The sequence below is a fragment of the Croceitalea sp. P059 genome (assembly GCF_031846365.1).
GTDB lineage: Bacteria > Bacteroidota > Bacteroidia > Flavobacteriales > Flavobacteriaceae > Croceitalea > Croceitalea vernalis.
In genome coordinates this window covers 87,672-467,500 of record NZ_JAVRHW010000003.1, presented here as the reverse complement: position 1 = coordinate 467,500, position 379,829 = coordinate 87,672, and the positions used below count along the sequence as shown (strand labels likewise).

At 34.6% G+C, this 379,829-nt stretch carries 342 protein-coding genes, 5 tRNA genes and 1 other RNA gene (2 of these 348 cut by a window edge); 203 read left to right on the top strand and 145 right to left on the bottom strand.

All coding sequences use genetic code 11. The annotated features are described in order from the left end of the window. A protein-coding gene (locus RM542_RS12320) for a T9SS type A sorting domain-containing protein (RefSeq protein ID WP_311386046.1) crosses the window boundary here: on the top strand, positions 1–612 show its final stretch. 1,083 nt of this gene lie to the left of the window's left edge; 612 of the gene's 1,695 nt are visible here — the last part of the coding sequence; the start codon falls outside the window, past its left edge; its stop codon occupies positions 610–612. 4 nt (positions 613–616) lie between these two features. On the opposite strand, the gene RM542_RS12315 is transcribed toward RM542_RS12320, so the two are convergent. The 3 genes from RM542_RS12315 to RM542_RS12305 form a co-directional block, all read right to left on the bottom strand. Continuing rightward, complete coding sequence (locus RM542_RS12315) at positions 617–2,083, bottom strand: glutamate synthase subunit beta (RefSeq protein ID WP_311386045.1); 1,467 nt, start codon at positions 2,081–2,083, stop codon at positions 617–619. Between the two features lie 10 nt (positions 2,084–2,093). Beyond that, on the bottom strand, positions 2,094–6,599 hold the full coding sequence (gltB, locus tag RM542_RS12310; RefSeq protein ID WP_311386044.1) for a glutamate synthase large subunit: 4,506 nt from the start codon (positions 6,597–6,599) through the stop codon (positions 2,094–2,096). A gap of 304 nt (positions 6,600–6,903) precedes the next feature. After that, the gene (locus RM542_RS12305) at positions 6,904–8,046 is read right to left on the bottom strand and encodes an acyl-CoA dehydrogenase (RefSeq protein ID WP_311386043.1); all 1,143 of its coding nucleotides are present in this window, start codon (positions 8,044–8,046) and stop codon (positions 6,904–6,906) included. A 220-nt stretch (positions 8,047–8,266) separates the two neighbouring features. Between RM542_RS12305 and nhaD the strand changes: the two genes are divergently transcribed. The 6 genes from nhaD to RM542_RS12275 all read left to right on the top strand — a co-directional run bounded on the left by nhaD (position 8,267) and on the right by RM542_RS12275 (position 13,169). Continuing rightward, on the top strand, positions 8,267–9,595 hold the full coding sequence (nhaD, locus tag RM542_RS12300; protein ID WP_311386042.1) for a sodium:proton antiporter NhaD: 1,329 nt from the start codon (positions 8,267–8,269) through the stop codon (positions 9,593–9,595). 56 nt (positions 9,596–9,651) lie between these two features. Next, positions 9,652–10,344, top strand: a complete 693-nt coding sequence (locus tag RM542_RS12295; RefSeq protein WP_311386041.1) for a MotA/TolQ/ExbB proton channel family protein — start codon at positions 9,652–9,654, stop codon at positions 10,342–10,344. A 9-nt stretch (positions 10,345–10,353) separates the two neighbouring features. Further along, positions 10,354–10,740: a biopolymer transporter ExbD gene (locus RM542_RS12290; RefSeq protein ID WP_311386040.1), complete on the top strand. Its 387-nt coding sequence runs from the start codon at positions 10,354–10,356 to the stop codon at positions 10,738–10,740. A gap of 165 nt (positions 10,741–10,905) precedes the next feature. After that, positions 10,906–11,808 carry an energy transducer TonB gene (locus RM542_RS12285; RefSeq protein WP_311386039.1) on the top strand — a complete coding sequence of 301 codons (903 nt, stop codon included), beginning with the start codon at positions 10,906–10,908 and terminating at the stop codon, positions 11,806–11,808. Then, positions 11,808–13,019, top strand: a complete 1,212-nt coding sequence (locus RM542_RS12280; RefSeq protein ID WP_311386038.1) for a folylpolyglutamate synthase/dihydrofolate synthase family protein — start codon at positions 11,808–11,810, stop codon at positions 13,017–13,019. Before RM542_RS12285 ends, RM542_RS12280 begins: the two co-directional genes overlap by 1 nt. A 75-nt stretch (positions 13,020–13,094) precedes the next feature. Then, a tRNA-Val gene (locus RM542_RS12275) sits at positions 13,095–13,169 on the top strand. 58 nt (positions 13,170–13,227) lie between these two features. On the opposite strand, the gene RM542_RS12270 is transcribed toward RM542_RS12275, so the two are convergent. The 3 genes from RM542_RS12270 to RM542_RS12260 form a co-directional block, all read right to left on the bottom strand. Continuing rightward, the gene (locus RM542_RS12270; RefSeq protein ID WP_311386037.1) at positions 13,228–16,548 is read right to left on the bottom strand and encodes a VCBS repeat-containing protein; all 3,321 of its coding nucleotides are present in this window, start codon (positions 16,546–16,548) and stop codon (positions 13,228–13,230) included. Between the two features lie 126 nt (positions 16,549–16,674). Continuing rightward, the gene (locus RM542_RS12265) at positions 16,675–18,363 is read right to left on the bottom strand and encodes a RagB/SusD family nutrient uptake outer membrane protein (protein WP_311386036.1); all 1,689 of its coding nucleotides are present in this window, start codon (positions 18,361–18,363) and stop codon (positions 16,675–16,677) included. A gap of 4 nt (positions 18,364–18,367) precedes the next feature. Continuing rightward, entirely contained in the window at positions 18,368–21,526 is a 3,159-nt protein-coding gene (locus RM542_RS12260; protein WP_311386035.1) for a TonB-dependent receptor, read from the bottom strand. 386 nt (positions 21,527–21,912) lie between these two features. Here RM542_RS12260 and RM542_RS12255 point away from each other — a divergent pair, with 386 nt between their 5' ends. From RM542_RS12255 to uxuA, 5 genes are all read left to right on the top strand, one after another. Next, entirely contained in the window at positions 21,913–22,782 is an 870-nt protein-coding gene (locus tag RM542_RS12255; protein WP_311386034.1) for an AraC family transcriptional regulator, read from the top strand. 23 nt (positions 22,783–22,805) lie between these two features. Beyond that, on the top strand, positions 22,806–24,527 hold the full coding sequence (locus tag RM542_RS12250; RefSeq protein ID WP_311386033.1) for a GMC family oxidoreductase: 1,722 nt from the start codon (positions 22,806–22,808) through the stop codon (positions 24,525–24,527). Positions 24,528–24,529: 2 nt separating this feature from the next. After that, positions 24,530–25,243, top strand: coding sequence for a gluconate 2-dehydrogenase subunit 3 family protein (locus RM542_RS12245; protein WP_311386032.1), 714 nt, complete (start codon positions 24,530–24,532; stop codon positions 25,241–25,243). 77 nt (positions 25,244–25,320) lie between these two features. Further along, positions 25,321–26,634 carry a gluconate:H+ symporter gene (locus RM542_RS12240; RefSeq protein WP_311386031.1) on the top strand — a complete coding sequence of 438 codons (1,314 nt, stop codon included), beginning with the start codon at positions 25,321–25,323 and terminating at the stop codon, positions 26,632–26,634. 36 nt (positions 26,635–26,670) lie between these two features. Further along, a complete protein-coding gene (gene uxuA, locus RM542_RS12235) occupies positions 26,671–27,831 on the top strand; it encodes a mannonate dehydratase (RefSeq protein ID WP_311386106.1) in 1,161 nt (386 codons plus the stop codon). Between the two features lie 19 nt (positions 27,832–27,850). Here uxuA and RM542_RS12230 read toward each other — a convergent pair whose 3' ends face one another. Further along, positions 27,851–29,680, bottom strand: a complete 1,830-nt coding sequence (locus tag RM542_RS12230; protein ID WP_311386030.1) for an arylsulfatase — start codon at positions 29,678–29,680, stop codon at positions 27,851–27,853. 135 nt (positions 29,681–29,815) lie between these two features. Here RM542_RS12230 and RM542_RS12225 point away from each other — a divergent pair, with 135 nt between their 5' ends. Together RM542_RS12225 and RM542_RS12220 are read left to right on the top strand one after the other, a co-directional pair. Beyond that, complete coding sequence (locus RM542_RS12225) at positions 29,816–30,226, top strand: 6-carboxytetrahydropterin synthase (protein WP_311386029.1); 411 nt, start codon at positions 29,816–29,818, stop codon at positions 30,224–30,226. 27 nt (positions 30,227–30,253) lie between these two features. Next, positions 30,254–30,328, top strand: a tRNA-Val gene (locus RM542_RS12220). Positions 30,329–30,378: 50 nt separating this feature from the next. On the opposite strand, the gene RM542_RS12215 is transcribed toward RM542_RS12220, so the two are convergent. The 4 genes from RM542_RS12215 to gldJ all read right to left on the bottom strand — a co-directional run bounded on the left by RM542_RS12215 (position 30,379) and on the right by gldJ (position 34,791). Next, complete coding sequence (locus RM542_RS12215) at positions 30,379–31,182, bottom strand: hypothetical protein (protein WP_311386028.1); 804 nt, start codon at positions 31,180–31,182, stop codon at positions 30,379–30,381. Positions 31,183–31,338: 156 nt separating this feature from the next. After that, positions 31,339–31,710 (bottom strand): DUF393 domain-containing protein, encoded by a 372-nt coding sequence (locus RM542_RS12210; protein ID WP_311386027.1) that lies wholly within the window; start codon positions 31,708–31,710, stop codon positions 31,339–31,341. 79 nt (positions 31,711–31,789) lie between these two features. Continuing rightward, positions 31,790–33,064, bottom strand: coding sequence for a UDP-N-acetylmuramoyl-tripeptide--D-alanyl-D-alanine ligase (gene murF / locus RM542_RS12205; protein WP_311386026.1), 1,275 nt, complete (start codon positions 33,062–33,064; stop codon positions 31,790–31,792). Positions 33,065–33,129: 65 nt separating this feature from the next. After that, on the bottom strand, positions 33,130–34,791 hold the full coding sequence (gene gldJ, locus RM542_RS12200; protein WP_311386025.1) for a gliding motility lipoprotein GldJ: 1,662 nt from the start codon (positions 34,789–34,791) through the stop codon (positions 33,130–33,132). Between the two features lie 365 nt (positions 34,792–35,156). On the opposite strand from gldJ, the gene porV reads away from it, so the two are divergent. From porV to RM542_RS12170, 6 genes are all read left to right on the top strand, one after another. Further along, positions 35,157–36,299, top strand: coding sequence for a type IX secretion system outer membrane channel protein PorV (porV, locus tag RM542_RS12195; protein ID WP_311386024.1), 1,143 nt, complete (start codon positions 35,157–35,159; stop codon positions 36,297–36,299). An 83-nt stretch (positions 36,300–36,382) separates the two neighbouring features. Then, positions 36,383–36,871, top strand: coding sequence for a cytidine deaminase (cdd, locus tag RM542_RS12190; RefSeq protein ID WP_311386023.1), 489 nt, complete (start codon positions 36,383–36,385; stop codon positions 36,869–36,871). Positions 36,872–36,952: 81 nt separating this feature from the next. Further along, a complete protein-coding gene (gene pdhA, locus RM542_RS12185) occupies positions 36,953–37,951 on the top strand; it encodes a pyruvate dehydrogenase (acetyl-transferring) E1 component subunit alpha (RefSeq protein ID WP_311386022.1) in 999 nt (332 codons plus the stop codon). Between the two features lie 5 nt (positions 37,952–37,956). Further along, positions 37,957–39,591 carry a 2-oxo acid dehydrogenase subunit E2 gene (locus RM542_RS12180; RefSeq protein ID WP_311386021.1) on the top strand — a complete coding sequence of 545 codons (1,635 nt, stop codon included), beginning with the start codon at positions 37,957–37,959 and terminating at the stop codon, positions 39,589–39,591. Positions 39,592–39,676: 85 nt separating this feature from the next. After that, entirely contained in the window at positions 39,677–40,696 is a 1,020-nt protein-coding gene (locus tag RM542_RS12175; protein WP_311386020.1) for a M28 family peptidase, read from the top strand. Next, on the top strand, positions 40,697–41,377 hold the full coding sequence (locus RM542_RS12170) for an SDR family oxidoreductase (protein WP_311386019.1): 681 nt from the start codon (positions 40,697–40,699) through the stop codon (positions 41,375–41,377). It begins immediately after the preceding gene. On the opposite strand, the gene RM542_RS12165 is transcribed toward RM542_RS12170, so the two are convergent. The 4 genes from RM542_RS12165 to RM542_RS12150 form a co-directional block, all read right to left on the bottom strand. After that, positions 41,374–41,673: a family 16 glycoside hydrolase gene (locus RM542_RS12165; RefSeq protein ID WP_311386018.1), complete on the bottom strand. Its 300-nt coding sequence runs from the start codon at positions 41,671–41,673 to the stop codon at positions 41,374–41,376. The two genes, RM542_RS12170 and RM542_RS12165, sit on opposite strands and share 4 nt — an antisense overlap. 6 nt (positions 41,674–41,679) lie before the next feature. Beyond that, positions 41,680–42,099 (bottom strand): DUF1080 domain-containing protein, encoded by a 420-nt coding sequence (locus RM542_RS12160; RefSeq protein ID WP_311386017.1) that lies wholly within the window; start codon positions 42,097–42,099, stop codon positions 41,680–41,682. A gap of 64 nt (positions 42,100–42,163) precedes the next feature. After that, complete coding sequence (locus tag RM542_RS12155; protein WP_311386016.1) at positions 42,164–42,796, bottom strand: peptidylprolyl isomerase; 633 nt, start codon at positions 42,794–42,796, stop codon at positions 42,164–42,166. An 11-nt stretch (positions 42,797–42,807) separates the two neighbouring features. Further along, positions 42,808–45,186 (bottom strand): glycogen debranching protein, encoded by a 2,379-nt coding sequence (locus RM542_RS12150; protein WP_311386015.1) that lies wholly within the window; start codon positions 45,184–45,186, stop codon positions 42,808–42,810. Positions 45,187–45,252: 66 nt separating this feature from the next. Here RM542_RS12150 and RM542_RS12145 point away from each other — a divergent pair, with 66 nt between their 5' ends. Genes RM542_RS12145 through RM542_RS12135 form a run of 3 tightly spaced genes read left to right on the top strand, consistent with a single transcriptional unit; the run spans position 45,253 to position 48,407 of the window. Further along, positions 45,253–45,858 (top strand): SprT-like domain-containing protein, encoded by a 606-nt coding sequence (locus RM542_RS12145; protein ID WP_311386014.1) that lies wholly within the window; start codon positions 45,253–45,255, stop codon positions 45,856–45,858. An 11-nt stretch (positions 45,859–45,869) separates the two neighbouring features. Continuing rightward, on the top strand, positions 45,870–46,949 hold the full coding sequence (locus RM542_RS12140; protein WP_311386013.1) for a mannose-1-phosphate guanylyltransferase: 1,080 nt from the start codon (positions 45,870–45,872) through the stop codon (positions 46,947–46,949). A 3-nt stretch (positions 46,950–46,952) separates the two neighbouring features. Continuing rightward, positions 46,953–48,407, top strand: a complete 1,455-nt coding sequence (locus RM542_RS12135; protein WP_311386012.1) for a DUF389 domain-containing protein — start codon at positions 46,953–46,955, stop codon at positions 48,405–48,407. Position 48,408: 1 nt separating this feature from the next. Here the strand turns inward: RM542_RS12135 and RM542_RS12130 are convergent, their stop codons facing one another. After that, the gene (locus tag RM542_RS12130) at positions 48,409–49,176 is read right to left on the bottom strand and encodes an ATP-binding cassette domain-containing protein (RefSeq protein WP_311386011.1); all 768 of its coding nucleotides are present in this window, start codon (positions 49,174–49,176) and stop codon (positions 48,409–48,411) included. Continuing rightward, positions 49,173–49,913, bottom strand: a complete 741-nt coding sequence (locus RM542_RS12125) for an ABC transporter permease (protein ID WP_311386010.1) — start codon at positions 49,911–49,913, stop codon at positions 49,173–49,175. The genes RM542_RS12130 and RM542_RS12125 overlap by 4 nt, the downstream gene beginning before the upstream one ends. Positions 49,914–50,025: 112 nt before the next feature. On the opposite strand from RM542_RS12125, the gene pafA reads away from it, so the two are divergent. Next, positions 50,026–51,693 carry an alkaline phosphatase PafA gene (pafA, locus tag RM542_RS12120; RefSeq protein WP_311386009.1) on the top strand — a complete coding sequence of 556 codons (1,668 nt, stop codon included), beginning with the start codon at positions 50,026–50,028 and terminating at the stop codon, positions 51,691–51,693. A 5-nt stretch (positions 51,694–51,698) separates the two neighbouring features. On the opposite strand, the gene RM542_RS12115 is transcribed toward pafA, so the two are convergent. The 4 genes from RM542_RS12115 to gcvP form a co-directional block, all read right to left on the bottom strand. Further along, positions 51,699–52,550 carry a glycosyltransferase gene (locus RM542_RS12115; RefSeq protein WP_311386008.1) on the bottom strand — a complete coding sequence of 284 codons (852 nt, stop codon included), beginning with the start codon at positions 52,548–52,550 and terminating at the stop codon, positions 51,699–51,701. 9 nt (positions 52,551–52,559) lie between these two features. After that, positions 52,560–53,081 carry a methyltransferase gene (locus RM542_RS12110; RefSeq protein WP_311386007.1) on the bottom strand — a complete coding sequence of 174 codons (522 nt, stop codon included), beginning with the start codon at positions 53,079–53,081 and terminating at the stop codon, positions 52,560–52,562. A 151-nt stretch (positions 53,082–53,232) separates the two neighbouring features. Next, the gene (locus tag RM542_RS12105; RefSeq protein WP_311386006.1) at positions 53,233–54,291 is read right to left on the bottom strand and encodes a 3-oxoacyl-ACP synthase III family protein; all 1,059 of its coding nucleotides are present in this window, start codon (positions 54,289–54,291) and stop codon (positions 53,233–53,235) included. A 171-nt stretch (positions 54,292–54,462) separates the two neighbouring features. Continuing rightward, positions 54,463–57,315, bottom strand: a complete 2,853-nt coding sequence (gcvP, locus tag RM542_RS12100) for an aminomethyl-transferring glycine dehydrogenase (protein ID WP_311386005.1) — start codon at positions 57,313–57,315, stop codon at positions 54,463–54,465. A 126-nt stretch (positions 57,316–57,441) separates the two neighbouring features. Here gcvP and RM542_RS12095 point away from each other — a divergent pair, with 126 nt between their 5' ends. Continuing rightward, positions 57,442–58,266, top strand: coding sequence for a hypothetical protein (locus RM542_RS12095; protein WP_311386004.1), 825 nt, complete (start codon positions 57,442–57,444; stop codon positions 58,264–58,266). Here the strand turns inward: RM542_RS12095 and RM542_RS12090 are convergent. The 4 genes from RM542_RS12090 to RM542_RS12075 form a co-directional block, all read right to left on the bottom strand. Beyond that, positions 58,263–58,493: a hypothetical protein gene (locus RM542_RS12090; protein WP_311386003.1), complete on the bottom strand. Its 231-nt coding sequence runs from the start codon at positions 58,491–58,493 to the stop codon at positions 58,263–58,265. The two genes, RM542_RS12095 and RM542_RS12090, sit on opposite strands and share 4 nt — an antisense overlap. A gap of 3 nt (positions 58,494–58,496) precedes the next feature. Continuing rightward, a complete protein-coding gene (locus RM542_RS12085) occupies positions 58,497–59,051 on the bottom strand; it encodes a sigma-70 family RNA polymerase sigma factor (protein ID WP_311386105.1) in 555 nt (184 codons plus the stop codon). 149 nt (positions 59,052–59,200) lie between these two features. Further along, positions 59,201–60,112 (bottom strand): TIGR01777 family oxidoreductase, encoded by a 912-nt coding sequence (locus RM542_RS12080; RefSeq protein ID WP_311386002.1) that lies wholly within the window; start codon positions 60,110–60,112, stop codon positions 59,201–59,203. Between the two features lie 389 nt (positions 60,113–60,501). After that, entirely contained in the window at positions 60,502–61,005 is a 504-nt protein-coding gene (locus RM542_RS12075; RefSeq protein WP_311386001.1) for a MarR family transcriptional regulator, read from the bottom strand. Between the two features lie 240 nt (positions 61,006–61,245). Between RM542_RS12075 and RM542_RS12070 the strand changes: the two genes are divergently transcribed. Further along, positions 61,246–62,388 (top strand): sterol desaturase family protein, encoded by a 1,143-nt coding sequence (locus RM542_RS12070; protein WP_311386000.1) that lies wholly within the window; start codon positions 61,246–61,248, stop codon positions 62,386–62,388. A gap of 15 nt (positions 62,389–62,403) precedes the next feature. Here RM542_RS12070 and RM542_RS12065 read toward each other — a convergent pair whose 3' ends face one another. The 4 genes from RM542_RS12065 to RM542_RS12050 are packed head-to-tail and all read right to left on the bottom strand — an operon-like array spanning position 62,404 to position 66,504. Next, positions 62,404–64,428 (bottom strand): M3 family metallopeptidase, encoded by a 2,025-nt coding sequence (locus RM542_RS12065; protein WP_311385999.1) that lies wholly within the window; start codon positions 64,426–64,428, stop codon positions 62,404–62,406. A gap of 21 nt (positions 64,429–64,449) precedes the next feature. Next, positions 64,450–64,845 (bottom strand): hypothetical protein, encoded by a 396-nt coding sequence (locus RM542_RS12060; RefSeq protein WP_311385998.1) that lies wholly within the window; start codon positions 64,843–64,845, stop codon positions 64,450–64,452. Between the two features lie 12 nt (positions 64,846–64,857). After that, positions 64,858–65,346 (bottom strand): 5-(carboxyamino)imidazole ribonucleotide mutase, encoded by a 489-nt coding sequence (gene purE / locus RM542_RS12055; RefSeq protein WP_311385997.1) that lies wholly within the window; start codon positions 65,344–65,346, stop codon positions 64,858–64,860. Positions 65,347–65,349: 3 nt separating this feature from the next. After that, positions 65,350–66,504 (bottom strand): 5-(carboxyamino)imidazole ribonucleotide synthase, encoded by a 1,155-nt coding sequence (locus RM542_RS12050; RefSeq protein ID WP_311385996.1) that lies wholly within the window; start codon positions 66,502–66,504, stop codon positions 65,350–65,352. A 120-nt stretch (positions 66,505–66,624) separates the two neighbouring features. On the opposite strand from RM542_RS12050, the gene RM542_RS12045 reads away from it, so the two are divergent. The 8 genes from RM542_RS12045 to RM542_RS12010 all read left to right on the top strand — a co-directional run bounded on the left by RM542_RS12045 (position 66,625) and on the right by RM542_RS12010 (position 72,151). Then, a complete protein-coding gene (locus tag RM542_RS12045; RefSeq protein ID WP_311385995.1) occupies positions 66,625–67,734 on the top strand; it encodes an adenylate kinase in 1,110 nt (369 codons plus the stop codon). Positions 67,735–67,744: 10 nt separating this feature from the next. After that, positions 67,745–67,888, top strand: coding sequence for a hypothetical protein (locus RM542_RS12040; RefSeq protein WP_311385994.1), 144 nt, complete (start codon positions 67,745–67,747; stop codon positions 67,886–67,888). 59 nt (positions 67,889–67,947) lie between these two features. Further along, complete coding sequence (obgE, locus tag RM542_RS12035; protein ID WP_311385993.1) at positions 67,948–68,946, top strand: GTPase ObgE; 999 nt, start codon at positions 67,948–67,950, stop codon at positions 68,944–68,946. A 55-nt stretch (positions 68,947–69,001) separates the two neighbouring features. Then, positions 69,002–69,520 (top strand): DUF4136 domain-containing protein, encoded by a 519-nt coding sequence (locus tag RM542_RS12030; RefSeq protein ID WP_311385992.1) that lies wholly within the window; start codon positions 69,002–69,004, stop codon positions 69,518–69,520. A gap of 226 nt (positions 69,521–69,746) precedes the next feature. Then, positions 69,747–69,941, top strand: a complete 195-nt coding sequence (locus RM542_RS12025; protein ID WP_311385991.1) for a hypothetical protein — start codon at positions 69,747–69,749, stop codon at positions 69,939–69,941. Beyond that, positions 69,938–70,231 carry a hypothetical protein gene (locus tag RM542_RS12020; RefSeq protein ID WP_311385990.1) on the top strand — a complete coding sequence of 98 codons (294 nt, stop codon included), beginning with the start codon at positions 69,938–69,940 and terminating at the stop codon, positions 70,229–70,231. Before RM542_RS12025 ends, RM542_RS12020 begins: the two co-directional genes overlap by 4 nt. Positions 70,232–70,367: 136 nt before the next feature. Next, positions 70,368–71,426, top strand: a complete 1,059-nt coding sequence (locus RM542_RS12015; protein WP_311385989.1) for a histidine kinase — start codon at positions 70,368–70,370, stop codon at positions 71,424–71,426. Continuing rightward, the gene (locus tag RM542_RS12010; protein WP_311385988.1) at positions 71,423–72,151 is read left to right on the top strand and encodes a LytTR family DNA-binding domain-containing protein; all 729 of its coding nucleotides are present in this window, start codon (positions 71,423–71,425) and stop codon (positions 72,149–72,151) included. Before RM542_RS12015 ends, RM542_RS12010 begins: the two co-directional genes overlap by 4 nt. Positions 72,152–72,174: 23 nt before the next feature. On the opposite strand, the gene RM542_RS12005 is transcribed toward RM542_RS12010, so the two are convergent. The 4 genes from RM542_RS12005 to RM542_RS11990 all read right to left on the bottom strand — a co-directional run bounded on the left by RM542_RS12005 (position 72,175) and on the right by RM542_RS11990 (position 75,171). Continuing rightward, positions 72,175–73,185 (bottom strand): transglutaminase domain-containing protein, encoded by a 1,011-nt coding sequence (locus tag RM542_RS12005; RefSeq protein ID WP_311385987.1) that lies wholly within the window; start codon positions 73,183–73,185, stop codon positions 72,175–72,177. Beyond that, positions 73,182–73,898, bottom strand: coding sequence for a carboxypeptidase-like regulatory domain-containing protein (locus RM542_RS12000; protein ID WP_311385986.1), 717 nt, complete (start codon positions 73,896–73,898; stop codon positions 73,182–73,184). The genes RM542_RS12005 and RM542_RS12000 overlap by 4 nt, the downstream gene beginning before the upstream one ends. A 110-nt stretch (positions 73,899–74,008) precedes the next feature. Continuing rightward, a complete protein-coding gene (locus tag RM542_RS11995) occupies positions 74,009–74,794 on the bottom strand; it encodes an SDR family oxidoreductase (RefSeq protein WP_311385985.1) in 786 nt (261 codons plus the stop codon). 65 nt (positions 74,795–74,859) lie between these two features. Continuing rightward, positions 74,860–75,171 (bottom strand): cupin domain-containing protein, encoded by a 312-nt coding sequence (locus RM542_RS11990; protein WP_311385984.1) that lies wholly within the window; start codon positions 75,169–75,171, stop codon positions 74,860–74,862. An 80-nt stretch (positions 75,172–75,251) separates the two neighbouring features. Between RM542_RS11990 and murC the strand changes: the two genes are divergently transcribed. Beyond that, a complete protein-coding gene (gene murC / locus RM542_RS11985) occupies positions 75,252–76,610 on the top strand; it encodes a Mur ligase family protein (protein ID WP_311385983.1) in 1,359 nt (452 codons plus the stop codon). A gap of 129 nt (positions 76,611–76,739) precedes the next feature. Further along, a complete protein-coding gene (locus RM542_RS11980) occupies positions 76,740–76,865 on the top strand; it encodes a hypothetical protein (protein ID WP_311385982.1) in 126 nt (41 codons plus the stop codon). A 2-nt stretch (positions 76,866–76,867) separates the two neighbouring features. Here RM542_RS11980 and RM542_RS11975 read toward each other — a convergent pair whose 3' ends face one another. Beyond that, positions 76,868–77,311, bottom strand: coding sequence for a DUF1569 domain-containing protein (locus RM542_RS11975; protein ID WP_311385981.1), 444 nt, complete (start codon positions 77,309–77,311; stop codon positions 76,868–76,870). 84 nt (positions 77,312–77,395) lie between these two features. Between RM542_RS11975 and radC the strand changes: the two genes are divergently transcribed. From radC to RM542_RS11945, 6 genes are read left to right on the top strand one after another with little or no spacing between them, the layout of a single operon-like run. Further along, complete coding sequence (gene radC / locus RM542_RS11970; protein WP_311385980.1) at positions 77,396–78,094, top strand: RadC family protein; 699 nt, start codon at positions 77,396–77,398, stop codon at positions 78,092–78,094. Continuing rightward, entirely contained in the window at positions 78,095–79,390 is a 1,296-nt protein-coding gene (locus tag RM542_RS11965) for a polysaccharide deacetylase family protein (protein ID WP_311385979.1), read from the top strand. It begins immediately after the preceding gene. Further along, positions 79,383–80,072 (top strand): YjjG family noncanonical pyrimidine nucleotidase, encoded by a 690-nt coding sequence (locus tag RM542_RS11960; RefSeq protein WP_311385978.1) that lies wholly within the window; start codon positions 79,383–79,385, stop codon positions 80,070–80,072. Before RM542_RS11965 ends, RM542_RS11960 begins: the two co-directional genes overlap by 8 nt. A 57-nt stretch (positions 80,073–80,129) precedes the next feature. After that, the gene (locus tag RM542_RS11955; RefSeq protein ID WP_311385977.1) at positions 80,130–80,678 is read left to right on the top strand and encodes a hypothetical protein; all 549 of its coding nucleotides are present in this window, start codon (positions 80,130–80,132) and stop codon (positions 80,676–80,678) included. Further along, positions 80,675–82,126, top strand: a complete 1,452-nt coding sequence (locus RM542_RS11950; protein WP_311385976.1) for a DUF5723 family protein — start codon at positions 80,675–80,677, stop codon at positions 82,124–82,126. Before RM542_RS11955 ends, RM542_RS11950 begins: the two co-directional genes overlap by 4 nt. Before the next feature lie 13 nt (positions 82,127–82,139). Further along, on the top strand, positions 82,140–82,967 hold the full coding sequence (locus RM542_RS11945; protein ID WP_311385975.1) for a hypothetical protein: 828 nt from the start codon (positions 82,140–82,142) through the stop codon (positions 82,965–82,967). Here the strand turns inward: RM542_RS11945 and RM542_RS11940 are convergent. Next, positions 82,964–84,241: a replication-associated recombination protein A gene (locus tag RM542_RS11940; protein WP_311385974.1), complete on the bottom strand. Its 1,278-nt coding sequence runs from the start codon at positions 84,239–84,241 to the stop codon at positions 82,964–82,966. The genes RM542_RS11945 and RM542_RS11940 overlap by 4 nt on opposite strands. 81 nt (positions 84,242–84,322) lie before the next feature. Between RM542_RS11940 and RM542_RS11935 the strand changes: the two genes are divergently transcribed. Further along, positions 84,323–85,051 (top strand): rhomboid family intramembrane serine protease, encoded by a 729-nt coding sequence (locus tag RM542_RS11935; protein ID WP_311385973.1) that lies wholly within the window; start codon positions 84,323–84,325, stop codon positions 85,049–85,051. Here the strand turns inward: RM542_RS11935 and rlmB are convergent. The 9 genes from rlmB to RM542_RS11890 form a co-directional block, all read right to left on the bottom strand. After that, the gene (rlmB, locus tag RM542_RS11930; RefSeq protein ID WP_311385972.1) at positions 85,048–85,785 is read right to left on the bottom strand and encodes a 23S rRNA (guanosine(2251)-2'-O)-methyltransferase RlmB; all 738 of its coding nucleotides are present in this window, start codon (positions 85,783–85,785) and stop codon (positions 85,048–85,050) included. The two genes, RM542_RS11935 and rlmB, sit on opposite strands and share 4 nt — an antisense overlap. Before the next feature lie 164 nt (positions 85,786–85,949). After that, positions 85,950–86,684, bottom strand: coding sequence for a hypothetical protein (locus RM542_RS11925; protein ID WP_311385971.1), 735 nt, complete (start codon positions 86,682–86,684; stop codon positions 85,950–85,952). Positions 86,685–86,878: 194 nt separating this feature from the next. Then, the gene (locus RM542_RS11920) at positions 86,879–87,622 is read right to left on the bottom strand and encodes a hypothetical protein (RefSeq protein ID WP_311385970.1); all 744 of its coding nucleotides are present in this window, start codon (positions 87,620–87,622) and stop codon (positions 86,879–86,881) included. A gap of 149 nt (positions 87,623–87,771) precedes the next feature. Continuing rightward, positions 87,772–89,109: an aryl-sulfate sulfotransferase gene (locus RM542_RS11915; RefSeq protein WP_311385969.1), complete on the bottom strand. Its 1,338-nt coding sequence runs from the start codon at positions 89,107–89,109 to the stop codon at positions 87,772–87,774. 45 nt (positions 89,110–89,154) lie between these two features. After that, positions 89,155–92,520, bottom strand: a complete 3,366-nt coding sequence (locus tag RM542_RS11910; protein WP_311385968.1) for a VCBS repeat-containing protein — start codon at positions 92,518–92,520, stop codon at positions 89,155–89,157. Positions 92,521–92,654: 134 nt separating this feature from the next. Beyond that, positions 92,655–93,593, bottom strand: a complete 939-nt coding sequence (locus RM542_RS11905; protein ID WP_311385967.1) for a hypothetical protein — start codon at positions 93,591–93,593, stop codon at positions 92,655–92,657. Between the two features lie 89 nt (positions 93,594–93,682). Beyond that, positions 93,683–94,636 carry a hypothetical protein gene (locus tag RM542_RS11900; protein ID WP_311385966.1) on the bottom strand — a complete coding sequence of 318 codons (954 nt, stop codon included), beginning with the start codon at positions 94,634–94,636 and terminating at the stop codon, positions 93,683–93,685. A gap of 9 nt (positions 94,637–94,645) precedes the next feature. Next, positions 94,646–96,367, bottom strand: coding sequence for a SusD/RagB family nutrient-binding outer membrane lipoprotein (locus RM542_RS11895; protein WP_311385965.1), 1,722 nt, complete (start codon positions 96,365–96,367; stop codon positions 94,646–94,648). Between the two features lie 22 nt (positions 96,368–96,389). Then, positions 96,390–99,632 (bottom strand): SusC/RagA family TonB-linked outer membrane protein, encoded by a 3,243-nt coding sequence (locus tag RM542_RS11890; RefSeq protein ID WP_311385964.1) that lies wholly within the window; start codon positions 99,630–99,632, stop codon positions 96,390–96,392. A 903-nt stretch (positions 99,633–100,535) separates the two neighbouring features. On the opposite strand from RM542_RS11890, the gene rpsL reads away from it, so the two are divergent. From rpsL to ctlX, 38 genes are all read left to right on the top strand, one after another. Continuing rightward, positions 100,536–100,910, top strand: a complete 375-nt coding sequence (rpsL, locus tag RM542_RS11885; protein ID WP_031445118.1) for a 30S ribosomal protein S12 — start codon at positions 100,536–100,538, stop codon at positions 100,908–100,910. 22 nt (positions 100,911–100,932) lie between these two features. Further along, positions 100,933–101,409, top strand: coding sequence for a 30S ribosomal protein S7 (gene rpsG, locus RM542_RS11880; RefSeq protein ID WP_311385963.1), 477 nt, complete (start codon positions 100,933–100,935; stop codon positions 101,407–101,409). Between the two features lie 8 nt (positions 101,410–101,417). Continuing rightward, positions 101,418–103,550 carry an elongation factor G gene (fusA, locus tag RM542_RS11875; protein ID WP_311385962.1) on the top strand — a complete coding sequence of 711 codons (2,133 nt, stop codon included), beginning with the start codon at positions 101,418–101,420 and terminating at the stop codon, positions 103,548–103,550. A gap of 10 nt (positions 103,551–103,560) precedes the next feature. Further along, positions 103,561–103,866 carry a 30S ribosomal protein S10 gene (gene rpsJ / locus RM542_RS11870; protein WP_007094989.1) on the top strand — a complete coding sequence of 102 codons (306 nt, stop codon included), beginning with the start codon at positions 103,561–103,563 and terminating at the stop codon, positions 103,864–103,866. A gap of 152 nt (positions 103,867–104,018) precedes the next feature. Next, positions 104,019–104,636 (top strand): 50S ribosomal protein L3, encoded by a 618-nt coding sequence (gene rplC / locus RM542_RS11865; protein WP_311385961.1) that lies wholly within the window; start codon positions 104,019–104,021, stop codon positions 104,634–104,636. A gap of 4 nt (positions 104,637–104,640) precedes the next feature. Continuing rightward, the gene (gene rplD / locus RM542_RS11860; protein ID WP_311385960.1) at positions 104,641–105,270 is read left to right on the top strand and encodes a 50S ribosomal protein L4; all 630 of its coding nucleotides are present in this window, start codon (positions 104,641–104,643) and stop codon (positions 105,268–105,270) included. Positions 105,271–105,277: 7 nt separating this feature from the next. Continuing rightward, positions 105,278–105,568 carry a 50S ribosomal protein L23 gene (rplW, locus tag RM542_RS11855; protein WP_311385959.1) on the top strand — a complete coding sequence of 97 codons (291 nt, stop codon included), beginning with the start codon at positions 105,278–105,280 and terminating at the stop codon, positions 105,566–105,568. Positions 105,569–105,577: 9 nt separating this feature from the next. Further along, positions 105,578–106,402 carry a 50S ribosomal protein L2 gene (gene rplB, locus RM542_RS11850; protein WP_311385958.1) on the top strand — a complete coding sequence of 275 codons (825 nt, stop codon included), beginning with the start codon at positions 105,578–105,580 and terminating at the stop codon, positions 106,400–106,402. Between the two features lie 11 nt (positions 106,403–106,413). Then, a complete protein-coding gene (rpsS, locus tag RM542_RS11845; protein ID WP_311385957.1) occupies positions 106,414–106,692 on the top strand; it encodes a 30S ribosomal protein S19 in 279 nt (92 codons plus the stop codon). 3 nt (positions 106,693–106,695) lie between these two features. Beyond that, positions 106,696–107,109 carry a 50S ribosomal protein L22 gene (gene rplV, locus RM542_RS11840; RefSeq protein ID WP_311385956.1) on the top strand — a complete coding sequence of 138 codons (414 nt, stop codon included), beginning with the start codon at positions 106,696–106,698 and terminating at the stop codon, positions 107,107–107,109. Between the two features lies 1 nt (position 107,110). Next, positions 107,111–107,827, top strand: coding sequence for a 30S ribosomal protein S3 (gene rpsC, locus RM542_RS11835; RefSeq protein ID WP_311385955.1), 717 nt, complete (start codon positions 107,111–107,113; stop codon positions 107,825–107,827). A gap of 21 nt (positions 107,828–107,848) precedes the next feature. After that, a complete protein-coding gene (gene rplP / locus RM542_RS11830; RefSeq protein WP_311385954.1) occupies positions 107,849–108,271 on the top strand; it encodes a 50S ribosomal protein L16 in 423 nt (140 codons plus the stop codon). A 13-nt stretch (positions 108,272–108,284) separates the two neighbouring features. Next, entirely contained in the window at positions 108,285–108,476 is a 192-nt protein-coding gene (gene rpmC / locus RM542_RS11825) for a 50S ribosomal protein L29 (protein WP_311385953.1), read from the top strand. 13 nt (positions 108,477–108,489) lie between these two features. After that, the gene (gene rpsQ / locus RM542_RS11820; protein WP_311385952.1) at positions 108,490–108,756 is read left to right on the top strand and encodes a 30S ribosomal protein S17; all 267 of its coding nucleotides are present in this window, start codon (positions 108,490–108,492) and stop codon (positions 108,754–108,756) included. 2 nt (positions 108,757–108,758) lie between these two features. Further along, entirely contained in the window at positions 108,759–109,127 is a 369-nt protein-coding gene (gene rplN / locus RM542_RS11815; RefSeq protein WP_311385951.1) for a 50S ribosomal protein L14, read from the top strand. Between the two features lie 12 nt (positions 109,128–109,139). After that, positions 109,140–109,451 carry a 50S ribosomal protein L24 gene (rplX, locus tag RM542_RS11810; RefSeq protein ID WP_311385950.1) on the top strand — a complete coding sequence of 104 codons (312 nt, stop codon included), beginning with the start codon at positions 109,140–109,142 and terminating at the stop codon, positions 109,449–109,451. 2 nt (positions 109,452–109,453) lie between these two features. Beyond that, positions 109,454–110,005 carry a 50S ribosomal protein L5 gene (rplE, locus tag RM542_RS11805; RefSeq protein WP_311385949.1) on the top strand — a complete coding sequence of 184 codons (552 nt, stop codon included), beginning with the start codon at positions 109,454–109,456 and terminating at the stop codon, positions 110,003–110,005. A 1-nt stretch (position 110,006) separates the two neighbouring features. After that, positions 110,007–110,276, top strand: coding sequence for a 30S ribosomal protein S14 (gene rpsN, locus RM542_RS11800; protein WP_185783410.1), 270 nt, complete (start codon positions 110,007–110,009; stop codon positions 110,274–110,276). Positions 110,277–110,298: 22 nt separating this feature from the next. After that, positions 110,299–110,697, top strand: coding sequence for a 30S ribosomal protein S8 (gene rpsH / locus RM542_RS11795; protein WP_311385948.1), 399 nt, complete (start codon positions 110,299–110,301; stop codon positions 110,695–110,697). A 26-nt stretch (positions 110,698–110,723) separates the two neighbouring features. Further along, positions 110,724–111,266, top strand: a complete 543-nt coding sequence (gene rplF / locus RM542_RS11790) for a 50S ribosomal protein L6 (protein ID WP_311385947.1) — start codon at positions 110,724–110,726, stop codon at positions 111,264–111,266. Positions 111,267–111,278: 12 nt separating this feature from the next. After that, a complete protein-coding gene (rplR, locus tag RM542_RS11785; RefSeq protein ID WP_311385946.1) occupies positions 111,279–111,632 on the top strand; it encodes a 50S ribosomal protein L18 in 354 nt (117 codons plus the stop codon). A gap of 5 nt (positions 111,633–111,637) precedes the next feature. Then, positions 111,638–112,162 carry a 30S ribosomal protein S5 gene (gene rpsE, locus RM542_RS11780; RefSeq protein WP_311385945.1) on the top strand — a complete coding sequence of 175 codons (525 nt, stop codon included), beginning with the start codon at positions 111,638–111,640 and terminating at the stop codon, positions 112,160–112,162. A 6-nt stretch (positions 112,163–112,168) separates the two neighbouring features. Then, positions 112,169–112,348 carry a 50S ribosomal protein L30 gene (gene rpmD / locus RM542_RS11775; RefSeq protein WP_311352222.1) on the top strand — a complete coding sequence of 60 codons (180 nt, stop codon included), beginning with the start codon at positions 112,169–112,171 and terminating at the stop codon, positions 112,346–112,348. A gap of 13 nt (positions 112,349–112,361) precedes the next feature. Further along, entirely contained in the window at positions 112,362–112,814 is a 453-nt protein-coding gene (gene rplO, locus RM542_RS11770; RefSeq protein WP_311385944.1) for a 50S ribosomal protein L15, read from the top strand. Positions 112,815–112,826: 12 nt separating this feature from the next. After that, a complete protein-coding gene (gene secY / locus RM542_RS11765; RefSeq protein ID WP_311385943.1) occupies positions 112,827–114,170 on the top strand; it encodes a preprotein translocase subunit SecY in 1,344 nt (447 codons plus the stop codon). Positions 114,171–114,173: 3 nt separating this feature from the next. Continuing rightward, positions 114,174–114,389 (top strand): translation initiation factor IF-1, encoded by a 216-nt coding sequence (gene infA, locus RM542_RS11760; protein ID WP_008613577.1) that lies wholly within the window; start codon positions 114,174–114,176, stop codon positions 114,387–114,389. A 1-nt stretch (position 114,390) separates the two neighbouring features. After that, entirely contained in the window at positions 114,391–114,507 is a 117-nt protein-coding gene (ykgO, locus tag RM542_RS11755; protein ID WP_010519235.1) for a type B 50S ribosomal protein L36, read from the top strand. Between the two features lie 2 nt (positions 114,508–114,509). Continuing rightward, positions 114,510–114,884: a 30S ribosomal protein S13 gene (rpsM, locus tag RM542_RS11750; RefSeq protein ID WP_311385942.1), complete on the top strand. Its 375-nt coding sequence runs from the start codon at positions 114,510–114,512 to the stop codon at positions 114,882–114,884. A gap of 108 nt (positions 114,885–114,992) precedes the next feature. Next, positions 114,993–115,385, top strand: a complete 393-nt coding sequence (gene rpsK, locus RM542_RS11745; RefSeq protein WP_311385941.1) for a 30S ribosomal protein S11 — start codon at positions 114,993–114,995, stop codon at positions 115,383–115,385. A gap of 105 nt (positions 115,386–115,490) precedes the next feature. Beyond that, positions 115,491–116,096: a 30S ribosomal protein S4 gene (gene rpsD, locus RM542_RS11740; RefSeq protein WP_311385940.1), complete on the top strand. Its 606-nt coding sequence runs from the start codon at positions 115,491–115,493 to the stop codon at positions 116,094–116,096. Between the two features lie 19 nt (positions 116,097–116,115). Beyond that, positions 116,116–117,108 (top strand): DNA-directed RNA polymerase subunit alpha, encoded by a 993-nt coding sequence (locus RM542_RS11735; RefSeq protein ID WP_311385939.1) that lies wholly within the window; start codon positions 116,116–116,118, stop codon positions 117,106–117,108. 58 nt (positions 117,109–117,166) lie between these two features. Beyond that, positions 117,167–117,664, top strand: coding sequence for a 50S ribosomal protein L17 (gene rplQ / locus RM542_RS11730; RefSeq protein WP_311385938.1), 498 nt, complete (start codon positions 117,167–117,169; stop codon positions 117,662–117,664). Positions 117,665–117,751: 87 nt separating this feature from the next. Further along, a complete protein-coding gene (carA, locus tag RM542_RS11725; RefSeq protein WP_311385937.1) occupies positions 117,752–118,864 on the top strand; it encodes a glutamine-hydrolyzing carbamoyl-phosphate synthase small subunit in 1,113 nt (370 codons plus the stop codon). Between the two features lie 116 nt (positions 118,865–118,980). Then, positions 118,981–120,273, top strand: coding sequence for a phosphopyruvate hydratase (gene eno, locus RM542_RS11720; RefSeq protein ID WP_311385936.1), 1,293 nt, complete (start codon positions 118,981–118,983; stop codon positions 120,271–120,273). Between the two features lie 103 nt (positions 120,274–120,376). Then, on the top strand, positions 120,377–121,912 hold the full coding sequence (locus RM542_RS11715) for a glycogen/starch synthase (protein ID WP_311385935.1): 1,536 nt from the start codon (positions 120,377–120,379) through the stop codon (positions 121,910–121,912). A gap of 118 nt (positions 121,913–122,030) precedes the next feature. Then, positions 122,031–123,314, top strand: coding sequence for a citrate synthase (locus tag RM542_RS11710; protein WP_311385934.1), 1,284 nt, complete (start codon positions 122,031–122,033; stop codon positions 123,312–123,314). 84 nt (positions 123,315–123,398) lie between these two features. Then, positions 123,399–124,313 carry an arginine deiminase family protein gene (locus RM542_RS11705; RefSeq protein WP_311385933.1) on the top strand — a complete coding sequence of 305 codons (915 nt, stop codon included), beginning with the start codon at positions 123,399–123,401 and terminating at the stop codon, positions 124,311–124,313. Between the two features lie 60 nt (positions 124,314–124,373). Next, on the top strand, positions 124,374–125,306 hold the full coding sequence (ctlX, locus tag RM542_RS11700; RefSeq protein ID WP_311385932.1) for a citrulline utilization hydrolase CtlX: 933 nt from the start codon (positions 124,374–124,376) through the stop codon (positions 125,304–125,306). Here ctlX and RM542_RS11695 read toward each other — a convergent pair. The 4 genes from RM542_RS11695 to RM542_RS11680 all read right to left on the bottom strand — a co-directional run bounded on the left by RM542_RS11695 (position 125,299) and on the right by RM542_RS11680 (position 130,317). Continuing rightward, entirely contained in the window at positions 125,299–126,789 is a 1,491-nt protein-coding gene (locus RM542_RS11695; RefSeq protein WP_311385931.1) for a hypothetical protein, read from the bottom strand. The genes ctlX and RM542_RS11695 overlap by 8 nt on opposite strands. Before the next feature lie 72 nt (positions 126,790–126,861). Continuing rightward, a complete protein-coding gene (locus RM542_RS11690) occupies positions 126,862–128,364 on the bottom strand; it encodes a carboxypeptidase-like regulatory domain-containing protein (RefSeq protein WP_311385930.1) in 1,503 nt (500 codons plus the stop codon). A gap of 106 nt (positions 128,365–128,470) precedes the next feature. Beyond that, entirely contained in the window at positions 128,471–129,895 is a 1,425-nt protein-coding gene (locus tag RM542_RS11685; protein ID WP_311385929.1) for an SDR family oxidoreductase, read from the bottom strand. Beyond that, positions 129,892–130,317, bottom strand: coding sequence for a hypothetical protein (locus RM542_RS11680; RefSeq protein WP_311385928.1), 426 nt, complete (start codon positions 130,315–130,317; stop codon positions 129,892–129,894). Before RM542_RS11680 ends, RM542_RS11685 begins: the two co-directional genes overlap by 4 nt. A 103-nt stretch (positions 130,318–130,420) precedes the next feature. Between RM542_RS11680 and argS the strand changes: the two genes are divergently transcribed. Both argS and RM542_RS11670 read left to right on the top strand, forming a co-directional pair. Next, complete coding sequence (gene argS / locus RM542_RS11675) at positions 130,421–132,199, top strand: arginine--tRNA ligase (protein ID WP_311385927.1); 1,779 nt, start codon at positions 130,421–130,423, stop codon at positions 132,197–132,199. A 101-nt stretch (positions 132,200–132,300) separates the two neighbouring features. Next, positions 132,301–133,005 carry a zinc-dependent peptidase gene (locus RM542_RS11670; protein ID WP_311385926.1) on the top strand — a complete coding sequence of 235 codons (705 nt, stop codon included), beginning with the start codon at positions 132,301–132,303 and terminating at the stop codon, positions 133,003–133,005. 68 nt (positions 133,006–133,073) lie between these two features. On the opposite strand, the gene RM542_RS11665 is transcribed toward RM542_RS11670, so the two are convergent. Further along, positions 133,074–133,820, bottom strand: coding sequence for a bacteriorhodopsin-like (locus RM542_RS11665; RefSeq protein ID WP_311385925.1), 747 nt, complete (start codon positions 133,818–133,820; stop codon positions 133,074–133,076). 170 nt (positions 133,821–133,990) lie between these two features. Here RM542_RS11665 and RM542_RS11660 point away from each other — a divergent pair, with 170 nt between their 5' ends. Beyond that, positions 133,991–134,818: a Brp/Blh family beta-carotene 15,15'-dioxygenase gene (locus RM542_RS11660; RefSeq protein ID WP_311385924.1), complete on the top strand. Its 828-nt coding sequence runs from the start codon at positions 133,991–133,993 to the stop codon at positions 134,816–134,818. On the opposite strand, the gene RM542_RS11655 is transcribed toward RM542_RS11660, so the two are convergent. From RM542_RS11655 to RM542_RS11645, 3 genes are all read right to left on the bottom strand, one after another. Beyond that, positions 134,808–137,369, bottom strand: a complete 2,562-nt coding sequence (locus tag RM542_RS11655; RefSeq protein WP_311385923.1) for a carboxypeptidase-like regulatory domain-containing protein — start codon at positions 137,367–137,369, stop codon at positions 134,808–134,810. The genes RM542_RS11660 and RM542_RS11655 overlap by 11 nt on opposite strands. After that, positions 137,350–138,261 (bottom strand): FecR family protein, encoded by a 912-nt coding sequence (locus RM542_RS11650; protein ID WP_311385922.1) that lies wholly within the window; start codon positions 138,259–138,261, stop codon positions 137,350–137,352. Before RM542_RS11650 ends, RM542_RS11655 begins: the two co-directional genes overlap by 20 nt. 133 nt (positions 138,262–138,394) lie before the next feature. Continuing rightward, positions 138,395–138,895 carry a sigma-70 family RNA polymerase sigma factor gene (locus RM542_RS11645; protein WP_311385921.1) on the bottom strand — a complete coding sequence of 167 codons (501 nt, stop codon included), beginning with the start codon at positions 138,893–138,895 and terminating at the stop codon, positions 138,395–138,397. Positions 138,896–139,013: 118 nt separating this feature from the next. On the opposite strand from RM542_RS11645, the gene RM542_RS11640 reads away from it, so the two are divergent. The 3 genes from RM542_RS11640 to folD all read left to right on the top strand — a co-directional run bounded on the left by RM542_RS11640 (position 139,014) and on the right by folD (position 143,328). Then, entirely contained in the window at positions 139,014–140,786 is a 1,773-nt protein-coding gene (locus tag RM542_RS11640; protein WP_311385920.1) for a hypothetical protein, read from the top strand. 272 nt (positions 140,787–141,058) lie between these two features. Continuing rightward, complete coding sequence (ffh, locus tag RM542_RS11635; protein ID WP_311385919.1) at positions 141,059–142,387, top strand: signal recognition particle protein; 1,329 nt, start codon at positions 141,059–141,061, stop codon at positions 142,385–142,387. Positions 142,388–142,437: 50 nt separating this feature from the next. Next, on the top strand, positions 142,438–143,328 hold the full coding sequence (folD, locus tag RM542_RS11630; RefSeq protein WP_311385918.1) for a bifunctional methylenetetrahydrofolate dehydrogenase/methenyltetrahydrofolate cyclohydrolase FolD: 891 nt from the start codon (positions 142,438–142,440) through the stop codon (positions 143,326–143,328). Here the strand turns inward: folD and RM542_RS11625 are convergent. Then, a complete protein-coding gene (locus tag RM542_RS11625) occupies positions 143,325–143,450 on the bottom strand; it encodes a hypothetical protein (RefSeq protein WP_311385917.1) in 126 nt (41 codons plus the stop codon). The two genes, folD and RM542_RS11625, sit on opposite strands and share 4 nt — an antisense overlap. A 147-nt stretch (positions 143,451–143,597) precedes the next feature. Between RM542_RS11625 and RM542_RS11620 the strand changes: the two genes are divergently transcribed. The 3 genes from RM542_RS11620 (at position 143,598) to RM542_RS11610 (ending at position 145,965) form a co-directional block, all read left to right on the top strand. Beyond that, on the top strand, positions 143,598–145,325 hold the full coding sequence (locus RM542_RS11620; protein WP_311385916.1) for an alpha/beta hydrolase-fold protein: 1,728 nt from the start codon (positions 143,598–143,600) through the stop codon (positions 145,323–145,325). Between the two features lie 7 nt (positions 145,326–145,332). Next, positions 145,333–145,491, top strand: a complete 159-nt coding sequence (locus RM542_RS11615) for a hypothetical protein (protein ID WP_311385915.1) — start codon at positions 145,333–145,335, stop codon at positions 145,489–145,491. A 117-nt stretch (positions 145,492–145,608) separates the two neighbouring features. Further along, positions 145,609–145,965, top strand: a complete 357-nt coding sequence (locus tag RM542_RS11610; protein WP_311386104.1) for a DUF2306 domain-containing protein — start codon at positions 145,609–145,611, stop codon at positions 145,963–145,965. Here the strand turns inward: RM542_RS11610 and RM542_RS11605 are convergent, their stop codons facing one another. Beyond that, positions 145,966–146,382 carry a VOC family protein gene (locus tag RM542_RS11605; protein WP_311385914.1) on the bottom strand — a complete coding sequence of 139 codons (417 nt, stop codon included), beginning with the start codon at positions 146,380–146,382 and terminating at the stop codon, positions 145,966–145,968. Between the two features lie 95 nt (positions 146,383–146,477). Next, the gene (locus RM542_RS11600) at positions 146,478–147,317 is read right to left on the bottom strand and encodes an alpha/beta hydrolase (RefSeq protein ID WP_311385913.1); all 840 of its coding nucleotides are present in this window, start codon (positions 147,315–147,317) and stop codon (positions 146,478–146,480) included. 97 nt (positions 147,318–147,414) lie between these two features. Between RM542_RS11600 and RM542_RS11595 the strand changes: the two genes are divergently transcribed. Next, positions 147,415–147,837, top strand: a complete 423-nt coding sequence (locus RM542_RS11595; RefSeq protein ID WP_311385912.1) for a helix-turn-helix domain-containing protein — start codon at positions 147,415–147,417, stop codon at positions 147,835–147,837. Here the strand turns inward: RM542_RS11595 and RM542_RS11590 are convergent. The 3 genes from RM542_RS11590 to RM542_RS11580 are packed head-to-tail and all read right to left on the bottom strand — an operon-like array spanning position 147,834 to position 150,304. After that, a complete protein-coding gene (locus RM542_RS11590) occupies positions 147,834–148,202 on the bottom strand; it encodes a cupin domain-containing protein (RefSeq protein ID WP_311386103.1) in 369 nt (122 codons plus the stop codon). The genes RM542_RS11595 and RM542_RS11590 overlap by 4 nt on opposite strands. A gap of 13 nt (positions 148,203–148,215) precedes the next feature. Continuing rightward, entirely contained in the window at positions 148,216–148,764 is a 549-nt protein-coding gene (locus RM542_RS11585; RefSeq protein WP_311385911.1) for a hypothetical protein, read from the bottom strand. A gap of 31 nt (positions 148,765–148,795) precedes the next feature. Further along, on the bottom strand, positions 148,796–150,304 hold the full coding sequence (locus RM542_RS11580; RefSeq protein WP_311385910.1) for a helicase HerA-like domain-containing protein: 1,509 nt from the start codon (positions 150,302–150,304) through the stop codon (positions 148,796–148,798). A gap of 79 nt (positions 150,305–150,383) precedes the next feature. On the opposite strand from RM542_RS11580, the gene RM542_RS11575 reads away from it, so the two are divergent. From RM542_RS11575 to RM542_RS11565, 3 genes are all read left to right on the top strand, one after another. Then, positions 150,384–150,836, top strand: a complete 453-nt coding sequence (locus RM542_RS11575) for a Rid family detoxifying hydrolase (RefSeq protein WP_311385909.1) — start codon at positions 150,384–150,386, stop codon at positions 150,834–150,836. An 89-nt stretch (positions 150,837–150,925) separates the two neighbouring features. Continuing rightward, positions 150,926–153,472, top strand: coding sequence for a T9SS type B sorting domain-containing protein (locus RM542_RS11570; RefSeq protein ID WP_311385908.1), 2,547 nt, complete (start codon positions 150,926–150,928; stop codon positions 153,470–153,472). Positions 153,473–153,510: 38 nt separating this feature from the next. Beyond that, a complete protein-coding gene (locus RM542_RS11565) occupies positions 153,511–154,143 on the top strand; it encodes a 7-carboxy-7-deazaguanine synthase QueE (protein ID WP_311385907.1) in 633 nt (210 codons plus the stop codon). Here the strand turns inward: RM542_RS11565 and RM542_RS11560 are convergent. Further along, positions 154,140–155,033 (bottom strand): hypothetical protein, encoded by an 894-nt coding sequence (locus RM542_RS11560; RefSeq protein ID WP_311385906.1) that lies wholly within the window; start codon positions 155,031–155,033, stop codon positions 154,140–154,142. The genes RM542_RS11565 and RM542_RS11560 overlap by 4 nt on opposite strands. A gap of 43 nt (positions 155,034–155,076) precedes the next feature. Then, the gene (locus RM542_RS11555) at positions 155,077–155,787 is read right to left on the bottom strand and encodes a class I SAM-dependent methyltransferase (RefSeq protein WP_311385905.1); all 711 of its coding nucleotides are present in this window, start codon (positions 155,785–155,787) and stop codon (positions 155,077–155,079) included. Positions 155,788–155,839: 52 nt separating this feature from the next. Here RM542_RS11555 and RM542_RS11550 point away from each other — a divergent pair, with 52 nt between their 5' ends. From RM542_RS11550 to RM542_RS11540, 3 genes are all read left to right on the top strand, one after another. After that, on the top strand, positions 155,840–156,337 hold the full coding sequence (locus RM542_RS11550) for a YkgJ family cysteine cluster protein (protein ID WP_311385904.1): 498 nt from the start codon (positions 155,840–155,842) through the stop codon (positions 156,335–156,337). Positions 156,338–156,419: 82 nt separating this feature from the next. Beyond that, positions 156,420–157,253 (top strand): sterol desaturase family protein, encoded by an 834-nt coding sequence (locus tag RM542_RS11545; protein ID WP_311385903.1) that lies wholly within the window; start codon positions 156,420–156,422, stop codon positions 157,251–157,253. Between the two features lie 10 nt (positions 157,254–157,263). Next, positions 157,264–157,428 carry a hypothetical protein gene (locus RM542_RS11540; protein WP_311385902.1) on the top strand — a complete coding sequence of 55 codons (165 nt, stop codon included), beginning with the start codon at positions 157,264–157,266 and terminating at the stop codon, positions 157,426–157,428. Here RM542_RS11540 and RM542_RS11535 read toward each other — a convergent pair. Next, complete coding sequence (locus tag RM542_RS11535; protein WP_311385901.1) at positions 157,418–158,644, bottom strand: DUF1343 domain-containing protein; 1,227 nt, start codon at positions 158,642–158,644, stop codon at positions 157,418–157,420. The two genes, RM542_RS11540 and RM542_RS11535, sit on opposite strands and share 11 nt — an antisense overlap. 3 nt (positions 158,645–158,647) lie before the next feature. Between RM542_RS11535 and RM542_RS11530 the strand changes: the two genes are divergently transcribed. The 3 genes from RM542_RS11530 (at position 158,648) to RM542_RS11520 (ending at position 161,778) form a co-directional block, all read left to right on the top strand. Beyond that, complete coding sequence (locus RM542_RS11530) at positions 158,648–159,889, top strand: FtsX-like permease family protein (protein WP_311385900.1); 1,242 nt, start codon at positions 158,648–158,650, stop codon at positions 159,887–159,889. A 77-nt stretch (positions 159,890–159,966) separates the two neighbouring features. After that, positions 159,967–160,947, top strand: coding sequence for a cysteine synthase family protein (locus RM542_RS11525; protein WP_311385899.1), 981 nt, complete (start codon positions 159,967–159,969; stop codon positions 160,945–160,947). 51 nt (positions 160,948–160,998) lie between these two features. Continuing rightward, entirely contained in the window at positions 160,999–161,778 is a 780-nt protein-coding gene (locus tag RM542_RS11520; RefSeq protein ID WP_311385898.1) for an aldose 1-epimerase, read from the top strand. 362 nt (positions 161,779–162,140) lie between these two features. On the opposite strand, the gene RM542_RS11515 is transcribed toward RM542_RS11520, so the two are convergent. The 4 genes from RM542_RS11515 to ssrA all read right to left on the bottom strand — a co-directional run bounded on the left by RM542_RS11515 (position 162,141) and on the right by ssrA (position 165,874). Continuing rightward, positions 162,141–162,935 (bottom strand): LytTR family DNA-binding domain-containing protein, encoded by a 795-nt coding sequence (locus RM542_RS11515; protein WP_311385897.1) that lies wholly within the window; start codon positions 162,933–162,935, stop codon positions 162,141–162,143. A gap of 58 nt (positions 162,936–162,993) precedes the next feature. Further along, positions 162,994–164,040: a histidine kinase gene (locus RM542_RS11510; RefSeq protein ID WP_311385896.1), complete on the bottom strand. Its 1,047-nt coding sequence runs from the start codon at positions 164,038–164,040 to the stop codon at positions 162,994–162,996. 37 nt (positions 164,041–164,077) lie between these two features. Then, complete coding sequence (locus RM542_RS11505) at positions 164,078–165,436, bottom strand: exonuclease domain-containing protein (protein ID WP_311385895.1); 1,359 nt, start codon at positions 165,434–165,436, stop codon at positions 164,078–164,080. Between the two features lie 39 nt (positions 165,437–165,475). Beyond that, positions 165,476–165,874: a transfer-messenger RNA gene (ssrA, locus tag RM542_RS11500) on the bottom strand. A gap of 124 nt (positions 165,875–165,998) precedes the next feature. Here ssrA and RM542_RS11495 point away from each other — a divergent pair. Both RM542_RS11495 and RM542_RS11490 read left to right on the top strand, forming a co-directional pair. After that, on the top strand, positions 165,999–167,195 hold the full coding sequence (locus RM542_RS11495; RefSeq protein WP_311385894.1) for an NAD(P)-dependent oxidoreductase: 1,197 nt from the start codon (positions 165,999–166,001) through the stop codon (positions 167,193–167,195). Positions 167,196–167,281: 86 nt separating this feature from the next. Next, the gene (locus RM542_RS11490; RefSeq protein WP_311385893.1) at positions 167,282–167,560 is read left to right on the top strand and encodes a hypothetical protein; all 279 of its coding nucleotides are present in this window, start codon (positions 167,282–167,284) and stop codon (positions 167,558–167,560) included. On the opposite strand, the gene RM542_RS11485 is transcribed toward RM542_RS11490, so the two are convergent. Next, on the bottom strand, positions 167,557–168,669 hold the full coding sequence (locus tag RM542_RS11485) for an Sb-PDE family phosphodiesterase (protein WP_311385892.1): 1,113 nt from the start codon (positions 168,667–168,669) through the stop codon (positions 167,557–167,559). The two genes, RM542_RS11490 and RM542_RS11485, sit on opposite strands and share 4 nt — an antisense overlap. Before the next feature lie 113 nt (positions 168,670–168,782). On the opposite strand from RM542_RS11485, the gene RM542_RS11480 reads away from it, so the two are divergent. After that, on the top strand, positions 168,783–169,151 hold the full coding sequence (locus tag RM542_RS11480) for a DUF1801 domain-containing protein (RefSeq protein ID WP_311385891.1): 369 nt from the start codon (positions 168,783–168,785) through the stop codon (positions 169,149–169,151). Positions 169,152–169,154: 3 nt separating this feature from the next. On the opposite strand, the gene RM542_RS11475 is transcribed toward RM542_RS11480, so the two are convergent. Then, positions 169,155–171,110 carry a hypothetical protein gene (locus tag RM542_RS11475; protein ID WP_311385890.1) on the bottom strand — a complete coding sequence of 652 codons (1,956 nt, stop codon included), beginning with the start codon at positions 171,108–171,110 and terminating at the stop codon, positions 169,155–169,157. Positions 171,111–171,128: 18 nt separating this feature from the next. After that, a complete protein-coding gene (gene kdsA / locus RM542_RS11470; RefSeq protein ID WP_311385889.1) occupies positions 171,129–171,947 on the bottom strand; it encodes a 3-deoxy-8-phosphooctulonate synthase in 819 nt (272 codons plus the stop codon). Between the two features lie 71 nt (positions 171,948–172,018). Between kdsA and RM542_RS11465 the strand changes: the two genes are divergently transcribed. From RM542_RS11465 to typA, 3 genes are all read left to right on the top strand, one after another. Next, entirely contained in the window at positions 172,019–172,576 is a 558-nt protein-coding gene (locus tag RM542_RS11465; protein ID WP_311385888.1) for a hypothetical protein, read from the top strand. 79 nt (positions 172,577–172,655) lie between these two features. Next, positions 172,656–173,198 (top strand): DUF3575 domain-containing protein, encoded by a 543-nt coding sequence (locus tag RM542_RS11460; RefSeq protein ID WP_311385887.1) that lies wholly within the window; start codon positions 172,656–172,658, stop codon positions 173,196–173,198. Positions 173,199–173,295: 97 nt separating this feature from the next. Next, entirely contained in the window at positions 173,296–175,095 is a 1,800-nt protein-coding gene (typA, locus tag RM542_RS11455) for a translational GTPase TypA (protein ID WP_311385886.1), read from the top strand. A 50-nt stretch (positions 175,096–175,145) separates the two neighbouring features. Here the strand turns inward: typA and ppgK are convergent, their stop codons facing one another. The 3 genes from ppgK to RM542_RS11440 all read right to left on the bottom strand — a co-directional run bounded on the left by ppgK (position 175,146) and on the right by RM542_RS11440 (position 177,116). Beyond that, positions 175,146–175,904, bottom strand: coding sequence for a polyphosphate--glucose phosphotransferase (ppgK, locus tag RM542_RS11450; RefSeq protein WP_311385885.1), 759 nt, complete (start codon positions 175,902–175,904; stop codon positions 175,146–175,148). Positions 175,905–175,997: 93 nt separating this feature from the next. Next, positions 175,998–176,420, bottom strand: coding sequence for a hypothetical protein (locus RM542_RS11445; RefSeq protein ID WP_311385884.1), 423 nt, complete (start codon positions 176,418–176,420; stop codon positions 175,998–176,000). A 12-nt stretch (positions 176,421–176,432) separates the two neighbouring features. Further along, positions 176,433–177,116 carry an ATP-binding cassette domain-containing protein gene (locus tag RM542_RS11440; protein ID WP_311385883.1) on the bottom strand — a complete coding sequence of 228 codons (684 nt, stop codon included), beginning with the start codon at positions 177,114–177,116 and terminating at the stop codon, positions 176,433–176,435. A 144-nt stretch (positions 177,117–177,260) separates the two neighbouring features. Between RM542_RS11440 and RM542_RS11435 the strand changes: the two genes are divergently transcribed. From RM542_RS11435 to RM542_RS11425, 3 genes are all read left to right on the top strand, one after another. Continuing rightward, positions 177,261–180,284, top strand: a complete 3,024-nt coding sequence (locus RM542_RS11435) for a tetratricopeptide repeat protein (protein ID WP_311385882.1) — start codon at positions 177,261–177,263, stop codon at positions 180,282–180,284. 10 nt (positions 180,285–180,294) lie between these two features. Continuing rightward, positions 180,295–182,043: a TonB-dependent receptor gene (locus RM542_RS11430; RefSeq protein ID WP_311385881.1), complete on the top strand. Its 1,749-nt coding sequence runs from the start codon at positions 180,295–180,297 to the stop codon at positions 182,041–182,043. 123 nt (positions 182,044–182,166) lie between these two features. Then, positions 182,167–183,243 carry an OmpA family protein gene (locus tag RM542_RS11425; RefSeq protein WP_311385880.1) on the top strand — a complete coding sequence of 359 codons (1,077 nt, stop codon included), beginning with the start codon at positions 182,167–182,169 and terminating at the stop codon, positions 183,241–183,243. A 3-nt stretch (positions 183,244–183,246) separates the two neighbouring features. On the opposite strand, the gene RM542_RS11420 is transcribed toward RM542_RS11425, so the two are convergent. After that, on the bottom strand, positions 183,247–183,666 hold the full coding sequence (locus RM542_RS11420) for a carboxypeptidase-like regulatory domain-containing protein (protein WP_311385879.1): 420 nt from the start codon (positions 183,664–183,666) through the stop codon (positions 183,247–183,249). Positions 183,667–183,815: 149 nt separating this feature from the next. On the opposite strand from RM542_RS11420, the gene RM542_RS11415 reads away from it, so the two are divergent. The 3 genes from RM542_RS11415 to RM542_RS11405 are packed head-to-tail and all read left to right on the top strand — an operon-like array spanning position 183,816 to position 187,924. Then, positions 183,816–184,907: an OmpA family protein gene (locus tag RM542_RS11415; protein WP_311385878.1), complete on the top strand. Its 1,092-nt coding sequence runs from the start codon at positions 183,816–183,818 to the stop codon at positions 184,905–184,907. Positions 184,908–184,962: 55 nt separating this feature from the next. Then, complete coding sequence (locus RM542_RS11410; protein WP_311385877.1) at positions 184,963–186,045, top strand: OmpA family protein; 1,083 nt, start codon at positions 184,963–184,965, stop codon at positions 186,043–186,045. Between the two features lie 49 nt (positions 186,046–186,094). Further along, positions 186,095–187,924 (top strand): DUF885 domain-containing protein, encoded by a 1,830-nt coding sequence (locus RM542_RS11405; RefSeq protein ID WP_311385876.1) that lies wholly within the window; start codon positions 186,095–186,097, stop codon positions 187,922–187,924. 84 nt (positions 187,925–188,008) lie between these two features. Here RM542_RS11405 and RM542_RS11400 read toward each other — a convergent pair whose 3' ends face one another. Then, entirely contained in the window at positions 188,009–188,548 is a 540-nt protein-coding gene (locus RM542_RS11400; RefSeq protein ID WP_311385875.1) for a DUF2911 domain-containing protein, read from the bottom strand. 241 nt (positions 188,549–188,789) lie between these two features. Here RM542_RS11400 and asnB point away from each other — a divergent pair, with 241 nt between their 5' ends. The 3 genes from asnB (at position 188,790) to RM542_RS11385 (ending at position 193,826) form a co-directional block, all read left to right on the top strand. Beyond that, positions 188,790–190,460: an asparagine synthase B gene (gene asnB, locus RM542_RS11395; protein WP_311385874.1), complete on the top strand. Its 1,671-nt coding sequence runs from the start codon at positions 188,790–188,792 to the stop codon at positions 190,458–190,460. Positions 190,461–190,790: 330 nt separating this feature from the next. Beyond that, complete coding sequence (gene gyrB, locus RM542_RS11390; protein ID WP_311385873.1) at positions 190,791–192,731, top strand: DNA topoisomerase (ATP-hydrolyzing) subunit B; 1,941 nt, start codon at positions 190,791–190,793, stop codon at positions 192,729–192,731. An 84-nt stretch (positions 192,732–192,815) separates the two neighbouring features. Continuing rightward, entirely contained in the window at positions 192,816–193,826 is a 1,011-nt protein-coding gene (locus RM542_RS11385; RefSeq protein WP_311385872.1) for a DUF6588 family protein, read from the top strand. Positions 193,827–193,903: 77 nt separating this feature from the next. Here RM542_RS11385 and RM542_RS11380 read toward each other — a convergent pair whose 3' ends face one another. Next, on the bottom strand, positions 193,904–194,278 hold the full coding sequence (locus RM542_RS11380) for a lipocalin family protein (RefSeq protein WP_311385871.1): 375 nt from the start codon (positions 194,276–194,278) through the stop codon (positions 193,904–193,906). 236 nt (positions 194,279–194,514) lie between these two features. On the opposite strand from RM542_RS11380, the gene mdh reads away from it, so the two are divergent. From mdh to secDF, 3 genes are all read left to right on the top strand, one after another. Then, positions 194,515–195,441: a malate dehydrogenase gene (gene mdh, locus RM542_RS11375; protein ID WP_311385870.1), complete on the top strand. Its 927-nt coding sequence runs from the start codon at positions 194,515–194,517 to the stop codon at positions 195,439–195,441. Between the two features lie 90 nt (positions 195,442–195,531). Then, a complete protein-coding gene (locus RM542_RS11370; protein WP_311385869.1) occupies positions 195,532–196,167 on the top strand; it encodes a hypothetical protein in 636 nt (211 codons plus the stop codon). Between the two features lie 159 nt (positions 196,168–196,326). Beyond that, on the top strand, positions 196,327–199,296 hold the full coding sequence (gene secDF, locus RM542_RS11365) for a protein translocase subunit SecDF (protein ID WP_311385868.1): 2,970 nt from the start codon (positions 196,327–196,329) through the stop codon (positions 199,294–199,296). A gap of 84 nt (positions 199,297–199,380) precedes the next feature. Here the strand turns inward: secDF and RM542_RS11360 are convergent, their stop codons facing one another. The 9 genes from RM542_RS11360 to folE form a co-directional block, all read right to left on the bottom strand. Further along, positions 199,381–200,856: a pyridoxal-dependent decarboxylase gene (locus RM542_RS11360; protein ID WP_311385867.1), complete on the bottom strand. Its 1,476-nt coding sequence runs from the start codon at positions 200,854–200,856 to the stop codon at positions 199,381–199,383. Next, positions 200,846–201,382: a DinB family protein gene (locus tag RM542_RS11355; RefSeq protein WP_311385866.1), complete on the bottom strand. Its 537-nt coding sequence runs from the start codon at positions 201,380–201,382 to the stop codon at positions 200,846–200,848. The genes RM542_RS11360 and RM542_RS11355 overlap by 11 nt, the downstream gene beginning before the upstream one ends. A gap of 8 nt (positions 201,383–201,390) precedes the next feature. After that, positions 201,391–202,620, bottom strand: coding sequence for an ATP-binding cassette domain-containing protein (locus RM542_RS11350; RefSeq protein WP_311385865.1), 1,230 nt, complete (start codon positions 202,618–202,620; stop codon positions 201,391–201,393). A gap of 25 nt (positions 202,621–202,645) precedes the next feature. Next, entirely contained in the window at positions 202,646–203,179 is a 534-nt protein-coding gene (locus tag RM542_RS11345; protein ID WP_311385864.1) for a GNAT family N-acetyltransferase, read from the bottom strand. Then, entirely contained in the window at positions 203,180–203,668 is a 489-nt protein-coding gene (locus RM542_RS11340) for a DUF192 domain-containing protein (RefSeq protein ID WP_311385863.1), read from the bottom strand. Then, on the bottom strand, positions 203,668–204,609 hold the full coding sequence (gene lgt, locus RM542_RS11335; RefSeq protein WP_311385862.1) for a prolipoprotein diacylglyceryl transferase: 942 nt from the start codon (positions 204,607–204,609) through the stop codon (positions 203,668–203,670). Before lgt ends, RM542_RS11340 begins: the two co-directional genes overlap by 1 nt. 132 nt (positions 204,610–204,741) lie before the next feature. Further along, entirely contained in the window at positions 204,742–204,963 is a 222-nt protein-coding gene (gene yidD, locus RM542_RS11330; RefSeq protein WP_311385861.1) for a membrane protein insertion efficiency factor YidD, read from the bottom strand. A gap of 60 nt (positions 204,964–205,023) precedes the next feature. Then, a complete protein-coding gene (cysS, locus tag RM542_RS11325; protein WP_311385860.1) occupies positions 205,024–206,508 on the bottom strand; it encodes a cysteine--tRNA ligase in 1,485 nt (494 codons plus the stop codon). Beyond that, entirely contained in the window at positions 206,508–207,188 is a 681-nt protein-coding gene (gene folE, locus RM542_RS11320; RefSeq protein ID WP_311385859.1) for a GTP cyclohydrolase I FolE, read from the bottom strand. Before folE ends, cysS begins: the two co-directional genes overlap by 1 nt. 134 nt (positions 207,189–207,322) lie before the next feature. On the opposite strand from folE, the gene RM542_RS11315 reads away from it, so the two are divergent. After that, positions 207,323–209,122, top strand: a complete 1,800-nt coding sequence (locus RM542_RS11315; RefSeq protein ID WP_311385858.1) for a T9SS type B sorting domain-containing protein — start codon at positions 207,323–207,325, stop codon at positions 209,120–209,122. A gap of 105 nt (positions 209,123–209,227) precedes the next feature. Continuing rightward, on the top strand, positions 209,228–210,676 hold the full coding sequence (locus tag RM542_RS11310) for a T9SS type B sorting domain-containing protein (RefSeq protein WP_311385857.1): 1,449 nt from the start codon (positions 209,228–209,230) through the stop codon (positions 210,674–210,676). 44 nt (positions 210,677–210,720) lie between these two features. Here RM542_RS11310 and RM542_RS11305 read toward each other — a convergent pair whose 3' ends face one another. Both RM542_RS11305 and RM542_RS11300 read right to left on the bottom strand, forming a co-directional pair. Continuing rightward, a complete protein-coding gene (locus tag RM542_RS11305; protein WP_311385856.1) occupies positions 210,721–212,223 on the bottom strand; it encodes an outer membrane protein transport protein in 1,503 nt (500 codons plus the stop codon). 35 nt (positions 212,224–212,258) lie between these two features. Next, positions 212,259–213,590, bottom strand: coding sequence for a hypothetical protein (locus RM542_RS11300; protein WP_311385855.1), 1,332 nt, complete (start codon positions 213,588–213,590; stop codon positions 212,259–212,261). 95 nt (positions 213,591–213,685) lie between these two features. Between RM542_RS11300 and proS the strand changes: the two genes are divergently transcribed. From proS to rpsT, 4 genes are all read left to right on the top strand, one after another. Beyond that, entirely contained in the window at positions 213,686–215,161 is a 1,476-nt protein-coding gene (gene proS / locus RM542_RS11295) for a proline--tRNA ligase (protein WP_311385854.1), read from the top strand. A gap of 79 nt (positions 215,162–215,240) precedes the next feature. After that, positions 215,241–215,312 (top strand) — tRNA-Glu (locus RM542_RS11290). A gap of 80 nt (positions 215,313–215,392) precedes the next feature. Then, positions 215,393–215,464 (top strand) — tRNA-Glu (locus tag RM542_RS11285). A gap of 62 nt (positions 215,465–215,526) precedes the next feature. Further along, on the top strand, positions 215,527–215,778 hold the full coding sequence (gene rpsT / locus RM542_RS11280) for a 30S ribosomal protein S20 (protein ID WP_311385853.1): 252 nt from the start codon (positions 215,527–215,529) through the stop codon (positions 215,776–215,778). A gap of 54 nt (positions 215,779–215,832) precedes the next feature. Here rpsT and RM542_RS11275 read toward each other — a convergent pair whose 3' ends face one another. From RM542_RS11275 to rho, 4 genes are all read right to left on the bottom strand, one after another. After that, positions 215,833–217,920 (bottom strand): LruC domain-containing protein, encoded by a 2,088-nt coding sequence (locus RM542_RS11275; protein ID WP_311385852.1) that lies wholly within the window; start codon positions 217,918–217,920, stop codon positions 215,833–215,835. A gap of 1,601 nt (positions 217,921–219,521) precedes the next feature. Further along, positions 219,522–220,112: a hypothetical protein gene (locus RM542_RS11270; protein ID WP_311385851.1), complete on the bottom strand. Its 591-nt coding sequence runs from the start codon at positions 220,110–220,112 to the stop codon at positions 219,522–219,524. Positions 220,113–220,241: 129 nt separating this feature from the next. Beyond that, entirely contained in the window at positions 220,242–221,138 is an 897-nt protein-coding gene (locus RM542_RS11265; RefSeq protein WP_311385850.1) for a hypothetical protein, read from the bottom strand. Between the two features lie 174 nt (positions 221,139–221,312). Continuing rightward, positions 221,313–222,887, bottom strand: a complete 1,575-nt coding sequence (gene rho / locus RM542_RS11260; RefSeq protein ID WP_311385849.1) for a transcription termination factor Rho — start codon at positions 222,885–222,887, stop codon at positions 221,313–221,315. Between the two features lie 188 nt (positions 222,888–223,075). Between rho and RM542_RS11255 the strand changes: the two genes are divergently transcribed. Then, positions 223,076–223,486 carry a DUF4293 domain-containing protein gene (locus tag RM542_RS11255; protein ID WP_311385848.1) on the top strand — a complete coding sequence of 137 codons (411 nt, stop codon included), beginning with the start codon at positions 223,076–223,078 and terminating at the stop codon, positions 223,484–223,486. Positions 223,487–223,567: 81 nt separating this feature from the next. Here RM542_RS11255 and RM542_RS11250 read toward each other — a convergent pair whose 3' ends face one another. Genes RM542_RS11250 through RM542_RS11240 form a run of 3 tightly spaced genes read right to left on the bottom strand, consistent with a single transcriptional unit; the run spans position 223,568 to position 225,905 of the window. Further along, a complete protein-coding gene (locus tag RM542_RS11250; RefSeq protein WP_311385847.1) occupies positions 223,568–224,431 on the bottom strand; it encodes a DUF6503 family protein in 864 nt (287 codons plus the stop codon). Between the two features lie 50 nt (positions 224,432–224,481). After that, on the bottom strand, positions 224,482–225,408 hold the full coding sequence (locus RM542_RS11245) for an MBL fold metallo-hydrolase (RefSeq protein WP_311385846.1): 927 nt from the start codon (positions 225,406–225,408) through the stop codon (positions 224,482–224,484). Between the two features lie 2 nt (positions 225,409–225,410). Further along, positions 225,411–225,905: a metallophosphoesterase family protein gene (locus RM542_RS11240; RefSeq protein ID WP_311385845.1), complete on the bottom strand. Its 495-nt coding sequence runs from the start codon at positions 225,903–225,905 to the stop codon at positions 225,411–225,413. Positions 225,906–225,993: 88 nt separating this feature from the next. On the opposite strand from RM542_RS11240, the gene truA reads away from it, so the two are divergent. Continuing rightward, positions 225,994–226,740, top strand: coding sequence for a tRNA pseudouridine(38-40) synthase TruA (truA, locus tag RM542_RS11235; RefSeq protein WP_311385844.1), 747 nt, complete (start codon positions 225,994–225,996; stop codon positions 226,738–226,740). Next, on the top strand, positions 226,733–228,505 hold the full coding sequence (locus RM542_RS11230; RefSeq protein WP_311385843.1) for an ABC transporter ATP-binding protein: 1,773 nt from the start codon (positions 226,733–226,735) through the stop codon (positions 228,503–228,505). Before truA ends, RM542_RS11230 begins: the two co-directional genes overlap by 8 nt. A 1-nt stretch (position 228,506) precedes the next feature. Here the strand turns inward: RM542_RS11230 and RM542_RS11225 are convergent, their stop codons facing one another. From RM542_RS11225 to folP, 3 genes are read right to left on the bottom strand one after another with little or no spacing between them, the layout of a single operon-like run. Continuing rightward, on the bottom strand, positions 228,507–229,307 hold the full coding sequence (locus tag RM542_RS11225) for a DUF3667 domain-containing protein (protein ID WP_311385842.1): 801 nt from the start codon (positions 229,305–229,307) through the stop codon (positions 228,507–228,509). Next, complete coding sequence (locus RM542_RS11220) at positions 229,307–230,092, bottom strand: diadenylate cyclase (RefSeq protein ID WP_311385841.1); 786 nt, start codon at positions 230,090–230,092, stop codon at positions 229,307–229,309. The genes RM542_RS11225 and RM542_RS11220 overlap by 1 nt, the downstream gene beginning before the upstream one ends. 38 nt (positions 230,093–230,130) lie before the next feature. Further along, on the bottom strand, positions 230,131–230,970 hold the full coding sequence (folP, locus tag RM542_RS11215; RefSeq protein WP_311385840.1) for a dihydropteroate synthase: 840 nt from the start codon (positions 230,968–230,970) through the stop codon (positions 230,131–230,133). A gap of 91 nt (positions 230,971–231,061) precedes the next feature. On the opposite strand from folP, the gene RM542_RS11210 reads away from it, so the two are divergent. The 16 genes from RM542_RS11210 (at position 231,062) to RM542_RS11135 (ending at position 257,752) form a co-directional block, all read left to right on the top strand. After that, on the top strand, positions 231,062–231,604 hold the full coding sequence (locus tag RM542_RS11210; protein ID WP_311385839.1) for a DUF1599 domain-containing protein: 543 nt from the start codon (positions 231,062–231,064) through the stop codon (positions 231,602–231,604). After that, the gene (locus tag RM542_RS11205; RefSeq protein ID WP_311385838.1) at positions 231,601–233,271 is read left to right on the top strand and encodes a BT_3928 family protein; all 1,671 of its coding nucleotides are present in this window, start codon (positions 231,601–231,603) and stop codon (positions 233,269–233,271) included. Before RM542_RS11210 ends, RM542_RS11205 begins: the two co-directional genes overlap by 4 nt. 11 nt (positions 233,272–233,282) lie before the next feature. Beyond that, entirely contained in the window at positions 233,283–234,032 is a 750-nt protein-coding gene (tpiA, locus tag RM542_RS11200; RefSeq protein ID WP_311385837.1) for a triose-phosphate isomerase, read from the top strand. A gap of 18 nt (positions 234,033–234,050) precedes the next feature. Continuing rightward, complete coding sequence (gene prmA, locus RM542_RS11195) at positions 234,051–234,878, top strand: 50S ribosomal protein L11 methyltransferase (RefSeq protein WP_311385836.1); 828 nt, start codon at positions 234,051–234,053, stop codon at positions 234,876–234,878. Positions 234,879–234,897: 19 nt separating this feature from the next. Continuing rightward, complete coding sequence (locus tag RM542_RS11190) at positions 234,898–235,173, top strand: ATP-dependent Clp protease adaptor ClpS (protein ID WP_311386102.1); 276 nt, start codon at positions 234,898–234,900, stop codon at positions 235,171–235,173. A gap of 153 nt (positions 235,174–235,326) precedes the next feature. After that, positions 235,327–238,041 (top strand): LuxR C-terminal-related transcriptional regulator, encoded by a 2,715-nt coding sequence (locus RM542_RS11185; protein ID WP_311385835.1) that lies wholly within the window; start codon positions 235,327–235,329, stop codon positions 238,039–238,041. Between the two features lie 237 nt (positions 238,042–238,278). Continuing rightward, entirely contained in the window at positions 238,279–241,314 is a 3,036-nt protein-coding gene (locus tag RM542_RS11180) for a TonB-dependent receptor (RefSeq protein ID WP_311385834.1), read from the top strand. Between the two features lie 34 nt (positions 241,315–241,348). Continuing rightward, a complete protein-coding gene (locus RM542_RS11175) occupies positions 241,349–242,800 on the top strand; it encodes a RagB/SusD family nutrient uptake outer membrane protein (protein ID WP_311386101.1) in 1,452 nt (483 codons plus the stop codon). A gap of 22 nt (positions 242,801–242,822) precedes the next feature. Further along, positions 242,823–244,901, top strand: coding sequence for a carbohydrate binding domain-containing protein (locus RM542_RS11170; protein WP_311385833.1), 2,079 nt, complete (start codon positions 242,823–242,825; stop codon positions 244,899–244,901). Positions 244,902–245,035: 134 nt separating this feature from the next. Further along, positions 245,036–247,153 carry a glycoside hydrolase family 16 protein gene (locus RM542_RS11165; RefSeq protein WP_311385832.1) on the top strand — a complete coding sequence of 706 codons (2,118 nt, stop codon included), beginning with the start codon at positions 245,036–245,038 and terminating at the stop codon, positions 247,151–247,153. A 141-nt stretch (positions 247,154–247,294) separates the two neighbouring features. Next, on the top strand, positions 247,295–249,607 hold the full coding sequence (locus tag RM542_RS11160) for a carbohydrate binding domain-containing protein (protein ID WP_311385831.1): 2,313 nt from the start codon (positions 247,295–247,297) through the stop codon (positions 249,605–249,607). Between the two features lie 38 nt (positions 249,608–249,645). Beyond that, positions 249,646–253,086: a hypothetical protein gene (locus tag RM542_RS11155; RefSeq protein ID WP_311385830.1), complete on the top strand. Its 3,441-nt coding sequence runs from the start codon at positions 249,646–249,648 to the stop codon at positions 253,084–253,086. 1 nt (position 253,087) lies between these two features. Further along, the gene (locus RM542_RS11150; RefSeq protein ID WP_311385829.1) at positions 253,088–254,098 is read left to right on the top strand and encodes a glycoside hydrolase family 2 TIM barrel-domain containing protein; all 1,011 of its coding nucleotides are present in this window, start codon (positions 253,088–253,090) and stop codon (positions 254,096–254,098) included. Positions 254,099–254,104: 6 nt separating this feature from the next. Then, positions 254,105–255,373: a glycosyl hydrolase family 17 gene (locus RM542_RS11145; protein WP_311385828.1), complete on the top strand. Its 1,269-nt coding sequence runs from the start codon at positions 254,105–254,107 to the stop codon at positions 255,371–255,373. Positions 255,374–255,440: 67 nt separating this feature from the next. Continuing rightward, positions 255,441–256,865 (top strand): MFS transporter, encoded by a 1,425-nt coding sequence (locus tag RM542_RS11140; RefSeq protein ID WP_311385827.1) that lies wholly within the window; start codon positions 255,441–255,443, stop codon positions 256,863–256,865. 275 nt (positions 256,866–257,140) lie between these two features. Next, positions 257,141–257,752: a hypothetical protein gene (locus RM542_RS11135; RefSeq protein WP_311385826.1), complete on the top strand. Its 612-nt coding sequence runs from the start codon at positions 257,141–257,143 to the stop codon at positions 257,750–257,752. A gap of 9 nt (positions 257,753–257,761) precedes the next feature. Here the strand turns inward: RM542_RS11135 and RM542_RS11130 are convergent, their stop codons facing one another. After that, positions 257,762–258,235, bottom strand: a complete 474-nt coding sequence (locus tag RM542_RS11130) for a hypothetical protein (RefSeq protein ID WP_311385825.1) — start codon at positions 258,233–258,235, stop codon at positions 257,762–257,764. Between the two features lie 215 nt (positions 258,236–258,450). Between RM542_RS11130 and RM542_RS11125 the strand changes: the two genes are divergently transcribed. Next, positions 258,451–258,678, top strand: a complete 228-nt coding sequence (locus tag RM542_RS11125) for a hypothetical protein (RefSeq protein ID WP_311385824.1) — start codon at positions 258,451–258,453, stop codon at positions 258,676–258,678. Positions 258,679–258,845: 167 nt separating this feature from the next. On the opposite strand, the gene RM542_RS11120 is transcribed toward RM542_RS11125, so the two are convergent. Continuing rightward, positions 258,846–258,919: transfer RNA gene (locus RM542_RS11120), tRNA-Arg, on the bottom strand. A 64-nt stretch (positions 258,920–258,983) separates the two neighbouring features. Between RM542_RS11120 and RM542_RS11115 the strand changes: the two genes are divergently transcribed. Beyond that, positions 258,984–259,496: an adenine phosphoribosyltransferase gene (locus RM542_RS11115; protein WP_311385823.1), complete on the top strand. Its 513-nt coding sequence runs from the start codon at positions 258,984–258,986 to the stop codon at positions 259,494–259,496. Here the strand turns inward: RM542_RS11115 and RM542_RS11110 are convergent. The 3 genes from RM542_RS11110 to RM542_RS11100 form a co-directional block, all read right to left on the bottom strand. After that, on the bottom strand, positions 259,493–259,642 hold the full coding sequence (locus tag RM542_RS11110) for an SsrA-binding protein (RefSeq protein ID WP_311385822.1): 150 nt from the start codon (positions 259,640–259,642) through the stop codon (positions 259,493–259,495). The genes RM542_RS11115 and RM542_RS11110 overlap by 4 nt on opposite strands. A gap of 587 nt (positions 259,643–260,229) precedes the next feature. Beyond that, positions 260,230–262,479 carry a M56 family metallopeptidase gene (locus tag RM542_RS11105; protein WP_311385821.1) on the bottom strand — a complete coding sequence of 750 codons (2,250 nt, stop codon included), beginning with the start codon at positions 262,477–262,479 and terminating at the stop codon, positions 260,230–260,232. Then, a complete protein-coding gene (locus tag RM542_RS11100) occupies positions 262,479–262,838 on the bottom strand; it encodes a BlaI/MecI/CopY family transcriptional regulator (RefSeq protein WP_311385820.1) in 360 nt (119 codons plus the stop codon). Before RM542_RS11100 ends, RM542_RS11105 begins: the two co-directional genes overlap by 1 nt. 152 nt (positions 262,839–262,990) lie before the next feature. On the opposite strand from RM542_RS11100, the gene RM542_RS11095 reads away from it, so the two are divergent. After that, complete coding sequence (locus RM542_RS11095; RefSeq protein ID WP_311385819.1) at positions 262,991–263,929, top strand: calcium/sodium antiporter; 939 nt, start codon at positions 262,991–262,993, stop codon at positions 263,927–263,929. A gap of 55 nt (positions 263,930–263,984) precedes the next feature. Here the strand turns inward: RM542_RS11095 and RM542_RS11090 are convergent, their stop codons facing one another. Further along, positions 263,985–265,001 carry a glutamine synthetase beta-grasp domain-containing protein gene (locus tag RM542_RS11090; RefSeq protein ID WP_311385818.1) on the bottom strand — a complete coding sequence of 339 codons (1,017 nt, stop codon included), beginning with the start codon at positions 264,999–265,001 and terminating at the stop codon, positions 263,985–263,987. 214 nt (positions 265,002–265,215) lie between these two features. Here RM542_RS11090 and RM542_RS11085 point away from each other — a divergent pair, with 214 nt between their 5' ends. The 13 genes from RM542_RS11085 to pyrF all read left to right on the top strand — a co-directional run bounded on the left by RM542_RS11085 (position 265,216) and on the right by pyrF (position 279,240). Then, the gene (locus RM542_RS11085) at positions 265,216–267,393 is read left to right on the top strand and encodes a glutamine synthetase III (RefSeq protein WP_311386100.1); all 2,178 of its coding nucleotides are present in this window, start codon (positions 265,216–265,218) and stop codon (positions 267,391–267,393) included. Between the two features lie 100 nt (positions 267,394–267,493). Further along, positions 267,494–268,486: a serine/threonine dehydratase gene (locus RM542_RS11080; RefSeq protein WP_311385817.1), complete on the top strand. Its 993-nt coding sequence runs from the start codon at positions 267,494–267,496 to the stop codon at positions 268,484–268,486. Between the two features lie 107 nt (positions 268,487–268,593). Beyond that, positions 268,594–270,984: a penicillin acylase family protein gene (locus RM542_RS11075; RefSeq protein ID WP_311385816.1), complete on the top strand. Its 2,391-nt coding sequence runs from the start codon at positions 268,594–268,596 to the stop codon at positions 270,982–270,984. A 148-nt stretch (positions 270,985–271,132) separates the two neighbouring features. Then, the gene (locus RM542_RS11070; protein ID WP_311385815.1) at positions 271,133–271,507 is read left to right on the top strand and encodes a cupin domain-containing protein; all 375 of its coding nucleotides are present in this window, start codon (positions 271,133–271,135) and stop codon (positions 271,505–271,507) included. 93 nt (positions 271,508–271,600) lie between these two features. Further along, positions 271,601–272,482, top strand: coding sequence for a hypothetical protein (locus RM542_RS11065; RefSeq protein ID WP_311385814.1), 882 nt, complete (start codon positions 271,601–271,603; stop codon positions 272,480–272,482). 109 nt (positions 272,483–272,591) lie between these two features. Further along, entirely contained in the window at positions 272,592–273,770 is a 1,179-nt protein-coding gene (locus tag RM542_RS11060; protein WP_311385813.1) for an AIR synthase related protein, read from the top strand. A gap of 48 nt (positions 273,771–273,818) precedes the next feature. Beyond that, a complete protein-coding gene (locus tag RM542_RS11055; protein ID WP_311385812.1) occupies positions 273,819–274,253 on the top strand; it encodes a Rieske 2Fe-2S domain-containing protein in 435 nt (144 codons plus the stop codon). 14 nt (positions 274,254–274,267) lie between these two features. Continuing rightward, complete coding sequence (locus tag RM542_RS11050) at positions 274,268–274,708, top strand: thioredoxin family protein (protein ID WP_311385811.1); 441 nt, start codon at positions 274,268–274,270, stop codon at positions 274,706–274,708. After that, positions 274,705–275,697: an FAD:protein FMN transferase gene (locus RM542_RS11045; RefSeq protein WP_311385810.1), complete on the top strand. Its 993-nt coding sequence runs from the start codon at positions 274,705–274,707 to the stop codon at positions 275,695–275,697. The genes RM542_RS11050 and RM542_RS11045 overlap by 4 nt, the downstream gene beginning before the upstream one ends. 10 nt (positions 275,698–275,707) lie before the next feature. Further along, positions 275,708–275,917, top strand: a complete 210-nt coding sequence (locus tag RM542_RS11040) for a DUF4266 domain-containing protein (protein WP_311385809.1) — start codon at positions 275,708–275,710, stop codon at positions 275,915–275,917. A 98-nt stretch (positions 275,918–276,015) separates the two neighbouring features. After that, positions 276,016–277,278: a DUF3570 domain-containing protein gene (locus RM542_RS11035; protein ID WP_311385808.1), complete on the top strand. Its 1,263-nt coding sequence runs from the start codon at positions 276,016–276,018 to the stop codon at positions 277,276–277,278. Between the two features lie 64 nt (positions 277,279–277,342). Then, the gene (prfA, locus tag RM542_RS11030) at positions 277,343–278,419 is read left to right on the top strand and encodes a peptide chain release factor 1 (RefSeq protein ID WP_311385807.1); all 1,077 of its coding nucleotides are present in this window, start codon (positions 277,343–277,345) and stop codon (positions 278,417–278,419) included. After that, on the top strand, positions 278,419–279,240 hold the full coding sequence (pyrF, locus tag RM542_RS11025) for an orotidine-5'-phosphate decarboxylase (protein ID WP_311385806.1): 822 nt from the start codon (positions 278,419–278,421) through the stop codon (positions 279,238–279,240). Before prfA ends, pyrF begins: the two co-directional genes overlap by 1 nt. Here the strand turns inward: pyrF and RM542_RS11020 are convergent. Beyond that, a complete protein-coding gene (locus RM542_RS11020) occupies positions 279,232–279,426 on the bottom strand; it encodes a hypothetical protein (RefSeq protein WP_311385805.1) in 195 nt (64 codons plus the stop codon). The genes pyrF and RM542_RS11020 overlap by 9 nt on opposite strands. A gap of 179 nt (positions 279,427–279,605) precedes the next feature. Between RM542_RS11020 and RM542_RS11015 the strand changes: the two genes are divergently transcribed. Further along, the gene (locus RM542_RS11015; RefSeq protein WP_311385804.1) at positions 279,606–280,391 is read left to right on the top strand and encodes an alpha/beta hydrolase; all 786 of its coding nucleotides are present in this window, start codon (positions 279,606–279,608) and stop codon (positions 280,389–280,391) included. A gap of 220 nt (positions 280,392–280,611) precedes the next feature. Here the strand turns inward: RM542_RS11015 and RM542_RS11010 are convergent, their stop codons facing one another. Both RM542_RS11010 and purU read right to left on the bottom strand, forming a co-directional pair. Continuing rightward, on the bottom strand, positions 280,612–281,316 hold the full coding sequence (locus RM542_RS11010) for a DUF4197 domain-containing protein (protein ID WP_311385803.1): 705 nt from the start codon (positions 281,314–281,316) through the stop codon (positions 280,612–280,614). Between the two features lie 43 nt (positions 281,317–281,359). Continuing rightward, complete coding sequence (gene purU, locus RM542_RS11005; protein WP_311385802.1) at positions 281,360–282,208, bottom strand: formyltetrahydrofolate deformylase; 849 nt, start codon at positions 282,206–282,208, stop codon at positions 281,360–281,362. 141 nt (positions 282,209–282,349) lie between these two features. Between purU and RM542_RS11000 the strand changes: the two genes are divergently transcribed. After that, positions 282,350–285,793 (top strand): methylmalonyl-CoA mutase family protein, encoded by a 3,444-nt coding sequence (locus tag RM542_RS11000; protein ID WP_311385801.1) that lies wholly within the window; start codon positions 282,350–282,352, stop codon positions 285,791–285,793. A gap of 31 nt (positions 285,794–285,824) precedes the next feature. On the opposite strand, the gene RM542_RS10995 is transcribed toward RM542_RS11000, so the two are convergent. Then, complete coding sequence (locus tag RM542_RS10995; protein WP_311385800.1) at positions 285,825–286,229, bottom strand: hypothetical protein; 405 nt, start codon at positions 286,227–286,229, stop codon at positions 285,825–285,827. 117 nt (positions 286,230–286,346) lie between these two features. Here RM542_RS10995 and RM542_RS10990 point away from each other — a divergent pair, with 117 nt between their 5' ends. Further along, positions 286,347–286,796, top strand: a complete 450-nt coding sequence (locus RM542_RS10990) for an Lrp/AsnC family transcriptional regulator (protein WP_311385799.1) — start codon at positions 286,347–286,349, stop codon at positions 286,794–286,796. Positions 286,797–286,846: 50 nt separating this feature from the next. Further along, the gene (locus tag RM542_RS10985; protein WP_311385798.1) at positions 286,847–288,265 is read left to right on the top strand and encodes an alpha/beta hydrolase; all 1,419 of its coding nucleotides are present in this window, start codon (positions 286,847–286,849) and stop codon (positions 288,263–288,265) included. Here the strand turns inward: RM542_RS10985 and RM542_RS10980 are convergent. After that, positions 288,252–288,971 carry a DJ-1/PfpI family protein gene (locus RM542_RS10980; protein ID WP_311385797.1) on the bottom strand — a complete coding sequence of 240 codons (720 nt, stop codon included), beginning with the start codon at positions 288,969–288,971 and terminating at the stop codon, positions 288,252–288,254. The genes RM542_RS10985 and RM542_RS10980 overlap by 14 nt on opposite strands. Positions 288,972–289,046: 75 nt before the next feature. Here RM542_RS10980 and RM542_RS10975 point away from each other — a divergent pair, with 75 nt between their 5' ends. Next, a complete protein-coding gene (locus RM542_RS10975; protein ID WP_311385796.1) occupies positions 289,047–289,688 on the top strand; it encodes a DUF1684 domain-containing protein in 642 nt (213 codons plus the stop codon). Positions 289,689–289,739: 51 nt separating this feature from the next. On the opposite strand, the gene RM542_RS10970 is transcribed toward RM542_RS10975, so the two are convergent. The 4 genes from RM542_RS10970 to crcB all read right to left on the bottom strand — a co-directional run bounded on the left by RM542_RS10970 (position 289,740) and on the right by crcB (position 293,129). Continuing rightward, on the bottom strand, positions 289,740–290,777 hold the full coding sequence (locus tag RM542_RS10970; RefSeq protein WP_311385795.1) for an outer membrane beta-barrel protein: 1,038 nt from the start codon (positions 290,775–290,777) through the stop codon (positions 289,740–289,742). A 109-nt stretch (positions 290,778–290,886) separates the two neighbouring features. Then, the gene (locus RM542_RS10965; protein WP_311385794.1) at positions 290,887–292,125 is read right to left on the bottom strand and encodes an ammonium transporter; all 1,239 of its coding nucleotides are present in this window, start codon (positions 292,123–292,125) and stop codon (positions 290,887–290,889) included. 29 nt (positions 292,126–292,154) lie between these two features. Beyond that, positions 292,155–292,493, bottom strand: a complete 339-nt coding sequence (locus tag RM542_RS10960; RefSeq protein WP_311385793.1) for a P-II family nitrogen regulator — start codon at positions 292,491–292,493, stop codon at positions 292,155–292,157. A gap of 264 nt (positions 292,494–292,757) precedes the next feature. Next, the gene (gene crcB / locus RM542_RS10955; RefSeq protein WP_311385792.1) at positions 292,758–293,129 is read right to left on the bottom strand and encodes a fluoride efflux transporter CrcB; all 372 of its coding nucleotides are present in this window, start codon (positions 293,127–293,129) and stop codon (positions 292,758–292,760) included. A gap of 617 nt (positions 293,130–293,746) precedes the next feature. Here crcB and RM542_RS10950 point away from each other — a divergent pair. Beyond that, a complete protein-coding gene (locus RM542_RS10950; RefSeq protein WP_311385791.1) occupies positions 293,747–294,133 on the top strand; it encodes a nucleoside triphosphate pyrophosphohydrolase family protein in 387 nt (128 codons plus the stop codon). A gap of 25 nt (positions 294,134–294,158) precedes the next feature. Here the strand turns inward: RM542_RS10950 and RM542_RS10945 are convergent, their stop codons facing one another. Continuing rightward, the gene (locus tag RM542_RS10945; protein ID WP_311385790.1) at positions 294,159–295,223 is read right to left on the bottom strand and encodes a branched-chain amino acid aminotransferase; all 1,065 of its coding nucleotides are present in this window, start codon (positions 295,221–295,223) and stop codon (positions 294,159–294,161) included. A 107-nt stretch (positions 295,224–295,330) separates the two neighbouring features. On the opposite strand from RM542_RS10945, the gene RM542_RS10940 reads away from it, so the two are divergent. From RM542_RS10940 to RM542_RS10895, 10 genes are all read left to right on the top strand, one after another. Beyond that, positions 295,331–295,801, top strand: a complete 471-nt coding sequence (locus RM542_RS10940; protein ID WP_311385789.1) for a DUF4920 domain-containing protein — start codon at positions 295,331–295,333, stop codon at positions 295,799–295,801. Between the two features lies 1 nt (position 295,802). Next, entirely contained in the window at positions 295,803–296,477 is a 675-nt protein-coding gene (gene mnmD, locus RM542_RS10935) for a tRNA (5-methylaminomethyl-2-thiouridine)(34)-methyltransferase MnmD (protein WP_311385788.1), read from the top strand. 122 nt (positions 296,478–296,599) lie between these two features. Beyond that, entirely contained in the window at positions 296,600–297,559 is a 960-nt protein-coding gene (locus RM542_RS10930; protein ID WP_311385787.1) for a TIGR01777 family oxidoreductase, read from the top strand. A gap of 133 nt (positions 297,560–297,692) precedes the next feature. Beyond that, on the top strand, positions 297,693–298,262 hold the full coding sequence (locus RM542_RS10925; RefSeq protein WP_311385786.1) for a nucleotide exchange factor GrpE: 570 nt from the start codon (positions 297,693–297,695) through the stop codon (positions 298,260–298,262). 39 nt (positions 298,263–298,301) lie between these two features. Next, entirely contained in the window at positions 298,302–299,420 is a 1,119-nt protein-coding gene (gene dnaJ, locus RM542_RS10920; RefSeq protein ID WP_311385785.1) for a molecular chaperone DnaJ, read from the top strand. A 225-nt stretch (positions 299,421–299,645) separates the two neighbouring features. Then, positions 299,646–300,578 carry an ATP-binding cassette domain-containing protein gene (locus RM542_RS10915; RefSeq protein WP_311385784.1) on the top strand — a complete coding sequence of 311 codons (933 nt, stop codon included), beginning with the start codon at positions 299,646–299,648 and terminating at the stop codon, positions 300,576–300,578. Further along, positions 300,575–301,915, top strand: a complete 1,341-nt coding sequence (locus tag RM542_RS10910) for an ABC transporter permease (RefSeq protein WP_311385783.1) — start codon at positions 300,575–300,577, stop codon at positions 301,913–301,915. Before RM542_RS10915 ends, RM542_RS10910 begins: the two co-directional genes overlap by 4 nt. 3 nt (positions 301,916–301,918) lie before the next feature. Next, complete coding sequence (locus tag RM542_RS10905; RefSeq protein WP_311385782.1) at positions 301,919–302,821, top strand: mechanosensitive ion channel domain-containing protein; 903 nt, start codon at positions 301,919–301,921, stop codon at positions 302,819–302,821. Positions 302,822–302,826: 5 nt separating this feature from the next. Then, a complete protein-coding gene (locus RM542_RS10900) occupies positions 302,827–303,708 on the top strand; it encodes a DUF6268 family outer membrane beta-barrel protein (RefSeq protein WP_311385781.1) in 882 nt (293 codons plus the stop codon). A gap of 9 nt (positions 303,709–303,717) precedes the next feature. Further along, positions 303,718–304,881 (top strand): sigma-54 dependent transcriptional regulator, encoded by a 1,164-nt coding sequence (locus RM542_RS10895; RefSeq protein WP_311385780.1) that lies wholly within the window; start codon positions 303,718–303,720, stop codon positions 304,879–304,881. Here the strand turns inward: RM542_RS10895 and RM542_RS10890 are convergent, their stop codons facing one another. Beyond that, complete coding sequence (locus RM542_RS10890; protein WP_311385779.1) at positions 304,882–305,598, bottom strand: hypothetical protein; 717 nt, start codon at positions 305,596–305,598, stop codon at positions 304,882–304,884. It lies immediately after the preceding gene. A gap of 169 nt (positions 305,599–305,767) precedes the next feature. On the opposite strand from RM542_RS10890, the gene RM542_RS10885 reads away from it, so the two are divergent. Then, positions 305,768–306,652 carry a PPK2 family polyphosphate kinase gene (locus RM542_RS10885; protein WP_311385778.1) on the top strand — a complete coding sequence of 295 codons (885 nt, stop codon included), beginning with the start codon at positions 305,768–305,770 and terminating at the stop codon, positions 306,650–306,652. Beyond that, on the top strand, positions 306,649–308,043 hold the full coding sequence (locus RM542_RS10880; protein WP_311385777.1) for a M20/M25/M40 family metallo-hydrolase: 1,395 nt from the start codon (positions 306,649–306,651) through the stop codon (positions 308,041–308,043). Before RM542_RS10885 ends, RM542_RS10880 begins: the two co-directional genes overlap by 4 nt. Here the strand turns inward: RM542_RS10880 and RM542_RS10875 are convergent. Then, positions 308,040–309,146, bottom strand: coding sequence for a polysaccharide lyase family 7 protein (locus RM542_RS10875; RefSeq protein ID WP_311385776.1), 1,107 nt, complete (start codon positions 309,144–309,146; stop codon positions 308,040–308,042). The genes RM542_RS10880 and RM542_RS10875 overlap by 4 nt on opposite strands. 149 nt (positions 309,147–309,295) lie before the next feature. Here RM542_RS10875 and RM542_RS10870 point away from each other — a divergent pair, with 149 nt between their 5' ends. Further along, positions 309,296–310,228 carry a peptidylprolyl isomerase gene (locus RM542_RS10870; protein ID WP_311385775.1) on the top strand — a complete coding sequence of 311 codons (933 nt, stop codon included), beginning with the start codon at positions 309,296–309,298 and terminating at the stop codon, positions 310,226–310,228. A gap of 466 nt (positions 310,229–310,694) precedes the next feature. On the opposite strand, the gene RM542_RS10865 is transcribed toward RM542_RS10870, so the two are convergent. Beyond that, entirely contained in the window at positions 310,695–310,889 is a 195-nt protein-coding gene (locus RM542_RS10865) for a cold-shock protein (RefSeq protein ID WP_311352733.1), read from the bottom strand. Positions 310,890–311,162: 273 nt separating this feature from the next. Here RM542_RS10865 and RM542_RS10860 point away from each other — a divergent pair, with 273 nt between their 5' ends. Beyond that, positions 311,163–311,705: a YfiT family bacillithiol transferase gene (locus RM542_RS10860; protein WP_311385774.1), complete on the top strand. Its 543-nt coding sequence runs from the start codon at positions 311,163–311,165 to the stop codon at positions 311,703–311,705. Here RM542_RS10860 and RM542_RS10855 read toward each other — a convergent pair whose 3' ends face one another. The 4 genes from RM542_RS10855 to RM542_RS10840 all read right to left on the bottom strand — a co-directional run bounded on the left by RM542_RS10855 (position 311,706) and on the right by RM542_RS10840 (position 314,837). Next, on the bottom strand, positions 311,706–312,227 hold the full coding sequence (locus tag RM542_RS10855) for a GNAT family N-acetyltransferase (protein ID WP_311385773.1): 522 nt from the start codon (positions 312,225–312,227) through the stop codon (positions 311,706–311,708). Between the two features lie 8 nt (positions 312,228–312,235). Then, positions 312,236–312,556: a cupin domain-containing protein gene (locus tag RM542_RS10850; RefSeq protein WP_311385772.1), complete on the bottom strand. Its 321-nt coding sequence runs from the start codon at positions 312,554–312,556 to the stop codon at positions 312,236–312,238. A 2-nt stretch (positions 312,557–312,558) separates the two neighbouring features. Beyond that, positions 312,559–313,119 carry a thioredoxin family protein gene (locus RM542_RS10845; protein ID WP_311385771.1) on the bottom strand — a complete coding sequence of 187 codons (561 nt, stop codon included), beginning with the start codon at positions 313,117–313,119 and terminating at the stop codon, positions 312,559–312,561. 65 nt (positions 313,120–313,184) lie between these two features. Next, positions 313,185–314,837 (bottom strand): hypothetical protein, encoded by a 1,653-nt coding sequence (locus RM542_RS10840; RefSeq protein WP_311385770.1) that lies wholly within the window; start codon positions 314,835–314,837, stop codon positions 313,185–313,187. 217 nt (positions 314,838–315,054) lie between these two features. On the opposite strand from RM542_RS10840, the gene RM542_RS10835 reads away from it, so the two are divergent. Next, positions 315,055–315,972, top strand: a complete 918-nt coding sequence (locus RM542_RS10835) for a bile acid:sodium symporter family protein (protein ID WP_311385769.1) — start codon at positions 315,055–315,057, stop codon at positions 315,970–315,972. Then, positions 315,969–317,021, top strand: coding sequence for a 1-acyl-sn-glycerol-3-phosphate acyltransferase (locus tag RM542_RS10830; RefSeq protein WP_311385768.1), 1,053 nt, complete (start codon positions 315,969–315,971; stop codon positions 317,019–317,021). Before RM542_RS10835 ends, RM542_RS10830 begins: the two co-directional genes overlap by 4 nt. A 9-nt stretch (positions 317,022–317,030) precedes the next feature. Here the strand turns inward: RM542_RS10830 and RM542_RS10825 are convergent, their stop codons facing one another. From RM542_RS10825 to RM542_RS10815, 3 genes are all read right to left on the bottom strand, one after another. Beyond that, positions 317,031–319,556, bottom strand: coding sequence for a M14 family zinc carboxypeptidase (locus tag RM542_RS10825; protein ID WP_311385767.1), 2,526 nt, complete (start codon positions 319,554–319,556; stop codon positions 317,031–317,033). 84 nt (positions 319,557–319,640) lie between these two features. Next, a complete protein-coding gene (locus RM542_RS10820) occupies positions 319,641–320,024 on the bottom strand; it encodes a PUR family DNA/RNA-binding protein (RefSeq protein ID WP_311385766.1) in 384 nt (127 codons plus the stop codon). Positions 320,025–320,106: 82 nt separating this feature from the next. Next, complete coding sequence (locus RM542_RS10815) at positions 320,107–321,855, bottom strand: ABC transporter ATP-binding protein (protein ID WP_311385765.1); 1,749 nt, start codon at positions 321,853–321,855, stop codon at positions 320,107–320,109. 168 nt (positions 321,856–322,023) lie between these two features. On the opposite strand from RM542_RS10815, the gene nusB reads away from it, so the two are divergent. The 4 genes from nusB (at position 322,024) to RM542_RS10795 (ending at position 325,240) form a co-directional block, all read left to right on the top strand. Continuing rightward, complete coding sequence (nusB, locus tag RM542_RS10810; RefSeq protein ID WP_311385764.1) at positions 322,024–322,968, top strand: transcription antitermination factor NusB; 945 nt, start codon at positions 322,024–322,026, stop codon at positions 322,966–322,968. A gap of 52 nt (positions 322,969–323,020) precedes the next feature. Continuing rightward, positions 323,021–323,500: a DUF1573 domain-containing protein gene (locus RM542_RS10805; protein ID WP_311385763.1), complete on the top strand. Its 480-nt coding sequence runs from the start codon at positions 323,021–323,023 to the stop codon at positions 323,498–323,500. 9 nt (positions 323,501–323,509) lie between these two features. Then, entirely contained in the window at positions 323,510–323,800 is a 291-nt protein-coding gene (yajC, locus tag RM542_RS10800; protein WP_311385762.1) for a preprotein translocase subunit YajC, read from the top strand. A 93-nt stretch (positions 323,801–323,893) separates the two neighbouring features. Further along, the gene (locus RM542_RS10795; RefSeq protein WP_311385761.1) at positions 323,894–325,240 is read left to right on the top strand and encodes a Gfo/Idh/MocA family oxidoreductase; all 1,347 of its coding nucleotides are present in this window, start codon (positions 323,894–323,896) and stop codon (positions 325,238–325,240) included. A gap of 12 nt (positions 325,241–325,252) precedes the next feature. Here RM542_RS10795 and RM542_RS10790 read toward each other — a convergent pair whose 3' ends face one another. Then, on the bottom strand, positions 325,253–325,855 hold the full coding sequence (locus RM542_RS10790) for a DUF1801 domain-containing protein (protein ID WP_311385760.1): 603 nt from the start codon (positions 325,853–325,855) through the stop codon (positions 325,253–325,255). A 48-nt stretch (positions 325,856–325,903) separates the two neighbouring features. After that, complete coding sequence (gene pepT / locus RM542_RS10785) at positions 325,904–327,130, bottom strand: peptidase T (protein ID WP_311385759.1); 1,227 nt, start codon at positions 327,128–327,130, stop codon at positions 325,904–325,906. Between the two features lie 99 nt (positions 327,131–327,229). Between pepT and RM542_RS10780 the strand changes: the two genes are divergently transcribed. Genes RM542_RS10780 through RM542_RS10770 form a run of 3 tightly spaced genes read left to right on the top strand, consistent with a single transcriptional unit; the run spans position 327,230 to position 329,294 of the window. Then, the gene (locus tag RM542_RS10780) at positions 327,230–327,649 is read left to right on the top strand and encodes a hypothetical protein (protein ID WP_311385758.1); all 420 of its coding nucleotides are present in this window, start codon (positions 327,230–327,232) and stop codon (positions 327,647–327,649) included. Between the two features lie 59 nt (positions 327,650–327,708). Beyond that, positions 327,709–328,749, top strand: a complete 1,041-nt coding sequence (locus tag RM542_RS10775; protein WP_311385757.1) for a quinone-dependent dihydroorotate dehydrogenase — start codon at positions 327,709–327,711, stop codon at positions 328,747–328,749. An 11-nt stretch (positions 328,750–328,760) separates the two neighbouring features. Next, complete coding sequence (locus RM542_RS10770; protein ID WP_311385756.1) at positions 328,761–329,294, top strand: DinB family protein; 534 nt, start codon at positions 328,761–328,763, stop codon at positions 329,292–329,294. Position 329,295: 1 nt separating this feature from the next. Here the strand turns inward: RM542_RS10770 and RM542_RS10765 are convergent, their stop codons facing one another. Further along, positions 329,296–329,724, bottom strand: coding sequence for a Dabb family protein (locus RM542_RS10765; RefSeq protein ID WP_311385755.1), 429 nt, complete (start codon positions 329,722–329,724; stop codon positions 329,296–329,298). A gap of 79 nt (positions 329,725–329,803) precedes the next feature. On the opposite strand from RM542_RS10765, the gene RM542_RS10760 reads away from it, so the two are divergent. Both RM542_RS10760 and RM542_RS10755 read left to right on the top strand, forming a co-directional pair. Further along, on the top strand, positions 329,804–330,430 hold the full coding sequence (locus tag RM542_RS10760; protein WP_311385754.1) for a LysE family translocator: 627 nt from the start codon (positions 329,804–329,806) through the stop codon (positions 330,428–330,430). Positions 330,431–330,445: 15 nt separating this feature from the next. Next, positions 330,446–331,315 carry a hydroxymethylglutaryl-CoA lyase gene (locus tag RM542_RS10755; RefSeq protein WP_311385753.1) on the top strand — a complete coding sequence of 290 codons (870 nt, stop codon included), beginning with the start codon at positions 330,446–330,448 and terminating at the stop codon, positions 331,313–331,315. 58 nt (positions 331,316–331,373) lie between these two features. Here the strand turns inward: RM542_RS10755 and RM542_RS10750 are convergent, their stop codons facing one another. After that, entirely contained in the window at positions 331,374–333,593 is a 2,220-nt protein-coding gene (locus tag RM542_RS10750; RefSeq protein WP_311385752.1) for a TonB-dependent receptor domain-containing protein, read from the bottom strand. A gap of 222 nt (positions 333,594–333,815) precedes the next feature. On the opposite strand from RM542_RS10750, the gene guaB reads away from it, so the two are divergent. Then, on the top strand, positions 333,816–335,288 hold the full coding sequence (guaB, locus tag RM542_RS10745) for an IMP dehydrogenase (RefSeq protein ID WP_311385751.1): 1,473 nt from the start codon (positions 333,816–333,818) through the stop codon (positions 335,286–335,288). An 84-nt stretch (positions 335,289–335,372) separates the two neighbouring features. Beyond that, positions 335,373–336,506, top strand: a complete 1,134-nt coding sequence (locus RM542_RS10740) for a DUF819 family protein (protein ID WP_311385750.1) — start codon at positions 335,373–335,375, stop codon at positions 336,504–336,506. 1 nt (position 336,507) lies between these two features. Here RM542_RS10740 and RM542_RS10735 read toward each other — a convergent pair whose 3' ends face one another. Next, positions 336,508–337,017 carry a DUF255 domain-containing protein gene (locus tag RM542_RS10735; protein WP_311385749.1) on the bottom strand — a complete coding sequence of 170 codons (510 nt, stop codon included), beginning with the start codon at positions 337,015–337,017 and terminating at the stop codon, positions 336,508–336,510. Between the two features lie 60 nt (positions 337,018–337,077). Further along, a complete protein-coding gene (lysA, locus tag RM542_RS10730) occupies positions 337,078–338,319 on the bottom strand; it encodes a diaminopimelate decarboxylase (RefSeq protein ID WP_311385748.1) in 1,242 nt (413 codons plus the stop codon). Between the two features lie 157 nt (positions 338,320–338,476). Here lysA and RM542_RS10725 point away from each other — a divergent pair, with 157 nt between their 5' ends. From RM542_RS10725 to RM542_RS10705, 5 genes are all read left to right on the top strand, one after another. After that, positions 338,477–339,118 (top strand): LON peptidase substrate-binding domain-containing protein, encoded by a 642-nt coding sequence (locus tag RM542_RS10725; protein ID WP_311385747.1) that lies wholly within the window; start codon positions 338,477–338,479, stop codon positions 339,116–339,118. A 97-nt stretch (positions 339,119–339,215) separates the two neighbouring features. Then, positions 339,216–340,409 (top strand): ADP-forming succinate--CoA ligase subunit beta, encoded by a 1,194-nt coding sequence (gene sucC / locus RM542_RS10720; protein ID WP_311385746.1) that lies wholly within the window; start codon positions 339,216–339,218, stop codon positions 340,407–340,409. Positions 340,410–340,838: 429 nt separating this feature from the next. Next, complete coding sequence (locus tag RM542_RS10715) at positions 340,839–341,174, top strand: hypothetical protein (RefSeq protein WP_311385745.1); 336 nt, start codon at positions 340,839–340,841, stop codon at positions 341,172–341,174. A 103-nt stretch (positions 341,175–341,277) separates the two neighbouring features. After that, positions 341,278–341,679 carry a TerB family tellurite resistance protein gene (locus tag RM542_RS10710; RefSeq protein WP_311385744.1) on the top strand — a complete coding sequence of 134 codons (402 nt, stop codon included), beginning with the start codon at positions 341,278–341,280 and terminating at the stop codon, positions 341,677–341,679. 116 nt (positions 341,680–341,795) lie between these two features. After that, entirely contained in the window at positions 341,796–342,221 is a 426-nt protein-coding gene (locus RM542_RS10705) for an Hsp20/alpha crystallin family protein (protein WP_311385743.1), read from the top strand. 91 nt (positions 342,222–342,312) lie between these two features. Here RM542_RS10705 and uvrB read toward each other — a convergent pair whose 3' ends face one another. The 6 genes from uvrB to RM542_RS10675 all read right to left on the bottom strand — a co-directional run bounded on the left by uvrB (position 342,313) and on the right by RM542_RS10675 (position 363,923). Continuing rightward, positions 342,313–344,301: an excinuclease ABC subunit UvrB gene (gene uvrB / locus RM542_RS10700; RefSeq protein ID WP_311385742.1), complete on the bottom strand. Its 1,989-nt coding sequence runs from the start codon at positions 344,299–344,301 to the stop codon at positions 342,313–342,315. Between the two features lie 51 nt (positions 344,302–344,352). Beyond that, positions 344,353–346,080 (bottom strand): T9SS type B sorting domain-containing protein, encoded by a 1,728-nt coding sequence (locus RM542_RS10695; protein WP_311385741.1) that lies wholly within the window; start codon positions 346,078–346,080, stop codon positions 344,353–344,355. Positions 346,081–346,224: 144 nt separating this feature from the next. Continuing rightward, a complete protein-coding gene (locus tag RM542_RS10690) occupies positions 346,225–347,058 on the bottom strand; it encodes an ABC transporter permease (protein ID WP_311385740.1) in 834 nt (277 codons plus the stop codon). Positions 347,059–347,068: 10 nt separating this feature from the next. Beyond that, the gene (locus RM542_RS10685) at positions 347,069–347,965 is read right to left on the bottom strand and encodes an ABC transporter ATP-binding protein (RefSeq protein WP_311385739.1); all 897 of its coding nucleotides are present in this window, start codon (positions 347,963–347,965) and stop codon (positions 347,069–347,071) included. Positions 347,966–348,064: 99 nt separating this feature from the next. Further along, on the bottom strand, positions 348,065–351,187 hold the full coding sequence (locus RM542_RS10680; RefSeq protein WP_311385738.1) for a discoidin domain-containing protein: 3,123 nt from the start codon (positions 351,185–351,187) through the stop codon (positions 348,065–348,067). A gap of 211 nt (positions 351,188–351,398) precedes the next feature. Next, positions 351,399–363,923 carry a T9SS type B sorting domain-containing protein gene (locus tag RM542_RS10675; RefSeq protein ID WP_311385737.1) on the bottom strand — a complete coding sequence of 4,175 codons (12,525 nt, stop codon included), beginning with the start codon at positions 363,921–363,923 and terminating at the stop codon, positions 351,399–351,401. 260 nt (positions 363,924–364,183) lie between these two features. Between RM542_RS10675 and RM542_RS10670 the strand changes: the two genes are divergently transcribed. Continuing rightward, positions 364,184–365,269 (top strand): hypothetical protein, encoded by a 1,086-nt coding sequence (locus RM542_RS10670; RefSeq protein ID WP_311385736.1) that lies wholly within the window; start codon positions 364,184–364,186, stop codon positions 365,267–365,269. A gap of 16 nt (positions 365,270–365,285) precedes the next feature. Here the strand turns inward: RM542_RS10670 and RM542_RS10665 are convergent, their stop codons facing one another. From RM542_RS10665 to RM542_RS10640, 6 genes are read right to left on the bottom strand one after another with little or no spacing between them, the layout of a single operon-like run. Next, positions 365,286–366,344 carry a nucleoid-associated protein gene (locus RM542_RS10665; protein WP_311385735.1) on the bottom strand — a complete coding sequence of 353 codons (1,059 nt, stop codon included), beginning with the start codon at positions 366,342–366,344 and terminating at the stop codon, positions 365,286–365,288. 53 nt (positions 366,345–366,397) lie between these two features. After that, the gene (locus RM542_RS10660; RefSeq protein ID WP_311385734.1) at positions 366,398–366,892 is read right to left on the bottom strand and encodes an IS1096 element passenger TnpR family protein; all 495 of its coding nucleotides are present in this window, start codon (positions 366,890–366,892) and stop codon (positions 366,398–366,400) included. A gap of 27 nt (positions 366,893–366,919) precedes the next feature. Beyond that, the gene (locus RM542_RS10655) at positions 366,920–367,954 is read right to left on the bottom strand and encodes a COX15/CtaA family protein (RefSeq protein WP_311385733.1); all 1,035 of its coding nucleotides are present in this window, start codon (positions 367,952–367,954) and stop codon (positions 366,920–366,922) included. Further along, entirely contained in the window at positions 367,951–369,372 is a 1,422-nt protein-coding gene (locus RM542_RS10650) for an HD domain-containing protein (RefSeq protein WP_311385732.1), read from the bottom strand. The genes RM542_RS10655 and RM542_RS10650 overlap by 4 nt, the downstream gene beginning before the upstream one ends. Positions 369,373–369,400: 28 nt before the next feature. Next, positions 369,401–369,994, bottom strand: coding sequence for a Sua5/YciO/YrdC/YwlC family protein (locus RM542_RS10645; protein ID WP_311385731.1), 594 nt, complete (start codon positions 369,992–369,994; stop codon positions 369,401–369,403). 36 nt (positions 369,995–370,030) lie between these two features. Beyond that, on the bottom strand, positions 370,031–370,930 hold the full coding sequence (locus tag RM542_RS10640; RefSeq protein ID WP_311385730.1) for an ATP-grasp fold amidoligase family protein: 900 nt from the start codon (positions 370,928–370,930) through the stop codon (positions 370,031–370,033). 62 nt (positions 370,931–370,992) lie between these two features. On the opposite strand from RM542_RS10640, the gene RM542_RS10635 reads away from it, so the two are divergent. Then, complete coding sequence (locus RM542_RS10635) at positions 370,993–371,811, top strand: glycosyltransferase family 2 protein (RefSeq protein WP_311385729.1); 819 nt, start codon at positions 370,993–370,995, stop codon at positions 371,809–371,811. On the opposite strand, the gene RM542_RS10630 is transcribed toward RM542_RS10635, so the two are convergent. Further along, a complete protein-coding gene (locus RM542_RS10630) occupies positions 371,793–372,587 on the bottom strand; it encodes a glycosyltransferase family 2 protein (RefSeq protein WP_311385728.1) in 795 nt (264 codons plus the stop codon). The genes RM542_RS10635 and RM542_RS10630 overlap by 19 nt on opposite strands. Before the next feature lie 95 nt (positions 372,588–372,682). Beyond that, positions 372,683–373,498, bottom strand: coding sequence for a 2,3,4,5-tetrahydropyridine-2,6-dicarboxylate N-succinyltransferase (locus RM542_RS10625; protein ID WP_311385727.1), 816 nt, complete (start codon positions 373,496–373,498; stop codon positions 372,683–372,685). A 99-nt stretch (positions 373,499–373,597) separates the two neighbouring features. Here RM542_RS10625 and ruvX point away from each other — a divergent pair, with 99 nt between their 5' ends. Genes ruvX through RM542_RS10605 form a run of 4 tightly spaced genes read left to right on the top strand, consistent with a single transcriptional unit; the run spans position 373,598 to position 375,768 of the window. Next, positions 373,598–374,011, top strand: coding sequence for a Holliday junction resolvase RuvX (ruvX, locus tag RM542_RS10620; RefSeq protein ID WP_311385726.1), 414 nt, complete (start codon positions 373,598–373,600; stop codon positions 374,009–374,011). 1 nt (position 374,012) lies between these two features. Then, entirely contained in the window at positions 374,013–374,693 is a 681-nt protein-coding gene (locus tag RM542_RS10615; RefSeq protein ID WP_311385725.1) for a DUF1919 domain-containing protein, read from the top strand. Between the two features lie 4 nt (positions 374,694–374,697). After that, positions 374,698–375,288: a peptide deformylase gene (gene def, locus RM542_RS10610; RefSeq protein ID WP_311385724.1), complete on the top strand. Its 591-nt coding sequence runs from the start codon at positions 374,698–374,700 to the stop codon at positions 375,286–375,288. 51 nt (positions 375,289–375,339) lie between these two features. Next, entirely contained in the window at positions 375,340–375,768 is a 429-nt protein-coding gene (locus RM542_RS10605) for a DUF5606 domain-containing protein (RefSeq protein WP_311385723.1), read from the top strand. Between the two features lie 36 nt (positions 375,769–375,804). Here RM542_RS10605 and RM542_RS10600 read toward each other — a convergent pair whose 3' ends face one another. The 4 genes from RM542_RS10600 to RM542_RS10585 all read right to left on the bottom strand — a co-directional run. Next, positions 375,805–377,418, bottom strand: coding sequence for a family 20 glycosylhydrolase (locus RM542_RS10600; RefSeq protein ID WP_311385722.1), 1,614 nt, complete (start codon positions 377,416–377,418; stop codon positions 375,805–375,807). 94 nt (positions 377,419–377,512) lie between these two features. Continuing rightward, the gene (locus RM542_RS10595; RefSeq protein ID WP_311385721.1) at positions 377,513–378,157 is read right to left on the bottom strand and encodes a GDSL-type esterase/lipase family protein; all 645 of its coding nucleotides are present in this window, start codon (positions 378,155–378,157) and stop codon (positions 377,513–377,515) included. Then, complete coding sequence (locus RM542_RS10590) at positions 378,154–379,035, bottom strand: alpha/beta hydrolase (RefSeq protein ID WP_311385720.1); 882 nt, start codon at positions 379,033–379,035, stop codon at positions 378,154–378,156. Before RM542_RS10590 ends, RM542_RS10595 begins: the two co-directional genes overlap by 4 nt. A gap of 12 nt (positions 379,036–379,047) precedes the next feature. Further along, positions 379,048–379,829, bottom strand: partial view of a sodium:solute symporter gene (locus RM542_RS10585; protein WP_311385719.1) — the 3' portion only. Its footprint extends 688 nt past the window's final position; the window shows 782 of its 1,470 coding nt (coding positions 689–1,470); the start codon falls outside the window, past its right edge — the gene reads right to left on this strand; the stop codon is at positions 379,048–379,050.

Here is a 379,829-nt window from a genome sequence, read left to right as displayed (position 1 = left end):
AATTTAATTGTTAGTCCAGGTAGTAATTATGAGCTGGGTGAAACATGGAAAAGTAATTCTGAGAATTATTTTGATTTCAATAAGAAAATCACCCGAGATTCAATTCAGAAAAGAATTATAAGCAATTTTACCACAATGAATATTGATGATTTATGCTTAGCTTCAGCAGAGAACTTAGATTTTAGACCAGCTGTAAATAATTCTCCGATTGTCGATAAAGGAAGAGACTTAAGACCATTGGGAATTTATTTGGATCATAATAATGCGCCAAGATTCTTAGGCGGTGGAATGGATATTGGGGCTTTTGAATTTCAAAATGAGGTACTTAATTTTTCTTGTTATACACGTAATGATGATGTTTTTCAAATAGACCCACTTGATTCTGAACAAACGATAGCTTACCCGAATCCAGCGGTCGAAAACATCCAATTTTATAATTCAAATTATAAAATAACTGAACTGACTATTTATAATACCCAAGGAAGTTTGGTGTTCAGTTCTAACTATAGATTTGGCGATGCAATAGACGTTTCAAACTTTCAAAAAGGAACCTATTTAGTTTCTTTGCAATTCGAAAAAGAGACAGAAACAATTATGGTACTTATACGATAATTCGTTAAACTCTAGGTAAATCTCCTTCCCCTTTAAGTGGTAAATTGGATGTACCCATTAGATAAGAGTCTACATGATGAGCGGCTTGTCTACCTTCAGAAATGGCCCAAACAATTAGTGATTGTCCTCGACGTTGATCACCGGCCACAAAAACGCTATCAATATTAGTTTTATAATTTTTTTCTGAAGCTTTTATATTTGTTCGAGCATCTATTTCAAGTCCGAATTGGTCAGCTAAAGTTGTTTCGGAACCGGTAAAACCCATAGCCAATAAAGCGAGTTCACATTTCCATTCTTTCTCTGAATTTGGAACTTCTTTTAATACAGGTCTTTGACCTGGAACCATTTCCCATTCTACTTCAGAAGTTATAAGACCTTTTAATTCTCCTTCTTTATTACCTATAAATCTTTTGGTTGAAATACTGAAATATCTTTCGGCACCTTCTTTATGCGAAGAACTCGTTCTTAAACGCATTGGCCAAAATGGCCAAGGCTGGTTAGTTGGTCGATTCTCTGTTGCCATGGGCATAATTTCAAAATTAGAAACTGATTTGGCACCTTGGCGGATTGATGTTCCTATGCAGTCAGAACCGGTGTCGCCACCACCAATTACGACAACATCTTTATCTGTAGCAAGAATTTCTTCTCCAAGGTCTTTGATACCATCTACCCTTCGATTGTTCTGTGGAAGAAAATCCATGGCTTGAACAACGCCTTTTAATTCTGAACCTTCTATCGGCAAAGGTCTTCTTATAGTTGCTCCTCCGCAAAGAACTACTGCATCAAATTCTATTTTTAAATCATCTGCTTTAATATCAACGCCAACATGAATACCTGTCTTGAATAGAATTCCCTCGTCTTCTAAAACTTTAAGTCTTCGGTCGATAACATTTTTCTCCATTTTAAAATCTGGAATACCATATCTTAAAAGCCCTCCAGGTTTTTCATCTCTTTCAAAAACAGTTACTATATGTCCGGCTCGATTTAATTGTTGAGCCGCCGCTAAGCCTGCAGGGCCAGAGCCTATAATGGCTATTTTTTTATTCGTTCTGTTTAGGGGTGGGTTGGCAATTATCCAATTATTTTTGAATGCGGTTTCAACAATATTTTTTTCAATGTTTTCAATTGAAACAGGATCTTCATTAATACCTAAAACACATGCTTCTTCGCAAGGTGCTGGGCATAATCTTCCAGTAAATTCAGGAAAATTATTAGTCGAGTGTAGGATTTTAGTCGCTTTTTCCCATTTTCCTTGATATACAGCATCATTGAAATCTGGAATAAGATTACCTAATGGGCAACCGCTATGACAGAAAGGTATACCGCAATCCATACATCTTGCACCTTGATTTTTCAGCTCATCTTCTTTCAAAGGTTTAGTGAACTCTTTATAATTTTGAATTCTTTTCTTTACTGGCTTATAGCCTTCGTCCTTTCTTTCAAATTCTAAAAATCCTGTCGTCTTACCCATCCTCCAAAAATTATAAAGTCTCTGTTTTTTCTTTTTCTAGCCTTACCAATGCTTGCCTGTATTCTTCTGGGAAAACCTTAACAAATTTTGGCAAACAAGCTTCCCAGTTCTCCAATATATGTTGCGCTAGAGGACTAATTGTTGCATTGTAATGATTTTCTATTAGTTGACGAAGTTCTTTGATATCGTTATCTTCTTCTACTTTTAGTAGATTTAAAGATTCAGAATTACATTTATTTTTGAAGGTTTTATTCCTATCAAAAACATAGGCAATACCTCCACTCATTCCAGCACCAAAGTTTCTGCCAACTTCTCCGAGAATTACAGCAACGCCTCCCGTCATATATTCACAACCATGATCACCAATACCTTCAACCACAGCTCTTGCACCTGAGTTTCTAACACAGAATCTTTCACCGGCTTTTCCGTTGATATAGGCTTCACCTGATGTCGCCCCATAAAGCGTTACGTTACCTGTTATTACATTTTCTTCAGGTTTTAAAGTCGATTTATAAGGTACTTTTACTATAAGCTTAGCCCCAGAAAGGCCTTTTCCTAAGTAATCATTGGTATTTCCGTTTACAACCATGGTTAAGCCTTTTGTAGCAAAGGCACCAAAACTCTGACCTGCCGAACCAGAAAAATTAAGTTTTAAGGTATTTTCCGGTAAACCCTCGGCACCGTATATCTTGGATATTTCATTACTAATTATTGCACCAACAGCCCTATCAGTATTTTTAATTTCAAAATCCAAGGATGTTTTTTCCTTTCTAAATAATGACGGATGAGCCTTTGCTATAATTTCAAATTCAATTGATTTTTCAATGTTATGAATTTGGTCTTCAGTATTATAAAATTTGGTTCCTTCGGGTACATCAACTTGATATAGAATTGGTGTTAAGTCAATTCCGGCCGACTTATAATGGTCAATTGCTTTTTTTCTATCTAGTTTTTGAACTTGACCAACCATTTCATCAATAGTTCTAAAGCCCAGTTTTGCCATTATCTCGCGTAACTCTTGCGCAACGAAGTACATGTAATTGACTACATGTTCAGGTTTACCTTTGAATTTTTTACGTAATTCTGGGTTTTGAGTAGCAATACCAACAGGGCATGTGTTTAGATGACACACGCGCATCATTATGCAACCTGAAGCTACTAATGGAGCGGTGGCAAAACCAAACTCTTCGGCTCCTAAAAGGCAAGCAACAGCCACATCTCTTCCGGTTTTTAATTGTCCATCACACTCTAAAACAATTCGGTTTCTTAAATCATTTAGTACTAAGGTCTGTTGTGCTTCTGCAATACCTAATTCCCATGGTAGTCCAGCGTGTTTTAAAGAGGTAAGCGGTGAGGCACCAGTGCCGCCATCAAATCCAGAAATGAGAACAACATCTGCCTTTGCCTTGGCCACTCCAGCTGCGACTGTGCCTACACCTACCTCTGATACTAATTTAACATTCACTCTAGCTTCTCGATTTGCAGATTTTAAATCAAAAATTAACTGAGACAAATCTTCAATTGAGTAAATATCATGATGTGGTGGTGGTGAAATTAAACCAACATATGGGGTTGAATTTCTAGTTTTGGCAATATCAGGATTTACTTTAGGGCCAGGTAATTGTCCTCCTTCACCTGGTTTAGCACCCTGCGCCATTTTTATTTGAATCTCTTGGGCATTGGTCAAGTAGTTTGAAGTAACTCCAAAACGACCAGAAGCTACCTGTTTAATTGCACTATTACGCCAATCACCCGATTGATTTTTATAAAACCGTTCTGCATCTTCTCCACCTTCACCAGAGTTGCTTTTACCTCCAATACGGTTCATGGCAATAGCTAAATTCTCATGGGCCTCTTTACTGATACTTCCATAAGACATTGCTCCAGTTTTAAATCTTTTTACTATGGCCGTCCATGGTTCTACTTCTTCCAAAGGAATAGGGTCATAGTTAGAAAATTCGAATAAGCCCCTAATAGTCATTAGATTCTTAGACTGCTCATTAACCAATGATGAGTATTCTTTGTAAGTCGTTTTTTCATTGTTACGAACTGCTTTCTGTAGTTTAGCAACGCTTAATGGATTGAACATGTGTTTTTCTCCATCACGTCTCCATCTATATTCTCCACCCATTTCAAGCTCTAAACTTCCATCAACTTTTTTACGTTTAAAGGCTTTACCATGTCTTTTAGCAATCTCTTTTTCAATCTCGTAAAGACCTATACCTTGAATTCTAGTTGGTGTATTAGGGAAATATTGGTCAACTACTTTGGTGTTAATACCAATACATTCAAATAATTGAGAACCACGATAAGAGTTTAAGGTAGATATCCCAATTTTATTCATCACTTTTAAAATACCTTTTCCTACGGCCTTATTGTAGTTTTTAATGGCATCATCAAAAGTGTATTCTGTGATAGTATTCTCTTGAATTTGTTCGCCTATTATTTCATTCACTAAGTATGGATTAATAGCGCTGGCACCGAATCCAAAAAGCAATGCAAAATGGTGAACTTCTCTAGGCTCAGCCGACTCAACAATAATGCTTAATCGTGATCTTTTTCCGAGCTTTCTCAAACCACTATTCACAAAAGAACACGACAACAAAGCTGGAATAGCAGCCATTTCTAAGCTTACCATACGATCAGAAAGAATAATGATATTAGTTCCTTCATCAACAGCTTTTGAAGCCTGATTCAAAATGGAATTTAAGGCTTCTTCAAGACCGTTATGACCTTTTGATATTTCGTACAATGTTGAAATAGAAGTTACCTTATAATCTGGGCTAACATCATAGTTTTTGATTTTATCTAAATCTTCCTTAGAAATTACCGGGTTTTGAATTTTAAGTTTACGACAATGTTCTTCACTAAACTCAAAAATATTGTGGTCACTACCGAGTGTTAAACTAATATCAGTTATCAATTCTTCACGAATACCGTCAAGGGGCGGGTTAGTGACTTGAGCGAATAACTGCTTAAAATAATTATATATGAGTTGCGGGCGTTCAGAAAGCACTGCTATTGGAGTATCTGCACCCATTGAGCCAATAGGTTCTTTGCCATTTGCTGCCATAGGCATGATAATGGTATTGATATCTTCTTGGGTATAACCAAAAGCAGCTCTTCTTGTCTCTAATGGAAACTCACCATAGAAAACTGGACAGTCATTGTATGGTATCTCCTTTAAATGAACTAGGTTGTTCTTTAACCATTTCTTATAAGGATGTTTGGCAGCAATAGCTTCTTTAACCTCTTCATCATTGATGATTCGACCCTCTTCCATGTTAACCAAAAACATTTTTCCAGGTTCTAATCTCCCGTGGTATTCAATATCTTCAGGCATGATGTCTACAACACCTGTTTCAGAAGACATGATCACATATCCTTTTTTAGTAACTGAGTATCGACTCGGACGTAAACCATTTCTGTCTAAAACGGCACCGATATAATTACCATCAGTAAAAGGAATAGATGCAGGTCCATCCCATGGTTCCATCAAACAAGAATTATATTCGTAAAATGCCCTTTTGGATTCAGACATTTCAGTATTCTTCTCCCATGCTTCAGGAACTAGCATCATCATTACTTCAGGTAACGAACGTCCTGTCATCAATAAAAGTTCAACTACCATATCCATGCTGGCGGAATCAGACTTACCCGGCAGAACTGTTGGAATGATGTTTTTGATTTCATCACCAAACCAATCACTTTTTAAAAGTTCTTCTCTTGAGTGCATTCGTGCAACATTACCTCTTAAAGTATTTATTTCACCATTATGGCACATATATCGGAATGGTTGAGCTAAATCCCAAGTTGGAAATGTATTAGTAGAAAAACGTTGGTGTACTAAAGCAAGCCTAGTGACCACTCTAGGGTCTAATAAATCTTCATAATACCTACTAATATCAGTTGGCACTAATAAGCCTTTAAAAATTATAATTTTTTGTGAAAGACTTGGAATATAAAAGAATTGACTTTGAGATAATTTAGAAATGTTGATTTCATGTTCCGTTACCTTTCTAGCAATAAAAAGTTTTAAGTTAAATTGAAAATCATCTATGGTATCGCCTTTTCCAATGAAAACTTGTTTTACAAAGGGTTCGGTTTCAGCAGCTATACGACCTGGAACCGATTTATTTACAGGTACCTTACGCCATCCTAATAAGGTTAGACCTTGCTTCTCGATATTTTCTTCAAACGTTTTTATGCAGAAATCGCGCTGATTTTCTTTTTGAGGAAGAAAAACATTACCAGTGGCATAATTTCCTGCTTGAGGTAATTCAAATTCACAAGTGTTCTCAAAAAAATCATGCGGAATGTCTATGAGAATACCAGCCCCATCACCAGTTTTACCATCAGAACTTACAGCGCCTCTGTGTTCTAGTTTATCCAAAATCTCAAGGGCCTTATGAATAATATCATTTGACTTTTTTCCTTGAAGACTACAAATGAAGCCTGCTCCACAATTATCATGTTCAAATTCAGGTAAATATAATCCTTGTTTTTCTGGCTTCATCATTATGGTATTTCTTCAAAAATATCATAATTGATAAATTAAATTCACGGTTTTAAAGTAAATTCTGCATAATCATCAAGTACTAGAATTGATTACTAAATATTATTCAAATTCAAAATTAAGAGCATGCTAAATTGCGAAAATGATAATTTGAAAGTAAAAATAAGAGCTAACGCTAAATCGAATCCGTGGCTGAACTGAAATGAGAATAATAGAGAAGTAGAGTACTCTAAATAACCCCGTTGGATTTGTTATAATATAGAATTATTAAAAAGAACCCCCTCTTTTTAGGGGGTGTTGATATTTAATCTTTTAAGATACTTCGAGAAATAACAATTTTTTGAATTTCTGAGGTGCCTTCATAAATCTGAGTAATCTTAGCATCGCGCATTAAACGTTCTACATGATAGTCTTTGACAAAGCCATTACCTCCATGAATTTGAACAGCTTCCACGGCAACTTCCATTGCGGTTTCCGCAGCATATAATTTAGCCATGGCTCCAGACAAATCATAATTTTTATTATTGTCTTTATCCCAAGCTGCTTTATATACCAAATGTCTCGCAGCTTGAATTTTGGTATGCATATCGGCTAGTTTAAAAGCAATAGCTTGATGATTTGCAATTTCAGTTCCAAAAGCCTTACGTTCCTTGGAATATTTTAAAGCTAGTTCATAAGCACCAGCTGCAATGCCAAGTGCCTGCGCGGCAATACCGATTCTTCCTCCGGCTAATGTTTTCATTGCGAATTTGAATCCAAAACCATCATCACCAATTCTATTTTCTTTTGGTACCTTGACATCATTGAAAAGTAATGAATGCGTATCGCTGCTTCTAATACCTAATTTGTTTTCCTTAGGCCCTATTTCAAAACCTTCCATTCCTTTTTCAACAATTATGGCATTGATGCCTTTATGACCTTTTTCGACATCTGTTTGTGCAATAACTAAGTATACTTCCGCCGAGTTTCCGTTGGTAATCCAATTTTTTGTGCCATTAATGATGTAATGGTCTCCTTTGTCAATTGCCGTTGTTTTTTGAGAAGTTGCATCACTACCAGCTTCAGGTTCTGAAAGACAGAAGGCTCCAATAATTTCACCAGAAGCAAGTCTTGTAAGGTATTTTTCTTTCTGATGGTCATTTCCAAAAGTTTCTAACCCCCAACAAACTAGAGAGTTATTTACAGAAGCAATTACAGATGATGAAGCGTCAATTTTAGAAAGCTCTTCCATAACTAAAACATATGATAGGGTATCTAATCCACTCCCTCCATATTTGGAATCCACCATCATTCCAAGAAAACCAAGTTCACCCATTTTTTTCACTTGTTCAGCTGGAAATTTTTGAGCATCATCGCGTTCAATAATTCCTGGTAACAATTCGTTTTGAGCAAAGTCTCTTGCCGCTTCTTGTATCATTAACTGCTCTTCTGAAAGGGTAAAGTCCATAATGCTGAGAATAAGATAAAAAATTTGCTCAAAGATACGTTTTGAGTATGAATTCTTTAAGGTTTTTGGATAAAATACAAGAATTATTTAATAAGTGAAAAATTAGGGCTCACATTGGGAGTTCTTTTTTCCAATTCCTATATTTAACTTATCTTGAAATTGATATATGAAATTTTGATTTTCAAGAAATAATTAACATATCTACAAAACCAACTAATTAATGGAAACTATAGTAATTATTGTCTTTCTGGCTGGATATCTGGCTATTACCTTAGAACACAATCTCAAAATAGATAAATTGATTCCTGCTTTGGCGATGATGGCCATTTTATGGGCTGTAATTGCGCTTACGCATATGGACGTGTTTGAAGTAAATGCAGAACTTAAAAAGTTAGTACCAACTCATATTGATGAAATCCTACTCCATCATTTAGGTAAAACGGCAGAGATTTTAGTTTTTCTTTTGGGAGCAATGACAATAGTTGAAATCATTGACTATTTTGACGGATTTGCCGCCATCAAAGGTTATATAAAGACAAGGAGTAAACGAAAGTTACTTTGGATTTTTTCAATTTTGGCCTTTATTCTTTCGGCTATCATAGACAATTTAACGGCAACAATTGTTTTGATTACCATCTTACAAAAAGTAATTAAAGACCGTGAAACGCGCTTGTGGTTTGCGGGCTTGATAATAATAAATGCTAATGCGGGTGGTGCGTGGTCACCAATTGGTGATGTGACCACTACCATGTTATGGATTGCAGGTAAAGTAGAGGCCGGTTCATTAGTAATGCGTGTATTGGTTCCCTCAATTGTATGTATGATTGTTCCCACAGTTATTGCTAGTCGTTTTAAGGTTTTTAGTGGTGAAGTTGAGATAGATGAAAATGCAGGTGGTTCAAAATCTAAGTACGGTTCTACCATGCTTTATTTAGGGTTAGGAGCAATTGTTTTTGTGCCATTTTTTAAAACAATTACCCATTTACCACCTTACGTAGGTATGATGTTATCTTTAGCAATTGTAGCCACATTTGCCGAAATTTATAGTAATGCAAAATTCAGTATTAGTTCGGCTATTAATGACGAACATCATGAAGCTGCTCATCATAGTCCAGTGCACTCGGCACTTACTAAAATTGAGTTGCCTAGTATCCTTTTCTTTTTAGGAATTCTACTCGCAGTTGCAGCCTTAGAGTCTTTAGGTATTTTATTTAATTATGCCGAAAGTTTAAACGAGGCCATTCCTCAAACAGATATCGTAGTAATGTTATTAGGTATTGGATCTGCGGTCATAGATAACGTGCCTCTGGTTGCGGCAAGTATTGGTATGTTCTCCGAGACAGGTGATAATCCTTTATGGCATTTCATAGCTTATTCCGCAGGAACTGGTGGTAGTATGTTAATTATAGGATCCGCTGCTGGTGTAGTTGCTATGGGGATGGAGAAAATAGATTTTTTCTGGTACTTAAAGAAAATTGCATGGTTGGCCTTCGTTGGTTTCGTTTCTGGAGCAGTAGTCTTTATTGCCATGCGTGATTTTATTTTTTAGATATAATTTTCTAAGGAAATCCCCGTTATAAAGACAATAAAAATTGGGGACCACTTATGATTTTATTTCAAGACCAAATAACTTCTGAAGATTTAGCTGAATCTATATCCGAAGAAAAGACTTTATCCGTAGTAGATTTAATCTTAAACGGAGGTGCTGCAAGTACTATAATTGTCGTTATACTTTTTGTGCTTTTGTTCGTTGCACTTTATATCTATTTTGAAAGAACATTTGCACTAAATTCCGCTTCAAAGATTGATAAAAACTTCATGAATCAAATACGCGACCATGTTATGGGTGGTAAGTTAGATGCTGCAAAATTGTTATGCGCTCAGACGGATTCACCGGTTGCTAGACTCACGGAAAAAGGAGTTTCAAGAATTGGTAAGCCATTAGATGATATCAATACTGCAATTGAAAACGCAGGTACTCTCGAAGTTTATAAATTAGAGAAGAATGTAAATATCCTAGCAACTGTTGCTGGTGCTGCACCGATGATAGGTTTCTTAGGTACTGTTATTGGTATGATTTTAGCTTTCCATCAAATGGCGAGCAGTGGAGGCCAAGCAGAAATGGGTTCATTAGCATCAGGTATTTATACCGCAATGACTACCACAGTAGCGGGCTTGATTGTAGGTATTATTGCTTATATAGGATATAATCATTTGGTCAATAGAACAGATAAGATTGTACATAAAATGGAGGCTAACGCTGTTGAGTTTTTAGATCTTTTAAATGAACCAATCTAGAAAAGATTTATGAAACTTAAAGGAAGAAACAAGGTAAGCCCTGACTTTAGTATGTCGTCAATGACAGATATAGTTTTTCTATTGTTAGTCTTTTTTATGCTGACCTCTAATGCGCCTAACGCATTGGATTTACTACTACCAAAAGCAAAAGGTAAATCAACGAACACACAAAATGTATCGGTAACTATTGACAAGAATTTGAAGTATTATGTCAATAACGAGCAGATTAACGGAGAATACATTGAAATTGAATTAAGAAAAGCACTTGAAGGTCAAGAAAAACCTACAATTATTCTTAGAGCAGAAGAAAGCGTGGCTATTAAAGAAGCTGTAAACGTAATGGATATTGCCAACAGAAATAATTATAAGGTTATTTTGGCAGTTAGACCCAAATAATGCTCATCAAGCGTTGAGTCGGCAATAGTAAATCAATTTTCTTTTTCGTTCACAGTTCTCTTACAAAGATTATTTAGACTTAAGCTAATGATTGATTCTGATTTTTAGAAAATCAGCAGAAATATAACAAATTAGCGATTCGAGATTTTAAAACTAAATTGACAAATGTCCTTTTTAGATACGAGACACAAGAAAAAATCCTTTACACTAACAACATTGTTGTTAAGTGTACTCCTTCTTTTGCTTTTTTATATTGGTCTTACTTATTTAGACCCACCTGAAGAGAGCGGTATTGCTGTGAATTTTGGAACAATGGAATTTGGTAGCGGTGAACAACAGCCACAAGAAAAAATTAAGTCAGAACCTTTAGATATTCCTGAGCCCCCAGCTGAAGCTGAGCAAATTCAAGAAGAAGTTGAAGAAGAAGTTGAAGAAGTTGTTGATGAAGTTGTAAAAGAGCAGCCAACAGAAAAGGTTTTAACCCAAGAGAGCGAAGAATCTATAAGAATAAGACAGCAGAAGGAGGCAAAGAGAAAAGCTGACGCCGAGGCTGCAAAAGTAAAAGCTGAAGCACAAAGAAAAGCACAAGAAAGAAGAGATGCAGAGGAACGCCTAAAAAAAGAGCAAGAAGCAAAAAAGAAGAAATTAGATGCTATGATGGGCGGTATTGGAAAATCTGATGGTACGGCTTCAGGTAGCGAAGGTAATGATGATAAAGCTGGAGATAAAGGACAACCTGATGGAAACCCTTACGCAACAACTTATTATGGGGCTCCTGGCAGTGGAACAGGAACTGGAGGTTATGGTTTAAGTGGGCGTTCTCTGGTTACTAAAGGAAAAGTACAACAAGAATGTAATGAAGACGGTAGGGTTGTGGTTAAAATAATTGTTGATAGAAATGGTAAAGTTATCAAAGCAACACCAGGCGTGAAAGGTACCACAAATAGCGCTCCTTGTTTGCTAGAACCTGCAAGAAAGACGGCTTTTATGCACAAATGGAATTTAGATTCAAACGCTCCTTCTCAACAAATAGGTTTTGTAGTGGTTAATTTTAAACTAGGACAGTAGTGACCTATAAAGAGACTGTAAATTGGATGTTTGCCCAACTTCCAATGTACCAGCAGAAAGGGGTTTCAGCATTGAAAAATAAGTTGGATAATATTGAAAACTTCTCTTTTCAATTAAACAAACCTGAGAAAAAATTTAAAAGTATTCATGTAGCAGGAACTAATGGTAAAGGTTCGAGCTGTCATATGTTAGCTTCTATTTTACAAGAAGCAGGCTATAAGGTTGGTCTTTATACGTCACCTCATTTAAAGGATTTTAGGGAACGGATAAAAATTAATGGACAAAAAATCAGCAAGAAATTTGTTGTAGACTTTATTCAAAACAACGATACCTATTTAAAATACCATCAACTCTCTTTTTTTGAAATGACTGTAGGCATGGCCTTCGATTTTTTTGCAAAAGAAAAAGTTGATATTGCAATTATTGAAGTTGGTTTAGGAGGGCGATTAGATTCTACAAATATTATTACTCCTGAAGTTTCTTTAATCACAAATATAGGTTTGGATCATGTTGATATTTTAGGTGATACTATTGAGAAAATCGCTTTAGAAAAAGCGGGGATTATTAAAAGAAAAGTACCCGTTGTAATAAGTGAAACTCAATCGGAATTGGAGTTGATTTTTAAGCTCATAGCCACTCAATTGAAATCTAGAATTACTTTTGCGGATAAGGAGGAAAAAGTGGTATACCAAACTGATTTACTTGGAAAATACCAGCAAAGAAACATTAGTGGTGTTCTAGCCACATTAAAGAATTTAAGAGGATTTGAAATTGAAGAGGTAGATATACAGAATGGATTAAGAAAGGTTGTACCGAATACAGGTTTGTTAGGTAGGTGGCAAAAAATTCAAGAAGAACCAATGGTCGTGTGTGATACGGCTCATAATAAAGAAGGACTACAATTAGTATTGAAACAAATTTCAAATGAGAAATTTAATACACTACATATTGTCCTTGGGGTTGTTAAGGATAAAGATTTAGGTCAAATATTGCCTCTTTTTCCGGTTGATGCTTGTTATTATTTTGTGAAGCCTAATGTTCCAAGGGGACTATGCGAGAAAAAATTAAAACATGTTGCTGAATCTTTTAAACTAAAAGGAAAATCTTTTGGCTCTGTCAAGAAAGGATACAAAAGCGCAAAAGAAGCGGCTGAAAATGGAGATTTTATATATATCGGAGGTAGTACTTTTGTTGTAGCAGAAGTAGTTTAATTTTTTCTTCGGATTTGTTTTAGGTAAAGAAAAAATGGTGCTATATTTGCACTCCTTAATTGAGAAATCAAATTAGGGCGCTTAGCTCAGTTGGTTCAGAGCACCTCGTTTACACCGAGGGGGTCGGGGGTTCGAATCCCTCAGCGCCCACAAAAAAATCCCGATGCTTTAGTATCGGGATTTTTCTTTTCTAGATAATTCCTTTAGTTTATTCTTTCTTAATTATTTCAACGAATTGCAAGTAATCAGAATTCTTAGCAATCACAAAATACTCTTTGCCTTTTATAGTAATCTTAGACATGTCTTTTACGTCACTTGGAGCGTAGAAGCCACTTTCTAACGCGGTTATTGGTTCAAAACCTCCATTGCCACCACCTTTTAAAAACAAACCATTACTAGCATCATTACGAGGTGTTTCAACTTCTGAGCTGTAGAGATTTCCGACAACCAAAGCATCTAAGTTACCGTCTTTATCAAAGTCTTCAATTTCAATCTGATTGATAGACGACAATTGCGCTAAATTTGGCAGTTTATGTAAAACAAACGTTCCGTTTTTATTCTCCATATAAACACTTGCAAATGATTTCACCTGATAATGCAACGATTCTTCAAGGACGTCTTTCGCGTAAACGTCGTTTAAGGTTGCATTTGAGAAAGACTCGTAGTCTTTAAACTTTTCTTTTATTCCCGGCATTTGTTGAGAGGTACATTCTCTTCCTCTAACCGGAAATTGTTCTCCTTCATTGTAATAACTCAATACAATGTCATTGGTACTATTGTTGTCAAAGTCATTAAAATAAATATCGAAGGTTTCTTTTTCATTGGCTTTGTATTTATAGTTTAATCCTAAATTACCTACCAAATAATCTTTATCCCCATCATTATCAAAATCACCCTCTTCTATACTAAACCACCATCCACGAGAGTCGTTTGTTTTAACTTGTTCAGAAACATTTTTAAAATACCCTCCATCATTTTTCAACACAGTTATTGGCATCCATTCCCCGGTTAGAATTAAATCGGTCCAACCATCATTATCAAAATCAGTCCAAAGGGCATCTGTTACCATCCCCATTTTTTCTAAAAACGGAGCAATTTTATTTGTGGCGTTTACGAATTTTATACCCTTACTAGAGCTTACATTTTCTAATATATAACTATTAGCAGGTGAGGGATAATTACCGGGTACGAGTCTTCCCGCAACAAATAAATCTAAATCTCCATCTTTGTCAAAATCATGACTATGCACTCTAGAGCCACTTGTAATCATTTCAGGTAAGGCTGATTTGGACTTTGAGAATGTTCCACTCCCATTATTAATATATAGTCTATCTTGAAGTTCTTTTGAGTTTGGCGCAAATTCATTACCGCCGCTAACAATATAAATATCATTGTCTCCATCATTTTCTGCATCAAAAATGTGGATACCCATATCCTCGGAAGCACTATCTAATCTAAAAGCGTCGGTGTCAGATTTTTTAAAACCATCTTGAGTTTGTAGATATATGCTTGTAATGTTTTGGGCTGAGCCTCCTATGATTAAATCTTCTTTTTTGTCACCATTTAAATCTCCTGCTGCGATATTAGGCCCAAACATGGAAGTTTGATGAGGTAATAAAATTTCTTCTTGAAAATCATTGTATAGATTCTCAATATGCCTGTGTTCTGCAATTGTCGCTTTATCGTTTACTGTTTTAAATAGCTTATTTACATTCTTTTGATTTAATTCTTGGGTTTTATTTGAATTCGAATAGTCAACTTGGATTAGTTGATTACTGGCTAAATCTTTTAAAATTTGGATTTGTCCATCAGGCCAAACAACTTGAACGGAATCAATTTGAGTAATTTCTCCAAGTCCAAAATGGATTTTTGGTGCGACTGATGACTGAAAACCTCTTGTCAGTGTCATCTCTTGGTATTGTGTTAAATCTTTCGCATAAAGAGTTGTTTTGGTGCCAATTCCAAATTTATTGGTTTTAGTTCCTTTAAAAGACAAGGTGAGGTGATTGTTACTCGTAGCACTTTTGTTTTCAAAAACAGTGGCAAAATCATCAATGTTATTAGTGATTATCTCAAGGTCGCCATCATTATCTAAATCTACATAAATACTGCCGTTAGAAAAGCCTTTATGCTCAATGCCCCATTCAGAATTCATTTTACTAAAAGTGAGGTCTTTATTATTTTTTAAGGCGTAGTTATCTATTTTTTCGGAGGGTATGGCCAATGTTTTTTGTAGTGTACTATCTTTTGGAAGTCCTTTCTTTTCAATTTCCAAAAAGAAGTCTCTGTTGTTAATTTCACGTCTTGTACCGTTTGATATAAATATGTCTTTCCATCCATCATTGTCTAAATCAGCAATTAACGGTCCCCAACTCCAATCTGTTGAAGAAACTCCAGCAATTCTTGAGATATTACTAAAATCAGGTATGGAGTCCAAAAGATTTCCATTATTCAATTGAAGACTATTCTGCATATATTGGTAATTGAACCCAGAATTGACTGTACTCCAAAACAAATCAGGATTCATACTAGCCATGTTAGCTTTAGCTCTTCGGTTAATTTGCGCAGTCATATCAACTTGAAGAATGTCGAGTAATTGATCATTGTTAAAATCTGCTATATCTACGCCCATCCCATAAAAAGAGGTGTTCTTCATAGATAATCGTGAAACTTCAGAAAAAGTCCCGTCTTGATTATTTGAAAAATAATAGTCTGGAGTGCTAAAATCATTGGATACATAGATATCAGGCCATCCATCTTGGTTTAGATCTCCGATGGTTGCACTAAGAGAAAGTCCAAAGGTCTTTATACCTGCTACTTCAGTTACATCTGTAAATGTATTGCCATCATTTCTAAAAAGACGATCAGTTTCAAGTTCTTTAGGAAACTTTTGTTTAAAGGCATAAAAATAGTTTGGGGCATTAAATGGAGTTGGTGGATAATTAGCCACATATAAATCTAAATCTCCATCTAAATCATAATCAAAAAAGGTAGATTGAACGCTATTGCTTGGGTCTGCGATATTATAGTTTTCTGCTTGTTCACTAAAGGTGTTATCTCCATTATTGATGAATAGTTGATTTTCCTTAGGCCCATATTTTCCACCAACTGATACATAAATATCTAAAAACCCATCATTGTTAACATCGTTCATAGTGGTACCTGTATACCATCTTGAATCACCTTGAACACCGGCGGTTTCTGAAATGTCTTCAAACTGTAGATTTCCTTTGTTTAAAAATAGTTTGTTGGGGACCATGTTTCCGGTGAAATATAGGTCAGTCAACCCGTCGTTATTTATGTCTCCTGCAGAAACACCTCCGCCCATATAAACATAGGCATAAGTAAAATAGTTTAAGGAGTCATTTTCTTTGAGATTGTTCGAAAAATCAATGCCAGTTTTTTTATGGTTTAATTTATTAAAAATAACATTTTCAGAACTAAGGATTTTGTCCTTTTCATCACTGCAATTGTTTAGCAACAATAGAATTAATGAGAAAACAAAGAATTGATGAAAGCGTAATTTCATAGCAGGTTTTTGTAGATATAAATTTAAAAAGATGTAAAGTGATAAGCAAAAAAAACAGGGCACTTATGAAATGCCCTGTCCGTTGCAGCTTAACTTAAACTAATAAAACTCAACTAAACTTAATTTTTAAAATCCTGGATTTTGTGTTAGTGCACCACCACTTAAATCAATTGCTGTTAATGGAATTGGTAATAAATCCAAATTCGCACTATAGCTATTTGCTTTTTGACCAAAATTTTCAATGGTTCTTGCTTCACTTTGAACGTAAGCATTTAAGATTTCAACAGTATTGCCCCATCTTCTGAGGTCAAAAACACGATGTCCTTCCATAGCTAACTCTAGTCTTCTTTCAAAGCGAACGGCTTTTCTTGCAGTGTCAGCATCACCGAAAGAAGCATATGGTTCAACTAAGTAATTAGCTGCATTAGCATCGCCAGCTTCGTTTTGAACGTAGGTCATATTTTTAGCTCTATTTCTAACCTCGTTGACGTAATTAAGTGCAGTACCTAGATCACCTGTTTCAACAGCAGCTTCAGCAGCCATAAGTAAAACATCAGCATATCTCATGATATGATAATTAATACCCGAATGTTGTTGCCCCCAAGCACCAGTTCCTTGATTTCCAGATTCACCAGCTTGGTATACATTCTTTTTAGGTAGATAAGGTCCAGAAATATCAGCAAAACTTGCTCTAATCCAGTCTTTACCAACCATTGCACCATAGTTATTATAATCTATTCCTCTACGACCAACAGTATAGTCTAATCTTGGGTCTAATAAACCAGCTTCAGGAGTAAAAGCATCTGCGCTTTCAACTCCATAGTCATTTGCAACATCATTTTGATTAAACGTATCTAATAGTGGTAACCCACCAGCATCAACTTGATATGCATTTACTAAATCTTGAGAAGGTTGGTAAAAACCACAACATGATCCAAAAGGACCAGGGTTTGGAAAGTTTAATGTTCCACCTCTGTTACCATTAAATGATTGACCTGAGTCAGTAGTATATTGAATTGCAAATACTGATTCTGAACTATTATCACCAGCAAGGCTAAAATTGTCAAGAAATTCTGCGTTCAGAGCATAAGGTCCATTATTGATTACATCTTGAAGTAAGCTTAATGCAGCACCCCAATCAGATTGAAACAAATGAGCTTTACCTAAAAAGGCTTTGGCAGTCCAAGAATTAGGTCTACCTATATCAGCTTGAGATGCAGGTAAGTTATCAACTGCATATTGAAAGTCAGCCTCAATTTGTTCCCAAATTGCTCCTGGGTTAGGTTGATTGAATTCTGTGGCTGCAAAATTTTCTTCAGAGATGTAAGGAACATTTCCGAATATTTTTTGAAGTTCAAAATTAAAATGACCTCTTAAAAAACGAGCTTGTGCAAGCTGAGAACTAAAATCACCATCTTCTAAAGAAGCGATTAAAGAAATAACAGCATTTGCTCTATTCACTCCTGCAAATAATCCGTTCCATTTTCCAAAGAAATATGGATTAGCACTAGTCCAATCATAAGTTTCAATTAAAAATAAATCAGCTTGGTCACCATCTGTACTACCTTTATGAGCATCATCAGCAATAACATCAAACCACCAGTTGTCTCCACTTACAGTCCAGTCAGCTGCACCTTGATTATTTCGAATTCCATCCAGCGCTGAATAGGCTCCGACCAATAATAGGTCTACACCTTGTTCATTAGCTAATGCAGCATCACTCAGTGCACCAACCGCAGGTTTGTCTGTAAAATCGTCACTACAGCCAATTATTAAGGCTAATAGTGTAAAACAATAAATAAACTTCTTTTTCATTTTTTTAGAATTTTGTGTTAATACCAACTGTAAATATTTGGGCTAACGGGAAATTGCCAAAATCAACTCCTAAAGACAAGTTGTCATTTGAGATGACTTCAGGATCAAAACCTTCATAACCAGTAATAGTAAATAAGTTCGTACCCTGTACATATAACCTTAAATTGGTCATTCCTAAAGTACTTGCAATATTTTCTGGAAATGTATACCCTATTTGTAGATTCTTCATTCTTAAAAAGGATGCGTCCTCAACGAAATAAGAATTAGGTTGTGTCTCTGCATTTTGAATAGTTTGGCTTAAAGCAGGTAAAGTAGCGTTGGTATTAGAAGGTGTCCAAGAATCTAAGACTCTTGCACTTCTGTTACCATTAAAGAACGTTGGAAAATCAGTAAAGATTTTTTCATAGTTATATACGTCATTACCTTGAGATCCTGAAAAGAACATGCTTATATCAAAACCTTTGTAGTCTGCACTAAGATTAATACCATAAGTAAAGTCTGGATGTGGTGTACCAATAAACGTTCTGTCATTTTCGTCATCAATAACTCCGTCGCCATTTACATCTCTGTAAGTAAATCTACCATTGTCGTCAAAACCAGTTACTTCACGACCGTAGTACTCAGAAATTGCTCTACCTACTTGAGTTCTAGTAACAGCGCCACCTCTTAAGTCAGTTCTACCAACTTGGAAATCACTAATAAGGCTTTTTACCTCATTCTTATATTTAGAAATATTTGCTTGAATACCATAGTTTAAACCATAGTCTGTAGAATGGTTATAACCGATACCTAAATCAAAACCTGTATTTTGAATATCACCAAGATTTACAAGTGGAGCAGTAGCGTCAATAGCTGTTGTACTGATTAAACTATTGTTTCTTGTAATTAAGTCTTTTGTATCAATATCAAATACTTCAAATGAGATGAATGCTTCATTATCAAACAATCCAGCTTCAATACCAAAGTTTGTTGTTTGAGAAGTTTCCCATTTCAAATTAGGATTACCAACCGTAGCTAAAATTGCTCCAGTAGAAATTGTACTTCCATTCAACGAATAATTTGCTAATTGCTCATTCAGTGATGAGATGTTAATAGTTGGGTTATTTGCAGGTAAAGTTTGATTACCTAATTGTCCCCAAGATCCTTTTAACTTCAATCTGCTTACGAAACCGTCTTTTGGAAAGAAATCTTCATCACTAATTAACCAACCAGCACTAAATGATGGGAAGGTTTGACTTTGATTATCTCCAAGGAAACGAGATGACTTATCATTACGCACAGTTACTGTAGCAAAATATTTACCAGCAAAAGAGTAATTTGCTGTTCCGAAGATTGAGAATAAAGAATTCTCTCCGTCAAAGGCAAAATCAACGTTTGGTGTTCCGCTACCATTGTTTAGCAAATAGAAATCTGGTGTCTCAAACAGAAAACCGTTTCTACTGATTTGATTTCCTTTACTACCTTCTTCAACTGCTTCTAAACCAACTAAAACATTTAAGTTATGATCACCAAATATTTTGCTGTAGTTCAAAGTGTTATTCCAAGTCCAGTTAAAGTTTTGAATGCTTTGTTCGAATAATGTATTCGTGCTTAGTGGCTCAATATGTTCAGGATCTAAAGCTTGAAATCTTCTTTGGTTGAATGATTCAACATTTCCACTAAACGTAGTTTTAAATGTTAGACCTTCGTAAATTTCCGCAGCTAAATAGATATCCCCAAAAGCTCTTAAGATTTTATTGTAGTCATCACTCGCTCTAAGTAATTGAGCAACAGGGCTTCTTGTGTTGCTTAAGCCTGGTCCCCCAGTACCTGTGAAATCACCTTCATCATCGTAAACAGGTATAATTGGACTCATTCTCAAGGCATCGTTTACACGACTAGTATTGTTAGCTTGATTAGAAAACGATATGTTCATATGCTCTCCAATAGTCACTTTGTCTCCAATCTTAAACTCAGAATTTAATCTAGTGGTTCCTTGTTTAAAACCAGTAGCTAATTGAATACCTTCTCTGTTCAGATAGTTAGCAGATAAAAAGTATCTACCAGTTTCTCCACCGTTTGAAACTGAAACAGCTACATTTTGTGTAGCTCCGTCTTGGCTTATAGCGTCAATCCAATCAGTTCCTCCAGGAGCAACTGTAGCACCTCTTGGCGCTCTTGTAATAGGGTCATAAGAAACCACTCTACTATAATCAATCAATGAAGATGGTACAACCGCTGTTGCTCCACTACCGTATTGAGGATGAGTTACTGTAGCCCCATCATTTGATAGACTTTGAAAAATCATGTCACCATGTTGCTGAGCATTTAGTAAATCAGGAGTGTTATTAGCTCTTGAAAAACCAGTGTACATATCAAAAGAAACGATTGGCTTTTCTTGATTATAACCACCACCCTTTGTAGTAATAATTACAACCCCGTTGGATGCTCTTGCACCATAAATTGCTGCAGCACCATCTTTTAAAACGTTTATCTGATCAATATCCGCGGGGTTAATACTATTAAGGATATTGGCATTATCCGTTTGAACACCATCAATAATATATAATGGGTTTGTATTGTTGCTAGTACCGAAACCACGTATCACAATTTTCGGAGCCGCACCAGGTGATCCGGTGTTGGTTACTGTCACACCAGTAACTCTACCTTCTAAAGCTTCAGCAGCATTGACTAAAGGTTGTTTAGTTGCTTCTGAAACATCAACAGAGGCAACAGATCCCGTTAAATCCCCTCTTGTTTGTGAAGAATAACCTAAGACAACAACTTCAGAAAGTTGATTAGCATCTTCTGCCATGCTAACATCTATAGTGCTTTGTCCGTTGATTGCAATTTCTTGTGTAGCAAAACCCACATAGCTAAAAACTAAAGTAGCATTAGCATCAGCATCAATAGTGTAGTTACCATCAAAATCAGTTTGTGTTCCATTAGATGTTCCTTGTACAATGACGTTGGCGCCAGGCAGCGGCGCTCCATCTGAATCAGTAACTGTACCGGTCACTGTTGATTGAAAAGCAATTAACTCTTCTAAATTAAAATTGTTTGCCTGAACTGCTTGAGTTCCAAAAGCCATAAATAAAGCTAAAGCTAACCCTTGGGCTGCTTTAAACAATGTCATGGTCTTGGTTCTCCTTGCAAATAGGCCAAGTTCATTTGATTGTTTCATAATCATGAGTTATTAATTAAGTTATGTTAAATAGTTCAGCTCGCTTATCCTGAAATAGGAGTCCACATTGCATAATTGATAAAATTATATAAACTAGTAGCACAAAACTTGTACTATATTATCATTCTCTTATACTATTATTAAATAAAGTAAATTTAGTGTTAAATTAAATTTAAACATCTGAAAATGAGAATATTAAAAATTTATTTAACTATTATCCAAACAAAATCAGTAGCTAATGTTGAATTTTGTGATATTTAATTTGTAGAATCTTTGAATTTTTAACAAACTTTAGGGCTTATTGGTATTATTTATTTTGAGACGTCAAAAATTTTGTTGTTTTTTATGACAAAATAGTATTAATATCAGATTTCAAACGTTTTCGTATGTTAAAAAAATATCAAAGAGAGATTACAGCGCTGTCTCCACAAGACAGTTTTTTGGTTATAGATCGCTTTAGAGACACCTTTGATTATCCTATTCATTTTCATCCTGAACTAGAATTAAATTTCATTCTTGATGGAAAGGGTATGCAACGAACAGTTGGTTTTAATATTGAAGAGGTTGATAACTATGAATTGGTTTTAGTAGGGCCAAATGTATACCATGGGTGGAAAATGGATAAATGTAAGAATAGCGTCCATGAGGTAACGATTCAATTTCATAACGATTTATTTGAAGAAAATTTAACTAGACGTAGTATCATGAAACCTTTTCGTGAAATGATGGAAAAGTCGGTTCATGGTATTTTATTTGATAAAAGTGAGGCAAAAAAAATTGCTCCTCGTATTATGAAGGTTTCAGAACTAGAAGGGATAGAATATTTTTTAGAAATGTTTTCCATTCTTTATGACCTTTCAACAACATCACATCAACGTTTGTTATCGGTTTCACAAACATCAAGAAGTGATTTTGACAATAGCAATAGAGTTAAACTCTTCTACAATTTTATTCAAGAGAATTATGCCAGTAAAATAACACTTGATCAAGTGTCAAGTATGTTGAACATGAGTAAAGTGTCTTTCAATAGGTTTGTAAAGAAAAGTACAGAAAGAACATTTGTAGAATATTTGAATGAAGTAAGGGTTGAAAACGCTTCTCGCATGTTGGCTGAAGAAGAAGATGGAATATCTGAAATTGCCTATAAATGTGGATTTTACAACATTGCCAATTTTAATAGAATATTTAAAAAAACAAAAGGATGTACTCCGAGTCAGTATCGTAAAGAATTTTACAGATTGACTAGGATTCAGTAAATCAATTTTATAAAAATTAGAACATGCAGATAATTGAAGATTCAGAGGAATTTGATGTCATTATTGTAGGCTCCGGAGCCGGAGGTGGAATGGCAACTAAACAATTAGCCGATGCTGGCCTTAATGTGGCAGTAGTGGAGGCTGGCCCTTATTTTGACCCAGCAGATCCTAAAACAATGACTCAAATGAAATGGCCTTACGAGTCACCAAGAAGAGGTGCCGGAACCGACCGGGCTTTTGGAGAATGGGACATGTCATACGGTGATTGGGAAGTGGACGGTGAACCTTATACAGTTGAAGAGGGTACTGAGTTTAAGTGGTGGCGTTCACGCATGTTAGGCGGAAGAACCAATCATTGGGGCCGAATTTCACTTCGTTTTGGTCCGAAAGATTTTAAAGGAAAAACAAGAGATGGATTGGGTGAAGATTGGCCTATAGGCTATGACGATGTTAAACCTTACTACGATAAAGTTGATAAATTAATTGGAGTTTTTGGAACAAATGAGGGCATGGAGAATGACCCAGACGGATTTTTTCTTCCTCCGCCAAAACCAAGACTTCATGAGCTTTTTTACATCAATGGAGCAAAAAAATCAGGCATTCCGGTTATCCCTTCAAGAATGTCTATGTTAACTAAAAGAATCAATAATGATCGTGGAGTCTGTTTTTATTGTGGCCAATGCTCTCGGTCTTGTTCTGTTTATGCAGATTTTTCATCTGGTAGTTGTTTAATTTTTCCCGCTCAAAAGAACGGTGGTAAAGTGAAAATTTACGTAAATGCCATGGTTAGAGAAGTAACAACAAATGAAGAAGGAAAAGCAACTGGTGTTTCATATATTAATAAGGAGGATAGAAAAGAATATAAATTAAAGTCAAAAGTTGTGGTGTTGGCAGCTTCTGCCTGTAGTTCTGCTAGAATATTGTTAAACTCAAAAAGCAAGCAGCATCCTAATGGATTGGGCAATAGTAGCGATTTGGTTGGTAAATATTTACATGATTCTACTGGTGCAAGTGCTGCAGGTTTTATACCAGGTTTAATGAATCGAAAAACATCTTATAACGAAGACGGTGTAGGCGGTATGCATGTATATTCGCCTTGGTGGGGTGATAATTCAAAACTTGATTTCCCTCGTGGTTACCACATTGAAGTCTGGGGTGGAATGGGGCAACCTAATTATGGTTTCGGTTTTAATGTTAATGATTTTAATAAATTCTTTGGTTTGAAAGTTGGAGGTTATGGTGCTAGTTTAAGAGAAGATGTTAAAAAGTATTATGGATCAGTTGTTGGATTTGGTGGTAGAGGTGAAGGTATAGCTCGAAAAGATAATTATTGTGAAATAGACCCTACTACACTTGATGAATATGGTATTCCAGTTCTTAAGTTTAATTATAAATGGTCTGATCTTGAAAAGAAACAAGCTAAGCATATGCAAGATACTTTTGAAGAGTTAATTTATAATATGGGAGGTCATCCTCTAGGTGATAAACCTGGAAAAGAAAGTAATTATGGCTTGCTTGCTCCTGGTCAAATTATCCATGAAGTAGGAACTACGAGGATGGGTGATGATCCAAAAACTTCGGTTACAAATAAGTTTAATCAATTACATGATGTGGACAATGTATTTATTGTAGATGCAGGACCATTTGTATCACAAGCAGATAAAAACTGTACTTGGACTATTTTGGCCTTGTCATGGCGCGCTTCAGATTATATCATTGAACAATTAAAACAACAAAATATTTAATCATGGATAGAAGAAAAAGTATACAAACCATTATCCTTGGTGCTGGTGCTTCCGCACTAGCTTTTCATGGTTGTAAAGCAGATGGTTCTACTTCGGAAGAAGCCTTGGCAAATGTTGATGAAAAATACTTCGGGCGAACACCAAAGGAGTTAGAACGAATTGAAAAATTGAATGCTGAAGAACTTTTTAATGCCCACGAACTAGAAACAGTTGGTGTTTTAAGCACTGTGATTTTGCCACCTCAAGAGCCAAACGGAGGGCCATTAGAAGCAGATGTTCCAGAATTTGTGGAATTTATGGGAAAAGATATTCCAGAATTAAAACCTACTCTTTTAGGAGGTTTGATGTGGTTAGATCATAAATCAAATACGGAGTTTGGTATTGAATTTAAGTTAGCGACCTTAGAACAACAACAGCAGATATGTGATCAAATTTGTTGGCATGACCCTGAAGTGCCATTAGATGAGCAATCGCTTGAAATCCAGTTTTTTGCTTTAATGAGAAACTTAACAGTTTGTGGTTATTATACTTCTAAAGTCGGTATTGCAGATTTAGGATATAAAGGTAATATGCCAAATGTTTGGGATGGCGTACCTCAAGATGTTCTAGACCAACACGGTGTTGCATATGATCCTGAATGGTTAGCAAAATGTGTAGATCAATCCAAGCGTGGTGTAATTGCCGAGTGGGATGATAAAGGTAATCTTTTAACTTAAAGTTATTTTATGAAGAGTGCTCAGCAGTTAAGTACCTCTTATTGACTTTAGAATAGTAACGCATTTAAATTATTTCAATGACCATTTTAGCAGTTGTTTTTTGTGTTTTAGTCCTTATTTTATTGATTACCTGGGGCAAGGTTAATCCATTTTTAGCTTTTTTAATTGTCTCTATTTTGGCTGGTATTCTGCTCGGAATTCCTCTTGGTGATATTTCCCAATCCTTAAAAACAGGAATTGGTGGTATGCTGGGCTCTCTCGCTATAATAATTTGTTTAGGGGCCATGTTCGGTAAAATAATTTCTGATAGTGGTGCTGCTAAAAAGATTTCTGAAGTGTTAATGAAATCTTTTGGTGAAAAATATATTCAATGGGCGCTGCTTATTACTGGTTTCATAGTGGGTATTCCACTTTTCTATAATGTTGGTTTTGTATTATTAGTCCCCTTAATATTTTCAGTAGTTTATCAATATAAACTCCCTGCAGTTTATATTGGTATTCCAATGTTAGCGGCATTATCGGTTACCCATGGTTTTTTGCCACCACACCCATCACCAACTGCTTTAGTTGACCTTTTCGGTGCAAACCTCAGCACTACTTTAATATATGGATTTATCGTTGCAATACCTTGTATGGTGATTGCTGGACCATTTTTCGCGAAAACTCTAAAAGGTATAGAGTCTTACCCACTTGAAACATTTATTCCAAAGGAAATTGCCACTGAAGATTTACCCAGCGGAATTAATTGTTTTGTAACAGCTTTACTCCCGGTTTTCTTATTGGCGGGGTCTTCGGTATTACCTTATCTATCTACCGGTAATGCAACCTTAGATGGTCTTTTTGCCTTCCTAGCAGATCCAATAGCTGTAATGCTTATTTCATTGCTTATTGCAACTTATACCTTAGGTATTCATCAAAAAGTGAAAATGAAAAGCATTATGGATGGCTATACAGATTCCGTGAAAGATGTGGCCATGATTTTATTAATAGTAGCTGGAGCAGGTGCTTTAAAACAGATTTTTATTGACAGCGGTGTAAGCAGTGATATTGCTGATTTATTAGGTGGATGGGACGTCAATCCACTGATTTTAGGTTTTATTATGGCTACAATTATTAGAGTAAGTTTGGGTTCTGCTACAGTTGCTGGGCTTACTACCGCTGGTATTATTGCTCCCTTAATTGCTACAACAGGTGCTAATCCAAATCTTATGGTACTAGCAATTGGCGCAGGTAGTTTAATGTTTTCTCACGTTAACGACGCTGGTTTTTGGATGTATAAAGAGTATTTTAATCTAAGTTTAAAAGATACTTTTAAGTCTTGGACTATAATGGAGACTATCGTTGGTTTGGTCGGAATCGCCATGGTATTATTGTTAGATGCTTTTGTTTAAATATTCTTAATGAGTACAACCAATGAATTTTTTAGGATGGAACAAACCATGAGATGGTATGGTCCAAAGGATTCAGTAAGTTTAAATGATATTAGACAAGCAGGTTGTTCAGGTGTAGTAAGTGCTTTACATCACATACCCAATGGTGAGGTATGGCCCATAAAGGATATTTTACGTCGAAAAAAGAGAATTGAAGATGCCGGGCTTGTTTGGTCAGTTGTAGAGAGTATTCCAGTACATGAAAACATAAAAACCCAATCAGATAATTTTATTGAGTTGATTCAAAACTATAGACAATCGTTAAAAAATTTAGCGATTTGCGAAATTTTCAATGTCACTTATAATTTTATGCCAGTTTTAGACTGGACTAGAACTGATTTAAAATTCAAACTCAAAACAGGTGCTTTAGCATTACGGTTTGATTTGAAAGCGCTTATTGCTTTTGATGTATTTATTTTGAATAGACCTAACGCTAAAAACGATTACTCAAAAGAATTAATTGCTGCAGCTGATTATTACTTTAAAAGTATGTCATTACATGAAAAATATGAATTGCAGCAAAACATCATAGCTGGTTTACCGGGTAGCGAAGAAAGTTTTACTTTAAATCAGTTTCAAGAGCATTTGGATTTATATAAACATATTGATGCTGAACGATTAAGAAGTCACTTGGTATTCTTTTTAAAAGAATTATGCCCGCTAGCTGATAGTTTAGGCTTGAAATTAGCCATACATCCTGATGATCCACCATTCGATATTTTAGGTTTACCACGTGTTGTTAGTTCGCATAAAGATTTAACTTTTTTGTTTGATGAGGTTGCTAACCCGTCAAATGGATTATGCTTTTGCACGGGTTCTTTAGGAGTAAAAAAGGATAATGATTTGATAGCTATTTTAAATAATTTTAAAGATAGAATCAATTTTTTACATCTTAGAAATGTTACTCTGGAAGAAGATGGTAGTTTTTATGAGGCAAATCATTTACAGGGAAGTACTGATATGACAGCTATTGTAAGAACAATAATAGAATTATCTAAAGAACGCCAAGTTAACATTCCTATGCGACCTGATCATGGTCATCAAATTTTGGATGACCTTCTTAAAAACACCAATCCTGGATATTCAGCAATTGGACGTTTAAAAGGATTGGCCGAATTACGAGGGCTAGAAAAAGGTATCATTGCCATGTTGGATTGATCAATATTCTGGAAAAACTCTAATTTATTCTTTTAAAATTCAAAAGACGAAAATCAATAGAATGGTTTCCTGGTATGTTTATCGTCTTTAAAATTAAAGTTCCGGACCCCTTGTCTAATTTTATATTTCCCATTTTGACTTTAGTGAAATCTTTAACATAAGATTCTATTCGCGGTAATCTATCCTTTTCTTTACCAATCAATGGTGGGTCATGGGCTTCGATGATTTTCCGAGTAATCTTTGAAGTCTTAAAAGTGAGCTCTAATTCGGTTCCAACGTCCTCGACTTTACAAGTATAATAAAGGAATACTTCAAAAGTCCCACTTTCTAAAATTTTCACATCCCAAGTTATAGAGTCGTTGATACTGGTCCAATTCGTATAAAAGGAATCATTTGGCCAACGATTACTTCTTTTGATTGTGCCATGAGCAATACCATCTCGTGCCGGTAACTGGGTGAATGGAAAATCTTTCGCTCCAATTGGGAAAAGTCTTTTTTCTTTGGGTTTAATACTTTTACTTATTTCTCCCGGTAACAAATTGGAGCTAGATTCTTCTCTAGCAAAAACTGCAACTTTTACTTCGTTTTCCCAATTGGTTTTTAGGTTAACTAAAGAATCTTTAATAAGCACTAGTTCACTTGAGATATCATTTTTCTGGGCATTGTCAACTTCCATATCGTAAAGCCTATTTTCTTGGTCTAAACGATAACGTTGTGTGCGAATACTTGTATTGCCATTCCAGTGGTTGTATACAACCCTGTCCTTTAAAGGGTATTCGCTATCTAATAAATTCTTGCTAAGATCAATTCCATCTAATTTAATGCTATCTGCCAGAGAAATGTTCGCCAAACTACTTAAGGTTGGTAATAAATCAATTGAGCTCATAATTTGTTGAGAAGAGCTATTTGCCTCAATTTTCTTAGGCCATTTAATAAAGAATGGAGATTTAACACCACCCTCGTCTGTTGACCCTTTTTTACCGCGCATATGGCCATTCCAACGCCATCCGTTAGGCCCGTTATCAGACATAAATATTATGATGGTATTCTCTTGAAGCCCTGATTCTTCTAAATAAGTATTCAATCGCCCCACATTCCAATCAATATTTTCTACCATAGCTAAGGCGGCTTTAGTAAATTGTTCATCTTCTTCTTCTGAGCCTTGGTACTTCTTTACCAGCTGTTTATTTTCAAATTTAGCCCAATATTGATCTGGAGATTGCATCGGGCTATGAGGTGTATTTAGAGGTAGATATAAAAAGAATGGCTCATCTTTATTCTCTGAAATGAAATCTATTCCGTGGTTAACTAAATCATCCACCAAAAAACCTTCGCCTTTGGTTATTTTGCCATTATGCTCCAACATAGGACTAAAATAGTTTCCCCAATGTCCAGAACAAAAACCATAAAAATCATCAAATCCTCTTGAATTTGGATGATAGGGTGGTTGCATACCATTATGCCATTTACCGTAGGCAGCAGTTTGATACCCCGAGTTTTTAAAAATTTCAGCAATTGTTGGTACACCTAAATCCATTCGTTCTCCACCAGCAGATGTTGCATAAACTCCAAGCCTAGGAAAATATTGACCTGTAAGGAGCTCTGCTCTTGTTGGTGAGCATACGGGTTGTACAAAAAAGTTTTTCATAACTGCTCCCTCATATGCAATAGCATCAATATTTGAGGTGCTCAAATTTGTGTTCCCATTAAAACTCAAATCACCCCAGCCTTGGTCGTCAGTCAGAATGATAATAACGTTAGGTTTTACGAATACTTTTTCAGTTTGAGTATTACAAGAGTATAAAACCACCAATAAACCAAAGAAAAAAAGATGTTTATTAGTTTTCATGTATGACTCTGATTTAAAAGTTGGTTTAAAATTACTTGAAGTCTTTTCTAATTTTAAATACTATTTTGTCATTTTCTTGACTAAATTAATTCAGGAGTGAATTTTAAATTAAATTTGCACTTTTATTGATAAAATATGATAGCTACAATTTGTAGAAAGGCACATTTTAATGCTGCACATCGATTACATAACCCTAAATGGAGTGATGAAAAAAACATGGAGGTTTTTGGCAAATGCAACAGCCCTCATTATCATGGCCATAACTTTGATTTAGAGGTTAGAATACGCGGTGAGGTAAATCCAGAAACTGGTTTTGTGATGGATTTAGCTGTTTTGGGTAAATTGATTAAGGAAGAAGTTGAAGATCGTTTTGATCATAAAAACCTTAATGAAGACTGTCCTGAATTTGAAGACATTTTGCCATCAACTGAATATTTTGTCAAAATAATTTATGATATTTTAAAGCCTGAATTGGATGTAAGCCAGTTACTTCAAATTACATTGCATGAAACACAAAAGAATTCAGCAGAATATGGTGATTGGTAACATTTTTACGATATTGCGAAACTTATTGGAGTATTAGCTCAGTTGGTTTAGAGCGCTGCCTTGACAGGGCAGAGGTCACTGGTTCGAATCCAGTATACTCCACTTTAATCCTTCAGGACAAGAATGAATATTTTATTTTTCGGAGGTCCTTTTTAATCACATACTGTTTTTGCACTAAAATTATCCGCTTGCTCTATTGCATCATTATTGGATATATCATCTTTATGCATTAATATTCTATCAATGGCGTGAAAATCTGAACGTGCTGATACTTCCATTAAATAAGTCCCTTCATTCTCGAAAGTAATATAGATATCATGGGCATCGTTATCGGAAGTCCTTGCCTGCCACTTAAATTCATTATTATCTCCGCTACGATATATCTTGAACCACCCATCTTTTGATGAACCATTTGGATTTGGTTGTTTTCCAGAATCATTTGGGTATACGATACTTCCATCATTTTTCTTCCCATAGAAATCATCTGCATCAGGAAATCTTAGCCAAGTATCATTGTGTTCTGTGCCATTATCCCCTTTTCTGTAAGAAGAACTCCAAGTAAATCTATATGTTCCGGCATTGCTAATTCTTATCGGAAATGTAATCATACCAGTGCCTGGATTCCCTAAACTAGGATTACCCTCCCATTGCATATAACCAGTACCAGAAACACCAGAAACATCATTTTTTAAGACCCATCCATCAGGAAATTCATTATCCTCAAATTCGATTGAGACAAGGCCGTTTGCCTCTTCAAACAGAAATCCGATATTTTCAGGACAGTTGCTTCCGTCCTCCGAAGATTCTTCATCACTTCCAGTTTCTACTTCCTCAGCGGAATCATCAGAAGACTCTTCAGAATTTTCTTGGCTTATTTGATTAACGGTTTCTTCATCTATGCTACAAGATTGAAAAGCAATTGAAAATATTAGAATTATACGAATTAGAGTTCTCATATAAGTAGGTTTCTTAGAGAACGCATGGATTTAAAACCATATTGCTAAAAACCTTGTTTTTTCGATAAACGTCGTGAATTACAACTATTGAATGAATTTTGTAATTGAAACCAAAATTTCAAAGATTTGAATTTCGGTAGCAATCCTCAACTTCTGTTAAAACCCTATAGCACATGTTTTTGATTTTCCGAACCATTTTATTCTGTTCTTAGATGCTAAATTGTAAATAGCGTCTCTAATTATTCGAGGAATAAAGGCAAGTAAGGCAGCAACCAATCTACATTCCGGTATTTGAGCAACTATCTTCAAAAAACCATCAGAATGTGTATGTGCTCCAGCCTCGTTAATTAAAATGATCGTAGTTAGTTCCTTTTTTGGAAATCCAAATGTGTGCAAAAGATTTTGACCGTAAGACGACTGAAATGCAACAAAACTGAAACTATCTGTTGGTGCAAATTTTAACAACCATCCTACAACACCATTACATAGACTACATTCCCCATCAAAAATTATAATATTCTCTTTCATGACATTTAAATATGCCCATTAGGTCGGAAAAGGCTAAAATTAATTTCAAGAAAAAATAAGTTTTAGAAAAGTTTAAGATTTAAAGATTTTCTATTATACGTTCCAAAGCCATACCACGAGATCCCTTTATCAGTATAGAGGAAGGCTTTAAGATTATCGTTTTTAAATAATTTTTAAGATCTTCAAAAGACTTAAATTTTTGAAATGAAGTAGCAACGTTAAAAAAATTTTCTCCAATAAGAAAAGTATTTTCAAACCCCATTTTGAGTGCTAAACTCGCAATAGCTTGGTGTTCTTCAGAAGCCGTTTTACCAAGTTCAAACATATCACCTAAAAAAAGAATTTTGTTTTCTGAATGTAGTTCAGAAAAACTTTCCAAGGCGGCTTTCATACTACTAGGGTTAGCATTATAAGCATCAAGAACAATGCGGTGTTCATTTTTTTTGATGAGTTGAGATCTATTGTTTTTTGGCTCATAACCTTCAATCGCCGCTTTGATATCTGTTTTTGAGACATTGAAATATTTGCCAATTAAAATGGCTATAGCGCAATTTGTGAAATTATAGGAGCCAATTAATTGAGTTCTTACAATGATATTCTCGAACTCTAAACTAACTAATGGATTGGCATCTAAAAATTTTATTGGATAGTATTGCTTATTAGTTTCGCTGAAACCAATTTTTTTAATGTAATGTGAAAGTTTTTGCTCTTGAATATTGTCATCAGCATTAAGAAAAACATGTTTTTTATTACTGAGTAAATAATCGTATAATTCGCTTTTACCCTTAATTATACCCTTAAGACCTCCAAATCCTTCTAAATGAGCTTTTCCAAAATTGGTGATATAGCCAAAATCTGGTTGTGCAATAGAGCTCAAAAATTCAATCTCTTTCTGATGATTAGCACCCATTTCAACAATTGCAATTTCAGTATCTTCTTTTATCGTTAAAAGTGTAAGCGGAACACCAATATGATTATTTAAATTACCTTCAGTTGCAATAGTTTTATATTTCTTTGAGAGTACTGAATAAATTAATTCTTTAGTAGTGGTTTTACCATTGCTACCTGTGAGTGATATGATTTTTGCTCTATTTTGACTTCGGTGGTAAGAGGCTAAATTTTGGAGTGTTTTTAAAACATCAGCTACCAAAATGGTTTTGCCTTTTATATGGAATTGTTCTTCATCGATAATTGCATATGCAGCTTCTTTATTCAATGCATCTTTGGCAAATTTATTTCCATTAAAGTTTGGTCCTTTAAGAGCAAAGTAAATACAGTTTTTCTCTATTTTTCGAGTATCTGTGCAGGCATTGGGGTGCTGTAAAAAAATCTTGTGCAATTCGGCTAAATCCATAATCGAAGATAAAAAAAGCCCTTAACAGTTAAGCTAAGGGCTTTTAATTTTATTTAAATAAAACACTATTTCGTTTTCTTATGACGAACTGTTTTGTTCTTTGTTTTTGATTTAGAACCAACTCTAGACATTGCACATCTAAATCCGATATCATCAGTTGCCATATATTGCGGCAAATAACGACGTTGTGCAGGGTCTAACCAGAAAGCTCTATCTCTCCATGACCCTCCTTTGTATACTCGTACTTCATCATTAATTAATGAAGTTCTATAATTAGAAGTATCATATTGACGTAATAATTTTCCTGTTGAGTCACGATCTACTTTGTGCTTTGGAGAATCATACATTTTTCTGTTGTCCGACTCCTCATCACTAAATCTTTGGAAGAATCTTGAAGATCCGGCATCTCCATCACGATAACCTCTGTTATCACTAGAAGAAAAGTTAGTTCTTAAATAGGTTTCTTCTTCGTCAACAGCGACCATTTTAATTTCACCTGGTAAGTTCATTGCAACTACTTTACCATTAGGTAAGGTATCAAAAACGACTGAGTCTCTCAAAATTTGAACCTTGCCATCTTCACCAATTGCTTTCTTCATATAAATATTACCACGGTAGTAATTGAAATCACTGATTTCATCATCCACAATCGGTCTATAAACATCAGCAACCCATTCAGATACGTTACCGGCCATGTCATATAATCCAAAATCATTTGGTTTGTATGATTTTACTTCACCAGTAATATCAGCACCATCATCAGACCAACCTGCGATTCCGCCATAATCTCCTTTTCCTTGTTTGAAGTTGGCCAATTGATCACCACGACCTAAACGTTGTCCGTTTCTAGTGTAGTCGCCTTCCCAAGGGTATTTTTTTCTACCTCTATAGTTATTGTATTCTCTGCTACCAATTAAGGCCTGGGCAGCATATTCCCATTCCGTTTCAGTAGGTAAACGGTATTCTGGTGTTATAATTCCACTGCTTCGTTTAGCAAAATTATTAATAGAATCTTTCTTTTGATTTCCTTGAAGTGAATCAATTTGTCCGCCATATACAGATTCTGGGTTGTTTAAATAAGCTTCTGTACTAAAAGTCCCACCTATTTCACCATTAAGAACCTGGTATTTAGCATCTTTAGCTAAATAACCTTCTCTTTCTAAAGTGGCTTCGTTAACACGGTCAGTTCTCCATTCTGCGTATTGAGTGGCCTGAATCCAATTAACACCGACAACAGGGTATTCTGCATAAGCTGGGTGGCGTAAATAACTATTAGTCATAGTTTCGTTAAAACCTAATCTATTTCTCCATACCAAAGTATCTGGTAAAGCACCTTTATAAATATTCTCATACATAGGATTTTCTGGAGGGTATACAGCCTTCAAATAATCTAAATATTCTAAATACATCACATTAGTAACTTCAGTTTCATCCATGTAAAATGACTGAACATGCTGAGAGGTTGGAGAGTTATTCCAATCATGCATGATGTCATCTTGAACTTGTCCCTTAGTAAAGGTACCACCTTCAATAAAGACAGTTCCTGGAGGTGTTTCTTGTTCTTTGAAACTAGAATTGTACTGAAAACCGCCTTCCTTGGCATTAATTTTCCATCCTGTAGCTCTTGAGACGTTTTTAGAAGAAGATGATGAAGAGTTTTTACAACTCGACATTGTTCCACCTATCACAGCTAAAGAAAGTACAACTTTTAAAAAGTATTTTTTCATAATTAGGACTTGAGTTCAAAACCGATTAAACTTAATATATCGGCACTTTAGTTTTATTTGATTTGAATCACTTTCGGCAATAGAACGAAAAGATGGATACAATATTTTATAAAATGAAAATTTTTATGTCCAAATTTTATTTCCAGTTCTATCTTACCAAATAACGCACGAAAAAGAGATATAGTATGGTGAGTTCATTGCTTTAACAACCTTATGGAATAATTATGTGGTTCTTTTTATCGAAAATTCGGGATTAGGGTATAAGAATTCGATGAAAAGCTCGTTTAAGAGTAATACGTCTAAATTATTTTAGCATTTGTTAACTAATTAAGACCTTCGACCACTTTAAAATTTAAATGAAAAAAATGAAAAAGTTAATTCTTTTGATTGCTTTATGCTTTATCGTTAAAGTATCTGCACAACAAGAACGTACTATTACAACAGCCGTACCCTTTTTGAATATAGCCGCCGATGCCAGAGCTGCTGGTATGGGTGATATGGGTGTTGCTACCTCAGTAGATGCGTTTTCTCAACAATGGAATCCGGCAAAATATGCCTTTGCAACTCAGAAAATGGGTATAGGTGTTAGTTATACACCTTATTTAGAAAGTATCGTTACAGATATTTCGTTGTTAAATGCAAGTATCTACAATAAGTTAAATGACCAAAGTGCTTTCGCTTTTGGAATAAAATATTTTGGTCTTGGTGAAATTGAATTAAGACAAACAATTGATGAAACACCTACAATTGTAAAGCCTAATGAATTTTCTTTAGATGGTTCATATTCTTTAAAGCTAAGCCCTACCTTTTCAATGGCAGTTGGTGGTCGCTTTATAAGTTCGAACTTAAGGTTTCAAGACGGACAACAGGATTCTCAAGCAGCAAATTCTTTTGCAGTTGATGTAGCTGGTTTTTATCGTTCTAGAGAAATTGCTTATAACTCTTTTGATGGACGTTGGAGAGCAGGTTTTAATATTTCTAACCTTGGTGCAAAAATTCAATATGATGAAGGAGGCCAACAAAACTTTTTGCCAACCAATTTAAAGTTTGGTGGTGGGTTTGATTTTATCTTAGACCAAGATAATGTTTTAGGGCTTTACACTGAATTCAACAAGTTACTAGTGCCAACTCCTCGAGATTTTGACGGTGATGGCGATATTGATGCTGAGGATAATGATGAATACAATAATATTAGTTTCTTTAATGGTGTGTTTGAATCTTTTGGTGATGCGCCAGATGGTTTTAGTGAAGAACTTCAAGAAGTTACTTGGTCTTTAGGCGCAGAATATAAATATCAAGATGCTTTTATGTTTAGAGCAGGATATTTTAATGAAAACCCTAATAAAGGTGCAAGACAATTTTTCACTTTAGGAGCAGGTTTTAAATTCAAGTCGGCGCAAGTTGATTTATCGTATTTGTTTTCAACCTCTCAAGTAAGAAATCCTTTAGAGAATACGTTGCGTTTTTCTTTAACATTTAATTTTGGAGAAGAATTTTATAACGATTAATAAGAAATATTTAAATTCCTTTTAAAACCCTGACATTGCGTCGGGGTTTTCTTATTTTAGACCATTACTTAATTGTATTTAATTTGAAAAAGAAAATTGCTTTTGAACTAAGAGTTTTTGAAACGGAGAAGGAGCTTGCAAAAGAAGAAGCCAATCTATTGCAAATGGCGGTTACGGCACGAAATAAAGCTTATGCTCCATATTCAAGATTTCAAGTAGGAGCTGCAATTCTTTTAGGTAATGGTGAAATAGTGTTGGGTAATAATCAAGAGAACTCTTCATATCCATCAGGATTGTGCGCAGAACGTGTTGCAATTTTTTATGCTGGGGCAAATTACCCCAATCAAATTATTAAAAGTATAGCTATTAGTGCAACATCTTTAGACCATGAAGTAAAAGAACCTGCTGGTCCATGCGGTAATTGTCGTCAAGCTATTGCTGAGTATGAGTATAAACAAAAAAGCCCGATTAGCGTGATTATGAGAGGTGAAAGCGGGCAGATTTTTAAATGTAGTGCTATAGCAGACATTTTGCCTTTAGCATTTAATAATTCTTTTTTGAGTGATTCTTAATCCAAATTTTTCTCAAAAAGAGATATATCCCTATTTTTGTTTTTCCCAAAAACAGGGTAATTTTATTTAACATACCTATTGATGAAAAAAGTCACAAAAGAGGTTTACCTTAAGTGGTACGAAGAGATGTTGTTTTGGCGCAAATTTGAAGATAAACTAGCGGCAGTTTACATACAACAAAAAGTTAGAGGTTTTCTGCATTTATATAACGGTCAAGAAGCGGTTTTAGCAGGTTCATTGCACGCAATGGACTTAACTAAAGATAGAATGATTACTGCTTACAGAAACCATGTACAGCCAATCGGTATGGGTGTTGACCCAAAAAGGGTTATGGCAGAACTTTATGGAAAGGTTACGGGTACATCACAAGGTATGGGTGGTTCCATGCATATATTTTCAAAGGAACACCGATTCTATGGAGGTCATGGTATCGTTGGGGGACAAATTCCTTTAGGTGCTGGTATGGCCTTTGCTGATAAATATTTTAAACGTGATAATGTGACCTTGTGCTATATGGGAGATGGTGCTGTAAGACAAGGCTCTTTGCATGAATCTTTTAATCTTGCAATGCTTTGGCAATTACCTGTTGTATTTATCTGTGAGAATAACGGGTATGCTATGGGAACGTCTGTAGCAAGAACGTCATATTCAACTGATATTTATAAATTAGGATTGGGTTATGAAATGCCATGTGCTCAAGTAGATGGTATGGACCCTGTTACTGTTGCCAAGGAAGTTGATAAAGCTGTTGAGCGAGCACGAACAGGTGGTGGTCCAACATTTTTAGAAATGAAGACTTATCGTTATCGTGGTCATTCAATGTCAGATGCTCAGCATTATAGAACTAAGGCTGAAGTTGAAGAATACAAAAAAATTGACCCAATCACGCAGGTAAAAGACGTGATTCTAGAAAAGAAGTATGCTTCTGAAGATGATTTAAAAGCTATTGATAAAAAAGTCAAAAGCTTAGTATTGGAATGTGAAAAATTTGCTGAAGAATCAGAATTTCCGCCAGTACAACAATTATATGATATGGTTTACGAACAAGAAGACTATCCATTTTTAAAACATAAACTCTAAGGTAGATGGCAGAAGTAATCAATATGCCTCGTTTGAGCGATACCATGGAAGAAGGTACCGTTGCAAAATGGCTAAAGCAAGTAGGAGAAAAAGTTGAAGAAGGTGATATTTTAGCCGAGATTGAGACGGATAAAGCGACCATGGAATTTGAGTCTTTTAATGAAGGTACGCTCTTACATATCGGAATCGCAGAGGGTGAAGGTGCTCCGGTTGATACCTTATTAGCAATTATTGGTGAAGAAGGTGAAGACATTTCTGATTTAATCGGAGGAAGTGCAGCCCCAGTTGCTGAAGAAGCGGCGGTTGTTACGGAAACTCCTGCTGTTGAAGCAGAAGCAAGTAATCTTACTGAAATCCCTGAAGGAGTTGAGGTAATCTCAATGCCTCGATTGAGTGATACTATGGAAGAAGGTACTGTTGCTGCTTGGCTTAAAAAAGTTGGTGACGTTGTTGAAGAGGGAGATATTCTTGCTGAAATCGAGACAGATAAGGCAACAATGGAATTTGAATCATTTTATTCTGGCACTCTGTTACATATTGGTATTCAAGAAGGTGAAGGTGCTCCAGTTGATTCTCTTCTAGCGATAATAGGTCCAGAAGGTACTGATGTAAACGCTGTTTTAAGTGCTAGTTCAGGTGGGGCTGTAGCGGTTCCAGCGGAAAACAAAGAAGCAGCCGTTGAAGCTCCAAAATCAGATGTGACTTCTCAAGCAAGTAACACTGTTGTTAGTGATGGTAGTAGAATTTTTGCTTCACCTTTAGCAAAAAGAATTGCTTCAGATAAAGGAATTAATCTTGCTGATATTAAAGGAAGTGGAGATAATGGGAGAATTGTTAAACGAGATGTTGAAAGTTTTCAGCCAAATATCGCTAGTTCTACGTCTGTTCCTGAGTCCAAAACTGAAACAGCTTCGGCTCCAGTAACTGCCATGGCTCCTATTAATTTGCCAGTAGGTGAAGAAGGTTCTGAAGAAGTTAAAAATTCTCAAATGCGTAAGGTAATTGCCAAACGCCTTAGCGAATCAAAATTTGCTGCTCCGCATTATTACTTAACCATTGAGGTTGATATGGATAATGCGAAGGCTTCTCGTGCTCAGATTAATGGATTACCAGATATTAAAGTATCATTTAATGACATGGTTTTAAAGGCTTGTGCGATGGCTTTGAAAAAGCATCCTCAAGTCAATACGACTTGGAATAATGATACTACTCGATACAATCACCATGTTCATATTGGTGTAGCGGTTGCAGTTGATGATGGTTTGGTTGTTCCTGTTTTAAAGTTCACAGACCAAATGAATTTAACTACTATTGGCGGTGCCGTAAGAGATATGGCGGGTCGTGCAAGAAATAAAAAGTTGACTCCTGCTGAAATGGAAGGAAGCACCTTTACTGTTTCTAACTTAGGTATGTTCGGAATTTTGGAGTTTACTTCCATTATAAATCAACCTAATTCAGCTATTTTATCGGTAGGTGCTATAGTTGAAAAGCCTGTCGTTAAAAACGGAGAAATTGTTGTTGGTAATACTATGAAAGTTACACTAGCATGTGATCATAGGACAGTTGATGGTGCCACGGGAGCTCAATTTTTACAAACTTTAAGGGCTTATTTAGAAAACCCAGTTACAATGTTGGCTTAAGTTGATAAGCTAAGTTAATTTACATAGAAAAGCATCCTAATTTTAATGGGATGCTTTTTTTATCTTTAAAAATAAATCAAGAACTATGAAAGGTTTACTTGCAATCGGTATACTAGCTTTAGCCTATACCTGTGGAACTACTCAAATGAAAGAAACTTCGACTGATGCCGCTACGGATATTGTTGGCCCAGAAGGAGTTAAGGCTAAAATCACAAAGGTGGCTTCCTTTGATGATAATAGTTTTACGGATAGTCAAAAAATTGGTGAGATCATGAATTTTTTAGCTTCTGATGAGTTGCAAGGACGAGATTCCGGTAGTGAAGGAATTGCAAAGGCGGCCGTTTATATTGAAAAAGGTTTTGAGGAGAATGGTATAAAATCATACTATTCAACTTATCGTGATACACTATCAAATTTTGATAAAGTCTCTTATAATATTGTTGGTGTTGTAGAAGGTTCTGACCCTATCCTAAAGAACGAGTATATTTTGATTGGAGCACATTATGACCATATTGGAATGATTACACCAGAAAATGGTGATGCAATTGCTAATGGAGCTAATGATAACGCTTCAGGTACAACATCCGTTATGGAATTTGCACGCTATTTTGGAACAACAAATACTAATAAAAGAAGTTTGATTTTTGCTCTTTTTAGTGCAGAAGAAAAAGGATTGTTAGGGTCTAAACATTTGGCTAAAAGAATGAAGAGCGAGAATCTAAATCTATATGCAATGCTGAATTTTGAAATGACCGGAGTCCCATTGCAAGATAAAGATTATCAAGTGTATATTACTGGATATGAAATGTCAAATTTGGCTGCGGTAAGTAATGTTATAGCAAAAGAAAATTTAGTTGGATTTTTACCTACTGCTAAGGAATTTAATTTATTTCAACGCTCCGATAATTACCCTTTTCATAACGAATTTGAAGTGCCTTCACATACCTTTTGCACTTTTGATTTTACAAATTTTGACCATTACCATAAAGTAGGTGATGAGAATGAAATTTTAGATTTTGAACACATGGCCACCATGGTTAATAAAATGATTCCAGTATTAGAGGGAATTGCAAATACTGAAGGTCAAGAAGTTAAGTTGAAATAGATGCCAAAAAATATTATTATTACAGGAACTAGTCGAGGAATTGGTTTTGAGTTAGCAAAATTATTTGCGGACGAAGGTCATAAAGTACTTGCCCTTTCACGAAATCCAAGACCAATTCTAGATTTAAATCATGCTAATATTGCAACATTTGCTTTTGATTTGGGCGAAGCTGATGCTTATAAAAAAGTAACTGAGTTTATTCGTGATTGGGAGACTTTAGATATATTGATTAATAACGCAGGTTGCCTTTTGAATAAACCTTTTTTTGACACAACTTCGGTAGACTTTGAACAGGTTTATCGTGTAAATGTTTTTGGGGTAGCAGAGTTGACAAGAATACTCTTGCCTAAAATGCATAAAGAGTCTCATGTTGTTACAATTAGTTCCATGGGCGGTGTGCAGGGTAGTATGAAATTCCCTGGCCTTTCGGCTTACAGTTCTAGTAAAGCAGCGGTAATTACCTTAACAGAGCTTTGGGCAGAAGAATTTAAGGAAACCGGCCCGTCGTTTAATGTATTAGCCTTAGGTGCCGTGCAAACTGAAATGCTAGCAGAGGCTTTCCCAGGGTACGAAGCACCAATAGGTGCAAAAGAAATGGCTCAATACATACTTAACTTTTCACTTAATGGAAATAAGCTTTATAATGGTAAGTTGCTGCAAGTAAGTAATAGTACCCCCTAATCTATTTGTTTTATGGTTATATCCTTGTACAGAACCTCGTAAGGTGCGCCAGCATGTGTTTGCAGGCAAACACACCCTGTTGTCGGTATATTGCCTTCCTCTGTAAATTTAGCTGTGGAAAAACCATTGATTTTAATTTCAATATTGGGGCCATTCGCTTTAATCATTACTTCGTTCCAGTCTTTTGGTTGAATAATACTTTCAATCAGTTTTTTATCAGCTACCTTATAAAAAATTACTGGAAATATTTCTGGATTTGGATAGCGTGCTATATCAAGTCTATTTTCATCAACCAAACTACCTCAAAGCGGATAAATATCAGTGGTATCCTTGGGTATAAAATCCGAAAATATAGCTAAAGCACTTGCTTCAATATAGCCCACATCAGCTTGATATCCCATTACTTCATTTGAATTAGGTACGCGTTTTGCTCTAAAGCTAATACCTCCATTAATCATAAGATAGTCAGTATTAAATTTTGTCTTTAACTTCAATTCGAAGTTCTCAAAGTGTTTTTTAGTACATAGGTAGTAGCTTTTATCTATAGGTTGTTTTAGACTTCCACCAACTATTGCTTTTTCTTCAACTCTAAAAAAAGTTTCTGACCCTTCCCAACCGTTTAATGAGGAGCCATCAAAAAGATTAACTTCATTAGTTTCATTACAAGAAAAACATAACAAAGCAATTAGACCTGCCTTGAATAAGCTTAAAACATGTCTCATATCATTTTGGTTTTGAGGTTATTAAAGATAAATACAATTATTAAAATTGAACTTTATAACTCTATTAATTAATAAACTCCACTTTATAAATAGTATCGAGATTTGGATACTTTTTTATAAAAGCATTCAAATCTTTATACATCAAATTAAGAGTATCCATGGTAGTATCCGCATAACCATCATACAAAGCTTCCAAAACTTCCATACCGTTAGTCACTTTGCCAAATGTTGGAAAACCAGTCACTTCGTTATAATATAGCGTGTCTAACCGATGGTTGTCTCTTAAATTGATAAACAAATCAGTGCCTCTACTTTCTTTTCCTCCTCGAGAAAAACTCAAAGTGCCTTTGTTGTTCCCTTGTAAAACTGCTTCGTCAGGGATTTTGTGGCTATTCCATGCCTTGTAAATCACGCTGTCATTACTCCCAAATTGCGCTACAAACCCAGGGTTAACACGGTAAAATAAAATAGTGTCGAAGTAACGAGTTTTTACTAATTGGTAAAAGCGGTCAGCTGCTTTAGGTGATAATTTTCGTTCAACTTCAACCGTAAAAATGCCTTTTGAAGTTTTAAACACAGTCTTGAATGTTTCTGGTGCTTCCATTTTTGTCCAGCTCGTTTTGAATTTTGAACTTGAACAGGCTATGATTAAAACAAAAATTGAAATAAGAGATAAACAGTTTCTTAGCTTTTTCATTCATTCAAGAGTTAATAAATTACCGAAATAGTATCGCCTTTACCCTCAACCATCATCGTACCATCTATTGTTTTTATATTACCAATTACTTTAGCTGGTTGCTCGGTATTCGAAAGTTCTAGCTTGATGGTCCATTCTGTATTGGTTTGTTTAACATTAACCGAAGGTTTTCCTTCTATTAATTCATAGTAAACAGAAATTTCGTTATCCCCAATTTTTATGTTTTCTAATGAAGCTTCGTTCCATTTATCAGGCATTTGAGGCCTGATTACAATTTCTTTTTCTGCGGCATTAGGTTGTATACCAAAAAACTGATGCACAATAGGGTAGGCATAGCTATAGATGTTCCATGCCTGTGCCATCATTCCAAAATCAGGTGATACTTCATACATACTGCCAGGTAGTGCATAACTGAACGAACGAGTCATACGTTCCAAATAATCCAAGGCGTGGTTTGGTCTTCCATAATTATTTTCGGCTATGGCAGAAACCCCAGTAGGTAAAGTCATTACAGCACCTGTATAAGTAAAAATGGGTGGTGCTTTATACGTGTTTTCGTTAGCGCCAGCGGATTCGTCTCTGTCAATTCCTGTTACAAAAACCCCAAACGGATTTACATAATCTTTGGCAGTTACTAGAGCTTTTAAAGCTTTTTCTTTGTCCGCAATACCCATTTCCATAGGAGTGTTAACCACCCAATTGTGATGTAAAACAAAAGGTCTTGGTTTATCAGAAGGATTGGCTAAAATAAATTGCTTTGTTTCTTTCATCTCTTTTATCGACCAGGGTTTATCAAGTGTATCTGCTCTGATAATAGCATCTTCGATAAGGTGTAAAGTCTGTTTATCAGTTCCAATAAAATCTGCGTACGAATTAAAATCTTCTGACCAGAAATCTGTATTTATTTTCTCTTTTAGATTTATTGCAATTCCTTTATAGGTATTGGATAAGGCATCTTTTTTTAGAATTTCGGCCATTTTAGCAGCATCAGCAAATGCTTTTTGAGTGTAGACAGCAACATCAATCATTTCACTATCTAGTCCATGAATTTCCATCATTCCAAATCCTTCTGGGAATCCGTTTTTATCTAAATCATTGGCCTCCATAAGCCATCGCAAACCTTTTTCAACAGTTGGAAAATACTTCTCTAAAAATTGCCTGTCACCATTCCATTGGTATATACGCCAAATTAAAGTGGCAAACTGTGGGGTTTCATTAATGTTTCCTGGATTAAAAACCGCCCCATTTGTAGACATTTCATGTATGATTTTTCCGTTCCCATTTAAGGTTTCAGAAACGCTATCTAGCAATATGATAGTGTTATAAACTGCATCTTCTTGCCCTATCGCCATATAACCTTGTAAGGCATACTCACTATCAACACCAAACCACCAAGGATAATCAGGAATACCAGCTGTAATTCCTGTTCCAATTTCAGGAACTGTTCTAATGAGCCAATCACAATTGTATTTAAGCCATTCAAAAGTTTGTTCTAACTTTTTATCAGGAATAGTAAGTTTAGTTTTCTCGGCTAATTTTTGATAACGCTCTTTTTTTTCTCGTAATAAGATCGGCAAGTTTTTTTGAATGTTTTGCAAGGTTGAAATGGCTGCTGCTTCAGAATTGTATGACCCTGTTATTGCAAAGGTTATGGTTTTTGATTCGTAAGGTTTTAAGGTTAAATCAAACCCTAGTAGATTAGAACTGCCTATGCCTTGATAAGAATTGGGACTAAATGCATGTCTATTGGACTTCATAGAAGCATTAAAACAAACATACCAAGGATTATTCTCGTCTTTTATTACCCATCCATCAATAGCATCATTAAAAATAGCAGAATCTTTACTATCAATCATATCGGTGCGTTCGCCTAACCATGTAGGTCTTAAATCAGAATGACCCGTAAAAGAAAGTTGAAAAGCTTGACGCGCGTCACTATCATTATAAATTTCAATTTGTACAGCTAAACCTTCCGTATCGTCAGGTACAAATTGACTTCGCTTTATTTTAAGCCCTTTGTTTTTAAAAGAGAATTCATGTGAATTGGCAAATGGATAGTTTATAAACGACTCAGCTTGGTTTAAAGAAAGAGAATCACCTTCCCAATTAAATTCAATCTCAAATCCATCCATCAATTTTATGGGGTGATTCCAAATACCTCCCATTTCTCCTTTAATATGCCAACCTAGTTCAGGAAAAGAACCATCTTGGTGCCCCACCATATACACTCGGTTGCCAGCGGTCACAAAGGGTGAAGCTAAATATTCAGATTTACCCTTAATTCCATTAACCTTAGTTAGTTCTTTTTCTATGGTAACCTTTGGCTGCTCGCGACAGTTGATGAGCAACATAAACAAAAGAAAAAAGCAAATATTAGAGGCGTATTTCATAGAAAATTAATTGATATATAAATATAGCCAATATCAACAATTGATATAATCCTTTATTTTTGTAGTGTGAGCGATGTATTACAAAAATACCTTCCTGAGAGAGCTGTAGCACCTTGTTTTGGTTTGATAAAAACACATGGGGTAAATCTTAAAATTGTGAATCATCGTGTCACGCGCCATGGTGATTATAGAAGATTACCTAATGGACTACATCAAATTACGGTCAATGCTTCACTAAATAAATACCGTTTTTTGATAACCTTAGTACATGAAATTGCACACCTAGTGGCATTTGAAAAATTTGGTCGCCGCATTAAACCTCATGGATTAGAGTGGAAACGAACCTTTCAACATTTGATGATTCCATTTATTAGACCAGAAATTTTCCCTACGAAATTGTTACCTATAATTGCTCAGCACTTTAAAAACCCTAAAGCAAGTAGTAGTACAGATGCAAAACTATCAATAGCATTAAAAGCTTTTGACGAAACGCAACAGAACGAATATTCTTACGTTTTTGAAATACCATTGGGGAGTAAATTCAGAATTTATAATGGAAAGCTTTTTCAAAAAGGTAAAAAGCGCGTTAAACGTTATGAATGTATAGAACTAACAAGCGGCAAGTTATACTTGTTTCAACCCAATGCCGAAGTAGAATTAATAAGTGATTAAATCAATCAACTATGAATAAGAATTATTATGCCGTTTTAATGGCTGGTGGTGTAGGATCTCGTTTTTGGCCTGTGAGTACAACAGATAACCCAAAACAATTTCATGATATGTTGGGTACTGGTGATACCTTAATTCAAAAAACCTTTTCTCGACTTAATAAATTTATTCCAACAGAGAATATTTTGATTTTGACAAATGAGCGCTATAACGATTTGGTTTTAGAACAATTGCCATTGGTAAAACAAGACCAAGTAGTTTTGGAACCTGCCATGAGAAATACGGCGCCTTGTATTTTATATGCTGCCTTGAAGATTCAAAAAATGAATCCTAACGCAGTAATGATAGTAGCTCCAAGTGATCATTGGATTGAAGATGAGCAAGCCTTTGAGAATGATGTGACCGCATGTTTTGAAAAGTGTGAGAATGAGGATGTACTTTGTACTTTGGGTATTCAACCAGCTTATCCGAACACCGGTTTTGGTTATATCGAGTATGAAAAGCAAGATGCTAATCAAATAAAAAAGGTGGCTCAATTTCGTGAAAAACCAAATTTAGAAACGGCTAAAGACTTTTTAGCCCAAGGAAATTTCTTGTGGAATGCTGGTATTTTCATGTGGAGTGTCTCCACGATTGTGAATGCTTTTAAAAGCTATCAGGCGAAACAATTTGAACTTTTTAATAACGGAATATCTTGTTATAACACCGCTGATGAACAAGAGTTTATAGCAGAGAATTATCCTAAAGCAGAAAACATTTCAATAGATTATGCTATCTTGGAAAACTCTAAATCAATCTTTACGTTGCCAGCGACCTTTGATTGGAACGATTTAGGCACCTGGGGTGCACTTTATGAAAAACTAGATAAAGACCAATCAGAAAATGCTGTTGTAAATGCACAATCACTTTTGATAGACTCTAAAAGTAATATGATTAGTGCGGCAAAAGGTAAAATTGTTGTAGTTGATGGATTGGAAGATTATATAATAGTAGATAAAGATGATGTTTTATTAATTTACCCGAAATCGAAACAGCAAGATATCAAGCAGGTACGTGGCCAAGTAAAAGATGAATTTGGTGATCAGTATGCATAAATTATGAGTGATAATCTATTTGAAGATAAAGAGGCGGCTACAGACGCTACAGGGCAAGAAGTAAAAAAAGACTTTCAAGGGTTATTAGGTAGTGGAAGAAAATTTCTTTTTGAGTTATTAGAAATACGTAGTAACACAGATCCCGTAGCTACTAAAGAATCCATTATTGTTGATATTCCTTTCAAAGGGCATACTTCATGGATTTTAATTTGTTCCATTTTTATAGCTTCCGTTGGTTTAAATGCTAACTCTACAGCTGTCGTTATTGGAGCGATGTTAATTTCCCCACTCATGGGACCTATTTTAGGTATGGGCTTATCATTAGCAATTAATGATATTGACATGCTGAGACGTTCTCTGAAGAATTTTGGGGTTATGGTAGTTTTAAGCGTTCTAACTGCTTTCTTATTCTTTTATTTATTTCCATTACGAGACGAATCTTCTGAGCTGCTGGCTCGAACAGCCCCAGATATTCGAGATGTATTAATTGCATTTTTTGGTGGATTAGCTTTGGTCATTGCACGTGCAAAAAAAGGAACTATTGCCAGTGTTATTTTTGGTGTGGCAATTGCAACTGCTTTAATGCCGCCGCTGTGCACAGTTGGTTTTGGTCTAGCAATAGGAAAACCACTTTACGCTTTAGGAGCGATGTATTTATTCACCATAAATACCATTTTTATTGCTTTAGCAACATTTTTAGTTATTAAATATCTTCGTTTTCCAATGGTGCGTTATGCGAATTCAAAACGAAGAAGGTTTATTGCCAGACTAGCTTCCTTGGTTGGTTTGGCCGTAATGATTCCTGCAGGGATTACTTTTTATAACGTGTTACAAGAATCTTTGTTTAGAAAGCAAGCACAAGAATTTTTGGCTGATACTGTTGAAATTTATGAGTTCAAAGGCAATGGGCGTTATGAAAACGACTTAACTGATGTTCATTTTGATAAAAAAGCAGGTTCTTATTTAGAGTTAGCTATTTTAGGTACTGAAGAAGTTCCTGAGAATATCATCAATATGTGGCGAAATAAAAAGAACACCTTTTCAAGGCTTATGGATACGGAATTAAGAGTCTTGCATGGAGGTCGTGACGATTCAGAACAGAAATTTAACTATGTTAATGAATTGTATGAGTCCAAAAAGGCCGAATTACTAACCAAGGATGAACGAATTCGTGTATTGGAAGAGGAAGTAGCCAACTTAGGTAAATACGCAGAAAGAAGTATTCCGTTTGATGAGATTACTGCGGAGGCAAAGGTCAATTATGAGCACGTTGCCGGAATTGGATTTTCAAACAGAATTCAAACAGATTTTAACAAGCAAGATACTATTTCGCTCTTTGAGGTAAGGTTGAAAGATGGCCTTTCTGAAGAAGTTACTAACACTGAAATGACCAAAATAAGAAGTTGGCTTAAAGTGCGCTTAAAAGATAGTACGATACAAGTGAATAAAGTAGAGTAACTTAATTTCTTTCTTCAATGTACATTTGGCGTACTTTTTTGAATAATTCTGAAGAATACACAAAATCAGTTACTGCTTGATTGTCAGTTTTAAAGATTTCTTTATTGGTCCCTTCCCACTCTTTAAAACCATTCTTTAAGAAAATAATCTTTTCACCAATTTCCATCACCGAATTCATGTCATGGGTGTTAATAACGGTTGTAATATTATATTCATCTGTGATTTCTTGAATTAGATTATCAATGACGATAGCTGTTTTTGGATCTAAACCGGAGTTAGGTTCATCACAAAAAAGATATTTAGGATTCATCACAATTGCTCGTGCGATTGCCACTCTTTTTTGCATTCCACCAGAAATTTCAGAGGGGTATTTTGTATTGGCATCTACCAAGTTTACGCGCTTTAATACTTCATTTACTCTGTCACGCATTTCACTCATATTGCGTTTGGTGAACATATCCATTGGAAACATTACATTTTCTTCAACAGTCATAGAATCAAAGAGTGCGCTACCCTGAAAAACCATACCCATATCCTGTCTTAAATCTCTTTTTTCGCTATTTGATAACTCAGAATATTTTTGACCACTATAACTTATAGTACCATCTTCAGGAACAAAAAGACCTAATAAACATTTTAGGAATACTGTTTTTCCGGAACCACTTTGTCCAATTATTAGATTAGTCTTGCCTTGATCGAAACAAGTGTCAATACCCTTTAAAACATGAGTGTCACCAAAAGATTTATGTACGTTTTCTACTTCTATCATTGTCCAAGCATTAATTGTGTTAATACGTAGTTTAAAATGATAATGACTACACTAGTCCAAACAAAAGCTGTGGTACTTGCCTTACCAACTTCCAATGCTCCACCTTTCATATAAAACCCATGAAAAGAAGGCACAGTTGCAATAACAATGGCAAAAACAAGGGTTTTTACGAAAGCGTAGGTAATATGGAATGGAATAAAATCTAATTGTAATCCTTTAATAAATTCTCCACTTGGTGCATACTCTCCAAACACTGCTGCTACCCAACCACCTAATACACCAACATACATGGCAATTGCAACGGCAAAGGGATACATTAGCATTGCGATAATTTTAGGAAAAACTAAATAATTTAGTGAGTTTACACCCATTACTTCAAGAGCATCAATTTGTTCAGTAACTCTCATGGTACCAATGCTCGATGTGATATAAGACCCCACTTTACCTGCCATAATTATTGAGGTAAATGTTGGTGCAAATTCTAATATTACGGACTGTCTCGTGGCAAAACCAATTAAACTTTTTGGTAAAAAAGGGGAGTTTAAATTGAGGGCTGTTTGTATGGTAACAACACCACCTATGAAAAAGGCAATAAAAATAATAATGCCCATAGAGCCATAAATTAGTTCATCAATTTCTTTCAAAATTAAAGAACGCATAATGCGCCATTTAGTTGGTTTTTTAAAAACCTCCCTAACCATTATAAAATACTTGCCAATTGCAGCTATGTAATTCATTAAAATGAAAATCAACTTGTTCAGTAAAAATAACAATATTGCTGTGTATTTAACCTTGAATTAAATTTTAAAAAATATTAATTGATAGCTTTGTTACATTCAAATTAAGAAGATGAAAAAAAATAATCTAGTTCTTTTAGTGATAGCTGTTGTATTGAGTTTTTCAATAAGTACGGCACAACGAAAAGGAAAAAGTAAAGTTGTTGTGTCAGAATCAGGGCAAAATCCAAAATTGGTTGTTGGTATTGTAGTTGATCAAATGCGTTATGATTATTTGACTCGTTTTTGGAATCAATACGGAGATGGCGGTTTTAAAAGAATGGTTAACCAAGGCTTTAACTGTAAAAACCATCATTTTAATTATGCTCCAACTAGCACAGGACCAGGGCATGCTTCTGTTTATACTGGAGCGAGTCCTTCTTCTCATGGCATTATAGGGAATAATTGGTATGACAAAGTAAATGATAAGGAAGTGTATTGTGCCTCTGATGAGGCCTTCAATACTGTAGGTTCAAGTTCGGATGCTGGTAAAATGTCTCCTCATCGAATGTTAACAACAACGATAACGGACCAATTGCGATTACATACTCAGATGAGAGGTAAAACTATAGCTGTAGCCCTAAAGGATAGGGGAGCGGTATTACCGGGTGGACATACTGCTAATGCTGCTTATTGGTTTGAGGGAGGAACAACTGGAAACTGGATTACAAGTTCTTATTATATGGATGTTTTACCAAATTGGGTTGCGAATTTCAATGCTTCAGATGCCGTTGAAGTATATAAAAAACCTTGGGAAACCTTAAAACCGATTAGTAGTTATATTGAAAGTGGTTCAGATGCGAATACTTATGAAGGGAAATCAAAGGGTGAAACCACGACAACCTTTCCACATGATTTACCAAAGTTTTGGGAAGGTAATGGTAATTTCAATTCTCTACGATCTACTGCTTATGGAAATAGCATTACAACAGATTTTGCTATTGAAACTTTAAATAATGAAAATTTAGGTATGGACTCTGATACTGACTTTTTAGCAATAAGTTATTCGAGTACAGATTATGTAGGGCATAAGTTTGGGGTTAATTCTAAAGAAATAGAAGATACATATTTACGTTTAGATCAAGATTTAGCGAGGTTGTTAAGCACCTTAGATAGTCAAGTAGGTGCTGGTCAATATACTGTTTTTTTAACTGCCGATCATGGCGCTATTCATGTACCATCATTTTTAATAGATCAAAAAATACCCGCGGGTTATTTGAATGGAAAACAACTTAAAGAAGAGTTCAACGAGTTCTTAAAATACAAATATGGAACTACTGATTTAGTTAAAAACATAAGTAACTATCAGGTGTTTTTAGATAGAAAGGTCATCAACAATTTAGATATGGACTTAGATGATGTTCAAGAAGAAATTGCGCTGGAGTTACAAAGTTATGCTGATGTTGATAAAGTTTTTACTGGGTATCAAATGTGGCAGCAAGAGTATACAAGAGGTATTCCTTATGTTTTGCAAAATGGATGGAATCAGAAACGTTCAGGGGACGTACTTTATGTTTTAAAACCTGGATTTATATCATATCCAAAAACAGGTTCAACTCATGGCTCTTCACAAATTTATGATACTCATGTTCCTTTGTTGTTTTATGGGAATGGTATTAAAAAGGGAGGGACGGTTTCAAGAACAGAGATACCTGATATTGCGCCAACTTTGGCCAGTATGTTAGGTGTGGCTTTTCCAAATGGAACAACCGGTAAGCCAATAGTTGAGGTTTTAAAGTAAAATGGTTAAATATTAAATATCTTATTTAATATACCTTTCCATCGAAGTCTACGTATAAACTTACCTTCATTAGAGGTAACAAAACTTTTTTTGCCACTAAACCAAGCTCCCAAGTAACTAACCACTCCTTGTAAATATAGCTTAGGGCTATTAGCTTGCAAGGCCATTTTTAACAATGCGATTTTTGCCAATGGTAAACTATAACGCATTTTAAATAAAGCCTCTCCTTTGGCCTTATAATTCTTGGTGCTATACCCATGACCAGTTGGTCTTAAATGTTTGACCTTTAAGTGCTCATCGGTAAAAGTTTCAAAGCCATGATATTTTGCAAGTAAAGTGTCCACGGTATCCCAGCCCGTTGCAGGTCTTAGTCCTTCAATTTTATTAAAACACGCTTTATGGTACAATTTTATTGGTCCGCGAATATGTGTTTTAGTTGCAATAGTTTCGTAAAACCAGTCTTCCCCCTTTTTTATATATAATAAGCCGGAGCACATGCCCAGTTTCCAATTGCTTTGGAAATGGATTCTCATTTGCTCAAAGTAGTTACTTGGCAGAATTATATCAGCATCAAATTTTCCTATTAAATCATATGACGAGGTATGTTTTAAGCCATAATTAAAGGTGTCAACCACTTTTTTACCTGGAATATGTTCGTCGGTGCTTTTTCTTTGTAAAACTGAAATCCAATCATATTTTTGACTAAATCTGGTTGCTATTTTAAGAGTATCATCAGAAGAATTATCATCAACTATAATAAGCTCTTCAGGAGGTTGCGATTGAGAAACAAATGATACTAAGCAAGTTTGTAAAAACTTTTCTTCGTTATGAGCTGGAATGATAATGCTTATGCGCATAGAACAAATTTAGGCTCTTTCGGCATAAACAAGATAATACCTATTTGTAAAGAAGCGTAATAAAGGTCTAAAGCCTATTTTTTTGGTCGGATTAGTCCATTTAACGGAGTCAACAATTTTCCAACCTGCTTTTTCTAATAACCAATCAAATTGCCAATCTTCAAACTCATGATAATGACGATCCCAAGGGTCTGTTTTGCTTCTATAAGCTGAAGAAAACCATAAACGCATTGGAATACTGGCTACTAATTTATCAGCCTTTATTTCTCTTAAAACGTTAAAAGGTGCAATTAAATGTTCAAAAATTTCAAATGCTGTAACCACTTCAGCGTTCGAATTAGAAACACTTTTAAAATCAATATCTAAATCTTCCCCTGAAGTATTTTCAATATTAAAACCTTCAGTTTTCATGATTTCAGAAAAGGGGTTTTCAACTCCTAAATCTAAAATTTTTACTTCTTTAGAAATATGTTTTTGAAGAAATTCAAGCGTGATTCGATACCTTTTGTGTGGATATTTACCTTCATACATCTTGTAAAAATCTAAATTTCAAATGACAAATTCCATAATTATCATTTAAAAAAGATAAGTCTTGAAATAATGTCACCTTAAGCCGATCATCGGTGGCTTTAAAAGTTACCCTATTGAAGTCATGTATCTACTCACTTAGACGCCTTGTTTTTTAATAGCGATAAACGATAGCATTGATGTTCATTCCTGCACCTACGCTTGCAAATATTATGACATCGTCTTTTTTTAAGCTATGATGTTCTACATTGCCTTTTCGGACGCGATCATAAAGAATTGGAACGGTGGCTACCGAATTGTTCCCCATTTCTTTTATAATCATGGGCATAGTACCTTCAGGCACTTCTTTACCATAAAGTCTATAAAAACGTTTTATTATAGCTTCATCCATTTTCTCATTGGCTTGATGAATAAATATTTTTTTGACTTCATCAATTGAAATACCTGCTTTGTTTAAGCAGTCAGCCATGGCTTGTGGAACATTGGAACAAGCGAACTCATATATTTTGCGACCATGCATTTTAATATATCGGGTATCTGAACAACCATTTTGGTCATTAGTTTTGTCAAAGAAAAGGTAGTAAGCCTCACCATTAGCATGGGTTTGACTTGCGTGTGCTAAAATTTCACCTTTCTTACTATCTGCTTCTAAAATACACGCGCCGGCACCATCAGAATATATCATGCTATCTCGATCATGCGGGTCAATTACTCTTGAAAGGGTTTCACCGCCAATAACCAAACATTTTTTAGCCATTCCACTCTGAATGAAAGCTTTGGCTTGAATAATGCCTTCAATCCAACCAGGGCAGCCAAAAAGCATGTCATAAGCAACACAAGAGGTGTTTTTAATTTGTAGCAGATGTTTCACCCTTGTGGCAAGAGAGGGCAAAGTGTCACCTTGAATTTTACCTTTTTCTACATCACCAAAATTATGTGCAAAAATTATATAATCTAATTCTTCCTTATTAATACCAGCATCAGCAATAGCCTTTTCGGAAGCAAGAAAACCAAGATCAGAAGTTTTTAATTCTGCTTTAGCGTATCTGCGTTCAGCAATGCCCGTAATTGCTTGAAATTTTTCAATAATGACCTCATTGGAGTTGGGTATTTCACTTCCATCTAAGCCTAGAAATTTATGATTAATGAAATCTTCGTTTTTAGTAATAATTTCTGGTAAATAGCTCCCTGTTCCGGTAATTCCTATTTTCATGAGTGGTTAGTAATTCTATGTAATGCACAATATACATTAAAACAACATTAGCTACTATGCATGCATAGTAGTTGTTACGACAGCCAAGACCAAGTAAACGATTTCTGTAAAATTGAAAAGCCCATTATTAATTTAAAATAATGGGCTTATCTCTTTAAAACATTGAGCTAATTAGGCTTCTGCGTATGCTTCAATAGGTGTGCAAGTACATATTAAATTACGGTCTCCAAATGCCTCATCTGTGCGCCTTACTGTTGGCCAAAACTTGTTATCCCCAACAAAATCGAGAGGAAAAGCAGCCTGTTCTCTAGAATAAGGGAAATCCCAGTTATCAGATGTCACCATGGCCAATGTATGTGGTGAATTTTTTAATACGTTATTCGGGTTTTCAATTATAGCGGCATCAATCTCTTTTCTAATGGAAATCATGGCATCACAAAATCTGTCTAACTCTGCTAGACTTTCACTTTCGGTAGGTTCTATCATCATAGTACCTGCAACTGGAAAGGAAACGGTCGGTGCATGAAACCCATAGTCCATAAGTCGTTTGGCAATATCAGTGACTTCAATACCATTTTCTTTAAAAGGTCGGCAATCTATGATCATTTCATGCGCAGCTCTGCCTTGTTCTCCAGTGTAAAGCACATCATACTTGCCATTAAGTCTTTCTTTGATGTAATTAGCACTCAAGATAGCTATCTTAGTGGAATCGGTTACCCCATCAGCACCAAGCATTTTTATATATCCGTAAGAAATTAGACACGCCAAAGCACTGCCCCAAGGAGCGCCAGAAATTGCTGTAATCGCTTTTTCTCCCCCGGTTGGAATAACGGGATTAGAAGGCAAGAAAGGTTTTAATTGTGGAGCTACACAAATTGGACCAACGCCAGGACCACCCCCGCCATGCGGAATGGCGAATGTTTTATGTAGGTTTAGGTGACATACATCGGCTCCAATAGTTGCAGGGTTGGTGAGTCCAACTTGAGCATTCATATTCGCGCCATCCATATAAACTTGGCCTCCATTATCATGAATTAATTTTGTAATATATCTAATAGAAGATTCAAACACCCCGTGGGTAGAAGGGTAAGTAACCATTAGGGCTGCTAAATTTTCAGAGTGTAAATTGACTTTTTCTTCTAAGTCAACCACATCGATATTACCGTGCTCATCAGTTTTTGTTACAACTACTTTCATGCCGGCCATCACAGCTGAAGCTGGATTCGTTCCATGAGCTGAAGCTGGAATAATACAAATATTACGATGTGCTTCATCTCGAGACTCGTGATAAGCTCTGATTGTCATCAAACCTGCATATTCTCCTTGTGCTCCTGAATTTGGCTGTAACGAAGTTCCTGCAAAACCGGTAATCACATTTAATTGTTTTTCAAGTTCTTGAAGCATAAACTGATATCCTTCGGCTTGATTTAGTGGAACAAAGGGGTGAATATTACCCCAATTAGCTAAGCTTAAGGGTAGCATTTCAGAAGCGGCATTCAATTTCATGGTACAGCTACCTAATGAAATCATAGAATGGTTTAGTGCTAAATCTTTTCGCTCCAATTTTTTAATGTAACGCATCAATTCGGTTTCTGAATGATAAGAGTTGAATACCGGTTGCTCTAAAAAGCTTGATTTACGTTGCAGATTAAAAGGGATTGCATCTTTCAAATCCTCGCTTTGTGAATAATCTCCATTTAGCCCCTGAGATTCAATAAAACAAGAAATTAAGGGTTTAATGTCGTTTTCAGAGAATGCTTCGTTTAAAGAAATTGAAACAGTTTGATTATCAATGTAATTTAGGTTGATACCTTTTGATTCAGCTACATTTTTCAAAGTCATGGCATCTCTTACTTTAACTTTTAAAGTGTCGAAGAAACTAGTATTTAATTGCTTATAACCCGAAGTAGTGAGTAATTGCGATACTATTTTTGTATACCTATGTACCTTCTTAGCGATATACTTTAGGCCATCAGGACCATGATAAACAGCATACATGCCAGCCATTACGGCTAATAGTACTTGAGCAGTACAAATATTTGAGGTTGCCTTATCTCGTTTAATATGTTGTTCTCTGGTTTGCAAAGCCATACGCATGGCAGGATTACCATCAGTATCTTTGGTCATCCCAATAATACGCCCAGGAATACTTCGCTTGTATGCTTCTTTCGTTGCGAAAAAAGCCGCATGAGGGCCACCATAGCCCAGTGGAATTCCAAAACGTTGGGTTGTTCCGACCACTACGTCAACACCCCAATCACCAGGTGCAGTTAAAGAAACTAGACTTAAAATATCTGCTGCAACAGCAACTTTAATATCATTCTCTTGCGCTTTTCCTGCAAAAGCCTCATAATCATGAACTTGTCCGTATTTACCAGGGTACTGTAAAATGGCGCCATAAAAATCATTTGAAAATTCAAACTCTTCATGATTACCAATAACTAACTCAATACCAAGAGGTGTCGAACGTGTTTTTAAAAGACTCAATGTCTGAGGTAAAATTTCTTCAGAAACGAAGAATTTTAAGACACCTGCCTTCTTCTGTTGTCTGCTGCGGACATCATACAACATGGTCATTGCTTCAGCGGCAGCGGTACTTTCATCTAAAAGTGAGGCATTTGCGAGTTCCATACCTGTTAAATCACAAATCATGGTTTGATAATTTAATAGGGCCTCTAATCTGCCTTGTGCAATTTCAGCTTGATAAGGGGTATAGGCTGTATACCAGCCTGGATTTTCAAGAATATTTCTTTTGATAACTGAAGGTATCAAGCTTTCATGATAACCTAAGCCAATATAAGATTTGAATACTTTGTTCTTATTCGCAAGATTTTGGATATGATTTAAAAAATCATGTTCACTAATGGCTTCTGGTAAATTCAATTTTTCCTTAAGGCGAATATCATCAGGAATGGTTTGACTAATAAGTTCTTCCAAATCATTTACGCCAACGATTTCGAACATCTTTTTTAAATCTTTTTCGTGAACGCCAATATGGCGCAATGCAAACGCGTCTGTATTCATATTATATCAAAATAAAGACCACAAAATTAGGCATTTATTCTATGAAATTGAGCACTTTTGAAGACCTTGAATGTAAAGTTTTTAACGGGAAATTCACCAAAACTTTGGTTTGTCTAATTTTGTTTAATGAAGCTTTTTAAGCAAGTTTTTAATTTTTATCTAGATGCTAGTATACACGTAGCTTTAGCTGTTGTGTGTCTTTATTTTATTTCGCTTCAACTCTTAAAAGTTTCAACAAATTATGACCTTGTAGGTTTTCTTTTTTTCGGTACTATTGTTTGTTACAATTTTATGAAGTTTGGTGTTGAAGCAAAAAAGTATATAATCGTATCAAATCCTTATCATCGTTTAATTCAAATTTTTAGTTTTTTAGCCTTTAGTTCAGCATTATATTTTTTCTTGCAGTTAGATAATAACCTTTGGTTCAGCATCCTAATTTTAATATTAATAAGCGCCTTATATGCTATTCCTTTTTTGCCACAGACAAAAAATTTGAGGAGTTTAGGAGGGATGAAAGTTTATTTAGTTGCCCTCGTTTGGATGGGCTGCACAGTAATATTGCCTGTGCTAGATGCTAATTTATCACTAACGGGTGAAGTTTTTCTTTTAATAACTCAAAGAGTATTATTGGTTTTAATTTTATTGATTCCTTTTGAAATAAGAGATTTAAAATATGACGAACCAAGCCTTAGAACTTTGCCTCAACGAATTGGTATTTTGAAGACAAAATCCATCGGCTATGTTTTAATCGTGGCCTATTTTTCACTTCAGTTTTTTAAAACGACTGCGCTACAAGCTGAGTGGATAAGTGTTGTTATGTTTAGTTTATTGCTTTTTGCAATAATTAAAATGACCAAAGAAGACCAAAGTAAATTTTTCGCTTCTTTTTGGGTAGAAGTACTGCCTTTGGTTTATTTAATGCTATTGGTATTGGTAAAAGCGGTCTATTAAAACTGTTTTTCCAATTCTTTTTTCATCGTTTTTTTCTCCTCTTCTGAAATCATTTGAAGATTAGCTTTGTCACATAACGTTGTGAACTTGGTGTTTTTTGTTGAAAACTGATTACAGGTTTTACATATAAGAATGTGAAACCGAAGTTTTACAACTTGCCACCAAGACGCTTCTTTATATTGTTTCTTATTGCAAATATCAGCTGCTTTTTCACAGGAAATCATCATAATCTAAAACCAGTTTTGATTCATACACCCCATTAATGCGGTGCGGGCACGATGTATCATTACCCACAAGTTTGACGGATTTATGCCTAATTCATTACAAATATCTTCAGTACTCATGCCTTGAATTGTTTTCATTGTGAAAACTAAAGACTGTTTTTTAGGTAGTTTTGATATGCAATCATGAATTGCCATACCAAGCTCTTGATTCTCAATGGTTTCATCACCACCCAAATTAGAGGGGTCTGCAACTCTTTCTTCTAACCAATCTCCTTCGTCTTCAGAACTGTTTGCATAACTCATACGAACTTCAGCCTTACCTTTTTTAGAATTGATTTTACGATAATGGTCAATCACTTTTCTTTTTAAAATTGCGATTAACCATGTACGTTCTGCAGCATCACCCTTATAATTTTTAGCAGATTTTAAACCAGCGAAAAAAGTTTCTTGTACTAAATCTTTAGCAATTTCTGCATCGCTCACACGTGTAATTGCGTAATTAAAGAGGTAATCCGCATAATTGTCTATCCAAGTATTAGGATCTAATTCATTAAGGGGCATAGTCGTTTTTCGGAATTTCAAAATTACAGGTTTTAAGTTAACTATATTTTGTTTTCGTACAAACGACTTCAAAATATATCACAAGAAGTTCACAGCTAGAAGTTTTGGCCTAATCTTAACGAAATTATTGATATCTATAAATACGTTCATTAGTTGCATATTTCTTCTATGGCGCTAAAAATAGTGTTGTACTTAAATTTAAATCCGGCCTTCAAAAGTTTTGTCGGGATTACATTTCTGCTTTTCAGAATAAGTTCGGTTTCAGTTTGGATTAGTCTTGCTCCAATTTCCAATAAACCTTTTGGTAATGGAATCCCGAATGGAACTCCGAGACTATTTCTTACTGTTTTCATTAATTTAAAATTGTTTGTTGGTTTTGGAGCCACAAGATTAATTACCCCATTAATATCTTCTGTTTGAAGAATAAATTCTATACTTCTAACAAAATCGTCTATATGTATCCAACTTACTTTTTGATTTCCTAAGCCTTGTTTACCCCCAAAACCAAGTTTAGCTAAATTTTTAATAGGAGTAAACGCTCCGCCACCCTTACCAAATACTATACTCGTACGCAGTGCTATTTTTCTTGTTCCTGTTTTAACCGAAGAGAAAAAGGCATTTTCCCAGGCTTTGGCCACTTCAACTGAAAACCCACTACCTATCTCGCCTCCATTCTCGCTCATCTCTATATCCAAAGAATGACGATAGATAGTTGCAGTTGAAGAGTTTAACCATACTTTGGGAGGTTCAATGGAGTTTTGAATGGCTTGATCTAGAACCTTTGTAGAATTAACCCGAGAATTAAGGATTATTTTTTTATTCTTTTGATTATAACGGCAGTCCACAGAACGACCAGTCATGTTTATAAGAACATCACTTCCTTCAATTTCTTGTTGCCAATCATCAATGTTTTCTGCATCCCAATTCAAATATTTAATATTCTTAATCAATCGACTTTTACCTCGTGTAAGAACTGTAATATTGTCAAATTTTGGGCTAAAATATTCAATCAGCGATTTTCCTAGAAAACCGGTTCCACCGGCTATTATTAGTTTCTTCATTATAATATTGTTTTTTTTGGTGAATCAACAATCCATGTGAAATAAGAGGCTATTGACATTGGTAGAATGATATAAATTATAATACCAAAAATGTTATTCATAAAACTTTCAAATATTACAGGTATAAAGAACAGACCTGAGTAAAAAATTACAATTAAATGATAATAGTTAAGATGCTTCCGCTTATCGGAGTAGTTGAAGTCAAACCTCAGAATCAAACTTAATATAAGCTGAATAAAGCCTAGGGCAATTTGAGCAATTAGGCCGAGCCAAATCGTTAAATAAAGCAGTAAAGTAATAATGAAAGCTATAAGGTTTATATAATATATTTTCTTCATAATATTTATTTTAAAAGTTTCAGAAAAAATTGAAACTAATAATTAAAAAAATTAGCTCAACATTTTAAATAATGATTTGGTAAGCCAGTTTTGTTTTTGATTAATTACTTTATTGAGCATAGTGTCCGCTGTTTCGGCCAATTCATGTAATGCCTTGGTTTGTTTAATTAACTCTTGGGTGGCTGCAGTTCCATCATTCGCTATGCTGCTCACTGATTCTAGAGTTTTGATAACTGGTTTAATTTCTCGTCTACTGCGTTCCGTCGCAATGATTCTAGCCAATTCCTGCACATCTTTTTCGGTAGAAAAAAACTCTTTGCGCTCTCCTGCAACCAATTCTTTTTTAACAATACCCCAATCAATAAGTTGTCTCACATTCATACTTGTATTGCCTCGAGAGATTTTTAGCTCCTCCATAATTTCTTCAGTCGTCAGTGCTTTAGTAGAAATAAAAAGAAGCGCTTGAATTTGTGCCATTGCTTTATTAATGCCCCATAAAGTGCCTAAACTACCCCATGTGCTTATAAATTTGTTTTTTGCTTCTTGATATTCCATAACACAAATATAATAATTTATTTCAAACTTTCAATAATTATTGAAAGTTTGAAATGATATGTAGTCAACGGCTTTTCATAATCTTCTTTTGTTTCAGTCGTTATGACTAATCAAGACTAGGTTTACATTAATGAATATCTTTATGATGTTATTTTTAAGCCCGAAATTACTATTCATTTTTTGTGCGAATTTTATTGAAGATTATTTTTAATATAAAAGTTCACCATTTTATACTGGATAATGGAAAACAAACATAAACGAATGCGTATTGGAGAAGGAAAGATAAGTGGTGCACTATCAATATTTTTGGGTGCACTTTCTTTAGGTGGAATTCTTTGTTTTAAATTTCCTGAGCAACTAACCACACCAGAATTTAGAGAGGTTTACACTCCTGAAATTGTTGAAAATTTAATGTTAGGAGGTATTATAGCAACCTTTCTGTTTGCACTGGTAAGCCTACTGCTAGCAAATAATAAAAAGTATGCGGTTGTTGGAGTAGTATTAGGTGCTTTGGCAGTATTACTAGGGGGAATGACCGTAGAGGGTAGGGCGGTAGAAAAAATGAATTGGAGTTTAGGATTAGATTGGCTTATATTGGATTTATTAGTAATGGTATTGATATTTGTGCCAATAGAATTGGTTTTTCCAAAGAATAAGCTTCAATCTAAATTTCATCCAGAATGGCGCACTGACCTTGTTTATTTTGGTATTAGTCATTTAGCAATTCAATTATTTGGCGTGCTAACCAAGAAGCCGGCGGTGGCCTTTTTTGGTTGGATGAATCTTGACGGGGTTCATACTTGGGTAAATGAGTTACCATTTGTAATTGAACTCTTAATTGCTTTAGTGGTCACAGATTTATTTCAATACGCCGCTCACCGTATTTTTCATTCACACTATTTTCTTTGGCGTTTTCATTCCATCCATCATTCGACTGAAAATATGGACTGGCTAGCGGGTTCTCGAACCCATTTTATTGATATCTTTTTTACTCGAAGCATGTCTTATATGCCATTGTACGTTTTAGGTTTTTCAACACTCACTTTCAATGTATATATAGTTTTTATAGCTATCCATGCGGTCTTTATTCATGCAAATACTAGAATCAATTTTGGATTCTTGAAATATATTATCACAACTCCGCAATATCATCATTGGCATCATTGCCAAGAGCCAGAACATTACGGAAATAACTTTGCCGTAGTATTTCCTTTTATAGATAAGATTTTTGGCACCTATTACCTGCCTGGTAATGAATGGCCGAAAGGTACAGGTTTGGTAGATGCCTCTTTTCCTAAAGGGTTTATGAAACAGTTTATTTTTCCTTTTGTGAAAAACCCATTTAAGAATGATTTACTCCCCGAAGAGCGAAGTGACCGATAATTTTTTGTTTTAAAATTAAGCAGTGATTAAGCCTCCCCGTTCAAGAAGGGCGGAAATTTTAGGCTCTGTTCCTCTAAAACGTTTGTAAAGAATCATTGGTTTTTCTGTGCCACCTTTAGATAGTACATGGTATTTAAAGTCTTTAGCAATGACTTTGTTGAAAATACCATGCTCTTTAAAGTATGCAAAAGCATCAGCATCAAGTACTTCTGCCCATTTATAACTGTAGTACCCTGAAGAATATCCTCCCTGAAAAATATGAGCAAAAGCAGTACTCATACAGGTTTGAGGAGTGTCTGGAAATAAATTTGTTCCTTCAAAGGATTCTTTCTCAAAGCTTTTTACATTAGTTATTGGGGTGGGGTCATTGCTATGCCATGCCATATCTAATTTTGCAAAACTAATTTGTCTTAGGGTTGCCATGCCTTCTTGAAAGCTTGCAGAATCTTTTATTTTTTGAATCAAATCCATTGGAATTAACTCGCCCGTGTCATAATGTTTCGCAAAAAGTTCAAGTGTTTCTTTTTCGTAACACCAATTTTCTAATATTTGACTTGGTAGCTCTACGAAATCCCAATAAACAGAGGTACCGGAAAGACTGGGGTATATGGTGTCAGCGAGCATTCCATGTAAACCGTGACCAAACTCATGAAATAAAGTAGTTACCTCATTAAAAGTTAATAATGATGGCTTGGTAGGTGTGGATGGAGTAAAATTGCAAACATTAGAAACATGTGGCCTATATTCTTCACCGTTTTTTCTAAACTGTGATTTAAATGAAGTCATCCACGCTCCACCTCTTTTTCCTGATCTTGGATGAAAATCGGCATAAAACAAAGAGACGAAATTTTGATCTTCGTCATAGACTTCAAAGGTTTTTACTTCCTCGTGATATTTATCTACATTGAAAACTTCTTTAAATTGTAATCCAAAAAGTTTTTCTGCTACCTTGAAAACTCCATCGATAACATTTTCTAACTTAAAGTATGGCTTTAGCAATTCGTCATCTAAACTGAATAGCTTCTGTTTCAATTTTTCAGAATAATAAGAATTATCCCATTTTTCTAATTGGCCAATTCCGTCTAGTTCTTTTGCAAAATCCTCCAATTGCTTAAACTCTTTAATAGCCGCCGGTTTAGCCTTTTCTTGTAGTTCATTTAAAAATGAAATAACCTTTTCGGGCTTTTCAGCCATACGTTCTTCAAGCACAAAATCTGCATGCGTTTTATACCCCAATAAATTGGCACGTTCATGGCGTAATTTTGCAATTGCTAAAACATTCTCTTGATTATCAAGCGAATTACCTTTAAACCCTTTGCTGCCAAAAGCCAATGCAAGCTCTTTTCGTAATTCCCGATTACTCGCATATTTCATAAAAGGAATATAACTTGGATAATCTAAGGTGATTAACCAACCTTCTTTATTTTTTGATTTAGCCAACTGAGACGCGGCTTCTTTTGCGCCGTCAGGCAGTCCATTCAAATCTTCTTGATTGGTCAAATGCATTTCAAATGCGTTGGTTTCCGCCAACAAATTTTCTCCAAAGGTCAATTTTAGTTTGGCCAACTGGGTATCAATTTCCCGCAACCGTTGTTTTTTGTCGTTAGGCAGATTAGCGCCATTACGACTGAAACTCTTGTAGCGTTTATTGAGTAGGGTTTCTTCTTCCGTTGACAAGCCTAGTGCGTCTTTTTGCTCGTAAACTGATTTTATTTTTTTGAATAAACCTTCATTTAGAGTAATGTCATTACTAAACTCTGATAATAATGGAGATACTTCTTGAGCTATTTTTTGAATAGCTTCATTGGTTTCAGCAGAATTTAAATTAAAAAATATACTTGAAACTCTATCGAGTTGATAACCAGAATAATCTAAAGCTGCTATAGTATTTTCAAAAGTTGGAGTATCTGTATTATAGACAATAGCATCAATTTCTTTTTTTGCTAAATCAATTGCATTCGTAATTGCTGGATGAAAATGTTCGTTTTTTATTTTGGAGAAAGGAGCTTGGTCAAAAGGTTCAAGAAGTGGGTTATTCATGTCAATATTTGCTTTAAAATTTTAATTATTGCTCAGTAGTTCTTTCATGGTAATGGCGTCTTGTTCCAGAAACTCAGTACCGTCAAAATAAATATATTTCCATTTTGATTCTGTGGTATCCATATCAATCTTCCAGTGTTCTATTGGGCCAGAAATCTTTACTTTTCTTTTGGTAGTGTTTACTTGCTCTATTTCAAGACTGTCTACAAGCATCATTAACTCGCTATGATACCACATTACATCATCTATAATAACGCCAAAGTCTTCTTCTCCCCATTTGGATATTAAAAGATCAATACTCAGCTCATCAGGAGCAATACTGACCATTGTTGGTTCGGTTAAATGAATTTCTTCAAAATCCGTTTCGGATTCACATGAGAAGATTAAAAAAAGTAAGAAGAAAACAAACTTTCTCATTTGAGTAGTATGTTATTTACTATTAACGGATTTAGCCCCGTCAATAACTTTCTTCTTTAATCCTTCTTTATAGAGAATGATTTTATCTAAAACACATTTATTAGAGCTACCGATAATTTGGGCCGCTAAAATTCCCGCATTTTTTGCTCCGTCAAGTGCAACTGTCGCAACAGGTACACCACCTGGCATTTGTAAAATAGAAAGTACAGAGTCCCAACCATCAATTGAGTTGGAGCTTTTAACAGGCACACCGATAACAGGTAGCGGTGACATTGAAGCTACCATTCCAGGGAGGTGTGCTGCGCCACCAGCACCAGCAATTATGACCGCATAACCGTTGGTATGCGCATTTTTACTAAAGTCAAATAGTTTTTCAGGAGTTCGATGTGCAGAAACAATATCAACATCTACTTCAATATCAAATCCTTTTAAAATATCAATGGCATCTTGCATGACCGGAAGGTCACTTGTGCTTCCCATTACTACCGCTACTTTACTCATATCTTATTTGCTAATAACCTTAATTTTTTCTTTTACCTCTTGTGCTACTTCACGAGCGCGACCCATATCTTCATCTACAATGGTAACATGTCCCATTTTTCGAAAAGGCCTCGTCTGCTTCTTACCGTAAATATGAGGGGTCACACCTTCTAAACCTAAAATCTCTGTTATGTTTTCATAAACCACATCACCGGTATAACCTTCAGCCCCAACTAAGTTAACCATTACTCCAGCAACTTTACTTTCCGTTTTGCCTAAGGGTAAGTCCAAAATAGCTCTAATATGTTGTTCAAATTGATTGGTATAACTAGCTTCAATGCTATAGTGGCCACTATTATGTGGTCTTGGCGCTACTTCGTTTACTAAAATCTGGTCTTCTTGCGTTTGAAAAAGTTCAACGGCAAGTAAGCCAACAAGATTGATATGTTCTGCAACTTTTAAAGCTACCTCTTGTGCTTTTTGAGCAATATGCTCTTCTATTCTAGCCGGACAAATAACATATTCCACTTGGTTAGCCTCAGGGTGAAATTCCATTTCAACCACGGGATACGTTTTAACCTCACCACTAGCGCTTTTAGATACAATTACTGCCAATTCATTTTTGAAGTTGACCATATCTTCAGCAATACATTCTACATTTGGAAGATTTTCCAAATCTTCGATTTTTTTTACCACTTTGACTCCTTGTCCATCATATCCAAATTGAGCTGATTTCCATACAAACGGAAAACTTAATCCGCCGTTGGTTATACTATCTTTGATTTCACTGGTATAGGCGAATCTTGTAAAAGGCGAAGTAGGTATTTCATTATCGGTATAAAACAATTTTTGTGTTGCTTTATTTTGAATAATTCTAAGTGCTCTTGGTTGTGGATATACTTTTATTCCTTCATCTTCAAGTTTTTCAAGAGCATCAATATTTACATTTTCAATCTCAATGGTCAAAACATCAACATCTTTTCCAAAATTGTAGACAGTATCAAAATCCAACAAACTACCAAGTACAAATTTATCACATGCAATTTTACATGGCGCCTCCTCTGAGCTATCCAATACTTTGGTTTGAATATCCCACTTTCTTGTTTCATATAGTAGCATCTTACCTAATTGGCCACCACCTAAAATACCAAGTTTAAAATCTGAAGAAAAATAGTGCATGTGTAATCAACTTGTGATAAAAACAAAAATACACCGAATTCCCAAAAGGGTGAAGGTTTGCTCTAAAAAGCACATTTAAAAAATGCTATCTTTGCCATCTTCATAAAAAACAAGAATACATTGATAAAGCTACATGACAAGCTTTTTAAACCTTATTTAAGTGAGACGCAAATTTTAGAAGCTGTTCAAAAGATGGCTGATAATATTGCTGTTGACTATAAAGACGAAACACCCATTTTTGTGGGAGTCTTAAACGGTTCATTTATGTTTGTGGCAGATTTTTTAAAAGCCTATCAACATCCTTGTGAAGTTTCTTTTGTAAAATTAAGTTCTTATCAAGGCTTAACGTCTACTGGTATTGTTGAAACTTTGTTAGATGTATCTGAAGATATTGAAGGAAGGAGTGTTATTATATTAGAAGATATTATTGACACAGGTCGCACTTTGCAGCAGTTGGTCAATTTGTTTTCAAATACTAATGTCAAAGAGTTTAAAATAGCATCATTATTTCATAAGCCTGAGATCTATAATGGAGAATACCTCATTGATTATGTAGGTCTTGAAATAGCTGATTGTTTTATTGTGGGGTACGGTCTAGATTACAATGAATTAGGCCGAAATTTGAGAGAAGTTTATCAACTAAACCAAACGAATATGATTAACCTAGTGCTTTTTGGAAAGCCCGGAGCCGGTAAAGGAACTCAAGCTAGTTTCTTAAAAGAAAAATATAACTTGAAACACATTTCTACTGGTGATGTTTTTAGATTTAATATTAAAAATAATACCGAACTAGGTAGGCTTGCAAAGTCATATATGGATAAAGGAGACTTAGTGCCTGATGAAGTCACTATAAGTATGTTGAAAGATGAGGTGGAAAAAAATCCAGAAGCAGCTGGATTCATTTTTGATGGTTTTCCAAGAACAACAGCTCAAGCTGAGGCCTTGGATAATTTCTTGGAATCAAAGGATATGAAAATTGATGCTACTATTGCTTTAGAAGCAGAAGATGATATTTTAGTCGCTCGTTTATTAGAAAGAGGTAAAGAAAGTGGACGAAGTGATGACCAAGATGAGTCAAAAATTCGTAATCGGTTTGATGAGTATAATCAAAAAACAGCGCCGCTTAAAGAATTTTACTCAGCGCAAAACAAGTTTCATTCTGTAAATGGAATAGGGGAGATATCAGATATTACTGAACGTTTGGCTAAGGTAATAGACAGTCTAAGGTAAATCTTAAATTATGCCAGAAGAAGTTATATCACCAAAGTATGCGTTTAAAGGTTGTTTTATTACAGGTTGTTCAGCGGTGCTTTTGTTTTTAATTTCCGCAGCAGCATATTTTATTTATCTATTTTATTTTGATGACTCTATACCCACAGGGTAACTAAACACTTTATTCATTTCTACCTAGGATTGAAAATTTAAACCTTGTAAACCTTAAAAATGACGGAAGGCAATTTTGTTGATTATGTAAAAGCTTTTGTTACTTCCGGTAATGGTGGCAAGGGCTCTGTGCATTTACATCGCGAAAAATATATAACCAAAGGAGGCCCTGATGGAGGAGATGGTGGTCGCGGTGGTCATGTTATAATTAGAGGCAATAGCAACCTTTGGACACTTGTAACTTATAAGTTTAAAAAGCATTTTAAAGCTGGTCACGGCGAACATGGCAGTAAAAATAGAAGTACCGGAGCTGATGGCCAAGATGTGTATATGGATGTGCCTTTAGGGACTGTGGTTCGTAATGGTGATACCAATGAAATTCTCTTTGAAATAACCGAAAATGGAGAAGAAAAGATAGTTGCTGAAGGTGGTATGGGTGGTCGCGGTAATTGGCACTTTAAAACATCTACTAATCAAACTCCTCGTTACGCCCAACCTGGTATTGAAGGCCAAGAACATAATATTGTTTTAGAGTTAAAGTTATTAGCAGATGTAGGTTTAGTAGGTTTCCCGAATGCTGGAAAATCAACGTTACTTTCAGTAATTACTTCAGCAAAACCAAAAATAGCTGACTACGAGTTTACTACGCTAAAACCAAACTTAGGTATTGTTGAGTATCGTGATTTTCAAAGTTTTGTAATGGCCGATATTCCTGGTATTATTGAAGGTGCCGCAGAAGGCAAAGGGCTTGGACATTATTTTCTTAGACATATTGAACGTAATGCGACACTATTATTTTTAATTCCTGCAGACAGTAAAGATATTTCTAAAGAATATGAAATACTTTTAGACGAGTTGCGAAGATATAACCCAGAATTAGTTGACAAACAGCGTATTGTGGCTATATCTAAATCAGATATGTTAGATGACGAATTGCAGCAGATGATGAAGGTAGAATTAGATGCAACTTTAAACGCTCCTTACCTTTTTATTTCTTCTGTTGCCCAAAAAGGTATACAAGAATTGAAAGATGTACTCTGGAAACAGTTGAACGAATAGTGTGTCATTTTAACTTTCTTCAAAGCATTTATTCGTAAATTTAAGTTCATTCCTCATGAAGAACTTTTTTTACATAGTTATTGTGGTGCTGCTAATTTCATGCAATTCGGTAAGAGTCAACTATGACTATGATAAGGTTACCGATTTTACTAATTATAGTACCTATAATTATTTTTCAGATATAGAATCAGGTTTGAGTGAGTTAGACGAAAAGCGTTTGGTAAAAGCTTTAGACTCAAGTTTGCAAGTCAAAGGCTTTCTATTGGCTGAGGAGCCAGATTTTTTCATTAATATTCTAAGTTCCGAATATAGAACAGCACCTAGCAACAACGTCGGTATTGGTATTGGCGGTGGTGGTCGGAATGTTGGTGGAGGAGTTTCAGTAGGTATTCCTGTAGGTAGTTCTGGCTGGCAACGAGAAATTCGATTTGATTTTGTAGATAGCCAAAAAGACGCTTTGTTTTGGCAAGCTGTTAGCGAATCTGGCTACAGAGATAATGCTTCACCTAGTGTTCGTGAAGAAAGGCTTAACGCTATAGTTACTAAGGTATTGGCAAAATTTCCGCCACAGTAATTCACGAAATAGTTTAAAATATGATTGGGTATTTACTTTCTACCGTTCGGTAAGCTTAGATTACCGTTGGTCATAAATTACTTTCCGAGACCTAAGCTCACTTATATATTTGCTTCATAATCAATTAAAACAAAAGAATATATAATGATAGCACTAGTCAAATTAATAGTTTCACTTGTATTAAGCATCTTACTTTAAATATCAATCAACCTTAAAACTTTAAAACATGAAAAATTCTGAAAATATTAAACAAGTAGTATTTATAATTGGCTCAATCACTTTATTGGTTGGCACCTTTTTAGCCATAAGCAGTAAAAGCTTAGCTACTAACTTCTTTCCAATATACATTGGGTTAACTTTAATGGGTACTGCAGTAATGCACAAAGAAGAAAATACCAAGACTTTAGAAACAACAATATGAAGAATAATACTAAAATAGCCTACTTATTTATTGGTGCATTACTACTAGTTAGCGCTATTTTTAGTGTAGCATTGTCAAAGCATATCATTCAAATTCTTTTATTAACAATATTGGGAGTAGTTGCTTTTGTTTTCGCTTTTACTAAAAAGGAGAAAATTGAAATGTTTAATGAAGCCAAGTTGATAAAAAAGAACCCTGCACTAATAATTTCTGCAACATTATTAGCTGTGGTTTTTTCAGGTGGTGTTGGGTTTATTTTTGGAAAGTTGCTTTATCAGTTTGTGCATTAAATTTTAGACTGCTTGAATACTATTTTAAAGCAAAATCTAGACAGTAACTTGACCCTTAGCGCCTCCTTTTCATAGAACTTTACTTTTAGTAAACTTATTTATCTTTGATCGCATTAAAATAATACTGTAAGTTAAAATGAATATTACAGATAAGAACAGAAATCTATTTTTCTGGATTTTACAATTTGCTGGATGGGGTTTTTTGAATTCTCTTTCCATCTTTGTTTTGAAAAATGTCAGCTTTGAGTTTTTACTTTATTCTTTTTTAGGAGGTCTGTTCATTGGTGTGTTTTCTACTTCCCTTTTAAGATGGTATTTAAAAAAAAGCATATTTTTTGAGCAATTTGGGTGGAAAGAATTGCTCAAAATTGTTTTGTCTACAATTACAGCTGCAGCTATTTTTGGTGGGTTAAACATTGTTTTTGGGTACGTTTATGTGAAATTAGGACCTTCATTGTCTTCCGATGAGTTGGATTTGATGAAAATTTATGATAGCAAATGGCTAATTGTATTCAGTTCTATATTCAACGTCTTTGCTTGGGTAATTTGTTATTTGGGCATAAAACTTTTATTGAAGTTCAATAGTAATCGTATTGAGAGATTAGAGCTAAATACGAATCTTAAACAGGCACAATTAAATACACTCAAGGGGCAAATAAACCCGCACTTCATGTTTAATAGCCTGAATAATATTCGAGGTTTAATGCTTGAAGATGTGGATAGGTCAAGAGAAATGCTAACAAAGCTTTCCGAGATGCTTAGATATTCTCTAACTAAGAATAATATTAATGCCATAGCCTTAGAAGAGGAATTGGAGATGGTTGATAATTATATAGATCTTTCTAAAATTCAGTTTGAAGACCGTCTTGATTTCGTTAAGGAGGTGCAGAAAGATTGCTTGCAAGTGCAAATTCCCCCAATGCTAATTCAACTATTGGTAGAGAATGCGGCTAAACATGGTATTTCGAAATTAAAAGATGGTGGCAAGATTAGTTTAAAAGTTCATAAGGAAAATAATGAACTACTAATTAAGGTTTCCAATACGGGCAAATTATCTATTTCCAAAGACTCCACGCAATTGGGTTTAAATAATATTCGTCAACGATTGAAATTATTATATGTTAACAAAGCTCAATTTAAGTTGGAAGAAATTTCCAAGGAAGTTGTGGCTACCATTAATATACCTTTACTATGATTAAGGCGGTAATAGTTGAGGATTCAAGATTAGCGCGTAATGAGCTGAAACAACTTTTAAAAGCGCATACGGATATTGAGCTTATTGGAGAAGCTGAGAATGTTGATGCAGGTTTTGAATTAATTCAAAAGGAAAATCCGGATTTACTTTTTTTGGATATTAACATGCCCGAAAAAGATGGATTTGAGTTACTAGAAATGCTTGATGAGGTTCCAATTACCATATTTACAACTGCTTTTGATGAATATGCTATAAAATCATTTGAATACAACGCCTTAGATTACCTTTTAAAACCAATTAATGAAAAACGTTTTGCATTAGCCATTGAAAAGGTTAAAGCTAAATTAGAAGGTAATGAAGTAGAAGAAGGTAATAACACCGTCAAGAGGCTCTCAGAAAACAGTCAGATTTTTATAAAAGATGGCGAAAAGTGCTGGCTCGTTAAAATTGGCTCTATTTCTCATTTTGAAATTGTTGGAAACTACACTAGGGTATTTTTTGAAGATCAAAAGCCTATGCTTTATAAGTCTTTGAATCAGGTAGAAGACAAATTACCAACTGAATCATTTTTTAGGGTCAATAGGCAACAGATTATAAACACAAATTTTATTGGTAATGTGGTGCCTTGGTTTAATGGCAAACTAAAATTGACCATGAAAAATGGCGAAGAGGTTGAGGTTTCTCGAAGACAATCTTATCTATTTAAGGATAAGATGAGTTTTTAATAACTGACTTTCTTTGTATAAATTTATTTAGTAACCTTAATTACATATGTTGCTAAAGGTTTCTTATTCAAATTTAAATGAAGGTCATAAGTGCCTTTAAATTGAAATTGATGTCTGAGCAAATAGCCATTTTTGACGACCTCTACTTCCGGAATAATGGTTTTAGATTTATTTCCATCATTAAGTGTGAACTGAAACATTTCTTTAACTAATTTCTTTTCGCTTTGAACTATCATTTCAAAAGCAGATTCTTTGTTGAGCGAAATCTTCATTTTATTTGGAGTTATCGGGTAAGTGCCAAATTCAAAAGCATCTTTATAAAGCAAGGGTTCTGCTAAAAAATCTTCGAATTTATAATTAGGATTACTGAGTAACCATTTTTTATCAATAGGATAATGATTTCTTTTAAAATATTCTGGTGAGGTTAAAAAATAACCGTTAACGAAGTTCTTTTTAAATACAGGTATGTCCTCATTGATAATAAAAGTACCTGCAGACCATGTAGCATCGCATAAATACCATTTTTGTTGAAGTTGAATTGCGTTCCAAGAGTGATTAGGTGCGCTTTTTATATTTAAATCCGCATTCAAAACCCTGCCAAAACCGTTGACAATTTCACATTGCAAACCGGCTAAATTGGCCATTTCTTTTATGAGATAGGCGTAACCTGTGCATGCAGTTTTCTTATCATTGACCAATCGCCGAAACATTTTTGGTGTGTAAGATTTATTCCAAGCTAAAAATGAAGCGTTACTTTTCTTTATTTTTTTTCTCTTATTTTTTGTTTTTATATAAGAAACGTAGTCATTCTCAATATTTGTGCAAACCCATAAATAAATAGCTCTAAACTTTTCAACATCGGTTTTTAAATCATTGGTTAAATTGTAAGTTAAAAGGGGTAAGTTTTTTAAACTTGCCCCTTCGAGCTTATTAGCTGTATTATCAGCTTTTTCATAATCAATAAGATTAAAATCTTTTTGTTGACCATGAAGCGCTGTTTGAAAAATTAAAAATAGAGTGAGAAGAAATCTCATTTAAAAAGGCCAATAAATTTTTGAAATATATTTTTCTTTGATTTATAGACACCTTCAACTGCTACGTCTCCCATTAAAATAATATCAGTGTCATCAAATTGAATGTTGATTTCAATAAGTTTTTCTTCAGAAGATTCTACTAAATATTCCTTGGTATCAAAACCTATGTAGCTAAATAGAAGAACGTCACCTTCGCTTAGCTTTTGAGGAAATTCAAACTTACCGTCAAAATCTGTTTGTATACCTATATTGCTGCCTTTTAAAACAACGTTGACTCCAGCTAATGGCAAGTTTTGTGCATCTGAAACTTTTCCTTTTACCGTGTATACCCCCTCTAATTTAACTAGTTTTAATGGGCTGACAGAGTCAGTTTCGGTTTGTACTGTTATTGTAGGTAATTTAACTTTATGAGCATGTAAGTTTGTTGTGCCTGCTACACCGAATAATGAAACTGCAACTACTGCAGCCTTACCAAACCATGAAAATCGAGATGGATTCATGACAATTGGTGTATTGATTTGGTGCTGTATAAACCTGCCACAAGTTTTTGTGGTATTCTCGAGTCGTTTCATAATTTCAAAATTTGACATTCTAGTAAAATCAATGACTTCTTTTTGGCAGTTTTCACAATACCCACCGTCATTGGTGGATTTAAAATTATCGAAATTTTCTGAACAAGGTTCTTTTACGGTAATACTTAATTCTGTTTTCATAATACACTGGATTATTATTATGAAGCCAAACTATCTTATTATTTAGGGTTTTAAAACCAAGAATTAGGCAACTATAGATGTGAATGAGTGAAACAACCTTTGAAATTACGTTAAAGTGATTTCAACAATCCACCATCAATAGGGATATTAGTGCCGTTTATATATGCTGCTTTCTCTGAGGCCAAAAAAGTAACTAAAAAACCATATTCCTCAGGTTTACCAATGCGTTTGACAGGTACATTTTGTTCCATGGTACTTCGAATTTCTTTTTCAGAAACCCCTAACTTTTCAGCTTTCTTAGCGTTAAGTTGTGTAATGCGATCGGTATCAAAATATCCTGTTAGAATATTGTTTACGGTTATGCCTTCTTTGGCAACATCAATAGAGAGACCTTTGCCCCATGTAGTTACTGCCGCTCTTATAGTATTTGATAACGCAAGATAGTTCAGAGGCTCTTTAACCGAAACTGAAGCTACATTAATTACACGACCCCATTTTTGTTTGAGCATATGTTTTAAAGCAAATTCGGTAGTAAATACGACGGTTTTAAAGAGCAAATCAAAAGCTGTTTGATAGTCGTCCACTGTTTTTTCAAGAGCTCCTCCAGCTTCTGGACCTTGAGTGTTGTTCACTAAAATATCAACTGTATTTTCTTTAAAAAAATCAAAAATAATGGCTTTGAAGCCTTGGTAATCATTAAAATTGACTACAAGGAATTGATGTTTTTGCCCTTGATCAGTTGGCAGGTTTTCTAAAATAGCAATGATTTTAGATTCATTACGAGACATTAATGTTACGCTAGCACCACTTTCTGCCAACTGTTGTGCAATTGCCTTGCCTATGCCGCCACTACTGCCGCCAATTAGTGCTTTTTTTCCTTTTAATGATATATTCATAAAGTATACTTTATTGTCTTTTTTAAAAGTTCCTCACCCTTGGGGAGTGGATTTAGAGGTGGGGCTTATTTATATTCTTCTCGGACGGGGCTAAAAATATCCATCAATTTACAAGCAGTTATGGCTTTTCCACCGTGAGGTGTATTAGAAGGAATTACAACAACATCACCAGAGTTGTATGTTTTTGTATGGCCATCTAGCGTAAATTCAAAAGTACCTTCAACTACGTGCATTATCTGTTCATGTATATGATGATGTATTGGTACTTCAGCATTAATTTCTACGTCCCAAAATGCCCAGCTCATTTTTTCTGCATGAATCATTTTGGCATGATACCCTGGCATAATTTCTTTTGATGGTATGTCTAATAAATTCATAAAATTTCTTTTTACCAAGATAATAAGAATCACCAAAGAATTTTAAGCCATTACCTATCTTTGAAAGCAATTTGAGAACTATGCAAGTACATTTTATCGCAATTGGCGGTTCCGCTATGCACAACTTGGCTTTAGCCTTAGCACATAAAGGTTATCAAGTCACAGGAAGTGACGATGTTATCTACGAACCTTCCAAAGGAAGGTTACAATTAAAAGGATTATTACCGGAAGAATTTGGTTGGTACCCTGATAAGATTCACAATAGGATAGATGCAATAATTTTAGGAATGCATGCCAAATCCGATAACCCAGAATTACTTAAAGCACAAGAGTTAGGGGTAAAGATTTACTCTTATCCCGAATTTTTATACGAGCAGTCAAAAGATAAAACACGGGTAGTAATTGGAGGCAGCCATGGTAAAACTACAATTACATCTATGATACTTCATGTATTGAATTACCATGATAGAGAAGTAGACTTTATGGTTGGTGCTCAATTAGATGGTTTTGAGCGGATGGTACACTTAACAGAAGAGAATGATTTTATTGTTTTAGAAGGTGATGAATATCTTTCTTCTCCCATTGACCGAAGACCAAAATTTCATTTGTACCAACCAAATATAGCTTTGTTAAGTGGCATTGCATGGGACCATATAAATGTCTTTCCTACTTATGAAAATTACGTAGAACAGTTTAAAATATTTGTGGATAGTATTGTCAAAGGAGGCAGTATCACATATAACGAAGAAGATGAAGAGGTTAAAATTGTAGTTGAAGCCTCTGAAAATAGTATTCGAAAATTACCTTATCATACTCCTAACTATCGTGTAGAAGATGGCACAACCTTGTTGGAAACCTCAGAAGGAGCAATGCCGATTGAAGTATTTGGCAAGCATAATCTTAATAATCTCTCTGGAGCTAAATGGATATGTCAAAATATGGGCGTTGATGAGGATGATTTTTATGAAGCCATCGCCACCTTTAAAGGAGCATCAAAAAGATTAGAAAAAATAGCTGAAAGTAATAATAGCGTTGCTTATAAAGATTTTGCCCATTCACCCAGTAAAGTGAAGGCAACGACGAATGCAGTTAAAGCACAGTACGCAAACAGAAAATTATTGGCTTGCCTAGAGTTACATACCTATAGTAGTTTGAATGTTAATTTCTTGAAAGAATATAATGGTGCCTTGGATGCTGCAGATGAGGCTGTTGTTTTTTATTCTCCAAAAGCCTTAGCCATTAAACAACTAGAAGTAATTACTGAAGAACAAATTGCGGACGCTTTTCAGCGAAAAGACCTAAAGATTTTTACAGACCCTATTGCTTTTAAAAGCTATTTATTTAGTCAAGAATTAACAGATACATCCTTACTACTAATGAGCTCTGGTAATTACGGAGGCTTAGATTTTGGTGAAATAAAAAGTTTGATTTGCTCTTAGTTGTTTGTTTAAGTGCAGATTTGGCAGAACTCAGTTTTTAGGAATAGTTTTTGTTCGACTGAGACTGTGAAAAACTTTAATTTTTATACAAAGCAGTTATTTTTTGTAAGACCTAAACAATTGGCGTCTATGATTCTTGTTGCCATTATGCTTGGTGTTTCTAATAGTATTATCGAGGAAGACCGTAGTGTAAATGATACACGTATTAAAACTGAAATTCTAGAGGATTTTAATAAAGAAGGTAAAATTAACTAAAACTAAACCCCAAACTGCTTTAAATGGTGGTCTAAATGTTTGTATTCTAATTGACCCCATTGTTCTTTTGTGAACTCACCAAAAGACGGATGTGGATACCAATTTTCTCTTAAGTTCAATTTAGCAAATTCATCAACCAGTGTTTTCAATTTGTCAAATTCTGCCTGAAATTCTTTTGGTTTCTTAGCCTTTAATTGTGGCGCAGTTGGTAAATTTTTTCTCCAAGGTTTATCGTTATAAAGTGATTTTTTAAAAAATGTCTTGATAAGCCAATTTCCTTTTGAACTGTTTTCCCTATTTTCAATGGCTAATTTTAAAGGGTATTGACAATGCCAAGCCATCTGGCCAACAGTCATTTTACCCCATTGACGTTCAGAGTTTTCGTTAAGCTTTTCTAATCTTGACTTAATGTCTTGATGGCCTTCATTCGTCAAAAGTGATTTCATGGTACTGATGATTAAATTAATGAGTATAAGGTACAAACTAAATGACCTAAAAGCCAAATCCAAAAATCAAGTTATCTTTATCAAATGCAAGAAAAGCAAGCTTCATTCTCTATAAAAAATTGGGCTGATGATGATAAACCTCGAGAAAAATTAGCTAAGAAAGGGCGTTCTACACTTTCCGATGCCGAATTGATAGCCATTCTTATTAGTTCGGGTAATAGAGAAGAAAGTGCTGTACAACTTTCTAAAAGAATTTTAGCTTCTGTTAATAATAGCTTGAATGACCTTGGTAAATTGTCTATTCCACAATTGATGAAATTTAAGGGCATAGGTGAAGCTAAAGCAATTACAATTGCTGCTGCTTTAGAGATTGGTAGACGAAGACGTATTGATACCGAAGAAGTCATCAATAAAATTACTAGTAGTGCCAATGTTTTTGATTTATTACAACCCATAATAGGGGAGTTGCCTCATGAAGAGTTTTGGATTATTTATCTTAATAATTCGAATATGGTTCTACACAAAGAACAGTTAAGTAAGGGCGGTATAACTGGCACTTTAGTTGATGTGCGATTAGTTTTAAAACAGGCTTTGGAACAAAATGCAGTAGGTTTAATATTAGCCCATAACCATCCTTCGGGTACATTAAAACCAAGTACGGCTGATAAACAAATTACGCATAAATTAAAGGTAGCCGCTGAAGCTATAGATATAAAGGTGTTAGATCATCTAATCATCACTCAAAAGGCTTATTTTAGTTTTGCAGATGAACAAATTCTTTAAATGCTACTAATATACACTCATAAGATTTCAAAGCGATTTGGCTATGTGATGAAACACATCTTCACTCGTATGTTGGGTATTGAGGTGTCATATACCACTAAAGTAGAAGATTTTATAAAGCACTCTGGACCAAAAATTACCTATACCAAACAACCACTTCAAAATGAATTTTTTATTCGTTCTAATGATTTGCTTTTTGAACAAGGTATTAATGATATTCATATCAAAATAAGTGATTGGGATGGAGTTCCTTGTTTTTTTGAAGCTGGAGAAGGTAGTTCTATACCTTTTGATATTTTTTCTGCGAGTTTTTATTTATTGAGCAGATATGAAGAATATCTACCACATGTTAAAGACGATTTAGGGCGTTTTCCACCAAAAATCAGCCTAGCTTTTCAAAAAGAATTTTTAGAACAACCGGTTATCGATCTTTGGGTGAAAAGGTTATTGGAGAATTTAGTAGGGCGTTTTCCTGATTTAATTTTCAAGCCAAATAAGTATAGGTTTACTTCCATTATCAATGTAACCACTTCACATTCTTATGCTCTTAAAGGTTTTTCTAGAAATATAGCTGGTTTTTTTCTTGACTTAAGTAAGTTTAGAATTAGAGCTCTGGCAAAACGAGTTTCTGTTTGGTTGAACTTAAAGAAAGATCCATATGATAATTTTAACGAATTGCTAGAAATTCACAAGAAATTTAGAGTAAGAACTATGTTTTTCTTTCAGTTTGCAGCCTATTCAGCACACGATAAGAATGTATCAGTCCATAGAAATAAATTCAGATATTTGATTAAATCCGTTGCTGATTATAGTATAGTTTCTTTAAGTGCGTCCATGGCTTCTTCAGCGGATAATTCTATTTTAAAAGAGGAAAAAAAACAATTGTCAAACCTAATCAATCGTCCGATACGTTACGCCCGATTACGGTACAATAAAGTTGTTATTCCTCAAACTTATCGCAATTTGGTCGAAGCAGAATTTACTGATGATTACTCGATGGGTTATTCACATCATGCAGGTTTTAGGGCAGGTACTTGTACTCCTTTTTATTTTTATGATATTAATCTTGAAGTACAACAGCCTATTAAAGTACATCCATTTATGGTTTATGATTATACCTTACAGGAATTTAAAAAACCCGAGCAGGTATTTGAGAAATTAGATAAACTTTATCAGCAGATTAAAAGCGTAAATGGTGAATTTACAATGGTGTTTTCTAATGAACTTTTAGGAGGAAAACATAAGATTAATTGGTTGAACTTATATCAAGCCGTGTTAAAGCGTTATTATGTTTAAGGATAAAGTAACCGATATATTTTTTGATTTAGACCATACCCTTTGGGATTTTGAAAAGAACTCCGCACTTACTTTTGAGAAGATTTTTGAACGAAATGGTTTGCAAATAGACTTAGATAAATTTCTTGAGGTCTATGTTCCAATAAACTTGCAATATTGGAAGTTATATCGTGAAGAACGAGTTTCCAAGGCAGAACTAAGATTTCAAAGATTGAGCAAAGCTTTTAAAGGCTTAAATATTGAAGTTGATGACCATTTAATTCATGTGCTTTCAGACGCATATATTGAGCACTTATCTACTTTTAATCATATATTTCCTGGTACTATTGAGGTTTTGGACTATTTAAAACCTAATTATAGGCTTCATATTATTACAAATGGTTTTGAAGAAATTCAGGAAAAGAAAATGAGAAATTCAAATATTCGACATTATTTTGAGGTGATTGTGAATTCTGAAATGGCAGGCGTAAAAAAGCCAAATCCAAAAATATTTGAACTTGCCTTAAGTTTAGCAAAGGTCGAATCAAAAAACTCACTCATGATTGGTGATAGTCTTGAAGCGGATATTATCGGAGCTAAAAACTTGGGTTTTAGCGTGCTCCATTTTAATGCTCACCAGGAGCCGAAGCATCAGATCTGTGAAATGATTGAAGATTTAAACGAAATAAAAAGTTTTTTATAGAGTTATAGTAGGGTAGGTTAGACATTGATTGTTTACTTATAAATGAACTACTATAAAATGAAAAAACTTGTTCATACATTCATATTTGTCAGTGCTGCATTTCTCATGTTCCTTTCATGCGCTGAAGAGCAAAATTTCGACCAATTTGATGATTTGAGTGTTGAACCTACCGTAGCTTCTAGTATATTTTATTTTGAGTCAGACGAGGCCACTATAAATGCTGCAGGTACAGGAGCATTTTATACACAGAATTTCACTTTTGAAGCTTTCAATGAATCATTCATAGCAGAAAATGTATTAGATGGTAATATTACCTATGAGGTGGAAAACACTACAACAAAAGAATTGCAAATAACTGTAGACTTTTTAGATGCTGATGATAATGTACTTGATAGTGAATCATTTGTTATTGAAGCGGCTCCAACGGCCATATTAGAACGCCAAATAACATACGGAGATGGCGGTAGAAGTTTAGATATCCTTAGAAATACTACAAATATTAGAGTTAGCGGTGAGAATCTTGGAGATGCTACAAGTACATCTTCACTTACAGAACCGAAAATAATCTTAAGATCAAGCGCAGAATTTAGGTTAAAACTACGATGAAAAATGTAAGGTTGATTATATTTTCTGTTCTCTTAGGAACGGTAGTATCGCATGCGCAAAACAAGCAATTGCTTTATGATTTTTATGAAATTCCGCAATCTTTAATTTTAAATCCTGGTGTAAAAACACCTTATAAGTGGCATACAGGAATACCTGTTTTGTCTGGATTTTCTATTCAAGCTGGTACGAGTGGTGTTACAGTTGATGACCTCTTTGCTGAAGACGGTATTGATTTTACAACAAAATTCAGAGACCAAGTTATAAATGGATTGAAGTCAAATGATGATTTTGGTTACAGTGGTCAAATAGAAATTTTTAATGTGGGTTTTAGAAGTGTTAAGAAGCCAAGAGATTATTATTCTTTTGGCGCTTATGGTGAGGGTTTTGCTTCAATTTTTTACCCAGAAGATTTAGCGTTGTTGGCCTTTGAAGGAAATGCGACTAATTTGAATAAAAGATTTAATTTTAATGATATCAATCAGCAAGGAGAAGCTGTTAGTGTATTTCATTTTGGATTGAATCGACAAATAAACGAACGTTGGACAATTGGCGCTAGAGCTAAGATTTATTCGAGTGTTTATGAATTCAAGTCAACCAATAATAAAGGTTATTTTGTAACAACTCAAGGTGATGATAATATTTTAAGAAATACGCTCGTTGCTGATGTTACTATGAGAACTTCTGGGGTTCAAGAAATTTTAGATATTATTGATGAGGATACCGTTAACACTCAGGCCGATTTGGCAAGCTTGCTAATATCACGTTCCCTTTTTGGCGGTAATTTGGGATTTGGTTTTGATCTTGGGTTTACTTATAAATTAGGTAAAAACTCTTTCATAACTGCAAGTTTACTTGATGTTGGTTTTATTCATCATAACAAAGACATCAAAAATTACACACTAAATGGTGCTGCATCTAATGAAGGTATAGAAATAAGACTACCTGAAGACTTAACAAATCTTAGTGCCGATATTTGGCAAGATTTGATTGATGATTTTGAACGTTTGATTCCTTTTGAAACCAATAATCAAAGCTATATTTCTTTACGACCAATTAAATTGAATGCCTCATATCGTTATAATTTTGGTCAGTATACTGATAAATCTCAAATATGTGATTGTGAAACGACACCCGTTTCAAAAAAAGAAAATTTTGATTACAAGAATGCCGTAGGAGCTCACTTATTTATGATTAATAGACCACGGGGTCCACAAACTACAATTACAGCATTTTATCAAAAAAGAATAGGAAGAGCATTAGCCATTAAAACAACGTACACAGCTGATAAATATACCTTGTCAAATATTGGTCTCGGCTTGAATTTGCAAGCTGGACCAATAAATTTTTATATTCTTGGTGATAATCTTCTAAGCTATCAGAATATACCGGCAAGTAATTATGCGTCTTTACAGTTCGGATTTAATATCATATCTTGGAACAGTAATTGATTACTGTAATTATATGAAAAAGTTATTTGTATTAGTACTGCTATTTTGCGCTGTTAACTCCATAAATGGGCAGTTAAATGATTATAAATATATAGTTGTACCGGTAAAGTTTAAAGCTTTTAAAAACCCTAATCAATTTCAAACAAGTACACTGATTAAGCATTTTATGACTGTTGAAGGTTTTAATGTTATTTATGATAATGCCCTTCCTTTTGAGCTTCAAGAAAATAGATGCTTGGCGCTTTTTACTGATTTATTGGATGAATCTGGATTATTTAAAACAAAAGTTGCACTAGTTTTAAAGGACTGCAAAGGTGAAGTCATATATAGAACCTTAGATGCTCAAACTAAAATCAAAGAATTAGATAAAGCCTATAAAACTGTAATTACTGAAACATGTGCTTCTTTTCAAGGCCTGAACCATAATTATGAACCTAATAGTGCTGATTCTGAAAAAGAAACTATAGCAGTAAGTTTTAAAAACGATGTTAAAAGTATTGAAGAAAAAGATGCTATTAATGAAGAGAAGCGGTCTTCAGCTCAACCTATAAAGGAAGAAATTGTAGAAAAAGTCATGCAAAAAACAGATGTAGTTAAAGATTCTAACGATGATACAACTGAGAAAATTTATTTGTATGCTGAAGCCTTAGGAAGTGGATATAAACTTAGTGACAAAGACGGGGCAATAAAATATATTTTAGGTGAAACTTCAATTGAGAATGTATTTCTAGTGAATCAAGAAGGTGTAAATGGAGTTGTTGTAAAAAAAGACGAAAAGTGGTATTTAGAATATAAAGGTGCCACAGGAAAAATAGTTGAAGAATTAAATATCAAATTTTAAAATTCGTATTTGTTTTTCCATCTCTTTTTTAGAAATTCCTTCATATTATTTTCTCGAGCATTATTACCTAGTTTGTAGAATGTAGTGCCGGAAATTTCTTCTGGTAAGAACTCTGCTATTTTGAAATTATTTTCGAAGTCATGTGCATAGGCATACCCATCTCCATAGCCTAAATCTTTCATTAATTTTGTCGGTGCATTTCTAATAGGTAAGGGAACGGGTAAATCACCAGTTTCTTTTACTTGTTGTTGTGCCTTATTTATAGCCATATAGCTAGCGTTGCTTTTGGCAGAACAGGCTAAGTAAGTTGCACATTGACTTAAAATAATTCTTGCTTCGGGGTAGCCAATTGTAGTAACCGCTTGAAATGTAGCATTAGCTATAACTAAAGCGGTTGGGTTGGCGTTGCCAATGTCTTCTGAAGCTAGTATCAGCATTCTTCTGGCAATGAACTTTACATCTTCTCCTCCTTCAATCATTCTTGCTAACCAATAAACCGCAGCATTTGGATCACTTCCTCTAATCGATTTGATGAATGCAGAAACAATGTCATAATGCTGTTCCCCAGTTTTATCATATAGCACTGTATTTTTCTGTACTTTTTGCATAACTATTTCATCAGTTATGATGATTTCATCACCACTGTCTGCATTTATAAGTAATTCAAAAATGTTGAGTAGTTTTCTACCATCTCCACCAGAAAGTCTAAGTAAAGCTTCAGTTTCTTTAAGTTGTATTTTTTTTGACTTTAAGAACTGATCTGTATTCATAGCTCTTTGAAGTAATGCCTCTAAATCTTCTTTTGAAAATGAGTTTAAAATATAAACTTGACAACGTGATAATAGAGCAGGAATTACTTCAAAACTTGGGTTTTCTGTGGTAGCACCTATTAAAGTGACCCAACCTTTTTCTACAGCGCCCAGTAAAGAGTCTTGCTGTGATTTACTAAAACGATGAATTTCATCAATAAATAGAATCGGGTTTTTAGTCGTGAAAAGCCCACCACTTTGTTTTGCTTTTTCTATAACTTCTCGAATATCTTTAACACCACTATTAATTGCACTCAAAGTATAAAATGGTCTTTGACTTTCAACCGCAATTATATTAGCCAAAGTAGTTTTTCCTGTACCGGGTGGTCCCCAGAAAATTAAAGATGGAATTACTCCTGTTTCTATTTGATGAGTTAATGAACCGTTTTTACCTACTAGATGATTTTGACTTACATAATCTTCTAAAGTTTTAGGTCTAATTCTTTCTGCTAAAGGTTCATTCATGTTATAAAAGTAAAATAAATACAAAGATGACAATTTAACCGTTTTTATAAATGTGGTAAATTAATTGCTAGAGTAATACTAATGATAGAATCAAATTATTTTAAATTTTCACTAAGCATGCTGTTGGCACCTATGTTTGCGGTACTAGCAATATGGACTGTATTTTGGTTGGAGCTCAGGCTCGGAGTTAATTTTAATGAATATGGTATATATCCAAGAAAACTATTGGGTCTTCAAGGGGTTTTGTTTAGTCCCTTTATACACGGCTCAGTAGAGCATTTATACAACAATACGATTCCACTCGCTATTCTTACCTTAACATTGGTTTATTTTTATCAAAGGAATGCGTTAAAAGTGCTATGCTATGGGATTATTATAACCGGTATTTTAACTTGGTTAATCGGCCGACCTTCATTTCATATAGGAGCAAGTGGTCTTATTTATGTTTTAGTGAGTTTTGTATTTTTTAAAGGCGTTTTTACGAAATACTATCGGTTAATAGCGCTTTCTTTAGCCATAGTATTTATATATGGTAGCATGCTTTGGTATATTTTCCCTATAGAAGAAGGTATCTCATGGGAAGGTCATTTGTCTGGGTTTATTACGGGTTTAATTTTAGCGAAATTTATTAAAACCACTATACCGGAGTCAAAAAAATACAAATGGGAACAAGATGATTTTAATGAAGAAGAAGATGAATTTTTAAAACATTTTGACGAGAACGGTAATTTTGTTGAAAAGATTGAAAATGAAGAAAAGGATACAGTGAAATTAGTATATCATATTAAAAAAACACAAAAAGAAGATTAATTTATCCTTTGTCTTAGAGCTTCATATAAAAATACCCCACAAGCAACTGATACATTCAAAGAACCTATTTCGCCTAATAAAGGGAGTTTAGCACTGGCATTAAGTATTTTTAAAATTGAAGGTGAAATACCCTTCTCTTCTGACCCCATTAATATGGCTAAAGGTGTATTAAAATCAATTTCATAAATGGATTTTTCTGTTTTTTCGGTCGCTCCAACTACTGTAATATCTGACGCTTGTAAATAGAAAATTACATCTTTCAAATGATCAACTTTAGAAATTGGTATATTGAAAGCTGCTCCGGCTGAGGTTTTAACAGTATCTTCTGTAATAGGTGCCGAACCACTTTTTGGAATAATAATAGCGTCAACACCTGTACATTCAGCAGTTCTTATTATTGCACCAAAGTTTCGTACATCAGTAACTTGGTCTAGTAATAATAAAAGCGGCTTTTTCTTTTCTTGTAATATCTTTTCAATTAAGGTTTCAAAATTATGAAAAGCCACTGGTGATATTTGTGCGATAGCACCTTGATGATTGTTATTGGAAAGTCTATTGAGCTTCTCAATGGGTACATATGATACACTTAGTCCACTTTTCCTAATTTTAACTTCAAGCTCTTTATATAAATCTCCTTTTAAGCCTTTTTGTAAGAATAATTTATTGATTGGTTTTTGCGCATCTATTGCTTCTATAATGGCCCTAATTCCATAAATGAGTTGGTTCTTCTTCATAACTGAGCGCAAAGGTAACTAATCAATTAATAGTTATATCATCTTAATTTGAAATCTGAGAATTGATTCATAATACATTAGTTGGAAAGTTTTTTCGAAACAAAAAAAGGACAAGATGAATTAAATATCACCTTGTCCTTTTAAAACTGTTTTTAATATTTGTCTTAGCTATTTAGAAAAGTTAAAATAGCATAAACATCTTGTTCATCTTTTAATTTGATTTTATTTTCTTTTATGAATTGTTTGACCGATTCTCTATTTTCTGAACCAACTACGTTTAAGAATTTTTTAGTGTTCAATTCAATTTCATCAATTCTTTTACCATCTTCAGATTCCAGATAGTATTCCGTAAATGGTGTGAAGCGGGCAGGTGTTCCTTTTACAAAAGAATTTGGTGCTTTCTTTGCATCTTTAAACACAATATTTAGTCTTTTATATAATTTGTACTTACCATCTCTTAAAAGCGTTAAATATCCATTTTGTGTGTTTCCACTTTTATCAATAAAAGTCTTAAAACTCATTGGTTTACCGTCAACCATTAGTTTTATCTTCTTGTCTCTGCCTAATGCTCTTATAGGTTCTTGGTCTAAATTCTGCTGTTTAGTTTCAATCTCTTGATTATGAGCGTTATATCTATAATAAACTTGTCCTATCGCTTCATCACCATAATAGAGTTGGGTAGGCATAAAAGTGTTGGCTTTGTATGGAGAACCTTCAATAGTACTATCTTCATACGATAGTTTTTCTAATTTGTCAGAGATAGCGCCCATGGCATAATTGTAAAGACCATCTGTCTGTGCTCCAACACCTGTTGTGTAGGTCGCAACTTGACCTGAAGTTTGTGCATTGAGGCTAAAAGCAACTAATGCGGCTGTTAAAAATCCAAAAGTTTTTTTCATGATATCGTTTTTGTTTAAGTTATGAAAAATTATTCGGAAAAAAAACTTGAACTGAATTAAATTTTAGTAACCCTATCTGACTTATAGATTTTAAATTGCTTCCCTATTTACTTGTATTTTGAACATATGAAAACTAAAAAACCCATTATCAACAATGTTGATAATGGGTTTTTTATTAAGAGGTAAACTTGATTTTATCCTTTGTTTAAAAAATCTAAGACTTTGATTACGCTAGCTTCGTTATTTATACGGATATTATTTTCCTTTAAATAAGCTTTTAAAGCTTCTTTTTTATCCTCAGGAACTAGTTTTATTAATTTTCTGTTTCTTAACTCCAATTCGTCAATTCTATTGACACCTTCAATGCCTAAATAGTATTCTGTAAATTTTGAAAAACGAGCAGGAATAGCTTTAACAAATGAATTTTGCGCTTTTTGTCCTTCAGTATATTTTACATCTGTTCTGCGATATAAGGCATACTTACCTTCACTCAGTTTGGTTAAATATCCGTTTTGAGTCGTTCCTTTTTTATCTATAAAAGTTATGAAACTCATTGGTAGCCCATTAACTATAATAGAAATTTTCTTGTCTCTACCTAAAGACTTAATGCCTTCACTCTCTAAATTAGTTTGCTTTATTTCAATTTCTTCATTGAAAGCATTATAACGGTAAAACATGTTTCCCATATTTTCATCACCATAATACAGTTGTGTTGGGAGAAAAATCTGATTCGTGTATGGTGAGCCTTGAACATCACCTTCAATAAAAGATAATTTTTTATTAGAATCCTGAATAGACCCAAGAATAGTATTTAATTGTCCAACAGATGCGTTCGCCGAACTACCTGCTGCGCCATAATTAGCAACTTGACCAGCTGTTTGACTTATTCCAATAGTTAGGGATAAACAAAAGATAAAAGTGGTGATTATTCTTTTCATAGTACATATTTTCAAGCGGCAAATTTATTTAAAAATAGTGTTAAAGTATAGCGAAGTATGTTAAGAAAATTCAAAAATTTTACGTGGAAAGACTATCTATTGCTTGATACAAGAAAATTTGGTCCAAATAGGTTTCAATTTGAACACTTTCAGAATTCTAGCTGTAATCGATTAATCGCTTCAGAATCTTTACTAAAATGGTATCCGCGCCAAAAAAAACCAACTTCAGTATAACGCCAAATAATTTCACCAGCTTCAGTAACCTCCCAAAAACCAAAATCACCTTCAGTTATAAGCCTATTGCCATTTGGTAAAATATCTACTCCAGATACTCTACCAGAATAAAGTTCTAAATCTGTAAAACTCCAAATAATTTCTGGTTCATTATTTGAATTAGGAATCAGTTCAAATGTTTCAGGAGTTTTTAATTCATATGCGGTGGATTGTTCTGCTTCAAAGCCATTAGCATATACAAGTATGTTTCCTTTTTTATCACCAGATAAAAGATTAGGATGATGATTTCTGTCAAATAACCTAAGGCCTACATCATTTTTGTAAGCTGATGGATTGCCAAACCTATATACTAAATCTCCACCTTTGTTAAAAGTTCCACCTGAATTTGATTTGGCTTCTTCGCTAGTTGTGCTATGATCAATCACCCAAATTTCGCTATAAAAATTAGCACTGACATAGATCAAATCGTTTTCTGCATCATAGTCAATACCATTTGCATGACTTACATCACCGTCCGGATTTGTAACTTCTTGATAATTGATATCTATTAATTGGGGGTTTAATGATACATCTCCAAAATTCAGTTTGGTGTCATCAAGGTCTTGAATAAGATGATCCCACATATGCCACTCCCATACAATTTCATTGGTTGTCGGGTTTATTTCTAGAACTGCATCATAAATTATTTGAGTACCCGGTGAAAAAGCAATTTCATTCGCTTCTTCAGCAGATTTTTTCTCCCATGATAAAAAAAGAATATTTCCATTAGGAAGCATTTTAGCATCATGATGAGCAATATGGTTCTCATTAGAATATTCATAGCTCCATTCTACCTCTCCATTTTTACGAATCAAAGAAATTAAACCTCCAAATCCACCTAAAGTTAGTAAAGGTGTCTCAGACTCCAGCATGGCTAGTAATCTACCATCATCTAATAGAAACGCGTCGTTACCTAATCTTTTACCGTTTAAGTTCCATTCATGAATTAGGGTAGTGGCCTTGTCCATTAAATAAACTCTATTAGCAGCGGCGTCATTTACAAGTATAAATCCATCAAAGACCTTTTCTCCTGCTAAAACTTCAAGTCCTTCCTTATCAGGAAATTCAATAGTAGTAATTGGTGGAATATCGTCATCTTCCATTTGAACGACCTCAGACTCTGGTTCATCAACGTAATCACTGGTACATGAAATAAGAATTATAGAAAAGAAGGCAATCAAAGAATACCTAAACTTTAGGTTGTATAAATTCATAGCAAATGTATTTATAGAATTTTTTTGGAAGGTAGTAAATCCTTTTTAAAAGGAATAAACTTCAAGCGTGCCATTATTTTGCGAAGCTATTAGAAGCCTAGTTTGATCATTGTCAATTAAAAGAAGGTCTTTAACGTTTCCATTAAATAGTATTCCAGATTTTGATGAAGGCATTGTTACATAGCCATTAGATTTATCTGAGAGCAAAACTAATCCTGAAAAGGCATCCAATCTAGGAGTTTCTACTTCGGTTTCATAAATATTTCCGCCTACTATGGCATCTTCGTACCCATCATTGTTTACATCTTTAAAAACTATGTTCATAATTGGAAATAATTGTGCTTCAATCGGCAACAGAACTTTTTCAAACTTGCCATCTCCTTTATTTAAAAGAAACAAAGATTGAAATTCGTTCACCTCTGCTTCATAGGCAGTATCAAGTTTTTCTCCATAAATATCTAATAAATTTGCGGTTGCAAATTCTGAATAGGTTTCAAATTTTTGTTGAATAAAAGGCATTTGTTGTGAAGAACATTCACGACCTCTAACTGGAACGTATTGACCATTATATTCTTTGCTTAAAACAATATCTGGTGTTCCATTATTATCAAAATCATTAGCAAAAACCTTGAATGGTTTTTTTGCGCTGGCTTTAAACTTAATGTTAAGACCAGCATTACCTAACATATAGTCTGGTAAACCGTCATTGTTTATGTCAGTTTCTTGAATGGTGAACCACCAACCTTTAGTGTCTGTAATGTTGTCAAGTTTGTTGTTAAGACTAAAATAACCTTTGTTATTTTCTAAAATACCGATGCCTGTCCATTCACCAACAGCCATAATATCCATCCAACCGTCAGTATTATAATCGGTCGCAATAAGCTTATTTACCATTCCAAATTTTAAAAGATCCGGAGCTATTTTGTTGGTTACATCTTTTAATTGTCCTTTGTCATTTTCCCATAAAGTTGAAGGAGCAAAATTTGGATAACTCTGGGGTATTATTCTATTTCCAACAAGAATATCCATGTCTCCGTCTTTGTCAAAATCTATAATAGCTACAGATTTGCCACTTTTTGGGTTGGTTTTCAAGGCATCTAGCTTGGCTTTAGTGAAATTTGAATTACCATTATTTATATATAAACGGTCAGCGTATAAAGAGGAATAGTTAGCGAACTCATTGCCACCACTAACGACGAATAAATCTAAGTCATCATCATTATCGAAATCAAAGAAAATAGACTCCATGTCTTCATAGCTTTTATCATCGTTAAAAGCTTTTATTTTTTTATTAGAGAACCTTCCTGAAGTAGTTTGTATATAAAGCTCTCCGCTTTGTCCTGAAGCACCACCAATGTAAATATCTTTTAAACCATCTCCATTAACATCGCCTTTTGACATAAAAGGGCCTTGGGTTGATTGTTTATAGGGTAATAATATCTCTTTTTCAAAATCATCGTAAACGTTTTCTTGGTGTTTAAAGTCTAAACCTGTTTGAGAAATATTTAGAGATTTAAAAGGTTGACTTGCTCCATCCTTTCTTAGTGCTATTAGTTTTGAAGCGTCCTCCTCAAAAAATACTATTTTTTCATTAACTGGAATGTTAAATTTTTTTTCAATTTTTCCACTTGGCCATGTAACAGTTATGGTATCTACTTTTGAATGTTTGCCAAGACCAAAATGTGCTAGATTCTCCTGGGCAGATCTATAGCCCCTTACTCTTCTTATTTCTTGAACTTGAGATTGTCCGGAATAGTATATGTTTACTTGAGCAAAAGATTCTGATAATTCACCTTTCGTTTCTACTTTTAAATAGTTGTTTTTGGTCTTATCTGAAGTTAAGTTTTCATATAAAAAACAATAGTCATCAATATTATTTACGACTAAATCGACATCACCATCATTGTCTAAATCGCCCTGAGCAGTACCATTGCTAAATGAGAAATCTGCTAGTCCCCATTCTTTAGCTACTTCTTTAAAATTAAGGTTGCCCTTATTTTGATATAAGATATTCGGAAGTTTTTCAGAAGGCATAGATTCATATAATTGTTTTTTAACCTCCAGTGGTACATTCCCCTTGTATTGCATTTTAGCTTTGTAGACGTTGTTCTGTAAATCATTATCTAGAGCATACCTTCTATAACCATTGGTTATGAACACATCTTTATGTGAATCAAGATTAAAATCGGACATGAGAACAGACCAACTCCAATCAGTATTAGCCATTGAGGTTGCTTGTGATACGTTAGAAAATTTTAAATCATCAGTTTGTAGCTGTAATGAATTATACATGTATTGATGATGAAACTCTGCCTTGTTAATCAAAAAATCGAACCTATCTGTATTCATTGAGGCCATCAATGTTTTTGATCGAATATGGTCATTAGCTGCCATGTCTAGAACGAAAATATCCTGCTTTAAGTCATTATTTATGTCCGCAATATCCATTCCCATTCCATAAAAAGAGATGTGACGCGTAAACTCTTTTATTCGATTACTAAATGTGCCATTCTTGTTATTTATGAAAAATACATCCGGAATATAATAATCACTAGCAATGTAAAAATCTAGCCAACCGTCATTATTGATGTCCGTTACAGATAAACCAAGACCAAATATTGGACTTTCAATACCAGCTTCTTTAGTGATGTCAATAAATTTGCCATTATCATTTCGGTAAAGATGTGAGCTGTTATAGTATCTTGAATCATCATCTTTATCGGCTAATTTGAATAGGTTTATTGGATCCACACCATATAATTCATTTTCATTCATTACAAGGCAGTCAAGGTCATTATCATTGTCAAAATCAAAAAACACCGATTGTGTGCTGATACCTTGGTCGTCTAAGCCAAATTCTTCTGCTTCTTCTTTAAATGTTTCGTTTTGTTGATTTATAAAAAGAAGATTCTTTCTTTCATTTCTGTTTTTAGGTCCACCCTGAGAAACATAGATATCTAGCCAACCATCGTTGTTGATATCAACAAAAGTGATTCCATTAGACCAGTTTTTTCCCTTATTAATACCTGATTTTTGCGATATGTCTTTAAAAGCCAATTCACCTTTATTGATATACAATTTATTGTCAACCTGATTTCCACAAAAGAAAATATCATTTAAACCGTCGTTGTTTAAATCTGATATTCCTACACCTGCACCGTTATAGAAATAATCATAATTGAAAAGATTTTCCATAGTTGAAACATCTTCTTTAATCGTATTTTTAAAAGCTAAACCGCTTTCTTCTTTAGCTATGGAGTTGAAAATTTTGCTATCCTCTTCAAGGTTGTTTTTAGATATTGTTTTAGAATTGGTTTCAACGCAAGATGTTAGAAATATTGCCGATATGCCAAAAGTTAGAATAGATAAAAAATAAGCATAAAATGATTCTTTGAGTTTCGAACAGAACATCATAAGTTTATTCTAGAATTTATGTAAAAATACTAATAAAGGGTTTTTAGGAGGCTTAAGATGTATTAAGAATATAGTTAAAATAAAAAACCACCTCAAAGAGGTGGTTTTAAAAACTAAAACTGTTTTATGTTTTATTCTTCTACACAGAAATCAATTGCAAGGTCAGTTGCAGCTGTTCCAGAAGAAACAGTAGCTACCGTATTGCCACCTGGTGAAAGTATTTCTGCAGACATTTCGCCCCAAAAATCACCATTCCAACGAAATACCGCTGGTCCTGTTAAGCCATCAGGCACAGTAAAAGTAGCAGTACCTGCACTATCCCCGTCAGTACAATCAAAAGCTTCTGCTTCATATGGTGTACATAGTCCGATTTCAAATACGGTACCATCACTTAAGGTGATAGTTAGGCCAGGTCCACCACCATCGGCAGTAGTTGGTTGCCATCCGTCACCATAAGAATCTTCCATGTTAACTGTCCATACTCCAGGAATTGGAGCTGAAGGAGCACAAACTAAAGTTGATGCATATTCAAAAGGAGAGCTAAAATAAGATCCGGTTATGGTACCAGAGTTATCAGCAGCAGAATAAACTGCGCCATCTGTTCTTACAATTTCAAATCTAATAGTGAAATTATCTCCACCAGCGATTTCTCCTCCTGATAAACCTAAAACGGATTGCATTTCAGTACCAGTAACGCTATAAGAAAATCTTGGTAAACCAAATTCGCCAATAGTGCCATCAGCTAAAGTAAATGACTGTGCTAATACTTCGTCTGAACCAATTGTGGAATTACCAAGTTCAGAAGTATTATCACTATATCCAATATAAACGTCAAGAGAGGATAATAAATTACCGTCTTCTTGATCTTGTACTTCAACTACGGCAGTAAAACCACCACCAGTCAATGTACCAGTAGGCGCATCGTATTGGATTTCGTTTTCAGTAACTTCTATAGTTCTAAGTGTAGAACCTCTAGTTTCAGCTTCAACTATTTGATCAAATACCTTGTCGCTATCTGAACAAGAAATTATAGTAATTGATAAAACTATAAGTGATATTATTTTTTTCATAAAAAATATTTTTCAAAAATTAAAAATATTAATACCCCATCTAATGGTTTAAAGTAACTCCCCAAAATGAATTGGGGAGTCTATATCATTTAAACCTTTGTCAATGTAAAGGAAACAGTAACTGGTCCGCCACAAGTACCCTGCGTATCTTCATCAAAAGTAATGTTAATAACAGAATCGTCAGCAGCGTCATAAGTTAATGTCGCATCAGCATTAGGGCTGTAAATCAAAGGAACACCAGCAGTACATTCTAAAGCTTGATCTTGTTCTGGAATAACTATTTCATCACAAATTAAATCAAACAAGAACGTTCTGTTAAATCCACCAAATTGAGGGTAGTTTACAGTTGCAATTGATCTAGCAGTACCACCAGTAGCTGTAATTTCAACTGGTCCCTCTGTAAATGCTCCACCACTAAATACTCCTGGGTTCGCCATTGTCAAGTCATAAGTTCCAGTGAAAGCACCTTCTGGTATAGGACAAATAACTGTTGGAGTATACAAGAATGGTGAGTTAAAATAAGAACCTGTAATAGTTCCAGAATTATCACCATTTGAATATCTACGACCATCAGAAAGAACCAATTCAAAACGAACTGGAAATTGATCACCACCTGTGATATCAGTTTCATTTCTTCCCACAATTGATAACAATTCAGGTAGTGTAATGGCATAACTGAATCTAGGTAGTCCAAATTCACCTATGGTAAAGGTTGAACTGCTTATAGTTTCAACTAAAGTTTCAGCAACATCAGTTCCAGGTCCAACAGCATCTGTGTTGTCTGAAAATCCAACATATACTTCAACTTCAGAAACTAAAGTTCCTTCTTCTTGATCTTGAATTTCTAATTCAACTGAAAAACTGCCATCTGAAACACCAATTGGTAATTCATTAGAAACTAAGTTTACAGTTCTTAATATAGCACCACGAGTTTCGTTCGCTATAATTTGGTCAAATACTTGGTCACCATCTTCACAGCCGGTTGAAAAAACAACCGCTGCCAAGGCACCAAATCCTAGAAAATATTTAAAATACTTTTTCATTACTATTTTCTAGTTAGCAGGTGGGAACGTTGGACTCGCTGGATTGGTATCCCAGAATACTTGAGTCGTCAAATCACTTCTCTGCGTTAAGTTTGGATTATTTAACACCTCATTTTGTGGTATTAAATATGTTCTTGGGAATGGTCCTGGATCTGGCTCCCAGTTAGGGAATACAGTTGTAGGAAATCCTGTTTTACGATAATAATTGAACCCTTCAAACTCTCCACCATATAAAGTTGTAAAGTATTGCTCAGCAAATATGTTCTCTTTATCATCTCCTGTAGCTGCATTAAAATCTGCAACAATACCATCGATATATGCTGTTACTTCGGCAGCAGTTGGTTCAAAAGATAAATCAGCAGAACCGTCTACAGCACCATAAGTCTGAACTTTAGCGATAGACTTTTCAAGACCAGCTTGCATCGCAGTTGCTTTCTCAGCATCTGTAGCTGCCATTTCACCAATCCAGAAATCAACATAAGAAGAAAGGATGATCGGCTCAATACCAGCTCCACCACCACCTTGTCCAAGACCAACACCTGGAGCTACTAGAACACCTGTAATTGGATCGGTTTCATTAAATTGACTATCGTCAAAACGACCAGCAGCAGGATATACACCTGGAGCCGCTTTTAAGAATCCATCTGGTGGGCCACCTTCATCGTTACCATGACTTCTACCCCAATAACCATTATCTACACTACAATAAACAAAACCAGCGTAATGTGGAGGTGGCGTGAATAATGAACAAGAAATTGTTTCTTCATTTGGAGGAACAGCGTTACCGTCTACATCGATAGCACCTGGAACTCCATTAGCCTGTCTGTAAAAATAGTAACGAATTCTTGGGTCATCGTTTTGTAACATTAAATCCATCAAGTAATTAGATCTATATGGACCAACACCTGTATTTGTATAACCTGCTTCAAAATCAGGATGTCTATCACTTGGCTGTAATTCACTAACACCATATTGAAACTGCAAATCTTCGTCGGCAGAAGCGATATAATTACCTCCAGCAACAATTGCGTCAAAAGCAGCTTTATTATTAGTGTTTTTATATGATCTTAAACGAATTGAGTTAATTGCTTTAATCCAATTGTCTGTATCACCACCATAGAACATGTCAATTGCTCCTTGCGCAGATGGACCTGAAGACAATAAAGCTTCAGCCTCATCCAATAATCCAAAAGCAGCACTGTAAACTTCTTGTCCGCTGTCCAAAATTGGTGCTGGAAACTCCGCAGGGTTACCAGCTTGAGAGAAAGCAGCTCCTCCAATAACATCCACTAATTGAAATAAACTGTGGGCATACATTAGTTTACCTAATGCAATATGAAAAGAGTAGTCAACATCACTTGAAGCGTCTATAGCCTCTAGTGTTTGTAAGTTGGTTAAAATACCAACACTTACTCCAGTACCTGGGATATTAAAACTTGAACTATAAGTTCTCGCCCAAGGTGCATTTAAGGTATTACCTGGTAGACCATTAAAATAATTTCTACCTCCAAAATATTGGATTCGAGTTAAACCTGCTGTATTGTCAGAAAAATCATCCTGATTTGATACATATGCCAACTGAATGGCATTCAGTAGTAAATTAGGATCTGATTGCTCAGGTGACAAGTCGTTTGGACTTACAGTTAAGTCCAAATCTGTCGTTTCACAACCAGTAGTCAAAAGACCAACTGTTGCGAAAATTAATGTGAATTTTTTAAATATTTTCTTCATGATATCTTATTAACAATTTTTATTAAAATGAAGCTCTAACAGTAAATCCATATCTTCTTGCACTTGGACCGTTCAAGAAATCAAATCCTCCACCGTTACCAATACCAACACCTTGAACGTTTGGATCAAAATTTGCACCATCAGGAGTGTTATAAGCATCATACCAAAGGTTGAAACCTTGTAATGTAAAGGTTAAGGCACCAAATGGTGTTTTATCTAAGAACTTAGAAGGTACGCTGTACGCCAAAGAAACTTCTTGTAAACGTACAACAGAGGCATCATAAATTCTGGTCTCTGTTGGACCAAATAACAAGTTGCTAAAGAAGTACGTAGAGTTGTTAATTTGAATATTATTAACACTTCCATCTTCTCTTACACCTGGTAAAACATAAGTACCTAAACGATCTTCTGTTTCAACACTTAAACCTCTACCTAACAAAGTTGCAATTGTACTAGACAGAACATCACCACCTTTAGTGTGGTTAATTTGGAAATTTAAATTCCAGTTTTTGTAACTAATGCTATTTATAAAGTTCATTTGATAATCAGCAATATAATCACCAATTATTGGAACATTACCATCTGCATCTTGTTCAGCCACATTATAAGAGCCTGCACTGTTTACAACAAAATTACCTGCGTCGTCTCTTTGAATCTGAGTACCTACAATAGTACCTAAAGACTCACCTTTGATTGCTGCGTTTGAACCTCTAAATAGTCCACCACCTTCTGCTAAAGAACCAGCGTAGAAAATTGCGTCTTGATCTAACTCAGTTACAATAACATCGTTAGTAAAGAAATTAACTTTAGAATTCCAATTGAAGTTCTCTCCTCTAAAGATGTCAACACCAATTTCAGCTTCCCAACCTTTATTTTCAATCTCACCAATATTACTTTGCGTCAATGTGAAACCAGTAGAAGGAGCTAAGGGTTCTGATACAATTAAATCATTAGTAGTTTTAATGAAATACGTTGCATCTAATGAAATTCTGTTTTTCCAGAATTTAGATTCAATACCTAATTCTATTTCTTCTAAAAGTTCCGGTTTCAAATCAGGATTTGCTTTAAATCCAGACACCTGATTTGTAGTAATTGAAGTTCCACTTAGGCCATCATTAAACACTTGAGTGTCTTGCGAAGTAACACCAACTGTAGGATAAGCTGCAGTTGTGTCAAAGTTAGCAGATGTACCATAACTAGCTCTTAATTTTAAAAAGTTAAGACCATTCTCAGACTTTAACTCAGGAAAAGCATTCGTTGGTAAGAAAGATAAACTAGCACCAGGATAGGTGATATTATTATTTTCACTTTGGAAGTTAGATACCCAGTCTTTACGAGCACTTATATTAAGGAATAAGAAGTCGTCATAATCTAAAGTAGCTTGACCTAAAAGACCAACAATATTTCTCTTTCTAGAGAACTGAATAGGAGTTTGGTTTTCGAAGTTAAAATGTCTTTTAACTCCAAATACTAATTGCCCTGTACTTCCAACACCACTACGGTCATAGAAATCTGAACGAGCCGTTGCACCAGCAGTAAATGATAAACCTAATTTTTCAGAGATGTCATAGTTACCATTAATGGATGCAAAGTGATCCCAAATAGTATTGTTATTATCATAAGTCTGTAAGAATCCAAATACAGCCTCATTAAAACGAACACCACCTTTATTAGAGCTGTTAATATTACGCTCGTTGTAGAAATCTAAACCAGATCTCCAAGTTGCACTTAAATTATCATTGATTTCATAAGTTGCAGATAAATTCCAAAAAGATCGATTTGTAATTTGTCTATACTGAACGTTTTGAGCAGTCCATCGTGGGTTGATGATACTGTTATTCTGTCTGTAATATACACTACTACCATCAATTGGGTTTTCAAAAGGAAGCCCCATTAAATCCACACTTAAAGGAGTAAAGAATACGTTACCATAAATTGATAAACCATCCGTACCATTACCTCTACTTGATGCAATAGGAGGAGTTTTAACATCTGATCTAGCATAGTTCATTGTACCTCTAATAGTAAATTTATTAGACAATTTAGCTACACCACCTATAGACATGTTAAATCTGTTAAATTCATTCCCAGGAGTAAATCCTTCATCGTCATAATAACCTACGTTAGCATTAAATGCAGTGTTACCATCTTCAGAAGAACCTGAAACATTTACGTTAGTATTAATAGTAGCACCCGGTTGAAAAAAGTTTGCAACTGAAGCATATGGTCTCCACTCATATCTTGCACCAGCGAATTCTGGGAAAGCTTGAGGAATACCAGTAGCTGAAGAAGCAGTTGAGTATGGGTGTGCTAATGTACCAGCATCATCAATAGCTGATTGAGCTCCCCATCCTGCAGTTCCACCTCTATCAAAGCTAGGACCCCAGTTACTAAAGAACCAACCAAAAGCTTGGTCAAATCCATTTCCATATTGTTGTTGGTAATCAGGTAATGAAGCAATCTCATTCGAGAAGAATGATTGACTCACTGTAATTTCAGTTTTCTTAGGCCCAGTACTAGCAGAACCAGATTTAGTAGTTACTAAAATTACCCCGTTACGACCTTGCGTACCATAAAGAGTAGCAGCAGAAAGACCTTTAAGTACTTCAATGCTCTCAATATTGTTTGGGTCTAAATCCAAGAATCTTGAACTCCCGGTGTTACCACCAATAAAACTTCCTTGTTGGTTAGTGTCATTACTAAAAGGTACACCGTCAACAATAAATAATGCTTGGTTACTACCACTAAAAGAACTTAAACCTCTAATAACAACATTGGTTGCAGAACCAGCAGCACCACCAGCTGAAGTAATTTGTACCCCAGCAGCTTTACCTGCTAATACTCTAGCAACGTCACCTTCAGCTCTGTCTTGTAGTTGTTCAGTACCTACAGAACTAACAGCATAACCTAGGGCTTTCTTCTCTCTTTTAATACCCTGGGCAGTTACTACTACCTCTTCAAGTGCTTGTGCATCTTCTTCCATTTGCACATTCATTGTAGTACCAGCACCAACAGTTCTTCTAACATCTCTTTGTCCAATATACGTAAACAACAGGCTTTGACCTGCGCTTGCAGTAATTGAATAATTTCCATCAAAATCTGTTTGGGTACCATTGGAAGTACCTTCTACGACAATGTTAACCCCAGGTAAAGGCAGACCGTCAGAGTCTGTTACTACACCCGAAATCGTCTTGTCTTGTGCAAACGATAAGTGCACAACAAACGCCAATAACAGCGTTAAGATTCCATTTAGTTTTGTTCTCATTTTTAAATTATTTGAATTAGCTAAGCGCTAAAATCATAATTTCAAGTTAATAAACCAAATGAATATTAATAAAACTTTAAGAATTGTGATAAAATTTGTGATAAGTAAAATTCGATTCTATTAATTTAATTATACTCAATTTATGTTGTGATATTTTCATATTTCCTTAATCCTAAACAAAACTGTTAAACCTTAAATCGTGATATTGATTCTAGTTTCTTGTTAAAATTTGATTGTTGTTTAAGTGGTGGTTATTTGAAATTGAATAATAGTAAAGAGTAATCTTCATCTAAGTAATTATAGTAATATTTTACATGCATCAATTTGTTCTGGTTAAAGAATTTAAAAAACTAAAAAATTTGATTTTTCTTTTGGTTACTGATTGATTTTGCAAATCAACTTTTTACTTTAAATAAAGTATCAGTCTACTTGTGTTTTGAATAGTCTTTAAACTTAAAATTAGTTCAATAGATTGTTGTTTTGAATACTAAAACTTTTCTTCCTTATATATAAGGTATAATGAAATAAATTTAAACTATGTTGATTTAGTTAGATATTGAATGAATTTGAAGCGAGATGTTTTTAGGTAAGCATAAATTGAAAAAATAAATTTTGGTAGTCATGAATGTTTCTTTGTTTAGGTATGTTGCTTTTTGGGGATAATAGAATCCATGGTAATGAGCTACACTAAGATTTGAAACAAAAATGTATACAAAACATCGTTTTGGTGATAGGTATATAAAACTTGAGTAAATATCAACTATAAGTTAAGTTATTCGTAATCTGCAAAGTAATTCTCAAACTATTTTGAAAATAACTGCAAAGTGATTTGAATTATTCTGAAATATCACTACATTTGCAGCCCCAAAAAATGGGGTTTTTGATTTTATAACAAAGATATTAATGCCAACAATTTCACAATTAGTAAGAAAAGGAAGGGTCACAATTACCAAGAAGAGTAAATCGGCCGCTTTGGATTCTTGTCCGCAAAGAAGGGGAGTTTGTACGCGTGTTTACACTACTACACCTAAAAAGCCTAATTCAGCAATGCGTAAAGTTGCTAGGGTAAGGTTAACAAATGGTAAAGAAGTAAATGCTTACATCCCTGGAGAAGGACATAATCTCCAAGAGCACTCGATAGTATTGGTAAGAGGTGGAAGGGTAAAAGATTTGCCAGGAGTTAGATACCATATTGTTCGTGGAGCACTTGACACCGCTGGTGTTGCAGGTAGAACACAACGTAGGTCTAAATACGGTGCAAAACGCCCTAAAAAGTAATCAAAACTTTTAGTTAGAAGAGATGAGAAAAAGACAGGCAAAGAAAAGACCATTGTTACCAGACCCAAAATTTGGAGATCAATTGGTGACTCGTTTTGTAAACATGATGATGTGGGATGGAAAAAAATCCACAGCATTCAAAGTATTTTATGACGCAATTGATATTGTTGAAGAGAAAAATACTGACGAAGAAAAAACAGCTTTAGAACTTTGGAAAGATGCATTATCAAATGTAATGCCGCACGTTGAAGTAAGAAGTAGAAGGGTGGGTGGAGCAACATTTCAAATTCCAATGCAAATCCGTCCGGATAGAAAAATTTCAACCGCAATGAAATGGTTGATTCTTTATGCAAGAAAAAGAAATGAAAAATCTATGGCGCAAAAATTAGCGGCAGAGGTTTTAGCTGCTGCAAAAGAAGAAGGCGCTGCCGTCAAGAAAAGAGTTGATACTCATAAAATGGCTGAAGCAAACAAAGCATTTTCCCACTTTAGATTTTAGACACCGAAATGGCAAGAGATTTAAAATTCACTAGGAATATAGGTATTGCAGCACATATTGATGCTGGAAAGACAACAACAACAGAAAGAATATTATTCTATACTGGTGTTAGTCATAAGATAGGAGAGGTGCACGATGGTGCAGCAACTATGGACTGGATGGAGCAAGAGCAAGAACGTGGTATTACAATCACATCTGCCGCTACAACTTGTACTTGGAACTTTCCAACAGAAAATGGTAAGCCAACAGCGGATGCTAAAGGTTATCATTTTAACATAATTGATACTCCTGGACACGTTGATTTTACTGTAGAGGTTAATCGTTCACTTCGTGTTTTAGATGGTTTGGTATTCTTATTTAGCGCAGTTGATGGTGTTGAACCTCAATCTGAAACTAACTGGAGACTAGCAGATAATTACAAAGTACCTAGAATAGGTTTTGTGAATAAAATGGATCGCCAAGGATCAAATTTCTTGATGGTTTGTAAGCAAGTTAAAACAATGCTTGGTTCTAATGCAGTGCCGATTGTTTTACCGATTGGTGAGGAAGCTGACTTTAAGGGTATAGTTGATTTGGCTAAGAATAGAGCAATTGTATGGCATGAAGAAGGTTTCGGGTCTACATTTGATGTTATTGATATTCCAGAAGAAATGAAGGCTGAAGTTAAAGAGTACCGAGGTGCTTTAATTGAAGCTGTTGCTGAGTATGATGAAAAGCTTTTAGAAAAATTCTTCGAAGATGAAGATTCCATAACAGAGGAAGAGGTTCACGCTGCATTAAGAGCTGCCGTGATGGATAGAGCAATCATACCGATGATTTGTGGTTCGTCATTTAAAAATAAAGGGGTTCAATTTTTATTGGATGCCGTTTGTAGATATTTACCTTCACCTTTAGATAAAGATGATATCGTAGGTACGGATCCAGATACTGGTGCTGAATTAACTAGAAAGCCAGATGCAAAAGAACCTTTTGCAGCTTTAGCTTTTAAGATTGCTACTGATCCTTTCGTAGGTCGTTTGGCATTCTTCAGAGCTTATTCTGGACGTTTAGATGCTGGTTCGTACATACTGAATAACCGTTCTGGGAAGAAAGAGCGTATCTCTCGTATTTACCAAATGCACTCTAATAAGCAAAACGCTATCGATTTTATTGAAGCTGGAGATATTGGAGCTGCTGTAGGATTTAAGGATATTAAAACTGGAGACACTATGTCATCAGAGAAGCATCCTATTGTTTTAGAAAGTATGGACTTTCCTGACCCAGTAATTGGTATCGCTGTTGAGCCAAAGACAAAAGCCGATGTTGAAAAATTAGGTATGGCTTTAGCTAAGTTGGCGGAAGAGGACCCTACTTTTCAAGTTAAGACTGATGAAGCTTCAGGTCAAACAATAATTTCTGGTATGGGTGAGCTTCACTTAGATATTATTGTTGATCGTTTAAGACGTGAATTTAAGGTAGAGGTAAATCAAGGTGAACCTCAAGTAGAATATAAAGAAGCGCTTACTAAACTAGCCGCTCACAGAGAAACTTATAAAAAGCAATCTGGTGGTCGTGGTAAGTTTGGAGATATTGTGTTTGAAATGAGTCCTGCGGATGAAGATTTCGAAGGAACTGGTCTTCAGTTTGTTGATGAAATTAAGGGAGGGCGTATTCCAAAAGAATTTATTCCTTCAGTTGAGAAAGGTTTTGTTGCGGCAATGTTAAATGGACCGTTAGCTGGATTCGAGATGGATACTATGAAAGTGGTATTAAAAGATGGATCTTTCCACCCTGTGGATTCAGATGCTCTTTCTTTTGAACTAGCTGCTAAAATGGGTTATAAAGCTGCTGGTAAAGCGGCCGGAGCTGTTATTATGGAGCCAATCATGAAGATTGAAGTACTAACTCCAGAAGAAAACATGGGTGATATTGTAGGAGATTTGAACCGTAGAAGGGGAACGATTTCTGATATGAGTGATAGAGCAGGTTCCAAAGTAGTAAAAGGAACAGTTCCGTTATCTCAAATGTTTGGATATGTAACGTCATTAAGGACATTGTCATCTGGTAGAGCGACATCTACTATGGAATTTTCACATTATGCTGAAACTCCATCAAACATTTCTGAAGAAGTTATAAAAGCAGCTAAAGGTGTAACCGCTTAATTTGTAGAAAATGAGTCAAAAAATTAGAATAAAATTAAAGTCTTACGATCACAATTTGGTGGATAAATCTGCTGAGAAAATTGTTAAGACGGTAAAGACGACAGGTGCTGTAGTTACAGGTCCAATTCCATTACCAACGCATAAGAAAATTTTCACTGTTTTGCGTTCACCGCACGTGAACAAGAAATCAAGAGAGCAATTCCAATTAAGTTCTTACAAAAGACTTTTGGATATTTACAGTTCTTCTTCTAAAACAATTGATGCTTTAATGAAATTAGAGTTACCAAGTGGTGTAGAAGTGGAAATAAAAGTGTAAGTTTGCAGGCCCTTAGAAAAAAGGGTTACATGTCCTGAGCTGCGTGCGAAGGAAAAACGGAGAAAGAAAAATATGGGTCAGCCAGTTTTCTAGACCCTTTTTTAATGTCATTAAGTTGACAAATGAGTAAAGTAAATTATTAAATAATAAATATGTCTGGGTTAATAGGAAAGAAAATCGGCATGACCAGCATCTATGATGAAAATGGGAAGAACATTCCATGTACTGTCATTCAAGCTGGACCATGTGTGATTACCCAAGTCAGAACCGAAGAGGTAGACGGGTATAGTGCCCTTCAACTCGGTTTCGATGACAAGGCAGAAAAACGTGCAAACAAGGCTGAGTTAGGTCATGTTAAAAAGGCAGGTGCTTCTCCAAAGAAGAAAGTCGTTGAATTCCGTGATTTTGAAGGTGATTTTAAATTAGGTGACACCGTAGGTGCTGACCTTTTTAAAGAAGGAGAATTTGTTGATGTAGTAGGAACATCCAAAGGTAAAGGTTTTCAAGGTGTTGTTAAAAGACATGGCTTTGCTGGTGTTGGTCAAGCGACACATGGTCAGCATAATAGATTAAGAGCGCCTGGTTCAATTGGTGCGGCCTCATATCCTGCAAGAGTATTTAAGGGTATGAAGATGGCTGGTAGAATGGGTAGTGATAGAGTTACCGTTCAGAACTTGAAGGTATTAAAGGTTGTTGCTGAAAAGAACATTATTGTTGTTAAAGGAGCTATACCTGGTCATAAAAATGCTTACGTAACCATTGAAAAGTAAGGTAATGAAAGTAGCAGTTTTAGATATTAAAGGAAAAGATACAGGTAGAAAGGTAGAACTTTCTAAAGAAGTATTCGGAATAGAGCCAAACGAGCACGCTATTTATTTGGATGTTAAACAATATTTAGCACATCAAAGACAAGGTACTCACAAGGCTAAGGAAAGAGCAGAAATCGCTGGTAGTACCAGAAAGATTAAAAAGCAAAAAGGTACTGGTACAGCTAGGGCTGGTAGTATCAAGTCACCAATTTTTAGAGGCGGTGGTAGAATTTTTGGCCCAAGACCAAAAGATTATACCCAAAAGCTCAACAAAAACGTAAAGCGTTTAGCTCGTAAATCGGCGCTAAGTTTGAAGTCTAGCGATAAGTCCTTATTGGTCGTTGAAGACTTTAATTTTGAAGCTCCAAAAACTAAGGATTTTACAGATATTTTAAAGTCTTTAGGAATAGACGGTAAAAAATCTTTAATCGTCTTGGGTGACTCAAATAATAACGTATATTTGTCGTCGCGAAATTTGAAAGGTTCAGAAGTTGTAAAAAACTCAGAACTAAGCACTTACAAAATTTTAAACGCAAAAAGTTTAGTCTTGTTAGAGAGTGCTATAGAAGGAATTGAATCTAACCTAAGTAAATAAGTACAAGATGAGTGTGTTGATAAAGCCAATCATTACGGAAAAAATGACAGCTGATAGCGAGCTTTTTAATCGTTACGGTTTCTATGTTAACCCAAAGGCTAACAAGCTGCAGATTAAGGAAGCGGTTGAGGCAACTTATGGTGTAACAGTAGAAAAGGTTAGAACTATGAATTACGGTCCAGAACGTCGTACGCGATACACTAAGACCGGTATTCAGCATGGAAAAACGAATAGTCGTAAAAAGGCAATCGTTGATGTAACGGAAGGAGATATCATTGATTTTTACAGTAATCTATAAAGACTAGTAATGTCAGTTAGAAAATTAAAACCAATAACCCCTGGACAGCGTTTTAGAGTAGTAAATGGATTTGACGCCATAACTACTGATAAGCCGGAGAAAAGTTTACTTGCTCCGTTAAAAAAATCAGGTGGTAGAAACAGTCAAGGAAAAATGACCGTAAGCCATAGAGGTGGTGGTCACAAAAGAAGATATCGTATCATCGATTTCAAAAGAGAGAAGCAAGGGGTAACAGCCGAAGTTAAGTCTATTCAGTATGATCCGAATAGAACAGCTTTTATTGCTTTGTTGGAATATAAGGATGGTGAGAAAAGATATATCATTGCTCAGAATGGGTTGCAAGTTGGTCAGCACGTAATTGCTGGCGAAAAAGCTGCTCCTGAGATTGGAAATGCTTTGTTTTTAAGTGATATTCCTTTAGGTACAATCATATCATGTATTGAGTTGCGTCCTGGGCAAGGTGCTGTAATGGCTCGTAGTGCAGGTACTTTCGCTCAGTTGATGGCAAAGGATGGAAAATTTGTAACCATAAAAATGCCGTCTGGTGAAACTAGATTGATATTGTCTAATTGTTTGGCAACAATCGGGGCTGTATCTAATTCAGATCATCAGTTATTAGTATCAGGGAAAGCTGGTAGAAGTAGATGGTTAGGTAGAAGACCAAGAACACGACCTGTGGTAATGAATCCTGTGGATCATCCAATGGGTGGTGGTGAAGGAAAATCTTCTGGTGGACATCCAAGATCTAAAAATGGTATTCCGGCTAAAGGATTTAGAACTCGTTCTAAAACCAAAGACAGTAATAGATATATTATAGAACGTAGAAAGAAATAAAAGAAAAGCACATGGCACGTTCATTAAAAAAGGGACCTTACATTCATCATAGTTTAGAGAAGAAAGTTCAAGTTAATATTGAGTCAGGAAAGAAAACTGTTATCAAAACTTGGTCTAGAGCATCTATGATTTCACCTGATTTTGTAGGTCAAACAATAGCCGTACACAACGGAAGACAATTTGTTCCAGTTTACGTAACTGAAAACATGGTAGGTCACAAATTAGGAGAATTTTCACCAACGCGTTCTTTTAGAGGACATGCTGGTGCAAAAAATAAAGGTAAAAAGTAAGCTATGGGAGTTCGTAAAAAACAGATGGCTGAAAGAATCAAGGCAGAAAAAAAGGAGATGGCTTTTGCTAAACTTAATAACTGCCCAACTTCGCCTCGAAAAATGCGATTAGTTGCTGATTTGGTTAGAGGTAAAAATGTTGAGATGGCTTTAGCTATTTTAAGATTTAATCCAAAAGAGGCATCTAGAAAGTTGGAAAAATTACTTCTTTCTGCAATCGCTAATTGGGAAGCAAAAAACGAAGAAGCAAGTATTGAGGATGCTGATTTGTTTGTAAAAGAAATTCGTGTTGATAGTGGAACAATGTTGAAACGCTTGAGACCGGCACCACAAGGACGTGCACATAGAATTAGAAAACGTTCAAATCATGTAACAATGGTTTTGGGTGCTAACAATAATATAGAAGCTAAAGCATAATATGGGACAAAAAACCAATCCGATAGGAAATCGCTTAGGAATTATCAGAGGATGGGAATCTAACTGGTATGGTGGAAACGATTACGGAGATAAATTAGCAGAGGACGATAAAATTAGAAAGTATGTGCACGCGCGTTTGGCAAAGGCAAGTGTTTCTAGAGTTATCATCGAAAGAACATTGAAGCTTATTACAATTACTATTACTACGGCTAGACCTGGTATTATTATTGGAAAAGGTGGGCAGGAGGTTGATAAATTAAAAGAAGAGTTGAAAAAAATCACCAATAAGGAGGTTCAAATCAACATTCATGAAATCAAAAGGCCTGAAGTAGATGCTCAGTTAGTTGCAGCAAGTGTTGCAAGACAAATTGAGAGTAGAATTTCATACAGAAGAGCTATAAAAATGGCGATTGCAGCAGCGATGCGTATGAATGCGGAGGGTATTAAAATACAGATTTCAGGTCGTCTTAATGGGGCGGAAATGGCACGATCAGAATCTTATAAAGATGGTAGAATTCCACTTTCTACGTTTAGAGCGGATATTGATTATGCGTTGGTAGAAGCTCATACTACTTATGGTAGATTAGGTATTAAGGTTTGGATAATGAAGGGTGAGGTTTATGGTAAGAGAGAATTATCTCCTTTAGTTGGTTTATCAACTGGTAATAAAGGTGGTAAAAATGATGGTGGAAAAAGACAACAACGTCGAAGAAAATAATTAAGGTAAAGAAAAGGTATAATGTTACAGCCTAAAAGAACAAAATTCCGAAAAGCCCAAAAAGGGCGTATGAAAGGGCTTTCTCAAAGAGGGCATCAACTTTCAAATGGAATGTTTGGTATTAAGTCTTTAGACTCGCATTTCATTACGTCTCGTCAAATTGAAGCCGCACGTATTGCTGCGACAAGATATATGAAAAGGCAGGGTCAGTTATGGATAAAGATTTTCCCGGACAAACCTATCACTAAAAAACCTTTAGAGGTAAGAATGGGTAAAGGTAAAGGAGCTCCAGAGTATTGGGTAGCAGTTGTGAAACCAGGACGAATTATGTTCGAAATAGCTGGTGTTCCTCATGATATTGCTAAAGAAGCTTTGCGTTTAGCTGCTCAAAAGTTACCTGTTAAAACAAAATTTATCGTCGCAAGAGATTACGACGCCGCTTAAAAACTGATTACAGATGAAACAAGCAGAGATAAAAGAATTATCGGTTGAAGAGCTTCAGCAAAAACTAGTTGAAACTAAAAAGGAACATGCAGATTTAAAGGTGGCGCATTCAGTTACACCGCTAGAAAATCCGTTGCAGATAAGAAAGACCAGAAGAACGGTGGCGAGATTGGCGACAGAGTTAACTAAAAGGGAATTACAATAACGGGTTCGGCCTTATGGAAGAAACAACAACAAGAAATTTAAGAAAAGAAAGGATTGGCGTAGTAACCAGTAACAAAATGGAGAAATCTATTGTAGTGGCTGAAGTGAAGCGTGTTAAGCATCCGATGTACGGTAAGTTCGTTTTGAAGACAAAGAAGTATGTTGCTCATGATGAAAAGAATGATTGCAACGAAGGTGATACCGTAAAGATAATGGAGACTCGACCACTAAGTAAAACTAAGTGTTGGAGATTAGTTGAAATCCTTGAAAGAGCTAAATAATTATGTTACAACAAGAATCTAGATTAAAGGTTGCGGATAATACAGGTGCTAAAGAGGTGCTTACTATTCGTGTGCTTGGAGGAACAAAAAGAAGATATGCTTCTGTTGGTGATAAGATTGTAGTTACTGTAAAAGAAGCTACACCCAATGGAGGAGTAAAAAAAGGTTCAGTATCTACTGCTGTGGTTGTAAGAACAAAAAAAGAGGTAAGACGTCCTGATGGATCTTACATCCGTTTTGATGACAACGCATGTGTTTTGCTAAACCCAACTGGTGAAATGAGAGGTACAAGAGTTTTCGGACCGGTCGCCAGAGAATTGCGTGACAAGCAATTTATGAAGATTGTATCATTGGCCCCAGAGGTATTGTAATTGTACGAGAAGATGACAAAGTTAAAAATTAAAACAGGAGATACAGTTGTTATAACCGCCGGTGACCATAAAGGTACTGAAGGTAAAGTAATGCGTGTTGATGCTGAAAAGAATAAAGCTATCGTTGAAGGAGCAAATATGGTTTCTAAACATGAGAAGCCAAGTGCGAAAAACCCGCAGGGTGGTATTGTTAAAAAAGAGGCTCCAATTCATATATCTAATCTTTCTTTAGTTGATTCAAAAGGAGTGTCAACAAGAGTAGGTTATGAAATGAGAGAAGGAAAAAAAGTAAGAGTTTCTAAAAAATCTGGAGAAATAATCTAGTTATGAGTTACATTCCAAGATTAAAGCAAGAATATAAGGAACGTGTTGTAAAAGCACTTTCTGAAGAATTTGGATATAAAAATGTCATGCAAGTACCAAAGCTGCAAAAAATTGTAGTAAGCCGAGGGGTAGGTGCTGCAGTTGCTGACAAAAAACTTATCGACCATGCTGTTGATGAACTGACTATGATTACTGGTCAAAAGGCAGTATCAACAATGTCTAGAAAAGATGTTGCGGCATTTAAATTAAGAAAAGGAATGCCAATTGGTGCTAAGGTAACTCTGCGTGGTGAAAGAATGTATGAGTTTTTGGATCGTCTAATAACTAGTGCTTTACCTCGTGTTCGAGATTTTCAAGGTATTAAAGCAACTGGTTTTGATGGAAGAGGGAATTATAGTCTTGGGGTAACTGAGCAAATAATTTTTCCAGAAATTAACATCGATAAGATTAATAGAATCAACGGTATGGATATCACTTTTGTGACTTCTGCCGAAACTGATAAAGAAGCAAAATCGTTATTAACCGAACTGGGAGTTCCCTTTAAAAAGAATTAATATGGCCAAGGAATCAATGAAAGCCCGAGAAAGAAAAAGGGCAAAAACCGTAGCCAAATATGCTGAAAAGCGCAAAGCTTTAAAGGAAGCTGGCGATTACGAAGCTTTACAGAAATTACCAAAAAATGCATCTCCGGTGCGTATGCGTAACCGGTGTAAACTTACGGGTAGACCTCGTGGTTACATGAGAACTTTTGGTATTTCAAGGGTAACTTTTAGAGAGATGGCTAACCAAGGTTTAATACCGGGAGTCAAAAAAGCTAGTTGGTAAACAGAATTAAAGAGTAGTAGAAATGCTTACAGATCCAATATCAGATTATTTAACAAGAATTCGTAATGCTAGTAGAGCAGGTCATAGGGTGGTTGACATTCCTGGATCAAACTTGAAGAAGGAAATGACGAAGATTCTTTTTGACCAAGGTTATATTTTAAGCTACAAGTTTGAAGATGATTCTGTACAAGGGAATATTAAGATAGCCTTGAAATATGACAAGTTCACTAAAGAGCCAGTAATTAAAAAATTACAACGTGTTAGTAAACCAGGTCTTAGAAAGTATACAGGTTCTGAAACCTTACCTAGGGTTTTGAATGGTTTAGGCGTTGCCATTGTTTCAACTTCTCATGGAGTTATGACAAGTAAACAAGCCAAACAAGAGAATGTAGGTGGCGAGGTTTTATGTTACGTTTATTAGAGTCCAATTAAGAAAAGTTTAGATAAATGTCTAGAATAGGTAATAATCCAGTCGCAGTTCCAGAAGGAGTAACGATAGAAGTTAATGATAACCTAGTTACTGTTAAGGGAAAACATGGTGAGCTTACGCAGGAATTTTCCGGTGTTCAAGTAGCTATGGAAGATGGAAGTTTAATGGTAAAGAGACCTTCTGATTCAAAAGAGCATAAGGCAAAACATGGTCTTTATAGATCTTTGTTTTTAAACATGGTCGAAGGTGTGTCTAAAGGATGGACTAAGGAATTAGAATTGGTTGGTGTAGGTTATAGAGCAAGTAATCAAGGACAGAAGCTTGATTTGGCTCTAGGCTTTTCTCATAACATTGTTATAGATATTGCTCCTGAAGTAAAAATTGAAACAATATCTGAGAAAGGAAAAAATCCTATTGTAAAACTTACTTCTCATGACAAGCAATTGGTTGGTCAGGTAGCTGCTAAAATTAGAGCTTTCCGTAAGCCAGAACCATACAAAGGAAAAGGAATCAGGTTTGTTGGAGAACAAATTAGAAGAAAAGCAGGTAAATCAGCTTAATAAGATAGTATTATGATATTGTCAAAATCAGATAGAAAGCTTCGAATTAGAAGGAGAATAAGAAAAGTTTCTTTCGGAACAGCAACTAAACCAAGGTTGTCTGTATTTCGTAGCAACAAGGAAATATATGCTCAGTTGATAGATGATAATAGTGGAAACACATTAGCATCAGCATCTTCAAGGGATAAAAGTGTAGATGCCAAAGGGACTAAAACTGAAATTGCAAACGCTGTAGGTAAAGCAATTGCGGAAAAAGCTAAAAGTGCCGGTATTGAAACAGTTTCTTTTGATAGAGGAGGCAACTTATATCACGGTAGAGTAAAATCGTTGGCAGAAGGTGCCAGAGAAGCGGGACTTAAATTCTAAATCATATGTACCAGAATTATAAAAATGTAGAAATCGTTAAACCAGGTGGTTTAGATTTAAAAGATCGCTTAGTTGGCGTCCAAAGAGTAACCAAAGTAACTAAGGGTGGTAGAGCTTTTGGTTTCTCAGCTATAGTAGTTGTAGGTGACGAAAATGGAGTAGTTGGTCATGGTTTAGGTAAATCAAAGGAAGTTGCTACTGCAATTGCAAAAGCAATTGAAGATGCAAAGAAAAATTTAGTAAGAATACCTTTGAACAAAGCCACTTTACCACATGAACAAAAAGGTAAGTTCGGTGGCGCTAGAGTTTTTATTAAACCAGCCTCACAAGGTACAGGAGTTATTGCAGGTGGAGCAGTGCGTGCAGTGTTAGAAGCAGTTGGAGTACATGACGTACTTTCAAAATCACAGGGTTCTTCTAATCCGCATAATGTTGTAAAAGCAACCTTTGATGCTTTATTACAATTGAGAGATGCTGGTACAGTTGCCAAACAAAGAGGCATTAGTTTAGAAAAAGTATTTAAAGGATAAAGAATAATGGCGAAGATTAAAGTAAAACAATTGAAAAGTGCCATTAAGAGACCTCAGAATCAAAAGAGGACTCTTGAAGCTTTGGGACTAAAGAAAATTGGTCAAGTAGTTGAGCATGAAACTACGCCAAATATTCTTGGAATGATAAAGAAAGTTGAACACTTGGTTTCCACGGAGGAAGCTTAAAGAAATTATAGAAATGGATTTAAGTAATTTAAAACCAGCAGAAGGAGCAGTAAATCGCGATGGAAAACGCCTTGGAAGAGGACAGGGTTCTGGTAAAGGTGGTACTGCAGCAAGAGGACATAAGGGAGCTAAGTCAAGATCCGGTTACTCTAAGAAAATTGGGTTTGAAGGTGGTCAAATGCCTTTACAAAGACGTGTTCCAAAGTTTGGTTTCAAAAATATCAATCGTAAGGAATATCAAGGGGTTAACTTGGATAAGTTACAGAACTTGGTTGATAAAAAAGTAGTAAAAGGAGAAATTACTTTTGATACTTTAGTGGAGAACAGATTGGTAAGACAAAACGAATTGGTTAAGATTTTAGGTGGTGGCGAATTAAAAGCCAAGCTTAAGGTTTCAGCACATAAATTTACTGCAACTGCGAAGTCAGCGATTGAAGCGGCTGGAGGCGAAGCAATAAGTTTATAACAAGAGTATATTATGAAGAAATTTATTGATACCGTATCCAATATTTGGAAAATTGAAGAACTGAGACAGCGTATTTTAATAACGCTTGTTCTATTGTTGGTTTATCGTTTTGGTGCCCAAGTAGTTCTTCCAGGTATTGATACAACGCAATTAGCTAATTTATCAGCTAATGCCGGAGATGGAATTTTAGGAATATTAAATGCTTTTACTGGAGGTGCGTTTGCAAATGCTTCCGTTTTTGCTTTGGGTATTATGCCTTACATCTCTGCATCGATAGTCGTACAGTTAATGAGTATTGCAATACCTTATCTTCAAAAATTAGATAAAGAAGGAGAAAGCGGTAGAAAAACTAAAAACCAGATAACACGTTGGTTAACAATAGCTATTTGTATTGTTCAAGCTCCGGCCTATTTATATGGTTTAGGTGCTTTGGGCGTTCCTGACAGTGCTTTTGTCCTCGGTAAAGGCTTGAATTTTATTGTGCCAGCTGTAATTATTTTAGTAACCGGTTGTGTTTTTGCAATGTGGTTGGGTGAAAAAATTACGGATAAAGGTATTGGTAATGGTATTTCGTTATTAATTATGATTGGTATCATAGCGACTATGCCGCAATCATTTGTTCAAGAGTTTATTTCAAGAACTACAAATAATACAGGAGGTTTAATGTTTATCTTGATTGAGGTAATCATCTGGTTCTTGGTTATTTTAGCTAGTGTACTTTTAGTTATGGCAACAAGACAGATTCCTGTTCAATATGCAAGAAGAACAGCTTCTGGTGGGTATGAAAAAAATGTTATGGGCTCAAGACAGTACATTCCATTAAAATTAAACGCCTCAGGAGTTATGCCAATTATCTTTGCCCAGGCAATCATGTTTGCACCTAGTTTGATAGGTAGAACTTTTAATGATACTGCGATAGGCCAATGGATGGAAGTTCAATTTGCTGATATATTCGGTTTGGCTTATAATATTTTGTTTGCGGTATTGATTATCATATTCACATATTTTTATACGGCGATTACGGTTCCAACCAATAAAATGGCTGATGATTTAAAAAGAAGTGGTGGATTTATTCCAGGTATTAGACCTGGTAAAGAAACAGGTGATTATTTGGATAAAATCATGTCATTGATAACATTTCCGGGGTCAGTATTTTTAGCATTATTAGCTGTACTGCCTGCGATTGTAGTAAAATTGATGGATGTTCAGGCAGGTTGGGCATTGTTTTATGGAGGTACATCACTACTGATTATGGTAGGTGTTGCAATAGATACGGTTCAACAAGTGAACTCATATTTACTGAATAGACATTATGACGGGTTAATGAAATCCGGTAAAAATAGAAAAGTAGCATAATTTATGGCAAAGCAGCCAGCAATAGAACAAGATGGATCAATTATCGAAGCATTGTCAAATGCAATGTTTCGTGTTGAATTAGAAAACGGTCACGTGGTAACTGCCCATATTTCAGGAAAGATGCGTATGCATTACATAAAGCTTCTCCCTGGTGATAAGGTAAAACTTGAAATGAGTCCGTACGATTTGACTAAAGCAAGAATTACATATAGATACTAAGATGAAAGTTAGAGCATCAATAAAGAAAAGAAGTGCTGACTGCAAGATTGTTCGCAGAAAAGGCAGATTATACGTAATCAACAAAAAGAATCCTAGATTTAAACAAAGACAAGGGTAATTATGGCAAGAATTGCAGGGGTAGATATCCCAAAACAAAAGCGAGGTGTAATTTCACTTACCTATATCTTCGGAATTGGTAGAAGTCGTGCTAAAGAAATATTGACAGTTGCCGGTGTTAGTGAAGACACAAAGGTCTCTGATTGGAACGATGATGAAATTGGTAAGATACGAGACGCTGTAGCGTCATATACTATTGAAGGTGAACTTCGTTCAGAAACTCAGTTGAACATTAAGCGATTAATGGATATTGGTTGTTACAGAGGAATTCGTCATAGAACAGGGTTACCATTAAGAGGTCAAAGAACTAAGAATAACTCTAGGACTAGAAAAGGGAAACGTAAGACAGTTGCTAACAAGAAGAAGGCAACTAAATAATAATTAAGATTATAGTATTTAGTCTTTAGACGTTGGAAGGAATCTGTTTGAAATTATAAAGGTTTAGGATTCTAGCGACTATCAACTAACAACTAAACACTAGAAGTTATGGCAAAAGCAAGTACAAAAACGGCAAAAAAGCGTAAAGTAGTAGTTGATTCGAATGGAGAAGCTCATATTACTGCTTCGTTTAATAATATCATCATTTCTTTGACAAATAAAAAAGGAGATGTAATTTCTTGGTCTTCAGCAGGAAAGCTGGGCTTTAGAGGTTCAAAAAAGAATACTCCTTATGCTGCTCAAGTTGCAGCGGAAGATTGTGCAAAAGTTGCGCATGAAGCCGGTCTAAGAAAAGTAAAGGTCTATGTTAAAGGACCAGGTAATGGTCGTGAGTCGGCTATTAGAGCTATTCACAATTCAGGTATTGAGGTAACTGAGATTATCGATGTTACACCAATGCCACATAATGGATGTAGACCTCCAAAAAGAAGAAGAGTATAATTTTAAATAATGGTTCGCCAAAAGGCGAATTTTCACCTGAAGGTGTACTGAAGATTATCGAAGGATAAGCCTTAATTCATAATCACACTTTCATAAACTTAGAAAATGGCAAGATATACAGGACCAAAATCAAAAATCGCTCGTAAGTTCGGCGAAGCAATTTTCGGAGACGATAAAGCCTTTGAAAAAAAGAATTACCCTCCAGGACAACACGGTAATAACCGTCGTAGAGGTAAAAAGTCTGAATATGCTATCCAATTAATGGAGAAGCAAAAGGCGAAATATACTTATGGTATTTTAGAAAAACAGTTTAGAAACTTGTTTGCAGCTGCTAAAAGAAAAGAAGGCGTTGCTGGTGAAGTTCTTTTACAGTTATGTGAATCTCGTCTAGACAATGTGGTATATAGAATGGGTCTTTCTCCAACAAGAAGTGGAGCAAGACAATTAGTTTCTCATAGACACATCACAGTTAATGGTAATTTGGTAAATATTCCATCTTATTCTTTAAAAGCTGGTGACGTAGTAGGTGTGCGTGAGAAATCTAAGTCTGTTCAAGCGATTAACGACTCTATTGCAAATAATAGCAGTGTGTATGAATGGATTACATGGAATAACGAAAAGAAGGAGGGTACTTTTGTTGCCATTCCTGAAAGGTTACAAATTCCTGAGAACATTAAAGAGCAGTTAATCGTCGAGTTATATTCTAAATAAAAACAACACTAATCCAATTATGGCATTACTTAATTTTCAGAAGCCCGATAAAGTTATAATGATAGACTCGACAGATTTCGAGGGAAAATTTGAATTTCGTCCCTTGGAACCTGGCTATGGATTGACTGTTGGGAACGCATTACGTAGAGTACTACTTTCTTCATTAGAAGGTTTTGCAATTACATCGGTTAGAATTGACGGTGTTGAACACGAGTTTTCAGTTATTCCTGGCGTGGTCGAAGACGTTACCGAAATGATACTTAATTTAAAACAAGTTCGTTTCAAAAGACAAATTGATGATGTTGAAAGTGAAACTGTTTCTGTTTCTGTAAGCGGAAAAGAGCAGTTAACTGCAGGTGATTTCCAAAAGTTTATATCAGGATACCAAGTATTAAATCCTGATTTGGTTATTTGTAATATGGATCCTAAAGTTTCGGTAAACCTTGAGGTTATAATCGAAAAAGGTCGAGGTTATGTTCCTGCTGAAGAAAATAAAAAATCAAACGCTCCCATTGGAAGTATTGCAGTTGATTCTGTCTACACGCCAGTAAAGAACGTTAAGTATAGTATTGAGAACTTTAGAGTTGAGCAAAAAACTGATTACGAAAAATTAGTTTTTGAAATCGTTACAGACGGTTCTATTCATCCAAAAGATGCTTTAACCGAAGCGGCTAAAGTTTTAATTCACCACTTTATGTTATTCTCAGATGAGCGTATCACTCTTGAAGCTGATGAAATTGCTCAAACTGAGACTTATGATGAAGAGTCTTTGCACATGAGACAGCTATTGAAAACCAAATTGGTTGATATGGATTTATCAGTACGTGCATTGAATTGTTTGAAAGCTGCTGAAGTAGACACCTTAGGTGATTTGGTTTCTTTCAACAAAAATGATTTGATGAAGTTTAGAAACTTTGGTAAGAAATCATTAACTGAATTGGAAGAATTGGTTATCAACAAAGGACTTCAATTTGGAATGGATTTAGCCAAGTATAAATTAGATAAAGATTAATTAATCATATTTTGCTCCTCGAAAAGCGAGTTTAGTAGCAAGATGATAAAACATTACAATGAGACACGGAAAGAAATTTAATCATTTAGGAAGAACAGCTGCTCATAGAAAGGCGATGTTAGCTAATATGGCATGTTCACTAATTGAGCATAAAAGAATCAATACTACTGTTGCTAAGGCCAAAGCTTTAAAACAGTTTGTTGAACCGTTAATTACAAAATCTAAAGCTGAAAACAATAAAACTGCTGACAAAGGAACTCACAATCGTAGAATCGTTTTTAGTAGTTTAAGAAACAAGCATGCAGTAACTGAACTTTTCGGTGAGGTTGCTGACAAGATTGGAGACAGACCTGGCGGTTACACTAGAATTATCAAGTTAGGAAACAGACTTGGTGATAATGCTGATATGGCGATGATCGAACTAGTTGATTTCAATGAGCTGTATAATGCAGATAAGCCAGCTAAGAAAACAACACGTCGAAGTAGACGAGGTGGGACTAAAAAAGTAGAGACAGCCCCAGTCGCTGAAACTAAGGTTGATGACTCAGAAGAATAGTATGTTAATTACTAGTTGAAAATAGATTGAAGGATACGTTAAAACGTATCCTTTTTTTATGTTTTTTTGTGAAATTTTATTTTGGAAATGAAGTATCAAATAAGAAAGAAGGCACTAGTCCTATTAGAAGATGGAACAATCTTTTATGGTAAGGCCGTTGGAGAAAGAGAAGGATCAGCTTTTGGAGAAGTATGTTTCAATACTGGAATGACCGGGTATCAAGAAATTTTTACAGACCCTTCTTATTATGGTCAATTAATGGTGGCTACCAATGCACATATTGGAAATTATGGCACCAATGCTGAAGAAGTGGAATCTGATTCCATTAAAATAGCTGGTTTGATTGTCAAGAACTTTAGTTATAACTATTCTCGACCAAGTGCAGATTTGAGTCTTCTCGAATTTTTGGAAAATAATAATTTAATTGCAATATCAGATGTTGACACTCGTGCTTTAGTAAGTTATATTAGAGATAATGGGGCAATGAATGCAGTAATATCTACAAGAGTAGACGAAATTGAAGCCTTAAAAACAGAATTGAAGCAAGTGCCAAGTATGAAAGGTTTAGAACTCGCTTCTAAAGTTTCAACCAAAGAACCATACGTATATGGGGATGAAAATGCTGACTTTAAGATTTCGGCTTTAGATATTGGTATAAAAAAGAACATCTTGAGAAATCTCGCAAAACGCGGGGCTTGTATTAAAGTTTTTCCATTTGATGCTACAAAGGCACAAATGGCAGAATGGAACCCAGATGGTTATTTTATTTCCAATGGTCCTGGTGATCCGGAACCACTAACCGCTGCAATAGCGACTACTAAAGAAATACTAAAATTAAATAAACCAATGTTTGGTATATGTTTAGGGCACCAAGTATTGGCATTAGCCAATGGTGTTTCCACCTACAAAATGCACAACGGGCACCGTGGTATCAACCACCCTATTTTGAACTTACTAACTGGTAAAGGTGAAATCACTTCTCAAAATCATGGGTTTGCAGTAAATAGGGAAGAAGCAGAGGCTCATCCAGATTTAGAAATAACCCACACACACTTAAACGACCAAACAGTAGCAGGAATCAAGATGAAATATAAGAATGTGTTTTCTGTTCAGTATCATCCAGAAGCAAGCCCTGGACCACATGATGCAGATTATCTTTTTGATGAATTCTTTGAAGCTATCAAAGCAAGCGCTAACTAAAACGTTATAGTTTATCTTTTAGTTATTTTTCTAGGTTTTATGGATGATTTCATGAACTTAAAAAGGCATGCTTTTGTATCTTCGTCGAATTAATTTTCAACCGTAAATAAGTAAATATGAGCATTATTATTAATATTCATGCAAGGCAAATTTTAGATTCAAGAGGAAATCCAACTGTTGAAGTTGATGTAGTTACGGAAAGTGGTGTTTTAGGTCGTGCTGCTGTTCCATCTGGCGCTTCAACTGGTGAGCATGAAGCTGTAGAACTTCGTGATGGTGGAGATTCATTCATGGGTAAAGGAGTAGGTAAGGCAGTAAATAATGTAAACTCTATTATAGCAGAAGAACTTGTAGGTGTTTCAGTATTTGAACAAAATTATATTGACCAAACCATGATTGATTTAGATGGTACTCCAAACAAATCAAAACTAGGTGCTAACGCAATTTTAGGAGTTTCTTTGGCAGTTGCCAAAGCGGCAGCTGAGGAATTAGCAATGCCTTTGTATCGTTATGTAGGTGGAGTAAGCGCAAATACTTTACCTGTTCCAATGATGAATATAATTAACGGAGGTTCACATTCAGATGCTCCAATCGCTTTTCAAGAATTTATGGTTATGCCAGTCAAGGCAAAAGATTTTAGCCATGCGATGCAAATGGGAACTGAAATTTTTCATAACCTTAAAAAGGTTTTACATGATAGAGGTTTAAGCACTGCAGTAGGTGATGAAGGTGGTTTTGCTCCTAATTTAGCTGGTGGTACTGAAGATGCTCTTGACACGATTGCTAAAGCTGTTGATAAAGCAGGTTATAAATTGGGCGATGATATCATGATAGCATTAGATTGCGCTGCGGCGGAATTTTATGTTGATGGAAAATATGATTATACGAAATTTGAAGGAGAAAAGGGTCAAGTGCGCACATCAGAAGAACAAGCGCAATATCTTGCTGATTTATGCGAAAAATATCCTATAATTTCTGTTGAAGATGGAATGGACGAAAATGACTGGGATGGTTGGAAATTATTGACTGAAAAAGTTGGTAATAAGGTTCAACTTGTTGGAGATGATTTATTTGTTACTAATGTCGAAAGACTCAGTCGAGGAATCGAAAATGGTATAGCTAATTCAATTTTGATTAAAGTTAATCAAATAGGTACATTAACGGAGACAATATCTGCAGTTAATATGGCGAAAAATGCAGGATACACTTCAGTAATGTCTCATCGTTCAGGAGAAACTGAAGATAATACTATTGCAGATTTGGCAGTTGCACTTAACACTGGTCAAATAAAGACAGGTTCTGCTTCTCGTAGTGACCGTATGGCAAAGTATAATCAGTTATTACGAATTGAAGAAGAACTAGGTGGTGTTGCGTATTATCCACAAGAAAAAGCCTTTAAGATTAAATAATACATAACTTTTTTTTAGCATAGAAAAGAGCCTTTCTTTAATTAGAAAGGCTTTTTTTTGCGCTGTTTTAAACGTATATTATTAGTCTTAAATATTGTTTTTAATGAATAACTTTTTATTTGCAGCCGCAGAAAATGATGCAATTGCCTATTGTAAGGCTGGAGGTATGGGCGATGTGGTAAGAGATGTGCCAAGGCAAATAGCTGAAAAAGGCGATGTTACGCATATTGTTGTTCCTTCTTATGGTAGACTACATCAAAAAGGAATCCTGGTAACAACTTTAAATTTTGAACTTAGAGGCTTAACCTATACGGCAGAATTATATGAAGTTGTACCTAAAAAAACAATCAAAAATATTCATCACTATGTCATTCATCATCCCGAAATAGAAGCTGGTGGTATTGCACATATTTATCACGATGACCCTGAAGAACCGTTTTTTACTGACGCAATAAAATATTTTATTTTTTGCACAGCTGTTGCTGAGGCTGTAAAACGCAATGCTTTCGGCGAATTAGATGTGATTCATCTTCATGATTGGCATTCTAGTTTATTACTTTTTTTAAGAGAGTACGATTTGGCATATGAAAATCTAAAAAAAATTAGGTTCATTTATAGTATTCATAATCTTGCAATTCAAGGTATTCGTCCTTTTGAAGATAATTATTCCTCATTAGACAATTGGTTTCCTCATATTAGGTATGATCGAGAAAGTCTACAAGACTATAGATACACTGATTGTATAAACCTTATGGCGGTTGGTATTCGTTTTGCAGACGCCGTTCACACCGTTTCTCCATCATACAAAAAAGACGTAATGTTACCTAGTTCACCACCTGAATTTATTGGAGGAGAAGGCTTAGAGTTAGATTTACAATTAGCTAATAAAGAAAAAAGGTTGTTTGGTATTCTGAATGGTTGTAATTATAAAAATATAAATGTAGAGGTAAAAGGGCAGATTTATCGCAATACTGTAAAAGCACTTTTTAGATGGCTTCAAGAAGAATCAAAAAAGTATAAGGCTGACTTTTTAGCTCATACTGGAGAGAAAACTATGAATTATGTCGGCAATAGGCCTAAGTTTATTGTATCTAGTGTAGCTCGTTTAACGGAACAAAAATTTTACTTTTTTAAACGCTCTCCAGAGGCATTTGTGGCAATTTTGAATAAGCTTGAGAAAGTTGATGGTATTTTTATGTTATTAGGCACAGGTGCGCCTGAATATGAAGAACTATTTAGAAACATGAGTTATAAGCATAAGAACTTCATCTTTACGAACGGCCAATCCGAAAGTCTTATTGACTCAATGTATCTAGAGTCAGATCTGTATTTTATGCCAAGTCTTTTTGAACCATGTGGTATTAGTCAAATGCTTTCAATGCGCAATGGAAACCCTTGTTTAGTTCATCATACGGGTGGATTAATAGATACTGTAAAACATATGAAAACTGGTTTCGGGTTTGATGGTAAAACCTATGATGAAAAGATTGCAAATATGCTGACATCATTCGATGTGGCTTTAGACATATTTGTTAATGATAAACCTACTTGGAATAAAATTCAATCAAACGCAAAAAAGGCAAGGTTCACCTGGGAAAAATCTGTGAAGAAGTACTACGACTTATTGTATAAATTGTAGGTTATTTTCACTTATGTTTCAATTTTGTTAAGAATAATCCAATATTGTATTTTAAATTGTTAATACCTTTCATTTTTCGTAAATTTGCATTCCTATTTTTAAAATACAATTGAAATAAATGTCCGATACTGCAACGTTAGAATTTGAAGGAAAAAAATATGAATTCCCAGTAATTAAGGGAACAGAAGGTGAGTTGGCAATTGATATTAAAACACTCCGTGCCGAAAGTGGGATTGTGACTATTGACCCAGGATATAAAAATACTGGTTCCTGTGAAAGTGCTATAACCTTTTTAGACGGTGAGAAAGGAATTCTACGTTATCGTGGCTATTCCATAGAAGAATTAGCTGAAAAAGCAGATTTTCTTGAAGTAGCGTATTTATTGATTTTTGGGGAGTTACCCAATAAGGAACAATTGGAGACTTTTCATAATGATATTAAAGAAGAATCTCAAGTAGATGAAGAAATGAAAAAGATTTTGGATGGTTTTCCAAAGTCCGCCCACCCAATGGGTGTTTTATCTTCTTTAACTAGTGCTTTGGTTGCTTTTAATCCAGTTTCTGTTGATATATCTTCAGAAAAAGCAATGTACCATTCAATTGTAAGAATTTTAGCGAAGTTTCCTGTTTTAGTAGCTTGGGCCCAACGAAAGAAAAAGGGGTTACCATTAGATTATGGAGATGATACTTTGGGTTATGTGGAGAACATTCATAAAATGATGTTCAAAAAACCTAATCAAGAATACAAAAAGAATCCAATTGTAATAGAGGCTCTTGATAAATTATTGATTTTACATGCGGATCACGAACAAAATTGTTCTACTTCAACTGTTAGAATAGTTGGATCATCTCATGCCGGGTTATTCGCTTCTTTATCTGCAGGTATTTCTGCTTTATGGGGTCCTTTGCATGGTGGTGCTAATCAAGCGGTTTTAGAAATGCTTGAGGCAATTGAAGCTGATGGAGGAGATACCAAGAAATATATGGCCAAGGCCAAAGATAAAAACGACCCATTCAGATTGATGGGCTTTGGACATAGAGTATATAAGAATTTTGACCCGCGAGCAAAAATTATTAAGAAATCTGCAGACGAGGTTTTGAGTAGTTTAGGCATTGAAGACCCGATTCTAGAGATTGCTAAAGGACTTGAAAAAGAGGCTTTGGAAGATGAATACTTTGTAAAACGTAAGTTATATCCTAACGTTGATTTTTACTCTGGTATTATTTATAGAGCTTTAGGCATACCTACTGAAATGTTTACCGTAATGTTTGCATTAGGACGATTGCCTGGATGGATTGCTCAATGGAGAGAAATGCGATTGAAAGGTGAACCTATTGGTAGACCAAGACAGATATATACAGGTGAAAATCTGCGCTCTTTTGTCGAAGTTGATAAAAGGTAGATTGCTACCTTAATAAAAAACAAAAAGCTCTTTTAGTTCACTGAAAGGGCTTTTTTTGGTTATAATATTTAAGTAATTAAAAATATGCTTCAATTAAATATTAAAAATGAAACTGCAAGATTAAGGGTTGTTGTGTTAGGTACTGCTGAAAGTTGTGGTCCTGTACCTAAACTTGAAGAAGCCTACGACCCAAAATCATTAGAGCATATATTGGCTGGCACATATCCTTTAGAGTCAGATATGATAGAAGAGATGAATGCTTTTGTCAAAGCTCTAGAAAAACATAATGTTCAAGTTTTTAGACCTTCTGTATTAAAAAATTGCAATCAGATTTTTTCTAGAGATATAGCATTTGTTATAGATGATGTTTTGATTCATGCGAATATTTTACCTGATAGAGAAGAAGAGTTTCAGGCCATTAAACATGTTGTTGACCAAATAAGTCCAGATAAAATTATTTATCCACCTGAAGAGGTTCATGTTGAAGGAGGTGATGTAATGCCATGGAATGAATATATTTTTGTTGGAACTTACACAGGGAAAGATTACCCAGATTATATAACTGCTAGAACCAATAAAGAAGCAGTTGAATTTTTAAAAGCTCAGTTTCCAAATAAAAAAATAAAGTCTTTTGAGCTTAGAAAATCAAATACTAATGCAAAAGAGAATGCCTTGCATTTAGATTGTTGTTTTCAACCTATCGGTAATAATAAGGCGATTTTACATAAGAATGGTTTTTTGATTGATGAAGAATATCAATGGCTAGTAGAGTATTTTGGCGAGGAAAATATATTCGAGATATCGTCAGAAGAGATGTATCAGATGTTTAGTAATGTTTTTTCTATCTCACCTCAGGTGGTAGTATCGGAAAAAAACTTTACAAGACTCAATAATTGGTTGAGAGAACAAGGATTTACTGTCGAAGAAATTCCGTATGCAGAAATTGCCAAACAAGAAGGACTGCTTCGTTGCAGTACATTACCATTAATTAGAGAATAAAACCTAAACCAAATTGTAGTTTTTAAATATATCAGAAGTTCAATAAACCCTACTATAAGAATGCAAATCACCAATACAATTTTAATGATTCGTCCTGTGGCTTTTCGTATGAATGAGCAGACTGCCGTTAACAATTATTTTCAAGAAGAATTAGAGATAACTAACACGTCTATAAACCTAAAGGCCCAAAATGAGTTTGATGATTTTGTTGAAATTTTGCGTAAGCGTGGTGTTAATGTAATTGTGGTAGATGATAAATTAGAAACCGATACTCCTGACTCAATTTTCCCAAATAATTGGGTTTCTTTTCATGAAAGTGGAACCGTTGTGGTTTATCCTATGTTCGCTGAGAATAGAAGAAGAGAACGTCGTGAGGACATATTTGATATTCTTGAAGAAAATGGTTTTCGTATTGATAATATTGTTGATTATACTTCTGCAGAAGAAGAAGGCTTCTTTTTAGAGGGTACAGGCAGTATCTTAAAAGATAGAGTTAATCAAAAGGCCTATTGCGCCTTATCAGAAAGAGCGCACGAAGAATTGTTTATAGAGTTCTGTGAAGATTTTAATTCTTTTCCAGTAATCTTTACTGCTAATCAAACTGTTGAGGGCAAACGATTGCCCATTTATCATACCAATGTAATGATGGCCATGGCAGAGACTTTTGCCGTAATTTGTTTAGACACTATTGATGATAAGAAAGAACGTAAAAATGTTGTTGATCATTTAAAACAAGCCAAGAAAGAAATTATTACCATTAGTGAAGCACAAATGCACCAATTTGCAGGTAACATGCTTCAAGTTATTGGTGCACAAGAAAAACGATTTATGGTCATGAGTTCTGCTGCTTATTATTCTTTACGAAAAGACCAAATAAATGCTATTGAAAAACATTGTGAAATAATCCATAGTACCTTAGAAACAATTGAAACATGTGGCGGAGGTAGTGCGAGATGTATGATGGCTGAGGTATTTTTACCAAAAGCTAATTAGTCGAAGTTGCTTCAAAAGATTTGATTGCTTCGTTTGGTTCTATTATAGTATGACCCTCCCAGAAATTGGGTTCGTATTTAGATAAGTAAGTTAATTCAGTAGTTGAATTATCAGGCAGTTTGTTAAATGCCGCTTCACTAGACCCTTTTCTTTCAAAAGCGACCCACTCGAACGTGTGTTCATTTTTAGAAGTGTAGTAAAGCTCTAATACTATTTCATTTTGTTGGCGTCTGCCTTTTGTGTTTTTGTTCTTCTCTACAATTTTTAAAGGGCGTTCAGCATTTAGGTACTGATTATGACTCAATTTGGAGAAAGTAAGTTCATATTTACCATTATTCATTTTAGAGTATACCGCTACTCCTTTATAGAGTGTTTCTTCATAATGTACTCCCAATAATTTTAAAGGTTTTATAGGTTTCTCGTTAGTATATTCTATTCTTGTCAAGGCAAAATCATCAGTATTTATATAGAGCTTACCGCTAAGTGCTGCATACTTTTTTGGAGCGAAAGAAATAATATATTGACGATTATTCTCGCTCGTTTTAATGGTGTTTTGAAGAGTGAAGATGTAACGATTCGACTTGCTAATTACATCTAAACGTGATTTTTTACCAAAAACCTGGGTTTCAATTAGCCCTAAACGTTCCTTTCTCTTACTTATAAAATTGCGTTGGGTAAGTTTTTTTAATTCAATATCATTCTTACCATCTTTCAAAATTGAATTAGGCCCATTATTAAACTGATATTTTGATGATATCGGACCTGTTTTAATCTTAAAATAAGAGTCTGATTTAGTATGTTTTTTAATAATGTTTTCCAATCGCCCTCCAAGAGCTTCAAAAGTTGCTTGATTTTCTAAATCATATAATTCGGCGGCCTTTGTTACAATCAGTTTTATACTGTCTTGTTTTTTATAGAGTTCTCCAAGAGTTTCAGTGTGGTATTCTGATTTTTTTGGCAAGGCCTTGGTAATACTATCTAGCAAAAGCTGATTTATTCTGTCAATACTTGATGAAACAAGTTTTAATTCAGCCCTTTCGATTTGATCATTGGTTGACTGCCTTAGAAAAAATCGTTTTTGAACAGGAAGAGTTTGATAATTGTCAGGTACCTGAATTTTCATACGTTCCACAATTTCTTCTGCTGTGAGACCTTGGCCGACTAATTCGACACCAACTAATTCTAGTGATTTTGCATGCAGTTGTAGGGTGTCTTTAGTTAATTCTGAATAGGTGAAAGCACTTTTACCGTAACCCATACAAGAAACATAAACTGAGTCTAAAGGCGCTACCGTTCTATCTAAATGAAAACTAAACTCACCGTTTTCATTTGTAATAGTGCCCAAGTCATCACCGTATTGAACTGTGGCATAGGGGATTGAGTATTTAGTTTCGGAGTCAATAATAGTTGCAGAATAGCGCTGAGCGCATAAAGAAAAGCAGCTTAATAAAAACAAGAAAATAAATTGCTTTCTTAAATTCATGAATAACAATTAGGGAATTGCTATTCTATAACTCATTTTTTTTAAAAAACTTGTGTAGAAAGTACTACAAATTTACTTGCTTTCAGTTACGGTAAACTCCCTGATAGCCTGATTTGGCTCCATGATATTATAACCTTTCCAAAAATCTGGATCATACTTGGCTAGATAAGTAGCTTTTACATGTTTATTTTCTTTGAATGAATCAAATTGTGAGGGTTCAATTAATTCATTTTCAAAAATTACTAGTTCCCATTTATTGGTGTTTGTCATTCTAAAGTCAATATTTAGCTTTAATTCGTTTTGCTTTCTTCGGCCTTTAACGTTTTTGTTTTTTTCAATTATATCTAAAGGACGATCAATTCTAAACCAACGACCAAATGTAAAGTCCACAAATTTAAGGTCATAACTGCCGTTAGATAATTTTGAAAATTGCATTGATCCTTTATAAATTATTTCTCTGTAGAAAATACCCAGTAACCTAAAATTTCTCAGGTTTTTAAGATTTTCAAAATCGACTCGCATTACCGCGAAATCTTCAATATTAATAAAAAGACGTCCACGAAAATCTGCACCGCCTTTTGGTTCAAAATCAATAATATAAACTCCTTGTTCCTCAATGTCAGAGTATCCAACTAATTCGAAATTATATTTTCTGTATTTGTCTACCACATTTAATTTGGTGTCTTCTTGATGATATAGTTCACCTAATAATTCATCGAAAATATATTTTTGGTTATCTATTAAATTTGAAACGGTATCATTTTCCATTTCCCTTTCAAATTGTGCTGCTTCTTCGGCTTCAAAATCAGACATGATAGAATCTACTTGGACTTTCTCACTGAAAATTCCAGATTTAATCTTTAAATAAGAATCTGTTTTTATGTTGTTTTCAAAGATGTTTTTCATTTTTTTACTAAAATCTTCAAATGAAGCAACATCTTTTTTGTCATAAAGTTCAGCCGCTTTTAAAATGTCAATTTTGTTTTTAGAATCATTTGTGTAAAAGTCTCCAAGACTTTCGGTGTAATGGTATGAATATTTTGGAATAGCTGCGCTTAGGCTATCAACAAAGGTTTTATCAAGTTCTTCAATAGAAGACTTTTCGAAGCCAAAATCAACTTTTTGAATGTTGCCAAAAACAGACTGACGTAAGAAAAACCTTTGTTTAATTGGAGCTTTATTAACATTTTTTGGTAATCCCTCAATCATTTTTTCTATAATTTCATTAGCGCCAAGTTCTTTGTCAAATAAGTAGACTCCGCTTAGTTCAATTGCTTTTGGAGTTATGAAAAGAATACTATCATTAAGTTGGTCTAAGGTGAAACCTGTTTGTAGATAACCCATACTAGAGATATAAATAGAATCTAAAGGTGTGGTATCTTCATTTAGGGTAAAACTAAATTTACCTTCTTCATTAGTTATTACTCCTTGGTTTTCACCATACTGTATAGTGGCATATGGAATAGCTTTTTTGGTTTTTCCATCAACAATTTTAGAACTAAATGTTTGTGCTGAAACTATGTGAAAAGAAAAAAAAAGGATAATGAAAATAATTGATTGAAATTTGAAGGTCATATGATGTTTTTGATGATGATTACTTATAAAGAAGACGCATATTTTATTGATAGGGTTGCCTAACCCATGACGATTTATGTAAATATTTGTTTCATGGCTAATGAATTTATGTTTTGGCAATATTTCTAATCATGCCTCCAAAAATAAACCAATGAAATGGTAAAATACTATACCAATATAGTCGTCCTCTCAGCCCTTTTGGCCTAAAAGTTGCAGTTTGATGCAAAACATTGTCTTTGTCAATTTTGAATTCTAGCCAAGCTTCTCCTGGTAGTTTCATCTCGGCAAATAATAGTAAACGTTTACCTGTTTTATCAGCTAAAAGAACTCTCCAAAAATCAAGAGCATCACCCGGAAATATTTTATCTGCGTTAGTTCTACCTCGCCTTAGTCCTGGACCACCATTAAGTTTATCTAAAAAACCTCTAATTTTCCAAAGCCAATTACCATAATACCAGCCAGTTGCACCGCCAATGCTCCAAATATTATTTAAAACATGTTGAGGTTTTTCAACTTTTATTTTTTTCTCGTCTTTTAAAACCCCAAATTTTGGAACTTGAACATATTTTTCAAGGTTTTGGTCTAATTGTCCACTTACGACACTATCCTTCCAACTGCTTATTACAAGGTTTTGTTCGATTTTTTTAAAGGCCATCGCAATTGCTTCCTCATAGGTGTGGGTTTTAATATTTAGTAATTGTTGAAGTTTATTATCTCGGGCTACAACTTCCATTTTCATACTAGAAACTAGATTCATTGCCAGTTTGTAAGAAGTTGAAGTAACAAAATACAACCAGTATGAAGAGAGTTTAGGCGTCATGATTGGTACTGTATATATCCAGTTTTTAAAGCCACGTACCTTGGCGTATTTGTGTAACATTTGTTTATAGGTAAGAATATCAGGTCCTCCAATATCATAGGACTCACCATAGGTTTTGGAGTTGCCTAGAACACCTGTTAAGAATTTAATCACATCACGTATGGCTATGGGTTGAGATTTAGTCAAAACCCATTTAGGAGTTATCATAAAAGGTAATTTTTCGCATAAATCACGTATGATTTCAAATGAAGAGCTTCCTGACCCAACAATAATGCCCGCACGCAAAACCGATAAGTTAAAATGGCCTTTATACAATATGTCTTCGACATTTTTACGAGAAGATAGGTGTTTGGAAAGTTTCTCATCATTGACTATACCACTGAGATAAATCACCTGCTTTAAATTGCATTTTTCAACCCATTTGTTAAAGTTTTTTGCGGCTTGAGCCTCTTTTTTATCAAAATCGGATAGTGAAGATGTCATTGAATGTATCAGGTAGTAGGCGTAATCAATATCAGCAGGCATATTATTTTCTTGAGAAGTATCTAGAAAATCAATTTCAATAACCTCTACTCTTTTACGGGTTTTAATATCTATTGATAATCGTTTTTCGTCTCTTACGGCACAAACTACATTGTGACCAGCGTCTAATAATTGTGGTAATAAGCGCATGCCAATATAGCCATTTGCTCCTGTTAGTAGAATTTTCATAAATCTTCTATTGAAGTTGGAGCGTTATCTGCTTTATAATCTAAAAGTTTTCTAAAGAATTTTTGAATGGCTTTTGTGTCAGACTTTACCTTGATAAAATAGCTGTCTCTATAAATGGAGTAAATCGCAAAATCACCTTTATAAATGGTCAATTTGTAAAAGGGGATTACAAGAGCGTAGGATTCGAGAAGGGAACGAAATCCGACGATAATTCCTTTCGGTCTTATTTCTATGTTGCAGATATTAGCATTATTATCTAAAATCAATAAGTTTCTGATTTCAACACTTGTTTCTTTAATTTCTAATTTGGGTGAGCCAATACCTCCTAGCTTAAATCTTTCTTTAAGAGTGAATGGTTTACCAACTTCATTATCAATCTTTGAAGTTATTTTTTTGTCGTTGTACGAAACATTTAAAAGCATAATTAAAATTAATGAAATACAACTCTTTATTACTTTCAACACTCTTAATCTTATCTAAAAAGGTTAAAATAACGTAGTTTTGCTCCTTGAAAATTACATTTTAATGGCGTTAGAGCAGATATTAGAAGAGCAGGTAAAAGAAGCAGTTGTTTCATTGTTTGATGCTGAACTACCTTCGGTTGAATTTCAGCCTACTCGAAAAGACTTTGAAGGTGATGTCACTATTGTAGTTTTTCCAATGTTAAGAGTAATTAAGGGTAACCCGGTTCAAATTGGAACTCAGCTTGGTGAATATCTTAAAACCAACGTTAGTCAAGTTTCAGATTTTAATGTCGTTAAAGGGTTTTTGAATTTAGTTATAGCCGATAGCTATTACTTGGATTTTTTCACAAATATTGTTGCTTCTACAGATTATGGGTACGCTAAGCCCGATTCTAAAGACGCTATAATGGTGGAGTATTCTTCTCCAAACACCAATAAACCACTGCATTTAGGTCATATAAGAAATAACCTTTTAGGATATTCTGTAGCTGAAATTTTGAAAGCTGCAGGTCATAAGGTCTATAAAACCCAAATAATTAATGATCGTGGTATTCATATTTGCAAAAGTATGTTGGCTTGGCAAAAGTTCGGAGGTGGTGAAACCCCAGAGTCTTCAGGATTGAAAGGTGACCATTTAGTAGGTAAATATTATGTGGCTTTTGATAAAGCATATAAAGGTCAAGTTCAAGATTTAGTCGCCAAAGGTAGAGAGAAAGATGCTGCAGAGAAAGAAGCTCCCATACTAGTTGAAGCTCAACAAATGCTAAGAAAGTGGGAGGCCGGTGACGATGAAGTGGTTTCACTATGGAGAAAAATGAATGGATGGGTCTATGCTGGTTTTGATATTACTTATAAAAATATGGGGGTTGATTTTGATCAACTGTATTATGAAAGTGATACTTATCTTCTAGGCCGTGATGTTGTTAAAAATGGACTGGAAAAAGGAATCTTTTTTAAAAAAGAAGATGGAAGCGTTTGGATTGATTTGACAGATGAAGGATTAGACGAAAAAATTGTATTGAGATCTGATGGAACAGCTGTTTACATGACACAGGATATTGGAACCGCAATTCAACGTGTTACTGATTTTTCTGATATAAATGGTATGGTTTATACTGTTGGTAACGAGCAAGATTATCATTTTAAAGTACTTTTTTTAATACTAAAGAAGTTAGGTTATTCATGGGCTGAAAAGCTATATCATTTAAGTTATGGAATGGTTGATTTACCATCTGGTAAAATGAAAAGTCGAGAAGGAACAGTAGTTGATGCGGATGATTTAATGGAAAATATGACCGCTACTGCCGCTTCAATTTCACAAGAATTAGGAAAGTTAGAAGGGTATTCAAACAAAGAAAAAGAAGCACTATACAAAACAATCGGCTTGGGGGCTTTAAAATATTACATTCTTAAAGTTGACCCTAAGAAACGAATTCTTTTTAACCCAGAAGAGTCTGTAGATTTTCAAGGAAACACAGGGCCTTTTATTCAATACACCTATGCACGTATTCAATCAATACTGCGCAAGGCTGAAACAATTAATTCTGATTCCATAGGTTCATCTTTGACACTTCATGAAAAAGAAAAGGAATTATTAAAACAAGTCCAACAATTTCCAAATGTAGTGCAATTAGCTGCAGAGAATTTTAGTCCGGCAATTGTGGCTAATTATACATACGATTTAGTAAAAGAATTTAATTCATTCTACCAACAAGTTTCAATACTAGGTGAGCTTGATGATCAAAAGAAGAATTTTAGAATTTGTTTATCTAAAAAAGTAGGAGAAATTATTCAAAATGCATTTTATTTATTAGGTGTTGAAGTACCAGAGCGTATGTAATTTTGGAAGATTCGGAAATTAACATATTTGCACTGGGCTTTCTCTTTTTCATAGTTGTGTACTTTCTATACTTAATTTATTATGCAATTGGGTTATACGATTTGAATCCTTTTTTAAGACCGTTGCCTTTAAAATCATATGAGAAACGACTTCTTGAGAAACACATACCAAGCCTCAAGTATCTAAGTGTTAGTAAAAAAGAAAAATTTTACAAAAGGGTAGCTTGGTTTAAAACTAAAAAAACTTTTTCTTTTAAGTCTGAAGTGGTTAATAGGGAAGAAATAATTCTTTTGATAAGTGCAGCTGGTATGCTACTTACCTTGGGGTTTCGGAGTTATAAATTCATAAGAACAATTCGTAGAATTGTGATTCATCCTACGGATTATTATTCGAGGTTTAATAAACAATACCATTTAGGTGAGTATAATCCAGGAATGAAAGCTCTTGCTTTTGCAGCTGATACCTTAACGGAAGGGTTTGAAGACGCCTCAGATAATTTGAATTTAGCGATTCATGAGTTCGCTCATGCTCTTTATTTTGAAACTACGGGTAAAAGTTCGTGGGAAGCACTTCGTTTTCAATGGGGTTTTAGAAAATTAAAAACTATTCATTCGGATGAGAAACTCATGAGTAAACTGCTTAAAGACGATTATTTTAGAACTTATGCCAGTGCTAATTCTTTTGAATTTTTAGCAGTGATTTCCGAGCATTTTGTTGAAACACCAAGAGATTTGAAAAGCAGAAACCATAGTCTTTATAATGTTTTAGAGAAAATGTACAACATTAGTTTTTTAAAAGGTAGCTAGGTTTTTATAATACAAAAGCCCCAACTTACGTCGGGGCTTTCATTTAGTAACCAACTAAAAATATAGAATTAGTCATTATTACGGGCTGCAACGGCTGCGCCATAAACTACAAGACCAAATCCTATTTTGTTAATAGCATCACCTATATTATAGATAACATCCATGTTAAGGCCTAAGTTTGCTACCCCATCATACCAGCCTTCAGTACCTGCCATATAACCAAGTGGGTAAATCGCCCAACCAACTAGTACAAACCAGCATAGTGTTTTATGAGCTTTTAAAACTGCTCCACCAGCTGATTCAGCTAATTTTTTAGCACCACCAAACCAAATTTCATATACAATATAGAAATAAGCTATACCAGAGAAAAGACCCCAAACTGCTGGACCTGAACCTGTAGTGTATACTGCTTCACCAAAGTACCCTGTTACAAGCATAACAACCGAAGCCGCAATTAATCTCCACATTAAAGATTTTTTAGCACCTGCAACCTTCAATATAAGGTAGAACTCAACGCACATTAATGGAACTGTAAGTACCCAATCAACATAACGGAAAAAAGTAGGAGATTCACCAACTCCAGCCCAATAGTCTCTCATGTACCAGTAGTGCACTGCTGCGATAAATGTAATTAAACCAGAAACTAAAATTGAGGTTTTCCATTTTTTATCAAAATCATTCATTGATAAAAAGAAAAAGGCAGAAGCTGCCATCATTGCCATACATCCAACAAAGAATGTGAAACCAACATAATCGTCAGTTGCGATTTTTGAAACATCAGCCCAAAGAGGCATACTTAATAAAAACGTTTTCATATAAATAAGAGTTAATTAATTTTGTTTAAGATAAAAGTAATAATAATTAAACACAATACCATAAAAAATGTTTAATAATTTTGTCATATATTTAAACACAAGTATATATTTTTGCTAAAATGAAAAATTGGCTTATTGTATTAACTTTTTTTAGTCTCTGGATTTCGACTATGTTTAACGAAGAAGTTCAGCAAGCATTAGCCTATGGTGTTATTTTATCGGTGGGTGTTTTACATGGTGCAAATGATCTTACCTTAATAAGAATAACTTCATTTAAAAAAAATAAAAGCCTGAGTTTCAATAAAGTTTTAGTCTACTATGTGCTTACCGTTCTAGTAATTTTAGCAGTATTCTTTATATATCCAGCGCTAGCGCTATTCTTGTTTTTAGTCATAAGCAGTTTTCATTTTGGAGAGCAACACTTAAGAGAAAAGATTAAAGAGGAATCATTGTTATCTAAAATGGCGTACTTTTTTTACGGTTTAACCATTTTGTTTATGATATTTAATTTTAATATAAACAAAACTCTTCCAATTTTTTTAGAAGTTACCGAGTTACCGATTCCCAAATCATTTTTTGAAATAACCTTTGTTATTGCCGTTATTGGTTTAGTAATCACTTTTACTTCATTGATGCTAAAAAAACAGATTAGGGTTAACTTGGTTGAAGAGATATTTCAGCTATTAGTATTAATGTTGGTTTTTAGGGTGGCTGATTTATTATGGGCTTTCTCTATTTATTTTGTTTTATGGCATAGTATACCTTCTCTAAAGGATCAAATAGAAGTGCTTCATGGCAAGGCCGAAGTTAAAGGCATAAAGAAATATCTGAAATCTTCTTGGATTTATTGGCTTAGCTCGCTAATCGGTTTAGTAGTACTTTATTTTATTTTTAAAGATGATAGTGAATTTTTCGTTTCTATTTTGATTTACTTCCTTGCAGCAATAACATTTCCGCATGTCATTGTAATGTCAAGACTTGAAAAAGTTAAAAACTAATTCTACAGCTTAAATTTGGAGTAATCCCTAATGAGGTATTTTCTACCGCTTCAATCGAGCTAGTATCTTCTGCAATCCTGTAATATCTATTCAAGATATTCTTTTTATTGGTAATATTCAATAAGGAAACACCAATTTTTGCTTTAGTTCGTCGGTTAAGATTCCATTCATAAATTGCAGAAGCATCAGCTCTAAGATAATCAGGTAGGCGATTCATATTTGGTTCTTGATAAATAATTCTTGAAGGAAAAAAGTTATTATCAATTGCGTTTGATGTTATTGGTTCTGTATAGGGTTTTCCAGTTCTATAGTTAATCCCGAAACCTAATTTAAGTTTGTTGATGGTATATGTGCTAGCGAAAGTAATGGTGTGCCTTACATCAAGATTGTTAGGAAATGTATTAGGCACAATGCTATCAAAAGTGTAATTATTCGTATTCAATGTATAACTCAACCAAGTACTATAATTATCGCCTTTTTTGTTGATTAAAAATTCTAAACCTTTAATTTCATAACTTCCTATTTCGCCATCAAACTGATTTTCATTCTGAAAACCTTGAGTTCTAGTACTTATACCATCTACCTTTTTATAGAAACCTTCTAGACCTAGATAAAGTGCATTTTTGGAGTAATTTAGACCAACAGATCCTTGTTGACTTTTTGTAATTGGTAAATCATCTTCATTAGAGAGAGTCCAACGCCGTTTTTCAATACCTAAAAAGTTTTGTTCCAAATCAATAACCTGATTTGTAGATTGGCTTTTAAATTCCCCTAAAAGTTGTGCTCTAAGGTTATTGGCCATTCTAAAGTTTAAGTTAATTCTAGGTTCAATCAATATTTTGGAAAAAGTACCAAGATTTTCAATGTAGTTCATTCTGACACCACCACTAGCTATGAATTTCTCTTCCATTGTACTATATTTTAGTTGTGTAAATGGAGCGTGAATTCTTATTACCCCTTTAGATTTAAGGTTGAACGATGGTTCAGTATTAAAAATGTTGTTTGTAATTCCTGTTTCTATATACTGATAACCATTTTGCCATATAATGGCTTGTGAAATTTTAAAATTGGTATTCAATTTTAATGCTCTTTCTTCTACAATATTGGTTTGGTTTAGGCGCTGAATCTGATTAGGAAAAAAGCTTTGAGCATCTAAATTATACTTTGAAAAATAAATGTTTAAATCAGAAGTAAAGTTTTCCCACCATTGACTTTTTAGTTGCAAACCGCCGGAAAAGTTGGTTTGGTCTAAAAAACTTCTTGAAGTTTCATTTACTTCAATATCTGTTTCTGAAAAATCCAAATCATTATCAATACCAATAAAACTCAATCGTAATTTATGATTGGAATTAATATCATAGAGTAGCTTTCCCGTAAAATCGTAGAAAAAGAACTTTTCGTCTCTCGTAAGGCCTTCGTCAATTGCTTGATTTTGTTCATTTCTGACCTCGGTGTCTTGAAAAGCTCTATCTGTGAAACTATCATAAACAGGAGTATTTAAAAAGTCAGTTGTAGATCGGCGTGCTGAAAATTGAAAGGCAAGATTATCTTTTAATGGTATTTGACCAAACACATCACCACTAATAAAATTGAAACCTGCTCCACCTAAAAGAACACCGTCTATCTCATTCTTTGTTTCCATACTAATAACACTACTAACACCATCACCATATTGAGCAGGTGTACCATTCTTGTAAACAGTTATTTTATCTGTTAAATAGGGGTTAAAAGCAGAAATTAACCCAAAAAAATGACCGGATTGATACATCTTAATACCATTCCATAAGGTGAGATTTTGGTCGTTGGTGCCGCCTCGAACATTAATATCAGAGACAGTTTCATCGATACTTTTAATACCTGGTAATGCTTGAATACTTTGCAAAACATCAGGCTCAATTAAACCAGGTAGAACACCGAGTTCGGCAGTATTTAAAGTGATGCTTGCATCTTCTTGTTTTATAATTCCAGAAGTTAAGAATTCGTAAACAACTACTTCATCTAGCTTTTCATAATTCTGGGCTAAAAGAATAGTAGAACAGTCTTTGTTATCTGCTAAATCGTTTACTGAAATGTATTTTGTGATATACCCTAAATACCGAATTTTTAAAGAAGCATCTTTAGGTACTTTTGATATTTGAAATGAACCATCAATATTGGTGATTATGGCTATATCCTCGCCCATTACTTCAATTGTGGCCCCGGAAACTGTGTTCTCAGCAAAATTATCAAGAACCTTACCGCAAAGGTCAATGTAAAGACTTTTTGAAATCGCATAATAACGATCATCTAACTTTTCAACTTTTAGTTGGGTTTGAGACCTAATGGACTCTAAGTTCTGGCTAAGATTACCGTAAATTGATGGTTGAATAAAAACGTTATCAATTGTTTCATCAACAAAAGAAAACTTTATAGCATATTTTTCCTCAAGCGTTTTCAAGAACACTTTTAGCTCAACTGGTTCATTTTTCTGAGCAATAATTGGTGTTAATGGGGTTAAAAGAATTAAACCCAAAAACAGAAAGAAAATATAATTACGGAGTGTTCTCAGCATAGAAAAGCACATTATCTTCACCTAATTTATAACTAATCTGTGAAGGGGTACTTATACTTTCTAACGCTATTTGTAAATCCGTGTTGCTAAATGAGCCTGTAAAAAGTTGATTAGTGTTAACGTTTTTTAAGTCAACTTTAATATTAAATTGTCTTTCAAATTCATCAAAGACAAATTCAAGGGGAATACTAACAAATGAACTTTCATTCAGCACCCATGAAGGTTCTACCGCTTGTAGCTTCTGGGTATTCTGAATTTTATTATTGATTACTACAAATGAACTACCTGCGGGTAATTTTTTATCTTTACCGTTATAAGTAACTCTAACGAGACCTTCATAACAGGTTACTTCAAAAAAACCATCTCTATTTTCTACATTGAATTGAGTTCCTAAAACAGCAATTGTTCCTGATGAAGTGGCTACAGTAAATTTTTTTCCTTTAGCAACTTTAAAGAAAGCTTCTCCCTCTAATGCAACTGCTCTTTCTTTATCCCAATTTTTTTCGCTGTAAGAAACTTTTGAATCAGAATTCATTATAATTTGAGAGTTATCTGGCAACAGAACCTCATTTCTTTCAGCAAGTCCGGTATTAAATGATTCATCTAATGAATTCAAATAAAAATAAGAACCAACTAACATGACTGCTATAACTGCTGCTATTCGCAAAAACTGCTTAAATGGATTCAATGGGACTACTTTGGCAGTAGCTTCCATTTGTTTGTTCTTGAATGTTAAATAAGCCTGGTCAACATCAAATTTAGGTGCTTTTATTTGCTGTGAAGCCTCTGAAATTCTCTTGTACGAAGCATATTCATCAGATTTTTTAAACGATGATAACTCTTCTTCGGAGAGTTCATTATTGAGCCATTTTGCTAAGTAATTTTCTTGCATGTTTTCTATGCTTTACTGTGGTATAACAACTTAGGTTAATAAAACCCTACTTTATTATGAACTAAGTTCAATTATTATTTTTAAAAATGAAATTACTTTAAATCAAAATTCACACGATAGGTTAATAACACTTTTAGATACCCTCTATTTTTTCTCGTAATGTTTTTAATGCCAAATGCATTCTTTTTTCAATAGCTTTAATACTCACACCTTCCATTTCAGCAATCTCGGCATACTTTTTACCATCAATACGATTTAGTAAAAAAGTAATGCGTTGGTTTTCTGGTAAAGAATTTATAGCGTTATCTAATTTTTGTTGAAACTGTTTTTCTTCTAAAACAAATTCAGGCGACTCGTTAGAGATAGAATTTGAATGTTGATTAGCATACTTTAATCTTACTTTTTCTGCCTTCAATACGTTCAAGTACAAGTTATTCGAAACAGTATATAAATATGATTTGGCTTTTTCTGGAGCAACCTTTATGCAGTTTTCCCAAAGCTTTACAAAAGCCTCTTGTACAGCATCATGAGCCTTTTCTTCATTACCATATTTATAATATATGTAATTGAAAATCGTTTTAGAATGGTCTTTAAATACTGAATTGAAGATTTTCTCTTCACAAACATTATTCATGTATCCTTACTTTACTTGATTCGTTAAAGATATTTTAAAAAAAATTAAAAATCAGGTAGGGTAATGCTCATTAAAATTGTTTTAGGGTTGTAGTAACAAAAAAATAATCCAAATCGTTATGAAAAATTTAATCAATAATTTAATGTTTATCGGCCTTTTGGTTTTGGGCCTTTCATTTAATGCTTGCCAAGAAGAGTTTGAAGAAGTTGGTGGTAATGGTGAAGAACAAGAAACCATAACAACAAGTTCAACAACTGCCGATTTAATTATCAAGACTGCTTCCAATGATGGGTCTTTTGATAACATAGTTGATGGTGCAAGCTGTTTGGCAATTGAATTTCCTTATACCGTTGAAGTAGGTGGAATTCAAATTACTATTGATTCAATAGAAGATCTTCATTTAATTGAAGAAATTTTTGATGAGTTTGATGATGATGAGGATATTCTTGATATCATTTTCCCTATTACAATTACCCTAGGAGATTTTACAGAAGTTGTTATAGAAAATAAGGAAGCATTGCGTGAATTGGCTGCTGAATGTTTAGAAGGCGGTGACGACGACGATATAGAGTGTATTGATTTTGTTTACCCTATCACTCTTTTTACCTTTGATGTTAATGAACAAGAAACTGGTTCTGTTACCGTCAATAGTGATCGGGAATTACGTTTATTCTTCAAAGAACGTGATGATAATGAGCTGGTAAGTATTGACTTCCCCGTTACCTTAATTAAAGCTGATGGAACAGAAATTGTTGTAAACAGTAATGGCGAGTTGGCTAATGTAATTGATTCAGCTAAAGATGAATGTGATGAAGACGATGATGATGATTACAATGATGACGATTTTGATGAAGAACGTTTTGATTTCTGTTTAACGGAATGCCCGTGGGAAGTTCGAGAGGTAATTAGAGCTGATGTTGACTCAACTGAACAATACCTTGAATATATAATGAACTTTATGGAAGACGGTACTGTTAATGTGATTATTGAGGGTGACATTGTGGTTCCAGGTACTTGGAGTTCAAGCTTTACAGATGAAGGACCATTGTTAACTTTAGAGTTTGACCAATTGGTAGACTTTAACTTAGAGTGGTTGGTTTATGAAATTGGTGACCATACTATTAAGTTGTTTGCAAATGATGGTAGCGATAAAATTATATTGAAACAATTATGTGACGATGACGAGGAGGGTCAAGATCCAGATACTTTGAGAGAAATTCTAAAGGAGTGTTCTTGGATTATTAGAAAGGTAGTATTGCAAAATGAAGAGATTGATAGATTACTAGGATTCGAGTTTGAGTTTTTACCAGAAGGTGTTGCTACTTTAAGTGACGGTATTACCACAGGTGAAGGTTCTTGGGAAATTGGATATAACGATGAAGAAGTTCTGTCATTACTAATAGAATTTGGTAGTGAGCCTGCAGTTAACTTTAATTGGCCTTTAAGAGATTTAGATGATGATCGTTTAAAGTTTGAAATCGAAGAAATAGGTTATGAATTGGTATTACAACGTGAATGTAATTCAAGTGCCGGTGACGAAGATGTTTCTGAAATTAGAAATATTATGTTAGGTGGTCAATGGAATGTTGCGTTATACGATGACGAAGGAATGGATCAAACTGAGGCTTTTTCTGGAATGGATTTTAGTTTCTCAAACTTTAATCAAGTTGAAGTTTCTGTAAATGATGACCCAATTTTAGCTGGAGTTTGGAGAATCTTGAGAGGATATGGTGATAACCTTAAGTTTTACTTAAACCTTGGAGATGATGAGACCTTTGGCGAATTAACAGAGGCTTGGTTTATTGGTGAAGTTAGTGCTGACCGAATTGAATTAATTTATGAAGATGAAAATATCAATTTCAAGAAATTAGTATTTGAGAAAAAGATGTAGTCTTTTTTGCCCCACATCAATTCTGCAAAGGACAGCTTTTAATTAAGCTGTCCTTTTTTTTCTTGCAATAAGTATTTTATTTACAAGTCTATTACTTCAAGCGAAGTTAAAGCCCTTCAATTATTCAAGTAGAGTGCAGTTCAATGTAAGAACTCACAGAAAAATTGACTTTCAAAAGTATTCCATCTTGAAGAGATATTTATATTTCTACCCAAGAACACAATCCATTGGTATTTCTTAAATTTGTATTTCTTCAAAAATGATGAAAACCCATGTTTGATAATTTAAGTGAAAAACTAGATAAGGCCTTACATGTACTAAAGGGGCATGGTCAAATCACAGAGATAAATGTAGCCGAAACCCTAAAGGAAGTTAGGCGAGCATTACTTGATGCGGATGTTAATTTTAAGATTGCAAAGTCCTTTACAAACACCGTAAAAGAAAAAGCTCTTGGTCAAAATGTATTGACCAATTTGCAGCCTGGCCAATTAATGGTCAAAATTGTAAAAGATGAGTTAACCCAATTAATGGGAGGTGATGCTGAAGAAATTAATTTAACTGGTAGTCCTTCTGTTATTTTAATGTCTGGTTTGCAAGGTTCTGGTAAAACTACTTTTTCGGGTAAATTAGCCAACTATTTAAAGAATAAAAAAAGCAAGAAGCCATTATTAGTTGCCTGTGATGTTTATAGGCCGGCAGCTATTGATCAACTTCATGTGGTCGGGGAACAAATAGGAGTTGAGGTTTATTCCGATAGAGAAAATAAAAACCCGGTATCAATTGCCGAGGCAGGCATAAAACATGCAAAAGCAGTTGGTGCCAATGTTGTCATCATTGATACCGCTGGACGTTTAGCTGTTGATGAGGTAATGATGGATGAAATAGCAAACATTCATAAGGTAATAAAACCCCAAGAGACGCTTTTTGTGGTTGATTCAATGACAGGGCAAGATGCTGTAAATACAGCAAAAGCTTTCAATGATATTCTGAATTTTGATGGTGTAATTTTAACCAAACTTGACGGTGATACACGTGGTGGTGCGGCTATATCAATTAAATCAGTTGTAGATAAGCCAATAAAATTTATTGGTACTGGTGAAAAGATGGAGGCTATTGACGTCTTTTATCCATCTAGAATGGCAGACCGTATTTTAGGTATGGGTGACGTTGTTTCACTTGTTGAAAGAGCTCAGGAGCAATTTGATGAAGAACAGGCAAGAAAGATTCAAAAGAAAATCGCTAAGAACCGTTTCGGATTTGATGACTTTTTAAGTCAGATACAGCAAATCAAAAAAATGGGGAATATGAAAGACCTCATGGGAATGATTCCAGGTGCGGGAAAGGCTCTAAAAGGTTTAGATATTGACGATGATGCTTTTAAACACATAGAAGCCATAATTCACTCAATGACCCCAGATGAACGTTCAAATCCGGCTAAATTAAATACCAGTCGTAAAAAACGAATAGCCAAGGGTAGTGGTCGCACCATTCAAGATGTAAATCAACTTCTTAAACAGTTCGAACAAATGAGTAAAATGATGAAGATGATGCAGGGCGGTGGCGGCAAGAAAATGATGCAGATGATGCAAAATATGCGCTAATTTTTAATGTAAATCCTTATTTAATAAATAATACAAGAGCCAACTTTAATATGGAAATTTTAGACGGAAAAAAAATATCAAACGATATTAAAGACGAACTAGCTATTCAAGTTACTGAATTAAAAGAGCGTGGAGAAAAAGTTCCGCATTTGGCTGCTGTTTTGGTTGGTAATGATGGAGCAAGTCTAACCTATGTTGGCAGCAAAGTAAGGTCTTGTAAAAAAATCGGTTTTGAATCTACCTTAATCCATCTTCCAGAAGATACTACTGAAGAAACTCTTTTGCAACAGGTAGATGACTTAAACAAGAATACGGATATTGACGGTTATATAGTTCAACTTCCGTTACCTAAACATATAGATGAAGAAAAGGTATTAATGGCAGTTGATCCCGATAAAGATGTCGATGGGTTTCACCCAACTAATTTCGGAAAAATGGCCTTAGATATGGAGTCGTTTGTACCTGCCACTCCCTTCGGAATTATGGAACTTTTACGCAGATACGATGTCGAGACTGAAGGAAAACATACTGTTGTTATTGGTCGCAGTCATATTGTTGGTCGACCGATTAGTATTCTGATGAGTCAGAAAGGTAAAGCCGCAAATTCTACCGTTAGTTTAACACATAGTAGAACAAAAGACTTAAAGAAATTTACACAAGAAGCTGATATCATTGTTTCTGCTCTTGGTGTCCCTGATTTTTTAAAGGCAGATATGGTCAAGGAAGGTGTGGTTATAATTGATGTTGGTATTACTAGAGTTCCAGACGAAAGCAGAGAACGAGGTTATTACATTACCGGTGATGTTGATTTTGCTGATGTAAGCAAAAAAGCGTCTCACATAACACCTGTTCCAGGTGGAGTAGGCCCAATGACCATAGCCATGCTTTTAAAGAACACAATGATTGCAAGAGGCAGACATAGCGCTAACAAGACCAATTAATCCTCTTTTTGTGTTTTTTCATCTGGGGTTAAGATATCAATATCCTGGTCCCCTTCATCATTAGTACAACTCTGCAAACTTATAATTGTGATTAATAAAATAATCGACCATACTTTTTTCATGTGATTCTTTTTAAGACGTTTTTGATTAAAGCCAGTTTGTTTAAAACGTTATTTTATGGGTTGTTAGTGCACGATATTCAAAGGTTCAAAGCATCTTTTGAGTCGTAGCTTAAAATACCTATCTTTTACTACTAAATTTATTCAACCATGAAAAATCACCTCCTTTTACTCTTAGGGATAACGCTGCTATTAATATCATGTAATTTAATTAAACCAATAGAAAATAGTGTAAAAGTCTCTTTTACAAACAGCGTCAGTGAAACATCTTTAGACGGTCGCTTATTACTAATGTTTTCAACTAATGATGAGAAAGAACCTCGCTTTCAAATTAATTCAGGATTAAATGCGCAGATAGTATTTGGAATGGACGTAGAAGGAATGAAACCAGGTGACGAGTTTGAGTTTACTAATATGATATTTGGTTTTCCTTACAAAAGCCTATTAGATATTCCTAAAGGAGAATACTATGTCCAGGCCTTATTGCATACATACGAGACCTTTGATTTAGCTACCGGCCATACGGTTAAATTACCAATGGACAACGGCGAGGGTCAACAATGGAATCGATCACCTGGTAATCTGTATAGTGAACCTTTTAAAGTCAGTATTGGTGATAATGGTATTCAAAATTTAAAGGTGTCAATGGATAAAGTGATACCGCCTATTGAAGAGGTAAAGGATACAGAATGGATAAAACATATAAAAATAAAGTCTGAAAAGCTATCGGAATTTTGGGGACGTGATATGTATCTAGGAGCACACATTTTATTGCCTAAAGGTTTTAAAGAACATCCAGAAGCGGAATATCCATTAATGGTTTTTCAAGGTCACTTTCCATCTGATTTTGGTGGATTTAGAACCACACCACCGAATCCAGATACCAAACCAGAATATTCGGCACGATTTGATGTTGAAGGTTATAATATTGTCCAACAACAAGAGGCTTATGATTTCTATACCCGATGGAATGAGCCAGATTTCCCTCGTTTTCTGATTATTGAAATTCAACACCCAACTCCATATTATGATGACTCGTATGCTGTTAATTCAGCAAGTCAAGGTCCTTATGGTGATGCTATAACCTATGAATTGATACCTTATATTGAAAAAGAGTTTAGAGGTATCGGAGAGGGATGGTCTCGTTTTTTATATGGAGGTTCCACGGGTGGTTGGGAGGCTTTGGCCGTACAGGTTAAATATCCTCAAGAATATAATGGCTGTTTTGCGGCCTGTCCAGATCCTATAGATTTTAGAGCTTATTGTCTAACGGATATTTATGAAGATGAAAATGCCTATTACTATAAAAGTCAAAATAAGCAATTAGAAGTGCCTGCTCATCGTGACTATATAGGGAATATTTCTTCCACCATAAAAGACGAAAATCATTTAGAATTGGTTTTAGGTACTAAGTCTAGATCTGGTCAACAATGGGATATTTGGGAGGCGACCTATTCACCACAGAATGAAGAAGGATACCCTGAAAGAATTTGGGATAAAATGACTGGCGATATTAATCCAGAGGTCGCTAAGTACTGGCAAGAAAATTATGATTTAAGGCATATCCTGGAAAGAGATTGGGACAAACTTGGTGATAATTTAAAAGGTAAAATACATATTTATTGCGGAGATATGGATAACTATTATTTGAATAATGCCGTATATTTAATGGAAGACTTTTTAGAGCAAACAACCGAGCCTTACTACGAAGGTGAGGTTTTGTACGGTGATAGGGCGGAGCATTGTTGGAATGGTGACCCAGAATTACCTAACCATATTACTAGAATGCGCTACAATACTATGTATGTGCCTAAGATTATGAAACGTATTGAAGAAAGTGCGCCAGAAGGTGCTGATTTGAAAAGTTGGAGGTATTAAGAAGCTTATGAAAAATACTTCAATTAAAGTCGCATGGTTTGTTTTTGCCTTTATGGCTATTGGGGTAAGTATGTATCCCTTAGTATATATTTATCAAGCTTTTCAAGAAGGAGAATTTGGACTTAGACAATTAAAAGCTCTTGACCTTTTAGCAAGTTCAATTTAGAATATTGGCTTTTATGGTCATATTTCCTTTGGAGCTGTTGCTTTATTAACCCGATGGTCACAGTTCAGTTCAAAACTTAGAAAGAATCGACTAAATCTTCATTGAAAATTAGGAAAAATATATGCTATTTCAGTTTTAATTATTGGAATATGTGGTGTTTATATTGCTTTTCACGCCACCGGAGGCTGGATTACCATGTTAGGTTTTCTTGGGCTGGGTATTGTCTGGTTATATACAACAGGTAGTGCTTATTTTGCCATTCGAAACAGTAATATTCCATTACATCAAAAAATGATAATCTATAGCTACGCTGCGTGTTTTGGCGCAGTTACCCTTCGTATCTGGCTGCCTTCACTTACAATTGCTTTTGGAGCGTTTTTACCAGCTTATAAAATCGTGTCATGGCTGGCATCGGTTCCAAATATTATTTTTGCTCATTTCTGGATAAAGCGAAAGGTAATTGCACTAGGTTAACTATTTTGCGAACAACTGATCCATATCCTTAAAGGCCTTAAATTCTAATGCGTTTCCGGCGGGGTCAAGAAAAAACATAGTGGCTTGTTCCCCAACTTCACCTTCAAATCTGATGTAGGGTGCTATCACAAAATCAACCTCTTTTGCTTTTAGGTCTTTAGAAAAAGACTCAAAAATATTCCAAGGTAAAACGACCCCATAATGAGGTACTGGAACGTTTTTGCCATCAACGGCGTTAGTGTGCAACTGCTCTTCGGTTTTGGGCTTATAGTGAATGACAACTTGATGTCCGAATAAATTAAAATCAACCCATTGGTTGCTACTGCGCCCTTCTTCACAACCCAGAATTTCTCTATAAAAAGTTCTGCATTCAGCTAGATTGTGAACCGGAATTGCCACGTGGAAAGGAGTAACCATTATTTTAAAATTTTAAATAAAAATAATCAAAAGCAGCCTGTTTTCGTAGAGGAGTTAACAATATTCGACTACTTCAGATTATGCTAGTTAGGTGGTCATGATTTCAAAAAGGCTATAATTTGTTCATTCACTGATTCTTGATGCATAGAGTGTCCAAAACCTTTTGTGGCGATTAATTCACTTCCTTTCCAATGCTCATGAACTTTTTTTGATGCCGAAAAAGGCACTTGTAAATCGTCTTCGTCATGAAAAAGGAGTCCTTTTTTGGTGTTATTAGCTACAAATCGTGCACTAGAGAACTCATGAAAGTGAAAACCCAACCATTCTTTCAATCTTATGTCCATTGCTTCACGGACGTTATTATTGAATTTCAGAAGACCTTGATAATGGTCCATAAACTGTGAAAATTCGCAAGGTGCTCCAATAGTGATTATTTTCTCAACGGAAGATTCTTGGTTTTTAAAATGATCAAATAAAATGGTCATGCCTCCTACAGAATGAGCAACCACATATTTTGGTTTATAGGTGTCTAACATATGCCTAGATGCCTGAGAATATAAAGGGACATGAAGACGGTTTCCGGTTGAGTAACCATGTGCAGGAGCATCAAGGGCGATAATATTATAATTATGTTTTTTGAGTTTTGTAATAAGATTTCGCCATCTAAAAGTATTGCTTTCCCAACCATGCATAAGTAAAACTGTTTCCCCTGTTCCTGACCATTGATATGTTTGAACTTTATGTTCGCCAACTATTTCTAACGCTAGTTTTGCACTATCTAAAAAGTCTTTTTGATGAGGTAAAATTTTGCCTTTTCGTATGGTGCAAAAAATATCAAATGCCTTAACGGCAGCAGCTTTTGGATTGAACAACACTATAATGTTAAACAGTCTGCCATATGCCAGGGGAATGAATTTGGTTAAAATTTTCTTCATAAGGTTACTTTTTGTAACTTACTCTTTATTAGAAACCAAAAGTACATATTCCTTTTCTAAGAAAAAAGAGGTGTCAAAAGTAAAACCAAGTATTTCAATGGAAACTATTACTGATAACCAGAATGTTAGGATGACAAAAAAGTTAGAAAAAATGTTTGGTCATATAGACTATAAGCACCCACCTGAGCTTTGTCCGGTTAGAGATGTCATGTCAGTTGCTTCTGATCAGTGGAGTATTTTAATTCTATTATGGCTTGGTTATTTTCCCGTTTTGCGCTTTAATAAACTAAAAAAGTATGTTTACGGAATTTCAAATAAGGTATTAAGTCAACGTTTGAAGGTTTTGGAGACAGATGGTTACATCAAGCGAAAGGCTTATGCAGAAGTGCCAATAAGAGTAGAGTATAATTTAACTACTTTCGGAAAGACTTATGTAGAAAGACTTCTTGAACTAACAGAATGGATGCAACAAAATAGCCCTAAGGTTTTGGCAAATCGAAAAAAATTCGGGCTTGATTAATCTTCTCTATGGGTTTTGTTGATATCAAAAGCAGGTGTGCAAATGGCTAAATATTCACATTCTTTTTCAAACGGATTTGAATATTGAACTCTAACATTTTTTTCTACCTTGATAGATTCTCCTGCTGATAAAATTATTTTTTTACCATTAATAATGAACTGTTTTTTTCCTTTTATAATAAATGTGAATTCATCAAATTCAGGAGTTTGAAAAGGTTCGCTCCAGCCTGAAGGAGCCTTCATATGAGCGATACTGATGTTGCTATCACCATTAGTAGCCAAACCAAAATATTCGGCTATATATTTACCATCACTTGTGGGTACAATGAATGGTGATTTTTGTAGATTATATTTCTTCAATTTAATTTGTTTCTAAGACCTAATCCCATCCAAGCATCAAATATTTAATTTTAGCTTCGTCCGGTATTTGCACCGCTTCAATAGCTGTTTTAGTATATCTTAAATTAGAAGGTAATTCCGTTTTGTCTATGGTAAAATAAAGATTGCTCTCTTTAGGGAAAATCACCACGCTATTTATGGTGGTAACTACTTTTTTAATTTCAAAATTTGCTAGTATGTCTTTGAATGTACTTGCTTTAGTAATACCGTTGCTAGAAATGTATCGATCGTCTAAAATCTGAACATTTTCGATGGTCTGAATGGTATCAAGGTTTGGAGTGAGCAGTAATAATGGTTTGCCTCCTTTCTCGAAAACTTTGATTTTTTTGGTTGAAGCACCCAAATTTAAGTTGGAACTGTCTCTGACAATAGAATCTAAATTAAAAATTGTTTCAAGTGTTTTTATATCAGTCGATTTATTTAAAGGACCTATGGTGTCTTCCGTAATTAGAAAAGTGGTATCCTTTTCAGTGCAACTAATTATGATAAGCGTAAAACATAGTCCAATACTTAAAACTATTTTCTTCATTTTAAATTTTTAAAGAATAATGAATATTTGATTAACGGATGACTTTTTTCAAAACCCCTAATACACCTCGGATAAACGTGGCACTTGTTAACACCTTTACAACAGGATTCATTCTAGTGCTTTTTCGTTTGGTTGTTGTTTTTCGAGCTGTTGATTTTGCTTTTTCTTTGACAGCTTCTTTTTCTGCTTTTTCAATTTTTTCATTTAAAATTTCATAAGCACTTTCGCGATCAATTTCTTCATTATACTTTTTAATCAGTTTTGACTGATTCAAGGTTTCTTTTAACTCTTTGTCCGTTAAAACATCCATTCTACTCATTGGTGCTCTTAGCATTGTAGCAGCCAGTGGAGTTGGCCTTCCTTTTTCATCTAATGCCGAAATCAAAGCTTCACCAATACCGAGCGAGGTTAAAACCTCTTTTGTGTCATAATATTCAGAATCAGGATAGTTCTCGGCTGTGAGCTTAATCGCTTTTCTATCCTTTGCCGTAAACGCTCGAAGAGCGTGCTGTACTTTTAATCCTAATTGTGATAGAACAGCATCTGGCACATCTGTTGGGTTTTGTGTTACAAAGTAGAGCCCGATACCTTTTGAACGAATTAATTTTACAATACTTTCTATTTGGTCCAAAAGAGCCTTAGAAGCTTCTTTAAATATTAAGTGCGCTTCATCAATAAATAAAATTAATTCTGGTTGACCACTGTCACCTTGCTCTGGAAATGTACTATAAATCTCGGCTAAAAGACTTAGCATAAAGGTTGAGAACAATTTAGGCTTATCTTGAATGTCAGTCAATCGAATAATATTAATATAACCCCTTCCATTTTCATCAATTCGGACTAAATCATCAACTTCAAAAGACTTCTCGCCAAAGAACAAATCGGCGCCTTGCTGCTCTAATTCTATGATTTTTCTGAGAATGGTGCCCGTTGAGCTTGTTGACATTCTTCCGTATTCTTTTTGAAATTCAGTTTTGCCTTCACCTGTGGCGTATTGTAATACTTTTTTGAAATCTTTTAAGTCTAATAATGGTAGTTTATTGTCATCACAATATTTAAAAACGACAGCAACTATCCCTTCTTGGGTAACTGTTAAATCTAGAATTCTTGAAAGTAAAATTGGACCAAATTCAGAAACAGTGGCTCTTAGACGCACTCCGTCCTGTTCAGATAAAGTTAATATTTCAACTGGAAATCCTTTTGCATCAAAAGGAATACCAATAGCAGCATGTCGCTCGTCTATTTTTGGATGTCCAGGACTAGCCTTTGCAATCCCACTTAAATCGCCTTTTAAATCCATTAACAATACAGGAATTCCCTTATTGGATAAATTTTCAGCTATGACCTGAAGGGTTTTTGTTTTACCTGTACCTGTGGCACCTGCAATTAAACCATGTCGGTTTAATGTTTTCAAAGGGATTTTTACATATGCGTCAGTAATTGTTTCACCATTAAGCATACCTGCTCCCATAGTTATAAAATCGCCTTTTGTTTGGTACCCTTTTTCAATATGGGCAAAGAATTTTTCTTTGGTGCTCATTGAATTCAATTTCCGATAAAAATAGGGTAATTTGGCAGAAGACAAAAGATTCAGGACATTAGAAAAAAAATAGAAGAAAATGATTTTAAAAACGAAACCCTTTCTCGTAATTGTCGCTTTAATTTTTGTTACAAGTGTTTTTTCACAATCAGAAACAAGAATAATTTTTCATAAACCCGAGAATCCCGCTAGAGCTTCCGCACCATTTAGTGAAGCGGTACAAGCTGGGAATTTATTCTTTTTAGCTGGACAAATTGGTATGGATAGATCTATTGGTAAACTTGCCAAGGGTGGAATTCAAGGCGAAACAGAACAGGTTATTAAAAACATTGATGGAGTTTTAAGATATCACAGTCTAGGTTTGGATAATGTGGTGAAGTGTACAGTTATTTTAAGTGATATTAATGACTTTAAGGCCTTTAATGAAGTATATATAAAATATTTTACTAAAAAACCAGCCCGAACAACTTTTGCAGCTGCTGGGCTTGCGGCGGGTGCAAAGATTGAAATAGAGGTAGTAGCGGTTAAGTAAAAAATAAGAAAGGACCGATTTTTCATTCAGCTTATCTATCAAACTTGTTCAGATAATTTAGTTTAGCGATCTTTTGGGCAGTGGACACTATGGAAAAAGTAGTAAATCAATTACGAAATTTTAATTTTTTGACTTCGATGAAGTTTAATGGTTTTGTATTGTTTTTATTTATGAACCTGACCATTGCACAAGATAATATAGCACCAGTAGTAACTGCTGAAGGTGACCAATTTTATTGTCCAGGTTCTGCTATTCCTGTGGTTACTGCTTTTGATATTGTTGATGTAGATGATACGGAAATTGATGAATTTGCTATTCAAATATCTCAGGGTTATCAACGTGGGAATGATATATTAAGGTTAATTGGTGTTAATAATGGAATAGAAACAACATGGAACAACATTGAAGGAAAGCTCACTTTCAGGGGTGTCTCTGGAGCTCCTATGTTGTATACCGATTTAATACCTGCAATTCAAAATGTGGTTTTTGAAAGCACTTCAAACAACCCAACTGCAGAAAAGTTCTTCTCATTGACGGTTGGTAGTGCTAATTATTTACCAGAGACTGATCATTATTATGAATATGTTCCTTTTATAGGCATTCCTTGGGATGATGCTAGGGATGCTGCTGCAAATCGCACTTTTTTTGGCTTACAGGGTTATTTGGTGACTATTACTTCACAGGCCGAGGCACAATTATCTGGAGAACAGGCGGCGGGAACAGGATGGATCGGTGGGTCAGATTCACAACAAGAAGGAGTTTGGCGATGGGAGACAGGTCCTGAGACGGGAGAAGTTTTTTGGAATGGAGGTATCAATGGAACAAGTCCAAATTTTGCATTTTGGAATAATCAAGAACCTAATAATGTAGGCGGAGAAAACGGAGTTGGGGAAGATTACGCTCACATAACAGCACCAGGGGTTGGTATACCGGGCTCATGGAATGATTTAAGATTGACAGGAGAAACCAGTGGAGATTATCAACCTAAAGGTTATGTTGTTGAGTATGGAGGTTTGCCAGGGGATCCGGTTTTAAATCTTTCGGCGAGCACAAAAATAACTACACCTCAAGTGCTGGAAACATTTTCAGATGAAATATGTGGCCCAGGAATTGCAAGTTTAGAAGCTTTAGCATCAACTGGTGATTTGTTATGGTTTGAGAATGAAACAGGAGGAATGCCTATTGGTACAGGTGAAATTTTTGAAACCCCATTTTTAGTTCAAAACCAAACCTTTTATGTTTTGGCCTCTGAAGCTGGGTGTTTTACAGGACAAAGAATAGCTGTGGAAGCCGTGGTAAAGTTAGTTCCGGCAATAAACAATGGAATAACAATTACGAATTGTGACGAAGATGGAATTGCCGATGGATTTACAAATTTTGATTTGACGCAATATTTGGAATTAATTAACCCTGATTTTGGTGATTATACATTCACGTTTCATTTGACTGAGGCAGAAGCTGAAGCCAATGAAAATGTGCAATCAGCTACTTTATTTAATAATAGTATCGCTAATGAAATTTTTTTTAGAATAGAAGGTTTTGGTGAATACTGCTATGAAGTTGGGAGCTTATTTTTAGAGGTGTCTACTACTTCATTTTCAGATGATTTTTTGTTTGAATTGCAAGTTTGTGATACTAATGAAGCCGACGGGATTGCCGAATTTAATTTAATCGATGCTGAACAATCCTTATTAGCTCAGTTTCCTGCTCAACAGAATTTGACACTTTCTTTTTTTAGAACTAACGAAGAAGCCACTTTACAACAAAATCAAATAGAAAACACTGCTATTTATCAGAACATACAGCCTTATTCTGAAACTCTTTTTGTTCGGGTAGATGATGAGGCCAGTGGAACTTGTTTTGGTATAGGGGAACATCTTTTGCTGACGGTTTTTGAACGACCTATTTTTCAACTTCAAAATGAGTATAATTTTTGCACCAATTCCTCCATACTAGTTTCACCCATAAATCCTCAGGCTGATTATGACTACACGTGGTTCAATTCATCTGATGAGGTTGTGGGTAATGAACCTGAAATAAACCTTTCTATTGAGGGTAACTATACTGTAATTGCAACGAGTATAAATGATTGTAGTTCCGAGGTTTTGTTTTTTACAGTTCTTGAATCGAGTCCACCATCTTTGTTATCTGAATACCTAATTGTAAATAGTGATGAACAAACCATAACAATTACCAATGATATGGGTCAATTAGGTCTTGGTCTTTATGAGTTTTCATTAGATAATCCTTTCGGTCCATATCAGTTAGAAATGACTTTTGCCAATGTAGAGCCTGGTATACACACTTTGTATGCTGTTGATTTAAAAGGCTGCGGAAGTGACGAAATAGAGGTTGGTATTGTTGGAGTTCCAAAGTTTTTTACGCCTAATAACGATTCAGTTAATGATGAAATGAAAGTTTTAGGTATTACCGATGATTTTTACCAAAGTGGTAACCTTTTTATTTATGACCGTTACGGAAAGCTCTTAGCACAAGAAAATGCTATTGAAGGTGGATGGAGTGGATTTTATAATGGTCGTTCTTTGCCACCCTCGGACTATTGGTATGTTTTAGAACTTATTACCGCTGACGGCCTATTAGAAAGCAGAAATGGGCACTTTACTTTAAAGCAATAAATATAAATTTTCGAATTAGTTAATATTATCTTTGCAAAATGGTTTTACAAGATGTCATGCATTTAGTGGACAAGGGTAAGATGCTTCCTTTGATGGAAGAATTTTATACAATACAAGGCGAAGGTTTTCACAAAGGAACTGCGGCCTATTTTGTGCGCATAGGTGGTTGTGATGTTGGTTGTCACTGGTGTGATGTAAAAGAGAGTTGGAATGCTGAAACGCATCCTCCTACTGAAATTGAGCAAATTGTAGTAAATGCTACCAAATCTTCAGATACTATAGTAATTACAGGCGGAGAGCCTCTTACTTGGGATATGGGTCCTTTAACAAAAGCACTGAAGAACCAAGATCTGAATATACATATTGAAACCTCAGGAGCGTATCCGTTAACTGGTATATGGGATTGGATTTGTTTATCGCCTAAAAAGAATAAACTTCCGGTTGGTGATATATACGATAAAGCACATGAACTGAAAGTTATTGTTTATAACAAACATGATTTAATTTTTGCTGAGGAACAGGCTTCAAAAATTAATGACTCTTGTATATTATACCTTCAGCCAGAATGGAGTGTACGAGAAAAAGTAACGCCTTTAATCGTGGATTATGTCATGCAGCATCCAAAATGGAAGGTGTCATTGCAAACACATAAATACTTAAATATTCCTTAGCTATCAATGCTGGGTCTTCCACCATTATTCTCGAGGTCTAAGCGGCATTCCGCATCTAATTCAGGAGTAGCTGCATTTCCTCTCGAAACTTGAAATTCCATTTGTTCAATCAAAACATTCCCATTCAAAGAACAAGACGAATGTATTTTTGAATGAGATACTGCAATTGCTTTGTTAGCTGGACCAAATTCTAATTGGGCTCGCATTAAACAAGGGTCAACATTGCAATGATTTTCAGCCTCAGAATCTTCATGGTTATTAATAGGAACGGTTCCTAGATTTACCAATCCGAATAAGTGGCCAAACTCATGGTTTAATGTTGCAGTCTCAACATCCTCGGTTGTAATAAGAAGACTTCGTCCAGCAAGAGTTTTTACGGTACTCTCAAAAATCACCATTGATGTATTTCGATAAACCGCACCTAATGTAACTAGTCCCTCATCTAAATCATCCCCGTCCGAAGGAGCATCAGCAAAAAAGATATAAATAGCCAAAGTAGTTCCGTCGTTATATGCCGTTCTATTTTCTTGTTCTAAATCATCAATTTCATTAAGGGTCAAAGTTTCTTCACCTGTAGCATCTAACTCTCTGTAAGTAACTTCAATATTCGTTTTAAACGTATGAGTCCTTAGATAATCTTGAAAATTAGACATTGCTTCATCGGTAGGTCTAAAACCAGGTGCATAGGTGGCTTCAATTAATAACCGATCAAAATTTGAATTAGAAAGAATATCATTGGCCGAGGCACCAGTGCTTAATAGATTTTGAGTTTTATCAACCACTTGTGGTGGTTCGTCATCATTAGTTTCTTCAGGATCACTTTCATTTGAGCTACATGCCGCAAAAATCAAACTAAGAATTGTCAAAAAATAAATACCTCTTTTTCTCATAGCGCAAGCTTTTGAAAGTTAAACGTTCTAATCTATTAATCTATTATGGTGTTAAGGTAAGTTTGGCTAAATAGTCGAAATGTTCTCCATCACTTACAAGTTTACAATGAAAACCATGAATATTGGCATATTTCTTTAGAGTGTCAAAATCAAGATATAACCATTTAAATGATTTTCCTTTTATCCCTTTATAACCCATTTGAAATACTACCTCACCATAATAGTTGTTGTTATCTGGAACCCAATAGCCATCATCTTCATCTTGTTCAAACATATAAATGATGTTGCTAGAATCTAAAAGAATTTGCCCATTTGGTTTTAATAAAGATTTAAAATGATTTAAAAGGTTGCCTAATTGATCTAAAGAACCAGCAATACCAATACCATTCATTAAAAGTAGAAGCGTATCAAATTGTGAGCCAGAATATTCTAATATCGGACTGCAAACCGTGTTGATAAGTCCTCTTTGCTGGCATACTTTTATGGCTCCGGAAGACTTGTCTAAAACTGTTACTACAGAACCATTTTCTTGTAAATAAAGGCTATGACTTCCTGATCCACAACCAATATCAAGAACTTTACCAGAACATTTTTTCAAAGCTATTTGCTCTAATTTTGGCATCGCCTTAAAAGGCCGGAATAAGTAAGGCATTGGTATGGTATCTTCTTCGTCAAAAGAGGAGAAGGTTTTAATATCTTCTGAATAACGCCCGTTTTGATAATCTAAAAGGGCAATCCCAATAATATCATCCATAGAATTTAATTGCGTTACAAAAATGAAACAATATTTTTTAGGTTTGTAGTCTATGCAAGAGCAAATAAACGAATTGCCACAAAAAGCTTCTGAAAAGCTTCAAGAAAACAAGAAGTTTTTCACAAGATTAAAACGAAAGGCTCCAAAGAATTTAGATTACATAATGCAAGAGTTGCATGAACAAGAGTTTAACCAAACTGATTGTTTAGAATGTGCTAATTGTTGCAAAACTACAGGGCCTTTATTTACAAATGCAGATATAGAAAGAATTTCTAAGCATTTTAGGATGAAACCGCAGAAATTTATAGAAACTTATCTAAAAGTAGATGAAGACAATGATTATGTTTTGCAACAAGTACCATGTTCTTTTTTAGGATCAGATAATTATTGTAGTATTTATAATGTTCGACCAAAGGCGTGTCGAGAATTTCCGCATACTGACAGAAAGAAGTTCCAACAAATTAGTCAACTGACCTTAAAAAACATAGCTATTTGTCCTGCAGCATACAATATTGTCGAAGCAATGAAAAAACAAATTCCTTTAAGGTAAATTGGTTTATGTTTTTGCTGTTCTCCCGTATCAACTTAATTTAGTTATTTGAACTTAGATTTTGAATTTGTATTTTAACCTCATGGAACAAATAATTAATTATTTTGAAAATATTCCTCCACTTCATAGAAGTCTAATTTTAGTCGGTGGGATTACTTTTTTTTGGATACTAGAGGGTATTGTTCCTCTTTTTAGTGTGAGGTATAAGAAATGGCGACATGCTTTGCCTAATTTTTTCTTTACACTGACCACTATCATAATAAATTTTCCATTGGCCTTTTTGCTTCTTAAAACATCAGATTGGACCGTCGATAATCAATTCGGAATTATTAACTGGCTGCCTGCAATGCCTTTATGGCTTTATGTAACCCTTGGTGTAATGCTTTTAGATTTAATAGGAGCCTATACTGCACATTTAGTTGAACATAAAGTAAAACCACTTTGGATGGTTCATTTAGTGCATCATTCAGATCATAATGTTGATACTACTACTGCTAATAGGCATCATCCACTAGAGAGTTTAATTCGATATTCATTTACACTTATTGGGGTTTTTATTGTTGGTGCGCCCATTGGTATTATTATGTTATATCAAAGTCTATCGGTCGTGTTGTCTCAATTTAATCACGCAAACATCAGATTGCCGCGTAAAGTGGATAAGATGATTAGTTGGCTTGTAGTTTCACCAGATATGCATAAAGTTCATCATCATTATGTGTTGCCATATACAGATTCCAATTACGGTAATATTTTTTCAATTTGGGACCGAATATTCGGAACCTTTATGGAATTGGACCCAGATAAAATAACCTACGGAGTAGATACTTTTCCTAATGAAAAAGAGAATAGTAGTATTGTTGGTTTGTTAAAGCAGCCTTTTCATAAGTATAGAAAACCAACCACTGGAGAACTCTAATCATTAGTTTATGAAATCGCAAAGGAAGAAAGTATCTAAACTGGGCTTACTTTTAGGTATTTTAGGATGTTTAGCTGGTATTCTTTTGATTGTTGAAGGTAAATATTTTATAGGTATTGCTGGTACAATTGCCAGTGCTGGTCTTGTACTCATGCAATACAAGGCTAATAGATAAGATATTTAGAGCGGATTAGTTTAAAACGTTCCAAATCTGTTTGCCAACTAGCTTTTATTTCCATTTCAGAAAGTCCCGCCTCTATTTGTGCTTGTAGTTTTTCTGTTCCAGCATGTTTTGTAAATCCACTAGTATTAAAAAACTTATTCTTTTCATTACAATTATTATAGGCTTTAATAATCCATTGCAATGAGATAGAGTCCATTTTTTGATAATCAGATAAATCTTCTCCAAAACAGTTGAGGCCTTTTTCTTTTGGATATTTAGAACCAAAATTAGGCTGTGGTGTAAACGTAAATCTAAAAGCTGTGCTGTCTAGAAAAGAAGCTCCGTAACGCTGAAATTGAAACTCTGTTCCCCGACCTGCGTTAATATTTGTGCCTTCAAAAAGCCCTAGACTTGGGTAAAGATTAATAGATTGATCATTTGGTAAGTTAGGTGAAGGTCTAATAGGAATTGAATAATCGGATTCGTGTGAATAGTTGGCCATGGTAATTACCTTTAATTCGGCTTTTGTTTCATTCGCTAACCAATTCTCTTCATTAATCATGGTTGCATATTCTCCAATAGTCATTCCGTATACCAGTGGAATAGTTTGCAAACCTAAAAAGTTAGTATGTTCAACCCTCATAGTCGGGCCGTCAACATAATGTCCGTTAGGGTTAGGCCTATCTAAAACAAGAATTGGAATTTCAGCTTCCGCACAGGCTTCCATAACATACTGTAAGGTAGCGATGTAAGTGTAAAAACGAACCCCAACATCTTGAATATCAAAAATTATTAAATCAAGCCCCTTTAATTGGTTTTGAGTTGGTTTTCTGTTTTTGCCATAAAGAGAAGTTATTTGTAAACCTGTCTGAGTATCAATTCCATCTTTTACTTTTTCACCTGCGTCAACCTTGCCTCGGAAACCATGTTCTGGCGAAAAAACTTTTTTAATTTGTATTTGAAGCGAGAGTAAGGAATCAACTAAATGTGTATAACCTTCCTTTTTGAAAATAACACTGGTTTGATTGGCTACAACACCAATTTTTTTGTTTGTTATAATTGGTAAATATTCTTGAGTTTGGTTAGCACCTGCCAGAATATCTTTTTTAGAAATTTCAGTGGAAATAGAATTAGATTCGTTTGTACTAGATTTTTGTTTTTGTCCGCAAGCCAAAAAACAAATGCTTAAACATAAAATAGTACTTTTGAACTTTAAGAAAAAGGGCATCTTTTGAATTTAGAATATTTTATAGCCAAACGCCTGATTACAGGGAAGGAACATAAAATTAGCATTTCTGCTCCGATAATAAAAATAGCCATTGCTGCTATCGCTATCAGTATTATAATGATGCTTATTGCGATTGCCACCAGTATGGGTCTTCAATTTAAAATTCGGGAAAAGGTTGCAGCTTTTAATGGTCATATTCAAATTCAAAATTATGATGGCAACACTTCAGACGTTTCCGTGGAACCAGTATTGTTAAACCAAGAATTCTACCCTAATTTAAGTAAAATTGAAGGTGTTTCTCATATACAAGGGGTAGCAGTAAAGGCAGGAATAATACGAACGGAAGAGACTTTTGAAGGTATACTTGCTAAAGGGGTAAATGAAAATTACAATTGGCAGTTTTTTGAAGAGTTCTTAACTGAAGGACGCTTGCCCAATTTTTCTGAAGATTTAAACGAGGAAGTTCTAATATCAAAAATTCAAGCAGGAAAATTACAATTGGAATTAGGGGATTCTTTTTTGGCTGTTTTTTTAAAGGATGGAGATTTAACAAAAACGTCAAATAATAGAAAATTTAAGATTGTTGGTATTTATGAGAGCGGATTTGAAGAATTAGATACCTCGTACATTTTTGTCGACATTCGACATATTCAGCGCATGAATAAATGGAAGGCGAATGAGTTCGGAAATTTTGAAGTTTTTCTAGACGATTTTTCTGAGATAAATGAAAAAACTGTTGAAATTTATAATAAAACCCCTTCAAACTTAGATACTCAGAATATAAAAAGTAAGTATTTTAAAATTTTCGAATGGTTAGAACTTTTTGATTTTAATACCGCATTAATCATTGGTATTATGATTATTGTGGGAGGGATTAATATGATTACCGCACTTTTAGTTTTGATTTTAGAAAGAACCCAGATGATTGGAGTTTTAAAAGCCTTAGGTACCCAAGATTGGAGTATCAGAAAGGTTTTTTTATATAATGCGGCATATCTTATAGGCATTGGTCTTTTCTGGGGTAATGTAATTGGTCTTGGAATTATTTTTCTTCAAGACAAATTCAGATTCTTAACCTTTCCTAATCCTGAAGAGTATTACATTAAATACATACCTGTTCAAATAGATTTTGGTAATATTTTACTATTAAACCTTGGAGTAATGGTACTTTGTTTATTGATGCTATTAATTCCATCTTATGCTGTTGCAAAAATTTCTCCAGTCAAAGCGATAAAGTTTGATTAGTCTAGTAAGTAGAATTGAGAATATTTAGTCAACTAAAGTTGATTCTAATTACCTAACCCGTATTTTTGTTTTTGAATATGGAATACGCAAAAAACATACTAGAAACCATAGGTAAAACACCTTTGGTAAAGCTAAATAAGCTTACAGCTGAACTACCTTGTTTGGTCTTAGCTAAATATGAAACCTTTAATCCTGGAAACTCGGTTAAAGATCGTATGGCATTACAGATGGTAGAAGATGCAGAGGAGCTGGGAATATTAAAACCTGGAGGTACTATCATTGAAGGAACCTCAGGTAATACTGGAATGGGCTTAGCCCTGGCAGCTGTTGTTAAGGGTTATAAAATGATTTGTGTTATCAGTGACAAACAGTCCAAAGAAAAGGTTGATATTTTGAAAGCTGTTGGTAGCGAAGTGCATGTTTGCCCTACTGATGTTGCTCCTGAAGATCCTCGGAGTTATTATTCAACGGCAAAGCGATTGGCTACGGAAATACCGAATTCTTGGTATGTTAACCAATATGATAATCCAAGTAACTGTAAAGCACATTTTTTAAGTACTGGTCCTGAAATTTGGGAACAAACAGAAGGTAAAATAACTCATTTTGTAGTTGGTGTTGGTACTGGAGGTACCATATCTGGAGTAGGTTCGTATTTAAAAATGAAGAACCCAAATGTACAAGTTTGGGGTATTGACACCTATGGTTCAGTATTTAAAAAATATCATGAGACAGGTATTTTTGATGAGAACGAGATTTATCCTTACGTAACTGAAGGTATTGGAGAAGATATACTTCCTAAAAATGTCCGCTTTGAAGTTATAGATGGTTTTACTAAAGTAACCGATAAAGATGCGGCAATATATACCCAAAAACTTGCTAAAGAAGAAGGTATGTTTCTTGGAAATTCTGCTGGAGCTGCAATTAAGGGGCTTTTACAGCTTAAAGAAGAGTTTGGTGAAAATGACGTGGTCGTAGTACTTTTTCATGACCATGGAAGCCGTTACGTTGGTAAAATGTTTAATGACGATTGGATGCACAAAATGGGTTATATTGAATAAGAAGAGTTAACTAAAATAGTTCAATAAGTAATATAAGAGAATCTATTTATCATGGTAAAACTTGAATTTGGAAACCAAATTGTGAAGATTGACGCTGGTGAATTAATTAGTTATCAAGTTGATGGACATGAATTTATCCATCAAAAAGGAAGCCCTGGATGGAGTAGTGCTGATACTGAAATGTTTCCAATAATTGGTCCTGTGAATGAAGCTGATTTTATGGTACAAGTACCAAAAGGTCAAGCAATTCAAGATCAACATGGGCATTTACGATTAATGACCTACAGCTTAATTGAGAATACTGATTTAACGGCAGTTTTTGAAAAAGTGTATCAAGCCAATACTAAAATTAAAAATAAGAAATACCCTAAAAAGTCAGATAAGGCTTTGTTGTCTTGGCCTTATAATTTTCGATTTAAAAAATCTTTCCGGCTTGATTCCGAGGGCCTTGAAATTAGTTTTAAAATCGATGGTGAATTGGGTATGCCTTATATGTTAGGCTATCACCCTGCTTTTAAATTACAGACTACAAAACCAATCATCAAAACAAAAGATAAAAGTATAAATCTTGATGAGGTTTTAGCCGTAGGCAGTCGTGCATTAGAGGTTGCAAACTGCAATGAAATAACTTTATTGGACAATCATTCAATTACTCTAAAAACCGAAGGATTTGATCATTTTATGTGTTGGACCGAGGTAGGCAATATGATATGTATTGAGCCGATAACTTTCTACCCGTATAGGGTAAAGCAACAAAATTTACATGAAGGTTTTCAAAATTTAGATAACGAAGCTTCTTTCAAACTGCAGTTGATTCCCTTCATTTTATAAACGTTAAGAAAATCACAATTTTATTAACAAATTCTGCGTTATATTAAGTAAATTAGTAGTAATAATATTACGAATAGTTTAATGTTTAAAGATTTTATTGAGAGAGTAGGAGTGATGAATTGTATCATGCTCTTAGTGGTGTTATCAATTATCATCGTCTCAGAATATTTATTTCTCAGTGGAGAAAAGATGGATGCCATATTTATTGCATTCTGGGCACCAACCATACTTGGTTTTATGAATTATCTTAAGTATAAGAAATAATGGATTTTATTCTCATGTATTCCATTGTAGTAGCACTAATATTTTTAGTGTGGTTAGTCTTTGTCGCCCGAATGTATAAGAAAATGAAAAAGTAGTTCTTACGAAACCCCCTTTAACCAATTTTTAAAGTGCTTTACTCTATTTCTGCTTACCACAAGATCAAGGTCAATTCGGTTTTGTAGCTTTATTTTTAATCTATTATTGAAATAGTCTTCTACAGAATGAATTTCATCAATTGAAATCATCATTTTCCTATTGATTCTAAAGAAATTATTTGGATCCAACAATTCTTCTAACTTTTCTAAAGTAAAATCAACGGCATGTGAAGTTCCAGATTTTTCGGTTAAAAATGTATTGCCGCCTTCGGAATAAAAACAAATTACGTTGTTAACATCAGTTAGCATGAGCTTATTATTCTTTCTTATAAGAAAACGCTTTTTGTAATTAGGAGAAACAAAAGATCCCATCATCTTATCCATACGAATGAGATAATCATCTTCATCAGATTTCTTAAAAGACCAGTATTTTTTTAGTGCGTCTTTAATATCATCAAGCTTGGCCGGTTTTAAAATGTAATCAATACTGTTATACTTAAATGCCTGTACGGCATAGGTGTCAAAAGTTGTACAAAAAATTATGGGCTTTTCAATACCGACTGTGTTCAGTATATCAAAACAAGTACCATCTCCTAGGTGAATATCCATAAAGATTAGGTCCAAATCCGGATTTTTAGAAAAAAACACTAAAGCATCAGAAACCGAATCTAGTTCTTCAATTATCTGATGTTCAAAGCCTGTTTGTTCTATTAAATTTTTCAAATAAGCCCTAGAAATAGGCTCATCTTCAATAATTGCAATTTTTAATTGTCTTGACATTTTGTATAAAAAATCCACTAACTTATTGTTAAGATACCATATTGATTTTAAATATGACACTTAATCTTAGAAATAGTCACTCGCTTAAGAGTGGTAATTTTAAAATAAAATCTACTTTTCCGCTTTCAATTATAACCCTTTCATTACTCAAAAGTTCATAGCGTTTTCTGATATTTTTAAGGCCTAAGCCATATTGAATACCATTGCTATGTTTTTTCTGAAGGTTATTCTTTATAACTAAATAACCATTTTGTGTGAGGATATTAATTTTTAAAGGATGTTTAGTAGTGATAATATTATGTTTAACTGCGTTCTCAACTGCCAGTTGTAAGGATAATGGGATAAGCTTCTTCTCCTTTTCAGAATCATTAATTTCGATTTTGAAATTTACATTTTCTCCAAAACGTTCTTGCAACAAATCTGTATAGTCATTGATATACCGTAGCTCATCTTTTAAGGAAATTAAATTTTGATCAGAAATTTCTAGAGTGGTTTTATAAATACTGGCGAGCTTGTGAACAAACTCCTTAGACTTCTCTTTATCTACATCAATAAGATGCACTAAAGTATTGAGACTATTAAACAAAAAGTGAGGGCTAATTTGATTTTTAAGATTTAGTAATTGTGAAGTAACACTCTCTTTTTTTCTTATTTCCTCTTCTATTTTAGTGTTTTTGAGTTCAACAAATAGGTGCAAGGCCTCATAGAATCCCATATCTATGAAAAAAATTACCGCTCCTGTTAGTATTTGAACTGCAACATTCGGATCTGTAAAATCAGGATGGTCCAATCTAAAAAAAGGCTGAATTAATTTGATATACCAAAAACAAATAAAGAAATAAGGAATAAGGAAAGTAGGTATTATTAAAAGTCGTTTTTTTATATGTTGAACTCCCTTAAACTTTTTAAGTAGCTGCAGGTATAATTGTCTAATAACTAACCATAAAATTAAAATACACAAAAACTCGCCAAACCATGTAACAAGGTAATCCGTAAACTTTACCTTAAAAAAAGCTCCAGTGTAATAAATAGCCATGACAGTATGGGTGTTAATTAAAACACCGGCGAAAACAAAAAGATAATCATTGAAACCAAGTATAGTCTTGGCGTTCTTTAAAAGCATGGTTGGTTGACTAATAAGGGTAAAAAATACAAAACTTTTAATTAGAAACCTTTATATTTTTTTGAATTGTATTTTGAATTATTCTTAGAGCTTCAACAGTATTTTTCTGAGGAATTAAATGAGCCTCTAAATCCTCCTGAGTATTAATTTGAACTGAGTTCTGAATAAACCCGTATCCCTTATAAATTCCACTTTCCATTAAAACAAATGCTTTTTCGTCAGTAGTTCTTCCTTTGCGTTCTAACAAAATTCGTTCTTCACGTTGCTTGAGCAGAGCAATAGCCTTTATTACTTTTGTATTGTATTCTACAATAGCCTCTTCACCTTTGCATATTCCATTACAACTTTTCGCTTTGTAATGGCTACATGCTCCGTTTGTAACTTGTAAATGACAATATTTTGGACAAAGTGCTAAAACATCACATAAATTTTCAAGATAAGCTCTACAATCAGTTTGATTGTAAAATACCATTAATGGATTAATAACGGTTTTAAGTGAATCAAAAGCTAAATGCAAAATTCCTCGTCTGTCTTCATAGCTAAAAATGGCATACTGTTTTATAATTTTTTTTTGCGCTCTATTAAAAATTGGATAGTGTTCTTTAATAGCAGCAGATTCCATTAACAATGCTAAAAGCTCGCTTCCCGAGAGTTCAAAATCAATATCCGCTATTTCTTTACAAAGTTTAATTTCATGATTGCTCTTATCATAAAAGTGACCTAAAACCCGCTTCTTAATATTAATGGCTTTACCGACATAAATGATTTCACCGTTTTTGTTTTTGAAGTAGTAAACACCAGGTGTTGAAGGTAAATTATTAACAGTTGATTTGGACAATAATGGTGGTAGAGTAGCTTCTTGACTACGAGCGTTTAAAAACGTTTTTATCACCTTATCCGACGCAGTATTTTTTAAAAGTAATTTAAATAATAGTACAGTAGCACGTGCATCACCACGGGCTCTATGTCGGTCTGTCAATGGTATAGAGAGTGATGAACAGAGTTTGCCTAAACTATAAGAATTAAAACCGGGTATGAGTTTTCGAGAAAGCCGAACAGTACATAATTTTTTTCTAGAAAAGTCAACACCTATTTGTCTAAACTCTTCTTTAATAACACCATAATCAAAATTTACAGAATGTGCTATGAAAATACTGTCTTTGGTTATTTCAAGAACTTTATCAGAAATTTCTTTAAAAGTGGGTGCTTTAGCAACCATTTGGTTGTCAATACCTGTTAGTCCAGTAATAAAATAAGGTATTTCACATTGTGGATTTACCAAGTTGGTAAATTCATCTATTACCTTTTCGCCATCGAATTTGAAAATAGAAATTTCAGTAATTTTATTCCCTTTAATTCCGTTACCTGTGGTCTCTATGTCTATTATGGTGTACAATGGCGAATTATGAGTAACTAAAATTAGGGAATATTTGAATTGTGGAGCCGGGGAGAATCGAACTCCCGTCCAAACAAGCAATTAAAAGGCTTTCTACATGCTTAGTTTTTGTTCAATTTTAGACGCAAGACCGACCAAAAACCGCCTATCTTACGCTTAGCTTCTTAAAGTTTTAGTGCTATTGTCAAAGCGAACAAAAGCCTTATGTTGACTTTTATGGTGCCTCAAAATGAATCGCCGTCAACAAGGGCTATTCTGAGACATCTCGCTTCGCTACCTAGTAGCGACGAGGCTAATCTTACTATAATTCAGATTAAGCGGCAAGAGCGTAGTTATTATCGCCAATTAAAAGTGTGGAATAGATTTTAACGAGCATTACTTCCATAGCTCGGCATGCTTACATTCCAATTGGTCTCGCTGTCAAAACCAGTCGGCCCCATTATTTCAATGAACAATTTTTAAAAGGATGGCAAAGTTACAATATTTATCTACCTATGGCAGAAAAGTTTGCGTACCCTTTGTAATCCACTTAATTTAGGTCAATAATTATACCAAAGCTAATATGAAGTTTGGAATCATCAGAGAACGCAAGAATCCACCGGACAAAAGGGTTGTATTATCACCAAAACTTTGTAAAAATGTTCTTCAACAACATTCCAAGGCTGAACTTATTGTTGAGCCTTCGCCAATTCGTATTTTTTCTGATAAAGAATATGAAGAAGCAGGAATTAATGTGGCGTCAGAAATGGTAGATTGTGATGTGCTGTTGGGTGTAAAAGAAGTTCCTATTGAGGCTTTAATACCAAACAAAAAGTATTTTTTCTTTTCTCACACCATAAAAAAACAACCCTACAATAGGAAATTGCTTAAAGCTGTTTTAGAGAAGAATATTGAATTATATGATCATGAAGTAATCACTAATCAGAATGGACAGCGGTTGGTGGCTTTTGGACGATATGCCGGTATAGTTGGTGCATATAATGGCATACGTGCTTATGGCCTGAAGTATGATGTATTTGTTTTACCCAAAGCAGAAGATTTAAAAGACCAAAAAGCTTTGATTGCTGAGCTTAATAATATTCAATTACCAAAAATTAAAATTTTACTTACAGGTAAGGGTCGTGTTGGTAACGGAGCAAAGGAAATGCTGGATGCTATGAATATGAAAAGAGTTAATGTAGCCGCGTATCTGACCGATGACTTTAATGAACCAGTTTATTGTCAAATAGATGCGTCTGAATATAACAAGCGTAAAGACGGTGTACGTGGTAATAAAGCCGACTTTTTTGCTAACCCCGAAGACTATAAGTCTAATTTTTTTAGATTTAGTAAGGTGACTGACTTTTATATTGCGGGACACTTTTATGGAGATGGGGCTCCTTTTTTATATACAAGAGAAGATGCCAAACACCCTGATTTCAAAATTAAAATGGTAGCGGATATTAGCTGTGATATTGATGGCCCAGTAGCAACAACGATTAGACCTTCAACAATTGCTGATCCTATTTATGGTTATGACGCCAAGTCAGAAAATGAAATCGACTATAAACAAGAAAACGCGATAGCAGTTATGGCAGTTGATAACCTACCTGCAGAACTACCTAGAGATGCTAGTGACGGCTTTGGTGAAGCTTTTTCAAAATATGTAATCCCTGCCTTTTTTAATGGAGATAAAGATGGAATTCTTGAAAGAGCAAGAATGACTCTAAACGGTGAATTGACTAAAAATTATAAATATCTACAGGATTATATAGCTTAAACGGTCGCTGGTCGAAGTTTAAATTTGGTTAACATTCTATTGATTACTTTTTTGTATATTCCAAATTCTAATTTTTAACCAACCAAGTGAAATTTAATTGGATTTTTTCAAATAACGCAGACAAAAACCTACAAAAACAGAGTGTTGAACTTGAATATCGTCTAAGACCTAAAATCACCAAGTTTTTAATGGAGCATTTAGAACAAGAATGTTGTGGCGATTTTTCTTGTTTTTATTTTGATGTTGATATGAAAACTCAACAGGTATTGCTTTCAGAAAAGACACCAAAAAATTTCTTTGATAAAATTAAGAATGAATTTGATATTCAAATTAATCGACCTCAAAATTTATCTTCCGTTAGTTAGTCCAATGAAATAAACCAATTAATTATTGGATGTGATTTAGGGGCATCATAAGCGCTAATTGCTTTTAATTGCAGGTTTAAAGAAGTCAGTTTTTTTAAGGTTTTTACTTGTAATGTTTTTGTTTCACCTCCTTTAATTTCAAAAACTGGTGAGCTTGAGTAAAAGGTATAATCCATTGTATTTTCAAATAATATATTATTACTCGAAATATTTTTTAACTCAATTTTTAGTATTTCGGTGTTCGAAATATACGTAGCATTCTCTATTTTAATACATGCTTTTAATAAAGGTTTTACATACTCAGATTTGCCTACAATTAGTTCATTAAAAACGGCTACTGTTCTACCTTCGAACAAAGCTTCCTTTAAACTTGCTTTTGTTCTTTCTTTAGAAAAAACTAGGGTAACAGGTCTACTATAACCTTTTTCAATATAGTCCCAATCAATTAAACCATGAATATCACTTGTACCCATAATTGTTAGGTCATTTTCAAGGGCTATGGCTAACGCTTCTTCTGAATAGTCAGTTGTGTTAATGACTTCAATACCATGCAATTCTTTGTTGGCAATTCGCTCTTTTTGAAAATTACTAAGTATTGGATTGCCTTGAGGTCGCTGTGCATACCAAGCAGGATGATTCCAAAAAACAAAAGCGCCCTGGCTTTTGGCAGCAGCGAATTGAGCAACAGAATCTTTTTGCATTAAAGAATTTACGTCAGAAACAAAGATGGCGTTGCTATGGCCCGCTGGAGCCCTTCTTGTAATTTCGGTACCATGAATTAACATTAAATCATGATTTTTCGCCTCTTCTAAGGCAATTTCGTAAGATCTATTTCTGTCGGGGTGGGGAATATCGGCTAAGTGGGGTTGGTATTCAATATGTTCGGTTAACGAGATAACATCTAAATTATCTCGCAATGCTTCTTGAACACGAATGGTGGGCCAAACATTACCATCTGAAAACACGGTATGTTGATGCAAATCGGTTTTTAAAGTAACGTAGCCGCTAATATCAGGAAAAGAAAGTGCTCTTGTGCTCTTATGGGAGTGTTCTTGACTTTGGGAATTAAAAAAACATAAAAGGGCGGAAATAAAAAATAAGTTTTTCATGGTTATTAGTTTAACTTCTCAAATATATTTTAATATAAGCGCCCGAATTAATCAGCTGTTTATTTAAAAGGTTAAGAAAAGATTAATTAAAGCTAATTCGATAATTTTATGAAATGAATCCAGCCGAAGAATATATATTGAGTAGGGAAGAGCCTTACCGAAGTATCTTGCTTCATATTAAAGCAGTTATCGAAATGGTCATTTCTGAAGTTGATATGAAATACAAATGGAACATTCCTTGCTTTTACGCTGGTAAACAGCCCATATGCTATTTGAATGCCTCTTATAAGGGCAAGTACGTAGATGTCGCATTTTGGAATTCTTCTCATTTGACTAAGCATATTGAACTTATGGTTAGTCAAGATAGAAAGGTAGTTAAATCTTTACGATACACTTCTCTTCAAGAAATCGATGATGTTATTTTAGCTGAGGTTCTAAAAGAATCTTATGCCCTTAAAGCCAATGGGTTTTATAAAAAGTAAGTGTTAAATTTTTTGAATGTTGACAAGGGAATTTTTCTGAATGATTACAGCTTCATTGAAAAATGCCTGAAGTGCTTCATAATTTTCAGATTCAAAATAATAGTTTTTCAATTGAAATAGAAATCGCACATTTAACTGTCCATTATTTTCTAAGCATTTAAAATCAAGAATTCCATGATTATTAGGCAAGGCAATGGCCTTATTTTCTGGGAGGGATATTAACTTATATTCTTCAGGAATTTTAATGGTCAAATTATATTCATAGGTGTAAGGATATCCAAAATCAATTGGAAAATTTCTACTGTCTCGCAAAAAAGGATTTTTTGCAAAAAACTTAATAAGAATTGGATTAAGATAAATTGCACCATCTTTAAGCGCATTTTCGATACTAAAATCATAAGATTGCATCACCAATTTATCAGTACTTCTCTCCTTTTCTAACTTATAGTCGTCGATAAAGAATTCTGAAGAAGTAGAACCTTCGATATCGTCTAAATATTCAGACTCTGTCTTGGATTTTAGGATTTTATATTTTGCAATAGCATTATAACCTTGATTAATTTCCCTGATTTTACCGGTTATTTCTCCTAGTTCAGGATTCAAGGTTGCATTACCTCTAATCACTACTTTATTCTTGTTTTGAGGTACAATATCATACCAATAGCTATCTTCTTTAAAATCCATTACACGACCATAATGGTTTAAACATCTGAATGGTAAAAAACCGAAGGAATTTATTTTGTCACTTGCGTCTAAAAGAAATGTTTTGCCACCAATTTCGGTTTTTGCAATTACATAATTAAAATCTGTAATTACGGGTTGAGATTTTTTAGGTAAACCATTTTGGCGTGTTGAAATCAGCATTAAATTTGTTGTAATATCTGCGGCATTCAGCATATTAATTAATGAAATATTGATTTCTCCAATGTTTCCAACTTTTTCATTGAAAGCTTCTTTAACTCGAATATTCTTGTAAATACCATATTTACCGTTCCATCTAAAGTGCTTTTTTACGAAATTAAATATGTTATTTGCTGTTTCAAGGTCACTATTTCCTTGAAGATTGTTTTCTTCAAACTGTTTTGTAAAAAAGGAATTTTTAACAAGCTGTCTTCCAATATCCTTATCTTTTTTGAACTCGGAGTCAACTGATTTCCAAGTTTTAGTGTATTGTTTTTTAGAGCCATCATAGCGATAATGGGTGGCTAATTCGAAATCTAATCGCGCTAAATAATTTGATGGAGCTAACATATATTCTTCTTCATTATTAAATGCCGGGATATTTTTCATCGCATATTTGATAATTTCGCAATCGACAGCAGGATAACCGGCTCCAACATCAAAACAAGTTTTTTTAATACTATTCTCTTTAACAACTAAAGGTAGCCCTCCATATAGACTTCGATTATAATAGTATGTACCTGGAATTTTAGCATTAAACTCACTATAAATTTTTGGAATATCAGTCTGAAAATCCCAACCATCTAGATTAAAGAAAAATGGAGTTTTAATTTTATATGAATATTGAATGATTGAACCTTTTTGAATATTTGGTAAAGTAAATTTGGTATAGCTCCAGTTTTCTCCTTCCTCTTCTTGATAAATGTCTTTTTGGTTTAACCCAGTTTTGATAAGACCATTATTAGTCATTCCTTTAATATCATATGCTTTTTCTCTACTATCTTCATTATGATAAAGGGGAATCATGACGTTAGCTTGTTCAAATCCTTTTTCATTAAAGATTTTGATTTTAACGGAATACTTTTTTATTAAAAAAATCTGTCGCTCAATTACGGTAAAGAAGAAATCTCCTTTTTCAGTCAGAACAACAGCATTGGCTGTGGTATCTCTTTCATAAACCTTAAGATTGATATCACTTTGAGTGACTTTATCAAAATTATATTGACCATTGAAGATAAGGGGTGCAAGAATGAAAATTAGAGCTAAAAATAATCGCATGATGGTAAACCTTGAAATTTACAAACGATTAACAACTTCGCGTATTGCCACTAAATCACTTAAAAGTTTCTCTAATAAGCTAAGCTCTAACATATTTGCTCCATCACTTTTAGCATTAGCTGGGTCAAAATGAGTTTCGATAAAAAGGCCATCAGCTCCTGCGGCTATGCCTGCTTTAGCCATAGTCCCTATTAATGCAGGACGGCCACCCGTAACACCGGAAGACTGATTGGGTTGTTGTAATGAATGAGTAACATCTAAAACAACAGGAGCATACGCTTTCATAGTAGGAATGCCTCTAAAATCAACCACCATATCTTGATAACCAAACATAGTGCCTCTGTCGGTTATTATGGCCTGTGAATTTCCAGTTTCGGTTATTTTAGTTACAGCATGTTTCATGCTTTCAGGACTCATGAATTGTCCTTTTTTTATGTTTACCACTTTGCCAGTTTTTGCCGCTGCGACTAGCAAGTCCGTTTGCCGAGCTAAAAATGCTGGAATTTGTAATACGTCGACATACTGAGCAGCCATTTCTGCATCTTGTTCAGTATGAATATCAGTTACCGTTGGTACATTAAATGTTTCAGATACTTTTCTCAGGATTTTTAGCGCTTTTTCATCACCAATTCCCGTAAAGGAATCAAGGCGACTTCTGTTTGCTTTTTTAAAACTCCCTTTAAAGATGTATGGTATTTGTAAATCATCAGTTATAGCAACAACTTTCTCAGCAATTCTAAGTGCCATTTCTTCACCTTCAATGGCGCATGGACCAGCCAATAAAAAAAAATTATCAGTATTAGTATGTTTTATCTGAGAAATAAGACTTAGTTGCATGTGACTTAATTTTTGGCAAAAATACTATTTTGAATAAGTCTGTGTTATGTTAATACCCAAATTCACCTACTATGCAAAGAATTATCCTTTTGATTTTTTGTTTTTTAACCGCAATACTACATTCTCAATTTGGAAAAAATTGTGAGTTGCGGCAATGGAAAATTAATATAATTAGTCCTGGGCTTGAATACGAAATGGGTATCGGTGTAAATCAAACCTTAAATATTAAAGCGGCATTACAACCCGCTCTTGATCCAGCTTTTACCGACCCCTATGATGAAATTAACTTTGTTCCTGCACTGACACTGCAAACTCGATTTTACCATAATTTTGAACAAAGAGCCAGAAGGCGGAGACAGATATATGGTAATTCGGCAAACTATTTTGCACCTACCGCCGCGGTGTTATCTCCTGACCCAAGAGTTGTTGCTAATGAGATAGAGGAAGGAGTTCATGGATATGCTGGATTAGTCTATGGGGTACAACGCAGTTATAATTCAGGTCTCAGTTTTTCAATTGATGCTGGGGCAGCCTACTATGTTGGGCCTTTTGAAAATGGTATTTATCCGATCGTTAACTTAAGTATTGGTTGGATTGTGAGCGAGAAACGCTGGTGTGTAGGCAAATAATTCGCTAAGGTACTTGTAGTTCTTATTTCAAGATTGGCATTGTATTTGTTAAAAGGATTGCATAACTAAAAACACCATCATGCGAATTATTTCAACTTTTTTATGTCTTTTTTTTACTTCAATAGTTTTAAGTCAGTCTTCTTACAGTGTTGAAAACAATCAATTCAAAGTAAATTTTCTAGCCCCAAGTTTAGAATATGAAAAAGGGATTGGTAATAACGCTACTATAAATCTTGAACTTGGAACTGGTTTTGCAATTAGAACTGGTTCTGAACGTAGTACAGAGTTTGGTATCTATCCTTATGTTGAAAGTCAATATCGTTATTACACGAATATGAAACGTAGATTGACAAAAGGAAAAAAAATTAGTGCTAATTCTGGAAATTATTTAGCTCTCAGTGTTTTATACGTTAATGGAAATTCGATACTAGGTGATTTAAATCTTAGTAATAATAGCAACTTATTTGTTGGTCCTTTATACGGGTTGCAACGAACTTCAAAATCAGGATTTAACTTTGGCTTGGAGTTTGGCAGTGGTTACTATCAAAATGATGTTGATAGTGGTCTTGCAGTTAGAATTGATTTTAGTATTGGATGGGTGCTAGGGAATAAGAAAAAGTAATTGCAAAACTTCCTCAAAATCAATAAGATAAAAATAACACAGCTTTGTGTTACACTGTAAAATTTAGCAGTATCTTTGCACGCTTAAAATAAAGGTTATGTCTAAAATCAAGAATATTGCCATCATTGCTCACGTTGACCACGGTAAAACTACGTTGGTTGATAAGATTATGTTTCATTGTCAATTGTTTCGTGAAAATGAGAACAAAGGTGATTTAATTCTAGACAATAATGATTTGGAAAGAGAACGTGGTATTACCATTGTTTCTAAAAATGTTTCTGTTGTTTATAAAGAGACAAAGATTAATATAATAGATACACCTGGTCACGCCGATTTTGGCGGTGAGGTAGAGCGTGTATTAAATATGGCTGATGGAGTATTACTGTTAGTAGATGCTTTTGAAGGTCCAATGCCGCAAACACGATTTGTACTTCAAAAAGCAATTGACTTAGGTTTAAAACCTTGTGTTGTTATCAATAAAGTTGATAAAGAAAATTGTACTCCTGAAGAAGTACATGAAAAAGTTTTTGATTTGATGTTCGAATTGGGTGCTGAAGAATGGCAGTTAGATTTTCCAACGGTATATGGGTCTGCAAAACAGAATTGGATGAGTGAAGATTGGCAAAATCCAACTGATAATATTGAGCCTTTATTGGATATGGTAATAGAACATGTCCCTGAGTTTAAGCCTCAAGAGGGAACTACACAAATGCTAATTACATCCTTAGATTTTTCGTCTTTTACTGGTCGTATAGCGATTGGTAGATTAACAAGAGGTTCTTTAAAAGAAGGACAACAAGTCTCATTGGTAAAAAGAGATGGTACAATCGTAAAATCAAAAATTAAAGAGCTTTTTACTTTTGAAGGATTAGGTCGTCAAAAGGTGCAAGATGTAAGAACTGGTGATATTTGTGCTATAGTTGGTATGGAAGGTTTTGAAATTGGTGATACTGTTGCCGATATTGAAAATCCTGAAAAACTAAAGACAATTGCCATTGATGAGCCAACGATGAGTATGCTATTCACTATTAACGATAGTCCTTTCTTTGGTAAAGACGGAAAATTCGTTACTTCAAGGCATATTAATGAACGTTTGCAAAAAGAACTTGAAAAGAACTTAGCGCTGAGAGTTGAAGAAACTGATAGTGCAGATAAGTTTATGGTTTTTGGTCGTGGCGTATTACACCTTTCAGTTTTAATTGAGACTATGCGTCGTGAAGGTTACGAATTACAGATTGGTCAACCGCAAGTAATCATAAAAGAGATTGATGGAAAAAAATGTGAACCTGTAGAGCATTTGACTATTGATTTGCCTGAAGAAGTTTCAGGAAAAGCTGTAGAAATGGTATCTATTCGTAAAGGAGAGATGACGAGTATGGAGGCCAAGGGTTCTCGTATGTTGTGTGAGTTTATAATCCCGTCAAGAGGAATCATTGGTTTACGAAATCAATTACTGACAGCCACTGCAGGTGAGGCTATTATGGCGCATCGATTTTTAGAGTATCAGCCATTAAAAGGAGAAATTGCTCAACGTAATAATGGATCATTAGTTTCTATGGAAAATGGTTCTGCAATTCCTTATTCAATTGATAAACTGCAAGATAGAGGTAAGTTTTTTATTGATCCGGGAGAAGATATTTATGAAGGACAGGTTATTGGTGAAAACTCTAGAGCAGATGACATGACTGTTAATGTAACGAAAACCAAAAAGCTATCGAATGTTCGTTCATCTGGAGCAGATGATAAGGCTAAAATTGTACCGGCTATTAAGTTTTCGTTAGAAGAGGCTTTAGAATATATTCAAAAGGATGAGTATTGCGAGGTAACTCCTAATCACCTTCGACTTCGAAAAATTTATTTAAAAGAAGTTGATCGTAAACGAAATAAGATTACTTAAATAATAAAAAAAGCCCTTTTAAAAAAGGGCTTTTTTTATTAATAATTTTTTTAATTGAGATGGCCGTGGTGTTCTTCCTTTAAACTGGCTACGGCAGCACCAATGATTCCAGCATGATTCATTAATTCTGCTTTTACAACTTCAGTTTCGATATCAATATACTGGTTAAACTCATTCCATTTTTTAGAAGTTCCTCCGCCTACTATTATTAAATCTGGCGCAACAATAGTTTCAACTAACTTAAGAAACTTATTAAAACGTTTGCCCCATTTTTCAAAAGTCAAATCTTCACGCTCTTTTGCAGAGGCAGCAGCCCAAAGCTCAATCTTCTTGTATTTTTTGTATGGAATTTGTCCCAGCTCAAAATTTGGTAATAAATGTCCATTATAAAAAGCACCGCTACCAAGACCTGTACCAATGGTAATCATGATAACTAAACCTTCTCTTCCTTTTCCAATACCATAATTCATTGAAGCATAGCCAGCAGCATCAGCATCATTGACTACAGTGCATTCACGACCAGTTACGGTAGTTAATAATTCGTCAATATTAACACCAACCCAGCTTTCATCAAGATTGCCGGCCGACATACAAACGCCATTTTTTACAATTGTGGGAAACCCACATCCAACGGGTCCATTATAGTTAAAATGATTAGTAATTTGCTTAATCACTTCAGCCATTTCTTGAGGTTTTCTTGAAGTTGGGGTTGGTATTCGGAACCTTTTGGTTAGCATTTCTCCAGTTTCAGCATTTACCAAGGCTCCTTTTATTCCGGTGCCACCTATATCAATTCCAAGAAGTTCCATAAAAGGAAAGTAAGTTTTGTTTTAACAAAGAAACGAAAATCTTTTGGGTGATACTTAACGAATTTTTAACAATACTTGTAATTATGAGATATTTTAATCAGTGGGTTGTATGTAGTAATCAATAGAATTTAAAGAATGATTTGGGTCAATTAGGTCTAAAAGTTTATCGATTACTTTACCAAAATTGGTTAAAGTTCCCAGTTCTTTGTTTTTACCGATAGCGCTTGAAATAGTTTCATCTCTATTCCCAAATTGATATCCATTATTTTTTATCCAAATACTATTGAAAAGATGTTGCATAAGCACATTCCCAAGCTGGTCAATTGATATAGCTAATTGCAAAGCATACCCGCCGATACCCTTTATTCCTTTCGTAAAAAGTAATTTAAGAAAAGCAAAAATAAACCCAATTGGCCCTGAGATAAGCATTAAAACTATCGATATTAGAAAAAGTAGTATCCCAATTAAAGGGTTTGTCTCTTTATCTTTTTTATGATTTTCTTTATGGAGTATCATGCTCTATTTAATTTAAATAGCTTTTTGAATTACTTCAAACATCTTGTTACCATCACATTTGATCGTTTTATGTGGATATTTTAAAATAAGTGCATAATCATGGGTAGCCATAATAATAGTTCGACCACTATCATTAATATCTTGAAGTACCTTCATGACTTCTACACTTGTTTGAGGATCAAGGTTACCTGTTGGCTCATCTGCCAATATTAATTCAGGGTCATTAAGTAAAGAGCGAGCTATGGCAATACGTTGTTGTTCACCACCTGAAAGCTCATGAGGAAATTTAAAGCCTTTGGTTTTCATTCTTACTTTGTCCAAAACCTCTTCAATTTTCAAATCCATTTTTACAGAATCTGTCCAACCAGTAGCTTTTAAAACAAACTTTAGATTATTGTTAATATTACGATCAGAAAGCAATTTGAAATCTTGAAAAACGATTCCTAGTTTTCTTCGTAAAAATGGTATGTCATTTTCCTTGAGAGTTTTTAGATTAAAGTCTACAACCGACCCATAACCTTGTCTCAAAGGGATATCCCCATAAAGTGTCTTCATGAAACTACTTTTACCACTTCCGGTTTTTCCAATAATATAAACGAATTCACCCTTTTTTACTTCTAAAGTGACATCATTAAGTATTAAGTTTTCATTTTGAAAAACAGCGACGTCTTGTAATTTCAATATGGTTTCTGGCATTTTTTAACTTTAAGAGATATAAAGGTACTAAGTTCCTTAATTCTATGTTTGAAACTATTCTTTTTAACGCACTTTGATTAAAAATATACTTTGGCGCGGATTTTGACGTTATGGATTCATCAATCGAGAACAGCGTAGAACACTATGAATCGAACCACTTCATTATTTTTTATTTTCCTATTAGGCGTTTTATTATCCATTGACGCCCAAGAAACAAAAATTTATACCCACGAACAGAAGCAGTTTCAAGATGCCTTGGCTTTGTATAATAACCAACAATATCAGGCAGCTCAAGCTTTATTTGAAAAGGTTAAAAACACCACTGATGATTATGAGACTGAAGCTAATAGTGTTTATTATGCTGCCAATGCTGCGGTAAGACTTAATCAAAGAGGTGCTGATAAACTAATGGAAGATTTTGTCGAACGCTACCCAACGTCTACCAAACGTAATTCTGCTTTTATTGATGTAGCGGACTATTATTTTGAGACTGGAAAATACCCTTACGCCTTAAAGTGGTATAAGAAAGTGGATAAAGGGGCTATGGCTAGGGCTGATGAAGAACGTTATAATTTCAATAGTGGTTATTCTTACTACGCCACAAATAATGCAGACCAAGCAGAACGCTATTTAAATAAAGTTCTAGATTCAGAAAAGTATGGAGCTCAAGCGAAATACTACATGGGCTATATCGCTTATGAGCAAGATGACTATGAATCGGCAAATGAGCGTTTTGATGAAATTACAGACCCCAAGGTTCTAGAAGAGAAACTATCATACTACCAAGCAGATTTAAATTTTAAGCTAGGTAATTTTGAAAAGGCCATTGAGATGGCTGAAAAACAAATTCCGAAATCAGATAGACGAGAAATTTCTGAGTTAAATAAAATAATAGGTGAAAGCTATTTTAATTTAGAAAAATACGATCAAGCAATTCCTTACCTAAAACAATATAAAGGTAAAAGAGGTAAATGGAGTAATACAGATTTTTATCTTTTAGGATACAGTTACTATAAACAAGGCGATTTTGAATCGGCAATTGGTCAATTTAATAGAATTATTGGGGGCACCAATAGCGTTGCTCAAAATGCTTATTACCATTTAGCAGAATGTTATTTAAAATTAGATAAAAAATCAGAAGCCTTAAATGCATTTAGGAATGCCTCAGAGATGACGTTCAATGAAGAAATTGAGAAAGATGCAACTCTAAATTATGCCCGATTAAGTTATGAAATTGGTAATGCCTATGAGCCTGTACCACAGGTTATCAGTGCCTATTTAGAAAAATACCCTAAGGATGAACATCAAAATGAATTACAAACTCTTTTGGTAGATTCTTACATCACATCAAAGAATTTTGAAGGTGCAATGATTCTGCTCGAAAAAAACAGTGGTTATGCAAGTAAAGAAACTTATCAAAAGGTAGCTTTTTATCGTGGTGTGGAGCTTTTTATTGATGGAGATTATGAAAACGCTATTGAGCGGTTTTCAAAGTCTTTAAAAAATACAGAGAATAAAGATTTTGAGGCTAGGGCACAATATTGGAAGGCTGAATCGGCGTATCGCCTGAACAGGTTCGAAGAAGCTTTGAGTGATTTTACATCTTTTGAACATAGTTTAACAAGTAAAAATGTAGAAGAATATAATCAGTTAGATTATAATCTTGGCTATAGCCATTTTAAATTGAAAAATTATACCAGTGCTATTTCTTATTTCAAGAAAGTAACTAATAATTACGAAGATGGGCTTCCGGAAAAAACGGACGCTTACTTACGACTAGGTGATAGTTATTTTGTGACTAGTAATTACAACGCCGCAATTTCTGAATACAATAGCGCCTCAAAAATAAATGGACCTGAACGTGATTATGCTACCTTTCAAAAAGCGCTATGTAATGGTTTCTTAGGTAATAATTCTAATAAAATTAATGAGTTAGAGCGTTTTGTTGAACGTTTTCCAAGGTCTTCGCTACGCGATGATGCCTTATTCGAATTAGGAAATACTTATATAAAAGGCGGGAATGAAGCATCTGGTTTGCAAACTTATAATCAATTAATTTCAAGATTTTCAAAGAGCAAGTTTGCACCACAAGCTATGCTACGACAGGGCTTAGTCCATTACAATGCAAATCGTAATGAACAGGCTTTAACCAAATTGAAAAAGGTTGTAAATGACTATGCTAATACGCAAGAGGCGAAACAGGCAGTTGCTACTGCGAAATTAGTTTATGTTGATATGGGTAGGGTAAGTGAATATGCTGCTTGGGCAAGAAATTTAGATTTTGTTGAAGTAACAGATGCTGAGCTTGATGAAGCTAGTTTTGAAGCTGCCAATAGAAAATACGCTGAAGGTAAGACTGATGGCGCTATTAAAAGTTTTGAAGACTATCTCAAAGAATTTCCTAATGGTTTACATTCTAATCAAGCCAATTTCACTTTAGCGCAACTTTATTTTTCAAAAGGTGATCAAGTAAAGGCCTTGCCGCGCTATGTAAATGTAGCTGATAGTGGAACAAGTGAATATACTGAACAAGCTTTAACAAGGGTTTGTGAAATATATGTAGCAAAGCAAGATTATCAAAATGCGGTACCATTTTTAGAAAGACTCGAGAATACAGCTGAAATTTCTCAGAATAAAACCTTCGCCCAATCAAATTTAATGAAAGGGTACTACGAGCAAAAGAATTATCAGCTCACTATCGCCTATGCTGAAAAAGTATTAGCCGCTTCAAATATTGATGATCGTATTAAAAGTGATGCTCAAATTATGATAGCTCGCTCAGCAATTGAAACAGGAAATGAACAATTAGCAGAATCTGCATTTACCGAAGTAAAAAAAATAGCATCAGGTGAAGTTGCTGCAGAGGCATGGTACTATGATGCATTTTTTAAGAATAAGAATACGGATTATGAAGCTTCAAATATTTCCGTACAAAGATTAGTAAAAGATTACGCCGGTTACAAAGAATGGGGTGGAAAAGGATTAGTACTAATGGCAAAGAATTTTTATGCTTTAGATGATGCTTTTCAGGCTACTTATATATTGGAAAGTGTAATAGAAAATTTTGCAGAATTTAATAAAATTGTTGCAGAGGCAAAAGGCGAACTTTCCTTAATAAAAACCCGTCAAGCAGAAATAAATTCATCAGTTAATCCTAACGGAAATTAATCAGAAATCGATGCAAAAACGAAATTTATTCATCATATTTTTTTTGAGCCTTTTTATGTTGGTTTCAGCCCAAGAAACTGACGATATCGGCACTGAAACGGTTACCGTTGTAAAACCCTATTCCCCCACCGTTTCAGATGCTTTTAAGATAAAATCGGTTCCTGTTCTTAATGATTCAATTGTATTGCAAAAAAAGAAAATTGAATATAGTATTTTCTCGGTTCCTGTCGCATCTACGTTTACTCCAGCAAAGGCAAAAGCTGCTAAGGTTGAGAAATTACCACCTCCAATATTATATAATTCATATGCGTCGGTTGGTTTGGGTAATTTTAATAATGCCTTAGTCGATTTTTATACCAGTCGAGAATTAGGGAGGGATGAAGATTTGTTAGACTTTGGTTTTTCCCATCATTCTTCAAGAGGTGATATTAATAGCACACCGTTAGAGACAGATTTTTATAACACAAAATTGAATGCTTCATATGCTAAAAAAGACCGTGATTTTGATTGGGGTGCAAGCATTGGACTGCAACATCAATTGTATAATTGGTACGGATTAGAGAGTGGTGCTTTCACACAAACTCAAGTTAATGCTATAGACGAAAGACAAAATTATTTTAACGCTCAAGTAAAGGGCCATTTAAATTTAGAGGATTCTTTTTTTAAAAATGGAAATATTTTGATTCGTCGTTTTTGGGATACTTCAGAATCAGCAGAGAACAGGGCTGTTTTTAAATCTGAAATTGAATTACCTATTACAGATGAATTGGTAAATATCAAAACTAAGTTTGATTATCTCGGTGGTAGTTTTATCAACGCAGATTTGAATAGTACAGAAAATACAAATGGTGTTGATTATGGTCATTTTCAAGTTGGAGTGAATCCAAGTTTCTTGGTTTTACGTGATGAGTTGACCCTTAGTTTGGGTGCTAATTTTGTTTATGGTTCAGATATTGAACGAAGTAATGGTAGTTTTTATATTTATCCAGCAGTTACTGCCTCTTATCGCTTACTTGATGAACAAGTAATTGCCTATGGAGGAATAGAAGGTGATTTAAGGCAAAACTCGTATTATGATTTTGTTAATGACAATCCATACGTTTCTCCCACTTTATTTATTCAACCAACCGATCAGCAATACAATGGGTATTTGGGCTTAAAAGGACAATTATTCTCTAATGTTGGCTATAATATAAAGGGCTCATATATGGCAGAAAATCGTCGGCCTTTGTTCTTTTTAAATCCACAAAACCTTTTGAGAACAGATGATCAGGGTTATAACTACGGTAACTCTTTTCAAGTTTTTTATGACGATATCAGAACCCTTGGGGTTTTTGCTGAATTGAATGTTGATGTAAATAGAAACTTTACTTTAGGATTAAATGCTGAATATTTCAATTATAGTACAGAGACTGATAATCCAGCTTGGAACCTTCCTGAATTAAAAGGGTCTTTGTTTATGGATTATCAAATTACGAATCAATGGTTTGCAGGGGCGAATTTATTTTTTATTGGTGAAAGACAAGATTTACAGTCGCAAGCAGTAGCCAATATTCCGGCAAATGAATTTCCATCGACAATTGTGACTTTAGATAGCTTTTTTGATGCTAATGCACATTTGGGTTATCGTTTTAATGATCAATTATCGGTTTTTGCAAAACTGTCAAACATCGCCAACAACAATTATCAGAATTGGTATAATTTCAGAGTTCAAGGTTTTCAAGCACTGGCAGGGGTTTCTTATAAATTTGATTTTTAGTGAAACACCAATTATTCTGCACTTAAGTTGAGTCCAACTAGTGTTTAGTTGAAGTTACCCTGAGAATACTATCGGCGTCTGTTTATTTTAGCCCAGTATTTCTTTTTACTATCTTACAACTGCATGAGAGCAGTTCTGTATAGCATAGTATTCCTAGTTAACGTACCCATGTGCCTTAGTCAGAATTTGGTGAAAAACCCAAGTTTTGAGGTGTATGAAATATGCCCTAAAACTCTTGGTACTTTTAATGAAGACGTAAAGCATTGGTCAACCCCGACTAATGGAACTACAGATTATTTTAATACATGTAGTAAGGTAATGGGTGCTCCAGAAAATTTTAATGGGGTTCAACAACCTAAATACGGAAATGCATATGCTGGTTTATATTTTTATGCACCAGCAGATTATCGAGAATATATTCAAGTGCCCTTAAAAGGAATGCTCAGAAAAGGAGTGGCCTATACCATCAGTTTCTACGTTAGTTTAGCGGAAGGTTCTGATTTTGCAGTGAAAGATTTTGGGGTTGTCATGAGTTATAAATCATTAGATGTTGAAACGCGTAAAGAGCTTTCAAGAGGACGATTGTATAGAACAGAAAGAAATCAATTTCAGACAATTGAAGTCAATCATCCAAAATTTCATAAAGATAAAACAGACTGGTTGAAAGTTGAAGCAAGTTTCAAAGCTAAAGGGTTTGAACGCTATCTTATACTGGGCAACCTTCGTAATAATAAGGGTACACGAAAAGTGCAAACTAAAAGAAAAGAAACCAAGAAGGGGGCGTATTACTATATTGATATGGTTTCATTAACTGCAGATAGCGATATCATACTCGGTGAATCTGAAATAAAAAACGATTCTTTAATAGCTTTTAAGAATATACATTTTGATTTTGACCACTTTAATTTAACTCAAGAGGCTCGAGTAGAATTAACTAGTATATTGTCTAGACTTAAAGAAAACCCTAGACTAATGATTGAAATTCATGGGCATACTGATAATCAGGGTACTCAATATTATAACCATCTTCTTTCAAATAAAAGAGCAAAAGCAATTGCTAAATATTTAATTGATGCTGGAGTGAGTCGAGAAAGAGTTTCCTGGTTCGGTCATGGCAGTACAAAGCCTATTTCAAATAATATTGAAGAAACTGGACGTGCAAAGAATAGGCGTGCAGAATTTTTATTAAAAATAGAGTGATTCCTATTTTAAACTAAATGCACCAACGAATTGACTTTTTGGTTTGTCAAACAACCATTTATTTGACCAAGGCTTCATTCGGTAATTGAAGCCTAAACCATCTGAACCTCCTAGTAATTTTTTCATTTCCTCATTATATTCTAACACAATACTTTCTGTGCTCCCGCCACTTAAGACAAAAAAGGACTCTGTTTTATATCCTGTTGATTTGATATTAATTTTCCAATGAAAATCTTTATCGCTAGTTAGAGAGAATAAGCCATCATAGTCTGTATAAGTAATATCCTTGGAAGTATCAATAGAAATGGCAGCAAGATAAATTGGTAATCCCAATTCATCAGTGACTTTGCCAGTAATCGTATTTTGAGCATGGCCCAAAAACGGTAGCATAAATAATATGAGCACAATAGGTACTATGCGCATTATAATATAAGATTTGGACTATTGTAACGTAAGCTAACCAGAATTAGTATTTCTTTTCGATGAACGTCATTTTTAGAATTGCTAAATAACAAACAATATTGCTAAAAGATTGTCGTTTATACTAGTGCGAGAGCCAAAATCAGTATACTATGACCAATCTATACTCTCGCTTTAGCGTTTCTTTTATTTTCATTTTATTTTTTAGTGGTGTAACATTTGCACAAAACTTGATTTTGAATCCAAGTTTTGAGAGCTTTAAAGACTGCCCTGTCAATATGGCTAATTTTGATGCTTTGTTAGAAGATGTTTCCTTGCCGACCTCTAGCTCTGGTGATTATTTTAATAAGTGCGCCTCAAACGATTTTAACGTTCCGTCTAATTTTAAAGGTGAACAAGCAGCTAGTGATGGCGCTGGCTACATTGGTCTTTATTTTTATGCCTTAAATGATTATAGAGAATATATTCAATTGAATACGGCTAAGACCTTAAGAGAAAAACATCCATATAAAATATCATTACAAGTAAGTTTAGCTGAACATTCAAGTTTGGCTTTAAAAAATATGTCCATCCTTTTAACTAATGCTAGAATTAGAGTGCCAAATAGTGCGGCACTAACAAGTTCTAGAATGGATTTGCAAGAAGGAATTGAATTCTATGAAGTTTCATTAAAGGCTGACAAATCTTTATCGAGTAACGATGGCTGGGTTACTTTAACAGCAGAGTTTGACGCCAAAGGTTTTGAAAACCATATGATAGTTGGCAACTTCAGAAACAATGAGGATACTGAGTTATTAAAAAGTGACCAAACAATAATACCAAGTGACTTTTCATATTATTATGTAGATAATTTAGAGCTAGAAGAATTACCTCGAGTAAATTATGAGAAAGACAAAATATATGTTTTAGAGAGTAAGCCATTTGAACCCAAAGGCTATGAATTAGACGACGAAGCGATTGCAAGTGTTAAAAAGATTTTTAAGTTTTTAAAAGAGAATGCTGATGTGCAAATGAAAATCACTGGGCATTCTAATGAGGCGGGAAATCCTGAATACAACAAGTTTGTATCTTCATTAAGAGCAAGAGCTGTTGCTTTATATCTAAAAAAACTAGGAGTAAACGATGATCGTATCGTTTGGGAAGGTGTTGGTGAAACCAAGCCTCTCAGAAATGGTAAGTTAAAAGAAAACCAACTTAAAAAGCGTCAGGTTGAGTTTGTAATGACAAATTTTGACAACCAATAATAGACGCTGACCAAACCTAATTAATGAACTAAAGGTTCATTGATAAACTGAAAGTATGACTGAAAGATTATCTTTCGTCTTGGTTCTTTGTTTTTCGATTTTACCCTTAACTGCCCAAAACTTGGCGGTCAATGGTGGTTTTGAAGCATATTATGCATGCCCTACAATGATAGGGAATCTTTCAAATGATAGTAAAAGTTTAAAAGCACCAACAAAAGGCTCTACCGATTATTTTAATATATGTGGAGCAAAAGATGTAAGTGTTCCCAATAATTTTAATGGTTCACAAGAAGCTTTTGAAGGTAATGCATATGCAGGTTTATATCTTTTAAGTCCTAATGATTACAGAGAATACATTCAGTTCAAGTTAAGTTCTAAATTAGAAAAGGGTAAATTTTATAAAGTCTCTTTACGTTTGAGCTTAGCAGAAATATCTGCCTTGGCCATACAAGAGGCTTCTGTGCTGTTAACTGAAAATCCATTAAATCTTGATACCAATAAAAATCTCTCTCCAAGGCGTTTAGATAGGTTTAAAGTGAATAAGTTTTCATACATCAAATTAAAAGTAAAAGGTACTATTTTTGATAGCGATAAGTGGTCATTAGTAGAAGCTGAATTTCAGTCAAAGGGCTATGAGGAATACTTGACTTTTGGCAATTTTAAAGACGACAGATATTCTAGAACTATAAGGTTGAATAAAAATGAGCCGAATCAAAAGAACCTTTCTTACTACTATATAGATGATGTTACCCTTACAATTAGTAACAAGCAAAAATTTGAAATCAACAAGCCTTTTGTTCTGAATCAATTACAGTTTGAGTTTGATGATTTTAAGCTAACTGAAAAAGCAAAAAAGGAAGTTCAAAAAGTATACGCTCATTTGCGTAGAAACCCAAAAGTACAACTAGAAATTTATGGGCACACTGATGATTTGGGTTCTGAGAATTATAATAAATACTTGTCTTCAAGAAGGGCAAGGTCTGTAGCACTGTACTTGCAGGAACTCGGTCTCAGCGAAAAACGCATTACTTGGGAGGGAAAAGGGGATAAGGCCCCATTGCACTTAGGTACTTCTGATAAAGAGCGTGATGCCAATAGAAGAGTTGAATTCGTTATTACAAAATTTGAAGACCATTAAGGCATAAAAAGGCTCAAACCAAATCCGTATTTTTGGACAAAGCCTTAGTATGATTCGTTATTTCATTACCTCCGTTATAATATGTTTAGTTTGTCTAGTAGGATGTAAAAATTCTAACAAGAATTCTGAAATTGCCGAAACTGAAAATTTAGATTCCCTTTTTGCAGATTACCAAACTTTTAAGCTTGAAATCAATCCTATTGAAGCTACTAAAGCAGGTTATGCGATATATAATGATACTATTGCAGATTATATTTCAGATCATTATCAAGCCTATTTGTTACGGCAGTATAACGACTTTTTGAATCGTATTAAAAAAGTTGATACCAGTAGTTTGAACGAGACACAGAAAATAGCCCTTGGGGTAATGGAGTGGGATTGTGATATTAAAAAAGAAGGGCTATTGACACCCTTAACCATTATTACTTCTCCTATTTATAACCTACCAACACTAGAGCTTTTTCCGCTAGGTCAAATTCAATCATTGCATTTATATGTCGCGCAGTTAGCAGGTGGTGCAAGTGTGCACCCTTTTAAAACTCCAAAAGACTATGACGATTGGTTAGATCGAATTGAAGATTATTTAGAGTTTTTGGATACTAGTATAAATAAAATGAAAGAAGGTGTTCAAAGTGATATTGTTTTACCAAAGGCGTTGGTGGTAAAAATGATTCCGCAATTAGATGATTTTATTTCAACATCGATTGATGATCACTTGTTTTACCAACCCATAGTAAATATTCCCAATGATTTTAATGAGGCAACTAAACAGAGGCTTTCGTCTGCCTACAGCAAAGTTATTTCAGAAAAGGTGATACCTAAGTACACAGCTTTAAAGTCGTTTTTAGAAGAAGAATACTTGCCAAAAGCCAGAACAACCTCTGGTATTAATGCTTTAGTTAATGGTATAGAAACCTATGATTATTTAATACGATTGCATACTACTACAAACATGACTGCCGATGAAATACATGAGTTAGGTAAAAGTGAAGTTTCAAGGATAAGAGGTGAAATGGAAGTGGCGATGACCCAGGTAGGTTTTAATGGTGATTTGATAGCATTTTTTGAACATGTTCGTTCCAATAATGCATTGAAGCCCTTTCAAGAACCGCAAGAAGTTATCTCTTATTTTAAATCAATAGAAAAAAATATAGATGCCAAGCTAGATTCCGTTTTTAACTTGAGACCAAATGCGGGTTTTGAGGTTCGGCGAACGGAAGCTTTTAGAGAGGCATCTGCTAGTGCGGAATATGTACCAGGTTCTAAAGATGCTAGCAGACCAGGAGTATTTTATGTGCCAATCCCAGTTGTAAGTGAATTTAATATATTGACTAGTGAAGCTTTATTTCTACACGAGGCGGTACCAGGGCATCATTTTCAATTGTCTTTGCAGCAAGAAAATACGGATTTACCGGAGTTTTTACATCCTGAAAGTATGGGAGTTTTTGTTGAAGGTTGGGCTCTCTATGCTGAATCTTTGGGTAAAGAGCTAGGCTTGTATAAAGACCCATATCAGTATTTTGGAATGTTGAGCATGGAAATGCACCGAGCAATTAGATTGGTGGTTGATACAGGTATTCATGCAAAAGGCTGGACAAGAGAACAAGCCATTCAATATTCCTTAGAGAATGAAGCAGATTCTGAAGCAGGTATTACTGCTGAAATTGAACGGTATATGGCAACACCTGGGCAGGCCTTATCTTATAAAATAGGCCAATTAAAAATTAGAGAACTCAGAAATAAAGCGGAAGAAGTTTTAGGTGACGATTTTAATGTGGGCGATTTTCATGACCAAATTCTGAATTCCGGTAGTTTACCGCTTGTTTTGTTGGAGGAGAAGATTGATAGATGGATAGCTACAAAAAAGAAATCCGACTAATTTTAATTCAGATTAGGATATTATTAAAAATAAAAAACCCCCAAAGCCAATGCTTTGGGGGTTTAATTCTTTAGAGAATGATTCTTAAAACATTACAGGAGTAGCAACTCGAGTTGTTCCCCAGCCCATTACTAAATGTGCTCCACCATCAACTTCTTTAAAAGCAATAGAAAAAGCTTCTACCGATTCTCCGTCAGTTGATGAAGTTGAAGTTACACGAACAACATCAGCTCCTTTATCGTAAGTGTAAGCTCCCCATTGGTTTAAATTAGTATTTAAAATGACTGTCCACTCACCCTCACCTGGTATGGTGAATAATGAATACGTACCAGCAGCTACTTTTTCACCGCCAAAGTTAACATCTTTGTAAAAGGTAACCTCTGCAGCTTCGTTAGCACCAGTTCTCCAAACTTTTCCATTAGGAGCTAAATCAGCAATAGCACGACCTTTTAATTGTGGTCGGCTATAAATAACTCGCGCAGCTTTGTCAGACTCTTTATAACTAGATGGAAAAGAAGCAATATCAGCAGGACTCTTATCTAATCCGCTAAATTTTTGTGCTGTCGCCTCGGTAGTGAAAACTAAGGCTAATGCAAATAATACAGGTAATAATACTTTTTTCATTTTTAAAATTTTAGTTGAACTCAAAAGTAGCTTGTATATGTATGCTACATTTTTAAAGAGTCGTTAAAATTTGCTCAACTTTCAATGTATATGCTTGAATCATTAATATTTTAGAAAATTATTACATTTTTATCATATCAATATTCTATTTGTAACAAAATGTAACTAATAATAAATATAAGCTTTTAATATATGATTTAAAATGAGATTTTTGTTTCATAATTGTTATTAAAGATAAGTTATGTGCGGAATTGTATGTGCGTTTGATGTAAAAGAAAGTACCGAGGTACTTAGACCACAATTATTAGAAATGTCTAAAAAAGTTAGACATCGTGGTCCAGATTGGAGTGGGATATTTGCCGATAAAAATGCCATTTTAGCTCACGAACGATTGGCTATTGTTGACCCTGCTTCGGGTAAGCAACCATTGTTTAGTGCTAATGGAAAATTAGTGCTAGCAGCAAATGGAGAAATATACAATCATAGTGAGCTTAGACAACAGTTTGATGGGACCTACGAATTTAAAACCCAATCGGATTGTGAGGTTATTTTAGCATTGTATCAAGAAAAAGGTGTCGATTTTATAGATGAACTGAATGGTATTTTTGGTTTTGCTATTTACGATACAGAAAAGGATGAATACTTTATAGCCCGTGACCATATGGGTATAATTCCACTGTATATCGGATGGGATCAAAATGGTACCTTTTATGTGGCTTCTGAATTAAAAGCTTTGGAAGGTACTTGTACAAAAATTGAACTATTTCCTCCGGGGCATTACTTGCATAGTTCAACCGGTGAATTTGTTCGATGGTACCAAAGAGATTGGATGGAGTATGATGCTGTTAAAGAGAACCAAACTAGTATTGATGAAATTCATGATGCTTTGGAAGCGGCTGTAAAAAGACAATTGATGTCTGATGTACCTTACGGTGTGCTACTTTCAGGTGGATTAGATTCTTCAGTGACTTCTGCTGTTGCCAAAAAATATTCTCAAAAAAGAATTGAATCAGGCGATACAAAAGATGCCTGGTGGCCACAACTACACTCTTTCTCCGTTGGCTTAGATGGCTCACCAGATTTGGCTGCGGCTCAAAAAGTAGCAGACCATATTGGAACAGTCCATCATGAAATTAAGTTTACTATTCAAGAAGGTTTAGATGCTATTAAGGATGTGATTTATAATTTAGAAACCTATGATATAACAACGATAAGAGCATCCACACCCATGTACTTAATGGCTCGTGTTATTAAGTCAATGGGTATTAAAATGGTCTTATCTGGTGAAGGTGCCGATGAACTTTTTGGTGGATACTTGTATTTTCATAAGGCGCCAAGTCCGAAAGATTTTCATGAAGAAACAGTTCGTAAATTAGATAAGTTACATATGTATGATTGTCTTCGAGCGAATAAATCTTTAGCTGCATGGGGTATTGAAGGCCGTGTTCCATTTTTAGATAAAGAGTTTATGGATGTTGCTATGCGTATTAACCCAAAAGACAAGATGATTAATGGGGAGCGAATGGAGAAATGGGTTGTTCGAAAAGCTTTTGAGTCATATTTGCCAGAAAGTGTTGCTTGGAGGCAAAAAGAACAGTTTTCTGATGGTGTAGGATATAGTTGGATTGATACTTTGAAAGAGGTAGTTGCTGAAGCTGTAACGGACGAACAGTTAAAGAGTGCGAATTATAGATTCCCTATTCAGACCCCAACTTCGAAAGAAGAATATTATTACCGTTCTATTTTTGAAAACCATTTTCCTTCAGATGCAGCTGCTTTAAGCGTACCTCAAGAGCCTTCAGTGGCTTGTAGTACGAAAATCGCTTTAGAATGGGATGAAGCATTTAAGAACATGAATGACCCTTCTGGTAGAGCAGTTGCTAACGTTCATGATGATGCTTATGTAAAATAAGGCCTAAGTTTAAATAAACTTGCCAGCAAACCTACCCTGAGTCAGTTCTCAGGGTTTAATAAGAGTATTTGGGTTTTGAATCCAAATTTTTATTCATTTTAATTAGTCCGTGAGAAGCACCTTTTAAGGTGCTTCTCTAGTTAAACACCCCATATTTCTTAGCCTATAACTGAGTTTTTAAAGCTCAATTTAGAACCTAAAAATTGGTGGATAATTTTCCACGATCATTTGTTGATAACTTAGATTGATGAAGCGCCTGAAACCCTTAATTTCATTAGGGATTGGTTATATTTGTAAGATTTGAAATTTTCAAAATAATTCAGTTTAATTATGAGCGAAGAAGCAAAGAAAAATCAATATTCTGCCGATAGTATTCAAGCCCTTGAGGGTATGGAACACGTGCGCATGCGTCCTTCCATGTATATTGGTGATGTAGGTACGAGAGGATTGCATCATTTGGTATATGAAGTTGTCGATAATTCTATCGATGAGGCTATGGGTGGTTATTGCGATACCATTGATGTTACTATTAATGAAGACAACTCTATTACGACAAAAGATAACGGTCGTGGTATACCGGTTGGTCTTCACCAAAAAGAAGGTGTTTCTGCTCTTGAAGTAGTAATGACGAAGATTGGTGCTGGTGGTAAATTTGATAAAGATTCTTATAAAGTTTCGGGTGGTTTACATGGTGTTGGAGTTTCTTGTGTAAATGCACTTTCTAGTCATTTAAAAGCTACGGTTTTCAGAGAGGGTAAAGTATGGGAGCAAGAATATGAAAGAGGAAAGACGCAATATCCAGTAAAAAGTGTTGGAGAGAGTAAAGAAACAGGTACCGTTGTAACCTTTACTCCGGATGACACCATTTTTACTCAAACCACAGAATATAATTATGATACTCTGGCCAATAGAATGCGTGAGCTTTCTTATTTAAATAAGGGTATTACCATCACCTTAACTGATAAGAGAAATAAAGATGAAAAAGGTGAATTCATATCAGAGACCTTTCATTCGGATGAAGGTTTAAAAGAATTTATACGTTTCTTAGATGGAACAAGGGACCCGCTAATTCAAACGGTCATCTCCATGGAAGGAGAGAAGAACGGAATTCCCGTTGAGGTTGCTATGATATACAATACTGGATATTCTGAAAACCTGCATTCCTACGTAAATAATATTAATACCCACGAAGGGGGTACACATTTATCAGGTTTTAGAAGAGGACTTACAGGTACTTTAAAAAAGTATGCAGATAACTCTGGTATGCTTGATAAGTTAAAGTTTGAGATTTCAGGTGATGATTTCCGTGAAGGATTAACAGCTATTGTTTCTGTTAAAGTTGCTGAACCACAGTTTGAAGGGCAGACTAAAACTAAATTGGGTAACAGAGAAGCTACGAGTGCAGTAAGTCAGGCAGTTTCAGAAATGCTTACTGATTATTTAGAAGAGCATCCTGATGATGCTAAACAAATTGTAGAAAAAGTTAAACTGGCGGCTCAAGCACGTCATGCTGCGGCGAAAGCTCGTGAAATGGTCCAGCGTAAGAATCCGATGAGTGTCGGTGGATTACCTGGAAAATTATCCGACTGTTCTGAGCAAGACGCAACAAAATGTGAGGTGTTCTTAGTAGAGGGTGATTCTGCGGGTGGTACAGCAAAGCAGGGTCGTGACAGAATGTTTCAAGCGATTTTGCCCTTGAGAGGTAAGATTCTTAATGTTGAAAAAGCCATGCAACATAAAGTTTTTGAAAATGAAGAAATTAAAAATATATATACCGCATTAGGGGTAACCATAGGTACCGAAGAGGATAGTAAGGCATTGAATCTAGAAAAACTGCGCTACCATAAAGTAGTAATCATGTGTGATGCCGATGTTGATGGTAGCCACATTGAAACTTTAATTCTGACTTTCTTCTTTAGATATATGCGTGAATTAATTGAAGGAGGACACGTTTATATAGCAACTCCGCCGCTTTATTTAGTAAAGAAAGGTGCTAAAAAGCGCTATGCTTGGGATGATAAAGAACGAGATGATATTGTTGAATCTATGGGAGGCGCAGCAGGTATTCAACGTTACAAGGGTCTTGGTGAAATGAATGCTGAACAATTGTGGGACACTACAATGAACCCAGAGTTTAGAACTTTAAGACAGGTAACTATTGATAACGCCACTGAAACTGACCGAATATTCTCTATGTTAATGGGTGATGAAGTACCACCCAGAAGAGAATTTATTGAGAAGAACGCTATCTATGCCAACATTGACGTGTAGGTTCAGCATACATAACACTAATTTCACAACAAAAACTCGCTCCTACAGGGCGAGTTTTTTAGTTTTAAAGAAAATTAGTACAAAATGAAAATTAAAATAGGTATTGCGTTTTTGTTATGTTCTTTTGTAACGAACGCACAAAACTTGAATGATCTTTTAGTTGCCGGTTTAAATGATGCAGAACGTTTTGCAAATAGTTATTTGGCACCAGTAACTGAAGCAGGCATTTATAGTGTTTCTAATGGATGGTATAATTCAGCAGATGCAAAGCCTTTAGGTGGCTTTGAAATTTCACTTGTTGGTAATATTACAGGGTTCAAAAACAAAAATGACAAGAAGACATTTATTTTAAATACTGCAGATTACGAAAACCTAACATTTGATGATGGGAGTGCCTCAAGACAAGTATCAACTGCACTTGGTGATATTGATGGTATAATTGTGAATGTAAATGCGACTATTGAAGGTCAAGTGGTGAACGAGCAATTTGAGTTACCTAAAGGAATTGGTGATGATATTAGTTTTGTACCCACAGGCTATATTCAAGGTAGTGTTGGTTTGATAAAGGGATTAGAAGTAAAAGCTAGGTTTTTACCTAAAATCGATACTGACGATGTTCAAATTGGTTTATTTGGAGCTGGATTGCAGTATGATTTCACTAAAATGTTGCCAGCTGATAAATTATTGCCTGTAGCTATTTCAGCTGTAATAGGGTACACTAATTTAAATGGTGAATATGATTTTACTGAAACAGGGGCAATTGCTGGTGAGAACCAACGAATTGATGCAAATATTACTACTTGGAATTTTAGTGCAGTAGTATCTACAAGAAAAATTCCTGTAATAAATTTTTATGGAGGATTAGGCTATATCGTGGGTAAATCTGAGACAGATTTATTAGGACGATACGAAGTTGCAACAGTGTCAGGCGTACCAATTGTTTATAACGACCCTTTTTCTATAACCAATGATGTGAGTGGAGTTACCGCAAATGTTGGTACTAAAATTAAACTAGGCTTTTTTAGAATAAATGTAGATTATAATATCGCTGAGTTTAGTACACTAACAGCAGGTATCAGTTTCGGTTTTAGATAAAAAGAAACGAATTTTTTTAAATAAAAAAAGCCTTGCTTAATATGTAGCAAGGCTTTTTATTTTCATATAGGGAAATGTTATTCTCTTAGTGCGAAAATACCACCATCGGCAAACTCTAACTGTTCAGGATCATCATCCATATTTATAATAACTGTAGTGTCTTCAATAGATTCCTCTCCATAAACAATGGAGTAAACGCCATTGTCAACGGTCCATTTGAAATCTGTAGAAAATGTAAGAGTTTCTTGAGAGTACTGGTGATATCTTCCTAAATAAGCATCGTTAAAAATCCATTCTTCTTTTTCAATAGAAGAACTCATTCTATCTTCAACGGCGCTAATCTCGGTTTTTGACCATATTCCTAATACTGGATCATCGTTCTCAGGTAACCGAGTACAGTTACTCACAGAAATTAGGGTAATAATAGCCAATAATGAAAAGAACTTTTTCATAAGTAGGTAATTCGTAAGGTTTGGGATTAGGCTAACGAGATTTATGAATCGAGTATTGTAAAAATTCGACGTATTGCAGTTTTATGTCGATTTCTTCGTTGAACACCACATTTTTTTAACATTTGACAACTTTTTTATCTAACTAATTCTCTCTGAATTATGATTTTTTTTGTAAAATAAAAGGTTAAAAATTTGCTATTTTTGCAGTCATTATAAAAATTCAAAAACACTATAATATGAAAGTAACCGTAGTAGGAGCTGGAGCAGTTGGGGCAAGCTGTGCTGAGTATATTGCCATCAAAAATTTTGCTTCTGAAGTTGTGTTGTTAGATATTAAAGAAGGATATGCTGAAGGTAAAGCAATGGATTTAATGCAAACAGCTTCATTGAACGGCTTTGATACTAAGATCACTGGTAGCACCAGCGATTATACTAAAACAGCTAATAGTGATATTGCTGTAATTACATCAGGTATTCCACGTAAGCCAGGTATGACTCGTGAAGAGCTTATAGGTATCAATGCAGGTATTGTTAAAACGGTTTCAAAAAGTTTATTGGAGCATTCGCCCAATGCTATTCTTATTGTGGTGAGTAATCCTATGGATACCATGACTTATTTAGTACACAAAACAACCAACTTGCCAAAGCATAAAATCATTGGCATGGGTGGAGCATTAGATAGCGCACGTTTTAAGTATCGTTTGGCAGAAGCCTTAGGGGCTCCTATCTCAGATGTGGATGGTATGGTAATTGGAGGACATAGTGATAAGGGTATGGTGCCATTAATTGGTCATGCAGCAAGAAATAGTGTTAAGGTCTCTGAGTTTTTAAGTGAAGATCGCATGCAGCAAGTTGTTGAAGATACGAAAGTGGGTGGGGCTACACTGACAAAGTTATTAGGTACCAGTGCATGGTATGCTCCAGGTGCAGCAGTTTCAGGCCTTGTTCAAGCAATAGCTTGTGACCAAAAGAAAATATTCCCATGTTCAACTTATTTAGAAGGGGAATATGGATTAAATGATATTTGTATTGGTGTGCCTGTTGTTCTTGGTAAAGGAGGTATCGAAAAGATTGTAGATATTGATTTGAGCGACGCTGAAAAAGCTAAAATGCAAGAGAGTGCTAAAGGCGTTACTGCTACTAATGGTCTTTTAGAACTATAGGAGCTTAATATCACCTATTAAAAAATTAAGAAAAGAACCTTTGTAATGTAATTACAAGGGTTTTCTTTCTTTCTTTTTATATTTGCCGCTATGAATTCAAAATGGTACGTGAGTACTTTAGTTATTATTATAGCCTTAATAGGGCTAAATCAGGGACAAACTAAGGTTGCTAATCAGCAAATTGTAATACAATTTACTGATGAGGAAACAACTTTAGAATCTTCTTATGATGAGGTCTTGGTAACCATTACCCAAAAGTTACAAGACCTAGGCATTACTGATATTGAAATAATAGAAGATGATGATGCACAATTAAGTATCCGTTACTATAGTGATATTGATGCCATAAGCGTTAAAGAATTCCTTTCTAAAAACCCCGAGTTATTACTTACTTACACGGATGCAGATAAACTGCCTTTAGACGATTCAGAAAATGATTTTCCTGAGAATTGTAGTCTAGTAGTTTCTGACCTTCAGCAACAAACTAATGATGGGTTTCATAAAAATGGGAAACTGGCCTTTGAATTAAAGCAGGAGTACAATAGATTTTCCAACCCGGTTGTCTTACATTTTGATGATAAAATAAGTTTAGAGCAAGATGCTATTGTAGCTATTGCTTATAAAATAAATAGAGATATTGTAATTGCAATAACGAATACCTCACATACTATTCCACAAGTAAGGGCAGGTCCATGTATATTATGGAATTGCCAAAGTGTTTGTTAATAATCTTCTACTAATTACCAATGCCCTTTCATAAAAGTTATAGTTTAAGAATTAAAACACTTAGCGTAAATAAATAATATTAATCAATATAATTAAAAATAAAAGATGTTTTGTAGTTAGTATAGCTATAGAATATTTTAAACTTAAATTAATAATAAAATGCAAAATAAAGGACTTATAAAGCTTTTTGCATTCCTTTTTGGTTTGGTAAGCATCTATCAACTTTCCTTCACGTTTATAGCAGGGAAGTCAGAAAGTGATGCGGAAAAATTTGCCATTAGCCAAATCTCGGAAGCTGAAGATGATTATGTAACCAAGCGAGAAGATTTAGAAACGTCATATTTAGATTCAATCGGGAGTGATCCAATATTGGGCTATACGAGCTATGATGATGCTAAAAAATGGGAATTGAACAAGGGACTTGACCTTAAAGGAGGTATCAATGTTACTCTTCAAATTTCAGTTAAAGACATACTTAAAGGTTTAGCTGATAATACAAGAAACCCAATTTTTAATAAAGCACTGGCTGATGCAGACATGGCTTCTAGGAATAGTGATGATACTTATCTTGAATTATTTTTTGAAGCTTTTGATAATATTAAAGGGGATACTAAATTAGGTTCTCCTGATATTTTTGCGAATAAAACACTTAGTGATGTCATCAACTTTCAGATGTCTAATGATGAGGTGAAACCTATCATAAGAACAAAGATTGATGAATCTATAGAATCTGCTTTTGAGGTACTACGTGAACGTATTGATGGTTTCGGGGTTACTCAGCCTAATATTCAACGAGAAGGTAATTCTGGTCGTATACTGGTTGAGTTACCGGGAGCAAGAGATATTGCAAGAGCTCAAGAGTTATTATCTAGTACAGCACAATTGGAGTTCTGGGAGACTTATCCTCAAAATAGCCCAGGAATTTCACAGTTCATCTTTAGTGCTAATGAACGTTTGCGCGATATTTTAGAACCTAAAGAAGAAGTAAAAGATACACTTGCATCTGCCGAATCTGAAATTGATTCTTTATTGTCAGATGTGGCACAAGATTCTTTGGATTTAACGGCAGAGTCTAACCCTCTTTTAAGTAAATTATTACCAGCTGGTAACAATGCAATCGCTCAAGTAGCTATTGCTGATACGGCTGAGGTTGGGTCATATCTTAGAATGCCTGAAATAAGAAGACTTTTACCCGCAGATGTGCAGTTTGTAAAATTTGCATGGGAAAGATTAAGTCGTGATAGTGAATCTGAATTGGTTGGATTATTCGCATTGAAATCTAATCGTGACAAGGTGCCAGCTATGAGTGGTGACGTAATAATTGATGCGGCCTCTGAAATTGATCCTTATTCAAACAAACCAAAAGTTACCATGGTTATGAATACTCGTGGTGCTAAAGAATGGGAAGATGTAACAGGTGAGGTATTCAAAAACCAAACTGGTATAGCGGTTGTTCTTGATGAAAAAGTTTATACGGCCCCAGGAGTTTCAAGAGGTGCAATTTCTGGTGGACGTTCTGAAATAACGGGAGACTTTACTTTAGTTGAGACTAAAGATATTGCAAACGTTCTTCGGGCTGGTAAACTGCCAGCATCTGCTGAAATTATTCAATCTGAAGTCGTTGGACCGTCATTAGGTCAAGAAGCAATTGATAGTGGTTTCATGTCCTTTATGATAGCAATGGCTTTCGTATTGCTATGGATGATTTTTTACTATGGTAAGGCAGGTATTTTTGCTGACATTGCTCTAGTTTTCAACATCGTATTAATTTTTGGAGTATTAACTAGTCTAGGTGCTGTATTAACATTACCAGGTATAGCAGGTATCGTTTTAACTATAGGTATGTCGGTTGATGCGAACGTACTTATTTTTGAACGTATTAAAGAAGAATTAGAAAGAGGTAAGGGCAAAGCCCAAGCTGTTGCCGATGGTTTTAGTAATGCTTTGTCATCCATTCTTGATGCCAACATAACTACAGGTTTAACTGCGGTTATATTATTCATTTTTGGATCTGGTCCAATTAAAGGATTCGCAACAACCTTATTAATAGGTATTGTAACTTCATTATTTACTGCAATCTTTATTACGAGATTATTAGTGGATTGGTATATATCTAAGAAAGGCAGAGATCTTCAGTTTTCCACAAGCATGACTAAAGGCTTGTTTAAAAATATGAATATCAATTTCCTGGGCAAAAGAAAGATTGCATATATTATATCGCTAGTTCTAGTTGGAATTGGTGTATTCTCATTATTTACAACAGGACTGCAACAAGGTGTAGATTTTGTGGGCGGTCGTTCATATCAAATTAGATTTGACCAACCGGTGAATCCTTCTGAAATAGCTTCAGATTTAAACGTTGTTTTTGGAAGTGGAACCAATGTGAAGACTTTTGGAGAATCTAACCAGATTAAAGTTACAACACCTTACAAGGTTGATGTAGAAGGTATAGAAGTTGATGCGGAGATTCAAGATAAATTATATACATCATTGCAAAAATATTTACCTGATGGAACTTCATTTAATGATTTCACAGTAGGTGCTTCTGAAAAATCCATTGGTATTTTACAATCCGTTAAGGTGGGTCCAACTATCGCAGATGATATTAAAAAGAATGCTTTTTGGGCTATCATAGGCTCACTTGCAGTAGTTTTCTTATACATCTTACTAAGATTTAGAAGATGGCAATTCTCACTAGGCGCAGTTACAGCAGTCTTTCATGACGTTTTAATTGTATTGGGTATATTCTCTTTAACAGGTGCAATAATGCCTTTTAACATGGAGATTGATCAAGCATTCATTGCTGCGATACTTACTGTAATTGGTTATTCTTTGAATGATACCGTTGTAGTTTTTGACCGAATTCGTGAGGTTGTAGGCCTAAAAGGTTGGAAAAATGGCGATCATATTAATGAAGCTTTAAATAGTACTTTGAGTCGTACTTTGAATACGTCTTTAACTACATTAATTGTACTCTTAGCGATATTTATTTTTGGCGGTGAATCACTACGAGGATTCATGTTCGCTATGATAGTAGGTGTAATAGTTGGTACTTACTCATCTGTATTTATCGCGACTCCAATTATGTTTGATGCCTTAAAGAAGAAAATTTCTTCAGGTCAGGAATAAGATAACTAACTAACTCAATAGAAGAGCCATTCAGCAATGAATGGCTTTTTTTATCACTACATTGAGCTAAATGTTACTTTATTCTCAAGAGTTAAGAGATGAATAAGTTTTGGCGACGTCTCTAATTACATCTAACAAGTAATCAGTAGTTTCTCTTGTTTTTCTATGGTTAATAAAACATGCTCTAATCGCGTATTGTCCTTTTAATTTTGTACCCATAATAAATACCCTACCATCTTTTTCAAGTTCAGGCATGAGTCTTTGATTAAAATCGATAATCTCACTTGGATTAGTCATATTGCCTTTGAACCTAAAACAAGACACTGCAAGTTTTGAATCTGCAACTAACTCAAAATCATCGGACTTTTTAATTTGTTCATTTAGATAATTGGTCAAATCAATATCTTTTTGAATCATCGCCTTAATCCTTTCCATCCCATAAGCTTTTATTGTCATCCAAACTTTAAATGCTTTTGCATTACGTGATAATTGAAAGTAATGTTCATTAAATTCTAATCTTTTTCCATCATTAGAAAGTTCTGTATCTAAATATGGTGCTGGTTTGTAATAGGTTCGTTTAAGGTTATTCCAATTTCGAACAATAGTACAGCCAGCCTCAAACGGTTGATAAAGCCATTTATGAAAATCTAAGGCGATAGAATCGGCTCGATCCAAACCTAGATATTCTTTTTTAAGGCTATCTAAAATACCTGCGAGTGCGCCGTATGCTCCGTCAATATGGTACCAAAGTTCATAGGATTCAGCAATGTCTGCCAACGCATTCAAATCATCAATAGCACCTGTATTTACTGTGCCAGCATTCCCGACGATACAGAATGGTTGATAACCAGCGCTAATATCTTCTTCAATTTGATTTTTTAAAGCAGTTAAATCAATCTGAAATTCAGAATTAGTTTTAATTTTCCGCAAATGATTACTACCTATACCTAAGAGTTCAACGCTCTTATCTATGCAACTATGAACCTCTTCCGAAGCATAAACGATAAAAGGTTTTTGACCAAAGACCCCCTTTTTTCTAATACCCTCTTTTTCAAAAAATATATTTCGACCGACAGTTAAACCTGTAAGATTTGCCGCAGAACCTCCACTCACCAAAACGCCGCCTGAATCTTCAGGAAATTTTAGTAGTTCAGCTGTCCAGGCAATGACTCTTTTTTCGATTTCGTTCATTGCCGGCCCCAGATGCCATTTAGTTTGATTTTGATTAATTGTAGTAGCTAGTTGTTCCGCTAATATGGAAACTTGGTTTCCGCCAGACATAACGTAGGCATACATATGTGGTCCAAGATTTCCAGTTGCCGTTCGTAATACTTTTTTGGCTACATCATCTAATAATAATGAAATATCCATTCCTTTTTTTGGAAGACTTTCAACAAACCAATCTTCAACTTCTTGCTGTGGAAAATCATGATATCCTTTTGATTTATCCAAGCCTTGGAATTGGTTTAGTATTAATTCGGTTGTTTGTTCCAAAAGTTTTTTAAAAATTGCCTTGTTAAAGTCTAAGGTTTCTTCTTTAGAGTCAGTTTTAATCTCCATGCTTCAAGTTTTGTAAAATTTGTTGGTCGTGATGCTGAACATGATAAGCTGTAAAATGTAGTATTTCTCTTAGAGTGAATTTACCCATAACAGGATGTGGTAGCATATATAAATCTAACTCAACTTCAGAATAATTTTCGATACCTTTAAAGAGGTTCTGAACCTTGTTCTCTAATTCTTCAAGTTTGTCAATTTTTATTTCGAGGCTAATTTTTTCAGGAGAAAACCTTTTTTCAAGTTTATAATTCGGATTTTGCTTAAGGGTGATTAAATAATCACGTACAATACGTTCATAACTTCTGCTTGATTTTACGGAAAGACCAAATTTCTCTTTTAAAACATACTTTGGAACCTCAAATGCCGCCCTAACTACATTTACAGATTTTAAAATATGATCCAGTTGCTGACCTGCAGTCCATTTTCCATTGGCTACCTTCAAAAAATCCTCATCAGAAAGGGCTTTTATTTTATTTATAAATAACCTGTGATTATCAATAATCAATTTTTTGATTTGATTTTTTACCATATTTAAATTTAAACTATTTGACCAATAGAGCCCTCTTTAGTCATAATAAGCTCATAAATAAAATCTGGATTGATTTCTGCTTCATTTCTATGAGAAACATAAATAATTGCGACGTTTGTTTCTTTGGAGATTTTATGAATAAGGTTTGTAAATAAACTAGCATTGAAATCATCTAACCCAACAGTTGGTTCATCTAAAATAAGTAATGGCGGGTGTTTAATCATTGCCCTAGCAGCCATTACTAATCTTTTCTCACCCATAGAAAGTTTTTGAAAATAAATGTCTTTTTTATGGAGTAAGCCTATGACTTTTAACCATTCTTCAGCAATCCAACTTTCATTTTCAGAAGGTTTTACATAAAGCCCGATGGAATCGTAAAGGCCGGAAATGACCATATTTTTAATACTGTAGTTGCCTTTAAAGGTATCGATTAGACTAGGAGTGAAATAGCCAATATGCTTCTTAATATCCCATACACTTTCACCACTTCCTTTTTTAATTCCAAATAATTTTAGATTTTGACCATAACCTTTATGACTATCACCACTAATCATATTTAAGAGCGTAGATTTTCCGCTGCCATTAGGTCCTATAAGTTGCCAAAATTCACTCTTCTCAATCGTCCAATTAATATGTTTTAAAACAGGTTTGTTATTGAAACTAACACTAACCTCTTTAAATTTAACTAGCTCATTACTATTTATTTCTACGGAATTTAAAGGTTGTGGAATGCTTTTTTGAATTCTAGACTTTAATTGTTCATGTGCACTTATAAAGGTTTCTTCATCTTTATATTGGACTAAATCAGCTTTCTTAAAAGTGAAAAATTCAGAAGGAATTGAAAGTAAATCCTCCAAACGATTAGTTAATTGAATTAAAATAGTTGTTTCAGCGATTTTGTGTAGTATTTCACGCAAATCTTTTTGACTTTGAATATCTAAATTATCGAAGGGATTATTAAGTATTATGTATTCAGGATTTTGATTTAAAATATGATGTAATAAAGCCTTTTTTTGCTCTCCACTACTTAAAGACTTTAAAGACTGAGAAGAACTTGTTAGTTTATTTATTCCGTATTTTTCTTCTTGATTGATAAAACGTTCCATTTCAAAACTTGAAAAGATAGCTCCTCTTTTATTATTCAGAAGACTAAATTGCTCATGATTTTTATTGATAAATCTTGTGATGAACTTTTCAATTCTAGATGTGTTATCAACAAGGATGGCGTAGTGTTTCAAAACTCTATAACTTTCTCAAATGTAACTATTCAACCAATTTATTAGCTATTCGGTAAATATGAACAGGATTGTTTTTGTAGCTGGTCACTTTATCTAGATGCATGCCATTTTTTAGCGCTACTTTTTGTGAAGGAATATTATCTATATGTATTATGGAAATTAAAGTTTTTGAATAGCCTTTTTCAAAAGCAAAAAGTTTGCATTTTTTAGCTGCTTCAAAAGCAAATCCTTTTAACCAATATTCTGGTAATATAGAATACCCTATTTCCAATTCTCTTTCACCATCTACTTGTTGCACCAGTAGTCCACAAATACCAATTAGTTTATTGTTTTTTTTGGATATTAGTGCATTCATACCTCCTTCATTGTTTTCATAACGTTGAAAAATACGATCAAACTGTTGCTGGCAAGCTATTAATGGGTCGCTAGGTAAGCCATCCCAGTATTTTGTCGAGTTTGCGTTATGATAAAAAGGAAGCCATGATTCAAAATCTGCAGGTGTAATTTTACGAAAGTGTAATCGATGACTTTCTTGACCTTCTAACAAGAAATTATTCATTTAGTTTTCAGAATATGTAATACGATCACCTACTTCTAGAAGCCACTTTTCTGAAAGACCAGCATTGATTTCTAGTACATATTGAATAGGTACTTTTGATGACAAACCTGATTCATTAAATGGTTCTGTATGCTCTTGAAAACTAGCTATGTTTTGATTTTCATCGATATAAATAATATCTAAAGGAATTTGCGTGTTCTTCATATAAAATGAATGTACAGCGGGTTCTTTAAAGATAAAAAGCATGCCTTGCTTTTCTGCCATAGATTCTCGGTACATTAAACCTGTTTGAGTTTCATATTCGGTTTTGGCAAATTCAATGTCCAATTGAACTAAAAGGGAATCCGTAGGTGATTTGAAAATTTGCAATTCACCTTCTTTAGTAAATTCTACTGGAGAAGTTTTTATTTCAGTTTTTGAGTTTTCTTTACAGCCAAAAATAACTAGGGTAAATACTATACAGATAATTGAATTAGATAGGAGTTTCATTATTTAGTACTAACTTCATTAGTAGGTCTAAACATAAAGTAAAGTCCAATCAAAATCATAGGAATGCTTAACCATTGTCCTGTTGAAAAAGTTCCCCAAGTTTCTTCAAATCCACCTTGACTCTTTTTAAAATATTCCACGACGAATCGCGCGGTCCAAAGACCAACCATGAAAAGGCCAAACAAGAATCCAGATTTTTGAGATTTATTAGTCTTTAAATAAGTGAACCACATGATGCCAAATAAAAGCACATATAAAAAAGCCTCATAAAGTTGTGCAGGATGACGGTATGGAATGCTCTCAAGTACTTGTGAAAATTCAGGTTTGTTTTCAATAGCTTTATAAGCAGCACTAGCAGTTTTTTCTTTAGTTATTTGCATAGCCCTATAGGATGGCATGTCATCTGAATCTCGAATAAAACGTGTAGCTAAAGCGAAAGACTTATCAACAATATTCCCATTGATTTCAGAGTTAAAAAAGTTTCCTATTCGGATAAAAGCACATCCGATAGTACTTACCACTGCTACACGGTCTAGTAACCATAAAAAACTCATGTCTTTATATTTTCTTGAAAAAAGAAAAAGAGCAATAAAAGCAGCAATTGTAGCACCATGACTTGCTAGACCAGTAAAACCTGTAAATTCAAATTCAGGTACTGTTCTAATTGGTAATAATACAGATAAGGGGTCAGTTGTTAGTAATTCTGATTGATAGAATAATACGTGGCCCAATCGAGCACCTAACATAATTGAGACGACGGCATAAACGAAAAGAGAATCTAGCTTTTCAAGTGACTTGTTCTCTTTTTTGAAAATTTGTTTCATGATGTACCACCCCGCTACAAAGGCTAAAATCCATAATAGATTGTAATATTTTATTTGAATAAAACCAATCTTGAATAGAATGTCATCGGGATTCCAGTTAAAGCCTAAAAAATACATATGATTTGATTTTGAGCTAAGATAAAAATTTGATGCTAGACCGCTTTGATTTTAGTCCTTAGATTTTAGTTTGTTTGTTACAAGTATGAAATGTCTTTGATTTATGATAAAATAAAATTTTATTATCAATTTTCATGGTACAGGATCATAACCTTTTCCTCCCCATGGATTACAGCTAATAATACGTTTTAAAGAGAGCCACCCTCCTTTAAAAAGACCATGTTTTTTTAAAGCGTTGAGAGTGTAAGTGGAACAAGTAGGGGAGAAGCGACAGGTAGCCGGAGTATAAGGTGATATCAATAATTGATAAGCTCGTACTAAAAAAACAAAAGGAGCTATCAGTATTTTTTTCACTTCACTTTATTTTAATTAATTGCGTGGGAATCGAACAACAGACCAAAATCTGTTTAATAGTCATGAATTAAGACTAAAAGTAGTCCCTTCTTTTCCATCTTTTAATTGAACACCTAAAGCTAATAATTCGTCACGAATTTTATCTGAAGTGCCAAAATCTTTGTTAGCACGTGCGTTGTTTCTTAAGTCAATTAAAAGCTCAACAACTCCTGAAAGGGTACCCGAATTTCCTTCAACTATATTCTGATTTTCAAGACCTAAAACCTCGTAAATAAAGGTCTGTAAAATACCTTTAAGTAGTGTTTTGTCTTCTTTAGAAATGCCTTCCTTTTTTTCTTTAATTAGATTGATGTGCTTAACTGCTTCAAATAAATTTGCTATTAATATTGGCGTGTTAAAATCATCATTCATGGCATCATAACAACCTTGTTGCCAGTGTTTAATATCAAAATCAGTTTTAGAACTAGTCTCAAGTTCTTCCAAGGATTTTAAAGCTTCCATCAAGCGATAGTAACCTTTTTCAGAAGCAAGTAAGGCATCATTGCTTAAGTCTAGAATACTAGTGTAATGTGCCTGCATCATGAAAAAGCGCACAACTGACGGATTAAAAGCTTTGCTCAAAATCTTATTATCACCACTAAAAATCTCGTTAGGGTAAATGTTATTGTCGGTGGATTTTGACATTTTTTTGCCGTTAAGCGTGAGCATATTGGCATGTAACCAATAATTTACTGGAGTATGTCCTGTACTAGCTTCGGCTTGCGCTATTTCACATTCATGGTGTGGAAACTTCAAATCCATACCACCACCATGTATATCAAAATTTTCTCCCAAGTATTTGGTACTCATCGCAGTACACTCAAGATGCCAGCCTGGAAATCCATCGCCCCAAGGCGAGGGCCATCTCATAATATGCTGTGGTTCTGCTTTTTTCCAAAGTGCAAAATCTTGAGGATTGCGTTTGTCGTCTTGTGCAGTTAAAGACCTAGTGTTAGCAATCATGTCCTCGAGTTTACGTCCACTCAATTTTCCATAATCATGGTTTTCGTTGAACTTGATGACATCAAAATAAACAGAACCATTGACTTCATATGCAAGGTCTTTTTTTATTATTTGCTTAATGATTTCAATTTGCTCAATAATATGCCCAGTAGCAGTGGGTTCAATGCTCGGTGGTAGAAAATTGAACTTTTGAAGTGTTTCGTGAAAATCTACTGTATAGCGTTGAACTACCTCCATAGGTTCAATCTGCTCTAGTTTGGCCTTTTTAGCAATTTTATCTTCTCCATCATCGGCATCGTCAACCAAATGCCCCGCATCTGTTATGTTACGAACATATCGTACTTTGAAACCAAGATGTTTGAAGTATCTAAAAATCATATCGAAAGACATGAAAGTCCTGCAATTGCCTAAATGAACATTGCTATAAACAGTTGGACCACAAACGTACATGCCAACATATCCCTCTTTAATAGGTTTAAAAACTTCTTTTTTTCCTGAAAGTGAATTGGAGACTTTTAAGACTTGGCTCTTAAATAATTGCATTAAAATTCGGTGTCAAGATTGATATAATCTAAAAATTCACGCCTAAGCGTTTCTTCTTTGAATTTACCACCATATTCGGCGGTTACTGTGCTACTTTCAATATCGCGAATACCTCGAGAGTTTACACAAAGATGTTTAGCATCAATAACACAAGCAACATCTTCAGTGCCTAGAACTTCTTGTAACTCTTTTACAATTTGAATATTCAAGCGTTCTTGTACTTGTGGTCTTTTTGCGTAGTAATCCACTATCCGATTCATTTTTGACAAACCTACTACAGTGCCATTTGAAATATAAGCAACATGGGCCTTACCAACAATGGGCAATAAATGATGCTCACAGGTTGAATAAAGAGTTATATTTTTTTCTACAAGCATTTCATTATACTTGTATTTGTTGTCAAATGTTGATGATTTCGGTTTTCTGTCTGGGTGTAAGCCTCCAAAAATTTCATTAACATACATTTTAGCAACCCTTTTTGGAGTTCCTTTTAAACTGTCATCTTCCAAATCTAATCCTAGGGTTAGCATAATCTCCCTTACATTTTCTTGAATATGACTTATTTTCTCAGTGTCACTTAGCTCAAAGGCATCTTTCCGCATTGGGGTGTCTTGAGAGGATCCAACGTGATCATCTCCCCGTTCTTCATATTGTTCTTCCAAAGTCTGTTCTACTTTCATTTTAAGCTTGATAAGGACCGCAAAGATATACATTAATGGTTTATTTAACATCTGAATTAACGGCTTTGGCAACATAAATTATTGTTAAGGGAAAGGCAATTTTATTTTAGCAATACTCGAACAAACAAGTACTTATGCTTAGGCATGTAATAATATTCTTTTTGTTTCTCATGGCATACCATGCCGCATTAGGACAAATTTCTTCTGAATGTTCTAATGCTATTCCGATATGCTACAATACTCCCATCAATGGTGGTACCATTGGCTACGGTATTGATGACTTTAATGGAGCAGTATCAAGTGGATGTTTAGAAGCAACTACAACTGGGGCAATAGAATCTAATTCTGCTTGGTATCGTTTTAGAGCAAATGCTGCGGGACAATTAGGTTTTAACATCGGTCATGACTCGTCTGAAGATTGGGATTTTGCTCTTTATCAAGCCGCGGACTGTAATAACTTAGGTGAACCGATTCGCTGTAATTTTTTTGATAATAGAGATGAAAATTCTTTTATAGGAATAGGGGAGGACCCTACTGGTGATACTTCTACTTTGCAATATGGAGAATGGTTAATGGTTGAACCTGGGCAAGATTTTTATCTTTTAATCAACAATTTTAGTGATGTTAATTCAGGTTTTTCAATTCAGTTTTCAGGTGATGTTTTTGAAACTAATCCTTATGATGCTTTAGATTGTTCTATTATAAATAATTTGTTAGGCCCACCAATTGCGGCATGTTCTAATGAGGTTGTTGTTTTAGATGCCACAAGCCCTAATGCAACAAATTATGTTTGGTATCAAGATGTTGGTAGCGGTTTTGAAGAGATAATCGGAGAAAACAATGCAACTTATCAGGTTACTCAAAGTGCCATGTATCGTGTTTTAGTAGTAACAACTACAGAACAGATAATTAGTGAAGTACAAGTAGCATTTTTATCGCCCCCGACGACCAATCCTATAATTGATGAGATTACCTGCGAAAATTCGATTGGCTTTGATTTAACTTCTAAGGATAATGAAGCTTTAGGTAATCAAAACTCAGCAGATTACATAGTTAGCTATTATTCATCTCAGGCAGATGCTGATTTGGGTGTAAATGAATTGCCAAAACAATTGATTACTACGCCAGGAATACAAACGATTTTCGCTCGAATAGCTTCTGTGCAAAATCCGAATTGCTTTGATGCCACTGCTAGTTTTGAGCTAAATACATTGATAACCCCTATGCTAGGGACTGATGAAGAGATTTACCTTTGCGATTTAAGTTCATTTGTTACGATTGGTGAAAGTATTCCAAGTATCGAGTTTGAATATTCATGGAATACAGGCGAAACAACACCAGAATTAAATGTTTCACAACCAGGACAGTATATTTTGACTGCAACCTCATCTTTAGCAAATGTCTTTTGCGTACGTACACAAACCTTTACTGTAATTGAGACCGAGCTACCTGAGATTTTGGAGGTTCTATTCAGTGATTTTAGCATTGAGAATACGGTTGAAATTGTGCCTAACGCGTTAGGAGATTTTGAATTTAGAATTGACGACGAACCCTATCAGAGTAGTCCAGTTTTTGAAGGTGTTTTACCTGGGAATCACACCATTTATATGCGAGATTTACAAGGTTGCGCAACTATTATAGAAGAAATTGCGGTAATAGGCTACCTACCTTATTTTACACCTAATGGGGATGGGGTAAATGATAATTGGAATTTAATGGGCATTGAACATTTAAATGACCCTGTTGTTTCCATTTTTGACCGTTATGGAAAAGCATTGAAAACCCTTAATAATTCCAGTAATGATTGGGATGGTACTCACAATGGCGAGCCACTACCAGGGTCGGATTATTGGTTTCAACTATCTTTTATCGATGATAATGGAAATAGAATAAATGCAAAATTTATAGAAAACCACTTTTCATTAAGACGTTAGTGTTGTTTTTAAACTAATTGATGTATTTCAACGATTTTTCACCCGGCGTATACTAAATAGTCTTTACCTAAGTTATATATTTAAATAAGAATAGCCCCAAATTCTATGCGAACACTATTTTGTGCTATCAATCTTTTCTTTTTCTGTGCCATTTTTAGTTTACAGGCACAAAACGCTCCAGACTGTAGAACAGCCATACCGGTTTGTGCAGATGCCCCAATTATGGGTACTGCAGACGGTAATGGAGATATTGACGATTTTGACCCAGATGTTATACGGCAAACAGGATGTTTAGAGAAAGGCAGTGTATCTTCTGCTAACATTGAAAATAACACCTCATGGTATGTGTTTAGAGCAGGAACAGATGGTCAAATTGGTTTTAATATCGAGGCCTTACCAGTTACACCTGGCGGAATTGTAACCTCAGAATGGGACTTTGCTCTTTATGGACCAGATTCAGATTGTGCTGGAATAAGTGATGGAACAGCACAGCCAATACGTTGTAACTATGAAGTAAATGACACAGATTTTACAGGAATTGGTATTAATCCTGATAATGGTCAAATTGGGGCTCCGAATGTTACGGGTAGTCAAAACACTTACGATGAATACATTGATGTTGTTGCAGGTGAAATTTATTATCTGCTCATCAATAATTTTAATACAAACTTTGACGGGGATGCAGAATCATTTGAACTTACTTTTACTGGAACATCTGTAAATGCCAATCAAGATACCGCACTAGATTGTACTTTACGCGATGAGTTTTTGGGTTTAGATATTATTGCCTGTGAAGGTGATCCAGATATCGTATTAACTGCATTAAATTCGCCGGCTGGTTCTGATATTGCAAATATTGAATGGAGTGTTGATTATGATGATGATGGAACTATTGATGATATTTTAACTGGAACAGGAGTTTTTGGTTCTGAATTGGTGGTTACTAGCCCAAATTCTGGTAGATATTTCGTTACCATTACCACTGCATCTGGTACACCACCAACGGTTATTGATAATGGTGGTATTTTAATTACATTTTTTGCTGTTCCCGTTTTACAAGAAGTTATAGTTCTTGAAGATTTAATTACTTCAGATGATCCAGATTCTTATAATGTTGAAATCGTAGTTGACGGTGATGGGTCATACGAGTACGCAATAAATGGTGGTGATTTTCAAGACGACCCCATTTTTCTTGATGTGCCCCCAGGAATCAACACAGTAATTATTAATGATAAAAACGGTTGTGGAGCAACTGAGCCTATAGAGTTTGTCGTTGTTGGCTACCCTAAATTCTTCACCCCTAATGGAGATGGAATTCATGATAATTGGAATGTTTTAGGAATTAATCAGTTGATAGATCCTTCAATATTTATTTTTGATCGTTATGGAAAATTATTAAAACAATTGGATGAAACTACGCTAGGCTGGGACGGTACCTTTAATGGTACTGATTTACCTTCTTCCGATTATTGGTTTAGAATTGAATATGAGAGAGATGAACAAACCGCAATAGTTGCCAAGACAGTTAGAAATCACTTTTCACTTGTACGATAAAAAAAGGCCAACTTTTCAGTTGACCTATTCTTGCTATTTTCTTTTTAGAATTTTAAAGTATACGATAAGGTAACATTCGTATTAATTCTATCAACTAATGCGGAATTTACAATACCGCTGTCAAACAGTAGTTCACTCACCTCTTGTTCGGTTCTGTTCACGGCTAAATCCAATTTACTGCCTCCAAAATCATATCCTATACCACCTGAATAACCTTCTAAGTCACCAATAATTCCTTCAGTTTCATAGGGACTTTCTTCAAAGCGATATCCACCTCTGAGGCTAACGCGGTCAATCCGATATTCACCACCTATTCTATAAGTGTTAACATCGCCAAGTTGATTTGCAATAAAATCATTTTCAGCAGCAAAGCTCGGATCAGAGTCTGGTCGTAATTCAGCCCGAGACATATCTTGATACCCGTAGTCAAAACTCAAAAGACCGTCTTTACCAAAAACGACGGCTAGACTACCTGTAAGCTTGGAGGGTATTTGTATGCGATATGCCTCAAAAAGATTTACAATATTGAAATCTATAAAGTTAATATCATTATCTGCGAGCTCTGAATTTATTCTTTGTGAGGTATCGTCTGTTAAGTTATACCATGTTGGTGATTGATAACTTCCACCAACTCTTATATTATCGTTCAACTTGGCAATTGCGCCTAGGCTAAACGAGAAGCCAGTGCCTTCGGTATGTAAAAAGTTATCAAATGTGGTGTTCTGGATAGGTGAGCCGGTGTCATAACCTGTTTCATCAAAAAAGCTAACCTTATCATAAAAGATGGTATGAAAGTTTAAGGAAGCGCCTAGGTATAAATTGTTTTGATATTGACCGGCTAAATTTGCTGTAAACTTACTATTATAACCACTGGTACTTTGACGATATTGTTGATTGACATTTGAGTATTGTGCGTTGGAAACATAACTTGTATTGGCGTTATTAGTATCATCCGTTGGATTGATAACTCCTCCAAAATATCCTAGAAATGCCTGTTGGTCCGCAAAACCTTGTTGTGCACCGATTCGAAGGTAACCTTCTTCCAAAAATTCATTTGACCCTAATAGTAAATCACCAAAAGGAACCCCTTGAGCAAAGTTTAGAAAATAATTGTCAATCCCTTGGTCCGTATTACCTGAGGCAAAAAACTCATTGTCAAAATTTTGAACCAAATCGTAATTAAGGGCAAGAGCAATTTTTTTCCAGGGAGAGTTTGGCGATTTAAAAACAAAAACTCCACCCACTTGATTGAATTCTAAAGAATTTAAATCGGTGTTTTGCGTACTGCTGCCATAAGTGGCATCGTTATTTCTATTATAGTTTGTTCCACTAATGCCGAATTGACTGTAATTAAAAACAGCCGAACCCGCCGGATTAACATTTAATGAAGATAAATCTCCTCCTAAAGCTCCAAAAGCTCCTGACATTGCTTGATAACGTGCGGTACCTTGAAGGTTTTCAGTGCCAAATCTGACCACATCATTGATATTTTGGGCTGTCGCAATTAAACATACCATACCCATTATGAAAGTTAAAATGCTTCTCATTTTGTGTTCTTTAATTATTATAAATGAATTTGGAATTAGTTTCGTCGTCCACTACTTCTTCCACCTGAAGATCTACTTCCAGATGATCTGCTTGAACCACCAGAACTTCTTACGCTACCTGAACTTCTAGAGCTACCTCCTGAACTTCTATAGCTACCGCTGCTTCTTGAGCTGCTTCCAGAACTTCTATAACCAGAACTTCTACTTGATGATCTTGAGCCAGAGCTTCTGTAAGAACCTGAGCTTCTTGAAGAAGAACGACTATAAGTACTAGTTCTAGGTACAGAACGTGTTGAAGACTGGTATCCTCGAGTACTTCGAGTCCCAATTGAACTTCTACTAGTTCTTGTTCCACTACTATAACCACTAGTTCTTGGAGTAGTTGAGCGACTTGCTTGACTACTGCGTGAAGAACGATTGTAATTAGGTACTGCTCGAGTACTTCTACTGGTGCGATAACTGCGATTTCGTGCAATTGCATCGGCATTAATTGATCTGCCAGTTGTTCTAGTTCTACCTTGATAAGTTCTAGAGCTTCTGGTAGCTGCACTTCTAGAAGTCGCACTTGAGCGACTAATATTTGAACGACCACTATTTGAGCGAAGTCTAGAGGTACTTGTTCTTGAATCATTAAGAACATTAGATCTGCCTCTTAATGCATTTGATGCGAATGTATTTCTTGAAGATGCTCTTCTTGTTCTATTGTAGGCTACGTTATTATTATAATATCCTCCATAATAAGGTCTATTCCATCCGTAACCAGCATAGCCCCAATTATTCCAGCCGTAACCACCATTCCAGCCCCAAGCATTATTCCAACCCCAACCGAAGCCACCGCCCCAGCCCCAGCCGTAAGCGCCGCCCCAACCAAAGCGATTCCATCTCCATGGGTTGTTCCAACCCCAACCCAAGCCACCGCCCCATAACCAAGGATCATTCCATCCCCAATTATTACCGCCGTAAACGTTGATGCTTAAATTCGTAGGATTGTCTCCCCAACCGGGGTTGCCCTCATACGTATTGTTATATGCTAAATAATCTGTTTGTTCTCCTAATGGAATAGTGTCGTTTTGTACTCCACTATAATACCCATCTACATCAGTAAAGATTTCTGATTCTAGTATTTCGTCGTACTCATTAGCTTTTTCTCCAAAATAATCACCATAAATATTATTTTCTAGCTGTGTTGTTTTTACAGCTTCAGCCGACTTTTTCTCAACAGCAACTGTTTGGTTACCATTAGAATAAATTCCATCGTCGTCGTAATAAGAAGCTTGTTGGTATGAGCCACATGATACCATTATGATTGCCATTAAGGGTAATAAAACGACAGACTGAAATTTTTGGTGGAGTAGCGAATGTTGCATCTTTTTATTTTTATTGTTGAACATATGAAAAATAGTTAGTTTTACCACACTATTTTTGTTAATCAAGTCACAAGTTTTGTGCCAAACTATATTTAATGGGAAAAAAATTAACGAGTAGAGCAGAAGATTACTCTAAATGGTATAATGAACTTGTTGTTAAGGCAGATTTAGCCGAAAATTCAGGTGTAAGAGGTTGTATGGTAATAAAGCCATACGGTTTTGCGATATGGGAGAAGATGCAGGCTGGTCTTGACAAGATGTTTAAAGATACAGGACATCAAAATGCTTATTTCCCTTTGTTTATACCAAAATCATACTTAAGTAAAGAAGCCAGTCACGTGGAAGGCTTTGCTAAAGAATGCGCTGTAGTTACGCATTATAGACTTAAAAATGCAGAAGACGGAAGTGGTATCGTAGTTGATGAAGATGCTAAACTTGAAGAGGAACTAATTGTTAGACCAACCTCAGAAACTATTATTTGGGATACTTATCGTAAATGGATTCAATCTTATCGTGATTTACCACTTTTAATAAACCAGTGGGCAAATGTCGTTCGTTGGGAAATGCGTACGCGTTTGTTTTTAAGAACAGCTGAGTTTTTATGGCAAGAGGGGCATACAGCTCACGCAACTGAAAAAGAAGCTATTGAAGAAGCCGATATGATCATGCATCTTTACGCTGATTTTGCTGAAAACCATATGGCAGTGCCCGTGATTAAGGGGACAAAAACGGAAAGTGAACGTTTTGCTGGTGCGGTTGAAACCTATTGTATTGAAGCATTAATGCAAGATGGTAAAGCTTTACAAGCTGGTACATCACACTTTTTGGGTCAAAATTTTGCGAAAGCTTTTGATGTAAAATTTGCAAATAAAGAAGGAAAACAAGATCATGTTTGGGCTACTTCATGGGGTGTTTCAACACGGTTAATGGGTGCTCTGATTATGACGCATAGTGACGATAATGGTTTAGTACTGCCTCCAAAATTAGCGCCAATTCAAGTGGTTATTGTGCCTATTTATAAAGGAGAAGAACAACTTGATGCTATCACTGAAAAGGTTAATCCCTTAGTGAAAGAACTGCGTTCTAAAGGTATCTCGGTTAAGTATGATAATCGTGATACGCATAAACCTGGTTTTAAGTTTAATGAGTATGAATTAAAAGGAGTACCTGTTAGACTTGCCGTTGGCCAACGTGATTTAGAAAACGACACGTTTGAAATAGCGCGAAGAGATACTTTAGAAAAAGAAACTATTACATCTGGTGATGCGGTTGAAAAAATCACTACGCTTTTAGAAGATATTCAAACCAATATTTATAGTAAAGCCAAAACCTATCAAGAGTCGCATATCACGAACGTCGATAGTTATGATGAATTCAAGCAGGTTTTAGAAGAAAAAGGAGGATTTATTGCCGCACATTGGGACGGAACCACGGAAACTGAAGATAGAATCAAAACAGAAACAAAAGCCACAATACGCTGTATTCCTATTGATGTTATTGAAGAAGAGGGGCGGTGTATGGTCACTGGTAAACCTTCTTCATTTAGAGTACTTTTTGCCAAAGCATATTAGTAGAACTAAAAAATCATAATTAGGCCTTGCAATACTTAAAAATAGTTGTATTTTTGCATCCGCAATTATGCGACCCTAAGGCCCGTTCGTCTAGGGGTTAGGACGCCAGGTTTTCATCCTGGTAACAGGGGTTCGATTCCCCTACGGGCTACGAAGTTCATTTAAATATTGAAAATAAAGTGTTATACTGAGTTTACAGTGTGACATAGATATTTTGAATATTTAGTTCATGGCCCGTTCGTCTAGGGGTTAGGACGCCAGGTTTTCATCCTGGTAACAGGGGTTCGATTCCCCTACGGGCTACAACAATAAAAACATAAAAATGTTGAATCAAAAGATTCAACTTTTAATTTTAAAATAAAGTAATGGCAAATCATAAGTCGGCATTAAAGAGAATTAGAAGAAACGAGGCAGTACGTTTACGTAACAGATACCAACATAAAACTGTTCGTAACGCGATTAGAAAATTGCGTGGTGAAGAGGATAAAAAAGCTGCTGAAACTATGTTGCCTTCAGTTGTTAGTATGATTGATAAGCTTGCTAAGCGAAATATCATTCACCCAAACAAAGCTTCTAACTTGAAAAGCAAATTAATGACTAAAGTGGCTACGTTGTAGTATTGGTCATTTATCATATAAAAAAAAGCCCTTCATTGAAGGGCTTTTTTAGTTTTACTGTTCTGTTTTAATATTGGAGGTGTTTCGATAACCAGGGTTGTCTTTATACCAATCAGAGTAACTATCTCCTCCTGATGATGCCCAATTATTGAAAAAATTATAGGCCTGATTCACTGGTACACGCTCTTTAGGTACTTTAAAGTTATGCATGATGTTAATAGCCCAAGGTAATCTCGAATCTGTTTGATAATTGCCATCAGGATCTTGATTTACACCTTCAACATCTACGGTATTAAGGCCTAGGCTTGTGCGTAACCTATTAGGTAAGTGAATTTCTCTTCCTCTTTCTTTATTAATGATTAAAAAGGCATTAAAAGGTGCGATACCCAATTGTGCAGTGGTTATTGGTGTGGTGAATTTAACGTTAACCTCTGAAGGTAGACCAAGCATGGTTTCATTATTGTCAAATAGTATGATTACCGCTCTACTTTGTCCTTCTTCAGTACCGTTGGCTGCAACATTAATGTAATTTTCTGTTAGAACGTTACCAATAACCGACTCGATTTGGTTAGGTGCTATACTTTCTAATTCGATACCCATACCATTAGTGAAACCAGCCCCGTCAGAGGTAACTTCAAAGAAAATATCTAATTGAACTACTTCATTTAATGCATTCTGAATAGCTACAAATCTGTAATTTACTGCCGTATCGTTAAAGTCATAATCTCCTAAGTATGGCCATAAGTCTTCAAAAGCTAAAGTACCCCAGCCATATTTACTGGGCGTAAACGTTTCAAAAGCTTTGTCGGCGTCATCAGGATATTCATCATCACTATCCGGTATACCATCGCCATCTGTATCGGGATCTTCGGTATCAGTGGTGACGGTATACGTTGTTAAATCATTTACCGTACGTCCTAGACTAACACCAGAATCGGAGTTAGGACCATAAACATATTCCCATCCACCGGTTACGGTATCCATAATAATCAAATCAGAATTTGAACCGTTTGCCGCTAACCAAAGCTCGTTATTAGAATCAAAGGTCATTGAGGTAGGATTAAAAGGCAAGTTATCTGAGCTTATGCGCGTAGCTTGATAAATATTGTTGTTATCTAAATCTAAACGATATAAGCCTCCGAAACTACTTAAGAATATCGTGCCATCCGCTGCAAAGGCCAAATCACCTCCACCGGTAACATCAAGGTTGTTGATGTCCCATGTAGATAGTACTGAAGCGTTTGATGGATCAATTGAGTAAACCCTAGCACCACTCGAAAAATATAATAGACCGTCATTGTCATTAAACGCCAAACGTGGACCTCCCATACCAAGATTGGAAATAGTTGTCCACGCATCATTAATCATATCATAACGCATTAATGGGTTTCCATTATTTTTTCCAATAGAATATAAATACATGTTGGCATGATCAATGGCTGCGGTATAACTTCCCATAGGCATAGCAGCTAGTTCTTTTAAACTACCATTGAGTGGGTTTATTGAAAATAATTGCCCTGATCCATTAACAGCAAATAAAGTGTCAATCTCAACATTTTTAGCACCCATTCTACTTTGAGTGATTTTGTGTTTAAAGCTTGCTATTTCGGCCTGCCTTATTTTGTTGGTGGCATCTGAAAATATATAGTTAGCAGCCCCATTTTGAATATCGACTATTTGAGAAGTAAACATATTGCCTTCTTTTCGGCGAATATATACCTGTGAATAGTAAGACGGTGACATGATAGTTTGTTCTAAAACACCATTTACCGGCCTTCCTTTAAATAAAATTTGATTGAGTTCATCAGATTCAAAAGTTACTGCAGTATCGGCCTGTCCTTCATCATTGATAATATCAACCTCTTCAATATTGTATTGTCTATCGTCGTAGGCATAAACCGTATAGATGGCATTTGAAGCATTATCGTTTATAGTAACAGTTACCGTTTCTGAGGTTTCAAACTCAAAACCTTCTGGTATCTGTAAATTAGTGATGTCATTCGTTGATGATTCTTCCTCTTCTTCAACAACGTTTTCTTCTTCTGGACTTACAGTTTCAGTGAGTGTGTCCTTAACACACGACTGTATGGTAAGCAGAAAAACAGGAATAAAAAGGAATCTAAAAATGCTTTTTGTATTCATAGCTTTAAAATTTGAGCCCCCAAATATCATTTTTTTGGAGGGCAAGTAGGTGTTGTAATATTTGGAACAAGGGTAAGTTTAGATGTAAGGCCAAAATCTATCGATAATTGGTTCGAACATAAAAACTCTAACAAATGAACGAAAAAGACTACAAAAAGATATAAATATCCGATGAACTGCACCGAAATGTTGTGTAGTTAAAGAAATCTGATGTGAACTGGAATTTAATGGAAAGCTTTACGACGGCCTAGAACAAGACCAATTAGAAAGAAGGAATACGAGATCACAATTAATATTTTTAGAATAGCTCTAAAATGGTATTCAATCCAAATCTCGGGTTTTAAAAAGCCAATAACATATAAGAAAGGAAAAAATAGATGAAATATGAGTAAACTTAAACTTACCCAAAGCATCAGGTTTCTTTTATTGAAAAATCTCGTGCTTTGAATTCTTTTTTCTTTGAAATAGAGTAGAACGAGCAGTATCAAAAAAAAAGATGCCAAGGCCTTTGAGTAAAATAGACCAGTATGCAAGGGGTTTTGAAAAAAACAACTAATTAAATAGGTGCTCAGTACAATGAAGCTTCCCCAACGTACCAGTGTTTTGTGTGCATGTTTTTTAAGTACACGATAATATACCCAACTAAAAAAGCTTAGCATGATTACACTATACAAATTGTAAATACCAACATTATGCCAGGAATATGCCAAATCGGAAAAAAAGCTAAAATGTTCGTAGGTTATAATAAAGTAGCCAAGCAATTCCGTAAAGAAGGTATAAGCAATATAAATAGGAAAGTATTTTAATGCGGTATCAAAATATTGGCGATAGTTAACAATTGCCACTATAAGAATGACCAGATAGAGAACAATCGTATAACCTGATTTTAAAAATTCTATCACTAAATAAATTTAACGAAATGCTCTTCTTTTACTTAAATAGAAACCGATGCAAAAAAGTAAATACATTATAATAATTAGTATTTTTTGAAGTGTCCCTAGATCATATTTAAACCAAAAATAAGAATCGAAAAAATTGATAAGAAAAATTAGAGGAAAGAAAAAGTAAAAAGAGAGCAGTCCAAATGAAATCCATGTCATTAGATTGTATTTTTGAAACTCCCATTTAATTTCAAATTCTTTTATTTCCTTAAGATATATCGATATTATCACAACGAGAATAAAAGAAGCAAAAACCACGGCAAAGATTAGAACTTGAATTAGAGGGTTTTGAAAAAAACAGTTAAAGACAAAAAAAGGTAAAAAAGAAAGGGCTAAAAATTTAATTAGTTTTTTTCTTTTTAATGATTTAACCAACTTCCAATAAATATAATAGAAGTAAGGAAAGAAAATCAAACTGTAAATGTTGTATAGAATGTCGTTAGAATATTCATATTTATTAAAAAACACGAATTCTTTTGATGTGCCAATTATATAACCTAAGAGCTCATTCAAAAATGTATAAGCAATTATCATAGGAAAAAACCTTATCGGAGTGTCAAAATACTTTTTATAGTAGATAACGGAGACAATCCAAGTAATTCCATAAACGATAATAAAATAATTATGTTTTAGAAATTGAATGAGCTCTTCAGTCATTTTTTAAAAGTCCCCATTTTTTGGTGGACAACAGTTACCAAAATTTAAAATAAGACTAGTTCCAGAATTAACTGTTTCTTCTTCTTCTCCTTTAAAATAATCACTGATTAATTTTGCTTGCCCGTCTTCAGCAATATAAATACCTCCAAATCCAGATTTAACCTTAGCTGCTGGGACAAAAAACACTGTGTTATGTCTATTGTCAACCCCTTTTTTATTACCATAATTTCCTAAATAAATTCTCAAACTATCAATTGAAGTGCCTCCTGTTTTTGCTTCTTGTTCTGCATAATTGATATATTCTTTAATAGTTTCAATATCAAAAGAAACAAACTGTGTGGGTACAAAAGGTTTTTCATCTTCTTGATATTTCGCCTCCATTTCAACAATGTTTGTTGCCCTTCGGTCTTCATAATTAACGTATAAAGAATCCGCTTCTTCAAGAGAGATGATTTGTTTAGGAGCTTCGTAAATAACTTGTTCGGCTTCCGCGGCAATGGCCGCAGGGTTTTCTTTTTTTGGCTGTTCTTGGCATGATGTCAGTATAACTGTTAACCCCAAAAATGACCAGAATAATTTGTTAGTGTTTTTCATACATAAAGTGTTAAAAGATTACAATAGCTGGGGGAATCTTCGCTAAAGATATGCTTTTTATTTCAACACATTTAACAAAAAACCCCAACGGTAGCTACCATTGGGGTTTGATTTACGCCAGATTTAATATCAATCCCAATGATACGGTGGAGGGGCACCACTCCCTCTATTAAACATTGTGGTTATCAAGGCTTTTTCTTTGGTGCTGTCCCATCTATCATTTCTAAGGTCAAGTACGTTTTCTTTGGGAGCATCGAAAGAGGTGATCACTGCGGTTTTTGACCCTTCTACAGTTGGGGCAAAAAACAAGGTTACCAGATTAGCAAACATGCCTTCACTCTCATAATCGTTCTTTGCACCAAAAATGGCATTGATGCCCGAGATGCCAATGTTGTTTTCCTGAGCTTGTTCGCACAAGAATGAAATATAGTTTTCAAACTCCCCTTTTTCGTAATAAACAAACCTGCTATCAGAAGCTAACTTATCGCTGTTTGGGGCCAATATTGTATCATGGTAATTGTTATAAAGCTCAATGGCCTTGGCACTTGATACCATACCTGAACTCGAGAGAACCAAGCTTTGTGATGTAGAGTGGAGCCCTTTAAAGTTTTGAACATCACTATGGTCTTCACCCGGGAAGCGGTATAGATAGGTTATATTGTCATTGTCCAAAGAGAATGCCCTTTGAAGATCAAGTTTTTCGTCATAGGTGACAGGAGCTATTAAAACCGTTCGATTACCTTTTTTTGTAGCCCCCAATAAAAAAGCAAACCTTGTGATTTCTATGTCCCTGTTAGCACATAGTTCTATTACATTATTGAAATAGTTTTTGAGCCCATCAAGTTCAAACCATGTAGCCTTGGTTTGATTTTGAATGCCATTGGCAAGCCTTGTGTTGTAGAAGTTGTTGTAGTAGACTTTGGCCATTTCAATGTCAATGGACTTTTGTGGTAGGGCAACTTGTTTGTTTGCGCTACTTTGAAGCACAAAAACATCAGCTGCACTGTTCAAAACGTGTCTTTTCATTTTGTAGAATTAAAGGGTTAATAATGTATCTTAAAATATCCCTTTAAGGTAAGAAAAAACTTCATTTTTAAAATGAAATCAATGTTATTAAAAAAGTGAAAGCAATATATTTACCAAAAAACCCCAATGGTATTCCATTGGGGTTTTTGATGTTAGTGAGATATTTTTGTCGACCTATTGATTCATGGTCATTAAAAATTCTTCGTTGTTTTTAGTTTGTTTAAAGCGTTGCTCTATAAACTCCATAGCTTCAACTGGGTTCATATCTGCAAGATACTTGCGCATGATCCACATACGCTGAATAGTCGATTCATCTAGTAATAAATCGTCTCTACGCGTGCTTGAAGACGTTAAGTCAATTGCAGGGAATATTCTTCTGTTAGAAATTTTACGATCTAATTGAAGCTCCATATTACCGGTACCTTTAAATTCTTCAAAAATAACCTCATCCATTTTTGAACCTGTTTCTGTCAATGCTGTAGCAATAATGGATAAAGACCCTCCATTTTCAATGTTACGAGCTGCACCAAAGAAACGTTTAGGCTTATGTAATGCATTAGCATCAACACCACCAGATAATACCTTACCTGAAGCTGGTTGCACTGTATTATATGCTCTTGCTAAACGTGTTATAGAATCTAAAAGGATAACAACATCATGGCCACATTCGACCAAACGTTTTGCTTTTTCTAAAACAATATTAGCAACACGAACATGTTCGGTAGCCTCTTTATCAAAAGTAGAGGCAACTACCTCACCACGCACATTACGCTGCATATCAGTAACCTCTTCTGGGCGTTCATCAATCAATAAAATGATTTGGTACACCTCGGGGTGATTGGCTGCTATACCGTTTGCAATGTCTTTAAGTAACATTGTTTTACCAGTTTTTGGTTGTGATACAATCATACCACGTTGCCCTTTACCTATTGGTGAGAACAAATCAATAATTCTGGTTGATATTGTGCTTTGGCGTTCGGCCAAATTAAATTTTTCTTTAGGAAAAAGTGGTGTTAAGTGTTCAAATGAAACTCTATCACGAACTACCTGTGGGTCAATACCGTTTATTTTGTTCACCTTAATTAAAGGAAAATACTTTTCTCCTTCTTTTGGTGGGCGCACGTTACCAAGAACGGTATCACCGGTTTTTAAGCCAAACAAACGTATTTGAGATTGTGATACATAAATATCGTCAGGTGATGATAAGTAGTTGTAATCTGATGATCTCAAGAACCCATATCCGTCTTGCATAATGTCAAGAACACCTTCACTAGCAATAATACTGTCAAATTCAAATTCAGGTTCTTTATACCTGTTCTTTAAATCTTTATCAAAGTTGTTGTTCTTTTTGTCTTGATGCGGACGCGGATTTGGTTTGCGTTGGTCCCTCTTTTGGTTATGGTTTTTCTGCTGAGGATTTGGTTTTCTAGGCTCTCTTTTCTGAGGTTGGCCATTATTATTTTTTTGAGGGATAACCTTTTCCTCAGTAGCCGGAGCAGCTGGTTTTTCAGCTTCTGGCTTTTTAACTTCTTTGCGAGGAGCTCTTGCTCTTTTTGGCTTTTCTTCTGTTTGCACAGGGGCCTTAGTTACAGTGGATGCTACCGCTTTTGGGTTTGATGCTTGAACATCAAGAATTTGATAGACCAAATCCAGTTTTTTGGTGGTCTTAAATTTAGGAATGTTTAATCCTTTTGCTATTTCCTGTAGCTCAGGAAGCTTTTTTGCTTTTAGATCTGAAATCTCGAACATTAAGTAATCAATAAGTTAGACTTGTATATAAATTTTGAAGTAAAATGTTATTCTTGATATTACAATTGGGAAGATTTCCCGGGGTAAGTGTTTTTTAATAACGATACAATGATACAAATTATTTTTCAACAACTAGGGCTATTTATCGAAAAGACACGTATTTTTGCTGTCCCTAAAGGGAAATTACAATGATTCAACGAATTCAGACGTTATATTTAACCATAGTTGCTTTGCTCTCAGCAATACTGCCCTTTTTTGTTAATCTTTGGGTAGCATCTGAGAATAAAGAATTCTTTGCGAAAAATGACATACTGATTTCTATTGTTTTTTACGCAGTAGCCATTTTGGCCGTTGTTGCGATATTTTTATTTAAGAAAAGACAAAACCAGTTTGTTTTGAACAGACTGAACATGATATTAAATCTTTTTTTACTAGGATTTTTCGTTTACCGATCACTAAACTTATCCGGAGAGACGGCGGTTTCTGAGAAGGGTATTGGGATGCTGATTCCTGTATTTTCTATCGTTTTTCTAGTTCTGGCCAACAGAGCTATCAAAAAGGATGAAGATCTTGTAAAATCTGTAGATCGTTTGCGTTAAACCTAACATCTTAGTAGTATTAGTGCGTAAAACCCCGATGGAAACATCGGGGTTTTTTGCTTTATACTTTTTTTAAAATGCTTACTCGGGCATAATCGCTATAGTTTCCAGAGTAAAACCGTTATTGAAACTAATGTCGGTTAATGTTTGTATCAAATTTGGCGCCTCAGCATATCCATCAGAGCTAGGCATGAAATAATTTCTTTTAGTCGCTATCATTTGCCCATCAATGTCTTCATATTCATAATCGGCAATTATTATTGGCTCATTCACCCCCATAAATGGTAACGAAAAGTAAAAACGATCAATTAGTTTAGTCGCTGGGTTTACATATAAAATATAAATGTCATTTTGTTCTTTACCCGTTAATTCTGGATCATATGTTACATGTAATTTGTCATAGGCTATACCATTGAGCTCTTCTTGGCCAATATAAGTGGTAATTGTTCCTTTATCATTTAATTTATAAGGCATTACAAACCAAAAATAATTTGCTCTACGGATAAAGTCTCCAACTGCATTACCTTGAGCATCTTCAGTTTTTTCACCTTCAATATGTACTGCAGTATTTACACCATCAAAACTGTGGGTTATAACACCATCTACCTCTGGCATTACATTAATCTCATGTTGGGTATAATGGCCAAAAGATGCTTCGTTTTTAAAAATATAACGCTCCGTTGATAGGTCTGTTTTGTCGGCGTCAGTGCTATAGTAGTTATAAGTGTATTGCACATCTTTCTTTTTCCAAAGGTCATTCCACCCTCCGTGTGCGTATTCAATTGCTTTTAAAATACTTTGCGGGTCGCTCGTATCGTATTTAGGAGTCACCTCTGCTTCCATAGCAGTCTCTTCCATTTTTTCAACTTCTTTTTTTACTTTTTCAGCACAAGAAATTATAAATACAAGTGATAAGATTGCTAAAATTTTTAATGTTGATTTCATGATGATTTTTTATTATTTGAGGTGTTAGACGAATAAATTTATCATCCTTACTACAAGCCAAAAACATCATTAAATTTTGAAATATTAAAACCATTTTTTAGGACCAATTTGGCCTCATCACTACTGGTATTTAATAATGGATTTGTGTGATTAAAATGGATGAAATGTACTTTGTTCTTTTCTGATGCTGGTAATAATTTGAAAAGAGCCATACTTTCAATAACAAATGGATGCGGTATTTCAGAAATATCACGATTATTAATTTCATTACCATCAAAAAAAGAGGCATCTAAAAAGGCATAATCTACCTTTTTAATTTCATCAATAATTGATTTTTCCCATTTAGACCATTTGTCAATATCTGGGATAAAAAGTGCAGATTTTTGCGGTCCGATAATGGTATACCCAACAGTTTCAGAAAATTCGTCGCGATGAGGTACTGTAACAGGTATAACTTTAAGCTTGTTTGTTACCGCTACGGCTTCTTCATTTTTAACTTCTTTGAGCTCAATATTTTTCAAAGACACCAACTGACTCCAAGGGCCATTGTTTTTAAGAAAAGATTGCATTTTTGGCATGGCATAAACGGGTACCGATGAACTGCCCATTGCTTCACGACCTAAAAACATTAGGCCTGTATAATGACCAATATGGGCATGGGTCAAGAAAATTCCGTCAGGAGCTTCTTCGTCTTTTTGACCCCACTCTTTCAAAAGTTTAAACTGTGAGGGTAAGTCAGGTGTAGCATCAAAAAGGAAGGTTTTTTTGTTTGTATGATCGATAACACCCAGTGAGACCACTTTTCTATCCGGGTTCGGATGATCAAATAACGTGCTACAACAATCCTTTTTACAGCCAATATGAGGACTGCCACCGTCTTGAACTGTGCCTAAAATAACTAAAGATACTTCTGGGGTAGTTTGCGCTTGACAACTCACAAACATAAAAATTAAAATGATGTTTAAAAGCTTCTTCATGTTTATCGTTTACCTAATTCGATGACTTCTAGATTACTAATTTTTTCTCCGTCAATTTGAAATCTAAGCATGGTTCTAACAGCATGAAAACCGTGTTTTCCGCATGCCCCAGGGTTCATATGAAGTACATCTAATTTTTTATCATGCATTACTTTTAAAATATGTGAATGCCCACATATGAATAGTTTTGGAGGATTTGCTTTAATCTCTTCACGAACCCTAACGTTATACTTGGTAGGGTAGCCCCCAATATGAGTAATCCAAACATCAACACCTTCACAGAAAAAACGGTTATGCTCGGGAAACTCTTTTTGAATAATATGGTCATCAATATTACCATATACACCTTTTAAAGGTTTAATAGCCTCTAGTTGGTCTGTAACTTCAAGATTTCCAATATCTCCAGCATGCCATATCTCATCGGCGCTTCTTGCATACTTCAATATGGCATCATCCATATGACCGTGGGTGTCAGAAAGCAATAGAATTTTGGTCATAACGCTAAAAATATGCTAAATTAAAATGGGGTAACAAACCTTCCTATGGTTTCAAGTATCTTTATCCTGTTAAAAATAGTTGTTTAGGTTGAGATATTTTGTTCAATTCTCTTATTTCGGAAAGGCATATCACGGTTGGCAGAATCAACCCAATGCAATTACAGTACAACAAGTTTTAGAAGAAGGCCTTTCAACGCTTTTAAGGTCAAAAGTAAACGTTCTAGGAGCTGGCAGAACAGATGCTGGTGTACATGCTAAAGAAATGTTTGCACATTTTGATTTTGACTTGATGCCTTCTCCATCGGATTTAGCCCAGCGATTAAATAATTATTTACCTACCGATATAGCGATAAAAGATATTTGTTCAGTTACACCAGATGCCCATGCACGTTTTGATGCTTTAGAACGTACGTATGAGTATTGGTTGGTCCAAGAAAAGAACCCTTTTTACTCAGAGAGTGCACACTTTATTTGGTCTGTTTTAGATATTGAGGCCATGAACAAGGCTGCTGCAGTTTTATTAGAGTACGAAGATTTTGAGTGCTTTTCAAAAACGAATACTGACGTGAAAACCTTTTTATGTAAAATTAAGAAAGCTGTTTGGGAGCAAAAAGAAGATAAATTAGTATTTACTATAACGGCAGACCGTTTTTTAAGAAACATGGTTCGAGCAATTGTAGGTACCTTACTAGAGATTGGATTAGGTAAGAAATCACCGGAGGTAATAAGAGCGATTATCGAAAGTAAAAATAGGAGTATGGCAGGTGCCTCAGTACCTGCAAAAGGATTATATTTAACTAAAATACGATACCCAGAAAAGCTATTTAATGAGTAACGAAAAAGAACAAGGTAAAGCATTTGATTTCAGACTTTTTAAAAGGGTTTTTGCCTTTACAAAACCATACAGATCTATTTTTTGGTTGGTTGCTTTTGTGGCTATATTTTTAGCAGCTTTTGCGGTTTTTACCCCAATATTAGTTCGGCAAATTATAAACACAGCACTACCTGAAAGTGATTTAGACTTATTGTCCGTTTTGGTTTTAGTAATGGGAGGGGTCTTGCTCGGACAAGTGATTTGTCAATTGACCTTTAATTATTTCGCCAACTTATTGGGTGAGTCTGTAATTAAAGATTTACGGGTTAAGCTTTTTAGAAAGATGATGGGTTTTAAAATGACCTATTTTGACAATTCGTCCATCGGAGTGCTTGTTACAAGGGCAGTAGCTGATATGCAGCGTATAGGTGAAATTTTTAGCCAAGGCTTCTTTGTAATTGTATCTGACCTGTTAAAAATGTTAGCGGGTGCTTTTGTAATGATTTATATTAATTGGAAGCTTGCCTTGATTGTTTTTGCCATATTACCAATAATCTTAGTTGCTACTCGGTTGTTTCAACAAGCGATGAAAGTTGCTTTTATTGAAGTAAGAGCCCAAGTTTCAAACTTGAATTCATTTGTGCAAGAGCGTATTGCCGGTATGAAAATAGTGCAGTTGTTTAATCGTGAAGAAATTGAAAAAGAAAAATTTAGAGCGATAAATGAAAAGCATCAAAATGCTTGGTTGAAAACGGTTTGGTACAACTCTATCTTTTTTCCAATCGCTGAAATTTCATATTCTATTGGTATTGGTTTGGTTGTTTATTTTGGGGTAATTCAAAATATTGATGATCAAATGCTAAATGATACCGGTTCTATTTTCGCTTTTTTCTTTTTGATGGATTTGTTATTTAGACCATTGCGTCAAATCGCTGATAAATTTAATACGCTACAAATGGGAATGGTGGCGGCAAATAGAGTATTCAAGATTATTGATACGGAAAGCCATATAGACGATGCTGGTAGTTTAGTAAAAGATAAGGTTAAAGGGAATATACAATTCAAAGATGTCCGTTTTGGATATTTGGAAAATGAAGAGGTTTTACATGGAATTTCTTTTGATGTAAAAGCAGGAGAAACAGTCGCCATTGTCGGAGCAACTGGGGCAGGTAAGTCTACTATCATTAATCTTTTAAACCGTTTTTATGAGATTAATTCCGGAAACATCTTTATTGATGGCGCCGATATTCGTGACTATAAATTACATTCTTTGCGTTCTCATATTGCTGTGGTTTTACAAGATGTCTTTTTATTTGCCGATACTATAGCAAGCAATATTTCTTTGCAAGAGAAAGCCGTAGATATGAAAGTGATTGAAGCAGCTGCAAAAGAAATAGGTGTGCATGAATTTATCATGCGGTTACCTGGTGGTTTTGAGTATAATGTCAAAGAAAGAGGAACGATGCTTTCGAGTGGGCAACGCCAGCTAATTGCATTTTTAAGAGCTTATGTAAGTAACCCAAGTATTTTGGTTTTAGATGAAGCTACTTCGTCAGTAGATACATATTCAGAACAGTTGATACAACAGGCAACTGCCAAAATAACTGAGGGTAGAACTTCAATTATTATTGCACATCGTTTGGCTACCATTAAAAAGGCTGATACAATTTTAGTGATGGAAGCTGGTAAAATTGTGGAGAGTGGCTCGCATAAGGAACTTTTAAAGCAGAAAGGGTATTACAGTGCTTTGTATGAAGCTCAATTTATGTCTGAAGAAGTAGCCTAATTTATTTTGGAGCCATTTGTTGAAAGATGTCAGTAAAAAAGACCATATAAAGTGCAATCAATACCATTAGAATAAAGAACAGTGTTCCTAAAATGAATAAAAAGAATATTAGTTTAATCAAAGTTTGTTTAAGATTTAACTGAAATATTCTTTTAAAAACATAAGTGAAATATAGTATTTGTATTGGGACATTAATTAGTCCAATATAATATAGAATTTTAGAATTCCACATCAAACCCAGATAGATTATATTAATACATAAAGATAGGTGTGAATATCCATAAATATTGATGATGAAATGTTCACTAAAATTATATTTCTTCCTATTAATGAAAACAAGGCGTGAGATTGCCGCTAATATTGGTAATGTCAAAATATAAAATAAGCCCTGATATTTAAAGATTAACTCTTGAAACTGTTTTCCAAATTCTAATCCAATTTTATCACTCTCTTTAATTGTTTCTGAGTCAATTTGAGTAAACTGAAAACTCAAGGCATCTGGAAAAAATTCTTGAACCAAAAAAAGAAATAATCCGCCTATTGTTACCGCAATGGTAAAATAGCTGATTGGGTTTAGGTACTTTTTGCGAACACCCTCTATGTAACCAATGATGACTTTTTCAGGCTTAGTAAAAAGATGTAGGACAGTTATTAGAAAAGTGTTATCAACATTAAAGAACCTTTCGACAGCATCATACCATAAGTTCTTTACGGTTATTCTATTGCGAATGACCTTAGCACCACAATCAGGGCAAAAACTATAATCAGTACGTAAGCTGTTTTCGCAATTTTTGCAGTTCATTAGGTCAAGTCTTTTTTAATCATTTCGGTCAATTCTTCAAGGCTTTTGTATAAGACAAATTCACCATTTTTGATGTAAGAAATGAGCCCAGTTTCTTCACTAACTACCAAGCAAAGTGCATCTGTCTTTTCGGTAATACCAACAGCTGCTCTATGTCTTAATCCAAATCGTAATGGAATAGTTCTTTCATTGGAAACAGGCAGAATTACTCTGGTGGCTGTTATGTAATTATCTTGAACTATAGCCGCACCATCATGTAATGGGCTGTTTTTGTAGAAAATACTTTCAATAATAGGTTGCGTAATTTCAATACTCATTTTGTCTCCAGTGATTTTAACAAAATCAAGGTTATTGTTTTTTTCTATCACCAAAATAGCACCTGTCTTACTCATTCCCATTTTCTCACATGCACCAATAAGAGCTGAGACATCTGTATCAGTAGGTAATGCTTCTTGTTTTAAAAATTTAAAATGTTTGATGAAATTTCTTTTAGATGCAAAATTGGTAGAACCAATCATTAAAAGGAACTTTCGAATTTCTTGCTGGAACACTATGATTAGAGCTATTAACCCGATATTCATAAAGCCCCCAACCATACTGCTAATCATTTTCATTTGTAGCAATTCGGTTAACTTCCAAAGTGCCCAAACAATTACTATACCAATAAAAATATTGATGGCAACCGTGCCTTTTACAAGTTTGTAGATGTAGTAGAGGAGAACCGCAACCAGAATGATATCGATGAAATCAGTGATTTTAAACTCCAAAAAATTAAGAAAGTCCAATGGCGGTGTTTTTGTAAAATTATGAAAAATAGCGCTACTTAAATCGAAATTCTATTTGCCTTTAGTTCTTTAAAAAGGCTAATACATTCATTTGCTTCTTTTACATCGTGCGCTCTTAAAATGTTAGCACCATTTTGTAAAGCAACCATATGTAAGGCGGTTGTTCCATTTAAAGCTTCTGAAGGTGTTGAATTTAAAGTTTTATAAATCATTGATTTTCGGCTTAAGCCTGCTAAAAGGGGTAAATCAAAAGTTTGAAACAAGTCAAAATGGGCTAATAGTTGAAAATTTTGTTCCCTTGTTTTTGCAAAACCAAAACCAGGGTCTATAATGATATCGTTTATTTTCTTTTTTCTTGCAATAGCTACTTTTTCTGAAAAATATTTTAGCAACTCTTTAATCAGGTCATCATAATCTGTAAGGTCCTTCATGTTTTTTGGAGTACCCTTCATATGCATCATAATGTAAGGCACTTGGTGTTTTGCAACAATGTCTGCTATGTTCTCGTCAAGATTACCTGCCGAAATATCATTAATAATCGCGGCTCCTAACTGTATTGATTTATCAGCGACTTTACTTCTAAAGGTGTCAATAGATAAAACAGCCTTCGGAAATTCTTTTAAAATCAGATTTATGATTGGCAGTAAGCGCAAAAGCTCTTCATCTTCAGATACATGTTCTGCTCCTGGCCTAGAACTGTATGCACCTAAGTCTAAAATGCTTGCATTTTCTTGAAGCATTTTTTCAACTTGTTTTAAGATTAAAGCTGGTTTTCTAAACTTACCACCATCGTAAAAAGAATCAGGTGTAAGGTTTAGAACACCCATCACAATTGGTGTATTTAAATCAATTAATTTTCCCTTACAGTTTATAGTCATAAAAAAACTTCGCTTTAATGGGTTTCATTATCTTTGACGTTGCTAAATTTGAGTCTATTAGATTTGACGAAATTTACACAAATTAACCTATATGCAACAAACCTCGCAACAGTACGATTCCGTTATTACCGAATGTCGCAAGCTATTTGTAAATAAAACAAAAGACTACGGTACAGCATGGCGTATTTTGAGGCTACCCTCTTTAACGGATCAAATTTTCATTAAAGCCCAGCGTATTAGAAGTTTGCAAGAAAATGAAACCAGAAAAGTTGATGAAGGTGAGCAATCAGAATTTATTGGTATCATCAACTATTCCGTAATGGCCTTAATTCAAATGGAAAAAGGGGTTGTAGATACTCCTGATTTGGAAGCTGAACAAGCTATTTCTTTATATGATGACAAGGTTGCCTTAACCAAAAAATTAATGGAGGATAAGAACCATGATTATGGAGAGGCTTGGCGTGAGATGAGAGTAAGTTCTTTAACTGATTTGATTTTGCAAAAGCTACTGCGGGTTAAAGAAATTGAAAATAATAAAGGTCAGACTATAGTGAGTGAGGGGGTTGATGCAAACTATCAAGACATGATTAATTACGCAGTATTTGCACTAATTCATTTAAGCGAGAAGAAATGAAATATTTAGTAGCTCTTTCAAGAATATTCGTTGGTGTTCTGTTTATCATAAGCGGACTAATTAAACTGAACGATCCAGTAGGTTTTTCATTCAAATTAGAAGAATATTTTAGTCAAGGCGTGCTGGATTTGCCGTTTTTAATGCCCTATGCCTTGGCCATAGCCATTGTGGTGGTTATTATAGAAGTTTTGTTAGGAATAATGCTACTCATTGGCTTTAAATCAAAATTTACCGTTTGGAGTCTTCTAGCAATGATTGTCTTTTTTACATTCTTGACCTTTTACTCAGCCTATTTTAATAAGGTTACAGATTGCGGTTGTTTTGGTGATGCTGTAAAGCTTACTCCATGGGAGTCATTTACAAAAGATGTCATTCTGCTAGTACTAATTCTTATCCTTGTATTAGGTGTTAAACATATTAAAGGACTTTTTGGTAAAAAACTAAATACCGCCGTTTTAATAATTTCTCTTGTAGGTTGCATTGCTTTCTGTTATCAGGTTCTCAATCATTTACCATCAAAAGATTTTAGACCATATAAAATAGGAGCAAATATTGAAGAGGGAATGTCAGTACCAAATGATGCACCTAAAGCTATTTATGAGTACGCTTGGAAATTTGAAGTGAATGGCCAAGAACAAATCATACTGACTAATGGTGATTACCCAAGTGTTGAAGGAGAATTTATTGGAGTGGAAACAACCGAAATTCAGAAAGGTTATGAGCCTCCTGTTCACGATTTTACCATTGAAAAGGATAGTGGAGATTTTACGACATCTATGCTGCAAAAAGACAAGCTAGTTATGGTAATTGCATATGACCTTGCGAAAAGTAATTACGCAGTATTTGATGAGGTCAAAAATGTAACGGATGAGGCTATTAGAAAAGGATACAAGGTCATCGCAATGTCTGCTTCAAGTAATGAAATAGGTAATGCTCTTAAAAGGGAACATGATTTAAATTTTGATTTTTACTTTACAGATGAAACTACTTTAAAAACAATCGTTCGTTCTAATCCTGCTGTTCTTGTTCTTGAGAAAGGTACCATTCTGCAAAAAGTACATTATAATGATTTAGATGAATTGGAATTTAAAGAACCGGATAATGGTATTTATTTTGATTTCAACCTTAAGAAGAGTTTAGATAGCATAATGGTTCTAGATCAAAAGTATAGAGCTAATCCCAACATGGAAACTTGGGGTCTTCAAATGGAAATCGACAGCTCAAATTTAAAATATGTCGAAAAAATTATTGCTCAATCTGGTTATCCTGGTAAAAGTATGGTAGGAGATAAAGCAGGCAAAGCAGCTTGGTATGTTATTCAGCATTCTAATAAGATTGATAAATATATTGATATTATTAAAGAGGCCTCCGGACAAAATGAACTTCCCTTTAGGCTATATGCGATGATGTTGGATAGGCATTTAACTAACCAAAACAAACCACAGATTTACGGTACTCAAAGTTCTTCTTACTATATAAATAGCCCTAAAGAATTAACATTTATGTGGCCATTAAAAAACAAAGACTCAGTTAATATTTGGAGGAGAAGGGCAGGTTTTGGATCTACTTTTGAAGAAAGTGCTATTGATATGTACGGAGAAGGTTTTGAGTTGAAATATTATACAATTGAAGAAATAAACAGGTTGATACCTGAACTTATTAAATAAGCAATATAAATATGAGAACTAAAATAGTTGCAGGAAACTGGAAAATGAATAAAAATCTTGAAGAGACTGAAGCTCTTTTAGGTGAGTTAGCGGCAAAATTACCAGACACCAATGCTGAGGTAATTGTTGCACCAACATTTGTGAATCTTGCTTCAGCGGTGAATCAATTATCACATTCAGTTATTCAAGTTGCTGCTCAGAACATGCATTTTGAGGAAAATGGTGCTTTTACAGGAGAGATATCAGCAGATATGTTATTGAATATTGACGTAGATACTGTCATTATAGGGCACTCTGAACGTCGTTCAATTTTTGGTGAAAATGACGAGCTTTTAGCGAAAAAAGTTAAGACAGCACTTGCTAAAGAAATGAAAGTTATTTTCTGCTTTGGCGAAGAGTTAGAAGACAGGAAATCAGGTGATCATTTTAATGTGGTAGAAAGTCAACTCAAGAATGCTTTATTTGATTTAGATGCATCATCTTGGAAACAAATAGTATTGGCCTATGAGCCAGTTTGGGCAATAGGTACAGGAGAAACTGCTAGCCCAGAACAAGCGCAAGAAATGCATGCTTTTATTCGTAAAACAATTGCTGAGGCATTCAATAACAGTGTGGCAGACAATGTCACCATTCTTTATGGTGGTAGCGTAAAACCAAACAATGCAAAAGAAATTTTTTCTAAAACTGATGTTGATGGTGGTCTAATTGGTGGAGCATCTTTAAAGTGCGATGACTTTATGGCTATTGTTAAGGCCATATAAAGAATTTAAAAAGAGATATTGATCTATTTAGAGTTTCAATTTAGTATTGCGCCATTGCAACCAGCTTCAGACATTATTATTGCTGAGCTCAGTGAAATTGGTTTTGAAAGTTTTGTAGAGAATGAAAGTGGATTGACCGCTTACATTTCAGAATCAAAATTTGATGAAGGAGAACTTAATGCCATACATATTTTGAGTTCGGATGAATTCGCAATTGAATGGACCTCCAAATCTGTTGCTCAGCAAAATTGGAATGAAGAGTGGGAAAAAAGTTTTAACCCAATTGTGGTTGATGAACGATGTATGGTTAGAGCGCCATTTCATCAAAAATCTTATGTAGATTACGATATCATTATTGAGCCAAAAATGAGTTTTGGTACTGGTCATCATGAGACAACTCATATGATGCTCTCTCATATTCTTGATAATGACTTTAAAAACAAGAAAGTCCTTGATATGGGTTGTGGTACTGGTGTCTTGGCTATTTTGGCTGAAATGCGAGGAGCAACTCATCTTGAAGCAATAGATATGGACAACTGGTGCTATCTCAATGCTATAGAAAACGCAGATCGAAATAACTGTAAGAAGATTGAGGTTTTTGAAGGTAATTCGAATCTGCTGTTGGGTAAAAAATATGATATTATTTTGGCTAATATTAATAGAAATATTCTTTTAGAAGATATTCCTATTTATGCTTCTTCATTAAATAGTAAAGGATTACTATTTCTAAGTGGCTTCTATTCAAGTGATTTAGATATGATATCTGAAAAATGTAAGGCGTTTAATTTGCGATTTGAAAAAAATTACGAAAAGAATAATTGGGTTGCGGCAAAATATGTATTTTAGTTTACAGGAAGGCAAGAATATGGGAACTAAAGAAAAAATCTCCGAAGAGTTACTTTTAGAAGAAGAAGTTCTAAAGCAAAATGAAATCGTACTTTTTAATGATGAGGTCAATACCTTTGACCACGTAATAAATACTTTAATTTCTGTTTGTGATCATACCCCAGAGCAAGCTGAGCAATGTTCTTTAATTGTTCATCACAATGGTAAGTGTACTGTAAAAACTGGTGAGTATGATGATTTAAAACCTAGGTGTTCCAGATTACTACAAGCTGGCTTAAGCGCCGAGTTGGTGTAATAGTCTCAAATTAGATTTAGGCTCTATAGTTTCTTATCTTTAGCTAAACTTATTTTATAGTTTACTTTGCGCGCGCTATCATTTCTTTTTTGTCTATTCTGTCTCAATTGCATTTTTTCGCAAGCGCTACCTCCAATTCAAAACTTTACCCCTTTGAACTATAATGGGGAGAATCAAAACTGGGATATTACTCAAGGGTTTGATAAGCATATTTATATAGCTAACAATCACAATCTTCTTGAGTATGACGGTGTCCGTTGGAGTAAATACAATTCTCCGAACGCCTCAATATTCAGAGCTGTCAGTTCAAAGGATTCCCTGCTTTTTACCGGTCAGTATATGGAATTTGGATTTTGGAAAAAAGATAAACTAGGTGACCTTAATTACACCTCTATCTCTGAAAGACTTAAGGAACCGATGCTTGAAGATGAGGAGTTTTGGAATATTTTGACTTTACAAGACTGGGTTTTGTTTCAATCCTTAGATAGAATTTATAGCTATAATATTAAGACCGGTCAGTTCAAAGTTTTAGAAGCAAAATCTACCAAGGCCCATATTTTTAAAGTGGATGAATCAATTTATTTTCAAAGTGAAGATTTTAGTGTGTACAAAATTGAAAATGGTTTGCCTGAAGTGATTATCGAGCACAGTATTTTGAAAGATAAGGGCGTTGTAGGAATGCATAAAGATAAGAACGGTCTTGTTCTGGTGTTAGACGATGCTAGATTTCTTAGAATGAATGGGGTTGAAGTTGTTGAATGGAAAATACCTGCAGCTAATGAACTGGAGGGGGTTAATGTTTATTGTACAGAAAGACTTTCAGATGGCTCTTTTGTTTTAGGGACAATTTCCAAAGGAATTTTTCAAATAAGTCACGAAGGAGAATTATTGAGAAAAATAGACCAACGAAAGGGCTTAAATAACAATACTGTATTGTCCACTTTTCAAGATATTGATGACAATTTATGGCTTGGCTTGGATAATGGTTTAAGTGTTATAAATATTAATTCTCCATTCAATGAATATGTAGATAATCTTGGTCGGTTAGGTTTGGTTTATGCCTCTATACTTTATGAAGGTGATTTATATCTAGGTACCAATCAGGGTTTGTTTTTCAAGCCTGAAAATAGTGAGGTAGACTTTAAAATGATACCGGGAACCGATGGTCAGGTGTGGAGTTTAAGGCTTATAGACAATACGTTGTTTTGTGGTCATAATAATGGGACTTTTAGTATTGATAATAATAAAGCTAAACTTATTTCAAACTTACCAGGTACATGGGATATTAAAGCGTCTAAAGAGTACCCAGATTTATTATTACAAGGAAATTATGACGGATTATCGTTTTTGAAAAAAGAAAATGGGAATTGGATTTTTCAAAACAAAATCGAAGGCTTCAATATATCAAGTCGTTTTTTCGAGGTTTTAGATAATAAAAAAATACTCGTTAATCACGAATATAAAGGGCTTTATGAATTGTCATTGGATTCAATAAACACCTCAGTAAATCAAATCAATACTCATCCGATTATGGGTCATGGATCAAGTATTCTGAAGTATCAAGATAGTATCATTTATACATCACTTGATGCAGCATTTACCAAGAATAGAGATAGTTTAACTTTTACACCTGATGATGTTTTAATCAAGTATTTATTTGAAGAGGCAGGTGGCATAACAAGTATTTTAATGCCAGATAATGAAGTAAACCGATTTTGGTGTTTTACACATAGTGGTCTTTCCTACATTTATCCAAATACCTTTAATGCATCATTAGGCATAAAAACAATTTCAATTCCTCCGTTTTTTCGTAGAAGTTTAGGAGTATCAGGTTTTGAAAATTTGACTAGAATTAAGGACGAGCAATATCTAATTGGTATTTCCAATGGTTATGTTATACTAGATAATGATAAAACCAAAGAGTCCACTTATACTATTGCCATAAATCAAGTTGAAAGTAAAAGTGGTTTAGGTCAACCGGAACAAATAGGTTTGTCTACTGAAACAGAATTGGAGTATGAAAACAATTCTATTGTCTTTAATTACAGTGTACCACAATTTAGCAAGTACTCTGAGGTCAATTATCAATATAGGCTCATGGGCCTTTTTGATGTTTGGAGCCCATGGACTAGTAATGCGGAAGTTGTTTTTAACAATTTGAAGTATAATGAATATCAATTTGAAGTTAGGGCAAAAGTTGACAATATACTTACAGATAATGCAGCTAAATATAGTTTTAAGATTAATCGGCCTTGGTATCTATCAACGGTAGCTATTATTCTTTACATTTTGGCATTAGTTCTGACATTCTTAGGTGTTCATCGAATATATAAGAAGTACTATACTACCAAACAAAATCGACTTTTAGATTTAGAAAAAAAGAAATTAAAGAGAAAAAAGTTAAAAACAGAGAAAGAACTTATTCAAGTTAAAAATGAAAAGTTAAAAAGTGAAATTGAAGCAAAGAATCGTGAATTAGCGGTTGCAACAATGAGTATGATTAAAAAGAATAAGTTTTTAAGTACAATCAAGGAGCAATTATCACAGATAGATAATACAAATCACGTTAAGGCGGTAATTAAAACAATAGACAAAAACATTAGTAATGAAGATGATTGGAAATTTTTTGAAGAAGCTTTTAATAATGCAGATAAGGATTTCTTAAAGAAAATAAAAGATATACATCCAGAACTTACAGCTAACGATTTACGATTATGTGCCTATTTAAGATTAAATCTTTCCTCTAAAGAAATAGCACCTTTGCTTAATATTTCTGTTCGCAGTGTAGAGGTAAAACGCTATCGGTTAAGAAAAAAAATGAATTTAGAACATGAAAGAGGCTTGGTTACCTATATTTTGGAGTTATAGCAACCATACATTATTTTTTAGTACCACAACATTACCTATACACATTCATTTTGTTTAACTTTTTATCGAACTAAATCTTACAAAATGAAAATACCTTAAGTGTCCGAAAAGGCCTTGTACTCTTGAGTTTATGTTAATTATACCTTAAAAAAATTATCATGTATGTTTTTTGTATGGGTATTATTTAAGGAATTCGTAATAATGCAATATATATTGCACTATTCTAATAGGCCTTAAATGAAGCAGTTCTATACTTTATTAATTTTTATACTTGTGACCATAGTAACATACGGTCAGCAGTTCACCGCTACAGGTACGGTTTACGATGCAGACATTAATGATGTTTTACCAGGTGTAAACGTTTTTGTGAAAAACACATCAAACGGAACGACAACAGATTTTGATGGTAATTTTTCACTACCTAATGTAGCTGTAGGAGATATTTTAGTATTCTCATATATAAGTTTTAAAACACAAGAGATAACGGTTTCTAATCAGGATTCTATTTCACTTTATCTAAGGGAAGACGTAAGTGCATTAGATGAAGTTGTTGTAATTGGTTACGGAACTCAAACCAAAAAAGAAATTACAGGTGCTGTTGCAGTGGTAGGTGCAGAAACCATTGAGGAGTTAAACCCTACACGTATAGAGCAAGCTCTACAAGGCCAAGTCGCAGGTGTCAATATTACTGCAGAGTCCGGATCACCAGGTAGTGGATCTAACATACGAATTCGAGGTATTTCTACAAATGGGGATAATCGTCCTTTAATCTTGGTTGATGGTAATGTTATAGAAGACTTAAGTGTTCTAAATCCAGGTGATATTGAAAGTATCAATGTTCTAAAAGATGCAACCGCAGGTATTTACGGTGTTAGAGCTGCAAATGGGGTTGTATTAATTACAACAAAGACAGGAAGAAAAAATTCAAAGCTTAAGTTTAGTTATGACGTTTATGGCGGTTACCAACAGACTTCTAGAACTATTCCAGTACTAAACGCTACGGAGTACGCTTTATTGACAAATGAAGCATTTGCTGCTGGTGGTCAAGCTAATCCCTTTCCAAATGTTTCTGATTTCGGGGTCGGTACAAATTGGCAAGATGAGGTTTTTCAAAATGCTCCAATCATTAATCACAATATTACAATTACCGGGGGAACAGAAAAATCTACCTTTTCTTTTGGTAGTTCTTTGTTAACTCAAGATGGAATTGTTGGAGGAAGTAAGGCAAATTTTAAACGTTTTACAAGCCGAATTAATTTTAATACTGACCTTCTTGAAAACTTAAAATTTACTGCTAATCTCATTTACACAGGGACTGAAAGAAAGACATTATCTGAAAACGGAATTGGCTCAGTTTTATTTAATGCCCTAAATAATGCCCCAACATTTGGTGTTAGAGAAGCTAATGGTGCATTTACTTTAGCCCAGGGATTGGGGAATGAAGTAATTAATCCCTTAGCTCAAATTGAAAATACTTTCAATTCAAATGATGTTGTAAGAATAAGTGGTAAAACAGCCTTAAACTATAAATTTTGGAATGACTTCACTGTAGAATCTAGTTTGCAGTTCAATTATGCAGAAGTAAAGGGTAGGTTTTTCTCTCCAGTTGCATTTTTTGGCGCTGGTAAGGTTTTTAATAATATTGATAGACCTAACCTAACTACCAATAAGGATATTTTTAAAGACTACACTTTTGATTCTTTTATAAATTACAATAAACGTCTTAGTGAAGACCATAATTTTCAAGCCACTTTAGGAACTTCTGTATTTGTGACGAAAGGACAATTTTCTGGAGGTACACAAGGATTTTTTGAGAACGAAGTAAGTTTTGCCGAAGCAGATTTGATAAATGCAGTCGATATTAGAAACGGACTTCAAGATAGTGGACTAAGCGGAAAGTTTGATGAACGTCTTCTTTCTTATTTCGCAAGAATCCAATACGATTATAAAGGAAGATATCTTTTTTCTGGTGTTATACGAAGAGATGGTTCTACAAAATTTGGACCTGATAATCGATTTGGATATTTCCCTTCTGGATCAATAGGTTGGATTGCATCTGATGAGGAGTTTTTAGTGAACAGTAATGCCGTTAACTTCTTAAAGTTCAGAGCTAGTTACGGAATATTAGGGAATGATAGAATACCTGGTAATGGTTTTAGAGGTATTTTAAATGGTGAAGGAGCCTATGTGCTAAACAATCAATTGGTTTTTGGCCAAGCTATAGGTGTTTTGCCGAACCCAGCAATCCAATGGGAAGAACAAAAGACTTATGATATCGGAGTTGATTTAAAATTGTTTAATAGTAAAATAGATATTACGGCTGATTATTTTAATAAGACAACAGAAGGTCTCTTATTGCAGCCTCAAGTTTCAGGAATTTTAGGTGCTAACGCACCCGGTGCGCAAGCCCCGGTTGTTAATGGAGGTACGGTAGAAAATTCAGGATTTGAATTTGCAATTGGATACCAAAGCGATAGAAGTAAAGACTTTAATTTTGGATTAAACTATAACGTAACATTTTTAACCAATGAAGTTACCCAAGTAAATAATGAAGCAGGATTTTTACAAGGAGGTAGTTTTGGGGTTGGCCAGGACCCACCAGCAAGAATGGAAGCTGGGAAACCAATTGGGTTCTTCTATGGATTAGAAACCAATGGTATTTTTCAAAATCAAGACGAAGTTAACTCGCATGCAACCCAGGCAAATGCAGCGCCCGGAGATCTACGTTTTGTAGATCAAAATAGTGATGGAATTATAGACACTGATGATAGAATAGATATTGGTAATCCAATACCAGATGCGACAATGGGTCTAAATTTATCAATCAATTATAAAAGTATTGATTTTGGTGCCTATGCTTTTGCTTCTGTAGGTAATGAAATTGTTCGAAATTATGAAAGAAATCAACCTTTAGTTAATAGATCAGTATATACAATCAATCGTTGGACTGGGGAGGGCTCCACAAATGAATTTCCAAGACTGACAACTGGAGCCACTTCAAACACCTTATTCTCTGACTTTTTTGTAGAGGATGGTTCTTTTGTTAGAATACAGAATGCACAAATTGGTTATACTTTTCCTAATCACCTTATGGAAAAAATGGGAGCGGATAAGTTAAGAATTTATCTGTCTGCAAATAATATTTACACATTTACAAAGTATAGAGGTTATGATCCAAGTGCGTCTTCTGGAGCTCCAATAGGCGCAGGTATTGATCAGGGTTTTTATCCAGTTCCTAGAACATATTTATTGGGGTTAAATCTTAAATTTTAATAGGATGAATACAAAACAAAATATAGCAAGACATATGAGAAAAACACTTTTTGTATTGACATCAGTGCTTTTAGTTTTTGCTTGTTCGGATGATTTTGTAAATGTTGATTCATTTGATGAAGATTCTGAAAGCTTTTTTAATTCGGAAGACGATTATCAAAGTGCTTTAATCTCAGCTTACGATATGTTACAGTCAAGTTATATCAATGTAATGTTAGGAGAAATTGCATCTGATAATACATTGGCTGGTGGAGAAAGTGCTACGGATGTTCCAGGTATACAGGAAATTGATGATATGATTCATACTCCGGTAAATCAGCAGCTGCGTGATATCTGGAGTTGGATGTTCGCTGGAGTAAATAGAGCAAACTATATTTTAGAATTTAAAGACAAAACTGATTTTGCGAATCGAGATATAGTTATAGCTGAGGCTACTTTTTTAAGAGCTTACTATTATTTTGAACTAGTAAAATGGTTTGGCGATGTTCCATTAGCTGTGGATCAAAGATTACTTTTTGGAGACCAAAATATTGTTGAAAGAACACCTCAATCTGAAGTTTACACGCAAATAGAACAAGATTTACTGTTTGCTGCTAACAACTTGCCTTTAGTTCAAACAGAAACCGGTCGTGCAACCAAGGGCGCAGCACAGGCAATGCTTGGTAAAGTTTATTTATATCAAGATAAATTTACGGAGTCAGCATCGGTTTTAGATGAAGTAATTAATTCGGGTACTTATGATTTGTTGGTCGATTACAGTACAATGTTTGAGAATGACAACGAGAATAATATAGAATCAGTTTTTGAAGTTCAGTATACAGATATTGAAGGAGCTGGTTTTGGTTGCTTGCAATGTAGTGAAGGTAATGTGGCTGTTGGTTTTAATGGAATACGTAATTATTCTGGACCTGAATTTGAATCTGGCTTTAGTTTTAATGTTCCGACACAAGAAGCCTTTGATGCCTTCGAATCAGGAGATATTCGAAGAGACGTTGCAATTTTAGATATAGAGGCATGGGCAATTACTAATCCTGATGTGTCTTTCGTAGAAGGCTTCGAACATACCGGATACTACAACAGAAAATACATTGCTCGACAAGGAGATTTAAATACAGGTGATGCCAATTTGACAAACCCTAATAACTACCGCGCTATACGTTTCGCTGACGTACTATTAATGGCGGCAGAAGCTAATAACAGAGGGAACATAGATGATTCTAAAGCACAAACCTATTTAAATAGAGTCCGGAATCGAGCGATTTTAGGAAATAGTTCTGCAACTGGACAAGCATTAACTGAGGCAATTTACCAAGAACGTCGAGTTGAATTAGTGGGTGAAGGACATCGTTTTTTTGACTTAGTTAGAACTGGTAGAGCTGCCGCTGAAATAAATGGTTTTCAAACGGGGAAACATGAATTATTCCCGATACCAAGTATAGAAATTGAATTAGCGGGAAACCGTTGGGAACAAAACCCAGGATATTAAACATTAACTTAAATTACTCAAAATGAAAATTTTTAAACACTTTTTAGTTTTATTTATAACCACTGGCCTTTTGGTTAGTTGTGGAGGTGATGACGATGATAATCCAATGGATAATCTTGAAGCTCCTTCTAATGTTACAGCGAATATTGAAATTGCGCAAGATGATACAGGTACTGTTACAGTTACACCTACAGCAGATGGTGCAACTTCTTTTGAAGTACTTTTTGGAGATGAAGACAATGAAACACCAACTAATTTAAGTCCCGGGCAATCAGCTACCAATGTATACGGTGAAGGTACATTTACAATCACTTTAACAGCTATAGGTGCAGACGGGCAAGAAACTCAAATTACCAACAATATTACGGTTGCATTTACAGCGCCATCTAATTTAATGTTGGATGTAGTTGTTTCTGAAAGTAATCCTTTTGAGGTTACAGTAACCCCAACAGCTGATGATGCAACTATGTTTGCGGTTTTATTTGGTGATGAAGCCAACGGTGAAGAAGCTACCACAATTATGGCAGGAGCAAGTGCTGTAAATGAATATGAAGCAGTAGGAGAGTATACGATAACAGTTACTGCTATGGGAGCAAGTGCAACAACTATTGAAGTTATGGAAACTGTGCTTATTGAAGAAGCTGCCTTCGATGGTGGATTAATTGTAAATGGAGATTTCGAAGCAGGTGCAGAACCATGGAATGCTGGAGTTGAAGCCTTTGATGCTCCACCGGCGCCAGTTGTTACTGAAGATGGTAATACTTTTTATTCTGTTACTGTTGATAATCCAGATCCTAATCAACCATTCTTAGTGAATCTAAGTCAGCAAGGATTAACTCTAGTTGATGGAACAAATTATATTTTGACTTTTGATGCATGGTCCGATCGTGACCGTCCTATAATTGCAGGTATCGGAGAAAGCAGTGGAGGTTTTGCTAGTGTTGCGGTAGATGTAAATCTGACTTCTGCGATGCAAACATTTACTTTAAACTTAACAGCTGTTGGGTTTGGTGGTGATGATATCCGTGTGATTTTTGATAGTAATGGTGCAGCCGGTTTAGTTAATATTGATAATGTTATGCTTTTTGAAGGAGGCGACGGTAGTGATACTCCTGGAGGAGGAGATGCGACAGAATTAATTGTAAATGGAGATTTTGAAGCTGGAGCAGAGCCATGGAATGCCGGAGTTGAGGAGTTTGACGCTCCACCAGCACCAGTAGTAACAGAAAATGGAAACACCTTTTATTCTGTAACAATAGATAATCCAGATCCTAATCAACCATTCTTAGTGAATTTAAGTCAACAAGGTTTAAGTGTTGCCGCTGGGGCCAACTATATTTTGACTTTTGATGCTTGGTCAGATCGTAATCGAACTATAATAGCAGGAATCGGAGAAAGTGGAGCTAATGGTGCTTTTGCTAGTGTGGTAAATGATGTAAATCTGACTGCTGCCATGCAAACCTTCACATTTAATTTAACTGCTGATGGTTTTGGTGGTGACGATATTCGCGTACTTTTTGATAGTAATGGAGAAGCAGGTTTAGTTAATATTGATAACGTTTCTCTTATTGCAGGCGGTGATGGTAGTGATACACCTGGCGGCGATGGTGGCGGTGATGGCGGAACAGGCTCAGTTATGCTAATTAATGGTGATTTTGAAGATGGAGCAGAACCTTGGAATGCGGGTGTCGAAGAGTTTGACGCACCTCCAGCACCAGTAGTAACTGAAAATGGGAACACTTTTTATTCTGTTACTATTGATAACCCTGATGCAAGCCAACCTTTCTTAGTGAATTTGAGTCAGCAAGGTTTAAGCGTTACGGCAGATGCGAACTATATTCTAACTTTTGACGCATGGTCTGATCGTAATCGAACCATAATAGCGGGTATTGGAGAAAGTGGGGCTAATGGTGCTTTCGCTAATGTGGTAGTTGATGTTAGCTTAACAGATCAGATCCAGACATTCACACTTAATTTAACAGCTGCCGGTTTTGGTGGCGATGATATACGTGTGCTTTTTGATAATAATGGGATGGCAGGTCTTGTTAATATTGATAATGTATCCATAGTCGAAGGTGGTGATGGAAGTGATACACCTTAAAAAAGTGTAGATTTTGAATTATAGTTTTCCTGAAAAGGAAGATTAAAGATTTAAAATTATTTGTGGAGTAAAAAAAATGAATTTGGCCTGCTTAATTTAGTTGGGCAGGCTAATTCTTTAGAAAAATAAAAGCGATGAGAAAGAAGGTTTTTGGTCAATTTAGAATTCTTATGGTACTACTTCTTGTCATATCATGTCAAGAAGAAGAGCCTGTACTCGAGAACTTAGTTGCTCCAACTAATGTTGAAGTAAATGCTGCTGTATCTACAGATCAATCAGGGAATGTAACGGTTACACCGACTGCTGAAAATGCAATTAACTTTCATGTGATATTCAATCCAGGAGATGACCCAATTACTATCGCTAATGGCGACTCGGCTACCTTTAGATATTCTCAATCTGGGCAGTATAGCACTCCGATAACTGTGGTTGCTTTTGGTGCAGGGGGTATAAGCTCTAGTGCAACAGTATCTATTGATTTAGATGTTAGTTTAAGAATTTCGCCAGAAATTTTAGCTCAAATAACAGGTGGAGATGGCTTTTCAGCAAGTACTAAACGTTGGGTTTGGGATAGAACTGTTGGTGGTCATTTTGGTGTAGGACCTTTATCAAATAATTTTCCTGAGTTTTTTAGTGCTGGACCAAACCAAATTAATCCATGCATGTATGACGATGTTTTAGAGTTTTCACATGATGGAAATGACAACTATACATTTTCTCTTGAAACAGGAGAAGGCAATGAAACCTTTATAAATTGGACTGAAGTTAATCGCTTTTTTCCTGAAGCTACACCGCAACAATTTGCAGACGAATGTAGAGACATAAGTAATCAAGCAACTTTTGAAAATAATTTTATCATTATCGAGAATACCGATGGTACCCAGTCGCTAAATGTAGGTAATAGCTTTTTAAGTTATTGGGTTGTTGTTTCCGGGGAGTATGAGATAGTAGAGTTATCTGAAAATAGAATTAGTGTAAGGGGAATTAGTCAGCCATTTAATGGCGATGATCCTTTAGCTTGGTATTTTAGTTTTATACCTGAAAGTGATGGTATTGGCGGCGGAGGAAGTACATTAGAAACTGAATTCACCAATCTAATTTGGTCAGATGAGTTTGATATTTCAGGAGCGCCCAATCCAGTAAATTGGACCTATGATTTAGGTGCAGGTGGTTGGGGTAACGGAGAGTCACAGAGCTATACTAGTAATCCAGAAAATGTAATTGTTGAAGACGATGTTTTAAAGATTACTGCAATGGCAACAGGAGGTGGTAATGGCGCCGATGTTTATTATTTTGATGACATCCAAATTGGAGATGATTCAGGGAATGCAACGGAGACTATTCAGGATTTTGAAGGTGATTCCCCATCTATAACTGGTTTTGAAGGGGCTTCAACTGCAGTAATTGAAAACCCTGATGCTACTGGTATTAATACCTCTTCAACTGTTGTGGAATTCACTAAAAATCCTGGTGCAGCATTTTTTGCTGGTGCATTTTTTGATTTCTCAGCACCACTAGATTTATCAGTTAACGCAAATCTTTTGATAAAAACTTGGTCCCCAAAATCGGGTGCTGTAGTTCGGATAAAATTGGAGGACGCTACAGATTCAACAAAATTTGTAGAGGTGGATGCTAATACAACTGTAACAAATGCATGGGAAACTTTATCTTATGATTTGAGCGGAGCTCCAGCTTTTAATTATGATAGGGTTGTTATATTCTTTGATTTTGGTGAAGATGGTCCAGTAGGTTCTGGTTACACCTCAGCTAGAATTAAATCTCAAGGCTTGCAAGAGTTTACTTATGGTCGAGTTGAGGCAAGAGCGAAACTCCCAACAGGAGGTGGAACATGGCCAGCAATTTGGATGTTAGGCGCTAATTTTCCAGAAGTTGGTTGGCCAGCGGCTGGCGAAATGGATATAATGGAACATGTTGGTAATCAGCAAGATATTGTTTTTGGGTCTACACATGATCCTAATAATTTTGGAGGCACAGCACGTACCGGGTCAACCTTAGTCGCTGGGGTCTCTGAGGAATATCATATTTATGAAATGGAATGGACCAGTACTGAGATACAGTTTGCCGTTGACGGACAAGTATATCATACTGTTACAAATGATGGTACATTACCATTCAATAATGATTTCTTTTTTATTATGAATGTTGCGATGGGAGGAAGTTTTGGGGGTGATATTGATGCAGCATTTACAGATTCAACAATGGAGGTAGACTATATTAGAATGTATCAGTAGATACAGTATATTTTTTTAAAGAAAAAGCAACTAGTAAGTCAGTTGCTTTTTCTTTAAATACTCCTAAATATCAAATTACCTTCGAATAGCAAGAGAATTAATCCTTTTATCACATAAGATAGAAGGTTAGCCAACAGGACAATGAAAAGATTTCAAAAAAAATTAAATTTTATTTCTTTTTTCCTACTCTTAATTTTGTTTTTTGGATGTAAAAGCGATGATGATGGACCCCAAGTTGTAGCAAATTTTACATTTACTATAGAGGGAGATACAGCCATTTTTGTAAATACATCCGAACAAGCTACAACATATCTGTGGGATTTTGGAGATGGCAGTACGTCAACAGAAATCAATCCAACTAAAATATATGTATCCGGAACTTTTACGGTAAAACTAACAGCATCGGCTAGCGAAGGTTCTTTTGATAGTATTGAAGATGAAATTACTGTTGTTGCGCTTAATAAAGCCACATTGCCTATTACTTTTGATGATTCAACAGTTAATAATGAAGCAGTAACTTTTGGAGGCACAAATTTTCGGATTATTGAAAACCCAGACATTTCTGGTACTAATCCAACTGTTTCTAACGTCGGCGAAATTAGAAATAGTGGTGTAGCGTTTGAAGGTATTTTCTTTGAATTGGCAACGGAAGTAGAATTTGCAATAGAAAAAACAATCCAAATTAATTTTTGGGCAGATGCTCCTATAGCAGTACTTTTAAGAATGGAAGGACCTAATGCTAATGAAGTTGAAGTTCTTGTAAGTCATTCAGGAATGGGTTGGGAAGAACTCTTATTTACTTTTGATAGTATTGACGAGTATTCTAAATTAACTTTTATTGTAGACCCTGGTGGCACTAAAGAGGGTTTATTTTTAATAGACTCTATCACTCAAATAGAAACGCCAAATAGTGCTGTTGGTTGCACAGCGAATCTAGTTGAAGCTATGACCTTACCATTAGATTTTGAAGGGTGCGAAACATTTCTTTCTTCATTAAATTTTGGAAGTGGTATAAGTTCTGCTCTAATTGAAAATCCATTTAAAATAGGCATCAATACGTCCGACTTTGTTTTAAAGATTGATAAGCCTGCAGGTTCGGAATTTTTTGCGGGAGTTCAAAATATTTTTCCAAGTAATTTTGATCTTACTGACACGGATACATTTATAGCCAAAGTATATAGTACAAGAGCGAATGTTGTATTTAGGTTTGAATTATTAGCTAACCCTAATGATGGTAGTATTGGTAATCCAACACCGGTTTTTGTTACAATACCAAATGCTAATGAATGGGTTGAAATTGAATTTACATTTACGAATCTTCCTGCATCTCCAACGGCATACCGTCAATTAGTAATAAAACCAGATAATGACCAAACAGATAGCCCAATTACTCAAGACGGTTCTTATTTTATTGATGATATTGATTTAGTTGGTTCTGGCGGAGGTGGAGATGGTGATACGGATAGTAATTTAGATGCTGGAATAATAGTGAACGGTGATTTTGAATCTGGGGCAGCTCCTTGGATAGGAAATGGAGTTAATCTACAATCGGAGAATAGAAATGAATTTAATTTTGTAAATATAATGACCGCTGGAGAAGCCTCTTCGGTAACTATAAGTCAAGTAACAGAAATAGTTGAAGGAACTAATTATATACTAACATTTGACGCGTCATCTGACCGAGAACGTACTATTTTGGCAGGTATTGGTTTAAATGAAGCTCCTTTTACTGAAACAACACCTACGGTTAATTTAACAACAACCAGTCAAACATATACCTTGCAATTAACGGCTGGCGACTTTGGCAATAGTAATAGTCGTGTATTATTTAATATGGGTGCGGAATTAGGAGCAGTTTCTTTAGATAATATAACCCTTTTTACGGGAGGAGATGGTAGAGATAGTAATGGTGGAAATCCTCTGGAAGTACCATCAGGAGGTTGCACAGATACCTTTGAAGAAGCAATTAAGTTGCCATTAAATTTTGAGGGTTGTGAAACATTTCTTTCTTCATTGAATTTTGGTAATGGGTTAACTTCTGAGCTTGTGGCAAATCCGTTTAAAACGGGAATAAATACTTCAGATTTTGTATTGCGAATAGATAAACCTGCCGGGTCAGAATTCTTTGCTGGTGTGCAAAATATATTTGTTAATAATTTTGATTTAAGAACATCAAGTACTTTTAAACTAAAAGTCTATAGTACTAAAGCTAATGTAGTATTTCGGTTTGAGCTATTGGCTAATCCTAATGATGGTAGCATTGGTAATCCAACACCAGTTTTTGTTCCTATATCAGATGCTAATGAATGGATTGAGGTTGAATTTACTTTTACCAATCTTCCAGCTTCTCCAACTGCCTATAGTCAGTTGGTTATAAAGCCCGATAATAACGAAAATGATGGTGCGATAACAATGGATGGTACCTACTTTATAGATGATTTAATCCATAACTAAAGAAAACAAGTTTAAGTAACAAGTATTTTTATATTATTATGCAGAAAATAAAGGATGATACTAAGGCTAATGAAGTAAATATGAAAGCTGTTTCCATTAATGGAGAAACCTTTTATATGATTTCAAACATAGCGGCTATGCGCCCTTTTTTTATGAGTATTGTTAGTGATGCTAATCATTGGATGTTTATAGCAAGTAATGGCGGTTTGACGGCAGGTAGAAAGAATAGTGACTATGCTTTATTTCCGTATTACACTGATGATAAAATCACGGAGTCTTTTGAAATTACTGGGAGTAAATCAATTTATATAATTCAAGTTGATGGCAAACGAAAAGTTTGGGAACCTTTTTCTGATAGATATACTGGTGTTTATCAGTATACCAGAAATCTTTACAAAAATGAATACGGTAACAAAATCATCTTTGAAGAGGTTAATCATGATCTTGGATTGACTTATCAATGCCATTGGAATACCAGTAATAAATTTGGCTTTGTTAAGAGAAGTAAATTGATTAATGATTCGGAATCTAATATTGAAGTTAAGGTTTTAGATGGTATTCAAAATATAATACCTTATGGTGTTGAGCCGAGTTCTCAACAAGCAGCAAGTAATTTGGTAGACGCTTATAAAAAAAATGAGCTTCTTACTGATTCAGGGCTCGGTATTTTCACGCTTAGTGCTGTTATAGTTGACAAGGCAGAGCCTAGTGAAGCTTTGAAAGCTAATATAGTTTGGTCCAAAGGTTTAGATAATACAAAAATACTATTGTCTTCATTGCAATTGAACGATTTTAGAAGAACGTCAAGTGTGAAGGAGGAAATAGATATTCGAGCAGAAAAGGGAGCGTACTTTGTTGTTTCTGAAATGATACTACCACAAAAGAAAGAAAAAGAATGGATTTTAGTGGCTGATGTAAATAAAGGGCCATCTGATGTAGTCCAAATTTCTGAGCTCATTACTAAGGAGCAAAATTTATTAGCTCAAATTAATGAAGATATTGAGGCCGGTACTCAAAACCTTTTAGCCCTGACTATGGCTGCCGATGGAAAACAGTTAACGTCTGATAAAAGAAGAAACACGAGACATTATGCTAATGTGTTATTTAATATAATGCGAGGGGGGATTTTTGACGATAATTACAATATTGAAAAGTCAGATTTTGAGACTTATTTATCAAAGGCCAATAAAAATGTTTTTAGTTCTTCCATTGGTTTATTAAAAGCCCTTCCAGAAGTATTTAAACACAAAGCATTATTAGAGTTAGCTTGGGATGCCAAAGACAAAAATTTTAGTAGGTTATGTTTTGAATATCTACCATTAAAGTTTAGCCGAAGACATGGTGATCCAAGTCGACCATGGAATAAATTCTCTATTAATACAAATAGTGAGGTTGATGGTTCTAAAATTTTAGATTATGAAGGTAATTGGCGAGATATTTTCCAGAACTGGGAAGCTTTAGCACACTCATATCCTGAGTTCATAGAAAGCATGATTCATAAATTTTTAAATGCTACAACTTTTGATGGTTATAATCCATATAGAGTAACTAAAGGGGGCTTTGACTGGGAAACCATTGAGCCAGATGATCCTTGGTCTTATATTGGTTATTGGGGTGACCATCAAATTATCTATTTATTGAAGTTTCTTGAATTTATTGAAAAGCACCAGCCTAAAAAATTAGAAAAGTATTTTGATAAAGAAATTTTTGTTTATGCCAATGTCCCATATGTAATAAAGGATTATAAGTCTATTTTGAAGAACCCGAAAGACACTATTGATTTTAATCATGAACTTGATGTTGAGATTAGAGAAAATAGGGAAATTATTGGCGCTGATGGGGCTTTGTGGCATGTTGGTGAAAATCAAATTTATAAGGTCAATTTAATTGAAAAATTACTTGCAACACTTCTAGCTAAGTGTTCTAATTTAATACCAGAAGCAGGTATATGGTTAACTACTCAAAGACCAGAGTGGAACGATGCTAATAATGCTTTAGTTGGTAATGGTGTTTCCATGGTTACACTATATTACATGAGAAGATTTCTATCATTTTTTCAAAGTATTATAGAACAATCTGCAAATGAAAGTGTTGAGATTTCATCTGAATTATTAAAGTTTTTTGACGAGACCATAGCCACTTTGAAGGTGAGTAAAAATCTTTTGTCTGGGAGTTTTTCTAACAAAGATCGAAAAGTGGTAATGGATGGTTTGGGTACTGCAGCAGCTAAGTATAGGGGGAATATCTATCAACAAGGTTTTTCGGCTTCAAAGAGTAGTATTTACAAAAAGGATTTGCTTGAATTTATGGTATTGACCTTGGATTATTTGGATCATGCTATAGACGCTAACAAAAGGAGCGATAAGTTGTATCATGCCTACAATTTGATGACATTAGAAAGTGAAAAAGAAGTTTCAGTTTCTTATTTGAATGAAATGTTAGAAGGTCAAGTGGCTGTATTAAGTGCTGGTTACTTATCTTCAAAAGAAGCTCTTGAAGTTTTAGATGCTTTAAAAGCTAGTAAGCTTTTTAGAGAGGATCAATACAGTTATTTACTATATCCTAATAAGGAGTTGCCGCGATTTACGAAACGAAACAATATACCTTCTGAAGAAGTTAAAAAATCAGAACTTTTAGAAAAGCTCTTGAAACAAGGTAATCGTGAAATTATAGAACAAGATATCAAAGGGGATTTTCATTTTAATGGAAATTTTAATAATGCTAATAGTCTTGAAAGTGCTCTAGATAATTTAGATACGTCTTACTCAGAATTGGTTGAAAAAGAAAGGGAAAAACTATCACAGATTTTTGAAACTGTTTTTAATCATAAGGCATTCACGGGTCGATCAGGCACATTTTATGGTTATGAAGGTTTAGGCTCTATCTATTGGCATATGGTGTCAAAGCTTTTACTAGCTGTTCAAGAGTGTTGTCTAAAAGCAATAAATGAAGGAGCAAGTGGCGAAATTATCAGAAGGCTTAAAGAGCATTATTATGAAATTAATGCTGGAATAGGGGTACATAAATCTCCAGAATTATACGGAGCTTTTCCAACCGACCCTTATTCTCATACGCCTGGTGGAAAGGGAGCGCAACAACCCGGTATGACTGGTCAAGTAAAAGAAGATATTTTAAGTCGTTTTGGAGAATTGGGAGTATTCGTTGAGCAGGGACAACTCCATTTTAATCCTTCACTGTTATTACTTGAAGAATTCTTGATTGAGCCTTCTACATTCATTTTTAAAGGGCTAGATGGGGCAGATAAAAGTATTCCACTTCAAGAAGGTCAATTATGCTTCACGTATTGCCAAGTACCTATTATTTATCAATTAGCCGAGACCTCAAAAATAATTGTGACCTCAACCGAAGATAAAGAAGAACAATTTTCTTCTTTAAAACTAAATAAACAATGGAGTAGTGCCTTGTTTGAAAGAATTGGAATCATTAATCAAATAAAGGTTTTTGTAAAATTAGATTAGCATGATCGGAAGAATCGTCATAGTGTTTTTTTTATGGGTTTGCTCTTCTTGCAAGGGGCTACCCATGCAGTCTCAAGTAGTTAGCGTAGAAGGTAGAAGCTTATTGGTGAACGAGAGTCCATATATTATCAAAGGAATTTGCTATCACCCCGTACCAAAGAATAGTAATAAAAGGGATTTTACCAACTTAACGGAAGATTTGCTGTTAATGAAAGAGTTGGGTATAAATACAATCAGAGTCTATGAGCCTATAGCCGATAAAGATGTTTTAGATGAGATTGCTGATTCAGGTATAAAAATAATAATAGGTTTTGGCTATAATCAAAAAGGTAAGTTTGACATTCTTTCGGGTACTTTTTTGGACTACGTTAAAAAGTATAAAAATCATCAAGCCATATTAATGTGGGAACTGGGTAATGAATACAATTACCATCCGGAATGGTTTAAAGGCAATATCCAGAATTGGTATTTAGCTATGAATAAAGCTGCTTTAGAAATTAAAGAAGTTGATTCTAATCACCCTGTGACAACAGCGCACGGAGAATTACCGAACGAATTAGCCTTAAATATGTCTCCTAATATTGATGTTTGGGGTATGAATGTTTACCGATGGGACAACCCTACTGAAATTTTTAAACAATGGAAAGATGTTAGCGAAAAACCCATGTACTTATCTGAAGCTGGTGGAGATAGTTTTATGACAATAACCAAAAGCGGATATCAAAAAGGAGAAAATCAAAAAGCCCAAGCTGACGCTAATAAAAAAATATTGGATGCTGTTTTTGAGAATTTAGAGAATACCTTAGGGGTTACACTTTTTTCATTTACAGATGGATGGTGGAAGGCCGGAGAAAACGATAAGCAAAACCCAGGAGGTTGGGCGCCAAATAGCACAGGGGTGCCATATGATGGTACACCAAATGAAGAATACTGGGGTGTTGTGGACTTGGAACGAAATAAAAAAGAAACATTTGAAGTCGTAAAAGCAAAGTATAACGGACTACCTAAATAAAGTTTTATGACGCAAAAGCATTTAAGGGTTATAGCATGTATTTTATTAGTTGGTATTTTTTCTTGTAAAAAAGAACAAAAGCAAAACCTTAAAGAACAAGAAAAACCAGCTAAAAGCGCTAGAGAAATTTTAGGTAATCCAGATTATTTAGCTATGTCTTATGGTGGATATCGTCAAGTCGATCATAGTGTTGAACCTTCCATAGAAGAACTCAAAGAAGACATGAAGATTTTGAACGCCATGGGTGTTAAAATAATACGTACTTACAAGGTGCATTTGCCACATGCGGCTAATGTTCTGGAAGCTATTCATCAATTAAAAAAAGAAGATTCTAGTTTTGACATGTATGTCATGCTCGGGGCGTGGATAGATTGCAAAAATGCATGGACGGATAAAGTTCCTGACCATAATAAAGAGAGTGAAAGAAATGCCTTAGAAATTGAAGAAACTGTTCGCCTAGCTAAAAAATATGATGATATTGTTAAGGTTATTGCAGTAGGCAATGAGGCTATGGTCAAATGGGCGGCCAGTTATTATGTTCAACCAGGTATTATTTTAAAATGGGTTAATTATCTTCAATCCTTAAAATTATCAGGTGAATTAAAAAAAGACTTATGGGTTACAAGTTCTGACAATTTTGCTTCTTGGGGAGGCGGAGATGGTCAATATCATGTAGAGGACTTAAATAAGTTAATTGAAGCCGTAGATTTTCTCTCTGTACATACCTATCCAATGCATGATACGCATTACAATCCCGAATTTTGGGGAGTTTTTGAGTCGGAACAAAATGCATCAAAGAAAGAACAAATTGAAGGAGCAATGTTACGAGCCAAAGAATATGCTATGTCTCAGTATAACAATGTAAAAACGTATATGAATAGTTTAGGTATTGAGAAACCTATTCATATTGGTGAAACCGGTTGGGCTACTGTTTCTAATGGATTTTACGGTCCTGAAGGTTCAAAGGCAACTGATGAATATAAAGAGGCACTCTATTATAATCATATGAGAGAATGGACAAATTTAGAAGGTATATCATGTTTTTATTTTGAGGGTTTTGATGAACAGTGGAAAGATGCCACAAATGCAAAAGGTTCAGAAAACCATTTTGGGCTTATAAACTTGAAAGGTCAGGCAAAATATGCACTATGGGAGATGGTAGATAATAATGTTTTTGAAGGACTAACTAGAGATGGAAAGCCAATAACAAAGACTTATGACGGGGATGAACAGGTATTAATGAAAGACGTTATGGTACCTCGAATTAACCAATGAATTATTTCAAAATTTTAATTTGAAATAACAGAGCGAAATAATTAACTAGTAACCAAATAAACTACATATGGAATCAGCAAAAAGTAAAGTCCCTTTAGGACAAAAAATCGCCTTTGGGGTTGGTATGTTTGCAAACCAAATGTTTCCTGCCATCCTGGGTATATTCATGGTCGTTCTTGTACAAGATTTAGGCTTCCCGGGCTGGATGTGGGCTCTGATTTATTTTTTTCCTAGAATATTTGATTCAATTACAGATCCTATAATGGGCTTTATATCTGATAATACAAAATCCAAATGGGGTCGAAGAAAGCAATATGTGCTAATAGGAGGTGTAATTATGGGGGTTTCCTATATTTTTATGTGGCAGCTTTTTAGTGAGAATTCGTTGCAATTTAACTTTTGGTATTTCTTTATTTGGTCTATCATTTTTTATTTAGGTCTTACCTTTTTTAGTGTGCCTTATGTAGCTATGGGCTATGAAATGAGTGATGATTTTCATGAACGTACAAATATAATGGCAATAGCGCAATGGATAGGGCAATGGGCTTGGGTAATAGCACCTTGGTTTTGGGTAATTATGTATGATCCAGAATGGTTTCCATCGGCTGAAGTAGCCGCTAGAGAACTAGCAGTTTGGGTGGCTATACCATGTGCTCTTTGTGCAATGGTACCGGCAATATTTATTAAAAGTGAATCTACCCTTGATAAGGATCTTGAGCCACTAAGTTTTTCAAATATAGGAGGTAGCCTAGTGAAAATTCTAATAAGTTTTGTTGAGGCTTTCAAAATAAAAGAGTTCAGAAAACTATGTGGAGCAACATTTCTTATCTATAATGCCTTCATGGCCGTGTCATCTCTTACGTTTTTTGTTATAGTATACAAATTATTTAATGGTGATGCCGAAGCAACGGGCATTTGGGTGTCGTTATTTGGTTGCTTAGGTGCGCTTGGAACAACCTTTATTGTGATACCAATAGTTGCTTGGATGTCTAAGGTTTATGGTAAGAAAAAAGCTTTCATGATTTCTCAAAGTATTTCAATAGTTGGCTATATTATGCTATGGTTCTTATTTGTTCCTGGTAAACCTTGGATGTATATAATTGCTTTGCCATTCTTTTCGTTTGGAATCGGTAGTTTGTTTACTATTATGATGTCAATGACGGCAGATGTGATTGATATTGATGAACTGAAATCTGGAAAACGTCGTGAAGGTATTTTTGGAGCTATTTACTGGTGGATGGTCAAAGTAGGTTTTGCTATTGCCGGTGCGCTTAGCGGAGTAATTATAGCTATAGTGGGTTTTAATCCAGACCTAGCAACAACAGACCAACAAGGTGCCGTTGATGGCTTACATGCCTTCTTCTGTCTTTTTCCTTTAGTAGGAACGATTACTGCTATGCTCATAATGCGTAATTATGATATCGACGAAGAGAAAGCTAATGAGATTAGAAGTGCTTTAGAGAAGAAAAAAGCAGATCAATTTGCGTCCTAAGTATTATGAGGTGAATGAGTTGGTGAAAGTTAGTATTTGTTGAGTAGAATCTTTGAGGATTAAAACATATTAATGATTTAAAATTATAAGGCAGCTCGGGTTCCTTTTATCTTTAATTGGAATTTTGAGTTGTTTTTTATGAATTGTTGAATTTTTAAAGAATTAAAACAAATATTCATATTTGTTTACACTAAAATCATCCTCAAAAATCAAATTCATTTAAATTTGTTTTAACAAATTTTAGTGGCCAACCTTTTACAATTGTATAATCAAAAATGAGTGAGTTTTTTAAAGCGGAATTGAAGGATAAATTTTTACAATACGCTTCTGATCGAGATGATTATTTTGAGGTTCAATTGCTTTATGATGAATTTTTAAGACCGAATTATAGTCTAAATTTTATTGAGAGGTTACTTCGTGAAATTTTAGAATATGACCCAAATCTCATTGATGTAATGAGTGGTAATGGTTCTAAAATATTTATGATTTCTTCTACAGCACTTACAGAAGAGTTTATTGAAACAGGTGGTTTTAAACAGCTTTTTTTACAAGAAGAAGAAAAGTGGGATACCTTTCTCGATCAACTAGCAAATACAAGAAAACTCTCTATTGAAGAGAAGCAGAATCTGGGCAAAACTGAAAAAGCCTCCTATAAGCGAGAAAGAACCTTTTTATACGGGTTAATTGGCGCTGTAGCTTTGAGTTTTGTATTTACATTGTTTAGCCTTTTTAATGCGCTATTTGATAATAATAAATATATCAGTCAGCAAGAGTTCGAAGAACGTATTCAAAAATTGAAAAATGAACTAAATCCTGAAAATTCTGAAGTAGATTCTCTTTTTCAAAAGTCAGTTGGCGCTCTTAATTCCAATGATAGTATTAAGTGATCACTTTATCTATTCTTGTCTTTGAAAGGTAAAACTTTGAATCCCTGGTAGATTTTGACCAATGGTTTCTATAATTTCACTACCAGCAACTGTGAATTCTCTGGTATCGTTGCCACCTACCAAAAATATGCGGCCATTATCAACTCCCCAATTTCCATTGGTTGCCTGAGGGTCAGAGCAAGAAACATTATATAAGTTACCGGTAATAGCAGAGATTAACCGGACATTAACAGCATTTGAGGTCCAAGTAAAGCCTTCATTTAATATAAAAGTCTCTTGCAGACAAGTAACCTCATCTAATAAGTTAGTTGAAGTATTACCGTCATTATTGGCATCAATGGCGTTGCTAACCGTAATTGCTGTTAATTGCCAAGTTCCCATGAATTCTTCTCCCGACGGTGGAGTAATATTGTTATCATCATCAGATGAACAAGCATAAAATAAAGCAACTATTGATAATAGAACTAAGAGTTTCTTTTTCATATAATTTTTTGGTGAATTTATAATTTAAAGATCTTTTACGAATTAAGTTTAGGGTTTATTCTTTATATTGGCAAATTATATTGACTTGATTGAATAATTATATCGACATTTTTCAAGTTAAATATTTCATAAATATGAAATTTCGATAGTTAAATAGAGTCAAAATATAGATTATTATAAAATAATTGTAATACAGTATTTAATTTTAAATAAAAATGACGGAAGAATTATTAGAACATGCAGAAGAGTTTGTTACCAGGACTTTAAGTCATATGTCAACAAGTGATCGTGTTTCTGCCTCTAGAGAAGCAAAAAAACTGATACTAGATATTAATGAGATTTATAAAGAAACTAAAGATTCAAATCTAATGGACGTTATGAAACGTCTAACAGAGAAGAAAAAGAAAATTGAAAAACGTTTAAAAGGTACTCCTTTAGTTTAACTAGTTTTTCAATTCATAAAAAAGCCCGTCATTTTAATGATGGGCTTTTTTTGTGACCTCGGCAGGATTAACTTCGTTTTTCCAGACAAAGCTCCGCTCTGAAAATAGTCCAAACAAAAAAACGCTCAAGCAAGCTTGGCGTTTTTTCTTATTATACTATTTATTAGTGACCTCGGCAGGATTCAAACCTGCAACCTCTTGAGCCGTAATCAAGTGCACTATTCAGTTATGCTACGAGGCCTTTTAAACGGGGTGCAAATATATTTCTTTTTAACTTTACTACAAAACTGCTAAAACATTATTAAATGGATTTTAGACCTTTTGTTAGAGATATTGTTGACTTTCCGGAAACCGGAGTGGTTTTTAAGGATATTACACCTCTTTTAAAGAGCCCTGAAGCTTTAAAAGCAGCGTGTGATACCCTACATGGATTAATTGGAGAACTAAAAATTGACAAGGTGGTTGGTGTTGATAGTCGTGGTTTTATTTTTGCTCCAATGCTAGCCTCTAAATTAGGTGCTGGTTTTGTGCCTATTCGCAAAGCTGGTAAGTTGCCATACAAAACTAATTCAGAATCATATGATTTGGAATATGGTTCGGGTACCTTAGAAATACATACAGATGCTATTTTAAAGGGAGAAAAAGTACTTGTTCACGACGATGTGTTAGCAACGGGTGGAACCGCTAAAGCAGTATGCAAATTAGTCGAAAGTTTAGGGGGTGAGGTAGTGCAATGTAACTTCTTAATTGAATTAACCTTTTTGAATGGATCAGATCAGCTCAAAGGATATCAGACAGAAGCACTTTTAAAATATTAACCCAATGCTTTAGTGGTAACAAAATATCGCCAACCAATTATAGCTAGTTGAAATTTAGAGGCTTTGGCTAAATCCAATCTTTTTTTGGTAAACGATGGAAGTACTATTTTATTAACTCTGGCTAAGGCCTTATAAAAAGATTGCATTTTTAGTTTTTTGGAAAAATACAAAAATAAAAGCTCGGTTTTTAACCGAGCTTTTAACGTGTTTCGTTTTTGATAATAATGAATTTAAAAGTTTATCTTAAGGTTGATGAGACCTCTGTTCGTTTTTGATTGATAAATAAAATGTCTTTTTGATTATAACGCAATGGTTATAATACTTAATACAAGAGTAACAATGAATTTGACTAATGCTATCATATTATGCTAAATTTTTAGGGTTGAGTTGATTGCTTTTTGCAATTATGATTTTAAGATATGATGATAACTGTCATGTTTCCAAATATTTAGATTAAAATTATTGAAATTTAATACGAGTTAGTAAGCCTTTGAATGACTCTAGATATAATTTATAAGTGACTTCCTTTATAGAAATTACAATATGTAATTATAATAATATTTTTTAGTTAAAAATTGAAACAATTGTAGGGCTATTTTAAGCCAATTTTCAAAAACCAAGGGGTGTTTCATTCCGAAAATGAAGGTTTTGTGGGTTTTCGTTTAAAATGAAAATAAAAAAGCCGCTCAAAAACTTGAACGGCTTTTTATTTATTTGGTTAAAAACTATTTTACTATTGTTCTTTTTTCGTGGTAATTTCAACAACCCCATTTTTAGCTTTATCGCCATATTTTTTTTCGGCAGCATCACCTTTTAACACATTAATGGTTGCAATATCGTCTGGGGAGAGTTCTTCCATAATTTTCCCAGATACTTCTTTACCATCAATAAAATATATTGGTTTTTCTTGGCTATCAGTATCTATAAAAACGAATCCAGCCTTTTCATCTACTTTAATTGCTGCATGATCGTCTGACTTTTTAAGGATGAATACATTTTTATCTTTATCACTTTTGTCATTTGTAGATGTTTTATTCATTTTTAAAATAATATCTTCTTTGATTAAACTATTAGTATCTTCAGAAAGCACTTCTCCTTCGGCACTTTTAATAATTATATATTTTTTATTGCCTTCCTCATCATCTTCAATTAAATGTACTTCTTCACTTGTATTTACTAAAGAATCTTTAAATCCCATGTGTATAATTTTTGTATCAACTTGAAGATTTACACTATCATTATTTATAAACTTAACAAGCATTTTTTCTATTTTACCTTCATTCGCCAGAGCTTCTCTTGTAGTTTTCTCTCCATTTAAAAAAATCACTTCACCGCTTTTAGACTTGTTAATTTTTAAAATAGATGTGTCACTGTCATTTGAACTTATCCATACATTATCGTGAGCATCATTTTTATGAAGATTAATCACCTTGCTATTTCCTTGATCACTCACGAATATCATATTTTGCTTTTCTTGCCCTTGATTCACCGTTATTTTAGCTGATTCACCATCTTGAAAATTAATTTTAATTTTAAATGGACTAATTCCTTCTGTGTTTTTTTGCTCATATTTTCCCTTGTCTTTAGAACCGTTGTCGTAGGATACTTTTATTGCTGTAATATCACCTGAATTATTTCTTTTAATTCCTTTAAATTTAATGATGACACCTCTTTTAGCTAAAAAGTCTGCTTCCGAGTTTAAGTCTTCTGTTTTAGAGGTTTTATCAATATCTAAGGTGATATTGGTGATTTGCACATTCAATTTTGAAGATTCCCTTATTTTATTTTTTAAATGGTTTTCCGCGTAAGCTTTTTTTCCTAAATATTTGATGTTGTTTTTTGAATTGCAAAGGAAAAGTATATCTTCAATAGGTGTTTCAGAATTGGTGTTATAATCTAACTGGAAGGTTTGGCCTTTATCATCAATCCCACTAAATTCTAATTCGGCATTAATTATTTCTCTTAGATTATTGCGCACTATAGTGTAAGAAAAATCAATGTCCTTATTATCTAAATCTTGTTTTATAGTTTCTAAATAAATTTCTGAACTATTTTTTGTAATTATCACATTTATAGCATCAGCCACAGTATTGGTGTCAATAATAACATCTTTTTCCTTGTGGATTGTTTCCGAATTGAAAGCCATTAAAAACCCCCCTAATAACGGTAAAACAAGAAATAATTTTAGAAGATTCAATTTTGAAGATTGTTTTTGATTTAACATGACGATTCGTTTTTTGATTAATGAATTAAAAAATGGATTTGCGATTGTAATTTTCTGAGGATGAACTAACTGTTTCAGCATCAGATATTGATATTGTTTTTTATTTTGGTATCGCTCGCAAGTTTTGGAATCAGCAAGAAATTCCAAGTTTTGTTTTACAATAATTTTATAAAGCCAAATTGCAGGGTTGAACCATTGTAGAATACAAACAATTTCAGTCAATAGAATATCCATTGAATGAAGGCCTTTGGCATGTTCTTTTTCATGGATTAATATGGTATCTAGTTCTTTAGTATTAAATTGAAACGGATAATAAAAGATATGCTTAAAAAAAGAAAATGGTGAAATTGTTGATTTGGTCTTTACATGATAAAACCCATCTTCTCTGCTAACTTCGCTGTCTTTTTTAATCTTTTCAATAGCTCGCAATTGAAGCAACAGTTTTATACTAAAATAGCATACACCAATAAGGTATAGTGTTAAAAGTAAAAAGGGCCATTCAAAAGTTTTATCAGCAATAACCTGAGAAGAGCTAGAGGCTATGCTTTCAAATTCCATAACATTTACTGGAGCACGTTCTACGTAAATAGTTTTGCTTATGGTTATAAAAGGTAAAAGCCATGAGAGCACTAATCCGCTAATCAGGAAAAGGCGATTCCCATTAAAGAAGGTCTCTTTTTTAAGAAATACATGATATATTCCTAAAAATAGAAGTAAAATTCCTGAGGATTTTAAAAGGTGAATTAAAAACGTTTCCATTACTTTTTCTTTTCAATAAGTTCAATAATTTCTTTTAACTCCTCAATCGAAATCTTTTCCTCTTTAGCAAAAAATGAAACAAGACTTTTATAAGAGTTGTCGTAATAATCAGCTATGGTAGAGTTGATATATGTTTTACGGTACGCTTCTTTTGTAATCGTTGGAAAGTATCGATGCGTATTGCCAAAAGCTTCATGACCCACATAACCTTTTTCTTCTAAGTTTCTCACAATGGTAGATAAGGTATTGTAGTGAGGTTTTACACCATCAGTCTCGCTTAGAATCTCTTTTACAAAGGCTTTTTGAAGCTTCCATAAAATTTTCATGATTTCCTCTTCTTTATTTGTCAATTTCTGCATGAGCCAAATTTTAGATTCCAAACATACTATTATAAATATAGTTAAACAACTATATTTTTAGTTATTTAACTATTTATTTAGTTTTTTAATTATAAACTGAATTCCTATTAAGTGTAAATGTCTGCCTATATTTATGCCATAAACACACCATTTTGCAAGATTTACTATTTATTATTTTAGGTTTAACGCTGTTGATTTTTGGTGGCAATTGGTTGCTCAAAGCTGCAGTTGCGCTTTCATTAAAACTGAATATTCCTAAAATAGTTATTGGAATGACAGTAGTGTCTTTCGCTACATCAGCACCTGAACTAATAGTTAGTATAAAAGCTGCTTTAGACGGATCTCCTGATTTAGCCTTAGGTAATGTAGTAGGTTCTAATATTGCCAATTTAGGATTGGTATTGGCCATTACAGTTCTTTTAGGTAGTATAAATGTTCGCAAAAGTTTTTACACCACGGATTGGCCAGTGATGATGGCGGCTTCATTGCTCTTTTTTGGTTTTATATACTTTGACGGAATACTACAACAATATGAAGGAATTGTTATGGTTGTATTTCTTTTTGCTTTTTTGGTGTATCTGCTTCGATTTCAGAAAACGGCCGTTGTAGACGAATTACCGGAAGATGATATTCCTTTACCATTATATAAAACCGTTCTTTTTCTTGGTTTGGGTGGCGTGGCACTTTGGGGAGGTTCTGAACTTTTAATTGAAGGAGCAAAGAGTATGGCGTCGTCTTTTGGGGTAACAGAACGCGTAATTGGGGTTACAGTTGTTTCTGTAGGTACTAGTATACCAGAACTAGCGGCTTCTATAATTGCCATTATTAAAAAAGAAAAGGCAATCTCATTGGGAAACCTCATCGGTTCTAATATTTTTAATCTACTAGCGGTTTTAGGAATAACCTCTATGATTACTCCAATACAAGTAATAGATCAGGGCTTATTATCTAATGATATCTTTTGGATGCTTGGTATATCATTCTTGATACTACCCTTGGTTTTTATTCCGAAAGGGCTTCGATTAGGTTGGCGTGATGGCCTTATTTTGATTGCTGTTTATATCTTATTTGTGTACCTCACCATAAAATAAAAAAACCGCCTTATTGCTAAGACGGTTTTTAATAATAATCAACAACTAAATTAACTTATACTTTAGCAGACTTTACAGTCTTAATAATTCTTCCTGCAATTTTATATGGATCACCATTTGAAGCTGGTCTTCTATCTTCTAACCAACCTTTCCAACCACTTTCTACTGTAGCGATTGGAATACGAATTGAAGCACCTCTATCAGAAATACCAAAACTGAACTCATGTATAGATTGTGTTTCATGATCACCAGTCAGACGCTGATCGTTAAACTCGCCATAAACTTCAATATGTTCTTTAACAACTGGGCGGAAAGCTTCACATATTTTTTCGTAAGTACCTTGGTCACCACATGTTCTCAAAGTAGTGTTTGAAAAATTGGCGTGCATACCTGAACCATTCCAATCCATATCTTTTCCTAACGGTTTTGGATGGTAATCAATATAGAATCCGTATTGTTCAGTTAAACGGTCAAGTAAGTATCTAGCAACCCAAATTTCATCACCAGCTTTTTTAGCTCCTTTTGCGAAGAGTTGAAATTCCCATTGTCCTGAAGCAACTTCTTGATTAATACCTTCAAAGTTGATACCAGCAGCGATACATAAATCAGCATGCTCTTCAACTAAATCTCTACCATGCGTGTTTTTACCACCAACTGAACAGTAGTACATGCCTTGTGGAGCAGGGTAACCACCAATTGGGAAACCTAAAGGCAATTGAGTAGCAGTATCCATGATGAAATATTCTTGCTCAAAACCAAACCAGAAATCATTATCATCATCATCAATAGTTGATCTTCCGTTTGATACATGTGGCGTACCGTCCGCATTTAATACTTCAGTCATTACTAAAAACCCATCCTTTCTTGCTGGATCTGGGAATATAGCAACTGGCTTCAATAAGCAGTCAGATGAACCGCCTTCAGCCTGTCTTGTTGAACTACCGTCAAAAGACCACATTGGACAGTCTTCTAATTTACCGCTAAAGTCATTTACAACTTTGGTTTTACTTCTCATGTTTTGAGTTGGAAAATATCCATCCAACCAGATGTACTCTAATTTTGCCTTGCTCATAATAGTGGATTAATTACTTTTTGTTTTAATAGGCGGTAAAAATAATTTTTTTTATCAAAAACCTCTATTTATAGGGGTGTAAATCGTTAAAAGTTATCAATAATTTGTTAACCCCTATTTAAATTAGGGTTAATTAATAAATAATCATTTTTATAGGGTGAATATTGCTAAATTGTTAATTTTGTGGCACTGAATTAAATAGGAAGAGATCATGATGAGATTTGAAGCATTAGCCAAAAGCCATAATAGAGAATCAGTACGTATTGAAGAGTTAGAAAAACGTTCTGATTTATTCGCAAAAAACGTTTTCAATAACAGTAAAATGTTGCAATTCCTTACAAATGAGGCATATAGTAAGGTGCAAGCTGCTATTTTTTCTGGGAATAAAATTGACAGAAAAATTGCAGACCAAGTTGCTGAAGGAATGAAAGCCTGGGCTTTATCAATGGGTGCGACACATTATACGCATTGGTTTCAACCTTTAACCGGTGCCACCGCTGAAAAGCATGATGCCTTTTTTGATTTAATGCCTGATGGTCGAGGAATTGAAAAGTTTGGAGGAGGGCAATTAGTACAACAAGAACCTGATGCATCTAGTTTTCCAAGTGGTGGAATTCGAAATACTTTTGAAGCAAGAGGGTATACTGCTTGGGATCCGACTTCGCCAGCTTTTATATATAAAACCACGCTTTGTATCCCCACCATATTTGTTTCTTATACAGGTGAAGCTTTAGACAATAAAGCACCATTATTGCGTGCATTGCATGCAGTCGATGAGGCGGCAACTGGTGTTGCACAATACTTTGATAAAAATGTTCGCAAAGTTCATGCAACTTTGGGTTGGGAACAAGAGTATTTTTTAATCGATAAAGCACTTGCTCAGTCAAGACCTGATATTTTAATGACAGGACGTACTTTAGTCGGCAGTTCAGCTGCTAAAGGACAGCAATTAGATGATCATTATTTTGGTGTTATTCCTAATAGGGTGCTTAGTTTTATGAGTGCCTTAGAGAAGCAATGTATGCTTTTAGGGATTCCTGTAAAAACAAGACATAATGAAGTAGCTCCAAACCAGTTTGAACTTGCACCAGTTTTTGAAGAGGCGAACTTATCTGTTGATCATAATTTATTGTTGATGGATGTTATGGACGAAATCGCAGACAAACATGGTTTTAAAGTCCTTTTTCATGAGAAACCTTTCGCAGGAATTAATGGATCAGGTAAACATAACAACTGGTCTCTCGCCACTGATACTGGGGTTAATTTATTAAGCCCAGGTTCTACGCCAATGAAGAATCTACAGTTTTTAACTTTTTTTATCAATACAATTAAAGCAGTTGATACTTATGAAGAATTGTTACGATCTTCAATTGCCTCGGCAAGTAATGATCATCGTTTAGGAGCAAATGAAGCACCGCCCGCAATTTTTTCCATTTTCGTGGGTAAACAATTAAGTGATGTTTTAGATGATTTAGAGGGCGTTTCTAAAGGTAAACTATCACCTGAAGAAAAGACAGAGTTGAAGCTTAATGTAGTTGGTAAGATTCCTGAAATATTACTAGATAATACAGATAGAAATAGAACCTCTCCTTTTGCCTTTACAGGAAATAAATTTGAAATGCGCGGTGTTGGGTCCAAAATGAATTGTGCCAAACCAATGACGGTTTTAAACACCATTGTTGCAAAACAGTTAGTGGATTTTAAAAAGGAAGTTGATGCTCTAATAGATAAGAAGAATCTTAAAAAAGATGAGGCTGTATTTAATGTCTTACGGGAATATATTAAAACTTCTAAGCGCATCCGTTTTGATGGCGATGGTTATAGTAAAGATTGGGACACAGAGGCACGAAAAAGAAAATTAAGTAATAATAAAAATACACCTAAGGCTATTCAGGTACTGACCTCAAAAGACAGTCTCGCCCTTTTTGAAGCAACAAAGGTCATGAATGATAAGGAATTAGTTGCACATCAAGAAGTTGAACTCGACAACTATATATTTCATCTACAAATTGAGAGCAGTATTTTAAACGAATTGGTTTACAATTACATTGTACCCGCCACCTTAAAATATCAAAATTTGTTACTTGAAAATATCGCTGGTTTGAAAGATGTTTATGGTGCAGCGCATAAAAAACTGACCGAACCACAATTGAATATTTTAGAGAAAATGGCAGAGCATATGGTTGCAGCTAAAAAATTGGCTGATTTGATGACACAGGCTAAAATCAAATCTGACAAAGCAACTTCTATAGCAAAGAAGGCACAGTCGTATTGTGATGATGTTAAACCATATTTAGATCAGATTAGAGAGCATGCTGATGCTCTTGAACAGTTAGTGGCAGATGAACTATGGCCACTAACGAAATACCGTGAATTGCTTTTTACAAAATAAAGCATCGTTAACGCCAACTAAAAGTCGGAGTTTATATATTAATATAAGAGAAAGAACTAAAGGGTTTAGCGAACAAATCTTTTTTCCATAATTTACTGTAATGAATTTGACACTAAAAGATATTCAAGCTGCAAAAAAACGTATTACCCCATACATTATAGAAACCCCAATTCTGACATCATCGTTATTAAATGAATGGCTTGGTCATGAAATTTATTTTAAGGCAGAGAACTTTCAAAAAATAGGAGCTTTTAAAGCTAGAGGAGGAGTAAATACTTTAGCTTGGTTACTAGAAAATGGTCGCAAGCCAAATCATATTGTGGCAAATAGTTCAGGTAATCATGCACAGGCAGTAGCTTATGCAGCGAGGCAATTTAATATCCCTGCAACTATATTTATGGCGGCCTATTCTTCTAAAGTAAAAGTGCAGGCTACCAAAGATTATGGTGCTGAGGTCGTGTTGAGTGAAACTCGAGATATTACCGATGCTAGGGTCGCCGAAGCAGCAAAACAAGAAGGCACTTATTGGATTCCCCCCTTTAATCATGAACAGGTAATTTGTGGTCAGGGTACAGCCGCTTATGAAGCATTATCAGAATTAGGTCATATAGACGCCGTTTTTACACCTTGTGGTGGCGGTGGGCTCACTTCTGGTTCATTAATCGCTACACGTGGTCTCACACCACAAGCCAAAATGTTCGGTGTAGAACCGTTAAATGCTAATGATGCGGCTGAGTCTCTAAGAAAAGGAAGTATTCAACGTTTGCCTGGGGTGCCAGATACTATGGCCGACGGTGCTATGACTATGGCTGTCGGTGATATTACTTTTGAGTATTTAAAACAGTTAGATGGTTTTTATGAAATTGAAGAAGAATACTTGGTGTATTGGACGCAATGGCTAACACATTTATTAAAATGCAGAATAGAACCGACATGCGCTATGCCTATGGAAGCTATTCGACGTTGGTTGCAAACTCAAAAGTTAAAACAAAAGGTATTGATGGTGATTTCTGGGGGTAATGTAGACCAACCAACAACTCAAAAAATATGGAAGAAAGATTATTTGACCCAAAAGCCCAAATTATTCCTGTAATAATCGCTAATAGTATAATCCCCTTTCAAAAAAGAATTGAATGACATAAAATGTAAAAATTTGCCAATACCGATTTATAATTGTTGTATGCCGTAAAATCCTGATCTATGAAACATATTTTTTTCTTCTTAACAATAGTTCTTTTATTTTCTTGTAAGCAAGACCAAACCAAGGTGAAAAATGAACTAACTATTGAAGGCCTGCAAGAATCTGTTGAAATAATTAGAGATAAATGGGGTATCAACCATATATATGCTAAGAACCAACAGGATCTCTTTTTTGCTCAAGGATATGCAGCTGCAGAAGACCGTCTTTTTCAATTTGAGATATGGAGAAGACAGGCAACCGGCACGGTAGCCGAAATTCTTGGAGAACGAGAACTCAATCGTGATATTGGTACACGTCTTTTTAAGTTTAGAGGTGATATGACCACAGAAATGAATCATTATCATGATGACGGAGTAGAAATCATTACCGCCTATACCAATGGAGTTAATGCTTATATTGATGCCATATTAAAAACGCCTGAAAATCTTCCACTTGAATTCAAAATATTAGGTATTGAACCTCAAAAATGGACTCCTGAAGTAGTTATTTCTAGGCATCAAGGGCTTTTAGGTAATATTGGTCAAGAACTACAAATTGGCCGTGCAGTTGCTGCTATAGGTGAAGAAAAAGCTAAAGAGTTGTTTTGGCTGCACCCTAAGGACCCTAATCTTAAGATAGACTCCAAAATTAATACTGATTTGCTCTCCGATGATATTTTAGGCTTGTACAACGCTTATCGCAAATCGGTTAAATTTCAAGAAGGAGATGTGGTGCCAGCCTATCAAAATGATATGGAAATGGCAGCGGTATCATCACTTTTTGAAGGTAAGGACGATTCTTTAGCCATAGGGAGTAACAATTGGGTTGTCAAAGGCGAATTAATGGAAGATGGAAATACATATATGGCTAATGATCCTCATAGAACTATAGCTGTTCCGTCGCTAAGATATATGGCACATTTGGTGGCACCAGGGTGGAACGTAATAGGGGGCGGTGAACCAGAAATACCGGGTATTTCTATTGGCCACAATGAATATGGTTCATGGGGTTTGACTGTTTTTAGAACAGATGGGGAAGATTTATATGTTTATGAATTGAACCCTGAAAATTCAAACCAATACAAATACAAGGGTAAGTGGAAAGACATGGAGCATATTTCTGAAACAATTAAAATAAAAGATCAAAACGATACTATTGTTAAGCTTTCTTATACCCATCATGGCCCTGTTACTTATATCGACAAAGAAAATCATGTAGCTTATGCTGTTAAATGTGCTTGGCTAGAACCGGGAGGATCTCCTTATTTGGCTTCTTTAAGAATGGACCAAGCTAAAACCTGGGAAGAATTTAGAGAGGCCTGTAACTACAGTCATATTCCGGGAGAAAATATGATATGGGCAGATAAAGAAGGAAATATTGGTTGGCAAGCGGTTGGTATAGCACCAATTAGAAGAAATTTTAGTGGTTTGGTTCCTGTACCGGGCGATGGTCGTTACGAATGGGACGGTTATTTGCCTATTGTTGATAAACCGAATAGTTATAATCCAGAAACTGGTTTTATAGCAACAGCGAACCAAAATGTAACTCCCGAAGATTATAAATATTGGGATGCAATAGGTTTCTCGTGGTCAGACCCCTATCGTGGTGACCGGGTGAACGAAGTGTTGGAATCTGACAAGAAAATGACTATGGAAGATATGAAAGCGTTGCAAACAGATTATCTTTCTATTCCTGCCCGCATTTTGGTTCCAATGTTGCAAGGAATTGCTTTTGACAGAAAAGCTTCAGCGGCAATAGAAGAACTAGAAGGTTGGGATTATAAGCTTGAATCCAATTCAATAGCGGCAGCTATTTATGTTGCATGGGAAAATCAGCTGAAAGCTTTAGCTGATGAACAATTTATACCAGAAGAGGCTAAGAGTATTATTTCTTCTATACAAATGAAACGTATTGTAGACTGGTTGGTTACACCAGGTGATAAGTTTGGAGCAAACTCAATATTAAGCAGAAATCAATTTTTAGCTACGGCTTTTAGTAATGCAGTTGAAGACCTTGAGAAAAATCTAGGATCAGATATCAAACAATGGCAGTATGGGCAAGAAAATAATAAACATACTTACGTGGAACATGCCTTGAGTGCTGTTTCACATGATTCTATTAAAAACAAACTCAATTTAGGTCCCTTGCCTAGAGGTGGTAATGCCTATACACCGGGTTCTACAGGAGGTAATTTAAAACAAAGTAGTGGAGCATCTTTTCGCATGATTGTGAATACTGGTGATTGGGATGCCGCTATTGGAACAAATGGTCCAGGTCAATCGGGAAATCCAGAAAGTCCATTCTATGACAATTTATTTGAACCTTGGGCAAATGACAATTACTTTCCGGTCTACTATTCACGAGATAAAATAGATTCTGTAGCGGTAGACATAAAGATTTTGAAGAATTAAAGTCATTTCAAACCTCGAACCGAATAACAATTAAGGTAGAATAATCTAACAGAAAGCTTAAATTCCTTACGGTTCTAAAACTTTGAAATTAATTATCTTGCCGTGGTTAATTTTATTTTACTAACAACAAAACAAAATAGTAAGCAAAATGCAGAGATTTAGCGAAAAGTACATCATCACAAAAGACATGGAATGGGAAAATCTTGGAGGAGGAGTATCAAGAAAATTCTTAGGCTATGATAATCAAATTATGATGGTGCAAGTTAATTTTGAAAAAGGCGCCTTAGGTGCTCCACACCAACATTTTCATACCCAAGCAACATATTGTGTGTCTGGTAAATTTGAATTTGAAATTGATGGAGTTAAACAGATTGTTGAAGCTGGTGATGGGGTTTACATTGAGCCGAACTTATTGCATAGTGCCGTTTGTTTAGAGGAAGGAATGCTAATTGATACTTTTAGTCCTGTAAGAGAAGATTTTCTAAGTGGCGGAGAGGTTTCTTATTTCGGAGATAAAGACTAAGAAATAGTTTAAGGTAAATAATTATCTCTTTTGATTATAGTTTTAAGAGCATAGTAATTTTGGCTCTTAAAATTAAGTCCGTTTAAATCTAGTATGCCTCATATATTAAAGAATAAAAACCTCGAAATTTTAATTGATTTACCTCATGAAAATTATCGGGAAACTCGGTTTGATTGGAGTGGTAAAATTATTGAAGTTAATTTTGAAAATGTGACTTTTGGGATTACTGAAGCACCCAAAGCTGCCCACCAACACCATAATGGTCGAGGATTTTTTAATGAGTTTGGAATAGATTCACCTTTGGGTTTTGATGAGGCTAAAAAAGGTGAATGGTTTCATAAAATAGGAGTGGGCTTATTAAAAAAAGAGGACGATAGTTATTCTTTTGTAAATAACTACAAGGTAAAAACTCTTAATTTTTCTATCCAAAAATCAACTGATAGCATTCATCTGGAATGTAGTTCTGAATTGGTTAATGGTTATCAGTATATTCTCAAGAAAGAGATTCAGTTGCTTGAAACTGGTTTTCGAATAAATTATTGGCTAGAGAACATAGGTGATAAAACTATAAAAACTACCGAGTATAATCATAATTTTTTGGCTTTTAATAAGGAATCAATGAGTAATAACTATAGGTTGGTATTACCTTTCGAACTAGATAGTGGCCAATTTGATGAAAACGTCAATCCGGAAAATTTTGTTCAGTTTAAAAATGACCAATTGGGTTTTTCAAAAACACCAAATGAAGTATTCTTTTTTAGTTATCTCAATGGCAAGAAGAAAGTTCAGGCAAGCTGGAAGTTAGAAAACAGCAAATTAAATATAGGTATTAAAGAAGTAGGTGATTTTAAAACTTCAAAAGTTAATGTTTGGGGTTGTAAACATGTTATTAGCCCTGAATTGTTTTTTGAAATTGCATTAGATCCAAAGCAAAGCGTAAGTTGGTCTCGAACTTATACTTTTTACAAATTGTAAGTATAGTATAAGTATCAAATATAGGCGTTCACAACCTATTGACAACTTCTAACTTCTTTGTTTAATCTTCTACCAATCGATTTCTTATTTTTGCCCAAACACCAAATTAATGTCTTCAGATACCAGTAAAAGATATGCACAACGCGGCGTTTCCGCATCAAAAGAAGATGTGCACAATGCTATCAAAAATATAGACAAGGGCTTATTTCCTCAAGCGTTCTGTAAAATAGTACCTGATTATTTGACCAATAGTGAAGAGCATTGTTTGGTCATGCATGCAGATGGTGCTGGTACTAAATCTTCTTTAGCTTACATGTATTGGAAAGAAACTGGTGATTTATCTGTTTGGAAAGGAATTGCTCAAGATGCTCTTATTATGAATATTGATGACCTTATTTGTGTTGGTGCTGTCGATAATATCATGCTTTCATCTACTATAGGTCGTAATAAAAATTTGATTCCGGGTGAAGTTATATCTGCCATAATCAATGGGACTGAAGAGTTAATAGAAGATTTGAAATCTCACGGAATGACGATTCATTCTACGGGTGGTGAAACGGCGGACGTGGGTGATTTGGTTCGTACAATCATTGTAGATTCTACGGTTACTGCGCGCTTGAAGAGAAGCCAGGTTATTGATAATGCTAATATTAAAGCTGGTGATGTTATTGTTGGTTTATCATCATTTGGGCAAGCAAGTTATGAGAATGAATATAACGGTGGTATGGGTAGTAATGGATTGACTTCTGCACGTCACGATGTATTTTCAAAATACCTAGCAGAAAAGTACCCAGAAAGTTTTGATGCTGCTGTACCTTCGGAACTAGTTTATTCAGGTCGAACTTCATTAACCGATTCTATTGAAAATTCACCTGTAGATGCCGGTAAATTAGTATTGTCGCCAACAAGAACTTATGCGCCTATCGTTAAAAAATTATTAGAAAAATATAATTCAAGTGATATTCATGGAATGGTACATTGTAGTGGTGGTGCACAAACAAAGATTTTACATTTCATTGATGAATTACATATCATAAAAGACAACCTATTTGAAATCCCACCACTATTCAAACTAATACAAGAGCAATCTGGTACGGATTGGAAAGAGATGTACCAGGTATTTAACTGTGGTCATCGATTAGAGTTATACGTCGATGAGAAAATTACAAAAGATATTATTGCTATATCTGAAAGTTTTAGTGTTGATGCTCAAATTATAGGTCGTGTAGAAGCATCTGAAAACAAAAAACTGACTATTGAAAGTGATTTTGGAACATTCCATTATTAGGCATACGATAAAGCATAAAACTCCGTTCTTTTTATAAACCCCAATGCTATGGAAAGAAAAAAATTTTTAAAAACGATAGGCGCAGGAGCAGCCTTTGCAGTAACCTTCCCTTGTTTACATTCATGTTCTTCAGATGCTGAAGAAGATTTAGAAGTATTTCCAGTTCCAACAGGAGTGGATTTTACGGTTAATTTAACTGACACTGAAGCGGCACCTCTTGCCACTAATGGTGGTTTTATATTAAAGAATTTTGTGGTAATCGCACGTAATTTAGAAGGAGAATTAGTAGCCGCAAGTCAAGTATGTAGCCATCAACAAACTGAAGAAGTGCGTTTTATTTCTGATGATGGTGGTATTTTTAGATGTAGTACTCATGGGTCTAGGTTCTCTCAAACAGGAACACCCTTGAATACAATTACTAGTAACCCATTGAAAGTGTTCAATACAGAATTAAATGGCGACATTCTAAGAATTTTTGAATAAGTAACTCCATTGCTATGAAAATGATAAAAAGAATACCATTAATGGTATTATTCTTTCCTATCTTTTTAGTTGCTCAAAACTGGGAAACAAGTTATAACAACGCTTTAATAAAATCAAAAGAAGAGAACAAACCCATAATCCTCGTTTTTGCAGGTTCAGACTGGTGTGCGCCATGTATTCTTTTAGATAATCAGATTTGGCAATCCGAAGAATTTAAGAACTTTTCTAAAGAGAACTATGTGCTTTATAAAGCTGATTTTCCTAGAAAGAAAGCCAACAAACTAAAGACGGATTTAGCTTTACAGAATGGTGAGCTTGCTAAAAGGTATAACCCTAAAGGTTATTTTCCTTTGGTTGTTGTCTTAAACCAAGATGAATCGATTTTAGGTACGACCGGATATAAAAGAAAGGAACCAAAGGCGTATATTAGGTTGTTTAATTCTTTTATTGAATGAGATTGTATCCAATATTCTTTTTCTTGATTATCTCGTTTTCGAGCATGGCCCAAGAAGACCTAGTGACAGTATCTAGGGTTTTAAAATTAATGGGCACTCGATTTGAAATTACGGTGGTAGCCCAAAATGAAGATATCGGCTATATAAATATTGACGAAGCAATTGCTGAAATCAAAAGAATTGAAAAAATAATTTCTTCATGGGACTCCAATTCTGAAACTTCACAAATAAACAAAAATGCCGGATTGCAACCGGTAAAGGTGAGTACAGAACTTTTTGAATTAATCGAAAGATCGAAAAAAATATCTAAAATCACAGATGGAGCTTTTGATATTTCTTATGCTTCTTTGGATAGAATTTGGAGGTTTAATGGCGAGATGAAAAAGTTGCCTTCAAAAGAAGAAATAGATAAGTCCATAAGTAAAATTAACTACAATGATATTGATTTAGATAAAGAGAATTCTACCGTATTTTTAAGAAAAGTTGGAATGAAGTTGGGTTTTGGTGCGATTGGAAAAGGATATGCAGCAGATAAAACCAAAGCGTTATTAATTTCGAAAGGCGTATTAGGAGGTATAATTAATGCGTCTGGAGATTTAACTACATGGGGAACCAAAAACACCGGAGAAAAATGGATGGTGGGTATTACCAATCCTTTAGACACAAAGAAAATGTTTTCTTGGCTTCCGGTAATTGAATCATCGGTTGCTACATCAGGTAGTTACGAGAAATATGTAGTAATAAATGACGAAAAGTATTCGCACATTATTGATCCCCGAACTGGTTATCCAACAAAAGGAGTTAAAAGCGTTACTGTTTTCGCTAAAAAAGCAGAATTGTGTGATGCTTTGGCTACCGCAGTTTTTATCATGGGCAGAGACAGTGGTATTCATATGATTAATCAACTACCTGGTGTTGATGTGGTAGTTATTGATGAAAATAATGAGATAAATAAGAGTTCAGGAATCATTTTTGATTCTTCAAAATAGACTTAGAAAAATGAAAAAATTGATACTACTATTTTTGATTTTGATTGCTTGTAGCTCCTGCGTAGTGGTAAAAGAGTATGAAAAGGTTTATATCAATGATGCCGAAATGCAATTGAGTTTAAAAGGGATGGATAGATTTGAAACAAATTTTCAAATTTACCGAGAAGCGGCTTCAGGGGCCAATGGAGGTAAATCTGGCGGTGGATGCGGGTGTAACTAAATCCCAAATTTATAATTGATAGAAGGATAAATTTTCTGATTTAGTTTAGTCTTTTCATTTTTTGGTCAATTATTTAAGAATAATTATAACTGTGTATTTTGAATAAACTTTTCCTTATACCCTTGCTATTTGTTTTTTGCTTAAGTTCTGGACAGCAAACAGACACGGATTATAAAAAACGTGTTTTAGAAGCTGGTGAATTAGAAATGTTGTTTAGTTATTACAGTCAAGATGGTCAGAACGCGGCTGTAAGTGGGGGTGAAGGAACAGAAGAGCTGACTGATGCTACTTCCTCATTAGTTCTGAAGTTACCTTTAAATGACGATGATGTATTGACAGTTGATGTTGGTGTTTCCGCTTATACCTCAGCCTCATCCAGTAACGTTAATCCTTTCGATGGTGGTGGTTTAGCAAACCCTTTTAGTGCCTCTTCTGGAGCTTCGAAAAGTGATGTTTTGGCTTACTTTAATCCAAGTTATACGCATAGCTCTGATGACCGTAATAAGGTTTGGAGTGCTAAGGCATATGTATCAAATGAATATGATTACTTTTCTATTGGCTTCGGGGGTTCATACGCATACCTTTTTAACGAAAAGAACACTGAAGTTTCTATTAGTGTTCAGGCGTTTCTGGATGGATGGAATCCGCAATACCCAGTAGAATTAAGAGGTGGTTTTGAAGGAAATATAGTTGGTTATAACCCTTCATTTAATAGGTTTGACAAAGAAGGTAGAAACTCGTATTCCGCTTCCTTGAATATTTCGCAAATACTAAGTAAGCGTTTACAAGGTTCCTTGTCCATTGATATAGTTACACAGAATGGTTTGTTGAGCACACCTTTTCAACGTGTTTATTTTGGTGATGTAGATGATTTTTTTATTGAAGATTTTCAATTAGCGGATGATGTTGAACGATTACCAGAAAATAGGTTAAAATTACCTATTGGTGCACGGTTAAATTATTTTGCTAATGACTTATTAGTTTTAAGGTCTTATTATCGTTTATATTTTGATGATTGGGGTATTACGGCTCACACCTTCAATCTTGAGGCGCCGATTAAGTTGAATGACACTTTCACTTTATATCCTACTTACCGATATTATACCCAAACAGCTGCCGATTATTTTTATGCTAAAGAGGTTGCACAATCAACCTTTGAATATTACACTTCAGATTTTGACTTGTCAGAATACAGCGCGAATCAATATGGTTTCGGCGTACAATACAAAGATATTTTTACTAAAACCAAACTCTTGCTTTTTGGTCTTAAAACTGTAGATCTGCGCTTTAGTTATTACAATCGGAGTAATGGTTTAAATGCCTCAATAATTACTTTAGGAACTACTTTTATCATCGATTAACTCAATGCTCAAAATAGTGTCTTTTAAAAATCGTAAATTCGCTGAACTATACGACGATTGAAATATGCTTGATAAATTGAATATTGTAAAGCAACGATTTGATGAGGTTTCTGACCTTATTATTCAACCAGATATCATTGCTGACCAAAAGCGTTATGTTAAATTGAATAAGGAATATAAAGACCTTAAAATTCTTTGTGACAGACGTGATGACTACATAACACTAACTAATAATTTAGCTGAGGCAGAAGAAATAATTGCTGACGGAAGCGATACTGAAATGGTTGAAATGGCCAAGATGCAACTTGATGAAGCCAAGGAAGCTATACCCAAATTAGAAGAGGAAATAAAATTACTACTAATACCAAAAGACCCAGAAGATGAGAAGAATGTGGTGATGGAAGTGCGAGCAGGCACAGGTGGTGACGAAGCAAGCATTTTTGCAGGTGACCTGTATCGCATGTATGCTAAGTATTGTGAGTCAAAAGGTTGGAAAACCAATATCATGGACCTAAGTGAGGGGACTAGTGGAGGTTATAAAGAAATTCATTTTGAGGTTACTGGTGAAGATGTTTACGGAACTTTAAAGTTTGAAGCAGGAGTGCATCGTGTACAACGAGTACCACAGACTGAAACACAAGGTCGTGTTCACACTAGCGCGGCAACGGTTATGGTGATACCAGAGGCAGAAGAGTTTGATGTTCAAATTGACCCAAAAGATGTTCGAATTGATTTTTTCTGTTCATCAGGACCTGGGGGGCAATCTGTAAATACTACCTATTCGGCTGTTAGACTAACTCATGTTCCAACCGGACTCGTTGCCCAATGTCAAGATCAAAAATCGCAACACAAAAACAAGGAAAAAGCTTTTAAGGTTCTTCGTTCTAGATTGTACGATTTGGAATTGGCTAAAAAACAAGAAGCCGATGCGGCTAAAAGAAATTCTCAAGTAAGCAGTGGTGACCGTTCAGCAAAAATTAGAACCTATAATTATCCTCAAGGCAGAGTTACAGACCATAGAATTGGACTTACTTTGTATGATTTACAAAATATTATAAATGGTGACGTTCAAAAGATTATTGATGAGCTCATGTTGGTAGAGAATACAGAGAAACTAAAAGAAGCCTCAGAGATATTTTAATGAAAACGGAAGAACTAATTAATCAAATTAGAAAGAAAAAATCTTTTCTTTGTGTAGGGTTAGATACTGATTTAGAAAAAATACCACCACATTTATTAAAAGAAGAAGATCCCATTTTTGAGTTTAATAAGGCGATTATTGAGGCCACACAAGAATTCTGTGTTGCCTATAAACCAAATATTGCTTTTTATGAGGCTTATGGTATAAAAGGTTGGAAATCTTTAGAAAAAACTATTGATTATTTAAATACCCATTACCCCGAACAGTTTACTATTGCTGATGCCAAACGAGGCGATATAGGAAACACTTCGACGAGATATGCAAAAGCTTTTTTTGAGGAATTAAACTTTGATTCTATCACTATAGCGCCTTACATGGGTAAAGATTCTGTTGAGCCGTTTTTGGCTTTTAAACACAAGCATACTATAATATTAGCTCTTACATCAAATGTTGGTGCTTTTGATTTTCAAACCAAAAAAGTTGATGGTCAAGAACTTTATAAAATGGTCTTGAGTACCTCAAAAACTTATGAAAATCCTCAAAATTTAATGTATGTGGTTGGAGCCACAAAAGCTGAATTTTTAAAGGATATTCGGAAAATAATACCTGAGAGCTTTTTATTAGTTCCTGGTGTAGGTGCACAAGGAGGTAACTTGCAAGATGTATGTAAGTTCGGTATAACTGAAAATATAGGCTTGTTAGTCAATTCAAGTAGAGGGATAATTTATGCCTCATCAGATGAGCATTTTGCGAGCTCAGCTAAAGAACAAGCAAAAAAAATACAACTTGAAATGAAAATAGAACTTGATAAACTAAAGTAGACTTTCCAGCGTATTTTTAATGCTCTGAGCTTTTGATTCAAAAAATTCTGCTAATCTCGTATCGATATTCCCAATACTTGATGCTTTTTCCAAAAAATGCTGATATCTGTGCTCTAAAATAGCTACAGCATGACTTCCACTTGTGATTGGTGTAACTGCCCCAACCCTGCAATACTGATTTTCCATTCTTAAAAGATTTGTTATACCAAAGATACGTTCAAAACGAATTTTTGGATGTATGGTAATCAGTCTACACGTCTAAAAATCAGGCAGTTTGTCTAATTTTAACTCTTAATTAGCATTCTGCTATAGTATGAGAAGGTTTGTTGGTTAAAATTTAACGTATTTTTAGTCAAAATATTTTCTTGCTTCATTACACTACATATAAGCATAAGTCATCAAAAGAATGGGTAACATTTGTTCATGGAGCGGGTGGCAGCTCTACCATTTGGTATAAGCAATTACGAGATTTTAAAAAGCATTTTAATATTCTATTACTTGATTTAAGAGGGCACGGGAATTCTAAACCTAATTTAAAAGATGCCTTTAATGATAAATATACCTTTGATTCTATAACGGAAGACATCGTCAAGGTCATTGATCATGAGAAAATTGAGAAAACACATTTTGTAGGCATTTCATTAGGAACCATCTTAATTAGAAATCTTGCAGAAAAGTATCCGAACAGAGTTGCTAGTATGGTTATGGGTGGTGCGATTATGAAATTAAATTTCAGATCACAAGTGTTAATGCGTTTAGGGGTAATTTTTAAATCCATCGTTCCCTACTTATGGCTTTATAAGTTTTTTGCATTTGTTATAATGCCAAATAAAAACCACCGCGAATCGCGCTCATTGTTTGTGCGAGAGGCCAAAAAACTTTACCAGAAAGAATTTATAAGATGGTTTAAATTGACTTCTGAAATTAATCCACTACTTCGATTTTTTAGAGGTGCAGACATTAAAATCCCTACTTTATATGTCATGGGTAAAGAAGATTATTTGTTTTTACCCACCATAGAAAAGATTGTAAAACATCATAAAGTTTCGGAACTTTTTGTGGTGCCAAATTGCGGACATGTAGTAAATGTGGAGAGGCCATTGGTATTTAATGAAACCGTTATTAAGTACTTGGCTTCTTTAGAAAAGTAAAAACTTCAACTTTTTATAAAATAAAAAACCGGTGCGAACACCGGTTTTTAAACTAACTAACTCAAAAAAATGCTAACTCAAATAACTCGTACAAAGCTCAGTTAATATCTTGAAAACAAGGTTAACCAAACTTTAGCAATTTGTTATAATTGCTTTGTTTTCTTACAGTTATAACGAGCTTTAAACATGTTTATTGTAACAGTTTCATATTAAATAAACGTTAATCTTGAAGTGTAAATACACGTTTCAATAAGTCAGTTGATCTTGATGAAACTTTATTCCTTATTTCTTTTTCTTCTATCGAAATCATGGTGTAAACACCTTCCAAAGCTTCTTGCGTAACATATTCTGTTAAATCCGGGTTTACATCATTTGTAAGAGGAAGTGTATTGTATTTAGTAATTAAATTAGACCATATCTGATCGGCACCTACTTTTTTAAATGATTGTTCTATTATAGGATTAAATTTCGCGTATAGTTTAGAATTCGTTTGTTGTTCAAGATAGGTAGTTGCAGCATTGTCTGCACCCAATAGAATATTTTTAGCATCTGTAAAACTCATGTTTTTCACTGCATCTACAAAGATTGGTGTGGCTTCTCTAACCGCATCTTCCGCAGCATTATTAAGAACTTTAAGCCCTTCATTGGCTAGTTTACCTAGACCAATATCGCGCAAAGTTTTATCTACCTTACTAAGCTCTTCCGGAAGAAGTATTTTAACGAGTTCGTTTTTAAAAAAACCATCTTGAGCACTTAATTTACTGACCTGCTTCTCTATTCCAAAATTTAAAGCTTCTTTTAGCCCACTTGCAATTTCTTCATTACCAAGGGCACCAGCTTGAGGTAATTGGTTAACGACTTGTTGCAACTCATTACAGCCAAATAGTTGAAACGCAGCTAAGCATAATAGGATTTTCTTTTTCATTTGTTAAATTTTAAATTAGAGTAATTACAAGCAATCATCTTAATTAAGTAAAAATGACCGTCTTATTGTTATAAACCATAGTCTTGCGTTGTAAGTGGAGTTTAACCGCTCTTGATAACACAATTTTCTCAAGATCTCTTCCTTTCAAAATAAAGTCTTTTATGTGATGTGTATGTGATACTGCAGTGACATCTTGCTCAATAATTGGACCAGCATCTAATTTTTCGGTAACATAGTGACTCGTAGCTCCAATAATTTTAACTCCTCGTTCATAGGCGGCGTGATAAGGTTTAGCTCCTGCAAATGCAGGTAAAAATGAATGGTGGATGTTAATTATTTTGTTGGGATAAATTGAAATTAATTTTTCACTAACAATTTGCATGTATCGAGCAAGAACAATAAAATCAATATTTTCTTGCTTCAAGAGTTTGAGTTGTTGTTCTTCTGCTTCCGATTTTGTTGTTTTTGTTACAGGAATATAATGAAAAGGTATGTTGAATTGATTGGCAATGGATTTAAGGTCATTATGGTTACTAATTATAAATGGAATTGTTACCTCCAATTCTCCTGAATTATATCTGCTCAATAAGTCGTAAAGACAATGATTATATTTCGAAACAAATATTGCCATTTTGGGTTTTACTCCGGCTTCATGTATGCTCCATTTCATTTTATAGGGTTGGGCTAAATCCTCTTCAAATTCCTTTTTGAATTTAGTTAAAACTTCTATTTTTTCGAATTCACATTCTAATCGCATAAAGAAAACACCCGTTTGCTGGTCAACATGTTGGTCTAAATAAATGATGTTACCTAATTTTTTGTGTAAAAAACCAGTAACAGCACTTATAATACCAGAGCTATCAGCACAATGAATTAATATGGTAAGTTTCACAAGTTCTATTTAGGGAATAAAATTATACTATTCTAAAAAATGAAACCCGAAAGGACTACTCTTTTATAAAATTATAAGTAAACATGTATTTTCTTTGCATTTATCGTAAATTGCAATACAAAATTTGATGTTTTTTTATCAATGGAGCAAGTAAAGCCATATATCCCAAAGAATAAAATACGAATAGTTACAGCTGCGTCTTTATTTGATGGTCATGATGCTGCAATTAATATAATGCGTCGTATCATTCAATCAACAGGTGTTGAGGTAATTCATCTAGGTCATGATCGCAGTGTTTTAGAAGTAGTTGATTGCGCTATACAAGAAGATGCTAATGCCATTGCAATGACTTCTTATCAAGGTGGCCATAATGAGTATTTTAAGTATATGCATGACTTATTAGAAGAAAAAGGCGCTGGGCATATCAAAATTTTTGGAGGAGGTGGAGGTGTAATTCTACCAAGGGAGATTAAAACATTAATGGATTATGGAATTACTAGAATTTACTCACCAGATGATGGAAGAGAAATGGGGCTCCAAGGAATGATAAATGATTTAGTAAAAACAAGTGATACTGCTGTTCCGAAACTCAGAAATTCTGATGATAAATCCATAATAAGTTTATTAGTGGAAAAAGATGTCAATACCATTGCAAGATTAATTTCTTTAGCTGAAAATAGACATAATGAGTTTGAATCTCATTTTTCCAGCATTAAGATTGATAATAATATTCCTGTTTTAGGAATCACTGGGACAGGCGGTGCAGGAAAGTCGAGTTTAGTTGATGAGTTAATTAGAAGGTTTTTGTTTGATTTTCCAGAGAAACATATTGGTGTTATTTCCGTAGATCCATCTAAAAGAAAAACGGGTGGAGCACTATTAGGAGACCGTATTAGAATGAACGCAATAAACAATGAACGAGTTTATATGCGCTCATTGGCCACTAGACAATCTAATTTGGCCTTATCAAAACATGTGAACGAAGCGGTTCAAGTATTAAAAGCAGCCCAATATGATTTAATCATTTTAGAAACATCAGGAATTGGACAGTCGGATACAGAAATAATTGAACATAGTAATGCTTCTTTATATGTAATGACTCCAGAATTTGGTGCTGCAACCCAATTAGAAAAAATTGATATGTTAGATTTTGCTGATATGGTAGCTATCAACAAATTTGACAAAAGAGGTGCTTTAGACGCTATTAGAGATGTAAAAAAACAATACGTTCGAAATCATAATCTTTGGGAAGTAAGCCAAGAAGATTTGCCCATTTATGGTACAATAGCCTCACAGTTTAATGATCCAGGAATGAATCATTTATACCAAAAAGTCATACAAACTTTACGGAGCAAAACAGAGGCTCGTCCAGAATCAAAATACGCATTCAATGACCAAAACGAAGTCAAGAAGCAATTTGTTATTCCGCCATCGCGAACACGATATCTTTCCGAAATAGCCGAAATCAATAGGTCGTACGATAACGATGCTCAAGAACAGGCAAAAATTGCTCAAAAATTATATAGTCTTTATATGACCATAGCATCAATAATAAATGATGATGAGTTGTTGAAGATTGATAAATCAGGAATTGCAAATGATGCGGTGAAGTCAAAAACCACCAATGAAAATAAGAGTCTGGTGACCGGTTTGTTAGAGGAGTTTGATAAATTAAAAATGGATTTAAATCCTTATAATTGGAACCTGATTTTGAATTGGAATGCTCAAATTCAAAAATATAAAGCCTCAATTTATTCATTTAAAGTTAGAAATAAAGAAATTCAAATTGAGACACATTCGACGTCTTTATCACATTCTCAAATTCCAAAAGTAGCACTACCTAAATTTAAAGCTTGGGGTGATCTGTTATCATGGATGTTACAGGAAAATGTTCCTGGTGAATTTCCTTATACTGCGGGTATTTATCCGTTTAAAAGAACTGGTGAAGACCCTACTAGAATGTTTGCTGGCGAGGGCGGTCCTGAAAGAACGAATAGAAGATTTCATTATGTAAGTTTTGGAATGGAAGCTAAGCGATTATCTACAGCTTTTGATTCCGTTACACTTTATGGTAATGATCCAGGAAAACGTCCTGATATTTATGGTAAGATTGGTAATGCTGGAGTATCTATCTGCTGTTTAGATGATGCTAAAAAGTTATATTCAGGCTTTGACTTGAGTGACGCAATGACATCAGTAAGTATGACCATTAACGGCCCAGCACCAATGCTTTTAGGGTTTTTTATGAATGCTGCAATTGACCAAAATTGCGAAAAATATATTCATGAAAACGGTCTGGTTGAAAAAGTGAAAGAAAAAATAAATACCATATTTAAAGAAAAAGAAGTTATTAGACCAAGTTACTTTGGAGAATTACCTGAAGGTAATAACGGACTTGGACTTTTACTTCTTGGGGTCACAGGTGATCAAGTATTGCCAAAAGATGTCTATGAAACAATAAAGGCTGAAACGTTAAGTCTAGTTAGGGGTACGGTTCAGGCTGATATTTTAAAAGAGGATCAAGCCCAAAATACTTGTATTTTTTCCACCGAGTTCGCTTTACGTTTAATGGGTGATGTGCAGTCTTATTTTATTAAGAACAAGGTTCGAAATTTTTATTCTGTTTCAATCTCAGGTTATCATATTGCGGAGGCTGGTGCTAATCCCATTTCACAATTAGCCTTTACTTTATCTAATGGTTTTACATATGTGGAGTATTATTTAAGTCGAGGAATGGATATTAATGATTTTGGACCTAACCTTTCTTTCTTTTTTTCAAATGGAATTGATCCCGAGTATGCTGTTATTGGAAGGGTTGCACGTAGAATATGGGCAAAATCAATGAAGGAAAAATATGGGGCAGGTCCGCGTGCTCAAATGCTGAAATATCATATTCAAACATCAGGTCGCAGTCTACATGCGCAAGAGATAGACTTTAATGATATTAGAACAACGTTACAAGCCTTATATGCTATTTATGATAATTGTAACTCATTACATACTAATGCTTATGATGAAGCAATTACTACCCCAACTGAAGAATCAGTGCGCAGAGCTATGGCTATTCAGCTCATCATTAATAAAGAATTAGGTCTTACGAAAAATGAAAACCCTCTTCAGGGATCTTTTATAATTGAGGAGTTAACTGACTTAGTTGAAGAAGCTGTTTTAATTGAGTTTGATAGAATTACAGAACGTGGAGGAGTATTGGGTGCTATGGAAACCATGTATCAACGTTCAAAAATTCAAGAAGAAAGTTTGTATTATGAAACTTTGAAACATTCTGGAGATTTTCCAATAATAGGCGTAAATACGTTTTTAAGCTCAAAAGGCTCTCCAACAGTACTCCCCTCAGAAGTAATTAGGGCAACTATTGGAGAAAAAGAAAATCAAATAACTACACTTGAGAATTTACATAAAGGAAATATAAAAGAGTCAAAAAAACTTTTAAGTGAATTAAAACAAGTAGCAATTGATAACCAGAATATTTTTGAAGAATTAATGGAAGTAACTAAGTATTGCTCCCTAGGTGAAATAACTAATGCTTTATTCCAAGTTGGTGGTCAATATCGTCGCAATATGTAATTGCTATTTGAATGAAAACCTAGATTGTTATTTAATTATCATCACTAGTTTGCAATGATTTTCTCCACTGCTTAAAATGAGAACGAAAAATTTGAATTTCTCTTCGAAGTAGATGAACATATTCTTTTTCTTTGACACCATCCTTTTCCAGTCCATTGCAATAAGAAAGTATGTTCCGGGTCATTATATTAATAAAAATTAGATTTTTATTACGAACAACACCAGATTTTGAAACAGTAACCTCTTTTATATTTGAAGATATCAATGAAGCATCTACAAACAACGCCTTTGCAATTTCTGTTCTCAAACCTTCTGATTTACTATTTGAAAAGAAATTAGAGTCATGAGAAAAATAGTAGGCTATTGCAGTAGTTAAATCTTTTAAAACCAAAGATTTTTGATATACCTGAAGGGTGTTAAAACTACTATTTTTCATCTTTTATTTAAGAAATTCTTTACATAAAGGTACATCTCAAAAAAATAAATTAACTTTACTTTGTCGCTATAAAAAACATAAATACTTTAAATATTAAATAAATATTATCAAATTGCTTTGAATATTAAGGTTGATGAATTAAGCTTGAAAATTCTACATTGTTTGCAACGCAATGCGAGAACTTCATTTGTTGAAATAGGAAAGGAAGTTGGTCTTACTTCTCCGGCAGTTGCAGATAGAGTGAAGAAGATGGAAGATGTTGGGGTTATTAAAAACTATCGTGCACAAGTATCTCATATTCATTTGGGTTACCAATTAAAGGCAATGATTACGGTTCGTGCATTTGTTGGGAAGCTTAAACCATTTTTAGAAATCATTAAAACTTTTGATGAGGTTTTAAACTGTTATAGGATAACTGGAAATGAAAATATAATAATGGAGGTTGTATTAAAAGACCAATTTCATCTAGAAAAGTTTATAGATAAATTAATAACTTACGGGGAAACTAGAACACATATTATACTTTCTGATGTGATTTCAAATGCAGCGATTAGTAAACAAAAATAATCTTGTTTTGTGTATGTTTTTTTTGGCTAGATTTTTGATGTAATTAAGATATGATAAAAAAATACTTGCCTTTTTTCATCTTCTTTATTTTAGTTCAGCTTTCCAATTCGCAAGAGTTAAGACTTCAAAAAGGAGTAATAATGGATTCTATTGCAGTAAAGGATTCTGTTAATCACACTTTTGCGCTTTATTTGCCGGAAAGATTTGAAATGAAGGGCAGTTGGCCAGTTCTTTTTGTTTTTGACATGAATGGAAAGTCAAAACAAAGTATGGCCATGTTTAAAAATGCTGCGGAGGCTAATGGGTATATCTTGGCTTCTCCAAACATGGTTAATGATAGTTTGACGGTATCACAAAATATTTTAAATGCTGATATGGTGATACGGCAAGTAAAATCATTATTTCCTGTTAATAATAATAGGATATATACTGCAGGCTATTCGAGCGGAGCTCGTTTTGCAAATTTGGCACCTATCGTTATCAAGGATATTAAGGGAGTTTTATCAATTGGTGCATCGTTGGTAAATACGGAATTATTGTTGACTAAAAATCCTTTCCATTTCGTTGCAATTTCTGGCACTGAAGATTTTAATTATACTTCTCTTATTGAAGATGAGAAGGTTTTAAATAGATTGAAGTTTCCGAATAATTTGCTCTTTTTTGATGGGGGTACTGAGTGGCCAAACCCTACTTATATTGAAAAAGCACTGTCCTTATTTGATCTTTCCGCCATGGCTAAGGGAAATATTCCGAAGGATAGTTTATTTATAGCACAAAATTATAAGAAGGAATTAAAGGATATCGAGGTGCTGCAAAGCACAAAAAATCTTTTGCTTACTGAACGATTAATAAAAGAAACTATCACTAGTAATAGAACCTTGATACCTATTGATTCTTTAAAAAACGTTCAAAAAAGTTTAAAGAAAGATAAGTTATACAGGAGTTTAAATAGAATTAAAAATGCCGCACTTTTCAAAGAGAATTTACTGCGAGAAGACTTTGCATATTATTTGGAGGAAGATATACTAACGTATAATTATAATAATTTGGGATGGTGGAATTATCAGATGACCCAAATTAATGGATTTATTTCTGGTGATAGTAAGCTTGAACAACAAATGGGCAAGCGTTTGTTAGGTTATGTTAATGCGCTGGTGGAAGATAATATTGACTTAGTTCAAGCAGAGCCAATTGCTGATGATGAGGCGCTAATTTTATTACTGATGCTAAAAACAATTACCGAACCGGATCAAATTGATAATTATATTAAAGTGATTTCAATTGCTTCAAAGAATAGCGATTATGGAACGGCACTTTATTATTTAGAAGAATTGCTTAAAAAAGGATTTAAAAATAAGAATCAACTTTACAATATTGAACACACCACCTTATTTAAGATAACGCCCGAATTCAATAAATTGATTGAAAAATATTTGAACAATGCCCGTTACGAAATCAAGGACGAATAAACCGTGGTATCTCTTCTAAATCCCAGTCAATTACTAATCCACCGGCTAAAGATTCCGCAATGTCTTTCCCATATAAATACTCGCTAAGATACAGCGCGGCTTCAAAACTTTTCGCACCACCTGCCGAAGTAATATATTTTCCATCGTGCACAAAAAGCACACTGTCTTTAACTTCAAGTTTAGGGAACATTTTTTTGTAGGTTTCAAGATCACTAGGGAATGTCGTTGAAGCAACATTGTTTAATAATCCAGCTTTTGCCAAAACGAAAGCACCATCACAATGTGAAGTCATAAATAGGGCTTTTTTATCTACTTGCTTTATGAATTTTAACATCTCCATATCTTCTAAATCTGAATCTAAATGATGCTCTGCACTTGGCACAACCAAGATGTCAATTTTAGGAATTGAATCTTTAGTATAGTCAAAATCTGGAAGTATTCGTATGCCTTCAAATGAAGTGATAGGATTTAAGGTGTTAGCTACTGTAAAAGTATTCATTGCCTTAATACCTTCTCGGTACTGGGTGTGCTGAAAAATATCAAACGGCGCGGTAAATTCGGTGTTGTATACACCGTCCATTATTAAAAATGCTACATTGTACCTATCTTTTTTAATTTGAGTTACATATCTGGCTTCTTCTCTTTTTTTTGTATGACATGATATGAAAAGTAGCGAAATGACGAGAATGAGGTATTTGTTTTTCATTTTGAATTAAAAGTAAGTTTTGCAAAGTACAATAGCTGGTTTAAGAATAAAACACATTCGTCGTATTTTTACTTCATGAAGCAAATAACATTGATACTTTTTTTAGTTTTTATTTCTTGTAAACAAGGGAAAAAATATCATGAGACTTCCGATAATCAAATGGTTTTTATTTCTAATTCAATTACTGAAATATTGGAACATAGGAAAAAGATAAATGAAGATTTTCAGAACCCTGAAATTTCACCTTTGCCCGATAGATATCGTAAAGACTTTGATGCATTAGACTTCTTTGAGCCAGACACCAATTATATAGTGTTAGCACATTTTAAAAGAACACCAGATGCATTACCTTTTATGATGAGTACAACTACTGATGAAATTAATGAAGAAGTAGTTTATGCTGTTGTCAGTTTTGAATTAAATGGAAAAACACACCAATTAGAGGTGTATCAAAACTCAGAATTAAAAACCCAAGAAAAATATAAGGACTATCTTTTTTTACCTTTTTTGGATAATACTAATGGAGAAGAAACCTATGGTGGAGGACGTTATATCGATTTAAAAATTCCTGAGGGTGATAGTATTTTAATTGACTTTAATAAGGCTTATAATCCGTATTGTGTTTATAACAAAAAATACTCCTGCCCTCTAGTGCCAAGGCAAAATCATTTGAAAACTAGAGTTTTGGCAGGAGTAAAAGATTTTATAAAAAAATAAAATCCCCCAACAATCTTGCTAGGGGATTTTGTCAATTATGAATATTTTGAATTAATCAAAAGAGTAGATTGCTGCTAAAGTAAAGGATGAAAGAGAGTTACTTGGGTCAGTAGCACTGCCAAAAGGCTCAACATCATTACCCCAGCTATCTAAACGAATTTCTGGTTTAATAATTAAGTTACCAGTAGTATAACTGCCAGTTAATGTCGCTGCAAGTACTGGTGTGTCGTCAAAACCATCTTGAGTAAAGGCAACATATTCTCCTCTTAGACCAAGAGCAAAACTATCTGAAGTTGTTATTTGAGGGTAAAGCGCTACACCATAGAACCCGCTATCTGTTTCTGAGTTTTTGTTGTATGCCGCATTAATTCCGAAGAAAAATTCGTCAGAAACATCAAAACCACCAGTATAATCTATTTCAAATCCTAAACCATCATTTTCTCCGCTATCGTAGTATAGGTTAAGGTATTGGCCATAAAAACCTAATTGAGCTCCTAAAGAAACTTCTCCGGTTCCGGTTACATCATTCGTATCCCATGGGTTCATTACAGCTAACATTAAACTTACATCATCAGATAATGTAAAATCTGCTTTTAATCCCATATGAGAAAAAGGACCATTAGAGAATAAATGCGATACACTATAGTTAAAGTTAGCTTGTGGAGCAATAACCTCATAACCTAAAAATGTATTAAATCTACCAATAGTTAAGGTAGTTCCTTCTGATACGTTCCAATATGCGTATGCTTGGTTGATTATACCATTTAATACATCGTTATTAAAAGTAGCTTCAGTACCTCTTGGCCCAAAAACTAAATCAACAACCACACCGGTATTTCCTGTTTCATAGCTCCCAACTATGTTCGCCATACCAAGAGCAAAACCAGTTTGGTTGGCAAAAGAGGTAAATGAATTTGCTTCATCCACTCCAGCCTCTCCAAAGGTGGTTCTGTAGTAAGTGTCCACGCTACCTGCTAATGATAAACTTGGTTTTGATTCTTCATCTTGAGCAAAAGCAACGGTTGATACAAGAGCAAAACCTGCTAAAAATATATTTTTTATGTAATTTGTATTAATAATCATTTTCATAATGTTAAGAATTAATTACCCCTACAAAAAGAGGCGTTTTTGATAAATTAAATGTGTAAAAGTGAAAAGGTTATTTACGGAGCGCTCTGCAAAACGCTCCGTTTTTTATTTAATGTTGATTCATTCTAAAATCAGCATAGGCATCCATACCATGTTCGTGTATGTCTAGACCTTCGATTTCTTCTTTTTCAGAAACTCTTATGCCAACTACCTTTTTAATAGTAAATAGTATGATAAACGCTGTAAGAGTACAGAAGGTTGCTGCTGCACCTACACCAGCAAGTTGAATTAAGAACTGATCCATACTTGCCATAGATCCGAACAAACCAACTGCTAAAGTTCCCCAAATACCACAAATTAAGTGAACGGCTACAGCGCCTACAGGGTCATCTAATTTTAGTTTGTCGATTAGGGCAATACCGAATACCACAATAACTCCTCCTAGTAATCCAATAATTACTGCCTCATTTGGTGACATTAAATCAGCACCAGCAGTAATACTAACTAGACCACCTAAAATACCATTTAAGAACATGGTTAAGTCATAATTTTTGTACTTTATTAAAGAAGTGATAAATGCAGCTACACCACCGGCTGCAGCAGCTAAGCATGTAGTTACGAGTACTAATGAAGTTAATTCAGGATCAGCGGATAATACTGATCCACCGTTAAATCCAAACCATCCTAACCAAAGGATAAGAACCCCTGCAGCTGCTAAAGGTAAGTTATGGCCTGGTATAGCTTTGGCTTTTCCATCCTCCCCAAATTTTCCTTTTCTAGCTCCTAATAAGAAAATTGCTATTAAAGCAGCCCATCCACCTACAGAGTGAACTAAAGTTGAGCCCGCAAAATCATAAAATCCAAGACCGTCTAACCAGCCTCCACCCCATTTCCATGCACCAACAATTGGATAAACCAATCCTACATAGATAATAGTGAAAACCATAAATCCACCTAATTTTACTCTTTCAGCTACTGCACCAGATACAATGGTTGCAGCTGTTGCTGCGAACATTCCTTGAAAAAGAAAGTCTGTCCACCAAGTGTAACCTCCATCTGCATAAGCAGCTGTCATTCCGCCTTCTGGAGCTGCAATACCAAAACCTGCGAATTTAAAAATACCCATATCTCCATCTTCGAATCCTGGGTACATAAGGTTAAAACCACCGATGTAGTATAACAATAGACCTACACAAATGATAAAAACGTTTTTGAATAAAATGTTTACTGTGTTCTTTTGTCTTGTCAATCCTATTTCTAAGAAAGAAAATCCTAGATGCATGAAGAATACCAATGCGGTACACACCATCATCCATACGTTATTTGCTGTAAATAATCCTGCTTCCATAATATAATTTAAAAAGTTGGTTAGTTTAATTAATTGATTCCGGCGTGTCCGCTCTCACCAGTTCGTATTCTGTAGGCTTCTGAGATTTCAGAAACAAATACTTTCCCATCACCTACATTACCGGTTGATGCCGTTTTGATTAGGGTATCCACTGTTTTTTCTAGAAACTCATCAGATACTACTATAACTAGGTATCTTCTTTGGATATCTGTTGTACTGTAAGTAATACCGCGATATACATGACCTTGTTTTTCATTTCCAACTCCAGTTACGTCCCAATAACTAAAGAAGTTGACCTCAATTCCATGAAGTGCTTTTTTCACTTCATCGAACTTTGATTTTCGAATAATTGCCTCGACTTTTTTCATAATTGATTTTGTTAGTTAAAGAGCCAAATATATGTTAAATGAATTATGACCTATTAGAAAAACGGGTGTGAAGTGTCATTTTTATCATATAAAAAGAAAAACCCCTATTTTTTTAGGGGTATATTAATTTAATGTTATGATAATTAAAAAATCTTAGAATAATGGGTTTTGAGATTTTTAGAAATTCTGATAATTTTTAACAATAACTAGGTTCAATTGTTTTAATTCTAACAATTTTAAAAATCAAAAAAATTATAGAAGAGTTTAAAGAAGTCGTGCTACCCAAATACCAATAGTAATGGCAATTATTCCGATGACTATACTTGATAAGGTATAAATTGAAAAATGGAATAGTGCGCCACTTTTTAAAAGTGAATGTTTTTCAAAAGCAAAAGTTGAAAATGTTGTGAAACCACCGCAAAACCCTGTAGCTAAAAGGAGTAGTTGATTCTCACTTAATAATTGGCCCTTAACGGATAAGGTTAATAAAAAACCAATTAAAAGACAGCCGATTATGTTTACGGCAAATGTGCCTAGATAAAAGTGCTCAAAAAACGAATTAAAGTATTTTGATACGACATACCTCAAAGTACTGCCAATCCCTCCACCAATAAAAACTAAAAGAGCTTGTTTCATTTGCTCAAATTTAGGTTTTAAATGGTTTAATTAGAAAAAATATAAAAATAATAATAGAGTGTATTGACGCTAAGGGAAGTATTAGCGACAAATTTAATTAAACTGCCTTTTTATATTTGGTCTCAGAATATTCTGTAGGAAAAAGTTTAGCAATAGGTGTTTCAGAAGTCTTCATGAGCGGTTTCTTAAACCTGTCTAAAATCCCTTTAGAGCTAAGGATTAAAAAGAGAATATTCATAGCTAATAGAGAAAAGAAAATGAAGAAAAATGAAATCATCGTACTAAATTATTAACACTGTAAAAGTACGTCTTTTCTTATATAATTGACTTTTTAACCGAATAATGTTGTCAAACGTTTGATTTTTGTTGCGTAAGCAAAATATCTGTTAATTTTTAAGGAAGTGTTTAATTAAAAACAAGATAATTATGAAAATCGTAAAGGAAATTAAGACCCATTTCACTCCTTCGTAGTTTTTTAAATGGAGTTTGTTGTCTTTCTTATACATAAAAACAATAACTAAAGTGAAAACTAGTATAAAAAGTCCGGCAAAAATTAATTGTCCTGTAGAGAACATAGTTTTTCTATTTTTACGCAAAGCTAATGCAAAACATAATCAATGAAAAGTAAAATTCGAGCAGTAAAAGAGTTTCATGAAGCTTTTGGTCTTGGAATATTAGATAATCCTAAGGCTAATTTGGGAAAATCAAAAAATGAACTTCGTTTTAATTTGATGGATGAAGAGAATCGAGAGTATTTGGAAGCAGCTGGTGAAGGCGATTTAATTGAAGTTGCTGATGCACTAGGTGATATGCTTTATATTTTATGTGGTACTATTCTTGAACATGGAATGCAACATAAAATAGAAGAAGTTTTTAATGAAATCCAAAGAAGTAATATGAGTAAGTTAGGTGCCGATGGTAAACCTATTTATCGAGAAGATGGTAAGGTACTTAAAGGGCCAAATTATTTTAAACCAAATATTGCCAAAATATTAGAAAATTAAAAAAGCGCCAAATTTGGCGCTTTTTTTATACTTTATATCTCCAACCAAATTTATCTTCGGCGCGATTGTATTGAATATCAGTTATTCGTTTTTTTAACAGCGATGCAAAATTATCTTGTAGTTCTGGCAGGTCATAATCAACACCTTTGTGACCAAAAGTAGAAATCGGTGAAACTACTGCAGCGGTTCCCGCACCAAACATTTCTTTAAGTGCTCCAGATTTAGCTGCCCTGACAACTTCAGTTACAGTAATCTTACGAACTTCGGTCTGTATGCCCTCATCTTCTGCTATTTCCAAAATACTTTTTCTTGTAATACCATCTAATATACGATCACTGGTCGGACCAGTTATTAATGTGTCGTTAATTCGAATAAAAATATTCATCGCGCCGGCCTCTTCGATATATTCATGCGTATTATCATCAGTCCATATGACTTGGTTGTATCCTTTTTTAACGGCTAATTGTGTAGGGTAGAATTGTCCAGCGTAGTTACCACCAGCTTTTGCATAGCCAACGCCACCATTAGCTGATCTTGAATATTTTTCTTCTATCAATACTTTTACTTTTCCAGAAAAATAGGCTCCGGATGGAGCACAACAAATGATGAATTTATATTCATCGGCCGGAGAAGCATGAAATCCGTTACCAGAAGCTAAAATGAACGGTCTAATGTATAAAGAACTACCAGGGTTTGAAGGTATCCAATCTTTTTCTAAACGAAGAAGTGTTGTTAGTCCTTCCATGAAAATTTCTTCAGGAATTTCTGGTATAGCAAGGCGTTTGGCTGAAATATTAAGCCTTTTGTGATTATTCTTTGGTCTAAAAAGCCATGTTGCTCCCGAACTATCTTTATAAGCCTTCATTCCTTCGAAAATGGACTGGCCATAATGAAATATTTTTGCCGCTGGATCCAAGGTAATAGGTTGGTAAGGCATAATCTCTGGAGTTTCCCACGCTCCGTTTTTATAATCGCAGACCAACATATGGTCCGAATAAACACTGCCAAAAGCTAGGTTGTCAAAATCAACCTCATTGATTTTAGTTGTTTTCGATTTTTCAATCTTAATATTTTTTAACTGAGCTTCCATAGTAATACCTTTGAAAAAAATAAAATTAGCTAATTCTAATAAGTTTTTTTCCTTTTATTAACTTTAAATACTAGTAAAACTCATAACACCACAAACTTTTTTTAGATATGAAAACTTTTAACATTTTGATTGTGATATTCTTAATGATTATAGCTCAATTTTCTCAAGCCCAAGATGATATTTCAACAGGCCAATTTGGTTCGTCTTTTGATAAAGTAAAGAGTAGTGAGGAAAATTGGAAAGTTTATGAGGGTTTAAAAGTTGCTGATACCACTTTAATCCAATTGAGTGGCAAAATAACTGAAGTCTGTCAGGCTAAGGGATGTTGGATGAAAGTTGATTTATCCAATGGGCAAGAGGTTTTTGTGAAATTTAAGGATTATGGCTTTTTTGTGCCTTTAGACTCTTCTGATAAAACTGTAGTAATGAATGGAAAAGCATTTATTGAAGAAATGTCTGTTGAAGAACAAAAGCACTACGCCGAAGATGAAGGTGTTGCCAAAGAAGAGATTGCAAAAATTACTCAAGTAAAAAAAACGCTTCGTTTTGAAGCGGATGGTGTTTTAATAAATCAATAAAGTGAAAAGAAGAATCATCACAACATTAGATGGTTCCAAAACCATTCAAATAGAGGATTGGAATGAACAATACCACTCTAAACACGGAGCAATTCAAGAGGCTTATCATGTTTTTATTAAAAATGGTTTAAGATATTTTAGTCATCGACAAATTCAAATTCTTGAAATTGGTTTTGGAACTGGACTTAACGCATTAATAAGTTTAATTGAGGCGCCAAAACAACAATTAAAAATACACTATGTTGGTGTCGAGGCCTATCCGGTAAGTGAAGTAGAAATTTCTTCTTTAAATTATATTGATTTATTAGAAGCTAAAGAGTTCGAAGAGACATTTCGACAAATGCATACATCAAATTGGAATGAGAAGGTTAGACTTTCTTCAAATTTTGAATTGACCAAACAGAAGAAAGATTTTACAACTATAAATGAAATCGGTTTGTTTAACCTTATTTATTTTGATGCATTTGGAGCTAGAGTACAACCAGAACTTTGGACGGTTTCAATTTTTAAAAAAATGTATGCTGCTTTAGATTGGGATGGCGTTTTGGTTACCTACTCTGCTAAGGGCAGTGTTCGCAGAGCTATGCAAGAAGTAGGTTTTGAAGTAGAAAGACTTCCAGGTCCACCAGGTAAGCGTGAAATGCTTCGTGCTTTTAAAAAGCTAAAATCAGAATAACCTTTTAATTGTGAATTCACACTTAATTATACGCTTTTCAAACTTTAAACAATTGTGTTAAACCTTAATTAATGCCTATTAATCAGCACTTTAATTCAATTATATTTGTTTAAAATGATTGTATGAAGATTTTGATAACGGGTGCGACAGGGTTAGTGGGTAAGGCCATTGTTAAAGAATTACATGCTAAAAAAATTACAGTTAATTATTTAACTACAAGCAAAAGTAAAATCGTTTCTAAGAAAGGTTATCAAGGATATTACTGGAATCCCAAGGAATCCGAAATAGATATTAATTGTTTTAACGATGTAGAAGCTATTATTAATTTGGCGGGTGCGACTATATCAAAAAGATGGACAAAATCTTACAAAAATGAGGTTTTGAATAGTCGAATAGATAGTTTAAAAACTCTAAAACAAGGACTCGAATTATCTGATACCACTAAGATTGAAACATTTGCATCCGCTTCTGCAATAGGAATTTATCCAAACTCTTTAGGAACTTTTTATACAGAAGAAGAAACTAAAGTTGATAATAGTTTTTTAGGAGAAGTAGTAAATTCTTGGGAAGACGAAATTGAATCTTTTAAAGAATTCGGATTTAAAGTATCTAAAATACGTATTGGTTTAGTACTCTCTAAAGATGGTGGTGCTCTTCCAAAAATGGCGACCCCAATTAAGAATTATGTTGGTGCTGCTTTTGGTACTGGTGAGCAATGGCAGTCGTGGATACATATAGATGATTTGGCACGGCTATTTACTTTTGTTGTTTCAAACAAGCTTTCTGGTATTTATAATGCTGTAGCCCCGAACCCTGTAACCAACTCTAAAATGGTCACAGAGCTTGCCAAGGTATTAGGGCGTTCAATAATATTGCCTAATATTCCTGAGTTCGCAATGAAATTGTTGTTAGGAGAAATGGCTTATTTATTATTCGCTAGTCAGCGTGTAAGTAGTCAGCGAATCGAAAAAGATGGTTTTTATTTTAATTATCTGAATATATGTAAAGCTTTCGAGGCCATTTATGATAAGGATTCCAATAAACGCAGCCCTGTGTCAGATTATAAAAAGGAATTTGCCTAGGCTATATTTTCAAATTAAAAATGAGGAATCCGCTTTTGGCGGATTTTTTTGTATTTATTGGTGACATTTTGACATTTTAAGACAATTGGCAGTACTTTTGCCATCTTAAATTTGAAAATTAAAATTTAGATTAATGAGCAAGAAAAGTAAGGTTCAAGAAATGGAGGAAGAAATCGATAAAGAACAATCTGTTAATGAAACTGAGCTAAAAACTGATAAAGTTAATGAAGGTGTGGCAGATAAAGATGAAATATCAGTTGAAGATCAATTAAAAGAAGATCTTGCGAAAGAAAAAGATAAATTCTTGAGGCTTTTTGCGGAATTTGAGAATTTCAAGAAGCGAACCTCCAAAGAGCGAATGGAGCTTTTTAAAACGGCTGGGCAAGATGTAATTGTTTCCATGTTGCCAATTCTTGACGATTTTGATCGAGCATTGAAAGAAATTTCTAAGTCAGAAGACAATGAACTTTTTAAAGGTGTTGGCTTGATAAGCAATAAGTTTAGAGAAATTTTGAAGAATAAAGGTTTAGCAGAAATGGAAGTTGGAGCAGGTGATGTTTTTGATGCAGAGATTCATGATGCCGTAACCCAAATCCCTGCACCGAATAAAAAGCTTAAGGGAAAAATTATTGACGTAATTGAGAAGGGTTTTACCTTAGGAGATAAAATTATCCGTCACCCTAAAGTAGTGGTTGGTAACTAATTAAAGAATAAAAAGCACCAATTAAATTAAACACATATTTTGAAACAAGATTTTTACGAAATATTAGGCCTTTCAAAGGGTGCAACAGCAGCTGAAATTAAGAAAGCTTATCGAAAAAAGGCGATAGAGTTTCATCCTGATAAGAATCCGGGAGATTCCAATGCAGAAGAAATGTTTAAAAAGGCGGCTGAAGCTTATGAAGTTTTAAGTGACCCTGATAAACGAGCTAAATATGACCAATTTGGTCATGCTGCTTTTGAAGGCGGTGGCTTCGGTGGTGGTGGAGGTATGAACATGGATGATATCTTTAGCCAATTTGGAGATATTTTTGGTAGTGCTTTTGGAGGCGGCGGTTTTGGAGGTTTCAGCGGTTTTGGAGGTGGTCAAAGACGTGTAAAGGGAAGTAATCTTAGGATAAGAGTAAAGATGACACTTGAGGAGGTTGCTAATGGTGTAGAAAAGAAAGTTAAGGTTCGCAGAAAAGTACAAGCCGATGGCGTTACATATAAAACTTGTGGAACATGTAATGGTACGGGTCAAGTCACTAAAATTCAAAATACAATTCTTGGTCGTATGCAAACTGCAGCTACTTGTAGTGCTTGCGGTGGTGCTGGTCAAATTATTGACAAAAGACCAAGTGATGCAGATTCTCAGGGTTTAAAAGTTGTAGAAGAAACTGTTTCAATTAAAATTCCAGCGGGCGTTGAAGAGGGTATGCAACTTAAAGTTTCCGGTAAAGGAAATGGTGCTCCCGGAGATGGTATATCAGGAGATTTATTGGTAGCTATTGAAACGGAAGAGCACAACACTCTGAAGCGCGAAGGCGATAATTTACATTATGACCTATATATTAGTTTTTCTGAAGCTGTTCTCGGAAGTTCTAAAGAAATTGATGCGGTCACTGGAAAAGTAAGAATTAAGCTGGAGTCTGGTATCCAATCGGGAAAGATACTGCGACTAAGAGGTAAAGGTATTCAAAGTCTAAATGGATATGGTAGTGGCGATTTATTAGTACACGTGAATGTTTGGACGCCAAAAGAGCTAAGTAGAGAGCAAAAAGAGTTTTTTGAACGCATGCAGAATGATGATAATTTTGCCCCCAAACCCGAAAAATCTGACAAATCATTCTTCGAGAAAGTAAAAGATATGTTCTCTTAAAAGTTTTACTATTGCCAATAAAATAAAAAACGTATATTTGAACTAGATGCTGTTCGCAGTGTCTATTTTCTTTTTCATAGCAATTTTTTTCCCATCCTTGATTCGTTAAGGGTGGGTTTTGTGATTTATGGCGATAATAGATTCTTAGAATCACCTTTTAATCTTCACATGGGTTATTGATTTTGCGCATTTTTAAATAGATGTATCTTTGATAAAATTGATTGTATGAACCACATTCTTATTGCTGAAAATGTTTCTAAAAAGTTTGGGAATCATACAGCATTGAGCAATATTTCTCTTGAAATTCCAGAGAATTGTATATATGGTCTATTAGGTCCGAATGGAGCAGGCAAGACTACGCTAATTAGAATTATCAATCAAATAACTTATCCCGATACAGGCCATGTATTATTTAATGGTCAACCTTTAGCCCCTAAACATATTGCAACAATAGGTTACCTACCAGAAGAGCGTGGACTCTATAAAAGTATGAAAGTAGGTGAGCAAGCATTATATCTAGCTCAATTAAAAGGGCTTTCAAAGACTGAAGCTAAGAAAAGATTAAAGTATTGGTTTGAGCGCCTTGAAATTGGAGATTGGTGGAACAAAAAAATACAAGAGCTTTCAAAAGGAATGGCTCAGAAAATACAATTTATTGTAACCGTACTTCATGAACCAAAACTGTTGATTTTTGATGAACCTTTTAGTGGTTTTGACCCCATTAATGCTAATAAAATAAAAGATGAAATTCTAGAGTTAAAGAAAATGGGTACTTCCATTATTTTTTCTACTCATCGAATGGAATCTGTCGAAGAGCTTTGTGAGTATATAACTCTGCTGCATCAATCGGAAAAAATATTAGACGGAAAATTGACTGATATTAAAAAAGCTTACAAGAATAATAAGTTTAAAGTGGGATTAAATGTTAGCAATCCAAATGATCAATTATTAGAACAAATCAAAACTTCTTTTGAAATTACAAATGAAATAGTTGGTAATGATGTAAATCAAATTGATTTTACATTGCAATTATCAAGCCCAGATACTTCATCTGCATTGAATAGCTTAGCGGCAATTGGTACAATTAATCATTTTGAAGAGCTAATACCTTCTGCTAATGATATTTTCATTCAAAATGTAAATGCACGAACTAAATGAGTAAACTTAAACTAATCATCAAAAGAGAGTATTTGGCAAAGGTTCGTAATAAGTCCTTTATTATAATGACCTTTTTAAGTCCTATTCTAATGGTTGGAATGATAGTGCTTATTGCGTTTTTGACCAAAGTTAATGATAGCGAAAAACGCATCATCACAGTTTTAAATGAAAGTGATTTTTTTTCAAATTCTTTTAATCCAAACGAAAGTATTTCCTATATAAAACTGAGAAATTTGAGCTTTGAAGAAGCGAAAGATTCAACCATTTCTATGGGCAATTATGGACTTCTTCATATTTCTAAACAAGAAAATTTAGAAGCAACAGCTAGTCAAGCCTTTTTTTATACAAAAGAAAGCCCAGTCAGTAATGTTGTGGAACGATTAGAAACTATTTTTCAAAATAGATTGCGTCAAGGAAGATTGCAACAACTAGGGGTTTCTGCAAAGGATTTTGCTGATATTGACGAGAATTTTGAAATCAGAACATCAACTTTTGAGGGTGAACAAAATGTCAAAGGTATTAATGAAATTAAAGCTGTAATTGGCGGTGGGTTCGGATATTTAATTATGATGTTTATAATCATTTACGGTGGTTTTGTAATGCGCAGCGTAATTGAAGAAAAAACTAGTAGAATTATTGAGGTTATAATTTCTTCAGTAAAACCTTTTCAATTGATGTTAGGGAAGATAATAGGTACTTCTTTAGCAGGTATAACCCAATTTGCAATATGGATTTTTTCCGCCTCCATTTTACTTTTTGTCGCTATGCTTTTACTTGATATTGATTTAAATGCTTTGAGTGCTAATCCGATGATGGAACAAAATGCAATGGTTAATATGGCAACATTACCTGAAGCTTCGAGTAATGATATGCAGGTTTACGCTGAGGAATTTTTTAAAATTCCATGGGTATTATTATTGAGTTCGTTTATCATTTATTTTGTGCTTGGTTATTTAATTTATAGTTCCATATACGCAGCTATAGGAGCTGCAGTTGACAATGAAACAGATACTCAACAGTTTATATTCCCTATAATCCTACCTTTGATGTTAGCGATTTATGTGGGTTTCTTTTCAGTATTTAGTAATCCACATGGGCCAATAGCAGTAGGATTTTCTTTATTTCCGTTAACATCACCTATAGTAATGCTAATGCGTTTACCTGGTGGTTTAGGTGAAGGTGGAGTTCCTTTATGGCAATTTTTGACAAGCATTATATTCTTGATAATTACCTTTTTAGGAATTGTTTGGCTTGCTGCAAAAATTTATAGAGTCGGTATTTTAATGTATGGAAAGAAACCTACTTATCGCGAGTTGTTCAAGTGGCTCAAATATTAACTAATGATTCAAGACAAAGCAAAAGACATAAAAGAGATTATTGAAAAAGATATTTGGGGCTCCATTCAAGAGTTTCTTAATTGGGGTTTCCACTACGGAGAAGGTTCAAATTCAATACATATTACCATAGGTCTTTTGTTATTGCTCACATTAGCCTTTATGATTACGGGGTTTGTTCTAAAGTGGGTTAGGAAGTTTTTTACCCGAAAAATGGACCAAGAAGATAAACTAAAGTTTATCAGTATTTTCAAGTTCATTAAGTATGTAGTTTACTTGGTAGTGATTCTTTTAACAATGAGTGCTGCCGGTATAAACGTTACCGTAATTTTAACAGCGTCTGCAGCGCTATTTGTGGGACTAGGATTAGCCTTGCAAGAGTTATTTCAGGATATAATAGGAGGTATTTTCATTATCGTTGATAAATCTTTAAGGGTAGGCGATATAGTTGAGGTAGATGGCAAGGTAGGTAAGGTTTTTGAAATTAAGTTAAGAACTACTAGGGCATTGACTAGAGATGATAAGGTTATTATTATTCCTAATCACAAATTCATTAGTGATATTATTCATAACTATACACAAAATCATAAAACCACAAGAGAAAAGGTGAACGTTGGTGTAGCTTATGGTAGCGATGTCCAATTGGTAACTCAGTTGTTAGAAGACGTTGTAGATGGGCAAAAAGGTATTTTAAAAAATCCTAAGCCTTTTGTTTTATTTGAAGATTTTGGAGATTCTGCTTTATTATTTTCTATCAATTTTTATATCAATGATAGTTTTAGTGACCCTAGAATAAAAAGTAGTATTCGCTATGAAATAGATACTAAGTTTAGGGAGAATAACGTTAGCATTCCGTTCCCACAGCGCGATGTTCATTTATATCAACATCAGCTAGGCTCAGATAAGTAATCTTAATGATAAACAAGCTCTTTCCGTCAGTATGTATTGTTTTATTGCTGATTCAGTTCTCAAATACTTGTGCTCAAAGTACGGATTTAGTCAGAGTTGAATACCTCAGAATACCTGAGAACGAAAGTGGTATTCAAACATCACGATACAAGTTTTTATTGAATGCTCCTATTAAAGTAAATGAAGAGAATTATCTAATTATTGGGGGGGAGTATAATCAATTTGATGTTGATTTTTCACAACAATTACCTTTTGATAAAAGTGAATTACAAAAATTACATATTATTGATTTGAATTTGGGTTACATTACTAAATGGAATGATAACTGGCGTTTCATTGGTATTTTGACTCCGAGACTCGCTTCAAATTTTACAGAAGGGGCAATGACCGATGATTTTTTCTTCAATGCAACAGCAACCTTGTGGAAAGAGAAGAAAGATGTTGAGAAGCCTTATAGAATAGTGCTTGGCTTAACGTATAATAGTACAACAGGGCTTCCTATTCCGTTACCTTTAATTAGTTATTACAAAAGATTTCATCCCAAATGGTCTTATACGCTTGGAATACCTAAAATGAATTTTAAATATCACCCAAGTAGTAATCATACGTTACAATTGGCATTATTATTGGATGGTTACTTTATAAATATCCAGGACGATATCTTATTGCCGGATAACACCTTGGGATCTAGAATTTCATTGTCCGCTTTAATAGGTGTAATAGGTTATCAATACAACATCACTAAAATGATGTCATTGTATGTTTTAGGAGGGCGTTCGTTGATTCAAGAAGGAATTTTGCGCAATGACCGTCGAGATAGAACTTTATTATTGAATGATGAAGCAAATTTTTATCTTAGAACAGGTTTTAAAATATCAATTTTTTAAAAAAAGCACATGTCAAAAATATTGGTCATAGAAGATGAAGCAGCCATAAGAAGGGTGTTAGTAAAAATACTTAGTGAAGAAAATGATGCTTATAATGTCATGGAAGCAGAAGATGGTTTAAGAGGAATGGAAACCATCAAAAAAGATGATTTTGATTTGGTGCTTTGTGATATTAAAATGCCTAAAATGGATGGTGTTGAGGTCTTAGAAGCGGCTAAAAAAATCAAACCCGAAATTCCATTTATAATGATATCGGGGCATGGAGATTTAGATACTGCGGTTAATACGATGCGGTTAGGCGCCTTTGATTATATATCAAAACCACCAGATTTAAATAGACTTTTGACAACTGTTCGTAATGCTCTTGACAGAAAAGAATTGGTTGTTGAAAATAAGATTTTAAAGAAAAAAGTAAGTAAGAATTATGAAATGATAGGTGAAAGTCCTGAAATAGGCATCATCAAAGACATGATTGAAAAAGTCGCGCCTACCGATGCTCGAGTTTTAATAACTGGTTCAAATGGTACAGGAAAAGAATTGGTAGCACATTGGGTGCACGAAAAGAGTCAGCGATCATCAGCACCTTTTATCGAGGTTAACTGTGCTGCAATTCCGTCTGAACTTATTGAAAGTGAGTTGTTTGGTCATGTAAAAGGGGCCTTTACTTCCGCAGTAAAAGATAGAGCAGGTAAATTTGAAGCTGCAAATAAGGGAACTATATTTTTAGATGAAATTGGTGATATGAGTTTATCTGCACAAGCAAAAGTACTGCGCGCTTTACAAGAAAATAAAATTTCAAGAGTCGGTACAGACAAGGACATAAAAGTGGATGTACGTGTAGTTGCAGCAACAAATAAAAACCTAAAACAAGAAATTGAAGACGGTAAGTTTCGAGAGGATTTATACCATCGTTTGGCTGTTATTTTAATAAAAGTACCGTCATTAAATGACCGTAGAAATGACATTCCTTTATTAATTGAACATTTTTCTACTAAGATTGCGAATGAACAAGGGACAGTCAAAAAGAGCTTTTCTAAAAAAGCATTGGAATTATTAAAAGGTTATGATTGGACCGGCAATGTTCGGGAATTACGAAATGTTGTTGAACGGCTTATTATCTTAGGTGGTAATGAAGTTAATGAAGATGATGTAAAACTGTTTGCTAGTAAATAATTACTTGGCAGGACAGCCCTCTAAACTCAACAAAGCATTATAAGTAATCTCTTTTACGCGAACGTGGTAATAAATTTTGGCCTCTGATAGTGATTTGTCACCAAGTTTCTCTTTTGTTTTCGTATGTATTTTTGAAATGAAATTAAAGGCATCTCCGCACTCTACGTGTTCTAACACATTTTGTAAAGATTGTTCAAATTGAGAAACATTTAAATCTATAGCTTCTTTTAACCTTTTTGCTTTGGGTAAAATTACTCCACCTTGTTCGTTTAATACTTGTTTTGTGTTAAGTACTAAGACATCATTACCGTAAGTGGTATTATCTCCATCTTCAAATTCCTCTAAGGCATTAATACTAATCATGGTGCTTTTTAAAGCTGTTTGTAGAAATGATTTAGAAGCCTCTAGTGAGTTTGTTTTTGTAGCTTGTTTTAAGTTTTGTTCTGCTTGTTTAATATTTACCAAAGCATTTTCGCAACCACAATCTTTAAAATTATTTTTAGTCTTGTTGATGCCTTTTAAAGCTTTATAAGCGTAATATTTCGCTTGCTCTAAATCGGAAGACTCAATGGCTAATTGGGTTTGACTCTTTATGAAAACAGAATGTTGGTTAGCAAAGGCACAGGCATTAATAGTGGTGAATGAAGCCATTAATAATAAGAACAAAACACCCAAAATAGTGGCTATTAGTAATACAACTTTTCTGTAGGTTTTCATAAAAATTGATTTGGTCTTCCAAAGGTAGTCTAGAGTCAAAACGAATAAAAATTCCATCGGTTAAATCACTTTTTTACTCTTTAAAAGGAAGAAAATTCTCTAAATACCGACGAAATACATGCTGCATTTCATTTAGAGTAAATGCTGAAAATTGTTTATATTTCTGGCTATGGATTATATAGATATCACCCATTATCGAGTCGATAAACCAATTAAGCTTTCTGAAAGAAATACCCTGGATAATTTAGGACAAGATAGCAAGGCCCTAAAAAAGAAGCTTCGTAATGTCACACGCGAATTGGCCGAGTTTCAAAATACCTTGTATGCGCATGGAAAGTATGGTGTCTTAGTCTGTTTGCAAGGTATGGATACAGCTGGAAAAGATAGCCTAATACGAGAAGTTTTTAAAGAGCTAAATGCAAGAGGTGTTGAGGTTCATAGTTTCAAAGTGCCTACCGAGTTAGAGCTTAATCATGATTATTTATGGAGACATTATATAGCATTGCCTGAAAGAGGCAGGTTTAGTGTTTTCAATAGAACACATTATGAGAATGTTTTGGTAACTAAAGTTCATCCAAATTATATTTTAGGAGAAAACATTCCTGGTGTTGAGAATATTGAAGATGTAAATACGGAGTTCTGGGAGAATCGATATCGACAGATAAATGATTTTGAAAAGCACATTGCTGAAAATGGAACCTTAATTTTTAAGTTTTTTCTGCATCTATCTAAAGAAGAGCAACGACAACGGTTGCTAAGGCGTTTAGAATTGAAAGAGAAAAACTGGAAATTCTCACCTAGTGATTTAAAAGAGCGAAAACTTTGGGATAAATATCAAGCCTGTTATGAAGAGGCAATAAATAAGACCTCAAAACCTCATGCGCCCTGGCACATTATTCCTGCCGATGATAAAAAAGCAGCAAGAGTACTTGTCGCTTCAATATTATTAGAAGCGTTAAAAAAATACAAAGATGTGCAAGAGCCTGAGCTAGATGAAGAAATAAAAGCTAATTTAGAAACCTTCAAACAAGAATTAGAAAAAGAGAAAGAATGAGAATCACCCTTCTGATTGCCCTTTTAACTTTAAGCACTGTATTTTCACAGACTGCTGATGAAAAACAAATTAAGGCTATTTATGATATGGCCCTTACAAATGGTAAAGCATATGATTGGCTAAATCACCTTTCTAACCAAATCGGTGGCAGACTTTCTGGTTCCGTGCAGGCTCAACAGGCAGTGGACTATACAAGAAATCAACTTGATTCTCTAGGTTTAGATAGGGTTTGGCTGCAACCAGTAATGGTGCCGAAATGGGTTCGTGGCACACCCGAATTTGCATATATCGAAACGAAGCCTGGCCTAACTACAAATGTGCCAATCTGTGCTCTGGGTGGATCTGTCGCTACGCCAGATGTCGGCATAAAAGCTAATATTATTGAAGTCAAGGGTATTGAAGATTTAGAAAAACTAGGTATTGAAAACATAAGAGGAAAAATTGTTTTTTATAACCGTCCGATGGATCCAACTAAAATTAGCACATTTAGTGCTTATTCTGGCTGTGTAGATCAGCGCTATTCTGGGGCTGAAGAAGCTGGTAAATATGGAGCTTTGGGGGTTATTGTACGCTCCATGAATTTAAGACAAGATGATTATCCGCATACGGGTTCAATGAGTTATGGCGACACCCCAGTACAGAATCGAATTCCTGCAGCGGCAATTAGTACAAAAGGGGCTGACTTATTAAGTACTACTTTGCAGTTAAACCCTGATATCAACTTTTATTTTAAGCAAAACTGTAAACAGTTTGATGATGTAGAATCTTATAATGTCATCGGGGAGATAAAAGGAACAACCTATCCAAATGAAATCATGATTGTAGGCGGTCATTTAGACTCTTGGGATTTAGGTGATGGTTCTCATGATGATGGTGCTGGTGTTGTGCAAAGTATGGATGTTTTAAGATTGATTAAGGCGAGCGGTTACAAACCCAAACGTACTATTAGAGTTGTTTTGTTTATGAATGAAGAAAACGGACTTAGAGGAGGTAATAAGTATGCTGAAGTGGCAAAAAGTAAAAAAGAGAATCATGTTTTCGCTCTAGAAAGTGATGCAGGTGGATTCACTCCTAGAGGATTTTCGTTTGATTGTTCTGACGAAGAATTTGCCCAGGTTCAGGGTTGGAAAAAACTTTTTGAACCTTATTTAATTCATATGTTTATAAAGGGTGGTAGTGGTGCTGATATAGGTCCACTTAAAGACGAAGGCCTCGTACTTGCCGGTCTAAGACCAGATTCCCAGCGATATTTTGATCACCATCACGCTGAAAATGATACGTTTGAACATGTGAATAAAAGAGAACTAGAGTTAGGTGCAGCAACCATGACTAGTCTTATTTACTTAGCCGATAAATATGGTTTTGGTATTCAAAAGAAAATTAAAGGCTAATCATTCTTAGTAAAATAACCCTGATTAGATACTGCAGAATCGCTAACTGAAATACTTGCTGTTTTAAACCAAACCTCGGCATAGTTTCCATCAGCATATTGTTTTTGAATATCACCACCATGGGTTTCAGCTCCGGAGCACCAATTTTTATTTACCTCTGGAGATTTTCCATTGGTTTGATTATAAGAACCTAGCTTAAAAAATAATCCTTCACCAGTATAAGCTGAAATACGTTCTACACCATCTTGACCAATTGGCACAAATAATTTTTGAGTTTGTTCAGGAATTTCGGCTTTGTTTGCGTATTCTGAATTAATCAAGTTTTTTGTAAATGATTTGGTTTCATGACCATCGCTCATAAACTTTAAATACATAATGCCCTCTTTTACTTCTATTTGGTAACTAAATTCTTCGCCTAGAGCTATGCCATCTTTAGGTTCGTCAGGATATGTGTTTTCTTCATTGCCTACAACAGAAAAGTCGTTTCCCCAAACTGCTGTAGAATAATCCCATCGTCCTGAGTTATCGTCACCTGCAGTATTAATTTCATAATGCCAAAAAACAGAACCTTTATTATGACTTGGAAACTTCTTGTAAAATATTTTGAGAGGTTCATTTTCATGTCCATCGGCGCTATGTATTTGACCGACAACTACGGAATGAGTTGATGCAACCCTTGCATCACCAGTACTAGAGACATTCATCACTTTAAGTGTAGCTGTTAATTTATCATTCGCGGTTTTAGGATACCATTTTTTTGCTTGAGCCAATTCTGTTCTAGTATTATTTGATGTTCCATGGGTATTGCCAGCGTTTGGAGCTTTGTATACTACCCAATTGCTTTTACCATCATTTACGGTATAAAAGAAATCTTTGTGTTCAAAATTATTTGCGATACCAGCATTAGACCCATCACCTAAAATTAATTTCCAATCGTCAAAAAATGGAGTTACCTCACTGGCATATACTAATTTTTGAGTTTTACCTATGTCAGCCGTGACTTCCGTTTTTTGTTTTGATTCACCACCAGGGTTTTTGCAACTATGCAAAGTGAAAAAGATTATCAGGGCTAAGTAAATTAGTTTGATTGGCGAATATGTCATACAGAATACTTAATGATTATATATTTAAAGCTTTGGTCTAAGATAGCAAAAAGAGATAGGATATAATTTGCTTTTGTTCGTAGCAGGAGCACTTAATTTTCTTTGAGCCTAAAAACCATTACCTTTGCCGCTCAATTAAAATGAGTAAAATGCAAGAAGGTATATACGCAAAATTTAATACTACAAAAGGTGAGATTTTAGTAAAACTTACTCACGATAAAACACCAGGTACAGTGGGTAACTTTGTTGCCTTGGCTGAAGGAAATATGGAAAATGAGGCTAAACCACAGGGTAAACCATATTATGATGGATTAAAGTTCCATAGAGTTATTCCCGATTTTATGGTTCAAGGGGGGTGTCCTCAAGGTACTGGAACTGGTAGTCCGGGTTACCAATTTGATGATGAGTTTCACCCAGATCTTAATCACTCAGAACCTGGAGTACTTTCTATGGCCAATGCAGGACCTGGAACTAATGGTAGTCAGTTTTTTATAACTCATGTTCCTACACCTTGGTTAGATAACAAACATACTGTTTTTGGTCATGTTGAGTCAGGTCAAGAAGTTGTTGATACAGTTGCTCAAGGTGATACTATTGAAAGTTTGGAAATTGTTAGGGTAGGGGATGAAGCGGAAAAGTTCAATGCTATCGAATCTTTTAGAACCTTTGAAGGAGCAAGAGAGAAAAGAATCGCCGAACTAAAAGCGCAAGCTGAGGCTGCAATGGAAGAACTAGCTGCAGGTTTTGATAAAACCGATTCTGGCTTACGCTTTAAAATGATACAAAATGGTTCAGGTATAAAAGCCGAAAAAGGTAAAACTGTTTCAGTTCACTATGAAGGAAGTTTGCCTGATGGTCAAGTATTTGATTCCTCATTCAAAAGAAACAAACCAATTGATTTTCAATTAGGTGTAGGTCAAGTGATTTCTGGATGGGATGAAGGTATTGCACTATTAAAAGTAGGTGATAAAGCCCGATTTGTAATTCCTTCTCACCTTGGATATGGTAGTGCTGGTGCTGGTGGTGTTATTCCTCCTGATGCCACTTTGATTTTTGATGTGGAATTGATGGATGTAAAATAGGAAAGTATAGTTGGCCTAACTATAATAGTATAGTTTCAACCAAAAAAATAAAAAGCTTCCTTTCAAGGAGGCTTTTTTATTTTGCTCTATTAACGCTTAACAATAACAAAAATAAGTTGATTGCAAGCAAGAAAAGTAGAATTGTAAAAAAGGTATTCATTTGACTGTGGTTTGTTATTTAAAATGAAAGATGCTTTCACCTATAACAGTTAAACGAAGAAAAACCCTACTTATTTTTTAAAATCATTAACACTTATAAATAAAAGTGCAAAATTGATAGCAAGTAGGCCAATTAGAACCCATAAAAAAGTAACTATGGCTATTGATTTTAGTTGGGGAAACCATCATCATTTAATTATTAGACGTCACATGGCTTTTAAGTTGCGTAAAGTTCAAACAAAAAAGTATAAAAAAAAGCCTCCACAATAAAGTGGAAGCTTTCATATAAAAAAGTGTGCTGTTTACCTTAATCTATAACTTGTACATTTACGGCGTTCAATCCTTTTTTACCTTGTTGTAGTTCGAATTCTACATTGTCACCTTCTCTAATCTCATCGATTAAACCTGAAATGTGTACGAAGTGATCTGTGTTTGAACCTTCTTCAGTAATAAAGCCATAGCCCTTTGAATCATTGAAGAATTTTACTGTTCCTTTACTCATAATAAAAATAATAATTAATTTGAGCAGCAAATGTACGTTTAATTTGTTGACAATGAAGGGCTTTATGTTAATTTTTGGTAAAATTTACGTTGATATAGCCGTTGTCAGGCTGATATCTGATTGAAAATTTTAAAATTACTTAAGAAGAAATATTTTGTTTTAGTATTAATCACGAAAAGTTTGGGCATACAAATCTCTTTTTTATATTCACAATACTTCTTTTATTGCATTTGTTTTTAATTTGAATTAATCATGGTTTCTTAATTTTAACTCATGGATAAAACTGCTTTGGAACAACTGAGGTACCCTATTGGAAAATATGAAATTCCTACTCCAATTAAACCGGGACATTTAAGCGAATGGATAGCTGTTTTAGAGTATTTGCCTGAAAAATTATCCAAGTTGGTAAATAGACTTTCTGATGCTCAATTAGAGACTGCTTATCGTCCAGGAGGTTGGACAGTTAGGCAGCTAGTGCATCATATTTCTGATAGTCATCATCATAGTTATATACGTTTTAAATGGGCTTTGACTGAAGATAATCCAGTGATAAAGCCTTATCTAGAAAAAGAATGGTCTAGTCTTTTTGATGCCAAAACTGCGCCTATTCAATTGTCCTTAGATCATCTAAGTGCCGTACATGCTAAATTGGTCTATTTGCTTAAAGGATTATCAACAAAAGATTTAGAAAGAAGGTTTACTCATCCTGATGGAAATGAAGAAACAACACTCGCTGAGAATATAGGTCGATATGCTTGGCATGGTAGTCATCATTTAGCACATATTGAAAACCTTATTACTAGAAAAGAATGGTGACTAAATATTTTTAGCCATTAACCACATTTCTTTTTCTTTTTCAAGGACTTTAGGAAGTTCTATAAAGGCTTCTTTAATGATTTTATAACCATGTTTAAGATAGAATAAAAGTGGATTTCCATTTTTCATCGTGTACAACCAAATCACGTCTTTTTGTTTGTTTTTAGCTAAATTTTGTACAAAGTCGAGGGTCATTGTTCCAATTCCTAAGGATGAATAACTTTTTAAAAGATATATTTTGTTTAGTAACAAATTGTTTTTTGATAAAAAATTACCTTTTTCATTGTTTATAGTCAGATTTAAAATACCCACATCTTTTTGGTTAAATTGAATTATATAAAAAAGTTGATGCGAATCTTTTAAGGCATTTTTTAAAGATTGTTGAGTCAGAAAGGCATCTATAAAAGGCGTCGGGTCTGAATTTTCCCAAAGATGTAAGTAGTGTTCTTCGTAGGATTGAATACCAACTTGTAAATATCTTGTGAGGTTTTCTTCATTAACTGGGATAAAATTCAGATTCATGATAAAACTCAATTAGCTTCACCACCTTCAGGGCCATAAAACAATACCCAAGTTGAAAAATCTTCAGTGAAGTTTTCAAAACGATGTGCAACTCCTGCCGGTACAAAAAAGAAATCTCCTGGAGCAACCGTGGATTTGGTTTCTCCATTTATAAAATGTCCCGTTCCTGAAACAATAATATAAACTTCATCATAAGAATGAGGCTTTTGCAAATCAACTTTAATTGGCTTGTAAATTTCTACAGATAGAGAGCCGTGTTCAAATAATTTTAAGAACTTACTTTTTTGATTGGCAAGCTTTTGTAATGCTTCTTTCGGGTTAATTTTCATAATTATCTATTAACCCATTTTATATTACATCCAATACTAGGTTTTTGAATTTTTGATATTTTCAGTCCAGCTAAAAGATTATCTATAGCATTTCTTAAGTCTTTTCCGGATAAAGCAATTCCATTACCAGGTCTTGAATCATCTAATTGGCCTCGATATCTTAATTCTAAATTCTTGTCGAATAAGTAAAAATCTGGGGTACAGGCAGCATCATATGATTTGGCTACCTCTTGACTTTCATCGTATAAATAGGGGAAAGTGTAATCTTCATTTTTTGCAACTTTGGTCATTAGATGTGGAGCATCTTGAGGATAGTTTTCAACATCGTTACTTGAAATTGCAATAATGCCAATTCCCTTTTTTTGATACTCATGACCTAGCTTAGCCAATTCTGGATTAACATGTAAAACAAAAGGACAATGATTACAAATAAACATGATAACAGTACCTTTTTCACCTTTGAGTTCTTGAAGGCTTAAAGTTTGTCCACTAACCGTATCAAAAAGTGAAAAATTGGGAGCTTTTGTACCTAATGGTAACATGTTGCTTGGTGTGCGAGCCATTTTATTGGTTTCAATTGTTCATCTAATTTAAAGACGTTTAATGAATTGTGATAATCATTAAGCTTTTAATTTTTATTTGTAATTAACCTCACTTGCTGGTCTACACCAGTCATCTGCCAATGCCCTAAACTAATCGGGATATTTCCAATAGCGTTTAATTGGTCAAAGAATTCTTTAAGCTGAAATTCCTGATTATTAGCTTCCTTCATTTTTGCAAAGTCAGCCATAGCTGCTTCGAGCAAATATTTACCCGTGATATAGCTTGTTCCGTAACCCGGTTGTCTTAAGTAAAGATGTTGTTCAAAAATCAATAGCTCTTTTTCTGTTTTCATCCAGCCACGTGGTGTAAACTCTGAATGAATTCCTCCTGCTTCTTTCATTGTCATTTCATTAGCATGAGCATAAAGTGAGCCGAGACCTCTCGCCGCTCTTTGTGCAATCATGATATACACTATCTCATTTACCCTTGGGTTGTTATCATAAAGCCCGGCATCCATAAACATTTCTTCTACTGCAGTTGCGGTCCCCTCGTTTCTTGAATCAAAAATATTATAGAGTAATGGTCCTTTTCTAATTTTACTTTTATGTGGTTCATTATCCATTCGGGCTAATTCAAACCAGTGATAAAAGTGAGAGTATAAAGGGCCAGGATTGTAATGTCTTCCAATTTCAAAAAAGTTGCGTTTCTCCTCTTGAATAAAAGTTCCAAGATGTTCATATAAGGCAGGTTTGAAATAATCTTTAACGGTGACAATTTCTTTGTCATTTAAAAATTGTAACAACTTATCTGCAGATTTTACCGTCATTTTATCAAAATCGTCTGCGGTATTTGCTGCCGTAAGTCTTGGTAAGTCTTTATTTTTATGCTCCTCTAATTTTAAAGCCGACCAAGCTCTGAATAATTCTCGTTTTAGAAGTAGTACTTCGTCATCCCATGTCATTGGAACTAAATGTACATTTTGCAAATACCATGTATAGTTCTCTTTACCAATACCTGATGGACCTGTCTTGCTTTTACCTTTGATTTCAAGCCATTTGACCAATTCATCAGTAGCTAAAATGGCAGCATCAATTGCACTTACTAAATCAGCTTGGTCTTTAATACTTTCCCATGCTTTAATTGTGCTAAGGTTTCTAGCTTGTGAACTTATATCTCGGATACCGGTTACCCATAAATCCTTAGCATCACCAGTTAAATTTTGCCTTGCTTGCTCATAAAATTTTGGTATGAGATTAATTTCGTTCAATAGTTTTTGTTTTGATGCTTGGTTTAGTGGAAAGTCATAAGTCCAAATTTCAATTGTAGCGTGATTTGTAGGCCCTTCATGAGCGGGAACGTCACTGCGGTTCATCCACAATACTTTATAAAAAGCTGGGTCACGTTCCCAGGGTTTTAAAATATTATAGTTAAAATCATAACCATTCATTTCTGCCCAAACAATGTGCCAATCAACTTTTTCCTCAGTCAACCAATTAGTGGTGTCAATGGCCATTAGTTGGGCCTGTAGGGACTTAAAAATAGGCCAGCGTTTTTTAAAAGTATTTAAGGTGTAATCCGGAACACTATCAGCTTTAGGTGGGTTTTCAAAGCTCCTCCATTCTTTAAAGAGCGACTCTAGTTCTTCATATGACGGACTAGGTTGGTCTTGAATTTTTTTAAAAGAGAAAAGAGTAATGGCTATAAAAGCTATAATTAATGAATAATAAAAACGTCTCATCTTGAATTACTTTTTAAGTTGAAGTAGAATTAAACTATTGAATCCACTATATCGAATATAAAGTCTAATAAGATATGAAATTAAGTCTTTTAAAACGTATGACTTTTTTAAGATATTTTCGAAAAATAGGTTTAAGGGTAGTGCGTAGTACTTTTTAGATTATCAAATTAAATTCAAAAAAAGATAGAGTATATTGCTCTTCATAAATTTTAAGTTCTTGGAGCAACTAATAGACAATGTTCACATAAACTTTGATTCAAATACACTGTGGTCACTCAATTTAGCTTTGGCTTTGGTCATGTTTGGGATAGCGTTAGAAATATCTGTTAATGACTTTAAGCAGTTGTTACAAAAACCAAAATTGGTTTTGACAGGAGTGTTTAGTCAATTCATAGTATTACCTCTAGTTACCTTTTTATTGGTCTGGTTCACTAAGCCTACACCTAGTATTGCTTTAGGTATGTTTATGGTTGCTGCTTGCCCTGGTGGTAACATCTCAAACTTTATTACACATTTGGCCAAAGGCAATTCCGCATTATCAGTTACACTTACTGCAATAGCAACTTTACTTGCTATTTTCATGACACCTTTGAACTTACAGTTTTGGGGAAGTTTATATGATCCTACAGCCGCTATTTTAAAAGAGGTAGCCATTTCTCCTCTTGAAATGATCAAACTTGTTTCATTATTATTAGGATTTCCTTTGTTATTAGGTATGTTGGTGAATCGTCTGAAACCAAAATTAGCTTTTAAATTGTCCAAGTATTTTAAAATAGGATCGCTCTTATTTTTTGTTGTACTAATCTTTCTAGCACTATTTAAAAACAGGGATATCTTTTTAGATTATGTTTTTTACGTTTTTTGGCTAGTATTACTTCATAATTTGATTGCCTTTATTACAGGGTTTTCTCTAGCAAAGTTGATGGGTTTTTCAAAAAAGAATATTCGAAGTATCACAATTGAAACGGGAATTCAAAATTCAGGACTAGGATTACTCTTGATTTTTACTTTTTTTGATGGACTTGGAGGGATGGCTATTCTCACTGCTTTTTGGGGTATTTGGCATTTAGTTTCAGGTTTAATCTTAGGCGGACTCTGGGGATATGAGCCTAATAAAAAAGAAGAGTTAGTTTGAAAAAATCAGGGTATTATTTTATTAAGAATTTGATATCACTAGGGCTTTCATTTTATTATAAATCAATTGAAGTTAATGGTCTTGAAAACATTCCTCAAAATAAACCCGTTGTTTTTTTATCGAATCATCAAAACGCCTTGTTGGATGTATTGTTAATTGCCACCAGGTGTTCTAGAAAACCATGGTTTTTAGCGCGTGCTGATGTCTTTAAAATTGCTTTGTTACGACCATTATTTCAATTTTTACAAATGTTACCCATTTATCGTTTAAGAGATGGGAAAACTTCTCTAGCTAAAAACCATGCTATTTTTGATAAATGCTCTGATTTACTAAATAAACAAGAAGCTATTTTAATTTTTCCTGAAGCCAACCATAATCTTAAGCGACGAATTAGGTCTTTAAGTAAAGGTTTTACTAGAATCTTATTTAATGTACTTGAACAGCATTCAAAGAGTGATATAATTTTAATTCCTATTGGTCAGAATTATCAGAATCCAACCGATTTTGGAGATAGCGCAATTTTGCATTTTGGAAAAGCAATTCGTGTGCAAGATTTCATTTCTGATAATAAAGATCAAAGTATTCAAAATTTGAAGTCTGAAGTATCTAAAGGTCTAAAACAGCTAACAACACATATTGAAAATGAAGAAGACTATCAAGTTGTAATTGAACAATTGGATTCCAATGAAGTTGATTATTTACGCCCAAAAACCATAAATAGTTATTTGATTAATGAGAAAGCAGAGATAAATACATTACCAAAACAAAAAAACACTTTACTGTCCAAGATTTTTAGAATATTGTTCTATTTAAATAATATTCCCTTTGTATTAATTTGGAGAGTATTATTAAAACCTAAAGTACCTGAAGCAGAGTTCATGAGCACGTTTAGGTTTGGTTTTTCAATGATAATTTATCCAGTTTTCTATCTATTATTCTTATTGTTTTCGGGCGCTTTTATTCCTATAAAAACAGCATGTCTTTTAGTGATTGGACATGCTGTTTTGAATTTATTCTTAATTAAGAATCCTCTGCAAAGGAATGAATAGATAAGACTACTACATCATTTCACCAAAGAAAATAGCGTTCATTAATAGTTTGTTTGTACCGTACCAGAAAGCTCTAAAATTAGTGTTATCTGTGAATAAAATCACCTTGCCTTGACCCATACGATTTACCTTAAAAGGCACACTGTTTTTTATGAGTTCTGCATTTTCCTCAGATATATAACCACTTTGTAGCGGACTGTTAGTGTACTGAATAGGATTATTATAGCTATTCTTGTCTGCTTTAAGATAAATGTTCGTATTTCTAAATAGCGAAATTTTATCATTCTTATACCCAAAGTTAATTGGATGTGAGCGGTCTAATTTCGCTTCGAAAATTGCACCGCCAGTCACTTGGGCTCCTAAAAAATCTCTTCTTTCTTCAAAAGAAATGTTTTTGGCTATTAAAGTGTCTTTTTTCATTTCGAGTTTCATGAACTCATATTTGTTAAACCAATTGGCAGTATTCCTATATCCAATAATGGTTCCACCTTCTTTCACCCATTTCTTTAGTTTCTCTGTATTTGATTTGTTGACCATATTACTACCCCAGCCACCAGGCACAATGATATCAGTGTAGTGACTTAAATCGGAACCGCTTAAATCTCGAGTATCTAGTTTAGTTAACTTCATTTGATAACGCGTGTCAAAAAGATGCCAAATTTCACCCGCATCATATGAACGAATTCCGTCGCCAACTAAAATGGCCACTTGTTGTTTTTTAATAGGGTCAAAATCATTGCTTCCTAAATCAATTCCTTTTGTAAGACCTGTCGAAACTGCGTTAATATTTAAATAACTTTCTTCCGCAACTTCTTTCAAAAAATCATAAAGTTCTTTTCCATCAAGTTTTTGATTTTGAACAGGAATCATTATCGTACCATAATCATAGTTTTTGCCTTGTAACGAAAAAGGTGATTTTGCCGTTTTGGCTCTTAAACCTTTTTCAAGTATTCTATTAAGTGCTTTCGGTGTATAATACTCATTCCATTCAAAGAGATAAGCGTAAGTACTTTGACCACTAACCGAGCTTTTTAAAGGTTTAAAATCTGTAATCTGTGCTCCTGCATTGGCTAATGAAGTGATTTCCGCATAGTCTACATTAAATGCTAATGGAAATGTCCAAGCCGAAATATCATAAAAAAGACTATCAGTAAACGTCGTACGCTTTTCGAACATCGCTTGTATTAGTCTTGGGTTTTTTTGATTGATGGGCACTATATAACCTGCTCCTTTTTTATAGGCCTTTCCGCTAATAGTTACATCATTTGCTAAATCATGAAATTTAATTTGATGACGGTTCAAAATTTCGGCTAAGTGCCAAGCTTTTGAGGCATCTTTACTATCACCAAAAACATAACCTTTAGTTTTACTTCTGGCTGCTTCATTTTTGATATCAGTATAGTATTTTCTTTGATAATCTAGAATTTTACTACGCATGTTTTCTGCTGCTTCAATGGTTGATAGTGCAGTAGTAAATTGATTACGAATCGTAAATGGAAAAGTTAAAATACCATTTTCGCTTTCTTGAATATGACCTCTAGAACTGCCTTGCTCAAATAAGATGCCAATACTTCCATTAACATCAGGAAAGGTGGAACCTTTACCATAATAGTAGTCATCATAATTTTCTTCAGAGTAATACAAAGAACCTATTTTGTCTAAGGCCTTTGCATGGTAAGTACCTATTTCTGTAGTCAATTCTTGATTAATTTTCGGAGTTAACGGATTAACACGAGTGGGTTCACCTGGTTGAAAGAAAAAGGTTGAGTTAGTACCCATTTCATGATGATCAGTTAAAATATTGGGTAACCATTTGTGAAAGGTTTTTATTCTAGCTCTACTTTCCGGTAATTGTACTGGTAACCAATCACGGTTCATGTCAAACCAATAATGATTAGTTCTACCCCCTGGCCATACTTCAGAATATTCTCTATCGTTCTTGTCAGGATTAAGATTAATACTGCGATTGGTGTTAGCCCAATACGCAAAACGTTGTAGACCATCAGGGTTAAAACTTGGATCTAGTAATATCACCATATTATCCAATTTTGCTTCAATTTCTGGACCTTGAGCAGCTGCCAAATAATAGGCATAAGCAAGAGAAGCATTAGAGCCACTAGGTTCATTACCATGAATTGAAAAGCCTTGATAAACAACTATTGGCATTTCAGCTGTATTCATATTGCCAGAACCACTTTCAGTTAATGCAATGTGGTCTTTTCTAATTTGATCAATATTTTGATGATTTTTAGCAGATGTAACGGTTAATAATAAAATAGGTCGCCCTTCAAAAGTTTCTCCTCTTGTTTCAATAGTTATACGATTACTTGCTTTAGCAAGTGTTTGCATGTAAAACATGAGCTTGTCATGAGTTACATGCCATTCGCCTACTTCATGACCAATTACTTCCGCTGGTATCGGAATTGATTCATCATAGCTGATGTTTTTAGGTAAGTAATAATCAAGTGTGATTTTTTCTTGAGCAAGTCCAATAACATTTATAGCCAAGAATGCGATTACTAGTATTTTTTTCATTTTAGGTGGTTTGAATTAGCATTTCTAAAAATAAAAAACGACCTGCGTAAACAGGTCGTTTGTTCTGATTATTTTAACTTTTTACTAAATGTCATCAAAACTTACATCCGTAAAATTACCTGATGTAGTTCCGCTTTCATCAGTAGAACTTTTCGGAATGTCTTCTTCCTTTTTAAAATCTTTTTGGTGACGTTCAGAAATAACCTCGGTTCCTTTTTCATCTATAATGTAAGTCATCATTTCTTCCATGATGTCTTTAAAAGCGTGAAAATCTTCTTTGTACAAATAAATTTTGTGCTTTTTGTAATGAAAAGAGCCATCATCGTGTGTAAACTTTTTACTCTCTGTTATAGTCAAATAATAATCTCCGGCCTTTGTACTTCTTACATCAAAAAAATAAGTCCTTCTGCCTGCTCGTAAGACTTTGGAGTAAATTTCTTCCTGATCCATTAAATCTTTTTCGCTCATAATAGGTTTAGTGTTTTATAATAGGGGAAACATTGTAATCTATCAAAAATGTAAAAAAAAAGCTAATCCAGCAACTTTTTTGCTATTCTTTCTCGGTAAGTTGATCCAAGTAAAGTTGTTGATAGTAGCCTTCCGTATTGTTTAATTCTTCATGATTTCCTTCTTGTAAAATACTGCCATCTTCTAGGATAATAATTTTATCTGCATTTTTAGCAGAAGAAACTCGATGGCTAACAATTAGTGTGGTTTTGTCTTCTGAAGCCTGTTTTAAATTCTTTAAAATTTCTTCTTCAGTTTCAGTGTCGACAGCAGATAAACAGTCGTCAAAGAGATAAATTTTTGGACTCTTTAATAAAGCACGAGCTATTGAAACTCTTTGCTTTTGTCCTCCACTCAAGGTGATTCCTCTTTCGCCTAGTACGGTGTTATATTGATTTGTAAATGCCATAATATTTTCATGAACGACAGCATTTTTAGCAACAGTTTCAATTTCATCTATGACTGCATCTTCTTTACCAAATCGAATATTATTTTCAATAGTGTCTGAAAAAAGAAAAGCATCTTGAGGAACAGCGCCAATTGAGCTTCTAAGGCTATTAAGGTTAACTTTTTGAATCGGAGTGCCATCTATTAAAATTTCACCTTTAGTGGTATCGTATAATCTGGCAACCAAATCAAGAATAGTTGATTTGCCTGAACCTGTCTTGCCTAAAAATGCTACCGTTTCTCCGGGTTCAATAGTAAAAGAAACATTTTTAAGGGCTGTAATATTTGTATCCTCATAAGTAAAAGAAACATTCTTGAATTCAATTTTTCCCTTTACCTCATTTGTTGTCAAAACTTCATTTTTAATAGTCGGTTGTTCCTTTAAAAATTCATTTATTCGTTTTTGGGAAGCTTCTGCTCGTTGTACAATTGAAGTGAGCCATCCAACAACTGCTACAGGCCACGTTAGCATATTCACATATAAGATGAATTCTGCTATAATACCCAGTCCAATTTCACCATTAATATATTGTTTGCCGCCGATATAGATTACAAACAAATTACTAATACCAATTAATAGAATCATCAAGGGAAAAAACCAAGCATTAACTTTTGCCAAGTCCATACTCGTATTTTTACCTTCTTCGGCTAAATCATAAAGGTCATTGTTAATTGATTCCTCTAAATTATATGCTTTAATAACCGAAACCCCAGAAAAAGATTCTTGAGTAAAAGTTGAAAGTTTAGATAAGTATTCTTGAACTTTTGTGCTACGCTTATGAATAATCTTACTGATTTGGTAAATCAAAACAGAAAGAATAGGTAAGGGTATTAAGGTATAAAATGCGATAGTAGGAGCCTTAATAAACATTAAAGGTATAAGACAAACAAATAGCGTTAATGTTTGAATGCCGTACATTATTGCTGGTCCGCCATACATGCGAACTTGGGTGACGTCTTCACTAATACGATTCATTAAATCGCCAATTCTATTTCTTTTATAAAAGTTGAGATTTAAATATTGATAATGGTCGAAAACCTCGTTCTTTAAATCATATTCAATGTACCTTGATACGTTGATTATAGTTTGTCGCATCAAAAAAGTGAATAAACCAGATAGAAGAGCAGCCCCGATAATTATAAGTATATATTCAAAAAGGAGGCCTTTTACAATGCTGCCTTCAATATTGCCATCAACAAATTCTTTAATAGTATCAACGGACTTACTTACATAAGAAGGCATAATAAGAGAAAATACCCTCGCGATAATCGTAATTATAATTCCTAAAAGAAGTTTAAATCTATACTTTTTAAAGTATTTATTGATATGCCTAAGTTCTTGCATAAAAGATGTTCGCGGTTTCTTGGTTTAAGACAAGTCTCAAAGATATGGGTTTGAAGAACAAACTAATGTTATAAAACTGATAAGATAAAAAAGAACCATAGGTCTAATAGAAATATAAGCTTACTTTTGCCTCGTAAAATTTCACCAATCATCTAAAGTTCTTTAAAAATGCTAACCAGACGGCATATTCGAGTAAAAGTGATGCAATGTATATATGCATTGATTCAGTCAAAAGACAATGCTCTTGAGAAACAAGAAAAGTTTCTAAAAGTTAGTATTGAAAATACCTATACCTTATATCTTCTAATGTTGAGTCTTTTGATAGAATTACATCAAATGGCTAATAAACACGTGGTTCATGCCACAAAGAAATATTTAGCTGACACTACGGACTACCCAGATAAAGAGAAATTTGTAAATAATAGGCTTTTACTACAATTAGCTGAAGACGAGAATTTAAAATCCTTATTAGAAAATAAGAAAATTCAAAATTGGTATTTGAATGAAGAATATGTGAAGATTATTTTTAAAGAAATTATGTCAAGCAAAATGTATGAAAGATACATGATGTCTGAAAAAGACAGTTTTGAAAATGACGTGGATTTTATTATTGCCTTATTCAAAGAAACAATAGCTCCCAATGAAAAAATATATGAATATTTTGAAGATGATAAATTAACTTGGGTAGATGACATTCCAATTGTAAATACCTTTTTAGTTAAGCGTCTTAAAAAGTCGAAGCCGAACAATCCAGTGAATTTTTTTACTCCGGCATTGTTAAAAGACGATCAGGATATGGTTTTTGCTAACGATCTTTTGGTGAAGACCTTATTAAATAATGAAAAGTGGGAGAAAGAAATAGAAGGTAAAACTCCTAATTGGGATAAAGATAGAATTGCCGAGATTGATTATATATTATTAAAAATGGCAATTTGTGAATTGCTTAATTTCTCTTCAATACCTGAAAAAGTCACCATCAACGAATACTTAGAGATTGCTAAAGAGTACTCTACACCAAAGAGTAGTATTTTCATTAATGGAATTTTAGATAAGTTGGTCAAAGAGTACAAAACAGATGGGAAATTACAGAAAATAGGTCGCGGCTTGCTTTAATACTATAATAAAGAGTAATTCGTTATTTTTGTATAAATAAAAATTTATAATAATGAAAAGAACAGTAACTGCCTTAAGTGTTATCGCACTTTTGTTTATTTCAATGTCTTGTAAAGAAAAAGCAACAACAAAAATTGTAGCTGATAATGTAGAAACTGCTACTGAAAGAGATGAGGTTGCCAAAAAAATACCTGTGATGTCTTTTGATAAGTCAGAACATGACTTTGGTCAAATCGTTCAAGGAACACCACAAGAAACTATTTTTACTTTTACCAACACTGGTGATGCACCGTTAATCATTACCGATGCTAAAAGTAGTTGTGGTTGTACAGTGCCTCAATACCCAAAAAATACACCAATCGCTCCAGGAGCCTCAGGCGAAATGGTTGTGAAATTTAATGGTGCAGGTCAGAATCAAGTGACTAAAACTATTACGGTTACAGCAAATACTCAAAAAGGTTCTGAATTATTAAGAATAAAAGCTTTTGTTAACCCTAAAGGTGCTGCTCCTTCTGGACCAGTAAAAAGCTAAAAAAATTATATGGAAGGATTAGGACAGTTTTTTCCGCTAATACTGATTTTTGTTGTGGCTTATTTTTTTATGATAAGACCACAAATGAAACGTCAGAAGGATGAAAAGAAATTTGCGGAAGCTTTAAAAAAAGGAGATAAGATAATAACCAAAAGTGGACTGCATGGTAAAGTAACGGAATTAAATGACAAAGATGGGTCTTGCGTTATTGAAACAATGGCTGGTCGTTTAAAATTTGATAAAAGTGCCATTTCAATGGAAATGAGCAGAAAGCTGAATCCTGCTCCAGTAAAGAAATAAAATTCAATTAAACATTGATTTTTAAGCACCTGTGTTAACAGGTGCTTTTTTTATGTTCAATTATTTGGTATCTTTTTACGAAGACAAAACACTATGGATAACCGCAGGAATTTTATCAAAAAGAGTTTTATTTGCAGCACTAGTTTGGGGGCCTCACTACTTTTTCCAGTCGAATTATTAGCAACTGTTCGTAATAAGGTAAGTCCAAATGATACTATTCAAGTCGGTCTTATTGGGTGCCGTGGTATGGGCTTTACAGATTTAATTTCCATGCTTAAGATAAGTGAAGTTAAAGTGGTTGCTCTTTGTGATGTTGATAAAAATGTCTTAGAATCTCGTTCCAATGATTTGAACAAAGCTGGAGTCAAAAAACCAAAATTGTACCAGGATTATAGAAAACTTTTAGATGACAAAGATGTTGATATTGTTATCATTGGAACCCCAGATCATTGGCATTGTCTGCAATTAACAGATGCCATAGCTGCAGGAAAGGATGCATATTGTGAAAAACCTATTGCTAATTCTATAGCCGAGAGTAAGACAATGCTAGATTTTGTTAATGCAAATAATAGTATAGTGCAGATTGGCCAATGGCAAAGGAGTCAGCCCCACTTCGTTGATGCTATCGAATATGTTCACTCGGGTAAATTAGGTCAAATTCGTTTGGCAAAAGCATGGGCTTACCAAGGATGGATGAAATCAATACCAGTTTTACCAGATAGTTCGGTACCAAAAGGAGTTGATTATAATATGTGGCTAGGGCCGGCTTTAAAAAGACCTTTTAACCCAAATCGATTTCATTTTAATTTTAGATGGTTTTGGGATTACGCTGGAGGATTGATGACGGATTGGGGGGTGCATTTAATGGACTATGCGCTTTATGGAATGAAAGCAGGAACGCCTAAATCTGTGATGGCTTTAGGAGGTAAATTTGCATATCCAAATGATGCCCAAGAAGCTCCTGATACTTTGCAAACCGTTTATGAATATGATGACTTTTCAATACTTTGGGAGCATGCAACCGGTATTGATGGAGGTAATTATGGCCGCGATCATGGTATTGCTTTTATAGGAAATAATGGAACATTAATACTTGATAGAAGTGGTTGGGAAGTTATTCCTGAAGATGAGCGAGAAGATTGGGATAAAAATTTAGGACCAAAAATAGATGCTATTCCTCTACAAACAAATCAAGGTAATGGTTTGGATTTGCATACCAAGAATTTCATAGAATCTGTAAAATCAAGAGACAGATCTACTTTAAATGCTCCTATTGAAGTAGGCTACGATACTGCTTTAGTATGTCATATGGGAAATATTGCTTATAAATCAGGTAATAGAATTTACTGGGATAAACAGAAAGGGATTTTTGATAATGCAAAAGCAAATGAACTAATTATACCAACTTATCACAATGGTTGGAACATTCCTAAATTTTAGAGATGTACCAAATCAACAGTTTTTATACTTATCATTAAGTCCAATGCCTTGCTTAATGAGTGTTATAGATTTTTCAAGACGATTTATTTTGGTTTTCTCTTGCTTTGCAGTATGAATGTATTCGCAATATTCATTTTGTTTGTATGTAGATAATTTACCAAATGCAGTTTTTGCTTTTTCATCTTTAGACAAAGCCTCAGCTAACAACAACGGAATTTCAAGTTGTTTAGCTTTTTTCTTTGATGCCACGAGTACTTTGCCTTGTTTTTGATTTTCAATGGCTTCCTTTATATAAGCTAAAACAAGTTTTTTATCAATGTCCTCAATAGCTTTAAATTTCCAATGCCTCATGGCTTTTGTTTTTCCTTCTTGAGCATTTTCTAAAACATTAAAAGGATCGTTCAAAAATACTCCGTTAAAAAACCAAATGCCGAAATGACTTTTAAACTTACAAATTGCGAAAATGTTTTTACTGTTAATAGTGTAAGTAGGAAATTGCCATTTATAAGTTTCTTCTACTGGCGTGCTTAGGGCAATAGTTCTCAGAGCCTCAATCCCTGTTTGGTAATGGTGCTCTTCGTTAAAATAGGAAGCTATTTTTTCTAACTTGTCCATTTATACTTCTTAAAAGTTTTCAATTCAAGATAGCAAATAGTTTTTACCTTAAAACTTCTCTCCGGTTAGTTGACAAATTTTAACTATTGTCTTTACCGCTTTTTGCATGCTTTCTAAAGGCACATATTCATATTTTCCATGAAAATTATGACCTCCAGCAAAAATATTAGGGCAGGGTAAGCCCATAAAACTTAATTGAGAACCATCAGTACCACCTCTTATAGGCTTTATGATAGGTTGAATACCTAGTTGTATCATGGCTTCTTCGGCAATTTCAACAATATGATAGGCCGGTTCAATTTTTTCTTTCATATTGAAATATTGGTCATTAATTTCAACTATGACTGAATCGGGGCATTTTGAATTTATTTTTTGGGTAATATCTTTAATCAAATCCTTTCGAGCCTGAAATTGTTCTTCATCATGATCACGAATAATTAATTCAATTTTGGCCTGTTCAATTTCTCCACTGATATGGTGAACATGAAAAAATCCTTCAGTGCCCTCGGTAGTTTCTGGCGTTTCTTCCGGTGGTAAAAGGCTTAAAAATTGATTTGCTAAAACAAGAGCATTAATCATTTTGTCCTTTGCATATCCTGGGTGAACACTTTTGCCGGTTATGGTGATTTTTGCTCCTGCGGCATTGAAATTTTCATATTCCAATTCTCCAACTTGACTACCATCTATAGTATAAGCCCATTCAGCACCAAATTTTTTTACATCAAACTTATGGGCCCCTCTTCCAATTTCTTCATCAGGGGTAAAACCTACCCGTATTTTCCCGTGTTTAATTTCAGGATGTTGAATCAGAAATTCCATCGCCGTTATGATTTCTGCGATACCTGCTTTATCATCTGCTCCAAGTAAAGTAGTACCATCTGTGGTGATTAAAGTTTGTCCTTTATATTGCAGTAGATCTTCAAAATATTCTGGCGACAGAACTATGTTTTTTGTGGTGTTTAAAAGTATTTCTTTCCCATCATAATTTTCAATTATCTTTGGTCTAACATTATAGCCACTGAAATCAGGTGTGGTATCAAAATGTGAAATGAAGCCAATGGTTGGAATCTCCTTTTCCATATTACTAGGTAAGGTTGCCATGATATAAGCATTTTCATCAATAGAGACTTCTTGCATTCCAATTTTATGTAGTTCTAAAACCAGTTTTTTTGCTAAAACCCATTGTTTTTCAGTGCTTGGTGTTGTGTTTGATTTGGGGTCGCTTTGGGTGTCAATAGTCACATAATCTAAAAAACGGGGTAGTAGTTTTTCCATCAATAAATGCTTTTCATCAAAAATAATGTTTATTCGACCGTAAATATTCGAATTCGTTATTTTCACTTAGTATATTTCGAAGGTTTAATTTGAGTTCATTTGAAAGAACAACTACTTTTTATATTCTCCATATTAATATTCTTCTCGTCCTATGCACAAGAAGATTGCTATTTAGGTATTGGTGGTAAAGATGATGTCATTATTACAGAAGTTTTTGAATTAACAGAAGAACAAACTGAAAATTTAAAAAATTGGGGTGCTGAGCTGAAGTTCAGAAATGAAATTTTTGAATTAAAAGCAAATAATCTTCTTAAGAATCATGCCCAAGCTTCACCGGAAGATTTACTTAAAATGTCTTATAATTATAAAGCTCTACTAGATAGTATGGCGGCAAATATGAGGTTACTAGACAAACGTATGTTAGGCACATTTACTAATAAGCAGTATAATGTATATATCATGCTCTGTAATCAATTGTCGAGGAGTCCGATTTACACCTCAAGGTCAGTGAACGAATAATTCATATTTTTATAACCTACTCTTTTTATAGTTTCTATTTTTGCAAAAAATTAGTCTTAATGTATAAGTTCGTTATCCGCCCAATTGTTTTTTTACTTGATGCGGAGACTGCCCATTATTTTTCGTTTACTATGATTCGTTTTTTTTCTAAAATTGGTTTAGGACTAGTTTTTAGAAAGCTATTTGTGGTTAATGATAAAAGGTTAGAACGTGAGGTTTTTGGATTAAAATTTAAGAACCCTATCGGTCTTGCGGCTGGTTTTGATAAAGATGCTAAATTATATAATGAGTTTTCAGATTTTGGTTTTGGCTTTATTGAAATAGGCACCTTAACGCCAAAGCCACAACCAGGCAATCCAAAGAAGAGACTGTTTAGATTGCTTGATGACCAAGCTATTATTAACCGAATGGGCTTTAATAATAGTGGGGTTTTTGATGCTGTTGAGCGATTAAAAAAGAAGCACCGAGTATTGGTTGGTGGCAATATTGGAAAGAACAAAGTCACTGCAAATAAAGATGCCGTTAAAGACTATCTCATCTGTTTTGATGCGCTTTTTGAGCATGTTGATTATTTTGTAGTCAATGTAAGCTCGCCGAATACCCCTGGTTTGAGAGAACTTCAAGATAAGAAACCACTATCTGATATATTACATAAGTTGAAAAGGGCCAATATTAAGAATGCTCAAAAATTTGCTAAAAATGAAAAACCTATTTTACTTAAAATAGCTCCAGATTTAACAAATGAACAGCTAATAGATATTATTGATATCGTCAGAACTACTAAAATTGACGGCGTCATCGCTACCAATACTACAATTGCTCGGAATCATTTAAAATCTCATTTAACCTTGGCTGAAGAAAAAGGAGGATTAAGCGGTAAGCCTTTGACAAATAGAAGCACTGAAGTAATTCGGTTTTTATCAGAAAAGAGTAAAAAGGCTTTTCCCATTATCGGGGTAGGTGGTATTCATTCTGCTGCAGACGCTCTTGAAAAAATAGAAGCAGGTGCTGATTTAATTCAGTTATATACTGGATTTGTTTATGAAGGACCTAGTTTGCTAAAACAAATCAATAAGGCTATCTTGAAAAAGGAATCATAAGTCTTTTTCAAATGAAGTCATTTACTTTAATCATTCTTATTTTTTGCTCGCTAAGCGTTTGTTCGCAGAAGTCAAAAGAACCCAAAACTGAATTTTCTAAAATGTACTTGCCAGTATGGCAGGAAGCTAAAATGCATTGTTTGCAAGTGGCTAAAGCGATGCCTGAAGATTTATATACTTATAGACCCACTGCAGAAAGTAAAAGCTTTGCAGAACAAATGGTTCATATAGGATACACTATTGAATTATTGACTAAAAGATATGTTGAAGGATTAGAAGTAAAACCAAACAGCCCTGATGCTGGTAAAATGAGTAAGCAAGATATTCTATTGCTTCTAGAAAAGGGATTTGATTATACCACCAATGTAATTGTGACTATAACACAAGAAAAACTAGACGAAACTTGTATTATGTACCATAGTGGAAATACTGTAAGTAGAGCTTTTGCTCTTTTCTATGTACAGGATCATATGGCAAACCATAGGGCAAAATCGAATCTTTATTTGCGAATGAATAATATTAAACCGCCAGAATATACTTGGTAGCCTATTTGGTCCAGTAATCTACCACGGTAACATCTTCAATGAATGGTGAAGCAATAGTTACAAAGGCTTGATGCTCTGGATGTGGTAAGTAAATAGCCCTGTCTTTTTCAGATTTAAAAGTAACAAAATAGCAATGAGTAAAGCCCTTGTTTAGGCCTTCTGGGCTATTGTTTAGTCCCCACTCATATGCTTTAATTTCTTTGATTTTTGAAGGTAACGCATTAAAACTAGTTTCTATTTCTTTCAACTTTTCTGCAGAAGTGTCTTCTTTGAACTTAAAGAGCACTACATGCCGTAACAAGCTATCTGCTTCTTGTTTATAATTATTTTCACTGAACTCAGTAAACTTTGGGTTGTCATTGGTAATAAAGGCAGAGCTGATCATAATGATTATGCCTATAAGCAGAAGATTGAAAGTAAATTTTTTCATAAATAGTTTTTGATTATTTCAGATGAAAGATACAATTATAGTATTTCGTATTTTCAAGAATTAAAACAAAACAACTCTATTGAACTACGAAATTCTTATCGCTTTCATATTTGCAACTGCCGCTTTGGCAATTTCACCTGGTCCAGATAACATTTTTGTTTTGGTGCAAAGTATTGCAAATGGTAAAAAGTATGGTTTAGCAACAACAGCAGGTTTAATGACCGGTTGTTTAATTCATACTACTTTATTGGCTTTTGGAGTATCAGTTTTAATAAAGGAGAACGAGTCATTATTTTTTATAATTAAACTTTTTGGAGCTTTATATCTTTTGTTTTTAAGCTATAAAGTTTTTAAAAGTGATGCTCATATTGATTTTCCTAATCAAACGGGTACAAAAAAAAGTTTTGGAAAATTATTTCAAACTGGGTTTTGGATGAATGTCCTGAACCCTAAAGTGACAATATTTTTCTTAGCTTTTTTTCCTGGATTTCTTTTTAGTGAAAGTTTAAACACAGTTATTCAGTTTTATGTCTTGGGTTTTCTTTTCATAGGGGTCTCGTCAATTATTTTTGGATCTATAGCTATTCTAGCAGGTAAAATTTCCAAGTATATTACAAAAAACAGTAGTGCAGGGGTGTTTCTAAAGTGGATGCAAATCATGGTTTTTATATCGATAGCAGTTTATCTATTGCTATCGGATAAATAAGCTTAATTTTATCATATGTCGAAGGATAAAGTTAAAGTAATTGAATGCCCAAGAGATGCCATGCAAGGTATCAAAACCTTTATTCCAACAGAACAGAAGGTCAGGTATATTCAGTCTTTATTAGGTTGTGGCTTTGATACTATTGATTTCGGCAGTTTTGTTTCTCCTAAAGCTATTCCACAAATGGTAGATACTGCCGAGGTTTTAAATAGCTTAGACCTTACTAAAACCAAAAGTAAGTTGTTGGCTATTGTTGCAAATACTAGAGGAGCTAATGATGCAAGCAAACACGAGCAAATAAATTATTTAGGTTATCCTTTTTCTATATCAGAGAACTTTCAAATGCGTAATACGCACAAAACTATTGAAGAGTCTGTTGAAACGTTAAAATCAATATTAGAAATTGCCAATTACGCCAATAAAAAGGTGGTTACTTATATCTCTATGGGTTTTGGAAACCCCTATGGTGACCCATGGAATGTTGAAATAGTTGGGGAGTGGACAGAAAGACTTGCCGAAATGGGAGCCAAAATACTTTCTTTGTCAGATACAGTAGGTACTTCAACACCCGAAGTTATTGAATATTTGTTTTCTAACTTGATTCCAAAATATCCTGAAATAGAATTTGGAGCACATTTACATACGACGCCAACTAAATGGCACGAAAAAATAGCAGCAGCTTTTGAAGCAGGTTGTCGAAGATTCGATGGTGCTGTGCAAGGTTTTGGTGGATGCCCAATGGCTAAAGATGAATTGACGGGTAATATGCCCACAGAAAGAATGCTATCGTATTTTACGAAAGAAAAAGCCGAGTCAGGAGTAAACTGGATGACTTTTGAAGCAGCATATAATAAGGCAACTGAATTATTTGGTGCTTATCATTAAAAAACGCCCAATAAAAATTGGGCGTTCAAAGCCGTATAAAAGACAATTTTAAATCTTATTAATAACGAATTTCTAATCCTCCAAAAATTCCAAAAGGCATTCCAGGTCTTAGACCTGCAGGTACTCTAGCTACTGCATAAGTCTCATCTAAGAGATTCATCATATTGGCCGTTACTGCGATGTGCTCGCCCAAACGATATTTACCACCTAAGTCCAGAATTAAATTTGAAGCTACTTTTTCATTTTCTGGAATTCTTCCGGTACCAGCTTGCGTTCTGAAAGCACCATTAAAACGACCATTAAAGTTTATTTCATACTTCTCGTGTTCAAAAGAAATAGTAGTGTTTAGTTGATGCTTTGAAAGATAAGGTAGCTCGTCTCCAATTGTAACTTCTCCCCAGATATCATTCTCACTTCCGAAGCTATTTAAAAATTCTGTATCGGTCAATGTGTAGCCTATGGTGATTGGTAAAACAAACCTTTCTGAATTTGGTAATAGATTATAATTTAGTAATACCTCGAGACCTTGTACTTTAACTTCACCAGCATTAAATTGATCTAGTGATCCTGTGCCTCCGGAAGCAGCTAAATCACTCCCCAATAAATTACTATAATCATTAAAAAAACCAACTATTTCACCGGTTAGTCCTCCATAAGAAAATCGTGTGCCTAATTCGTAGTTAATGCTCTCTTCCGGTTTTTCACCTTCTTGGTTACTTGGTGGAGAAAACCCCTTATGCACTCCGCCGAATAAAGATAAGTTTTCAAAATTATAATTGAATCCTACTCCCGGTATAAAGACATCAACTTTATTTTCGCGTTCTGTTAATTCAACCCCTGTTCTTTCAATATCATTAGTTCCGTAATTCATTCTACTAAGGGTAATGTTTTCATAACGAATGCCAGGGGTTAATGTTAAATCTTTATACTTAAGTTTATATAAAGCATAAGACGAAAAAGCTTTTGCATCGCTAATTCTGTTCGCATTAGTGCCTGGGGTGCCTGCACTAGTTATTTGCATAATACCATTTATTAAACTGTAGTCATCTACCCATTGAAAGCGGTCTTCTTCATCAAAATGATAGCGCAAGCCCACTTCTATATCATGAAAGGTATTTTCACCTGTCCAATGATAGTCTAGTTTAGTTTGTACTCCGGTAGAAAGATAATTTCTATTATTGGCTTTTACCCCAAGTACATCGTTATCGCTGGTATTGGCAGCACCACTAACAATATCATAGTAAGAAGCGAAGGTGACGGGGTCCTCTATGATATTAGCAATTCCTTGATTTTCTCCATTTACTGATACATAATCTAGTTTGTACCAATTACGACTAAAATCATTATAGTACCCAACAGTGGTTATTCTAAAGTAATCACTAAATTTTAAGGTATGAGTTCCCATGAATTGGAGATGTTCCGTATTCATTTGATCAACTTGTGAACCGGAGTACCGGCGAAACGGAGATATAATAAAATCAGTTTGTGTTAATCCTAAGTAGGTTTCATCAGAGGTTTCATCTGCGTATTGAAATTTAACCTCAAACTCGTGGCCCAGTTTCGCCTCTGGATTGGTGTTAACCTTAAATTTAGCTACTAAGTCGTTTTTGTCAAACCCAGTATCAGCGCCATTATCAAGCTCTTTAAATCCATTAGAATTATAGTTAAGATACTCAACGGAATACCCGAAATTCTTTTTGCTATCACCTAACTGTGCATGAAGGCGACCACTTTGAAAACTTCCATAACTAGAGTTGATGAAAATTCCAAAATCATCAGGAACTTCAGTAGATAGCATATTAATTGCACCTCCTGTGGTATATGGACCGTATTGTACTTGACTACTTCCTTTCAAAATTTCTACAGCCTGCATTCTTGCAATTGTTGGAAAGTAGTAGGCTGAAGGCGCACTATAAGGTGCCGGCGCTATTAAAACTCCATCTTCCATTAGCGTTATCTTTGAACTACGTTCCGGTGAGGTACCTCGTAAACTAATATTAGGTCTAAGGCCGAATCCATCTTCCTCATACACATTGACGCCTGGAACACTTCGTAATGTTCTATTAACATCGGTATAATTGAATTTCTTTATTTCTTCTGGTGAAATATAATAAGCAGATCCAGTTCTATTTTTTGCCTCGAATTTGCTACCTAAAATGACCTTGGCTGAAAGTACCACTTCCTTTAAACGAATTGAATCGATTAGCTGACTTTGATTTTGCTGTGCAAAAGAGTAAAAAGTAGCTATAATTAATGATAAACTTATCTTTTTGAACATTTGTTTTAATTTAGACTGATTAAGAATAATGATACAAATGTAAAAGAGGTTTCTATAAAAACAAAGTTTATTTAGATTAATTAAAAATAATAAAACATTAAGTTTTCATTAACAAGGAATTAGAGCTAAATTTTAACTTTTAGAACTTAAAGGCAACATTAGGTGTTTCTAAAACACTAACTAAAAAACAGTATCTTTGCACGCAATTAATCCGTAATTGCAATGGAAGCTCACCTAAACAAAATTCTCGGCGAAGGCCTTACATACGATGATGTTCTTTTAGTGCCAGCCTTTTCAGAAGTGCTACCTAGAGAAGTCAGTATTCAATCAAGATTTACTCGTAACATAACGATTAATGTTCCTATTGTATCTGCTGCTATGGATACTGTTACAGAAAGCCGAATGGCAATTGCTATAGCTCAAGAAGGTGGTATTGGAGTTTTACACAAGAACATGACCATTGAGCAACAAGCAATTAAGGTTCGTAAAGTAAAACGTGCTGAAAGCGGAATGATTTTAGATCCGGTTACAATGCCTCTTAACTCAAAAGTAAGTGATGCTAAGGCAAATATGAAAGAGCATAGTATTGGCGGTATACCAATCGTTGACAATGGCGGTAAGTTGATTGGAATTGTTACTAATCGAGATTTACGTTTTGAAAAAAATAATGAAAGACCAATTTCTGAAGTGATGACCTCAGAAAACTTGGTAACTGCTGCCGAGGGAACTTCACTTTCTGAAGCCGAAGATATTCTGCAAGAACATAAGATTGAAAAACTACCTGTGGTTGACGCCAACTACAAATTGGTTGGGCTAATTACTTTTAGAGATATAACTAAATTGACGCAAAAGCCGATTGCTAATAAAGACATGTATGGTCGTCTCCGTGTCGCAGCTGCCTTGGGTGTTACTGGTGATGCAGTCAATAGGGCAGAAGCCCTTGTTAATGCAGGAGTTGATGCGGTTGTTATAGACACAGCTCATGGACATACTAAAGGTGTTGTTGCAGTTCTAAAAGAAGTAAAGAAAAAATTTCCTCAATTAGACGTTATTGTTGGTAATATAGCCACCGGAGAAGCTGCTAAATATTTGGTAGAAGCCGGTGCTGATGCGGTTAAAGTGGGTATTGGACCTGGCTCTATTTGTACCACTAGAGTAGTAGCCGGAGTTGGATTTCCACAGTTTTCTGCTGTACTTGAAGTTTCAGCAGCAATCAAAGGCTCCGGTGTGCCGGTAATCGCAGATGGAGGTATAAGATATACAGGTGATATTCCTAAAGCAATCGCAGCAGGCGCTGATACTGTCATGCTGGGTTCATTGTTGGCTGGAACAAAAGAATCTCCTGGTGAAACTATTATCTACGAAGGACGTAAATTCAAAAGCTATCGTGGTATGGGCTCTGTAGAGGCTATGAAACAAGGATCAAAAGACCGGTACTTTCAAGATGTGGAGGACGATATCAAAAAATTAGTTCCTGAAGGAATTGTAGGTCGGGTGCCATACAAAGGTGATCTTTTTGAAAGCATACATCAATTTGTTGGTGGTTTGCGTGCGGGTATGGGTTATTGTGGTGCTAAAGACATTGAAACCCTAAAGGAGACTGGTCGTTTTGTGAAAATTACAACTAGCGGAATCAATGAAAGTCACCCACATGATGTTACGATTACCAAAGAAAGTCCGAATTATAGTAGGTAATTAGCGCTAAATTTCCTCTAAGTCTTTAATTTGAATTCTTCTAAATCATTTGCCTATGTTTGCTGTAGTTAGCGACATGCAATAATGAATTTCATTGAAAACCCTATTTATGTTTTAACCGTCTTAGCACTTATGGTGCTGCTATCGCTCTATGCGGCAAAAAAGAAATGGGGAAAACCTTTTGGTGCGGCCCTTTTAGTTATTGTTTTTACTGCTATCGTAGCCAATTTTAAATTAATTCCGTCTGCTTCGAATTCTATTCCTTTGTATGATGTTATTTTTGGTTATCTAGCGCCAATTTCAATTTTTTATTTACTATTGGGAGCTAACTTAAAATCTATTAAAAAAGCAGGCGCGCCCATGATAGGGCTTTTTCTAATCGGGTCTTTAGCGACTGTATTAGGAATATTGGCCTCATGGTATCTAATTTCGCCGCAAAACGTTCTTGGCGATGATGGCAAAATCTTGGCAGGTATGCTTACAGGTACTTATACCGGTGGTAGTGTTAATTTTAATTCTGTGGCCTTGGCTTATGATTTTCAAAAAAAAGGAACTCTCTATGCAGGTGCGATTGCAGTAGATAATGTAGTTACCGCTATTTGGGTTGTAATTACAATAGCTTTTCCAGTAATACTACGAAAGCGCTTTAAAGATAAAAAGCTTAGTACTGAAAATAGGACTAATGAATTGAATAAGGAATCCTCTATGGATTTAAATTCCTTTGCTTGGTTAATTTTTATAGGATTAAGTTCATTCTTGGTTTCGGAGTTTGTTTCTATCTGGTTGCCGAGTATTCCGTCAATAATTACACTTTCAACAATTGGAATAGTTTTGGCTCAAACCCCCTTTATTTCTAAACTTAATGGTTCACATGAACTAGGGTTATATTTAGTTTATTTGTTTTTAGCTGTGATTGGAGCATATTGTGAAGTTGGAGCTGTAGTAGCTCTAAAAGAAGTTGGGTTAACACTGCTCTTGTTTACATCAATAGCAGTACTTATTCATGGTTTACTAATAATAATTTTGGGAGGTTTATTATTCAAAGATTGGGACATGATTTCTATTGCGAGTCAAGCTAACGTTGGTGGAGGGACGTCGGCAATTGCCCTAGCAGAAACTTTTAATCGCAAAGAATTAATACTTCCAGCTATTCTGGTAGGTACTTTAGGAAATGCCTTAGGAACTTATCTAGGTTTTATGGTAGTGGCTATATTGTAAATTACTTACCAATACCTGTATACGATTTCCAATCCTTGTCTTTATAGATATCATCTCCAAAATAACGAGCAATCTGAAGAAAAGGTTCTACTTTTTGATACCCGGGTACGGGAGAAAGCATTTTTAATTTTTCATCTAAAAAGATTACCGTCGGGTAGCTCATTTTTCCTTGTAGCAGTGCTGCCGCAAGTTCGTGGTAACCACGTCTTCCTTGAGGAACAAATTTGAAAGTTCTGCCATCATATTCAATGGGTTCTTTACCTTCAGCATCCATTTTGACCATATAAAAGTTTTGGGCCATGTAAGCAGCTACCTCAGGATTTTGAAAGGTTTCTTTATCCATTTTTTTGCACCAGCCACACCAATCGGTGTAAACATCAATAAAAATCTTTTTTGGATTCGCATCTGTTTTAGATAAGGTTACAGCTTCATCCCAAGATACCCATTGCACCTGTTGAGCGGTCAATGTAACGGTAAAAAATAAGCCTGTGATAACTAAAAACTTCTTCATAATTCCGCTTTCTTTCTATAGTCCGAAGACTATATCAAAACTAACGAAAATTGTGCTAAATTATTTCGCGGTCACTTTTTCTACTTTTTCTTCAAAAACTTGAGATATATCAACCTGATTTTTAAGTATATCATCAAATGTTTCTCGCTCGCGAATTAGGTGGGCTTGATTTTTATAAAATAATACTTCGGCTGGACGATATCTAGAATTATAATTACTTGCCATAGTAAAACAGTAAGCCCCAGCATTTTTAAAGGCTAAAATATCACCTTCTTTAATTTCATTTATACGACGATTGCTACCAAAGGTATCTGTTTCACAGATGTAACCAACAACAGAATAATAGCGTTCTCGACCATCAGGATTTGAAATATTTACAATTTCATGATTAGAGCCATATAGCATTGGGCGAATTAAGTGATTAAACCCAGAATCAACACTAGCGAATACTGTTGATGTAGTTTGTTTAACAACATTAACTTTAGCTAAAAAATAACCAGCTTCACTTACTAAAAACTTGCCCGGTTCAAATGCTAATGTTAATTGTTTTCCATACTCTTCACAGAATTCATTAAAACGTTGTGTTAGCTTTTTACCTAATTCTTCGATGTTAGTTTCAATATCCCCAGTTTTGTATGGTACTTTAAAGCCACTACCAAAATCAATAAATTCGAGGTTTTTAAAGTTTTTAGCAGTTTCAAAAAGAATTTCAGAAGCATAAAGGAAGACATCAATATCTAAGATATCACTCCCTGTATGCATATGAATTCCATTGATATTCATGTCTGTCAATTCAACGATACGTAATAAGTGTGGAATTTGATGGATACTTATACCGAATTTAGAATCTATATGACCGACAGAAATGTTTGAATTACCGCCTGCCATCACATGTGGATTAATACGAATACAAACAGGAATATCTGGATGTTTGCTACCAAATTGCTCCAAAACAGATAGATTGTCGATGTTGATTTGAACTCCAAGTGCAGCAGCTTCTTCAATCTCTTCTAAAGAAACACCATTTGGGGTGTAGATAATTGCCTCAGGTTTGAAACCTGCTAATAGGCCAAGTTTTACTTCTTGTATTGATACCGTATCTAAACCACTACCTAAACTATTCATTAATCTAAGTACAGCAATATTCGATAATGCCTTACAAGCATAATTCAAACGTAAATTTTCTACGCCATCGAAAGCGTTCGTAAGTCTTTGGTATTGTGAGGTAATTTTATCGGCATCATAGACATAAAGTGGTGCACCGTAATCTTCAGCAATTTTCAACAATCTATTAGAATCCATAATACCAATTTTTATCAAATTTAAAATAGGTTTTCATGTGAAACAAGAAATTATTCAGATAATTAAATAAATACAACAAATTGTTATAAAAATAACAAAGTGTAAAGTTGTCCTATTGTCTACTTGTTCTTATTTTAGAAAAAAAATATTTGCACTAATGAAATTACCAATGTTTCCATTACAATCTGTTTTCTTTCCTGGAGAGACTGTTCCTCTTCACATTTTTGAAGAGCGTTATCAAGAATTAATTAAAGATTGTCGTAGTGAGGCCATAACTTTTGGAATTCCTGTTTACATTGATAAAAAAATTGAATTTGGAACAGAAGTACAATTAGTAGAAGTTGTAAATACTTATGAAGGTGGTGAAATGGATGTGGTTTGCGTAGCTAGACAGGTTTTTAAAGTTGTTTCTTTTGAGAATGAAATGGGAGATAAGCTTTATGCTGGGGGCGAAGTAGAATTTTTAGAGGCTAATAATGATGCGGATGAAAATTTGCGTTCTGATGTGCTTGAAAAAATTGAAGAGTTATATCAATTAATGGCTGTAGAATTGCCAACGGTCCCAGCCGATAAATTTAATAGTTATGCTTTTGCACATAAAATGGGATTATCTTTTGATCAAGAATATGAATTGTTGCAACTTACCAATGAAATCGAAAGGCTTCATTTTATTAGACTTCACTTAGAATCAACTATTGCTATTTTAAAACAAATAAATACAACAAAAGCTGTAATTGAGATGAACGGGCACTTTAAGAATTTTGATCCTTTAGATTTTGAAGATTTTAAGGTGGACTAAGGTTTTTGGTTTCATTTGTATTCAATTCTTTTGTAGATAATTATTAAATCTACTACTGGTTCCCTATTTTTGTGGCCAAATAAAATTTTACATTCATATGAACCTTCACGAATATCAAGGTAAAGAGATTTTAGCAAGTTTTGGAGTACGTATTCAACGTGGTATAGTTGCTCATAATGCTAAAGAAGCGGTAGATGCAGCTAAGCAGTTAACTCAAGAAACAGGTACTGGGTGGCATGTTATTAAAGCTCAAGTTCATGCAGGAGGCCGTGGTAAAGGTGGTGGTGTTAAATTAGCTAAAAACTTAAAAGAAGTAGAAGAAATAGCTGGAAGTATTATAGGTATGAATCTAATAACACCTCAAACTTCGGCTGAAGGCAAGAAGGTTCATCAAGTACTTATTGCGGAAGATGTGTATTATCCCGGTGAATCTGAAACTAACGAATTTTATATGTCGGTTTTACTTAATAGAGGTACGGGCAGAAATATGATTATGTATTCTACTGAAGGAGGTATGGATATTGAGGAAGTTGCAGAGAAAACACCTCATTTGATATTTACAGAAGAGATTGACCCTGCTGTTGGATTAATGCCTTTCCAATCAAGAAAGATTGCTTTTAATCTTGGGTTATCAGGCACTGCTTTTAAAGAGATGACCAAATTTGTTGCGTCATTATATAAAGCTTATGTACAAAGTGATTCAAGTATGTTTGAAATCAATCCAGTTTTAAAGACTTCGGATGACTTGATTATGGCGGTTGATGCTAAGGTTTCTATTGATGATAATGCATTATATAGAAGAAAACAATATGCTGAAATGCGTGACCTAAGAGAAGAGAACGCTATAGAGGTTGAAGCAAGGGCTGTAGGGCTTAATTACGTTGATTTAGACGGTAATGTAGGTTGTATGGTGAACGGAGCTGGTTTGGCTATGGCAACAATGGATTTAATTAAGATGGCTGGCGGTGAACCTGCAAACTTTTTAGATGTAGGTGGAACAGCAGATGCAAAAAGGGTAGAAGAAGCTTTCCGTATTATTTTAAAGGACACCAATGTCAAAGCTATCTTAATAAATATTTTCGGCGGAATTGTCCGTTGCGATAGAGTTGCACAAGGAGTGGTAGATGCTTATAAAAATATGGGTGATGCTATTAAGGTTCCGATTATTGTTAGATTACAAGGTACTAATGCTAAGTTAGCAAAAGAGATTATTGATAATTCTGGATTAGCAGTTCATTCTGCTGTTCAGTTTCAAGAAGCTGCTGATAAAGTAAAAGAGGTGTTAGCTTAAGCTAAATTTCTCAAACTATAATTGAAAGGGTGATGTTTATGTAACATTGCCCTTTTTTTGTTTTGATAGTGAACTGAATGAATTATTTATTTAAAAATATCAATTCCAATCAATCCATGAATTTTCCATAGTTATTGTTAAGAACAGGTATCAATCATTTATATAGGTAGTCAAGTTTGAAATATGCTTCATAAGTGAATTCATTGTTACCAAATTTATTAAAGTATTAAATAGCACTTTCACCTTAGTATAGTCCTTCTTTTCAATCTAATTTTGAACAGGAGTAAGAAATAGGGAATTCGATAAATTATTGTTAAAAAATACACATCATGTAACAATTTCTTTTTTTGAACGTCTTTATAATATTACATCATCAATCAATTATTAATCAATCTCCTAAAAAATAATCGGAGATAAAAACAACAAGTCATGAGAAAAATTAGCCTAGTATTGGTTGCTGCTACTATGTTTGCAGCTGTTAACGTATCAGCAAATAGTAATGCTGAACCTGTAAATCCTACAAAAAATTTATCTACCCAAATTCATCAACTGTTAGAAAGTAATTCTTTTGACGTTGAAGAAGATTTAACTGCGAAAGTGCAATTTACTATCAATAAGGATGGTGAGATTGTTGTTCTATCTGTTGATACAGTAAATGATTCTTTAGAAGGCTTTGTTAAAGGGCGTTTGAATTATAAAAAAGTAGATGCCATTGATTTTAAAGAAGGCAGAACATACACAGTTCCTGTGAGAATAGCTGTATAAAGTATAGTTATTTGAATTAGCTGAAAAATCCTGAAAACATTCAGGATTTTTTTATTATACGAAATCCAGTTTCTTGCAGTTATAATAAAGTAACCCTTTCTTTATGAATACCTACCAAGACAAACTAAGTGTATTGAGTGAACTCATAGCCTTTGCTAGAGTTGATCATCAAATTAAAGAATCAGAATACGATTTTCTTCTTAGTGTAGCTAATCTACTTGAAATAAAAAAGGCATCGTTGGATACTTTGTTAAAAGAAAAAGCCTCTATCAAAACACCAAAAACAGAATTGAAAAAAATCGTTCAATTTCATCGTTTGTTATTATTGATGAATGTTGATCAAGAACAGCATAAAAAGGAGATAGAGCAATTGCACAATATCGGACTTTGGATGGGGCTAAGGCCATCAGCTATAGGCCAGGTACTTGAAATAATGCATAAATACCCTAATAAAATGGTACCGCCAGAGGTACTCATTAATATCTTCAAAATACATCAAAATTAGACAAAGTGTCATTATGGCATTTCCATCTCAAGAAAACAAGTCAAAATGACAGTTGTTTCTTGTTGGTATATCTTTTGACTATGTATTGGTGATAATAATTTTAAAATTTATTCACCATGAGTTTAGTTAAAAGAAACAATTTAATATTCCCAAGTTTAATGAATGATATCTTCAATCCTGATTGGTTTGGTGGTATTGAAAACATGAATCATAATATTCCTGCAGTAAACATTAAGGAGAATGATAGTGACTTTGTCATTGAATTATCTGTACCTGGCTTTCAAAAAGATGATTTTAACATTGAGTTAGACAACGATGTGCTTACTATTTCATCTGATTTAAAGAAAGTGAACGAAAACAAAGATGGAAAGTTTACCAGAAAAGAGTTTTCACATACTTCATTTAAAAGAGCATTTACACTGCCTAAAACTGTAGATGGTAGCAAGATTAATGCACAATATGAAAGTGGAATTTTAAAGCTGTTAGTACCAAAAAAAGAAGAAGCTTTGCCGAAACCAAAGCGTTTAATTGAAATAAGATAAGTGTATTATGGGGCCAATTTGGTTTTCATAATGGTTGGTTGATTAGTTGGTTAGTATGGAGAGCGTCACTTTTTAAAGTGGCGCTTTCTTTTTATTCTTGTTCTTGTAGCATTTTAATCTCATCACGAAGTTTGGCAGCTTCCATAAAATTTAGCTCTTTTGCGGCTTTTTCCATTTCTTTTCTTTTTTGTTGAACCATTTTTGCTTTTTGATCAGGCGTCAAATAAGCTAAATCTGGCTCTGCTGCTCGCAATTCTTCTTTTTGAAAATGATAGGTAGATACCGAATTTTTTGCTAAAGCACTGTCCAAACTTTTATTAAGGGCTTTAGGTACCATATTGTGCTTCGTATTGTAAGCGATTTGTTTTTCTCTACGATAATTAGTTTCGTCAATTGTTTTTTGCATGCTGTCCGTAATCTTGTCGGCATACATTAGTGCTCTACCATTTAAGTGTCTCGCTGCACGACCAACGGTTTGTGTTAAAGAACGATTACTTCTTAAAAACCCTTCTTTATCTGCATCCAAAATTGCTACTAAAGATACTTCTGGTAAATCAAGACCTTCACGTAGCAAGTTTACTCCAACTAAAACATCGAATATCCCTTTACGTAAATCTTGCATAATCTCGACGCGTTCTAAGGTATCTACATCACTATGAATATAACGACAACGCACATCAATTCGCGAAAGGTATTTTGTTAATTCTTCGGCCATTCTTTTGGTAAGGGTGGTTACCAATGTACGTTCATCTAACTCCACCCTTTTTTGAATTTCTTCAATTAAATCATCAATTTGATTTAAACTTGGTCTAACTTCAATTATCGGGTCAAGTAATCCAGTTGGTCGAATAACTTGTTCCACATATATTCCCTCACATAATTGTAGTTCATAATCTGCTGGAGTCGCACTAACGTAAATGGCTTGGTTTTGCAATGCTTCGAATTCTTCAAATTTCAAAGGTCTATTATCCATTGCTGCAGGCAATCGAAAGCCATACTCTACTAAATTCTCTTTTCTTGATCGGTCACCACCATACATTGCGTGAACTTGTGGTATTGTAACATGACTTTCATCAATAATCATCAAATAATCATCTGGAAAATAGTCCAATAAACAGAAAGGTCTTGTACCAGGTTCTCGGCCATCTAGGTATCTTGAATAGTTTTCTATTCCTGAGCAATAGCCTAGTTCTCTAATCATTTCCAAATCAAAGTTTGTCCGTTCTTCTAAACGTTTGGCCTCCAACGGTCGAGCGATATCTTTAAAATAATCAACTTGCTTTACTAAATCATCCTGGATAAGATGAATGGCGTTTTGTAGAACATCTGGCGATGTTACAAACATATTGGCTGGGTAAATATTTAAACTATCATAGATTTCAATAACCTTATTATTGACAGGGTCTAGAGCTTCTATTTCTTCAATTTCATCTCCAAAAAAATGAATTCTAAATGCATGGTCAGCATAACCTGGAAAAACATCAACAACATCTCCTTTTACTCTAAAATTTCCATTTCTAAAATCTGCAGTTGTTCTAGAGTAGAGACTTTGCACTAATTGATGTAAAAATTTGGTTCTAGAAATTACCTGGTCTCTTTGTATTGAAATTACATTTTTTTGAAATTCAACAGGATTACCAATACCATACAAACACGAAACAGATGCAACAACTAATACATCACGGCGGCCAGATAGCAATGAAGAGGTGGCGCTTAATCTTAGTTTTTCAATATCCTCGTTAATTGAGAGGTCTTTTTCAATATATGTTCCGCTAGTTGGAATATAAGCTTCTGGCTGATAGTAGTCATAATAAGACACAAAATATTCTACAGCATTTTCTGGAAAAAATTGCTTAAACTCAGAATACAATTGCGCAGCTAGTGTTTTATTATGAGCTAAAACTAGAGTAGGTCTTTGCACTTCTGCCACCACATTAGCCACGGTAAATGTTTTGCCTGAGCCAGTTACTCCTAATAATGTTTGATGTGGTTCACCGCCTTCTATACCTTTAGCTAATTTATCAATAGCCTGTGGTTGGTCTCCCGTAGGGGTAAAATCTGCAACAACCTTAAATTTCATATGGTAAAAATACTAAAACGGAGGGTCACAAAAGCTTGTCAAAATTTAAGATTAACGCTTAAGGGTAAAAAAACCTTGAACTTCTCTAGCATTATCATCGATGGCTTTGAACCAATAACCGCCCGATGGCAAAGGTCTTCCATTGAAGGTGCCATCCCAACCTCTAGAATTCTGATCTATCTCGGCAATAAATGTACCGTATCTATCAAAAATTTGTATGCTTGCAAGAATAATTTGTTCCCCTTGTGGCTGAATAAACTGCCAAAAATCATTAGTTGAATCACCATTAGGTGTGAAAAATTTTGGAAAACCTTCAACGGTTAAATCTTGAACAAAACTATCTTCAACAATTCCACATCCGTTTTTATCTCTGACATATAAGGTGTGTCCACCTGGTGTCACTGCACTAAAAACATTACTGTCTTGATATGGGCCTGTAATATCATCTATGGCATATTCATAATCGCCAGCACCACTCACTTGCACTTCAATTCTAAGGCCTAAAGCGGTGTCAGAAACTACAAGGTTGTTAATTGTAGCAATCTCAGAAGAAACTACATCAAACTCTAAAATGGTTGGACACTCGATAACTCCACCAGGTTGAGAAATTATGGTATACGCTTCAAGATAATAACTACCAGTTTGTGTGATAGTGACCTCATTTAATTCGGATAATAATGTTTGTGTTCCAAATTCATCAAAATTCACCCAACGATATCCATCAGCACCAATCGGAGCGGTAATAGTTAAAGGGTCAGAATTTTCACAAAATGAAAACACATTTGGTAAGGTAATATCAGGATTGAGTGAAACAAACTCACCGGTATCTTGGTCTAAGAAAGGTCCGCAGCCCAATAAAGTGGAAAAAGTTTCTTGGCCACAGGTAATTGCATCACCTGAATCATTGAAAGGAGTAATGGTAATAAAGAATGTACGATTCGGTTCAAAATCAATAACGAAAGTTGAATTGGTAAAAAATGTTGCATTATTAAGAACATCGGTACCGTCTGGGGTAGTACCAATAGTAACGCGATAACCTGTTGCTCCAGGTACAGCCACCCATTCTAAAAGTGGTGTTAGCGGAATGTTGGTTGCCCCATTTAAAGGTTGAATAAGACTTGTGCAACTTGGTAGGGGTGCTACAGCTCCTGTTCTGAAGGTGAATTCAGTACAACTTAAGGCCGTGCCATTTTCATTTCGTGGTGTAATTTCCACATAAATTAACGTGTCCGGTGGAAATTCACCAGCTGGATTAAAAGCTAAACTTTGCACATTAGTAGTTGCAATATCACCAAGTCCAGGTGCGGTGCCAACAATGATATCATAGCTGGTCGCCGTAGCGGCATAATTCCATAGAATATTCGTGAACACACTTACTCCGGTTGAACCATTTACAGGAGTACGTATGGTAGTACAGCCTGGTGCAGTAGTAACGTCAACTGTGGTGAATGATTGACTGTCACATACGATATCAGTACCGCCTTCAAATAAAAAATCTAAAATGATTGTTACGAAGACCTCGGTATTTTCCGGAAGGCCAGTCTCTGGTGTAAAAGAAGTTGCGCTACCAACAGAGGCCTGACCTAAATCTGATTGCCCAGGTGCTGTACCTAACAGAATCTGATATCCGGGTATTCCGTCTACTTGGTCCCAAGTAATTGTAGCATCAACAGGTACATCGACTTGACCACTTACTGGACTTAGCAGTGGGGGACAGTCTTGCGCAAAACCTGAGGCACAAACACATAGTGCAAGTATAAGGAGCAATTTTCTTTTCATACAGCATCGTTCAAACGAACTGTAATATAGTGAACTTCTTTTAGGCTTAAAAATTTGAAGTATAATCGTCTTTAAACTTCATGTTTCCTCTTTTTAAGTGCTTTGATAGCAACTTGCAATGGAAAAAGAAAAGCAAAAAATTTCTTATAAATCGCGTTTTTTTAATAAAGCATATGACAGGTAAATAAAAATAGCTGTCCAGGCGAATACTATTAAAATTTCATACCAATGTACATGATAATCTAAAATAACATTTTCACCTACTTGATCGGCTACGGTCTGCACTGCTTCTAATCTTGTAATTGGTTGCTTAATTAAATTAAACATTGATTGTAGTGGAAAGAACCCCATTATAGTCTCTGTTGTATCGCCGTCAAAAAGTTTCCATCTGATAAGTCCTCTTATAATCCCTTCTAGAACTTGCCAAATAATTAGAAAACCAAGGGCAAAGGCTGAACGTTTGACTAAAATGCCCAAGAAAAGACAAAAGGAGAAGAAACCAACAAGCTTGATAAAAAATGCTAAAACGAATTCTAAATCAGAAAATATTATGGACATCTCATTGTAATCAGAGTAGAACAGCCCTAAAATCAAAGAAACAACAAAGACAAAAACAGTTGAAATCAATGAAAACGAGATTACTGTTAAGAATTTTGATAAAATAAACTCCTTTTTAGATAGTCCATCAATCAGATTTTGCTTTATAGTTTTGTTGCTGTATTCATTGGCCATCATAGACACAATAACGATGGCTAAAAACAATTTAAAAAATGCTGTTACAAAGGTGTTAAAATGCCAGATGTATGGGAAATTGAAAATACCTATTTCTGCCAAATGAAACTTCACCGGCCCAATGTCGAATTTTATTGCAGCTACCAAAGCAATAGAGGTCAACAATACAAAATAAGAGGTAATTAATATTTTACTGGCTCTATTATTCCAGAGTTTTATGAATTCTATTTGTAGTAAACGTACCATTTCGTTTGGATTAGTTGTTTTTGGTTAATTCTAAAAATTGCTCTTCAAGACTCTCTCTTCTTTTTACCAAATGAGAAAGCACAATTCCTTTCTCAAATAAGATTTTATTTAAAGCCTCTGCTTCCATATCTTCTTTTAAATAAGCAGTTATGATTCCATTATCAGCTTCAATCTTACTAAAACTTGTATTAGTGTCTAAAACTCCTTTAAGTTTTTCCATTTCCACGGCACGTAATTCAAAGAAGCCATGACTGGCAAGCATACTATCAACAGGGCCAGAATATAGCTTTTCACCTTTTCTTAAAATGACCACATGTGAACATACTTTTTCAACTTCATCTAAAAGGTGTGAAGCTAGAAGAATGGTAGTTCCCAGACCAGCAATTTTCTTAATTATTTCCCTAATTTGATGAATACCTTGTGGATCTAAACCATTGGTTGGTTCATCTAATATTAAAATCTCAGGGTCATTGAGCAGGGCAGAAGCAATTGCTAGTCGCTGCTTCATACCTAAAGAGTAGGTTTTGAATTTGCTGTCTTTTCTTTCCCAAAGACCAACCAATTCTAATTTCTCTTGAATTTTATCAACCGGAACTTCTTTGATTTTGCATACCAATTTTAAGTTCTGAATGGCTGTCATATATGGGTAAAAGTTTGGGCGTTCAATAATTGCTCCTACTTTTTTTAATGCTTCGTGGGTTGATGTGTCACCATTGAACCAACTGAATTCTCCTGCTGTTCTATTAACAACATTTAATATGATTCCTAAGGTAGTTGATTTTCCGCTACCATTTGGGCCTAAAATACCATAGACATTGCCCTTTTCTATGGTGAATGATAAATTTTTAACTGCGGTAAGATGTCCAAACTTTTTGGTAAGATTGGATACGGTTAGTATAGTGTCCAAAACAGAATTGGTTTTTTGATTGTTATAGAAGTATGACGATATAGGTCATAAATTGTTACAACTTCTGTTTAAAAACATTATAAGAACGAATATTAATAGTTAGTCTTGGTTAACGCGAAGGGTAATTCTTCGGTTGGTAATAATGTTTTTTGGACCAACGTTTAGTTCAACTTCATTAGAAATGGTCTCACCACAAATAAAAGTATTATTTGTAAGAATAACTCGATATAGATAACCATTTTTAGATTGTTCAGGTGCTAAAACCGTAAGGGCATCAGTTTGTGTACCTACATATTCTAATCCATCACTAATATCATTGAAATTAGTTCCTCCATCCGTACTAACTTGCCACTGGTAATTATCGGTATTGGATTCTGTTAAACCAAAAGATCCATTATCTGGTAGAAATACTTTTTCGTCAGCAGGTTGTATCGTAATCAATGGAGATGTCCCAGCCTCTTGGAATTCAAAAGTGCTATTTGTATCAATATCAATTGGAGTTGTATAAGAAGCTGCAGAAACTGTTCCATTGAGATTAATCGCTGGAGGATTTCCTGTTCCATATTGACCGCCATCACCACCGTCGGCATTAGAATCATAATATGCTTCAATAGTATCATTACAAGTATCGCCATCACTGTCAAGATCATAAACATCAGGTATGTTATCTGAGTCAGTATCACAAGTTAATGGTCCAATAACTTGTAGTTCCGAAATATTGATGTATAAAGAACCAGAGTTCTGCCCAGATTGTTGTAAACGAACATATCGTGCTTTAATTCCTGCCGGAATAACAATTTCTGATACACCACTAGTATTGCCAATTTGAAAAATAAATTCTGCGTTATTTAATGATTCATTCACATTAGTATTTGCTGGAAAAGGGTTATCTGAGATCATTACATAAGCATCCGATAGTCTTTGAGAGCAACAATCAGTGCGATTCCAAATACGAACCTCATCTATTAATTCTGACGTTCCTAAGTCAATCGTTAACCATTCGGTATTAGTTGGTGCTTGAGAATGAGCAATTGAGCCATTTGACCAAGCTCCGTTGGTATTACCATCAATTGCTTTTGAAGCATTGCCGGAAGGATATGTTGAGCTTAATGTAGCAGAACCTGTAAGCGCGAAATTCGTAGTCACGACATTGCATTCAACACTGTCTAGAATCCCATCATTATCATCATCAAGATCTGAGGAATCTATTACATTATCGTCGTCGTTGTCATAATTAATTTCGATGTTGACAAATGGACTATCTGTTGTGAAATTAGAATCAGATTGATCCTGTTCATTAAACGCAATGTTAGTTAAATTTCTGTATGGTACATTATCTATTTCATCAGCCAGTGCTGTTATAACCAGAGTTTCTAATTCACCACTATTTAAAGTTCCTACATTCCAATTAGGTGAAGTCCATGTTCCTGCACTAGGGGTTACAGAAACTAATGAAAGCCCTAAGGGTAAAGCATCAGTAATTACCAAATTAGTTGCTGGGTCAACGGCATAATTTTGAACTGTAATTGTAAAGGTTACAGTATCCCCTTCATTTAGTGAAGAGGAGTCTGCTGTTTTTATTAATTCAATATCTGGGTCGCAATAGTAAGCCGCCAATGTATTAGAATCATAAAAGCATGGTCCTTTAGTAACACGAACAAAATAGTCGCCAGCTACCGTTGGAGCATAGGTAGTACTAGTTGCTCCAACAATTAATTCGCCGTCTCCATACCATTGATATGCATCAAAAGTTTCTCCTATTATTTCTAAAAAGGCACCAGGAAGGCATTGCGTACCAGTAATTTCAAGATTAACATTTGGTGCAACATCAAATCCAGAGAAGTAACCTGCAATACCCCGGTTCGAGTTAACTCCAAAAAATCCGACAGCAATAGGTCCAGTAGATTGCACATCAACATTTCCGCTAAGATTAGGTATATAAAATGTCTTCCAATCTGAATTGCCAGCAACAGAATTTGAAGCGGGCATGGTAACTATACCTGTGCCATCTGTAACAACAATGTTAGAATCTGGGGTTGTTGTTGATGCAATAATGGTAATGCCGCCTGTTAAAGTTGTATTGGCAGCATCGGTTATATCTGGAATATTATTTACTGTATCTGGAATTAAACAGTTGAGAGGTGCTACAAAATTTAGACCAGCAGTTTGAATACCCGTACTACCGGCAATGTTCTGGTAGGCATATGCATCTTTTGAAACACGTACATACATATTAGCCCCAGGAGTACTGGAAGAATAATTACTGCCTGGTACCATAAAAAATTCGCCGCTATTAATTGTTGCCATTGGGGTTAAGGCACCATTGACAAAAATTTGAGTATTATTTTGGGTAGCAATAATTATTGGAAATTCATTTGCATCAGTTCCTCCGGCTCTAACAAAAACATATTCTTTACCCAATCTATCCTCTGGAACAGGTTGATCCATACCTGCATCTCTATTTGTGGCGTTGGCTTGTCGCCCATAGTTCAGCATTCCATTGCTAATCACGATATCTTTATCGGCATCTACAGAAGCCCCAATCCACCCTTCACTTTGAGCTAAACTAAATGTATTTCCCAAGTAAGCTTCAAAAACAAAAGATTCATTTTTATCAAGTATAATTTGATAGCTATTATCTGTAATTCCATCACTATCACTACCTAATCTAAAAGTACAGTCTGGATTATAACCTGAAAGCGTTATAGTAGTATTATCTTCAGTTGCCATAATACCTAAAGTGTTGGATTTTGAAGAATGTGTTCCTAGATTGGGTGCGCCACCCCATTTGAAATTTTGCCCCATAGCAGCCCTACCTTTGGCCGTTAATGAAGCAGCTTGTGAGCCCGAAACTCCTCTGTAATTAACATAAAAACTATTTCCACTGGGAGCTTCGAAACGAAGACCAGCATTATTAAGAACTACTCCGGTATTAGCATTTGTTACTAAGGTTATATTATTATCCCCATTGCCTAAAACATATTCTTGCGGGGATGCGTTGGAAATGGTGAAATTAGCAATTGATGTTGTACTAGTTCCTCTATATACAAAAACCGTAAATGGAGTTGTCTCTGGGGTAGATAAATAAACAGACTGTTGTTGGATTGCTTGATTATTCCTCCCTTGTTTTAATGGTGGCAAATAGTGTAAATCACTAAGTTGGGCATAACCAAACGAAGTAATCAGTAATATAGTTAGAAAAAGAAGTTGCCTCAGTTTCATGAAGTGTTTCTATTTTGTAGGGTTCTATTCGCTTAATTACTAGTAAGATACTTGCGTCTGAGGTTGAATGACAATTGTTTGTTGTGAAAAACCTAATAGCTGTTGTATTTCATCGATAATTGTAGTGTAGTCCTTGATTTAGTGTCAAAATAAAAAGTCTCTTGAATATCTGATTCAAGAGACTTTTTATCATAGGTTATGATTAAACTAATTATCGATAGAGCGTAAAATGACCGATGAATTCTCGCTGGTCACTTTCACCATTTAGCTTAATAATATACCAGTAATCACCAGTTGGTAAATTCGTGTCATTGTATAAACCATCCCAACCTTCTGCGTTATCTTCTAATCGGTATACTTTACGACCGTACCTATCAAAAATATTGATAAATATATTTGGGTATTGATCTATGTTTTCTGGTATCCACCTATCATTCAATAAGTCACCATCAGGGGTAAAGAATGTCGGTATTTCAATATCAATGAACTCCATATATATTGAAGCCATCGCTTCACAGCCATTGGCATCAACCACTCGTACCGTATAAGTATCTGTTCTAGTAATATAGAAAGTACTTTCCTCGCCATTGTCCACATCATTGAAGTAATACGTATATCCTTCTAGGCCACCAGATACTGAAGCTGTGATTTCGTTCATATTAGATTGTTCAGCAACTACCATTAGTGGCATAAAATCTTCTATTTCAAAGTCTATGGAATTGACACAACCATTGGCATGTGCAATTGTTAAAAAGTGCTGCCCAGGGCTTAGGTTTGTAAAATTAGGGTCTAAGACCATGTTTGCTGGATCGTCTGTATCAATGCCATATAAAACGTCTTCTGCTACAGTTTCGTCTTCAAGGGTAACTACTATACGATTGTCTGGTACATCACCCGAACATTCATATACTACTTCAATACCTGCATTAATATTTGCGCCAGCAGCAATTTCGATTATTTCATTAGAAGTACAATCATTTGCATCTTTAATGAAAACTACATAGGTATCACTAGCTAAACCGTCAAAAGTCATTTGATCAGCAACGAAATCACTATCATTATTACTATTCAAACTAGTTCGGTAAGGTGCTGTTCCACCTGTAATTGTTAAAGTGATAGTACCATCTTCATCGCCAGCACATATTTCTGGAGTGGCCGTATAGTCTATTTCAATTACATCAGGTTCAGTTATTTCGAACTCAATTAATTCAAAACATCCATTACTATCTTGCACCACTACATCATAAGAACTTGCCATAAGACCAGTAAATATGTTGCTTGAGTCGAATTGGTTTAGAGTAGGTGTTATCGCATATTGATAATCTCCACTACCACCAGTAACATTAAGCACAATACTACCATCTGCGCCACCATTACAACTAATATTAGTAATTACTGGATTAACGACTAAAGGTGTAGGTTCGTCTATAATGATTTCTGAAGAAGTCGTTTGACAATCTTCACTTTGCACACTTATATAATAAGTACCTTGAGGTAAATCGGCAAAAACATCAGAACTTTGATATGGTCTAATTTCACCAGTTAATAAAGCATCTGAGAATAAACCATATTGATAATTTCCTAAGCCTCCGTTAGCACTTGCAATGATAACTGCTGTGCTATCGCCATTACAATTAATAATTGCTCCACTGGTATCAATATCTAAAGTTAAAGGTTCAATGGAATTCAACGTTATTTCATTTGAAATTGTTGAAACGCAATTGAAGCTATCTTGTATATAATATTGGTAAGTGCCAGCAGGTACATTACTAAATAAATGGGAATTAGCACTATTTGTTTCGTTCATGGCATTAAAGTTAACACCATCAGTACTCCATAAATACGGTGCTGTACCTCCCATTGCACTAAGCTCAAGTTCTGCCCCAGACAAACAAGTTAAGTTTGCCGTGGTTAATAACATTCCTCTTGGTTCAACAGGATTAATTATTTCAACAATACTAGATTCAAATGAACAATTCATGTCATCTAAAACTGTAATACTATAAAATCCTGCGCCTAAATTATCGAATGCTTGTAAAGTTTGCGTGGTAGAGCTTTGAATCAAGTTCGTACCTAAAGCATCATTATAACTGTTCAATATATATCTATAATTTGAGGTAATATTTCTTGGGTTCAAACTTATGGATACCGAAGCATCAGTATCGCCCTCACAAACTAAAGTTGTAGCGGCTATATTACCGGAGATAGGATCTGGCAGAAGTAATTCAAATGCATTTGTGAACGTAGTTGAACAACCTAAGTTATCTGTAACTTCAACACTATATTGTCCGGCGCTTAAACCTTGGAAAAGATTAGAACTAACTTGTAAGGCGTCATAAACTACACTTGTTGTTGTATTAGTTAAGATAATATCATAGGGTGACTCGCCACCAGCAATGGTAATACCAGCACTACCTTGGTCATTGCTGCATCCAACTTCGGTCAAATCAATCGGCTCAAGTGTAATTGGTGCACTTGGAGTAGTAATATTGAATGATCGAATTTGTGTACATTCTGGAAAACCATCTTGTATAACTTCAACAATGTAATTACCGGCAGGTACTGCAATTGCGGCCGTAGGACCAAAATCAGGAGAAGCCCCATTAATTATAGCTACACCGTCATCCGAACGGTCTGCAGGAGTGCCGTTGGTATCAAAAATATTGTAAGTAAAACTGCCAGTGTAAGTGGCATCACTCATAGTCAAGCGAATACTTCCGTCACCACCAAAACAAACAACGTCTGTCAATTTTTCAACCGTAACGTCAAATGTATTTGGTTCTTCTACATTATGAGTAACAACCGTTTCACAACCCGTATTAATATTTGTTACCGAAAAAGTATAAGATCCAGGTTGTAAATCGCTGAATTGATTATTTGCTAATTGAGCAGTACCAGAAGGCAACATTCTAAATTCATAGTTGGCAGGATTAGCTGTAAAATTAGTAATACTGCTCACTATATCTATAGAAATATCCTCTCCTAGATTGCCACAGGAAATAGCATCATCTATATGAACTGTTGGTGATCCTAGAACATCAAACGGTGCTATAATCGCCGTTGTCGAACCAAAGCAACCGCTATCATCATATACATTTATAGTGTAAACACCACCTGCAAAATCGGTTTCAATATATGTTGTATTTGTTCCCGACTGCACTGTATTTGGCGCTTCAACTGCCACTGTATTTGGATCATCTTCTTCAATGAATTCGTACCTAATAAAGTTTGAACTACCACCGTTTGCTCCACTTACAGTGATTGAAGCATTATTTGCGGTGTTACCAGAAGTACATCCAAATTCAACAATTGTCGGAGCCGGTACACTGATAGTACTTGGTTCAGATATTGGAATGTCAACACTAATGACTTCGCAATTATTGGTTGCAGCGTTACCAGTCACAGTAATGTTATAACCATTTGCTATTGCAGCTCCAAGTCCGGTGAAAGTTGCAGAATTTCCGGTAGTGCTTGTTGGCGCAATACTTGTCGCTACACCATCTCTTGATGTTATTTCAAAAGTATATGGTGCTGCCGCCCCATTAGTAGTGGAAATTGTTATGCTACCATCATTTGCACCTAAACAAGAAATATCAGTTGATATAATATTAGGGTCAATTACAGGTACAATTCTATTCGGTACATTGATTACAAATTCTCTATCACAATTTGCATTACTAGGAGTATTTGTATCATAAATTGTTATGGTATAGTCACCAGGCATTAATGTCTGATAATCAAAATTAGTTCCGGGTACTGCGGTTTGAGCAACTGTCGGAGCACCGGCAGTATTAGTAATACTATACTCGTAGCTTCCAGAACCATCTAGTATATCGATATTTATAATTGCTTCTGGTGAAATAGTACAGTCAATTAGTTTTGTTAAAGAGGCGTCAACAGATAAAACTGGGTTAACTATAAAATTACTTTCTAGAGCTGTACATCCATTGCCATCCATTACATAGACATCATAAGCACCAGGAGTTGCATTGGTAAAAACACCACCATTATCCTCAAAAGAAGTAGGAGCTGGGTCGCCAGTTGCTACCATTGCATAACGCAGATTTCCTGCAACTGAAACACCAACTGCATTTACTGTGATTGGTGAAACACAGTTATCTTGTGTTACACTCAAAGTTGGGTTAGGGGCTAAGGATAAGGTAACAGTGTTCAATACAAATGGGCAGCTATATTGGTCATACAGCGTTACGGTATAATCACCTGCTGGCGAATTTACAGGAACTTCTATAGGATTGTCTATTGTGCCAGTTAATGTTGTAAAACCTACTGGACCAGCAAGATCATAAGTATAAGGGTTGCCACCTCCGCCGGTAATACCAGTAACTGATATTAAACCTGGTAGATTACAAGAGATATCTCTAATATTAGTAGCTAAAGCGCTTAACGGAGCTAGCTCTGGTATATAAGCGTTCTCACTTGCACCTCGACAAGCATCAACATTACCAGCATCTACTTGAGTAATTTCTATGTAATATTCACCTTCTCCTAATAAATTAGTGGTAACAGTACTACTAAATGCAACTATTCCACCACTAGTTTGAATTGGGGTGTTATTCCCTAATTCGAATATCTCCCAACGCATATTTGGGTACGAAGTATCAGGAGTTAAATTGAATGTTATTTGACCAGTAGTTGCTCCCGCACATGTTGGAGTTATATCTGATGTAATTTCAATTGGTAAGTCTACCAAAGGAATCTCATTTACGTTCACATTACTTTGTCGAATACAACCAGAACCATCTCTCACATAGAATACATATGTTCTTCCAGGAACTAAAATTGGTACTTCAGGATATTGAGCTGTCGTTGGGTCAATGTTTGCAAAAGTATGTGAAGTCCCACTAGGCACATTATTTACCCAAACATTAGGGTTCAAAATAAAAGTATTGAAGTTTGCAGGATCATCTGTATAGGTGTAATCATATCCTCCAGTGTCATCACCTTCACTACCTTCCACGGTAACTTGTAAATCATTACAACCAATAACAATAGCTGATAGAGTAATATCTAAGTCATCAAGTGGAAAAGGAATTAAATAGCGATCAAAATCCTTTTGACAGAAAACACCAGGTGAAACTTCTACTCTAATAGAAGGGAAAACCTCTGTCCCTGAAAATGTAGGATTTGCTACTGAACCTCTGAGTTCATTAGAAACTTGCCAAGTTGTACCACCATCATTACTGTATTCTACAGTACCAGTTGGTGTAACAATATTGTCAAATTCAAATCCGAAGTCACTCTCGACAGTACTTGCACAGGCCGCAGGTAGTATTGGAAAAATATCAGCAGTTATTTCGATTGCGTTATTAATGGTAATTGTTGTTGAAGTGATGTCACAACCATTAACATCTGTTATGGTTACTTCATAATTGCCAACACCAATACCAGCATAGTTTAAAGTGGTTGTTGTTATGTTAGAATTACTTCTACTATAATCGATACCGTCAGCCGGGCTTAAATCGACAAGAGAATAAGTATATGGGCTAGTGCCCCCACTCATGGTAATATCTACTGAGCCAAGTCCGTCAAAACATTGAGGATCAGTTGGTGTAGCAGTGACCGTTAAAGGAGCTACAGGGGTTAGTATGATATCTTCAGTTAACGATGTACAAATAGCAGGGGCACCATTATTATCTTGAACATGAATGTCATATCCACCTGGATTAGCGGTTGCCATTACTTCGGTTATAGTTAAGGTGTTTGTAGCAGTAAATAGACCTGTTGGGTCGCTATTTGCAGGTACAATGGCATAAAGTAAAGTTCCATTACCACCTGTTGCATTTACAGTTATTAAACCACTATTACAGGCACTTAGTGCTGTAACATCAACATCAACAATCATTTGAGTGTTAATAACCACCGTTTGAGTGTTTGGAGCATTTGGACATCCAAATTGATCTCTTACTTCAATGTCATAACTTCCAGCTGAAAGTCCATCAAAAGTATGTGTGGTAGCTGTTGATGGGGTAGGAATTATCCAAGGTCCACCATCAATTCTAAATTCGTAGTTTCCATTACCAGCTGTAACATTTACTACAATTGAACCATCATTTGTACCAGAATAACAAGCTGTTGGGGTTACATCAAAAACAATATTGTTTGGAGCTACAATAGTGACAGGGGTAGTAGATACCACATCGCAACCATTTTGATCCCTTACTCTTACTACATAATCGCCGTCAGTAATGTTGGTAAATTGAGTATTAGTTTGGTAAGCTGTAATTACAGCACCTCCAGAAGTTTCTAGTTGATATTCAAATGCTGGATTTCCTCCCGTTGCGGACGCTTCCAATGTTCCACCAGTATTAAAACAAGTGAAATTTGCTGTTTGAACTAAAGACGGAACAATTACATCTGGTTCAGTTAAAGTTGCTGCAAAACTCGTCGTACAAGTATTATCGCTAACTTTTCTAATTTGAACCGTATAACTACCGTTTATTAAGTTGCTTGGTGTTGTAATTGGTGAACTTAAAGAAGTAGTCCAAATAATACCGCCATCAGTTGAATACTCAAATCCGGTTGCGGTATCAAAGTTGGAAACTTCAAAACGTATCGCACCATCGGAACCTCCATTACAACTTGGGTCGGTTGTACCTAAAAGATTAGCTGAGAATTCTTGATTATCTTCTACGATAACTGTTAAATCAACTGTCTTTTCACAAACTTCAGGTAATTGGTATGCCTGAATATCATCTAGGATAAGTTCGTTACCGTCGTCACCGCCTTGATTGCTTCTAAGGACGATACCTACATTTGTATTGGCTCCCGGGTTAAACGTTATTGTTCTTTCATGCCAATCATCAGCATTTGTGTTTTTTGGTATTTCAGCTGTGATTACATTATTTAAAATAGCACCAAATGCATCAATTAATTGAATTTCAATTTCTGGATTATTTCCAGCTGATCCGGTGGAACGTAAGTTGTAAGCATAAAATGTAATAGTAATATCCCTATTTGGTAAAACCTCGATATTACTTCTTTGCCATACTACGCTATTGAGACCCACTAAATTATTACTTGGATTAATGGCGAAGAATCTACCATCTGTTAAGCCAGAATGATCATTTGGATTGCGATAAAAAGAAACTGGATTGGTGACCAAATTGGTTACAGCATATTCGCCATCAACCAAGATTCCTGCCGGACCTAAATTACAAGCCGTTGTAGTACCATTCTGAGGTTCATAACAATATCCAGGACCTATTTCTCCAATTTGGGTGGTTAATCCCGCTCCAAAATTTTCAAAAAACACTGTGCTTTGGGCCGGAGTAATACTGCTTGAGTACCCAACAGTTACCGTATGTGTGCCATCCGCAACATTAGTAAATACATTGTTATCTAAAGGTGTGTTTCCTGTACCGTTCAAAGTATAAGAATAAGTAAAGTCACTAGTGTTTGAAGGGTTTATGGTTATATTACCAAATCCATCACAATCATAATCAACCACCTGATTAAAACTAGGGTCAGTGGCCGAAGCAGGGACGATTAAATCCATATCAAAAGTACAACCTAAGTCATCTCTAAGCACTAATTGATAGTTACCTGCTAATAAATTTTGTTCATCTATTGGTCCAAAATTAGCACCACCATCAAAACTATATTCATATGGAGCTTGACCTCCATTTGGGTTTAATATTTTAACTAATGCACCTGTAGTATTACAGGAAGCATCTTCAATAATAGTTGCGGAAGCCGTAAGTCTATATGGTTCTACAATTTCATATTCAAAAGTTTCAACGCAATTGGGCCCGCTAGTACCACTTGAGTCCATGACAGTAATGGAATATAAACCAGCTGGTAGATTTAAGAATGAATTGCTGTTTTGGTAGTTAATTCCGCCATCAAGGCTATATTGATATGGAGCGGTACCACCAGTTACACTAACTGTAAGTTCGGCATTCGAAGCACCTGAACAAGTTATTCCAGAATCTGAAGCCGTAATTACTGGACTTCCGTAAAAATCAATACTTATAGTATTCGAAATTGCAAAGCATCCATTACCATCAATAACAATAAATTCATAGTCTCCAGCATCTGTACTATCTCTGAATAAGAAATTTGAAGTAGTTTGCAAATCAGCCGGAAGAATATCAGACGGGTCTGCATATAGATCAGTTCCATCTTTACTCCAAATTGCCATAAAATAATCTGGGTCAGGAAGACCATTACTAGGAGTAACAGTTACAATACCAGAATTACACGTTATATGTTCGGAAACTACGGCACTTAATTGAGGGTCATCAATTTCAAGTACTGAAATTTGTTGTGAATCAAAACAACCATCTTGGGTACGAGTAATGATAATATAGTCTTCAGGGTTGACATTTGTAAAAGTGTATGTATTACTTGTTAATGCAGGTTGACTGCTAACTAAAGAACCTTGACCTCCATTGCTACCATCATCAAGTCGCAGTTCATAACTGTAGTTAGGTAACGCATTTAAAGCTTGAACGGTAATGGTGCCTAAAGCATTACAATCGGCAGGAGTGGTAGTTAAATCAACACTAAAATCTCTTTCTTGGATGCCAATATCTGGTGTTTCAAAAATACAACCACCAATTAATGGAGTTCCATCAACTGGGTCTAATTGCGTCACCTGAACCTTATAAACACCACTTGTTGTAATATCAAAATTTGGTCCGTTATTAGCATTGTATGGTACAATTACATTATCATTATCCGCGGCATCAACAAGTTGAAAACCATAACCAGAACCTACATTGGTAATTCTGATGTTACCTGGTGTGCTACAAAGAATATCAGACGCAGTGTGTTGAACGTCTAACTCATTTTTGAACACATTAAAGTAAAAACGACTGAAACAACCATTGAGGTAGTTGATAACTACTCTAAATTCGCCGCTTTCAGTAAGTGTAAAGTTGTCTGTTGTTGCTACAGTATTCCAAGTACAAGTACCATTTTTATTAGCACAATCATCACCAGTATCTGAACAACTAGCTTCGTCAAGTTTTTCCCAGGTGATTCCTTGTGCATCTGTGATACCTAATTGAATAGTAGCTTCGTCATCTGCACCACATAAAAATATTTTTGGTAATAAATCTCCATCAATAGAACAGGTTACAATCTGACCTTGCATGTCATTGTCGGGATTGGCATCACCATTTACTTGATTAAAATAATCAACAATAGGGTTAGTTTGAGTTGTTCCGAAACGTTCTACCGTTATACGTTCTACTAAATCAGGACAGGTTCCACCCGCAGATTTTTGAACAATATAGTCTCCGATATTTGTTACGAATAAAGTGCTTGGATCACTGTCCGGATCACCATCATTTTGGGCAATATCTGTTCCGTCAACTACTCCATTACTATTGGTGTCTAAAAACCAGTTATAAGTTGTAAATCCTGAACCAGCAGTTAAAATGGTATTATCACCACAAAGCTGTACCGTTCTAGCTTGATTACATCCTGTTAAATCATTAAGTATTGAATTACTCGCAACTTCAGGTGTTCTAGGACAAGCCGTAATTGAAGGAGAGCCGTTTTCGTCTGTAAAAACAGCAGTATTAGTTTCTCCTTCGTAAGTAGAATATGCTAAATTTTCTAAAGTTGAAGAACATGCTGCAACAAATTCTGAACAATTAGCTGCAATTGTTACTTCAATTCTAATGCTATATTGTGGATCTCCAACTTCTACAAGATTATCTGGTATTTGAAAAGTAAGTTCATTGGTTACCGGATCATAAGTAGGAGCCGGTGTTCCTGGCGCGTTAGATAGGTCAGCAGTATTAAAAGTAACGTTGTTAGGTAAAATATCTCTTATTGAGTAGTTTACTGCATCATCATCACCGGTGTTTTGAAATCGTAAAACGTACTCAAAAGTTTGCCCAAGACTAACATCTTGACCATTAATATCATTTCCACCTAAGTCTTCAGAAGTATTTTCTAAAAGAATTTCTGGTGCAAGTACTCTTACATAAGAAGCATCATTTACGGTTCCATCAACCGGATCAACATCAGGTGTTCCATTACCGTATTCTCCATCGTCTCCACCATCAGCATTTTCATCTTTATAGAATTCATTTGCATCACTACATCCGTCACCATCACTGTCTAAGTCTAAGCTATCTGGAAGGCCATCATTATCAGTATCTCTGCAAACTGGAACATCCGCAATATTAATTTTTATATCGTCAATAAAGTTACCTACCGAAAGACTCCCACCAGCTGTTGATACCGCTTCAAAAATGAAGACGGTATTAGTTTGACCTAAGGGTACTGTATACGTTCCGGTGTACAAGCCCCAAGCGGTGTTATCATCAGTCATTGTACCTTGTTCAGTCGCCGATGCAAGGTCAGCACCAATTCGTAGTCGCATAACATCTGTACCAGATCTACCTCTGTGTCTAAAGGACCAATTCATTACTGTACCAGGTGTCAAACATAAATTTTGGTAAAGCGCTGAGTTCTGTGTGGCATTTAGTTCTGCAAACTGATTTCCATCAAAAGCATCTACACCTTGAAAATTATCAGACCAAAATTCAATATTTCCATCAGTGGATGTTGTTAACCAACCTGGAACACTAGATTCGTTAAGAATTCTATAAGTGGCATTAGGAATTATTGGAGATTCAAAACTTTCATTAACTATGGCTTCAAAACAAATATCTGCTGCACATTCTTCTGTGTCATAAATACCATCATTATCATCATCTAAATCGGTTATATCTCTAACCCCATCATTATCATAATCATTATGAACAATAATGCTTGTTGATGGTATATCTTCAGATGTGTTGGTATCTACCTGATCTTGGGTATGTGTTACAGTATTGGTTAAATTAACTAAAGGTAAAATATCTATTTCATCACCACGAACTTCAAGCTCTAATTCTGCCGTAAGGCCACCGTCAAGAGTTCCAATATTCCATGTATTTCCGCTCCAACTACCATGTATAGTAAAAGCACTTACAAATGAAAGACCTGCTGGAAGATTATCGGTTAATTGTAAATTTGTTATGGGACCAACACCAAGGTTTCTTACCTTAATTGTAAAGGTAGCGGTTTCACCTTCCATTATTTCTGGTTTGTCAACCGATTTATTTATAACAATATCTGGATCACAATAGAGCGCTCTAATAATATTACTGTCATAAGTACAGGGTCCTTTGGTTCCTCTTACGAAGAAGTCTCCTGCACCGGATGGTTCATAATTTGGACTATTAGCTCCAGGAATAAGAACACCGTCTTCAAACCATTGGTAAGCATCAAAATTACTAGTAGCTTCGTAGATTTCGGAACCAACAAAACAACCAGAACCTCCCCGAATTTCTAAAATCACTTCAGGTACGGTATCAAAACCGGAGAAATAACCTGCAACACCACGTGCTCCGTTATAACCAAAAAATCCAACCGCCATGGGGCCTGTAGATTGTACATCTACATTGCCATTTAGATTTGGTATAAAAAATGTTTTCCAATCGCTTGAACCCATTACTGGGGTTGAAGCCGGTAGGGTAACGGGCCCATTACCATCAGTGACCTGTATATTAGTGTCGGGAGTATTGACTGCGGCAATAATAGTTACTCCACCAGTAACATCAGTACCTGCCATATTTCTAATGTCAGGAATGTTATCCATAACATCTGGTAAAAGACAGTTAACTGGTGCCACAAAATTAAGACCTTGAGTATATGCTGTTGACGCACCCGCCATACATTGATAAGCATAAACGTCTTTAGAAGTTTGTACAAACATATTTGCACCAACAGTATTTGCAGAGAAATATGAACTTGGAATTTCATAATAGTCACCTTCATCTATCGTAGCAATTGGAAGAGTCCCTCCATTCACATAAATTTGAGTGTTATCGTAAGTTGCAATAACTAAAGGGAATTCTGTCCATCCATTAGCATTACCATTACCTCTAACAAAAACATATTCTTTACCTAGTCTATTTTCAGGAACCGGTTGGTCAATACCGGCATCTCTGTTTGAAGCCCCAACTTGTCGACCAAAGTTTATAGAACCATTACTGATTACAATATCTTTATCAGATTCAACAGTTGCTCCAATCCAACCATCTTCGTGTGCTTGGGTTGGTGCTGTACCAATATAAGTCTCAAAAACAAAAGACTCATTGGCATTCAAAGTAATCGTATAAGTATCATCAGTTATCCCCGCTCGGTCATTACCTACTCTAAATTCACAACCCGGATCATATCCGAAAAGCCGAACTGTAGTATTATCTTCAGTAGCCATTATACCTAGTGTATTCGATTTTGAAGAATGTGAACCTAAATTTGGTACACCACCCCATTTAAAACGTTGGCCCATGGCTTGCCTACCTTTTGCAGTTAAGGAAGCTGATTGCGCAGAACTACTTCCGCGATAGTTTACGTAAAATTTATTTCCGCTAGGTGATTCAAATCGTAATCCGCTATTATTTAAAATAACACCTGTATTGGTGTTATTTACTAAAATGATATTGTTATCACCATTGCTCATGGAGTATACAGCTGGACTTACATTCGAGATATTGAACGTTGCTACAGGTGTTGTGCTAGTACCTTGGTATGCATTAACAGTAAACGTTGTTGGTTCAGGAGTAGACAAGTATACCGCTTGCTCTCTTATACCGGCATTATTTTGACCTTGCTTTAAAGGTGGTAGATAATGAAGATCACTTAGTTGTGCATTAATAGATAAACTAAATCCTATTACGAAGAATAAAAACAGAATTTTTTGGCGCATTAGTTTAATTTTATGGGTATTTTTCATTTTACCGAACTTCAAAAAAACTATAACTACTAGAGGTCAGCAATAATATGTTGTAAAACCCCCTTAGAATGTTGGTAACGCAAGGAATTGTGTAAATTGGCAGTAAGATTTAATTTTACTTTGTAAGTACTTGAAGTTAAATATGTAAGCTTTTGTAAGAAAAAACGGAAAAAACGTTTAAAGGGTGCTAAACCGTTTTCAAGGCTAAATGTGACTAACTAAATACCAGGAAAATGTCGGACGAAAAGTTAATGTCGAAAAAAAAACCAGCTTTTTCTGTAAGCAAAAAGTTAGATGAATATTTAAGCTATTATAGTCGAAAAATTGAAATCCCAATTTTTTATGAAGACTTGCTAAGGTTTTCTGGTTCAGTAACCGTATATGATTCCAATGATCAAGATACACTTTGGATAAGAGTTTATTATTCCGAGTTTGAACGCAAAGAAATTGATGATAGTTTGAAAAAGGTATATTCTATTCTTCATTCAGATGGTAGTAATAATATACATCAATATCTAAATGTTGATGCTGTTGATTTTTGCACTTTCGGAAATTCAAAACCATTCCGAATTAAAATCAGAAATATTCTAAATGATAATTTCACTTATTTCTACGTGAAGAAAACTGATGCTTCTCGTATTTATGGTTTAGAATTAGAGCACATGTTGTCACCTTATAACTTGAATTTTTTGGTTTATAAGGATACCCTCATAGAAGAACATATTGCTGGTATTCCTGGTGATGAGTTCATTAAAAATATGTTGCCAAAATGCTCCGAACCCGAAAAGGCACAATTAGCTAAAGAATTTGTAAAGTTCAATGAACGCTGTATGATTCGTTTATTGGGTGACATGCGTTCGTATAATTATGTTATTGTGCCTGTACATGATTTTGATCATGTGGTTTATCGCATTAGAGCAATAGATTTTGACCAACAGTGTTTTGAAGGAAAATTAAAAGTGTATCGCCCTCAATTTTTCAAAGAGAATTATCAAATGGTTGAATTGGTCAGAGGTAAATTGTTGCGAGATTCAGTAGATCAATATAAATTAGAAGAACGTTCAATTGTAGCCAAAAGAATATTGAGCTCTGGGGTTCGGATAAAAAAATTGAGGAGAATATGTAAAACTGACATCATTTCTAATAAAGAGAACATTAAGATGCTTGCAGAGCAAATTTATGAGTTGACGTTAGATGTAAATTTTAAGCAATGTAAAACTATGGGTGACGTACTTGACCTTGCCTTAAATTTTGTAAAGCGAAATTATGAAGATGTTAGTATGAAACAGATTATTGAGCAAAACATTAAGATTTCTTAATATTTCAGAATTATATTTAACTCTTCTGCTCCTTATTAAAATATACTAGGTAGTAATACATTTGACGTTCTTCATCCCATCCCTTTTCTACAAACTTTTCAGCTGATTCTGGATTTATAAAATCCATTTTAATTTGAACGTTAGTATCTAAATTAATGACGTTTTTTATTTTTTTACGAGCATCCGAAACTGCCTTATTAGCAATGTCAAAATTTGAAACATCTTCAATACTAAATTTAGGCCCCTTTTCAACTTTATAATGTTTGAATTCTGGTATTAGTTCTGGATTTTCAATTACCTCATTTAAAAAGTTAGACTCTTCAAAAGCATCATTTTTCGCAAAATGATTTACTGCACGATTCATAAATAATACTTCTTGTTGTTTATCTTCAGCAGGAAGTACCACATCTTTTGCGAAGTTTTGGCAAAATTTTAAATAGTTTTTTGTTTTGAAATTGTCGTCGGAAAGTGGTTCAAGACCTAAAAAGTTCTCTAGCCAATATTTTGCGTCATAGCGATTGCTATCAACCGATAAAACTTTATAGCCTTCTTCTTTAGCTTCATTAAAAATTAGGCAACCTTTATCAAGTTTATTAATATTAATACCTTGTCTAATTATAATTTCTAGGTTTTCACTTTTTTCTTCAAATTGCAAAAAATCGTGTTTTAATTCGCTTTTGAATATTCCGACCCCGTCAACTTTTTGGTTGTCTAAAACCAAGTCAGAAAAGTGAACTACATATACCTCACCACTTTTTATATGCGGATGATTAGATTGTTCAAATAAATGAGTTGTAATGTTTTTAGAAATTAAATGCGCCTTAGAGGGCTCAGTGAATATTTCAGAAACAGCTTTATATATTTCATTAAATTCAACATCTACTTCGTTAGAAAATTTAAAATAATTCTCTTCTTTTTCACGAAAGGGTTTAAAGAAGTATTCTTTTAAAAGCCCAGACATTTCATCGTTTAAACTGTAAGGTTCGTTGGATAAAAAGACACCTTCATTTTTATTTTTATTTCCTACTCTGTGCAATGAAACACTTTCAATTTGTGCGTTATAGAAGTTGAGCATGTGTGCTTTTAAAAATTATTTATTAAAAAGATTAGCTTTTTTTAAAATATGAATTAGTTCCAATTTTCATCAAAATCAAGATCACCGTAATTGTCTAAATTATCATCAAAATCGATTGATGGTTTAGATTCGAAATTCTTTTCAGGTGGTGAGTCTGGTAATTCACCAAAACTAAATAGAATATTTGGGTAAGCACGCCCGTCTTCTTTTTCAACAATATCGGCCAATTCTACAAAGAAAGTCCACATATTGAAAAAGTCATATACGTAAATTAATTTTGGAGATTTTTCATTTAAAATAGCATCCAGATTGGTTTCATTCATGAGCATCACTTCAGAACCGTTCTCGCTCATATCAAAGAGGGCAATTTCCTCATCTTGATTCCATTCTTCATCACAAGTATAAAATGAAGCCATTTCGTTACCCATAAAACCAAACGCTTGGGTGATGGCATTATGAAGCTGTTCCATATTTTGTTCAGCTTCGATTTCAAGGTCTCGAAAAATGTCTTCTTGAGTATCAAGAATAATTCTGATTTTATAAATCATCCTTTAAAAAATTGGGTGGGGGTAAAGTTACAAAGATTTGTCACTTTTGTTCCATAAAGATGCTTCTAAAACAAGATAAAACTGAATTCCGAAAAGTAAGCTTGCCAAAACTAAGTGCAAAGGTTGACTTGCAAAAGGAAAATCAAAATAATACATCAGTATACCTGTTCCTATTTCAAGAAAGAGTATGGTAATTACCCAATTTATTTTTTTAAAAGGCAATTTAGATTTTCTAATCTTCCAAAATAAATAGAAATTTAAAAATAAAACGACAATGGATAAGGAACGATGAATATAAAACTTAATAGTAGGGTTTTCTAACCATAAATTTTTAGCAGTTTCACCTACTGTATCTATTTGTTCATCAACAAATTGCCTCACTTGTGTACCTAAAATAATCTGAACTAATGTTAAAACAAGGGCGCTTGTAAATAAGAGTTTAATTTGATTTCTAGCTTTTACATTCAATGATCTTTTACTTGCCGTAAAAATTAAAAATAAAAGAAGCGCTACAATAACCAGCGCCATAAACATGTGCAACGTAATTTTAACCGGTTCCAATACAGAGTAAACAACAGTTGCGCCAAGCCATGCTTGAAAGCCCATACCGAAAACCACTAGCCAAGAAATTAGTGTTATTTTTTTATCGCATGACCAATATTTTAGTGATAAGAGTGCTAAAAAAAGTGTGGCTAAACCAGCTAAAGCTCCAAGTAATCGATTTATATATTCAATCCATGTATGCCAAACATTAAATACAGCATAATCATGTTTGGTGTACATTTCCCAGTTTATAAGGTCTATTTTATCGGTTGAGGTAAAGTTGTTTTTTGCAACTTGAAGTTCTTCATTATAGATTATTACTTGCCCTTTTTCAAATTCATGATTAGGACTCCAAAGTAATGTTTCGACATCAGTTGGTGGAACATAATACCCGAAGCATTTAGGCCAATCTGGACAGCCCATACCACTGCCCGTCATACGAACCACAGCTCCTGCTATAATGACTAGATACACTAGTACTAAAGATATTTTTGCAAGTTTTAAAAAGTTTGTGCTCATAGACTTACTGGTTTTAGGCCAATTTTTTCTCCTTCAACCAACATATATTCGAATGCTTCGTCGTGCTCGTTAGCAATTTCCCCTGTCAAAATAGCCTCTTTAATGGCCTCTTTAATTATTCCGATTTCTTTTGAAGGTTTTAAATCAAAAGTTTTCATAATCTCTTCACCTGAAACCGGCGGTTGAAAATTTCGAATTCGATCTCGCTCTTCAACTTCAATTATTTTTTTTCGAACTATTTGAAAATTTTTGAGATACCGTTTTTGTTTTTTTGGATTTTTAGTGGTGATATCCGCTTCACAAAGGGTCATTAAATTGTCAACATAATCACCAGCATCAAAAACCAAGCGTCTAACAGCTGCATCGGTAACATGATCTTCAGAAAGTATGACGGGTCTAGAACTCATTAGTACCATTTTTTGAACAAACTTCATTTTATCATTCAATGGCATTCGAAGTCTTTTAAATAATTTAAAAACCATTTTCGAACCTACAAATTCATGTGCATGGAAAGTCCATCCAATTTTTTTATCAAAACGTTTAGTGGGTGCTTTTCCAATATCATGTAATAGTGCAGCCCAGCGTAACCATAAGTTATCTGTGGTTTTTGAAATATTGTCTACCACTTCTAGTGTATGCCAAAAGTTATCTTTATGTTTTTGGCCTTCAATTTCATCAATGCCTTGAAGAGCTGTTAATTCAGGCAGAATGATTTGCAAAAGACCAGTTAGGTGTAAAAGTGAAAAGCCAATTGACGGTTTATCGGATTGAATTATTTTATGGAGTTCATCAACAATACGTTCTTTTGAAATAATATTAATTCGTTCTTTATTCTCAGTAATTGCTTTTAAAGACTGCTCTTCAATTTTGAAATTGAGTTGTGTTGCAAAACGAATAGCCCTCATCATGCGTAAAGGGTCATCTGAATATGTAAGCGATGGTTCTAAAGGTGTACGTAATATTTTTTTGTCTAAATCACTTAGTCCATTAAACGGATCAAGTAGTAAACCATAGTTTGTGCTGCTCAACGAAATTGCCAATGCGTTAATGGTAAAATCTCTTCGGTTTTGATCATCTTCTAAAGTGCCATCTTCAACTATCGGGTTTCTGCTGTTTCTTTGATAACTCTCTTTTCTCGCACCTACAAATTCTAGTTCTAGGCCTTCATACTTAATCATTGCAGTACCAAAGTTTTTAAAAACTGATACTTCGGTATTTCCTCTGAGTTTTTTAGAGATAGCTTTCGCTAGCTCAATGCCACTGCCTACGGCAACAATATCAATATCTTTTGCAATACCTCTTTTTAAAAGAAAGTCCCGTACAAATCCGCCTATAACATAGCAGTCTAACCCTTGTTCATCGGCAGTTGTGCCAATGGTTTTAAAAACAGGATTTGTTATGGCTTCTTTGAGGTTCATTATAATTTGTTAGAGCTTAGGTACATTATTATTTTCTGATGATGCGTACCATATTATCGTTACCTATTTTAATTATGGAAGAAAGTTTTTGGGACATTTCCGTCTGCAAATTTACGACATAGTCAACGCCTTTTAAAATTTTGGAATCTATCTCCTGAAAAGATTTTGGATATGACTGGTTTTCTAAATTTGCAATGGTCGCTATTATCGGTTTTCGAAACTTTCCGATCGCATACTGACAAAATTTATCTGATGTTACACGTATAGCAGCGGAACCATCTCTATTTCTTACATTTTTCGCAATGGTTTTTGGATTATCCAAGACTACGGTTGTAGGTTTTTCTGCGATATCAATTATGTCATAGACCACTGCAGGGATGAAATCAATTTGTTGCTCAAGCATAAATTGGTTGGCGATTAAACTTACTAACCCTTCTGGGCTTGTTAGTTCTTTTAACTTCAAAATTTTATCAACCGCATTAGGGTTGGTTGCATCACAGCCAATTGCCCAGACTGTCTCTGTAGGATAAAGGATAAGTCCACCATTTTCAATAACTCCAACACAATTTATTAAATTTTCTTTAAAGGAATTCAATAGCTCTAATGAGATTATTCTAATCATTAAAAAAAATGACCTTCTATTTTTCTTCAGTTAACTTTAAACTTCAGTGATATATTTTTGACCTTTTGGAATTTTAGGCAATTTAAGATGTTCTCCAATAATTTTATTATACTCGTTTGGTTTGAATTCTTGTCTACCATCCCCAGGGTAAAAAGTCATTTCACCAAAATATATTTTATTATTCACATAATAGAAATCAACTCTTACAAAAGGAAAGTCTGATGCCAAGATTCTGGCCAACTCAATCATCTTTTTAAATGCCTTGGGTTTACCCAAATTGTTTTCAAATAATGGAATGTTCCCTTTTCTAATAGGTAATTTTTGCCATTCTAAATCCATGAAGACCCTTTTATGTTCTGTGCCACGACCTATGTCAACTTGCACCATATTTGGAGTTCCGTTAAAGCAATAAAACTTAAAATCATCCAGAACACTTTTTCCAGGTTCATCCATAAATTCTTCAACTAAAAGTCGGGGCGGTACATTTTTATATGCCCATTCTAAACCACCTCGATAATATTGATTACGTGATAACCATTTTTTAAACAGCAAACGGCTTTTTACTTTATTGATTTTTTCTTTATTGGTAATAATTAAATTGAAATTGCAACCGTGAGTAGCTTTTACCACAAATTTCGAAGGAAGTTCTTCAAATTTGATACCATCAGCTTTTGTGGTAATCGCTAAGACCCGATTAAGATATTCTTTTCCAATTTTTCTTTCAACATATTCACGAACAGCAAATTTATCAACTAATTTAGTGAGTATTTCAGGTTGATAATAGACTTTCAACCACTGAATCTTTTCATTAAACTCAATGGGATTTTCAAGATTTAATTTTTTTCCGGTGTAATATTCGTAGTAAATTTTGACATAGAGATCAGGGGATAAAAACTTCATTTTTTTTAAGATTCCTAAACCAAGTTTTTTAAGCATTTTACCTTTATTTTTAAAAGTCTTGCAAAGATAAACTAATCAACTTTCCTATTTTTGCCAGAATGGATACACCTAGAATATCGATAATCATAAGTACTTATAATGCGGAGGAATGGCTTGAAAAAGTACTTTGGGGTTTCAATTGCCAGACTTTTAAGAATTTTGAAGTTGTAATTGCTGATGACGGTTCAGGCCCCAAAACCAAAGCACTCCTTGAAGACTTGGGTGAAAAAGTATCTTATGAAATTGTTCATGTTTGGCAAGAAGATGATGGTTTTCAAAAGTCAAGAATTCTCAACAAGGCGGTCAAGGCCTGCAGTGCTGATTATATAATTATGACTGATGGTGATTGTATACCGAGAGAAGATTTTGTTCATGTGCATCACATTAACAAGCAAAAAGGATACTTTATTTCGGGTGGTTACTATATGCTTCCGATGAATATTTCCAAGCTAATAACCCTCGATGATATTCAAGAGCAGAGATGTTTTCAAATAGATTGGTTGAAAGAAAAAGGAATTCCAAAAACATTCAAAAATAATAAGCTAACTGCCAGTGGTATTATTTCTAAGTTCTTGAATACCATAACGCCAACAAATGCAAGTTGGAATGGCCACAACTCGTCAGGTTGGAAGAAAGATATTCTTAATGTGAATGGTTTTGATGAGCGTATGCAATATGGAGGACAAGACCGGGAATTGGGCGAGCGACTTTTTAATTTTGGACTAAAATCGAAGCAATTGAGGTACAGTGCAGTATGCGTCCATTTAGATCACAAAAGAGGGTATAAAACGCCGGAATCAATAGCAAAAAACAGAAAAATTAGAAAAGAGACCAAAACCCAAAAACATGTTTGGTCGCATTATGGCATAACCAAGTAGTACGCCAATTGATTTTTCTTCTCCAATCTTTTAAGTTCTCTATAGCGTTCAAAAACACTCAAGGAATTAAGATAACAGATGATAATACCTTTTTTTCCATCTAAGAAACCTAGCCTGATGATATACTGATGTATAAATTTCCAAATGGGTTTAACAAAATATAAGAGATAGTTAAAGTTTTTTTCTTTGTAGAAAGCTTCCTTGGCCTTTAATCTTCCATAATGAAGCATTTTTGCCTTATAATCTTCATAGTCTTTGTAGCAGTAATGTGTTAGCTTCTCTTTTAAAATACAGGACGTACCATCAACATCTAAGGTTTCGTGAACTAATTTGGTGTCTGTGTATTTTACCTTACTTTTTCTAAATAAACGATGGTTTTTATCAGTTTGCCAGCCACTAAACTTTAACCTTTCGTTTTGAAACATAAAAGTACGATAGAACCAATAAGCCTCGCAAGCATCAGGTGTATTGATTGTTTCTGTTATTTCTTCTTCTAATTTTTTGGTAACTACTTCATCGGCGTCAACAAATAAAACCCATTCATTAGAAGCTTGTTCTAGAGCAAAGGATTTTTGCGTTGTAAAATTAGTGAATGGGTGCTGAATTACCTTTACATTAGGAAGGTTTTCTAAGTATTCATATGTACCATCTGTGCTATATGAATCAACCACGATAATCTCATCAGCAAATAAAATGGAATCTATACACTTTTCAATGTAGCCGATTTCATTATAAGTAATTACTAATGCAGATAAATTTTGCTTTGGGGTATGCATTTAAATCTAATTTGGTATTCATACGGCCTAGTTCTGCAATTTATAACTAAAAAAAAACAAAAAAATTATAAAATCGCTATAATTTTCTTACAATTTTAAACGGCAACGTCGTATTCTCTCAGAGCATTGTTTAATGATGTTTTTTTGTTGGTGCTCTTTTTTCTTTTTCCAATGATAAGCGCACAAGGAACTTGGTATTCACCAGCATTAAATTTTTTGGTATAGCTGCCAGGTATTACAACAGCGCCAGCTGGGACTATTCCTTTTCTTTCAATCGGTTGGTCGCCAGTAACGTCGATTATTTTAGTAGATGCGGTTAGCACCACATTGGCACCTAAAACAGCTTCTTTTTCTACGCGAACACCCTCAACAACGATACAGCGAGAACCAATAAAAACATTATCCTCTATAATTACAGGTGCTGCTTGTAAAGGTTCTAAAACGCCTCCAATACCAACACCACCGCTTAAATGAACGTTTTTTCCAATTTGGGCACAACTACCAACGGTAGCCCAAGTGTCAACCATAGTTCCTTCATCAACGTAAGCGCCAATATTTACATAGCTAGGCATCAAAATGGTTCCTTTTGAAATGTAGGCTCCATGACGGGCAACTGCATGCGGCACTACCCGAATTCCTTTTTCCTGATACCCTCGTTTTAATGGGATTTTATCATGATATTCAAAAATGCCTACTTCTAAAGTTTCCATTTTTTGAATTGGAAAGTAAAGAACCACACCTTTTTTAACCCATTCATTTATTTGCCAACCTTCTGATGTTGGTTCAGCACAACGTAGTTTTCCGTTATCAAGTAATGCGATTACTTCTAGAATAGCGTCTTGGGTTTCAATTTCTTTTAAAAGCTCTCGGTTATCCCAAGCCTTTTCAATGAGGTCTCGCAATTTATTCATGGTGTAAATTTTTTGGCAAATATAATTCTACTACTGCAATAATTCCTTCAATTTTAAAAGCATAACAATTTTAGGTTTATTTTTGCCAAAATTTCAAGATTGGCACGAATACTTGCTCTGGATTATGGAACAATAAGAACAGGAATAGCTATTACTGACGAAATGCAGTTAATAGCTTCTGGTTTGACCACAGTCCTTACAAAAGATCTTTTACCATTTTTGAAAACGTATTTTACTGAGGAGAAAGTCGAAACAGTTGTCTTAGGAGAGCCTAAACAAATGAGCGGAATTCCTTCAGAATCTGAAAATCAGATACTAAAATTTTTAGATAAATTCCAAAAACAGTTTCCTAATATCAATGTTGAAAGGCAGGACGAACGTTTCACTTCAAAATTAGCAGTCCAAAGCATGATTACTTCTGGCGTAAAGAAAAAACAACGACAGAACAAAGCTCTTGTAGATGAAATAAGCGCCACCATAATTCTTCAATCATTTTTAGAAAAAAACAATTAGGATGATTCGAAGATTAGAAGTTTTTATAAATAGAAAAATTAGAGTCAATTTCAAGAATTATTACCAAAGGCAAGATTTTCAAAAACTTGAAAACAAAAACTTTGTACTGATAAGCCGCAATTGTTGGGGTGGTCAAGTATATCAATGGTTAAATCTACCCTATAATACACCTTTTGTTGGGCTCTTTTTGTTTGGACCATGCTATATGAAATTACTTAGTAATTTTGATGAGTATATGAATATGAATCTTCAATTTCGTGAGGTTTCAAAATACCCCGATGCCTATAACAATCACCCAATTGGCCTTTTAGGTGATATTGAGATACACTTTCAACATTATAAAACTAAACAAGAGGCTAAATCTAAGTGGAATAGACGTAAAGCAAGAATGTTGAAATATGACAAGAGTAATTACTTTTTTAGTATTTGTGATAGACGTGGAGTAACAAATTCAGATATTGAAGAATTCCATAAACTGAAATATAAGAATAAGATTTCTTTTTCTTTTAACAAGATTCCAAGCCTTACAAATTTGCAGCACATTAAATTCATTCAAGATTTAAGCAAGAAAAAAGGTGCTCCACCTAATGGGAGGAAAAGATTTAAATTGACATTTTTGTATTTTGATTTAGTACACTATTTAAACACAGGCAACGTTTTGCGAACAAGATTTAAACAGTAAATAGATGATTTTACCCATTGTGGCTTACGGAGATGCCGTATTGCGAAAAAAAGCGATTGAAATTGATAAAGACCATCCAAAATTAAAAGACTTGGTTGAGAATATGTGGGAAACTATGTATAAAGCCAGTGGAGTTGGATTGGCAGCCCCACAAGTAGGACTTTCTTTACGATTATTTGTTATTGATGCTACTCCTTTTTCGGATGATGAAGATTTGAGTAAAGAAGAACAGGAAATTTTAAAAGGATTTAAAAAGGTTTTTATCAATGCTAAGATTGAAGAGGAGACTGGTGCAGATTGGGCTTTTAATGAAGGCTGTCTTAGTATTCCTGACATTCGGGAAGATGTTAGTAGAAAGGATACAATAACTATAACTTATCAAGATGAAGCTTTTAAAACCCATACAGAGACTTATAATGGTTTAGTGGCTAGAGTTATTCAGCATGAGTATGATCATATTGAAGGAATTTTATTTACTGACAAGCTTTCTTCTCTTAAGAAAAGACTTTTGAAGAGTAGACTTGAAAAAATTTCGAAGGGAAAAATTAATATAGACTATAAAATGCGCTTTCCTAGTCTTAAAAAAGGACGTTAAGTAGGTTAAAGTGTATTGAAAAGTATAAATTTGCGCGCTAAAAAGGAACAAATGGCATTAGACAAAATCTTATCTATCGGTGGTAAACCAGGTCTTTATAAATTGTTGACACAAACCCGTGCAGGTTTTGTGGGTGAGTCTTTGATTGATGGTAAACGTATTACCGTTGGTTTAAGAAACAACGTGAGTGTTTTGTCTGAAATTGCTATTTACACACTTGAAGAAGAAGTTCCATTAAGAGAAGTTTTTCAAAAAATTAAAGAGAAAGAAAAAGGTGCCAAGACCTCCATTGGGCACAAAGAAGAAAAAATTAAGTTAGAAGAATATTTCTTTGAAATACTACCTGATTATGATGAAGATAGGGTTTATGCCAGCGACATAAAAAAGATAGTTCAATGGTACAATATTCTTCATGAACAGGGTATCACTGATTTCTCTGAGTCAGATGACGAAGATGTCGCTAAAAGTGAAGAGGAATAGTTTTTAAAAGATGACAAGGATTTTACTTTCATCTACCTAATCTTTCTTTATCTTCTCAATAGTATACTCGCTTTTTTCCCAATCAATTAGTTTAGATGGGTAATAATTAATATTCATTCGTTCAAGAAAAGGAGCCTGCTTGGCTAGTCTTTTTTTATAATTTTCCCAATCTCTATTAGTTTCAGTTGACCAACTCAATTCGGAATAGCCAATAGCTCTAGGAAAGGCGAGATACTCTAGTTCTTTAGAATTGCTAATAGTTTCAGACCATAGTGGAGCTTCAACACCTAAAATATTTTCCATTGGTATTCCGCAATAAGTTTCCGGTTTCCATACATAGGCGGAGTCAACAGGAATGTATGCTGCCCAATGCAATCCATATTCAGAGAGCGGGTCATATTGCATGTCTAAATAGGTTTTTTTTGCCGGTGACAGTATCACCTTCATGCCCTTATCAGCAGCAGCTCTTGCATTATCCATGCTATTCCAAAATTGTGCTATTGAAGTTGAGTCTATATTCGCTGTGGCTACTTCATCCCACCCAATCATTTTTTTACCGTGTTTTTGAACAATTTTTTCTACTCGCTCTACAAAATATTTATAATCATTTTTCTTCGTCACATGACTTTCATCACCTCCGATATGAAAATAAGGACTGGGGCTAATTGACGAAATCTCTCTAACAACATCATCAATAAAACTATAAACAGTGTCTTTGCGAGTGTCAAAAGTGCTAAAACCAACATGAGTGCCTTCATAGAGCTTAGGTGATTTTCCATTACCATTTAAAAATGGGTATGAGACAGAAGCCGCATTTGTATGACCAGGCATATCAACTTCCGGTAGAATCATCATATGATGTTTAGCAGCGTAATCAACTATTTCTTTATATTCTTCTTGTGTATAAAAACCACCTGATTCTCCACCCACTTCAGTACTTCCTCCGACTTCAGTAAGTTTTGGCCATGATTTTATCTCAATTCTCCACCCTTGGTCATCAGTTAGGTGCATATGTAGCACATTAATTTTGTAGTAAGCCAAAATATCAATAAACTTTTTGACCTCTTCAACACTAAAGAAATGACGGGCTACATCCAACATTACACCTCTAAATTCAAAATTAGGCTCATCCATTATTTTGCCTGAAGGAATAGGCCAAATAGAGTGTTCATTTAGTGAATCATTACTTTTCTCAGGAATAATTTGCCTTAAAGTTTGAACACCTCTAAATGCTCCTTCGTTAGTTTTTGCATTTAAAATGATAGAGTCTTTGGTGATATATATCTGATAAGCTTCATTCTCTTGCAGTTCTAATTCGTCTGTTTGGTTAATATAAATTACTCGATCAACAGTACTGCCTTCCGTATCATTTACAGGTAATCGAAGCCCGGTTTTAGATTGAATTTTAGATGATAAAAAACTACCGACTTCATCAATTCCACCTTCCGTAGATGACGTATAAATTGCAGTGTATTGGTCCAAAGCAAAAGCAGAATTTGTTGCAATAACTTTTAAGGGCATTGGAATAAGAGCTTCTTGTGCTAAATCCGTTTCAGGAACTACTATTTCTTTTTTAGGCTCAGTACAAGCTATACCAACTAATAAAATTCCAAATAGAATAAGTTGCCTAGAAATTAGTGATTTTGCCATAATGTTAATTGTAGATAATAAGTATTTAACCTCATTCAAAGATAAGAGGGGCTAATCATATTAAATCGTATTATTTTTTCAAATTTTGATAGTATTATGGTAAAAAGGGTTTAATTCTTTCATACCATAAATCATATCCTAATGTATTCATGTGAAGCCCGTCTTCAATAAAAATATCTGTTCTAACTTTTCTGCCGTTAAGCATAATGTCCCAAACGTTTGCATACTTTATATGAGGATTTGATATTGCCATCTTCGAAAACCGTTTATTTAAACGTTTATATTTTCCTTTTAATTTCCACCTAGAAATACTCGGTTTTGCAGATATTAAAACAATCTCAGAAGAAGGTAACTTATTTTGAATTTGTTGAATGACTTGTTCAGTTGTCTGTATGATTGATCGGGGCCGTATTTTGGCAAAAATGTCGTTATCTCCCTCATATATGAATACTTTAACAGGTTGGTATCGTAGTACTAGATTATCCAAATGATATAATAAATCTGAAGTTTGTGAACCGCCAAATCCGGAGTTTAAAACCTGGTATTGAGGAAATCGTTCTTGTACGTCTGTCCAAAAACGAATACTTGAACTTCCGGTAAACACAATGGTTTCTTTACTATTATCCCAAATACTATCATTACGATGAACAATATCATCAACTTCGTTTTGAAAATTATTTTGTGCAATTGCTTGAAAAGAAATAAAAGCAATTAAAAGTATTATGGCGTATTTAATCATGGTGTTTTCTTTTTAGTGATACCTTCTACCAAGGACCAATCGTAAAAACGTTCAATCCAATTATCAGAGGGTAAGCCGTTTTTACGCATTCCAAATCCATGACCGCCTTTAGAGTACATATGCAGCCCTACAGGCTTGCCTATTTCAAGCATGGAAGAATATAACTCAATAGAACCTTTTGCTAAGCCAAGAGGGTCATCACTTGCGCAAATAACAAGCATTGGTGGGGCGTCATCCTTTGGCGTTTGTACAGGCATTGCATCTGTCCAAGCGTACACAGGAACTAGAAAATCAGGACGATTGCTGATAGTATAATTGTACGAAACCCCCATTGTAACAGCTCCGCCTGCTGAAAATCCCATAAAGCCAATTTTAGTTGGATCAATAGCATAAGTAGCTACATTTTCTCTAACATAACTAATCGCATTTAAGCCATCTTGGATAGAATAGGGTATTATTTTAGCTACTTCTTCCCCAATTTTTTGTGGATTTGCTTGTGCTAATGCGGTAATGTCAGCAACGCCATCTTCCCCTGTAGGCACTAGTCGATATTTTAGTACAAAACCGGTTATTCCTTTCTCTGCTAACCATTTAGCTACTAAGTTTCCTTCACTTTCTATACTATGTGCATAGAGCCCTCCGCCAGGAGCTATGATTACTGCGGTACCTGTATTCTTTTCTGCAGAAGGTCGAAATACTTGCATGGTTGGTACGGACACATTCGTAACGACTTGGGTTTGCCAAATATTTGAATAATATTCTTTCTCATTATTTTCCCAAACAACATCATCTATCTTATTATATGGTAATTCAATAATGTCTTGTGCATTGATAGTGCTAATTGCTAAAAGTAAAAATGCAAAATGTGAAACTTTCATAGTATTTCTAGCTTAAGATTTAATTTGTTTAGTACGAATACACCAAAGACCAAAAAAGGTCAATAGCCCATTTAAAGGTAATAATTCATATCCTAAAACATACCCGCCTAAATAGGCTTTGTCAATATTGGCTATAAGGGCTATTGTTGCTACTGACAAAACACTTATTATCCATACCCATTTATCTTTAACTTGATGTTCGGTAAAAATACCAAAGGCAAATAAACCCAATAGCGGTCCATAAGTATACCCAGCAACGGTTAACAAACTGTCAATGACGTTGCTGCTCAGAATATATTTAAAAGCAATTATTACTGCAATGAGCGCCAAACTCATCCATACATGAGTTTTTTTTCTAATACGCTTTTTTTCTAGTTCGTCTTTATCTTTTAAATCTAAAAAGTCAACACAAAAAGAAGTTGTTAGTGAGGTTAGGGCACTATCAGCACTGCTGTATGCAGCTGCAATTAAACCAAGCATGAAGGTAATGGATAATGCGAGACCTAATCCGCTATTTAACGCAATTTCAGGGAAAAGTAAATCCGTCTTTGGGCTACCATCCATCAATGGCATAGAAATATTATTTTGGCCAGCATACAAATACAATAAAGCCCCTAAAAGCATAAATAAAAAGGTGACACCAACAAGTACAAAACTGAAGGACACCATATTCTTTTGGGCATCTTTTAAATTTTTACAGGTAAGATTCTTTTGCATCATATCTTGGTCTAGACCTGTCATACAAATGGTAATAAACATACCGCCAATAAAAGATTTTATAAAATGATTTCTTG

Coding starts and splice junctions, on each gene's coding strand:
- RM542_RS12315 (WP_311386045.1), bottom strand. CDS start 2,083: ATGGGTAAGACGACAGGATTTTTAGAATTTGAAAGAAAGGACGAAGGC.
- gltB (WP_311386044.1), bottom strand. CDS start 6,599: ATGAAGCCAGAAAAACAAGGATTATATTTACCTGAATTTGAACATGAT.
- RM542_RS12305 (WP_311386043.1), bottom strand. CDS start 8,046: ATGGACTTTACCCTTTCAGAAGAGCAGTTAATGATACAAGAAGCGGCA.
- nhaD (WP_311386042.1), top strand. CDS start 8,267: ATGGAAACTATAGTAATTATTGTCTTTCTGGCTGGATATCTGGCTATT.
- RM542_RS12295 (WP_311386041.1), top strand. CDS start 9,652: ATGATTTTATTTCAAGACCAAATAACTTCTGAAGATTTAGCTGAATCT.
- RM542_RS12290 (WP_311386040.1), top strand. CDS start 10,354: ATGAAACTTAAAGGAAGAAACAAGGTAAGCCCTGACTTTAGTATGTCG.
- RM542_RS12285 (WP_311386039.1), top strand. CDS start 10,906: ATGTCCTTTTTAGATACGAGACACAAGAAAAAATCCTTTACACTAACA.
- RM542_RS12270 (WP_311386037.1), bottom strand. CDS start 16,548: ATGAAATTACGCTTTCATCAATTCTTTGTTTTCTCATTAATTCTATTG.
- RM542_RS12265 (WP_311386036.1), bottom strand. CDS start 18,363: ATGAAAAAGAAGTTTATTTATTGTTTTACACTATTAGCCTTAATAATT.
- RM542_RS12260 (WP_311386035.1), bottom strand. CDS start 21,526: ATGAAACAATCAAATGAACTTGGCCTATTTGCAAGGAGAACCAAGACC.
- RM542_RS12255 (WP_311386034.1), top strand. CDS start 21,913: ATGTTAAAAAAATATCAAAGAGAGATTACAGCGCTGTCTCCACAAGAC.
- RM542_RS12250 (WP_311386033.1), top strand. CDS start 22,806: ATGCAGATAATTGAAGATTCAGAGGAATTTGATGTCATTATTGTAGGC.
- RM542_RS12245 (WP_311386032.1), top strand. CDS start 24,530: ATGGATAGAAGAAAAAGTATACAAACCATTATCCTTGGTGCTGGTGCT.
- RM542_RS12240 (WP_311386031.1), top strand. CDS start 25,321: ATGACCATTTTAGCAGTTGTTTTTTGTGTTTTAGTCCTTATTTTATTG.
- uxuA (WP_311386106.1), top strand. CDS start 26,671: ATGGAACAAACCATGAGATGGTATGGTCCAAAGGATTCAGTAAGTTTA.
- RM542_RS12230 (WP_311386030.1), bottom strand. CDS start 29,680: ATGAAAACTAATAAACATCTTTTTTTCTTTGGTTTATTGGTGGTTTTA.
- RM542_RS12225 (WP_311386029.1), top strand. CDS start 29,816: ATGATAGCTACAATTTGTAGAAAGGCACATTTTAATGCTGCACATCGA.
- RM542_RS12215 (WP_311386028.1), bottom strand. CDS start 31,182: ATGAGAACTCTAATTCGTATAATTCTAATATTTTCAATTGCTTTTCAA.
- RM542_RS12210 (WP_311386027.1), bottom strand. CDS start 31,710: ATGAAAGAGAATATTATAATTTTTGATGGGGAATGTAGTCTATGTAAT.
- murF (WP_311386026.1), bottom strand. CDS start 33,064: ATGGATTTAGCCGAATTGCACAAGATTTTTTTACAGCACCCCAATGCC.
- gldJ (WP_311386025.1), bottom strand. CDS start 34,791: ATGAAAAAATACTTTTTAAAAGTTGTACTTTCTTTAGCTGTGATAGGT.
- porV (WP_311386024.1), top strand. CDS start 35,157: ATGAAAAAGTTAATTCTTTTGATTGCTTTATGCTTTATCGTTAAAGTA.
- pdhA (WP_311386022.1), top strand. CDS start 36,953: ATGAAAAAAGTCACAAAAGAGGTTTACCTTAAGTGGTACGAAGAGATG.
- RM542_RS12180 (WP_311386021.1), top strand. CDS start 37,957: ATGGCAGAAGTAATCAATATGCCTCGTTTGAGCGATACCATGGAAGAA.
- RM542_RS12175 (WP_311386020.1), top strand. CDS start 39,677: ATGAAAGGTTTACTTGCAATCGGTATACTAGCTTTAGCCTATACCTGT.
- RM542_RS12170 (WP_311386019.1), top strand. CDS start 40,697: ATGCCAAAAAATATTATTATTACAGGAACTAGTCGAGGAATTGGTTTT.
- RM542_RS12160 (WP_311386017.1), bottom strand. CDS start 42,099: ATGAGACATGTTTTAAGCTTATTCAAGGCAGGTCTAATTGCTTTGTTA.
- RM542_RS12155 (WP_311386016.1), bottom strand. CDS start 42,796: ATGAAAAAGCTAAGAAACTGTTTATCTCTTATTTCAATTTTTGTTTTA.
- RM542_RS12150 (WP_311386015.1), bottom strand. CDS start 45,186: ATGAAATACGCCTCTAATATTTGCTTTTTTCTTTTGTTTATGTTGCTC.
- RM542_RS12140 (WP_311386013.1), top strand. CDS start 45,870: ATGAATAAGAATTATTATGCCGTTTTAATGGCTGGTGGTGTAGGATCT.
- RM542_RS12135 (WP_311386012.1), top strand. CDS start 46,953: ATGAGTGATAATCTATTTGAAGATAAAGAGGCGGCTACAGACGCTACA.
- RM542_RS12130 (WP_311386011.1), bottom strand. CDS start 49,176: ATGATAGAAGTAGAAAACGTACATAAATCTTTTGGTGACACTCATGTT.
- RM542_RS12125 (WP_311386010.1), bottom strand. CDS start 49,913: ATGAATTACATAGCTGCAATTGGCAAGTATTTTATAATGGTTAGGGAG.
- pafA (WP_311386009.1), top strand. CDS start 50,026: ATGAAAAAAAATAATCTAGTTCTTTTAGTGATAGCTGTTGTATTGAGT.
- RM542_RS12115 (WP_311386008.1), bottom strand. CDS start 52,550: ATGCGCATAAGCATTATCATTCCAGCTCATAACGAAGAAAAGTTTTTA.
- RM542_RS12110 (WP_311386007.1), bottom strand. CDS start 53,081: ATGTATGAAGGTAAATATCCACACAAAAGGTATCGAATCACGCTTGAA.
- RM542_RS12105 (WP_311386006.1), bottom strand. CDS start 54,291: ATGAAAATAGGAATTACCGGAACAGGGAGCTATTTACCAGAAATTATT.
- gcvP (WP_311386005.1), bottom strand. CDS start 57,315: ATGAATACAGACGCGTTTGCATTGCGCCATATTGGCGTTCACGAAAAA.
- RM542_RS12095 (WP_311386004.1), top strand. CDS start 57,442: ATGAAGCTTTTTAAGCAAGTTTTTAATTTTTATCTAGATGCTAGTATA.
- RM542_RS12090 (WP_311386003.1), bottom strand. CDS start 58,493: ATGATGATTTCCTGTGAAAAAGCAGCTGATATTTGCAATAAGAAACAA.
- RM542_RS12085 (WP_311386105.1), bottom strand. CDS start 59,051: ATGCCCCTTAATGAATTAGATCCTAATACTTGGATAGACAATTATGCG.
- RM542_RS12080 (WP_311386002.1), bottom strand. CDS start 60,112: ATGAAGAAACTAATAATAGCCGGTGGAACCGGTTTTCTAGGAAAATCG.
- RM542_RS12075 (WP_311386001.1), bottom strand. CDS start 61,005: ATGGAATATCAAGAAGCAAAAAACAAATTTATAAGCACATGGGGTAGT.
- RM542_RS12070 (WP_311386000.1), top strand. CDS start 61,246: ATGGAAAACAAACATAAACGAATGCGTATTGGAGAAGGAAAGATAAGT.
- RM542_RS12065 (WP_311385999.1), bottom strand. CDS start 64,428: ATGAATAACCCACTTCTTGAACCTTTTGACCAAGCTCCTTTCTCCAAA.
- RM542_RS12060 (WP_311385998.1), bottom strand. CDS start 64,845: ATGAGAAAGTTTGTTTTCTTCTTACTTTTTTTAATCTTCTCATGTGAA.
- purE (WP_311385997.1), bottom strand. CDS start 65,346: ATGAGTAAAGTAGCGGTAGTAATGGGAAGCACAAGTGACCTTCCGGTC.
- RM542_RS12050 (WP_311385996.1), bottom strand. CDS start 66,504: ATGCACTATTTTTCTTCAGATTTTAAACTTGGTATTTTAGGTGGTGGC.
- RM542_RS12040 (WP_311385994.1), top strand. CDS start 67,745: ATGCCAGAAGAAGTTATATCACCAAAGTATGCGTTTAAAGGTTGTTTT.
- obgE (WP_311385993.1), top strand. CDS start 67,948: ATGACGGAAGGCAATTTTGTTGATTATGTAAAAGCTTTTGTTACTTCC.
- RM542_RS12030 (WP_311385992.1), top strand. CDS start 69,002: ATGAAGAACTTTTTTTACATAGTTATTGTGGTGCTGCTAATTTCATGC.
- RM542_RS12025 (WP_311385991.1), top strand. CDS start 69,747: ATGAAAAATTCTGAAAATATTAAACAAGTAGTATTTATAATTGGCTCA.
- RM542_RS12020 (WP_311385990.1), top strand. CDS start 69,938: ATGAAGAATAATACTAAAATAGCCTACTTATTTATTGGTGCATTACTA.
- RM542_RS12015 (WP_311385989.1), top strand. CDS start 70,368: ATGAATATTACAGATAAGAACAGAAATCTATTTTTCTGGATTTTACAA.
- RM542_RS12010 (WP_311385988.1), top strand. CDS start 71,423: ATGATTAAGGCGGTAATAGTTGAGGATTCAAGATTAGCGCGTAATGAG.
- RM542_RS12005 (WP_311385987.1), bottom strand. CDS start 73,185: ATGAGATTTCTTCTCACTCTATTTTTAATTTTTCAAACAGCGCTTCAT.
- RM542_RS12000 (WP_311385986.1), bottom strand. CDS start 73,898: ATGAAAACAGAATTAAGTATTACCGTAAAAGAACCTTGTTCAGAAAAT.
- RM542_RS11995 (WP_311385985.1), bottom strand. CDS start 74,794: ATGAATATATCATTAAAAGGAAAAAAAGCACTAATTGGCGGCAGTAGT.
- RM542_RS11990 (WP_311385984.1), bottom strand. CDS start 75,171: ATGAATTTATTAGACATACCATCAAAAGAAATTATGCCAGGGTATCAT.
- murC (WP_311385983.1), top strand. CDS start 75,252: ATGCAAGTACATTTTATCGCAATTGGCGGTTCCGCTATGCACAACTTG.
- RM542_RS11980 (WP_311385982.1), top strand. CDS start 76,740: ATGATTCTTGTTGCCATTATGCTTGGTGTTTCTAATAGTATTATCGAG.
- RM542_RS11975 (WP_311385981.1), bottom strand. CDS start 77,311: ATGAAATCACTTTTGACGAATGAAGGCCATCAAGACATTAAGTCAAGA.
- radC (WP_311385980.1), top strand. CDS start 77,396: ATGCAAGAAAAGCAAGCTTCATTCTCTATAAAAAATTGGGCTGATGAT.
- RM542_RS11965 (WP_311385979.1), top strand. CDS start 78,095: ATGCTACTAATATACACTCATAAGATTTCAAAGCGATTTGGCTATGTG.
- RM542_RS11960 (WP_311385978.1), top strand. CDS start 79,383: ATGTTTAAGGATAAAGTAACCGATATATTTTTTGATTTAGACCATACC.
- RM542_RS11955 (WP_311385977.1), top strand. CDS start 80,130: ATGAAAAAACTTGTTCATACATTCATATTTGTCAGTGCTGCATTTCTC.
- RM542_RS11950 (WP_311385976.1), top strand. CDS start 80,675: ATGAAAAATGTAAGGTTGATTATATTTTCTGTTCTCTTAGGAACGGTA.
- RM542_RS11945 (WP_311385975.1), top strand. CDS start 82,140: ATGAAAAAGTTATTTGTATTAGTACTGCTATTTTGCGCTGTTAACTCC.
- RM542_RS11940 (WP_311385974.1), bottom strand. CDS start 84,241: ATGAATGAACCTTTAGCAGAAAGAATTAGACCTAAAACTTTAGAAGAT.
- RM542_RS11935 (WP_311385973.1), top strand. CDS start 84,323: ATGATAGAATCAAATTATTTTAAATTTTCACTAAGCATGCTGTTGGCA.
- rlmB (WP_311385972.1), bottom strand. CDS start 85,785: ATGAAGAAGAACCAACTCATTTATGGAATTAGGGCCATTATAGAAGCA.
- RM542_RS11925 (WP_311385971.1), bottom strand. CDS start 86,684: ATGAAAAAAACTTTTGGATTTTTAACAGCCGCATTAGTTGCTTTTAGC.
- RM542_RS11920 (WP_311385970.1), bottom strand. CDS start 87,622: ATGAAAAGAATAATCACCACTTTTATCTTTTGTTTATCCCTAACTATT.
- RM542_RS11915 (WP_311385969.1), bottom strand. CDS start 89,109: ATGAATTTATACAACCTAAAGTTTAGGTATTCTTTGATTGCCTTCTTT.
- RM542_RS11910 (WP_311385968.1), bottom strand. CDS start 92,520: ATGTTCTGTTCGAAACTCAAAGAATCATTTTATGCTTATTTTTTATCT.
- RM542_RS11905 (WP_311385967.1), bottom strand. CDS start 93,593: ATGAAAAAAATAATATCACTTATAGTTTTATCAATTACTATAATTTCT.
- RM542_RS11900 (WP_311385966.1), bottom strand. CDS start 94,636: ATGAAAAAGTATTTTAAATATTTTCTAGGATTTGGTGCCTTGGCAGCG.
- RM542_RS11895 (WP_311385965.1), bottom strand. CDS start 96,367: ATGAAGAAAATATTTAAAAAATTCACATTAATTTTCGCAACAGTTGGT.
- RM542_RS11890 (WP_311385964.1), bottom strand. CDS start 99,632: ATGAGAACAAAACTAAATGGAATCTTAACGCTGTTATTGGCGTTTGTT.
- rpsL (WP_031445118.1), top strand. CDS start 100,536: ATGCCAACAATTTCACAATTAGTAAGAAAAGGAAGGGTCACAATTACC.
- rpsG (WP_311385963.1), top strand. CDS start 100,933: ATGAGAAAAAGACAGGCAAAGAAAAGACCATTGTTACCAGACCCAAAA.
- fusA (WP_311385962.1), top strand. CDS start 101,418: ATGGCAAGAGATTTAAAATTCACTAGGAATATAGGTATTGCAGCACAT.
- rpsJ (WP_007094989.1), top strand. CDS start 103,561: ATGAGTCAAAAAATTAGAATAAAATTAAAGTCTTACGATCACAATTTG.
- rplC (WP_311385961.1), top strand. CDS start 104,019: ATGTCTGGGTTAATAGGAAAGAAAATCGGCATGACCAGCATCTATGAT.
- rplD (WP_311385960.1), top strand. CDS start 104,641: ATGAAAGTAGCAGTTTTAGATATTAAAGGAAAAGATACAGGTAGAAAG.
- rplW (WP_311385959.1), top strand. CDS start 105,278: ATGAGTGTGTTGATAAAGCCAATCATTACGGAAAAAATGACAGCTGAT.
- rplB (WP_311385958.1), top strand. CDS start 105,578: ATGTCAGTTAGAAAATTAAAACCAATAACCCCTGGACAGCGTTTTAGA.
- rpsS (WP_311385957.1), top strand. CDS start 106,414: ATGGCACGTTCATTAAAAAAGGGACCTTACATTCATCATAGTTTAGAG.
- rplV (WP_311385956.1), top strand. CDS start 106,696: ATGGGAGTTCGTAAAAAACAGATGGCTGAAAGAATCAAGGCAGAAAAA.
- rpsC (WP_311385955.1), top strand. CDS start 107,111: ATGGGACAAAAAACCAATCCGATAGGAAATCGCTTAGGAATTATCAGA.
- rplP (WP_311385954.1), top strand. CDS start 107,849: ATGTTACAGCCTAAAAGAACAAAATTCCGAAAAGCCCAAAAAGGGCGT.
- rpmC (WP_311385953.1), top strand. CDS start 108,285: ATGAAACAAGCAGAGATAAAAGAATTATCGGTTGAAGAGCTTCAGCAA.
- rpsQ (WP_311385952.1), top strand. CDS start 108,490: ATGGAAGAAACAACAACAAGAAATTTAAGAAAAGAAAGGATTGGCGTA.
- rplN (WP_311385951.1), top strand. CDS start 108,759: ATGTTACAACAAGAATCTAGATTAAAGGTTGCGGATAATACAGGTGCT.
- rplX (WP_311385950.1), top strand. CDS start 109,140: ATGACAAAGTTAAAAATTAAAACAGGAGATACAGTTGTTATAACCGCC.
- rplE (WP_311385949.1), top strand. CDS start 109,454: ATGAGTTACATTCCAAGATTAAAGCAAGAATATAAGGAACGTGTTGTA.
- rpsN (WP_185783410.1), top strand. CDS start 110,007: ATGGCCAAGGAATCAATGAAAGCCCGAGAAAGAAAAAGGGCAAAAACC.
- rpsH (WP_311385948.1), top strand. CDS start 110,299: ATGCTTACAGATCCAATATCAGATTATTTAACAAGAATTCGTAATGCT.
- rplF (WP_311385947.1), top strand. CDS start 110,724: ATGTCTAGAATAGGTAATAATCCAGTCGCAGTTCCAGAAGGAGTAACG.
- rplR (WP_311385946.1), top strand. CDS start 111,279: ATGATATTGTCAAAATCAGATAGAAAGCTTCGAATTAGAAGGAGAATA.
- rpsE (WP_311385945.1), top strand. CDS start 111,638: ATGTACCAGAATTATAAAAATGTAGAAATCGTTAAACCAGGTGGTTTA.
- rpmD (WP_311352222.1), top strand. CDS start 112,169: ATGGCGAAGATTAAAGTAAAACAATTGAAAAGTGCCATTAAGAGACCT.
- rplO (WP_311385944.1), top strand. CDS start 112,362: ATGGATTTAAGTAATTTAAAACCAGCAGAAGGAGCAGTAAATCGCGAT.
- secY (WP_311385943.1), top strand. CDS start 112,827: ATGAAGAAATTTATTGATACCGTATCCAATATTTGGAAAATTGAAGAA.
- infA (WP_008613577.1), top strand. CDS start 114,174: ATGGCAAAGCAGCCAGCAATAGAACAAGATGGATCAATTATCGAAGCA.
- ykgO (WP_010519235.1), top strand. CDS start 114,391: ATGAAAGTTAGAGCATCAATAAAGAAAAGAAGTGCTGACTGCAAGATT.
- rpsM (WP_311385942.1), top strand. CDS start 114,510: ATGGCAAGAATTGCAGGGGTAGATATCCCAAAACAAAAGCGAGGTGTA.
- rpsK (WP_311385941.1), top strand. CDS start 114,993: ATGGCAAAAGCAAGTACAAAAACGGCAAAAAAGCGTAAAGTAGTAGTT.
- rpsD (WP_311385940.1), top strand. CDS start 115,491: ATGGCAAGATATACAGGACCAAAATCAAAAATCGCTCGTAAGTTCGGC.
- RM542_RS11735 (WP_311385939.1), top strand. CDS start 116,116: ATGGCATTACTTAATTTTCAGAAGCCCGATAAAGTTATAATGATAGAC.
- rplQ (WP_311385938.1), top strand. CDS start 117,167: ATGAGACACGGAAAGAAATTTAATCATTTAGGAAGAACAGCTGCTCAT.
- carA (WP_311385937.1), top strand. CDS start 117,752: ATGAAGTATCAAATAAGAAAGAAGGCACTAGTCCTATTAGAAGATGGA.
- eno (WP_311385936.1), top strand. CDS start 118,981: ATGAGCATTATTATTAATATTCATGCAAGGCAAATTTTAGATTCAAGA.
- RM542_RS11715 (WP_311385935.1), top strand. CDS start 120,377: ATGAATAACTTTTTATTTGCAGCCGCAGAAAATGATGCAATTGCCTAT.
- RM542_RS11710 (WP_311385934.1), top strand. CDS start 122,031: ATGTCCGATACTGCAACGTTAGAATTTGAAGGAAAAAAATATGAATTC.
- RM542_RS11705 (WP_311385933.1), top strand. CDS start 123,399: ATGCTTCAATTAAATATTAAAAATGAAACTGCAAGATTAAGGGTTGTT.
- ctlX (WP_311385932.1), top strand. CDS start 124,374: ATGCAAATCACCAATACAATTTTAATGATTCGTCCTGTGGCTTTTCGT.
- RM542_RS11695 (WP_311385931.1), bottom strand. CDS start 126,789: ATGAATTTAAGAAAGCAATTTATTTTCTTGTTTTTATTAAGCTGCTTT.
- RM542_RS11690 (WP_311385930.1), bottom strand. CDS start 128,364: ATGACCTTCAAATTTCAATCAATTATTTTCATTATCCTTTTTTTTTCT.
- RM542_RS11685 (WP_311385929.1), bottom strand. CDS start 129,895: ATGAAAATTCTACTAACAGGAGCAAATGGCTATATTGGCATGCGCTTA.
- RM542_RS11680 (WP_311385928.1), bottom strand. CDS start 130,317: ATGCTTTTAAATGTTTCGTACAACGACAAAAAAATAACTTCAAAGATT.
- argS (WP_311385927.1), top strand. CDS start 130,421: ATGGCGTTAGAGCAGATATTAGAAGAGCAGGTAAAAGAAGCAGTTGTT.
- RM542_RS11665 (WP_311385925.1), bottom strand. CDS start 133,820: ATGAAAACGTTTTTATTAAGTATGCCTCTTTGGGCTGATGTTTCAAAA.
- RM542_RS11660 (WP_311385924.1), top strand. CDS start 133,991: ATGTTTAACGAAGAAGTTCAGCAAGCATTAGCCTATGGTGTTATTTTA.
- RM542_RS11655 (WP_311385923.1), bottom strand. CDS start 137,369: ATGCTGAGAACACTCCGTAATTATATTTTCTTTCTGTTTTTGGGTTTA.
- RM542_RS11650 (WP_311385922.1), bottom strand. CDS start 138,261: ATGCAAGAAAATTACTTAGCAAAATGGCTCAATAATGAACTCTCCGAA.
- RM542_RS11645 (WP_311385921.1), bottom strand. CDS start 138,895: ATGAATAATGTTTGTGAAGAGAAAATCTTCAATTCAGTATTTAAAGAC.
- RM542_RS11640 (WP_311385920.1), top strand. CDS start 139,014: ATGAAAAATTTAATCAATAATTTAATGTTTATCGGCCTTTTGGTTTTG.
- ffh (WP_311385919.1), top strand. CDS start 141,059: ATGTTTGATAATTTAAGTGAAAAACTAGATAAGGCCTTACATGTACTA.
- folD (WP_311385918.1), top strand. CDS start 142,438: ATGGAAATTTTAGACGGAAAAAAAATATCAAACGATATTAAAGACGAA.
- RM542_RS11625 (WP_311385917.1), bottom strand. CDS start 143,450: ATGAAAAAAGTATGGTCGATTATTTTATTAATCACAATTATAAGTTTG.
- RM542_RS11620 (WP_311385916.1), top strand. CDS start 143,598: ATGAAAAATCACCTCCTTTTACTCTTAGGGATAACGCTGCTATTAATA.
- RM542_RS11615 (WP_311385915.1), top strand. CDS start 145,333: ATGAAAAATACTTCAATTAAAGTCGCATGGTTTGTTTTTGCCTTTATG.
- RM542_RS11605 (WP_311385914.1), bottom strand. CDS start 146,382: ATGGTTACTCCTTTCCACGTGGCAATTCCGGTTCACAATCTAGCTGAA.
- RM542_RS11600 (WP_311385913.1), bottom strand. CDS start 147,317: ATGAAGAAAATTTTAACCAAATTCATTCCCCTGGCATATGGCAGACTG.
- RM542_RS11595 (WP_311385912.1), top strand. CDS start 147,415: ATGGAAACTATTACTGATAACCAGAATGTTAGGATGACAAAAAAGTTA.
- RM542_RS11585 (WP_311385911.1), bottom strand. CDS start 148,764: ATGAAGAAAATAGTTTTAAGTATTGGACTATGTTTTACGCTTATCATA.
- RM542_RS11580 (WP_311385910.1), bottom strand. CDS start 150,304: ATGAGCACCAAAGAAAAATTCTTTGCCCATATTGAAAAAGGGTACCAA.
- RM542_RS11575 (WP_311385909.1), top strand. CDS start 150,384: ATGATTTTAAAAACGAAACCCTTTCTCGTAATTGTCGCTTTAATTTTT.
- RM542_RS11570 (WP_311385908.1), top strand. CDS start 150,926: ATGGAAAAAGTAGTAAATCAATTACGAAATTTTAATTTTTTGACTTCG.
- RM542_RS11565 (WP_311385907.1), top strand. CDS start 153,511: ATGGTTTTACAAGATGTCATGCATTTAGTGGACAAGGGTAAGATGCTT.
- RM542_RS11560 (WP_311385906.1), bottom strand. CDS start 155,033: ATGAGAAAAAGAGGTATTTATTTTTTGACAATTCTTAGTTTGATTTTT.
- RM542_RS11555 (WP_311385905.1), bottom strand. CDS start 155,787: ATGGATGATATTATTGGGATTGCCCTTTTAGATTATCAAAACGGGCGT.
- RM542_RS11550 (WP_311385904.1), top strand. CDS start 155,840: ATGCAAGAGCAAATAAACGAATTGCCACAAAAAGCTTCTGAAAAGCTT.
- RM542_RS11545 (WP_311385903.1), top strand. CDS start 156,420: ATGGAACAAATAATTAATTATTTTGAAAATATTCCTCCACTTCATAGA.
- RM542_RS11540 (WP_311385902.1), top strand. CDS start 157,264: ATGAAATCGCAAAGGAAGAAAGTATCTAAACTGGGCTTACTTTTAGGT.
- RM542_RS11535 (WP_311385901.1), bottom strand. CDS start 158,644: ATGCCCTTTTTCTTAAAGTTCAAAAGTACTATTTTATGTTTAAGCATT.
- RM542_RS11525 (WP_311385899.1), top strand. CDS start 159,967: ATGGAATACGCAAAAAACATACTAGAAACCATAGGTAAAACACCTTTG.
- RM542_RS11520 (WP_311385898.1), top strand. CDS start 160,999: ATGGTAAAACTTGAATTTGGAAACCAAATTGTGAAGATTGACGCTGGT.
- RM542_RS11510 (WP_311385896.1), bottom strand. CDS start 164,040: ATGCTTTTAAAGAACGCCAAGACTATACTTGGTTTCAATGATTATCTT.
- RM542_RS11495 (WP_311385894.1), top strand. CDS start 165,999: ATGAAGTTTGGAATCATCAGAGAACGCAAGAATCCACCGGACAAAAGG.
- RM542_RS11485 (WP_311385892.1), bottom strand. CDS start 168,669: ATGAAAAACTTATTTTTTATTTCCGCCCTTTTATGTTTTTTTAATTCC.
- RM542_RS11480 (WP_311385891.1), top strand. CDS start 168,783: ATGAATCCAGCCGAAGAATATATATTGAGTAGGGAAGAGCCTTACCGA.
- RM542_RS11475 (WP_311385890.1), bottom strand. CDS start 171,110: ATGCGATTATTTTTAGCTCTAATTTTCATTCTTGCACCCCTTATCTTC.
- kdsA (WP_311385889.1), bottom strand. CDS start 171,947: ATGCAACTAAGTCTTATTTCTCAGATAAAACATACTAATACTGATAAT.
- RM542_RS11465 (WP_311385888.1), top strand. CDS start 172,019: ATGCAAAGAATTATCCTTTTGATTTTTTGTTTTTTAACCGCAATACTA.
- RM542_RS11460 (WP_311385887.1), top strand. CDS start 172,656: ATGCGAATTATTTCAACTTTTTTATGTCTTTTTTTTACTTCAATAGTT.
- typA (WP_311385886.1), top strand. CDS start 173,296: ATGTCTAAAATCAAGAATATTGCCATCATTGCTCACGTTGACCACGGT.
- ppgK (WP_311385885.1), bottom strand. CDS start 175,904: ATGGAACTTCTTGGAATTGATATAGGTGGCACCGGAATAAAAGGAGCC.
- RM542_RS11445 (WP_311385884.1), bottom strand. CDS start 176,420: ATGATACTCCATAAAGAAAATCATAAAAAAGATAAAGAGACAAACCCT.
- RM542_RS11440 (WP_311385883.1), bottom strand. CDS start 177,116: ATGCCAGAAACCATATTGAAATTACAAGACGTCGCTGTTTTTCAAAAT.
- RM542_RS11435 (WP_311385882.1), top strand. CDS start 177,261: ATGAATCGAACCACTTCATTATTTTTTATTTTCCTATTAGGCGTTTTA.
- RM542_RS11430 (WP_311385881.1), top strand. CDS start 180,295: ATGCAAAAACGAAATTTATTCATCATATTTTTTTTGAGCCTTTTTATG.
- RM542_RS11425 (WP_311385880.1), top strand. CDS start 182,167: ATGAGAGCAGTTCTGTATAGCATAGTATTCCTAGTTAACGTACCCATG.
- RM542_RS11420 (WP_311385879.1), bottom strand. CDS start 183,666: ATGCGCATAGTACCTATTGTGCTCATATTATTTATGCTACCGTTTTTG.
- RM542_RS11415 (WP_311385878.1), top strand. CDS start 183,816: ATGACCAATCTATACTCTCGCTTTAGCGTTTCTTTTATTTTCATTTTA.
- RM542_RS11410 (WP_311385877.1), top strand. CDS start 184,963: ATGACTGAAAGATTATCTTTCGTCTTGGTTCTTTGTTTTTCGATTTTA.
- RM542_RS11405 (WP_311385876.1), top strand. CDS start 186,095: ATGATTCGTTATTTCATTACCTCCGTTATAATATGTTTAGTTTGTCTA.
- RM542_RS11400 (WP_311385875.1), bottom strand. CDS start 188,548: ATGAAAAAAGTATTATTACCTGTATTATTTGCATTAGCCTTAGTTTTC.
- asnB (WP_311385874.1), top strand. CDS start 188,790: ATGTGCGGAATTGTATGTGCGTTTGATGTAAAAGAAAGTACCGAGGTA.
- gyrB (WP_311385873.1), top strand. CDS start 190,791: ATGAGCGAAGAAGCAAAGAAAAATCAATATTCTGCCGATAGTATTCAA.
- RM542_RS11385 (WP_311385872.1), top strand. CDS start 192,816: ATGAAAATTAAAATAGGTATTGCGTTTTTGTTATGTTCTTTTGTAACG.
- RM542_RS11380 (WP_311385871.1), bottom strand. CDS start 194,278: ATGAAAAAGTTCTTTTCATTATTGGCTATTATTACCCTAATTTCTGTG.
- mdh (WP_311385870.1), top strand. CDS start 194,515: ATGAAAGTAACCGTAGTAGGAGCTGGAGCAGTTGGGGCAAGCTGTGCT.
- RM542_RS11370 (WP_311385869.1), top strand. CDS start 195,532: ATGAATTCAAAATGGTACGTGAGTACTTTAGTTATTATTATAGCCTTA.
- secDF (WP_311385868.1), top strand. CDS start 196,327: ATGCAAAATAAAGGACTTATAAAGCTTTTTGCATTCCTTTTTGGTTTG.
- RM542_RS11360 (WP_311385867.1), bottom strand. CDS start 200,856: ATGGAGATTAAAACTGACTCTAAAGAAGAAACCTTAGACTTTAACAAG.
- RM542_RS11355 (WP_311385866.1), bottom strand. CDS start 201,382: ATGGTAAAAAATCAAATCAAAAAATTGATTATTGATAATCACAGGTTA.
- RM542_RS11345 (WP_311385864.1), bottom strand. CDS start 203,179: ATGAATAATTTCTTGTTAGAAGGTCAAGAAAGTCATCGATTACACTTT.
- RM542_RS11340 (WP_311385863.1), bottom strand. CDS start 203,668: ATGAAACTCCTATCTAATTCAATTATCTGTATAGTATTTACCCTAGTT.
- lgt (WP_311385862.1), bottom strand. CDS start 204,609: ATGTATTTTTTAGGCTTTAACTGGAATCCCGATGACATTCTATTCAAG.
- cysS (WP_311385860.1), bottom strand. CDS start 206,508: ATGCAATTATTTAAGAGCCAAGTCTTAAAAGTCTCCAATTCACTTTCA.
- folE (WP_311385859.1), bottom strand. CDS start 207,188: ATGAAAGTAGAACAGACTTTGGAAGAACAATATGAAGAACGGGGAGAT.
- RM542_RS11315 (WP_311385858.1), top strand. CDS start 207,323: ATGCTTAGGCATGTAATAATATTCTTTTTGTTTCTCATGGCATACCAT.
- RM542_RS11310 (WP_311385857.1), top strand. CDS start 209,228: ATGCGAACACTATTTTGTGCTATCAATCTTTTCTTTTTCTGTGCCATT.
- RM542_RS11305 (WP_311385856.1), bottom strand. CDS start 212,223: ATGAGAAGCATTTTAACTTTCATAATGGGTATGGTATGTTTAATTGCG.
- RM542_RS11300 (WP_311385855.1), bottom strand. CDS start 213,590: ATGCAACATTCGCTACTCCACCAAAAATTTCAGTCTGTCGTTTTATTA.
- proS (WP_311385854.1), top strand. CDS start 213,686: ATGGGAAAAAAATTAACGAGTAGAGCAGAAGATTACTCTAAATGGTAT.
- rpsT (WP_311385853.1), top strand. CDS start 215,527: ATGGCAAATCATAAGTCGGCATTAAAGAGAATTAGAAGAAACGAGGCA.
- RM542_RS11275 (WP_311385852.1), bottom strand. CDS start 217,920: ATGAATACAAAAAGCATTTTTAGATTCCTTTTTATTCCTGTTTTTCTG.
- RM542_RS11270 (WP_311385851.1), bottom strand. CDS start 220,112: ATGAAAAACACTAACAAATTATTCTGGTCATTTTTGGGGTTAACAGTT.
- RM542_RS11265 (WP_311385850.1), bottom strand. CDS start 221,138: ATGAAAAGACACGTTTTGAACAGTGCAGCTGATGTTTTTGTGCTTCAA.
- rho (WP_311385849.1), bottom strand. CDS start 222,887: ATGTTCGAGATTTCAGATCTAAAAGCAAAAAAGCTTCCTGAGCTACAG.
- RM542_RS11255 (WP_311385848.1), top strand. CDS start 223,076: ATGATTCAACGAATTCAGACGTTATATTTAACCATAGTTGCTTTGCTC.
- RM542_RS11250 (WP_311385847.1), bottom strand. CDS start 224,431: ATGAAATCAACATTAAAAATTTTAGCAATCTTATCACTTGTATTTATA.
- RM542_RS11245 (WP_311385846.1), bottom strand. CDS start 225,408: ATGAAGAAGCTTTTAAACATCATTTTAATTTTTATGTTTGTGAGTTGT.
- RM542_RS11240 (WP_311385845.1), bottom strand. CDS start 225,905: ATGACCAAAATTCTATTGCTTTCTGACACCCACGGTCATATGGATGAT.
- RM542_RS11230 (WP_311385843.1), top strand. CDS start 226,733: ATGAGTAACGAAAAAGAACAAGGTAAAGCATTTGATTTCAGACTTTTT.
- RM542_RS11225 (WP_311385842.1), bottom strand. CDS start 229,307: ATGAACTGCAAAAATTGCGAAAACAGCTTACGTACTGATTATAGTTTT.
- folP (WP_311385840.1), bottom strand. CDS start 230,970: ATGACTATAAACTGTAAGGGAAAATTAATTGATTTAAATACACCAATT.
- RM542_RS11210 (WP_311385839.1), top strand. CDS start 231,062: ATGCAACAAACCTCGCAACAGTACGATTCCGTTATTACCGAATGTCGC.
- RM542_RS11205 (WP_311385838.1), top strand. CDS start 231,601: ATGAAATATTTAGTAGCTCTTTCAAGAATATTCGTTGGTGTTCTGTTT.
- tpiA (WP_311385837.1), top strand. CDS start 233,283: ATGAGAACTAAAATAGTTGCAGGAAACTGGAAAATGAATAAAAATCTT.
- RM542_RS11190 (WP_311386102.1), top strand. CDS start 234,898: ATGGGAACTAAAGAAAAAATCTCCGAAGAGTTACTTTTAGAAGAAGAA.
- RM542_RS11180 (WP_311385834.1), top strand. CDS start 238,279: ATGAAGCAGTTCTATACTTTATTAATTTTTATACTTGTGACCATAGTA.
- RM542_RS11175 (WP_311386101.1), top strand. CDS start 241,349: ATGAGAAAAACACTTTTTGTATTGACATCAGTGCTTTTAGTTTTTGCT.
- RM542_RS11170 (WP_311385833.1), top strand. CDS start 242,823: ATGAAAATTTTTAAACACTTTTTAGTTTTATTTATAACCACTGGCCTT.
- RM542_RS11165 (WP_311385832.1), top strand. CDS start 245,036: ATGAGAAAGAAGGTTTTTGGTCAATTTAGAATTCTTATGGTACTACTT.
- RM542_RS11160 (WP_311385831.1), top strand. CDS start 247,295: ATGAAAAGATTTCAAAAAAAATTAAATTTTATTTCTTTTTTCCTACTC.
- RM542_RS11155 (WP_311385830.1), top strand. CDS start 249,646: ATGCAGAAAATAAAGGATGATACTAAGGCTAATGAAGTAAATATGAAA.
- RM542_RS11150 (WP_311385829.1), top strand. CDS start 253,088: ATGATCGGAAGAATCGTCATAGTGTTTTTTTTATGGGTTTGCTCTTCT.
- RM542_RS11145 (WP_311385828.1), top strand. CDS start 254,105: ATGACGCAAAAGCATTTAAGGGTTATAGCATGTATTTTATTAGTTGGT.
- RM542_RS11140 (WP_311385827.1), top strand. CDS start 255,441: ATGGAATCAGCAAAAAGTAAAGTCCCTTTAGGACAAAAAATCGCCTTT.
- RM542_RS11135 (WP_311385826.1), top strand. CDS start 257,141: ATGAGTGAGTTTTTTAAAGCGGAATTGAAGGATAAATTTTTACAATAC.
- RM542_RS11130 (WP_311385825.1), bottom strand. CDS start 258,235: ATGAAAAAGAAACTCTTAGTTCTATTATCAATAGTTGCTTTATTTTAT.
- RM542_RS11125 (WP_311385824.1), top strand. CDS start 258,451: ATGACGGAAGAATTATTAGAACATGCAGAAGAGTTTGTTACCAGGACT.
- RM542_RS11115 (WP_311385823.1), top strand. CDS start 258,984: ATGGATTTTAGACCTTTTGTTAGAGATATTGTTGACTTTCCGGAAACC.
- RM542_RS11110 (WP_311385822.1), bottom strand. CDS start 259,642: ATGCAATCTTTTTATAAGGCCTTAGCCAGAGTTAATAAAATAGTACTT.
- RM542_RS11105 (WP_311385821.1), bottom strand. CDS start 262,479: ATGGAAACGTTTTTAATTCACCTTTTAAAATCCTCAGGAATTTTACTT.
- RM542_RS11100 (WP_311385820.1), bottom strand. CDS start 262,838: ATGCAGAAATTGACAAATAAAGAAGAGGAAATCATGAAAATTTTATGG.
- RM542_RS11090 (WP_311385818.1), bottom strand. CDS start 265,001: ATGAGCAAGGCAAAATTAGAGTACATCTGGTTGGATGGATATTTTCCA.
- RM542_RS11085 (WP_311386100.1), top strand. CDS start 265,216: ATGAGATTTGAAGCATTAGCCAAAAGCCATAATAGAGAATCAGTACGT.
- RM542_RS11080 (WP_311385817.1), top strand. CDS start 267,494: ATGAATTTGACACTAAAAGATATTCAAGCTGCAAAAAAACGTATTACC.
- RM542_RS11075 (WP_311385816.1), top strand. CDS start 268,594: ATGAAACATATTTTTTTCTTCTTAACAATAGTTCTTTTATTTTCTTGT.
- RM542_RS11070 (WP_311385815.1), top strand. CDS start 271,133: ATGCAGAGATTTAGCGAAAAGTACATCATCACAAAAGACATGGAATGG.
- RM542_RS11065 (WP_311385814.1), top strand. CDS start 271,601: ATGCCTCATATATTAAAGAATAAAAACCTCGAAATTTTAATTGATTTA.
- RM542_RS11060 (WP_311385813.1), top strand. CDS start 272,592: ATGTCTTCAGATACCAGTAAAAGATATGCACAACGCGGCGTTTCCGCA.
- RM542_RS11055 (WP_311385812.1), top strand. CDS start 273,819: ATGGAAAGAAAAAAATTTTTAAAAACGATAGGCGCAGGAGCAGCCTTT.
- RM542_RS11050 (WP_311385811.1), top strand. CDS start 274,268: ATGAAAATGATAAAAAGAATACCATTAATGGTATTATTCTTTCCTATC.
- RM542_RS11045 (WP_311385810.1), top strand. CDS start 274,705: ATGAGATTGTATCCAATATTCTTTTTCTTGATTATCTCGTTTTCGAGC.
- RM542_RS11040 (WP_311385809.1), top strand. CDS start 275,708: ATGAAAAAATTGATACTACTATTTTTGATTTTGATTGCTTGTAGCTCC.
- prfA (WP_311385807.1), top strand. CDS start 277,343: ATGCTTGATAAATTGAATATTGTAAAGCAACGATTTGATGAGGTTTCT.
- pyrF (WP_311385806.1), top strand. CDS start 278,419: ATGAAAACGGAAGAACTAATTAATCAAATTAGAAAGAAAAAATCTTTT.
- RM542_RS11020 (WP_311385805.1), bottom strand. CDS start 279,426: ATGGAAAATCAGTATTGCAGGGTTGGGGCAGTTACACCAATCACAAGT.
- RM542_RS11010 (WP_311385803.1), bottom strand. CDS start 281,316: ATGAAAAAGAAAATCCTATTATGCTTAGCTGCGTTTCAACTATTTGGC.
- RM542_RS11000 (WP_311385801.1), top strand. CDS start 282,350: ATGGAGCAAGTAAAGCCATATATCCCAAAGAATAAAATACGAATAGTT.
- RM542_RS10995 (WP_311385800.1), bottom strand. CDS start 286,229: ATGAAAAATAGTAGTTTTAACACCCTTCAGGTATATCAAAAATCTTTG.
- RM542_RS10985 (WP_311385798.1), top strand. CDS start 286,847: ATGATAAAAAAATACTTGCCTTTTTTCATCTTCTTTATTTTAGTTCAG.
- RM542_RS10980 (WP_311385797.1), bottom strand. CDS start 288,971: ATGAAAAACAAATACCTCATTCTCGTCATTTCGCTACTTTTCATATCA.
- RM542_RS10975 (WP_311385796.1), top strand. CDS start 289,047: ATGAAGCAAATAACATTGATACTTTTTTTAGTTTTTATTTCTTGTAAA.
- RM542_RS10970 (WP_311385795.1), bottom strand. CDS start 290,777: ATGAAAATGATTATTAATACAAATTACATAAAAAATATATTTTTAGCA.
- RM542_RS10965 (WP_311385794.1), bottom strand. CDS start 292,125: ATGGAAGCAGGATTATTTACAGCAAATAACGTATGGATGATGGTGTGT.
- RM542_RS10960 (WP_311385793.1), bottom strand. CDS start 292,493: ATGAAAAAAGTCGAGGCAATTATTCGAAAATCAAAGTTCGATGAAGTG.
- crcB (WP_311385792.1), bottom strand. CDS start 293,129: ATGAAACAAGCTCTTTTAGTTTTTATTGGTGGAGGGATTGGCAGTACT.
- RM542_RS10950 (WP_311385791.1), top strand. CDS start 293,747: ATGAAAAGTAAAATTCGAGCAGTAAAAGAGTTTCATGAAGCTTTTGGT.
- RM542_RS10945 (WP_311385790.1), bottom strand. CDS start 295,223: ATGGAAGCTCAGTTAAAAAATATTAAGATTGAAAAATCGAAAACAACT.
- RM542_RS10940 (WP_311385789.1), top strand. CDS start 295,331: ATGAAAACTTTTAACATTTTGATTGTGATATTCTTAATGATTATAGCT.
- RM542_RS10930 (WP_311385787.1), top strand. CDS start 296,600: ATGAAGATTTTGATAACGGGTGCGACAGGGTTAGTGGGTAAGGCCATT.
- RM542_RS10925 (WP_311385786.1), top strand. CDS start 297,693: ATGAGCAAGAAAAGTAAGGTTCAAGAAATGGAGGAAGAAATCGATAAA.
- RM542_RS10915 (WP_311385784.1), top strand. CDS start 299,646: ATGAACCACATTCTTATTGCTGAAAATGTTTCTAAAAAGTTTGGGAAT.
- RM542_RS10910 (WP_311385783.1), top strand. CDS start 300,575: ATGAGTAAACTTAAACTAATCATCAAAAGAGAGTATTTGGCAAAGGTT.
- RM542_RS10905 (WP_311385782.1), top strand. CDS start 301,919: ATGATTCAAGACAAAGCAAAAGACATAAAAGAGATTATTGAAAAAGAT.
- RM542_RS10900 (WP_311385781.1), top strand. CDS start 302,827: ATGATAAACAAGCTCTTTCCGTCAGTATGTATTGTTTTATTGCTGATT.
- RM542_RS10895 (WP_311385780.1), top strand. CDS start 303,718: ATGTCAAAAATATTGGTCATAGAAGATGAAGCAGCCATAAGAAGGGTG.
- RM542_RS10890 (WP_311385779.1), bottom strand. CDS start 305,598: ATGAAAACCTACAGAAAAGTTGTATTACTAATAGCCACTATTTTGGGT.
- RM542_RS10885 (WP_311385778.1), top strand. CDS start 305,768: ATGGATTATATAGATATCACCCATTATCGAGTCGATAAACCAATTAAG.
- RM542_RS10880 (WP_311385777.1), top strand. CDS start 306,649: ATGAGAATCACCCTTCTGATTGCCCTTTTAACTTTAAGCACTGTATTT.
- RM542_RS10875 (WP_311385776.1), bottom strand. CDS start 309,146: ATGACATATTCGCCAATCAAACTAATTTACTTAGCCCTGATAATCTTT.
- RM542_RS10870 (WP_311385775.1), top strand. CDS start 309,296: ATGCAAGAAGGTATATACGCAAAATTTAATACTACAAAAGGTGAGATT.
- RM542_RS10865 (WP_311352733.1), bottom strand. CDS start 310,889: ATGAGTAAAGGAACAGTAAAATTCTTCAATGATTCAAAGGGCTATGGC.
- RM542_RS10860 (WP_311385774.1), top strand. CDS start 311,163: ATGGATAAAACTGCTTTGGAACAACTGAGGTACCCTATTGGAAAATAT.
- RM542_RS10855 (WP_311385773.1), bottom strand. CDS start 312,227: ATGAATCTGAATTTTATCCCAGTTAATGAAGAAAACCTCACAAGATAT.
- RM542_RS10850 (WP_311385772.1), bottom strand. CDS start 312,556: ATGAAAATTAACCCGAAAGAAGCATTACAAAAGCTTGCCAATCAAAAA.
- RM542_RS10845 (WP_311385771.1), bottom strand. CDS start 313,119: ATGGCTCGCACACCAAGCAACATGTTACCATTAGGTACAAAAGCTCCC.
- RM542_RS10840 (WP_311385770.1), bottom strand. CDS start 314,837: ATGAGACGTTTTTATTATTCATTAATTATAGCTTTTATAGCCATTACT.
- RM542_RS10825 (WP_311385767.1), bottom strand. CDS start 319,556: ATGAAAAAAATACTAGTAATCGCATTCTTGGCTATAAATGTTATTGGA.
- RM542_RS10820 (WP_311385766.1), bottom strand. CDS start 320,024: ATGAGCGAAAAAGATTTAATGGATCAGGAAGAAATTTACTCCAAAGTC.
- RM542_RS10815 (WP_311385765.1), bottom strand. CDS start 321,855: ATGCAAGAACTTAGGCATATCAATAAATACTTTAAAAAGTATAGATTT.
- nusB (WP_311385764.1), top strand. CDS start 322,024: ATGCTAACCAGACGGCATATTCGAGTAAAAGTGATGCAATGTATATAT.
- RM542_RS10805 (WP_311385763.1), top strand. CDS start 323,021: ATGAAAAGAACAGTAACTGCCTTAAGTGTTATCGCACTTTTGTTTATT.
- yajC (WP_311385762.1), top strand. CDS start 323,510: ATGGAAGGATTAGGACAGTTTTTTCCGCTAATACTGATTTTTGTTGTG.
- RM542_RS10795 (WP_311385761.1), top strand. CDS start 323,894: ATGGATAACCGCAGGAATTTTATCAAAAAGAGTTTTATTTGCAGCACT.
- RM542_RS10790 (WP_311385760.1), bottom strand. CDS start 325,855: ATGGACAAGTTAGAAAAAATAGCTTCCTATTTTAACGAAGAGCACCAT.
- pepT (WP_311385759.1), bottom strand. CDS start 327,130: ATGGAAAAACTACTACCCCGTTTTTTAGATTATGTGACTATTGACACC.
- RM542_RS10775 (WP_311385757.1), top strand. CDS start 327,709: ATGTATAAGTTCGTTATCCGCCCAATTGTTTTTTTACTTGATGCGGAG.
- RM542_RS10770 (WP_311385756.1), top strand. CDS start 328,761: ATGAAGTCATTTACTTTAATCATTCTTATTTTTTGCTCGCTAAGCGTT.
- RM542_RS10765 (WP_311385755.1), bottom strand. CDS start 329,724: ATGAAAAAATTTACTTTCAATCTTCTGCTTATAGGCATAATCATTATG.
- RM542_RS10755 (WP_311385753.1), top strand. CDS start 330,446: ATGTCGAAGGATAAAGTTAAAGTAATTGAATGCCCAAGAGATGCCATG.
- RM542_RS10750 (WP_311385752.1), bottom strand. CDS start 333,593: ATGTTCAAAAAGATAAGTTTATCATTAATTATAGCTACTTTTTACTCT.
- guaB (WP_311385751.1), top strand. CDS start 333,816: ATGGAAGCTCACCTAAACAAAATTCTCGGCGAAGGCCTTACATACGAT.
- RM542_RS10740 (WP_311385750.1), top strand. CDS start 335,373: ATGAATTTCATTGAAAACCCTATTTATGTTTTAACCGTCTTAGCACTT.
- RM542_RS10735 (WP_311385749.1), bottom strand. CDS start 337,017: ATGAAGAAGTTTTTAGTTATCACAGGCTTATTTTTTACCGTTACATTG.
- lysA (WP_311385748.1), bottom strand. CDS start 338,319: ATGGATTCTAATAGATTGTTGAAAATTGCTGAAGATTACGGTGCACCA.
- RM542_RS10725 (WP_311385747.1), top strand. CDS start 338,477: ATGAAATTACCAATGTTTCCATTACAATCTGTTTTCTTTCCTGGAGAG.
- sucC (WP_311385746.1), top strand. CDS start 339,216: ATGAACCTTCACGAATATCAAGGTAAAGAGATTTTAGCAAGTTTTGGA.
- RM542_RS10715 (WP_311385745.1), top strand. CDS start 340,839: ATGAGAAAAATTAGCCTAGTATTGGTTGCTGCTACTATGTTTGCAGCT.
- RM542_RS10710 (WP_311385744.1), top strand. CDS start 341,278: ATGAATACCTACCAAGACAAACTAAGTGTATTGAGTGAACTCATAGCC.
- RM542_RS10705 (WP_311385743.1), top strand. CDS start 341,796: ATGAGTTTAGTTAAAAGAAACAATTTAATATTCCCAAGTTTAATGAAT.
- uvrB (WP_311385742.1), bottom strand. CDS start 344,301: ATGAAATTTAAGGTTGTTGCAGATTTTACCCCTACGGGAGACCAACCA.
- RM542_RS10695 (WP_311385741.1), bottom strand. CDS start 346,080: ATGAAAAGAAAATTGCTCCTTATACTTGCACTATGTGTTTGTGCCTCA.
- RM542_RS10690 (WP_311385740.1), bottom strand. CDS start 347,058: ATGGTACGTTTACTACAAATAGAATTCATAAAACTCTGGAATAATAGA.
- RM542_RS10680 (WP_311385738.1), bottom strand. CDS start 351,187: ATGAAACTGAGGCAACTTCTTTTTCTAACTATATTACTGATTACTTCG.
- RM542_RS10675 (WP_311385737.1), bottom strand. CDS start 363,923: ATGCGCCAAAAAATTCTGTTTTTATTCTTCGTAATAGGATTTAGTTTA.
- RM542_RS10670 (WP_311385736.1), top strand. CDS start 364,184: ATGTCGGACGAAAAGTTAATGTCGAAAAAAAAACCAGCTTTTTCTGTA.
- RM542_RS10665 (WP_311385735.1), bottom strand. CDS start 366,344: ATGCTCAACTTCTATAACGCACAAATTGAAAGTGTTTCATTGCACAGA.
- RM542_RS10660 (WP_311385734.1), bottom strand. CDS start 366,892: ATGATTTATAAAATCAGAATTATTCTTGATACTCAAGAAGACATTTTT.
- RM542_RS10655 (WP_311385733.1), bottom strand. CDS start 367,954: ATGAGCACAAACTTTTTAAAACTTGCAAAAATATCTTTAGTACTAGTG.
- RM542_RS10650 (WP_311385732.1), bottom strand. CDS start 369,372: ATGAACCTCAAAGAAGCCATAACAAATCCTGTTTTTAAAACCATTGGC.
- RM542_RS10645 (WP_311385731.1), bottom strand. CDS start 369,994: ATGATTAGAATAATCTCATTAGAGCTATTGAATTCCTTTAAAGAAAAT.
- RM542_RS10640 (WP_311385730.1), bottom strand. CDS start 370,930: ATGCTTAAAAAACTTGGTTTAGGAATCTTAAAAAAAATGAAGTTTTTA.
- RM542_RS10635 (WP_311385729.1), top strand. CDS start 370,993: ATGGATACACCTAGAATATCGATAATCATAAGTACTTATAATGCGGAG.
- RM542_RS10630 (WP_311385728.1), bottom strand. CDS start 372,587: ATGCATACCCCAAAGCAAAATTTATCTGCATTAGTAATTACTTATAAT.
- RM542_RS10625 (WP_311385727.1), bottom strand. CDS start 373,498: ATGAATAAATTGCGAGACCTCATTGAAAAGGCTTGGGATAACCGAGAG.
- RM542_RS10615 (WP_311385725.1), top strand. CDS start 374,013: ATGATTCGAAGATTAGAAGTTTTTATAAATAGAAAAATTAGAGTCAAT.
- def (WP_311385724.1), top strand. CDS start 374,698: ATGATTTTACCCATTGTGGCTTACGGAGATGCCGTATTGCGAAAAAAA.
- RM542_RS10605 (WP_311385723.1), top strand. CDS start 375,340: ATGGCATTAGACAAAATCTTATCTATCGGTGGTAAACCAGGTCTTTAT.
- RM542_RS10600 (WP_311385722.1), bottom strand. CDS start 377,418: ATGGCAAAATCACTAATTTCTAGGCAACTTATTCTATTTGGAATTTTA.
- RM542_RS10595 (WP_311385721.1), bottom strand. CDS start 378,157: ATGATTAAATACGCCATAATACTTTTAATTGCTTTTATTTCTTTTCAA.
- RM542_RS10590 (WP_311385720.1), bottom strand. CDS start 379,035: ATGAAAGTTTCACATTTTGCATTTTTACTTTTAGCAATTAGCACTATC.